This window comes from Pseudomonas sp. Ps21-P2 (genome assembly GCF_039672565.1).
Classification (GTDB): domain Bacteria; phylum Pseudomonadota; class Gammaproteobacteria; order Pseudomonadales; family Pseudomonadaceae; genus Aquipseudomonas.
Map to the genome: position 1 here is coordinate 1 of NZ_JBDFPL010000007.1, position 414,237 is coordinate 414,237.

Consider the following 414,237-nt stretch of genomic DNA (forward strand, 5'->3'; position numbering starts at 1 on the left):
CGCGACTTGGGTGCAGGCTGAACGCAGGTCTCGCGGAGTGGGCCGAGCGGCATGGATGCCGCGAGAGCGCCGTCAGGACATGGATGTCCGTTCGGCGCGGGCCCACGGAGCGAGACCGGAGTGAAGGAACTCGACGAAGTCGGGCCCAACCAGGAGCAAGCACCCTTGGTTACTTGGGGTGCTTTTTCCAAGTAACTCGCCGAAGGCGAAACGTTCTGCCGTTAGGCAGGACCTATCTATGCATCTCTGCGTACGGGGAGTCAGCATTGGGACCCAGCTGACCACTCATCGGAGGTCACATCCAGAAGGCTGAGTAGTTTTGACAAGCATTCTCATTAACATTAGTATCCCTCGCATTGAGCCAATCACTCAGCGACGGTTTCTTATATGTATGTCTGCCTCTGCCAAGGTGTTACCGACGGACAAATCCGTGAAGCAATCATGGAAGGATGCTGCAGTTATCGTGACGTCCGCGAGACCCTGGGTGTCGCCAGCAAATGCGGCAAATGTGCCTGCCTGGCGAAGGAAGTGGTGCGTGAAACCCTGACCGAGCTGCAAACCAGTCATGCCGCCCTTGCCTACCCCGCAGAATTTTCAGCTGCCTGAATTACCGATTTCAAACAAAACCGGACACTGTCCGGTTTTTTTATGCCTTTAATTCAATCGCTTAGCAACAAGATGCGGAACACAAACATTCTTATTCCTATTTATTTTCACTTATTATTCAATAACTTAGGTTTGACAGAGTTATAGAGGGGGCTCAGACTTGCCGCCTGTATTACCTATACCTTCGACAGGACCCGATCATGAAAGGCGACATCACAGTCATCCAGCATCTCAACAAGATCCTCGGTAACGAGCTGGTCGCGATCAATCAGTACTTCCTGCATGCGCGCATGTACGAAGACTGGGGCCTGAACAAGCTGGGCAAACACGAGTACCACGAATCCATCGACGAGATGAAACACGCTGACAAGCTGATCAAGCGCATCCTGTTCCTGGAAGGCCTGCCAAACCTGCAGGACCTCGGCAAGATCCTGATCGGCGAGCACACCAAGGAAATGCTTGAGTGTGACCTGCGCATCGAGCGCAAGGGCCACGCCGACTTGAAAGCAGCCATCGCGCACTGCGAAACCGTTGGCGACTTTGGCAGCCGCGAGATGCTGGAAGACATTCTGGAATCGGAAGAAGAGCACATCGACTGGCTGGAAACCCAGCTGGGCCTGATCGACAAGGTCGGCATCGAAAACTACCTGCAATCGCAGATGGGCGAAGAGGACTGATTCCAGTCCCGGACATCGTCTTAAAGCATCGCCCAATAAAAAGCCCCGCGTCTTGGCAGAGAGCGGGGCTTTTTTGCGACTGCCGAAATCAGGCAGTAGCGTTCTTCGCAACAGCGTCTTTCACCAGTTTCTGCAGCGAACCGTCGGCCTGCATTTCAGTGATGATGTCGCTACCGCCGACCAGTTCACCACCGACCCACAGCTGCGGGAAAGTTGGCCAGTTGGCGTACTTCGGCAGATTGGCGCGGATTTCAGGGTTCTGCAGGATATCGACGTACGCGAACTTTTCGCCACACGCCATCAGTGCCTGAGAAGCCTTGGCCGAGAAACCGCACTGCGGGGCATTCGGAGCGCCTTTCATGTAAAGCAGAACGGTGTTGCTGGCAATCTGATCTTTGATCGTTTCGATAATATCCATGGAGCACCTCGGCTAAACTTTACGACTGTATGTGTCGACACGGTGGCGCATTCTAAACGATTCCCGAGCATAACGCTCGGTCTTGGCCTTGATCGCCCCGATGACCGTCATGCCGCCGCAACCGTAACCGGCACCCCGTTCAGCACGGCGTTACCGGAAACTCCGTCCAGCGCCCGCTCGTCAGTCAGGTCATTCGCGCTTTCACCTGGCTGTGCTGCCGCGATGTCCATTTTCACGCCCGGACGACCATGGCCCCAGCCATGGGGCAGGCTGACGACCCCGGGCATCATGTCGGCGCTGCCCATGACCTCGACCTCGATCACGCCGACCCGAGAGCTGACCCTGACCCGCTGTCCGTCTACCAACCCTCGGCTGAGCAAGTCGTCGGGGTGCATCAGCAACTGATGCCGCGGCTTGCCTTTCACCAGACGATGGTAATTGTGCATCCATGAATTATTGCTGCGCACATGGCGCCGACCGATGAGCATGAGGCCATCGGCGTGCGGAGCCGGCTGCGCGGCGAAGCGAGCAAGATCGGCAAGGATCACCGGCGGCGCGGCCTGCACGCGCTGATTGACCGTTTTGAGGCGCGCAGCGAGGTTGGGCTTGAGCGGGCCGAGGTCGAGGCCGTGGGGATACTGCGCCAGTGTTTCCAGGGACAACTTAAACGGCGAGGCATCACCATACAGCCCGGCGCGCAGACCGCGATCGACCATCTGCGCCGGCGGCATCGTCGGTTTTAGCTCGCGGCCGGTTTTCAATGCGAACGCCTGCGCGAGGCCGACGAAGATTTCCCAGTCGTGCAGCGCGCCTTCGGGCTTGGCCAGGATCGCGCGGTTGAAGCGGGTGACGTTGCGCACGGCGAACATGTTGAACGTGGTGTCGTAGTGGTCGTTTTCCAGCGCGGACGTCGATGGCAGGATGAGGTCTGCGTGCCGCGTGGTTTCGTTGATGTACAAATCGACGCTGACCATGAATTCCAGCCCTTCAAGCGCGGTGTCGAGCTGACAGCCGTTGGGTGTCGACAACACCGGGTTGCCCGCGACCGTAACCAGCGCCTTGATCTGCCCTTCTCCAGGGGTCAGCATTTCCTCGGCCAGTGCAGAAACCGGCAGCTCGCCGCCGTACTCGGGCAGTTGCGAGACGCGGCTCTGCCAGCGATTGAAGCTGCCGCCGGAGGTCGACGCCACCAGATCCAGCGCGGGCTCGGTGCACAGCGCACCGCCTGCACGGTCGAGATTGCCGGTGACCAGATTGATCAGTTGCACGAGCCAGTGGCAGAGCGTGCCGAACGCCTGAGTGGAAATACCCATACGCCCATAACACACCGCACTTTCGGCGGCGGCGAAGTCCCGCGCGAGCTGCCTGATCTGCTCGGCCGGCACCCCGCATCGAGGGCTCATCGCGTCGGCGTTCATCTCGCTGACCGCCGCGCGGACCTCCTCCAGGCCATCAACGGCAAGGTGGCTTTCACGGGTCAGGCCTTCGGCAAACAGGGTGTGCAGCACGCCGAACAGAAACGCCGCGTCGCCGCCGGGACGGATGAACAGGTGCTGATCGGCGATCGCGGCGGTTTCACTGCGTCGCGGATCGACCACGACGACTTTGCCGCCACGGGCCTGAATCGCCTTGAGGCGCTTCTCGACGTCGGGCACGGTCATGATGCTGCCGTTGGACGCCAGCGGATTGCCGCCGAGGATGAGCATGAAATCGGTGTGGTCAATGTCGGCGATGGGCAGCAGCAGGCCGTGGCCGTACATCAAATGACTGGTCAGGTGATGGGGAAGCTGGTCTACAGACGTTGCGGAATAACGATTGCGGGTTTTCAGCAGCCCTAGAAAATAATTGCTGTGGGTCATCAGCCCATAGTTATGCACGCTGGGGTTGCCCTGATACACCGCCACCGCGTTCTGACCATGGCGCGCCTGAATATCGGCCAGGCGCTCGGCGATCAGATCAAACGCCACCTGCCACTCGATCGGCTGCCAGTCGTTGCCAATGCGCTGCATGGGCTGCCGGAGGCGATCGGGGTCATTCTGGATATCTTGCAGCGCGACGGCTTTGGGGCAGATGTGCCCGCGACTGAAGGTGTCCTGCGCATCACCCTTGATCGAGGTGATCAGGGTGGTGGCGTCGTCCTGCAGGGTGGTTTCGAGGGTGAGGCCGCAAATCGCCTCGCACAGGTGACAGGCACGGTGGTGGAGAGTCTTGGTCATCGCCAGTCTCGAGTTTTTATAGGGCGATCAAGCCGATCGCGGATACAAAACTATGGGACCTGTCCGGGCGATGCGCCAGAAACGTCAGTGCCGTGAATCGGGCTGCATCAGGCGAGCCGATAGCTCACCCGATGAAGGAAGCGTCACTCAGGAAGCAGCGCCACCGATGGGCGTGACCACCTTGCGCTGCATCTGCACCTCATGAACCGTTTCGATCTGCTCCTGAGACACCTGGATGCCGGTGAGTTCGCCGATCAGCCGCCAGTGCTCGTCGAGTCCGGCGCTGATGGTTGCCATGCGATCGATCATCCGACGCCCTGCAGAACGTGTGACCTCGTCTTCGCTGCGCATCAGTTCGAACGACATCGACGTCATGGACGCCGTGAGGTGCGTAAGGGTTCGAGCCGTGAGCCCGAGCAGTTCCGTCAGTTGTTGCTCTTTTGAATCCATTCCCCACCTCTTTGGAGGACATAAGCGGCCTTTATAACCCACGCCGATGGTTTAGGAAACGTCCGGGTTTCCGCAGCGTGAAGCATGTCGCATAAGGCTGCACAGTGGTTTGCGACTGTTACGGATCAGGCAGTAATCGCAGCGACGCCAAAGGGTGTCACATGCGAGCGATCTGATCAGGACTAATGCGATGGCGAAAGGCCTGCGCAGAAACATGACTGTAGCACTTCGTTACATGAAAAGCGTCCTGCGAACGCCGCTTTCAGGCTACCGAACGTCCGACGACGACTTTCCGTCACGGCGGGCCTTGGCATCAGGCGACATTTTCTTATACCCTCGCGCCTTCCCTATTCGTCGCCCCGTGCGGCTTTCGCCGCAGGTCTCGGCCGTTTTTCCGAAAAAAACCCGGCTTTGAGGATCTGCGGTCTGTTGCAGACAAGGTAGTTAATGATGAGCCCAAGGCACTTTCTCTCGATGATGGACTACACCCCCGCTGAGCTGGTCGGGGTGATTCGTCGCGGCGTTGAGCTGAAGGACCTGCGAAATCGAGGCGTGCTCTTCGAGCCTTTAAAGGGCCGCATCCTGGCGATGATCTTCGAGAAATCCTCGACGCGGACCCGTGTCTCGTTCGAAGCCGGGATGATCCAGCTGGGCGGCCAGGCCATCTTCCTCTCTCCTCGGGACACCCAACTGGGCCGTGGCGAGCCGATTGCCGATGGCGCCCGGGTCATGTCGCGGATGGTCGATGCCGTGATGATCCGGACCTTTGCCCATAACAACCTCACCGAATTCGCCGCCCATTCCCGCGTGCCGGTCATCAACGGCCTGTCCGATGACCTTCATCCCTGCCAGTTGCTGGCCGACATGCAAACATTCCTCGAGCATCGCGGCTCCATCCAGGGCAAAACGGTCGCGTGGATCGGCGATGGCAACAACATGTGCAACAGCTATATAGAAGCAGCGATTCAGTTCGACTTTCAGCTGCGTGTCGCCTGTCCGGAAGGCTACGAACCCAGTGCGCATTTCCTGGCCCTGGCGGGTGATCGCGTGACCCTGACTCGTGCCCCCCACGAAGCGGTGAAAGGTGCGCATCTGGTCTCCACCGATGTCTGGACGTCGATGGGGCAGGAAGAGGAAGCCGCCAAGCGTCTGGCCCTGTTCAAGCCTTTCCAGGTCACCCGCGAAATGCTCGACCGCGCGGCTGAAGACGTGATTTTCATGCACTGCCTGCCAGCGCACCGTGGCGAAGAGATCAGCGAAGACTTGCTGGATGACCCGCGTTCGGTGGCGTGGGATCAGGCCGAGAACCGGCTGCATGCGCAGAAAGCCCTGCTTGAATTCCTCGTGGCGCCGGCCTTTACTGCCCCATGAGCCAGCCCCTGCTGCTGACCCTGCATAACCTCGCCTGCGGTTATCAGGACCAACGGGTGGTGCAGAACCTCAATCTGCACCTGAATGCCGGCGACATCGGGTGCCTGCTGGGTTCGTCCGGCTGCGGCAAGACCACCACCCTGCGCGCCATCGCCGGTTTCGAGCCGGTACACGAAGGCGAGATCACGCTGGCCGGCGAGGTCATTTCACGGGCCGGTTTTACCCTGGCCCCGGAGAAGCGCCGCATCGGCATGGTGTTTCAGGACTACGCGCTGTTTCCGCACCTCACGGTCGCCGACAACATCGCCTTCGGCATCCGCAACCATCCGCGCCAGAAGCAGGTGGTTCAGGAGATGCTGGAGCTGGTTAACCTGGGCGCACTGGGCGCGCGTCACCCTCACGAACTTTCCGGAGGACAGCAGCAACGTGTGGCGCTGGCCCGCGCACTCGCGCCGGAGCCGCAGTTGTTGCTGCTGGATGAGCCGTTTTCAAACCTGGATGGCGAGTTGCGTCGGCGCCTGAGCCACGAGGTGCGCGACATTCTCAAGGCCCGTGGCACCAGCGCGATTCTGGTGACCCACGATCAGGAAGAAGCCTTTGCCGTGAGCGACCATGTCGGCGTTTTCAAGGACGGTCGGCTGGAACAATGGGACACGCCCTACAACCTCTATCACGAGCCGGCGACGCCTTATGTCGCCAGTTTCGTCGGACAGGGTTATTTCATTCGCGGGCACTTGATCGATGCCGAGTCAGTGCAGACCGAATTGGGCGTGCTGCGGGGCAATCGTGCCTACGCCGGCGCGCGCGGCACCCCGATGGATGTGTTGCTGCGCCCTGACGACCTCATTCATGCGCCCGACAGCCCGATCAAGGCCCGCGTTGCGAGCCTGACGTTTCAGGGCGCGGCCACTTTGTATCGCCTGCAACTGCCGACCGGCACGCAGCTGGAGGCGTTGTTTCCCAGCCACGTGGATCTGCGCGCCGGGGATCAGGTCGGCTTCGAAGTCTCGGCCGAGCATCTGGTGCTGTTTCCAACCTCGGGCAGCGTGCCGGTGCATCGAGACGTCGCGATCTGAAGGCCTGTCATTCTCGATCAGGCACCTTCAGCCCCGCATCAACTATCCAAGTATCAACGCGCCGCTGGCCACCAGCGTCGCGTGCCCGCCAATCTTCACTCGGTCACCCTCCAGCCGGCAGAACAGCTCCCCTCCCCGCGCCGATGCCTGATAACCCGTCAGGCTGAACTTGTTCAGGCGCGCCGACCAGTAGGGAATCAGGCTGCAGTGGGTCGAGCCCGTGACCGGGTCTTCATTGATGCCGATGCCCGGCGCGAAGTAGCGCGAGACAAAATCGTAGCGTTCGCCGTCACCCTTGGCAGTCACGATCACACCCGGCCATGGCAACCGCGCGAGGGCGGCAAAGTCGGGTTTGCAGTCGCGAACCGCCTGCTCGGATTCCAGCACCACGAGCAATTCCGCAGCACTCAGCACGTCGACGACGGCGGTGCCGAGAGCCCGCTCGATATCCAACGTCACCCCCTGTTCGGCGGGCGGCATCGACGGAAAGTCCAGGACCAGCCGATGACTTTCACGGCTCACGCTCAGCGGCCCGGATTTACCGGTGAAGTGAATCACTTCGGCCTTCTCGCCGTACTTCTCGAACAGCACGAAGGCGCTGGCGAGGGTCGCATGCCCGCAGAGCGGCACTTCATGGGTCGGGGTGAACCAGCGGATGTGCCAGGCCGGGGCTTCACGGACCAGAAAGGCGGTCTCCGACAAATTGTGCTCGGAAGCAATCTGCTGCATCAATTGATCGGAAAGCCAGGCGTCCAGGCGGTAGACCATTGCCGGGTTGCCTGAGAACGGGCGGTCGGTGAAAGCATCGACCTGATGGAATTCAAGCTGCATGGAAGGCATCCCCGTGTAAAGAAATGCGGCGACCCGGTTCGGGCGCTGCGGATCTGCGGCCAGCATCACCGCATGAAAGGGTCAGGCATTTCTGACGAACCTGGCGAATCATTCCCGGCCAATCCGGGCAAAGGAGGCACCGGTGTGTTGTGCAAGTACGGCGGCGGGCAGCTCGACTTCAAGCCCGCGTCGACCCGCGCTGACAAAAATCGTCGCGAAGGGTTGAGCGGACTCATCAATGAAGGTGCGCAGCCTTTTCTTCTGTCCCAGCGGGCTGATCCCGCCCAGGAGATAACCGGTGGCACGCTGGGCGGCGGCGGGGTCAGCCATCTCTGCTTTTTTTGCGCCTGCGGCATGGGCCAGCGCTTTCAGGTCCAGCGAGCCCACGACGGGGACCACCGCGACCAGCAGCTCGCCTTTTTCGGTGCTGGCCAGCAGGGTCTTGAACACCTGAGCGGGGGCCAGATCCAGTTTTTCTGCCGCTTCCAGGCCATAGGAGGCGGCTTTGGGATCGTGCTCGTAACTGTGCACGCGATGTTCGGCGCGAACCTTTTTCAGTAAATCCAATGCAGGGGTCATGCAGTGCTCCAGACAGCCAGACACTTTCTTGTTTGCTGCCGATACTTTAGGCCATCGGTTATCGAAATGCCTGCGTTTGCGCAGGACTTATCCACTAATATCGGCGACTGGAAACTTTCATCGATAAGGTTCGCTTTCGACCTTTGACAAGGTTCGTTTACGTCTATATTTTTTCGAATACGAATATCCCGCTTGCTTCCTTGACGCCATCCCGGTATTCAGTGCGCAAAGGCACTTGGCACAGGCAACAAAACGGACGGCAGTTTCCGGAATCTCGTTTCATCACAGGCATTCACCATGACCGACACCGAAAATAAGAATTACATCATCGCTCTGGATCAAGGCACCACCAGTTCCCGCGCCATCATTTTTGACCGTGACGCCAACGTGGTGAGCAGCGCCCAGAGCGAGTTCGTTCAGCATTATCCCCAGCCTGGTTGGGTCGAGCACGATCCGATGGAAATCTTCGCGACCCAGACTGCGTGCATGACCAAGGTGCTGGCCCAGGCCAACCTGCACCACAACCAGATCGCCGCGATCGGTATCACCAACCAGCGCGAAACCACGGTGGTCTGGGAGAAAGACACCGGCCGGCCGATTTACAACGCCGTGGTCTGGCAATGCCGCCGCAGCACCGAGATCTGCCAGCAGCTCAAGCGCGACGGTCTGGAAGACTACATCCGCGACACCACCGGTCTGGTCATCGACCCGTACTTTTCCGGCAGCAAGCTGAAGTGGATTCTTGACCACGTTGAGGGCAGCCGCGAGCGCGCCCGCCGTGGCGAGCTGCTCTTCGGCACTGTCGATAGCTGGCTGATCTGGAAATTTACCGGCGGCAAGGTGCACGTCACCGACTACACCAACGCCTCGCGCACGATGATGTTCAACATCCATACGCTGGAGTGGGATCAGCGCATGCTCGACGTCCTCGACGTGCCCCGGGAGATGTTGCCGGAGGTCAAGTCATCGTCCGAAGTCTACGGCCACAGCAAAAGCGGCATCCCCATCGCCGGGATCGCCGGCGATCAGCAATCAGCGTTGTTCGGCCAGATGTGTGTCGAGCCGGGTCAGGCGAAGAACACCTACGGCACCGGCTGCTTCCTGCTGATGAACACGGGCAAGAAAGCCGTGAAATCCAATCACGGCCTGTTGACCACCATCGGCTGCGGTCCGCGCGGCGAAGTGGCGTATGCGCTGGAGGGTGCTGTATTCAACGGCGGCTCCACCGTGCAGTGGCTGCGCGACGAGCTGAAGATCGTGAACGATTCCATGGACACCGAATACTTCGCCACCAAAGTGAAGAACAGCAATGGCGTTTATCTGGTGCCTGCGTTCACCGGCCTGGGCGCGCCCTACTGGGACCCGTATGCACGGGGCGCCTTGTTCGGCCTGACCCGTGGCGTCAAGGTCGATCACATCATTCGTGCGGCACTGGAATCCATCGCCTACCAGACTCGCGACGTGCTCGACGCCATGCAACAGGACGCTGGCGAGCCGCTCAAGGCTCTTCGCGTTGACGGCGGCGCAGTGGCAAACAACTTCCTCATGCAGTTCCAGGCCGACATTCTCGGCACGCCGGTGGAGCGCCCGAAAATGCGCGAAACCACCGCACTGGGCGCGGCATACCTGGCCGGTCTCGCGATCGGGTTCTGGAGCGGGCTGGACGAGCTGAAGGGCAAGGCGGTCATCGAGCGCAAGTTCGAGCCGCAATGCGATGACGCCGAGAAGGAAAAACTGTACGCCGGCTGGCGCAAGGCGGTGGACCGTACGCGCGACTGGGAACCCCACGAAGAAGCTGAATAAGCGCGATCCTGAACGGAGCGGCGGAGGCATTTTTTCCGGCTGACAGGTAATGGCTGCCTGCGGCATCATGGGCGCCCGTGCCCGAAGGATAAAAAATGAATCTGCCACCCCGTCAACAGCAGATCCTCGAGCTGGTCCGTGAGCGCGGCTACGTCAGCATCGAGGAAATGGCGCAGCTGTTCGTCGTGACCCCACAAACCATTCGCCGCGACATCAATCAGCTCGCGGAAATGAACCTCCTGCGTCGCTACCACGGTGGCGCGGCCTACGACTCCAGCATCGAAAACACTGCCTATGCCATGCGTGCCGACCAGATGCGTGATGAGAAGCAACGCATCGCCGAGGCCATCGCTGCGCAGATACCCGATCATGCGTCGCTGTTCATCAACATCGGCACCACCACCGAATCCATCGCCCGGGCGCTGCTCAACCACAACCACTTGAAGATCATCACCAACAACCTGCACGTGGCGTCGATTCTCAGCGGCAAGGATGACTTCGAAGTGCTGCTGGCAGGCGGCAATGTGCGCCGGGATGGCGGCGTGGTCGGTCAGGCGAGCGTGGATTTCATCACGCAGTTCAAGGTCGATTTCGCCCTTGTGGGCATCAGCGGGATCGACGAGGACGGCAGTCTGCTGGATTTCGATTATCAGGAAGTGCGCGTTTCCCAGGCGATCATCGCCAACGCGCGTCAGGTGATTCTGGCTGCTGACTCCAGCAAGTTCGGCCGTAACGCGATGGTTCGCCTGGGGCCGATCACGCTGATCGACTGCCTGGTGACTGACCAGACGCCTGTGCCCGCACTGGCGCAACTGCTGACGCAGAACAAGATTCGGCTGGAAGTGGTTTAACCCTCGATCCATGGGCGAGCGCGATTCCAGCGCTCGCTTCACTTCCGATGTTCACTTTTGTTCCTTTCCTCGCTCTCCCATCAGTATTTTCAATAAATACTGAGTGGCTGTGTTCGCCTTATTGCGCTACTATTTTCGGAAATGAACATAAATGTTCGAATTCGCCCTCCCCATAGCGCAGCATTCGAACGCGATCGAACACTCAGGAGGCCCCGATGGCCCAGTCCAGTTTGCCGACCCCACCCCTTTCCGAGGTCTACGACGTTGCCGTGATCGGTGGTGGCATCAATGGTGTCGGTATCGCGGCAGACGCATCGGGCCGGGGCCTCTCGGTCTTTCTCTGCGAGAAGGATGACCTCGCCAGCCACACCTCGTCAGCCAGCAGCAAGCTGATCCACGGTGGGCTGCGTTACCTGGAACACTACGAATTCCGTCTGGTTCGCGAAGCGCTGGCCGAACGCGAAGTGCTGCTGGAAAAAGCGCCGCACATCGTCAAGCCAATGCGCTTCGTATTGCCTCACCGCCCGCACCTGCGCCCTGCGTGGATGATCCGCGCCGGGCTGTTCCTGTATGACCACCTTGGCAAACGCGAGAAGCTGGCAGCATCAAAGACCATTCGCTTTGGCGCCAACAGTCCACTGAACAGCTCGATCACCAAGGGCTTCGAGTACTCCGATTGCTGGGTTGACGATGCTCGCCTGGTGGTCCTCAACGCCATGGCCGCCCGTGAAAAAGGCGCGCACATTCATACCCAGACCCGCTGCCTGGGCGCCCGTCGCAGCGGCGGCGTGTGGCACATGAACATGGAACGTGCGGACGGCAGCCTGTTTTCCATTCGCGCCAAAGCGCTGGTCAACGCAGCCGGTCCATGGGTGGCCAAGTTCATTCGTGAAGACCTCAAGCTCGAATCGCAGTACGGCATTCGTTTGATTCAGGGCAGCCACTTGATCGTGCCGAAGCTGTATGAAGGCGAAAACGCGTTCATTCTGCAGAACGAAGATCAGCGAATCGTGTTCGCCATTCCGTACCTGGAACGCTTCACCATTATCGGTACAACTGACCGCGAGTACTCCGGCGATCCGGGGAAAGTAGCGATCACCGAAGGCGAGACCGATTACCTGCTGAAAATCGTCAACGACCACTTCAAGAAGCAACTCAGCCGCGCTGACATTCTGAGCACGTGGTCGGGCGTGCGTCCGCTGTGCAATGACGAGTCGGACAACCCGTCAGCGATCACCCGCGACTACACTCTGTCGCTGTCGGGCAGTGCTCAAGAAGCGCCGATCCTTTCCGTGTTCGGCGGCAAGCTGACCACCTACCGCAAGCTGGCGGAATCGGCGATGCAGCAACTCGCGCCGTTCTTCCCGCAGATGAAGCCAAGCTGGACCGCAAAAGCCAGCCTCCCAGGCGGTGAAAGCATGACCACGCCGCAGGCACTGGCCGCCGAGCTGCAACAGCGTTGCGCCTGGCTGCCGGCAGAGATCGCCAAGCGTTGGGCCATTACTTATGGCTCCCGCAGTTTGCGCATCGTGGAGGGCGTTCAGACACTGAGCGATATGGGCGAACACTTGGGCGGCGGTCTGTACAGCCGCGAAGTGGACTACCTGTGCAGCGAGGAATGGGCGACCAAGGCCGATGACATCCTGTGGCGCCGGACCAAGCTTGGTTTGTTCACCAATGCCCAGGAGCACGAGAACGTTCAGCGGTACCTGGACAATGTCGCAAGCAGCACCGGGGCGATTGACCGGCTTGACTGGTCAGTGTCGGCACCAAAGATCCACGCGTAATTTGCCAGACCAAATTCCCGGCTAAAGCCGGTCCTACTGAAATGACGCGATTTTGTAGGACCGGCTTCAGCCGGGAAAACGTCAGAAGTCACACGGCAAAACCATTGGCTACCCACTCTGAAACCCCTGCGATACCATTCGGATTCCCGAATACCCTCCCCCTCCCGATTCGGAATCCCGGACGGCCGAGTCCCTGTGCACACATCCCTTCTGCGTAAATATCCCTAACTTTCATGCGCTTAGCCCCAGTCACATCTCTGGCATGACTCATGCTCTACACTCTTGCACGATTGCTTCGATGTAGCGTGTCGCCTGACTGGGCCGCCGTTGAAGCGCTCTGAAACGATAGGGTCGTCCAACACCGGCCCAATAAAAAAAACAATGTCGAGGTAAACCAGATGCGCATCGTTCCCCACATCCTGGGCGCAGCCATTGCTGCCGCTTTGATCACCCCCCCTGTTTTCGCCGCCGAACTGACGGGCACTCTGAAGAAAATCAAAGAGTCCGGCACTATCACCCTCGGTCACCGCGACTCCTCCATTCCTTTTTCCTACATCGCTGACGCTTCCGGCGTGCCAGTGGGCTACTCCGCTGACATCCAGCTGAAGATCGTCGAAGCGATCAAGAAAGACCTGGACATGCCTGATCTGAAGGTCAAGTACAACCTGGTCACTTCCCAGACCCGTATCCCGCTGGTGCAGAACGGTACCGTCGACGTTGAATGTGGCTCGACCACCAACAACGCCGAGCGCGCCCAGCAAGTCGACTTCTCCGTCGGCATCTTCGAAATCGGCACCCGTCTGCTGAGCAAGGCTGACTCGTCCTACAAAGACTTCGACGACCTCAAAGGCAAGAACGTCGTGACCACGGCCGGCACCACGTCCGAGCGCATCCTCAAGGCGATGAACGCCGACAAGCAGATGGGCATGAATGTCATCTCTGCCAAAGACCACGGCGAGTCGTTCCAGATGCTGGAATCGGGCCGCGCCGTTGCTTTCATGATGGACGACGCCCTGCTCGCCGGCGAAATGGCCAAGGCCAAGAAGCCGACCGACTGGGCCGTTACCGGCACCCCTCAGTCCTACGAAATCTACGGCTGCATGGTCCGCAAGGAAGACCCTGCGTTCAAGAAAGCCGTCGACGACGCCATCGTTGCGACCTACAAATCGGGCGAGATCAACAAGATCTACGACAAGTGGTTCACCCAGCCGATTCCGCCAAAAGGCCTGAACCTGATGTTCCCGATGAGCGAACAGCTCAAAGCGCTGATCGCCAACCCGAACGACAAGCCGGCGCCGGACAAGAAGGCCTGAGTCCTTCGCTCCGCCATTCTGACAACGTGAAAAGCCTGACTTCCGGAGACGCACTGCGTCTTCGGGAGCCGCTACCTGGCGTGTGCGTGCATAACGATCGATAAGGGGGAGACCCTGATGAATTACAACTGGGACTGGGGCGTGTTCTTCAAGTCCACGGGCGTCGGCAGCGAGACCTATCTGGACTGGTACATCACCGGGCTGGGCTGGACCATCGCCATTGCCGTTGCTGCCTGGATCATTGCGTTACTCCTGGGCTCGGTGCTCGGGGTGATGCGTACGGTGCCAAACCGCATCGTTTCTTCCATCGCCGCGATTTACGTGGAAATTTTCCGTAACGTGCCACTGCTGGTGCAGCTGTTCATCTGGTACTTCCTAGTGCCGGATCTGCTGCCTGAGAATCTGCAGGAGTGGTACAAGCAAGACCTCAATCCGACCACCTCGGCGCTCCTGAGCGTTGTCGTGTGCCTGGGCCTGTTCACCGCCGCACGTGTCTGCGAACAGGTGCGCACCGGTATTCAGGCGTTGCCGGTGGGGCAGGAATCCGCCGCCCGTGCCATGGGTTTCAAGCTGCCGCAAATCTACTGGAACGTGCTGTTGCCCCAGGCGTACCGGATCATCATTCCGCCGCTTACCTCCGAATTCCTCAACGTGTTCAAGAACTCGTCCGTGGCGTCGCTGATCGGGCTGATGGAATTGCTCGCGCAGACCAAACAGACCGCCGAGTTCTCCGCAAACCTGTTCGAAGCCTTCACCCTGGCGACGCTGATCTACTTCACGTTGAACATGAGCCTGATGCTGCTCATGCGTCTGGTCGAGAAGAAAGTCGCGGTGCCGGGCCTGATCTCCGTGGGAGGTAAATAATGGACTTCTCTGGAGTGATTCCTGCGATTCCGGGCATGTGGAACGGCATGCTCATGACCTTGCAGTTGATGGCCATGGGCATCGTGGGCGGCATCATCATCGGCACGATTCTGGCGCTGATGCGGTTGTCGTCGAACAAGCTGGCCTCACGTATTGCCGGCGCCTACGTCAACTATTTCCGGTCTATCCCGCTGCTGCTGGTCATCACCTGGTTCTACCTGGCGGTGCCGTTCGTGCTGCGCTGGATCACCGGCGAAGACACGCCGATCGGCGCGTTCACCTCCTGCGTCGTGGCCTTCATGATGTTCGAGGCGGCCTACTTCTGTGAAATCGTGCGGGCCGGCGTTCAGTCGATTTCCCGTGGCCAGATGGGCGCCGCTCAAGCATTGGGCATGACCTACGGCCAGATGATGCGCCTGATCATCCTGCCCCAGGCGTTCCGCAAGATGACCCCGCTGCTGTTGCAGCAGAGCATCATCCTGTTTCAGGACACCTCGCTGGTCTACACGGTCGGTCTGGTCGACTTCCTCAACTCGGCACGCTCCAGCGGCGACATCATCGGGCGCTCCAACGAGTTCCTGATTGTCGCCGGTCTGGTGTACTTCACGATCAGCTTCGCCGCGTCGCGCCTGGTCAAGTTCATGCAAAAAAGGTTAGCCGTATGATTTCCATCAAAAATATCAACAAGTGGTATGGGGACTTCCAGGTGCTGACCGATTGCAGCACTGAGGTCAAAAAAGGCGAAGTGATTGTGGTCTGCGGCCCGTCGGGCTCTGGCAAGTCCACGCTGATCAAGTGCGTCAATGCGCTGGAGCCGTTTCAGAAAGGCGACATCGTTGTCGATGGCACGTCGATCGCTGACCCGAAAACCAATCTGCCGAAACTGCGCTCCCGCGTCGGCATGGTGTTCCAGCATTTCGAGCTGTTTCCGCACCTGACCATCACCGAAAACCTGACCATCGCGCAGATCAAGGTGCTGGGCCGCAGCAAGGAAGAAGCCACGAAAAAAGGCCTGCAACTGCTCGAACGTGTCGGCCTGTCGGCCCACGCCCACAAGCATCCGGGGCAGCTGTCCGGCGGCCAGCAACAGCGTGTGGCGATTGCCCGCGCGCTGGCGATGGACCCGGTGGTGATGCTGTTCGACGAACCGACCTCCGCGCTCGACCCGGAAATGGTCAACGAAGTGCTCGACGTAATGGTGCAACTGGCCCACGAAGGCATGACCATGATGTGCGTGACCCACGAAATGGGCTTCGCCCGCAAAGTGGCGGATCGGGTGATCTTCATGGACAAGGGTCAGATCGTCGAAGACTGCGAGAAGGAAGAGTTCTTCGGCGACGTCAACGCGCGTTCCGAGCGGGCTCAGCAGTTCCTCAACAAAATCCTGCAGCACTAAAAGCATTAGCCCTTCGAGGGCGTAAAAACCACCGGCCGCTCGTTCATGAATGATGAAACGAGCGGCTGGTCGGTCCAGGACGACTGTGATGAAATGCGACCCCCCTCTCTACCGCGCCGCGCCGCCATCACTCGCCGTGAAACCCCGACTGATCCGCCATCTGTTCGTGCCGCCGCTGATCATCCTGCTGATGATTGCGCTGGGTTACGTCACGTATCTGTACAGCGAGAAGAACGCCATCAAGGCGTTGGGTGAAAACGGTCAGCGTCAGCTGGAGCTGCACGCGCGCACCGTCGAGAGCGAGATCAACAAGTACAACTACCTGCCCAGCGTGCTGGAGCTGGAATCCAATGTTTCCGACCTGCTCAACAACCCGTCTGCGGAGTTGCGCGCCAAGGTCAACGATTACCTCGAAGGCCTGAACCGGCGCAGCCGCAGTCGGGCCATCTATGTGCTGGACACCACCGGCCGGGTGCTGGCGACCAGCAACTGGAGCGATGCCGACAGTTACCTCGGTGAAGACCTGTCCTTCCGTGCCTATTATCAGGACGCGATTCGCGGTCTGCCGGGCCGCTTCTACGGCATCGGCAGCACCACCGGCGAACCGGGTTACTACCTGGCCCACGGGCTGGAAGAGAAAGGCAAGATTATCGGCGTCGCGGTGATCAAGGTGCGGCTTGAAGCCCTGGAAGAACGCTGGCAGCGCGCGCGCCTGGAGGCGTTTGTCAGCGACGAGAACGGCATCATCATTCTCTCCAGCGACCCCGCCCGACGCCTCAAATCAGTCCGTCCGCTGACCGCCGAGATCAAGGAGCGGCTGGCGCGCAGTCTGCAGTATTACTGGTGGCCGCTCAACGAGCTGGTGCCGCTGGAACGTGAATCGATTGCCGACGGGGTCGAGAAGCTGACGTTTCCTGCAAACACCAGCGTCGATCACGAGCACACGGTGGTGAGTTATCTGGCGCAGACCCGCGAACTGGCTGACACGCCCTGGCACCTGACCCTGCTGACGCCGCTGGAAGACTTGCGCCGGGAAGCCGCCAATCAGGGCATGCTGGTCGCCGTCGCCTGCGCGCTGGTGGCGTTTCTGCTGATTGCCTGGAACGAGCGCCGCAAGGTGATTTCCACCCGCCTCGCCGCCCGGGAAGCGCTGGAACAGGCGAACAACGAGCTGGAACGGCGCATCACCGACCGCACCGCCGACCTTCGCGCGAGCAACGAACGCCTGAAGGGCCAGATTCGTGAACGTCGCCAGGCCGAGGAAACCCTGCGCCAGGCCCAGGATGAATTGATCCAGGCTGGCAAGCTCGCCGCCATCGGCCAGATGTCCACCAGCATCGCCCATGAACTGAATCAGCCACTGGCCGCGCTGCGCACGTTGTCGGGCAACACCGTTCGGTTTCTCGAACGGGGCGCGCTGGACACGGCGAGTGCGAACTTGCGCACCATCAACGATCTGGTGGATCGCATGGGCCGCATCACGGCCAGCCTGCGTGCCTTCGCCCGGCGCGGAGAAGACAAAGGTCAGGCGTCCCTGAGCAAGGCGGTCGAGGCTGCACTGCAGTTGCTGGCGGCGCGCCTGGACAATGCGTCATTGGAGCTGCATCAGCAGATCGATGATGTCGAACTGGCGATTGATCAGACCCGGCTTGAGCAGATTCTGGTCAACCTGATCGGCAACGCACTGGACGCCATGCAGGCGCAGCCGTTGCCGATTCTGTGGCTGGAAGGTGACGTGTTCGAGGGCCGCTATCGGCTGCGGGTGCGGGACAACGGCCACGGCATCGACGCCGAAGCGCGCAAGCATTTGTTCGAACCCTTCTTTACCACCAAGCCCGGCGAACAGGGACTGGGGTTGGGCCTGACGCTGTCAGCCAGCCTCGCCGCTGCGGCAGGCGGCACGCTCAACGCTGAAGACCCGGCCGAGGGCGGCACGATGTTCGTGCTGGTGTTGCCTCTGGTTGATCCCGGGGCGGCGGGTGTATGAGAGATCAACGCATTGCCGGACATTTTCGGAGCCTGTTTGCTCGGGAAAGCAGTGAGGCAGTCACCCTGTCCAAAAACCTGACACACCGCTTCGCGGGCACGCACTGGAATACACCATGAACACTGATCTGACGGTCCTCATCGTCGAAGACGACCCGCATGTCCTGCTTGGCTGCCAACAGGCGCTGGCGCTGGAAGACATTCACAGCCAGGGCGTGGGCAGCGCGGAAGAAGCGCTGGCGTTGGTCAGTGAGAACTTCGCCGGCATCGTCATCAGTGATATTCGCCTGCCGGGCATGGACGGGCTTGAGCTGCTCAAGCGCCTGAAAGAACGCGACCGGACCCTGCCTGTGGTGCTGATTACCGGCCACGGCGACGTGTCGATGGCCGTCGGCGCGATGCGCGATGGCGCGTACGATTTCATGGAAAAGCCCTTCTCTCCCGAGCGCCTGGTCGACGCCGCCCGCCGCGCCCTGGAGCAGCGCGGGCTGGCCCGGGAGGTCTGGTCGCTGCGCCGCCAACTGGCCGAGCGCAACTCCCTGGAAGGCAAGATCATCGGTCGCTCCCAGGCGATGCAGACCCTGCGCGCGCTGATCGCCAACGTCGCGGACACCTCGGCCAATGTCCTGATCGAAGGCGAAACCGGCACCGGGAAAGAACTGGTCGCCCGTTGCCTGCATGACTTCAGCCGCCGCCATGACCATCAGTTCGTAGCACTGAACTGCGGCGGCCTGCCAGAAAGCCTGTTCGAGAGCGAGATCTTCGGTCACGAGGCCAACGCGTTCACCGGCGCCGGCAAACGCCGCATCGGCAAGATCGAACACGCGCACAACGGCACGCTGTTTCTCGACGAAGTGGAAAGCATGCCGATCAACCTGCAGATCAAATTGCTGCGGGTGTTGCAGGAGCGCACGCTGGAGCGACTGGGGTCGAACCAGAGTGTGGCGGTGGATTGCCGAGTGATCGCGGCGACCAAGTCGGAGCTCAATGCGCTGAGCAAAGCGGGCCAGTTTCGCAGCGACCTGTATTACCGGCTGAACGTGGTGACCCTCGAACTGCCGCCCTTGCGCGAGCGGCGCGAAGACATCCTGCAGTTGTTCGAACATTTTCTGCAGCAGTCGTCGCTGCGTTTCGACCGTGAAGCGCCGCAGCTGGATGCACAGACCCGCTCGGCGCTGCTAGCCCACGACTGGCCGGGCAATGTGCGCGAGCTGCGCAACGTCGCGGAGCGCTACGCATTGGGCCTGCCGGCTTTCAAGACCGCCGGTGCGGAAGTCGCCACCCAGAGCCTTGATTTCGCCGAAGCGGTGGAAGCGTTTGAGAAGAACCTGCTGGGCGAGGCGTTGCAGCGCAGCGGCGGGAATCTCAGTCAGGCCAGCCAGGAGCTGGGCATGGCCAAGACCACGTTGTTCGACAAGGTGAAGAAATACGGGTTGGGGTGAGCACTATCTCCGCTTGGTGATTCTGGCCTTAGGAGGGCGCTCTGATCGAGCATGCCGACACCGCCGAGATATCTGCCGACACATGACCTGTGGGAGCGAGCTTGCTCGTGAAGGGGACGGGACATCCACCCCATATGCAGCGGTTGTAATGGCCTCTTCGTGAGCAAGCTCACTCCCACAAGGACCGCGTTATCTGCCCCACAAAGCGGCACATGGACGACCGGGTTTTAAAAGTCAGTGCGGCCCACTAGCTCATCCACCTCTGCCGCCGTCGGCGCAGTCGCCGGGCCCCAGCGGGTGACGGCAATGGCCGCAGCCGCATTGGCGCGCAATGCCGCTTGCGACGCTGAAAGCCCTGACGCCAGCCCGGCCAGCAACACCCCCGCATGGGCATCGCCGGCGCCGTTGGTGTCGATGGCCGTCACCGGAAACCCCCGAACGTGTCGGACCTCGGGCCCCTGACGAATCCAGCAGCCGTTCGGTCCGTCGCGCACAACAATCAGCGCGTCAGTGCGCAGCCAGTGCGCCAGCGTGTCGAGAGCGACATCGATCGTCTCGCACCCGGTGAAGCGCAGCGCCTCTTCGGCATTGCTCGTCCACAGCGTGATCAATGGCAACACCGCCGGCATGCCGGACGCCTGCGGCGAATCGATCAGCGGCCCCGGATCGAATATCACGCCCACCCCCGCCGGCAACCGCGCGAGCCAATCCAGCAGCGTCGACACCTTGCATTCGTGCAGCAAGCTGTAGCCACTGACGAACACGAAATCCTCAGCCTGCACATCAACGCCGCGCAGATCCTCAGCCGACAAACCGCCCTCGGCACCGACGTAAGAAATGAACGAACGCTCGGCCGAAGGCTCGATGAGCGCCACCGACAGGCCCGTGTCCTGAACCGTCGACGCCACCGCCGCGATGTCGATGCCTTCAGCCGCCATGGCCTGCCGCGCCAGATCGCCGAAACGCCCCGCGCCGTGGCGACCGAGGTACACCGTCGGCATACCGCTGCGCCGTGCCGCGGCCATCACGTTGAATCCGCCGCCGGTTTCGAAAGCCGCCGAACGGGCGAGCACATCGCCGCCGGAACGTGGCAAAGCGTCAAGGGCCATGACCAGATCGACCACGACCTGGCCCGTGTAGAGCAATCTAGCGGGCATGAACAACCTCTTTTGCAACGACACGACGGTCACGGGCACCGCCGAGCAAGGCATACAGACCACCCGCCACCAGGAAGGTGACGATCCAGCCCAGCCCGTTATGGCCAAACCATGAGTCCGACAGCAAGCCCTTGAATATCACGTTCTCCGGCGTGGTGGCGACGGTGGTGAAACTGTAACCGAGCACGATGGCCAGGGCCCACGCACCCAGCGCACGCCACTCGATGCCGCCGCGATACCAATAGGCGCTGCGCGGCGAAACGTCCATCAAGTCAGCCGGTGAGTAGTAGTGGCGGTGCATCAGGTCGACGATGAAGATCCCAACCCACGCGGTAATCGGCACGGCGAGCATTGAAATGAACGTGATGAAGGGGCCGTAAAAACTGTCGGCGATCAGCATGAAGTAAATCGATCCGGCGAAGATTGCCACGATGTCGACAATCACCGCATGCACGCGCTTGATCTTCAGGCCTAGCGTCAGCGTGGTCAGCCCTGCCGAGTACACCGACAGGTTATTCGAGAGCAGCAGCCCGCCGAACGCCGTGATCAGGTACGGCACGGCCATCCAGGTCGGCAGCAGCTCGCGGATCGCGATGATCGGATCGGTGGCCGACGCCAAGTGGTCGTTGCCCACCGACAGCAGTCCGCCCAGGGTGATCAGCAACACCAGCGGGATGCCGGCGCCGAAAGCCGCCGAGGCCACCAGCCGCGTGGCCTTGACGCTGCGATGCTGGTAGCGCGACATATCAGCGCCTGCGTTGGCCCAGCCGATGCCCGTGCCTGCCGCCATGGTGCCGATCCCGATGATCATCGCGCTCACCGGTGCAGGCGCAGCGTTGAACACAGCGGCCCAGTCGATGTGCGCGATCAGGAAGCCGCCGACGATCACGTTCAACGCGCCGAAGATGTACGTCGCCCATTTCTGGATGACCAGCAAAGTGGCATGGCCGAGGCCGGAAACGGTCAGTGTCATCAGCACGAAAATCGCGATGAACACCAGGGTCAGGCCCGGCGCACTCTTGGCCTCCACGGGCGTGGCGAAGAGAATCGAACACAGCGACAGCAGTACGAAAGCGGCGGTCGTGGTGTTCACGGTTTCCCAGCCCAGACGCGACATCAGCGAAACGATGGTCGGACCGATATTCCCGCGCACGCCAAAGATGGCCCGCGAGAGCGTAAGACTCGGCGCCCTGCCCCGGCGGCCTGCAATGGAAATGACCCCGACCACCGCAAACGAGCCGGCCGCGCCGAGGATCGCCACGATGATCGCCTGCCCGATCGACAGCCCGCGAAAGGCCACGAGCGTCGCCCCCAGCGGCAGACCGAGGATGCTGATATTGGCCGCGAACCACACCCAGAAAAGCTGCAACGGGTGGCCGTTGCATTCGTTTTCCGGAACCGGTTCGATGCCGCGTGTTTCAAGCTGACCTGCGCCTTGAGCGGCGTTGGATGACGTCATGTGAATGCTCCTGTGCCATTTGTTCTGGTTGTGGGCAGTGCGCAAAGCAAACGACATCCGTGTCAGCGTGGGCTTTTGCAGGCTGCAAAAACCCTGGCTCGCCGCTGCATAGAGCCGCGAGGTAGGTCTTATTCGTTAAACGGGCTGGCGTGGGTCGGATCAGACCCCGCGCAGGGACAGCAACTGCTCGACAACCGGATACAGGTCGAGTCCGTTGACGGTCTGGATCTGTTTGATCAGCGGCTCAGGCCAGGCGCCCATGCCGGCGCAGGCACCGAGCATCGCCCCGAGAATGGCGGCGATGGTGTCGGTGTCGCCGCCCAGGCTAGCGGCCATGCACAGCGCATCGAATGCCGAGACCTGCCCGCGAGCCAGGTGATGCGCGAGGGCGAAGGCCGCGACCACCGATTCCTGGGAGGCGACCGACGTGCCGATCACGTCATAAATCAGATCGGGCAGTTGTTCGTTGCTGCACCCGGCGCACAGGTCTCTGGCCCACTGGATGCGCGCGGCGATGCGGCCCCCGGCGATCCAGTAGCCGAAGCCCTCGGCCTCTCGGGCGATGCGCGCGCCGACCTCCAGGGCTTCGCCGAGGCTGGCACCGCTGATGCCCGCCGAGACCACCGCGGCCACCGCCGCTGCGCTGGAGATGCCGAGAGTAGTGTTGTGGGTGACCTGGCAGGCCTGTTTGACCGCCTCGATGAAGCGCGCTTCTTCGCGCACATCAAAGGCAATGCCCACCGGCGTGATGCGCATGGCGGCGCCGTTGGTGGTGCCGAAACGCCCGGCCTCCTCAGGGCTGTGCCCGGCCAGAATCATCTCGATGGCGCGCTTGGTCGAAGGGCCCAGCAGGTCTTGCGACCCTTTGGCCTGCATCACCGCCTCCCAGTCAATCAGGTGTTGCGCCAGGTCCGAAGGCTCGATGCGCCCTTCTCCGGCAACCAGCAATTCGGCGACCAGGACCGCCTGCTCGGTGTCGTCGGTGATCGACCCGGCGGGCATGTTCGGCGCAATCGGCTGATCGGCACCGGCGGCCTGCAAGGTTGTGATGCGGTCGAATCGCTGCCTGATCTGCTCGCGACTGAGGGACTGCGTTGGCATGCCCAGCGCATCGCCCAGTGCCAGTCCGTAGAAAGCGCCGAGGCCTCGGTCGCGGGTGTCGATCAGTGCGGTCATGTAGACGATCCAAAAGCCAGATGCAGACGAAAATGCACGGGGTCCAGAAGACTTTCCACGTGCTCCATGAAACGTTCGCGGCGATCGAACGTGGTGCGCGTCGCCTTGAGAAACACCGAGCCCGGCTGCCGCAACATCAGTGCCGCGTCATCGTTGCTCAGGGGCTCGGCGCCGATCCACTGATCGCCCCGATCACCGACATAGCCGTGGGCGGCCAGCGTGACTGTCAGCGAATCTTCGATCAGCCCGTCGCGGGGCAGATTTTCCAGGCCGTCGCAGGCCGGAATCAGCACACGCTCCAGGGAAACCACGCTGCCATCCCCGGCAGTTCGACGGCGATCCAGCGCGATGAACTCGGCTGTGCCAAACCGGCCCGCCAGATCAGGCCGCTGCACCGCCACCAGACGCAGAATCTCGGTGCTGACCTTGGCGCCGGTGTCGGCCAGGGCCTGTGCCCACCCGGCACGCTGATCCAGCGAGATGCCGTCATAGGTCACGATCGAACCGACGCCGGTTTGCGTGGCGATGTAGTTGCGTCGCTTGAGCTCGGACAGCGCTTCCCGGAGCGTGCCACGGCTGACGTTGAATTCCTGCGCGAGCAAGTTCTCACCGGGCAACAATTCGCCCGACCCCATCTGGCCGCTCTCGATGCGTCGCGCCAGCTCATCCACCACGCGTTTTTTCTTGTCGAATCGAACCTGTCTAATCATGTACAAATTGATATCCGAAAGTGGCTGGGAGGAGCAAGTGTTTTTTGAAATGCAATGGTCGATGAGTAACAGCAGATGACGGTCAGCAGCGCGCGTGTTGATAAGTGTCCAAAGCCTGAGAGCCCGGAATACCCACAGGCGCGCTGCCCGTCATGGTCGACTACCCGCTTTAGTCGACCGGGTTAACCACGCTCGATTCTTCGCCCACGATCTGACGAATGGCGCTGACGAACACGTCGACAGGCTGCCCACCGGAAACGGCGTACTGGTCGTTGAAGACGATTGTCGGCACCGAGCTCACGCCCCGCGATACCCACAATTGTTCCAGTTCGCGAACTTCGCTGGCGTACTGGTCGCTGCCCAGCAAGGCCTCGGCGCGCACTCGATCCAGGCCCACTTTCTGCGCGACATCCGCCAGCACCTGATGGCTGGATACGTTGGCATGCTGGCTGAAATAGGCGGTGAACAGCGCTTCTTTCAGCGCGTGTTGCTTGCCTTCCAGCTCGGCCCAATGAAGCAGTCGATGGGCGTCGAAGGTGTTGAATATGCGTCGCTCGCCCTGCTTGAAGACAAACCCGAGTTCTGCGCCGCGCTCGCGAATGTTTTCGGCATTGGCCTGGAATTGCTCGCGGGTCGAGCCGTACTTTTCGGCTATGTGCTCGAAGATGTCCTGGCCTTCCGGCGGCATCTGCGGGTTGAGTTCGAAGGGCTGGAAGTGAATGTCGGCTTGAACTTCATCGCCCAGATGCTCGAGCGCCTGGTCCAGCGCGCGCAGGCCGACGATGCACCAAGGGCAGGACACGTCGGAGATGAAGTCGATTTTCAGCGGAATGCTCATGGCAGCCTCGTGCAAGAGAGGAAAAGCTGCACGATACGCCGATCACGACGGCGCTCACACCCTACACCGGCGCGCTTGTTCTCAAGCAGCGGATCAAGCCCGCCGCTGCATCAGAGCTGGGCGACGTGGGAAGCGTCCTCGCGATGCTCGCGTAAATACGGCAACACCGCCGCCAGCAACGGGGCTTTGAAGGCTTCCTGAAAACGGTGGGCCAAGCCGGGAATGAGCTTCAGTTGACTGCCCTGAATGTGCGCCGCTACATGAATGCCATGCATCACTGGCAACAGCGGATCCGCCGTGCCGTGCACGACAAGCGTCGGCACCCGCAGACGATTCAACAGCTCCACGCGGCTGGGTTCAGCGAGGATCGCCAGAATCTGCCGTTTCACGCCTTCAGGATTGAACGCCCGGTCGTAGGAAACCGCCACCTGATGCAGCAGCATTTGTCGATCATCCTTGACCTGCGGGCTGCCCAACGCAGCCAGCAAATCAGCCTGCTGCTCGAGTGCGGTCTGCCGGTCCGGCGCGCCACGACGGGCGAGCAGTTGCAACAACGCCGGGCTGGGCATCGGCAGGCCGGGCGCGCCGGAGCTGGTCATGATCAGCGTCAGACTCTCCACGCGCTTGGGCGCCATGTCGGCCAGATGCTGCGCAATCATGCCGCCCATACTCGCCCCCAGCACATGGAATTGCTGAACATGCAGCGCATCCATCAGGCCTAACGCATCCTGAGCCATGTCGGTCAGCGAATACGGCGCCGACACCGGCAGGCCGATCTTGTAGCGCAGCACTTCATAGGTGAGGTTGGCGCTGGAGGGAGCCTGGACCCAGGTCGACAATCCGACATCCCGGTTGTCGTAGCGAATGACCCGGAAGCCCTGCTGACACAGGGCGACGACCACCTCATCCGGCCAGTGGATCAACTGCCCGCCAAGCCCCATGACCAGCAGCAGCGCCGGATCGGAATCACGCCCGATGCTCTGATACGCCAGGTGCACGTCATCGAGCTCGGCCACTTGCGTGGGAACGTCAACATCGCATCGAGAGGCCGCAAAAGACGGCAGGCTGCACAAGAGCGCAGCCAGAAAAAGTAAAACCCGCATGGAAAAACACCGACACACAGAACCCCAGTAGGCCGCGAGTCTGATGAAGTTTGCTCAAGCGCGCTGCCACAGTTGCGTGACAGTTTGATGAAGAGGGCTGAGCGGTAGCAAAACGGTCATCTCGCCCTGCATTCACGCGGCCGCTGTTGCCGGAGTGCTGATCGAATCCGAGACCCAGAGGTTGTCGGCGAAGCGCAATTGAGCCTCCTTCACAACTTCCAGCGCAGCTTCAGCGTTGGCGCTGGCCGCGTCCAGTTCACCCACAACGCCCAATGACAGCACTTTGTAGGTCGGCAGGCGGTCCAGCACCAAGGGCATTTGTTCAGGCGCACTGAGCACATCGACATGCAGCCCTTGCACGGGCAGGCACACCGCGAGGCCGAGGTTACTGCCCAGCCCAAGACCGCCACACGAAACCGCGAGCAGCTTTTTAAGCGGCGAATATTGCAGGGCGTGGTAGGCGCGCTCGAAGGCGTTCTTCCAGTCCTGCGGCAAGTCCAGGGTCAGGATCGGCTCATCGATCTGCACCCACTCGACGCCCTTGCCCGCCAGCCGACCGAGGATCTCGCCATACACCGGCAGCAGACGATCCAGCAGGTCGAGTTTGTCGAAGCCCTCACCCTCCGCTTGCCCCAGCCAGAGGTACGTCAACGGGCCGATGAGCTCCGGCCGGATCGTTTGGCCCTGCGCGCGGGCTTCATCAACCTCATCGAACAGCGGCGCCCAGTTCAGGTTAAAGCGTTGGTCCGGGGTGAACGTCGGCACTGAATCCACCTCAACGCCGTCACCCAGCGTCTCGAGGATGTGCTTGAAGCCCCTGGCCACGCCGATGTGAGGAAAATTAGAGTTGTTGACCTGGCCCATGCTGACTGCTTCCTTCAAAAGATGGCGCCATTGTCGACACTTCCCCTTACATGAGACAAACTCATTAAATTCGTGTTGATCACAAAATTTACTCATGGAGCGCCATCGGTGCTGGAAATTCGCCACCTGAAAACCCTGCATGCATTACGCGAAGCAGACAGCCTTGTTGACGCGGCTGACCGATTGCATCTGACCCAATCGGCGCTGTCTCACCAGTTCAAAGAGCTGGAAGAGCGCATGGGCATGCCGCTGTTCGTGCGCAAGACCAAACCGGTGCGGTTCACCAGCGCGGGCTTGCGCCTGCTGCAACTGGCTGACTCGGTGCTGCCGCAACTGCGCCATGCCGAGCGCGATATCTCGAGGCTCGCCGGCGGTGTCGCCGGGCGCCTGCACATGGCCATCGAATGCCACAGTTGCTTTCAGTGGCTGATGCCGACGATCGATCAGTTCCGCGATGCCTGGCCGGAGGTGGAGCTTGATCTGGCGTCGGGTTTCGCTTTCGCACCCCTGCCCGCCCTGGCCCGTGGCGATCTGGATCTGGTGGTGACCTCGGACCCGCTGGAGCTGGCAGGCATTACCTACGTGCCGCTGTTCACCTACGAGGCCATGCTCGCAGTCGCCAATCAGCATCCGCTGGCGGCCAGGCCTTATGTGGTGCCGGAGGACCTGATCAATGAAACCCTCATCACCTACCCCGTCGAGCGCGACCGTCTGGACATCTTCACCCGCTTTCTCGAACCGGCCGACATCGAACCGGCGCAGGTGCGCACGTCCGAACTGACGGTGATGATGATGCAACTGGTCGCCAGCGGACGCGGCGTCTGTGGGATGCCGCACTGGGCGCTGCATGAATACAGCTCACGCGGCTACGTGAAGGGCAAGCGGCTGGGGGAAAAAGGATTGTTCGCCACGCTGTACGCGGCGATTCGCGCAGACATGCTGGACGCGCCCTACATGCGTGACTTCCTGCTGACGGCGAAGGACACGTCGTTTTCGACACTGGATGGGGTGAGCGCGGTTCGTTAATCCGCCCCGCTGCTTACCCCATGCAATGCAGCCCTGCAAATCAGGCGTTTTGCAGGCTTCGGTACAGCGGCAATATCGAATCCCGTGTCAGCGGTGCCAGATGCAACTGGTCGATATTCCCGCCGTCGACCCAGATGGCTTCCTCGATCTCGGCTGCAGGATTGACCGGGTCCTCAACCTGAACGCCATACAGCTGGCAGTTCACTTCGAAGCCCGGTTCGTTCGCCGCTACCGCCGAAAACTCGCCCAGAAACCGCGCGTGTTCAGGCGCGATGACCAGCCCCAATTCCTCGTTCAGCTCACGGGCCAGCGCATCGAGCGCCGACTCACCGGCGTCGATCTTGCCGCCGGGCTGCATGAACGCTTCGGTCCCGCGCTTGCGCACCAGCAATGTTTTGCCATCGGCACGGGTCAGCAGCGCGGCGGCGATACGGAGGGTTTTCACCGTCACAGCACCACCTCGGTCTTCAGCGCGCGGGTTTCTTCGGCGCGTTCCAGCGCCAGCGTGATCAACCGGTCGATCAGCTCGGCGTAGCTCAATCCGCTGGCCTGCCAGAGTTTCGGGTACATGCTGATGGAGGTGAAACCGGGGAGCGTGTTGACCTCGTTGATGATGATTTCCCGTGCCTCGGTGACAAAGAAATCCACCCGCGCCAAACCGGCGCAGCCCAGCACGCGATAGGCCTGCAGCGCCACTTCACGCACGGCTTCGCTCATGTCTTCGGGCATCTGCGCGGGGATCGCGATGCGCGCCTGACCGTCGTTCAGGTACTTGGTGTCGTAGGCATAAAACTCGTCATTGGCGACGACTTCACCGCACACGCTGACCTTCGGTTCGTGGTTGCCCAGCACGGCGCATTCCACCTCACGACCGACGATGCCCTGCTCGATCAGCACCTTGTTGTCGTAGTCGAAAGCCAGTTTCAGGGCGGCGGCGTAACCGGCTTCGTCGGTGACTTTGCTCACGCCGACCGACGATCCCTGACACGCCGGCTTGACGAAAAGCGGCAGGCCCAGTTGTGCCGAGACGCTGACAAAATCCACCGTCTCGCCACGGTGAAGGACCACAAACGGCGCAACCGAAATACCCGCATCGCGCAGCAGCCGTTTGGTCACGTCCTTGTCCATGCAGGCCGCGGAGCTCAGCACATCCGGGCCCACGAACGGAATGTCCAGCAGGCGCAACATGCCCTGCAGGCAGCCGTCTTCCCCGAAACTGCCGTGGATCAACGGGAACACCACGTCGATGCGCGGCACCTCTGCGCCGGTCTGCACTTCCACGAACTGCGGCCCGCTGGCGCCCGGCATCAGCGAAAGAAGGCGGCCGGATTCACTGAGTTTGATGTGCGCAGGATCGGTGGGGTTCTGCAGGTAATCCTGCTCGTCGAAGCGCAGCCAATGGCCCTGCTTATCGACGCCGATAAGGGTGATGGAGAAGTTGGTGCGATCAATCGCGTTGATCACGTTGCGCGCCGACTGCAACGAAACTTCATGCTCGGAGGATTGCCCACCGAAAACGATGGCGACTGACTTTTTCAAAGGGGGATGCTCCTGAATTTCAGGCCGCAGAGCTAAAAGCAATTTGGCCCGATAGTCCAGTGCCAAGGTGGCCTGCAAGACGGAATACAGTGAAAAAACGGCAAAAAAAATCCCGCGCCCGGGTGATCTACTGGCGATGCCCGGAGCGCGGGAGGTGCTGCTGTCATTCCTCTTTCTTGGCGCCGGAGCCGAAGGTGGCGAAGCGCTTGTTGAAGCCGGCGATACGGCCTTCGGTGGTGGTCTTGCGCTGTTGGCCGGTGTACATGGGATGCGACGCGCTGGACACGTCGAGGGCAACGTAAGGGTAGGAGTTGCCATCGGTGTGGGTGTGCGTGCGGTCGGTGTCAACCGTGGAGCCGATCAGAAAAAACACATCGGCAGCGGTGTCGTGGAACAGCACTTGGCGGTAGTCGGGATGGATGTCGGCTTTCATCGTCTTTCTCCAGAATGTAAGCAATCATGTAATACGTTATACAGTATCAATTCGGCAAAGTTCAATCGGAAACGATTTTGTAACCGTTACAACTTTCGGCTTTTCCGGCGCCTCCCCTGCCGCTAACGTTCGCGCCCTGACGACCCAGCCCCGTCACGGACGGGAACGGAATGAACAACACCAGGAGGTAGTGCCATGCACCTGATCGATCGATACGAAATGAGCGTCCCCGCACACATGAAGCTAATTGACGCCCGCAGCGCGTTGAATCATCTGCAGCGTCTGGTCCAGGCAACCGACGGCAAGCCTGACGCCGAGCAACTCGTCAGCCTGATCGGCACGATCGTGGAGGCTTTTCACGAAGCCGCTGACGACGTCATGCCGGTCAATGACCACGACGTGTTCATGCGCCAGGCGTGCGAGTGGAACTACATCGGGCTGTCTCCCAAAGAGCGCGAAGTGCTCCACGAGATCCGCTGCTGCAGCGACGATGGCAAAGAAGACATCTACCGAATGATCAGCGAGACATTGGACCGCAAGCCGATGCTGATGCCAGAAGCTCAGTAATCCAGGGTTGCGTTCAGGATCTGCTCGCACAAAAAGGGCGCCTGTGGGTGGCGCCCGCGCTGCATCGCCCGCCGTGTCACTAGGCCGCTTCTTGAAAATCCATTTCCGGCGGCTGACGACGGAATCCGCCGGTCAGCCATGCCAGGTACACACAGCCGATGGCCAGCCAGGCCAGACCGAGCATAATCGCCAGTTTGTCCAGGCTGATCATCAGCCAAAGATCGGCAATCAGGCCAATCAGTGGGCAGATCAGGAACAGCAGCAGCTCGCGGGGCCCGCGTTTCTGGCCCGCAATCCAGTAGTGAAAAATGACCGACAGGTTGACCAGACTGAACGCCAGAAACGCGCCGAAGTTGATGAACGAGGTGGACGTGGTGACGTCCAGTTTCAGCGCCAGCAAGGCCACCACCGCGCACAACAGAATACTGTTGACCGGCGTGCCGAATCGTTCGCTCAGGCTGGCAAAGAACGACTTGGGCAACACCCCGTCGCGGCCCATCGCATAGAGCAGGCGCGAGCCGCTGGCCTGGGCGGAAAGCCCTGACGCGAACTGCCCGACGATAAGGCCAATGAGGAAGATCGTCACAAACACGTCGCCGCCGATATTGCGCGCGATTTCATAGGCGGCCGAGTCGACGTTTTCGAACTGAGCCGAGGGATGGGCAAGCTGCACAAAGTACGACACGCCGACAAAGATCAACCCGCCGATCAGCGTGATGAGCATGATCGCCCGGGGAATGGTGCGACGCGGATCGCGGGTTTCTTCGGTCAGGGTGCTGACGGCGTCGAAGCCCAGGAAGGAATAACAGGCAATCGCCGCTCCGCTCATGATCAACGGCATCTGCATGTCACCGTTCAGGAAGGGCGACAGCGTCCACAACGGTTTGCTGGCATCGCCGCCGATGTAATGGATGCACAGCGCCACGAAGGCGGCGAGCACCAGGAACTGCACGATCATCAGCAAGGCGTTGATGGTATTGGCGAGCTTGAGGCCAACGATGTTGATCAGGCTGGTCACGACGATGAACGACAACACCCACACCGGCTGTGGCACAGACGGGAACGCAGAGCCCAGATACGCGGCACCGATCAGCCAGATCGCCATGGGCAAGAACAGGTAATCCAGCAGCACCGCCCAGCCGGCAATAAACCCCAGCTTGGGGCTGATGGCTTTGCGCACGTAGCTGTAGGCAGAGCCGGCCACCGGAAACGCAGCCGCCATGCGGCCGTAGCTCATGGCCGTGAAAAACATGGCAACCAGAGCGGCCAGATAAGACGCGGGGACCATGCCGCCGGTGGTTTGCGCGAGGATACCAAAGGTGCCGAGCACAATGATGGGGGTCATGTAGGCGATGCCGAACAGCACCACCGACCCTAATGAAAGGGTGCGTTGCAAACGAGCCATGAGCGACTACTCCGAAATTTATAGGTTTTATGGCAGAGAAAAGTGCGGCAGAACAAAGGCGTATTTTTTAGTTGGAGGGCGTGCATCCACTGCCGCGATCGACGCAGCAGTGAGGGTTCATTCTTCTTGTTAGGCTTGTTATGGATGTCGCTTCTGACGCTTCAGGGAATGATCAGCTCGCGCACGCCGTTGGCATGTTCGACGACTTCGCCCGGCAGTCGCAGGCGCTGGTCATCCAGGTAGCGGTAATCGCGACGCGCAGCCTTTAGCTGCCCAAGGTCGAGTTCGGCGGTGAGTTGCGTGTCTTCCCGACCCGCCTCGTGCAACAAAGCCCCGAATGGGTCAACCAGTGCGCTACCGCCCGCGAATACCAGCCCGCCCTCGCCTTCGCCGACGCGATTGACCATGAGCGCGAACGCCTGATTTTCCTGAGCACGGGCCATGATTGCGGTGCGGTGGGTCGGACCGTAGGGGTCCATGTTGCCGTTGGTGACGATGATCAGATCAACGCCGAGTTGCGCCAGCGCGCGGGCCGACTCAGGGAACTCGATGTCGTAGCAGATCAACAGGCCGACCCGCAGCCCGTTCCACTCACAGGTGGCGTACCGATCGCCCGCGCTGAACACGCCGCGATCGGACGCCCACAAATGCGTTTTGCGGTAACGCAGGGCGATGCCTTCGGGGGTAATGAGCAACGTGGTGTTGAAGAATGCGCCGTTGTCATTTTCGGCCATGCCGATCACGACAGAGACACCGCGCGCACGCGCCGCCTCCCGAATGGCGCTGACACTGGGGCCGTCCAGCGCTTCGGACACCCGGGCAACGGTCTCGCTGGAGGGGAAGCCCATCAGGTGCGTTTCCGGGAACACGATCAGCGCAGTGTCGTCAGCGCATGCGGCAATGGCATTCAGCGCGCGCTTGAGATTGTGGACGGTGTCGTTGTCCTGGCCCGTCAATTGGGCGAGTTCCACCTTCATGGGTTCTCCTTATAAGGTCGCGGGCCGGTCAGGCACAAAATGCTGGCCTGATGATTGGCTCTGCGGGCAGTATGCGCATCAGTAAGTGTTACGGGGAATTACGCAGCTGTAGTAACCCAATAGGGGTAGAGGATGACAATCGCACTTCAGGACATGGCCTGGCATCGCTCGGTCGGGCAGTTGATTGAAGCGCTGGACCGCCCCAATTTCTGGGCCCAACTGGTGCGGCTGCTTGATCAGTACGTCAGTTTCGATAGCTGGGTCGCGCTGCAATTCAGCTCCGGGCAGCGCCCGCAGGTTTTCGCCGAGAGCCCGGCTGAAGATGGCAGCCCCGACCAGCTGTTTCAGGATTACCTCAAAGGCCTGTACCTGCTCGACCCCTTCTACGTCGCCAGCCGCGAGCGCTCGCAAAGCGGCCTGTTCCGCCTTGCCGAAGTCGCGCCCGAGCATTTCGAACTCACAGAGTATTACCAGCGCTACTTTCGGCTGAACGTCGTCGCCGATGAAATTCAATTCAATTGCCAGATCGACCAGGACCGCACCCTGTGCCTGTCCCTGGGCTCAACCCAACGATTCAGCGCCGAGCAGATTGCCCTGCTGTCGATGATCCAGCCGTGGGTCATCGCCCTGTTACGCCAGCGTCTGCCCTTCGAAATTGAAGCTGCGGCAACCGACCAAGAGCTGCTCGATACGCCGCTGCCGATGAGCAACTGGCGGAAACAGCTCGAAGCATCGGCTCAGCACAGCCGTGGCGCGCAGTTGACCGCGCGGGAGCTGGACGTCGGACGACTGATGCTCAGCGGCTGTTCGAGCAAGGAAATCGCCCGCAAGCTCGCCATCTCTGCGGAAACCGTGCGCGTCCATAAAAAGCACATGCACAGCAAACTTGGCATCAAATCGCAATCCGAGCTGTTTTCGATTTTTCTGCAAGCGCAGAGTGCTTGAGTCGCAGGACTGGCTTGCCTGATTGAAGCAATCGCGACGGTGCCAGCCAAGAAGGGTCTGTCTCGCTGTGTGAAGCGTCTCAAATCGAGACATCCTGCAACATCCACCCTTTGCTTTTACCCCGCAAACCCGCCACCCTGCGCGCCGCCGATCAGACCCTGCTGACGGCAAGGAACCACGGCCGCCACTGGCCCCTCTTCTTTAAACACCTTTGCAAGGCCCACCGTCATGACGAACGGACGCGACCATCGCATCGACTTCTTTCGGGGTCTGGCGCTGATTTTCATTTTCTGGGATCACGTGCCAGCCAACCCTTTCGCACAACTGACGCTGCGCAATTTTGGTTTCAGCGACGCCGCCGAAGTGTTCGTGTTTCTCGCCGGCTATGCCGCTGTCCTCGCTTACGGCCGGGTGGCGCAGCGTGACGGCTATGTCGTGGCTTGCCTGCGTATCCTGCGGCGCACATGGGTGCTGTACGTCGCACACATTTTCCTGCTGACACTGCTGATGGGCATCGTTTTCGTCGCCAACAATCACGTCGAAACCCGCGACATGGTGCGTGAGATGGGCCTGGAGTATTTCGTCGGCAACCCGCAGCAGGCGCTGGCCGATGAACTGTTGCTGCGCTTCAAACCCAACCTCACCGACCCGCTGCCGCTGTACATCCTGCTGATGGGCGCGTTGCCGCTGATCCTGCCGATCCTGCTGCGCAGCGCGGCGCTGGCGATCGGCCTGTCGATTGCGCTGTACATGATGGTGCCGCTGCTCGGCTGGAACCTGCGGGCCTACGAAGGTGGCGGTTACTGGTATTTCAATCCGGTCGCCTGGCAGTTGATATTCGTGCTCGGCGGGGCCTTCGCCCTGCATACCCAACGGGCGCCAATCGTGATCGCCCCTACTCGGCCGCTTTGGCAACAGCCGCTGTTTCTCATAGCGGCGGCTTACCTGCTGCTGGCCGGCGTCATCACCGTGCTGTGGAAATTTCCTGACGTGCATGACGCGCTCCTGCCTACCGCGCTCACTGAATTGATCTACCCCATCAGCAAAACCGACCTGTCTCCGGTGCGCCTGCTGCATTTCCTTGCGCTGGTGTATGTCGTCGCGAAAACGCTGCCGACCTCGGTAACCTGGCTCGACAACTGGCCTGTCCAGCAAACCTGCAGGATGGGCCGCTACTCACTAGAAATCTTTTGCCTGGGCGTGCTACTCGCCCCGCTGGCCGACATGGCGAACGCGCTGGCCGACGATGCCTGGCAAATGCGCGTGATCACCGCGTTGTTGGGGCTGGGATTGATGCTGCTGTTGTCGAACTGGCTGGAGTTGAACAAGCGGTTGGGCAGCCCGAAGGCGGCGCGGGTGGTGAAGGTTTGAGAACAGCGTCTCACTGAGGGGGCTCTTCGGAAATTTCCTACTGGTTTATCAGGCAAAGCTTTTTCGCAGGGTGCCGTTAGCTGAGGAGAGTCGATAAACAGTGGGAGGTAACGATGATGGAAATTTCAACGACAACGCGAGCATTTGCATTTTCAAAAGCACGTGAATCAGCAGACCCGCAGCAGACTAAGGCAGAAAACCCGAAAGCCCTCGAATCAGAAGAGCGCGACCGTAAGGATGCAGCACGCAGGCCATGGCGCAATGAGCCTGGCTTCGAAAAAGTCGGAAACTGGGAACAGTATCTATCGATTAAAGAAGGCTTCGCGATTTTGGAATTGGCAGCTCTTCGGCGCACCTATTACGAGTTCAAGAGCGATCTGGCAACTTTACATCCCGACTTTGCAGGCAAGGACTTCAGCTTTGCACTGGATGCAGAAGGTATAAAGATTCTTGACCCAAAAGGCACGCTATCGCACGGGGAAAAAAATCGGCTCTTCCAGAGCCTCAGCCAATACCGAGGGTTCGGTGAAAAACTTGCTTCTTTCAACCAAACTCTGGAATTTCTGGCAATGCATGATCGCGACGGGCGTCAGGTTAAGCAAGCTCAAGACGCCACACCTATCGGACAGTTTTCGGATTTTGGCAAGATCCTGGACGCTGACACTGCACAGCTTGCCTGGCAGCGAGACATAGCCCCTCTAATCCAGCGCGCACGCATGTCCATTTCAGAAACTGTTTAGGTTATTAACAAGCCTGACGGGTCAAAGACCCGGCAGGCACACGCTGAACTGTCTTGAATCAGCTCTTTATTTTCCGGTGCTGACATACGTGTCCAAAGATTTGGGTTCCTTCTAAAAGCTCCGCCTTGCCACGCTGCTCCGACACTAGGCTAGTAAAGCGATATTCGCCGACGTAGTAGTAGCTCCTCCACGTACCCGGACCATACATATAATTAATGTCGCTTGATTCCCGTCCTCCATAGCATCGCTCGAAATTCACCACCTCTCTGACCCTCCCGTTCTCGTCACTGACCACGTCCTTAAAAAAAGGTTTGATCCGCGACTCAGCCAAGCTCATTTCCAGCCTTCCCACCGCGCCTTTTAAAGGTGTATCAAGAGAGTCTACAAAATAGGCTTCGATATTAGCCTCAGTGTATCCCTGCACTAGAAGAAACGACGGCTGAGTGTGCCCACTCGGTATCCGTCTTATCCCATACTGGTCACGCAGTTTAAATTCCTTGAGGACGGGATACGAGCCAAAGACTACTTCATAAGGCTGGGGAATGAAAACCGCACCCTTCTTATAACTAACCCTAATCTGAATCTCGCTTCCTGGTACAAGCTCGGAAAACACCATCGTTGTCTCAGGTAAAGGCTTCCACTCTCCGCTATCGAGCAACTCAATATCCCAAAACACTTCATCGATAAAATCAGGAGCGCGCGCCACCACTACTTTCTGCCCTCGAACCGCAATGAAGCTGTAATAGTGAACATCGTCCGGGCTCGCAAGAACTTCCCTTTTGACATGCAAAGCATCAGACAGGGCCACTACTCCAGACACGTTACCCGCTGAGTCATTGGGCGCGAACTCTACCGAATTGTTTACAGCGGAATTGTCGAGGGCGGCTTCGATCTGCAACGGTAGCGCTGAAGCCGAGCACATTGTCAAGACCGCGCAACTCGCAAATGAGCCAACACAAAATTTTTTAATATTCAAAGTTATCTCTCCATAGCCTGATGGCCTGTTGTTATTGTCAATCGACAAAATCAACTAATCAGCGATATGAAAAGCAATCAACCTCTTGCCTCTAAAACCAGAAGATTCCTACAAATCGATAGGTGACACTGGCAAAGGCATCAGGCAGCTCATTGCCTCTCCTCCTTCGAAAAAACCAAGCTGAGCGCCACGATTCTCGACAGAACGCAGCACTCCCCCATAAATTCCTCGCCCTACCCACCCAGCGTCTACGCTTGTAACAAGTGCGATGTGCAGGTTTGACCGGGCCAACGATATGGGCGCTTTTTGGCATTCCGATACGAAGAAGGCTGCGGTCAAGGCTGACAGTCAGGGGAACGGATCAATGCCCGCCCATGCTCGCCCACGGCGTTACGTGTGGCGGTTTCTGCTGGTGGCGGTGCTGACGGCAGCGGTGATCCTGGGATTTGTGGTTTCGACCGAAGTGCGCAGCTCCCGTTTGCAGGCCCAGGAGTTCAGTCACCTGGCCCAAGGCCTGAGCTACAGCGTCGAAGCCGGTCCCAGCGACGCGATTGTGTATCCCGGCGAAGGGCCTTTCGACAAGCGTCTGGGCTATTCCGCTCTGGGCGAATTTCTGCCGCGCTTGCTCAAGCGTGACTACCTGATCAGCGCCCAGGCGCGTTTCTCCCCTGATCTTATGTCCTACGCCAAGCGCGGTTTCTTCGTGCCCTATCAGGAGAAGATTCAGTCCGGCCTGACCATTACCGACTGCCGCGCCGAGCCTCTGTATCAGTACACCTACCCGCAGCAGCTGTACCCGACCTTCGCCGCCATCCCGCCTGTGCTGGTCAACAGCCTGCTGTTTATTGAAAACCGCGACCTGCTGGACGCTCAGCGCCCGCTCGCCAACCCGGCGGTGGACTGGCCAAGGTTTTTCAAAGCGGCGCTTTCCCAAGTGGCGAAGGTGGTGGGGTTGCCGGGGCAATCGGCCGGTGGCAGCACGCTGGCGACTCAATTGGAGAAGTACCGGCACTCGCCGGACGGTCTGACGCTGTCGGGCAGCGAGAAGATTCGTCAGATGGTGTCCGCCAGCGTTCGCGCTTATCAGCCGGGGCAGCAGACCCTTGAGGCGCGGCAGCGAGTGGTGCGGGATTACCTCAACAGCGTGCCGCTGTCGGCGGTACCCGGTCATGGCGAGGTCCACGGTATGGCCGAAGGTTTGCGAGTCTGGTACGGCGCGGACTTCGACCGCACTAATCAGCTGCTGGCTTCGACAGCCAAGGACGATAAAACCCTGGCGGCGAAAGGGTTGGCGCTGCGCGAAGTCCTGTCGTTGGTGATCGCCCAACGCAGGCCCTCACACTTTCTGGCGAAGGGTCGCAAGGAGCTCGCGGATCTGACTGACAGCCATCTGCGCGTGCTCGCACAGAACAATGTCATCGATCAACCGTTGGCCGACGCCGCACTGGCGGCCAGCGTGACCTATCGCGACTGGGTGCAGCAGCCGACCGTGCAGCCGATTGAGAGCAACAAAGGCATCACTGTCGCGCGCACGCGGCTGTCGAACATGCTCAACCGTTCGCTTTACGACCTCGATCGCCTGGATCTGTCGGCCACCAGCACGCTGCAGAACGACCTGCAGATCAGCGTCGGTCAGTACCTGCGCGACCTTGCCAAACCCGAATTTGCCGGTCAGATGGGCCTGATCGGCGAGCACCTGTTGACCCCCACCAGCACCCAGGCGGTGCGTTACAGCTTTACGCTGTTTGAGCGCGACCCGGATGGCTCGCGGGTGCGGGTGCAAACTGACAGCACCGATCAGCCGTTCGACATCAACGAGGGCAGCAAACTGGAGCTGGGCTCCACGGCCAAGATGCGCGTGCTGACCACCTACTTGCAGATCATTGCCGAGATCCACGACAAGTACGCCGATCTGCCCAATAGCGCCCTGAAAAAAGTCCCGGTCGAGGAGTCCGACCGACTCAGCCGCTGGGCCGTGGATTACCTGATTCAGAACACCGATCGCGACCTCTCGAAGATGCTCGCTGCTGCCCTCGATCGTCAGTATTCGGCCAGCCCAAGCGAAAGCTTTTTCACCGGGGGCGGCCTGCACCATTTCAATAATTTTCGCCGGGAGGATAACGCCCGTAATCCGACCCTGCGCGAAGCGTTGCGGGAGTCGATCAACCTGCCGTTCATTCGCCTGATGCGCGATCTGGTGCGCTACACCACCTATCAGGGGCCCAACAACAGCGCGGTGTTGCTCAAGGACGACAGCGATCCGAGACGTCAGGAATACCTGGCCGATTTCGCCGACCGCGAGGGCAAGTCATTCCTGTTGCGCTTCTGGAAGCGCTATAAAAACAAATCCACCCAGGACCGGCTCGACACCTTTCTCGACGGGGTGCATCCCGCTGCGAGCCGGCTTGCCGCCGTGCACCGCTATCTGCTGCCGGACGCCACGCAGAGCGCCTTCAATGCGTTTGTTCGTGCGCACATGGCCGGGGAAAAAAGCAAAACGGCGCTGACCGAAAAGCGTCTGGACGAACTTTATTTCGCCTATGGCCCTGGCAAGTTCGATCTGCCGGATCAGGGCTACGTTGCCCGCGTGCACCCGCTGGATCTGTGGCTGCTGGGGTATCTGCTGCAGAACCCGGACGCCACGTTCAAGGACGCCGTCGCGGCCAGCCGTTTCGAGCGGCAGGAAGTCTACAGCTGGCTGTTCAAGAGCCAGCACAAGAGCGCTCGCGACAGCCGCATTCGCACGATGCTGGAGATCGAAGCGTTCCTGGATATCCATCAGCGCTGGCAGCGGCTGGGCTATCCGTTCGATCATCTGGTGCCTTCACTGGCGACCGCGATCGGCAGTTCTGGTGATCGACCCGCCGCGCTCGCCGAACTCATCGGCATTCTCCAGAACGATGGTATTCGGCTGCCGGTGCTGCGCATCGACAGCCTGCACTTCGCCGCGCAGACGCCTTACGAAACGCAACTGATCAACAACCCGGGGCTTGGCAAGCGGGTGCTGCCATCGGAAGTCGCTGCGGCCATGCGCGAGGCGCTGTCACAGGTGGTCGATGCCGGCACGGCGAGGCGGGTGTCCGGCAGTTTCAAAACCCATGACGGCAGCGTGCTGGCCATGGGCGGCAAGACCGGCACGGGCGACAACCGCATCGAAAGCATCGGCGCAGGCGGGCGAATCCTGGCGTCCAAAGCCATTAATCGCACCGCGACCTTCGTATTTTTCATCGGCGATCACCATTACGGCACGCTGACCGCGTACGTCCCGGGACGCGCCGCCGAAAGCTTCAAATTCACCTCAGCCCTTCCGGTGCAAGTGCTCAAAGGCATGGCGCCGATTCTCAATCCCTACCTGGAGCCGGGCACTTTCACGCAGTGCAAGGCGCCCGTTCCTACGCAGGTGACAACGCGTCTTTAGCCGGTTTTTCATTGAAGTCATCGCGTTCGTCTCCTGAAAACCGGGAGACAACCGTTCGTCTTAACGCATCTTGCGGAAAACTTAAGATATATCTTAAGGTATATCTAACTTGTACCAAGAGATGAAAAAAATGAAAGACCACTCACACGATCACCCCCACCACCATCGTCCTCACTTCGGCGAACACGGCGACGGCCGCGATGGTTTCGAGAAACGTACCGGCCGTGAACGCGGCGGCCGTGGGCCTCGGGTATTTGCCCCGGGCGACCTGAAATTGCTGCTGCTGGCGTTGATCGCCGATCAGCCGTGCCACGGGTATGACTTGATTCGCCAGATCGAAGCGCTGTTCGACGGCGCCTACAGCCCGAGCCCGGGCGTGATTTACCCGACGCTGACCTTTCTGGAAGAGAGCGAGTTGATTCAGGGCGATGCCGACGGCGGCAAGAAGCGCTATGGCATCACTGAGGCCGGTCAGCAGTTCCTGACTGAACAGGCGGTGGCACTGGATGGCGTGAAAATGCGCATCGACGTCAGCAAGCGCTCGTTGCGTGGCCATGATCGTCCGCCGGAAATTCACGAGGCCGTGCACAACCTGCGTCATGCCTTGCAGATGCACCACGGTCGCTGGAACCCTGAGGAAATCCTGCGGGTTCGCGACCTGCTGAACGACACCGCGAAAGCCATCGTCGACGGCCAACAACCTGCGTCGGAGAAATCGGAATGAATGCACCCCAGGGAATTCACCGCGTCAGCCACGAGATCAAACGTCGCAAGCTGCAAGTGTTGAGGGTGACCGACATCACCCCGCGCATGCGCCGCATCACCCTGAACGGTCCGGAGCTTGCGGGGTTCATCAGTCTGGGCACGGATGACCACGTCAAACTGTTGTTCGCCACCACGCCCGCAGAGCAGGCGGCGCTGGACAGCGATGCGCCGCTGCAAAACGCTGAAGGCCCGCGCCCGACGATGCGCGATTACACCCCCCGTCGCTACGACCCGCAAACTGGCGAGCTGGACATCGATTTCGTGCTGCATGGCGACGGTCCGGCGGCAACCTGGGCGGCTCAGGCCGAAGCCGGGCAAACGCTGAATATCGCCGGGCCTCGGGGTTCGATGATCGTGCCGGACATGTTCGACAGCTATCTGCTGATCGGCGACGAAACCGCCCTCCCCGCCATCGGTCGTCGGCTGGAAGCATTGCCGGCCGGTCGACGTGCGCTGGTGGTCGTTGAAATCGACAACCCGGCGGAGCGTCAGGCGCTGACCAGCGATGCGAAGATTGAAGTGATCTGGGTGGTGCGTGGCGAGCAGGACCTGCTTGAGGTCACGCGCCAACTGACCCTGCCGCAAGGCAGCTTGTATGCCTGGGTAGCGACCGAGTCCTCCCTGTCACGCAAAGTGCGGCGCGTGCTGCTGGATGAGTTCAAGCTGGACGAAGCGGCCGTCAAGGCAGCAGGCTACTGGCGCGCGGACGGTCCGGACGAGGAGTGAGGTGTACGAGATCCTCGGGATGATTGAGTGCTGCAGGCGCGCCAGATTCGGGGCGTCTCACCATAATTGAGGGTTACGACTGCCCTTTGCGGCCCAAAACCTTGTCTATCCCATAAACGACTGACCCAATCACCACAAAACCTGCCAGCACGCCCAACGCATTGGTCAGCGCCTTGGCCACTCCAAGGGTGCCGATGTCCAGGAATGGATAGAGATAGTCGCCGAAGACATTCCCGCGCAGCAGCAAATAGCCGAAGTACACAACGGGATACAGCGTCCAGATCAGCACATGTCGAGGTCTCAACAGACCTTTGGGCACGAAGAATAACCAGTAGCCGAGGAACAGCAGCGGCATGACGTCGTGCAGCAATTCATCGGCGATCCACTGCCATCCTTCGGGCGTCCACAGATGGCGCAGCAGCAGGTTGTAGGCGAGGCTCACCAGAATGATGCTGGTGGTGATGCCCGCGCAGACAACGGGGGAACGGAAGAACCGATACCCCGCCGAGTGCCGGTCGATGACCGCACAGCTCAGTGCCACCGCCACCAGCGTGTTAGTCACCACGGTGAAGAAACTGCAGAAGCGCACCAGTCCGCCCAGGAGGCTGGCGTGGTCGATCCATCGCCCCCACAGAATCAGATACAGCTGCACCGCGAGCCCGAACCAGCCCAGCATGGCGGCCGTGATGACAAAGCAGCGCCCGCCTGGAGACAGGTGCAACGTGGGGCTGGGCATCTCGATCAAATCCTTGGCAGGCGGCAAGTCAGCTCGGGCGCCTGGTGCGCGCCAGCTTGATGTACAACCCTTCGACCTTCTCCCGCGCCCAAGGAGTCTTGCGCAGAAACGTGAGGCTGGACTTGATGCTCGGGTCGCTCTTGAAGCAGCGAATGTCGATCCGCTCAGCCAGCCCCGACCACTCGTAATGCTCGACCAGCGCGATGAGGATCTGCTCCAGCGTCACGCCGTGCAGCGGGTTGTTGTTGGGTGTGGTCATGGCGGGCCTATGGACGCTGATTGGACAGGACAGTTTCGCGAGCTGCGCACCTTAGCGGACGCACCGGCGGGTGTGAAGGGTTGGGTGATTTTCAGGATTTTAGTGGGACCGGCTTCAGCCGGGAAAGCGCCAGCCGCCATGTTGCAGAATCCTGCGGCCTGGATGCCCCTGACTAAACACTCATCCATGCGCTGCCTGCAAAGGTCAGCGGCAAATCGCCCTTCCCCGCAGCACCGTAAACAGGCGGGTTGAACAGTAGACAGCGCAGCCCTGCCTGCCCGCCACTGTTACGCCAATCGCAACGATCCATGTCGCAATTTCGACTTTTTAAAAAATCGTTAGGGCCCTATCATCGCCGCCCTAAACGCTGAAACGGTTAATTCGTCATTTGTTAAGACCTTGCAATGCGCCTTTAAAGCGTTGCGAGCGGCATCGCCTTTTGCTCTCGAATAACTCAAAAAGACCTCCCGCCCTATGCCCAGTCATCTGAAACGCCTGACCTGCACCCCGACCTGCAAATCGTCCCGAGCCCTTCGTCATGCCAGCGCGCTGAGCCTTGCGGCGCTGGGGTTCGCGACCTGCGCCCATGCCGCGCCGGCGTTCGACAGCACGTCGCCGTGGATGCTGGGTGACTGGGGCGGCAAGCGCAGCGAGCTTTCCGAACAGGGTTACGACTTCAAGCTCGATTCAGTCGTGGAAGTGGGCTCCAACCTGCACGGCGGTTACAACCATGACAAGGCGACCCGTTACAGTGACCAGTTCGCCCTCGGCGCGCACATGGACCTGCAGAAAATCCTCGGCTGGCACGACGCCGAATTTCAGCTGACCCTGACCAATCGCAACGGCGACAACATCAGCAACGACCGCGTGGGCGACCCGCGCACCGGCACCATTTCGTCGTCCCAGGAAGTCTGGGGCCGTGGCAACGTCACGCGCCTGACCGACCTCTGGTACCAGCAGAAATTTCTCGACCAGACGCTCAGCGTCAAGGTCGGCCGGTTCAATGAAGGCGAAGACTTCAACACCTTCCCGTGCGACTTCCAGAACCTGGCGCTGTGCGGCTCGCAGGTCGGCAACTGGGGCGGCGGCATCTGGTACAACTGGCCGATCAGCCAGTGGGCGATGCGCGTCAAATACCAGCTGAACCCCGAACTGTTCGTGCAGGTCGGTGCGTTCGAGCAGAACCCGTCCAACCTGGAAAACGATAACGCCTTCAAACTCAGCGGTAGCGGCACCAAAGGTGCGGTGTTGCCGGTCGAGGTGGTCTGGTCGCCGAAGGTCAACGGACTGCCGGGGGAATACCGCGCCGGTTACTACTACAGCACCGCCGACAGCAGCGACGTTTACAAGGACAGCAACGGTCGATACGCCGCCCAGAGCGGCGATGACTACGCCTCGTCGTCCAGCAAACACGGCATGTGGCTGACCCTGCGCCAGCAAGTCACCAGCCAGGCCAGCGATAACAGCCGCGGCCTGAGCCTGTTCGCCAACGGCACGCTGCACGACAAGAAAACCAACATGATCGACAACTTCGTTGCCCTCGGCGCGACGTACAAAGGCCCATTTGATGCGCGCCCCGAGGATGACATCGGCGTCGGCATCAGCCGCATCCACGTCAACCCGGCGTACCGCAAGAACATCAACCTGCGCAATCAGGCCGAAGGCGTCTCGGACTACAACGACCCGGCCTTCCTGCCCGTGCAGGACACTGAATACAACGCCGAAATCTACTACGGCGTGCACGTCGCCAACTGGCTGACCGTGCGCCCGAACCTGCAATTCATCCGTCATCCGGGCGGCGTGAATCAGGTCGATGACGCACTGGTCGCGGGGCTGAAAATCCAGTCCTCGTTCTGATCAGCCCGGCTCGTCCGTCTGCACCCAGGCATCGGCATTGAAGGCATGGCTAAACGGCCGCGCCTTCACGCCAACACGCGTTAACCACCACATCGTTACGGAGTACAACACTTATGAGCACTGAGGGTGCTTTCGGTAAGGGTCGCCTGCTTCCGAGCTTGCTCGGGCTGGTGATTCTGATAATGGGTCTGGCCTTGCTGGTCGGCGGCATCAAACTGCTGACCCTGGGCGGGTCGCTTTACTACCTGCTGGCCGGCATCGGCTTCGCCATCACCGGCGTCCTGCTGATGATGGGTCGCAGCGCGGCCTTCGGCCTGTACGCACTGGTGTTGTTTGCCAGTACGGTATGGGCGCTGTGGGAAGTGGGCCTGGATTGGTGGCAGCTGGTGCCGCGTCTGGCACTCTGGTTTGCCCTGGGCATCGTGATGCTGCTGCCATGGTTCCGTCGTCCGGTCCTGCGTGGCCAGGTCGGCGATACCGGTACGCGCGCATTGGGCGCTGCCGTGATTGTCGCGGGCATCGCCGCGCTGGCCAGCCAGTTCACACACCCCGGTGAAATCAAAGGCCAGCTGGACCGCGAAACCGCCGGCACCACCAGCGCCGCGCCGGCCATGCCTGACGGCGACTGGCAGTCCTACGGTCGCACGGCCTTCGGCGATCGCTACTCGCCGCTGTCGCAGATCACCCCGGACAACGTCAGCAAGCTGGTCCCGGCGTGGACCTATCGCACGGGCGACATTCCGGGTCCGAACGATCCGGGTGAAACCACGGCCGAAAACACCCCGCTGAAAGTCAACGGCATGCTCTACGTCTGCACGCCGCACAGCCAGGTCATCGCACTGGACCCGGACACCGGCAAGGAAATCTGGCGCTTCGATCCGAAGATCAGCAGCGGCAAAGCAGCCAACTTCAAGGGTTGGGCGCACATGACCTGCCGTGGCGTGTCGTATCACGATGACGCCGCCTACGCTGCCGCCACTCCGACCGACGCTGCCGCCCCTGCGCAAAGCCCGGCCGCTCCAGCAGTTGCTGGGGCAGCCAATGCCTGCCCGCGTCGCATCTTCCTGCCGACCGCCGACACCCGTCTGATCGCCCTGAACGCCGACACCGGCAAAATGTGTGAAGACTTCGGCACCAACGGTTCGATCGATCTGAGCGCCAACATCGGCACTTACGCACCGGGCGGTTACTACTCGACGTCGCCACCGGCCGTGACCAAAGACCTGGTGGTCATTGGCGGTCACGTCACCGACAACGTGTCCACCGATGAGCCTTCGGGCGTGATCCGTGCGTTCGACGTGCACACCGGCCGTCTGGTCTGGAACTGGGACAGCGGCAATCCGGACGACACCACGCCGATTGCCGAGGGCAAGACCTACACCCGCAACTCGCCCAACATGTGGTCGATGTTCAGCGTCGACGAAAAGCTGGGCATGCTCTACCTGCCAATGGGCAACCAGATGCCTGACCAGTGGGGCGGCAACCGCACCGAAGCGTCGGAGAAATTCAGCGCCGGTCTGGTCGCGCTGGACATCGCCACCGGTCACGTGAAGTGGCATTTCCAGTTCACCCACCATGACTTGTGGGACATGGACGTCGGCGGTCAGCCAACGCTCATGGACATGAAAACCGCTGACGGCGTGAAGCCTGCTGTTCTGGCCTCCACCAAGCAGGGCAGCATCTATGTGCTGGACCGCAGCAACGGTCAGCCCATCGTGCCGATCAACGAAATTCCTGTACCCCAGGGCGCGGTTGCCGGCGATCACACGTCGCCTACCCAGCCGAAGTCCGACCTGAACTTCATGCCGCCGCCGCTGAAAGAGCGCGACATGTGGGGCGTGACGCCGTTTGATCAGATGCTCTGCCGGATCGACTTCAAATCCCTGCGTTATGAAGGCCCGTTCACCCCGCCGTCGCTGCAAGGCACGTTGGTGTATCCGGGTAACTTCGGCGTGTTCGACTGGGGCGGCATTTCGGTCGATCCGGTGCGTCAGATTGCTTTCGTGAACCCGAGCTACATGGCGTTCCGTTCGAAACTGGTACCGGCGGCAGAAGTCGAAGGCGGCCCGGGTCGCAAGAGCGAAACCGAAGGCGTGCAGCCGAACAAAGGCGCGCCGTACGGTGTGATCCTTGAAGCGCTGTTGTCGCCGATGGGTCTGCCTTGCCAGGCGCCAGCATGGGGTTACGTGGCGGCGGTCGATCTGACCAACCACCAGACCATCTGGAAGCACAAGAACGGCACCGTGCGCGACAGCTCGCCGGTTCCGATCCCGCTGACCATGGGCGTTCCAAGCCTGGGCGGCACGTTCATCACCGCCAGCGGTGTGTCGTTCCTCAGCGCCACACTGGACCAGTACCTGCGCGCCTACGATGTCCGTAACGGCAAGCAGTTGTGGGAGGGTCGTCTGCCAGCAGGCGCCCAGACCACGCCGATGACCTACACCGGCAAGGACGGCAAGCAATACGTGCTGGTCGTTGCAGGCGGTCACGGTTCGCTGGGCACCAAACAGGGCGATTACGTGATCGCCTACAAACTGCCGGATTGATCAGTTTCACTGATTAGCTGCGTGCAGTAACAGAAAAGGCGGTCCCGTGAGGTGACCGCCTTTTTTGTGCGCGCTGAAACGGATGACCGGCGTGAGGCGCGAGAAGCTACTTCTCGATCACTTCCCCACGCTGAGGCGCCAGCCGGGCAATGAACCGGTTCTGCGTCGTGACCGGAATGTGCTGCTCGTTCATCGCATCGATGAGGTCCTCGACCAGCGCATTGAAATCGCTGCGGCTGAGTTTCATGCCCTTGTGCACTTCTTCCAGAGAGTCACCCGTGTACGTGCACGGCCCGCCTGCCTCGACGCAGAATCTCTCCACTAGCTTGTCGCGCACCCGGACGATGTCGACCTTGGCGAAGTATTTATAGATGCGGTCATCCTGGGCGATGTGCAGGAGCATGCCTTCGACGATTTTCTGGATGCCGGCGCGCTGGCCCAGGTCCTGATAAAGGCTGTCGTCCTTGGGCGGCTGTTGGGCGCACCCCACCAGCAGCGACAGACTGAGCCCGACGATCAGCCACAAAGACCGCTTCATCAAAAGCTCCCTTGCACGGAAAGGTAGGTGCCGTTCTGGTTGTCCAGCGTGGCGATTTCACCGAGATGCGCGTAGGCCAGCACCACGGAAACATGCTTGTTGGGGAACCAGCCGACAAAGAAGTCTGCCCAGTCGCTTTCGCCGGCGAACGACAGGTTGTCGGGCTTCTCGCGGTAATCCATGCCCACCGCCCAGTGCGGGTTGAACAGGATGGCTGCGCCGCCCTCTTTCAGTACGCTGCGGGTATCGCGGCGGTCGCCGCCAAAGCCCATCAAACCGGTTTCGTTGGCGCGGCTGTAACGCAAACCGGCGTTGACCACTACGTTGTAGCCAAAGGCCGCGCCCATGAACAGACGGCTCGCCGTGACGTAGCCCTCGACATCCGAATCCCGCTTGGCGCCCACCAGGCTGGGGATGAGGAAATCGTTCTGGTGTTTGTATTCCAGCCCTGCCGAGACCTGCGGCAGCTGATCGTAGATCAGGTCGCCAAACAGGCGAACCTTTACGCCGAAGATGTCCTGAGTGAGGTTGTCCTCCGGCAGATTGAGCTTGCTGACCAGTGATCCCAGGTCGAAGCGTTGATGGGCGTAGGAAATCTCGACGCGATTGCCATAGGAAGCCGCAGCGCCGACCACATCCAGGGTGTAGTCCGGCAAGTCGACGTGGGTCGCGAAAGCATTGCCGCCCCACTCGCCCTGCTCGTCATACCCGGCGAGCATGGCCCAGGGAATGATCCCGCCGCCTGCGCCGCCTTCAATGCTGCTGGCGCCGCCGGTCGCGATCAGCCGGCCCTGTTCGGCTTCAGCCGCTGGCGCAACCCACGCTGCGCAAGCTCCCACCACACTGGCCAGTACCACGGGGCTCAAACACGTCGAAAGATTTCGTGCCATAAATCTCTGTTCCATCAATGCATCGTCATGCGGGGTGGGAGCTGGGCCTGCGCGATCCAGGCTTCGAAGGCGATCGCATTCAGCGGCCGGCTGATCAGGTAACCCTGCGCGGTGTCACAGTGCCAGCGCTCCAGCAAGCGCAGGCTGTGTTCGTACTCGACGCCTTCGGCGACCACCTTCAGGCCCAGGTTGTGGCTCATCTCGATGGTCGAGCGCACGATCACGGCGTCTTCGCTGGTTTCATCCAGGTCGCGCACGAAGGACTGATCGATCTTCAATTCCTGCACCGGCAGCCGCTTGAGGTGGGCCAGCGAGGAGTAACCGGTGCCGAAATCATCCACTGACAGACTGATGCCGAAATCACGCAGGCGATTGAGCACTTTCAACGACTGCTCGGGCTCGCGCATGATCGCGCTTTCGGTGATCTCGAAAATCAACTGTTCAGCCGGCACGCGGTAGAGCTTGAGCAGCGCAGCAACGCGGTCAGCCAGATCGTTGCCCAGCAGGTCGTCCGCCGAGATGTTCACCGAGACCTGCAGAATGAGACCGCGCTGCGCCCACTCGGCGAGCTGGCGCAGCGCATCTTCGATGACCCAGTTGGTGAGGATCTGAATGCTGCCGGTGCGCTCCGCCAGCAGGATGAACTCGGCAGGCGATACCGCGCCGAATTGCGGGTGCTGCCAGCGCAGCAAGGCCTCGGCCTGAGTGACCCGGCCGTTGCGAATATCCAGTTTCGGCTGGTAATGCAGTGAAAGCTCGCCGTTGCGGGCGGCCTGGCGCAAGTCGCGGATCAGACTGATCTGCCGCAGGTGAGCCACATCGCGACCGTCCACATAGACTTGCAGACGCCCCGGCAACTGCGCCGCGTCCTGCCGCGCAATGGACGCACGCCTGAGCAGCTCGGTCGCCGAATCGCCATTGGCCGGATAGGCCGCGATGCCGATGCAGGCATCCATCGCGATGTCCTGCTCGCCGATGCGCTGGGGCTTGACCAGTAAACGCTGCAGCCGGTCAGCCACCGCGACGGCGCTGTCGGTCTCGGCGTTTTGCACCAGCAGTAGAAATTCGTTGTCGGAGAGCCGCGCCACCGTATCGCCGGGACGCAGCGGCTCTTGCAGTTGTCCGCTGATAATCCGCAGCAGTTGCTCAACCCCCTCCAGACCGACGTTGGTGCTGATCGCGCGGAAGTTATCGATGCCCAGATAAAGCAGGGCCACTGGCCGTTGAGCCACGACCGCGCTGCCGAGGCGCTCCATCACCAACGCGCGGTTGGGCAGCCCGGTCAGTGGATCATGCAGGGCATTGTGCGCCAGTTGCAGCTCACGCTCGGCGATCCCGCTCTGCATCGAATTGATGGCGCTGGCGAGCAGGCCCAGTTCGTCTCGGCGATCCAGCACCACGGGCGTTGCGTAATCACCTTCGCCAATACGCCGGGCGGCCTGAGCCAGGGCACTCACCGGCTGCGACAGGCTGCGCGCCAGTAACAACGCGCCGACCAGCGAACACGCCAACGCCACGACAGTGATCCAGAACAGCGTCTTATCCAGCGGCGCGAATGCCTGCATGGCTTGATCCAGCGGGCTCTGCAGCAGGGCCACGACCTCGCTGTCGCTGTTGCTGCCCAGCCGCAGGGTTTTGCTCAGAAAACTCTGGCTGTGGTGCTCGGTCATCTGCATCTCGTTGCTGGGCGGATTCATCATCACGCTGCGCAGGCTGTCAAACAGCGTCTCCGGCTGGGTACTGATCATCTGACCCGGCTGCTTTTGCACGAGCGACAGAAAAGACACCTGCAAACCACTCAACGAGCGCAATTCTTGCGCCAAGTCACCGTCCATGCTGAAACCCATCACCACGCGGGCAATCGGCAGCGGTGCGAGCACGGTGCTTTCAACCAGCAAGTGCGGCTGCCCCTGCAACGGCACGATCAGCATCGATTGATTCTTGCCCTTGAGGTCACGCAACGCCTGGATGTACGGGAACGGCGAACCTTCTGGGATCTGCGCGACGGTGCTGGCCATCACCGTGCCGTCCATGCCCAGCAGGAACATGTCATTGGCGTTGATTCGGGCGCCGTGGTTGAGCAGCACCGAACGAATGGTTGCCGAGTCCGCGGATGCCACGGCGTCACGGAAACCGAAGTCGGTGGACAACAACTGCACGGCGTCGCGCAGCCGCTTGCCGCGCATTTCCAGCAAGCCTTCAAACACCCGGGTGCCGACTTCGAGCTGCGCCTGGGCCTGTTTGCGCACAGCGTCCTGGGTAGCGGCTTTCACCGCAATAAACACGGCGAAGACCACGATCAGCAGCAGCATGATCAACACGCCGGCAATTCGCGCCTGAAAGCTGATGCGCACCTTCATTCGTGGGCCGCTTTATGAAAGGCGTCGCCAAACGCGCTGGACGGCGGCGCGGCGGGTGTGTTCTCGGCGTTGGGCTGTACGGCGATGCTGAACCGCTGCTTGAGGCCGCCGGCCGGAATGTCGATCTCGCCGCCGGACACCGGCAGCATGTCGGGGGCCTGCGGGTGCCAGAGGGTGACGGTGTAGTGACCGGCGGGCACTTGATCCAGGGTCAGCGCACCTTTGTCATTGCTCACGCCGAACCAGCCATCGTCGCTGACGTATACGTAACCGAGCATGTTGTCGTGCACGTTGCAGCCGAGCACCACCACGCCCGGCTTGTCGAACAGCACGGGGGCCGACGGCGTGCCGCCATACAACCGCAGTTCGAAACGCTTGGGCGTCGAGAACGAATACACCTGATGGCGGATCTGATCGCTGTTGGGAAAACTGATTTGGGTACCGGTGCGCACCGCCAGCACATGGGGGGCAAATTGCACATCGCGCTGGTCCATGTCGGCTTTCAGCGACCCGGCAGGGGGCGTAGTTGCACCGCGCAAGGTGAGCACCGCGTCGGGAAGCGGCTTGCCCTGGCCGTCGACGAACTCGGCGGTCAGGCTGGCCGCATGGGCGAAGGTGCCATACAGAGCGGTTACAACCAGCAACAACGAAATAAAAACACGGCGCATGACAGATGTTCCAGACAGCGAGGCCCGCAAAGAGAGCCTACTTGGCGATGATTTCCAGCGTAGCCCACGGATCGGAGGTCGGCGATATCAGACGGTCTTCCGGCAAAGCACATGGCCATCATCTATTTGAGGCCACGGCCTGGCGCAACGCCACATATGCTTTTAAATCGGTCTGCTTAGTCATTGCTATCGACCGGCGCTATTGAAACCTGAGGCCTTGCGCCCCATCTAAGGCTCATCTCCATTTATGCAGGTGCCCCATGAGCGACCAGCAGTCCGACGCCAACCAGCCGCACCCCGACGACGATCATGAGCACGAAATCCTCGGCTCCGACAACAAGCGCCTCGCCCTGCCCGGCCAGAACCTGCCGGATCAGGTGTACATCATCCCGATCCACAACCGTCCGTTCTTCCCCGCGCAAGTGCTGCCGGTCATCGTCAATGAAGAGCCCTGGGCCGAAACGCTGGAGCTGGTCAGCAAGTCTGATCACCACTCGCTGGCGCTGTTTTTCATGGACACCCCGCCCGACGACCCCCGTCATTTCGACACCAAGGCGTTGCCGGAGTACGGCACGCTGGTCAAGGTGCACCACGCCAGCCGTGAAAACGGCAAGCTGCAGTTCGTCGCCCAGGGCCTGAGCCGTGTGCGCATCAAGACCTGGCTCAAGCACCATCGTCCGCCGTTTCTGGTGGAGGTCGAATACCCGCACCAGCCCAACGAGCCGACCGACGAGGTCAAGGCCTACGGCATGGCGCTGATCAACGCGATCAAGGAACTGCTGCCGCTCAACCCGCTGTACAGCGAAGAGTTGAAGAACTACCTCAATCGCTTCAGCCCCAACGATCCTTCCCCGCTGACCGATTTCGCAGCCGCCCTGACCTCCGCCACGGGCGTCGAATTGCAGCAGGTGCTCGATTGCGTGCCCGTGCTCAAGCGCATGGAAAAAGTCCTGCCGATGCTGCGCAAGGAAGTCGAAGTCGCGCGCCTGCAGAAAGAAATCTCCGCGGAAGTGAACCGTAAGATCGGCGAGCACCAGCGTGAGTTCTTCCTCAAGGAACAGCTGAAGGTCATCCAGCAGGAACTGGGGCTGACCAAGGACGACCGCAGCGCTGACATCGAACAGTTCGAAGAGCGTCTGGTGGGCAAGACCCTGCCGCCCCAGGCGCGCAAGCGCATCGACGAAGAGATCAACAAGCTCTCGGTGCTGGAAACCGGTTCGCCGGAATACGCCGTCACGCGCAACTACCTGGACTGGGCAAGCGCGGTGCCATGGGGCGTGTTTGGCGACGACAAGCTCGACCTGAAACACGCGCGCAAGGTGCTCGATCAACACCACGCCGGCCTTGATGACATCAAGAGCCGCATTCTCGAATTCCTCGCCGTCGGCGCCTACAAAGGCGAAATCTCCGGCTCCATCGTGCTGCTGGTCGGCCCGCCGGGTGTGGGTAAAACCAGCGTCGGCAAATCGATCGCAGAATCCCTGGGCCGACCGTTCTACCGTTTCAGCGTTGGCGGCATGCGCGACGAGGCTGAGATCAAGGGCCATCGTCGCACCTACATCGGCGCCCAACCGGGCAAACTGGTGCAGGCGCTGAAAGACGTGGAAGTGATGAACCCGGTGATCATGCTCGACGAGATCGACAAGATGGGCCAGAGCTTCCAGGGCGACCCGGCCTCGGCGCTGCTGGAAACCCTGGACCCTGAGCAGAACGTCGAATTCCTCGACCACTACCTCGACCTGCGTCTGGACCTGTCGAAGGTGCTGTTCATCTGCACCGCGAACACCCTGGACTCGATCCCCGGCCCATTGCTGGACCGGATGGAAGTGATTCGCCTGTCCGGCTATATCACCGAAGAAAAGCTCGCCATCGCCAAGCGCCATCTGTGGCCCAAGCAACTGGCCAAGGCCGGCGTGTCGAAAAATAGCCTGATGATCAGCGACAGTGCGTTGCGCGCGGTGATTGAAGGCTATGCGCGGGAAGCCGGTGTGCGGCAGTTGGAAAAACAGCTGGGCAAACTGGTGCGCAAGGCCGTGGTCAAGCTGCTGGACAACCCGGACACCGTGGTCAAGATCGGCCCGAAAGAGCTGGAAGCTTCGCTGGGCATGGCGGTGTTCCGCAACGAGCAAGTGTTGTCGGGCACCGGCGTGATTACCGGCCTGGCCTGGACCAGCATGGGTGGCGCGACGCTGCCGATCGAAGCGACCCGCATCCATACGCTCAACCGCGGCTTCAAGCTCACCGGCCAGCTGGGCGACGTGATGAAGGAATCTGCAGAAATCGCCTACAGCTACGTCAGCTCCAACCTGGCGAAGTTTGGCGGCGACAAAACCTTCTTCGACGAAGCCTTCGTTCACCTTCACGTGCCGGAAGGTGCGACGCCGAAAGACGGGCCAAGTGCCGGTGTGACCATGGCCAGCGCGCTGCTGTCGCTGGCGCGTAACCAGGCGCCGAAAAAAGGCGTGGCGATGACCGGCGAACTGACCCTGACCGGGCACGTACTGCCGATTGGCGGCGTGCGGGAGAAAGTCATTGCGGCGCGGCGCCAGAAGATCTACGAGCTGATCCTCCCGGAAGCCAACCGTGGCAACTTCGAAGAGCTGCCGGATTACCTGAAAGAAGGCATTACCGCGCACTTCGCCAAACGCTTTGCGGATGTGGCGAAGATATTGTTCTAAGACGGACCTCGCCTCAACGTGTGGGGGCGCCACCCTGGCCGCCCTCACACATCTTGTGCGGCCCACCTGATTAGCATCTCTCCCGTCTTCGGTTATGCTCCGCCCATGTTGCCTATGACCGGAGCCTTCATGACCGCTGCCCGCTTGCTCGTCCCGCTCAGCCTCACCCTGCTTGCCGCTTGCGCCCAGGCGCCAAAACAGATCGTCTCCCTGGACGATCAGCAAGACTGTCCCCTTTCTCTCAAAACCGGCCAGACCCTCATGCTGATGCTGCCCAGCAACCCCACGACCGGGCACCGCTGGCTGATGCAAAACCCTGCGCCGTCGATTCTGAGCAGCCTGGGGCCCGAGGTGTTCAATGCCTCCAAAGACGTAGGTTTGGTCGGTGAAGGTGGTCAGTCGGTCTGGCGCTACCGAGCCGCCAATCCGGGCACGGGCCACCTGATGATGGTCTACCAACAACCCTGGGCGCCGGAAGTGGCGCCAGCGCGCACCTTCGACTGCGTCATTACGGTGAACTGATCGCCCGCCCATTCCACGGCCGCCCGCGCAGAAAAATCCTTGCAGGCGAAGGGCTGATCAGTCGCTGAGCACTGGCATGAACCTCTGTCACTCGGCCAGTAATTGCGCAGCGTCGAAGCCCATGCGCAAGTTGCCCCAATGACGGCCTTCGAAGAAGAACGGCACGTCAATTTCGGTCATGATTTCGCCGGTGTCGCGCAGGTAGGTTTGCAGCAGGAAGCGCTGTTGATTAGCGGCTGCGCGCAGGCCGATGGGGTCAGCGAACATGCGCTTGTTCCGGCACACCGGAAGGTCGATAGCTCGGTCGCCCGTAGGTTTTTTCGACACCCAGCTGTTGTTCACCGGGCAGTAACCCTTGCTGTCGACGATGAAGGTGACCTTTCCGCCCCGCGTGCCTTTGGTGAGCGCGTCGCACTCCTCCTGACAGATCTGCGCGAAGCGCTCGGTGTAGCTGGTCGTGTATTGCTTGGGATCAGTCCCGGGAATCAATTTGTAGTTCTGATCGAACAGGTTGACGCCCTCACGTTGCAGCGCGGCCAGACGCACCTGGAGCCGGTCGCGGCAATGACTGGCGCGGGTAATGCCAGCGTCCAGCGCGCCATGCCCGAGGACAAACCGGCCCAGCAGCGCCTGAACCTTTTCCGCCACGCCCGACAGGTCTCGGGTGGCCGTGGCCGAATGCTGCATGCGCTGGTCGATGGACTGGCTGTCCGCATGAATCTGCGTGACGCGGTCGTTGATGCCGGTGTTGCTGTCGGCAAACTGCTGGATGTGCGAGGCGATGTCCTCAAGCTTCGTGTGGGTGGATTCGAAGTCGCCGATCATGCTCTCGAAATGCCCAGACGCGCGCTCGACCACTTTCTGGGTCTCCCGGGCGCTGTGGCTGATCTGGGTGGTTTGCTCGTGGGTCGAGCTCACCTCCAGCAACATGGCGTCGATGTTCTGGGAAATGTCCTCGGTGGCGCGGCTGACGTTCTGGGCGAGGGTCCGGACTTCGTCGGCAACCACCGCGAAACCACGCCCGCTCTCCCCTGCACGCGCCGCCTCGATCGCCGCGTTGAGCGCCAGAAGATTGGTCTGGGAGGAGATTTGTTGAATCAATCCGACAATGGATTTGATGCTCGACGAACGTTGGTTCAGCGCCGAAACCAGGGTGCCGAACTCATTCAGGCTGCTGGAAATCTCACTGATGTTGCCGGTCACTTCCAGCAGTTCAGTGTAGGAGTCGCGGGCCATGCTGAGGTTCTGCGCGGTGGTCCCGGAAATGCCCTGAGTCTGCCGGGACACCTCGGCAATCCGCCCCACTGCGTCGTTGCTCTGCTCCATGACTTCCTTGGCGAAGCGCGCCTGATGGGTCGCGCTGTCGCTGGAATCGCTGATATTTTTCAGCGAGCGCGCGGACTCCACGGCAATGTGCACGGTCAACGCCTGAACGCTGCTGATGATCTCCCGCTGTTTGGCCAGAAACCGGTTGCAGGTACTCGCCAGCACGCGAATTTCATCGTGGGTCAACAGCGGCAAGTCCTTGGACAGGTCGCCCTCCCCGTTGGCAATGCCTTCCAGCGCCAAGCTCATCTGGGTCACCGGCCGCACGATCAAGTGCCGGAAATACCAGACCATGAAGCTGACCAGACACAGGGTAAACAGCGTGCTGCCCAGAATGGCGTTGCTCAGCACATCGAGTTTCCCCTCGATCATGCTTAGCGTCTCCGCCGGCAACTGCGCGCCGCGCAACTGCAGAAGGATGTCCGCGCGCAGGCTCACGGCCACCCAGTACACCACGGCGCTCACCACCACGATCAGAAAAAGGCTCGACAGCTTCTTGGTCAAAGAATTGAAAAACTGCCTTTCGATGGACTCGTACAACGCCTTGAACGCATGCATGCCACGGTTCCCTGTGCCAGTAATGAAATGAGTTGCGAATTAAGGTGTTTCGACTGCCGGGGGGAAAGCTTTAACGCTGCGGGGGGAAGGCACCCGGTCATGGCCAGCGTTGCAGCCAACACCGACGAATGGAATAAATGACATTGATTCTCAATTGCTACTTGCCGATAATTGAGAACCATCACCATTTGTTACATTCGCCGGAGCGTTGCCCGCCATGCGTCACTCGATCCCCTTTTGCCCAAAGGCCCTTTCGTTAATCGCCCTGAGCGTGCTCAACACAGCGAATGCCGAAGAGACAGCGCTCAGCCTGCCGGCCACTGACGTGACGTCAACCGCCACCTACGGCGACACCGGCAACCCGCAGGGCTACCAGGGCAAGCCCAGCAGCACCACCACCCGGCTGGACCTGACCAACCAGGAAACGCCCCAGGGTGTGACCAACATCAAACGCGAGCAAATGGATGACTTCAAGCTCAACAGCATCCGCGATGTGTTGACCAGCACCCCCGGCGTCAACGTGCAGAAAGTCGAAACAGACCGCACCTACTTCACCGCGCGCGGTTTCGACATCAACAACTTCCAGTACGACGGCACGGCGATGCCGATGACCAATGGGTTGCTGGTGGGCGATATCGACCTGGCGCCCTACGAACAGGTCGATATCGTTCACGGCGCCAACGGGTTGATGTCCGGGGCCGGCAACCCCTCGGCCACGGTCAACTTCATCCGCAAACGCCCGACTTACGATCCCCAGGCAAAGATCGACGTGACCGCCGGTTCCTGGGACAAACGCCGGGTGGACATCGACGTCTCCGGCCCCCTGACCGACTCGGGCAACGTGCGGGGGCGCGTCATCTACGCCAACGAAAACGGCAACTCATACCTTGATCGCTACTCCCGCGAGAAGAACATCTTCAGCGGTCTGCTGGCATTCGACCTGAGCGACAGCGACACGCTGACCCTTGGTTACGAGGACCAGAAAACCAACGCCAATGGCTCAAGCTGGGGCGCACTGCCGTTGGTCGATGGCAATGGCAACTCCATTCATTACAGCAGCACCCATTCCAATATTTCCCAGCCGTGGGTGCATTGGGACGTTCACACGCAACGTGCGTTTGCCGAGTGGGAGCACACCTTCGCCAACGACTGGAAGTCGAAGCTGACCGTCGCCGGCGCCGAGCACCGCGAAGACACCGAGATGTTCTACATGTACGGCGACAGCACTTCACCCACCGGTTACACCGGACTGGGCTCCAAGTACAAAGACAAGAACCTCGAACTCAGTGGCGATTACTCGCTGAGCGGCCCCTTCATGCTCGGCGGTCGGGAACATCAACTCACGCTGGGGGCGAACGCTGCACGCCAGCGCAATCGCGAATCCTCGCAGTACGGTGACGTCCTCAACTACTCGCCTGTGACCCTTGAAGATGCGCTGCATGGCTACCTGCCGCAGCCGAATTACGTCGCTGCGTTACCCGCTGCGACCTCGAACTACACCGATCGCCAGAAGAGCGTTTACGCCGGCGCGCGTTTCAGCCTGACCGACGATCTGCATGTGATCACCGGCGCCCGCATGCTCAGCGCGGACAGCAATGGCGACAACTACGACGCGGCGCGAGAGGTGCGCATTCACGGCAAAGTCACGCCGTATGCCGGTATCGTCTACGACCTGACCCCCGAATACGCGCTGTACGCCAGTTACACCGAAGTCTTTAATCCGCAGTATTACCTCGACGGCCAAGGCCGGGTGCTCGATCCGCTTGAAGGCAAAAGCTACGAGGCGGGCATCAAAGGTCAGTTGCTGGACAAGAAGCTCAACGTCAGCGCAGCGGTGTTCCATGCCAAGCAAGACAACGTGCCGGGCAGTTCGACCTATGACGCCAACCTGGGCGGCTATGTCTACGAGGCGATGTCCTACGACAGCAGCGGCCTGGAGCTGGAAGCGTCGGGCGAAGTGGCGCCAGGCCTACAAGTCAACGGCGGGTACACCTACGTCTATATCACCGACGACAACGACAGTCGTGCGCGTAAATTCATCCCGCGCCACGCCCTGACGTCGTCGATGACCTACCAGTTGCCGATGGCACCGAAGGTCAAGGTCGGCGGCAGCCTGAGCTGGCAGAGCAAGACTCAGAACGACGACTCGCCGGTCGCCCGCCAGGACGCCTACGCGCTCATCGGCCTGATGACCCGCTACGACATCGATCAGCACTGGAGCACCCAGCTCAACCTCAACAACCTCACCAACGAGAAATACCAACAGAGCCTTCGCTACAACCAGAGCAACTTCGGCGATCCACGTAACTTCACCGCGTCGGTGAGCTGGAGATACTGAGTTCACTGCTCATGTATCGGCCGCGTGCGGGCAACCAGACGCGGCTTTTTTATGAGCGGATCAGACGTCAGCACACGAGCGATGAGATGAGGTTCCAGCCGAGGGACGGAATTGGCTAAAATGCCGCACTTTTCGCTTCGTACCCCGGAATCGCCGTGAGCCCAGAACCCGACCGCCTATTCGCCCAGCCGCTGCCCCAGGTGCCCGACTTCGCCTTCAACGAAGACGTCGTGCGGGTTTTCCCGGACATGATCAAGCGCTCGGTGCCGGGCTATCCGACCATCGTCGAAAACCTCGGCGTGCTCGCGGCGCAGTTCGCCCAGCCCCACAGCGTGCTCTATGACCTGGGTAGCTCATTGGGCGCCGTCACTCAGGCATTGCGTCGACATGTGCGCACTGAAGATTGTCGGGTGATCGCCATCGACAACTCGTCGGCCATGGTCGAACGCTGCCGCGAGTACCTCAACGCTCAGAACTCGATGTATCAGGAGCTGCTGCCGGTGGAGGTGATCGACGGCGATATCTTGAATCTCGAGTTTCAGCCCGCCTCGGTGGTCGCGCTGAACTTCACCCTGCAATTCATAGCGCCGGAACAACGCCTCGCTCTGCTGACGCGTATCCGCCAGTCGCTGCTGCCCGGCGGCGCGCTGATCGTGTCGGAGAAGCTGCGCTTTGATGACACCGAAGAGCACGCGCTGCTCACCGATCTGCACGTCGCCTTCAAACGCGCCAACGGTTACAGCGAGCTGGAGATTGCGCAGAAACGCAGCGCCATCGAAAACGTGATGAAACCCGACAGCCTTGAGCAACACCGCGAACGCCTGCTGGCCGCCGGTTTCAGCAAAGTCGTGCCCTGGTTCCAGTGCCTTAATTTCGCCTCGTTGATTGCCCTGCCATGATTGATCTCGCTCCCCTGGTCCGCCGTCTGGCGGGCACGCCACTGTATGCCTGGGCCCAAGGCCTGCAGGCGCAACTCGACGCGAAGATGGAAAAGGGTCATGGCGACCTCGAACGCTGGCAAGGCGCGCTCAATGCCTTGCCAAACCTGACGCCAAGCCGCATCGAGCTGAAGAACGATTTCATCCTCGACGCCGACTGCGATGACGCCACCCGCGAGCAGACTCGCGCCGCGCTGATGGGCCTGTCGCCGTGGCGCAAAGGGCCCTTTGATGTGTTCGGCGTGCACGTCGACACCGAATGGCGCTCGGACTGGAAATGGTCGCGGGTGTCGCCGCACCTTGATCTGAAAGGCAAGCGCGTTCTGGACGTCGGCTGCGGCAACGGCTATTACCAGTGGCGCATGCTGGGCGCTGGCGCCGACAGCGTGATTGGCGTCGATCCCAACTGGCTGTTCTTCTGCCAGTTCCAGGCCATGCGGCGCTACCTGCCGGACCTGCCGGCGTGGCACCTGCCGTTCACCCTGGAAGATCTGCCGGCGCGGCTTGAAGGATTCGACACGGTGTTTTCCATGGGCGTGCTCTATCACCGCAAATCGCCCGTCGATCACCTTCTGGCGCTGAAGGACTGCCTGGTCAAAGGCGGCGAGCTGGTATTGGAAACCATGGTGGTGGAAGGCGACGCGAATCAGGTGCTGGTGCCGGAAGACCGCTACTCGCAGATGCGCAACGTGTGGTTCCTGCCGTCAGTGCCCGCGCTGGAACTGTGGCTGCGCCGCGCGGGCTTTGTGGATGTGCGCTGTGTCGACGTCAGCACCACCACGGTGGAAGAACAACGCGGCACCGACTGGATGCGCTTTCAGTCGTTGAGCGACTTCCTCGATCCGGCGGACCACAGCAAAACCGTGGAAGGCCTGCCGGCGCCGCGGCGTGCGGTGATTGTGGGGCGCAAGCCGTAACCCGACAAAAGCGCTATTGCGCGCGCTCATTGAACATGACAACACCGCAGATGTCAGTGCGGACAAATCACCCGTGGGAGCGACCGGGGTGGCGCTCCACCTTGCTCGCGAAGGCATTCTGTCTGCCGACATAGTGAGTGAGAGTGCCGGCCTATTCGCGAGCAAGCTCGCTCCCACAAAGTTTGTGTCTGCTGCACGAAAGCGGAGTGTCAAGACGATGCGCAATCCCCTATCTGTCATTTGTCCTGAGCAGAACCCGCCGCTGCCAGAATCAACGCCTTCATCTCTGACACGGCCGACTTGAAGCCGACAAACAAAGCATGGGCCACCAGCGCGTGGCCGATGTTCAGCTCGTTGATGCCCTTGATCGCCGCGACGGCTTCAACGTTGTGATAGTGCAAGCCATGGCCGGCGTTGACGATCAGGCCCTGGGCCAAACCGAAGGCGACACCATCGGCAATGCGCTTTAGCTCTTCGGCGATGGCCGCCGGGGTTTCAGCGTCGGCATAACGGCCCGTGTGCAGCTCGATGGCCGGCGCGCCAACTCGGGCCGACGCTGCGATCTGGCGTTCATCGGCGTCGATGAACAACGAGACTTCGCTGCCGATGGCCGACAACCGCTCCACCGCCACCTTGATGCGCGCTTCCTGACCGGCGACATCCAGCCCGCCCTCGGTGGTCAGTTCCTGACGGGTCTCCGGCACCAGGCAGATATGCGCAGGCCGAATGCGCTCGGCAAACGCCATCATCGCTTCGGTGACGCCCATCTCGAAGTTCATGCGCGTTTGCAGCACGTCTTTCAGCAGCAACACATCGCGCTCCTGAATGTGCCGACGGTCCTCCCGCAAATGCACGGTGATGCCGTCGGCGCCTGCTTCTTCAGCATCCAGCGCTGCCTTGACCGGATCGGGATAGCGCGTCCCGCGGGCCTGACGCAAGGTAGCAACGTGGTCGATGTTCACGCCGAGCAGAATGCGAGTGCTGTGGGTCACGGGGTTCTCCTGATTACTGTGGCGGTGCCAGCCAATGGGTGGCTGATTACGCACGCGAGGAAGGATTTTCTAGGTTTGCGCCGCCGGACGCTAGAGTTTGCGAAACAATTCACGGCTGACCAACGGGCGCCCGCCCAGATGCACGGCCAGGGCCTGGCGCATCAGACGCTTGGCCGCGGACAGCGCGCCCGGCGAACTCCAGTCTGCTTCAGACATCGCCTGCAATTCGGCGCCCTGGAACAATCCGGGCTGAAACAGATAAACCCGCTCAAGGCCGGCATCCACCTGAAGCCGGTACAGGCCATCACTGGCCAGTGGATCGCCGTTGACGTCCGCGTCCAGCGCAAAACCGTAACCGAGATCGTCCAGCAGCCGCCATTCGAACGAGCGCAGCAACGGTTCCAGCGCGCGCCCCTCGGCCAGCGCCACAAGCGTCGCGGCGTAATGTTCGAACACGCCCGGGTGCGGGTCTTCGGCGGGCAGCAGGCGAATCAGCAGCTCATTGAGATAAAGACCGCTGAACAGCGCCTCGCCTTCCAGCCACGTGGCGACGCCAGCGCCTTCCATTCGCCCCACATTCTTCAACTCGCCCCGCCCGCGAAACTCGACTTCCAGCGGCACAAACGGCCGCGCCATCGTCCCCGCCTTCCCCCGCGCGCTGCGCAACACCGCACGCAAGCGACCCTGCGGGGTAATGAAGTCGACCAGCGCGCTGTTTTCGCGGTACGCACGGCTGTGCAGCACATAGGCGAGCTGACCGACGGGAAGGGTTTGTGACATGGCTATCTCGATGAAAGAACGCGGCCGGACGGGCAATCTTAAACGACTGTGGGAGTGAGGTTACTCACAAAAACCCAGCTCCATCCGCTGAATAGTCAGCGGCTGAAGTACCGTCTTCGTGAGCAAGCTCACTCCCACAAGGTTGGATCTGCTGCGCGGCAGTGTGGGATTTCCCCACAGAGCAGCGGTGTCGATCGGCGTCTTACAAGTCGCCGTAACCCAGCGAACGCAACGCGCGCTCGTCATCAGACCAGCCGCCTTTGACCTTGACCCACAGGTTGAGCATGACCTTGGAGTCGAACAGCACTTCCATGTCGCGGCGCGCATCCGAGCCGATACGCTTGATGCGCTCGCCCTTGTCGCCAATGATGATTTTCTTCTGCCCGTCGCGCTCGACCAGAATCAGGGCGTGGATGTGCAGCGTCTTGCCCTGCTGCTTGAATTGTTCGATCTCGACAGTGATCTGATACGGCAGCTCGGCGCCAAGCTGACGCATGATCTTCTCGCGCACCAGTTCCGCGGCGAGAAAACGGCTGCTGCGGTCGGTGATCTGATCTTCCGGGAAGAAATGCTCATTCTCCGGCAGTTGATCGGCGATGACCTTTTCCAGTGCTTCCAGGTTATGCCCCTGCTGCGCCGAGATCGGGATGATCTGTGCGTTCGGCAGCTGCTCCTGCAGCCAGGACAAATGCGGCATCAGCGCGCTCTTGTCTTCGATGCGGTCAGTCTTGTTCAAGGCCACGATCAACGGGCCGGTCACGTACTGCACGCGCTCGAGGACCATCTGGTCTTCTTCGGTCCACTTGGTGCGATCGACCACGAAGATCACCACGTCGACGTCTTTCAACGCTGCCGAAGCGGTCTTGTTCATGTAACGGTTAAGCGCTTTGTCGCTGTTTTTGTGCATGCCGGGCGTATCGACGTAAACCGCCTGTACGGCGCCTTCAGTCTTGATCCCGAGCATGTTGTGCCGGGTCGTCTGCGGCTTGCGCGACGTGATCGCCAGTTTCTGGCCGAGGATGTGGTTCAGCAGCGTCGACTTGCCCACGTTTGGCCGGCCAACAATGGCAACATAGCCACAGCGTGTTGCAGGTGAATCAGTCATTGCCATTCTCCACACCCAGGGCGATTAGGGCTGCAGCCGCTGCTACCTGTTCGGCAATGCGACGGCTGACACCTTGTCCCCGGCTTTTTTCATTCAATAAAGAGATCTCGCATTCGACGAAAAAGATTCGGCAATGCGGCTCGCCCTGGATGTCCACCACTTCATAGCGCGGCAGGTCACAGGCGCGTGACTGAAGGAATTCCTGCAGCCGTGTTTTCGGGTCTTTGTTGGTGTCGACCAGCGTCAGGGTTTCGAACTCGCTAGCCAGCCAGGCCAGTACGCGATCCCTTGCCATGTCCATGCCGGCGTCGAGGTAGATCGCACCGATCAGGGCTTCCAGCGCGTCGGCCAGAATCGACTCCCGGCGAAAGCCGCCGCTCTTCAGCTCACCCGAGCCCAGGCGCAGGTACTCGCCCAGATCAAAACCACGGGCCAGCAGCGCGAGGGTCTCGCCTTTCACGAGGCGGGCACGCAGGCGGGACAACTGACCTTCGCGCGCCTGGGGGAAACGCTCGAACAGCGCTTCGCCGGCGACGAAGTTGAGAATGGCATCACCGAGGAATTCCAGACGCTCGTTGTTGCGTCCGGCAAAGCTGCGGTGGGTCAGGGCCAGGATCATCAGTTCCTGATCCTTGAAGGTATAGCCGAGCTGACGCTCCAGGCGACTTAATGAAACGCTCACGGTTTACCCACGCTGAATTCGTGGTCGAACTTGACCACCAGATCGATGTTCTGGATCAGTGGTTCACGTTTTTCATACTTCAAATGGGCGAGGAACCTGTTGTTCTCCGTCGTCACAGTTAACGCCTTGTTCAAATCCAAATCCCGAATGTTATTAACCAGCATGCCTTTGGCCACGTAGGCGTTAAGGTCACCGGCGTTGGTGATGTCTGCCGTGCGATCAGTGCCGGCACTTTCGATGATTTTCTTCATCGACAGGTAGTCCATGTAGTGCGGCACGATCTTGGCGGCAGCACTTCCGACAAAGGCCAGAATCGCCAGCAACACCAGCCAGCCGATGAACGACAGGCCTTTTTGCGGACCGGCAGACGTCATGGTTGCTTTCAAGAGTAGCCCTTCCCTGTCACCTGCGAGATCGGCCACGCAACATGGCCCTGAATGACATACGGCGCTGCCAGTGGCAGCGCCGCATCGATTACTTGATCAGACCGACTCGCGAGAAGTTCGGAAAGTGGCTGAGCTTGGGTTCAGGCCAGCTCATCCAGACCGCGAAGGCCTTGCCGACGATGTTCTTGTCGGGGACCATGCCCAGCTCGTCCTTGGGAATGTTGGGGTCATCCCAATAACGGCTGTCGTTCGAGTTGTCGCGGTTGTCGCCCATCATGAAGTAGTGGGCGGCCGGAACGGTCCATTCATGGTCAGGGGGCGCGCGGTAGCGGCTCATTTCCTGACGGATCTGGTGTTCCACCTCGCCCAGCTTCTCGTTGTAGAGTTCTGCGCTACCCAGCGTGCCCGGTTCCGAACCGATCAGCTGCTTGGCCACCAACTGACCGTTGATGAACAACTGCTTGTCGTTGGTGTAGCGGATCACATCCCCCGGCAGGCCGACGACTCGCTTGATGTAGTTGACGTTGGGGTCGCTTGGGTAGCGGAACACCATCACGTCGCCACGCTGCGGGTCGCCGACCGGGATGACCTTGAGGTCGATCACCGGCAGGCGGATGCCGTACGAGAACTTGTTCACCAGGATGAAATCGCCCACGTCCAGCGTTGGCTTCATCGAGCCCGAAGGGATCTGGAACGGCTCGACCAGAAACGAGCGAAGCACCAGAACGATGAACAACACCGGAAAGAACGACTTGCCGTACTCGACCAGAAACGGCTCCTTGTTCAACCGCTCCACGACCGCGACATCAGGCTGGCTCACGCTGCCTTGATAGTTCGCAATCGCGTTGCGGCGACGCGGCGCCAATATGACCAGATCGAACAGGGCCAGCAAACCGCAAACAAACACGGCGACGACCAGCAACAGCGGGAAATTTAGTGACATAGGGCCTGACTATTCCAACCTGAGCACTGCAAGGAAGGCTTCCTGTGGAATTTCCACGTTGCCGACCTGCTTCATGCGTTTCTTACCGGCCTTCTGCTTCTCGAGCAGCTTGCGCTTACGGCTGACGTCGCCGCCGTAACATTTGGCCAGTACGTTCTTTCTGAGCGCCTTGACGGTTGTACGCGCGATAATCTGGCCGCCAATCGCAGCCTGGATTGCCACGTCGAACATCTGACGAGGAATCAGTTCTTTCATCTTTTCAGTCAACGCGCGGCCTTTGTAGGCAGCGTTGTCACGGTGCACGATCAGCGCCAGAGCGTCGACCTTGTCGCCGTTGATCATCACGTCCAGACGAACCAGATTGGCCGACTGATAACGATCGAAATGGTAGTCCAGCGAGGCATAGCCACGGCTGGTCGACTTCAGACGGTCGAAGAAGTCCAGAACCACTTCGTTCATCGGCAAATCGTAGGTCACTTGCACCTGAGTACCGAGGAACAGCATGTCGTGCTGAATGCCACGCTTCTCGATACACAGCGTAATGACGTTGCCCAGGTGCTCTTGAGGCACAAGAATGTTCGCCCGCACGATCGGCTCACGCATGTCCTCGATCGTGGACAGGTCTGGCAATTTCGACGGGTTGTCGACGTAAATGGTTTCACCGGACTTCAACAGCAGCTCGAAGATTACCGTCGGTGCGGTGGTGATCAGATCCAGGTCGTACTCGCGCTCGAGGCGCTCCTGGATGATCTCCATGTGCAGCATGCCGAGGAAGCCGCAGCGGAAGCCGAACCCCAGCGCGTCTGAGCTTTCCGGCAGATATTGGAGGGACGAGTCATTCAGCGTCAGCTTCTGCAGCGCGTCGCGGAAATCCTCGAAGTCATCGGAGCTGACCGGGAACAGACCGGCGTAGACCTGCGGCTGGATGCGCTTGAAGCCGGGCAGCACCGGAACGTCCGGCGTAGTGCTCAGGGTCAGGGTGTCGCCCACTGGCGCGCCGTGAATATCCTTGATGCCGGCAATGATGAAGCCCACTTCACCGGCTTTCAGATCGGCGGTGGCGCTGTGCTTGGGATTGAACACGCCCACGCTGTCAACCAGGTGCATCTTGCCGGTCGATTTGACCAGGATTTTGTCGCCCTTCTTGACGCGGCCATGACGCACACGCACCAGGGAAACAACGCCCAGGTAGTTGTCGAACCATGAGTCGATGATCAGCGCTTGCAGCGGGTCTTCGATGTTGCCGGTCGGCGCGGGAATGGTGTGGACCAGACGCTCAAGCACTTCGTCGACACCCAGGCCGGTCTTGGCGCTACAGACCACGGCGTCGGTGGCATCGATGCCGATGATCTTTTCGATTTCTTCCTTGACCCGGTCCGGATCGGCCTGGGGCAGGTCAATCTTGTTCAGGACCGGCATGACTTCCAGGCCCTGTTCGATGGCGGTATAGCAGTTGGCAACGGACTGGGCTTCGACGCCCTGACCGGCATCGACCACCAGCAGCGCGCCTTCACACGCCGCCAGCGAACGGCTGACTTCGTAGGTGAAGTCGACGTGGCCCGGGGTGTCAATGAAGTTGAGCTGGTAGGTGATGCCGTCCTTCGCCTTGTAATAAAGGGTGACGCTGTGGGCTTTGATCGTAATCCCGCGCTCACGCTCCAGGTCCATGGAATCAAGGACCTGAGCTTCCATTTCGCGCTCGGTCAGGCCGCCGCACATCTGGATGAACCGGTCAGCCAGCGTCGACTTGCCATGGTCAATGTGGGCGATGATGGAGAAATTGCGGATATGACTCAAATCACTCACGGATCAACACTCGAAAAAGGTCGCAGGCAGACTGCCCGCCAAAAATAGCCGGGAATTGTACCTGAAGGAACGATCAGGCGTCACGTTCACGCGCAGAGCCTGCGCGCCATGCCCTTCGGGCCACAAAAAAAGGAGCGGTTAAACCGCCCCTTTTTTTATTCCCGACGGGTTATTCCGCCAGCTTGAACGTGATGAACGTCGCACGGCCCTGACGCAGCACGCGCATGGAGACAGAGCGATTCTTCGGCAGGTCCTTGGCCACTTCGGTGAACTGCTTCGACGAAGTGATCGCCTGATTGTTCAGGTGAGTGATGACGTCACCCGCCTGCAAGCCGATCAGCGAAGCCGGACCGTCCTGGACTTCCTTGATGACGACGCCGCCCTTGAGATCCAGCGACTTCATCTGCTCGGCGGTCAGATCGACGACCGAAACGCCCAGACGGTTGCTGCTGCGCTCGACACCGGTGTCGGCTGCGCCCATCTCTTCGCCTTCGGCCGGCAAGGCACCCACGGTCACGGTGAGCTTCTGACGCTTACCATCACGAATCACTTCAAGCTCGGCCTTGCTGCCGTCCTTCAGATTGCCGATCAGGTGAGGCAGGTCTGCGGACATAACGATCGGGGTGCCATTGGCGCTCAGGATCACGTCGCCAACCTGCAGACCGCCTTTGGCGGCGGGGCCATCTTCAAGCACTTGAGCCACCAGCGCACCGGCCGGTTTGTCCAGACCGAAGGATTCGGCCAGGTCTTTGTTCACTTCCTGGATCACAACCCCCAGCCAGCCACGGTTGACCTTGCCGCTGGCCTTGAGCTGGTTGGCAACGTCCATCGCCACGTCGATCGGAATTGCGAACGACAGGCCCATGAAGCCACCGGAACGGGTGAAGATCTGCGAGTTGATCCCCACCACTTCGCCCGCCATGTTGAACAGCGGACCGCCCGAGTTACCCGGGTTGATCGCAACGTCGGTCTGGATGAACGGCACATAAGTGTCATTCGGCAGGCTGCGGCCCTTGGCGCTGACGATGCCTTTGGTGACCGAGTGATCGAAGCCGAACGGCGAACCGATCGCCAGCACCCACTCACCCACTTTCAGCTTGTCGGAGTTACCCAGCTTGACGGTTGGGAGGTCCTTGCCATCGATTTTCAGAACCGCCACGTCGGTCCGTGGATCGGTGCCGATCAGTTTGGCTTTCATCTCACTGCGATCTGAAAGACGCACAAGGATTTCGTCGGCACCGTCAATCACGTGGTTGTTGGTCAGGATGAAACCGTCCGCGGAAATGATGAAGCCCGAGCCGAGTGACTGCGCCTCACGCTGGCGATCACCCTTGCCGCCTCCTGGCGCACGGGAGCCTGGTGGCGTGCTGCGCTCGAGGAATTCGCGCAGCATCGGTGGCAGGCCTTCCAGATCAGGCATCTGACCCTGGGCAACCGCGCGGTCCGGCAGCTTCTGCCGCGTACTGATGTTGACGACTGCGGGGGAAGCCTGCTCCACCAGAGAGGTGAAGTCCGGCAAGGCTTCGGCCTGAGCGGTGACGACCTGTCCGAGCATCAGCACAGCGGCCATCCAGGCCAGGTAAGGTTTCAAGCGTGGTATCGACATATGGCTCCCGTTTACAACGAGCATGGTTAAGCGGTACGAGCCCGCAGGCTCGCGAAGCATCTGTGCGTCGCGACTTCCCGCGACACCTGTATCTGCTCCAGTTTCCTGGACCCTGAAACAACAAAGGCCACAGCTGTGAAGCTGTGACCTATAGAAAAAAACACATCCGATTGCAACCGACAAAGCGCACCAAACATTTCAGCACTACCAGTGAAGCCCATATTTAAAGGCTTGTGAACGTGAAACGACCAAATGAAACCTTTTTCATCGTGGCCATCACCGGTGCGCCGAATCAGTTTTTGCTCGTAGCCGCAGCATCGTCCCTCATGGACAGCGCGATGCGCTCGGCCGTCCCGATCGGGATCTCGCCCACCACAGTCACCATGGCATCACCCTTCTGCGTGGTTACGCGACGGGAAACAGCAACGGTCGGGCCCAGCTGAGTACGAATATCGGTCACGGCCGCACCGCTGACCGGCTCGACGAATACCGAGAATCGAGCCAGGCCATCGTCATACATCAGGCTCGTTACCAGACTCTTGGAATCCGGGTCCTTGCGTGCCGCAGCGCTGCTCAAGTCAAAACCCGGCGGCAGCCAGTCGGACCGCCACGCGACCTTTTGCTTGGGCGAATCAGTATTTGCTTTGACCACTTCGACCGGCTTGCAGTCAGCACCGGTGGCGAGCATCTGATCAGTCAGCGACTGCGAGGTATTGAGGTCAGTGAACTGAAAACGCTCGAGCAACTGGCCCTTGTCGCTGAGCAACAACGACTTGAGGGGCAAGCCGGTTTCACTGTCGAGGTGCAGTTCAATGCCGTAACGGTGCTGATCCCGGGGAGTCAGCGTCACGACATTGGCGAGACGTCCAGCAACACGCGAAGTGCCTGCCGATTTGATGTCGTACCAGGATGACAACCTGGCAGCATCGAACGCTCGGGCCGGAGAGTCAGGAACGCTGGACACCCCTTCTTCGAGGGTACCGCTAACGCATTGGGTTACCCCATTGACGCGCAGCACTTCCTGAGGAGAGCCATCCAGTTGCAGAAGATGCTCACGAACCTTGCCGTCGGCGACCCGCTGCCAGATTCGGTGAGTGGAGAAACTGCCGTTACGCTCGTAAACGAATGTGCCGGTGTAGCTTTGCTGCTGCTCAGCCTGCGCAAGACGTTTCAGCTGGTCTTGCGCGTCATCGGCATAAGCGGGAAGGACCAGCCATCCACCCAGCAGAAGCGGCAGTAGAGGGATGGCGCGCATGATCCTCCTTAACGGTTTTCCAGGCTTGCAGCGCGAGCGTACGGCAGAGCGCCTTCAGCGCCTTTCATCGCAGCTTGCTGAGCATGTTGACGCAAGTAACCTGGCAGACGCTGGTCATGCCAGCCGGCCTGGTTCTGCAGCACACCGCTTGCCATCGGACCCGGGGACTGTTCGCCCTCGGTGTAGCCCGCCAATACTGCCGGCCCTTTGGCCTGCGGCATTGCGACGTTGCTCGGCTGGGATTGCTGGGCCAGTTGCGCCCCTGCAATTTCGTCCTGATTATACATACGTACACCGGCCAGCACGGCAACCGTTACCGAGGCGGCTACGGCCAGACGGCCCAAGGTGCGCCAAGGACCGCGGCCGGCCTTCAGCGGGCTGACTTCATCAGCGATCCCGGCAGCAACAGCGGCCGAAATATCCAGATGAGGCATCAATAATTCTTTATGCATCGCTGCACGGGCAATCTGATAACGGGACCAGGTGGCTCGTGTGTCCGCATCTTCAATAGCGCTAAGCACGCGACGCAGTTCCAATTCGTCCGCTTCGTTATCCATCACCGCGGACAGCGATTCCTGCAGGGCTTCACGACTCATGGCGGTTCCTCTCTTGTGGCTGTCGCCGCTGTCTCAGGTTTCCTGCAACAGAGGTTGCAAGGCTTTGTCGATGGCTTCCCGAGCGCGGAAAATGCGAGAGCGCACGGTACCAACGGGACATTGCATGACGCTGGCAATGTCTTCGTAACTCAGACCGTCGAACTCACGCAAAGTTAAAGCTGTACGCAAATCTTCTGGCAGTAGCTGGATGGTTCGGTGGACGGTGCCCTCGATCTCATCCCGCAGCAATGCCCGCTCTGGCGACTCGATGTCCTTGAGGCCGTGATCGCCGTCATAGAACTCCGCGTCTTCCGATCTGACATCGCTATCCGGCGGCCGCCGACCTCGCGACACCAGATAGTTCTTCGCCGTGTTAATGGCGATACGGTACAGCCACGTATAAAACGCACTGTCACCGCGGAAGTTACCAAGTGCGCGATAGGCTTTGATGAACGCCTCTTGCGCAACGTCCTGGGCTTCGTGGGTGTCGTGAACGAATCTCACGATCAACCCAAGAATCTTGTGCTGATATTTCACCACTAGCAGATCAAAGGCTCGCTTGTCGCCGCGCTGTACGCGTTCAACCAGCTGCTGATCTTCTTCCTGGGTTAGCATGAACACTCCTCATAAAGCTTAAAGGAGCATCGCATCGGCTCTTTCGCAGGCTTGCATACATAGACTCGGGCTTTAAGCAAAAGTTCTCCCCCCTTCAAGCAAGTTTCCGGCGAGCGTCTGCTGCCCGCACGGAAAACGCCGCTCGAACCAGGTCGGCTGCGTAAATAATCTTGTCGTCAGAAGCGTTCGTACTGGCTGAAAACCGCCACTGCGTAACGTCGACGCTGTTCCTTTATGGGCAACCCACTATTGAACGTGCGGGTTCGTGAAAAGTTCCCACCGTTCACTATTGGGTGTAAGACACACGTCCCGTCAGCTGTAGGACTCAATCCGTATGAAGCTGTAGGAAAGATCGCGTCCATCAACGGGGTGCAGGACGTCGCAGGGTGGCGCACACTCCGCTCCCACTGTGATTCACCGTTGCCATAAAGCGCGGCCATTGTGCCGTTCCACCCTTGCTTATACTAGTGGCCATTTAGATACCGGAAGCAGAGATGAGTCAGCATTTCCAGCACGACGTATTGGTAATAGGCTCCGGCGCAGCCGGTTTGAGCCTTGCGCTGACATTGCCCGGTCATCTGCACGTGGCGGTCCTCAGCAAAGGCGATCTGGCGAACGGTTCGACTTTCTGGGCCCAGGGCGGCGTTGCGGCGGTACTGGATGACACCGACACCGTTCAGTCCCACGTCGAAGACACGCTGAACGCAGGCGGCGGGCTGTGCAACGAGGACGCAGTCCGGTTCACCGTCGAACACAGCCGCGAGGCCATTCAGTGGCTGATCGACCTTGGCGTGCCCTTTACCCGGGATGACCCATCAAGCGGTGTGGACGGCGGGTTCGAGTTTCACCTCACCCGCGAGGGCGGGCACAGCCACCGCCGGATCATTCACGCCGCCGACGCCACCGGCGCAGCGATCTTCCGCACATTGCTGGCGCAGGCCAAGTCGCGTCCCAATATCAAACTGCTGGAACAACGCGTGGCGGTTGATCTCATCACCGAATCGCGGCTGGGTCTGGAGGGGGAGCGTTGCCTGGGCGCCTATGTGCTGGATCGTGCGACCGGCGAAGTCGACACCCACAGCGCGCGCTTCACCATTCTGGCGTCCGGCGGCGCAGCGAAGGTCTACCTGTACACCAGCAATCCCGATGGCGCTTGCGGCGACGGCATCGCGATGGCCTGGCGCTCGGGCTGCCGCGTGGGCAACCTGGAGTTCAACCAGTTCCACCCCACGTGCCTGTACCACCCGCAAGCCAAGAGCTTTCTGATTACCGAAGCCCTGCGTGGCGAAGGCGCCTACCTTAAGCTGCCCAATGGCGAGCGCTTCATGCAGCGTTTTGACCCGCGCGCCGAACTGGCGCCCCGGGACATCGTTGCTCGCGCCATTGACCACGAGATGAAACGCCTGGGCGCCGATTGCGTGTTTCTGGACATCAGTCACAAGCCCGAAGCCTTCATCAAGAGCCACTTCCCGACCGTGTACGAGCGTTGCCTCACGTTTGGCATCGACATCACGCGTCAGCCGATTCCTGTGGTCCCGGCGGCGCACTACACCTGTGGCGGCGTTCTGGTTGACCAGCAAGGCCGCACCGATGTGCCCGGCCTTTACGCCATCGGCGAGACCAGCTTCACCGGCCTGCACGGCGCCAATCGAATGGCCAGCAACTCGCTGCTGGAATGCTTCGTTTACGCCCGCTCCGCTGCGGCGGACATCGTGACTCAGCTCGAGCAAATCCCGCAGCCGCAAAACCTGCCGGCATGGGACTCGAGTCAGGTGACCGATTCCGACGAAGACGTGATCATCGCCCACAACTGGGATGAGCTGCGTCGGTTCATGTGGGACTACGTGGGGATCGTGCGGACCAACAAACGTCTGCAGCGTGCCCAGCATCGGGTGCGGTTGCTGCTGGACGAGATTGACGAGTTTTACAGCAACTATAAGGTCAGCCGCGATCTGATCGAGCTGCGCAACCTGGCCCAGGTGGCAGAACTGATGATTGCGTCGGCGATGGCGCGCAAGGAAAGCCGCGGGTTGCATTACACGCTGGATTATCCGGACATGCTGCCCGAAGCGCTGGACACTATTCTGGTGCCGCCCACCTACGCCGGCTGAACTTCAGGCGTAGACGCAGGCGCCGGTGGCTGTCCGGCCCCATGGCGTCTGCCGGGATGCACAGACTCTGAACCCACAAGCGGCTCAGCCAAGAGCCCTTCGCAACCTTGAAGCGCAACACGACCACCTTAGGAAGCGCCAGGCTGTCCGGGCGTAGCTGCACCGGTTGCCAGCCGCCCTCTTCACTCCACAACGCCCAACCGCTGCTGTCACGCCGCAGCCCGGTGAGCGACTGCGGCTGATCGAGCAGAATGAATGGGCGAAGACTGCGGGATGCGTGCAAGGCGCACAGCAGGACGCCGATGGCTTTCGCCCACAGGGGAATTGAAAGGAGGACTATTGACGCCAGCGCAAGGATTTGCGTGACGAGGTACGCCGTTAGCAGCACCCGCGAGGGTTGCCAACGGCATTCGAAACGATCACTTCGGCTGGACACGGTCCAGAATCATCCGAACCATGCGCTGCAGCTCCGGGTCTTCCGACTCCGCGCGCTGCATGAACCAGCCGAACATGTCCTGATCTTCGCAGGTCAGCAGGCGCACATAGAGGTCGCGATCGACCTGGTTGAGCGTCGGATAGACTTCTTTGACGAACGGCACCAGCAATACGTCCAGCTCGAGCATGCCGCGACGGCTGTGCCAAAAGAGGCGATTGAGTTCAACATCTTCGACCATGGAGGGCTCCTCGAATTTGCCGGCGAGTATACAGGCGCATCGTCCCGGGGCGTACTTGCAGTTGGTCGCAGCTTTTTGCGTATACCCATTAACGACACGCGGCACTATGATGGTGCCCCAGACTTCTACCCTGCGATGACTCATGGCCGCTCCAGCATTTTTCTGCCCCCTGTCCCATGAAGGTGTGCTCGCCGTTCGCGGCGTGGATGCCGGCAAATTCCTGCAAGGCCAACTGACTTGCAACCTCGATTACCTCAGCGAAGCCAGGGCCACCCTCGGTGCGCGCTGCACGCAAAAGGGCCGCATGCAATCCAGCTTTCGCATCCTGCTTGAGGGTGACGGCGTGTTGCTGGCAATGGCCAGCGAGCTGATCGAAGCGCAATTGCTGGACCTGAAGAAATACGCCGTCTTCTCCAAATCCAAATTGACCGACGAAAGCGCCTCCTGGGTGCGATTCGGCGTGCAGGACGGCGACGGCGCACTCGTCAGCCTCGGCCTCGACCTGGCGCAGGAGACAGACTCGGTCGTCCGCGCCAATGACCTCATTGCCATTCGCGTCTCCCCGGCCCGCGCCGAATTGTGGGTACGTGCCGAGCAGGCCGATGACGTGCGCAGCCGGCTGATCGCCCACGTCCCGGAAGCACCGCTCAACGACTGGCTGCTGGGGCAGATCCGCGCCGGCATCGGCCAGGTGTTCGGGCAGACCCGTGAAGAATTCATCCCGCAGATGATCAACCTGCAAGCCGTGGGCGGGGTGAGTTTCAAGAAAGGTTGTTACACCGGCCAGGAAATCGTGGCGCGGATGCAGTACCTCGGCAAGCTGAAACGCCGGCTGTATCGCCTGACTATGGCCGGCAACGAGCTGCCCGAGCCCGGCGCTGCGTTGTTTTCGCCAGTACATTCAAGCGCGGTAGGCAACGTTGTGATCGCGGCCCGGTCTGATGTCGGGATCGAGGTGCTGGCGGTCTTGCAGGCGGATGCGGCGGAAGATGGTCGGATCCACCTTGGTGGGGCAGAGGGCGAGGCCCTGCACTTGAACGAATTGCCCTACACCCTCGACGCGAAGCTCGAAACACAGCGTTGAACCCGGTTGAAGCATGTGCGAGACGTCAGCGTAGTCATCAGCGCCGTCCCCTCGAGTGGGCGGCCGCTGGCCGGAATGCAATGTCCAGAGATCCAATATGAGTAGCATGGCTGACGAAGTGCAGAGGGATCTGATCAAGGCGATCGACAAGGATGCTCTGTTTCTGCCAACTCTCCCCGAAGTTGCACTGAGGATTCGCCTGGCGGCGGAAGACTCGGAAATCTCCATTGCGGCGCTGAGCAAGGTCATCGGCAGCGACACCGCGCTGTCGGCCCGGCTGATCAAAGTCGTCAACAGCCCACTGTTGCGGCCGAACTTTGAAGTCAGCGACGTGCTGACGGCGGTTCGACGTCTGGGCGTGAACTACAGCTGTAACCTGGCCATCGGGCTGGTGGTGGAGCAGATGTTTCACGCCAAGTCCGATGTCATTGAAAACAAGATGCGCGACATCTGGAAACTCAGCATGCAGGTGGCCGGGGTGTGTAATGTCCTCAGTTACCGCAGTGCGCGTTTAAAGGCTGACCAAGCCACCCTGGCCGGGCTCGTTCACCTCATTGGCGTGCTGCCAATCCTGACCTACGCCGAAGACAACTACGAGTTGCTCGCCGACCCTATCAGCCTCAATCACGTTATCGAACGCATCCATCCAGTCATTGGCGAACGGCTTCTGCGCTCGTGGGATTTCCCGGAGGGCCTGGCGATCGTGCCCCGGCAGTTTCAGAATTTCAGCCGTGTTTCCGATCAGGCCGACTACGTGGATCTGGTGCAGGTGGCGACGATTCACATTCATGAGATGAACGGCACGCCGTACTCCAATCTGCAGTTTCAGTCAGTGCCGGCCGTGTCGCGGTTGGGCCTGAACATGGCTGACGGCGCGCTGATCAACGAGATGAATCAGGCGATGACGCTGCTGTACTGATCGCTTTTATGGGCCCGCTCAGCCGAGTCCCACCAGTCCCGACTCCGGCACCATAAAGCTCACTCTCACTTTCAGGCCCCGCTGTGCGCCGTCATGCAAGGTGATGCGCGCCAGATGTGCCCTGCAGATTTCACCCACAATGGCCAACCCCAGGCCCGAACCCTTGCTCTGCTGATTGCGTCGATAGAAGCGCTCGAACACCCGGTCGCGCTCGTGAGCCGGAATGCCGGGGCCGTCGTCCTCGACTTCCAGCGTGCACGGCGCATGGACGCGCAAGATCACGTTGCCGCCCGCAGGGGTGTGGGCAAGCGCGTTGTCCACCAGATTGCTCAGTAGCTCGTTGAGCAACGTGGGTTCGCCGCGCATCCACACCGGCTCGTCGGCTTCCAGCGCCAACGCCACACCCCGGGCGTGGGCAAGCGGCGCCATGGCCATGCCCAGTTCCCGCGCCAGTTGGCTGAGGTCGAGCAATTGCGCGCCGCCCTCCGCGATGGCCCGCGCGCCGTTTTCGATGCGTGCCAGCGACAGCAACTGATTGGCCAGATGGGTCAGTTTGTCGGTGCCGGAGGCGGCGCTTTCGAGCGTATTGCGCCACGCGGCGGGGTCCTGATCACGCAGCCCCAGCTCCAGCCGCGCCTTCAAGGCGGCCAGCGGCGTGCGCAATTCATGGGCCGCGTCGGCGATGAACTGCGCCTGGCGCTCGAACTGCATGCGCAGCCGCTCGGTGAAGTGGTTGAGGGAGCTGACCAGAGGGCGCAGCTCGTGCTGCACTTCGACCAGCGGCAGCGAGCGCAAATCGTCAGGCTGGCGTTCTTCCACCGCCGTGCGCAGGCGATCCAGGGGCCGCAACGCGGCGCTGACCGTGAACCAGACCAGCAACAACGCGCCGCTGCCGAGCATGCCCAGACGCAGCAAGGTGTCGGCCATCAAGGCCTGAGCCATGTCCACCCGGGCTTCTTCGGTTTCCGCCACGCGAATCTCGGCCATGCCGTTCATGTTCGGTTCGCTTACGGCCTTGAGCAGGCTGACCACCCGTACGTCCTGGCCTTGATAACGGCCGCTGTAGAACTTGGCGAGGGCCGGATAAGCGTCGGTGCGCGGCGTGCCCGGCGGCGGCGCGGGGATGTTTTCGTAGCCCGAAATGAGCTTCTGATTGATGTCGTTGACCTGGTAGTAAATGCGGCCCGCGCTGTCGTAGGCGAAGGTATCCAGGGCCACGTAGGGTACGTCGGCGCTGAGGGTGCCGTCGCGCTCCGACAGCCCGGCGGCGATGGTCCGCGCCGAGGCCAGCAGGGTGCGATCGTAAGCGGTGTCTGCTGCTTCGCGTCCGTTCCAGTAGGCGCTCATGCCGCTGGCGATCATCAGCACCACCAGCAGCAAACCCAGGTTCCACAGCAAGCGCCAGCGCAGGCTGTTTTCCGCTGAAGGAAACGGATTAAGCATCCCGGCTTTCCAGCAGGTAACCCAGGCCCCGGAACGTGACGATCGCAATCGGGTGCCCATCGAGCTTCTTGCGCAGACGGTGTACGTAGATTTCGATGGCGTCGGCGCTGGCCTCTTCGTCCAGCCCAAACACCTGCGCCGCCAGTTGCTCCTTGCTCATGACCCGACCGGGTCGGGCGATCAGCGATTCGAGCACGGACTGCTCGCGGGATGTCAGCGTCAGGAGTTCTTCACCGAGGGTGAAGCGGCGGGTATCGAGGTCGTAGACCAGTTCGCCACAGCGTTGCTGGCGTTCGCCACCGAGTACGCTGCGGCGCAACAACGCCTTGACCCGCGCCTCCAACTCAGACAGTTCGAAGGGTTTGGCCAGGTAGTCGTCGGCGCCGAGGTTCAGGCCGTGGACCCTGTCCTTGACGTCGCTGCGGGCAGTCAGCATCAGCACCGGGGTGTTCTTGCCCCGCGCCCGCAGACGCGCCAGCACCTCAAAACCGTCCATGCGCGGCAGGCCAACATCGAGCACCACCACGGCATATTCTTCGCTGCTCAGGGCCAGATCAGCTGCAACGCCGTCGTGCAGAACGTCAACGGTCAGGCCGCTGCTCTTGAGTGCCAGCGCGACGCTTTCCGCCAGTTGCAGATGATCTTCGACGAGCAGGACACGCATCGATTTCTCCCCATTGAGCATTTTATGGGCGGAGTTTACAGGCGCGCCGTCGTCTGTGAAGGCCCGGCGCGCTGGAATGACTCCGGCGCTGACGAGCAACGTCTCTGCAACGGTCCAGCCGAACGCAGCCTGAGCGCTTCGTGAAAGGTAGTTGAAAGGTTGATGAAAGGTTCGCTGACTAGGATCCCGTTACGACTTGTCACGATTGCGTCCCGCGTGACGCTGCTGATGCCAGGGTCGTGACGAAAAACGCCTCGATGCGTTTTCAACAATAAGAACAATATCGGAGTCATCAGTGATGCCCTCACTGCAATCATCGGCCCTCGCGCCGTCTGAATCCCATTATGTTTTCTGTTCACCTCGCAGCCCTGTTGCGCGGTGTTTCGTCACGTCTGCACGTTGGCTGCCCGCAGTTTTGCGAAGGTGTGACACGACTGCCTGACGAACGTACGACCGCCTGCCCCCATTAAAACAACAACTCCTCTGGAGACGGACCATGAACCTATCGTTGCGCCATATCAGCGTCGCCGCCAGCTGCATGCTGATGGCCACCCAATTGTGGGCCGCCGAGCCCAATCGTCCTGAATGCATCGCGCCGGCCTCGCCCGGTGGCGGCTTCGACCTGACCTGCAAACTGGCGCAAAGCGCGCTGATCAACGAGAAGATCCTCTCCAAACCGATGCGCGTCACCTACATGCCGGGCGGCGTCGGCGCCGTGGCCTACAACGCGGTGGTCGCTCAGCGTCCGGCCGACGCCGGTACGCTGGTGGCCTGGTCCAGCGGCTCGCTGTTGAACCTGGCCCAGGGCAAGTTCGGCCGTTTTGACGAGAACGCCGTGCGCTGGCTGGCCGCCGTCGGCACCAGCTACGGCGCGATCGCGGTCAAGGCCGATTCGCCCTACAAGAACCTCGACGATCTGGTTAAAGCACTGAAGGCCGACCCGGGCAAAGTGGTCATCGGCTCCGGCGGGACCGTGGGCAGCCAGGATTGGATGCAGACCGCGCTGATTGCCAAGGCCGCCGGCATCAACCCACGGGAACTGCGTTATGTCGCCCTCGAAGGCGGCGGTGAAATCGCCACTGCCCTGCTCGGCGGGCACATTCAAGTGGGCTCCACCGACATTTCCGACTCCATGCCGCACATTCTCAGCGGCGACATGCGCCTGCTGGCGGTGTTCTCCGAAGAACGTCTGGACGAGCCGGAAATGAAGAACATCCCGACCGCCAAAGAACAGGGCTACGACATCGTCTGGCCGGTGGTGCGCGGTTTCTATCTGGGGCCAAAGGTGTCGGACGAGGAGTACAACTGGTGGAAAGCGGCGTTCGACAAGCTGCTGGCCTCGGAAGACTTCGCCAAGCTGCGCGATCAGCGTGAGCTGTTCCCGTTCGCCATGACCGGCGAAGAGCTCGACAAGTACGTGAAAACCCGCGTCGCCGAGTACAAGACGCTGGCCAAGGAATTCGGCCTGATTCAGTGACTGACCCCATCGAAGCGTACTTGATTGGCTGAGGATTGCGCCGCCTGTGCGGTGGCGTGATCCGGGAGTTTTCCATGGTGATACAACGCATTTTCGCCGTCGTGCTGCTGCTGGTCTGTATCGGCCTGGCAATGATGGCCTGGCCTTATCAGGCGCCCTTTTCCTACGAACCCGTCGGCCCCCGCGCCTTTCCGCTGCTGATGCTGGCGCTGATGGGCATTTCGCTGCTGTACATGGCGATTCGTCCGACGCCGATCGTGCATTCCGAGGAAGAGCCGGCGCTGGACCGTCCCACACTCATCAAGATCGGCATCTGCACTGTGCTGCTGCTGGTGTTCGCCGGGCTGTTCGAGCCGTTGGGTTTTGTGCTGAGCAGCATTCTGATCGGGATTCCCATGGCGCGTCTGTACGGCGGCCGCTGGCTGCCGAGTGTCGTGATCATCACCTTCATGAGCATCGCGCTGTACGTGCTGTTCGACAAAGTGATGGATGTGCCCCTGCCCCTCGGTCTGCTCGACGTTATGGAGAACTGATATGGACACTCTCGGCTATCTCGGCCAGGGCTTCGGCGTCGCGCTGACCCCTTACAACCTGATCACCGCCCTGTCCGGCACGCTGATCGGCACTGTCGTCGGCCTGCTCCCCGGCTTGGGTCCGATCAACGGTGTGGCGCTGTTGATCCCGATCGCCTTCGCATTGGGCCTGCCGCCGGAGTCAGCATTGATTCTGCTGGCGGCGGTGTACCTGGGCTGCGAATACGGCGGCCGCATCAGCTCCATCCTGCTCAACATTCCGGGCGAAGCATCGACCGTAATGACCGCGCTGGACGGCTACCCGATGGCCCGTCAGGGCATGGCCGGCGTGGCGTTGTCGCTGTCGGCATGGAGTTCGTTCATCGGCGCGTTCATCGCCACCTGCGGCATGGTCATGTTCGCGCCGCTGCTGGCGAAATGGGCAATTGCCTTCGGCCCGGCGGAATACTTTGTGCTGATGGTGTTCGCCATCGTCTGCCTGGGCGGCATGGCCGGTGATCGACCGCTGAAGACCTTTGTCGCAGCGCTGATCGGGCTGTTTCTGTCGAGCATCGGTATCGACGCCAACAGCGGCGTGTACCGGTTCACCGGCGACAACATCCATCTGGCTGACGGCATTCAGTTCGTCGTGCTGGTGCTGGGCCTGTTCTCGATCAGTGAAATCCTCTTGTTACTGGAGAAAACTCATCGCGGCCAGGAAGCGGTGAAAGCCACCGGCCGCATGATGTTCAACTTCAAAGAGGCTAGTTCGGTGTTCTGGGTAAACATCCGTTGCGGTCTGATGGGCTTCATCATGGGCGTGCTGCCCGGTGCGGGCGCGACGCTGGCCAGCGCCGTGACCTACATGTCCGAGAAACGCATCGCCGGGGCAAGCGGCAAATTCGGACAGGGCGACATGCGTGGTCTGGCGGCGCCGGAAACCGCCATTGGCGCGACGGCCTGCGGCGCGCTGGTGCCGATGCTGACGCTGGGCGTGCCGGGTTCGGGCACCACGGCGGTGATGATCGGCGCCCTGTCGCTGTACAACATCACGCCGGGGCCGCTGCTGTTTCAGCAGCAACCGGACATCGTCTGGGGCCTGATCGCGTCGTTGTTCGTCGCCAACATCATGCTGGTGATCCTCAACATCCCGATGATCCGCATCTTCACCCGCATCCTGTCGGTGCCGAACTGGGCACTGGTGCCGGTGATCGCGATCATCACCGGGATCGGCGTCTACGCGGTGCATGCCACCACCTTCGACCTGTTCCTGATGGTCGGCATCGGCATCTTCGGTTACATCCTGCGCAAGCTGGATTTCCCGCTGTCGCCGATTCTGCTGGGGTTCATCCTCGGCGGGCTGATGGAGCAGAACCTGCGTCGCGCGCTGTCGATTTCCAACGGCGGCCTGGAGATTCTGTGGTCGAGCCCGATCACCCTGGGCATGTGGGTCGTGACGGCGTTCATGCTGGTGTTCCCGCTGATCCGCATCTGGCGCAAACGCTCCAGGCAGCGTCGCGCGCTGGCCGATGTCTGATCGGCCATTCAGCACGTGGTGGGGCACACCGCTGGTCGGCCTGCTGGGGGGATTTCTCGCCAGTCAGGTTGGCTGGCCATTGCCCTGGATGGTCGGCTCGTTACTGGCGATCATCCTGGTCCGCTGCCTCACGCCCTGGCAGTTGGCTGAAATTCCCGGCGGCCGCAAATGCGGCCAATGGGTGGTCGGCATCGGCATCGGCCTGCACTTCACCCCCGTCGTCATCGAACAAGTCCTTTCTCACTTCGGCCTGATTTTCATCGGCGCACTGGTGACCAGTGTCTCCAGCGTGGTCGGCGTGTGGCTGATGCTGCGCACCGGCGAGGACCGCGCCACGGCGTTCTTTTCCAGCATGCCCGGCGGTTCGGGCGAGATGGTCAACCTCGGCGCACGCAACGGCGCGATTCTCAGCAACGTCGCCGCCGGGCAGAGCCTGCGGGTGCTGGCAGTGGTGCTCTGCGTGCCGGCGATCTTCAAGTATTTGATGGGCGATGGCGGCCCGCCTTCCTATGGGACAGTGGTGGATTGGCGGTGGCTGCTGCTGTTGTTTCCGCTGGGCGCGTTAGTGGCCTGGGGCTGGGAGCGTCTGAAACAGCCCAATCCGTGGTTGTTCGGGCCGTTGCTGATCAGCGCGGTAATCAGCATCAGTTTCGATTTGCACATCGGCCTGCCCCAGGGCGGCAGTCAGCTGGGGCAGTGGCTGATCGGCAGCGGCCTGGGTTGCCACTTCAACCGGGCGTTCTTTCGCCGTGCGCCGTCGTTCATCGGCCGCACGTTGCTGGGGACGGCGCTGACGATGAGCATCGCGGCGTTGTGCGCACTGGGGTTGAGCACGCTGACTCATCTAGATTTGCGCTCATTGACCCTGGGAATGATGCCGGGCGGGATTGCCGAAATGAGCCTGACGGCGGAGGTGCTGCAGCTGTCGGTGCCGCTGGTGACGGCGATGCAGGTGATGAGGTTGTTGTTTGTGTTGTTTCTGGCCGAGCCGTTGTTTCGGTATTGGGATCGACGGCTGGGTTAACGACTCACTCAACATGTGGGAGCGAGCTTGCTCGCGAAGAGGTCAGTACATCCGCTAAATTTTCAGCGGTTGAAATACCGTCTTCGTGAGCAAGGTGGAACGCCACCCCGGTCATTCCCACAAGGTCTGCGTCTGTCTAGGAATGATCCGGTGTCAGGAGTACCCCAACGTCTGACGTCATCCCGCGCTAGACAACAGCCGGCAATCGCCACTCAATCGGCGCCAGGCCGTTCTGCTCCAGAAACTTGTTCGCCAGACCAAAATGCCCACATCCGATAAACCCCTTGTACGCCGACAGCGGCGACGGGTGCACGGCGGTCAGGATCAGGTGCTTGGACGCATCGATGAGCTTTTTCTTGCTCTGGGCATGGGCGCCCCACAGCAGGAATACCAGGTGCGGCTGATGAGCGCTCACCGTTTCGATGATCTTGTCAGTGAAGTGCTGCCAGCCCTTGCCGGCATGGGACGCGGCGTTGGCGCGCTCGACGGTGAGCGTGGTGTTGAGCATCAACACGCCCTGCTCCGCCCACGACTGCAGATAGCCGTGATTGGGGATGTCAATGTTCAGGTCGCGCTTGAGCTCTTTGTAGATGTTGACCAGCGAAGGCGGCGCCGGCACGCCCGGCTGCACCGAGAAGCACAGGCCGTGGGCCTGATTGGGGCCGTGATACGGGTCCTGGCCGAGGATGACCACCTTCACGTTATCCAGCGGCGTCGAGTTCAGCGCATTGAAGATCAGCGGCCCCGGCGGATAGATTTCCTTGCCCGCCGCATGCTCCTGACGCAGAAATTCGCGCAGCTCGCCCATGTAAGGCTTTTCGAACTCGTCGCGCAGGGCCTGCTTCCAGCTGGCCTCCAGTTTGATGCGGTCGTCGTTTGTCATGGTGTGATCCGGCAGAAACAATGCGCAACTTTAGGGACTGTGGCTGATTATTTCCAGCGCGGCGCCGTCGGATCTTCCTACACTCGTTCACAGCCGCCGGTTTGCAACTTCCGGGCGTCGAGGGGACTCACAACTCTCCATAGATCCCCGTACCACTGACAAGAGGTCACGATGAATCTGCAATTTGAAGAGCTCACCACCACGGACGGCGCCCGCCTGGGCATCGCCACGCTGGATGCGGAAAAATCCCTGAATGCCCTGTCGCTGCCGATGATTCTGGCGCTGCAGGACCGCCTGAACGACTGGGCCAGCGACCCGCAAATCGTCTGCGTGTTGCTGCGCGGCAATGGCGAAAAAGCCTTCTGCGCCGGTGGCGACGTGCGTGCGCTGGTCGAGGCCGGGCGTGGGCAGCCGGGCACGGTTCCGCCACTGGCTGCTCAGTTTTTCGCCGCGGAATACCGGCTGGATTACACGCTGCACACTTTTCCCAAACCGCTGATCTGCTGGGGCCACGGCTATGTGCTGGGCGGCGGGATGGGTTTGCTGCAAGGGGCGAACATTCGTGTCGTGACGCCGAGCAGCCGGCTGGCGATGCCGGAAATCAGCATCGGCCTGTTTCCTGACGTCGGCGCCAGTTGGTTCCTGTCGCGACTGCCGGGCAAGTTGGGGCTGTTTCTTGGATTGACCGGCGCGCACATCAACGGCCGTGACGCGCTGGACCTTGGTCTCGCGGATCGTTTTCTACTGGACGATCAGCAGGAGGAGATGATCGACCGGCTGCTGCAGCTCAACTGGCAGGAGCAGACCAAGGTGCAACTGACCAGCCTGTTCAGGGCGCTGCAACTGGAGGCGGTGGATCAGTTGCCCGCCGCGCAATGGCTGCCTCGGCGCGAGACGATCGATGAGCTGCTGGATATCGCCGACGCACCGAGCGCCTGGAATGCGTTGAAACATCATTTGAATGGCGATGACCTGTTATTGGCTAGGGCGGCGAAAACGCTGACCGATGGTTGCCCGATGACGGCGCATCTGGTGTGGGAGCAGATTGAGCGGGCGCGGCATTTGTCATTGGCTGAGGTGTTTCAGATGGAATACGCCATGGCCCTTAATTGCTGCCGCCATCCCGAGCTCGCCGAGGGGGTGCGTGCGCGGCTGATCGACAAGGATCAAACGCCTCACTGGCACTGGCAGGACATCGCCACGATTCCGCTGGCGGTGGTGGATGCGCATTTCGAGAAGGCCTGGGAAGGACGGCACCCGCTGGCGGATTTGTCGGAGTATTGAGGCTTGAATTCATGCCTGCATGGATGGTGTTCAAACGGGCGCCGTCCCGGCTGAAGCCGGTCCTACATTCGAATCGCGTGCATTCAGCGGGATTGGCGGAGATCTCATTGTGGGACCGGCTTTAGCCGGGAATGCGTCGGGTGCTACACCGCAAAGGTGAGGGTGAATAGACGGGCCTCTTCCCCGCTGAAGCCAGTCCGACATTTGGATGTGCGCCCACGCTGGTTGCTCGGGTCATGTATTCAACCCAAAAGAACGGCGCCCCTCGGAGCGCCGTTATTGCATCACTCAGCGATTGCCGCCGCCCGGTCCGCCGTGTCCGCCGCGGCCGAAACCGCCGTCTTCGCGGTGATTGCCGCCAGATCCGCCGGGGCCTGGGCGTGGACCACCGCCGCCACCTCCACCCCCGCCTGGATTGCCATGCCAACCGCCGCCGGGTCCTGGGCCATTGCCGCCTCCGGGTCTCGGGCCTTGGGGTGGCGGGCGATAGCCGTTGCCGCCGCCGTTATAGCCACCCCCGCCGTGGTATCCGCCGCCCCCGCCATTCCAGTTGCCGCCACCATAACCCGGGCGACCTCCGTAACCGGGGCGACCTCCGCCGTATCCAGGCCCGTAATAACGCGGTGGAGGCGCGTAGTAACGGGGTGGCGGCGCGTAGTAGCGGGGCGCCGAGTAGTAACGCGGCGAGGAGTAATACACCGCCCCTCCGGAATACACCGGAGCGACCGGGCGATAACTGTCGTACACGTAACCACTGCTGTAGCCACTGCTATAGATCGGCTGCGTGTAGCTTTCTGATTCGTAATAACCTCCGTAACAACCTGCCAGGGACAACGTCATCAAAGCGGTAAGCAATCGTCGATACATGGCGGCCTCCCGGACCGCGGTAGAGCTCGAACCAGCGGCGCTGGTCGGCGTTCCCGAAACTGCCGAGAACGTTAACTGAGACTGCGAATTGCAGACCTAGTGCCCCACCGCGGTCCCCAGGCGCCAGACGGCGCCCTGCATCAGTGCACGTCTCGCCCGTCGTCAAACCACCTCCGCCCGCCCAGCTCAGGCGCCACAAGGGTTTGCGCAACTTGGCACAACTCTCGCTTGGAAGAGGATGTGCAGGAGTCACTACAGGTTCGCGGCACCACAATTTGCAATAGCCGACTAGGGTTCCGGCTCGCGTTTCGCGAGTGGCTGGTCCGAGAGTTGGCGACCTCCAGTAGAGGTTACACGGCGGGATAAAAGCCCGGGAGACAGGACACCAGTGGTGTCGCCGTGCTCCTGACCGTCCCTTTTCGCTACTGGAGACACCCCATGCAAAAGTCCCGTCTGTTCAGCCTGCTCACCGCGGGCGTCTTTGCCGCATTGAGCCTCTCGGCCACCGCCGCCCCGAAAAAAGATTTCGACGTCTGCTGGACCATTTATGCCGGCTGGATGCCATGGGAATACGCAGGGACTCAAGGCATCGTCGACAAATGGGCCAAGAAGTACGGCATCCACATCAAAGTCACCCAGCTCAACGACTATGTCGAATCCATCAACCAGTACACCGCTGGCCAGTTCGACGGCTGCACCATGACCAACATGGACGCCCTCACCATCCCGGCCGCCGGCGGCGTTGAAAGCACCGCGCTGGTGGTCAGCGACTTCTCCAACGGCAACGACGGCATCGTCATCAAGGGCGACGGCAAAAAAGTGGCCGACCTCAAGGGCATGGACGTCAACCTGGTCGAGCTGTCGGTGTCCCACTACCTCCTCGCCCGCGCCCTGGACTCGGTGGACCTGACCGAAAAAGACCTGAAAGTCGTCAACACCTCCGACGCCGACATCGCCGCCGCTTTCAACACCAGCGAGGTCAAGGCCGTCACCACCTGGAACCCGATGCTCTCGGAGATCAAGGCCAAGCCCGGCGTTACCGAAGTGTTCGACTCCAGCAAGATCCCCGGCGAGATCATGGACATGATGGTGGTCAACACCCAGACCCTGAAAGACAACCCGGCATTGGGCAAAGCCCTGACCGGCGCATGGTTTGAAGTGGTGGCGCTGATGAACGCCAAATCCGCCGAATCCAAAGCTGCGCTGGAGCACATGGCCCAGGCGTCGGGCACTGATCTGGCCGGATTCCAGTCGCAACTAGACACCACCAAGCTGTTCGCCACGCCTAAAGAAGCGCTGGAGTTCGCCACCAGCAAGCAGCTGCCGACGACCATGCGCAAGGTCGCTGACTTCTCCTTCGACCACGGCCTGCTGGGCGAAGGTGCCAAAGACGCCAGCGCGGTCGGCATGACCTTCGCCAACAGCGTGACCGAAGGCGACAAGGCCAACCTCAAGCTGCACTTCGACCCGAGCTACGTGCAGATGGCTGCCGACGGCACGCTGTAAAAACCAAAGGTCTTTGCCATGCGTTTGATAAACCGCCGCCCGGATCGCGCCAGTCGCCTGATCCTGGTGCTCCTGCCGTTCGCCCTGTTGCTGTTCGCCTATTTCACGGGCTCGGCGACGCGGCTGACGGAAAACCCCAACGACAAGCTGCTGCCCAGCGCCGTGCAGATGACCGATGCGATCAAACGGGTGGCGTTCGTGCCCGATCAACGCACCGGCGAATACCTGCTCTGGCAGGACACCGGCGCCAGTCTGCAGCGCCTCGCGGTCGGCCTGGCGATCAGCGCCATTGTCGGGCTGTGCCTGGGCATTGCGTCGGGGGTGCTGCCGTTGTTCAGCGCGCCGCTCTCGCCGTTACTGACGGTGGTGTCGATGGTGCCGCCGCTGGCGATTCTGCCGATCCTGTTCATCGTCTTCGGTCTGGGCGAGCTGTCGAAGGTGATGCTCATCGTCATCGGCATCACGCCGGTGCTGGCCCGTGACCTGGAGCAGCGCGCCCGGGAGATTCCGGTCGAGCTGCTGATCAAGGCGCAGACCCTGGGCGCCTCGACCTGGACGCTGATCCTGCGGGTGGTGCTGCCGCAATTGCTGCCGCGCCTGTTGATCTCGCTGCGGCTGGTGCTGGGGTCGGCGTGGCTGTTTCTGATCGCGGCCGAAGCCATCGCCTCCACTGACGGTCTCGGTTACCGGATCTTTCTGGTGCGGCGCTATCTGGCGATGGACATGATTCTGCCCTACGTGGTGTGGATCACCCTCCTCGCCTGGCTGATGGACTGGGGCCTGAAAGCCCTCACGCGCAAGGCATTCCCTTGGTACGAGGGGGCGCGCCCATGAGCTTTATTTCGGTCAAAAACGTCTGGCAGCAATATGGCGATCAAGTCGTGCTCGAAGGCTTGAACCTGAGCATCGCCGAAGGCGAGTTCTGCACACTGGTGGGCGCGTCGGGTTGCGGCAAATCTACGTTCCTGCGGCTGCTGCTGGGACAGGAAGTCGCCAGCAAAGGCGCGATTCTGCTGGACGGTCAGCCGCTGGCGAAGGAACCGGATTCGACCCGTGGCGTGGTGTTTCAGCGCTATTCGGTGTTCCCGCACTTGTCGGTGTTGGATAACGTTGCCCTGGGCTTGGAATTGCCGCGCTCGGCGTTGCTCGGGCGGCTGTTCGGCGCCGCCAAGCGTGACGCCCGGGAGCAGGCGGCGGCGCTGTTGCACAAGGTCGGCCTCGATCACGCGCTGGACAAGTACCCGACGCAACTGTCGGGCGGCATGCAACAGCGTCTGGCCATCGCCCAGGCGCTGATCATGAAGCCACGGGTTTTGTTGCTGGATGAGCCCTTCGGCGCCCTCGACCCCGGCATCCGCAAGGACATGCATGCCCTGCTGCTGGAGCTATGGCGCGAAACCAAGCTGACGGTGTTCATGGTCACCCACGACCTGTCCGAAGGCTTCAACCTCGGCACCCGGCTGCTGGTGTTCGACAAGGTCCGCATCGACCCTCACGCCCCCGGAGCCTATGGCGCGCGCATCACTTACGACATTCCCCTGAACAGCGACCGCCGCGCCGCCCGCGTGGCGCTTGATTCGCTGAAAACGGCTTGAAGGACATTGCCCATGACTGATTCAACCACGCTGTTTCCCGTGTTCGCCGAAGAGCTGCTGCCCGGCGGCGGGCACCTCTCGTTTTTGCTCAAACGGGGCGAACTGCTGCGCCTGACCGACCTGAACGGCAACGCCAACGTCAGCCTGACGATGTTCAACGCCCACGAAAAAACCGAGCGGCTCAACCTGCCTGACAGCCTCAAGTGCCAGCACACCGCCAAGCTCACCAGCGGCCATTGTCTGTATTCGGACATGGGACGCGTGCTGGCGGCGATCACCGCCGACACCTGCGGCTGGAGCGACAGCATCGGCGGCGTGCTGTGCGCCGAAGAGGTCACCGAGAAATACGGCCAGGGCCGCTATCAGGAACTGCGCAACGGCTTCTTCCGCAACGGCGCCGACAACCTGCTGGTGGAGATGGGCAAGTGGGGCCTGGGCCTGTCGGATCTGTTGATGACGCTGAACCTGTTCAGCCGGGTCAACGTCGACGATCACGGCGCGCTGGCCTTCGTCCCGGGCAACTCAAAAGCGGGCGACAGCATCGAGCTGTACGCGCCGATGGACACGCTGGTCGTGATGACCGCCCTGCAACACCCGATGGACCCCAACCCCGAGTACGCACCGCAGCCGGTCCAGCTGAGCTGGATGAAGGCCGACCCCAGCGTCGCCGAGCACTGCCGCACGTCCCGCGAAGAAAATGTGCGCGGTTTCATCAACACCGATCGCCTGTTCGCCTGAGGAGGCCAGTATGACCAGCACCATGACCTCTGCCCCCGTTTCCATCACCCACATCCCGGCAGGCGAGCCCTCCCTGACCGAACTCAAGGCCGGGCAAACCCTGCGTCTGCTCGACCTCGAAGGCAATCAGGCGGTCGACACGCTGTTTTACAGCCTCGCCAACCCTCGCGAACGCTACGACGTGCAACGCACGTTGCGCCGGCAGAACAACGTTTACCTGAGCAAAGGCAGCGTGCTGTATTCGAACCTGGGCAAGCCGATGCTGACCATCGTCGAAGACACCTGCGGGCGCCACGACACCCTCGGCGGCGCCTGCGCCCAGGAGAGCAACACCGTGCGTTATGCGCTGGATAAAAAGCATATGCACAGTTGCCGCGACAGCTATCTGCGCGCCTGCATCCATGATGGTCGGCTGGGCAAGCGCGACATCAGCCCGAACATCAATTTCTTCATGAACGTGCCGGTCACGGCGGACGGCGGCCTGACCTTCGAAGACGGCATTTCCGGCGCCGGCAAGTACGTCGAACTGCGCGCCGAGATGGACGTGATCGTGCTGATTTCCAATTGCCCGCAGCTGAACAACCCCTGCAACGGCTACAACCCGACCCCGGCAGAACTGCTCGTCTGGGACTGACCGCTGACCGCGATTTCAAGGGTTCAAGATTCACGGGTTCAAGCTTCAAGATTTCGGCGCGAGGGACGGCCTTCGTGCAACGCGTACCACAGCGGGACGGCCCGCTACCCAGTGTGGGGTTGATCGCTATCGATCCCCGGGGTCAATGCCATGTTCGACAAACTGCTGATTGCCAACCGCGGCGCCATTGCCTGCCGCATCCTGCGTACCCTTCGCGACCTGCAGGTCGGCGGCGTTGCGGTGTACGCCGAAGCGGACGCTGCCAGCCTGCACATTCTGCAAGCCGATGAAGCGCACAGCCTGGGCGAAGGTGGCGCCGCCGGCACCTACCTGGCGGTGGACAAGATTCTCGCCATCGCCCAATCCACCGGCGCCAAAGCGATTCATCCGGGTTACGGCTTTTTGTCCGAAAACGCGGCCTTTGCCCAGGCCTGTGAAGACGCCGGCATCGCCTTCGTCGGCCCGACACCCGAGCAACTGCGGGTCTTCGGCCTCAAGCACACTGCCCGCGCCCTCGCCAAACAACACGGCGTGCCGATGCTCGAAGGCACCGAACTGCTGGACAGCCTGGAAGACGCCTTGAGCGCTGCTGAAACCATCGGCTACCCGGTCATGCTGAAAAGCACGGCGGGCGGCGGCGGGATCGGCATGCGCGTGTGCCGCAGCGCCAGCGAACTGAGCGAGTCATTCGAAGCTGTCAAACGATTGGGCCAGAACAACTTCAGCGACGCCGGGGTGTTCATCGAGAAGTACATCCAGCGCGCCCGCCATCTGGAAGTGCAGGTGTTCGGCGACGGTCGTGGCGAAGTGATCGCCCTCGGCGTGCGCGACTGCTCGGTGCAGCGTCGCAATCAGAAAGTCCTCGAAGAAACCCCCGCGCCGAACCTTCCCGCCGGCATGGCCGATGAGCTGTGCGCTGCGGCGATCAAGCTGGCAAAAGCGGTCAACTACCGCAGCGCCGGCACCGTGGAGTTCGTCTTCGACAGCGATGATCAGCGGTTTTATCTTCTGGAAGTGAACACCCGTTTGCAGGTCGAGCATGGCGTGACCGAGCAAGTCTGGGGCGTGGACCTGGTGAGCTGGATGATTCAACTGGCGGCCGGCGATCTGCCGCCGCTGGTTGAATTGCGCGCGGTTTTACAGCCAGTCGGCCATGCGATTCAGGCGCGTTTGTACGCTGAAGATCCGGGTCGGGATTTCCAGCCCAGCCCGGGTCTGCTGACCTCGGTGCACTTCCCCGCCGCCGACGGCAAACACCTGCGCATCGACACCTGGGTCGAGGCCGGGTGTGAGATTCCGCCGTTTTTCGATCCGATGATCGCCAAGGTCATCAGCTGGGCGCCGGACAGGACGTCGGCCAGTGACGGTCTGGCCCAGGCCCTGAGCAAAACCCGGCTGTATGGGATCGAGACCAATCGCGACTACTTGCGTCAGATCATCGCGGACGTGCCGTTCGCCAGCGGCCAGCCGTGGACGCGGTGCCTTGAGGGGCTGACCTATCGCGCCGACACGTTCGAGGTCCTGAGCGGCGGCACCCAGACCAGCGTTCAGGATTATCCGGGGCGCCTGGGTTACTGGGCAGTGGGCGTGCCGCCGTCGGGTCCGATGGACAGTCGCTCATTGCGTCTGGGCAATGCTCTGGTGGGTAACGCTGAGGGCTGCGCCGCACTGGAAATCACCATGAGTGGGCCGACGCTGCGCTTCAACATTGATGCGGTCATTGCCGTGACGGGCGCGGTCATTCCGCTGACGCTGGATGGCGTAGCGCTGCCGATGAATCAATCGTTGCTTGTTTCTGCTGGATCGACCTTGGTGCTTGGCACCATCGCGGGCGCCGGTGCCCGCAGTTATCTGTGCGTGCGGGGCGGGCTGGACGTGCCGGATTATCTGGGCAGCAAGAGCACGTTCACCCTGGGCCAGTTTGGCGGGCACGGCGGACGGGCATTGCGCGCGGGGGACGTGCTGCATATCGCGCCTTTGTCTGACCGCAGCGCAGGCCAACAACTGGCAGCTGAACGCATCGCTGCGCTGCCGGAAGTGCGCGACATCCGTGTGATCTACGGCCCCCACGGCGCGCCGGAGTACTTCACCGAACGCTACATCGAGACCTTCTTCGCCACCGACTGGGAAGTGCATTTCAACTCCAGCCGCACCGGCGTGCGCCTGATCGGGCCCAAGCCGGAATGGGTGCGTGCCGACGGCGGTGAAGCGGGCCTGCACCCGTCGAACATTCATGACAATCCGTACGCCATCGGTGCGGTGGATTTCACCGGGGACATGCCGGTGATCCTCGGGCCGGACGGGCCGAGCCTGGGCGGGTTTGTGTGTCCGGTGACGATCATCGAGGCGGATTTGTGGCAGTTGGGGCAGATCAAGGCCGGGGACAAGGTGCGGTTTTATCCGGTGAGTGTTGAAACAGCCCGTTCAGTGAAATTGAACACTGATTTTTGTGGGAGTGAGCTTGCTCACGAAGGGGGTGCTGAATCCGACAAATCTGTAGCGTCTGAGCCATGGCATTCGCGAGCAAGCTCGCTCCCACAGGGTTTAGCGTTGACCTCGCCCGCTGTGTTCCCAAAAGGGGCAGCGTTGACCTCGCCTGTTGTGCTCGACATCGGCAAGGACGATACCCGCCTCGTTGCTCGCCTGTCCGGCGACACCCATCTGTTGCTGGAAATTGGCGCGCCGGAGCTGGATCTGGTGCTGCGCTTCCGCGGCCATGCGCTGATGCAGGCGCTGGAAAGCAAGCAGCTCAACGGCGTGATCGACCTGACGCCGGGCATTCGTTCGCTGCAGGTGCATTACCAGCCTGAGCAACTGCCGCTGAAAACGCTGCTCGAGGTGGTCGCTGGCGAGTGGGACGGCGTGTGCGCCAGCAAGAATCTGGAGGTGCCGTCGCGCATCGTTCATCTGCCGCTGTCCTGGGATGATCCGGCCTGCCAACTGGCCATCGAGAAGTACATGACCACCGTGCGCAAGGACGCGCCGTGGTGCCCGAGCAACCTGGAATTCATTCGCCGCATCAACGACCTGCCGAACCTCGACGAAGTGCACCGCACGGTCTTCGACGCCAGTTACCTGGTGATGGGGCTGGGCGACGTCTACCTCGGCGCACCGGTCGCCACGCCGCTGGACCCGCGCCATCGGCTGGTCACCACCAAGTACAACCCGGCGCGCACCTGGACCGCTGAAAACTCCGTCGGCATCGGCGGCGCGTACATGTGCGTCTACGGCATGGAAGGCCCCGGCGGTTATCAGTTCGTGGGCCGCACGTTGCAGATGTGGAACCGCTATAGCGCGGTGGCGGCGTTCGATGGCAAACCGTGGCTGCTGCGGTTTTTCGATCAGATCTGTTTTTATCCGGTCAGCGCCGACGAACTGCTGACCATCCGCCGCGATTTCCCCCTCGGTCGGTACCCGCTGCAGATCGAGCACAGCACGCTCAATCTGACGGAGTACCAAACCTTCCTGGCCGAAGAAGCGCAGAGCATCGCGGCATTCCGCAACCAGCAGCAGAGCGCGTTCAACGCCGAGCGCGAACGCTGGATCGCCAACGGGCAGGCTTCGTTCGAGAGCGACGAAGCGGTGGCCGAATCCACGGAAGAAGCGCCGCTGCAAGACGGGCAGACCAGCGTCGACAGCCACATTGCCGGCAATCTCTGGCAGGTGCAGGTCAGCGTCGGCCAGCGCGTCGAGGCGGGGGAAACCCTGGTGATTCTGGAGTCGATGAAAATGGAAATCCCGCTGCTGGCGCCCCACGCCGGTGTGGTCAGCGACGTCCGCGTGCAGCCTGGCTCGGCGGTGCGCGCCGGGCAACGGGTGGTCGTGCTGGACGTCGGCTGATTGGCGCTTGATGTTCCTTGCAGCTTGCGGCTTAACGCTTGCAGCTTTCATACAGGCATCAGACGCGGTGGCATACGCGATACATAGTTACCGCCATTGCCACCCGGCATCGCGCCATAGTGGGCATCTTTCCACGTGGCGCGATTTTTCATGAACGACCGCAGCAGCTCTGATTCCGCGAGCGGCCTTGATCTCCTTTCCAACGACACCCTGCCCAATGGCGGGGATTTCAGCGTTTCGCCGTTCGCGGAACCTTTGCGCCCGGCTGAATCCCCGGTTCCCGTCGCCGCGTCCGCCAGCGAAGCTTACGGGATTAACCACAAGCGCTTGATGCGCCAGGCCGTCAGCCCGGTCGCCGAGTTGTTGTACGGATCGGTCTGGGTGTTGAAGGCCTGGCAACTCGATCTGGCGTTTCCGCCCTCGGTCGTCCGCCATCTGGACCAGAGGCTGGAGGAAACGCTGCAGGCCAGATGTGGCGATGCAATCGACATCGACGAGCTGCACGTCAGTTTTAGCACCGCGCTGGAGCCGGCCGTCGAAACCGACGGTCGGGAGCGTTTCGAGCTGCGCCTGACGCTGCGAGAGCTGGGCCGGGAGACGCTGAATCCGCCCGGACTCCTCGCCCTTCGACGCTGCGCCGAGGCTGATCGCCCGCTGTCGGCGTCGACGCCCACCCTGACCGTCTCGGCGTTTTTCGAGCTGCTCATCGAAGCCCGATGGACACTGGAATATGAGCAGGTGCAGCGTCAGTTCTGGGAGCATCACGGCGACACATGGAAGAGGCTCGCCGAGCTGGCGTTTCTCGACGGTGTGACCCGCCTGCATTCGCGCAAGCGGATCGATAATGAGGGCCATCTGTTGGCGCTGGATGCGCTGGGGCTCACACGTTTCCCGCTTGGTGTTCAGGACCTGCAGTCGGCCGGACCGCCGGCACGCTCGGTCGTGCGCGGGGTGGCGCTGAACGGCGAGATCATCCCCGGTATCTTCCATCTACGCTCCAATACCACGGGGCATTGCTATGTCCACGTGCTGGGCAGCGCGCCCCTGTGCCATGAGTACATCAGCGATGACGCGCCCTGGAAAGCGGACAAGGTGCTGGAGGCGATCAACGCATCGGCCTGGCATCGGCTGAATCTTTCGCTCGATGGCACGCAAATCACCCTGACGCTGGCGGCGCCCTCGGACGACGTATTCACTCAACTGCGTGTCGCCCAGCAACGCTTTTGCGCTGAGCGACTCACGGGCATCGATGCGGTTGAGTCAACCGACGCATTCATCGACGACGACCACGCGGCGCTCATGCCCATCGAGCCGGCACTGGCACTGGTCAGCGCCCTCGATCACTGGCAGCACCATGAGCCGCTGCTGGCGCGAATCCCGACCCCGCTCGGGTTCGCAAACCGGCTCATGGGCCAGTGGCTCAGGCAGGTGTCCCCCCGACTCAAGCCTGTCCCGTTGAAGCAAACGCACACGCCGATCACAGACCCCCGGCGTGTATTCATCCGCTACCTGCCCGGCACGTCAAGGACGCCGTGGGGCCACCCGCGAATCGCAGCGGCGAACGTGATTGTCACGCCGGACGAAACGCCCGTCACGCTGAGTCAGGCACTGTTGAGCCGTTTCAGGGCGCTTCAGCCCCAGGGCTACGATGATGAAGGCGGTCGCTGGGTCGTCTACGCAGATCCGAGCGGAAACGGGGCCTGGTCGCCCGAGGCGGAATTGAACATCAGCGCCGCGAGCGTCGAGGCGTACATACAGGGCGTCGATTTTCTCGGCCTCATGCAGCTTCGACTCGACCAGTTCTGGCGGCAGCAACGCGCTGACATCGAGCGTTCGCTCTGGTCGACGTTCGTCAGCCAGGCGCTGCTGGCCCTCAAGAGCGGCGATCTTTCCATGGAAAGTTTTCAGAGGGTGATCGATGCCGTGGAGCAGGCGCAGCAGGTGCCTGCGCTAGAGGCGCCGCTTCTCGTTGCAGAACGGATCCGCTGGAGCGCTGTGGGCTTTCACGTGAGCAGCGGACTGCCACTGAACTCCCACTGCCCTCCCTGCGTGGGCTTGCTGATGATCAGCGCGCCCGACCAGGAAGGCGGGGTGCTTTATCAGGCCGGGCAGTCCACGCCGTTCGTGCCATTCAGTGATCGTCAGCAGCTCATCGACCACCTGACTACCGCTGCAGCCAACCCTGCATGGCGCGAGACCGTGCTCAATTACATGCCGCGCCGTTTTCACGCCAGGCTCGGTTATATCCTCGAACTGTGGGGCGGGCTCCGAGCGCCGGCCGAACCGGTGTCGATCCTGCGCCCCTGGACCGAGCCGCTCTACAGCCCGGACACCCATGCCGCCCGGCAGCGTGAACTGTGCGAGCAGGAAGTGTCCGGCTCGCCCATGGCGTTCATCTGTGAGGGCCTGCGTTTTAACAGCCAGTACGACGCCGAGGACAGCATCGTGACCGACCGCGAGCAGGCACTCGGCGCCTGGATTCAACACCTCAATCGCCTGCAACTGCTGCTGGCACCGATGGCGCTCTTGGTACCGGCAGCCTCCGTTGCGGCGCTGACGGCCAGCGCGGCCAGCGTTGCGCTGGGCATTCAGGCCGCCAACCTCCCCGGCGACCGTCAGGAGGAACGGCGCCAGGTGGTGTTCGCCATTCTGTCCCTGGGGTTATTGCACATGGCACCGGCCACGCCACGACTTTTTCAGGCGTTCCGCAAACTCGCAGCGCCTGCCACAGCACTGGGCCGAGGGCTGAGTCGAGTGAAGACTGCGCTGCCGGCACGCAATTTCGGCGACTGGCTGCGCAGGGCGACCCACCCACGCAAAACGCTGCTCAAGCCATTCTTCAATGGAGCGGGCCTGATGAAGACGTGGAGCGTGGCGGGTAATGCCGAATTCGGCACGTCGTCGGTTCAAGTGTGGAAGCTGGGGCGCAAATTTCTGCTGTGGACATCGGACCGGACCCAGGCACGCACCCTGGTCGTCAGCAGCCACGGCTACTACTTGCCGTGGACGCGCACGACGGCCATTCCCAACGGCACCGAACTGCGAACTTACGCGCCCCACGGTCACGAGCTGGTCGACCCGATGCTGCACCGGATCGCCAGCCAGTCGGTGCGGCACTACGCCCTGCTGAACACTGCGCAGCCGGTGCCCGGCCCCGGCGTCGGGCCCTTTCCGGACATGTTCGCCCGGGACACGCTGATGGCCGGGACCTCGCTGCCCGGACGCATCAAGAACTACACCCTGGCGAAATTTCAGAGCGAGCACTATGAAAGTTATCGGGACATCAGCCAGATCGTGCGCAACAGTCATCAACCGCCGCTGCCCAGCCCGCTCCCTGCAACGCCCATGGATGTGCTGACCGTGCGCAACCGGTTCGGCATAACCCGCCCGACCCTCGAGGATCTGTTCACCGAACTGAGTCGGCAGGGCATTCACTACGACAACATCCTGCTGGTGCATTGCCGCTGTCCTGCCGTGGGTTCTATGCTGGGGCGCGCGCCCTCTTTCGTCGCCCCGCAAGGCCAGTCGCCGATTACCCCGTAGGCGCGTTGCCCGGGATCACATGCTCATGGCGCGAGACAGGGCCGCGCGCTAGCATTGGCGGCACTCAAAGGCGGCGCTCTACATGGACACTCACATCATCGACACGAGCATCTGCCCCGTTTGCGGCGCCAGTAACCGCTGCACCCTGGCTGATCCGCGCACAGTGGATCAAGCCTGCTGGTGTTTTACCGCCGAGATCGACCCGGCGGTACTGGCAGCTCTACCCGAAGAGGTCCGTGGACAGGCATGCCTCTGTCCGCGATGCGCGGGCCTTGAAGCGGCGAGTCGCGATGCGTCTTGACCGTTTCCTCAGCAACCTGCCGCGCTTCAGCCGCAAAGAGGTACGACTGGCACTGATCGCAGGCCGCGTGCAGGTCGACGGGTTGCTGGTAAAAAACCCGCTGCACGAAGTCCGCGAGTTCAGTCAGGTACTGATCGACGACGAAGTCCTTCAGCTCGGCAAACCCGCCCGGTATTTCATGCTGCACAAACCCCAGGGCTGCGTCAGCGCAACCGTCGATCCGCAGCACCCCACTGTGCTCGACCTGCTTGAGGAGCCCGACAAGGACGATCTGCACATCGCCGGCCGACTGGATTTCAACACCTCCGGGCTGATGCTCATCACCAACGATGGGCAGTGGTCGCGCCGCCTGACGCAGCCGATCACCAAACTGGCGAAGGTCTATGACGTCGAGACTGAAGAAGACATCGGTGCGCACTACGTCGAAAAATTTGCTGAAGGTTTTTATTTCGCGTTTGAAGACCTGACGACACAGCCTGCCGAGCTGACGATTCTGGGCAGTCATCGCGCCCGGCTGAGCATCGTGGAAGGGCGTTACCATCAGGTCAAACGCATGTTCGGCCACTTCGACAACAAGGTGACCCGGCTGCACCGCGAGAGCATGGGACCACTGAGACTCGACCCGGCGCTGGCCCCCGGACAGTACAGAGCGCTGAGCGCCGATGAAATTGCGTTGATCTGAAACCTGCGTCCAATTGCCTACCTGTCACGAAACACGTGCAACGTGTCTAAGCGCACCCCGTTTTTTCGTCAGGAGACATGGAGATGAAGCCAGAAATCGCTGTGCTGGACATACAAGGCCAGTTCCGGGTTTACACGGAGCTCTATCGCGCAGACGCCGCCGAGAAGACCATCATTTTGGTCAATGGCTCGCTCGCCACGACCACCTCCTTCGCTCAAACCGTGCGCAACCTTCACCCGCAATTCAACGTCGTGCTGTACGACCCGCCTTACGCCGGCAAATCAAAACCCCACAACGCCCATGAACGCCCCCTGACCAAAGAGCTCGAAGGTCAGTTGCTTCTGGAGCTTATCGACCACTTCAACGCAGAACTGCTGCTGTCGTTCTCATGGGGTGGCGCGGCGGCGCTGGTCGCCCTGGCGCACCGGCCCAAGCGCATCGAAAAGGCCGTGATCAGCTCGTTCTCGCCCGTCATCAGCGACCCGCTGCGCGACTACCTCGAGCGCGGCCGGCAACACTTCAGCACTTACAATCGTTACGGCGTCGGGGAGTTGCTCAACAGCACGCTGGGCAAACACCTGCCTTCTTTGTTCAAGCGCTACAACCACAAGCACGTCAGCTCCCTGGATCTGCACGAGTACGCGCAGATGCACCACCACATCAACCATGTGCTGGACGCGAGCAATCATCCGCAGATGAAAGCGGCCAGGCGCATCAATGTGCCGGTGCTGTTCATGAACGGTGTGTGGGACGAGTACACCTCGGCTGCCGACGCCCGGCACTTCGCCTACTACATTCGCGACTGCCATTTCAGCACCATTCAGGATGCGGGGCACTTTCTCGACATGGAGAGCAAGGCAGCGTGCCTGGCATCGAAAGATGCCCTGCATGGGTTTCTGACGCCCGCGCCCGAACCCCGGCGCATTCATTACAGAACGGGTCAGTTGCAACAGGCGTTTGCGGTGTGATTGGAATGGGAGATGAAAGGGCAGCAGACGGGGAAGGAATGGTCTGCTGAAGTCCCTGAGGCGTGCCATTGGACGGCGAATCAGGGGGCGGCCGCACAGCATTTGATCGGTGCGGCATATAACGCTTCAAATCACCCGCCGCATCTGGTACAAAGTCAGCCGCGCCAAAGGCGTCGAGTCAAAAGCGGGTATAGTTTAGTGGCAAAACGAAAGCTTCCCAAGCTTTAGTTGAGGGTTCGATTCCCTCTACCCGCTCCATCTCCCCCAGTGTTTCCGGGCCTTCCAAGCGATCTTCACTCGACGCAAAACCCCCTCAAAGCCTCTCCGCAACCACTCCGATCAAGCTCTTCATAACTCCCAAAAACCCTAGAATTTTGCTGCACCTCCAACTTCCTTCACGCGACGTGTCGGCAGACCCTGTCTCCCCCCATGAGACCATACAATAAATTCCTGAATCTCATGTAGATGCCAGGCCGGGATTGCCGAGGTTTTCATCCTCGCGCGACTCAGAAACTTGGAAAAGGGCGATTCAGCGCGACTTCCTTGGGCACTTTGGCGAGCGTATGCATGCGGGCGAATCCTACCAGAGCCACACGGCAGTATTGGGGGGGTAATTGCAAAGCGCACGGCTGATCGGCCCCAATTATTTTCAGCGAAGAGCGGGTTATCCAAACCCAAAAAGTCGGCCATCCAAGCCTTCTCCTCTGGACCTGCTCGTAAGAATATGCCGTCTTCCCCTCTACCTGCTCTGCCAACTCACGCCAATATCTTGGTTTACCGACTACATCTCGTAAACAAGCTCGCAGGACACATAGCACATCCAGATCCCCGAGGTAAGGAATTGGATATTCAAGTGCAGCGACTCCTCAGAGCTGTGTACTCACGAATGGGAGTGAGTTGCTTATGCAAAGAGCCGATATGAGTAAACTCTCGACCTAGCACCCCATACATTTGGCCGAAGGGAGGAAGACCCGCTTCACGCTGGAGATTGCGCGTGTGGAATCAAACTCGTGCTCTCGATATTTTTGGAGATCATCCGAAAACTGCAGGAAGTGAAGGGCCACTGCCATGGACTCGATGGCCGAGCGGACGACTGGCCCTGGCTGCAGAACGAACCCGCCGCGAAGCATGTATGTTGCGGCAACTATGGAATTCAAAGAGTTAAAAAGCAGCTCCGCACACGCTTTTCGAAGGTCATCTTGGTCGAGCTCTGCCTTGATCAGACCAGATGCCACAATTGCCAAGCAGTTGGCAAGAGCGCGCTCATTTTTTCAAGATCGGCACCGCGTAAGGCAGCAAAGCTTTTAGCGATCTTCTCCGCTTCACGACTCATCAGATTAATCATCATCGTTTTTCGGAATTCTAGTACCCGTAGATTTATGGGATCAATGACTGTTGCGCAAGTGTCCGAATGTTTTCGGACATATACTAATTCTTTTGAGGCAAAAGAAGCACCCAGTGATACAAGAATGCTCTATAGCTCTTACACGCCAGTCGAGGCATCCCACGAATACCCCCGCTCCTCCTCAATCGTTTCAATGTTGAGTGCCGCGATTACGCCACCGATCAACTCAATCACTCACGAGTTCGAAAAGCAAATTTTTGAGCGATATATTTTGCTGAACTCTCTATATACGGAAAGACTGTACTCTCATTAATATTCAGTCTATCCAACTCCTTCAACACAGTTCTCTTATTCGTTATCGCTATACGATGAAGCGTAATATCCGGGGTTCCCTCTTCATCCAGAACCGCCTCATCACCGAACAGCAGAAAAGCCCCGGACTGAAATGAAATCCTGCTGTTAGTGTGTTTCCCTTTAACACACAGAACTGATCGAAGATGCTCAGGCTCTAGCCTGGGCTCAAAAAATGGTTTTTCCTCTTTAATGAAATGAAGCAACTGCCGCAGTGGTCGCTGACTGTTAAAATCTTCCACGCCTCCAGCATCAAATAAGATAGAGTCTCTGAGGTTCTTAGATAGACGGGAAAGGTTGGCGATACAGCTCGCAGTATCGGAATCGAAGTACTTGATATGATCGGCATCCATGGAGAGAACTATAACTTCCCCTTCCTCATCAATGTTACTCTTGCAGCAGAAGTACAGGCCGATCAGTGGGTTCGATGTAATATCCAGCAGTCTCGTTGGCAAAGAGTAATGCTGCATGCGTACAAGGCGATCCAACGTATAAATATCGCCATTAAAATCGAATGAATTGGAAACCAGGAGCTCTCGATACATCCTATCTTCAGTGTCCCGATAGACAAAATTCCCGTGTGGATCCTTGCGAAATATTGATGGTTCCAGCCGATATTTTTTGCTGTTGGAATGCCCCCGATAAAAAACCTCACGCCCGCCATGATCTAGTCGAAATACCTGCTCAATAAAAGCTCCGACGCTGTCGGCATGGATCTGGGGCGGCGAAGTCTCAGGTAGGTCTTCTTTGGTAACCTTAGAGCCGATCAACCCCTCAGGTATTAGCTGGAACTGATGGAGAACGTCGAGCAGATCCTCATCTTTGACCGCCCAATGCGTGCGATTGATCTCCCAATCGCGAATATCAAGAGCCGCCTGCAGAGGCTTGATCTGCTCAAACTCAATGGGGTCGATCCGCTCATCCAAAGTCGGTCGAATAAACAAAGTCTTGCCGTTGTTACGAAGTCTCACTTCCAGTCTTCCCACTCTCATGGGGCGACTAGTACCTTCATAGGCGAACAAGCAAGGAAGCTCCATCAGCGCCAAAAGCTGCGGCTCCTTCAGTTCCTTGAAGCTCGCAGCAATGTCATCGCTTGTGTACTCCAGGAAGCGACTCTTATCGTACTCATACCCAGATCGATCCCATGCACCATCTTGAGAAGTCACAAGAAAATTATACATTTGAGTTTAGACCTTCCTGGCGAGGTTGGTGACAATGTAGCAACTGATAGGCGTGTACAGCTTAGCTTTTCATTTGCGCGTTTCTGGCCGAGCCACCAACCTGTTCCAGAATCAGCTCGGCAGCCGGCTCAGGTGCGTTACCCCATCATCTTGGCGTAGTGCTCCTCAAACCCGGTCTTCACGAATACTTGTCTGAAACGCTCCACGTAATGAGCCGGCTCAATCTCGCCAAAATCCGTGAGGTTGACCGCATCGGCGTGAGACTCGCGGTTGACGTATCGATACAGGGCTTTGAAATCAGCGTCTTCATCGGCCAATGCCGCGAGTGCCGCCTGAAGCTCATCCTGGCGATGCACGAAGGTGAAGTAGTACTCCAAAATATTTCGCATCATATTCGGTATGACGGTGACCGAGGTGCGCCCTGCCTGGGCATCCTTGATGGCCTGCCAAAATGATTGGTAGTCATTCTGTACGTCGCTGGCCAACATCGGCGTGATGACGCTGTGCGCGGCCTTGGTGATCCGGAAAAGCGAGAACTCGTCCGACCTTTTGAGATGCTTGAGCATTTCATGAAAGAAGAACAGGTTGTGCGTCAAAATGAAGACCTGCTTGAAGCGCTGTTTGGGACTGAGGACTCGCCGATGGATCATGGAGGCTATGTCGTAGATATAGTTATGCGAAAGGCTTGAGATTGGATCGTCGATGACGATGATCCGCTCACTTTTCAGCTTGCCCCCCTTTCCATCGAGCTCGCCGTTACAGACTTCGAGAAAGTAGAGGAAAGAGATCAGGGTCTTCTCTCCCTCACTGAGCGTATTGAATACGCCGGCCTGCAGACCGGGCCTCTGCAGCCTGTAACGGGGCAGCTCGCCCTCCTCCCTGACGACAAGAAAGCCATTGAGCCCAAGCACAGTCAGTGATGAGTTGATGCTGTCGATGGACTGGTCGATATTCGTGATCTTGGCTTTGCTCAGAGCAATGGCGTCTTGATGAACCTGAGCCTTGATGCGGATCTCATCAGCAAGTTTGCGCTTGTCCTCCTTTTTAACCCCAAGCTCATTGTGCACCTTCCTTGCGGACGTCATCACCGTATCGCAGCTAGCTCGAAAGCAGTTCCAAAAACGCGTTTTGATATTTTCCAGATGGGTCTTCTTGTCTTTCACCTTGAGATTAAAGGCATCGATCTTTTTCTGGTCATCTACGATCAAGGCATTGATTTGGTCAAGAATGACTCCGGTCGATTCCAGCGTGATTACTATCGATGGGCTCGCCAATTTGGCCGCAAGGCCCTGAATGTTCTGCGTACACACTGCGTCCAGCTTCGTGAGCTGTAACTGGTACTCAGGAGCTTGATACTCGGCGCGTTGGAGCTGGGCTTTCAGCCGGGTAACACCGCCTTCGTATCGACTTTTCAGGGCTTTGAGTTGGGATATCCGGTGCTCGTACGTCTTATCGAAAACCTTTCGGATTTCGTTGTAGAACCCAGCTGGCAGGGTTTGCTGGCAAAACGGACACTGATCTCGTTCGTGAAACTGCAACGCATGCTTGACCCAGTCCGAGGTGCCTAGCTCATTGATCAACGCGGAAAGGTACGAGTCGCCGGACCCTGAGATGCTTTCAGACAACAGAGGACTGTTTTCCATCTCCGCTTCTGCGAATCTGAAAGCAGGTATCGCAGGAAGCTCAGTATCCCCGGCAGTCTGGAGTTGCTCAGCCTCAGCCGCCAATCCCACGAAATCATCGGTGGTTGGGGCAAGTGTCAAAGCGCGCAATTTTTCTGCCAGGCGTTCCTTGGTATTGGGCCCGACAAGGCAGTAGCGGAGTGGCCCGGTATCAAATGGTTTTTTGAGCGCCCAGAGCTGATCCTGCATGTCCGCTTTATTGGCCTTCTGGGATTCGCCGAAAGCGTTACCCGCCGCCACCTCGGCCTGATGTTCAGTCAAAAGCTGTTTGAGGGCCTCCTCGGCAATCGCCAGCTCCTTCTCTGCTTCAATATTGCCTTCGTTGAGCGTGAAAACACCGGGCTGCGAGCTCGTCTGAAAGTTGGCCTCCATGAAGGTATGGTTGTAAACCAACACCTCTCGCTCTGCCCATGCAGGCTGAGTTTGGCATCGGTGGTACAACAAATCAGCAGGGTCTTGGAGGTAGTTCCCAATGGTGGTCTTACCCGTCCCATTGTGCCCGTAGAACATATTCACTTTCGTAAGAGGGCCGATTTGGGAGTCGAGTTCAGGTGAATAGCTAGAAACGCCGCGCAATATCAGATTCTTGATCACGTCGCTATCCTTGGCTGCTGATGGCCGTAAATCCGTATCCCATAGTGGCGCTGGATGGGAATTCGCGGGTTATGCGACTGAAAATGAACGGGCCAGTCGTGCACAGCGCTCCTCCTTGGGCTTCAGCGGCCCCGCTGAAGAGGCGCGATGACAATGTCCCAGAGTGCTTCTGCGGCGCCTTCTTGGGACAGCTTCTGGTCTCGCTGGCTACGAAACGATGCCATCCCCAAAGTTCGCCAGTACAACTTCTGGTCGTCCGATTCAACATGAAGCGCCTCGTTGAAGGAACCCCCGCCGAATCCGTCACCCTGGCTGTAATAGATGCCGGCACCCATCTGGCCTCCGACGAAAACGGAAGCCTTGGCCACGTCCCGACCATCCTTGTAAATAGTCGCGGAGAACCGGTTCGCATCGACCCGGCGAAAAGCGCCTTGATAACCTGCATTTCGAGACTGGAGCTCAGCTAGGGAGTTCTCGAAGTAGCGAGCAATGTATTCGAAAGTCTCGAATTGGAACTGATCCTTATCCAGTTGGGTAAAGGACTTGGCCAGACGTAGATTGCTGGAACGGGACACTGCGATAGCATCGGGGGCCGTACTAACGGGCATGGCATGCTCGGGGCGCACACTTTTGACTGGCGCCGCGGGCTTGTCGTTTCGCCATTTTTCAGCCGCTTTACGCACCTCTTTGGCTACCTGCAGGAATGCTTCGTCACGATCAGCCCATAGGGTTACCGGCTTTCCATCTTGGGGAGTGCCCAGTAGCTTCCCGAACGGGGCATGATGCCAATCACAGGCCCGCAGAATAACGGGAATGACAGTTGCCTGCTTTGCCTGGTGGCGCTCCATGGCGCGCGCCATCTCGATATCGTAGCAGTAGTCCGATGCTATGAAGTCTGGGCTCACCAAGAGCAGAATGATCTCGTCAGTATTGATGTGCTCATCAATTGCCGGATTGATCTCCTGGCCAGCGTTGATCCTTCGATCATGCCAAGTCTCAATCACCCCCTGCCGCTTAAGCATGGAAAGCTGTTTTTCGAGCTGGTCCCGCAACGCCTCATCAGCATGGCAGTAGGAGAAGAATACATTCGGCAAAATTTTGACTCCATGCAGGTTAGGCGACTCGATCATACGACCTAAATGCGATCCAATTCAAACGGCTCCAGTAACACTGCGCTAAGGTCATCATGCATCTCCCGATGCCCTGATTGCAGGAGGCTCTAGGTCGTCGGCCTCAAACCACTGATGCGGGCCATCACTGCATGCAAAATGCCAAGTGCAAGAAGGTATAAGACCATTTCGAGAGCATGGATAATTTGAATCTTGCTATTGCAGTTCCTTACGCTGAATGCTCGACGCCGACTTCGCCAGCCTAGGAGGGACTGGCAGACTGTGGCAGGGCGTCCAATGTTCCGGTTTACCACTACAGAGCATAGCCATGGCCGTATAGTTAGGATGCAACTGTCGTATCATTCTGGCTGACGGCAGCCAATGGCGTAGTCACTAATCCTTCCGCCTTCTTACGTTCGACGAAATCTCTCACGAAAGCTGCGCCAGCCGCACTAAACTTCAGCACCGCCCAGGCTTTTCAGCTGGCCCCGTCTAGATAACCGGCGTGTCGTCCCGACCTATCTAGGCCTATCAGTCGAAACACGCCCTCCCTAATACATACTTCGTTACCGTTAATCCCCTGCTGCAAATCCGCATCACAGATTCCACGCCGACTGCCGATACAGAGAAACCAGTTGCTCAAAATTCATCCATCGAGCGACGAAATCTCAAGGCAGTGACGATCATGCAACATATCCCCTTGGCAACCTTCGAATCCATTGGCTGCGCTGAGTGTCGAAATCTGGAAGCGCTGGGATTCGACTTCACCATGGCATTCCAACCTATTTTCAACGTCACCACCGGGGCGCCCTTCGCTTATGAGGCGCTGGTCCGTGGTGTCAATGGCGAGTCCGCTGCGTTTATTTTGGGTCAGGTCAACGACGGCAACCGCTACCGTTTCGATCAGGCGTGCCGGGTCAGGGCCATTGAGCTCGCTACCCAGCTAGGCCTGCCCGCGATTCCAGACTGCAAGCTGAGTATCAATTTCCTGCCCAAAGCGGTGTACCGCGCAGAGACCTGCATTCGGGCAACGCTTGAAGCGTCTCGGACGTTCGATTTTCCGGTGGATCGGCTCATGTTCGAAGTCACCGAAGGTGAGCGCGTGGATGATCCGAATCATCTCAAATCCATTTTCGAAGAGTACGAGCGGCAAGGTTTCACCACCGCTATCGATGACTTCGGATCAGGTTATTCCGGCCTCAACATGCTGGCGATGTTTCAACCACAGGTCCTGAAGATCGATATGGCGCTCACCCGTGACATCGATCAGGACGCCGTGCGTCGGGCGATTGTTGAAGGGATTGTGCTGGTTTCGAAGCGGCTGGGAATCACTGTCGTGGCCGAAGGCATCGAGACCTGCGAAGAGCGCGACGCCCTGCTGGACCTGGGCGTCGAGCTGATGCAGGGCTATCTGTTTGCCAAACCCATGATCGGCCGTCTGCAACCGATGCCGGTGGACCTGATATGCGGCTCGGACGCTGTCGACGTGGCCTGATTCACAAGTGAGCCTTGGACGTTGCAAGGGTTGCAGGCCAGTCGTGGGTGGGATGCGTCAATCCGCCGCGTGGGTCGCTGCCTGTTCGATCAACGCGGCCACTTCCTGCGGACGGGACTGGTACACCGAGTGACTGGCGCCGTTGATCTCGATGGTGTGGCTGTTGGCCCGCTTGGCGTACATGCGTTCAAGGTCCGGGTTGATGATCCGGTCTGCCCCGGCCACTGCGTACCAGCTAGGCTTGGTTTTCCACGCGGGCACGCCAGCGGGTGTAGTAAACACTGACGCCGCGGTCGGCTCCTGGGAAATGGCTTCGAATTCAGCCTGAGCCTTGGGCAGGTCAGCCGCGAAGTCCGCCGGATAGAACGCTGGGTCAAGGGACAGGAAGCCGTCAGCGGTTTTCTTCACTGCTTTGGTGGCATTGGGGTACAGCTTGCCGTTCTGTGCTTCGGTTTCACCCTGATCCAGTGCGTGGGCGGCGATGTACACCAGGCCCACGACGTGAGCGTCATTGCCGACATCCGTGATGATCGCGCCGCCGTAACTGTGGCCGACCAGAATCGTCGGGCCATCCTGCTGGTCAACGATGCGCTTGACGGCAGTCACGTCATCGGTGAAGGAAGTCAGTGGGTGTTCAGCGATCGAGACGTTGTACCCGTCCTTGCGCAGGATCTCGTAAACCGGCTTCCAGCCCGCCCCGTTCACAAAGGCGCCATGCACCAGCACGATGTTCTTCACCGGGGCAGCCTGAGCCGCACTGGCAACGCCCAGCGCCAGGGCGCCCGCCGTAAAAACGCTTAGCAGCAATGCCGTGTTGATTCTGTTCATGGGGTGCTTCCTCAGTGTGCATTCATGGTCGGGGGCTGGAGCGGGATAGCCGAACCTGACCCCGCATTTGGCTGTGAACCATTGAATGCGCTGCACGTATCTGCAATGTGTCGCTGGGGGCGAGCTTTCAGTCAGCACGTATCGGCAGGGGGTCTGGATACACAGGTATACAAAGCTCGCGTTTTTTGTGGGACCGGCTTCAGCCGGGAAGAGGCAAGTGTGCTCGCCATCAGCTTTGCAGCGTGACGGCTGACGCTTTCCCGGCTAAAGCCGGTCCCACAATGGAGGCCACCGCCAGTCCAGCTGAATGCATGCAATCCAAATGTAGGACCGGCTTCAGCCGGGAAGAGGCAAGTAAGTGCGCTGCACCAGTAAACCGGACTAAAACTTTCACCCACAAAAAAGCCCGGAAAAATCCGGGCTCGTTCATTCCATCAATGCTTACGCTGCAATGCTCGGCGACGACAGGGACTTCTTGTACTCAGCCTTCATCGCTTCCATCTGCGCGCCAAGCTCTTCCAGCATCTTCTTGCCCAGCAACTTTTCAGCTTGCGGGAACATCTCTTCCTCTTCCTCCTCGATGTGGTGCTCCAGCAGCTCTTTGACCACTTTCACACGACCGGAAAACTCCGGTGTGGCAGGGTCAGTTTGCTTGAGGTCCGGCAGCACCAGGGCGTCAACGGTGCGGTGCTCTTCCTTGGCTTCGTAGTACATGATGTCCTGCTCTTTGCCGCCCGCCTCTTTAAACGCCGGATAGAGAATTTCTTCCTCGATCTTGGTATGGATGGTGATTTCCATTTCCAGCTTGGCCAGCAAGTCAGTGCGCTTTTTAACGCCGCGCTCGGTGGACTCGCTCAGTTGGGTCAAGATGGCTTTTACGCGTTCATGGTCGGCTTTCAACAGTTCGATGGCGTTCATGTTGTTTCCTCTGGATCACGGTAGGCGGATCGATCTAAGTGCCGATCCTGCAGGTTCGTGATGAGAGTTGCATCGACCGTGCCGATATAGCGAGATATCGAAAAACCCAATTAATCAATCAGTTAGAAGAACACGGGAAAATCGAAATCGTGCAGGCTGCATGAAACTTCGCAAACGGATAGTGCAGTTCACGAGTTGCTATCCGGCCGATTGAGCTCCGGCAACACCAGAGCTCAGATGGCGACGAGTCGTATCATTAGTGCGCTTTGGCGGCAGGTACTAACGCCGTTCGCTCTTGATAGGCTGGCAAGGAGGCCGCAAACGCCATGGCTTCTTCGCGCGTGGAGAACGAGCCTAATCGATCACGGTGTGTGCAGACCCGCCAAGGCCCGTTGTTCACGTTAATCACATCGTAGCCGTTGAAGTGCGTCTTGCTCAGCATTGCGGTATGCATGGTCATCTCCTCTCATTCAAGAGAGTGTTATGGGTTGTCGGATTAAACCTTACACCCGTCATTCACTCTATAGACGTTACTGAGACAAGCGGCACCCTCCTCAAAGTGCTCGAAGCCGGGATGCCGCGTTGACAATGCCGACCTGGGTTTCTATAAGTCCCCTCCGTTCTGGCGTCCGGTCAGTACCTGCTCACCTGAAAGCGAAGCGAGATGATGGAATTCACGGATTTTGATGCCGAACTGGCCGACTGGAACACGCTGCAAGCCGTCAATCCCTGCTCGGGATTGCTGCTGGGCAACGGCGCCAGTCTTGCCGTGTGGAAGAACTTCGCCTACGACTCGCTGTTCGAGCTGGCGCAGACCACGCGCAACAAACCCTTGAGCGCCACCGAGCTGGCGCTGTTCAAATCCATGGAAACGGAGAATTTCGAGCCCGTACTCAGCGGCCTGAAAGTCGCGATGCGGGTCAACGCGGCGCTGACGATTGGTTCGTCGTCGCCACGCAACCGCTATTTCGCGATCAAGGAAGCCCTGATTCATGGCATCCGCTCGGCGCATATTCCGTGGCGCCTGATGGAGGCGGCGACTATTGGCAAGATCAGCGAAGCCCTGAGCCCGTACCAGACGGTGTACTCCACCAACTACGACCTGCTGGCGTACTGGGCAGCGATGCATGGCGCGCAGCCGTTCGATGATCTGTTCGACGATGACGCTGTGTTCAACCTGCACCGCACCGACAGCCACGCCACGCGCATTTTGTACCTGCATGGCGGCATGCACCTGGTGAAGAACTTCGATGGCACGGCGCGCAAGTTGCTGTCTTCGGAGAGCACGCTGCTGGGCAGTTTCGCGATCAACGCGCTGGAGGATGTGCCGCTGTTTGTCTGTGAGGGCCCTAGCGACGACAAGATGAAGATCATCCGCGGTTCGGACTATCTGTCGTTTTGCCACGCCCAACTGGCGCAGCATGAGGGCGCGCTATGCGTCTTCGGCCACTCGCTGGGCAAGCAGGATCGACACATTCTCAACGCCATTCTCCAGGCCCGTCCCAAGCGCATCGCCATCTCGGTATTGCCGCGCAGTGACGCCTTCATCCAACACCAGAAACGCCGCTACAGCGAACTGTTTGAAGGGCAGAACATCGAGCTGACATTCTTCAACGCCACGACCCACCCGTTGGGCGATCCGGCGCTTGCGGTGCCGGTGGCAAGGCTGAAGGAAGCGTTGGAGTTGAAGAAGAGTTGAGGGTTAGCGCGGCGAGTGCTCATATTCCCAACCCCGACAGGCCAATGCCACGTGCTTGGGGATAAGTGCAGCACCGCTGCTGTAAGCAGTAATGGTTCGACGCGTAAAGCCCAGCTCAATGGCCGCTGCCGAGAGCGAGAGGTTGTTCTTTGCCATCCACTGTTTGAAGTCGCGCGTCGGCATGACTTCACCGGCCTGCTCCAGCGCGAGCCGGTGAAGCGTCGACGCAGACAGCTCGATATCATTCCCCCACGACACGTCGAACCCCCAATCACCCACAGTCACCTGACTGAACAGCGTTTCATCCTTCAGCGGCACCAGCGCTTCAAATTGGTCGATGTAGGCCGACAAATCAACGGTATGACGCTTGCCGTTGTTCCAGTCGAGGATCAACGAGCGGCTGTTCGCGACAGGTTGCGCAGCGACGATGCGTAATTTGCTGGTCATGCCTCAAGTCCTCCGATTCTGCTCATACCAGATACGCCACAAGTCCCGGGTATGATTCCTGGCCCACTGCAGCGCTTCTTTCAGCGCCTTCCCCTCAGCGCCCCTGCCTAAGACCCTTAAACCGTCAATCTGCACGAGTGACTCCCCGTCAGGCGTCTGGACATGGAAATGGGGCGGGGCATGGTCGTCCGGATAGATTTTGATCTTCCAGTTGCGATTGTTATGTACGGTGGCCATGGCGGGATACTAGAGAAATTTTTTCCCCAGTACAAACTCTGCTGACAAAAACAAAAACCGGACCCTACAGGTCCGGTCTTCCAATCACTCACCGCTTCAAATCTTCCCAGCCGCTGCCCTTTATTCGTTACCTTCCGACAACGACCCCACGACCACTGCCCCACCCTGCGTGTGTTTATTGACGCTGGTAGCGACCGATTCGGTGGTCAGGCGCATGCTGCTGAGAGCGGCGAGTCGGTCGCTGCTTGTCGTGTGCACGACGCTGCCTGACCAGTGAGCCGCCACCGTCGCCATCCATGCGAAAAGGAATACCACGACACCCTGCAACGCCCATTTTTCGATAACCGACACGATGGCTCTCCTGGCTGAATTCGACGGCACCAATTTGACCTTCAAACTGTTGCAGGAACGTTGCATTCAACTTCTGCACCAACATTTGAGGCGATTGAGTGCTCGTCAGGAAAATCCTCGAAAACGGCAGTTCCCCCTTGACCGATTCCCGGCTGAAGCCGGTCCTACAAAAGCATCGCGGTCGGTTCGTAGGACCGGCTTCAGCCGGGAAGCCTTTGAAGTGTACGGACGATTCCGCACGCATCTGTAAATGGCCCCCATGCCGCCTCTGTGGCTGAATGAGCACGCGTTTCGCACCAACAAAAACAAGGCACGCCTCCTTATGTCCTCTCGTGAAAACACCGGAATGGTCCTCGGACTGATCGGCGTGGTGATCTTCAGCCTGACGCTGCCCATGACCCGCATCGTGGTGCAGGAAATCCATCCTTTGCTCAACGGTCTGGGCCGCGCCCTGGTCGCGGCGGTGCCAGCGGCGGCGTTACTGCTGTGGCGCAAAGAAAAATGGCCGACCCGCGCGCAGTTCAAGGCGCTGATGGTGGTGGCGCCGGGGGTGATCGTCGGTTTCCCGGTGCTGTCAGCATGGGCCATGAAAACCCTGCCCGCCTCCCACGGCGCGCTGGTCAATGGCCTGCAACCACTGCTGGTCGCCATCTACGCCGCGTGGCTCTCCCACGAGCGCCCGTCGAAAGCCTTCTGGGCCTGCGCCGCCATGGGCAGCGTTCTGGTGCTGGGTTATGCGCTGATCAGCGGGGCCGGCAATCTTCAGGCCGGTGATCTGCTGATGGTCGCCGCGGTGGCGATTGGCGGGCTGGGTTATGCCGAAGGCGGCCGCCTGGCCAGGGAGATGGGCGGCTGGCAGGTGATCTGCTGGGCGCTGGTGATTTCGATCCCGGTGCTGATCGTGCCCGTCAGCTATCTGGCGTGGCAGCATCAGGGGCCGATTTCCCCCGGCACCTGGTGGGCCTTCGGTTACGTGTCGCTGTTCTCGCAATTTATTGGCTTCTTCGCCTGGTACGCCGGGCTGGCCATGGGCGGCATCGCGCGGGTCAGTCAGATTCAGCTGGTGCAGCTGTTTTTCACCATGGCCTTCTCGGCGCTGTTTTTCGGTGAGCACATCGACCCGACGACCTGGATCTTCGCCGCCGGTGTCGTGGTCACGCTGGCCATCGGGCGTAAAACGGCGGTGATCGCACCAAAGCCGGTCGCCGCCGCTCGCGTCTAACCCAGCAGGCCATCCGCCTGGAGCAAGCGCTCCAGGCACTGCTCCTGAATGCCGTAGAACACTTTCAGCTCCTGAATCTTCGCCAGCAGCTCAGCCGGATCCGCCGGAGTCGCGCGCTTGACCGCCAGAATCATCTTGTTCTTGTTGGTGTGCTCCAGCGAGATGAACTCGAAGACCTTGGTTTCATAGCCGCACGCTTCCAGCAGCAACGCTCGCAAGGCATCGGTGACCATTTCGGCCTGCTGGCCCATGTGCAAACCGTATTGCAGCATCGGCTTGAGCAGCGTCGGGCTCTGGATCTGCAGGCGGATCTGTTTGTGGCAGCACGGCGAGCACATGATGATCGAGGCGCCCGAGCGGATACCGGTGTGAATCGCGTAGTCCGTGGCGATGTCGCAGGCGTGCAAGGCGATCATCACGTCCAGTTCGCTGGGCGCCACCGAACGCACGTCACCGCACTTGAACACCAGCCCCGGATGCTCCAGCCGCGCGGCAGCGTTGTTGCACAGCGTGACCATGTCCTCGCGCAGCTCGACGCCGGTGACGTTGCCTTCAGCCTGCAAGGTGTTGCGCAGGTAATCGTGGATGGCGAAGGTCAGATAACCCTTGCCCGAGCCGAAATCCGCGACCGTCACCGGTTTGTCCAGCGTGATCGGCGAGGTCGCCAGCGCGTGGGAAAACACCTCGATGAACTTGTTGATCTGCTTCCACTTGCGTGACATCGCCGGAATCAGCTCGTGCTGCTTGTTGGTCACACCAAGATCGGTCAGGAATGGCCGGCTCAGTTCCAGGTAACGCTTTTTCTCGCGGTCATGCTCGGCGGTCGGGGCTTCGCGCTCCTGCTGGGGCTTGTTGCGGAACAGCGTGCTCTTGCCCTTCTTGCTGAACTCCAGCTGCACTTCATCGGTGAGCGACAGCAGATGAGCGTTCTTGAAGGACTCGGGCAGCAGGCTGGCGATCAGCGTCTGCGCCTCGGCGAGGGGGTGATTTTTGGTGATGTCGCGGGTCTTGTAGCGATAGACGAAGGACAGGCAAGGCTGATCCTTGACCGTGACGGGCTTGATGATGACCCGCTGCAACTCCGCTTCGCTTCCGACGTACTTGGCCAGCACCAGTTTGATCAGCGAATTTTGCGTCAGGCAGGTGTCCAGCAAACTCAGGAACTGAGCGCGGTGATCCTGCGCAGGAACGGTGGCGGGTGCGGTAACGGACATCGGAAAGCGCCTCGGGAGCGGAAATGCGAGGCGCTATTTTAGGCGGGTCGAGAGCGGTAGGTGCAATTAAATGACGCGGAGGGTCAGCAGAGGCATTTCCACGCGGAGCGCGGGAACGATCAGATCACTCCAACACCACTAACCGGTTTGGCAACTCGTTGCGCGCCTGGGTCACGGGCACCTGCTCGCTCAGCACCTCGCCGCACGAAGTAATGCACCCCATAAAACCTTCCACAATCCGGCCGTCCTTTACCTGCTGGGTGAAGGTCTCGACCATCGAGCGCCAGATTTCGTTGTCCACGCGCCGGGCGATGCCGTCGTCGACGATGATCTCGACATAACGCTCGGCCTCGCTGACAAAAATCAGCACGCCGGTGCCATTGGCGGTGGCGTGCAGGTTCTGTTCAAGAAACTGCCGACGCGCCAGATTGCCCGCCCGCCAGTGCCGCACGCGAACAGGCACCAGGCGCGTGGTAATGCCCGGCAGCCGGCACACCAGCGCCACCACGATGAACGTGACAACCTGCACCAGCAGCAGATGATTGGCGCTGAGCCAGCCGGTCAGCAGGTTGATCAGCCCCGGTACGAGCAACGCGATGACCCCGGCCCAGATCAGTGGCACGTGGGTGTAGTCGTCAGCGCTGGTGGCCAGCACCGTCACCAGTTCCGCGTCGGTCTGACGCTCGACGGTCTCGATGGCGTGGGCAACCCGCTGTTGTTCGTCTTTATTGAGCAATGTCATGCACGCAAACCCTTCCTGAGCCAACAACTACCAGCCACCGGAGGCACCGCCTCCGCCAAAACCACCACCGCCACCGCGCATACCGCCCGAGCTCGAACCGCCAGAGCCGCCGGAACCGAAGCCCCCTGAGCCGCCAGAGCCGAAACCGCCAAAGCCGCCGCCACCGGAGCCGATGGACCTGCCACGCCCGGAACGTGCGCTGATGTAACTGATGACCACAAACAGCACCAGAAACAGCAGGGTCACTTTCCAGTCGACGCCTTCGGCCTCGCCTGCCGCTGCGCTGCCGGTGGCGCCGACTGCGGGTTCGGGAAGGGGATCGCCGCCGAGCACCTGGACCATCGCCTCGGCGCCTTTGGTGATACCTCCGACAAAATCGCCCTGCCGGAACGCCGGGGTGATGATCTGACTGATAATCACCGACGACTGCGCATCCGTCAGGCGATCCTCCAGGCCGTAACCCACTTCGATGCGCACCTTGCGCTCGTCCCGGGCCACCACCAGCAGCGCGCCATTGTCCTTGCCCTTCTGGCCGATGCCCCAGTGACGACCGAGCTGATAGCCGTAGTCCTCGATGGTCGAGCCCTGCAGGTCTGGCAATGTGACCACCACCACTTGCTCGGTGGTCAGTTCTTCATGGGCGCGCAGCATCTGTTCGAGATGCTCTTTGCTCGGGCCGTCGATCATCCCGGCGGTGTCAACGACGCGCCCGGTCAGCGGCGGAAACGTGAGGTCGGCTTGCGCCCACTGGGCAAATACGCCCACCGACATCGCCAGTAACGCGACCAGCACTCCCCGCCGCGCGCGTCCCATCAGAATTTCACTTGTGGCGCTTTGTCAGCGTCAGCGGCAGTGGCTTCGAAGTTCGGACGCACCGGCAGATCGCTGTACATCACGGTGTGCCACAGACGGCCCGGGAAGGTGCGGATCTCGGTGTTGTAACGCTCGACCGCCGTAATGAAGTCGCGACGGGCCACCGCGATACGGTTTTCCGTGCCTTCAAGCTGGGACTGCAGCGCGAGGAAGTTCTGGTTGGATTTGAGGTCCGGATAGCGCTCCGAGACCACCATCAAACGGCTCAATGCGCCGGTCAGCTGACCTTGTGCATCCTGGAACTGCTTGAGCTTGGCCGGATCGTTCAGGGTGCTGGCGTCCACCTGAATCGACGTCGCCTTGGCACGCGCTTCGATGACTGCGGTCAGGGTGTCCTGCTCTTGCTTGGCGTAGCCCTTCACCGTTTCCACGAGGTTGGGGATCAGGTCGGCGCGGCGCTGATACTGGTTCTGCACCTGGGCCCAGGCAGCCTTGACCTGCTCGTCGTAGGTCGGAATGTTGTTGATCCCGCAGCCGGACAACAGGGTCGTCAGCAGCATCATCAACGCCAGTGACAATTTGTAACGACTGCCCCGGCTGTGGTCATAACGCTCTGTTTGCATGGCGTGCGTGCTCCCTGTACTCATCAATAGTTAGTCCTGTCAGTCATGACTTTAGCCAAACCGGACGATCCCCGGCATAATCCCGCCCCATCGCGTTGTCGGGGCTCTGGATTGCCGGGCCACAATCAGATAAAACTCGTTGCGCTACTGATGCTCATATGAGGCAGGAGTTCAGCGACGTTGCCATCCTGACGACAATAAAAACCAAAGGTTCGACACCTATAACAACGGCTGACCGGTATTACGTGCGAGTTGCCGGCAACGCCTTGAGAAAACCATTCATGAATAAGCTGTGTTTCCTGAGTCTCGTCATCGGCCTGGTCAGTCAGTCCGCCTGGGCCGAAAACGCTACCACTGGCGTTGGCACCCCCTCCACGCTGCAAGCCAAGAATGCGTTCATCGCCAACCTGATGAAGCAAATGACCCTCGACGAGAAGATCGGTCAACTGCGCCTGATCAGCATCGGCCCGGAGATGCCCAAGCCGGAAATTCTCAAGGAAATCACCGCAGGCCGCATCGGCGGCACGTTCAACTCCGTCGTGCTGCCGGACAACCGCGCCATGCAGGACGCCGCCGGGCACAGCCGCAACAAGATCCCGATGTTCTTCGCCTACGACGTCGTCCACGGCCAGCGCACCGTATTCCCGATCAGCCTGGGTCTCGCGTCGACCTGGGACATGAACGCCATCACCCGCACCGGTCGCGTGTCAGCGATCGAAGCCGCGGCCGACGGCGTGGACATGACCTTTGCACCGATGGTCGACATCACCCGCGACGCGCGCTGGGGCCGCAGCTCCGAAGGCTTCGGCGAGGATACCTATCTGGTGTCGCGCATCTCCGCCACCATGACCCGCGCGTTTCAGGGCACCAGCATGCAGGCGCCCAACAGCATCATGGCGGTGGTCAAACACTTCGCCCTGTATGGCGCGGTCGAGGGCGGTCGCGACTACAACACCGTCGACATGAGCCCGGTGCGCATGCAGCAGGACTACCTGCCGCCCTACCGCGCATCGATTGATGCCGGCGCAGGCGGCGTGATGATCGCGCTCAATTCCATCAACGGCGTGCCTTCCACGTCCAACGCCTGGCTACTGCAGGATGTCTTGCGCAGGGATTGGGGCTTCAAGGGCGTAACCGTCAGCGACCACGGCGCGATCAAGGAACTGATCGACCACGGCGTGGCCAAGGACTTCCGCGAAGCCGCCAAGCTGGCGATCAAGGCCGGCGTCGACCTGAGCATGAACGACAAGGCCTACGGCGAAGAACTGCCGGATCTGGTAAAGAGCGGCGAAGTGTCGGTCAAAGAAGTCGATAACGCCGTGCGTGAAGTGCTCGGCGCCAAGTGGGAAATGGGCCTGTTCGCCAACCCGTACCTGCGCATCGGCGCGGCAGTGGATGACCCGGCCGATCGCAACGCCGAAAACCGTCTGCACCGTGCCGAAGCCCGCGACGTTGCGCGAAAGAGCGTCGTGCTGCTGAAGAACCAGAACGACACCCTGCCGCTGAAGAAGCAAGGCACCATCGCTGTGATCGGTCCGCTGGCCAAGAGCTCGATGGACATGATGGGCAGTTGGTCAGCGGCCGGGCTGGCGCGTCAGACCGTCAACGCCTATGACGGCATTGCGGCGGCGGTCGGCGACAAGGCCAAGCTGGTTTATGCACTGGGCTCCAACATCACCGACAACCAGCACGCCATTACCTACCTGAACAAGATGGACGACCAGATCGCCATCGACCCGCGTCCCGAGCAGGAGATGATCGACGAAGCGGTCAAGGCCGCGCAGCAGGCGGACGTGGTGGTTGCCGTTGTTGGTGAGTCGCGCAACATGTCCCATGAAGCGGCGAGCCGTGTCGACCTGGTAATACCGGGCCGTCAACGGGACCTGATCCGCGCGCTCAAGGCCACAGGCAAACCGCTGGTGCTGGTGCTGATGAATGGCCGGCCGCTCGCGCTGGGTGAAGAAAACGAACTGGCCGACGCCATGGTGGAAAGCTGGTTCCTCGGCACCGAGGGCGGCAATGCCCTGGCTGACGTGCTGTTCGGCGACTACAACCCGTCCGGCAAACTGCCGATGACCTTCCCGCGCTCCGTGGGCCAGGTCCCGGCCTACTACAACCACCTGAACACCGGTCGCCCGTACCGCCCGAACGACTCGAACTACACCTCGAACTATTTCGAAGAGCCGACCAGCCCGCTGTTCCCGTTCGGTTATGGCCTGAGCTATACGCAGTTCAGCGTGTCGGACATCACCCTGTCGATCAACAAGATGACCCGCAAGGACAAGCTGAGTGCCAGCGTCATGGTCAAGAACACCGGCAAGGTCGCCGGTGAAACCGTGGTTCAGCTGTACCTGCGCGACGTCGCCGCCTCGATCAGCCGTCCGGTCAAAGAGCTGAAGAACTTCCAGAAGGTCATGCTGAACCCCGGGGAAGAGAAATCCGTGAGCTTCACCCTGACCGAAGAAGACCTGAAGTTCTTCAACCCGTCGCTGAAGTACGCGGCCGAGGCGGGCGAGTTCAAGCTGATGATCGGCCTGGATTCGGAGAACGTGAAAGAGACGACGTTCAATTTGCTGTAAGGCAGGAATCCGGGGCGAATGCGCCAGCCACTGAGAGGAGGTCACGCCCATGCCCCGTTCCGTCCGCCTCGTGCTTTACGTGGTGCTGATCGTCGCCGGTGCCGTGCTCGCGGCGACGCTGGCGATGCATCAGGCTCAGCGGCATGCCCTGGAAGACGACGCTGGCCGCTCTAAAGATCGGCTGGCGCTCTACGCCAACACGTTGCAGACCCTGATCGAGCGCTACCGGGCTCTGCCGGCTGTTCTGGCCCTTGATCCTCAACTGCGGACGGCGCTGAGCGGACCGGTCAGCGCCGACACCACCCAGGCGCTCAATCTCAAACTGGAGCAGATCAACGGCGCTGCCCAGTCCTCCACCCTCGAACTGCTTGACCGCAACGGCCTCGCCGTCGGCGCCAGCAACTGGCGTCTGCCGAGCAGCTACGTGGGCCACAACTACGGCTTCCGCCCCTACTTCACGCAAACCCGCGCCACCGGTGTCGGGCGTTTTTATGCCGTCGGCGTGACCAGCGGCATCCCGGGTTACTTCCTGTCGAACGCGGTGCGCGACGAAGCCGGGCAGTTCATCGGGGCGATGGTGGTCAAGCTGGAGTTTCCGGACCTTGAACACACCTGGGCGCAAAACGATGACCTGCTGCTGGTCAGCGACGCCAAGGGCATCGTCTTCATCGCCAATCAACCGGGCTGGCGCTATCGGGCCCTGCGGCCGCTGACCGAGCAGGACCGCGCCGAACTGGCGAGCACGCGTCAGTACGACAAGCAGCCGCTGACGCCCTTGCATCAAGAGCTACTGCGTACGTTCGGCGAAAACAGCCATCTCAGCCGTGTCGACGCCCCCAACGAGCAGACCGATTTCTTGTGGCAGTCAATGCCGCTGCCGACCGAGGGTTGGACCTTGCACCTCCTGCGCAAACCGCAGGCCGCCAGTGAAGACGTGCGCAATGCCGGACTGGCGGCGGCAGGCATCTGGCTGACGCTGGTGTTCCTCGGGCTGTTTCTGTATCAGCGCTGGCGCCTTGGCCGCGTGCGCCAGCGCAGCCGCGAAGAGCTGGAACGCTTGGTCGAGGAACGCACGCGGGACCTGCACACCGCTCAGGACGGTCTGGTGCAGTCGACCAAGCTGGCGGCCCTCGGCCAGATGTCCGCCGCCCTCGCCCACGAAATCAACCAGCCGCTGACGGCCCAGCGCATGCAGCTCGCCACCCTGCGTCTGTTGCTGGAGCATGGCCGTGTCGACGATGCGTACAAGGCGCTGAGCCTGCTCGATCAGCAATTGACCCGCATGGCCGCGCTCACCGGCCACCTGAAAACCTTCGCCCGCAAAAGCCCCAGCGGCCTGCGCGAACGCCTTGATCTGGCCACCGTGGTCGATCAGGCGCTGCTGTTGCTGGACGCACGAATTCGTGAAGAGCGCGTCAGTTGCGTGCTCGACCTGACGCGTCCAGCCTGGGTGCGCGGCGATGCGATCCGGCTGGAGCAGGTCCTGATCAACCTGATGCGCAACGCCTTGGACGCGATGGGCGACAAACCCCTCAAGCGTCTAGAAATTCGCATCGACGCGCAGAGCGAGCATTGGTGTGTTTCGGTCATCGACAGTGGTGGGGGAATTGCCGAAGAGCATCTGGCCAACGTCTTCGATCCGTTTTTCACCACCAAACCGGTGGGCGACGGTCTGGGCCTGGGCCTCGCGGTTTCGTTCGCCATCGTGCATGAACTGGGCGGCCGGCTCAGCGCCGAAAACGTCAACAACGGCGCGCGGTTTTTCTTCTGTCTGACCCAGGCCCCGGAGGCCGACGCCCCATGCTGAACGCGGTAATCGTGGTGGATGACGAGGCGCCCATTCGTCAAGCGGTGGAGCAATGGCTCACGCTGTCCGGGTTCGAGGTGCGCTTGTTCAGCCGCGCCGAGGATTGCCTGTCGCAGCTGCCCGAGCACTTTCCCGGCGTGATCCTCAGCGATGTGCGCATGCCCGGCATGGATGGTTTGCAGTTGCTGGCCGAGTTGCAGCGGCGGGATCGCAACTTGCCAGTGATCCTGCTGACCGGCCACGGCGACGTGCCGATGGCCGTGGACGCCATGCGCGACGGCGCCTATGACTTTCTGGAGAAGCCGTTCACCCCGGAGACCCTGCTCGGCAGTTTGCGCCGGGCAATGGAGAAACGCGCGCTGGTGCTGGAAAACCGCGCGCTGCATGTGCAGGCGGATAACCGCTCGCGTCTGGATGCAACGCTGCTGGGCATGTCGCCGACGATGCAGACATTGCGGCGGCAGGTCCTGGACCTCTCGCCACTGCCGGTTAACGTGCTGATTCGCGGCGAGACCGGCAGCGGCAAGGAAATGGTCGCGCGGTGCCTGCATGACTTCGGCCCGCGAGCCGACAAACCCTTCGTTGCGGTGAACTGTGCGGCGATCCCGGAGCAGCTGTTCGAAGCCGAGATCTTCGGCCACGAAAGCGGTGCGTTCACCGGCGCCCAGGGCAAGCGCATCGGCAAACTGGAGTACGCCCACGGCGGCACGGTGTTTCTCGACGAGATCGAGAGCATGCCGCTGGCGCAGCAGGTCAAGCTGCTGCGGGTGATTCAGGAGCGACGCATTGAGCGACTGGGCTCAAACCAGAGCATCGATATTGATGTGCGCATCATTGCCGCGACCAAGCCCGATCTGCTGGACGAAGCCAGGGCCGGGCGTTTCCGCGAGGATCTGGCGTATCGGCTGAACATCGCCGAATTGCGACTGCCACCGCTGCGCGAACGGCGAGAAGACATCCCTATGTTGTTCAGCCATTTCTCGCGGAATGCGGCAGAGCGCCTCGGCCGCAGCGCGCCGGTGTTGAGCGGTGAACAGCTGAGCCATCTGCTCAGCCACGACTGGCCCGGGAATGTGCGCGAACTGGCGAATGCCGCCGAGCGCCAGGTGCTGGGGCTGGACGGTCCCGCCGCAGAGGGCATCCCGGTGGGTCAGTCGCTGGTGGCGCAGCAGGAAGCCTTCGAAGCCCACTGTATTCGCTCGGCGTTGCGACGCCATCGGGGCGATATCAAGGCAGTCATGCACGAGTTGCAACTGCCCCGCCGCACCCTGAATGAAAAAATGCAGCGGCACGGGTTGGTGCGTGAGGACTTTCTAGCGGAAGACAGTCCTACAGGATGATCGCGGGGTGTCAGTGGGACCGGCTTCAGCCGGGAAGAGGCCAGCGTGAACACCCTTAATTTCGCGGCGTGACACCCGACGCCTTCCCGGCTAAAGCCGGTCCCACTAGATGATCGCAGTCCGTCAGTGGGACCAGCTTCAGCCGGGAAGGGAATTGCGGCGGTGAGCGGATTTTCGCTCAGGGATTTTAGACAACAAGCGGATTTCCGCTCACCTGCTCCACGCCAACCCCTCTACTCCGGGCCTTTCAGCCTTTGGCACAGCTCCTGCTATCACTGTCGTCAGAACGCCTCGATGCGTTCCTTCTAACAACAATGACCTGCAGGAAATCCCATGGCCATCCCCAATTCTGCCTCCCACGGAGCGGCTGCCACGCCAGTCGCCGAGAAAACCACCGGAAGTCGCCTGAAATCCATTTTCAGCGGTTCGGTCGGCAACATGGTCGAGTGGTACGACTGGTACGTCTACGCCGCCTTCTCCCTCTACTTCGCCAAAGTCTTCTTCCCCAAGGGCGACACCACCGCCCAGTTGCTCAACACCGCCGCGATCTTCGCCGTGGGCTTTCTCATGCGCCCCATCGGCGGCTGGCTCATGGGCCTCTACGCAGACCGCAAAGGCCGCAAGGCCGCGCTGATGGCGTCGGTGCTGTTGATGTGTTTCGGTTCGCTGATCATTGCCCTCACCCCTGGTTATGAAACCATCGGCGTCGGCGCTCCGATCATGCTGGTGTTCGCGCGCCTGCTGCAGGGCCTGTCGGTGGGTGGCGAGTACGGCACCTCGGCGACCTATCTCAGCGAGATGGCGACCAAGGAACGCCGGGGCTTCTTCTCCAGCTTTCAGTACGTGACGCTGATCTCCGGCCAGCTCATCGCGCTGGCGGTGCTCATCGTGCTGCAGCAGACGCTGACCACTGAACAACTGCAAACGTGGGGCTGGCGCATCCCGTTTGCCATTGGCGCGTTGTGCGCGGTGGTGGCGCTGTTCCTGCGTCGCGGCATGGAAGAAACCGAGTCGTTCACCCGCAAGAAGGACAAACCCAAAGAAAGCCTGATGCGCACATTGATGCGCCATCCGAAAGAGCTGATGACCGTCGTCGGCCTGACCATGGGCGGCACGCTGGCGTTCTACACCTACACGACCTACATGCAGAAGTACCTGGTGAACACGGTGGGCATGAGCATCACCGACTCGACGACGATTTCTGCCGCGACGCTGTTCCTGTTCATGCTGTTGCAACCGGTGATCGGCGCGCTGTCCGACAAGGTCGGCCGCCGCCCGATCCTGATTGCCTTCGGCGTGCTGGGCACCTTGTGTACCGTGCCGATCCTCACCACCCTGCACACCATTCAGAGCTGGTGGGGCGCGTTCTTCCTGATCATGGCCGCGCTGATCATCGTCAGCGGCTATACGTCGATCAACGCCGTGGTGAAAGCCGAGCTGTTCCCGACCGAGATCCGCGCCCTGGGCGTCGGCCTGCCGTACGCATTGACGGTGTCGATCTTCGGCGGTACGGCTGAATACATCGCGCTGTGGTTCAAGAGCATTGGCATGGAGACCGGCTATTACTGGTACGTCACGGCCTGCATTGCGGTGTCGCTGCTGGTGTATGTGTTCATGAAGGACACCCGCAAGCACTCGCGGATCGAAACCGACTGACCTGAAACGGAGCTGTCGAGCAGCCTACAGAGGGCGAAAAAAAGGGTAGCTCACTCACATGAGCTGCCCTTTTGCATTCGCAGGCGTGGCTAAGTGCATGAATAACGATCGCTTTTTGCAGTATCAATTTCAGCGATGATCGCTACTAATGCGATTGACTTCTTAATAATTTAGAGGCGAGTAAAGTTCACTCCATACCGAGTTACCTACTAACTAAATCGATCTGGAGCAACTACCATGAAAACTAACAAACTGATCTTCGGCCTCGCTTTCTCCCTTCTTGCAAGCAGCGCCTTTGCACTTCCAGCCGTTGATGCGCACCACGCGGTGAATGCTGCGGTCGTTGCAGAAAACGGCTCGTCCCACACTAATATCGGTCGCGTCGCTGCTGACGGTTCTGACCACGTAGGTGCCAACCGCCTCGCTGCTGATGGTGCTGACCGCGTCGGTGCAAACCGCCAGGCCGCTGATGGCTCGGACCACGTAGGTGCCAACCGCCTCGCTGCTGATGGCGCCGACCGCGTCGGTGCAAACCGCCAGGCCGCTGATGGTTCGGACCACGTAGGTGCCAACCGTCTCGCTGCTGATGGCGCTGACCGCGTCGGTGCAAACCGCCAGGCCGCTGATGGCTCGGACCACGTAGGCGCAAATCGTCTCGCTGCTGATGGCTCGGACCATGTTGGTGCAAATCGCCTGAGCTGATACATACATGACGTTCTCTCAGCCCGGCTTAATGCCGGGCTTAATTTTTCTGCGTTAAAAACCTGGAACCCTTGGTTTGACTGGGCGCATGGCGGGTATCCATCCGAAACGCAGCAGCTTTCCACCCCAATCCTGCTAACGCTCATGCCCAGGCGATCCCCTACCCGGCCACATCGCTAGCAAAAAAATGACACCCAAGTCAATAGACAAATTCGCCATCACGAGCGAAAATTGCCCCATGTCAGCGCAAAAAGTTCTGCAACGCTTTAAAACCGGGCGCTCCAGCCCACTATCATTTTTGGCGATGGTCGTTACCAATACCGTTAACTTCAACTTAATCCGTACGCGCGTAATATTGGCTCCATTCCCAAGTTAACTAATTATTGAACTTACTGGAGCAACACTCATGAAAACTTCAAATATTATTTTTGGTATTAGTCTGTCCATCCTGGCATCGAGCGCATTCGCTCTGCCTGTTTCCGAACAGCACTCTGCATTTAATGGCACTGTCGTAGCAGAGGGCGGTTCTTCTCACACCAATGCGTCGCACACCGGTTCTTATCGTCAGGCTTCCGATGGTTCTGACCACGTTGGCGCCAATCGTCTTGCCGCCGACGGCGCTGACCGCGTAGGCAACAACCGCCAAGCCGCTGATGGCGCTGATCACATCGGTGCAAACCGCCTGGCCTCTGATGGCGCTGATCGCGTCGGTGCCAACCGCGCCAGCTAATCGGTGTCCGCATCATCCCGCTGCATGTTTACCGCTTCATGTTTCACCTCCTGAACTCCCTTTGTAGCCCGACGCTTGTCGGGCTTTTTTTTGCCCGGGGCTCGGAGGCTGCTGGAATCCTCACCCAATGCCTTGCACTATGTCGGCCTGCATGCCGCACATGCGCATACCTTGGCCGCCTCGCCGGCACACCCTCATTCAGGAACACACCATGTCAGACGATATTCATTTCTACGAACCGTCCAAAGGTCATGGATTGCCCCACGACCCGTTCAACGCCATTGTCGGCCCACGTCCGATCGGCTGGATCTCGTCCCAGGACGGCGAAGGCAAGCTGAACCTGGCGCCCTACAGTTTCTTCAACGCCTTCAACTATGTGCCGCCGATCATCGGGTTCTGCAGCATCGGTCGCAAAGACAGCCTGAACAATATCGAACAGACCGGGGAGTTCGTCTGGAACCTCGCCACGCGCAGCCTGGCCGAGCAGATGAACATGAGTTGCGCGGCAGTGCCGGCGGATGTGAGTGAGTTCGAGCTGGCAGGCCTGACCGCAGAATCATCGCGCATCGTTTCGGTGCCGAGGGTCAAGGAGACGCCGGTTTCGTTCGAATGCAAAGTGACGCAGATCATCCAGCTGCAACGCGCCGACAAGGAAGTCGTGCCGAGCTGGCTGATTCTGGGGGAAGTGGTGGCGGTGCATATCGCCAAGCGGCTGCTGAAGGAAGGTGTGTATGACACCGCAGCCGGCGAGCCCATCCTGCGCGGCGGCGGCCCGGCTGACTATTTCCAGCTGAGCGCGGAGTCGCTGTTCAAAATGTACCGGCCGAACGTCTGATCAATCCTCGGCGAACACCAGTTCGCCCTCTGGCGTGACGTCGGCGAGCCGCTCCAGCTCTTTGACGGCGGCGTCGTCAGCGGCGAGCGCGGTAGGGAATTTCTGTTCGGCGAGCACGCGGTGAAAGGTCGGCGCACCGCCCATGACCCGGGCCTTGACGGCGATTGCGGCACTGTAACCGTCGTCACCGGGGACTGCGGCCGAGACGGCTTCGTGGTGCTGGAATTCTTTGCGTGCCATGGTTCAACGCCTTGCCTGGAAAAATGAAGGCGAGATTTTAAACGCAGGCGTTCGAACACCTGAAAGCTTTTCTTCGCAGGCCCATCGCCTGCACCCGAGCAAAAGCACCGAAACCTGTTAGCCCGCCAGACGAGCACCCTCAGGGGCATAAGCCGTCTGTGCCTGAGACGCCGTCACGGTGGCGAAGGTTTGAAAGTCCAGGCTCGCCACCAGCATTTCGGTCAGCAGTTCGGAAAACAGGTTCAGTTCAGGCGTGGCAAACCAGTCGTTCATCGCGGAAGGATCGGCCCACGTACCGGTGATAACCCAGAGGTCTTCGTCGGTCAGAGACTTCTGCAGCCCGAAGTGCAGACAACCCGCAGCAGCGGCCGACGGGCTGATCAGACTGCTCAAACGGGCACCCAGTTGGGCACTGCGTCCAGCACGGGCGCGAACGGAAACCCAATGGCTCACAACTGAAGTATTTAGCATGCTCTGCGCTCCTGCTTTTTTGCGTGCGTGTCTTTTGCGTGCGTGCCGCGCGCCGGGATCGGGAATCCATGAAACGAGCCGCGACGGGAAGTGAAGGTTATGGGGAGGCGCGCGACCTGCGGTAGCCAATTACTGCCCGGTTATTGCCTGATTCTGCGCTGACAGGTTCATCGTTACGTCGGGGCTCCCCGCTGCGCCGCGTGATGCCCATGGACTTTCGAGCAACGATCCCAAGCGAACAGGGCACGTTCATGGCAACGCAACACAGCGGTAACAGAATCAGGCAAGCATCCGGCAGGATTCGCCTAACGCTTGCGCTTGCCCAAAAATAAGCTGTGCTGCATCAATGCTCTGTCAGAGGAATTCCCCATGTCGCTATCCGCTCTTGCGCCGTCCGCCCCGGATGCTCGACCTGTTGCCGAGCTGAGCGCGCAGATGACGCAGCAGCGCGCCGAGCTGGCAGAGCTGATCCGCCGTCATGCGCCCGCCGATGGCAGTTTCCAGACGGTGATCAAGCCGCTGTTCATGGTTCGTCACGATCGTCCGTCGCAGTCGGTGCCGGGGCTGGTGCAACCAGCGCTGTGCATCATGGCCCAAGGCCGCAAGGACGTGACGCTGGGCGGCGAGTTGTACACCTACGACCCGCTCAATTACCTGGTGCTGTCGGTGGCGTTGCCTATCAGCGGCAAGGTGATTTACGCGACGCCGGAAGAGCCGCATCTGGCCCTGCGCCTGGAAATCGATCCGGTGGAAATCAACGCATTGATCGCCGAGGCCGGTCCGATGAGCGTACCGACGCGTCACAGCGGGCGCGGCATGTACGTCGAGCGGATCGATTCACAGCTGCTCGATGCCGTCATCCGGCTGATCCGCCTGCTGGACACGCCGAAAGACATTCCCATGCTCGCGCCGCTGATCAATCGGGAGATCCTTTACCGGCTTCTGCGTGGGAGCGAAGGGCACCGGCTGTATGAAATCGCCATCTCCAACTGCCAGACCCATCGCGTCACTCAGGCGATCAAGTGGCTCAACGATCATTTCCAGGAGCCGCTGCGGATTGAAGACCTGGCGAGAGAGGTGAACCTGAGCGTCTCGACGCTGCACCACCGTTTCAAGTCCGTCACGGCCATGAGCCCGCTGCAATACCAGAAGCAACTGCGTCTGCAGGAGGCCCGGCGCTTGATGCTGGCGGACGGCCTCGAAGCGTCGGCCGCCGGTTACCGGGTCGGCTACGAAAGCGCTTCGCAGTTCAGCCGCGAATACAGTCGCCTGTTCGGTGCGCCACCGTTACGCGACCTGGCGCGGCTGCGCAGTACGGTTTGAAGCGCGCCGCTCGGACAACGCAAAACGTCAGTCGAGGCTGCTCATCCAGCGCTGCTGATCGATCTCGATCAACGTCGGGCCGTCACGCTGACTGGCTGAGCTCAGTGCCGCCTTCAGTTGCTCAACACGGCCGACCGCCTCCGCGGCGCATCCCAGGGCTTTGGCAACACCGACAAAATCAGGCGTGAAAATGTCGACGCCCATGGGCTCGATGGCGCGGTTGACCATGTACTTCTTGATCTCTTCGTAGCCCTGGTTATTCCACAGCAGCACGACGATGGGCGTACGCGCTTCCACCGCACTCGCCAGCTCGGACAGGGTGAATTGCAGACCGCCGTCGCCAATCAGGCACACCACCGGGTTGGATTCTCCGGCGTCGCGGCTGCCCAGCCATGCGCCCACTGCAGCGGGCAATGCGTAGCCAAGGGTTCCGTAACCGGTTGATGAATTGAACCAGCGACGGGGCTTGTCGAGGTCCAGGGTCAGGTTGCCCGTGTAGACAGGCTGGGTCGAGTCGCCCACGATCACGGCTTCCGGCAGCACGTCGAGCACCGTCTGCAAAAACAGCGTCTGCCCACGGGTCGCATCGTCCCAGCCCGCCTCAAGACTTGCCTTCAGCGCGGCAACCCGCGCGGTGCCCCACTCCTCGCGGCGTGGCATCAGCACTTCGCTCGCCAGCGCATCGACCAAGGCCTCGGCGGCGTATTGAGCGTCAGACACCAACGCGACCGTCGGCGCGAAATGACGCACAGTCTGATCGGGATCGATGTCGATGCGCAGTAACGCGCCTGGAATCTTGAAGTGGCCCTGGAAGGTGATGTCGTAGTCGGTCTCGGCCAGTTCAGTGCCGATGGCCAGCACCACGTCGGCACTCTCAATGACCTCACGGGTGGCATCGAGGGATTGCGTCGAGCCAATCAGCAGCGGGTGAGCGCTCGGCAGCATGCCTTTGGCGTTGATGGTCAGCGCGACCGGCGCGCCGAGCCGTTCGGCCAGACGCGTCAACGCCGGGGCGGCGTGAATGGCGCCGCCTCCCGCCAAAATCAGCGGCCGTTGGGCGGTGGCAAGCAGATTCGCCATTTGCCGGATTGCCGCAGGCGCCGGCCCTGCGCGACTCACCGATACCGGTGGGCTGTGCAGCAGGGCATCGGCATTTTCCACCAGCACGTCCAGCGGGATTTCGATGTGCACCGGACGCGGCCGCGCCGCTTGAAACACCGCAAACGCCCGGGCCAGCACTGACGGCAGCTCGGCCGCTGACATCAGCGTGTGGGAGAACGCCGCGACACCCGCGACCAACGCACTCTGGGACGGCAGCTCATGCAGCTTGCCGCGACCGCCGCCCAACTGACTGCGCGACTGCACGCTGGAAATCACCAGCATCGGGATCGAGTCCCCATAGGCCTGGCCCATCGCCGTGGTGATGTTGGTCATGCCGGGGCCGGTGATGATGAAGCACACGCCCGGCTTGCCTCGCGTGCGCACATAACCATCGGCCATGAACCCTGCACCCTGCTCATGGCGCGGGGTGATGTGGGTAATCGACGAACCCGCCAGCCCTCGGTAAAGCTCGACCGTGTGCACGCCCGGAATCCCGAACACCCGCTCCACCCCGTAGCCTTCGAGCAACCTGACCAGCACTTCCCCGCACGTCGCCATGTGTCTGCCCCTCTCGTATGCCTTTCCCAATACCACCCGCAATTTGCCAGGCTCGATAGGCGACCATTGAAGCTGCAGGGCCGTATCGACCACAACGCAAAAAATGTCATGCTTAGCCATGTCCTCAGCTCATGGCTCACCCGCCGATGAAACGCCTTCCTCCCCTACCCGCCCTGCACACGTTCCTGATCACGGCGAAGTGCTGCAATTTCACCCGGGCCGCGGAGGTGCTGCATATCACTCAGGGTGCGGTCAGCCGGCAGATCTCCGGGCTGGAAACGCACCTGGGCTACCGCCTGTTCTATCGCGAGGCCCGAGGCTTGAGCCTGACCGTTCAGGGCCGTGAATGGCTGCTGCGCATCGAACAGGTGTTCAGCCTGATCGAAGAAGCGGTGGATCAGGTCGATGCCAAACCAAAGGCGCTGCGGATCAAGGCGCCCACCTGCATCAGCCGCTGGTTGTTGCCGCGCCTGATGCAGTGGCAGAAAGAGCGGCCTGATGTGCCGGTGCAACTGACCACGACCAGCGCCCACACGGTGGATTTTCGGCGGGAAGATTTCGACGCCGCCGTCGTGTTCGGCGCTCATCCGGGTGATTCCACTCACGTGCGGCACCTGTTCGACGAACAACTGACACCCGTGTGCTCAGCGTCGCTGCTGGCGAGCAATCCCCTCTTCCGTCTCGCCGATCTGGAACAGCACATGCTCCTGCACCCCACCCTCGATGAGCGTGACTGGGCACTGTGGCTGAAGGCCGCCGGGGCCAAGCTGATCAATGTCGCGCAAGGCCAGCACTTCGACACGATGGACCTGGCGATGACCGTCGCATCACAAGGGTCGGGTGTAGCGATCGGCGATTGGTCGCTGATCGGTGAAGACCTGAACGTAGGGCGCCTGGTCATGCCGTTCGAGCTGAAAGTCCGGAGCGGCGCGGCGTATTACTTCGTGCACCCCAAGCGCGCCGAGGCGCCTTCCCCGCTTCAGGACCTGCTGGAATGGCTGTCGCTGCAGTCGGCTGAACGGCACACCGGTTGAGGGGCAATGCCGACTCTTCCCCAACGGCCCGGCTGATACAAACATTCAATCCCCATCGCCCGACCCACTCTCCAATAGCGACCTACACTCAGAGTGTCCGCTCTGAAACAGTTGTCCTACCGGATCGAGGCAAATGTCATGAGAACCACAATAAAAAGACAGTGCGTTTATGTTGTCGCCGTTGCCGCTGTATTGAGCCTGTACGGCGCAGGTGCCTACCGAATCGAACAAATGCGGCAGACGCCCCGCATGGCGGTGGTCTGCACAATGGGACATTGCATGCCCACTGATGCAACGTTCAGCGCCCTTCGTTGACGGCAAAGGCCGGTCCGCGTAATGCGGGTCAACGTACTGCGAAAATCCCCACAGCCTGCTATCGATTAGCAAGCTAACGGACTAGACTTGGCACAAATTCCTGCGGGTGTTCAGCAGGTTAATCTGTCAGTCGAGTCCCTTCTGTGACGAGTCTTAGTCAACCCCGTCCGGACATCCGCAGCATTCTGTTCGCGCTGATGATGGCCGTGTTTCTCAGTGCACTGGATCAGACCATCGTCGCGGTCTCGATGCCGGCCATCTCCGCCCAATTCCAGGATTTCGACCTGCTTGCCTGGGTGATCTCCGCCTACATGGTTGCGCTCACCGTGGCCGTGCCGATTTACGGCAAGCTGGGGGATTTGTATGGCCGGCGCCGCTTGATGCTGTTCGGGCTGGCGACTTTTACCCTCGCCTCGCTGTTCTGCGCCATGGCCCAGAGCATGGAACAAGTGGTGCTGGCGCGTGTGCTGCAGGGCATCGGCGCCGGGGGTATGGTCTCCGTGAGCCAGGCGATCATCGGCGACATCGTCCCGCCCCGGGAACGCGGTCGTTATCAGGGTTACTTCAGCGGGATGTACGCAGCGGCCAGCGTCGCGGGCCCGGTGCTCGGCGGCTTCATGACCGAGTACCTGTCGTGGCGCTGGGTGTTCATTATCAATCTGCCGCTGGGGCTGGCGGCCTGGTGGGTGGCGCGCAAGACGCTGGTCGGCCTGCCGATTCCCCAGCGCAAACCGGTGATTGACTACCTGGGCACGGTGCTGATGATCATCGGCCTCACAGCCTTGTTGCTGGGCATCACCGAAATCGGTCAGGGCCACAGTTGGCGTGACCAGTCAGTGGTCATGCAATTGTCGGTGGCGCTGCTCGCGCTGGTGATTTTTGTGCTGTATGAACGGCGCACCCGCGAACCTCTGCTGCCCATGCACCTGTTCGCAAATCGAAGCGCGGTGCTCTGCTGGTGCACGATTTTCTTCACCAGCTTTCAGGCCATCTCGCTGATCGTGCTGCTGCCGCTGCGCTTTCAGACCGTCACGGGCGCAGGGGCCGACAGCGCGGCGTTGCACCTGATGCCGCTGGCTATCGGCATGCCCCTGGGCGCTTACTTCGGCGGCCGACGCACCTCGCTGACGGGCCGCTACAAACCGATCATCCTCACCGGCGCGGCATTAATGCCGCTGGCAATCCTCGGCATTGCCTTCACGCCGCCGCAGTCGGCCATTCTGACGAGCATCTTCATGGTCCTCACCGGCATCGCCAGCGGCATGCAGTTTCCGACTTCGCTGGTGGGCACGCAGAACTCGGTGGACGTCAAAGACATGGGTGTGGCGACCAGCACGACCAACCTGTTTCGCTCCCTCGGCGGCGCAGTCGGCGTGGCAACGATGTCGGCGCTGCTGCTGGCGATGCTCGCCGGCTCCGGCATTGCCCAGGTCGGCGGCAGTTCAATTGCGGGTGAAGGCTCTGGCAATTTGCTGATGGACAGCCTGCACGCCGCCAGCGGCCCGGCCCTTGAACTGCTGCGCGGGCAGCTGTCGATGACCTTTCAGCACCTGTTGATGGGCAGCGCGGCGGTGTCGCTGCTGGGACTGTCCGCCGCGCTGGCGATGCCCAATAACCTGCTGCGCGGGCGGGACGACAAGGACCGGTAACCGAACCGGTCAGGGTGATCAGCCGCTGTAATAACCCACCGCAACCATGAACTCACCGACCTTGCGCGCGTAGGCGTGCTTGTGTTCGATCTTGCTGGTGACCGGATTGCGCCAGCGGTATTCGTACTCACCTTCGGGCTGCTGCTTGACCAGTTCGAGCATCGGAATGCCGACCGGCTTGCCTTCCGGATCCTTGACCTTGCTGAAGTCGGTATTCACCAGCCGCAAGTTGGTGCCGTGGGCCACATAGCGTTTGGTATCGATGTTCACCACGAAGACGTACAGATCGTCCTGCAGAAATCCGCCCTTGAGGTCGTTGATCGCGCGGAGTGTGCCGTCCTTGTCCTGTTCCAGCGCTTTGGACGCCTTGTCGAGCAACGCCCTCGCCTGCTCAGGCGAAGCGCGGGGCAAGTAATAACCGACCGCCAAAACCCGATCGCCGATGCGTTGGAAATACACACGCTTGCGCTCGACCTTACCGTCGCGCCAGTTTTGCCAGCGATATTCGGCCTGCTGAACGCCGGCGCTTTCCGGCGTCTGGAGCACCTGCTTGAAGTTTTTTTGCAGCTCCGGATCGAGCACCGACGATACGTCGCGGCCGATCAATGCCACCGAGGGTCCCCCGCTCGCCAGCATGATTCCTTTGGTGTCGGTGACAAAGACATAGCGCTCGCCATCGACGAACTCGCCCTGGCGGCTGAACTCGGCCAGCGCCTTATCCCCCTGGACGCGGTAACGGGCCACGGCTTTTTCCAGCAGCGCCTTGGCCGCTGCTGCTTCTTGCGCTTCATCCCCAGCGGCCCAGCCTTGCCCGATGCACAGGGCGGCGAGCGCACCCATCAGGAGTTTTCTGCCTACGTTTTTTGACACGACTGCCATCGCCCCGCCCCCACTCTTATTGGTTATGGGGCAAGCGTAGACGGGGGATTGCAATAGGGCAGCATTCGGCACTTCAATGGGTATCAGAGACTGAATGGTCGCCGAATCACCGGGCGCGCTGAGTAAAGCGAAGGTAAACCGCCTGTTCAGCGAAGGTCAGGCGCTGTATAGATAGAGGCCAAACGCCATTTAGTTCGACGAAATATCGCGTAACGCCGGGCTGAAGCGGAGCATGTCGAGGATGCCGTCGACCAGTCGCTCCGCATCGTCCTGCAGCGAAAAGCTCTCGGGCACCAGCAGCCACTGACCGATGATGCCGTGCACATAGGCATGCAGGCAGATCGCGGCGCGTTGGGGATTCAGGTCAGCGGGGAGCTGGCCTTGTCGAGAAGCATTACCGAGCGCCAGCGCAATTCGCTCGTTGGCGTCAAGCCAGACAAACTGACGCTGTTGCCGCATGTCACACATTTCGTCGGTAAATTCGAATTTATGAAACAGAATTTCATTGATGCGGCGGGTTTTAGGGTCGCTGGCAATTTGTTGAAACAAATGAGTGAGAAGTTTGCGCGTCCACCCCAGCGGATCAATTTCATCTTCGCTTTCGCTCGCCCTCGCCATTTCTTCGAGGGGCTCGTGCAGACTGTCGAGCATGGCCTGGACCAGATCGGCCTTATTGCTGAAATGCCAATAGATCGCGCCGCGGGTCACGCCAGCCAGGGCTGCAATGTCGGCGAGCGTCGTGCGGGAGACCCCTCGATCGTAGAAAGCCTGCTCGGCAGCTTCGAGGATCTGCTTGCGCGTTTCCTGAGCCTCTTCTTTCGTGCGTCGAACCATGGCAGTAAAAACCTCAATGAAAATGCCTCAGGCGCTCTGGTCGAGTGGCCTGCACAGCATGTCGGGCGGCCTTTGTAATGCCTTGTCCCGGACCTACAATCGATGCCCTCGGTGCGTTGGAGTGTCGCACTCGCGGGTGTTTACAAACAACCGTGAATGTAAGTATATTCATTAGCATCCTACTTATCTAGCTGGAATACTTTTCCTGCCCCCTTTCCACTTTCCATGAGTTCAGGCTCCTGACCCGAGGATCTTCATGCAATTCAAGCCAGCTGTTACCGTACTGGTCACTGCCGTCGCCCTGGCATCGCTGCTCTCCGGATGCAGCAAGAAGGAAGAAGCGGCCGCAGCACCACCGCCCCCTCAGGTCGGCGTCGTCACTCTGAAAACCCAGGCCTACACCCTGACGTCTGAACTTCCCGGCCGGACCACCGCGTTCCGTATCGCCGAAGTGCGTCCTCAGGTGAACGGCATCATCCTCAAACGCCTGTTCACCGAAGGTGCAGACGTCAAAGCCGGTCAGCAGCTCTACCAGATCGACCCGGCGATTTACCAGGCCACCCTGGACAGCGCCAAAGCCACCTACGAATCCTCAAACTCCCTCGCTGGCCGCTATAAGCAGCTGATCAACGAGCAAGCCGTCAGCCGTCAGGAATACGACACGGCGGTGGGTTCGGCTCGCGAAGCGAAGGCGGCGGTGCAGACCGCAGAGATCAACCTGCGCTACACCAAGGTCTACGCGCCGATCTCCGGCCGTATTGGCCGCTCGCTGGTGACAGAAGGCGCGCTGGTCAGCAATGGTCAGGCCGATGCGATGGCCACCATTCAGCAGCTCGACCCGATCTACGTCGACGTGATCCAGTCTTCGGCCGAAATGCTCAAACTGCGTCGCGATCTGGAAAGCGGCAGGCTGCAGAAAGCCGGCGACAACGCCGCCAAGGTCAAGCTGGTACTCGAAGACGGCAGTCTCTACCCGATCGAAGGCAAGCTTGAGTTCTCCGAAGTGTCGGTCGACCAGACCACCGGTTCCGTGACCCTGCGCGCCGTGTTCCAGAACCCGGACCACACGCTGCTGCCAGGCATGTTCGTGCACGCACGACTGCAATCGGGCGTGGCCGAGAACGCGATTCTGGTTCCACAGCAAGGCATCACCCGTGACCTGAAAGGCACACCGACCGCACTGGTGGTGAACGCCGATAACAAGGTCGAGTCCCGCACGCTGGTTGCCAACCGCACCATCGGCAGCGACTGGCTGGTTGAGAAGGGCCTGAACGCAGGTGATCGCGTGATTACTGAAGGGCTGCAATACGTCAAGCCAGGTGCTGAAGTGAAAGTGGCCGAAGCCACCAACGTCAATGCAGCTAACCCGGCCCCTGCCCCGGCAACTGATAAAGCCGCAGGCAGCAAAGGGGAGTAATTCATGTCGAAATTTTTTATCGACCGGCCGATTTTCGCGTGGGTAATTGCCCTCGTGATCATGCTGGTGGGGACGCTTTCGATCCTCAAGCTACCGATCAACCAATACCCGGCCATTGCGCCGCCGGCCATCGCGATCGCCGTGACCTACCCGGGCGCCAACGCGCAAACCGTGCAGGACACCGTGGTTCAGGTGATCGAGCAGCAGCTCAACGGCATCGACAACCTGCGGTATGTGTCGTCGGAAAGTAACTCCGACGGCAGCATGACCATCACCGCGACGTTCAACCAGGGTACCAACCCGGACATCGCTCAGGTTCAGGTACAGAACAAGCTCAACCTGGCCACCCCGCTGCTGCCGCAAGAAGTGCAGCAACAGGGTATCCGCGTGACCAAGGCGGTGAAGAACTTCCTGATGGTCGTCGGTCTGGTGTCCGAAGACGGCAGCATGGGCAAGGAAGACTTGTCCAACTACATCGTCTCGAACATGCAGGACCCGATCTCTCGTACCTCCGGTGTGGGTGACTTCCAGGTCTTCGGTGCCCAGTACGCCATGCGTATCTGGCTCGATCCGGCCAAGCTGAACAACTTTCAGCTGACCCCGGTCGATGTGAAAACCGCCATCACTGCCCAGAACGTTCAGGTGTCTTCCGGCCAGATCGGCGGTCTGCCTGCGCTCAAGGGTCAGCAGCTGAATGCCACGATCATCGGTAAAACCCGTCTGCAGACCGCCGAGCAGTTCGGCAACATTCTGCTGAAGGTCAATCAGGATGGTTCGCAGGTTCGCCTCAAAGACGTCGGCAAAGTTGGTCTGGGTGGCGAGAACTACAGCATTGACGCGCAGTTCAACGGCAAGCCGGCTTCCGGTCTGGCGATCAAGCTGGCGACCGGCGCCAACGCGCTGGACACCGCCAAGGCGATTCGCGCCACGATCTCCCAGCTGGAGCCGTTCTTTCCGCCTGGCATGAAAGTGGTTTACCCGTACGACACCACGCCAGTGGTTCAGGAATCCATCACCGGTGTGGTTCACACCCTGGGTGAAGCGATCATCCTGGTGTTCCTGGTGATGTACCTGTTCCTGCAGAACTTCCGCGCCACCATCATCACCACGATGACCGTGCCGGTGGTATTGCTCGGTACGTTCGGGATCCTCGCCGCCGCCGGTTTCACCATCAACACGCTGACCATGTTCGGGGTGATCCTTGCCATCGGCCTGCTGGTGGACGATGCCATCGTCGTGGTGGAAAACGTCGAGCGGGTGATGGCGGAGGACAAACTTTCGCCGCGGGACGCCACGATCAAATCCATGGAGCAGATCCAGGGCGCACTGGTCGGTATCGCACTCGTATTGTGTGCGGTTCTGTTGCCAATGGCGTTCTTCGGCGGCTCCACGGGTGTGATCTACCGGCAGTTCTCGATCACCATCGTGTCGGCGATGGCGCTTTCGGTCCTGGTCGCGCTGATCTTCACCCCGGCGCTGTGCTCCACCCTGCTCAAGCCAATCGATCACGAGAAGCACGGACAACCGAAACGTGGATTTTTTGGCTGGTTCAACCGCACCTTCGACCGCAGCGTAGTGAGCTATGAGCGCGGCGTCGGCAACATGCTCAAGCACAAGATTCCGGCCTTCATCGTTTACGCGCTGATCGTCTGCGGCACCATCTGGATGTTCACCCGCATTCCGAGCGCGTTCCTGCCGGAAGAAGACCAGGGCGTCATCTTTGCCCAGGTGCAGACACCACCGGGCTCCTCGGCGGAACGTACGCAGACCGTCATCGACAACATGCGTAAGTACCTGCTGGAAGAGGAATCTGGCGCGGTCAACTCGGTGTTCACCGTTAACGGCTTCAACTTTGCCGGTCGCGGTCAGAGCTCCGGTCTGGCGTTCATCATGCTGAAACCGTGGGGCGATCGTGATGCCTCCAACAGCGTCTTCGAACTGGCCAAACGGGCGCAGCAGCACTTCTTTGGCTTCCGCGACGCAATGACCTTTGCGGTCGTACCGCCTGCGGTACTGGAACTGGGTAACGCCACCGGTTTCGACGTGTACTTGCAGGATCAGGGCGGCGTGGGTCACGCCAAGCTGATGGAAGCGCGTAACCAGCTGTTGGGCATGGCGGCACAGAGCAAGATTCTGGCGGGCGTGCGTCCGAACGGTCTTAACGATGAGCCGCAATACCAACTGGTTATCGATGACGAGCGTGCGCAGGCCCTCGGCCTGAGCCTGTCGGACATCAACACCACGCTGTCCATCGCGATGGGTGGCAACTACGTCAACGACTTCATCGACCGCGGTCGGGTCAAGAAGGTGTACGTGCAGGGCGATGCCAGTGCGCGGATGAAGCCAGAAGACTTGAAGAAGTGGTACGTGCGCAACACCGCTGGCGAGATGGTGCCGTTTGCCTCGTTCGCCACCGGCGAGTGGGTGTTCGGTTCGCCGAAGCTGTCCCGTTACAACGGTGTACCGGCCGAGGAAGTGCTGGGTACTCCGGCGCCGGGTTACAGCACCGGTGAGGCGATGGCCGAGGTCGAGCAACTGGCGAAGAAGTTGCCGGCGGGTGTTGGTCTGTCGTGGACGGGTCTGTCCTATGAAGAGCGTCTGTCCGGTTCTCAGGCGCCCGCGCTGTACGCGCTGTCCATTCTGATCGTGTTCCTGTGTCTGGCGGCGCTGTATGAAAGCTGGTCGATTCCGATCGCGGTGTTGCTGGTCATCCCGCTTGGGGTTATCGGTGCGCTGATCGCGACGAGCCTGCGCGGCCTTTCCAACGACGTGTTCTTCCAGGTAGGTCTCTTGGTAACGGTGGGTCTGGCGGCGAAAAACGCCATTCTGATCGTAGAGTTCGCCAAGGAGCTGCATGAGCAGGGCAAGGGCATCGTCGATGCAACCATCGAAGCCTGCCGGATGCGTCTGCGGCCCATCGTAATGACGTCCATGGCGTTCATCCTCGGTGTGGTCCCGCTGGCGATTTCCTCGGGCGCCGGTGCCGGTAGCCAGCATTCGATCGGTACAGGCGTAATCGGCGGTATGATCACCGCGGTTATTCTGGCGATCTTCTGGGTACCGTTGTTCTTCGTTTCGATATCCTCGATGTTCAAAGGCAAACAGAAACACACTCCACACGATGAGGCTGGCCAATGAGCAAGTCCCTGATCTCGCTGGCGGTCACCGCGTTCATTCTCGGCGGCTGCTCGTTGATCCCCGAATACAAGCAGCCCGCCGCACCGGTGCCGGCTCAGTTCCCGCAAGGTCCGGCCTATTCGCCGGCCCAGGCGGCGAATCAGGCGGCGGCCGAGCAAGGCTGGCGTCAGTTTTTCCATGACCCGGCGCTGCAGCAACTGATTCAGACGTCGCTGCAGAACAACCGTGACCTGCGCGTCGCCGCGCTGAACATCGACGCCTACCGCGCGCAGTACCGCATTCAACGTGCGGACCTGTTCCCGGCCGTGGCAGCTTCGGGCACCGGCACGCGTCAGCGCGTGCCGGGCGACCTGTCGCAAACGGGCGAGTCCGGTATCACCAGTCAGTATTCGGTGGGTCTGGGCATCAGTTCCTATGAACTGGATCTGTTCGGCCGGGTGCGCAGCCTCAGTGAGCAGGCGCTGCAGACTTACTTCGCCGGTGAAGAAGGCCGTCGCAGCACGCAGATCAGTCTGGTCGCCAACGTCGCCAACGCCTATCTGACTTGGGAAGCGGACAAAGAGCTGTTGAAGCTGACCCAGGACACGTTGGGCGCCTTCGAAGAAAGCTTGCGTCTGACCTCTCGCAGCAGCGAAGTGGGTGTGGCCTCGGCGCTGGATCTGGCGCAGTCGCGCACCTCCGTCGAGAGCGCCCGCGTCAAGCTGGCCCAGTATCAGCGGCTGGTAGCCCAAGACGAGAACAATCTGGTGCTGCTGTTGGGCACCAGTCTGCCGGCCAACCTGCCCGCCTCGAAACCGTTGAGCGCTGACATGCTCAATGAAATGCCAGCGGGTCTGCCGTCGGAATTGCTGCAGCGTCGTCCGGACATTCTCCAGGCCGAATACAGCCTGAAAGCCGCCAACGCCAACATCGGCGCGGCACGTGCCGCGTTCTTCCCGAGCATCAGCCTCACGGCCAGTGCCGGTACGGCAAGCGGCGATCTGAGCGGTCTGTTCAAAGGCGGTTCGGGGACGTGGCTGTTCGAGCCGACGATCAATCTGCCGATCTTCAACGCGGGCAGTCTGCGCGCAAGCCTCGACTACTCGAAGATCCAGAAAGACATTGGCGTCGCCAACTACGAGAAGGCGATTCAGACGGCGTTTCAGGAAGTCTCCGACGGTCTGGCCGCACGCAAGACCTACACCGATCAGCTCAAGGCGCAGACCGACTTCGTCAACGCCAACCAGGACTACTATCGTCTGGCCGAGCGACGCTATCGCATCGGGATCGACAGCAACCTGACCTTCCTCGACGCCCAGCGCCAGTTGTTCACCGCGCAACAGTCGTTGATCACCGACCGCCTGTCGCAGCTCAACAGCGAGGTCAATCTGTACCGCGCGCTGGGTGGCGGCTGGTACGAACAGACCCCGACCGGCGAGCGTCAGCCCACCGCGGGCGATGTGCCATCTACCCGCTTGTTCTGATACAACGTGCATGAAAAAACCCACCGATTGGTGGGTTTTTTTTGACCGTTTTCCAGGCTGTTTCAAGCAAATACCACAGCGGTCACGCCAGCAAAAACTCCGTCACGCGCAGAGCAAAGACTTCACCCAGCTCGACGCTGGACAAATGCGCGGCGTAATAGTCGGAGAGTTCGCTGCCGTGGATGTGGTTCTGCAGATAATGCCCGTCCGCCATGGTGGTGACGGCGTCATGGCTGCCGCAGATGATCAGCGTGGGCACGGTGATCGAACTGACTTGCTTGCGCAGATCGGCATCCCGGACAGCCGCGCAGCAGGCGGCGTAACCCAGCGGAGACGTCGCCGCCAGCACGTCGGTGACGGGCGTGACCTTGTCGGCGTGCTGGCTGGCAAAGTCAGGGGTGAACCAACGCCCAACCGCGCCGGCGCCCATTTCCTTCATGGCCCGCTCACCGCCCTTCTCCACCTGGGCGATGCGCGGCGCCCACGTTTCCGTGTCGCCGATCTTCGCGGCGGTGTTGCACAGCACCAGCTTGTGCAGCCGATCGTTGGCATGAATGCCCAGCCACTGACCGATCAGGCCACCCATGGACAATCCGCAGAAATGCGCGCGGTCGACTTTCAACGCATCAAGCAGCGCCAGCACGTCTCGTCCCAGCTGCGAGAGCGTGTAAGGCCCTTGTGTGACGAGGGACTGACCGTGGCCGCGGGTGTCGTAACGCACGACGCGGAATGACTTGCTCAGCGCTGGAATCTGCGCGTCCCACATGTGCAGGTCGGTGCCCAACGAGTTGGACAGCACCAGCACCGGCGCATCCACCGGGCCATCAATTTGATAATGCAGTTCACCGTCTTCGAGTTGTACGAACGCCATGGCAGTCGCTCCGTGAAACACGTGGAATGAGTGTGATGAAGATGGACAGCACGCGCCCTGCAAGGACGCGCGCTCCAAGATCCGGGATCAGTGGTCTTCGTGCAGGTAAGCCGGCTTCTTCGGCAAGCGCAGGCTGAACAGGAAAGCAATCGCCATCATCGCGGTCACGTACCAGTAGAAGGTGTTTTCCATGCCCATGTTCTTCAGGCCCAAAGCCACGTATTCAGCGGAGCCACCGAAAATAGCATTGGCCACGGCATAGGCCAGACCGACGCCCAGCGCACGAACCTGCACCGGAAACATCTCGGCTTTCACCAGACCGCTGATCGAGGTGTAGAAACTGACGATGGCCAATGCCAGGGTGATCAGCACGAACGCGATGACCGGGCTGGTAGTGGTTTTCAACGTCAGCAGCAGCGGCACCGTGCACAGGGTGCCCAGCCCGCCGAACCACAGCATCGAGGCGCGGCGACCGATCTTGTCAGCGAGCATCCCGAACACCGGCTGCATGCACATGTACAGGAACAGCGCGCCGGTCATGATGTAGCTCGCGACCTTGGCATCCATGTGCACGGTGTTGACCAGGTATTTCTGCATGTACGTGGTGAAGGTGTAGAAAATCAGCGAGCCGCCGGCGGTGTAGCCCAGCACGGTGATGAACGCCGCTTTGTGATCGCGGAACACCGCAGACATGCTGCCCGCGTCCTTGTTCTGACGCACTTCGGCGGTGGTGGTCTCTTTCAGCGACCGGCGCAGCACCAGCGAGATCACCGCCGCGACCGCACCGACCACGAACGGGATGCGCCAGCCGTAGGCTTTGAGCTCATCGGCACTGAGAAACTGCTGCAGGATGACCACGGTCAGCACGGCCAACAGCTGGCCGCCAATCAGCGTCACGTACTGAAATGAAGCGAAAAACCCGCGCTGCCCCCGCAACGCGACTTCGCTCATGTACGTGGCGGTGGTGCCGTACTCACCACCCACCGACAGGCCCTGGAACAGGCGCGCCATCAACAACAGAAACGGCGCCCAGGCACCGATCGACGCGTAGGTTGGCAGACAGGCAATGACCAGCGAGCCGGCGCACATCATCAGCACGGAAATCATCATCGAGTTTTTGCGGCCGTGCTTGTCGGCCACGCGACCGAACAGCCAGCCGCCGATGGGACGCATCAGAAAGCCTGCGGCGAAGACGCCGGCGGTGTTGAGCAACTGAACGGTCGGGTCATCGGAAGGAAAGAATGCAGGCGCGAAATAGATGGCGCAGAAGGCGTAGACGTAGAAGTCGAACCATTCGACGAGGTTGCCCGATGAGGCCCCCACAATTGCGAAGATCCGCTTGCGCCGCTCTTCTCCGGTGTAGTGAGTCGTTGTCATTATTATCTCCCCAGGTGTTAGTAAGGTCAGCCAGTCTAAGACATAACCTGCAACATTTAGACTTAAGCAGTAACGTTTCGACATCACAAGGACAACCACCCAAGTCAGCAAGTTGCCCCTTTCGCGGAGGCAAGCGATGACTCGGGTGGCTGAGTTGCAAAAATGTCGTCTAGCGCTCTATTGCGAGGGCCAGCCCCTGCCCCACGCCGACGCACATCGTGGCGAGCGCTTTGCTGCCGCCGGTTTTTTCCAGTTGGTGCAAAGCGGTCAGAACCAGACGCGCACCGCTCATGCCCAGCGGATGCCCCAGCGAAATCGAGCCGCCGTTTGGGTTCACCTTGGGTGAATCGTCAGCAATGCCCAATTCACGCAAGACCGCCAGGCCCTGACTGGCGAATGCCTCGTTGAGCTCGATGACGTCGAAATCACTGACCGACAAACCCAGCCGTGCCACCAGCTTGCGTACCGCCGGGACCGGGCCAATGCCCATGACGCGAGGCTCAACGCCGGCGCTGGCCATCCCCAGTACGCGAGCGCGCGGCGTGAGGCCGTGTTTCTTGACGGCGTCGGCGGACGCCAGAATCATCGCCGCCGCGCCGTCGTTCAGGCCTGCCGCGTTGCCCGCTGTGACGGTTTTGCCAGCCCCGTTGACCGGCTTGAGCTTGGCGAGCGCTTCAAGGCTGGTGTCGGCACGGGGGTGCTCGTCGGTGTCGACGACGGTCTCACCCTTTTTGTGGGCGACGCGCACGGGCACGATTTCCTCGGCGAAGAAGCCCGAAGCCTTAGCCGCCGCCGTACGCTGCTGGCTGCGCAGAGCAAAGGCGTCCTGATCCTGCCGGGAGATGCCGAAATCCTCAGCGACGTTGTCGCCGGTCTGCGGCATGGTCTCAACGCCGTACTGGTCCTTCATCTGCGGATTGACGAAACGCCAGCCCAAGGTGGTGTCTTCCAGCTTTTGGCCGCGTCCGAATGCCGTGTCGGCCTTGCCCATCACGAATGGGGCGCGGGACATGGACTCGACGCCGCCAGCAATGGCCAGCTCCATCTCACCGCAGGCAATGGCGCGGAACGCAGAACCCACCGCGTCCAGGCCGGAAGCACACAAGCGATTGAGGGTCACGCCCGGCACGCTGGCCGGCAGACCCGCCAACAGCGCAGCCATGCGCGCGACGTTGCGGTTGTCCTCCCCGGCCTGATTGGCGCAGCCGAGAAACACTTCGTCCAGCTCATCCCAATTGACAGACGGGTTGCGCGCCATCAGGGCCTTGATCGGCAGCGCTGCCAGATCATCCGCCCGAACGGTCGCCAGACCGCCGCCAAAACGGCCAATGGGGGTGCGAATCGCGTCGCAGATAAAGACGTCACGCATCATGCTTCTCCCGGCGCCTGACCATGGGCGGCAGCGGTTCGCGCTTCCAGATCGCGCAGCGCGGTCAGTTCGTACTCGCTGGGTGCATCGGAAGTCTTCACGGTGTCGGCAAAACGCACGTCCCAACCGGTGGCGGCGATGACCTGCTCGCGGGTCACGCCGGGGTGCAGCGTGGTCACGACGAATTCGTGGGTGCCCGCTTCCGGTTCCATGATGCACAGGTCAGTGATGATGCCGACCGGCCCGGCGCCCGGCAGGCCGAGGCGCTTGCGGGAGTCGCCGCCTTCGCCGTGGCCAACCGAGGTCAGGAAGTCCAGCTTGTTGACGAAGGTCCGTGGCGATTGCTTGAGGATGATCAGCACTTCTTTGGCCGACCCGGCAATTTCCGGCGCGCCTCCGGCACCCGGCAGGCGTACTTTCGGCTGGTGATAATCGCCGACCACCGTGGTGTTGATGTTGCCGAACCGGTCGACCTGAGCCGCGCCGAGAAACCCGACATCGACACGGCCGCCCTGCAGCCAGTAACGGAAGATCTCACTGGTGGAGACCACGGTGTCAGCGGTTTCCGCCAGTTCGCCGTCACCGATGGACAGTGGCAGCACGTCAGGCTTGGCGCCGATAGGCCCTGATTCGTAAATCAGCACCACGTCGGGCGAGGAAGTGAGGCGCGCCAGATTGGCCGCTTTCGAGGGCAGGCCGATGCCGACAAAGCACACGGCGCCGTTTTTCAACCGGCGCGCGGCGGCGACGGTCATCATTTCGCTGGTGGAATAAGTCATTGGTGAGCCTCCGCCGCGTGGGCCAGCTTGTTCTTGAACTCACTGAAGTCACGGGTGCCATGGATGCATTCGTCGATCCAGGCGGTAAACGCCTCACGGTCGCGGGCGATGGCGTCCCACGCCTGATAGAAACGGTTGTCGCGCTCGTAGTAGCCGTGGGCGTAGGAAGGATGAGCGCCGCCCGGCACGACGCAAACAGCACTCAGCGCCCAGGTTGGCAGCACGCAGGCGTTCATCGGCGCCTTGAGGTCATCGACAATTTCCTCGACCGTGACAATGCAGCGCTTGGCCGCCAACGCCGCTTCTTTCTGAACCCCGAGAATGCCCCACAGCAGCACGTTGCCTTTACGGTCAGCTTTCTGCGCGTGGATCACCGTCACATCGGGGCGTACCGCCGGCACCGCCGCCAGCACTTCTCCGGTGAACGGGCAAGTGACCGACTTGATCAGCGGGTTGACCTTGGGCAGGTCCGAACCGGCATACGCCCGCAGCACCGCGAACGGCAGCCCGGATGCGCCCGCCACATAGGCATTGGCGAGGTCGGCGTGGCTGTGTTCTTCAATCTCCATGGGCTGCGGCCATTGCCGTTCGACGGCATCGCGAAGCCTGTGCAGAGAGCCGACGCCGGGATTACCGCCCCACGAGAAAATCAGCCGTTTTGCACAGCCTGCGCCGATCAATTGGTCATAGATCAAGTCAGGGGTCATGCGCACAAGGGTCAGATCCTTCTTCTTCTGACGAATGAGCTCATGTCCCGCCGCGGTAGGAATGAGGTGAGTAAAGCCTTCCAGTGCAACGATGTCGCCATCGTTGACGAACTGCTTCACGGCCTCGTGAAGGGAAAGAATTGCAGCCATGGGGTGCTCCAGGTTCACACTCGTTTGCCCCGCCATTTAAGGCGTGGCGTTGAGAATGAGGTTATGCCTGGGGACGGGGCTGAACAATCCGATAACCGACTAAGTGTTCGATCACCGAACGGAGAGTGACGGGCAGCTCATGGGTTCAACAGGCTGGGTCAGGTAAACAGCTGCGTGCTCAGGTCACGGCTGGCATTCAGCATGATCGGCAGAAACTTCTGCTCCAGGTCATTGCGCGCCACTCGGCCCGCACTGGTGCTGACATTCAGCGCCGCGAGTACCTGGCCCGATGCGTCGTAGACCGGCACGGCGATGGAACGCAAACCCTGCTCCAGTTCCTGATCGACAATGCACCAGCCCTGTTGCCGCACTTGCTGCAAGCATTCGAGCAAGGCTTCCGGGGTGCGTAAGGTGCGGCTGGTTTTGGGTTGCAGATCGACGTGGTCGAGGTATTCCCGCAACGACACATCGTCCAGCGCCGCCAGCAGAATCCGGCCCATGGACGTGCAGTACGCCGGCAAACGTCCGCCCACCGCCAGATCCACAGAGATCAATCGCTGAGTCGTCGCGGAGCGGGCTATATAAAGAATGTCATCGCCTTCCAGCGTGGCCATGTTGCAGGCCTCGTGCAGTTGGTCACTCATGCGGTCCAGATAGGGCTGTGACGAAACCGCCAGGGGTGTCGAGGACAAATAGGCATGGCCAAGCGTCAGCACTTTAGGCAGCAGCGAGTAAGTGCGCCCGTCAGTGGTGGCGTAGCCCAACTTGATCAATGTATGCAGGCAACGACGAACCGCCGCCCTGGGGATTTCGGTGCGATGGCTGATCTGCGCGATGGTCAGGTGCCGCTTGCGTTCCTGGAACGCGTGAATGACGGCCAACCCTCGCGCCAGAGAGGTCATGAAGTCAGGATCGCCCGTGAGCGCCTGAATCCTTTTAGCAGGAGACGCAACAATCGGCGGCGCAAGTGACGTGAAAGAATTACGCAATTGATCGTTCATGCTGGCACCGTTCGTCGTGGCCGCGAAAGCCTTGTAGAACGCCACTCTCGCCGTTTTTGAAGCCCACGGCAAGCCAGCTTTGGGCGATTATCGAACGAGTGGGCGATAATCGCAATTGACCGGCTGCCCAGTTGCTTATACCTTTCACATGCCATATGAGGCTTCTTTGGATTACTGGTCAGGTACCCACTGAGAAGTCCCAGGCACGGTCTTGCTAACCCAAGGCCGTTTTTGCCTCTCCCCTCACCATTTATGTGTAACCGTTTAAATACACATCATTGTCCCCACGGTCATAAGCCGAGAATTTTACGTCGCCAGAAAACTGCCTGCGGCGTTAAACATTTGACTCGCCAAGTTGCGTCATAAATCAGACTGTCCAACTTAGGAACCTTCGTACATAAAAAAGGTATAAATCCTCAGTTGTCCGGCTGCGACAGTCTCGACAGTTGACTCGCCTGCGCATCTTCGCGATAGTGGCCGTCATTGAAGCCCAATAACGCTATCGCGTGTTTAAATCCTCGCCCCATCTGGCATGGATCCAAACACACGCAGACATTGTTCGACTCGATCGCAATGTTCAGCGACGGCAGGCCAATACCTTGGTCATCAGCCATCCTGCAGGCAATCAATAAAGAATGTTGCTACGACAGTTTTGTCATTCCGGTGCACGTAGCCGCCCTTGGTTGAAGTGTGAATCGTCTTGGCGCAGCGTCCCTGCCCGATGGTTATTCCTGATGCGATACATTGCGATCGTCAGGTCCGACACTTTCAGACTCGGCGTCATCACCGGGATTAAACTCGACCCGATCAGGTATTAACGTGACCAAAGATGAACTGCGCGCAGAATTAGAGCGCCAGGAACAACGTTACAAGGAAGTTTACGGCGGCGAAGTGACAACATACGCCGCCCAGCCCGAACCAGAGCGCAAGCCGTGGCGCAAACGGGCCAGCCTGCTTGACCAGGCGTTCAAGCAAGAGCTGCAAAAGATGGAAGAAGAACTCAAGGAAGAGCCATGAGCCGCCGCTTGCCTGTCGCTGACTTAAACAGCTGACGGCAAGCGTATTCATCGCGTTGAAGGCCAGGTTTTACAGACTCGTCCAGGGTTCAGGGGTGCTTCGCACTTTCTTTCCCGGCAGGAAGTCGACGGGCAGGCGGGACAGAAATTTCGTTGCAGGCTGCTACCAATGAGCGGCGCGCCTATCGCGCAGTTTTTTTTCTGTCATAATCCCGCCCCCTTAAGACCGGGTCAGAAAACCTTCCATGATCGATCTATTCAGCGGACTGGATGCTTGGGTAATTGTGAGCTTGTTGCTCGCCCTTGCGTTTGTCCTCACCTTCGAGTTCATCAACGGCTTTCATGACACCGCCAACGCGGTGGCGACAGTCATTTACACCAAGGCCATGCCGCCCCATCTGGCAGTATTTTTCTCGGGCGTGTTCAATTTCCTCGGGGTGCTCCTGGGTGGGGTCGGCGTGGCGTATGCCATCGTCCATCTGCTGCCGGTCGAGTTGTTGATCAACGTCAACACCGGTCATGGTCTGGCGATGGTGTTCTCGCTGCTGGCTGCGGCCATCACCTGGAACCTCGGCACCTGGTATTTCGGCATCCCGGCGTCCAGCTCCCATACATTGATCGGTTCGATTCTGGGTGTAGGCCTGGCCAACGCGCTGATCAATAACATCCCGCTGGGCGAAGGCGTGAACTGGCAGAAAGCGATCGATATCGGCGCCTCGCTGGTGTTCTCGCCACTGGCCGGTTTCATCGTGGCGGGTCTGGTCCTGTTGGCGCTGAAAGCCTGGCGCCCCCTCTCCAAGATGCACAAGACTCCGGAACAACGCCGCAAGCTCGATGACAAAAAACACCCTCCTTTCTGGAATCGCCTGGTTCTGGTGATTTCGGCGATGGCAGTGAGTTTTGTGCACGGCTCCAACGATGGTCAGAAAGGCATCGGCCTGATCATGCTGGTGCTCATCGGTATCGTCCCGGCGCAGTTCGTGCTGGACCTGAGCACCACGACTTACCAGATCGAACGCACCCGCGACGCGACCCAGCACCTGAGCCAGTTTTACCAGCGCAACAACGCGACACTGGGCGAGTACCTGGCGCTGGGCAAATCGGCGGCGGGCGACTTGCCCGAGCGTTTCAGCTGCAACCCTGAGCAAACCGAGCCGACCATTGATGCTCTGTTGAACAACCTCAAGGGCGTCAACGACTACCACACCCTCGCACCGGAGCGTCGCATCGAAGTGCGTCGCTACCTGCTGTGCCTGGACGACACGGCACGCAAAGTCGGCAAGCTGCCTGCGCTGGATGCCCGTGAAAAGTCGGATCTGGAGAAGCTGCGCAAGGACCTGACCGCGACCACTGAGTACGCGCCGTTCTGGGTCATCTTCGCCGTTGCACTGGCGCTGGGTATTGGCACCATGGTCGGCTGGAAACGCGTCGTGCTGACCATCGGTGAGAAGATCGGGAAGCAAGGCATGACCTACGCTCAGGGCATGTCCGCGCAGATCACCACCGCAAGCGCCATTGCGCTGGCCAACGTGTTCAGCCTGCCTGTTTCAACGACTCACATCCTGTCGTCCGGCGTGGCCGGGACCATGGTGGCGAACAAGAGCGGCCTGCAGGGCGGCACGGTTCGCAACATTCTCCTGGCATGGGTGTTGACCCTGCCCGCCACGGTCGCGCTGTCGGCAGGGTTGTTCTGGTTGGCGTCCAAAGCGCTGGCCTGACCTGACTGCACCGCCTGACCTGAAAAGCCCATTCATTGAATGGGCTTTTTTGTGGGTGCGCTAGCGGCGTTTCTTGCTGCCGCCCAGCAACGATCCCATCAACCCGCGCACCAGTTCGCGACCGATCTGGGTGGCGGCCTGGCGCATCGCACTTTTGACCGCCTGCCCCGCCAGCCCGCCCAGAAAACCACCGGCCATGTCGGCAAAGCCGCCTTCTGACTTCTCCTCAGCAGCAGGTTTCTGCGCGGGGTCCACTGATGCGCCTTTGCGCGCCAGCAGCATTTCGTAAGCCGATTCGCGATCCACGGGTTTGTCGTAGCGACCGGCCAGTGGGGACCGTGCGATCAGCGTGTCGCGCTCAGCCTGGGTCAACGGCCCGATGCGCGATTGCGGCGGCGCGACCAACACACGCTGGACGATTTCAGGCGTGCCCTTGTCCTGCAGCGTGCCCACCAGCGCCTCACCGATGCCCAACTCGGTCAGCACCGAGAGCGCGTCGAACTCGGGATTGGAGCGAAACCCGTCCGCAACGGCTTTCAGCGATCGTTGCTCCTTGCTGGTGAACGCGCGCAGGCCATGCTGAATGCGCAAACCGAGCTGCGCCAGAACGGAGTCCGGCAGATCCCCCGGCGACTGGGTGACGAAATACACGCCGACGCCTTTCGAGCGAATCAGCCGCACCACTTGCTCCAGCCGCTCCTGCAGCGCCTTCGGCGTATCCGTGAACAGCAAATGCGCTTCGTCGAAGAACAGCGCCAGCAACGGTTTATCGGCATCGCCGCGCTCAGGCAATTGCTCGAACAGCTCGGCCAGGAGCCACAGCAGGAAAGTGGCGTAGACCTTCGGCGACTCGTGCACCAACCGGCTGGCGTCCAGCAGATGAATCTGCCCGCGGCCATCGCTCGCGGGCTGCAAGATGTCTTCCAGTTGCAGCGCCGGCTCGCCGAACAAGGCCTCGGCGCCTTGCTGTTCAAGGATCGCCAGCCGACGCAGCAGCGCCTGACTCGACCCCGTGGTCATCAACGCGCTGTCGTCGCCGAGGACTTCGGGGTTGTCGCGCAAATGATTGAGCAGCGCCTTGAGGTCCTTGATGTCCAGCAACAACAGCCCTTCCCGATCCGCCACCTTGAACGCGGCGTACAGCGCCGATTGTTGGCTGTCCGTCAATTCCAGCAAACTTCCCAGCAGCAGCGGGCCCATTTCCGACAGGGTTGTGCGCAACGGATGGCCCGTTTCACCGTGCACGTCCCACAGTGTCACCGGATAGCCCTGAGGTTTATGGTGCAGCCAGGGCATGCCGGCGATTCGCTCGGCGATCTTGCCTTGAGGGTTGCCCGGGGCTCCGAGCCCGCAGAGATCACCCTTGATGTCCGCCGCGAACACGGCCACGCCAGCGTCGCTGAACACTTCCGCCAGGCGCTGCAAGGTGACGGTTTTCCCGGTGCCAGTCGCGCCGGCCACCAGCCCGTGACGGTTGGCCAGACGCATCGCGTGCCCGATCGGCTGGCCCTTCAGGTCAGCACCAATAAGAATCTGTTGTGAGTCAGGCATCCGTTCACCCAAGCGTTGCATTCGATATTTCCGAAGGGACTGCGGCGACAGCCCCATTGGACCGGCACCGCTGAGCCACCTTCGGGCCACCTCGCTACTCTAGCGCAAGACTCTGGCGCAAGCGGCGTAACGCTAGTTCATGGGCGTGGGTGCGACGATCTGCAACCGAACATCTGTATCTGTGGATGGTCAACCCCAGAAGGACTGAATCAATGGACGAAGGCATCCCATGCACATTGCTGACATGACCATGTTCTACGCCCCTGCAAGCGGCGGCGTGCGCACGTACCTGGATGCCAAACACCGCCGCCTCGCGCTTTACCCGGGCGTGCGACACAGCCTGCTGATCCCGGGCCCGCAAAGCAGTCATGAAGACGGCATATACCGGGTTCCGGCGCCGCCCGTACCGTTTGGCAACGGCTATCGTTTTCCACTGCGCGTCGGTCCCTGGCGAGAGGCCCTGCGAAGTCTGCGGCCAGACCTCATTGAAGTCGGCGATCCTTATCTTACCGCCTGGGCTGCACTGGATGCCCGACACCAACTGGACGTGCCAGTGATTGGCTTTTACCACTCCGACTTGCCGCTGCTGGTGAGCAACCGGATTGGCACCTGGCTGGGGGCCAATGTCGAGAATTACGTCAGCAAGCTCTACGGCAATTTTGACCGAGTGCTGGCGCCGAGCGCGGCGATGGCGGACAAGCTGATCCGCCTGGGTGTGAAGAATGTTCATGTGCAGCCGTTGGGGGTTGATCTGCAGACGTTCCATCCCTCCCGGCGAGATCCTGGTCTCAAGGCCGAGCTGGGCCTGCCGGATGAAACCCACCTGCTTATCTTTGCGGGCCGAGGTTCGAAAGAGAAAAACCTGACCGTTCTGCTCGACTGCATGAAGGCGCTGGGCGCGGGTTATCACCTGTTGCTGGTGGGCTCCCATATGCCGACCGGCGTGCCGGCCAACGTCACGGTTGTGGATAAATTTCGTCCTGCTGCCGAAGTCGCGCGCCTATTGGCGAGTGCCGATGCGCTGGTACATGCCGGGGATCAGGAAACCTTCGGTCTGGTGGTGATTGAAGCCATGGCCAGCGGGATTCCGGTGGTGGCGGTCGATGCCGGGGCCTTCCGCGAAATCGTCCCCGAGCACTGCGGCCTGCTGTGCGAACCCAATCAACCACCGGCCATGGCGGCAGCGGTGCGTCAGCTGTTTGCCGAGAACGCCCCATTCCGAGGCGAAGAGGCGCGGCGTCATGTCGAGGCACATTATGCGTGGGACGCCGTGGTCGCCGGCTTGCTCGGCCATTACCAGGCAGTACTCGGCGCCCGTCAGCCGGTCTATGCCCATGGCTGAGATTCCCGCAATCACGCAACGCAGCCTGATGCTGGTGCTCCACGACGTGGCCCCGCAAACCTGGCCGGATTATCGACCCTTCGTTGAGGCGGTCGACAAGCTAGGGAACATCCCCATCACCTGGCTGGTGGTGCCGAATTTCCACAAGCACGATCCGATCGACGCCAACCCGGATTTCCAGCGGTTGATGCACGACCGCCTCGTACGGGGTGACGAACTGGCGCTGCACGGCTATTACCATTGCGACGACAGCCCTGCCCCACGCACGCCCCATGAGTTTTTCATGCGGCGCATTTACACCTGGGAGGGCGAGTTCTACACCCTAGACGAACATCAGGCGATGCAACGGCTGGAAGCAGGCATGGAGGTGTTCCGGCGCAACGACTGGCCACTTCACGGATTCGTCGCTCCCGCCTGGCTGATGAGCGAAGGCACGCGCAATGCCCTGCGAAAATTGCCGTTGGACTACACAAGTGATGCCCAACACTTGTATCGTCTGCCGGACTTTTCCGAGATCGATGCGCCCGGGATCGTCTGGAGCGCTCGCAGCGCCTGGCGCCGGGGCGTATCGAAAATCGTCAGCAACCACCGTGAGGCTCAATTGCATAACGCCGCAACCATCCGTCTGGGGCTGCACCCCGTAGACATGCGCCACGACTTTTCCCGTCGTTACTGGCTGCAAGCCCTTGAGCGCTTGTTGAACGACGGCCGTACGCCGATGAGCAAATTTGCCTGGTTACAGGGCCTGAATGCCGCCAGGTCTGCGGCGTGAGGCGACTTGGCTGGCTCGCAGCAGCACTGATACTCGCCCTGCTGATTCCGTTCTTCATGGGCGGCGCAGACATGTTTCACCGCCTGCGCAACTTCCCGGTGACGCTCCTGATCGGCATGTTCGTCATGGTGTTGGTGGGCTGGTGCATGAACACGATACGCCTGCGCCTGTTGCTCGGCGACGCCGCCAGCGGCATCGGCATGCGCAAAAGTCTCGCTGTGGTGATGGCCACGGAATTTGCCTACTGCGCCACGCCCGGGGGCAGCGGCGCGCCCTTGACGCTGGTCGCACTGCTCTCGCGCAGCGGTATTGGTCCGGCGAAAAGCACAGCGGCCTTTGCCACAGACCAACTTATGGATCTGGTGTTTTTTCTCCTCGCGCTGATCGGCATCCTGATCTACGCGGTGTTCCACCAGCTCAGCGAAAACCTTGAATGGATGCTCATTGCCAGCGCCCTGCTAATCGGCGCCGGACTTTGTGCCTGTGCCGGTTTCGCGCGGTATCACCGACGCATCATTCTGTTCAACGGTCGGGTGCTCAAGCGGCTGAAGCGCAAGAACACCACGCGCATTCGCTGGGCGCGCAAGCTGCTGCATTTCCGCGACGCGCTGGCTGAGACCTGGAAAATGCCCCACCGCATTCTGCTGCAGGTGTTTGCGCTGACCTGCGTGCACTGGAGTCTGCGTTACAGCGTGCTGTACCTGGCGCTGCAAGGGTTGGGCGTGAATATCGATTGGGCGTGGACGTTTCTGGTGCAGATGCTGTCGCTGAGCGCTGGGCAGTTCAGCCTGTCGCCGGGCGGTGCGGGAGCGGCGGAGTTGACGTCGGCGGCCTTGTTGGCGCCGATGGTGGGCAAGTCGACGGCAGCGGCCGCGATCCTCATCTGGCGGATCGTCACCTATTACTTCTATCTGATCGCGGGCGGGCCGGTGTTTCTGTTGATGGTCGGGCGCCCCCTTTTGAACAAGTTACTGCGGATCAAGACGGTCTGATTCGTTTTCCTGTCTGGCAGACGTCAGTTCTTTCCATAACGCTTCCGCCCCCTCGAAGTCCGTGCCGTCTTCCGGCGACAGTGCGTCGACGTCGTAACGGCTCAGGCATCCTTCGCCAAGGGTCGGCGGGGCTTTGGATGTGGCTTTGTCGAGGGGGTCGGTCATGGTGATTCCGCCTGTCGTGCCGGAGAAGCTGCACTGTTCGCAAACAATCGAGTTGCAGTAAGCCGCTGAACTTAAGCGGCTCACCCAAACCGCTTAATCACTGCTTAATCACTGCTTAATCAAATACCACTGTCTTGTTGTCATGCACCAGCACGCGGTCTTCAAGGTGTGCGCGCAGGCCGCGAGCGAGCACCATCTTCTCCACGTCGCGACCGAAACGCACCATGTTTTCGATGCTGTCGCGATGGCTGACGCGCACCACGTCCTGCTCGATGATCGGACCGGCGTCCAGTTCTTCGGTGACGTAGTGGCAAGTAGCGCCGATCAGTTTCACGCCACGCAGCGACGCCTGGTGATACGGCTTGGCGCCGACAAACGAAGGCAGGAAGCTGTGGTGAATGTTGATGACCTGATGCGCGTATTCCCGGCACAGTTGCGGCGGCAGGATCTGCATGTAACGCGCCAGCACAACAACGTCGGCTTCGTGGTGTTTGACCAGACGCGAGACTTCGGCGAACGCCGGCTCTTTGTCTTTCGGATCAACCGGCACGTGGTAATAAGGAATGTTGTGCCACTCGACCATACTGCGCAGGTCCTGGTGGTTGGAAATCACGCAGGCGATTTCACAGTCCAGTTCGTCGCTGTGCCAGCGGTGCAACAGATCGGCCAGACAATGGGACTCCCGGCTTGCCATGAGCACGACGCGCTTTTTCTGCGCGGAGTCGGTAATGCGCCAGTCCATCGAAAACTCTTCGGCGATGGGCGCAAAAGCTGCACGGAAACCTTCGAGGTCGAAAGGCAGGGTATCGGCACGCATTTCATGACGCATGAAAAACCAGCCGCTGAGATTGTCAGAGTGATGGCTCGCTTCGGTAATCCAGCCGTTGTACGAGGCCAGAAAGTTACTGACCTTGGCAACGATACCGACACGGTCCGGGCAAGCAATCACCAGACGAAAAGTGCGCATGTGAAAAACTCCAGAACTTCGCAAAGGCCGCCATTCTAGCGATTACCTGACGACTGTGCAGTACCCGTATGCCGCTGATTTCAGGCGGCAAAAAAGCGCACCCTTCGGGGATAAATGCATTAGTGCCGTACCGGTTCATCGGCGACGGAAATTCGACGCCAGACACTTCGCTGAAAACAGCAAGGTCATTGGCGTTCTATAACGCTACATGTGTATCTAAATCGAGGGTATGTCTGCGGCTATTTCAAAATGCTACGGATAAAACTTTTCTTAAATGTTTACTTGCGCAAACACTCTGATTATTATGCGCCCATCGCATCATGCCCATCACAACATAGGTATCCCCCATGTCACTGATCAACGAATACCGCGCAACAGAAGAAGCCATCAAAGAACTGCAAGCCCGCCTGCAAAATCTGCAACAAGACGACAAACTGCAGAAAGAACTTGAGTTCGAAGGCAAACTGCGCACGTTGATGGGCGAATATCAGAAATCCCTGCGCGACATCATCGCGCTGCTGGATCCAGACTCCAAAATGAAGGCTCCACGCGGCGCTGTTGTAAAGCCGGTCGGCACCAAACGCGCTCGCAAGGTCAAGCAATACAAAAACCCGCACAACGGTGAAATCATCGAAACCAAAGGCGGCAACCACAAGACGCTGAAAGAGTGGAAAGCCAAGTGGGGCGGCGACGAGGTTGAAGGCTGGGCAACTCTGCTGGGCTAATTGCCGGTTTTAGAGTCAGCCGTCGCGCAGAGATGTTCGACTCAAAAAGACGCCAGCCATGCTGGCGTTTTTTATTGCCTGCCATTTACCCCTATGCGCTTATAGTCCCAGACGCTGTTTCAACACCAGAGAGTATTCCTGCCACTGGGCGAGCACTTTGAGTTGCTCGGGCGTGGCCTTCAGCGAGAGTTCGACCAGCGCACGGCTGAACGCCTTGAGCGTATTGGGGGCGCCGGCCTGAGGATCGCTCAGGCGCAACTGACAAAACGCCAACCAGCGCTGTTGCTCTGCAACGCTCAGGGTTTCGGCAAAGTTGCGGGCGCGGTAGCGGAATAACAATTCAGGCAATCGGGGATCATCGAACGGCCAGCCATCGGTAGCCAGTTGCTGGGGCTCGGCAATGCGCACCTGCTCGCAGAGACGACGATCCCGATCATTGATAAAGCCGTCGTACAACTGCTGTTCCGGATCCTCACTGACAGCGAAGTTGTCGTTGGCATAGACGCTTTTCAACTTGTCCTGCCAGATCGTCTGCCCTTCATTCAAGGCGGCCAAGCGCGTTTTATAAACACTCATGTCCAGTTGCAGACGCTGACGGTCCTCCTCGCGAAGCACGCTCAGCGGGGCAATGACCGGGCATTTATTAACATGCAGCAATTTCAGCGGAACCGGTAACTGGCCTTCGAGCAGATCTTCGCGGCGAGTATATAGACGCTGACGCAAGGTCTCGCCGTCTTCGTCCAGCAACGGGCTGTGGTCATGGAACAGGTCACAGACAATCAATGCATTTCGGTTCACCGGATGCCAAGCCAGCGGAAGTACGACGCTCACATAACTTCGCGCTGCGGAAAAACGACCCGATATATGCACAAGTGGCTGCATCAATCGAATCTGATCCTGGACCTTGTGCTTGAAGCGCAAGCCAAAAAGATAATCGTAAAGTTTGGGTTGCTTATCGCGGACCAGACGCGCCAGCGCGATGGTTGCGCGGACATCGGAGAGCGCGTCATGGGCATGACCATGATCGATCCCGTTGGCCGCCGTCAGCCGCTCAAGTTTCAGCGTGACCCGGCCCTCTTCTTGCGGCCAGACAATGCCCTCCGGACGCAGCGCATAAGCCGTGCGCACCACATCAATCAAATCCCAGCGGCTGTTGCCGCCCTGCCATTCGCGTGCGTAGGGATCGAAAAAGTTGCGATAAAGACTGTAGCGGGTCATCTCATCGTCAAAACGCAACGTGTTGTAACCCGCGCTGCAGGTGCCGGGCAGAGACATCTCCGCGTGCAGTCGGGTCATGAAGTCTGCTTCACACAAGCCTTTTTCCGCGAGCCGGTCAGGCGTGATGCCTGTCACCAGGCATGCCGCCGGATGGGGGAGGATGTCATCGCTGGGCTGGCAATACAGGTTGATCGGCTCGCCGATCTCGTTGAGCTGATCGTCCGTACGAATGCCCGCCACTTGCAGCGGCCGGTCGTTGCGTGGATTGATCCCGGTGGTTTCGTAGTCGTACCAGAAGATGCTGGAAGTCACGGGCTGATCCTGAACAAAAGACCGGGCGAGTTTAACAGATGCCCCTCCGCGCCTGACGCCAGCGAATACACCCCGAGGCCCGAGATACGGCGACACAGTTTGTGCGAAAGTGGCGGCTGTCGAAGGCCAGCAAGTTGTAACAGGCTCTTTCCCACACATTGTCCAGAATCATCCTGTTGCTTAGCCACTCCGGCGTGGCTAGCATCAAACCTCTTCCACCGGCGTACCTTCCTCTATGTCCCTTTCCCATGCAGAGCCAGGATTTACTGCACCGCTTGCCCTGCTGGACACTCGTGTTCGCATGGAAACGCCCGAGGGCATAGACCTCATCCTGCGACCTGCCGGGTTGCTGTCCCGGTCAATTGCTTTCGGCATTGATCTGATGATTCGCGGCGCGCTACTGGGTGCGCTGTTTTTCGTGCTGGGAACACTGGGCGACTTCGGCACCGGGCTGTTCATGCTCGCGCTGTTTATCGGGACCTGGGGCTATATGGTGCTCTTCGAAGTGCTGCATCAAGGGCGCACTCCGGGCAAACAGATCATGGGGCTGCGGGTCATTCACGATGACGGCACCCCGATTGGCTGGTCGGCTTCAGTGCTGCGCAACCTGCTGCGCTTCGTCGACATGCTGCCCTTCGGCTATTGCGTCGGCGCGTTTACCTGTTTGCAGCACCCGCTGTTCAAACGCCTTGGGGATCTGGCGGCGGGCACGCTGGTCATCTATCGGGACGTGCCCCCGCAACGGCCGCCACTGGCTGAAGCCACCGCGAGGATTCCGCCGCTGCCCCTCTTGCTGGAGGAACAGCGCGCCATACAAGCCTTTGCCGAGCGGCAAGGCACACTTTCTTCGGCGAGGGCTCAAGAGCTTGCTGCCATCGTCACGCAGCCTTTGCAGTTGTCCAGCTCGCGAGATCCTCACTACCCGGTCCAGCAATTGAATGGCATTGCCCACAGCCTGGCCGGCTCGTCATGAAGCAAAGCCTGTTCGAACAACGCCATGCAGAAGACTGGCAGCGTTTTGCAACACGCCTTGAGGCGCTGGAAGCGAGTCGCCGCAAAAGCGGGTCCGGTGCCGGCTTCAGCCGCGAATACCGTCAGATCTGCCAACAGCTTGCGCTGGCAATCGACCGTGGCTACGCCAGTCATCTGGTCGAGCAACTGCAGCAGCTTGCGATGCGTGGGCACCAGCAGTTGTATCGCCACCGAAGCCAGTTTAGTGCGCAGTTGCTGAGCTTTGTGCTGGCGGACTTCCCACGTCTGGTGCGTGCCGAATGGCGATGGGTCGCCCTCGCCGGCCTGCTGTTTTTTGGCAGCCTGACGCTCATGGCGCTGCTGGTCTACGGCTATCCGGATCTGGTCTACAGCGTCGTCAGTCCCGCCGATGTCGCCGGAATGCACGCCATGTACGAGCCCGCCGCACGGCGTATCGGGCAAACGGCCGAACGCGCGTCGAGCACTGACTGGCTGATGTTCGGTTACTACGTCATGCACAACGTCGGCATTGCTTTCCAGACCTTTGCCAGTGGCCTGCTGTTAGGCGTCGGCAGTCTGTTTTTTCTGTTTTTCAACGGACTGATGATTGGCGCGGTCGCGGGCCATCTCACCGACGCGGGCATGGGCACAACCTTCTGGCCGTTCGTGGTTGGACACAGCGCCTTCGAACTGACCGGCATCATGCTGGCGGGTGCAGCGGGGCTGAAACTCGGATGGGCACTGGTCGCTCCCGGCCGACTGCGCCGAGGCGAGGCACTGCGCCGCGCTGCACGGATCAGCGTGCGACTGATTGGCGGGGTCATGCTGTTCCTCCTCATCGCGGCATTCATTGAAGCGTACTGGTCGTCGATGAGCTGGCCGCCCGCGGCAGCCAAATATGGGGTGGGCGCTTCTTTGTGGTTGCTGGTCGGCGCCTACCTGACCCTTGCCGGACGCACGCCCCATGCGCCTGACTGACGCCAGCGTTGTCATACGCCCACGCACGCCGTGGGAGGCCCTCGACCTGGGCGTTCTCCTGGCGCAACGGTACCGCGCCTTGCTGATGACAAGCTGGGCCATCGTCACCTTGCCGATCTTCGCGCTGCTGACCCTGCTGCTGTGGGATTACCCGTCAGTGGCAGTCCTCGTGTTCTGGTGGCTCAAGCCAGCCTACGAACGGCTGCCGCTGCTGATTCTGTCCCAAGCGCTGTTCGGCCCGGCACCGTCACTCAGGCAGGCGCTGAAAAGCTTTCCGTCGGCACTCAAGCCGCAGTTGCTCGCGAGCCTGACCTGGCGGCGTCTGAGCCTCAGCCGCAGTTTCTATCAGCCGGTGCAGCAACTGGAGGGACTAGACGGGTTGTCCCGGGCGCAGCGCATTACCTTGCTTGGCCAGAAGGATTCCCGGGCGGCGCGTCTGCTGACCGCGCTGGGCAGTACGCTCGAAATGACCTTCTGGATCGGCCTGATGGTGCTGTTCTACGCCATGATTCCCCCGCAGATCGAAGCGGACTGGTCATGGCGCAGCCTGCTGGACATCGAGGGTGAGTGGAACTGGCTGGAGCATTTGACCAACGGGTTTTATGCCCTAGTGCTGATCGTATGGGGCCCGGTTTATGTGTCCTGCGGATTTGCGCTGTACCTCAATCGCCGGACCACGCTGGAGGCGTGGGACATCGAGCTGGGTTTCCGCAAGCTGCGTCAGCGTGTTCTGGGCAGCGCACTGGCGGTGTTGCTGGGCGGGATCCTTGTGCTGACGTTGCTGCCGTCCGCCGTCATGGCAGAGTCTGCGGCAAACCAGTGGACGGCAGATCGGTCAATGGCGGACGAAATCCCCAGCGAGTCGGGCAATAGCTGCCCGCTGCCGCCGCTGGACAACCCGCAGACCGACGAAGACGTTGCACCACCCGATTCACCTCGCCTGCTCAATCAGCCGCTGACCAGCCAGGCGTCGCAGAACGCCATCCATGCCGTGCTTGAACAACCGCCGTTCAAAAATCCCAAACCGGTGTCCGGATGGCGCATCGCCCAGCCCGCTGACGATGCCAAGCATGATGCCAAGTCAGCCGAGACACCGAACTGGCTGGCGCGACTGGTCGTCGGCGCGCTCAACGTAGGCAAGACCCTGTCGGCGGTATTCGGCGCGCTGCTGTGGACGCTGCTTGGCCTAACGGTCGCGTGGGTGATCTGGCGCTATCGGACCTGGTTCGCCACCTTCGTCGGCAAAAGCCCCCGCAAGGCGACGGCTCCACGAGACATCCCTCACCAACTCTTTGGCCTGCAGGTCCGCGCTGAAACCCTGCCGACGGATGTCGCCGATGCAGCGGAAAGACTCTGGCAACAGTCACCGCGCGAGGCATTGAGCCTTCTTTATCGCGCACTGCTGAGCCGCCTGTTGACCGATTACCAACTGCCGCTGAAAAGCGCCGACACCGAGGGCCAGATACTGGCGCGCATCGCCGAGCTCAAGCAGCCATCCCTTGATGACTTCAGCCATGAACTGACGCGCCACTGGCAGAACCTCGCCTACGGTCACCAAGTGCCGCCGGATCAGGCGCGACACACGCTGTGTTCAGGCTGGCGGAAGTTGTTCGCGCCGGGGGCAGGCGCATGAGCCGGCGCTGGATCATCGGGCTGGTCGCCGCGCTGATGCTGGTGAGCCTCGTCATCGCCAGTATGCCCGCGCTGAAGCGGCTCGAGCGTTATCAGGAAACCGTCGACCAGGGGCCTTCGCCTGAAGCGCTGGCCAACCCTTACCTCGCCGCGCAGACGTTCCTGCGTCAGCGAAACATTCAGGTGAAAACGGTTGAAACGCTCACCACTCTCCCTGACATCCGCGACCAGCCGCAAACGCTCATGCTGCTGGATTTCCGCGAAAGGATGACGCCGTCGGAGGTCAAGCGCTTGCTGGCCTGGACCCGATCAGGCGGCCGTATTCTCTTTGTCGCCGAACAGCTGTGGGACCGGACCAAGGGAAGCAGCGGCGACCTGTTGCTGGATCAACTGCAGATTCACCAATTCCTCACCCAAGACCTGCAAGAGCAGGACCGCGAACGCCAGCGCGAACAACTCAAGCCGGTCATCCCGCTGAGCACGCCGGACATTCAAGGCCCGGAAACGCCGTGGCCCGAGCTGACCAGGCTGTTCGTGCAAAACGAAAGCGACCCGGCCTACATGAGCTTTGACCCGGCCTTCCATCTGGATGATCCCGAGGACCATGCACAGTCATGGGCCAACAGCGCTGACGCCACGCACCTGCTGCAAATGGTGTACGGCTCTGGATTAATCACGGTTGTCACCGACGCCGACCTGTGGAAAACGCAGGCCATCGGCGAATACGATAATGCCTGGCTACTCTGGTATCTGAGCCAGGACAGCACCGTCACGATGGTGCTGCGTACTGAACACGACAACCTGTTCGGGCTGCTCTGGCAATACTTCCCCCAGGCGCTGCTCGCCCTGACGCTGTGCCTCGTTGCCACGCTGTGGCATGCAGGCATGCGCCATGGCCCGATGTTGCCGATCTTTGCGCGCGGCCGTCGTCAGCTCAGCGAACACCTGCGTGCAAGCGCCGACTTCATGCTCCGCCGCGAAGGCCAGCACGCCGCGTTGCGCGCCTTGCAGCAAGACATCCTGCGTCGCGCCCGGCAACGGCATCCCGGCTTTGAGACCCTGGCGGTCACCGAACAATGGCAAACGCTGGCGCGCATGACGCGTCAGTCCACCAGCCACATCGGCCAGGCGTTGCGTCCGCGGCCGGAGCAGCGCTTGTCCAGCAGCGAATTCACCCGTCAGGTTGCGTACCTGCAAACCCTCAGGAATGCCTTATGAGCGCTTGCTCGGGATACGGTGGACATCAAAGCAATCCAACCAGCCCCGTGACGACACAGTGATACGAGGCCTGCTAAGCGTTTTGCACATCGGAAACAGGCGACACGCCGGGGACATCGTAAAACTGCGCCTGGGCTTTTCCCGCCCGCTTGGCGCGATAGAGCGCCTCGTCAGCCTGCGCCAGAACGTCGGCGAAAGCGCCGCCCGTCCAGATCGCCCCGCCGACACTGCAACTGACGTTAATGACCTCGCCAGACAGCGTCATCGGTTCCGCGAGTCTCGCGATCACCCGCTGAGCTGCGCGCTGAACGCTGGATAACGACTCACCTGCGCGCAAGGCAAGGAGCAGCACGAATTCGTCTCCGCCATGACGCACGGCAATGTCTCCGTCACGGACCGTGGTCAAGAGCCTCATTCCGACTTGCTGCAGCAAAGCATCACCCGTGGCATGCCCGAAACGGTCATTGACGAGCTTGAATCCGTCCAGGTCCAGACACAAAACGCCGTAGCTGAGTCCCTCCCTCCATTCGCTGCGCACCGCTTCGACATACTTTTCCAGCGCCGCTCGGTTGGGCAAGCCGGTGACCATATCTCGGTAAGCGATGCCTTCAACCATCGCCAACTGGCTTCTTTTCGACGTCAAACTGTCGACGAGGTGGCGGATCGCGACACTCAGCGTCTCTACTTCCCGCGAACCGTGGAGTAGCGGAATACGCAAATTGGCGCCTTCAGAAAGGCGGGCCGCTGCGTCGGCAATTTTGTTGACCGGCTTGGTGATCATGCCTGCCGCAAACCAGCCAATGATCGCAAAGGCGATAGAAAGGGCACTGCCCCAGCCAAGGATTTGACTGCGTACCTTCCGGGCTTCGGCAAACGCAACGGACACCGGTTGCCTGGCAATGACGGTCCATCCCAGGCCGGGATAATCACCAACTCCCACACTTTTGGCGGCGCCGGTCAGGTACTGAATACCGTCCGGCCAGGTTTCAACCGACCCGCTTTTGCTGACCACTCGAGGCAGATGGAGGCCCAGGGGTTTGCCAATCAGTTGCTTGGGGCCGAGCAATACCGTTCCGTCCTCGCCAATGACCAGGAACTCCAGACTCGGCAAGCGTTGCTGCAAAGGCTCCAGCAGGGTTCTTCCAACCTCATAGGCCCACTTCCAGGAGAGGTGCGTGGCGAGAACACCGGCAAGCCGGCCGGTTTCATCCCGCACCGGCATACTGATGTCGACAAATTTCATGGCTTCCCCGGTGGGATTGGGAAGGAGCTTGGCGAGCAGTACCGCATCATGTACATCGCCGACAAAAACCCTGTCGACACCATTGGCGAAGACGGGCCGTTTTGAAATGTCCACGCCCTCCAGCACGCTGTTGGTAGACGCGACCACCGTGCCATGCGCATCGGTAAGTCCGATCCAGGAATAGCTAGGAAAGTTGTCGCTGAGGCTATTCAACAGCTTGCGGGCCTGGCCGGTGCGCGCCGGGTCACGAAGCGCTTCCAGGTCGCTGAGCACAGCAAGCTCCTTGGCACGGGCGCTCATGTCAAAGTCGAGACGATCCACCATCAGATAAGCCGACTCGGTGAGCTGCAACCCGGTCTGCTCCTTCAGGCTGGAAATCGAGGATTCACCGATCACAGCGCCAAATATGCAGCTAAGGACGAGCACGAGGATTGCCACGACAATAGCGACCTGCGCCCGCAAGCTATGAAGAGAAGCAAGAATCATCGTGATACACCGTGCCGGAAAGCGGGAGAGCCGCCTTCCCTTGGCGGTGTTGTACCTTGATATCGGCTGCGCGCCGGATTTCTGGAGTGGTTAACGCAGGGCTCACCCTCACGTCCCCCTCAGTCGGGCGTCGGCAATACACCGTGCAGTTGGCCGGTCCGCGACACGTTCGAGTGATGCCGCGTGGTATTTCGGATCGAGTTGATAAAGTGCGATTACACTCTCAAATCACGCTGAATTAGGTAAGCACCTGATCCATGACAGATAAAACAGATTCGACAGTCGACACGGTTCGAGAACCACTGAGCGATCACTCAGCGAACCCGGGCCACGCAGCCGATCACCCTTCTCCCTCTGAAACCCCAGCCGTGGACCACAAGCACACCGAGCCGGTCACCGCTTCGGCCAGCCATCCGGCTCAGCAGCGCCAGCGCGCGATTCATCTGGCCCAAGCGGTGCGGCATGAGTTGCAAAAAGCAGTCATCGGCCAGGACGCCGTCATCGATGATGTATTGACCGCGCTGATTGGCGGCGGTCATGTGTTGCTCGAAGGCGTGCCGGGGCTGGGCAAGACGCTGCTGGTGCGGGCGCTGGCCCGGTGCTTCGGCGGCGAGTTTGCGCGCATTCAGTTCACCCCTGATCTGATGCCCAGCGACGTGACCGGCCATGCCGTGTACGACATGCAGAGCGAGCAGTTCAAGCTGCGCAAAGGGCCGCTGTTCACCCATCTGCTGCTCGCGGACGAGATCAACCGCGCCCCAGCCAAGACCCAGGCCGCGCTGCTAGAGGCGATGCAGGAACGTCAGGTCACACTGGAAGGCCGCGCGCTGCCGGTGCCGCAACCCTTCATGGTGCTGGCGACGCAGAACCCGATCGAGCAGGAAGGCACTTACCCGCTGCCCGAAGCCGAGCTCGACCGCTTCATGCTCAAGGTCCGCATGGATTATCCCCAGGCCGATCAGGAGCTGGAGATGGTCCGCCAGGTCACCCGCTCGACGCGCTCCGACATGCTCGATGTCCAGCCCCTTCGCACCTTGATGCAGGCAAAAGATGTGCTGGCGCTGCAACGCATCGCCGGCGATCTGCCGGTGGATGAACAGGTCCTCGATTACGCCGTGCGGCTGGCTCGCACCACTCGCACGTGGCCGGGCCTGACACTCGGCGCAGGGCCGCGGGCGTCCATCGCACTGATTCGGGGAGCGCGCGCACGGGCGCTGTTGCGTGGCGGCGAGTTCGTCGTACCTGACGACGTCAAAGGCTGCGCGCTGGCGGTGCTGCGTCATCGAGTGAGGCTAGCGCCGGAGCTGGACATCGAAGGCTTGTCAGTGGATCACGTGCTCAAGCAATTGCTGGATCAGGTGGCGGCGCCGCGTCGATGAAGCAACTGCTCAAGCCGTCGACACGCATGCTCTGGTGGCTGGCCGTCCTCCTCGGCGTCTCGGTGCTGCTCGGCATTCTGCAGGCATTGGGCCGCGGCCCGGCTGCCCGGCTGGACGGCTTTTTCTGGACCCTGCTGTGTGTGATGACTGCCGTCGCTGCGTTGGATGCCGCGTGGCTGTGGCGTCTGCCCTCCCCTCGGGCCAAGCGGCACCTGGCCGGCAGCCTGGGGATGGGACGCTGGAGCGAGGTGCGGGTCGAGCTGGAACACGATTCACCTCGCGCGCTTTCCTTAACCCTTTTTGATCATGGGCCTTCGGAGCCGGATGCCCGCTACGACACCGAGAATCTGCCCCAGGACGTCGTGCTGCGCCCACAGCGCACCGCCCAGCTGACCTATCGGCTGCGTCCGGCCAGTCGCGGGGATTTCACCTTCGAACGGACCGAGATCCTTATCCGCAGCCCGCTGCGCCTGTGGTCATCCCGACGTTATGTGCCCACCCATGACGCTGTCCGGGTGTACCCGGATTTCGCCCGTTTGCACAACGGGCAATTGCTGGGCGTCGAGAACTGGCTCAGGCAGATCGGCATCCGCCAACAGCCGCGCCGGGGGCTGGGCCGGGAATTTCATCAGCTGCGCGAATTTCGTGAAGGCGACAGCCTGCGTCAGATCGACTGGAAGGCCACGGCCCGGCATCGCGCGCCCATTGCGCGGGAATATCAGGATGAGCGCGATCAGCAAATCCTGTTCATGCTCGACTGCGGCAGACGCATGCGCAGCCAGGACGGGGAGCTGACGCACTTCGACCATGGGCTGAACGCCTGCCTGCTGCTGAGCTACGTGGCGTTGCGTCAGGGCGACGCGGTCGGTCTTTCAACCTTCGCGGGCGAACAGGACCGGCATCTGCCCCCCGTCAAAGGCGCCGGCCAGCTGAACGTGCTGTTGAATCACCTCTACAACGTCAACGCGACCCAGCGCCCCGCCGATTACGCGGTAGCAATGCGAAATATCCTCGCGCGGCAGAAACGCCGGGCGTTGGTGGTGTTGATCACCAACTTGCGGGACGAGGATGACGAGCAGCTACTGGAAGCGGTCAAACAGCTGAGTCGACATCATCGCGTGCTGATCGCCAGTCTGCGCGAGGCCGTGCTCGACAATCTGCGTCAAGCGCCGGTGCAGACCTGGCAAGAGGCTGTGGACTATTGTGGGACGGTCGATCTGCTCAACGCACGCAGCGGGCTGCATGAGCGTTTGGTCGCCCATGGCATCCCTGTGCTGGATGTGCGCCCCAGTGAGTTGGGGCCGGAGTTGGTCAGCCGATACATGAGCTGGAAAAAGGCCGGGGCTTTGTAGGGCGCCTGCCTTCAGGCGGACGCCTCCAGCGGATAGAAACTGAAGTAGTGCTGCAAGGCCTGAATGAGGACAAAGTATTCCGCCGGCGCCGCTTGCAGGCGGAAGCCGGAATCGAACACGCGTGGGGTCTCGTCTTCATGACACCACAGGCAGCTGGCGTCGATATCGATGTTGTACAGGCCGTTCTTGCCGTCGGGCACCTTCAGGCGCAGCTGAAAATCAGCCCCCACCAGAATGGGCAGATCGCTGATCAGCATCAGGCCTTGCTCAGACACGTTACCCAGGCAACCCAACGGTTTATCGGTATACCGGTTGAACACTTGCAGGTAGTAAGGCAGTTGGTGACGTTCGATTCGTCTTTCATTAAGCATTCGGACACTCGCCCTGAGATGACCATTGAGCATGGCCGCGCTAGTGCTTTGGGATTCGGCTGCACGGAACTGCCAGACCCGTGACGCCAGAATCCATCAGTTGAAAAACCGATGACGACATCTGACTCATTCGGCACTGGCAAAAGTCACTGATCCGAGTGGCCGATCAGCGATAACCCCGCTTATCACCCTGCTTTCGGATCAGTGGCGCTGCCGCCTTCGTCAAAACACTTAGGTCCCTACTCATCGCAGCCTAGCTCAGGTTTTCCCGATATCCACACGAAAACGCGACCGTATATCCAGTCGGGTGTAACTAGCGTGAAGCAGCACGCGGTGTGGCAGGCGGCGCGAGGTTGTCATGCCCCAGTTGGTGCAGGGTGTCCAGACGGGCCTTGGCGCGGAACGCGTACTCGCTTTCCGGGAACTGGCTGATGATGTACTGGTAGGTCTGCACGGCATCCATATAGAACTTCTGGCGTTCCAGGCACTGGCCCCGCAACATCGACACTTCGGGCTGGACGTAGCGACGCGAACGGCTCTCGCGATCAACTTTCGACAGGTTGTACATCACCGCGTCACAGTCGCCCTGTGCGTAGGCGCGGTTGGCGTTGTTCAAATGGCTGTTCATTGCCCAGCGGGTGCAGCCACCCAAGGCAAGCAGCGCCACTAATATCATCACGATTCGCATGAGAGTCTCCTGTGCTCAGCCCTTGTATCGGCGTATTCCGGGATTTCTTCAAGGTCGATTTGACGGCCGCCGACCTGCCGATTGCCCAGCGATCCGGGGGGCAGGTAGTGCAAAGGAACAATGACTACAGAGCAATACAGTAGTAGCCTCTCGCTGCGCTTCATTTAAGGAGTTTGTGCATGACCGTTCGCCGCACCAAAATCGTAGCCACACTTGGCCCTGCCAGTAATTCGCCAGAAGTCATCGAGAAGCTGATTCTTGCTGGCCTGGACGTCGCCCGCCTTAACTTCTCCCACGGCACGCCCGACGAGCACAAGGCTCGCGCGAAGCTGATCCGCGACATCGCCGCCAAGAACGGCCGGTTCGTCGCGTTGCTGGGTGACCTTCAAGGCCCGAAAATCCGCATCGCCAAATTCGTCAACAAGAAGATCGAGCTGAAGGTAGGTGACAAGTTCATCTTCTCCACCAGCCATCCTCTGACCGACGGCAACCAGGACATCGTCGGTATCGATTACCCCGATCTGGTCAAGGACTGCGGCGTCGGCGACGAGCTGCTGCTGGACGATGGACGCGTGGTCATGCGCGTTGACACGCAAACCGCCGACGCACTGCATTGCACCGTGACCATCGGCGGCCCGCTGTCGGATCACAAAGGCATCAACCGTCGCGGCGGCGGTCTCACGGCTCCGGCGCTGACCGAGAAAGACAAGCAGGACATCAAGCTCGCTGCCGAAATGGACCTGGATTACCTGGCCGTTTCGTTCCCGCGGGATGCGGCCGACATGGAATACGCACGCAAGCTGCGTGACGAATCCGGCGGCACGGCCTGGCTGGTGGCGAAGATCGAACGCGCCGAAGCCGTTGCCGACGACGAAACCCTCGATGCGCTGATCCGCGCCAGTGACGCGGTCATGGTTGCCCGTGGCGACCTGGGCGTGGAAATCGGCGACGCGGAGCTTGTGGGCGTCCAGAAGAAAATCATCCTGCACGCACGTCGCCACAACAAGGCGGTGATCGTTGCCACGCAGATGATGGAATCGATGATTTCCAGCCCGATGCCCACTCGCGCTGAAGTGTCCGACGTGGCCAACGCCGTGCTCGACTACACCGACGCCGTGATGCTGTCCGCTGAAAGTGCCGCCGGTTCGTATCCGGTCGAAGCCGTGGAGGCGATGGCGCGTATTTGCGTCGGTGCCGAGCGTCATCCGACCGGCAAGACCTCCAGCCACCGCGTCGGTCACTCATTCACCCGTTGTGACGAGAGCATCGCGCTGGCCGCCATGTACACCGCCAACCACTTCCCTGGCGTGAAAGCGATCATCGCGTTGACCGAAAGCGGCTATACCCCGCTGATCATGTCGCGCATTCGCTCCTCGGTGCCGATCTACGCGTTCTCCCCGCACCGCGGCACCCAGGCGCGCGCGGCGATGTTCCGTGGCGTTTACACCATTCCGTTCGACCCGGCGGCACTGCCGGCCGGTCAGGTCAGCCAGTCGGCTGTGGACGAACTGGTCAAGCGCGGTCTGGTCGAGCAAGGCGACTGGGTCATCCTGACCAAGGGCGACAGCTACCACACCATCGGCGGCACCAACGGCATGAAGATCCTGCACGTCGGCGACCCAATGGTTTAAGCGACACCGCCACACTAAAAAGCCCCGCCTCGTGAGAGTGCGGGGCTTTTTTATGTCTTTGAACCCATGGACTGTCAGCCCTTCTCCACAAATACGTCCGCCAGTAACTGACCACGGGGCAACCCGGCAATGAACAACCGCTTCGAGAACGCCTCGACGCTGGCAGGCGACCCGCAGACCAGCGCAATGGTCTGACGAGACGTCACGCGCAACCCACTCAGCACGGCCGAGAAGTCCGCCAGCTCGATCGACTCCACGTGCAGGTTCGGATGCTGGATCGCCAGCTCGCCGAGAGCCTCCGCCAGATAATGCTCTTGAGGCTCGCGCGCCAGATGTATCAGGCGAATCTCACCCTGATGGCCCTGCCGCGACGCCTCGCGCAGCACACCCCATAGCGGCGCCAATCCGGTGCCTGCGGCCAGCAGCAACAACGGCCGGTCCTGCCAGTCGGGGTCGTAGCGCAGCGCACCGCCCTGGAGTTCGCCGAGGCGGATCGGATCGCCCGGTTGTAGCGTGCGGGCGACATCAGCGAAAGCGCCCGGACGCTGGCAATCGATGTGAAATTCCAGAAAGGGCTCGTCCCCCGGCACGCTCGCCAACGAATACGGGCGCGCCACGCCGCTAGCAGTCCACAGCACCAGATGCTGGCCGACGCGGTAGCGCAACGGGCGTTCGGGGTTCAGTCGCAGGCGCAACACCGACGGGCTCAGCCAGTCAGCACCCACGACTGTCGACGGCAAGCCATCGCGCAAGGGGTCGAAGATTTCAACGGTCAGGTCGCTCGTCACCCGGCACTGGCACGACAGCCGCCAGCCGTGGGCGCGCTTGTCGGCATCCAGCGCATCGGGCGCGGCATCCGCCGGATCACCACTGACGCAACGAACCATGCACGCGTGGCAACTGCCGGCGCGGCAGCTGTAGGGGACGGACAATCCGGCGTCGTTGAGGGCATCCAGCAAATTGGCCGCAAGCGCCACCGACCATTGCCGGTCGCCCACTCGCAACTCAGGCATCGGCGTAATCCCAGGCGCCGTGGCAGCGGTTGCGGCCCTGGTGCTTGGCGCGATACAGCGACTGGTCGGCCCGTTGCAGCGCCCGGTCCATGTGATCGCCGCGCTCGATAACCGTCATGCCGATCGACAGGCTCAGGTCCAGCTCAGGGAACTCGGGCAGCGTGACATGGGTGAAGGCGAGCCGGATGCGCTCACAGCAGTCGACCAGTTGCGCACGGGTGCAGCGCGGGATCAGCAAGACGAATTCTTCACCGCCATAGCGCGCGAGAATGTCATCGGAGCGCAGGCACTGGGCCGCGGTTTTGCCGAACATCTGCAGCACCCGGTCACCCGCGGCGTGCCCATGGATATCGTTGACGCGCTTGAAGTGATCAAGATCGATGAGCGCCAGTCCGGCGGTGTAATTGCCGTCCATGTGTTCGAGTTCGCGGGTGGCGATCCGCAGGAAGTGACGGCGGTTACAGAGGTTGGTCAGCTCGTCGGTGGACGCCAGTTCTTCGAGCTGCAGCATCATGCCGCGCAGGGTTTCCTGATGCGCCTGCAAGGTGATGCGGCGCTGATGCATGCGGTTGCGCGAGTTCTGCACGAAGCGCGCGAACAGGCACAGCCAGGAAAAAACGATGAACAACGCGCAGGTCTGAATCGCCGCCAGCCCCGGATCGGCCAGGCGCCCGCGACTGGCGTCCCACAGGTTGATCCCGGCGAATCCCAGCAAGGCAAACAGGGCGCAGCGGGCGAAAATACTGGGGCGCAGGTGAAACAATCCGAACATCAGCACCAGCACGTAAATGATCAGAAATGTGCCGCGGGAGGCTTCCATATGGCTGATGAGAAACGTCTGCCAGGCCAGCCCAAGGAGCACCTGAAACTCGGTCAGGCTGGGGTCTTTGAAGCGTCGGTTGTAGCCACCGAAAAACACCAGGCTCAAGGCGGCCTGACAGAAAAGCACCAGCACACTGGTGCACCAGATCCCGAAGAAGGTGGCTTGATAGTAGCCGGTAAAATACGCCATCCATACGAGCATCAGCCCCAGCACATAGGTGCCGGTAGCGAGCGCGAAACGTTTCAGCAGCAAACGCTGGATAGTTTGGGCAGTCACTCGTTGACTCATCATGGGTATTAAGGGTCCGTCCCGTACCGGCAAGATGACCTGTGACACTTTTCAGGCACCAGATCAAAACCTTCCTGCGCCGTGCGCGGTAATGCAGGCAGCTTGCCACTGTAGTGCTTGCGTAAAAAAATGACTATTCAAATCCCTGTCTTTCCGGACAGCCGTAGCAATCTGTTTCATGCATGATTCAGTGCGGGTGCCGTACGGCGTTTTCGACGACGGTTTGGCCTTTGGCGGATGTACCTTAATCGACCTCGGGTTATACTGCCGCGCCTTTTTTACCCTGACCACGCCGAGGTGTTGCCCGGCTGTCTGACGCCTGATCAAGATGCTTTCGTCCGGCCCAAGCGGTCCCGTCGCCACCCGCAATTAGAATGTTCCCGCCAAATCAGAGGAGCGCGCCCAATGACCGTGATCAAGCAAGACGACCTGATCCAGAGTGTCGCTGACGCCTTGCAGTTCATTTCTTATTACCACCCCGTTGACTTCATCCAGGCCATGCACGAGGCCTACCTGCGTGAGGAATCCCCTGCCGCACGGGATTCCATGGCCCAGATTCTGATCAATTCGCGCATGTGCGCCACCGGTCATCGGCCGATCTGCCAGGACACCGGCATCGTCACCGTGTTCGTCCGTGTCGGCATGGACGTGCGCTGGGATGGCGCCACCATGGGCCTGGACGACATGATCAACGAAGGTGTGCGTCGCGCCTACAACCTGCCGGAAAACGTCCTGCGCGCCTCGATCCTCGCCGATCCGGCCGGCGCCCGCAAGAACACCAAGGACAACACACCTGCGGTCATCCACTACTCCATCGTCCCGGGCAACACCGTGGAAGTGGACGTGGCGGCCAAGGGCGGCGGTTCGGAAAACAAATCGAAGATGGCGATGCTCAACCCGTCCGACTCCATCGTCGACTGGGTGCTGAAAACCGTGCCGACCATGGGCGCTGGCTGGTGCCCGCCGGGCATGCTCGGCATCGGCATCGGCGGTACGGCCGAAAAAGCTGCGGTGATGGCCAAGGAAGTCCTGATGGAATCCATCGACATCCACGAGCTCAAGGCACGCGGCCCGTCGAACCGTCTGGAAGAAATGCGTCTGGAGCTGTTCGAGAAGGTCAACCAGCTGGGCATCGGCGCCCAGGGCCTTGGCGGTCTGACCACCGTGCTCGACGTCAAGATCATGGACTACCCGACCCACGCCGCGTCCCTGCCGGTGTGCATGATCCCCAACTGCGCCGCCACCCGTCATGCCCACTTTGTGCTCGACGGCTCCGGGCCGGCTTCGCTGGAAGCGCCGCCGCTGGACGCTTACCCGGAGATCGTCTGGGAAGCCGGCCCGTCGGCCCGCCGCGTCAACCTCGACACGCTGACACCGGAAGACGTGCAGAGCTGGAAGCCGGGCGAAACGGTCCTGCTCAACGGCAAAATGCTCACCGGCCGAGACGCGGCGCACAAGCGCATGGTCGAGATGCTGAACAAGGGCGAAACCCTGCCGGTGGACCTGAAGGGTCGCTTCATCTATTACGTCGGCCCGGTCGATCCAGTGGGTGACGAAGTGGTGGGCCCTGCCGGTCCGACCACGGCGACGCGGATGGACAAGTTCACCCGCCAGATCCTTGAGCAGACCGGCCTGTTGGGCATGATCGGCAAATCCGAGCGCGGCCCGACCGCCATCGAAGCGATCAAGGACAATAAAGCGGTTTACCTGATGGCCGTTGGCGGCGCCGCGTATCTGGTCGCTCAGGCGATCAAGAAGTCGCAAGTGCTGGCCTTCCCGGAACTGGGCATGGAAGCGATCTACGAGTTCGAGGTCAAGGACATGCCGGTGACGGTTGCTGTCGACAGCAAGGGCGAGTCGGTTCACATCACGGGTCCCGCCATCTGGCAGAAGAAGATCAGTGAGAGCCTGGCGGTAGAGGTGCAGTAAGCATTTCGATCGCTACAACGAAAAAGCCCGACCTGTGAGTCGGGCTTTTTTGTGGGCGATGGGTTGGGGGCGTTTACCCCCGCCGATCCAGCACATTCACCACTAGCCGATCCAGCCATCCCCAGACCCGCTCCTGAACCCGTCGCCACAGCGGCCTGGCCTTCCATCCCTCTAGGGTGATTTGGCTGCTGACGGCGAAATCCTTGGTGAAGCTCGTGGCCACGGCGTGAGTCAGCGCGGGGTCAATCGCTTCGAGGTTGGCTTCCAGGTTGAAGCGCAGGTTCCAGTGATCGAAGTTGCAGGAGCCTACGCTGACCCAGTCGTCGATCAGCACCATCTTCAGGTGCAGGAAGCACGGCTGGTATTCGAAAATTTTCACCCCGGCCTTGAGCAGGCGCGGGTAATAACGGTGGCCGGCGTAACGAACCGAGGGGTGATCGGTGCGCGGCCCGGTCAGCAACAAGCGCACGTCGACGCCCCGAGAGGCCGCACGACGCAACGCGCGGCGGACTTTCCAGGTCGGCAGAAAATACGGCGTCGCCAGCCAGATGCGCGTCTTGCTGGTGTTCAGCGCGCGCACCAGGGACTGCACGATATCCCGATGCTGACGGGAATCGGCATACGCCACGCGCCCCAGCCCATGCCCACCGACGGGCGCCTTGGGCAGGCGCGGCAGACCAAAGTTTTCCGCTGGCCGCCACGCCCGCCGCCGAGGGTTGGCGTGGAACTGGCGATCGAACAGCGCTTGCCAGTCAATCACCAGCGGGCCGCGAATCTCGACCATCACCTCATGCCACTCGCTGCTGTTCAGGTCCGGGCGCCAGAATTCATCGGTGACCCCCGTCCCGCCCACCACCGCCAGCTCCTTGTCCACCAACAGCAGTTTGCGGTGGTCGCGGTAAAGGTTGCGCAGGCCGCGTCGCCAATGCACCCGGTTATAGAAACGCAGGATCACGCCCGAATCGGTAAGGCGCTTGCGCAAGCCGATCGTGAACGCCGCCGAGCCGAAATCATCGAACAGACAGCGCACGATGACCCCGCGACTCGCCGCACCCACCAGCGCCTGGACGATCGCTTCGGCACAGGCCCCGGCTTCGACCAGATACAGTTCGAGCTCGATCTGCTGCTGCGCACCTTCGATCGCGGCGATCATGCGCGGAAAAAACGCAGGGCCGTCGATCAGCAGGTTGAACTGGTTGTCTTCGCGCCACGGAAAAATCGCGCCCCTCATGGGCGGCTCGCCGTGGCGGTCAGCAGGCAGGTTTGAGCAGCGCTTGCCGGGCGGACAAGCGAGGATGGAATGCGAATGGACATGCAGACTCCAGAGGGTGCGATACGCAACCCTATCCGCCTGTCTGACCGCAGGCAAACTTCAACGTTCTACGGCACCGGCGATGACAGCCGGCAGCCCTGGCGCTGGCCTTCCCAGCGCGCTTCGCTTTCGCGGCCCAGCCCTGTCGCGGTGATGCGCTTGTTCAGGGCATCCTCGTTGATCGTGCTGGGCAGCCACTGTTTGACGTAGCTGTGGCAATAGTCCGCCGGGTTGTTCATGACGAAGCGGCACGAGCAATATTCCTTGGCGGTATAGGCGCTGATGATGCTGGGAAATACCTGCAGCTGAACCCGCCAGTTCCAGATCAGGCCGGCGATGATCAGCAGCACCAGTAGGGCGAGACTGCTGAACGGGCGGCGTCGGATGAATGCGTTGCGAGCGATCATTTGCCACCCTCCCCGACCACTGCGGTCAGCGCCAGCTTGAGCAACTGATTGTGGTCGTAGCTGCCGTCGCGATCGTCGGCGTAGCGAACGATCACCAGTCCCGCGCTGGGGATGACGTAGAGCGCCTGGCCCCAGTGGCCAAGGGCGGCAAAGGTGTCCGCCGGTGCGTCTGGCCACGGTCCAGGCTTGCCATCGGCGGTTTTGTTCAGCCACCAATGACCGCCGGGGGCTTCATCGGTCGGCGTCGGGGTCAGGGATTTGAACGGCGTCAGGTTGAAATCAACCCAGGCCCTGGGCAGCAACTGGCGGTCTTGCCAGCACCCGCCGCGTTCCATCAGCAGGCCGATGCGCGCCAGGTCGCGGGCTGTCATGTACGCGTAGGACGATCCGACGAAGGTGCCGGTGGCGTCGCGTTCCCACGTGGCGCTGGTGATGCCCAGCGGGTCGAACAACGCAGTCCACGGGTAATCCGCGTAAGCGCTGTCACCGACCATGCCTTTCAGTGCAGCGGCGAGGACAGTGCTGTCGCCGCTGGAATACCGGTATGAAGTGCCCGGCGCACTGGCGACGCCGTGCTCGGCGGTGTACCGCGCCATGTCACCGCGCCCTCGGGTGTACAGCATCGCCACGACTGACGAGTTGAGCGGCGCGTATTCGTAGTCCTCCTGCCAGTTCAGCCCTGAGGCCCAGTGCAGCAGGTCCTGAAGCTTGATGTCGGGATGCACGCTGAATGGCGGGTAGAACCGGGCGACGGGGTCCTCAAGTTTGAAGCGGCCTTCAGCAAAGGCGACGCCCAGCACGCTGGCCAAAATGCTTTTGCTGATCGACCAGGTCAGGTGCGGGGTGTCTGCCCGGGTCACGCCGCCATAGCGTTCATACACCACTTCGCCGTCGTGAATGATCAGCAGCGCATCCGTGCGCACGCCTTTGCGTTCGACCTCGTCGCGGGGCGGGAAGGCGTAGGCGTCGAGGGCAGCTACGGCAGCGTTTTCACTGAGCGGGCGCTCGGACCACTCCGGCGCGGGCCAGCTTTCGGCAGCGGCCGAACAGCTGATGAGGAACAGCGCGAGGGTGAACAGCAGACGGGTCATGAAGGGGACTCGGGCTCGGATGCAGGCAACCCTAGCAGGCAAAAATGACAGCACAGGGAACCCAACCCCCTGTCACGCAACCATCACCAAAGCTTAATGGTGGTGACACGGCCTCTCCCTAGCCTGAATTCGTACAGCAATGCTCGAACAATCAGTCGACCCGCCTGGACGAAGGCGGGATTACGGAGACGCCGCATGACTCAGATCGCCAGCATTCGAGACACCCGAACCGAACGTCGCCTGCAGGCAGAACGCCTGGTCGGTGAGAAGGCCCTGCAGGAAGCACAGGCTTTGCGCTTCAGTGTGTTCAGTGGCGAGTTCAACGCCAGGCTCAAGGGCGCCGAGCTGGGCCTGGACGTCGATGATTATGACGTTCACTGCGTGCACATCGGCGTGCGGGACCTGAGCAGTGGTCGCCTGGTCGCCACCACCCGTTTGCTGGACCACAAAGCCGCAAATACCCTGGGCCAGTTCTACAGCGAAGAAGAATTCAGCCTCCATGGACTGCGCCATTTGCAGGGCCCGATCCTGGAACTGGGTCGCACCTGTGTCGATCCTTCCTACCGCAACGGCGGCACCATCGCCGTGTTGTGGAGCGAATTGGCCGAGATCCTCAACGAAGGCGGCTACAGCTACCTGATGGGCTGCGCCAGCATTCCGATGCAGGACGGCGGCATTCAGGCCCACGCGATCATGCAGCGCCTGCGCGAACGCTATCTGTGCACCGAGCACCTGCGCGCCGAACCGAAGAATCCCCTGCCGACGCTGGACCTGCCCAACAACGTGATCTGCGAGATGCCGCCGCTGCTCAAGGCCTACATGCGCCTGGGCGCGAAGATCTGCGGCGAACCGTGCTGGGACGAAGATTTCCAGGTTGCCGACGTCTTCATCCTGCTCAAACGTGACGACTTGTGCCCCCGCTACGCCCGCCACTTCAAGGCTGCGGTGTGATGAGCACGTGGCGCAGTCATGCGCGCGTGGTGCGGGTGCTTTGGGTCATTGCGCTGGGCCTGAGCATCGCCGGCACTTTTACCTTGATGGAACGCCTGCGCATCGGCAATTCCATGGCCCGTCGCCAGCGCTGGACCGCCTGGTTCATGGCGCGCCTGAGTGCTGCGCTGCCGTTTCGCGTGAAAGTCAGCGGCAAGCTGCCGAGCGAGCCAATGTTGTGGGTGAGCAATCACGTGTCGTGGACCGACATCCCGCTGCTGGGGATGCTGGCGCCGCTGTCGTTCCTGTCCAAAGCCGAGGTGCGCACCTGGCCGGTGGCGGGCTGGCTGGCGCTGAAAGCCGGGACACTGTTCATCCGCCGAGGCTCGGGCGACAGCAAGCTGATTCAGAAGCAGATGGGCCAGCACTTGCTGGGCAAGCATTCCCTGGTGATCTTCCCGGAAGGCACCACCACCGACGGCCGCAGCTTGCGCACCTTCCACGGCCGCCTGTTGTCGAGTGCGATTGAAACCGGCGTGCCGGTGCAGCCGGTTGCCATTCAATATGTGCGGGACGGCCAGGCGGATCAGATCGCGCCGTTCATTGGCGACGACGACCTGCTCTCGCACCTGCGTCGACTGTTTGCCAATGAGGTGAGTGAGGTGCACATCCAGTTACTCTCGCCGATCGCTTCCCAGGGGAAAGAACGCGCAGCGCTGGCGTTCGAAGCGCAGCAGGCGGTGCAGATCGCGTTGTTCGGCGAGGCGGTTCAACCGGCGACGGTAGGGTCCGCCGCCAAAGCCGCTTGAGCAAACGCCTGAAGCTCAGGGTAAAACGCGCTGAAGTCGTCACTCAGCGGTCGATACAGCGCGTGCAGTTCCTGGTAGACGCCGGCCAGCCCTTCCGGCCGTGACAAGCGCCGCGAGATGCCGGCCAGCGCATCGCCCACCACCGAAAATTCCCGGTACGAACCCAACCAGTCCTGCGCTGCCATGCGCGGGGCAATCAGCGCCAGCCGCTCCGGCAACGCAGGCTCATCGGCCAGCACGCGGTAGACCTTGCGGGTGAAGGCGTCCAGAGGCTGGTCTGAATACCGATGCCAGTCCCGCGCCAGGCAGTGGTCGAAAAACACATCCAGTGCGATGCCGGCATAGCGCCGACGGCCGTCGGGAAAACGCCCCAGCGCTTGTTTGATCAGCGGGTGCGAATCGGTGAACGCATCGATGCGCCGATGCAGGCGAATCGCGCTTTCGATGTCCGCCGGGAAACGTCCGGGCAGTAGCCCTTTGACGAAGTCGCCGTACAAGCTGCCCAGCAATTGCGCCGGCGCCTGCCCGCCGAGGTGCAGGTGTGCGAGGTAATTCATGGTTGTTGCCTATTGCTGCGAGCCTTTTTTCTGCGCCTGATTCCGCCGAATGTGCGGGGACTCAGTCGCAATGACGCTCGTACAGTCGCCACATTCCCTGCGCCTGTAAAGCGGGATCGCCTTCGAACGCTCTACCAAACCACCGGCCCAAAACCATATCGTTATAACCCGATATAACGATTGAGCCTGTGCTAAGCACCGATTCATATTTGTATATCGCGATTTATAGATATAAGGTTCGCCCCATCGCGATACAGCGCACCTGCACTGAGAACGACATGCCCACTGACATTGACATCGACGAAATCATTAAAGCCTTGGCTCATCCGGTTCGCCGGCAGATTCTGGACTGGCTCAAAGACCCGGTTGCGACCTTCCCCGATCAGCGTCACACGATTGATGGCGGTGTCTGTGCCGGCCAGATCGACCAGCGCGCCGGTCTGTCGCAGTCGACCGTTTCGGCCCATCTGGCCACGTTGCAACGGGCCGGATTGATCACCAATCAGAAGCACGGCCAGTGGCATTTTTTCAAACGCAACGAAGACGTCATTCAGGCGTTCTTGCAGCAACTGACGCAGCGGCTCTGAGCCCTTCGCCACACACCCGCCTTTCAGGAGACGCAACGTGCCCCTTTCATTACTCATTCTGGCCCTGAGCGCCTTTGCCATCGGGACGACCGAGTTCGTCATCATGGGCCTGCTCCCCGACGTCGCCAGCGACCTGGGCGTCAGCATTCCCGGCGCCGGCTGGCTGGTCACCGGCTACGCCCTGGGCGTCGCGATCGGCGCGCCGTTCATGGCCATGGCCACCGCCAGGCTGCCGCGCAAGGGTGCGCTGGTCACGCTGATGGGCATCTTCATTATCGGCAACCTGCTCTGCGCACTGGCGGCGGACTACAACATCCTGATGTTCGCCCGCGTGGTCACCGCGCTCTGCCACGGCGCGTTCTTCGGCATCGGTTCGGTGGTGGCGGCCGGACTGGTTCCGGCCAATCGTCGCGCTTCGGCCGTCGCGCTGATGTTCACCGGCCTGACCCTGGCCAACGTCCTCGGCGTCCCGCTGGGCACCGCACTGGGGCAACAAGCCGGCTGGCGCTCGACCTTCTTCGCCGTCACGGTGATTGGCGTCATCGCCTTCATCGGCCTGATTCGCTTCCTGCCGAGCAAACGCGACGAAGAGAAACTCGACATGCGCGCCGAGCTGGCTGCGCTCAAAGGCGTAGGCATCTGGCTGTCGCTGAGCATGACCGCGCTGTTCGCAGCCTCGGTGTTCGCGCTGTTCACCTACGTCGCGCCGCTGTTGGGCGAAGTCACCGGCGTCTCGCCTTTGGGCGTGACTTGGACGCTGATGCTTATTGGTCTCGGTTTGACGCTGGGCAATATCATTGGCGGCAAACTTGCCGACCGCCGACTGGCCGCAACGCTCATCGGCGTGTTCATCGCCATGGGGGTGATCTCCACGGTGCTGAGCTGGACCAGTACGGCGCTGATCCCGGCCGAGATCACCCTGTTTTTCTGGGCCACTGCCGCGTTCGCCGCTGTGCCTGCGCTGCAGATCAACGTGGTGACCTTCGGCAAGGCCGCGCCCAATCTGGTGTCCACCCTGAACATCGGCGCCTTCAACGTCGGCAATGCGCTGGGCGCCTGGGTTGGCGGCAGCGTCATCGCCCATGGTTTCGGCCTGACCACCGTGCCGCTGGCAGCCGGCGCTCTGGCGGTCCTTGCCCTGGTGGTCACGTTGATCAATTTCCGTCAGCCCAACGATGCCGAACTGGCTGCCGCGACGAGCTGATTACCCTCATTTTTTGAAACCTGCGGATCCACCCTTTACCGACTGCACAAAGGATTTCACGATGACCACGATTTTTGACCCGATCAAGATGGGCGACCTGGAACTGGCCAACCGCATCGTCATGGCGCCGCTGACCCGCTGCCGCGCCGACGAAGGCCGCGTGCCCAACGCGATGATGGCCGAGTATTACGTACAGCGCGCCTCGGCCGGCCTGATCATCAGCGAAGCCACGTCGGTGATGCCGATGGGCGTGGGCTACCCTGACACCCCGGGCATCTGGTCCAACGACCAGGTGCGCGGCTGGGCCAACATCACCAAAGCCGTGCACGCGGCGGGCGGCAAGATCGTGCTGCAACTGTGGCACGTGGGTCGCGTTTCGCACCCGACTTACCTCAACGGCGAAACCCCGGTTGCGCCGAGCGCGATCCAGCCAAAAGGCCACGTGAGCCTGGTGCGTCCGCTGTCTGACTTCGTCACCCCGCGTGCACTGGAACTGGCGGAAATCGAAGAGATCGTCGACGCCTACCGCGTCGGTGCCGAAAACGCCAAGGCGGCGGGCTTTGACGGCGTCGAGATTCACGGCGCCAACGGTTACCTGCTCGACCAGTTCCTGCAAACCAGCACCAACACCCGCACCGATGCCTACGGCGGCTCGCTGGAAAACCGCGCGCGTCTGTTGCTGGAAGTGACCGACGCCGCCGTTGAAGTCTGGGGCGCTGGCCGCGTCGGCGTGCACTTGGCACCCCGCGCTGATGCCCATGACATGGGCGACGCCAACCTGGCCGAGACCTTCACCTACGTCGCCAGCGAACTGGGCAAACGCGGCATCGCTTTCATCTGCGCCCGCGAACGCGAACTCGACGACAGCCTGGGCCCACGCCTGAAAGAAGCCTTCGGTGGGGTGTTCATCGCCAACGAGAAATTCACCAAAGAAAGCGCCAACGAGTGGCTGGCGACCGGCAAGGCGGATGCCGTGGCGTTTGGCGTGCCGTTCATTGCCAACCCTGACCTGCCAGCGCGTCTGGCCAAGGATGCCCCGCTCAACGAGCCGCATCCTGAAACCTTCTACGGCAAAGGCGCCGAAGGCTATCTGGACTACCCGACGCTGTAAGCAGGAGGGACGCGGAGCGTCGAGGGCTGGGTTCCCACGCGGAGCGTGGGAACGATCAGAACTGATGGCGCACTCACTGGCTTCTTCCCGGCTAAAGCCGGTCCTACAAAAGCACCGTACGCACCCGTAGGACCGGCTTCAGCCGGGAAGCTCTTGATCTGCTTTTGATTTGCTTTTGATCTTCCTACGCAGCAAGCCCAGTCACCACAAATCGCGACTTGGGTGCAGGCTGAACGCAGGTTTCGCGGAGTGGGCCAAGCCGCATGGATGCGGCGATCGCACGCCGTCTTCCAGAACTACCCGAACTATTGCCCCCGCGCATTAATCTGCTGCGACAACGTCTGAATCTGACTCTGCAACGTATTGATCGTCCGCGTCATCTGCCCACGGAACGCATCAAACTCCTGCAGACTCGCCCCCGACGAAGCAGCCGCCGCCGGACGATTCTCCAACTCACTCTTCACCACCACCATATCCTGCTCAAGCTGCTCGATCGCCTGATTGCCGTTCGCCTTCTTCAGGTTCGCCACATCCGCAGTCAAACCCTTCAACTGCGATTCCAACCGCTCCTGCTCAGCCTGAATCGACTTGCCATCCGGCACCGCCGCCTTCAACGCCGCCAACTCTGTCGCCACGGCTTTCAACTGATCCTGCAACTGCTGATTCACCGCCTGCTGCTGCGCACTCTGCGTGCTGATCTGCTCCAGCCGCTTGTCCAGCCCGCCCTGCAAACCCGCCACACCCTGCTGCTGCCTGCTCTGATCGGCCAACTGATCCTGCAACTGCTTGATCTGCGCTTTCAACGCTTCACTGCTGCTCGCCATCGACTCAGTGGCGACCACCTTGCCGGAAATATCCTGCAAGCGCCCCGCCGCCTCCTCACTGATGCGAGCGAAACTTTCCTGGGTCGCGACCAGCTGCTGCTCCATCAACGACACTTGCTGAAAACTCCACCAGCCCAGGCCACAAAACGCGATGAACAACACACAGATCAACGCCCACAACGCGCCGGTACCGGGGGCCTTCACCTTCACCACCGGCGTGTCGCGGGAATACACCGTGGTGCGTTCGCGGGCACCCGGCGGTGGCAGAAAATCATCGTCATCGTCTTTGGCGCTGAGGCTCGGGACGTCATCGACGTCGTCATAGGGATCTTTGCGCATGGGTTTACCTTTGAAAAACCGCTGAATCTGAATGGCTCGCAGTATAACCGCGGATGTTGACGCCTTTTACAACGGGCCGCCGTGCTGGGCTTTCCACCAGCCGCAGAACTCGTCGAGGGCGGTCCACACGCTCACGTCAGGCTGGTAATCCAGATAATGCCTGGCGCGACTGATATCAAGCGTGAAATCCAGGCTCATCACCTGCATCCCGATGCGCGACAGCGTCGGTTCAGGTTGCCCTGGCCAGATCAGGCACGCCGCCTCGTTCATGGCTGCGGCGGTGTAGGCCAGGCCATAGGACCGATAGCGTCTTACCGGCGGCAATTCCATCTGGCGCATGACGTAATTGACCACGTCCCAGAGCGGGACCGGCGCGCCATTGCTGATGTTGTAGGCCTTGCCCAGCGCAGAGCCGGCGGCCAGCAGACAGCTGAGCAGCGCCTCATTGAGGTTCTGAACGCTGGTGAAATCAACCTTGTTCAGGCCGTTGCCAATGATCGACAGGCGATTCTTGCGCTGCATCTCCAGCAGTCGCGGGAAAATGCTGGTGTCACCCGCCCCGGTGACGAAGCGTGGGCGCAAGGCGATGACTTCCAGACCAAACTCTTCGGCACCAAACACCTTTTGTTCGGCCATGTATTTGGTCGCGGCATAGTGATTGCCGAAGCGCTTGGGCACTTGCTCCTCGCGGATATCGAGGTGCGATCGGCCATCAAAATAGATCGACGGCGACGACAGGTGCACCAGCCGCCGGACCCGTTGTTTCAGGCATGCTTCGACGACATTCTCGGTGACCTGAACATTGCCCTGATGGAAGTCCTGACGCCGTCCCCATGTGCCGACCGCACCCGCGCAATGGACCACGGCTTCGACGTCGTCACACAGCGCGTGAACCAGTTCCGGATCGGAAAGATCGCCCTGAATGAACTCGGCGCCGCGCCGTACCAGATGCTCGACACCCTCAGCACGACGGCCGCTGACCCGGACGCTCAAGCCTTGCTCCAGCGCGAAACGCGCGAAGCGTCCGCCGATGAAGCCGCCTGCGCCGGTGACCAGAATTTTCATTGCCTGCTCCGTTTAATCTTCTTTTGCCTGTGATCGCCGCGGCTGTTCTGCGAACAATCCCACACTCTGCTGCGTCGCCTGTTGACGTTCACTGCGCGTCCAACGGCACCAGCCACTGCCCTGCTTTTTTCGCCAGATGGTCCGTCAGCTCTGTCAGCAACAGGCCGCCGTTGCGCCAATGATGCCAGTACAAGGGCACATCAATGCAGTGATCGGGCAGCAACTCGACCAACAAACCGCTCGCCAATTGTCCACGGACCTGCAACTCCGGCACCAGTCCCCAGCCCATTCCGGCTTCGACCATGCGCGTAAAACCTTCGGACGACGGACACAAATGATGCTCGAACCCGCCTTCGACACCCAGTGAAGCGAGGTAGCGATGCTGCAGGAAGTCATCCGGGCCGAACACCAGCGCGGGGGACCGGGCGACCGCCTGAGGCGTCACGCCCTGGGGGAAATGCCTATCAATGAAGTCAGGACTGGCCAACGCCCGATATCGCATGGCGCCGAGCAATAAACTCCGCGCCCCCGCCACCGGCCGTTCACTGCCGCATAGACACGCGGCCACTTCACCGGCGCGCATGCGTTTGAGGCCGACGTCCTGGTCCTCGACCACCAGATCGGTGAGCAATCGATGCTCGGCACAGAAGTCCCCGACCGCGAGGGCCCACCAGGTCGCCAGGCTGTCGGCGTTCAGCGCGATGCGCAAACGTTCTGGCATGCCGCCCTCGTCCAGAGCAGGTACCGCGCTTTGCAGATCCCGCTCCAGCAAGCGCACCTGCTGGACATGGTTGAGCAGCCGCCGACCGATTTCTGTCGGCGTGGGCGGCGTCGCCCGGACCAGCACCGGCTGGCCGACCCGCGCTTCCAGCAGCTTGATGCGCTGGGACACCGCAGACTGCGAAAGGCCGAGCACCTGAGCGGCGCGCTCGAAGCCGGCCTGCTCGATCACCGCCGCCAGCGCTGAGAGCAATTTGTAATCGAACATCAGTTTCTCTAATGAGTGATGAGCTTTATTGGTTTTTCTTATAACCGCTGTCGACCGACAATCGCCACCTCTGATTCACGGCACACCCTCAAAGAACGGCGGAACATCAATGACTGGCGAAACCTCTCTTGGCGCATTGCTGCGCAGCATGAACCCTGAACTCAACGAGGGTGACTACGTGTTCTGTACCGTGGCGGACAGCCGTCGCGTGGAGGGCGTCGAAGTCATCGGCAGCTTCCGCGAGCGCGAAGGCCTGACCGTCATCCTCGAACGCAGCCAGGCTCAGCAACTGGGCCTGGACTGCGATTACGTCATGGCCTGGATCACCCTGACCGTTCATTCCTCACTCGCAGCGGTCGGGCTGACCGCTGCGTTCGCCAGCGCACTGGGCGCGGCGGGCATCAGTTGCAACGTGGTCGCCGGCTTTTACCACGACCATCTTTTCGTGGGCAAAGACGACGCACAGCAGGCCATGGACACCTTGCGCGCGCTGGCGACGAACGCCTGATCCCGGCAATCCTGAACTGATCGAGGCCCGACATCATGTGGCAAAGCTACCTCAACGGCCTGCTGGTTTCCCTCGGGCTGATCATGGCCATCGGCACCCAGAACGCCTACGTGCTGGCGCAAAGTCTGCGTCGCGAACACCACCTTTCCGTGGCCCTGCTGTGCATCTTGTGCGATGCCGTATTGGTGGCCGCCGGCGTCTTCGGGCTGGCCAATGTGCTGGCCCACAACCCCACGCTTCTGGCGGTGGCCCGCTGGGGCGGGGTGGTGTTTCTGCTGTGGTACGGCGCAATGGCACTGCGTCGCGCATTGTCGCCGCAAAGCCTCGCTCAGGGCGATGCCGACGGCCAGCGGTCACGCCGCGCGGTATTGCTGACCGCCTTGGCAGTGACCTTGCTGAACCCGCACGTTTATCTCGATACCGTGTTGCTGATTGGCTCGCTCGGCGCGCAGCAAGCAGTGCCCGGCGCCTACGTGGCCGGGGCCGCCAGCGCTTCAGTGTTGTGGTTTTCGACGCTGGCGATCGGCGCCGCCTGGCTGGCCCCGTGGCTGGCACGCCCAACGACCTGGCGCCTGCTGGACCTGATGGTGGCGGTGATGATGTTCAGCGTGGCGCTGCAGTTGATCAGAACGGCGTGAATATTCGTCTCGCCGACGCGCATTTCAGCGCAACGCTCTGGAACCTCTATCCCACACAGTTGTTGCGTGGTTAAGGTCAGGGGCCGGTGCTATGATCCAGCCCCTGCGCTGCAAAGAGTACAAACTCGCCAGCGTAAGTTCTGTCTGGCCGCCCGTGATCGGCCTTGCGCAAACCGCAACTGACCTGATTAGGAGAATTACCATGGCTTTTGAATTGCCTCCGCTGCCGTACGCACATGATGCTCTGGCACCGCACATCTCCAAGGAAACTCTGGAATACCACCACGACAAGCACCACAACACCTATGTCGTGAACCTGAACAACCTAGTGCCAGGCACCGAGTTCGAAGGCAAGACTCTGGAAGAAATCGTCAAGACCTCTTCGGGCGGTATCTTCAACAACGCCGCTCAAGTCTGGAACCACACGTTCTACTGGAACTGCCTGGCGCCAAACGCCGGCGGCCAACCGACTGGCGCTCTGGCTGACGCGATCAACGCTGCTTTCGGCTCCTTCGACAAGTTCAAGGAAGAATTCAGCAAGACCTCCATCGGCACCTTCGGCTCCGGCTGGGGCTGGCTGGTGAAGAAAGCTGACGGTTCCCTGGCACTGGCCAGCACCATCGGCGCCGGCAACCCGATCACCAGCGGCGACACCCCACTGCTGACCTGCGATGTATGGGAACACGCTTACTACATCGACTACCGTAACCTGCGTCCTAAGTACGTCGAGGCGTTCTGGAACCTGGTCAACTGGAAGTTCGTTGCCGAGCAGTTCGAAGGCAAAAGCTTCACCGCCTGATGAATGCTTGAATGCTCGAATGAAAAAAAGCCCGGCACGTCCGGGTTTTTTTTCGCCTTCTGTTTGTCGTTTATGTATTGTCTGGAAGCGATAGCGGACTAATATCAAATTTCGTGCTGATTCAAACGGCTGGGCTCAAGTTTTCCCCGCGTACGACCGACACAGTACGGATAGCCTGAGTGGTCTGCCTATTAACTGTTTTCCCGATTGATGGGGTCACGCGCCCGCCAGAAGCGTCTGATCCGAATGCCTGCATTGCCAGTGCTTGCATGCAGGCAGCCCGCTATCAGCATGGATAAAGGAATGGCCATTTGAAGCTGGAACTCAAAGACAGCTTGTCGGTGAAGCTGCTCCGCGTTGTGCTGCTTTCAGCGCTGATCGTGGGGGTCGTGCTCAGTTGCGCACAGATCGTCTACGACGCATACAAAACCCGCCAGGCCGTTGCCACGGACGCAGCGCGTATCCTCGACATGTTCCGCGACCCGTCGACCCAGGCCGTCTATAGCCTGGACCGGGAAATGGGCATGCAGGTCATCGAAGGGCTGTTTCAGGACAAAGCCGTGCGCCAGGCGTCCATCGGTCATCCCAACGAGACGGTGCTCGCCGAAAAATCCCGAGACCTCGAAGCCACCCCCACCCGCTGGCTGACCGATCTGATCCTTGGCCAGGAACGGAGCTTCACCACGCAACTGGTCGGCCGCAGCCCGTACAGCGAATATTACGGCGACCTGCGCATCACCCTGGACACCGCCACCTACGGCGAAACCTTCCTTACCAACTCGATGATCATCTTCATCTCCGGCGTGTTGCGCGCGCTGGCGATGGGTCTGGTTCTGTACCTGGTTTATCACTGGCTGCTGACCAAACCGCTGTCGAGAATCATCGAGCACCTGACCAGCATCAACCCCGACCGCCCCAGCGAACACCAATTGCCCTTGCTCAAAGGCCACGAAAAAAACGAGCTGGGGGTCTGGGTCAATACCGCCAACCAACTGCTGGCGTCCATCGAGCGCAACACCACCCTGCGCCACGAAGCTGAATCCAGCCTGTTGCGGATGGCCCAATACGACTTCCTCACCGGTCTGCCGAATCGGCTGCAGCTGCAGAAGCAACTGGACAAAATCCTCGTCGACTCCGGAAAAGTGCAGCACCGTGTCGCGGTGTTGTGCGTGGGTCTGGATGACTTCAAAGGCATCAACGAACAATTCAGTTATCAGGCCGGCGATCAGTTGCTGCTGGCGCTGGCCGATCGCCTGCGCAGTCACAGCGGTCGCCTCGGCGCCCTTGCCCGGCTGGGCGGCGACCAGTTCGCGCTGGTTCAGGCCGATATCGAACAGCCTTACGAGGCCGCCGAGCTGGCGCAGAACATTCTCGACGACCTGGAAGCGCCCTTCGCCGTCGATCAGCAAGAGATTCGTCTGCGCGCCACCATCGGCATCACGCTGTTCCCCGAAGATGGCGACAGCACCGAGAAGCTGCTGCAGAAAGCCGAACAGACCATGACGCTGGCCAAGACCCGCTCGCGCAATCGCTACCAGTTTTATATCGCCAGCGTCGACAGCGAGATGCGCCGTCGTCGCGAGCTGGAAAAAGACCTGCGCGAAGCCATGGCCCGCGAGCAGTTTCATCTGGTCTATCAGCCGCAGATCAGCTATCGCGATCACAGTGTCGTCGGTGTCGAAGCGTTGATCCGCTGGATTCACCCGGAACACGGCTTCGTGCCGCCCGACCTGTTCATCCCGCTGGCCGAGCAGAACGGCACCATTATCGCCATCGGCGAGTGGGTGCTGGATCAGGCCTGCAAACAGCTGCGCGAATGGCACGACCAGGGCTTCAGTGACCTGCGCATGGCGGTGAACCTGTCCACCGTGCAGCTGCACCACGCCGAATTGCCGCGGGTGGTGAACAATCTGTTGCAGATCTACCGCCTGCCGCCCCGCAGTCTGGAGCTGGAAGTCACGGAAACCGGCCTGATGGAAGACATCACCACCGCCGCGCAGCACTTGTTGAGCCTGCGCCGCTCCGGGGCGTTGATCGCCATCGATGACTTCGGCACCGGTTATTCATCGCTGAGTTATCTGAAAAGCCTGCCGCTGGACAAGATCAAGATCGACAAGAGCTTCGTCCAGGACCTGCTCGACGACGATGACGACGCGACGATCGTGCGCGCCATCATCCAGCTCGGCAAAAGTTTGGGCATGCAGGTGATCGCCGAAGGCGTGGAGACCGCCGAGCAAGAGGCGTACATCATTTCCGAGGGCTGCCACGAAGGTCAGGGGTATTTCTACAGCAAGCCGCTGCCGGCGCGGGAGCTGCTGGTTTACCTGAAGCAAGCCCAGCGCACTCACAGCGAGGCGCTCTGACACAACGGGCTTTCGACGCAAAGGCGCATCCTTGGAAACACCGCCGCGCCTGCGGACATCCTGAATCATCCCCTGAAACAGCTTGAAATATCTCCCTCCGCCGGCCTGGGCAAATGGCCTTTACACAGAATGCAAATCTTTCGCATTATGTCGCAGCATTTTCTGGCGTTCGCCACCGTTCACACCTCTTCTCGATGCAGGATTCCGTCATGATTCGTATGCCCCTGGCAACCGCAAGTCTGCTGGCTGTCGCCATTGCTCTGGCCGGTTGTGATCAAGGCAAGGACAAGCCCGCCGCCGCAGCGCCCGCCCCTGCACCGGCCGCAACCGCCGCGCCGGCTCCAGCGCCGACCTCCGCCGCCGCGCCTGCCCAGCCCAACGAAACGGCCACCCGGGCAGTGGTCGCCAACTACGCCAATATGGTATTCGCCGTTTTCAGCGACGCCGAATCCACTGCCAAAAAGCTCAGCACGGCAGTCGATGCTTTCCTCGCCACACCCAATGACCAGACCCTGAAAGCAGCGCGAGACGCCTGGGTTGCGGCGCGGGTGCCGTACATGCAGAGCGAAGTGTTCCGCTTCGGCAACACCATCATCGACGACTGGGAAGGTCAGGTGAACGCATGGCCGCTGGACGAAGGCCTGATCGACTACGTCGCCAAGGATTACCAGCACGCGTTGGGCAATCCGGGCGCCACTGCCAACATCATCGCCAACACGTCAGTGCAAGTGGGCGAGGACAAAGTCGACGTCACAGAAATCACCCCTGAAAAACTCGCCAGCCTGAACGAGCTCGGCGGTGCGGAAGCCAACGTGGCGACCGGTTACCACGCCATCGAATTCCTGCTCTGGGGCCAGGACCTGCACGGCACCGGCCCGGGCGCCGGCGAGCGTCCGGCCAGCGACTACATCGAAGGCCAGGGCGGCACCGGCGGCCACAATGATCGCCGCCGCGCCTACCTGAAAGCCGCCACCGACCTGTTGGTCAGCGACCTCGAAGAAATGGTCAACAACTGGAAGCCGGGCGTCGCCGACAACTACCGCGCCACGCTGGAAGCTGAGTCCGCCGAGAGCGGGCTGCGCAAAATGCTGTTCGGCATGGGCAGCCTGTCGCTCGGTGAACTGGCGGGCGAGCGCATGAAAGTCGCGTTGGAGGCCAATTCCAGCGAAGACGAGCACGATTGCTTCAGCGACAACACCCACAACTCGCATTTCTATAACGGCTTGGGCATCCGCAACGTCTACCTGGGTGAATACACCCGCGTCGACGGCAGCAAAGTGAGCGGCGCGAGCCTGTCCTCGCTGGTCGCCACCGCCGACGCCGCCACCGACCAGACCGTGCGCGCTGATCTCGATGCGACCCAGGCGAAGCTGCAGGTCATCGTCGACCACGCCAACAAGGGCGAGCATTTCGACCAACTCATCGCGGCGGGCAATACAGCGGGCAACCAGGTCGTGCGCGACGCGATTGCCGCGCTGGTCAAACAGACCGGCGCCATCGAGCAAGCCGCTGGCAAGCTGGGCATCACCGACCTGAACCCGGACAACGCCGACCACGAGTTCTGATCCGCTTCAAACCGGTGGGACCGCGCCTTCCCGACTGAAGTCGGTCCCGCTGCAAACAAATGCCGACCCGTCCACGGGCCGGCATTTTTTTCGTCAATCGACGCCTGAAAGTCCCAGCAAAACGGCGTTGTTTGGGGACCGGTCTGTAAGCGTTGTAGGGCATTTCCTGTTCGCTCCTTGTCGGATTGAACACGCCTCCCCCGCCGCTGATCATGCGCACTTCCTTGACCCCACCCTATCCAGGAGGAGACAGAAAGTGCCCAAGAGAAACAATAAAAGGCGCCGCGTCAGTAAGCTCAAAGCCAACGATTACGGTATTCACCTGCTGGTCGGCGTCAAGGGCCCGCGTGCCTGGAAGGTGACGATCTACCGCGACGGCAGAACCTTCAACCGACTGTTTTCCTTCTCCCGCTACGGTGGCCGAGATCCGGCACGCCAAGCCGCCGACGCGTGCCGTGACCAGCTGCTGCTGGCCCACCTGCCCAAGCTCAGCCGCGACATCCGTCAACGCATCATCGCCACCAACACCAGCGGTTATCCGGGGGTGCATTACCGCTGTTACACCGGCATCGCCTATTGGGTGGCGCGGACCACGCTGCGCAACGGCAGCAGTGTCACCAAGTCATTCAGGGTCGAACATTACGGCTACGAGAGGGCCAAGGAGCTGGCGATCCGCGAACGCGAACGGCAGCTCGACGGCATTGGCGATTACCGGTCATTCAAGGTGGTCGAGGGCGAGCGGCGTCTCATGCAACTGCTGGTGGAAAACCCGGCGCTGGAGATCGCCGGCGCGTGAGTTTTGCGGGCACGTCACCCGCGGATGATTTGGTAACAACACGTTACGAGAGGGCCTGCAAACGCTAATCCCTCTTATTCATCAAACTCGGGGCTGGTAAGCTTGCTCGCCCCGATTTCCCGCCTTTGCAGGACCTGTATGACTGCGTGGTTCCGTCCTTCGTTTCTCCTGCTGATGGCGCTTGCCATGAGTGGGTGCGATGACGCCCCGCGTTTCACCGCTGCCGAACCGGGCGAGTCGCGCTCGGGCGGCGCCACCACCGTCAACAAAAGCGACCGCAATGCGTTTTCCCTGCCTTCAGCCAACCTGTCGCCCGCCCGGCGGCTGGACTTCAGCGTCGGCAACAGCTTTTTCCGCAACCCCTGGGTGATTGCCCCGTCGACTACCACTGCCCGCGACGGCCTGGGTCCGTTGTTCAACACCAACGCCTGCCAGAACTGCCACATCAAGGACGGCCGCGGCCACCCGCCCGAGCCCGGCGCCGACAACGCCGTGTCAATGCTGGTGCGCCTGTCGATTCCCGACGATCCGGCGTTCGCCGAACACATCAAGCAGTTGGGTCTGACGCCCGAGCCTGTATACGGCAAGCAACTCCAGGACATGGCCATCCCCGGCGTCACGCCTGAGGGCAAGGTGCGGGTCGATTACGATTCGATGACCGTGCATTTTCGCGACGGCACCCCGGTGCACCTGCGCCGCCCTACCCTGCAGATCACCCAACCCGGTTACGGCCCGATGCACCCGCAGACGCGAGCTTCCGCGCGCATTGCTCCGCCAATGGTCGGCCTCGGGCTTCTGGAAGCCATTCCGCAGGCGGCGATTCTGGCCAACGCCAACCCCAACGATGAGCAAGGCAACGGCATCACCGGCACACCCAACTGGGTCTGGGACGATGCGCAGCAGAAAACCGTCCTCGGCCGTTTCGGCTGGAAAGCCTCGCAGCCGAGCATCAAGCAGCAGAATGCCCACGCGCTGGCGGGTGACATGGGCCTGACGTCCACCTTGATGCCGGTCGACGACTGCACGCCGTCGCAGACCGCGTGCCTCGCCGCGCCCAACGGCAACGGCCCGAACGGCGAGCCGGAAGTCAGCGACAACATCCTGCGGCTGATCACCTTCTACACCCGCAACCTTGGCGTCCCGGCGCGCCGCGACGTGGCCGACCCGCAGGTGCTGGCGGGCAAGAGCCTGTTCTTCAAGGCCGGCTGCCAGCAATGCCACACGCCTGAATTCACCACTTCCGCCGACGCCGCCGAGCCCGAACTGGCGAATCAGGTCATCCGCCCCTACACCGATCTGTTGCTGCATGACATGGGCGAAGGCCTGGCCGACAATCTCAGCGAATTTCAGGCCAGCGGCCAGCAGTGGCGCACCCCGCCGCTGTGGGGCATTGGCCTGACGCAGACCGTCAGTGGCCACACCCAGTTTCTGCACGACGGACGTGCCCGCGACCTGATGGAAGCCGTGCTCTGGCATGGCGGCGAGGCGCTGCCGGCGCAACGTCAGGTGCTCGCCTTTGACGCGGAGCAACGCGCGGCGCTGCTGGCGTTCTTGAATTCTCTCTAACGTATTTCTGAAGATAAGGAGTCGGGCATGTTCCGCCCCAAGTTGTTGCTCACCAGCCTCGCCGCTTTGGCACTGGGCGCGTGCGCGCCGTCGGACCCGCAAGCCGTGACGTCTGCCGCCATCGCCAGTCAGGTCATCCTGCCGACCTACAGCCGTTGGGTCGATGCCGACCGGCAACTGGCGATCAGTGCGCTGTCCTACTGCCAGGGCAAATCCGACCTGGACACCGCCCGCGCCGACTTCCTGCACGCGCAAAAAGCCTGGGCCGAGCTGCAACCGCTGCTCATCGGGCCGCTGGCCGAAGGCAATCGCGCCTGGCAGATTCAGTTCTGGCCGGACAAGAAAAACCTCGTTGGCCGTCAGGTGGAGCAACTGGTCACCGCACAGCCGCAGATCAGTGCTGACGCCCTGACGAAATCCAGCGTCGTGGTTCAGGGCCTGTCGGCCTATGAATACATCCTGTTCGACGCCGACATCGACATGGCCAACGCCAAGCAGAAAGCCCGCTACTGCCCGCTGCTGGTCGCCATTGGTGAGCGTCAGAAGGCGTTGGCAGAAGACATCCTCAACAGCTGGAACAGCAACGACGGCATGCTCGCTCAGCTGAGCAAGTTTCCCAACCAGCGCTACGCCGATTCCCACGAGGCCATTGCCGAGTTGCTGCGCGTGCAAGTGACCGCACTGGACTCATTGAAGAAAAAGCTCGGCACGCCGCTGGGCCGCGGCACCAAGGGTGTGCCGCAGCCGTTTCAGGCGGAAGCGTGGCGCAGCAAGGCTTCGCTCAGCAGCTTGCAGGCGAGTCTGGCCAGTGCCCAGACGGTCTGGGCCGGTGTTGATAACAAAGGTTTACGCGGGCTGTTGCCCAAGGAACAGAAGCCTTTGGCCGACAAGATCGACGCCGCCTACGCTGAGAGCAATCGCCAACTGGCCGCACTGAAACCGCCGCTCGGGGATCTGCTGGCCACCGAAGAAGGTCGTCAGCAGCTCAACGCTTTCTACGACAGCCTCAACGTAGTCCATCGCCTGCACGAAGGCGAACTGGCCAAAGCGCTGGGCATTCAACTGGGCTTCAACGCCAATGATGGTGACTGATATGTTGCGACGTCAGGCTCTGGGTCTGGGCAGCCTGCTGCTCAGCGCCGTCACGTTTGGCGGCTGGACGCTTTTCGCGAAAAAAGGCGAAAGCCCGCTGCTGCTGTCCGCCCGAGACGACGGCAACGGCCAGCACTTCGCGGTGGGTTATCGCATCGACGGCACGCAAGTATTCGCCACACCCGTCGCCCAGCGCTGCCACGACATCATCAATCACCCGAGCCTGCCGATCGCGCTGTTCGTCGCGCGCCGGCCGGGTACCGAAAGCTACCTGATCGACCTGCGGGACGGTCGCTTGCTGCAAACCATCACCTCGCAACCCCACCGACACTTCTACGGCCACGCGGTCATTCACAAGGACGGCGAATGGCTGTACGCCACCGAGAACGACACGACGGAGCCGGGCCGCGGACTGTTGGGCGTGTATCGATTCGTTGATGAGCGGCTGCAACGCACCGGTGAGATTTCTACCCACGGCGTCGGGCCCCATCAGGTTTCATGGATGCCGGATGGCGAAACCCTTGCAGTCGCCAACGGCGGCATTCGCACCGAGGCCGAGAGCCGCGTCGAAATGAACCTCGACGCCATGGAACCCAGTCTGGTGCTGATGCAGCGCGACGGCACGCTGCTGAGCAAAGAGACGCTGTCGCAACAGATGAACAGCGTGCGGCATATGGCGATCGCCCGCGACGGCACCATTGTTGCAGGGCAGCAGTTCATGGGGCCTTCCCACGAATCCGCCGAGCTGCTCGCCATCAAGCGGCCGGGCCAGCCGTTTCAAGCGTTCCCGGTGGCCGAGCAACAACTGCAGGCGATGGCGCATTACACCGCCAGCGTCGCCATTCACAACGACCTGCGGCTGGTGGCACTGACCGCGCCGAGGGGCAACCGCTTCTTCATCTGGGACCTGGACAGCGGCGCGCTGAAGCTGGATGCGCCGCTGCCCGACTGCGCCGGGGTGGGCGCGGTGGCGGACGGCTTCGTCGTGACCTCCGGCCAAGGGCGCTGCCGTTTTTATGATTGCCGCGAGACGGTGCTGGTCGCCAAGCCGCTGGAGCTGCCGGCGGGGTTGTGGGATAACCATCTGCATCTGGTTTGATCGAGGATAGGCGACGGCGCGGGCCCCTTCGGGTTGTCCAGACGCCGAACTGTCGCGCAACCACATCACCTTGTAGGAGTGAGCTTGCTCGCGAAGAGGCAGGAACATCTCCTAGATTTTCAGCGCATGGAATACCGACTTCGCGAGCAAGCTCACTCCTACAGGTACCGTTTTCGCTGGGCGACAGCGCAATGTCAGGGCGGCGGGCATGCCCAGCGATAAACCATGATTCCGGTAGGACGCCGATCCCGAATTCAATCAATGCCACTGGCAACTAAATCGCGACACGACTAACGTGCTCGCCTGATTCATCGGTTTTCCAAGGAAGTGGAATATGTTGCGTCGCCGCATGTTGATCATGTTGGGCATTGTCCTGATCGTGGTGCTGGCCCTGGGCGGGTACAAAGCGTTTTCGGTCTATCAGCAGATCCAGCAATTTACGGCGCCGAAGCCGCCGATCAATGTGGCGGTGGCCGTTGTTGCGGAGCGCCCGTGGCAGAATCGTCTGCCGGCCATCGGCACGCTCAAGGCATCCCAGGGCGTGGATCTTTCGCTGGAAATCGCGGGCACGGTCAAGGCCGTGCAGTTTGAATCCGGCCAGAAGGTCAAGATCGGTCAGCCGCTGTTACAGCTCGACAGCGATGTGGAAAAGGCCCTGCTCGGCACTGCCGAAGCGGACCTCGGTCTGGCGCAAGTCGAGTACGGACGTGGCAGCAAACTGGTGGGGGAGTCGGCCATCTCGCGCGGCGACTTCGACAAGCTCGCCGCCACCCAGAAAAAAGCCGCTGCCACCGTCGCGCAACTGAACGCCTCCCTGGCGAAGAAGCGCATCCTCGCGCCCTTCAGCGGCACGATCGGCATTCGTCAGGTGGACGTCGGCGACTACCTCGCCAGCGGCACGGTGATCGCCACGCTCCAGGACCTGACCAGCCTGTACGCCGACTTTTTCGTGCCGGAGCAGGTGCTGCCGAAACTGGCCCTCGGCCAACAGGTGCAGGTGAGCGTCGCGGCCTACCCGGACCGCGTATTCACCGCGCGCATCAGCGCCATCAACCCCAAGGTCGAAGACACCACCCGCAACGTCTTGATTCGCGCCACCTTGCCCAACCCCGACAGCCAACTGCTGCCCGGCATGTTCACCAGCCTGCAAGTGCTGCTCGGGCAGGACACGCCGCAACTGGTGTTGCCGGAAAGCACGATCACTTACACGCTGTACGGAAACTCGGTGTACGTCGTCGTGCCGAAAAAGACCGCCGACGGCCAGCCGGAACACAACAGCAAGGGCGAGCCTCAGCTCATGGTCGAGCGGCGCTTCGTCGAGACCGGCGAGCGTCGCGGCGGGCTGGTCATCATCAGCAAAGGATTGAAACCCGGCGAGCAGGTGGTCACCGGCGGCCAGTTGAAACTGGATAACGGCGCCGCCGTCGCCATCGTGGCCGACCCGGCAACACCGTCTGACGCCACCCCGGCGGCGCAGAACAGCCAGCCCAAAGCTGACTGATCAAGGAATCGATCATGGCCTTTACAGACCCGTTCATCCGTCGCCCGGTGCTCGCCAGCGTGATCAGCCTGCTGATCGTGCTGCTGGGTTTTCAGGCGTTCAGCAAGCTGACCATCCGCCAGTACCCGCAGATGGAAAACGCGCTGATCACCGTGACCACGGCTTACCCCGGCGCCAACGCTGAAACCATTCAGGGCTACATCACCCAGCCGCTGCAGCAGAGTCTGGCGAGCGCCGAAGGCATCGACTACATGACCTCGGTCAGTCGGCAGAACTTCTCGGTCATTTCCATCTATGCGCGCATCGGCTCCAACAGCGACCGGCTCTACACCGAGCTGCTGGCCAAGGCCAACGAGGTCAAGAACAAGCTGCCCCAAGACGCCGAAGACCCGGTGCTGAGCAAGGAAGCCGCCGACGCCTCGGCGCTGATGTACATCAGCTTTTACAGCGCCGAGCTGAGCAACCCGCAGATCACCGATTACCTGTCCCGGGTCATTCAGCCGAAGCTGGCGACGCTGCCGGGCATGGCCGAAGCGGAGATCCTGGGCAATCAGGTGTTCGCCATGCGCCTGTGGCTCGATCCGGTCAAGCTCGCCGGTTTCGGCCTGACCGCCAGCGACGTCACCGAAGCCGTGCGCAAGTACAACTTCCTGTCCGCGGCGGGCGAGGTGAAGGGCGAGTACGTGGTCACCAGCGTCAACGCCAGCACCGACCTGAAATCCCCCGAGACCTTCGCGGCCATCCCGCTCAAGACCGTGGGCGACAGTCGCGTGCTGCTGGGCGATGTGGCGCGGGTGGAGATGGGCGCCGAGAACTACGACACGGTCAGCTCGTTCGACGGCACCCCGTCGGTGTACATCGGCATCAAGGGCACGCCCAGCTCGAACCCGCTGGACGTGATCAAGGAAGTGCGGCGCATCCTGCCCGAATTGGAAGCCCAACTGCCGCCAAGCCTGAAAGCATCCATTGCCTACGATGCCACGTTGTTCATTCAGGCCTCGATCCATGAGGTGGTGAAAACCCTGATCGAAGCGGTGCTTATCGTCATCGTCGTGGTGTTCCTGTTTCTGGGTGCCTTGCGCTCGGTGCTGATCCCGGTGATCACCATCCCGCTGTCGATGATCGGCGTGCTGTTTTTCATGCAACTGATGGGCTATTCGATCAATTTGCTGACGCTGCTGGCGATGGTCCTGGCGATCGGTCTGGTGGTGGACGACGCCATCGTGGTGGTGGAGAACATTCACCGGCACATCGAGGAAGGCAAGACGCCCTTCGATGCGGCCATTGAGGGCGCTCGCGAGATCGCCATGCCGGTGGTGTCGATGACCATCACCCTGGCAGCGGTCTATGCACCCATCGGTTTTCTGGAGGGACTGACCGGTGCGCTGTTCAAGGAATTCGCCCTGACGCTGGCCGGCGCAGTGGTCATCTCCGGAATCGTCGCGTTGACCCTGTCGCCGATGATGTGCGCCGTACTGCTGCGTCGGGACGAGAACCCCAGCGGCCTGGCGCACAAACTCGATCACGCCTTCGAAAGCCTGAAGGTCCGCTATCAGCGTGTCCTTCACGGCACGCTGAATACCCGGCCGGTGGTGATCGTGTTCGCGGTGCTGGTGCTGTGCCTGATTCCGGTGTTTCTCAAACTGAGCCAATCGCAACTGGCGCCGGACGAGGATCAAGGCATCATCTTCATGATGGCGACGGCGCCGCAGCCGACCAACCTCGATTACATGAATAAATACACCGACCAGTTCATCAGCATTTTCAAAGCGTTCCCGGAGTACTACTCCTCGTTCCAGATCAACGGTTTCAATGGCGTGCAGACCGGCGTCGGCGGGTTCCTGCTCAAGCCGTGGGATGAGCGCAGCCGCACGCAAATGGAGCTGCTGCCTGAGGTGCAGGCCAAGCTCAACGGCATCACCGGGCTGCAGATTTTCGGCTTCAACCTGCCGTCTTTGCCCGGCACCGGTGAGGGCCTGCCGTTTCAGTTTGTGATTAACACACCGGGCGACTATGCCGCGCTGCTGGAGGTGACGGATCGCATCAAGAAACGCGCCGCCGAATCGGGCAAATTCGCGTTTCTGGACGTTGACCTAGCCTTCGACAAGCCGGAAGTGGTGGTCGATATCGACCGCGCCAAAGCCGCGCAGATGGGCGTGTCGATGCAGGACCTGGGCGGCAGTCTGGCGACGCTCCTCGGCGAGGCGGAGATCAACCGCTTCACCATCGACGGGCGCAGTTACAAGGTCATCGCGCAGGTTGAGCGGGCCTACCGCGACAACCCGGCCTGGCTGGCGAATTACTACGTCAAGAACACCGAAGGCAAGATGCTGCCGTTGTCGACGCTGATCACCGTCAGCGACCGGGCCAGACCCCGGCAGCTCAATCAGTTCCAGCAGCTCAACTCGGCGATCATCTCCGGCTTCCCGCTGGTGAGTCAGGCGGAGGCGATTGAGTTGGTGAGACAGATCGCTATCGAAGAGTCGCCGCCGGGTTTTGCCTACGACTACGCCGGCGCATCCCGCCAGTACGTACAGGAAGGCAATGCGCTGTGGGTGACGTTCGGCCTGGCCCTGGCGATCATTTTTCTGGTGCTGGCCGCACAGTTCGAGAGCTTCCGCGATCCGCTGGTGATTCTGGTGACGGTGCCGCTGTCGATCTGCGGCGCGCTGATTCCGCTGTTCCTCGGGATCTCGTCGCTGAACATCTACACCCAGGTGGGTCTGGTCACGCTGATCGGGCTGATCAGCAAGCACGGCATTCTGATCGTCGAATTCGCCAACCAGCTCCGCCGCGACAAGGGCCTGACCGCCCGCGAAGCGGTCGAGGAAGCGGCGGCGATTCGCTTGCGGCCCGTACTGATGACCACGGCAGCGATGGTGTTCGGCATGGTGCCGCTGATCCTCGCCACCGGCGCGGGCGCGGTCAGCCGCTTTGACATTGGTCTGGTGATTGCCACCGGCATGTCGGTGGGGACGTTGTTCACGCTCTTTGTGCTGCCGTGCGTGTATACGCTGCTGGCGCGACGGGACGAGCCGCAGCCCGAAGGCAATGGCCATTCGAGTGCCACGATGGATGCTCGTAACTGATACACGAACCTGGCCCCACGCCCACAAAAAAGGCCCCGATCTTCGGGGCCTTTAGGTCAGTGCAACAGAAAGGAATCAGCCTTGTGGTCCGCTTCCCTGGGCCAGGCCGAACATCAACAGGAGCAGATCGTGATCAGGCCGGGCCGTGTCGGACATCTTGGCCACCCGAGGCAGCGGGCAATGGCCTTCGCCATGCACTGCGCTCAAAATCTTCGGCCCGGGTTGATCCCAGGCGGCCAACGCGATGGAAGTCACCCCCAACGCCCCGACCAAAAACAAACCTCGCGCCATTTCTAACTTCATCGCTGTAAACCTTTGATGGGCCTGCCAAACGCGGTCTCGTAAAAGTAGACCAGCTTGGTCCAGTCCGCTGGCTGAAACGACGAATGGCGACGCAGTTGTTTCATGTCGTGCTGGGCGGCGGCATAAGACGTCAGCCGCTGACGGCATTTCTCCAGATCGAGCAACGCGACCTCAGCCTTGGCATTGGCGCCCTCGCCCACGACGCGAACGAAAACGTGCTTGATGTAAATGCAGCTGTGCTGCCAGCGACCCTTGTGCATACGGGCCAGGTTGCTGGCGATTTCCTGAAGCATCTGCTCGTACACCACTTCGCCGTGCTGCTCGCGACCGCCGGCACGCAGCCAGTTTTCGAATTCGTCGAAGCCATCCAGCGAGGCCGTAACCAGCAATGCACGCCACTCGTTGTTCTCATCGCGCTCGGCACCACAGAACACCATGCGCGGCACGTTGACGTCGAGCTGGCGAAGACCTTCGAGGGCATCGCGCTCGCGCAGCACGGTCGGACGGCCAAACGGGTGCAGCCAGCTGCGATAGATATGGCCGGTCTGACGCTTCACATACAGCAGCCGACCGTTTTCCGAGACGACACGCTGCACGCCACTTTCACCGCCACGGCGCACATTGGGCTCTTCAACCCACTCACCCCGTGTGTTCCAGAAATAGGCGAAGCGGTCCTTGGCGGGAACGGCTAACTCTGTTGCGAAATCCACGGCCATCCTGTTACCTCTTACGTAATAGATACACACGCCACATGGCGTACATCGGCAGGAAATCCAGGCGCTCCTGAATCCGAAACCCTGCCTGTTCAAATTCGGCCTCTACGGTGGCCACCGGCAGCACGAAGCGATTCTGATAATCATGTTTCGGTCGCGACCCTTCAGCGCGGCGCCGCTTCCAGGCCTTGAAATTGCCATCCACCCACAGCGACACGATCACGCTGTCCCGGCTCACCCGGTGAAACTCTTTCAACAGCACGGCGCGGTCTTCAGCCTTGCCAATGTGATGCATCAAGCGCATGCAGAAGATGCTGTCGACAGCGTTGTCCGGCATCTCGATGGCAAACGCCGATGTCTGCAGCGGCTGCACGCGCTTGACGATCTCCGCGGGTTGCGACTCGCAGGCAATCTTGACCATGGAAGCCGAGTTGTCCGCCCCGATGATCACCCGGTTGGCTTTCTCGGCCAGCACTGGCCAGAAACGTCCTGCGCCGCAGGGTAAATCCAGCACCAGCCCCGGTTCGCCCGCCAGCGCCAGTGCGCGGCGAGCGAGTTGTTTGTCCCGGCGATCAGACAGGCGCCTGGCCAGTCCATCGTTGTGTTTGCGCAAATACCTTTTAGCGTGTTCGTCGTCGTATTTGCGTGAAAAATCCAGTTCGATCCGCTTGCTCATGGCTGCCTCCCCTTTGATGAGAGGGCCAAACTAAGCAGCGAAGCGTCACGCTCAGGTCAGATGAATGTGAAAAAAGCGTCCGAAAAAGTGAACAAATGTTACGAGATTATTCAAAGACTTAGGGCCAGCATACGGCCATATCCCGGTCTGTTTTAGCACCTTTACACAGGCTGTACATTTGTCGACGGCAACCGACCGGAGTCTTTGCCAGGGCGCAAACCCATGTCCACGCTGAACCGGCAGCCATTTGGCTCCATGGTGTCCAGGCTGACGGACCACCCCTGGTTCTCGCAGATACGCTGCACCAATGACAGTCCCAGACCCAAACCTTCGCCGCGTTGCTCGGTACCGCGCACAAATGGCTGAAACATCGCCTCACGTTTTTCTTCCGGTATGCCCACGCCGGAATCCTCCACCATGAACCCGCCTTCTCGCAGGGTCAGGCGGATGAAGCCGGTGTCGGTGTAGTGCAACGCGTTGCGCAGCAAGTTACCCATCACGGCATAGAGGAAGGTGGCGTTGTAAGCAGTATCGGAGGGCTCGCCGGGCAGGTATTCCAGGGTCAGGCCTTTGCGTTCGATCGGTTCGCGCCACAGGCTGATCAGTTGCTGGGCGGCGCCTTGCAGGGTCAGTTGCGGGTACAGGGCGAGGTCATCGCGCTGGGTGCGGGCCAGCATCAGGAAGGTCTGCACCAGATCGCGCATTTCTTCGCACGCCCGCGCCACGCGCTCAACCTGGGCACGGGCGCGCTGATCCAGCGCCGGGTTCTCCAGCAGCAGCTCACAGGAACTGGCCAGCACCATCAACGGCGTGCGCAGTTCGTGGCTGACGTCGCTGGTGAACATCCGCTCACGGGTCAGGGCATCGCGCAGGCGGCCCAGCGTGGCGTCGAAGGCCACCGCCAGCTCACCCACTTCGTCGGCGGCGTAATCAGGGGCGAGAGGCGGGGCAAGGCCGAGCAACTGATCGCGATGACGCACCTGTCGCGCCAGCCGCACAACCGGCGCCATCACCCGGCGCGCCAATATCCAGCCGAGGAAGATCGCCAGCGCCAGCGCCAGCACAAAGCCCACCAGCACGACGGCGAACAGCACACGCTCACGCTCTTCGAAATCGCTTTGGTCCTGAAGCAGCACGTAGTGACGGCCGTCTACGACCTCAACCATGGCGTGGTAGGACAACGGCCCGCGAAATACTTCGTGAAAGCCCGGTTCCAGGTGACGCAAATCCTTCGGCAGCTCGAAATCCCCCGGGCCGCCGCTGAAGTAAAACAGCTGATCCGGCTCGGGGCGATGGCTCCAGTCGTTGACGCTGTCCATCAGCAGCAGACGCGTCAGGTCGCCGCCCAGTCCGGCCGAAATCAGCTTCTCTTCGACCAGGTGCACCGTCGCGACGATGCCCATCGCGAAGCACCCGGCAACCAGCGCGCTCATCAAGGCGAAGGCGATGATGATCCGTTGGGCGAGGCTCTGCTTAAACTCCATCACGCCCCTCGGCGAGGCGGTACCCGACACCGTGGACGGTCTGCAACAGCGGCTTGGCGAACGGCTTGTCGATGACCTGGCGCAATTGGTGAACATGGCTGCGCAGGCTGTCGCTGTCCGGGCAGTCATCGCCCCACAGGGCTTCTTCCAGGACTTCACGACGCAGGACGTGAGGGCTCTTCTGCATCAACACCGCCAGCAATTTCAGGCCCACCGGGTTGAGTTTGAGCAGACGCCCTTCGCGAGTCACTTCCAGAGTGTCCAGGTCGTAGATCAGATCGGCGACCTGCAGGGTACGCCGCCCACCACCCTGAGCACGACGCAATACAGCCTCGATGCGCGCCGCCAGTTCCGACAGCGCGAACGGCTTGAGCAGGTAGTCGTCGGCGCCGGAGCGGAAACCCTGCAGGCGGTCGTCGAGCTGGTCGCGGGCGGTGAGCATGATCACCGGCGTGTCGCGGCGCGCGTCTTCACGCAGGCGCTTGCACAGGGTGTAACCGTCGATGCCGGGCAGCATGATGTCGAGCACGATCAGGTCGTAATGCTCGGTCGCCGCCAGGTGCAGACCGGACAGGCCGTCTTGGGCACAATCGACGGTGTAACCCTTCAAACCGAGATAATCGGCGAGGTTTGCCAAGATGTCGCGGTTGTCTTCAACCAGCAGAATTCTCATGGCGCGTGTCTCCCTATGCGGTGTGGCGAGACCCGGGACACGGCGCGAGAGGCCGTTCAACAAGGTCAGAGTTGGCGGCAGCTTACGGCGATGCGCGCTCAAGGGCCAGCACCTCCGTGCATAACGTTTTTTTCACTCGCGGTTCACGGCGCCGCGACAGCGTTCTGCTCAGACTTCGCACCGCTCTGGCTCAATAACCCCCCCGCTCCCCCTCGCCCACTACACGGGATTCGCCATGTCACACGCACTCGAACGGCCCGCCTCACGCCCGATCAACTTCTGGGTTTATCTGGGCATCCCGGCCGTGACCGCCATCGTTCTGATCTTGCTGGAACTGACTTCGCTGGACATGGACATCGCCAAACTGGCCTACGACCCCGTAGCGGGCGAGTTCATCGGGCGCCACAGCTTCTTTCTCGAAGACGTCCTGCACGACCGCGCCAAACAAGCCGTCATCGCCATCGGCGTTTTGTCCTTCGTGAGCTTCATCGCCTCGTTCTTCGTCAACGTGCTGAAGCCGTGGAAACGCGAGTTGGGCTGCATGGTGCTGTCGATGGCGTTATCCACCAGCTTTGTTACGCCGGTGAAAGTCGTGACATCGGTGCAATGCCCGTGGAGCCTGAAAGAATTCGGCGGCCAGGAAACCTACAGTGAACTCCTCAGCCCCCGCCCGCAAACCGACAAACCCGGCCGCTGCTGGCCCGGCGGTCACGCAGCCACCGGCTTCACACTGTTCGCCCTGTTCTTCGTCTTCCGCGACCGCAAACCCCGCTTGGCCAAAGCCGGCCTGATCTTCGCGGCGGGCCTGGGCACCGTCTTCTCCGTCGGCCGGATGCTTCAGGGCGCGCACTTCTTCTCCCACAACATCTGGACAGCGGTGTTCTGCTGGCTGCTGTGTTTGGGGGCGTATTACTTTGTGCTGTACCGACCGGCCAAGAAGAAGAACGTGGTGGTGAATGGAGAAGCCGTTACAGGGTAATGCCATTTCAGGAATGACGCGGAGCGTCACGGGATGCATGCCCACGTAGAGCGTGGGAACGATCGGGGGTTAGACCGAAAATTGATGGCGCCCAAGCGGGCCTCTTCCCGGCTAAAGCCGGTCCCACTGAAAGCAACGTGTCCACCCTGTGGGATCGGCGGCGCTCCCCCGTAGGACCGGCTTTAGCCGGGAAGCCCTTGATCTGCGTAAACCCGCTTTTGATCTTCGTACACAAGAATTCCAAACACCGCCAAACGCGACTTGGGTGCAGGCTGAACGCAGGTCTCGCGCAGTGGGCCGAGCCGCATGGATGCGGCGAGAGCGCCGTCAGGGCATGGATGCCCGTTCGGCGCGGGCCCACGGAGCGAGACCGGAGTGAAGGAACCCCGACGCAGGAGGGGCCAAACCAGGAGCAGGGCCTTTTTGGTTACTTTTTCGGCTCTTGGAAAAAGTGACCCGCCGTAAGGGCGGAAAGGTGAATCAGCCACACCACAAATAATGGATATGCCCCCCACTAAACCCAAAAAAAGCCCATAAAAAACCCCGCCGAAGCGGGGTTTTTTCTACATTGGGGTACGGCTGGCTTACATCATGCCGCCCATACCACCCATGCCGCCCATATCAGGCATACCGCCACCAGCAGCCTTCTCATCAGCCACATCAGCAATCATCGCCTCAGTGGTGATCATTAGACTGGCGATCGAAGAAGCAGCCTGCAGAGCAGAACGCGTCACCTTGGCCGGATCGAGAATACCCATCTCGATCATGTCGCCGTACTCGCCGCTCGCAGCGTTGTAACCGTAGTTACCAGTACCCTGCTTGACCTTGTCGACCACAACGCTAGGCTCGTCGCCCGAGTTTGCAACGATCTGACGCAGAGGCGCTTCCACCGCACGACGCAGCAGTGCAATACCGACGTCCTGATCAGCGTTGTCGCCACGCAGTTCGGAAATCGCCTGCAGCGAACGAACCAGAGCAACACCACCGCCAGGCACCACGCCTTCTTCAACGGCTGCACGGGTTGCGTGCAGGGCGTCTTCAACGCGGGCTTTCTTCTCTTTCATTTCAACTTCGGAACCGGCACCGACCTTGATTACCGCAACGCCGCCCGACAGCTTGGCCAGACGCTCTTGCAGCTTCTCTTTGTCGTAGTCCGAAGACGTGTCGCCGATCTGCTGACGGATCTGCGCGATACGACCGTCGATGTCGGCACGAACGCCAGCACCGTCGATGATGGTGGTGTTTTCTTTGTTCAAGATAACGCGCTTGGCATTACCCAGGTGTTCCAGGGTAGCGGTTTCCAGGCTCAGGCCGATCTCTTCCGAGATAACGGTACCGCCAGTCAGAACAGCGATGTCCTGCAGCATGGCCTTGCGACGGTCGCCAAAGCCTGGGGCTTTGACCGCTGCAACTTTGACGATGCCGCGCATGTTGTTCACGACCAGAGTCGCCAGCGCTTCGCCTTCAACGTCTTCAGCCACGATCAGCAGAGGACGGCCAGCTTTCGCAACGGCTTCCAGAACTGGCAGCATTTCGCGGATGTTGGAGATCTTCTTGTCAACCAGCAGCAACAGCGGGCTGTCCAGCTCGGCAACCATAGTGTCCGGCTTGTTGATGAAGTACGGGGACAGGTAGCCACGGTCAAACTGCATGCCTTCAACAACAGACAGCTCGTTTTCCAGACCCGAACCTTCTTCAACGGTGATAACGCCGTCTTTGGTCACTTTTTCCATGGCTTCGGCAATGATGTCGCCGATGGAATTGTCCGAGTTGGCCGAGATGGTGCCGACCTGGGCGATTGCCTTGGTGTCGGTGCAAGGCTTGGACAGCTTCTTCAGCTCGGCAACAATGGCGATGGTCGCCTTGTCGATGCCGCGCTTCAGGTCCATCGGGTTCATGCCGGCAGCGACGGCTTTCAGGCCTTCGTTGACGATGGCCTGGGCCAGAACGGTAGCAGTGGTGGTACCGTCGCCAGCGTCATCGTTTGCACGGGAGGCAACGTCTTTGACCAGCTGCGCGCCCATGTTTTCGAAACGGTCTTTCAGCTCGATTTCTTTGGCTACGGACACACCGTCTTTGGTGATCAGCGGAGCGCCGAAGCTTTTTTCGATGATGACATTACGGCCTTTCGGACCCAGAGTTGCTTTTACTGCGTCGGCCAGGACGTTGACACCAGCCAGCATTTTTTTACGGCCAGCATCGCCGAATTTAACTTCTTTAGCAGCCATGATCGTTATTCCTTAAATACTTTGTAGTAACGGGAAATGGGGTATCAACTCAGCCTTCGACGACCGCGAGAATTTCGTTCTCGCTCATCACCAGCAGGTCTTCGCCGTCTACTTTCACAGTGTTGCTGCCGGAGTAAGGGCCGAACACCACTTTGTCACCCACTTTCACGGCCAGCGCGCGTACTTCACCGTTGTCCAGGATGCGACCGTTGCCGACGGCGATGATTTCGCCACGGTTAGGTTTTTCAGCAGCCGAACCAGGCAGCACGATACCGCCAGCAGTTTTTGTTTCTTCTTCGCTGCGACGGATTACGACGCGGTCATGCAGAGGACGAAGCTTCATTGTCGATCTCCTAATTATGGTTTTTAAACGCCCGGTGCGGACACCGGCGGGTTAAAACATCCGGGCTTGCCGGTTACGGTTCGCGAGCGAACCGCAGAATACGGTCTGACGAAACGCGCCAGAAACCTTGCGGTGACCCATACATAAGGGCGAGCAAGCCGATTTCAAGGCTGACCCGAGAAATTTTTTGCATGAATGGCGGTCGCGAAAACGAACACGGCACCCGCAGGTGCCGTGTCGTGGTGACGTTGAATCACTTTTTATCGAGGGGTTCGAACTCGCCTTCGATCACTTCACCCTCAATGACTTCAGGGCGACGAGCTTCAGGACGGGCAGCACCGGGGTGCATGGAGCCTGGCGAATTCGCCGCATGCATGTTCTCGGCAAACGCACGCTGGCGCGCGGCCTGAGCCTCGGCGCGGTTACGCACCTTGCCGACGATCATGCGACGGGTGAACGGCATGAGAAACAGCAGGCCCAGCACGTCGCTGATAAAACCCGGCAGCACCAGCAAACCGCCGCCGATGGTCATCATCAAACCGTCGAGCATCTGCTGGGCAGGGAGCTCGCCACGGGCCAGACTCTGCCGGGCACTCAACGCGGTGGCGACACCGGCGATCCGCACCACGAAAACACCGAGCATCGACCCGGCAACGACCAACAGGAAGGTCGGCAGAAAGCCGATCGACATCCCGACTTTCACCAGCACGAACAGCTCGAGCACCGGAAAAAGCAATAAAAGCAGAAGAAAAACGCGCATCAAAGTGAGTTCCTAGACGGAAGAAGGCTTCCAGTAGACCTTACGTGACGTCGCAAAGTCGTTAATTCAAGCCTCGGCCTGTTCAAGTGTGGGCCATTTTTCAGCGTGAGCCAGGTGAACCAAGGCCTGGCGGACGTGTATCGGCGTATTACAGGGCTCCGGGAAGGCCAACCAGTGCAGACTTTGGCCCACGCGCAGGTGCATGCCCTCGCTGTCGATGCCCACCAGCGTGGCGGGCTCGGTCTGTGGCAAACCGGCCAGCTCGACGTAGTGGGCGATGGCCTTGGCGTGATCAGCATTCATGTGCTCGACCATGCTGATCTCCGCAGCCCCGGCGAAGGGATTGGCCAATGCCACGTCGTCCAGCCAGTGAATCGCGCCAAACCCGCCGATAAACCGGTAGCGCACCGGCTTCAGCACCCAGAAATCAAAATCGTGAGCACTGTGGTAACTCTCGGATTCAGGGAAATAACGGTAGTAACGCTGAGCGGCCGCTTCAATCTGCGCCTCGTCGCTGATCTTCTCGGCTTCGGCCATCAGCGTGACGCGACCCACCGCTTGCACATCCTCGGCGCCGCGCTCGCCCACCAGCAAGGAACACTTGGCGTCGAGCTGCAGATTGTGGGTGTGCTGCGCGATGCGGCTGATGAGGATCAACGGACGGCCCTGGTCGTCCAGGCAATAAGGCACCACCGAGCCAAACGGGTAACCGGGCATCGACTTGGAATGGGTCGATAACACGCCGCGGTATTCCTTGAGCAGCAAGGTACGGGCTTGCCGGTTGGCGCTGGCGCTCATGTGGGGCTCCTGAACAGTAAAACGAAGGCATCGAAGGACGCGAAGCAGCAGACGGCGACGCAGGCCCCACGATAATCGTTATCGCCGGAAGGTGCCAGATTGAGCGGGGGTGACGATTTCGCGGAGGATTCGCGTAAAAAGAAAACGCTTGAAAATGAAACAAGCCAACGTACGCAGATCAGGTCGTGATCTGCGCACGCTCAGGCATTGATAAGGCTGTTTTACCAAGAAACACCAAAACCGGCGGTGTACCGGGTCTTGTCCAGGTCGCCGTTGTCGGAGCCGCTGATGATGTCTTTCTCGGCCTTGAGGTTGAGCGACGCCCATTCGGTGACTTTGTAGCGCAGGCCCACTTCCGTCTCGAGGCTGTAGTCAGCCACGCCGCTGATAGGCTTGCCGACTTCACCGTTGGTGAAGAACTCGACCTTCTTGCCGATCAGGTAACGGTTGTAGTCCCAGGTGCCGGACACGGAATAGAAGTTGTCCTTCTCGCCGTTGGAGTATTCGAAATCGGTGCGGTTGAGCAGCGCGCCGATTTTGAATGCGCCCAGTTCGTCGTCCCAGAACTGGTAGCCCGGACCGGTACCCACGGTGCGCTGACGGGCCAGGTCTTCAATGGTGTCACGCTTGTAGGTGATACGACCGTCCCAGAACCACTTGTCCGTGAAGAACCGGTCGACCGAGTATTCGGCGTCCCAGTTATTGGTGGTGGTCAGGCTGTCCTGCGATTCGCGGTTGTACTCGCCCTTGGCGTTGTGGCGCCACTGGCCATGGGTCGCGGAGGTCTTGAAGGCGATGTTGTAATCGTCGGTGTCGTTCTCGGCGCGCTGGAAGTCCAGTGCAGCATCGACGTTGCCCTTCCAGACCAGATCGGTGACCACCGGCTTGGGCTTGATGATCTGCTGGATGCTCGCCAGCTCAACCGTCTTCGGCGCATCGCCATTGGCCAGCGTGACCTTGCCATCTTCGGCCGGCTGCAACGACTTGGACACTTCGCCAGTGGTGGCGTCCTGCTTTACCAAAAGGTGCTGGTCACTTTCCAGCGTCTTGATTTCCTTCCAGTCCAGCGGGACGTCGCCTGCATATTTGGTATTGATCAGCAGCTTGCCGCCGTCGAAGAACTTGATAGTCCCGGTCATCTTGTCGCCGTTTTTCAACCAGACGGTGTCGGCGAGCAATGGGGTAGAAGCAGTAGCAACAGCAACGCACAACAGGGTTCTGGACAACATAAGCAACGACAAGGCTCTGGTTCGCGGAGAATCGGGCATTATCCGGATAGATAACGGGTTGGCAATCGGCAGACCGCCGACACAGGTAACACTGACAGTAGGAAGTTTCCCTAGTTCCTTATCGAAAATTCCCGTTCATCCCTTTTACAGGAACGAATGCGTGATCGAACAATCATCGGCTCAAAACGACCCTGCCGGCCTCTCTCCCGCCGAGGCACGGCGCACGGCGTTATACCTCACACTGCATCAAGTGCCGGAAGGCAAGGTGGTCAGTTACGGTCAGTTGGCCGAGCTGGCCGGCTTGGGACGAGCGGCGCGTTTCGTTGGCAGAGCGTTGAGCCAGTTGCCGGACGGCAGCAGCCTGCCCTGGCATCGCGTGATTGGCGCCGGCGGGCGCATCAGCCTGGCCCCCGGAACCGTGTCGGGCGAGGAGCAACGGGCGCGCTTGCGGGCCGAGGGCGTGACCATCCGTAACAATCGTGTGGATATGCAGCGTCATGGCTGGCGCCCGACAGAGCACAACGGTTAGAGTGCGCGCTTTGTTTACGTAACCTGAGGCAGATTCCAGCCCATGCCCCGCAAAACCTGGCGCGCCGCGCTCGCCGCATATGCCAGCCCCTCTACGTTTGTGCTCCTGTTGCTCGGCTTTGCCGCGGGCATGCCCTACATGTTGGTGTTCTCCACGCTCTCGGTCTGGCTGCGTGAAGCCGGCGTCGCGCGTGAAACCATTGGCTACGCCAGCCTGATTGGCCTGGCCTATGCCTTTAAATGGGTCTGGTCGCCGCTGCTCGATCAATGGAGCCTGCCTTTGTTGGGCCGGCTCGGCCGACGTCGCTCGTGGCTGGTGCTTTCGCAATCGCTGGTGACCTTGGGCCTGATCGGCATGGGGTTCTGTGACCCGCAGCAGCATCTGTCGTGGCTGATCGCGATTGCCGTGCTGGTCGCGTTCTCCTCCGCAACCCAAGACATCGCCATCGACGCCTACCGCCTGGAAATCGCCAGCGACAGCCAGCAAGCGACTCTCGCCGCCAGCTACATGGCCGGCTACCGCGTCGCCGCCCTACTCGCCACTGCCGGCGCGTTGTACTTCGCCGAAGGCTTCGGTTCGACCGGCTTTGCCTACAAGCACTCGGCCTGGGCCGGCACCTACGTGCTGTTCGGCCTGCTCATGGTGCCTGCGCTGATCACCAGCCTGATCATGCGTGAACCGTCCGTGCCGATCCGCACCCAGCTGGCGGCCGTGCGCTACGGCTTCGCCCATCAACTGGCCTCGGTGTTCGTGCTGATCATTCTGCTGGTCTCGGTGCCGGCGATGTTCACCCAGCTGTACAACACCGATTTCGCCAGCGTGCTGTTTCAGGGCACCACCTGGAAAGACTTGCTGATGGAAGACCGCGCCTTTCTGCGCGCGATCCTCTACACGCTGCTGACCGTGGCCTGCCTGTCATCCATGGGCCGCCGCGGTCTGGCGCCGGTGCTGACGCCGATCAACGATTTCATCCTGCGTTATCGCTGGCAGGCCTTTCTGCTGTTGGGGCTGATCGCCACCTATCGCATGTCGGACACAGTCATGGGCGTGATGGCGAACGTGTTCTACATCGACCAGGGCTTTACCAAGGATCAGATTGCCAGCGTCAGCAAGATTTTCGGTCTGGTGATGACCCTGGCCGGTGCGGCGTTTGGCGGTCTGGCGATCGTGCGCTTTGGCATTCTGCCGATCCTGTTCATCGGCGGCGTGACCTCGGCTGCGACCAACCTGCTGTTCCTGATGCTGGCCGACATGGGCCCGAACCTGAAGATGCTAATCGTGACGATCTCGCTGGACAACTTCAGCTCAGGCCTCGCGACGTCGGCGTTCGTGGCCTACCTGTCGAGCCTGACCAACCTCAAGTTCTCGGCCACTCAGTACGCGCTGCTCAGCTCGATCATGCTGCTGTTGCCGCGCCTGATCGGTGGCTACTCCGGGGTCATGGTGGAGAAGCTGGGGTACCACAACTTCTTCCTGGCGACCGCGCTGATGGGCGTGCCGACGTTGTTCATGATCGCCCTGCACTGGGCGCAGGAAGCACGCCGAGAAGCGCGGGAAGAAGCGGCCGAACCCGAAGAGCAAACCAAGCCTGCGGATTCGGTTCTGTAAAAAGATTCGCTGGCGAACCCTATCCTGTGGGAGCGCGTTTATGCACGACAGCGCGGCGTTTGAACGAGAGTGAGCGCGTACAAAGCAGCGAGGTCCATCGCCAGATAGCCTTTCCCACTCAACAAAAAGCCCCGCACTCTCACGAGTCGGGGCTTTTTGGTGTCTGCGATCGAGCGTTACGCCTTTGCGGGCTGCTCATCCTGCACCACACGAATCACCCGCTGCGGGAACGGGATGTCGATGTTGGCCGCGCGCAGGCGGTCGCGGATTTCAGCGTTGAAGCGGTTCGACACGTCACCGAAGTCACCAGTCTTGGTCCACACACGCAGGGACACGGTAATCGAGCTGTCGCCCAATGCCGCGACTACCGCCTGGGGCGCCGGATCCTTCAGGATGCGCGGATCATCCGCCATATCCATCAGCACTTGCAGCGCCTGCTTGAGGTCGGCGTCGTAATCGATGCCCACGTCGAAGGTGATCTTGCGCGTCGGCTGACGGTTGGTGTTGGTGATGATGCCGTTGGACAGGTTGCCGTTGGGCAGGATCACCGTCTTGTTGTCGCCGGTGCGCAGCACGGTGTGGAAGATCTGAATCCCGTCCACGGTGCCCGACACGCCCTGCGCTTCGATCCAGTCGCCAATGCGGAACGGACGGAACAGCAGAATCAACACGCCGCCGGCAAAGTTCGCCAGGCTGCCCTGCAACGCCAGGCCGATGGCCAGACCCGCCGCACCGATCGCGGCCACGAATGAGGTGGTTTCAACCCCGATCATCGAGGCAACGCTGACGATCAACAGAATCTTCAAAATGATATTGGTAATGCTGCTGATAAAGCCCTGCAACGCCAGGTCGACGTGGCGCAGCGCCAACAGCGCGCCCACGCGGGACGTCAGTCTATTGATCAGCCACCAGCCGACCAGCAGGACGACCACTGCCAGCAGCACTTTGCTGCCGTATTGCATGACCATCGGGATCCAGGCCTGAGACGCTTTCACCAGATGGTCTACCTGGCCGTTTAAATCCAAGTCCATCTATTTCTCCTCGGGGTCGCGACATGGAAGGCTGAAACAACGGCGCCGAGTGGGCCCGTTATTTCAGCCAGACCTGCATTCGGACGCACAGGAACCCCTCGGGTTCCTGAGCCAACATGAAATCGCAGGGCAAATCGCGGGGGAATCAGTCGCGGAAGTTGTTGAATTGCAGCGGCATACCGAACTCGTGACCACGCAGAGCAGCGATCGCCTCTTGCAGGTCGTCACGCTTCTTGCCGGTGACGCGCACTTGCTCGCCCTGAATCGCAGCCTGAACCTTGAGCTTGGCTTCCTTGATGTGAGCGACGATCTTCTTCGCCAGCTCCTTGTCGATGCCTTCCTTGAGCGTGGCCTCCTGTTTCATGACCTTGCCGGACGCGAAGGGGTCCTTCAGCTCCAGGCACTGCACGTCGATCTTGCGCTTGACCAAGGCCAGCTTGAGGATCTCGATCATGGCTTCGAGCTGAAAACCTTCTTCGGCGGTCATCTTGATCAGCAGGTCTTTTTCCGTGAACTCGAAGCTGCCTTTGCCTTTGAGGTCGTAGCGGCGGTCCAGCTCTTTGATCGCGTTGTCGACGGCATTCGTGACTTCGTGTTTATCCAGTTCAGACACTACGTCGAACGAGGGCATTTAGATTCTCCAATTGATACGGCGCGGCTCGACATGTGGATGGAGCACGCCTGACTTGACGGTATGAAAGCCCGGTCATTATAACGAGACTTTTCCCACGTTCATGTGAGCCTGCGATGTTGATTTGGTTTTCCTTGCGCACCGAGATCTTCGTCATCGGGCGTGATTTCTTTTGAGTCGCGTTTGCTGGCATGTGCTGGGCGCGGGCAGCCTGGGCAGTCTGTGGGCCACACGACTGGCCCGGGCGGGTCGGCCGGTGCGCCTGATCGTGCGCGACGAGGCTCGACTGGCGGCCTACAACACCCAAGCCGGTCTGGCTCTCAACGAAAACGGTCAGCGTCAGACGTTTGCCATTCCGGCGCAGACGGTCAGCGCGGATGAACCGATCCAGCGGTTGCTGGTGGCATGCAAGGCCTACGACGCTGAACATGCGGTTGCAGCCGTCGCCCATCGCCTGACCGACAGGGCCGAGGTGCTCCTGCTGCAAAACGGGCTGGGCAGCCAGGACGCCGTGGCCGCCATGATTCCTGAGGCACGCTGCATCTTTGTCTCCAGCACCGAAGGCGCCTACCGCCATGAAGACGGGAGCGTGGTGTTCGCCGGACAGGGCTTCAACTGGCTGGGCGACACGCAGCAAGGCGCGGCGCCGGCCTGGCTGGACGAACTCAAGCAAGCGGGCATCCCCCATCAGTGGACCGCTGACATCGCCGAACGCCTCTGGCGCAAGCTCGCGCTCAACTGCGCCATCAACCCGCTGACCGTCTTGCACCAATGCCGCAACGGCGAGCTGCAGGCTCATGCCGAGGAAGTGACGGCGCTGTGTGCCGAGCTCGGCCATGTGCTGCACTGCTGCGGTCAGCCCGGCGCGGCGGAAGGGTTGCTGGATCAAGTGCAGCAGGTGATTGCCGCCACCGCTGCGAATTATTCCTCGATGTATCAGGATGTCGCCCAAGGCCGCCGCACCGAGATCCGCTACCTGCTCGGGCATGTCTGCGCCACGGCGGCGACGCTTGATTGCCCGGCACCCACACTGAACCTGTTGCGCCTGCGCCTGATCGAACACCTCAACGCCCGAGGTCTGCCCAGCGACTGACGGGTTTGCTCACGGGCGGAACAGCGCTAACCTGCCCGCTCCTCCTTCCGGTGACCTACCCCATGCCATTGCGCCAGCGCCTCGAAAACCTGCCGGTCGGTCAAAAACTGCTGGCCGCCTTGCTGGTATTGCTCACCACCGTGCTGGTGGTCGCCAACCTGACCTTCATCAGCGCCGCCTACTACATCTCTCAGGAAGCGATGGCGCCCCAGGCGTTGCAAACGATCGGTCGACTGATCAGCAATCCGGGGCTGTCCGAGCAAGCCTTATCCTCGACCTACAACGCCCAGGCGCTGCTCAAGGAACTTAAAAATTACGGCCCGTTGCGGGCGGCGGCTGTTTACGACAGCAGCGGTACGCGTCTGGCGCAGATGCAGCAGGGCGACAAATTGCGCATGCCTGACCACTATCGGGATCTGGAGAGCTGGCGCATTACCGAGTTTCGCAACACTCAGGTCATCCCCATTCCCAAAGCAGGGCAAGCGCCGGGGCATCTGTTGCTGGTCGCGAGCAGCGAACTGCCGACGGCGTTCTACACCGGCACGCTGACCGCCAGTATCGGCATTCTGATTTTCAGCATCCTGCTCTGGGCCGGTGTCGCCCGGCAGATTCGGCGCTTCATCACCGAGCCGATCTACCAGCTTGAAGATTTGTCCCGGCGGGTCACCCGCGAGGAGAACTACGCGCTGCGGGCGAGGCCCGGTAACAAGGACGAAATCGGGTCGCTCGCCGAGGCGTTCAACACCATGCTCTCGCGCATGGAAGCCCGTGAGCAGCAGCTCAGACGCGCGCGCGATGAGTCCCAGGAAGCCTACGATCAGGCCCAGGGTCTGGCGGAAGAAACCCGTCACACCAACCGCAAGCTGGAGCTGGAAGTGCAGGTGCGCAGCAAGATCGAGAAGAAGCTCACGGGGTTTCAGAACTACCTCAACAGCATCATCGACTCCATGCCTTCAGCGCTGATTGCCCTGGACGAGCAACTGTACGTCACCCAGTGGAATCAGGAAGCCGGCGCCCTGTCCGGTACGCCGCTGGACGAGGCGCTGAACCAGCCCATCTACTCGGCGTTCCCGCCGATGCGCGCCTTCTTGCCGCAGATCAAACAGACCGTCGAGCGTCACACCGTCACCAAGATTGAGCGTGTCACCTGGGTCAAGGGCGAAGAGTCGCGTCATTACGCCCTCACCTTCTACCCTCTGACCGGCGATGCCGGCCGTGGCGCGGTGATCCGCATCGATGACATCACCCAGCGCCTGTCGCTGGAGGAAATGATGGTCCAGTCCGAGAAGATGCTCTCGGTGGGTGGCCTGGCCGCAGGCATGGCCCATGAAATCAACAACCCCCTCGGCGCGATCATGCACAACGTGCAGAACATCCGCCGTCGGCTGTCGCCCGATCTGCCCAAGAACCTGGAACAGGCCCAGCAGGAAGGCATCGAGCTGGCCGCGGTCAATCAATACCTGATCGCCCGGGAAGTGCCGCAGTTGCTGGACGGCATTCAGTCGGCCGGAGCGCGGGCGGCGAAGATCGTCAGCCACATGCTCAGCTTCAGCCGACGCAGCAACCGGCAGTTGGCGCCCTGTGATCTGCCGGCACTGATTGATCAGGCCGTGGAGATCGCCAGCAACGACTTCGACCTGACCATCGGCTTTGACTTCAAGGGCCAGAACATCATTCGCCAGTTCGATTCTGCTCTGGGCCCGGTGCCTGCGACGGCCAACGAACTGGAGCAAGTGCTGCTCAACCTGCTGAAGAACGCCGCTCAGGCTATCCACCAGCGCGAGAACGCCAGCGAGCCGGGGCGCATTATTTTGCGCACGCGCCTGAACCCGCCGTGGGCGGAAATTCAGGTCGAGGATAACGGCATCGGCATGCCGGAAAGCGTGCGCAAGCGCACCTTCGAGCCGTTTTTCACCACCAAAGAGATCGGCCAGGGCACGGGCCTCGGGCTGTCGGTGTCGTATTTCATCATCACCAACAACCACAAAGGCCAGATGGAAGTGCATTCCACCCTCGGCCAGGGCACCTGTTTCACCTTGCGCCTGCCGCTGGTGGACAATTCGATAGATATGCCTGCACCACAGGTCATTGGTCAGAACGACCGGGAGTAGAGCCATGGGATTTCGCTTGTCGAAAATTTACACGCGCACGGGTGACACCGGCGAAACGGGCCTGGGCGATGGTCGCCGAGTGCCGAAGGATCACCCGCGGGTCGAGGCCATCGGGGAAGTCGACTCACTGAACAGTCAGGTCGGCGTGTTGCTGGCCGGCCTTTCGGCGGCAGTCTCGATTCATCCGGCGTTGCAGGAAGTCATCGACGTGTTGGCGCCGTGTCAGCATCGGTTGTTCGACCTGGGCGGCGAGCTGGCGATGCCGGAATACAAGGCGCTGAATGCGGCGGAGATCGAGCGCCTGGAAACGGCCATCGATCACTGGAATGAGGAGCTGGGGCCGCTGGAGAACTTCATCCTGCCGGGCGGCTCGACGCTGATCGCCCAGGCCCACGTTTGCCGAAGCCTGGCGCGTACGGCGGAGCGGCGTTGCCAGCACCTGAACGCGGTCGAGCCACTGGCCGGGGTTGGTCTGGCGTACATCAATCGGTTGTCGGATCTGCTGTTTGTCGCGGCGCGGATCATCGCCCGGCGTGAAGGTGTGGCGGAGATTTTGTGGGAGCCTGCGAAGAAGCCGCAGTGATTGGGTTGGGAGTAGGCAGGACTGTGCTGCGGTGATGATGTGCTGATACACCGCAACTCAGCTGGCAAGCGCAAATCCTGTGGGAGTGACCGGGGTGGCGCTCCACCTTGCTCACGAAGACTGCATTTCAGCCACTAGAGATCCAGTGGATGTACAGACCTCTTCGCGAGCAAGCTCGCTCCCACAGTGACCGCATCAGCCGTTGAACAAGCGGTGCCTGATTGCTTGATGAGCGCAGAGCATCAAATGTGCTGCTACACCGCGATTGACTGGCAAAACAGGGATCCTGTGGGAGTGAGCTTGTTCGCGAAGACTGCGTTTCAGCCGCTAGAGATGCGGCGACTGATAAAGCTTCGCGAGCAAGCTCGCTCCCACAGGGGCTTCATTCGCCGTTGAATCTGCGGTGTAGCAACCTTTGTTCTCGAACTCAGATCGGAACAGCTTTTAGCCCTGCGGCCAGAACGCTCTGATCCCCGCCACACCCTGCGCGCCACATTCCCACGCGTGCTGACGGTCCGTCGGCCCTACCCCGCCCAGCAGATAAACCGGCTTGCTGAAGCTCTCAATCAAGTCGCGAGCCTTTTCCCAACCCAGCGGCTGTGCGTCCGGATGGCTTTGGGTCGGCAGCACGGGCGAGAGGGTGACGAAATCCACGCCCATCTGCTCGGCCAGACTCAACTCTTCAGCGTCGTGACATGAGGCTGCCAACCAGCGATCTTCAGGAAATGGACGGCCCTTGCTGGCGTATTTGCGCAGCTGTTCGCTGGTCAGGTGCCAGCCCGCTGCCGGAAAGTCGCCCAGCCATTCCCTCGGCCCTTTGAGCATCAACTGCGCCTTGCCCGCGCACAGCCCGACCGCGTCCACCGCAACGTCACGGTATTTCGGGTCGTACATGTTCGGCGCCCGCAGTTGAACCAGCTTGATGCCGCCAGCCACCGCCGTGCGTATGCCACGCAGCAGCTCGGGCGTTTCCAGATCGTCCGGGGTGATGAGGTACTCGCCCGGCAAACGCGCAGCGGCCACGATCGGCCGATTGGCCGCCGGAAATTCATACTCGGCCAGTTCCCGCTGCGATACCCAGGCCAGCGGTTGCCCTTCGACACCGTGGGGCTCGCCGGTAAACGACGAGACTTCCCAGACATCCAGCAACACCTGTTTGTCCGGGTAGTCGTGCTTGATCTTGATCAGCGGACGCGCCGCCGTAACGACGATGCCGAGCTCTTCGTGCAGCTCGCGGGACAGCGCGGCCTCGACCGATTCATCCGGTTCAACCTTGCCGCCAGGAAACTCCCACAGACCGCCCTGATGCTGTTTGTCGGCGCGTCGGGCGATGAGGATCTTGCCGTCGGTGCCACGGATAACCGCCGCGGCCACATGGATGCGTTTCACGTTCAACCTTCCTCCAGACCTGCCTGCTGCCAGCGTTTGAACTCAGGCCACTGATAAATCGTTTCGACGTAGGCGGCCGCGTCCGCAGGCAGCTCAACGTGATAGGTACGAAAGCGCACGGCGACCGGTGCGAAGAACGCATCGACGATGCCCGGCGTGCCGAACAGGAACCCCTCGCTCACACCTGACACCGCGCGGCATTCACGCCACAGCGCAACCATGCGGTCGATATCGGCCTGAGCTTCGACCGCGATGACCTCCAGCGCCTCGTCCTGACGCAGGTCCATCGGCAAGCGCGAGCGCAGTCCGACAAAGCCGCTGTGCATTTGCGCGCACGCCGAGCGGGCCTGAGCGCGGGCGGCGATATCCGCCGGCCACAAGCCTGCATTCGGAAAACGCTCCGCCAGATACTCACAAATCGCCAATGAGTCGACAATGGTGCCGTGCTCGCACTTCAGCGCAGGGACTTTACCGGTCGGCGAATGCTCCAGAATCAGCCGCGTGGTGTCAGCCTGATTCAGGCGAATCACCTGATCGGTGAACGTCTCGCCGGTCAGCGCAAGCGCCAGCCACGGACGCAGCGACCAGGAGGAATAACGTTTGTCGCCGATGATCAGGTGCAGGCTCATGTCTTGGCTCCGTTGAGACCGGTGGACTCGCTCGTGACTCAGGTGCGGTATTCCGCGTTGATTTTCACGTACTCGTGCGACAGGTCGGTGGTCCAGATGGTTTCGCTGCAATCGCCACGGCCCAACTCGATGCGGATGGTGATTTCTTCCTGCGCCATCACCAGCGAGCCTTGCTCTTCAGTGTAGGTGCTGGCGCGGGCGCCTTTGCTGGCGATGCAAACGTCACCCAGAAACACGTCGATCTTGCTGACGTCCAGGTTCGGCACCCCCGCACGGCCTACGGCCGCCAGGATCCGGCCCCAGTTAGGGTCTGACGCGAATAGCGCGGTTTTGATCAGCGGCGAATGGGCCACGGTGTAACCCACGTCCAGGCATTCCTGGTGATTGCCGCCGCCGTTGACTTCGACGGTCACGAACTTGGTCGCCCCCTCGCCGTCACGGACGATGGCCTGGGCAACGTCCATGCACACCTCGAAGACGGCTTTTTTCAGCGCTTCAAACAGTGGGCCCTTGGCTTCAGTCACCGCGGGCAGGTCGGCCTGGCCGGTGGCGATCAGCATGCAGCAGTCATTGGTCGACGTGTCGCCGTCGATGGTGATGCGGTTGAACGACTTGTTGGCGCCGTCGCGAATCAGGTCCTGCAGCACGCTCGGCACCACCTTGGCGTCGGTAGCGATGTAGCCCAGCATGGTCGCCATGTTCGGACGAATCATGCCCGCGCCTTTGCTGATCCCGGTCACGGTGACCGTCACGCCGTCGAGCACGAACTGACGGCTCGCGCCCTTGGGCAGCGTGTCAGTGGTCATGATGCCGGTGGCCGCTGCGGCCCAGTTGTCGACGGACAAATCATCCAGCGCCGCCTGCAGCGCGCCTTCGATCTTCTCGACGGGCAACGGCTCACCGATCACGCCCGTGGAAAACGGCAGCACGGCGCTGGCGTCCACCCCGGTTATCTCGGCCAGCTTCGCGCAGGTGCGCTCGGCAGCGGCAAGGCCCGGTTCGCCCGTGCCAGCGTTGGCGTTGCCGGTGTTGGTCAGCAGATAGCGCACAGTGCCCTGCACGCGCTGTTTGGCGATGATCACCGGCGCCGCGCAAAACGCGTTCAGGGTGAATACGCCCGCGACACTGGAGCCTTCGGCGCAGCGCATGACCACAACATCTTTGCGCCCCGGGCGCTTGATGCCGGCGGAAGCGATGCCAAGTTCAAAACCGGGAACCGGGTGCAGCGTCGGCAAAGGACCAAGACCAACAGCCATGAAGTGCGCTCCTTGAAAGACAGTCACACCGCGCGGCCTCGCCGACACGGCTCGATTGATTGAAAAACGCCGCGACGGCTGAGCCGGTCGCGGCGTGATATTACAGGTCAGCTACAGCTCTTCGCGGTGGGCGAATTAGCTGATCTGGCCGTGACAGTGCTTGAATTTCTTGCCCGAACCACACCAGCACAATTCGTTGCGACCCAGCTTCTGGTCGTTGCGTACCGGCGACAGTGCGGCGGCAGCGGCTACCGCAACGTCCTCGCCCTCTTCGGCGAGCAGGTCCGGCTGATCCAGGCCCGGCGCTTCGGCGTGCTGGAACTGCATGCGCTGCGCCAACTCCTCGGCTTCGCGACGCAGACGCGCCTCTTCCTCGGCCGGATCTTCGCGGCGAACCTGGACGTGGGACAGCACACGAATGGCGTCGCGCTTGATCGAATCGAGCAGCTCCTGGAACAGGGCAAACGACTCGCGCTTGTATTCCTGCTTCGGGTTTTTCTGAGCGTAGCCGCGCAGGTGAATACCGTGCCGCAGGTGATCCATGGTCGACAGGTGGTCTTTCCACAGGTCGTCCAGCACGCGCAGGAGAATCTGCTTCTCGAAGGTGCGCAGCGCCTCGGCACTGGCCTGGTCTTCTTTCTCGTTGTAGGCCGCCAAGATGGCTTCCATCAACTTCGGACGCAGGGTGTCTTCGTTCAGGTGATCGTCTTCGTCGAGCCACTGCTGAATCGGCAGCTTCACGCCGAAATCGCTGTTCAGCGCGGCCTCAAGACCGGCCACGTTCCACTGCTCAGGCAACGACTGCGGCGGGATGTGCGCGGAGATGGTGGCGTCGAGGACTTCTTCGCGGAACTCGGCAATGGTGTCACCAATGTTGGTCGCAGCCAGCAGGCTGTTACGCATGTGGTAGATCACTTTCCGCTGTTCGTTGGACACGTCGTCGAACTCGAGCAGCTGCTTGCGGATATCGAAGTTGCGGCCTTCGACTTTGCGCTGCGCTTTTTCGATGGCGTTGGTCACCATGCGGTGCTCGATCGCTTCACCGGACTGCATGCCCAGCGCTTTCATGAAGTTCTTCACCCGGTCAGAGGCGAAGATGCGCATCAGGCTGTCTTCCAGCGACAGGTAGAAACGGCTCGAACCGGTGTCACCCTGACGACCGGCACGACCACGCAGCTGGTTGTCGATACGGCGGGATTCGTGACGCTCGGAGGCAATCACGTGCAGGCCGCCCGCCTCGATCACTTGCTGATGGCGCTTCTGCCAGTCGGCCTTGATCTGCGCGATCTGCTCTGGGGTCGGGTCTTCCAAGCTGGCCACTTCAACTTCCCAGTTGCCGCCCAACAGAATGTCGGTACCGCGACCGGCCATGTTGGTGGCAATGGTCAGCGCACCCGGACGACCGGCCTGGGCAATGATCTCGGCTTCTTTTTCGTGGAACTTGGCGTTTAGAACCTTGTGCTCGATGCCTTCCTGCACCAGCAGGCGGGACATGTGCTCCGAGGTTTCGATGGTCGCTGTACCTACCAGCACCGGACGCTGCTCGGCCAGGCAGGCCTTGATGTCGGTGATGATCGCCGCGTACTTCTCTTCCGCGGTCAGGTACACGAGGTCGTTGAAGTCTTTCCGCGCCAACGGCTTGTTCGGCGGAATGACCATCACGGCCAGTGCATAGATCTGGTGGAATTCGAACGCTTCGGTGTCCGCCGTACCGGTCATGCCAGACAGCTTGTTGTAGAGACGGAAGTAGTTCTGGAAGGTGGTCGAGGCCAGGGTCTGGCTCTCGGCCTGAATGTTCAGGCCTTCCTTCGCTTCGATGGCCTGGTGCAGACCTTCGGACAGACGACGACCCGGCATGGTACGGCCGGTGTGTTCGTCGACCAGCAGGATCTGGCCGTCCTGAACGATGTACTCGACGTTGCGATGGAACAGCTTGTGGGCACGCAGACCGGCATACACGTGGGTCAGCAGGCCGAGGTTGTGCGCCGAGTAAAGGCTCTCGCCTTCAGCCAGTAAGCCGACTTCGGTGAGCATCTCTTCGATGAACTGGTGACCGGACTCGTTCAGCTCGACCTGACGGGATTTCTCGTCGATGGAGAAGTGACCCTGCTGGGTGACCTGGCCTTCCACTTCCTCGATGTGCTGCTCGAGCTTGGGGATCAGCTTGTTGATTTCGGTGTAGAGCTTGGAGCTGTCTTCGGCCTGGCCGGAGATGATCAGCGGCGTACGCGCTTCGTCGATGAGGATCGAGTCCACTTCGTCGATCACGGCGAAATTCAGTTCACGCTGGAATTTGTCTTCCAGGCTGAACGCCATGTTGTCGCGCAGGTAATCGAAACCGAATTCGTTGTTGGTGCCGTAGGTGATGTCGGAGGCGTAGGCGGCGCGCTTCTCTTCCGGCGGCTGGAAAGGCGTGACCACGCCTACGGTCAGACCGAGGAATTCATACAGCGGGCGCATCCAGTTGGCGTCACGACGGGCCAGGTAGTCGTTCACCGTGACTACGTGCACGCCTTTGCCGGACAGTGCGTTGAGGTAGACCGCGAGGGTCGCGACGAGGGTTTTACCCTCACCGGTACGCATCTCGGCGATCATGCCTTCGTGCAGCGTCATGCCGCCGATCAGCTGTACGTCGAAATGACGCATGCCCATGATGCGTTTACCCGCCTCGCGGCAGACCGCGAAGGCTTCTGGCAAGAGCTGGTCGAGGGTCTCACCTTTGGCTATGCGGGCCTTCAACTCATCGGTCTTGGCGCGCAGCTGTTCGTCCGAGAGGGCGAGCATTTGCTCTTCGAAGCTGTTGACGACCTGGACCGTCTTGAGCATGCGCTTCACTTCGCGCTCGTTCTTGCTTCCGAAAAGTTTTTTTAACAAAGGTGCAAACATATCGAAAGGATCTTCCACACATAGGGATGGAGGGCGGCCCCGTGAGTCGCCCGAGCAGCCCTCATGGCCGCATGCGAACGAGCATTCTACCCGGAAATGGTGGTGAGGAAAGTGGCGTTATTCCACGATGCTGGCACAGCAATGTTACGGGGCAGAAGTACAATAGGGTCATTTCCTGTGACTTCAACCCATGGGGGTGAGAAGTTTTATTAATGTTTTTTCATGATCGCGCGGCTTATTTGTACCCCGGACGCCTGACGCAAAGGTGCTTCTACCGATTCTGCTAAGATCACGCCCAGGCAACACAAGGCACCTCATCATGGCATTCCGTCCCCTCCCCGCTCGCGCACCGGCTGTGCTTCTGCGCGAAGCCCGGCCCCTCAAAGCCATCTTCAACCACGCCCAACGCCTCGCGCACTTGCAGCGTCTGCTGGAAAGCCAGCTACAACCCGCCGCCCGCGAGCACTGCCACGTCGCGTCATGGCGCGAAGGTACACTGCTGCTCATCGTCACCGACGGCCACTGGGCGACACGACTGCGTTATCAACAGAAGCGTTTGCAACGGCAACTGGTCGCGTTCAAGGAATTTGCCAACCTCACCCGCTTGCAATTGAAGGTACAGCCCTCGAGAACCCACAGGACCGAAGCTGGGCATACGCGCGATCTGTCGGTCGCGGCGGCTGAGACCATCACCGCAACAGCGGAAGGCATCACCGACCCGAAACTGCGTGCTGCGCTCGAACGGCTGGCCGCGCATGCTGTGCCTAAAGAGGCTGGGGATTCGTAAACCTGCAGGATGCCGGCGTTTTCACTGACCCCTTCCCGGCTAAAGCCGGTCCCACTAAAAAGCATCGCGTACACCCTGTGAGACCTATGGAGGTCAGTGGGACCGGCTTTAGCCGGGAAGCTTTTGATCTGTTCTTGATCTGCTTTTGATCTTGATCTTCATACGCAAAAAGCTCAGACGACACCCATCGCGACTTGGGTGCAGGCTGAACGCAGTTCTCGCGCAGTGGGCCGAGCCGCATGGATGCGGCGAGAGCGCCGTCAGGGCATGGATGCCCGTTCGGCGCGGGCCCACGGAGCGAGAACGGAGTGAAGGTATTCCGACGAAGGAGGAACCCAACCAGGAGCACGGCCTTTTTGGTTACTTTTTTCTGGGCCGGCAATCCGGGCTGTTGGAAAAAGTGACCCGCCGTAAGGGCGGAACCATAACTCCAGCAAACACAAAAAACGGATATGCCCGCTATCTAATCGACGATCCATAAAAAAGGCCACCCGAAGGTGGCCTGAAAACATCAAGACTAGGAAGAAGAGACTGTTTACACCGCCGCTACAGGGCGCATGTAAGAGATCGGTGCGGTGCTGGCATCTTCGAAGGTCACAACTTCCCAAGCGTCTTCCTGAGCGATCAACGCACGAAGCAAACGATTGTTCAGACCGTGTCCCGACTTGAAGCCCTGATACTCGCCGATCAGACTGTTGCCCAACAGATACAGGTCACCGATGGCATCCAGAATCTTGTGCTTCACGAACTCGTCTTCATAACGAAGACCGTCTTCGTTCAACACGCCGTCCTTGTCCACGACGATCGCGTTTTCAACGCTGCCGCCCAGAGCCAGGTTGTGCTTACGCAGATACTCGATGTCTTTCATGAAACCGAATGTCCGCGCACGGCTCACTTCTTTAACGAACGAAGTGCTGGAAAAATCCACACAAGCCGTTTGCGTGCGGTTCTTGAGATACGGGTGATCGAAATCGATCTCGAACCCGACCTTGAACCCTTCAAACGGTAAGAACTTGGCGGACTTGCCGTCTTCTTCTACGTACACTTCTTTAAGTATGCGGATGAATTTCTTCGGTGCGTCCTGTTCTTCCAGGCCAGCCGATTGAATCAGGAATACGAAGGGACCTGCGCTGCCATCCATGATTGGAACTTCGGAGGCAGAAAGTTCAACGTAGGCGTTATCGATGCCAAGGCCGGCCATGGCCGACAGCAAGTGCTCGACCGTATCGACCTTCACGTCGCCATTGAACAGCGTCGTGGAGAGCGTGGTGTCACCCACATTCAACGCGTGAGCGTTGATCTGGACCACCGGCTCAAGGTCGGTACGGAAAAACACAATGCCAGCGTTCACAGGTGCTGGTTTGAGGGTCAGGTAAACCTTCTCCCCCGAGTGCAGGCCGATACCTGTGGCACGGATAATATTTTTCAGGGTGCGTTGTTTAATCATGGCATTGGCCGCTTCAGCGCGTATCGCGAATTAGTATCAACAAAGGCTGGCGATGATAGCAGACCCCGCCTTTGCTGAACACCAATCACCCTTATACCCCTGATAGAACCCATTAATCAGCCTGACGACGCAGGAACGCTGGAATATCCAGGTAATCCAGATCGTCTTGGGGGTTCATCTTCGCTGCGGCTGTTGCGCCCGCGTGTGCCTGATTGCGCATCACGGTTGGACGGTCCAAATCGCGGTAGTTGACCGAAGGCAACTCCTGGCGTGCGGCGTGCTGCTGCGCAGGTGCGGCTTGAGCGGTCTGCATGGTGTTGTCGATGACCTTCACAGGCTTCTCGATTTTCGCACCCAGGCCGGTGGCAACCACAGTGACGTGCAGCTCGTCGCGCATGTCCGGATCGATAACCGTACCGACCTTGACCATGGCGTGCTCGGAGGCGAACGCTTCGATGATGCTACCCACGTCGGAGTACTCACCCAGGGACAGGTCAGGACCGGCAGTGATGTTGACCAGAATGCCGCGAGCACCTTGCAGGTTCACGTCTTCCAGCAACGGGTTGCGGATCGCCGCTTCAGTGGCTTCACGCGCACGGTTCGGACCGCTGGCGCAGCCAGTGCCCATCATCGCCATGCCCATTTCGGACATCACGGTGCGTACGTCAGCGAAGTCGACGTTGATCATGCCCGGACGCTTGATGATGTCGGAGATACCGCGAACGGCACCGGCCAATACATCGTCAGCCTTGGCGAAAGCCGACAGCAGGCTGGCGTCTTTACCGAGGATGGTCAGCAGCTTCTCGTTGGGAATGGTGATCAACGAGTCGACGCTTTCGGACAGCGCGCGGATGCCTTCATCGGCGATCTGCATGCGCTTGCGGCCTTCGAACGGGAACGGACGCGTCACGACCGCAACGGTCAGAATGCCCATTTCCTTGGCCACTTCGGCAATGATCGGAGCCGCACCGGTACCGGTACCCCCGCCCATGCCGGTGGTGATGAAGACCATGTTGGTGCCTTGCAGCACTTCAGCAATGCGCTCGCGGTCTTCCAGTGCAGCCTGACGGCCGACTTCAGGATTCGCACCTGCGCCCAGGCCTTTGGTCACGCCGGTACCCAGTTGCAGAATGGTACGTGCGCCAATATTTTTCAGTGCCTGAGCATCGGTGTTGGCGCAGATGAACTCGACGCCTTCGATGTTGCTCTTGACCATGTGATTGACTGCGTTGCCGCCGCCACCACCAACGCCGATAACTTTAATTACCGGGCTTTGTGGGATGTTGTCTACGAGCTCGAACATGTTCCCTCTCCTTCAGTTCTCTAGTTTTATGTCGCCTGTTGCCTGCCTACCACTTTTTGAATCTTAGAAATTCCCCTGAACCCAGCGCTTGAGACGCTCTAACACTGGAGCCTTCGGTTCATCGCTATAACTGCTACCGGAGCCGGAAAGGCCGGACAGCGAGATGCCGTCAGACTGCTTTTGCAGTCCGTACAGCAACAGGCCGACGCCGGTTGAGTAGATCGGGTTGCGGACGACGTCCGCGAGCCCTTTGACGCTGTGCGGCACGCCGAGGCGGACCGGCATGTGGAAGATCTCTTCGGCCAGTTCGACCGCGCCTTCCATTTTCGAGGTGCCACCGGTCAGCACGATGCCGGCCGGGATCAAGTCTTCGTAGCCGCTGCGACGCAGTTCGGCCTGAATCAGGGTGAACAGCTCGTCATAGCGCGGCTCGACCACTTCGGCGAGGGCCTGACGGGACAGTTCACGGGGCGGACGGTCGCCGACGCTTGGCACTTTGATGGTTTCGCCGGCGCCGGCCAGTTTGGCCAGGGCGCAGGCGTAACGGATCTTGATTTCTTCGGCGTACTGAGTCGGTGTACGCAACGCCATGGCGATGTCGTTGGTGACCTGGTCGCCGGCAATCGGGATCACCGCGGTGTGACGGATCGCGCCTTCGGTGAAGATCGCGATGTCAGTAGTGCCGCCGCCGATGTCCACCAGGCACACGCCCAGCTCTTTCTCGTCGTCGGTCAGCACCGAGTAAGCCGAGGCCAGTTGCTCGAGGATGATGTCGTCGACTTCCAGCCCGCAGCGGCGCACGCATTTTTCGATGTTCTGTGCCGCGTTCACCGCGCAGGTCACCACGTGAACCTTGGCTTCCAGGCGCACGCCCGACATGCCCAGTGGCTCGCGAACGCCTTCCTGGTTATCGATGACGTAATCCTGTGGCAGCGTGTGCAGCACGCGCTGGTCAGCCGGGATCGCCACGGCCTGGGCAGCGTCGAGCACGCGCTCAAGGTCAGCGGAGCTCACTTCGCGGTCACGGATCGCCACGATGCCGTGGGAGTTCAGGCTGCGAATGTGGTTACCCGCGACGCCAACGAACGCCGAGTGAATCCGGCAACCGGCCATCAGCTGCGCTTCTTCTACTGCGCGCTGGATCGATTGCACGGTGGATTCGATATTCACCACCACGCCCTTCTTCAGGCCGCGGGACGGGTGAGTGCCGATACCGACGATTTCCAGTGTGCCATCAGCCGCGACTTCGCCTACCAGCGCCACCACTTTGGAGGTGCCGATATCCAATCCGACGATCATTTTGCCGCTTTGCACGTTTGCCATGGGTCCTGCCTCTTATCAATTCTTCGCGACGGCGGGTTTGTCCGTCGTTGGCGCTGCTGCCTGTTCGCGCCAACCAACGGCCAGGCCGTTGTTGTAACGAAGGTCGACGCGCGCAATGTTCGTGATCTGGTCTTTCAGTGTCTTGTCGTAGATGGCGATAAAGCGGCGCATCTTCTCAAGCAGATTGCCTCGTCCCAGCAGCAGCTCCAGGCCAGGGCCTGCAGTGCCTGCGCCGGTGGTCAGAAACCAGCTGCCTCGCTCACGCAGTTCCAGGCGAGCGATGGAGAACCCCAGCGGGCGCAACATCTGGCTCAGGACCTGGTACTGCTGCATCACCTGCTGTTGAGCCCGTTGAGGCCCGAACAACTGCGGAAGGTGTTCGTAGTTGGCCAGCTCACGCGGGGTGAATGCCTGGCCCTGGTTGTTCAGCAGGGATTGATCGCCCCAGCGCGCAACCGGTAATTGTTCTTCCAGACGGATCACCACCTGATCCGGCCAGACGCGGCGGACCTCGGCGTGGGCAATCCACGGCATTTGCTCGAGCTCGGTGCGCATGCCGGCCAGGTCGATGTTGAAGAAGCTGGTCGCCACGAACGGCGCGATCCGCTGTTGCACGGCTTGCTGACTGATGTAGCTCAGATCGCCCTGCACGTTGATCCGCGAGATCGGCCGATCGGCGTAAGGCAGCAGGCGCTGCGCGGCTTCGTACGTACCAAAACCAAACACCACCAGCAGCACCGGCCACATCAGGCTGCGCAGGAAACCGAAATTCGGTCGTGGCATGCGCGACGACATGGGCTCCTTGGCAACCATGCGGCTGGCACCCCGCGGCACCGGCTTGTTGCGGCCGGTAGCGGATTGCTGATGACGAACCGTTGCGCCGTGCATGATCTACCCTCGCACCTGGACGCTGTCGGCCAGAATCGCTAACACCAACTGTTGGAAATCGAGCCCGGCCGCGCGCGCAGCCATGGGCACAAGGCTGTGGTCGGTCATGCCGGGCACGGTGTTCACTTCCAGCAGCCAGAATTTGCCGTCGGCGTCCTGCATGACATCGGTGCGCGCCCAGCCGGCAATGCCGACCGCTTCACAGGCCCGGGCCGTGAGTGCCTTGAGTTCATCTTCTTTGGCTGCATCGAGGCCGCACGGGATCCGGTACTGAGTATCGGAGACCAGGTATTTGGCGTCGTAGTCGTAAAAACTGTGGGGAGTACCCAGACCGATGGGAGGCAATACCTGCCCACGCAGAGAGGCGATGGTGAACTCAGGACCTTCGATCCATTGTTCGACCAACACTTGCGAATCGTAGGTACGGGCGGCGTTCCAGGCGGCGATCAATTCGTCGACGCCGGTCACCTTGGCCATACCGATACTGGAACCTTCATGGGCGGGTTTGACGATCAAAGGAAAGCCCAGTTCCGTCGCCGCAGAAATACAATCCGCCTCGCTGCTCAGCACGGCGTGGCGCGGCGTCGGCAAGCCGAGACTCTGCCAGACTTGCTTGGTGCGCAGCTTGTCCATCGCCAGCGCCGACGCGAGCACGCCGCTGCCGGTGTAGGGAATTTCCAGGCACTCAAGCAGGCCCTGCATGGTGCCGTCTTCGCCGCCACGACCGTGGAGGACGATGAACGCGCGATCGATTTGTTCGCTGACCAGCCGCTGCAGGAAATCCTCGCCCACGTCGATACCGAACGCGTCGACGCCTGCGCTTTGCAGGGCTTCAAGCACTGCGCTGCCGGATTTCAGGGACACCTCCCGCTCCGCGCTCTTGCCGCCGAACAGCACGGCGACGCGACCGAAGCGTTTCGGCTCCAGCGTCGAGAACAGGGCGGACTGCAGGGCGGCTGTCATTTCAGCTTACCTTCGGTTGAGGCCACGATAGCGCCGGTGAAGAGCGGGCTTTTCAGCAGTTGCGGTGCGAGCCCGCCGATGTCGCCGGCGCCCTGGCACAGCAGGATGTCACCGGGGCGCAGCAGGGGTTTGACCAGCGGGGCGAGTTCGACGCCACGCTCGATGTAGATCGGATCAAGCTGACCGCGCTGACGAATGCTGTGGGCCAGCTGACGGCTGTCCGCACCGGGAATCGGTTCTTCCCCGGCCGGATAGACTTCCATCAGCAGCAACACGTTGGCCTCGTTGAGCACCTGCACGAAATCGTCGTATAGATCGCGGGTGCGGCTGTAACGGTGCGGCTGGTAGACCATGACCAGACGGCGGTCCGGCCAGCCACCGCGCACGGCATTGATGACGGCAGCGACTTCACGCGGGTGGTGACCGTAGTCGTCGACCAGCATCACGTTGCCGCCTTCCACCGGCAGCTCGCCGTACACCTGGAAGCGACGGCCAACGCCCTGGAAGCCGGACAGCCCCTGAACGATGGCTTCGTCAGAGACGCCCTCGTCAGTGGCGATGGCAATGGTTGCCAGCGAGTTCAGCACGTTGTGCTTGCCCGGCATGTTGACCGACACATCCAGTGGCTCGCGGTCACGACGCAGCACGGTGAAGTGTGTGTGCATGCCGTCCTGACGGACGTTGATCGCGCGCACGTCGGCGGCGTCATCGAAGCCGTAGGTCATGATCGGACGCTTGACCGAAGGCAGGATGTCGCGCACCACCGGATCGTCGATGCAGACAACGGCCAGACCGTAGAACGGCAGGTTGTGCAGGAATTCGACGAAGGTCTTCTTCAGCTTGTTGAAGTCGCCTTCGTAGGTCGCCATGTGGTCGGCGTCGATGTTGGTGACCACGGCCACCAGCGGCTGCAGGTGCAGGAAGCTGGCGTCGCTTTCGTCGGCTTCGGCGATCAGGTAACGGCTGGTGCCGAGCTGCGCGTTGGTGCCGGCAGCGTTCAGACGCCCGCCAATCACGAAGGTCGGATCAAGGCCACCCGCCGCGAACACCGAGGCGATCAGGCTGGTGGTCGTGGTTTTGCCGTGGGTACCAGCGACCGCGATACCGTGGCGATAGCGCATCAGCTCGGCCAGCATTTCAGCGCGCGGCACCACAGGAATGCGACGCTCAAGGGCAGTCGCCACTTCCGGGTTGGAGGTGTTCACAGCGCTGGAGACCACCAGCACGTCCGCCGTCGAGGCGTTTTCTGCACGATGGCCGATGAAGATCTGCGCGCCAAACGATTCGAGACGCTCGGTCACCGGCGAAGCCTTGAGGTCGGAACCGGACACGTCATAGCCCAGGTTCAGCAACACTTCGGCGATACCGCACATGCCCACGCCGCCAATGCCCACGAAGTGGATACGACGGATGCGGCGCATTTCCGGCTGTGGCATGGCGCGTTGATTCTCAACCATGGGCCACCTCCAGGCAGATATCGACGACGGTGTTGGTGGCGTCAGGCTTGGCCAGTCGGCGAGCCGTGACGGCCATGCGGTTCAATTGTTCGGGTTGCATCAAAACCTCTTTCAGGCGAGCGGCCATTTCGGCGGCGCCAGTTGTCGCTTGCGGCATGACGAAGGCAGCGCCCTCGCGAGCCAGATAGTCGGCGTTGCGTGACTGGTGATCGTCGATCGCGTGGGGCAAAGGCACCAGCAACGACGGCAGCCCGGCGGCAGCCAGTTCACTGACGGTCAACGCACCTGCGCGGCAGACCACCAGATCCGCCCAGCCATAGGCCTGGGCCATGTCTTTGATGAACGGGGCGACCTGCGCCTCGACACCGGCGGCGCGGTAACGCTCGGCGGTGACTTCATCGTGATGCTTGCCGGCCTGATGAAACACTTCAGGGCGGATATCGGCAGGCACTTGTGCCAGGGCTTCCGGCAGCAATTTATTCAGCGGCTCGGCGCCCAGGCTTCCGCCCAGCACCAGCAAACGAGGCCGGCGGCCAATCAGCGTCTGGCGCGGCGTTTCGAAGAACAGCTCGGCGCGCACCGGGTTACCGGTGGTGCGACGCTTGGCCGACGCGGCGAAGGTCTGCGGGAACGCTTCACAGACGCGTGCGGCGAACGACGCAAGACTGCGATTGGCCGTGCCCGCTACTGCGTTTTGCTCATGGATGATCAGCGGCACGCCGGCCAGTTTCGCCGCCAGACCGCCAGGGCCTGTCACGTAGCCACCGAAACCGACGACGCAGACCGGCTTCAACTCACCCACGATCTTGCGCGCCTGCAGCAAAGCCTTGATCAACATGAACGGCGCCTTGAGCAGCGACAGCCGGCCCTTGCCGCGCAGACCGGTGACGTTAATCAGGTGCAGCTTCAAACCTGCCGCAGGCACCAGTTCGTTTTCGATCCCACGGGGCGTTCCGAGCCAGTGCACGGTGTAACCGCGGGCCTGGAACTCACGGGCGCACGCCAGCGCCGGGAACACGTGTCCGCCGGTGCCGCCCGCCATGATCAAAACGTTACCGGCGGCCATGGGTCGGCTCCTCGGCAAAGTCGCTTTCCTGGAACTCGGCCTCTTCACTGCCCATGTTGTTGCGCGATTCCCACTCGATGCGCAGCAACAGGCCGAGGCTGGCGCAGCAGATGATCAACGAACTGCCGCCGTAGCTGAGGAACGGCAGGGTCAGACCCTTGGTCGGCAGCAGACCGACGTTCACCCCTATGTTGATCAGGAACTGACCAATCCACAGGAATGCCAGGCCATACGCGGTGTACGCAGCGAAGAACTGCTTGGCGCGCTCGGCCCACATGCCGATATACATCGCCCGGATACTGACGAACACGAACAGCGCGACCGTGGCGAGGGAACCCACCACGCCCAACTCTTCAGCCAGTACCGAGAACACGAAGTCGGTGTGCGCTTCCGGCAGGTAGAACTGCTTCTGCACGCTGTTGCCGAGGCCGACGCCGAACCATTCACCGCGACCGAAGGCGATCAGCGCCTGGGTCAGCTGGTAGCCAGAACCGAACTGATCGGACCACGGGTCGGTGAAGGTAATCAGACGCGCCATCCGGTACGGCTGCGCTTGAACCAGCACGAACACGGCACCCACTGCCAGCGCGACCATCAAGCTGAAACGGAACAGCCCGACGCCGCCAAGGAACAGCATCGCCGCCGCCGCGCCCATCATCACGACCGTGGCACCGAAGTCCGGCTCCATCAGCAGCAGGCCCGCCATCGGCAGCAGCACGATGAACGGCTTGAAGAAGCCCATCCAGCTCTCGCGCACTTCCTGCTGGCGACGAATCAGGTAACCGGCCAGGAAAATCACCACGAAGACTTTGGCGATTTCCGACGGCTGCACGTTGAACATGCCGAAGCCGATCCAGCGCATCGAACCGTTCACCTCACGCCCGATGCCGGGCACGATCACCGCGATCAACAGACCGAACGCGCCAATCAGCATCAGCCATCCCAGGCGCTGCCAGGTAGCAACCGGCACCATCATGGTCGCGACGCAGGCGATCAGGCCCAGCACCAGATAGATCAGGTGACGGGTCATCATGTACAACGCGTTGCCCGACTGCACGGCGGCCACTTCCGACGACGCGGAAGTGATCATCACCAGGCCCAGGCCCAGCAACGCGAGGCAACCGGCGAGCATCGGGAAATCGACGTCAACGCCACGGCCGCTGATGATCGGCGACGGGTACGGCTTGATCACGCCAAAAATCATGACAAGTCCCCCACGGCCCGGGCGAACAGTTGTCCGCGCTCCTCGAAATTCTTGAACATGTCCAGGCTTGCGCAGGCGGGCGACAGCAACACGGCGTCCCCTTCCTGCGCGATATCAGCAGCACGTTGCACGGCTTCTTCCAATGTAGTGACGCGTACCAGAGGCACCGAATCGCCGAAGGTCGCGGCGAGCAAATCCGCATCGCGGCCCAGCAGGACGACGGCGCGGCAATGGGCGGCAACCGGGGCTTGCAGCGGGGTGAAATCCGCGCCTTTGCCATCGCCGCCGGCAATCAGCACCAGCTTGCCGTCGATGTCGGCGCCTAGGCCTTCGATCGCTGCCAGCGCGGCGCCGACGTTGGTCGCTTTGGAGTCGTCGTAGTAGTTCACGCCGTTGAGCTCACGCAGCCATTGGCAGCGATGAACCAGACCGGCAAATGTCTTGAGGCTGGCAAGCATGGCGTCGAACGGCAGACCCACCGCATGACCCAGGGCCAGTGCGGCCAGGGCGTTGGCCTGATTGTGGCCACCACGGATTTTCAGCTCGCGGACCGGCATGAGGTTGTCGAACTGGAAGGCCAGATATTTCTCGCCGTTCTCTTCGCGCAAGCCGAAGCCGTTTCTGTCGGGCTTGTTCAAACCAAAGGTCCAGCACGGCACGCCTTCGCCGATCAACGGCCGGGTCAGCGCGTCCTGACGATTCACCACCACTTGGCGCGCGCCGCGGAAGATCCGGTGCTTGGCCAGGTGATAAGCCGGCAGGCCGCTGTAACGGTCCATGTGGTCTTCGCTGATATTCAGCACGGTCGCCACTTCAGCGCCAAGCTGATCGGTGGTTTCCAGCTGGAAGCTCGACAGCTCCATCACATACAGCTCGACGTCATCGCTGAGCAGGTCCAGCGCCGGAGTACCGAGGTTGCCGCCAACCGCAACTCGCTTGCCCGCTGCCGCCGCCATCTCGCCCACCAGCGTGGTGACCGTGCTTTTCGCGTTCGATCCGCTGATGGCCACGATGGGCGCCCTGGCATTGCGAGCGAACAGCTCGATGTCGCCGGACAGCTTCACGCCGCGCATGGCCGCTTGCTGCAGGGCCGGGGTTGCCAGCGCCAGACCGGGGCTGACATACAGCTCATCGGCGCGGCACAGGAATTCAACGTCCAGCTCGCCACAGCGCACTTCGACCTGCGGGTAGTCACGGCGCAAGGTCGCGAGTTCTGGCGGATGCTCCCGCGTATCGGCGACAGCAAACGACACACCCCGGTTCGCCAGAAAGCGAACCAGGGACATGCCGCTCTTGCCGAGGCCGACAACGATGCGGAAGTGGTCAGAAGCGATCAGTGACACTCGTTCTACCTCAGTTTCAACGTGGCAAGGCCGACCAACACCAGAATCACGGTGATGATCCAGAAACGGACGATCACGCGCGGCTCGGGCCAGCCCTTGAGTTCAAAGTGGTGATGGATGGGCGCCATGCGGAAAACGCGGCGGCCGGTCAATTTAAAGGATGCGACCTGAATGACGACTGACAGGGTCTCCATTACGAAGACGCCGCCCATGATGAACAGAACGATTTCCTGACGGACGATGACCGCGATGGTGCCCAAAGCCGCGCCCAGGGCCAGCGCCCCGACATCACCCATGAACACTTGAGCCGGGTAGGTGTTGAACCAGAGGAAACCCAGCCCCGCACCGATCAGCGCGCCACAGAACACAATCAATTCGCCCGCGCCCGGCACGTAAGGGATTAGCAGGTATTCTGCGAACTTCACGTTACCCGACAGGTAGCAGAAGATCCCCAGTGCGCCGCCGACCATCACGGTCGGCATGATCGCCAGACCGTCCAGGCCATCCGTGAGGTTCACGGCGTTGCTGGAGCCGACGATCACGAAGTAGGTCAGCACGACGAAGCCAATGCCCAGCGGGATGCTGAAGTCTTTGAGCATCGGAATCAGCAGCGTGGTTTCCACGGGCGATTGAGCAGTCATATAAAGGAAGATCGCCGCGCCCAGGCCGAACACCGATTGCCAGAAGTATTTCCAGCGGCTCGGCAGCCCGCGCGAGTTCTTCTCGATCACCTTGCGGTAGTCGTCGACCCAGCCGATGGCGCCGAACAGCAGCGTGACGATCAAAACGACCCACACATAACGGTTGCTCAGATCAGCCCACAACAACGTGGCGATGCCGATTGCAGACAGAATCAGCGCGCCACCCATGGTCGGCGTGCCGGATTTGGACAGGTGCGATTGGGGTCCGTCGTTACGCACGGATTGACCGATCTGCTTGCTCTGCAGGGCGCGGATCATCCACGGGCCCAGGCACAGGGAAAGTGACAGCGCAGTGAGCACGCCAAGGATCCCGCGCAGGGTCAGGTACTGAAAGACCGCGAAGCCTTTGTAGAACTGTTGCAGATACTCGGCCAGCAGCAGCAGCATTAATGTTTCTCCAGGCGTGTTCCGCATAAGGCCGCTACGACGTTTTCCATCGCAGCGCTGCGTGAACCTTTAATCAAAATGGTGGTGTTTTTATCGTGCTCGGCGCCGAGTGCTTCGATCAGCTCGGCCTGAGTTTCAAAATGGCGGGCATCCTGCCCGAAAGCCTTGACCGCATGGGCCATCAACGGACCGACGGCATATAGCGCGTCGACTTTACCGACCGCGTATTCGCCGACATCGCGATGGCCCTGCTCCGCCCAGGCGCCCAGCTCGCCGATGTCGCCCAGCACCAGAACCCTGCGGCCCGGAAAACCGGTGAGGATGTCGGTCGCGGCAGCCACGGAAGTGGGGTTGGCGTTGTAGGTGTCATCAATGACGCGCATGCCGTTCGGCGCCAGTTGCGCGACGGTGCGGCCCTTGACCGGCTGTACGTCGTCAAGCCCGGTCACGATGCCCGCGAGCGAAACGCCCAGCGCATGGGCAGCAGCCGCCGCGGCCAACGCATTGGCAACGTTGTGCGTGCCCAGCAGATTCAACTGCACCGGCGCGGAGCCGTTCGGGGTGTTCAACGTGAATGCCGGGCAACCGCGCGCATCAATGCCCAGGTCGCTGGCGTAAAAGTCAGCACGGCTGTTGTTGAGCGCGAAGCTCAACACGTTGCGCGAGCCGGCGCGGGCCACCCAGATATCGAACGCCTTGTCGTCGAGGTTCAATACCGCAACACCGCGAGCGTCCAGGCCTTCGATGATCTCGCCCTTGGCTTCGACGATCTTTTCCGGACCGCCGAACTCGCCCACATGGGCAGTCCCGGCGTTGGTCAGGACACAGACATGGGGCTTGGTCAGGCTGACCGTGAAAGCGATCTCGCCCACACGGGACGCGCCCAGTTCGATCACAGCTGCATCGAATTCCGGCGCGAGCTCCAGCAGCGTCAACGGTACGCCGAGTTCGTTGTTCAGGTTGCCGCGGGTCGCCAGCACGGGACCACGGGTGCGCAGGATGCTCGCCAGCATTTCCTTCACGGTGGTCTTGCCGCTGGAACCGGTGATCGCAGCGACCGGCTTGTCTATAAAGGCATTACGGTTCATCGCGCCGAGTTGCGCGAGGGCTTTGCGGGTGTCGGTGACGATCAACTGCGGCAGCGAACTGCCCGGGACCTCGCGTTCAACCAACGCGCCGACTGCGCCTTTGGCAGCGACTTGATCGAGATAGTCGTGACCGTCGAAGCGCGGGCCGGTCAGCGCCACGAACAATTGGCCGGGCGTGATTGCGCGGCTGTCGATGCTGACACCGGAAAAACTGCAGTCATGGCCGACACGACGTGCGTCGAGCGGCACCAGCAGTTCACTGAACGAGAGCGGCTTAAGCATGTGCAGCCTCCCAGGCGTCGAGCGCTTTGGTGGCTTCTTCCAGATCGGAGAACGGCTGACGCTGGCCGTCGATTTCCTGGTAATCCTCATGGCCCTTGCCGGCCAGCACGATCACATCGGCAGCGGACGCCTGGGCGATGATCTGCGCGATCGCCTGACCGCGCCCGGCAACGAAATCGACTGCGTTTGCCGAGACGAACCCAGCACGGATGTCATCGAAAATACGGGCCGGGTCTTCGCTGCGCGGGTTGTCATCGGTGACCAACACTTTGTCGGCCAGACGCTCGACCACTTCGGCCATCAGCGGACGCTTGCCGCGATCGCGATCGCCGCCGCAGCCGAACAGGCAGGTCAGTTGACCTTTTGCGTGTGGGCGCAAGGCGGCAAGTACTTTTTCCAAGGCGTCAGGGGTGTGGGCGTAATCGACCACCACCAGCGGACGCGAGCCACCGCCCAGCCGCTGCATCCGGCCCGCAGGGCCTTCCAGCGTTGGCAGGACTTTGAGAATGTCATCCAGCGGGTAATCAAGCCCCATCAACGCGCCGACCGCAGCCAGCACGTTGCTCAGGTTGAAACGGCCCAGCAGGCTACTGCGCAACGCATGGCTGCCCTGGGGCGTAACCAGAGTCGCGCGCACGCCGTCGTCATCGAACTGCGCATCACGGCAAAACAGGTAAGCGCTGCTGTCTTCCAGGCTGTAGGTAATCAGGCGCGAAGGGTGCGGCGCAGCGGCGAGCTGGCGACCAAACCCGTCGTCAAGATTGACCACACGGCAGCGCAGGTCATTCCAGGCGAACAGCTTGGCCTTGGCAGCCGCGTAAGCCTCCATGGTGCCGTGGTAATCGAGATGGTCACGGGACAGGTTGGTCATCACTGCCACGTCGAAAGCCAACGCAGTAACCCGGCCCTGATCCAGCCCGTGGGACGAAACTTCCATGGCAACCGCTTTGGCCCCGGCCCTTTTCAGATCGTAAAGGGTCGATTGCACGGAGATCGGATCCGGCGTGGTGTGGATGCCGCTTTTCAGCTCGCTATAGAAGCCAGTGCCCAGTGTGCCGATGATGCCGCAGTGCTGGCCGAGCTTGTCCAACGCCTGTGCGACCAATTGAGTCACGCTGGTTTTGCCGTTGGTGCCAGTCACACCGATCAGGTTCAGGTTGCGGCTCGGGTCGCCATAAAAGCGCCCGGCAATGTCGGACAACTGCGCTGCCAGACCCTTGACCGGAATCATCGGGATATCGGTGATCGGCAGCACCTTGGCGCCTCCGACCTCGTAAGCAATGGCCGCCGCGCCGTGGGCGATGGCGTCGGTGATGTGCTCACGGCCGTCAACCTTGAGGCCCGGAATCGCCAGAAACAGATCGCCCGGACGCACTTTGCGGCTGTCCAGGGTCAGTTCGCGAATCAGCAGATCGCGGTTGCACTGCGCAAACAGCTTGCTCAAATTCAAGGACATCAGCCACGTCCTCCCTTGACTGGGGCGGCGGCGGGCACAGCGTTGGCTTGTTGCTCAGGCGGAATCGGCGCGAGGTTGTCCGGGCGCACGTTCATCAAGCGCAGCGTACCCGACATCACTTTGCTGAAGACTGGAGCGGAAACCAGACCACCGAAGTAACCGCCTTTGCTTGGCTCATCAATGACCACAACCACCGCGTAACGCGGATTGCTCATCGGGCCGAAACCAGCGAACAGCGAACGGTAGGAGTTTTCCGCGTAGCCCTTGGTGCCCACGGATGTCTTACGCGCGGTACCGGACTTGCCCGCCACGTGATACGACGGAACGCGCGCACGGTAAACGCCACGCGGGTCTTCGATCACTTGCTGCAACATGCCCTGCACCGTCTTGGCCGTCGCTTCCGGAATGGCCTGAACCGACTCGGCTGGATTATCAGTTTTGAGAATGGTGAGCGGCACGATCTTGCCGTTGTTGGCCAGCGCCGCGTAGGCGTGGACCAACTGCAGCGCCGTCACCGACAGGCCGTAGCCATACGACAGCGTTGCGGTTTCAGCCTTGCGCCACTCACGGTAGTTCGGCAGGTTGCCGACGCGCTCGCCCGGGAAGCCGAGGCCGGTGTATTGGCCCAGGCCCACACGCTGCATGGCGTGGAAAATCGCTTCGCCACCCACGTCGAACGCGACTTTACTCATGCCGACGTTACTGGAGTTGATCAGAATGCCGGTCAGGTCAAGGATCGGGCCTTCGGTTTTGGTCACGTCACGGATGGTGTACTTACCGATCTGCAACGTGCCCGGGTAGACCTCGACCTTGTCGCTCGGCTTCCAGCGGCCGCTTTCCAGCGCGGCGGTCATGGAGATCGGTTTCATGGTCGAACCCGGCTCGAACACGTCGATGATCGCGCGGTTACGCATCGCCGCCGGCACCATGGTGCGACGGTTGTTCGGGTTGTACGTCGGCTGATTGACCATCGCCAGTACTTCGCCGGTTTTCACGTCCATGATCACCAGGCTGCCGGCCTTGGCGTCGTTTTCCTGAATGGCGTTGCGCAGCTCGCGGGTCGCCAGGTATTGCAGGCGCAGATCAATAGACAAAGCCAAGGTCTTGCCGGCCTTGGCGTTTTTCTTCACTTGCAGGTCTTTGATCATCCTGCCGCGCCGATCCTTGATGACCTGCCGCTTGCCGGGGACGCCTGCAAGCCAGTCTTCGTAGGCCAGCTCTACGCCTTCACGGCCGTGATCGTCGAGGTCGGTAAAGCCGACCATGTGCGCGGTGACATCGCCCGCAGGGTAGAAACGGCGGAATTCTTCCTTGCCGTAAACGCCCGGGACTTTCAGATCAAGCACCGACTGACCCTGCTCCGGGGTCAGGCCACGGACCAGATAGATGAATTCTTTGCTTGCCTGTTCGTTGAGGCGATCCGTCAATGCCTTGGGATCCTGCCCCAATGCTTGCGCAAGCTGGACCCATTTGGTCTTGTCGGCCTGCATTTCGGACGGGTTTGCCCAGATGGTGGTGACCGGCGTACTGACGGCCAGCGGCTCACCGTTGCGGTCGGTGATCAGACCACGGTGGGCGGGAATCGAAACGGTGCGCAGGCTGCGTGCATCGCCCTGCTCAATGAGGAAACGGTGATCGATGACTTGCAGGTCGACGATGCGGTAGCAGATCGCGATGACCATGACCGACAGCAGGCCGACCACGACGCGAAACCGCCACGGGTAGAGCGCCCCTTCGAGTTTCATCATGGCGACACCATCCGGATGTCGGCGGCGTTCGGGATGCGCATTTTCAGCTGATCAGTGGCCAGGGCCTCGATACGGCTGTGGGCAGTCCAGGTGCTTTGCTCAAGAATCAGGCGACCCCACTCGGCCTGCGCTTTGTCGCGCACGCTGAGTTCACCGTAAAGGGAGTTGAGCAGCTGACGATTCCAGTGCGCGCTGTACGCCACACCGATCGCCGACACCAGCACGGCGATAAATAACATCAGCATGAAGAAGCTGCCGCCCGGCAGGGGCTTGAAGAAACCGCGGTTCATCGGAGTTTCTCCGCGACGCGCATGACGGCGCTGCGCGAACGCGGATTGGCGCGGGTTTCATCATCGGACGCGAACTGCGCCTTGCCGATCAGCTTGATGCGCGGCTCGAAGGCCTGATGACGGATCGGCAGGTTGCGCGGCAGGTTGTCGGCTTCGCCCTTGACCAGCTTGCGCATGAACAATTTGACGATGCGATCTTCCAGCGAGTGGAAGCTGATGACCACCAGGCGGCCGCCCACTTCCAAGGCGTCCAGCGCAGCGTCAAGGCCGGCTTCCAGATCACCCAGTTCGTTGTTGACGTGAATGCGCAGGCCCTGGAACGCGCGGGTCGCCGGGTTCTTGCCCTTTTCCCACGCCGGGTTGGCGACTTTCAGCACTTCGGCGAGATCGCCGGTGCGCTCGAACGGCTGAGTCTCGCGGCGGGCCACGACAGCACCGGCCATGCGACGGGAGAAACGCTCTTCGCCGTATTCCTTGAAAACGCGGGCGATCTCTTCGGCGGGCGCAGTGTTGACGAACTCGGCTGCGCTGATGCCGCGGGACGGGTCCATGCGCATGTCGAGGGGGCCATCGTTCATGAAGCTGAACCCGCGCTCGGGGTCGTCCAGTTGTGGCGACGACACACCGAGATCCAGCAGAATGCCGCTGACCTTGCCCGCCAACCCGCGTTCTTGAGCTTCGGCGCCCAATTCAGCAAAGCTGCGCTGCACAATGACAAAGCGGCCGTCTTCGGCCGCCAGCGTTTGCCCGGTGGCAATCGCTTGGGGATCTTTATCGAATCCGAGAAGCCGACCCTCCGGCCCCAGGTTCTGCAATATAAGGCGGCTATGTCCGCCACGACCGAACGTGCCATCCAGATAGCAGCCATCGGCGCACACCGCGAGAGCCTCGACGGCTTCTTCGAGCAGTACGGTGATGTGGGTAAAGCCGCTATTCGTAGTCACAGGATCAAATCACGCAGTTCATCGGGCATCGCACCCGGTTTTTGAATGGCCGCAAGGTCCGCATCAGCAAGTGCGTTCCAGGCGTCCTCATCCCACAGTTGAAACTTGTTGAGCTGGCCTACCAGCATCACTCGCTTATCGAGCTTGGCGTATTCACGCAAACGTGGCGGCACCAGGAAACGCCCGCTGCCGTCCAACTCCAGATCAACCGCATTACCGATCAACAGCCGCTGCAGGCGACGGTTTTCTTCACGGAACGTGGCGAGCTCGCGCAGCTTGGCCTCAATCAACTCCCACTCGGGAAGCGGATAGATGCACAAGCACGGGTCGACGGTATCAATGGTGACAATCATCTGGCCGGCGCTACGCGAATCCAACTCGTCACGGTACCGGCTCGGCATAGCGAGACGGCCCTTTGCGTCGAGATTGATTGCGTTTGCACCACGGAACACAGGCGCGATCTCCAAATATTATCTTTTTGCGGTCAAAAAACCCACTTCACGCCACTTTCCGCCACTCGCGCACACTATAGGAATGCGCCCACCACACCGTCAAGGCGACTTCACGAGGAAAACCCTTACAGGACGGATATTTAGGAGCACTTACGCAGGAGATGTAGCGGATTTCAGACCGGTCCTACGGATATTTCCGAGGATGAACAAACAGATGAGGTCTGAAGTTAAAGTGATTTGTGAGGTTTAAGATTTTTTTGGTATTACGGAAGGGGATGAATCGTACAAACGAGGGGAAGAAAAGGAGGTGGAGAGTCGATCTGTAAGCCGGGTTCTGTCGAGGACAGTCATTCCTCTACGATGGCCATCACTGGACATCTTTAGCAACCTACCCGGTTCCAGCGCGGGCCACGCCTTGGAACCCTATTTGGTCTTGCTCCGAGTGGGGTTTACCTAGCCACGAACTGTTGCCAGACGTGCGGTGCGCTCTTACCGCACCTTTTCACCCTTACCGGCACCGAAGTGCTTAGGCGGTTATTTTCTGTGGCACTTTCCGTAGGCTCACGCCCCCCAGGCGTTACCTGGCACTCCGCCCTATGGAGCCCGGACTTTCCTCCCCCCTCCATTGCAGAACAATGAAAGGCAGCGACTGTCCAATCGACTCTCCGCCGCCAAGGTTAATGGGAGGGCGGCTCAAGAACAAGCTTTAATCGGCTCTCGCGCCATTTGCAGAGCTGCCCGCGACATCCCGTCACACGCCTTTCTGTTTATCCAGCGCCACCTGATAGAGCAGGTTCTTACGCACCCCGGTGATCTCTGCTGCCAGTGCGGCGGCACGCTTGAGGGGCATTTCCTCCAGCAGCAGATCCAGCACCCGCCGCGCTTCGGCGCCAATCACGTCTTCGCCTTCAGGCTCGCTCCAGCCCGCCACAAGCACCACGCACTCGCCGCGCTGCTGATTACTGTCGCCCTCAACAAAGGCACGAAGCTCGGACAGCGGCAGCCCCTTGAGGGTTTCGAACGTTTTGGTCAATTCGCGGCCCAGCACGGCGGGACGGTCCGGACCGAAGACTGCTTCCATGTCCTGAAGGCATTCGAGAATGCGATGGGGCGCTTCATAGAAGATAAGCGTGCGCGGCTCTTCCTTGACGAGTTCGAGCCGCGCCTTTCGGCCCACCGACTTGGCCGGCAAGAAGCCTTCGAAGATGAAGCGGTCCGAGGGCAACCCCGCCGCAGAGAGCGCCGCGATCAAGGCGCAGGCGCCCGGGACCGGGATCACTTGAATACCGGCTGCCCGGGCCTGACGCACCAGATGGTAACCGGGGTCAGAAATGAGCGGCGTGCCGGCATCGGAAATCAACGCAACGTTATCGCCGGCCAGCAGGCGCGTGATGAAGCGGCTCCCCTCCTCGCGCTCATTGTGCTCATGACAGGCCGCCAATGGCGTCGGAATGCCGAAGTGCTGCATCAGCCGTAACGAGTGGCGGGTATCTTCTGCGGCAATCAGCGAAACATCGCGCAGCACCTTCAAGGCGCGGGCGCTGATGTCATCCAGGTTGCCGATCGGCGTGGCCACCACATAAAGCGCGCCTGTAGTGGAATTCGAAGCACCCGGAGCAGTCAAAGCGCACACCTCATGTTGTGTAAAAGCCTGCATTGTACAGGCTGCGGCCGACAAAATTGGACGTCGCACCCCGTGAGTTCAGAAAAGCAGCTCGAACACCCGCAACATGGCAGCGACTCCGCGACAGTCCGACTCACGTCAACTGACGCGCCCGGAGACGATCAATATCGCCACTTTAACGCCTTCAACGTCGCGCCCCGGCCAGTGCTTGGGTACACTTCCACGCTAATTTGCTCGAGTATCAGGAACATACACATGATCGCTTGCCTGCGGCTGTTCTCTGCCCTCTGCCTCGCTGCCCTTCTGGCTGCCTGTGCCGGTTCGCCCTCCTCCAGCCTTGGCGAATTGCCTCGCTCCCCCGATGCCAGCATCGAACAACTGCTCGAACAGGCCGCTGCGGCAAAATCGCCTGACCAGGCAGCGTTGCTGAAACTGACGGCGGCCGACCTGGCAGCGCGCCAGAACAACCCAAGCCGCGCCGCGAGCATTCTCGAGCAGGTCCAGATGGACCAGCTCAAGACCGACAAGCAAATCTACGCCAACACCTTGTCTGCCGAACTGGCACTGGGTCGCAGCCAGCCGAAAGCTGCGCTGACCGCCCTCAACCACCCGAGCATGCAGCATCTGGGCGAGATGCCGGTTGACCTGCAGACCCGCACCCACACCGTTCGCGCCCGGGCTTTCGAAGCAGATGGTCAGACCCTCGCTGCTGCGAGCGAGCGTGTGTTCATGGGCCCGTTGCTGCAAGGCGACGCCCTGAACGCCAATAACGACGCCATCTGGACGCTGGTTGCTGCGCTGCCACCCGAGCAGCTGCAAAGCTCGGCCAACGATGACATGGGCGGCTGGCTGAGCCTGGCCCGCGCGGTCAAAGGCGCCGGCACGCTGGAACAGCAACAAGCGGCCATCGACAACTGGAAGGCGCAGAATCCGCAACACCCGGCGGCACGTCAGCTGCCGACTGCCCTCGCGCAATTGCGTGACCTGAAGAGCCAGCCGTTGACCAAGATTGCGCTGCTGCTGCCGCAAGACGGTCCGCTCGCCTCGGTCTCCCGCGCCCTGCGCGACGGCTTCATGGCCGCAAACTACCAAGCGCAGCAGGCCGGCGAGAAGCCACCTGCGATCGAAGTATTCGACAGCTCCCGCGTGACCTCGATGGACGCCTTTTATGCGCAAGCCAAGGCTGCAGGCGTGCAGTTGGTAGTGGGTCCGCTGGAGAAGCCACTGGTTAAACAGCTGAGCGCTCGACCTCAACTGCCGATCACCACGCTGGCGCTGAACTACAGCGATTCCGGCACCCAGGGCCCTGCCGAGCTGTTCCAGTTCGGTCTGGCAGCGGAAGACGAAGCCCGCGAAGTGGCCCGCCGTGCCTGGGCCGATGGCAAGCGCAGTGCGGTTGCCATGGTGCCGAAGGGCGAATGGGGTGATCGCGTACTGGAGGCCTTCCGTCAAAGCTGGCAGGCCAAAGGCGGCACTTTGCTGGGTGCTGAACGCATCGATCAGCCGGTCGCACTCGCTCAACAGGTTGCCGATCTGTTCCAGTTGCGCAACAGCGAAGGTCGCGCCCAGCGCGTGCAAGGCGCCACTGGCACGCAGATGGCTGCTCAGCCTTCCCGTCGCCAGGACGTGGACTTCATGTTCCTCGCTGCAACGCCTCAACAGGCTCAGCAGATCAAGCCGACCATGGTCTTCCAGTACGCTGGCGATGTTCCGGTCTATGCCACTTCGCACCTGTTCACCAACAGCGGCGACCCGGCGATGTACAACGACCTGAACGGCGTGCGCTTCTGCGAAACCCCGTGGTTGCTGAACGCCAACGACCCATTGCGCCAGCAAGTGACGGCGCAATGGCCACAAGCCTCCGGCAGCCTTGGCCGTCTCTACGCCATGGGCATCGACGCTTATCGTCTGGCGCCACGACTGACCCAGTTGAAAACGCTGCCTGAGAGCCGCATCGACGGCCTGTCCGGCAGCCTGGCGATCGGCCAGGGCCAACGCATCGAGCGTCAGCTGCCATGGGCAGAGTTCGTAGACGGCAAAGTCCAGCGCCTGCCGGACACCGCGCCTTGACCTCAGGCACGACCCGTCAAATCGCAGGGCGCGAGGCCGAAGCCTACGCCCTGCGTCACCTGCAACAGCATGGGTTGCAGCTGATTACCCGCAACTGGTCATGCAAACGCGGCGAGCTTGATCTGGTCATGCTCGACGGCGATACAGTAGTATTCGTCGAAGTTCGGTATCGTCGCCATGCCGGCTGGGGTGGTGCGCTGGAAAGCGTCGATTTTCGCAAGCAGGAAAAGCTCACGCTGGCAGCTCAGTCCTTTCTGCAAAGCGAGGTGCGCTGGGCCGATTCGCCGTGCCGCTTCGACGTCGTCGCGATCAATGGCGACCCCGGCACATCACCCGCGCTTAACTGGCTGACCAACGCTTTCGATTGCTGAAAACGCGATGATTCCGTGCGATTGCAGCGTAAGATCGGCCGCCTTCCCGGCTAAAGCCGGTCCTACTGCACCAACCCAACGAACCACACTGGCTCTTTTGCTCTTTGCTTTGCGGGCTGCACAGTTTTGTGCCGGGACGCCGATGACTTATCGGACGCCGCCCCGACCAGCCGCCCCTATTAAGGTTTTCATAGATGGACATGCAATCCCGAATTCGCCAGCTTTTTCAGGCCAGCATCGACACCAAGCAACAGGCGATGGATGTTGTTGCACCCCACATCGAGCAAGCCAGCCAAGTGATGGTCAACGCCCTGCTCAACGAGGGCAAGATGCTCGCCTGCGGTAATGGCGGTTCGGCTGGCGATGCCCAGCACTTTTCCTCGGAGCTGCTCAACCGTTTCGAACGCGAGCGACCGAGCCTGCCCGCCATAGCGCTGACCACTGACACCTCCACCATCACCTCCATCGCCAACGACTACAGCTACAACGAAATCTTTTCCAAACAGATTCGTGCGCTGGGTCAGCCGGGCGATGTGCTGCTGGCGATTTCCACCAGCGGCAATTCGGCGAACATTATTCAGGCCATCCAGGCCGCACATGATCGTGAAATGATTGTCGTAGCCTTGACTGGTCGCGATGGCGGCGACGTTGCGTCGTTGCTGTTGCCGGAGGACGTTGAAATCCGCGTCCCGGCGAAAGTCACCGCACGTATTCAGGAAGTCCACCTGCTGGCGATCCACTGCCTTTGCGACTTGATCGACAGCCAACTGTTCGGGAGTGAAGAATGATATCCAAACGTCTTAGCCTGCTGGCCCTGACGCTCTGCCTGGGCATCAGCGGATGCAGCTCGGTGATCAACGCTAGCCGTGAAGCGCCGATCGATGACGATCGCGGTACACGCACCTTCGGCAGCAAGATCGACGACTCGCTGATCGAGACCAAGGTCGCGGTCAACATCGCCAAGGCCAGCCCTGATCTGGACAACGCGTCGCACATCGTCGTGACCAGCTTCAACGGCATCGTCCTGCTGGCCGGCCAGACCCCGCGCGCCGACCTCAAACAACTGGCCGAGCAAACCGCCAGCCAGGTGCAGAAGGTCAAGAAGGTCAACAACGAGCTGCAGGTCACCGGCCCGTCCTCGATGCTGGCGCGCAGCAATGACGCCTGGCTGACGAGCAAGATCAAAACCGAGATGCTCACCGACAGCGCCATCCCGGGCTCGCGCATCAAGGTCGTGACTGAAAACGGCATCGTCTACCTGCTGGGCCTGCTGACCCAGGCCGAAGCCACCCGCGCCACCAACCTGGTGCAAGGCGTCGGCGGCGTGCAGAAGATCGTTAAGCTGTTTGAGTACATCGACTGACGGTGTAATAGCCGCCAGTCGGCACACACAAAAAAGGCGATCCCTCGGGATCGCCTTTTTCGTTGCTGCAGAAGCGACTTACTTGACCACTTTCAGACTCGGCCGGCCCGTAGGGCGTGGTGGCTCGTCGTTCGGTGGCGGCATGTCGTCTTCGACGTCCAGATCTTCGTCTTCATCCACAGCAGGCTCAAGATCGAAGACCATGCCCTGCCCGTTCTCGCGGGCATAAATGCCCATGATCGCGGCAATAGGCACGTACAGGCTGTGGGGAACGCCGCCGAAGCGGCCTTCGAAACTCACCGCGTCGTTGTCCATGTGCAAATGGCGCACGGCGCTCGGCGAGATGTTCAGAACGATCTGCCCGTCATTGGCAAAGCCTTGCGGGACTTGCACCGCTGGGTAATCGGCATTGACGAGTACGTGCGGTGTGCAATCGTTATCGACGATCCACTCATACAGCGCGCGGATCAGATAAGGGCGACTGGAGTTCATCAAACGGCTCCTAAGGCCTTAGCGCATGTCGCGTTCGACACCAGACAGACTTGCCTGAAATGCCTCACGCGCAAATTGGCGCTCCATGTAGTCAAGCAGCGGCTTGGCGGGCCGCGGCAATTCGATACCCAGAATCGGCAGGCGCCAGAGTATGGGCAATAGACAGCAGTCGACCAGACTTTGCTCGTCGCTCAGGAAAAAAGGCTTATCCGCGAACAACGGCGATACGCCGGTCAGACTTTCGCGCAGCTCCTTGCGCGCCTGAACACGTGCGGCTTCTTTGCTGCGCGGGTCCAGAATCAGATCCACCAGACCGCACCAGTCGCGCTGAATCCTGTGGATCAGCAAGCGGCTGTTGGCACGCGCCACCGGATAGACCGGGAGCAGCGGCGGATGGGGATAACGCTCGTCCAGGTATTCCATTACCACCGTCGACTCGTACAACGCCAGGTCACGATCAACCAGGGTCGGCACGCTGCCGTACGGATTCACCTCGATCAATTTGGGCGGATGACGGCCCTCGACAACTTCAATGATCTCGGCGCTGACACCTTTCTCGGCGAGCACAATGCGCACGCGATGGGAATAGTGGTCGGCGGGGTCGGAGTAACAGGCCAACCGATTGGTCACGCCCATGGCGGTCCTCCTCGCTTGTAGATATTCAAAAAGCAGAAATACGGATGCGCCGCGAGGGCGCTTTCGGCGACGTCCACGATGATCGGGTGTTCAACGCGGGCGACAAGATAGCTCATTTACTCAAGGTAGATTCTGCAATCTTCAGCCCGCCACTATACCCGCTCTGCCTCCATTACCTGAAACAGCGCAGCAGCAGGTGGCCGAGACACGCGAATCAGACGCCTGCTCAACGGATGTCTTTCCAGAATTCACGCTTGAGCAGCCAGGCCAGGATGAACAACACGGCGAGGTAAAGCAGCACGTAGGTGCCGATGCGCTGATGCTGCAGCTTGTCCGGGTTGGCCGAATAGGCGAGGAAGGTGACGAGGTTCTTCACCTTCTCGTCGAACTGCGCTTCGGTCAACGTGCCAGTGTTGGGCACGATGATCAGCTGATCGCAGGCTTCGCGATTCAGGGGCGTGTCGGTGTGTTTTCCCCCATCCTCGACGCGCTGAACCTCCTTGCAGGCGAGCCTCTGACGCCCCTGAAGCCCTTCCAGCACGTTGGGCATGGCCACGCCGGGGAAAACGGTGTTGTTCACGCCCCAGGGCCGCGTTGGGTCCTCGTAGAACGAACGCAGGTAGCCATAGAGCCAGTCAGTCCCGCGCACGCGCGCGACGAGGGTCAGATCGGGCGGCGCCGCGCCAAACCAGGTTTTCGCATCCGCCGGCTGCATGCCGATGGTCATGTGGTCGCCGATCTTCGCTCCGGCAGGCGCCAGCTTTTCCAGCATCCGCTCGTGGGAAATGCCGAGGTCGTCTGCAACGCGCTCGTAGCGTTGGAACCTGGCGCTGTGGCAACCCATGCAGTAATCGACGAACGTCCGCGCGCCATCCTGAAGGGCGGACTTATCGGACACATCGATATCAACGCTCTCAGGGCCCGCGCCATGCTCATCCGCGAACGACAGCGCCGGCAACATGGCCATGAGCAAGACAACGAGCAGGGTTTTCATCAGCCGGTCACCCTGTCCGGTACCGGCTTCGTCCGCTCCATGCGCGTGTAGAACGGCATCAGGATGAAGTTGGCGAAATACGTGAAGGTGCAGACTTGTGACAGCAATGCGCGCCCGGGGCTCGGCGGAAGAACACCCAGCACCCCGAGCGTCACGAAGCACACGCAAAACACCGTTAGCCCCGCGCGGCTCAGCCAGCCTTTGTAGCGCATCGATTTGACCGGGCTGCGGTCAAGCCACGGCAGCACGAACAGCACCGCGATGGCCGCGCCCATGGTCATGACGCCGAGAAGCTTGTCCGGGATGGCGCGCAAGATCGCGTAGAACGGCGTGAAGTACCAGACCGGCGCAATGTGCTCCGGGGTCTTGAGTGGGTTCGCTGGCTCGAAGTTGGGCTGCTCGAGAAAGTAGCCCCCCATCTCCGGGAAGAAAAACACCACCGAGCAGAAGATAAACAGAAACACCACGACGCCGAGCAGATCCTTGACCGTGTAGTACGGGTGGAAGGGAATGCCGTCCAGCGGGTTGCCGTTCTCGTCCTTGTACTTGTTGATGTCGACGCCGTCGGGGTTATTCGAGCCCACTTCATGCAGCGCCAGAATATGCAACACCACAAGCCCGAGGATCACGATTGGCAGCGCCACGACATGCAGCGCGAAGAAGCGGTTGAGGGTGATCCCGGAGACCAGATAATCGCCGCGGATCCACTGTGCGAGGTCGTTGCCGATCACCGGAATGGCGCCAAACAGGGAAATGATCACCTGCGCGCCCCAGTACGACATCTGCCCCCACGGCAGGAGGTAGCCTGTGAACGCCTCGGCCATCAGCGCCAGATAAATCAGCATGCCGAAGATCCAGACCAACTCCCGCGGCTTCTGATAAGAGCCGTACAGCAGGCCGCGAAACATGTGCAGGTAGATGACGATGAAGAATGCCGACGCGCCGGTCGAATGCAACAGCCGCAGGATCGAGCCGTATTCGACGTCGCGCATGATGGACTCGACCGAGGCAAAGGCGCCCTCTGCCGTGGGCGTGTAACTCATCGTCAGCCAGATGCCCGTGAGGATCTGGTTGACCAGCACCAGCAATGCCAGCGCGCCGAATATATAGAAAAAATTCAGGTTTCTGGGCACGTAGTACTTGCTGAGGTGGTTTTCCCACATTGAGGTCACGGGCAAGCGCGCATTGATCCAATCCATGAGCCTGCTCATCACGCTTCCTCCTGATCCACGCCAATGACGATGATTGAGTCCGACTCGTAGGAATGCGGCGGCACTGGCAAATTCAGCGGTGCAGGCTGCGCCTTGTACACGCGTCCGGCCAAATCGTAACGGGAGCCGTGGCAGGGACAGAAATATCCGCCGACCCAGTCCTTGCCCAAGTCAGCGGGGGCGACTTCGGGGCGAAACGTCGGTGAGCAGCCGAGATGGGTACAGATGCCGACCAACAGCAGGATTTCCGGGCGGATGGAACGGACCACCGGATCGACGTAGCCAGGCTGGGCGGAGGCCTTTGACTCGGGGTCGGAGAGCTTGCCGGTAAGCTGGCCCAGACGGGAAAGGATCTCGGGCGTACGACGGACAATGAACACCGGCTGCCCGCGCCATTCGGCGATCATCTGCTGGCCGGGCTCGATCTTGCTGATGTTGACTTTGACAGGCGCTCCCGCAGCCCTGGCCTTGGCGCTCGGGAACCATGAGCCCACGAACGGCACGGCGGCGCCGACCGCCCCTGCTGCGCCCACCACAGACGTGGCCGTCACAAGGAAGCGACGCCGGCCCGTGTTTACGCCGTCATTGCCCATGGCGCCCTCTCCCGTCAGCATCCGAGATCTCCTTGACCAGGCCCTCGGAATCATTAAAAGACAGCCATAAAAAAACGCCCAGCTTCGTATAGAAACTGAGCGTTCTTTTTGAACGGAAGCGAATTAACGCTTCGAGTACTGCGGACGCTTACGCGCTTTACGCAGACCAACTTTCTTACGTTCAACTTCGCGAGCATCGCGAGTAACGAAGCCTGCTTTGCGCAGAGCGCCGCGCAGGGTTTCGTCGTACTGCATCAGAGCGCGGGTGATACCGTGGCGGATTGCGCCAGCTTGACCACTCACACCACCGCCGATGACAGTGACGTAGATGTCGAATTTCTCGACAGTCTGAGTCAGTTCCAGCGGCTGACGAACTACCATGCGGGCAGTTTCGCGACCGAAGAACGAGTCCAGGGAACGGTTGTTGATGGAGATGTTACCGGTGCCCGGACGCAGGAAAACGCGAGCGGTTGCGGTCTTGCGACGGCCAGTGCCGTAATTTTGAGTCGCCGACATAATGAACTATTCCGTTAAAACTTCAGTTCTTGGGGCTGCTGAGCAGTATGAGGGTGTGCAGCGCCCGCATAGACTTTCAGCTTACGATACATGTCGCGACCCAGCGGGTTCTTAGGCAGCATGCCTTTGACCGCGGTCTCGATCACGCGCTCAGGAGCTTTGGCGATCAGCTTTTCAAAGTTGATCGACTTGATCCCGCCCGGGAAACCGGAGTGAGAGTAGTAGATCTTGTCGGTGGTCTTGGCACCGGTCACACGGATCTGCTCGGCATTGATCACGACGATGTAGTCGCCAGTGTCAACGTGCGGAGTGTATTCCGGCTTGTGCTTGCCACGCAGACGGCTCGCGATTTCAGTGGCCAGACGACCCAGGGTCTGACCAGCAGCGTCGACGACGAACCAGTCGCGCTTTACTGTTTCCGGTTTAGCGGTAAAAGTTTTCATTCTTTATAGCCTCAAAGGCCGCCCTGAAAAATAGACGGCGGAGCATACTCATTAGTACGGTCTTTGACAAGTCAAAGGCCGCCGGGCACGAACGCTATAGGGGGCTCGGGTCAGCGCGTTCGATCGCAGCGGTTTCTTTTGGCGCGGGGCATCACTCCAGCGACAAAGAGGAGCGGAATTATGCAGATTGCGAAAAAAATTTCAACCTGCTTTTATGGCTCTTTTAAACAGGAGAGCCAAATGGACTACCGCCAACTGGGCAGAACCGACCTCAATGTCAGCGCAATCTGCCTCGGCACCATGACTTGGGGCGAGCAGAACAGCCAGTCCGAGGCCTTCGCGCAGATCGAACGGGCCAAGGCCGCCGGCATCAATTTCATCGACACCGCCGAGATGTATCCGGTGCCGCCGAAGAAAGAAACCTACGCCAGCACCGAGACCATCCTCGGCAACTGGTTCAAGCAGAGCGGCGACCGCGCTGACTGGATACTCGCCAGCAAGATCGCCGGTCCCGGCAACGGCATTGATTACATTCGTGACGGCCAGCTGAAATTCAACCGCGATCACGTCGTCGCTGCGCTGGATGCGAGCCTGAAACGCCTGCAGACCGACTACCTCGATCTGTATCAATTGCACTGGCCTGAGCGCAGCACCAACTTCTTCGGCAAGCTCGGTTACAACCACAGCGAGGAGCACTTCACCCCGCTGCTGGAAGTGCTCGAAGCGCTGGACGAGCAGGTCAAGGCCGGCAAGATCCGCCACGTCGGTCTGTCCAACGAAACGCCGTGGGGCACCATGAAGTTTCTTGCTGAGTCCGACGCCCATGGTCTGACGCGCCCGGTGTCGATTCAGAACCCCTACAACCTGCTCAACCGCAGCTTCGAGGTGGGTCTGGCGGAAGTGGCGATTCGCGAGCAATGCGGCCTGCTGGCCTATTCGCCCATGGCCTTCGGGATGTTGTCTGGCAAATACGCCGACGGCGCCCGTCCTGCCAAGGGCCGTCTGAGCCTGTACAGCCGCTTCACGCGCTATTTCAATCCGCAATCGGAAGCGGCCTGCGCGCGTTATGTTGCGCTGGCTCGCGAGCACGGTCTTGATCCGGCTCAAATGGCCCTGGCGTTCGTGACCGGGCGCAGCTTCGTCACCAGCAACATCATCGGTGCAACGACGCTGGAGCAGCTGGAAAGCAACCTGGCGAGCGCGGAACTGGTGCTGTCGGATGAAGTGCTGGCGGGGATTGAAGCGATTCACAAGGATCAGCCGAATCCTGCGCCTTGATCGGTGATTGCGTGATTGCTGATTGACTGTGGAACCGCAGAGGGTCTTTACAAGGCCCCTCTGGGGTTCCGCACAGGATTACAGAGACCGGGCAATGATCTCTTTCATGATCTCGTTGGTCCCGGCGTAGATCCGCTGCACCCGCGCATCGGCCCACGCCCGGGCGATGGGGTACTCCCACATGAAGCCGTAGCCGCCATGCAGCTGCACGCATTCATCCAGCACCTTGCACTGCAGGTCGGTTGACCAGTATTTCGCCATGGCCGCCGTGGGCACATCCAGCTTCCCTTCCAGATGCAACTCCAGGCACCGATCAATGAACGTACGACCAATCTGAACTTCGGTGGCGATTTCGGCCAGTTTGAAGCGGGTGTTCTTGAAGTCGATGATGGCCTTGCCAAAGGCTTTGCGTTCACGCGTGTAATCGAGCGTCCACTGCAAGGCCGCTTCGGCGGAGGCAATGGCGCCGATGGCGACCGTCAGACGCTCCTGGGGCAGTTCCTGCATCAAATACGCAAAACCCATCCCGGCCTGACCCAGCAGGTTCTCCTTGGGCACTCTCACGTCCTGGAAGAACAGTTCCGACGTGTCCTGCGCCTTCATGCCCACCTTCTCCAGTCGCTTGCCCTTCGCAAAACCAGGCGTGCCCGCTTCCACAACAAACAGACTGGTGCCCTTCGCGCCTGCCTTGGGGTCGGTCTTCGCGACCACGATCACCAGATCGGCGAGAAAGCCATTGGTGATAAACGTCTTCGAACCATTGATGACGTACTCGTCGCCATCCAGCACCGCAGTGGTCTTGACCCCTTGCAGGTCGGAACCCGCGCCAGGCTCGGTCATCGCGATGGCAGTGACCAGCTCCCCCGAAACCAGCTTGGGCAAATAGTTGAGCTTCAGCGCCTCGCTTCCGTAATGCAGGATGTACGGCGCGACGATGTCCGAATGCAGGGAGAAGCCGATGCCGGTCAGGCCGAGGCGGGAAATTTCTTCGATCACCACCGTGGTGTAGAGAAAATCCGCGCCCATGCCGCCGTACTCTTCCGGCAAATGCGAACACAACATGCCCTGCTCCCCGGCCCGGTTCCACAGCGTGCGGTCGATGTGGCCCTGCTTCTCCCACTGGGCATGAAAGGGCGCCGCGTGCTGTTCGAAGAACTTGCGCACGCTATTTCGGAAAAGCTCGTGCTCCGAGCTGAAGAGTGTTCTGGGAAGCATGGCTGCACCTGATGCGAAGAATTGTCGGACAAAACGTCAGCAGAGCGTAGGCGCAGCCGGTTGACGGCGACACTGGACACATCCGACAAAAAATAAGACGATCACGCCGTTGCTTGACCACTTTCCCATATAAGAACAAAAGACTATGTCTATCCAACCAAACGCGCCGTTGCGGCGTGTCAGCATTCTTGCGATCGATGGAATTTTTGCCTCCACGCTCATGCAAGCCAAAGACTTCTTTCACCTCGCCAGCCTGCGCTACGGCAAGCAGTTGGGACAGGGCTTCAAGCCGGCGTTTGAAACCCGACTGGTCAGCCCGGACGGCAAGGAAGTCCGCAGTTTCAGCGACGTCGTGATCCCTGTAGACGGCGTGCTTGAACACAGCGACATCATCATCCTTCCCGCCTTTGTCGAAGACTTCGACACCCTGCGCGAGCGCTATCCGCAAATCCTGCCGTGGCTGCGTGAGCAGCATGCGCGCGGCGCCGTGCTCTGCGGTGAAGCCAGCGGCGTGTTTTGGCTGGGAGACGCGGGATTGCTCGACGGCAAGGAAGCGACCACCTACTGGCGGTTCTTCAACGAATTCGCCGAGCGCTTTCCGAACGTGCTGCTGAATCAGGAAAAGCACCTCACCGACGCCGATAACCTGTATTGCGCAGGCGGCACGATTTCAGCGTGTGATCTGTACATCTACCTGATCGAGCGCTTCTGCGGCGCCCATGTCGCGCAGACCGTCGCCCGCGACATTCTCTATGAAGTGCAGCGCAGCTACGCACCGGGACGGATTGGTTTTGGCGGGCAGAAGCTGCACCAGGACGTGCTCATCCTGCAGATTCAGCACTGGCTTGAAGAGCACTTCGCCGACAAATTCCGTTTCGAGGATGTGGCCCGGGAGCACGGCATGAGCATCCGCAACTTCATGCGCCGCTTCCAGACGGCAACGGGCGACAAGCCACTGCATTATCTGCAACGGCTGCGCATCGAAACCGCAAAGGGCTTGCTGTCAGGCTCACGAAAGAGCATCAAGACCATCAGCTATGAAGTGGGCTACGACGACGCCAGCTTCTTCGCGCGCCTGTTCCGCCAACACACCGACCTGTCACCGAACCAATACCGGCAGCAGTTTCAGCAGGCAGCCTAGAGTCAGCTTCAAGCGGCAAGTCTCAAGCTGCAAGTGGCGAGATGACCTCTTGCAGCTTGTCGCTTGAAGCTTGCAGCTGCTCCCTAGGGCTTATGCGCCCGCGACAGGAATTCGTGGGACTGCATTTCCAGCAACCGGCTGAGCGTGCGCTGGAATTCGAAGTTCAGGCGGCCGCCGGTGTACAGGTCTTTCAATTCGACTTCCGCCGAGATGATCAACTTGACGTTGCGGTCGTAGAACTCGTCGACCATGTTGATGAACCGGCGCGCGATGTCGTCGGTGGTCACGCTCATCTGCTCGACGCCGCTGAGCAGCACCGCATGGAAGATCTTGCCGAGTTCGATGTAGTCGTTCTGGCTACGCGGCCCGTCGCACAGCTCACGGAAGTCGAACCACGCCACGTCATCGCAGGTACGGATGGCCTTGATCTGCCGATTCTCGATGATCAGCACATCGTTTTCGATGGCCTTGGTGCATTCCGGGGTCAGCGCGCGGAAGCTCTTGCGCAGGCTCTCCTCTGCCGCTTCGTTCAGCGGGAAGTGGAACAGCTCGGCTTGCTCCAGATGGCGCAGTCGATAGTCGACGCCGCTGTCGACGTTGACGATTTCGGTGTTTTGCTTGATCAGCGCAATCGCCGGCAGGAAACGCGCACGCTGCAGACCGTCCTTGTACAGGCCGTCGGGAACGATGTTCGACGTCGCGACCAGGGTCACACCGTTCTTGAACAGCTCTTCCATCAGCGTGCCGAGGATCATCGCGTCGGTAATGTCCGATACGAAGAATTCGTCGAAACAGATCACCCGCGCTTCTTCGGAAAACTGCTTGGCGATCAGGGTCAGCGGGTTCTTCTCGCCCTTGAGGTTTTTCATCTCCTCGTGCACGCGCTTCATGAAGCGGTGGAAGTGCGTACGGGTCTTGTCTTCAAACGGCAGCGCTTCGAAGAAGGTGTCGACCAGGTAGGTCTTGCCCCGGCCCACACCGCCCCAGAAATACAGCCCCTTCACAATCGGGGCCTCTTTCTTGCCGAACAGCTTGCCCAGCAATCCCGGCTTGCGGTCATGGGCGGCGACCAGATCGTCGTACAGACGCTGCAGATGGCGCACCGCATTCTCTTGCGCGGCGTCGTGGAAAAAGTCCGGACGCTTCAGGTCAGCTTGGTATCGTTCTAGAGGGGTCATAGTCGCTTGCAAGGGAGCAAAAACGGGCCGTCACTGTAGCGATGGCCCATTGGAATGGCAATTAATCCTGTTGTGGCGCGAGCGCCAGTTTCAGGCTCTCGATCGCGGCGTCGCGGGCGGCGGCATCGGAGAACGCCGGGCTGTCGGCGACACAGGCATCACTCAGCCACAGGGTAAAGGCATCGCCTTCGGGCCGAATGTCCAGCTCACCGCCCTGCTGCAGCTGTTTGGTCACGGCGCCGGCCGCCTTGCCGTCTGTGAAACTGCGCGACAGCAGCAGTTGCTCGCCGTCGGCCGCCAGCAGGCGGAAGCGGAAGCTGCCGTCGTCTTCGCGGAAACTGATGAAGCGAGGGCCTTTGCTGGCCTTCTTCTTGGTCGCCGTGACGGTTTGCGCAGCGGTACGGAATGAACGCAGGCCAACCGCTTCACGCAGCTCGCCCAGAAACGGCGTGGCCACACGACGGGCCTTCTCGGCGCCCGCTTGCAGAATGTCTTCCAGGTCGGTTGGCCGCTCGATCAGGCGATGGTAATTCTCCCGTGCCTCGCCCAGCTCCGCGTCCAGCAACTGGAACAGGCGTTGCTTGGCATCGCCCCAACCCAACCCCTGGAGCAGGTCGGCGCGGAACTCGTCGCCCTGTTCCTTGGTAGCAAATGCCTGGTACAGCGTGAACAGATGCGAAGTGTCCGGATCCTTGGCCTCGCCCGGCAGACGAGAGTCAGTGACAATGCGGGATATTGCTTCCTTCATGTCTTTGGCGCTGGTGAACAGCGGCACGGTGTTGTCGTAGCTCTTCGACATCTTGCGGCCGTCCAGGCCAGGGAGTGTCGCGACGCTTTCCTCGATCAGCGCTTCCGGCATCACGAAGAATTCTTTGCCGTTGCCGAACAGGTGATTGAAGCGCTGACCGATATCGCGCGCCATTTCGACGTGCTGGATCTGATCGCGACCGACAGGCACTTGATGGGCGTTGAACATGAGGATGTCGGCGGCCATCAACACCGGGTAGCTGAACAGGCCCATGGTGATGCCAGCGTCCGGGTCTTCACCGGCTTCGACGTTCTTGTCCACCGAGGCTTTGTAGGCGTGGGCGCGATTGAGCAGGCCCTTGCCGGCAACGCAGGTGAGCAGCCAGGTCAGCTCGGGAATTTCCGGAATGTCGGACTGGCGATAGAACGTGACGCGCTCGACGTCCAGCCCTGCCGCGAGCCAGGTCGCGGCGATTTCCAGACGCGAGCGCTGAATGCGCAGCGGGTCGTCGCATTTGATCAGCGCGTGGTAGTCGGCCAGAAAGTAGAACGAGTCGGCGTCGCTCTGGCGGCTGGCAACGATGGCCGGGCGGATGGCGCCGGCGTAGTTGCCCAAGTGCGGCGTGCCGGTGGTGGTGATACCGGTCAGGATACGAGTGGTCATGGCTAGTCGCTTATTTGGGTGCTGCGATCAATTCGAAAGGCGCGGCAGAATCAGATCCTTGAGATCGGTCAGCTTGCCGTGAAAAAAGTGCCCGCATTCTGCCACTTTCAGCAGCTCATGGGGACGCTGAAGCGTGTCAGACCATGCGTACACGAGTTGTGGGTCAACGACTTCGTCGGTTTCCGGCTGAATCAGCGTCAGCGCGCCTTTCTGCGGCAACGCCTCCACGTTGGCAATCCGCATCACGGCGGGTGCGACCATGAACACATGCTTCAGGGTTTCGCCTTCAGCCTCAAGACGCCCGCCCAAGGTAGCCGCCACGAAACCGCCGAAGGAGAAGCCGAACAACGTCATGGGCAGATCGGGATGTTTATCCCGCAGCCACTTCGCGGCAGCCTGTGCATCGTCGACTTCGCCTTCGCCCATGTCCGAGCTGCCAGCGCTGGCGCCGACGCCGCGATAGTTGAAGCGCAGCGTAATCAGACCGGCATCACGCGCGGTGCGCTGCAGGGTCGAGATCACTTTATTGAGCATGGTGCCGCCCTGAACCGGGTTAGGATGGCATATCAGCGCGATGCCCTTGGGCCCGTCCAGATCGAGGTACAACGCTTCGAGTTGGCCCACCGGGCCGTCGATGAATACAGGGGTCTCACGCATGAGCAAGAATGAACTCCGTGACCTTCAATTGGGTCGACTCGTCTAGCTGATTGTCTGTGGCTGGCAGGCTGGCGACGCGTCGCCGCTATACAGCGCAGGTTCGAGCCGTTAACGTAAAGCAAAGCCGTTTATAGAGGAAGGACTCGTGGATTACTCGCTCTTAGTTTGGTTGCTGCCGACCATCGCCCTGGTGGTTGGTGTGATCATCGGTTTCTTCGTGGCGCGCGCGCTGCCCAATGCCGTGCCTAACGGGACTCAGCGCCAGCTGGATGACGTTCAGGAGCGTTTCGATACCTATCAGAACGAGGTGATTACTCACTTCAACAGCACGGCCAATCTGGTGCAGAAGCTGTCGCAAAGCTACCACGATGTTCAGGAGCATCTGGCCGAAGGCGCCAACCGCCTGGCCACCGACGACATCACCCGTCAACGCCTGCTGGCCGCGCTGCACCCGGAGGCGCTCCATCCGCACCGCGATCGCTTGACACCGCCGCGCACCGCCGCTGAACCACCGAAGGACTACGCGCCGAAGTCGCCAGACTCCCCCGGCATGCTGGATGAGCATTACGGTTTGAAGAAGTAAGTACAAACGTTTCACCAAAAGCCCGCCCCTGAGGTGATCAGGGGCGGGCTTTTTTGTGGGCGGCGGATGGCCTTATCAGCAATGGCAAGACAAACAAAAAACCCGCCATCACTGGCGGGTTTCTTGTTCGGAAAACGGCGCTTAGATCACGCCGCGGGTCCGCAGCAGGTCCAGCACCTGTTTGACGCTTTCTTCGACGTTCAGCGACTGCGTGTCGATGACCAGGTCGGCGTCCAGCGGGACGTCATACGGGAAGGATTCACCCGGGATGTTGTCCTTGTCGGCGGCGTAGAGCCCTTGCGGATCACGCTCACGACAGGCCTGCGGCGACGCCTGAACGTACACGGTGATCAGTCGATCATCCCCGATCAGGGCCTTGGCATTCTGCCGACCGCCCGCGTCCGGCGCGACGAACGCTGCAAGGGTCAGCAGGCCTGCTTCGTTGAACTGACGCGCAACGTGGGCGGCACGACGCCAGTTCTCGGTGCGACCGGCGCGATCCTGCGGCAAGCCCTTGTTGAGGTCGTGACGCAGGTTCTGGCCATCAAGGACGAACACCGCACGGCCCATGTCGAACAGCTTGCGCTCCACGGCATACGCCAGCGTGCTCTTGCCCGCACCCGACAAACCGCTGAACAGCACGGTCGCCGGCTTCTGGCCGAAGCGCTGAGCGCGCTCTTCTGCCGACACATGGGCCAGCGCGCCGTGATGACTCCCGCCACCCGCAACCACGGGTTTGGCGATGATCATGCCGGCCGCAACAGTCCCGTTGGTCAAACGGTCGATGACGATGAACGCGCCCGTCGTGCGGTTGCTGTCGTAGCCGTCGAGGGCGATCGGCGCGTCCAGTGCGATCTTCACGCGGCCGATTTCATTCAGCTGCAGCGAGCTGGCAGGGCCTTCTTCCAGCGTGTTCACGTCCACACGATGGGTGATGCTGGCAATCGAACCCGGCACGTAGGACGTGGCGCGCTTGATGTCGTATTTCTTGCCCGGCAGCATCGGCTCTTCGGCCATCCACACCAGCATGGCGTCGAAGGCGTCGGCCACTTGCGGGACGTTGTCGGCATGCACCAACAGGTCGCCACGGGAGATGTCGATCTCGTCTTCCATGGTCAGTGTCACGGCCTGACCCGGGCCCGCGTGCTCCAGCTCGCCTTCGAAAGTGACGATGGATTTCACGCGGCTGCTCTTGCCGGACGGCAGCACAACGACTTCGTCGCCCTTGTGCACGATGCCGCTCGCCAGGGTGCCGGCGAAACCGCGGAAGTTCAGGTTCGGACGGTTGACGTACTGCACCGGGAAACGCAGGTCGGTGAAATTGCGGTCGCTGGCGATCTCGACGGTTTCGAGAATTTCCATCAGCGACTTGCCGGTGTACCACGGCGAACGCTCGCTCCGGTTGACCACGTTGTCGCCCTTGAGGGCTGACATCGGCACGAATTCCATTGTGGTCGGCTTCAGCGCAATGCGGTCGGCGAACGCCAGGTAATCGGCCTTGATCTGCTCGAAGATGTTCTCGTCGAAGCCGTTGAGGTCCATCTTGTTGATGGCGACCACGATGTGCTTGATGCCCAGTAACGAGGCGATGTAGCTGTGGCGTTTGGTCTGGGTCTGCACGCCGTAGCGGGCGTCGACCAGAATGATCGCCAGGTCACAGGTGGACGCACCGGTGGCCATGTTGCGGGTGTACTGCTCATGCCCGGGGGTGTCGGCGATGATGAATTTGCGCTTGGCGGTGGAGAAGTAGCGGTAAGCGACATCGATGGTGATGCCCTGCTCCCGCTCGGCCTGCAGGCCGTCGACCAGCAGCGCCAGATCGACTTCGTCGCCGGTGGTGCCGGATTTTTTCGAATCGCGGGTGATGGCTTCCAGGTGATCTTCGTAGATCATCTTGGAATCGTGCAGCAGCCGCCCGATCAACGTGCTCTTGCCGTCGTCGACGTTGCCACAGGTCAGGAAACGCAGCATTTCCTTGCGTTCGTGCTGGCCCAGATAGGCGAGGATGTCCTCGCTGATCAATTCAGATTGATGCGACATGTTCAGACACCCTAATTAGAAATAACCCTGACGTTTCTTTTCTTCCATCGAGCCTGCGCCATCGTGGTCGATGACCCGGCCCTGGCGCTCGGAAGTTCGCGTCAGGAGCATTTCCTGAATGATGTCGGTAAGGCTGGTGGCCTCGGACTCGACAGCGCCCGTCAACGGGTAGTCGCCCAGTGTGCGGAAGCGGACCTTCTTCTTGACGATGCGCTTCTTGTCCTCGTCGGACAGGTGATTACGCAGGCGGTCGTCATCGATCATGATCCAGGTGCCGTTCATCTCGATGACTTCGCGCTCGGCGGCGAAATACAGCGGGACGATCGGGATACCTTCGAGGTAGATGTACTGCCAGATGTCCAGCTCGGTCCAGTTGGAGAGCGGGAACACGCGGATCGACTCGCCTTTGTTGACGTTGCCGTTGTACACGTTCCACAGCTCGGGACGCTGGTTTTTCGGGTCCCAGCGGTGCTTGGTGTCACGGAAGGAATACACACGCTCTTTGGCGCGGGATTTCTCTTCGTCACGACGGGCGCCGCCAAACGCGGCATCGAAACCGTGCTTGTCGAGGGCCTGCTTGAGGCCCTGGGTTTTCATGATATCGGTGTGCTTCGAGCTGCCGTGGGTCAGCGGGTTGATACCCTGCGCGACGCCGTCCGGGTTCACGTGCACGATCAGGTCCAGGCCCATTTCCTCGACCATCTTGTCGCGGAAGCGGTACATCTCCTGGAATTTCCAGCGGGTGTCGACGTGCATCACCGGGAACGGCAGCTTGCCCGGGAAGAAGGCCTTGCGCGCCAGATGCAGCATCACGGCAGAGTCTTTACCGACGGAGTACAGCATCACCGGGTTATCGAACTCGGCAGCGACCTCGCGGATGATGTGGATGCTTTCCGCCTCCAGCTGTTTCAGATGCGTCAGTTTGTCGACCATGGTTACTCACGGGATAACGTACGTGTATGGAGAGCCTGCGGGCTCTATCGAGCGAGGCACTTTATCATGGGGCCTGATTCTATTCAGCGGCGGGGATAGATCGAAACGATCTAACCATATACCTCATGCTTTGGACCCTCAGACGCTTTAAATCGGGTTCGGACAGTCGATGAACAGATGCTCCAGAGCAAAGCGCCGCGCCAGATAATCACCCAGGGCCTGCACACCATAACGCTCGGTGGCGTGATGGCCGGCGGCAATGAAGCTGATGCCGTTTTCCCGGGCGCTGTGAAAGGTCTGCTCGGACGCTTCACCGCTCAAATACAGGTCCACGCCGGCCAGCACGGCTTGATCGATGTAGCCCTGCCCGCCTCCGGTGCACCAGCCGACCCGGCGTATCATGCCGTCGCCTTCGATCAACAGCGGCTCGCGCCCCAGAGCGGTTTGGACGCGGTGGGCGAAATCCCGTGGGGTCATGGCCTCGCTGAGTGAGCCCACCAGCCCGACGATGCGCGGGTTGTCCGGGTCCAGCGGGCCTTCGACGGTGATCTCCAGTTGCTGGGCGAGTTGAACGTTATTGCCTACCTCAGCATGCAAATCGAGAGGCAGGTGATAGGACAGCAGGCTGATGTCGTGTTTGAGCAGCGTCTTCAGCCGACGCTGCTTCATGCCGGTGATGCAGGGATTCTCGCCTTTCCAGAAATAGCCGTGATGCACCAGCACCAGATCCGCATTGGCCTCCACGGCTGCGTCCAGCAACGCCTGACTCGCGGTGACACCGGAGACGATTCGGCTGACCTGCGGCCGGCCCTCGACCTGCAAGCCGTTGGGGCAATAATCCTGAATGCGTGCGCTACCGAGATAGCGGTCCGCTTCTTCCACCAGGGTGCTCAAGGCAACCGCCATAAAAGTCTCCTAAATATGCAGTCCAGACCGTGTCGGCCCTCGTATAATGCCGGCCATTATGGCGCAGCTAGGCGCTTCTACCTTCAGGACTCCGCTCAATGTTCAAAGCGCTGCGTTTTCTCGGCTGGCCCTTGCTCGCTGGTGTGCTTATCGCTTTATTGATTATCCAGCGCTATCCCCAATGGGTTGGGCTGCCAAGCCAGAACGTGAACCTGCAGCAAGCGCCGCAACAGACCTTCGTGCAACAGGGGCCGGTCTCGTACGCGGACGCTGTCAGCAACGCCGCCCCGGCCGTGGCCAATCTGTACACGACCAAGATGGTCAATAACAACAACAAACCCAACCATCCGCTGTTCGACGACCCGCAATTTCGTCGTTTCTTCGGCGACAACCTGCCCAAACAAAAGCGCATGCAGTCGAGCCTGGGTTCGGCGGTGATCATGAGCCCGGAAGGCTACCTGTTGACCAACAACCACGTGACCTCCGGCGCCGACCAGATTGTCGTCGCGCTTAAAGACGGCCGCGAGACGATAGCCAAAGTCGTCGGCAGCGACCCCGAGACCGACCTTGCGGTGCTGAAGATCGACCTCAAGAACCTGCCCTCCATTACCCTTGGCCGTTCCGACGCTATCCGCATCGGCGACGTTGCATTGGCCATCGGTAACCCGTTCGGCGTTGGCCAGACCGTGACCATGGGCATCATCAGTGCCACCGGCCGAAACCAACTGGGCCTCAACACCTACGAAGACTTCATTCAGACCGACGCGGCGATCAACCCCGGCAACTCGGGCGGCGCGCTGGTGGACGCCAACGGCAACCTGACCGGGATCAACACGGCGATCTTCTCCAAATCCGGTGGCTCGCAGGGAATCGGTTTTGCGATTCCGACCAAGCTGGCCCTGGAGGTGATGAAGTCGATCATCGAACACGGCCAAGTGATTCGCGGCTGGTTGGGCATCGAGGTACAGCCGCTGACTCAGGAGTTGTCGGAATCGTTCGGGCTGAAGGATCGTCCGGGCATCGTGGTCGCCGGGATTTTCCGCGACGGCCCGGCGCAGAAGGCAGGCTTGCAACTGGGTGATGTGATCTTGAGCATCAACGGCGAGCCGGCGGGCGACGGCCGTCGCTCAATGAATCAGGTGGCCCGCACCAAACCCACTGACAAGATTGCCATTCAGGTCATGCGCAACGGCAAGGAATTGAAACTGACCGCCGAAGTGGGCGTGCGCCCACCGCAGACAACGGCGCCTGCGGCGGAGAATTGATCGGTTGCCGTTAGGCAACCGTCAACTCAGTTCGACAAGTCCCCCAACGCATCCACCAGCGCCTGATTCTGTTCAGGCGTACCGATGGTGATGCGCAGGAATTGCGCGATGCGCGCCTGTTTGAAGTGGCGCACGATCACGCCCTGCTCCCGCACCTTCGCCGCCAGACCGGCAGCGTCGTGCTGAGGGTGGCGGGCGAAGATGAAGTTCGCGGCCGAGGGCAGCACTTCGAAGCCCTTGCCTTCCAGCTGCTCGACAAGCGCTTCACGGCTGGCAATGACGCGCTGGCAGGTGTGCTCGAAATACTCACGGTCATCGAATGCCGCTGCTGCGCCGACAATGGCCATGCGGTCCAGCGGATACGAGTTAAAGCTGTTCTTGACCCGCTCCAGCGCTTCAATCAGGTCCGGATGCCCCACCGCGAGGCCCACTCGCAACCCGGCGAGGGAGCGCGACTTGGAAAGCGTTTGAGTGACCAGCAGGTTCGGATAGCGGTCCACCAGACTGATCGCGGTTTCGCCACCGAAGTCGATATACGCCTCGTCGACGATCACCACTGAATCCGGACTGTTCTTGAGGATTTGCTCGACAGCATCAAGGGCTAGCAGGCAGCCAGTAGGTGCGTTCGGGTTCGGGAAAATGATGCCGCCGTTGGGACGCGCGTAATCTTCGACGCGAATCTGGAACTGCTCATCCAGCGGCACGGCTTCGTAGTCGACGTCATACAGGCCGCAGTACACCGGATAGAAGCTGTAACTGATGTCCGGGAACAACAGCGGTTTGTCTTGCCGGAAAAAGGCGTTATAGGCGTGAGCCAGCACCTCGTCCGAGCCGTTGCCGAGAAACACGCGATTGGCGTCGACGCCGTAGTAACTCGCTACGGCTTGCTTCAGCACGTCACTGTTGGGATCGGGATACAGGCGCAGGTCGTCACTGACCGCAGCACGCATGGCATCGATCGCCTTGGGCGACGGGCCATAGGGGTTTTCGTTGGTGTTGAGCTTCACCAGTTTGGTCAGCTTGGGCTGCTCGCCCGGCACATACGGCACCAGGTCGTTGACGAAGGGACTCCAGAATTTGCTCATGCTCAGTTGCCCTCTTGTTCGGTGTCGACGATGCGGTATTCGGCGCTGCGGGCGTGGGCAGTCAATGACTCGCCGCGTGCCAGTACCGAGGCCGTTTTGCCCAGTTCGGACGCACCCTGCTCCGAGCAGAAAATAATTGATGAGCGTTTCTGGAAATCGTACACGCCCAACGGCGACGAGAACCGTGCGGTGCCCGACGTCGGCAGCACGTGGTTGGGACCGGCGCAGTAGTCGCCCAGCGCTTCGGACGTGTGGCGGCCCATGAAGATCGCGCCGGCGTGGCGAATCTGCGGCAGCCAGGCCTCAGGATCAGCCACCGACAACTCCAGGTGCTCCGGCGCAATCCGGTTGGCGACTTCAATGGCCTGGGTCATGTCGGCCACCTTGATCAAGGCGCCGCGGCCATTGATCGAGGTCTGGATGATTTCCGCGCGCTCCATCGTCGGCATCAGTTTGGCGATGCTGGCGGCGACGCGATCAAGGAACTCGGCATCCGGACTGACCAGAATCGCCTGGGCGTCTTCATCGTGCTCGGCCTGGGAGAACAGGTCCATGGCGATCCAGTCGGGGTCGGTCTGGCCGTCGCACACCACCAGAATCTCCGACGGGCCGGCGATCATGTCGATGCCCACTTGGCCGAACACGTGACGCTTGGCGGTGGCCACGTAAATGTTGCCCGGCCCGACGACCTTGTCCACCTGCGGGACGCTTTCGGTGCCATACGCCAGCGCCGCAACCGCCTGGGCGCCGCCGATGGTAAACACGCGATCGACGCCCGCGATGCAAGCCGCCGCCAGTACCAGCTCATTGAGCTCACCGCGAGGTGTCGGCACGACCATGACCACCTCGCCTACGCCGGCGACCTTGGCCGGAATGGCGTTCATCAACACCGAAGACGGGTAAGACGCTTTACCGCCCGGCACGTACAGCCCGGCGCGATCCAGCGGAGTGACCTTCTGGCCCAGCACGGTGCCGTCGGCCTCGGTGTAGCTCCAGGAATCCTGCTTCTGCCGCTCGTGGTAACTGCGCACACGGTCAGCCGCTTTTTCGAGGGCCTGACGCTGGGCCGGCGTGATGCGGGTCAGTGCCAGCTCAAGACGCTCGCGCGGCAGAATCAGGTCGGCCATCGACGCAACGTCCAGGCCGTCGAAGCGACGGGTGTATTCCACCAGCGCCGCATCGCCGCGCTCGCGCACGTTCTTGATGATGTCGAGCACACGCTCATTGACCGAGTCGTCAGACACACTTTCCCAGCTCAGCAGATGATCCAGATGACGGGCGAAGTCCGGATCGGCAGCGTTGAGTCGGCGAATAGCGTTGGGAGTGGTCATAGCGTGGGCCTCAATGAATGGCGATTTCTCAGATGCCGCGTATAGGCAGATGCCTAAGCTAGCAAGCCATCCGCGCGGGCACCTGAGAAATTTGGCTATGACACGGATAGCTGGGCGTGATCCTGATGAGGGTCACGCGATGCAGTCAACCGCGGTGTCGCGACTCCACGGCAGCGCGCAGGGTGTCGATCAGCGACTGAATGCGGGCGTGTTGCATTTTCATGGATGCTTTGTTTACCACCAGCCGTGAGCTGATGTGGGCAATCATGTCCTGAGGTTCGAGGCCGTTGGCACGCAGCGTGTTGCCGGTGTCGACGACGTCGATGATCTTGTCGGCCAGGCCTACCAGCGGCGCGAGTTCCATGGAACCGTACAGCTTGATGATGTCGACCTGACGGCCCTGTTCGGCGTAGTAGCGCTTGGCAACATTGACGAACTTGGTCGCCACACGCAGCCGACCCTTGGGTTCGACGGCGCCGACTGCACCTGCAGTCATCAGCTTGCACTGGGCGATTTGCAGGTCGAGCGGCTCATACAGCCCTTGGCCGCCGTATTCCATCAGCACGTCCTTGCCCGCGACGCCGAGATCTGCAGCACCGTGCTCAACGTAGGTCGGCACGTCAGTGGCACGCACGATCAGCAGGCGCACGTCGGCCTGGGTCGTCGGGATGATCAGCTTGCGGCTCTTGTCCGGATTCTCGGTCGGCACAATGCCCGCCGCAGCGAGCAGCGGCAAGGTGTCGTCGAGGATGCGGCCCTTGGACAATGCGATGGTCAACATGGGAAACGTCAGTCCTTATCAGCAGCGCGTGCCGGGTCGCAACTGGCGCCCGACTACCTCCGGCTCAAGAAGCCAGAGTGGAACGAATCAGAAAATCCTGGCGCTATGGCCAGACACGTCGCCCGCGTCGATCACATCGACACGGGCGAACGCGCAGCTGCTGACTAGCCCGGAACGCGACGGATCTTCGCGCCCAGCATCTGCAGTTTTTCTTCGATGCACTCATAACCACGGTCGATGTGGTAAATGCGGTCGATCAGCGTGTCGCCTTCGGCAACCAGCGCCGAAATGACCAGGCTCGCCGAAGCACGCAGGTCGGTCGCCATCACTGGCGCGCCCTTGAGCTTGGTGCAGCCGGTGACGATCGCGGTGTTGCCTTCGACCTGGATCTGCGCGCCCATGCGGTGCATTTCATACACATGCATGAAGCGGTTTTCGAAGATGGTCTCGATGACCGCACCCGTGCCTTCGGCGATGGCGTTGAGCGAGATGAACTGCGCCTGCATGTCGGTCGGGAAAGCTGGATACGGTGCAGTGCGCACGTTGACCGCTTTCGGACGCTTGCCGTGCATATTCAGCTCGATCCAGTCCTTGCCGGTGGTGATCTCGGCGCCGGATTCACGCAGCTTCTCGAGTACCGCTTCGAGAATCGTCGGATCGGTGTCCTTGAGTTTCACACGGCCGCCGGTTGCCGCCGCCGCCACCAGGTAGGTGCCGGTTTCGATACGGTCGGGCATGACGCGATAGGTCGCCGAACCCAGGCGTTTGACGCCATCGATGGTGATGGTGTCGGTACCGGCGCCAGAGACTTTACCGCCCATGGCGTTGATGAAGTTCGCCAGGTCGACGACTTCAGGCTCACGCGCGGCGTTTTGCAGGACACTGCGGCCGTTTGCCAGGGCAGCGGCCATCATGATGTTCTCGGTGCCCGTCACGCTGACGGTATCGAAGAAGAAGTTGGCGCCACGCAGCCCGCCTTCCGGCGCCTTGGCCTTGATGTAACCGCCTTCGACGTCGATGACCGCGCCCATGGCTTCAAGACCACGGATGTGCAGATCGACCGGACGCGAACCAATGGCGCAACCGCCAGGCAGTGCCACTTCGGCTTCACCGAAGCGGGCAACCATTGGACCCAGAACAAGGATCGACGCACGCATGGTTTTCACCAGCTCGTACGGAGCGACCAGGGTCTTGATGGTGCGCGGGTCGATTTCGACGCTGAGCTTCTCGTCGATGATCGGCTCGATGCCCATGCGACCGAACAGCTCGATCATGGTGGTAATGTCGTGCAGGTGCGGCAGGTTGGCGACGGTCACAGGACCATCAGCCAGCAGCGTGGCTGCGAGAATCGGCAGGGCAGAGTTTTTCGCCCCGGAGATGCGGATTTCGCCATCAAGACGAATGCCGCCAGTAATAATCAGTTTGTCCATTGGAATCTCGACGCCGTGTTGGCTCAGGTGCGCTCGGCCCACGCAGCGCGGCTGAAAAATTTCATGGTGACCGCGTGGATGCTGCCATCGGCGATCCATGGGTTCAAATGCGTGTAAATCTGCTGCTGGCGCTTGACCGGGCTCAGTGCGGCCAGTTCGTCGCTGATCACGTTCAGCTGGAAATTACAGCCTTCGCCTTCAACTTCGACCTGGATATCTGGCAACTTAGCTTCCAGGAAGCTTTTAACTTCTACGGCCTGCATGCTTAACCTCAATCGGCGCCCTACGCGCGCGGGTCGGCCATCATACAAAAAAGCCCTCTCGTTGCGAACCCTACTTTGCAGGGGCCGGACAAGGGGCTTGATCGATGAAAGCAATTAATGATGCTGCAACAGCTCGGTCAGGCCGGAGACCTGGGCGATTTCCTGCATATCCTCAGGCAACGCGCGGACGGTGACCGACTTGCCTGCGGCCTGCGCATCACGCATGAACGCAAGGAGCAGAGCCAGGCCGACACTGCTGGACTTCTCGACGCCGGAGCAATCGAGCGTCAGGGCTGCAGCGGTATTTGACTTGATCAGCGCCGCGCCCTGCTCACGCAAGGCCGGGCCGGTCCGATAGTCGATCACGCCGGAGAGCATCAGCTCTCCGCCGCCAGCGGCAGTTACGGACGCTTGACTCATTTGACGACCTTGTCGCTGGAGCTTTCCGAGGTCTGCTTGGCTTTGGCGACTTCGCCAGCCCAGCCGTCGATGGTTTTGTCCAGGTTGTTACCGTTGCGCTGCATGGCGTCAGCGAACTGATCGCGGAACAGCTTGCCGATGTTGATGCCGTTGATGATCACGTTACGCACTTTCCACTCACCGCCGATTTTGACGAGGGTGTAGGAAACAGGGTAGACCGCGCCATTGTTGCCCTTGACCGACATGTCGACAGAAGTGCGATCAGCCGCTTCCTGCTTGGCCGGGGAAACGGTGATGCCCTGGTTGTTGTACTCGAGCAGCGCGTTGCCATAGAACTGGATCAGGCTGCGCTTGAAGTTTTCCTGGAAGCGCTGCATCTGCGCCGGGGTGGCGTTGCGCGAATACTTCACGGTCATGATGCTTTTGGAGATGCCGTCAGCGTCGATAACCGGGCCAACGATGCCGTTAAGTGCATCGTAGAAGGCTTGCGGATTGGACTTGTAGGTTTCCTTGTTGGCGGACAGGTCAGCCAGCAACTGCTTGGTGGTGCGATCAACCAGATCGTGAGCGGAATCGGACGCGGCTGCGTTAGCAAACAAAGGCAGGGCGGCCAGTAGCACCAGAAGGCCACGGCGCAGAATCGAGATCATGAAAAAACTCCTCATTTGGCGTCTTTGCCCACTGAATTGAGCAGGAATTTACCGATCAGGTCTTCGAGTACCAACGAGGACTGGGTGTCATGGATGACGCCGCCGTCTTTCAACAGTTGGTCATCGCCACCGACACTGATGCCGATGTATTTTTCACCCAGCAGGCCTGCGGTCAGGATGGAAGCGGTGGAATCCGAAGGCAGGTTGTTGACCCGCTTGTTCACTTCCATCGTCACACGCCCCGTGAAGGTATCGTGATCCAGATCGATTGCAGTGACCTTGCCAATGTTCACACCGGCCATGGTCACTTTCGCTCTGACAGTCAAACCGGCGATATTGTCGAAATTTGCGTAAAGTTTATAAGTGTCGGTGTTGGCGCTAGCGCTCAGACCGCTGACGCGCAGGGCGAGCAGGAGCAAAGCCAGGATCCCGGCCAGCAGAAACAGGCCTACACCGGTTTCGAGGGTGCGGTTTTGCATCAGAAGTCTCCAAACATCAAGGCGGTCATAATAAAGTCCAGGCCCAGTACGGCCAATGAGGCGTAGACCACGGTCTTGGTCGTGGCGCGACTGATCCCTTCGGACGTGGGCTCGCAGTCATAGCCCTGGAACACGGCAATCCAGGTGACGACAAAAGCGAACACGACGCTCTTGATGACACCGTTGAGTACATCATCGGAAAACGAAACGCTGTTCTGCATGTTGGCCCAGAAAGAGCCTTCATAGACGCCCAGCCAGTCGACCGCCACCCATGAACCACCCCAGATGCCGACCACGCTGAAAATCAGCGCCAGCACTGGCAGCGAGATGAAGCCTGCCCACAGACGCGGTGCAACGATGTACTTGAGCGGGTCAACACCAATCATTTCGAGACTGGACAGCTGCTCGGTGGATTTCATGTTGCCGATTTCAGCGGTAAGCGCAGAGCCTGCACGACCGGCGAACAATAGAGCAGTGACCACCGGACCGAGTTCACGCAGCAACGTCAGGGCAACCATCTGCCCCACAGCCTGCTCGGAGCCGTACTTGGCGAGAATGCTGAAACCTTGCAGCGCCAGCACCATGCCGATGAAAACCCCGGACACGACGATGATGGCCAGGGACATGACGCCCACCGAGTGCAACTGACGAACCAGCAGCTGAAAACCGCCGCCGATTCCGCCGCGCCCAAGCAACGCATGAACCAGAAAAATCCCTGAACGACCCAGCACTGCAACCATATCGATCGTCGAACGCCCCATCAGGCGTACGCGATCCATTAAAGACTTTCTGCGCATCAGCGCTTCCCCAAAAGATCGTCGCGATAATCCGGCGCCGGATAATGGAAAGGCACCGGCCCGTCGGGATCGCCCGTCATGAACTGACGTATACGAGGGTTATCCGACTCCATCAGTTCCTGCGGCGTGCCCTGCCCCAGCACCTGACCGTCACCGACGACATATAAATAGTCGGCGATGCTGGCGGTCTCGGCGAGGTCGTGGGACACCACGATACTGGTGATACCCAGCGCATCATTGAGCAGCCGGATGAGCCGAACCAGCACGCCCATGGCGATAGGGTCCTGCCCCACGAAGGGTTCGTCGTACATGAGGATCTGGGGATCCAGCGCGATGGCGCGCGCCAGTGCAACACGGCGCTTCATGCCACCTGAGAGTTCGTCGGGCATCAGATCGACTGCGCCACGAAGTCCGACCGCCTGCAGTTTCAGCAGGACGATGTCGCGAATCATGTCTTCAGGCAGCTTGGTGTGAACCCGCAGCGGGAACGCCACGTTTTCGAAAACGTCGAGATCGGTGAACAACGCGCCGCTCTGAAAGAGCACGCCCATCTGCTTGCGCGCATCGAAAAGATCGCTGCGCGAGAGTTTCGGCAAATTCTGGCCATTGACCCAGACTTCACCTGCGCTCGGACGCAGTTGTGCTCCCATCAATCGCAGCAGAGTGGTTTTGCCACTGCCCGACGGCCCCATGATGCCGGTGACTTTGCCCCGGGGGATGCGGATGTCCACATTATTGAAGATGCTGCGCGCACCGCGCTTGAAGGAAACGCCCTTCAGCTCGACCGCGTAGGCGTTATCGGCACTCATCTAAACTCCTTGCGATGCAACCTGTCTCTCAGATGCCGCGTTCTTGACGAACGACACACTTTTGGAGGGGCCGAACAAGCGGCGGACTATACCACCGCTGTCGCACGCCGCCCAAGCTCCAACGTGTCGAGTCGCAAACAAAGAAGGGTATTAAGGACGGTGTGGAATTTTCGTACCCACCGCCAGCCTTTATCACGCTGTTGCTGAAGGACGTCTCCGTTCATTAAACAAACAGCAACGATGAAGCGTGAGGCTTTTGAACATTGCCGCTATAATCCCCGGCCTTTCACCATGCGACCCCTTCCGATATGTCCAATGCGCGCAACCTGATTGAATCGGCACAGAGCACCATCCGCCTTGAAATAGAAGCCGTGGAAGGTTTGCTTGCGCATATAGATGCCGATTTCGTCAACGCGTGCGACATGATTCTGGGCAGTCAGGGCCGCGTGGTCGTGGTAGGCATGGGCAAGTCGGGGCATATCGGCAAGAAGATCGCCGCTACGCTGGCCAGCACCGGCACCCCGTCCTTTTTCGTGCACCCCGCCGAGGCCAGCCACGGCGACATGGGTATGATCACCAGCGCCGACATTATTCTGGCCCTGTCCAATTCGGGCACGACGGCCGAAATCGTCACGTTGCTGCCGCTGATCAAGCGGCTGGGCATCAAGATGATCAGCCTCACGGGCAACCCGGAATCAACACTGGCCAAGGCCGCTGACGTCAACCTCAATGCGCGGGTCGAAAAAGAAGCCTGCCCGTTGAATCTGGCGCCCACCTCCTCCACCACGGCGGCGCTGGTCATGGGCGACGCCCTGGCCGTTGCGCTGCTGGACGCCAGAGGCTTCACCGCCGAAGACTTCGCGTTTTCCCATCCAGGCGGTGCACTGGGTCGTCGGCTGCTGCTGAAGGTCGAGCATGTCATGCACACTGGCGCCAACCTGCCGCAGGTTGCGCGCGGCACGCCGCTTCGCGATTCGCTGATGGAAATGACCCGCAAGGGGCTTGGCATGACCGCCATCCTCGAGAGCGACGGCCGCCTTGCCGGTATCTTCACGGACGGCGACCTGCGTCGCACCCTGGATCGCCCGATCGACATACGCCAGGCGACCATCGATGAAGTCATGACCGTCCACGGCAAGACCGTGCGCCCGGAAATGCTCGCGGCCGAAGCCTTGAAAATCATGGAAGACAACAAGATCGGCGCACTCATCGTGGTCGACGAGAACGATCGCCCGGTTGGCGCGTTCAATCTTCAAGACCTGCTCCGCGCAGGAGTCATGTAAATGAGCGCCGATATGAATGACCTGATGCAACGCGGCAAGAACATCAAACTGGCGATCTTCGACGTCGATGGCGTACTCACCGACGGACGCCTGTACTTCCTCGAAGACGGCAGTGAATTCAAGACCTTCAACACCCTCGACGGCCAGGGCATCAAAATGCTCATCAACTCGGGTGTGACGACTGCCATCATCAGCGGACGCAAGACCCCCGTGGTTGAGCGGCGCGCGAAAAACCTCGGCATCGCGCACCTTTATCAGGGCCGCGAAGACAAACTCGTGGTCCTCGACGAGCTTTTGCAGCAACTGAATCTAAGCTACGAGCACGTCGCGTATCTGGGCGACGATTTGCCTGATCTGCCGGTCATTCGCCGGGTGGGCCTGGGCATGGCTGTTGCCAATGCCGCCAGCTTTGTCCGCGAGCATGCCGACGGCATTACCCAGGCACGTGGCGGCGAAGGCGCTGCCCGCGAATTCTGCGAGTTGATCCTGAAGGCTCAGGGCAACCTCGAAGCGGCTCACGCCGCCTACCTATAGAAGTGCATTTATGCTGAGCAAAAAGTTTCGAACGTTTCTGCTGTTCGGTGTGCTGGCACTGCTGCTGGCAGCGGTCGGCTACTGGAACATCAGTCCGGAAAGTTTCCTCGATCAACCCAAGGCTGCCGTGGATGAGAGCGCCGTCGATTACTACGCGACCAACGCCCACAGTATTCAGTACCTGCCCGACGGGACGATGCAGTACGACATGACCGCGGACAAGGTCGAGCACTTGAAAGCCACCGACGTCACCCTGATGACCACGCCGGTGCTGCAGATGTATCGAGGTTCTACCTTCCCGTGGCACGTACAGAGCGTTCGCGCCGAAGTGTCGCCGGGGGGCGATCACGTCGAGCTGATCGACTCGGTGCGCATCAACCGCACCGACGAAAAAGACCGCACCACCATCATCACCAGCAGCCGCATGACTGTATTCCCGCAGAAGCAATATGCGGAGACTGCCCAACCCGTTAGAATCGACGGCCTTGGCGGTGTAACGACCGGCACGGGTATGAAAGCGTATCTGAAAGAAAGCAGGATGAACCTGCTATCCAACGTAAGAGGACAGTATGAGGCTCGTTAAAACCCTTCCTTTTTTGCTCGGCCTGGGCGCAGCACTGGGAAGCGCGAGCGCCTGGTCTCTGCCGACGGATCGCGATCAACCCATCCACATCCAGTCGGATGACGCGCAGCTGGACGACAAGCAAGGCATCGCCACCTACAAAGGCAATGTCATCATCACCCAGGGCACGATGAAGATCACCGGCAACACCGTGACCATCACCCGTACACCGCAGGGCGACGTGGACGTGTTCACGTCCGTGGGCAACCTGGCCTACTACGAGCAGAAGCCATCGGTGGACAAGCCGATCGTTCAGGCCTGGGGCGTCACTATCCAGTACTTCGCGGCCCAGAACCGCATCGTGCTGATCGACAAGGCCAAAGTGGTCAACGACGGCAACACGTCCGAAGGCGAGAAAATCGTCTATGACACCGTCAAGCAGGTCGTGAACGCCGGTCGTGCCAATGGCACCAAGGTCACCGCACCACGCCCTCGTATCGACATGGTCATCCAGCCGAAAAAGAAAACCGACCAGCAGAAGGCCCAGTAATGGCGACGCTGAAAGCCCAGCACCTGGCCAAGGCCTATAAAAGCCGCCAGGTCGTACGTGACGTCAGCCTGTCCATCGAGAGCGGCCAGATCGTCGGCCTGCTTGGCCCCAACGGCGCCGGCAAGACCACCTGTTTCTACATGATCGTCGGCCTGGTTCAAGCGGATCAGGGTCGCGTCCTGATCGACGACCAGGACGTCAGCCATCAGCCGATGCACGGCCGTGCACGCGCCGGTATTGGCTACCTGCCACAAGAAGCGTCGATCTTCCGCAAGCTCTCCGTCTCGGACAACATCATGGCGATCCTGGAGACCCGCAAGGAGCTCGATCGCGCTGCCCGCCGCAAGGAGCTGGAAAGCCTGCTGCAGGAATTCCACATCACCCACATTCGCGACAACCTGGGCATGAGCCTGTCGGGCGGTGAACGTCGCCGTGTGGAAATCGCACGCGCCCTCGCCACTTCGCCGAAATTCATTCTCCTCGACGAACCCTTCGCCGGTGTTGACCCTATTTCCGTAGGCGACATCAAGCAGATCATTCACCACCTCAAGGCCAAAGGGATCGGCGTGCTGATCACCGACCACAACGTGCGTGAGACGCTGGATATCTGCGAAACCGCTTACATCGTCAACGATGGACAGCTGATTGCCGAAGGCGACGCCGAATCCATCCTGGCCAACCAGTTGGTCAAGGAAGTGTATCTGGGTCACGAGTTCCGCCTGTAACCGCATTGATGACATGAGGTTGTGCGGTTCCCGCAATGTGCGCCATCGCCAACCTCGTTTTTTAATTGTCATCACACTCTAGGCAAACCCTCCAGCTTCAGGCATATAATTTGCTTAAGTTGGCGCCCTCGGCGCCCTGCTAGTAAATGGCGCGCAGTGCGCCGGCGAATAAGGTGTTAAGCCCTGCCATGAAACCTTCGCTAGTCTTGAGAATGGGCCAGCAGCTGACGATGACACCTCAGCTGCAACAGGCAATCCGATTGCTTCAGTTGTCGACGCTGGATCTCCAACAGGAGATTCAGGAAGCGCTGGAGTCGAACCCGATGCTGGAACGGCAGGAGGAAGGCGACGATTTCGACAACGCCGACCCCTTGGCGGATAACGTAGAGCAAAAGCCCAACGCTGATGTTCAGGAACCCACCTACCAGGAATCGGCGCCTACCGTCGACAATCTGGAGGACGGCGACTGGAACGAGCGCATTCCCAACGAGCTGCCCGTCGACACCGCGTGGGAAGACGTCTATCAGACCAGTGCCAGCAGCCTGCCCAGCAACGACGATGACGAGTGGGATTTCACCACCCGCACCTCCGTTGGCGAGAGCCTGCAAAGCCACCTGCTGTGGCAACTCAACCTGGCGCCAATGTCGGACACCGATCGCCTGATCGCCGTGACGCTGATCGACTGCATCAACAATCAGGGCTACCTCGACGAAACACTCGAAGAAATGCTCGACGCCTTCGACCCTGAGCTCGATATCGAGCTGGACGAAATCGAAGCCGTTCTGCACCGCATTCAGCAGTTCGAGCCTGCCGGCATCGGCGCTCGCAACCTGAGTGAATGCCTGCTGCTGCAGCTTCGCCAGCTGCCCGCCAAAACCAAGTGGCTGGCGGAAGCGCAGAAGCTGGTCAGTGACTACATCGATCTGCTCGGCAGCCGCGACTACGCGCAACTGATGCGCCGCATGAAGCTCAAGGAAGACGACCTGCGTCAGGTCATCGAACTGGTCCAGAGCCTCAATCCGCGCCCCGGCTCGCAGATCGAGTCCAGCGAAGCCGAATACGTCGTGCCTGACGTCATCGTGCGCAAGGACAACGAGCGCTGGCTGGTGGAGCTGAACCAGGAATCCGTGCCGCGCCTGCGGGTCAATCCGCAGTACGCCGGTTTTGTGCGTCGCGCCGATACCAGTGCCGACAACACATTCATGCGCAATCAGCTGCAGGAAGCTCGCTGGTTCATCAAGAGCCTGCAGAGCCGCAACGAGACGCTGATGAAGGTGGCCACGCAAATCGTCGAACACCAGCGAGGCTTCCTCGAGTACGGTGACGAAGCCATGAAGCCCCTCGTTCTGCATGACATCGCTGAAGCGGTCGGCATGCACGAATCGACGATCTCCCGGGTGACCACGCAGAAGTTCATGCACACCCCGCGCGGGATCTACGAACTCAAATATTTCTTTTCCAGCCACGTCAGCACCTCCGAAGGCGGCGAATGCTCGTCCACGGCGATTCGCGCGATCATCAAAAAACTGGTCGCTGCGGAAAATCAGAAAAAGCCGTTGAGTGACAGCAAGATCGCTGGTTTACTGGAAGCACAAGGCATTCAAGTGGCCCGTCGCACAGTCGCCAAGTACCGCGAATCCCTTGGGATCTCGCCGTCCAGCGAACGCAAGCGACTGATGTAAAGGTCACACGTCAAAGCGTTCCAGTGGCAGGCATTACGCCTGCCTCTTAATGCACTGGCAACGAAGGAGAAGCTGTATGCAAGTCAACATCAGTGGACACCAGCTGGAAGTGACTGAACCTCTGCGTACCTACATCGGCGAGAAACTCGCCCGATTGGAACGCCACTTTGACAAGATCACGAATGTGCAGGTCACCATGGAGGTCGAGAAGCTCAAGCAGAAAATCGAAGCCACCTTGCACGTTCCTGGCGCTGAAGTGGTTGCCAACGCCGAACACGACGACATGTACGCAGCCATTGACCTGCTTGCCGACAAGCTTGACCGCCAACTCAAAAAACATAAGGAAAAACAGCAAAGTCTGCTGCAAGGCGCGACTGCTCGCTGACACTCCCCACCCATGATCCGACTTGAAAATATCCTGACCCCTGGCCGTTCACTCGTGAACGTGCCAGGCGGCAGCAAAAAAGCCGTACTCCAACACATCGCCAGCATGATCGGGAAGCAAGTGCCTGATCTGGATGAGCAGGTCGTGTTTGAGAGCCTGATTGCCCGTGAAAAGCTCGGCTCCACCGGATTCGGTAATGGCATCGCCATTCCTCACTGCCGCCTGAAGGGCTGCTCAACGCCTGTCAGCGCCGTACTGCATCTCGAGAAACCCATCGATTTCGACGCCATCGACGGCGCACCGGTTGACCTGCTGTTTGTGCTGCTGGTCCCGGAAGCGGCCACCGATGCTCACCTTGAATTGCTGCGCCAGATCGCCAGCATGCTCGACCGTGATGATGTGCGTAAGCGCCTGCGCGGTGCCAAAACCGACGAAGAGCTCTACAGCGTCGTGCTCGACGTCCAGAACGGTCACTGATCATGCGGATGATCATCGTCAGCGGCCGCTCCGGCTCCGGCAAGAGCACGGCCCTCGATGTCCTTGAAGACAGCGGTTTCTACTGCGTCGACAATCTGCCCGCCGGCCTGCTTCCAGAGCTGGCGGAGCGCGCGCTGATCAACACCGAACTGGCTGAGCCCCTGCTGGCGGTCTCGATCGACGCGCGCAATCTGCCCAGTCACCTGACGCGATTCCCGCGCATGCTCGCCGAAGTTCGGGCCCGGCACATCCAGTGCGACGTGCTGTTTCTCGACGCCGATGAAGCCACCCTGCTCAAGCGTTTTTCCGAGACCCGCCGTCGTCACCCGCTGAGCACGGCAACCCGCTCGCTGGCCGAAGCGATTCGGGACGAAAAAACCCTGCTCGGTCCGATCATCGACCTGGCTGATCTGACGGTCGACACCACGCACCTGAATCTCTACCAGCTGCGCGACATTCTCAAACTGCGCCTGCTGAACAAACCCGAACCGGGCACTGCCTTCCTCATCGAATCCTTCGGCTTCAAGCGCGGCATGCCCGTGGACGCCGATCTGGTGTTCGACGTGCGCTGCCTGCCGAACCCGTACTGGAAGCCCGAGCTGCGCGAGCAGTCCGGCCTCGACAAGCCGGTTGCCGATTACCTCGCGGCTCAACCGGACGTGGAAGAAATGTTCCAGGACATCTTTTCGTACCTCAATAAGTGGTTGCCGCGCTTCGCCGCCAGCAACCGCGCCTACGTTACTATTGCCATTGGCTGCACCGGCGGACACCACCGCTCCGTCTACCTGACCGAACGTCTGGGTCAGGTGCTGCAGCAATCGCTCAAGAATGTTCAGGTCCGCCACCGCGACCTAAGCTGAAAGGACCTCCATCGCGATGCCCGCTCTAGAAATCACCATCATCAACAAGCTGGGTCTGCACGCCCGGGCCGCCGCCAAATTCGTGGGCGTCGCCGGCAAGTACCCTTGCCAGATCAGGGTAGGTCGCACGCAGGAGACCATGGTCGACGGCAAAAGCATCATGGCCGTCATGATGCTCGCGGCCGGCAAGGGCACCCTGATTCACTTGGCCACCGAAGGTGAAGAAGCCGATGCCGCGCTGGCAGGACTGGTCGAACTGATCAATAACAAGTTCGACGAAGGCGAATAAGCCTTACCGCTGCCCGACGCGTCCATTACCGTCAGAGATGAGCGATGCCACTGACAGCCATGCCTCCATTAGCGCGAGGGGTCAGATCAAGGTCCGAGAAGATGCTGATGCTGGGGAGCACCCTGGCGGTGGCAGCCATCTTAGCCATCGTGACTTCGTTGCTGTTTCGGGAGCTGGGCACGGCCAACGAAGCCGCCGTGCGCTCCGCAAACAACGTGGTGCAGTTGATCGACGCAGATGTGCAACGTAACGCCGAGCTGTACGACACCTCACTTCAGGGCCTGATCACTGCATGGCGACGACCCGACGTGATGACGATCTCGCCGGAGTTACGGCAACTGGTGCTCTTCGACCGGGCCACGGCGGCGCCCTTTAAGGGCGATGTGGTGCTGCTGGATGAAACCGGGCGCATCGTCGCCGACTCCACCTCGCTGACGCCTCGGCTGGACAACTTTTCCGACCGGCCGGGCTTTCAGAAACACCGGGACAGCGGTTCGCTGGCGCTGGTGGTCGACGGGCCCTTCCTGTCACGCTGGGGCTTCAAGGACCTGTGCATCAGTTTCAGTCGCCGCCTCCCCTCCGACAACGGCCAGTTCGTCGGCATTGCCAGTGCATCAATGCGCCTGTCGTACTTCGATCAACTGTTTCGCACCCTGGACATCGGCCCCACGAGCACCGTCAACCTGCTCAGCGCGGATGGCGTGATGCTGGCCCGGCAACCCGATGACAACAACCGGACCTTCATCGGCCAGAACTTCAGCATGCGGCCCAACTTCAAACGCATTCTCAGAGAGGTAAACGGCAGCTTTGCGGCGGTGTCCGAGCTCGACGGCGCACAGCGGCTTTACACCTTCTCACGGGTTGGAGATTTGCCGTTGATCGTCGTGGTCGCTCAATCGCGGGACGATGTCTACGCCTTGTGGAAACGCAACGCGTTGCTGGTGGCGGGCGCCACCGGTTTGCTGTGCATCGGGATTCTCTGGCTGTCGTGGCTATTGGGCCGCCAGCTGCGCCTGCGCCAGAACGCCGAACGCGAGCTGGCCGCGCTGGCGTCAACGGACGGGCTGACCGGTCTGGCCAATCGGCGCAGGCTGGACCAAGTGCTCAAGCAGGAGTGGGCTCGCGGGATGCGTTCGGGAAGGCCCTTGGCGTTGCTGATGATCGACGTGGACCACTTCAAGGCGTTCAATGACCGGCACGGGCATCATGGCGGCGACGTCGCCTTGCGCAGCGTTGCCCAGACACTGGCCGCCAGTATCCGCAGGCCCGGTGACCTGGCCGCGCGTTACGGCGGTGAGGAATTCATGGTGGTGCTTCCGGAAACCGACAAGGCAGGTGCCTGTGTCATTGCAGACAAGCTGCGCCTGGCGATTGAAGCGCTGCCGCCGTTCGCTGACGACACAGCGCCCATCACTGTCAGCATCGGTGTCGCCACGCATCTGCCGGTAAACCATGACGTGCCCGAGCTGCTGTTTCAGGCCGCGGACCGGGCCCTGTACCGCGCCAAGAAAAATGGCAGGAATTGCGTGGAATTCGAACCTTATGTCGCGCCCTCCACCGAACTGCAGGCATAAAAAAACGCCAGACTGGCTGGCGTTTTTTCGAGCGGCTACAAATTACTTGTTGGCAGCACGAACGGTATCACGCAGGGCTTTGACCTTGTCGTGGTTCGCTTGCACGCCCTGCAGCTGACGCTGGATCAGGGTAGTGACGTTGACTGGGAGGTTCTTCTCAGTCGCTTCCTGTGCGGCCTTTTTGTAAGCCTTCAGCGCGTGATCTTCACCGCTTTCGACTTCATTCAGGACTGCTTCGTCGTTCTTGCCACTCAAAGCGCTTTTCAGGTTGACCCAAAGACGGTGTGCGCCGCCAGCAATGCTGGAGGAGTCTTCTGGATCGCCGCCCAGTGCACGCACTTCAGCTTGCAGCTCGGCAACGGAAGTCTTGCAGCCAGAAGAACGGGAAAGCAGGTAAGCCTTGATTTCCGGGTTCTTGGCGTCTTCAGCAGCAGTGTGAAAACCTTTCTCACCGTCAATGCTGGTTTCGATCAAGTCATTCAGAATAGAGATGGCTTCTTTGTTGATATCCGACATTTTGCGGTTCCTTTCTGGCAGGTTTATCAAAGGTCTTGTTAACGAAACACTCGATAGAGGGGATATTGCACTGTGCATGCCAGCTTTAGCTGATAAATAAAGTCTATATTTTTCAATGACTTAACAATATCAAGCGACAGTTGCGCCGCGCTTTATGCATGATCTGTGTGTTTGAGCAATTGCAGAATGCACGTATCGTTCAAGTTCACTCGAACGGATAAACGGTTATTGGATGAATCCAGAGAAATTGAAGTTGTTAGTCACACGCGAAATGCCGTTCGGTAAGTATCAGGGAAGGTTGCTGGCAGACTTGCCAGGTGATTACCTGAACTGGTTCGCCCGACAAGGTTTTCCGGCTGGAGAGTTGGGCAGCCTGTTGGCCCTGATGCATGAAATCGATCACAACGGCCTCTCGGCATTGCTGGACCCGCTGCGCACGCGGCCCCGCGAGCCGCTGCGCCAGGGCCCGCCGAAAGCCCCCATACGCTTCAACTAAACGCCCATAGATAAAAGCGAGCCGCTTGATGAACAGCACTGCATACGCAATAACGGAATTGGCGGATGAACAGGCTCGGGACGAAGCGTTCTGGCAGCAGGTTGCGGCGCAGTACGACGTCGAGCCCGGGCCGGTCAATTTCGAATACGGCTATTTCGGCCGTATGACCCGCGCAGCACTCAAGGATTACGAGCAGAACCTCGCTTACGTCAATCGCAGCAACTCGGTCTACGTGCGGCAGAAGTTCGATACCGAGGACAGCGAGACCATTCGCGCTGACTTGGCCGATCTGCTGAACGTGCCGGCCCGCGAAGTGGCCATCACCCGCTCCGCGTCCGAGTCGGTGCAAGCGCTGATTCGCAACTACAACGGCCTCGTGGCAGGTGACCAGGTGTTGGTCAGCGACCTGGATTACAACAGCGTGCAGACCGGCATGCGTTGGCTGGCGAAGAATCGCGGCGTGGAGGTCATTGAGGTCACTCACCAACACCCCGCCAGCCATGACGGGCTGCTGCAGACTTACCGCGACGCCTTTGCCGCACATCCGCGGCTCAAGCTGGTGGCGCTGACCTACGTCACTCATCGCACGGGTCTGGTAATGCCGGTGAAAGCGATCGCCGAGCTGGCCAAGGCCCACGGCATCGAAGTCATTCTGGATGGCGCCCACGCGCTAGGCCTGCTGGATTTCGAACTGGCTGACCTTGGCGTGTCGTTCGCCGGATTCAACCTGCAGAAATGGATTGGCGCGCCGCTGAGCCTGGGCTTCATTTATGTGAAGCAGGAACGCCTGAGCGCCATCGACCCCGACATGGCAGACGAGCGCTACAGTGAGGACGATATCCTCGGTCGCGTACCTTACGGGACGCCGAACATTCCGGCCTTGATGACCCTGCCCAAAGTCTTCGCCGACCATCGCGCCATGGGCGGCGCACCCGCCAAAGGCGCACGTTTGGCCTATCTGCGAGACCTGTGGGTCACTCAGGCGCGGACCATCGAAGGCATCGACGTGCTGACGCCGGACGACCCTCGGCTCTATTGCGGCATCACGTCATTCCGCTTCAGCCGTCACGCGGATCAGGAACTCATGGTCAAGCGCCTGCTGGATGAGCACGGCATTTTTGCGGTCACGCGGGAAGGCTCGGCCTGCGGGACGTGCATCCGCATTACACCGGGATTCACCACATCGGCAAGGGATGTCGAGCAGTTGGTGGCAGCACTTCGTGCGCTGGCGTAGGGTCTGCTCCCGAGTGGCCGCGCCGGGATCAAAGCCTTCGGTGAGCCCGTAGAAAAAAAGACGGCGCCTTCATGACGAAGGCGCCGTAAATCCATCGAGAAACGAACTACAAAGGAGCGGCAAGGATAAGCGCTCCTGCCGCTGCCTGTGCGGTACATATCTATTGCGTATGAAAAGCGCAAAAAAAAACGGCGTTCCCGACCAAGGAACACCGTAAAAAAGCCATGCAACAACGACTTCTGCAGCAACGCCCCGACAGGGCGCCATAAACGGATCATGCTCAGCAGTTAACCAGCCTCCACTTGAACGGAAGCTGTCGAAAGCGGAGCCTGACCGGCAAATTCAGACTCAGTCGAACAACGCGATGGCTTCGGCCGTGGCGTCGGTAATCCGCTGCCAGTCGCCGTTTTTCACCCACGCGTTATCGATCATCCAGGTGCCGCCGACGCACATCACGTTAGGCAGCGCCATGTAGCTTTTCAGGTTGGCCGCACTGACGCCGCCGGTTGGGCAGAAGCGCACTTCCGGGAATGGACCGCCCAGCGCCTTGATCGCACCAACCCCGCCACTGATTTCCGCCGGGAACAGCTTGAAGCGGCGATAACCCAGCGCGTAACCGATCATGATTTCCGAAGCGCTGCTGATGCCTGGCAGCAGCGGCAATTCGCTCAGCGCGGCGGCTTCCAGCAGATCCTGCGTGCTGCCGGGGGTGACGATGAACTGTGAACCCGCCTCCTCGGCCGCCTTGAGCATGTGGCGGTCGAGAATGGTGCCGGCGCCGACGCTCAGCTCAGGACGCGCATCACGCAGCATGCGAATGGCTTTGAGCCCGAACTCGGAACGCAGGGTTATTTCCAGCGCATTCAGGCCACCAGCGGCCAGGGCATCGGCCAGCGGCAGGACATCCTGTTCGCGGGCAATGGTAATGACCGGCAGAATCTTCGCTTTCGCGCAGAGTGCGTCGATCTGGGCAATCTTGCTCGCCATGCTATTCAACGGCTGTTTCACTTGGGTATTTTCCATGGCGGCTGATCCTTTGCTTATGGGCACCAGTAGATCTCTAGAGACGGGTTGAGGAACGCGCGCACTGGCATTTCGGCGAGGTCATCGCCTGCCAGTGCAGCGCGCAATGTGTCGAGTTTGGCCTGACCGGAGACGGACAGGATGGTGGTCGCTGCCGACGCCAGGACCGGACGCGTCAGGGTCAGGCGCTGATGGGGGACGGTCGGTGCGAGCATGGGCAGGCAACGACGGTCGCTGTTGAGGTCCAGCGCTTCTTTCAGATGCGGGCTGTTGGGGAACAGCGACGCGGTATGCCCGTCATCGCCCATGCCCAGAATCAGCACGTCAATCTTAGGCAGCGCCTTGAGCGCCTCGTCAGTCGCCGCTGCAGCTTCATCCACCGTCGTGGTCGGACGATAGAGGCTGAAGAATTCCGCTTCCGCCGCTGGCCCCTGAAGCAGGAAACGCTTGAGCAGGCCTTCGTTGCTGTCGGCGTGCTCGACGGGCACCCAGCGCTCGTCGGCCAGACTCACGCAGACTTTCGACCACTCGAGGGGCTTCTGTGCCAGCGCCTTGAAAAACGCCACCGGGCTTTTGCCGCCGGACACCACCAACGTGGCCGTGCCGTGCGGGTTGCTGGAAATCGCAGCCGTCAAACGCTCGGCCACGTGATCGGCCAGCGCGTTCGCCAGGACTTCGGGGTTATCGAATTCGTGGGCCTTCAGGCCCGCCGGAAATTCAAGTTCACATATCGCCATACCAGGACCTCCCGTCACGCGTAATCAAAGCAATGGAGCTCATCGGCCCCCAGGAACCAGCGGGGTAAGGCTTGGGCGCATCGCCCGCCTTTTTCCAGCCAGCGATCAACTGGTCGCACCATTGCCAGGCGTATTCGATTTCGTCTTTGCGGACAAACAGGTTCTGATTGCCCCGCATGACTTCCAGCAACAACCGCTCGTAGGCGTCCGGCACACGGGCGCTGCGATAGGCATCGGAGAAGCTCAGTTGCAGAGGGTTGCTGCGCAGCTGCATGCCCTTGTCCAGACCCTGATCCTTGGTCATCACTTGCAGCGAGATGCCTTCATCGGGCTGCAGGCGGATGATCAGGCGGTTGCTGATCTGCAAGCGCTGCTCAGGGGCAAAGATGTAATGCGGCGGCTCTTTGAAGTGGATCACGATCTGCGACAGCTTCTGCGGCATGCGCTTGCCGGTACGCAGATAGAACGGCACGCCCGACCAGCGCCAGTTACGGATATCGGCACGAATGGCGACGAAGGTTTCCGTGTCGCTCTGGGTGTTGGAGTTTTCTTCCTCCAGATAACCCGGCACCGGCTTGCCCTCGCTATAGCCGGCGATGTACTGACCGCGCACCACTTGGGTAGCCAGACGCTCCGGGGTGAACGGCGCCAGTGCCTTGAGCACTTTCACCTTCTCGTCACGGATACTGTCGGCGGACAGGTCGCTGGGCGGGTCCATCGCGATCAGGCACAGCAGCTGCAACAGGTGGTTCTGGATCATGTCACGCAGCTGACCGGCCTGGTCGAAATAGCCCCAGCGCCCTTCGATGCCGACCTTCTCCGCCACGGTGATTTCCACGTGGGAGATGTGGTTCTGGTTCCACTGTGTCTCGAACAGGCTGTTGGCAAACCGCAGGGCAATGAGGTTTTGCACCGTGTCCTTGCCCAGATAGTGGTCGATCCGGTAGATGCGGGTTTCAGGCAGGAACTTGGCGACGGCATCGTTGACGCGACGGGACGACGCGAGGTCATGTCCGATGGGTTTTTCCAGCACGGCGCGGGTGCGATCGGTCAAGCCGACCAGCGCGAGGTTTTCGCAGATGGCGCCATAGACCGACGCCGGGGTCGCGAAGTAGGCAATCATGGTCGGCGCGTCGCCCACGGCTTCGGCAAGCGCGACGTAGTCCTCGCCCTTGAGGAAGTCCACATGCAGGTAACTCAGGCGGGCCTGAAAACGCTCCACGTGTTCGGTCTCAAGCTGCGCCTCGGGGACGAAGCGGCGCAGGCTTTTATCAATGTAGGCCAGGTGCTCCTCAGGAGTCCCCGGCTCACGGGCCAACGCAATAATTCGGGTCTCGGCATGCAGCAGTCCAGCTCGATCAAGCTGGTACAACGCAGGAAACAGTTTGCGTACCGCCAGGTCACCCAAGGCGCCAAACAACGCAAAAGTGCACGGTTCAACCGTAATCGAGAGCATAATGTTGGTTCTTTTATCAAGTTAAGCTACAAATACCTTTTTTAAAGGCGTTACTCAAGGCCGAATGTAGTAATAACCACAACATTCCCACCTTAACCACATTAGAGTGGTGATCACCACAGGCCCTCAGTACGATAGGCCACCTTTGCGACAGGCTAAAGGCCGAAATTCCCCCACTGCAAATAAAGGCCTGTCGACCGGCCTGTCGCCGTTTCATCAGAAGGACAAACAATGGACCGCGTACGCAATCTTCTGGAGCAGATCCAGAGTCGTCTGGAAGAGCTGAACAAGGCCGAGCGCAAGGTCGCCGAGGCGATTCTGAGCAATCCGCAGCAGGCCACCCGGTTCAGCATCGCTGCGCTGGCGCAGGCCGCGAAGGTCAGTGAACCGACGGTCAACCGTTTCTGCCGCTCGTTCGATGTCAGCGGCTATCCCGAGCTGAAGCTGCAACTGGCCCAGAGCCTGGCCAGCGGCGCCGCCTACGTCAGCCGCGCCGTGGAAGCCGATGACAACCCGGAAGCCTACACCCGCAAGATCTTCGGCAGCGCCATCGCGTCCCTCGACAGCGTGTGCCAGGTGCTTGACCCCAACCTGATCAGCAAAGCGGTCGACCTGCTGATTCAGGCGCGGCAGATTCACTTCTTCGGCCTCGGGGCTTCGGCGCCGGTGGCACTGGACGCGCAGCATAAATTCTTCCGCTTCAATCTCGCCGTCACGGCCCACGCCGACGTGCTGGTGCAGCGCATGCTGGCCTCGGTGGCGCACACCGGCGAGCTGTTTGTGATCATTTCCTACACCGGGCGCACCCGCGAGCTGGTGGAAGTGGCGCGCATCGCCCGTGAAAATGGCGCGTCGGTGCTGGGCCTGACCGCTGCCGACTCGCCGCTGGCGAAGGCCAGCACGTTGAGCCTGAACATTCCGCTGCCGGAAGACACCGACATCTATATGCCCATGACGTCCAGGATCGTCCAGCTGACAGTGCTGGATGTGCTGGCGACCGGCATGACCCTGCGTCGGGGCGTCGACTTCCAGCCGCACCTGCGCAAGATCAAGGAAAGCCTGAACGCGAGCCGGTACCCGGCGGACGATGAGCTGAATTAAGGGAACGCCTCTTTGGCAGGCGACCCCCCATTCCCACACTCAGTGAGCCAGGCTTGCCTGCAGGCTTAAGCTGGCGTGCTGCCCGGGCGCCAAGCTCAAGCAATCATCCACACCCGACGCCGCCTCGACGCGCAAGAAACCCATCGCTTCATCGCCGCCCACGCCAAGCAAGGGTCGGCTGCCGGGGTGCCAGACAACGGTGCTGTCGCTGTCGCCGGTGTCGATGCTCAACCGCCGCTGCCAGGCGTCGTCTTGTAGTTCCAGCAGCCCCGCATGCTCGAACACCCGCTGACAACTGCCGTGAACCCGAAGCTCGCCCCGCTGCTCGCAAGCGCTGCGGCTGAGTTCGTCGTAACCTTGCGCACCGTCGAGCCCCTGCAACGCGACGTCCGCCACATCACTGATGCGCCAGTAGGCGTGCAAGCCATGGCCGAAGTGACAGGGCTCGCTGTCGTCGTGACGCGTCTCAAGGCGCAGGTCCATTGAATGCCCGAGCTCGGCATAAAGATCGGCCTGCCAGTCCCACAGCTTGAGTTGCCAGCGCAATGTGACGCCCGCCTCATGCTCATGGCTTTCGACCAGTTTCCAGTCGAGGAGTCGGCCCCAGCCATTGGCCGGCCAACCACTCTCCCCCGGATGACGTCCGACCCAGGGCCAACTGACCGGCACGCCACCGCGGATCGCGCCGACCAGAGGCCAGTGGGCGGCACACCACAGCCAGGGCTTCTGCCCGGCGGGTTCAAAATGCAACAGCTGAGCGCCCTGCCGACTGAACACGGCTTGGCACTGCGCATGATTGATCACCAGCACATCACGCTGTTGGTAACGTTCCCACTGAAAGGTCGGTTGCGGTCGCACCGAGGTGAAGAAACGCTGAAGAGGGTGCTCGGTTGAGCCGGGGTCCCTGAAGGGCATCGTTGTCGCACTCCAGATGACGGTCACTCGTCACGCGAGAAAAAATGCCCCGAACGCGGAGCCATTGCTACGGAATAAATAGCGCGAAAAAAAACGGGCAGCTTGGCTGCCCGTAAAGCACACACGACCCTTGATCGTTTGTGGAGCGCGGAGGAGCGTCCGCTTAACTTAGAACTTCGACTGAATCTTGATACCGGCAACCAGTGCGTTCTGAACGTCGTCCACACCGCCCGGGCTCTTCACGTACTGCAGGTTGGGACGCACGGTCAGCCAGTCGGTTACGTGCACGCCGTAGTAGATTTCCGAGTTGTATTCGGTCTTCTGGATCGGCAGGTAGCCTGGGTTGTCGTAGTCTTCGATGCCGTTGACGGCGTTGACCAGACGACGGTTGTCCTGGGCATCATCGTTCACGTGGATACGCGCGACGCCGATACCGATGTCATCCTTCGGACGTGCATCGAACGGGCCTTTGTAGACGAAGCCGACCTGCTGGTAGTTGTCGACGAAGTTGGTGGCTTTGTCATGCACAGTCGCGTTGGCGAAAATGCTCAGACCACGGGATGCGTCGCCGTTGTGCGCGGTCAGCTGTTGCTGAGCCACGACCCACCAGCCGTGCTTGTCTTTGTGGGACTTGAAGTCACCGCCGGCGATTGCCTGAGGCTGACCGTTTTCGTTCTCGTAGAGATCGTCGGCGCTCGGGTTACTCACGTAGTAGCCCAGACGGTATTCGCCTGGCAGCGAGTTGACGTTCGGCGACCACACCACTTCAACCGGTACCACGGTGCCTTTGGAGCCGCTGCCGCTGAGTTTGAAGCTGTTGCCGGTTTCGAGGTACGAAGGGTTCTGCTCGTAGACGCCGATCTGGGCGAACAACTCAGGCGTGATGTTGTACTTCACGCGGGCAGCCCACTGGCTGACAGGCCAGTTGTACCAGGTGTTGACGTAGTTACCGACCTGCGAGCCGCAGAACGAAAGGTTCTGGAAGTCGCAAGGGAAGCTGTTGAAGTCTTCGCCTTCACCGAAACGACCAACCTTGATGTCCAGCTTGCCGTCGAAGTACTTCTGCTTGACCCACATCTGGGTCAGACGCCAGGTCTGGCCACGGCCCCAGACTTCCTGGGAGGAGCTGAGCGTGCCGGCACGCGGATCGCCGATACGGTCGTTGGAGATGTTGTTGCCGCTGCGCTCGGTGATCGCGAGCTTGAACTCTGCGTCGTGCCAGCCGAGGATTTTTTGCAGGTCCATTTGTACGCCGAACGCAAACTGGTCGCTGTAGCGGCCGGTTCTGTCGTCGTTATAACCACCGTTGAGGTTGGAGGCGGCTTCGCCTACGTACTCGATCGGGAAGTCGTAACCCTTGTCGTACAGCTCTTGACGCAGACCACCCCAATCGCCGGTCATGTGCTCGCTGGCTTTGAAAGGCTCCATTGCAGACGCCGTTCCGGAAATCGTCAACGCGCTCAGGACAGACAACCCACCGATCAGCTGAAACTGGTTAAGCGACTTGTTACGTACCTTTTTCATCCCTTGGATCCTCGTTTTATTGTTATTAGCTTTTGAACAGCGTTGTAACCACGTACATCGTGTGCATGACGGGTTTTGTACGGCAGACATCCACCCGTCACAGGTGCTCGTTTGTGCAGTGCTCCTGCACATCGGGATCAGTTGCGGTTGAGCCGCGTGACATTCCCCATGTTCTCCACCGACTGACTCGGTGCCAGGACGCCAAGGCGCTCGCCGGTTTTGGCGTCGAACAGCAGAACCTTCGCCGGATCGAACTGCAACGTCAAGGTCTCGCCCACAGCGGGTGCAATATCCGGCGCCAGACGGCAGCAGACCTTGCTCTCGTTGAGGGTAACGAATACCAGCGTATCCGGGCCAGTCGGCTCGGTCACCTGGACTTCGGCGCGAATGGTCGGCAGACCGGCAGCATCACCGGACGCTAGCACGATCTGCTCGGGACGCAGGCCCAGAATCACCTCACGGTCCTCAAGACCGGCGTCGTTCATGCTCATCGGCAGCTCGCAACGGGCCTGACCGCTGTCGAGCAGCGCGACGAGGCGACCGTCCTTGCGTTGCAGGCGCAGCGGGATGAAGTTCATCGGCGGCGAGCCGATGAAGCTGGCCACGAACAGGTTGGCCGGATCGTTGTAGATCTGCTTTGGCGTGCCGAACTGCTGAATGATGCCGTCCTTCATGACCGCCACTTTGTCGCCCAGTGTCATCGCTTCGATCTGGTCGTGGGTCACGTAGACCGTGGTGGTCTTCAGGCGCTGGTGCATCAGCTTCATTTCGGTACGCATCTCGACGCGCAGCTTCGCATCGAGGTTGGAAAGCGGCTCGTCGAACAGGTAAATCTTCGGCCGACGGGCCAGCGCCCGGCCCATGGCCACGCGCTGTTGCTGACCACCGGAGAGCTGCCCCGGCTTGCGATTGAGCAGGTGTTCGATCTGCAGCAGCTTGGCGACCCGCGCCACTTCGGCGTCGATGTCGGCTTGGGCCATCTTGCGAATCTTCAGCCCGAACTCGATGTTCTCGCGCACGCTCATGGTCGGGTACAGCGCGTAGGACTGGAAGACCATCGCGATGTCGCGATCCTTCGGGCTCATGCCGCTGACGTCCTGATCACCGATCATGATCGCGCCGCCGGTAATGTTTTCCAGCCCGGCGATGCAGTTCATCAGGGTCGACTTACCGCAGCCCGAAGGGCCGACCAGAATCAGGAACTCGCCTTCTTTGATGGAGAGTTCGATGTTCTTCAGGGTGTCCGGCAAACCGGCCCCGTAAGTCTTGTTTACATTGCGTAGTTCAAGCGTTGCCATGATTACCCCTTGACTGCGCCGGCCGTGAGCCCGCGCACGAAATACTTGCCTGCGACCACGTAGACCAGCAGGGTCGGCAGACCGGCGATCATCGCCGCCGCCATATCAACGTTGTATTCCTTGACGCCTGTGCTGGTGTTGACCAGGTTGTTCAGCGCGACCGTGATCGGCTGCGAATCACCGCTGGAGAACACCACGCCGAACAGGAAGTCGTTCCAGATCTGGGTGAACTGCCAGATCAGGCAGACCATGATGATCGGCGTCGACATCGGCAGAATGATCCGACGGAAGATGGTGAAGAAGCCGGCGCCATCCAGACGTGCCGCTTTCACCAGTGCGTCCGGAATACTGACGTAGTAGTTGCGGAAGAACAGCGTGGTGAACGCCAGACCGTAAACGACGTGGACGAACACGAGACCTGTGGTGGTGCTGGCCAGGCCCATTTTGCCCAGCGTGAAAGACGCCGGCAGCAGGACGGTCTGGAACGGCAGGAAGCAACCGAACAGCAGCAGACCGAAGAACAACTGCGAACCGCGGAAGCGCCACATCGACAGCACGTAGCCGTTCAGCGCACCAATGGTGGTGGAGATCAGCACCGCCGGAACGGTGATCAGGAACGAGTTCCAGAAGTAACCTTTCACCGTCGCCCAGGCTTTGATCCAGCCGATGGCCGTCACTTCGGTCGGCCAGCTGAGCAGGTTGCCGCTGCCGATGTCTTCCGGCGACTTGAAGCTGGTCAGCAGCATCACCACCAGCGGCACCAGATAAATGAATACCGCAACGATCAGCACCGCATAGATGGCGACGCGGCTCAGGCTGAGGGCGGGCTTGTTGGCGAGACTAGTCATTGCGCTTGGCCCTCAGCTCGGAATACAGATAAGGCACGAGGATGGCGAGAATCGCGCCGAGCATCAGGATCGCACTGGCGGAACCCATGCCCATCTGGCCACGGCTGAAGGTGAACGAGTACATGAACATCGCGGGCAGGTCAGACGAGTAGCCCGGGCCACCGGCCGTCATGGCCGCGACCAGGTCGAAGCTTTTGATGGCGATGTGCGCCAGAATCATGACCGCACTGAAGAACACCGGACGCAGGCTTGGCAGCACGACCTTCCAGTAGATTTTCGGCATGCTCGCGCCGTCGATCTGCGCAGCACGGATGATCGACTGATCAACGCCACGAAGGCCGGCCAGGAACATCGCCATGATGAAGCCCGACGCCTGCCATACCGCAGCGATCACCAGGCAGTAAACGACGCGGTCCGGATCGATCAGCCAGTCCAGGCGGAAGCCTTCCCAGCCCCAGTCACGCAGCAGTTTGTCCAGGCCCATGCCCGGGTTGAGCAGCCATTTCCAGGCCGTACCGGTCACGATCATCGACAGCGCCATCGGGTACAGATAAATGGTGCGGATAAAGCCTTCGCGGCGGATGCGCTGATCCAGGAAGACCGCCAGCAGCACGCCAACCACCATGCTGATGCCGATGAACATGCCACCGAACACCGCGAGGTTTTTGCTGGCTACCCACCAGCGGTCGTTGTCGAACAACCGCGCGTATTGCGCCAGACCCACGAATTTGTAGGTCGGCAGGAAAGTCGAGTTGGTGAACGACAGAACGAACGTCCACAGGATATAGCCGTAGAAGCCCACCAATACGATGAACATGCTGGGCGCCAGCACCAGTTTGGGTAGCCAGCGCTGCAGTGCATCGAACGGCGAGGCTTTGCTGAACACAGCAACAGAACTCATGGTGAAATCCAGTACAGAAGAATGAAGAGTGCAAACACGCCGCCGTCTGTGGGAGTGAGCTTGCTCGCGAGGCGGTGTGTCAGTGCCGTCTGTATTGGCTGACATGACGCCATCGCGAGCAAGCTCACTCCTACATGGAGCAAGGGGTGTTACGGCTTACTTGGCAGACTTGATCGCAGCGCCCAGCTTCTTCGCCGCGTCGGCCGGATCGGCTTTCGGGTCGTTGATGAAGTTGGTCACGACGTCAAAGAAAGCGCCCTGCACGGCCAGTGTGGTGGCCATGTTGTGCGCCATGCTTGGTTGCAGGCCGCCGGTTTTGGCGTCAGCCAGGAAGTCCTTGGCAGCGGTCTGGGCGCACGAGTCAAAACCGTACTTGCCCATGTCAGCCAGCATGTCGTTGCGAACCGGGATCGAGCCCTTGTTGATGCTGAAGACTTTCTGGAAGTTTTCACCCAACACGACCTTGGCGATGTCCTGCTGACCGGCAGCAGTGCCCGCGTCTTTCTGCTTGAACACAGCCAGGGAGTCGATGTTGTAGGTGAACGCCTTGTCGGTGCCCGGGAACGCTACGCACTCGTAGTCCTTGCCGGCGACTTTCTTGGCAGCGGTCCATTCACTCTTGGCCCAGTCACCCATGATCTGCATGCCGGCCTTGCCGTTGATGACTTTGGCGGCTTCCAGGTTCCAGTCCTGGCCTTTGCCGTCGGCATCCATGTAGGTGGCGACTTTCTTCAGCTCGGTGAGCGACTTGACCATTTCAGGGCCGGTCAGCGCAGCGTTGTCGAGGTCGACCAGTGCCTTTTTGTAACCATCAGCGCCCATGACAGAGAGAACGACGGCTTCAAAAACAGTGCTGTCCTGCCAAGGCTGGCCACCGTGGGCCAGAGGGATGAAGCCTGCCGCTTTGAGCTTGTCGCCCGCTGCGTAGAATTCTTCGAGGGTGGTAGGGGCTTTTTCGATACCGGCTTTCTTGAAGACTTCCGGGTTGATCCACAGCCAGTTGACGCGGTGGATGTTCACCGGCACGGCGACGTAGTCACCGTCGTACTTCACGGTGTCGGAGACTTTCTTGTCCAGCAGGCTGTCCCACTTCTCCTCTTTGGAGACGTTTTTAAGCACGTCGGTATCAAGCAGGCCGGTAGAGGCCCATTCCTGGATGTCCGGGCCTTTGATCTGGGCAACGCCAGGCGGGTTGCCAGCAACGGCGCGGCTCTTGAGCACGGTCATTGCGGTTGCACCGCCGCCGCCTGCGACGGCGCCGTCTTTCCAGGTGAAACCGTCTTTTTCAACTTGCGCGCGGAGCACATCGACAGCGGCTTTTTCGCCACCGGACGTCCACCAGTGCACAACTTCGACAGTGCCTTTGGCATCAGCCGCCATGGCGCTCAGAGGGAACAACGAGGCGAGGGAAATAAGTGCAGCGAGACGGGAAATCGAATTCATATCTGACCTTTCTTGTTGTTATGCATGAGCAAGTCGTGGCGCTTGCGCTGCGTGGATTCTAACCAAGGGGTTAGAGCGGACGGTAACGAAGGGATGCGCAAATGTCACAGGGCTGTGACATTGAGGAAAGGGACCGGATTACTCCACTCCACGCGGCAGATAGAGCGTGACCCGCAACCCGCCTTCGCGCATGTTCTGCAACGTCACTTCGCCGCCGTGGCTGTGGGCAATATTGCGGGCGATGCCAAGCCCCAGCCCGTAACCCTGCTGGTGTTTGCCGGCCAGCCGGAAGTGCGGTTCGAAGACTTGTTCCATTCGCTGTTCAGGCACGCCCGGGCCTTCATCTTCGACGTGAAGAATGAACGCGTCGGCGTCGTCTTCAACGAACAGGTGCGCACGGTCGCCGTATTTGATGGCGTTATCGATCAGGTTGCCCATGCACCGGCGCAGCGCCAGGGGCTTGCCGTAGTACATCGACATCGCCTTGCCGTGCAACGTGACACGGCCTGCACCGTCAGCGGAGAGATAGGGCTCGATCAGGCAATCCAGCGCGTGATTGAGGTCGACCGGCTCGATGTTCTCGTGAATGTCGGTGTCCTTCACGCACTGCAACGCGCCTTTGACCAGCAACTCCAGCTCATCCAGGTCACGGGTGAATTTGGCCTGCATCTGTTCGTCTTCGAGCAGCTCGACGCGCAGCCGCAAGCGAGTGATCGGGGTGCGCAGGTCGTGGGAAATCGCGCTGAAGAGCTGGCCGCGTTCGGTCAGGTAACGGCTGATGCGATCGCGCATGGTGTTGAACGCGCGGGTCACTTCCACCACTTCACTGCCGCCGCCCTCCACCACCGGCTCGACGTCAGCGCCCAACGACAGATCCCGCGCGGCATGGGCCAGACGCTTGAGCGGCCCACTCTGCCAGTGCACCAGCAGACCGATGAAGACCAACAGAAAAATACTGGTCAAAGCAATGAACCAGACTTGCTGCGAGGGCAGGCCTTCCGCTTCGAGCATGGTGTAGGGCTCAGGCAGCAGCGAGGCGATGTACAGCCATTCGCCGGGCGACAGCTCGATCTGCGTGACCAGCACGGGCGGATTGACCGGTTCAAGGGTCAGCGCGTAATGGGCCCATGAGCGCGGAAGTTCGTCGAGTCTGAGACCGCTGTTGAAAATGCGCAGGTCTTCGGGACGCACGAAGCGGACCAGGATGTCGGGATCAGCGCCGAGGTTTTGCCGCAGCACCTGACCGACCACATCGATGACCGCCGTCTTGCGCACGGTGGGCTCAAGCACCTGCATTTCCAGCGGCCGATCGTTGAGCGACACAAAGAAACGCGTGCCGCCCATGCTGCGCAATTGATCGAGCACCAGCGGCCGAAACGCAACGGGGAGCGAGCGGAAGTAACTCACACTCGCCGCCATGGAAAAACCCAGACTGCGGGCGCTGGTGACCAGGCCTTCCATCTGCGTGGCGCGCAGTTGCGAAAGCCAGATCAGGCTGGACAGGGTTTGCGCCAGCAACACGGCGAGCAAGGTCAGCAGCAGCATGCGTCCGAGCAGCGAACGCGGCACCGGCAAGCGGCGTTTCCTGTCGGTCACCATTGAGTATCAGTAACCGTTGCCGGCTTGGGGGAGCACATTGGCTGCCAGCAGATAACCACTGCCTCGCACGGTGCGGATCAAACGCGGAGCCTTGCCAGTGTCACGCAAACGCTGACGCAGGCGGCTGACCGCCATGTCGACGATGCGCTCCAGCGGCATCAGCTCACGGCCACGGGTGGCGTTGCCGATGGTGTCGCGATCGAGAATCTGTTGGGGGTTGTCGAGAAACAGTTTAAGCAGCGCGAAATCAGCGCCGGACAAAATCACTTCTTCACCGTCGTTGTGAAACAGCCGATGACTGACCATGTCCAGCCGCCATTCATCGAACACCAGCACTTCACCGCCGCTGCGTTCCTGGCCGAACTGGGCACGGCGCAACAGGGCTTTGATCCGGGCCTGAAGCTCACGGGGGCTGAAGGGTTTGGCCATGTAATCATCGGCGCCGAGTTCCAGACCAATGACACGGTCGGCCTCGTCGGAGCTGGCGGTGAGCATGATGATGGGAATATGCGGTTGACGCGGATGCTGCCTGACCCAGCGACACAGGCTGAAGCCGTCTTCATCAGGGAGCATCACGTCGAGAATCAGCAGGTCGCTGGCCTCTTCGTTGAATGCCTGTCGAAACTCGGCCCCATCGCCGACCGTGCGCACCTGAAAACCGGATCGGCTCAGGTAGGCTTGCAGCAACTCGCAAATCTCCTGGTCATCGTCGACCACCAGAATCGATTTACTGACAGCGTTCACATGGTCGTCCTTGTGAGCAATGGATTGTTGTTATAGGTGGAGCAGTTGCGAGCTTCAAGCTTTAAGCCGCAAGCCAGCCATGCGCGGCCTTGACTTGCAGCTTATAGCTTGCCGCTAGCGCTCGCCGCATATTGATCCAGCGCCACGCCTGCGCCCATCAGGCCGGGGTACTCGGCCGTGACCAGCCAGACCGGCACGTCATTGAAGTAATCCTTCATCAGTCCCTTCTCGGCGAACGCCTTGTTGAAGCCGCTCTGCATGAAGAAATCAACGAACCGCGGGATCACGCCACCGGCAATATACACGCCGCCGCGTCCGCCGACAGTCAGTACGTTATTGCCCGCCACCCGGCCGAGGAATACACAGAACTGCTCGAGCACCGCGCTGGCGACCGGATCGCCCTTGAGCGCCGCCGAGGTAATGGCCGCCGGGGATTTGAGTTCAGGCTCGATCTCGTCCAGCCCGCAGCTGACTTGATACAGCAGCAACAGCCCGGCGCCACTCAGAATCGTCTCGGCGCTGACATGCTCGTGGGTCGCCATCAACCGCATCCACAGCAGGGCTTCGCGAGGCGTGCCGATCGGCAAATCAACGTGACCGCCCTCCCCCGGCACCGCAGTCCATCGCGCTTCGCCGCTGCGGATCAACGTGCCGACGCCAAGGCCGGTGCCTGGCCCGATCACCACCCGCGCACCACGAGGATCGCCCTTGCCATGACGCACGGTCAGGTACTCGTCGTCCTTCAGGCGGGTCATGCCCAGCGCCATGGCGGTGAAGTCGTTGACCAGGATCAGGTGGTCGATCTTCAGCTCGGCGCAGAACGCCTGCCGGTTGATCTTCCAGTGGCTGTTGGTGAAGTGGAAATCGTCGCCGGTCACCGGCCCGGCCACCGCCAGACAAATGGAGGTGACATCACCGCGCTGCAATTCCAGGTCCTGCAGATAGACCGTCAGGGCCTTTTCAGGACTCGCGTAATCGACCGTTGCGAACACGCGGATCGAATGCAACTGATCGTCTTCCCAAATGGCAAACCGCGCATTTGTGCCGCCGATATCACCCACCATCGCCAATGTCACTTGAGCGTCTCCAGATTCGAAGTAAAGGCGCTGGCGCCCTTCTCTGCCGAGCTGAAGGCCATGCGCATGAAGCCGAACAATTCGCGCCCGCTGCCCACGTTATGGGACAAGCGACCGATGGCCGGCTCTCTGGCGGCCAATTCTGCCGGTTCGACCAGAACTTGCAACGTTCCTTTCACGCCATCGACACGAATGAGATCCCCATCACGTACCAACGCCAGCGGTCCGCCGTCGGAGGCTTCCGGGCAAACGTGAATCGCCGCCGGGATTTTCCCGGACGCGCCGGACATGCGCCCATCAGTAATCAGCGCCACCTTGAACCCACGGTCCTGCAGCACGCCCAGAAACGGCGTCATCTTGTGCAGCTCCGGCATGCCATTGGAGCGCGGGCCCTGGAAACGCATGACGGCGACAAAATCGCATTCCAGTTCACCGGCCTTGAAGGCGTCGGCGAGGTCTTGCTGGTCTTCGAACACTTTGGCGGGGGCTTCGACGATCTGATGCTCCAGCGCAACGGCGGAGACCTTCATCACGCCACGGCCCAGGTTGCCTTCCATCACCCGCAGGCCGCCCTCGGCCGAGAACGGACGGGCAATCGGGCGCAGGACGTTTTCGTCGAGGCTTTCGACCGGGCCATCGCGCCACACCAGCGTGCCTTCTTCCAGGAACGGCTCCTGGGTGTAGCGACGCAGACCACGGCCCATGACCGTGTTCACGTCTTCGTGCATCAGGCCCGCGTCGAGCAGCTCGCGGATCAGGAACGACATGCCGCCGGCAGCCTGGAAGTGGTTGATGTCGGCTTTGCCGTTCGGGTAGACGTGGGACAGGGTCGGCACGACTTCCGACAGATCGGCCATGTCCTGCCAGGTCAGCTGAATGCCCGCGCATTGGGCAATCGCCGGCATGTGCAGCGTGTGATTGGTGGAACCGCCCGTCGCGTGCAGGGCAACAATCGAGTTGACCAGCGAACGTTCGTCCACAATCTCTCCGAGAGGGATGAAGTCGCCGCTTTGTTTGGTCAGACGCGTGACCTGGAACGCCGCCTCGCGTGTCAGGGCATCGCGTAGCGGCGTGTAGGGATTGACGAAAGAGGCGCCCGGAAGATGCAGACCCATGACTTCCATGAGCAACTGGTTGGTGTTCGCCGTGCCGTAGAACGTGCAAGTGCCCGGGCCGTGGTAGGACTTCATTTCCGAGTCCAGCAGCTCTTCGCGGGTTGCCTTGCCTTCGGCGTAGCGCTGACGCACGTCGGCTTTCTCTTTGTTGGAGATGCCCGAGACCATCGGCCCGCCCGGTACAAAAATCGTCGGCAGATGACCGAAACGCAGCGACCCCATCAGCAGGCCCGGAACGATCTTGTCGCAGATGCCCAGCATCAGCGCACCGTCGAACATGTTGTGGGACAAAGCCACCGCTGTTGCCATCGCAATGACTTCTCGGCTGGCGATACTCAACTCCATGCCCGGCTCGCCCTGAGTGACACCGTCACACATGGCCGGAACGCCACCGGCAAACTGCCCCACCGAACCGATTTCGCGCAGCGCTTTTTTGATCTGTTCGGGGAAGTGTTCGTACGGCTGATGCGCCGAGAGCATGTCGTTGTAGGAAGAGACGATGGCAATGTTGGCCGCATTCATCATGCGCAGGCTGTTCTTGTCTTCGGGACCACATGCCGCGACACCGTGGGCGAAGTTGGCACATTGCAACTTGCCGCGCATCGGCCCGTCGCTCGCCGCACCCCGGATCAATTGCAGGTAGCGTTGACGGGTTTCACGGCTGCGAGCAATCAGCCGTTCGGTTACCTCAAGGACGCGGGGATGCATGTCATGGACTCCAGGCTAGCGATGTGGTCACTCGTTCAGGCGCTTTCACCAGGCTGCGATCAAATCCGGGGCTCAGACGAGAGCGGCGGCAAGCACTTGATTTTCAGCCAGTTGTGACGGCCAGACGGGTTTCTATTTGTAGATAAAACAAAATACTGCCACTAAAAGGGGTTGTTTTCTATTTTTATGAGAATAATCTTGTAATTCCAACAACAAATTCTTGAGGACGGGTGTATGACTCTCCGCATCGCAATCAATGGCTTTGGCCGAATCGGCCGCAACGTCCTACGCGCACTCTATACCCAAGGCTACCGTCAGGACCTGCAAGTCGTCGCCATCAACGACTTGGGCGACAGCGAGATCAACGCCCACCTCCTGAAATTCGATACGGTTCACGGGCAATTCGACGGTTCCGTTGAACACGATCAGGAAAGCCTGACCGTCAATGGTGACCGAATTGCGGTCAGCGCGATCCGCAACCCGGCCGAGCTGCCGTGGAAATCCCTGGACATCGACGTGGTGTTCGAATGCACCGGCCTGTTCACCGACCGCACCAAGGCCGCTGCCCACATCACCGCCGGCGCCAAGAAAGTGATTATTTCTGCACCGGCCAAAGGCGCCGATGCGACGATCGTCTACGGCGTTAACCATGATGTACTTCGCCAATCCCATCAGGTCATCTCCAACGCATCCTGCACCACCAACTGCCTGGCGCCGGTCGCTCAGGTGCTGAACCGTGAACTGGGCATCGAGAGCGGTCTGATGACCACCATCCACGCCTACACCAACGACCAGAACCTGATCGACGTCTACCACACCGACCCGTACCGCGCGCGTTCGGCGACTCAGTCGATGATCCCGAGCAAGACCGGCGCTGCCGAAGCGGTCGGCCTGGTGCTGCCGGAACTGGCGGGCAAGCTGACCGGCATGGCCGTGCGTGTGCCGGTGATCAACGTGTCGCTGGTCGACCTGACCATTCAGCTCAAGCGCGATGCGACGGCCGAAGAAGTCAACGCGATCATGAAAGAAGCGGCCCAGCATTCGAAGATCCTCGGATACAACACCCTGCCGCTGGTTTCCCACGACTTCAATCACAACCCGCTGTCGTCGATCTTCGATGCGAACCACACCAAAGTCAGCGGTCGCCTGCTGAAGGTGCTGGCGTGGTACGACAACGAATGGGGCTTCTCCAACCGCATGCTGGATAACTGTCTGGCGTTAATGAACGCCGAGTAAGCAAGTAACGGGATCCCCTCAATGTAGGAGCGAGCTTGCTCGCGAAGACGGAATTCAAGCCGCTGGACCGTCAGCGGATTTACCAGGCTCTTCGCGATCAACTCCCTCCCCGGTAATGACTGCCGTCCCGGTGAACGGCCCTTACAATCTGTGCAAATCCCTGCCTTGACCTGACGTCTAGATGATAAGCATTATCATCTACTGAATTCTCGTCGGGTGTCCCTGTGACTCAGTCGCACTTCAATACTGTCTTCCTCGCCCGGCGAACCATGCTGTTGCGCACGCTTCAGCGCATGGTCCGCAGTCACACCGCCGCCGAAGACCTGCTCCAGGAAACCTACCTGCGTGTCACCCGCGCACTCACTGAGCGAGCCATCGAGCACCTCGAACCCTTCGTCTTCCAGACCGCGCGCAATCTGGCCCTGGATCATCTGCGCGCCCGCCGCGTTCACGCGCGCACCATCAATGACGATGCGCCGATCAGCGATATTCATAATGTCGTCGCCCCCCACTCCGCGCTGGAGGACGCCGCCCACGCCAACCGTCTGCTGGAAAGCCTGAGCGCGAGCCTGGAAACCCTGTCGCCCCGGCAGCAGAAAATCTTCACCCTCAGTCGGCTTCACGGCGCAAGTTATCTGGAAATCGCCGAGCAACTGGGCGTGTCCACCAGCACCGTGCAAAAAGAATTGAAGCTGATCATGACGCTCTGCCTGAGTGTCGCGGCGCGCCTGGATCACTGAGTTTCATCCGCAAGAATTCGTCAGTGGGTGCTTCTGAGTGACGCTACAATGCCGGCCAAACCGTGGACCTGAGGACGCTCCTTGACGGACTCCCAATCACCCCGCCGCGCTCAAGCCGATGCATCGGGCACTGCCGAGACGATGGACCAGGCCCTGACCTGGCTGATCGAGCTGGAAATCGCAGATGCCGCAACCCACGCGCGCTTTCTGGAATGGCTCGAAGCCGATCCCGCCCACCGAGAAGCGTTTGCCAGCGCCGAGACCGTGTGGCACTCGCAAACGGTATTCGATGCAGCAGCGGTGCTGGCTGTGCGGAAAAAAACCTGACGCCGGACTGCGCTCGCCAAGCTGCGGCGCCATGGCTTCAAACCTGATGATCTGACACTCACCGAAATTATTTTTACGCGATAGCCGCGACCCGCACGTCTAGTCATAGCCAATGCAACTGATTCCTATTTGAATCATCTCGCAACAACTATGACGACCCGCACGACAGGGAGCGCTATCCATGCTGTCCAGCTTCAACCCCGCCTCATACGCCTCGGCAAACGCCACTCACCACCTCGGGCTTTCCCTGCTGACCATCGCCGTTTTAGCGGCCGCGGTGCACAGTCCCGCCGTCGCTGCCGCCGAGCAAACCAGCGCGCTGGAACTGGAGCAGATCACAGTTAGCGCCACGCGTCAGGCGCAGTCGGTGGATTCGGTACCCGGCACGGTGACCGTGCAGGACCGAGCGTCGCTGGATCGTCGCAACGTCAACAGCATTCGCGACCTGGTACGCGACGAGCCTGGCGTTTCCGTGGGCGGGGCCGGCCAGCGTGCGGGCACCAGCGGCTACAACATCCGCGGCATTGATGGCGACCGGATCCTGACGCAGGTGGATGGCGTCGAAGTGCCGGACAACTTCTTCCAGGGCCCTTTCGCCAACACCCATCGCAATTACGTGGATCCGGAGATCATCAAGCGCGTCGAGATCCTGCGCGGGCCTGCGTCGGCACTGTATGGGAGCAGCGCCATTGGCGGGGCGGTGAGTTATTACACCCTCGACCCCGAGGACATCATCAAGCCGGGCAAGGATGTGGGCGCCCGTCTGAAAACCGGCTACAGCTCGGCAGACAACAGCTGGTTGAATTCATCTACGGTTGCGGGCCGCGCGGGGGATGTCGACGGTTTGCTGCACGTCAGCCAGCGCAACGGCCACGAGACCGAGTCCTACGGTGAGCATGGCGGGACCGGGCTGTCCCGAACGGCGGCCAATCCGGAAGACGCCCGCGCAACCAATGTCCTGGCCAAGCTGGGCTGGAACTACGGCGACAATGATCGTCTGGCGTTCACTTACGAGAAGTACAAGGACGATACCCATACCAATCAGAAGAGTGTGGTGGGTGGGCCTTTCAATGCCGGTGTTGGCTTCGGCTACTACGGTTCACGCGAAGGAAACGACGTTATCACCCGAGAGCGGTTTGGCCTGGAAAACAGCTTTGCGCTGGACAGCGTGCTGGCTGACAACGCCAAGTGGAGCTTGAACTACCAGATTGCCAAGACCGATCAAAATACCGTTGAAAGGTATCTGCCCTCCAACCCCAGAAGCGGGGCGGTTTCGCGAGATGTCTGGCGCACCCGCGACACCCATTACAAGGAACGCCAGTGGATCCTCGACGCACAGCTGGATAAAGCGTTCGACATTGGCGACACCCAGCACTTGCTGACGTACGGCTCGACCCTCAAGCAACAGAAGGTGACAGGGCTTCGAACAGGATCAGCCACCTGTGCGTCGGTCGTCGGAACCTGCCGCACCATCGGTGCAGTCAGCACCACTGCCTCCGACATCGTGGCACCCACCCACGACTTCCCGAATCCGACGATCACCACCTACGGGCTTTTCGCTCAGGATCAGATCAAGTGGGGCGACTGGACCTTCATGCCCGGCGCCCGCTACGACTACACCACGCTCGAACCAGACGCCACAGATTCATTCCTCAAAAGCGTCAACCTGAAAAGCAAGAGCGAGTTCGACGACAGCACCAAAAAATGGCATCGCCTGTCACCCAAGCTGGGCCTGACGTATGCGTTCAACGACGCCTACACCTGGTACGGCCAGTACGCCGAGGGCTTCCGCACGCCGAGCGCCAAAGCCTTGTATGGCCGCTTCGAAAACACCCGGGGCAATTACGTCGTCGAGCCCAATCCCGACCTGAAGCCGGAGACCAGCAAGAGCTACGAAACCGGGCTGCGCGGTCACTTCGACGAGGGCACGTTTGGTCTGGCGGTGTTCTACAACACGTATCGCGACTTCATTAATGAGGACGCAGTGATTCCAGCCAACTCCACCACCACGACCTTCCAGTCCAACAACATCAGGCACGCCACGATCAAGGGCGTTGAGCTCAAGGGCCGGCTGCACCTGGACAGCTTCGGCGCACCCGAAGGCCTCTACACCCGAGGCTCGCTGGCCTATCTGTACGGCCGCAACAACGACACCGGCCAGCCCCTCAATAGCATCAACCCGCTCACCGGCGTAGTCGGGCTGGGTTATGACCAGAACAACTACGGCGGTTTGCTTAACTGGACGCTGGTCAAGCGCAAGACGCGGGTCGACACCAGTAACTACTACGCCCCCGACGGTGCCACCCGGTTCAAGACGCCGGGCTTTGGCCTCGTCGATCTGACGGGCTATTACAAAGTCACCAACGACATCACGGTCAGCGGTGGCCTGTACAACCTCGCGGACAAAAAATACTGGCTGTGGGATGACGTGCGCGGTTACGACAGCGTTGGCGAAGCCGGTGCCACCGCCCCCGCCAACCTCGACCGACTGACCCAGCCAGGCCGCAATTTTGCCGTGAACGTAATGTGGGATATCTGACCGATCCCCGTTACAGGTGCGTGATTTTTTACGCGCCTGCAACGCTCGTTCGTCTTGTTAACAAACGCTTCATTTACAAGGAAGACCCTATGACCGGCAACGCCATTCGTCGCTCGCAACGACTGAACCAGATTACCCATGCCCCCCATGAACAACTGGACAAGGCGGTGAAAGCCAACGCGCCGTTCGAGACACTGGCCAGCTACCGCCGATTCCTCAGCGCCCAATACCTGTTCCAGGAAGAGCTGAAAACGCTGTACACGCACCCGCAGTTGATCGAGCTGATTGCCGACCTGGCCGATCGATGCCGCGCCGAACAGGCCAAAGCCGATCTGCTTGATCTTCAGGCTGACATCCCTGCCCCGGTCGCCGGCGCGGTCGATGGGCCCAGCCTTGCCGAGGCGCTGGGCTGGCTGTTCGTCTCGGAGGGTTCGAAGCTGGGCGCCGCCTTTCTGATCAAACGCGCCGTGGCCTTGAACCTCAGCGAGACGTTCGGCGCCCGCCATCTGGGTGAACCGTCAGGCGGTCGCGCCGAAGGCTGGAAACGCTTTGTCCGGATCATTGACGATCTGCCGTTCAACGCCGAGCAGGAGCGCGAGATAGACCGTGGCGCAGTGGCCGCCTTTGTACGTTTCAACGTGCTGCTGCAGCACGCCTACGCTCCAGCGTCCGAAGCGGAACCCGCCTGACGCCGGGCCTTTTGCGCCCGGCACTGATAAGCTGAGCGCCTTTGCGGGACCTGAAAATCCCGCAACACCTGTTCACTCTGCATTACCGAGACCATGACCCGTACTCCACCCGGCAGTAAACTGTCCCGCATCCTGTTTGGCATTCTCGCCTACGTGAGCCTGACCATCGGCATCATCGCGATTTTCATTCCGGGCCTGCCCACCACCGAATTCATTCTGCTGGCGGCGTGGGCGGCGACGCGTAGCTCGCCGCGCTTGAGCGCCTGGCTCGAGAATCATCGGGTGTTCGGACCGATGCTGAGTAACTGGCGAAACGGCAAGATGATTGCGCGCAAGGCCAAGATCAGCGCCACGGTCACCATGCTGATCTGCGCGGTCATGATGCTGGTGCTGCTGAAACACAATTGGTGGATCTACTTCGCGGTAGCCGGCATGGTGCTGGTCAATCTGTGGATCTGGTCACGGCCTGAGCCTTCGCGCCTTTCGCCCGCACAGCCGCCGTCGCCGTCGCCGTCGCCGTCGCCCAATCGTCACGACACTCCCGGACACTGAAATGCAGGACCGGCTTCAGCCGGGAAGAGGCCGGTTTGAACGCCGCGGGTAAAGCGCTGCGGCGCCTGACGCTTTCCCGGCTAAAGCCGTCCCACCAACAGCGCGCCGCATATGAACCTGAACCCGAGGCAGCCCCCGGCGGTCTGTCCTCTTAGGTCCATCACCTTTCCCCGGAGCCATTGCCATGTTCGAGCCAGGTCATCTGCACATCGTCCACCCCGCTCTGCAACCACACGATGTCGGCTACGACCTTCACATTCGTTACGAAGTCAGCCAGACCGATTCGGGGCCGGGCATGCAGTTCACCCTGGAAGGCGACATCAATGGCCAGGCGGTCAGCGAAACATTCGAGCTGCCGAAGGACAAGGCCTACAACTTCGCCAGTGATGCCTCGCGCAGACTCGAAAAGCATGGCCTGCCGAGAACCACTGACCTGCACGCGATGCACGGCGAGTACGACCGGATGTTCGAAGACATCCGCCACACGCTCGACATGAAATCCGGTGATCCGGTGAAGCCGGAGCATCTGGAATAGACCAGCACGCTGACCCGTCTCGGGACCGCGATGGGTGATGAGATTACTGGCATAATCGCCTCCCTCACTCCCGCGGGTCCTTTCTCTCCCCATGCGCATTCACGTCACGTTCATCGACCGCGTCGGCATCACTCAGGAAGTGCTTGCCATCCTCGGCGCGCGCAACCTGAACCTCGATGCCGTGGAAATGGTGCCGCCCAACGTCTATATCGACGCGCCGACGCTGAGCCATGACGTGCTTGAAGAACTCAAGGACCGGCTGTTTCGCGTGCGCGGGGTGGAAGCGATCACAGTGGTCGACATCCTTCCCGGCCAGCGCCGCCACTTGCAGTTGGATGCCCTGCTGGCAGCGATGACCGACCCGGTGCTTGCCCTCGACAGCGCCGGCCATGTGCTGCTGGCGAACCCTGCCCTGGTCGCGTTGTATGGCCGGGAACCGACGGGAGAATCGATCGGCGAACTGTTCTCCGATGATGGCCTGCAATCGGCGCTGCTGGAAAACGGCTTTCGTCTGCCACTGCGCGAAGTCACGCTCAACGGCGAGGCCTTGCTGCTCGATGCCACACCAATCACCGACGCGGGCGCATTGCTGACCCTTTACCAACCGAGCCGAATCGGCGAACGCCTGTCGGCGTTGCACCACGATCACGCCGAAGGGTTCGACGCGCTGTTGGGCGACTCCGCGCCAATCCGTACACTTAAAGCCCGCGCCCAGCGGGTCGCGGCACTGGATGCGCCGCTGCTGATTCAGGGCGAAACCGGGACGGGCAAGGAGCTGGTGGCGCGGGCGTGTCATGCCGTGAGCGCGCGCAATGGCGCGCCTTTTCTCGCGCTCAACTGCGCGGCGCTGCCGGAGAACCTCGCCGAGAGCGAACTGTTCGGCTACGCCCCTGGCGCCTTTACCGGTGCGCAACGGGGCGGCAAACCCGGGCTGATGGAACTCGCCAACAAAGGCACCGTGTTTCTCGACGAGATAGGCGAGATGTCGCCGTATCTGCAAGCCAAGTTGCTGCGTTTCCTGAATGACGGCAGTTTTCGGCGGGTCGGCGGCGACAAGGAAGTGCAGGTCAACGTGCGCATCCTGAGCGCCACCCACCGCGACCTGGAAAAAATGGTCGCCGAGGGCACCTTTCGCGAAGACCTGTTCTATCGCCTGAACGTGCTCAATCTGGACGTGCCGCCGCTGCGTGAACGCGGTCAGGACATCCTGATGCTGGCGCGCTATTTCATGGAGCAAGCCTGCACGCAGATTCAGCGACCGGTCTGCCGCCTCGCCCCGACCACCTACCCTGCTCTCCTTGGCAATCGCTGGCCCGGCAACGTTCGCCAGTTGCAGAACGTGATCTTCCGCGCGGCGGCCATTTGCGACAGCTCGCTGGTCGACATCGGTGACCTCGACATCGCTGGCACGTCGGTGGCGAGGGGCAGTGATGGCGAAATCGAAAGCCTTGAAGCGGCGGTCGAGGATTTTGAAAAGTCGCTGCTGGAAAAGCTCTACAGCCAATACCCATCGACGCGGCAACTGGCCGCGCGGCTGCAAACATCCCACACCGCGATCGCGCACCGGCTGCGCAAATACGGCATTCCCGGAAAAAGCTAAAAAGCTCGACGGAGATTTACGGTCGCTCAAGCGCCGCCATCTCGGATCAATCCCCGGTCGGGTGGGAGCGACCTTGCTCGCGAAGACATTATCCCTGCCGCTGCATATTCGGCGACTGTACCTGCCCCTTCGCGAGCAAGGTGGAGCGCCACCCCGGTCGCTCCCACATGTCCGAGACAGTCCACGCACGAACTGCGCCCGTAACGGAATCGAAACACTGTATCGAAACCATTCCAGCCATCCAGACATAACGTCTTTTGGCGTTCGGACGTTAAAACTCGACCGAAGCTCCTGCACTCCGTATCGATTTCGTTCCAGAAGCCCACGCGACCCACACTACGCCAACTCGCGCAGCCCAACGTTTACGCCCCCTTCCCCACTTTGGCCGCAAACTTGCTATGCACTCACCCCATCACGCCCGGGCATAACGGGCGATTTATCATCTGGGGAGATTTCATGAGCGAGTTGCGCTTTACCGAAGACCACGAGTGGCTGCGCGCCGAAGCTGACGGCAGCGTCACAGTCGGCATCACCGCCTTTGCGCAGGACGCACTGGGTGACGTGGTTTTCGTGCAACTGCCGGAGCTGCAGTCCTACGACAAAGGCAACGAAGCCGCCACCGTCGAATCGGTTAAAGCCGCCAGTGGCGTGTACATGCCCCTTGATGGCGAAGTCGTCGAAACCAACTCCGCGCTGGATGCCAACCCGGAGTTGGTCAACAAAGACCCGCTCGGCCAGGGCTGGTTCTTTCGCTTTATTCCCTCCAATACCGATGCTGTCGGCCAACTGCTGACTCAAGACGCCTATGATCGTCTGATCAAAGCCAACGCCGAAGCCTGAGGAGCGCGCAATGACTGACCGTATTGAACTGAGCACCGCCAACGAGTTCATCGCCCGCCACATCGGCCCGCGTGCCGCTGATGAAAAAGCCATGCTCACCACGCTGGGCTATGACTCCCTCGACGCGCTGACCGCCAGCGTCATCCCTGAATCCATCAAAGGCACCAGCGTTCTTGGCTTGTCCGCCGGGCAAAGCGAAGCCGACGCGCTGGCCGATATCAAAGCCATCGCCGGCAAGAATCAGCTGTTCAAAACGTACATCGGCCAGGGTTACTACAACACCCACACGCCAGCGCCGATCCTGCGCAATCTGCTGGAAAACCCGGCCTGGTACACCGCTTACACGCCGTATCAGCCGGAGATTTCCCAAGGCCGTCTGGAGTCGCTGCTGAACTTCCAGACCCTGATCAGTGACCTGACCGGCCTGCCGATCGCCAATGCCTCTCTGCTCGACGAAGCCACCGCCGCTGCCGAAGCCATGACCTTCTGCAAACGCCTGAGCAAGAACAAAAGCAGCAACAAGTTCTTCGCTTCCGCCCATTGCCATCCGCAAACCCTCGACGTGCTGCAAACCCGCGCCGAGCCGCTGGGCATTGAAGTGGTCGTCGCGGACGAAGCTCAACTGACCGACGTCAGCGAGTTCTTCGGCGCGCTGCTGCAATACCCGGCCAGCAATGGCGACGTGTTCGACTACCGCGAACTGGTCGAGCGCTTTCATGCCGCCAATGCCCTGGTCGCCGTGGCAGCGGATCTGCTGGCCCTGACCTTGCTCACTCCGCCCGGCGAATTTGGCGCTGACGTGGCCATCGGCAGTGCGCAGCGCTTCGGCGTGCCACTGGGTTTCGGCGGCCCGCACGCGGCCTATTTCTCTACCCGTGACGCCTACAAGCGCGACATGCCCGGCCGGCTGGTCGGTGTGTCCATTGACCGCTTCGGCAAGACCGCCCTGCGTCTGGCCATGCAAACCCGCGAGCAACACATTCGTCGCGAGAAGGCCACCAGCAACATCTGCACCGCGCAGGTGCTGCTCGCCAACATCGCCAGCATGTACGCCGTTTACCACGGCCCGCGCGGCCTGACCCGCATCGCCAACCGCGTGCATCACCTGACCGCGATTTTCGCCGAGGGCTTGAATCAGCTGGGCTTGAAGGCCGAGCAGTCGTTCTTCTTCGACAGCATCACCCTGAACACAGGCGCGAAAACGGCCGACCTGCACACCAAGGCACGCGCCCACGAAATCAATCTGCGTGAAGTAGACGCCGAGCGTCTGGGCGTTTCGCTGGACGAAACCACCAAGCCAGCCGACGTCGAAGTGCTGTGGTCTCTCTTCGCTGCAGAAGGCCAGGCCCTGCCTGACTTCGCCGCGCTGGCAGACAGCGTCCAAGCGCGCCTGCCTGCAGAGCTTAAGCGCCAGTCGGCGATCCTCAGCCATCCTGTGTTCAATCGCTACCACTCCGAAACCGAGCTGATGCGCTACCTGCGTCGCCTGGCGGACAAGGACCTGGCGCTGGACCGCACGATGATCCCGCTGGGCTCGTGCACCATGAAGCTCAACGCCGCCAGCGAAATGATCCCGGTGACATGGGCCGAATTTGGCAACCTGCACCCCTTCGCCCCGGCCGAGCAAAGCGCCGGTTATCAGCAACTGACTGATGAACTGGAAGCGATGCTCTGCGCCGCCACCGGTTATGACGCGATCTCTCTGCAGCCAAACGCTGGTTCCCAGGGCGAGTACGCCGGTCTGCTGGCGATCCGTGCTTACCATCAGAGCCGTGGCGATGAGCGTCGCGACATCTGCCTGATTCCGTCCTCGGCCCACGGCACCAACCCGGCAACCGCCAACATGGCCGGCATGCGCGTGGTCGTGACCGCTTGCGACGCCCGCGGCAACGTCGACATCGAAGACCTGCGCGCCAAGGCCATCGAGCACCGCGAACACCTCGCCGCGCTGATGATCACCTACCCGTCGACCCACGGCGTGTTCGAAGAAGGCATCCGCGAAATCTGCGGCATCGTTCATGACAACGGCGGCCAGGTGTACATCGACGGCGCCAACATGAACGCCATGGTCGGCCTCTGCGCACCGGGCAAGTTCGGCGGCGACGTGTCTCACCTGAATCTGCACAAAACCTTCTGCATCCCCCATGGCGGTGGCGGCCCGGGCGTTGGCCCGATCGGCGTGAAATCGCACCTGGCGGCGTTCATGCCGGGTCACGCGAAGATGGAACGCAAGGAAGGCGCGGTCTGCGCGGCGCCGTTCGGCAGCGCGAGTATCTTGCCGATTACCTGGATGTACATCCGCATGATGGGCGGCGAAGGCCTCAAGCGCGCTTCGCAACTGGCGATCCTCAACGCCAACTACATTTCCCGTCGTCTGGAAGAGCACTACCCCGTGCTGTACACCGGCAGCAACGGCCTGGTCGCCCACGAATGCATTCTCGACCTGCGCCCGCTGAAGGAAACCAGCGGCATCAGCGTTGATGACGTCGCCAAACGCCTGATCGACTTCGGTTTCCACGCCCCGACCATGTCCTTCCCGGTCGCGGGTACGTTGATGATCGAGCCGACCGAAAGCGAATCGAAAGAGGAGCTGGACCGCTTCTGCGACGCGATGATCAAGATCCGCGAAGAAATCCGCGCGGTCGAAAGCGGCGTGCTGGACAAGGACGACAACCCGCTGAAAAACGCGCCGCACACCGCTGCAGAACTGGTGGGCGAATGGAGCCATCCGTACAGCCGCGAGCAGGCCGTCTACCCGGTGGCGTCGTTGATCGAAGGCAAGTACTGGCCGCCGGTCGGTCGCGTCGACAACGTGTTCGGCGACCGCAATCTGGTCTGCGCCTGCCCGTCGATCGAAGACTACGCTTAAAAAACCACAAGCTCCTGGCCGCGAGCCGCACGTGAAAGCCGATGAGGTTTCGCTTGCGGCTTGTAGCTTGTAGCTTGCTACCGCTTCACCTCCCGGAATCCCATCATGTCGCTGAGCGTATTTGACCTGTTCAAGATCGGCATTGGTCCCTCCAGCTCTCATACGGTGGGCCCGATGCGAGCCGCGGCGCGTTTTGCCGAAGGCTTGCAGCGCGATGGCCTGCTGGAAACCATCATCTGCGTCAAAGTCGAGCTGTACGGCTCACTCGGTGCCACCGGCAAAGGCCACGGCAGCGACAAGGCCGTGTTATTGGGCCTTGAAGGTGAGCACCCGGACACCGTCGATACCGAAACCGTTGCGGCGCGCCTGCAGCAGATTCGCAGCAGCGAGCGCCTGAACCTGCTCGGCCAGCACAGCATCGAATTCATCGAAAAGCATCACTTGGCGATGATTCGCAAGCCCTTGGCCTACCACCCCAATGGCATGATTTTCCGTGCCTTCGATGCCTCCGGCATACAGGTCCGCAGCCGCGAGTACTACTCCGTCGGCGGCGGCTTCGTGGTGGATGAGGACGCGGCTGGCGCGGATCGCATCGTGGAAGACCAGACACCGCTGGTGTATCCCTTCAAAACCGCACGGGATCTGATGGTGCATTGCACTGCCAGCGGTCTTTCCATCAGCCAGATCATGCTGGCAAATGAAGCCGCGTGGCGCCCCGAAGCCGAAACCCGTCAGGGCCTGTTGCACATCTGGCAGGTCATGCAGGACTGCGTCGAGGCGGGTTGCCGCAACGAAGGCATTTTGCCGGGTGGCCTGAAGGTCAAACGGCGTGCGGCGGCGCTGCATCGCCAGCTGTGCAAAAACCCGGAAGCCGCGCTGCGCGATGCGTTGTCGGTGCTCGACTGGGTCAACCTGTACGCGCTGGCGGTCAACGAAGAAAACGCCAACGGCGGCCGTGTGGTCACCGCGCCCACCAACGGGGCGGCCGGGATCATCCCGGCGGTGCTGCATTACTACATGCGTTTCATCACCGGGGCGAACGAGGACGGCGTCGTGCGTTTCCTGCTCACGGCGGCGGCCATCGGCATTCTCTACAAAGAGAACGCGTCGATCTCCGGCGCCGAAGTCGGCTGTCAGGGGGAAGTCGGGGTGGCCTGCTCCATGGCGGCCGGCGCCCTGTGCGAAGTCTTGGGCGGCAACGTTCAACAGGTGGAAAACGCCGCTGAAATCGGCATGGAACACAACCTCGGCCTGACCTGCGACCCGATTGGCGGCCTCGTTCAAGTGCCATGCATCGAGCGCAACGCCATGGGCTCGGTGAAGGCCATCAACGCGGTGCGCATGGCCTTGCGCGGCGACGGCCAGCACTTTGTCTCGCTGGATAAAGTGATCCGCACCATGCGCCAGACCGGCGCCGACATGAAAAGCAAATACAAGGAAACAGCCCGTGGCGGGCTGGCCGTGAACATTATCGAGTGCTGACATCAGCCCGAATTCATAGGGTCCCCTGCCCTGCGCGGGGAACCCGGAACCGCTTTCAAGGAGTGACCCATGACCACCGAATTGCTGAAGACCCCGCTCAATGCCCTGCACCGTGAACTCGGCGCGAAGATGGTCGAGTTCGCCGGCTACGACATGCCCGTTCAGTACCCCGCTGGCGTCATGAAAGAACACCTGCACACCCGCGATCAGGCCGGCCTGTTCGACGTTTCGCACATGGGTCAGATCCTGTTGAGCGGCGCGGACGCGGCGAAAGCGCTGGAAACCCTGATGCCCGTAGACATCATCGATCTGCCGGTCGGCATGCAGCGCTACGCGATATTCACCAACGAGAACGGCGGCATTCTCGACGACCTGATGGTTGCCAATCTGGGTAACGATCAGCTCATGCTGGTGGTCAACGCCGCCTGCAAGAACCAAGACCTGGCGCACCTGCAGCAACACATCGGTAGCCAGTGCGAGATCACGCCGCTGTTCAACGAACGCGCATTGCTCGCGCTGCAAGGCCCGCACGCCGTCACCGCACTGGCGCGGCTGGCGCCGGAAGTCGCGAAAATGACTTTCATGCAGTACACCTCGGCGAAAATCGACGGCATTGACTGCTACGTCAGCCGCTCGGGCTACACCGGTGAAGACGGCTACGAGATCTCAGTGCCGGCAGATCAGGCAGAAGCCCTTGCACGTCGACTGCTCGCGGAGCCCGAAGTGGCGCCGATCGGCCTGGGCGCGCGCGACTCGCTGCGACTGGAAGCCGGGTTGTGCCTCTACGGCCATGATATGGACACCGACACCACACCGATTGAAGCCAGCCTGCTGTGGGCGATTTCCAAGGTTCGTCGTGCCGATGGTGCACGTGCAGGCGGCTTCCCCGGTGCCGACAAGATCTTCGCCCAGCACCAAAGCGGTGCGGCGCGCAAACGTGTCGGCCTGCTGCCACAGGAACGCACACCCGTGCGAGAAGGCGCTGAAATCGTCGATGCCGATGGAAAGACCATCGGGACTGTCTGCAGCGGCGGTTTTGGCCCGACGCTGAGCGCGCCATTGGCGATGGGCTATGTCGACGCCAGTTTCACCGCGCTGGAAACACCGGTGTGGGCAATCGTCCGCGGCAAGAAAGTCCCGATGCAAGTGACAAAAACTCCTTTCGTTCCGCCACGTTACTTCCGCGGCTAAGTAACATCGTCAAAAAATGCGGCACCGCAACAGTGCATAAAACTGTGCGAGTGCCGCAGTCGGGCGCCAATGTTTACAACCGTTAAACTGTCAAAATATTGAACTTAGATACTCCTCTAAACATTAAAAACTATCGATCTTGCGAACGTGGTTAATGTTTTCAAAAAAGCCGAAAACCCCCATGAACACTGGCCCAGCCGGGGCTTGTTTTTTCAACAAGAGTTAGCGTAGAGTTTCTCGGACTGTGTTTGCATGGGTCGCTGGGATCGTGACCCGGGCAGTAGCGCCAAAAGCAATGCTACATCCCGCTCTACGTTTCTTCTTCCTGCAACCAGCCCAGTACTCTTTCCCGTGAAAGAGGCTGTCATTAATTTAATGCGTCAAGGAATAAGAAAATGTCTACACGTCAGAGCGGCACCGTTAAGTGGTTTAACGATGAAAAAGGTTTTGGTTTTATCACTCCTGAAAGCGGTCCGGATCTGTTCGTCCACTTCCGCGCTATTCAGGGCAACGGCTTCAAAAGCCTGAAAGAAGGCCAGAAAGTGACGTTCGTCGCAGTGCAGGGCCAAAAAGGCATGCAGGCTGACGAAGTACAAGCTGAAGCCTGATCAGCCGACGCAAAAAGCCCCTGATGGCCAACATCAGGGGCTTTTTTATGCCTGCGATTCCGTAAACTGCCGCTCCCGTGTGAATGAGCGCCGCCATGACCTCAGTTAACGATGATGCGCAGATGTTACGCCCTCGGGGCGACTTTCCCCCCGCTGGATTGGGCCAGCGCATGGCTGCGATCAGCTACGACGCGCTGCTGTGCGTGGCATTGTTGATGGTCACTACGTTTATCTACAAGCTGGTCTGGATGGGCTTCATCGGCGAAGCCAGACTGCGCCAGCTCTCCGAGTCCGGCGCGCTCGACGCCGACCCGCTGCTGTCCTCGATTCTGCTGGTCACGCTGTTCGGCTTCTTCGCCAAGTTCTGGACCCATGGGGGCCAGACGCTGGGCATGCAGGTCTGGGGGATACGCGTGCAGAACGCCGACGGAACGGCCATCAGCCTGTGGCAAGCGCTGCTGCGCTTCGTCGTCGCCATCGCATCATGGCTGTGTGTCGGGCTGGGTTTCTTCTGGAGCCTGATCGACAAACAGAAACGCTGCTGGCATGACCTGTATTCCGAGACGCAACTGGTGCGGGTGCCCCGCACCAGAAAGTGAGCCCTCTGTATCTCGCCCACAAAAAAGCCGACGCAGGGGTCGGCTTTTTATAACGCGGTGAGTATCAGCCCGCGCGGCGCAGCAACCAGATCCCCGCCAAGGCGCACACTCCCGCCGGCACCAGCACCGCGAAGAGTGGCGAGAAACCGAATACAAGGCTCGACGGGCCCAGCAGGTCCTGAGCGATGCGGAAGGTGAAGCCCACGAGCACGCCCGTAAACACCCGTTGCCCCAGCGTCACCGAGCGCAACGGACCGAAGATGAAGGAAATCGCCATCAGCACCAGCGCCACGGTCACCAGCGGCTGCAGGATCTTGGTGTAGAACGCCAGCCAGTAACGACCGTTGTTCAATCCCTGATCGGCCAGATAACGCGCGTAACCATAGAGGCCAGTCATCGACAGCGACTCCGGCGGCAGCACCACCGTGCTCAGCAACTGCGGGCTCAACGCGACGTTCCAGCGCTCTTCGGGTGCGGTGACCACTTCGGTGCGACCGTCGTGGAAGACCGTCGTGGTGACGTCCTTCAGCAACCAGTAATCGGTCTTGAAGTTGGCTTGCTTGGCAAAACTCGACGTCAGCATGTGGCGCTGGTCGTCGAAATGGTAACGGGTCACGCCATACAGGAGGCCGTTCGGTTGCACCGTATTGATGTGGATGAACTCCTCACCCTGACGGTGCCACAGACCGTGTTTGGCGCTCTGGGCGTCGCCGGTGCCTTGAGCCAGCGAGCGCGCGGCCTGGGCTGAGGCTTCGGTCACCGGCGCGACGTACTCGCCGATCAACAGCCCGGCCACCATCAACACCAGCATGGGTTTCATGACCGCCCAGACGATACGGCCGATCGACACACCAGCGGCACGCATGATCGTCAGTTCGCTGCTGCTCGCCAGCGCGCCGAGACCGATCAGGCAACCGATCAGCGCGGCCATCGGCAGCATGTCGTAGAGGCGACGCGGCGCCGTCATCACGACAAAACTGCCAGCGTCCCAGAAGGTATAGGTATCGCTGATGTCGGCCATTTCATCGATGAAGGCAAACAGCGAGGCCAGTCCGAGGATGATCCCCAGTACCGCCAGAATCGCCATGAACACGCTTTTGCCGATGTAACGATCGAGCTTAACCATGAGCCACCCCCGACACGCTGCGGCGACTCGCGATCTTCAGGCGCAGAGGCTCCCAGTAGAGCAACCCCAGCCCGATGGACAGAAACAGCGCATGCACCCACCACAGGCCGAGGCCCATCGGGATCTTGCCCTTCTCCAGCGCACCGCGCGCGGCGATGAGGATGGTGAGATAGGCCATATAAAGAAGAATCGCCGGAAGGAGCTTGAGGAAGCGGCCCTGACGCGGGTTGACCCGTGCCAGCGGCACCGCCATCAGCGTCACGATGAACACCAGAATCGGCAGCGAGACCCGCCACTGCAGCTCGGCCCGGTTGCGCAGGCTGTCTTCGCCGGTCAGCAATTCGCTGGTGGAGATGGCATCGCGGTCAGTGACCTCATCGCTGATGTCCGGCTTGGGCAGCAAGGCGCCATAGGTGTCGTATTTGATCGCGCGGTAATCGGCCTGGCCGGGGTTGCCGTCGTAGCGATAGCCGTTATCGAGAATCAGGTAGCGCGTGCCGTCAGGTTTGATTTCCTGCCGGCCTTTTTCCGCGACCAGCACGGTGATGCCGTGGTCTTTCTTCTCGTCGAGCTTCTTCTCGGAAATGAACACGCCGCCCAGGTTGATGCGGTCGTCGCTCATGGTCTCGGTGTAGGTCACCCGGCTGCCGTCACGCAGAAGCTGGAAACGACCCGGCACCAGGGTGTCGAATTCGGTCATCGCGTCCTGCTTGTTGATCAGCAACTGGAACTGGGTCGCGCCCTGGGGGGCGAGGCTGAAGCTGAGCCAGGCCACCAGCAATGAAACCAGCGCAGCCGGCGCGAGGGTAATCAGTAGCAGGCGTTGCTGGCTCATACCGGTGGCGGCGAGCACGGTCATTTCGCTTTCGAGGTACAACCGGCCATAGGCCAGGAGAATCCCGAGGAACAACCCCAGAGGAAGGATCAGTTGCAGGAAGCCCGGCAGACGGAAGCCCATGATCAGAAACAGGACACCCGGATCGAGTGCGCCCGATGCGGCCTGGGCCAGGTATTTGATGAAGCGGCCACTCATGATGATTACCAGCAGCACGGCACTGACAGCGCTCAGGGTAACCAGCACTTCTCGGGACAGGTAACGGAAGACAATCAAACCAGACACTCCAGGGTTGTCACGCTAAGGCGGCATGACAATGAAATGAATCAGCCATGATGCGCGCGACGGCGTACCACCAAAAAAATATGCGGCATTATCCTGTGATTGGGTGTGTCTGTCACTGCGCGCGCGGGATACTTCTGCAACCGGCACACGCGCACACCCGGACGGGGTTGTCATCCATTGGCTCGCAGGGTCAAACTGCGGGCCTTGCCGCAGGCATGCCGGTGTAAATACCTCTGCGCCGCTGCCGAGCCGTGTGCTCAAGTGCGATAACTCACAGTTTATTCGGGGACCCCGACATGGAATTGGTTGTTAAAAGCGTCAGTGCAGAAACCTTGAAGACCGCCACGCTGGTGGTCGCCGTCGGTGAAGGCCGCACGCTGAGCGACACCGCGAACACCCTCGACACCCTGAGCGGCGGCGCCATCAGCGCTGTTCTCAAGCGCGGCGACCTGTCGGGCAAGATCGGCCAGAGCCTGTTGCTGCACAGCCTGCCCAACCTGAAAGCCGAACGCGTGTTGCTGGTCGGTTCGGGCAAAGAGCCGGAGCTGAACGATCGCCAATTCCGCAAAATCATCAGCGGCGCGCTCAGCACCCTGAAAAGCCTGGGTGGCGTTGATGCCGCCTTTGCCCTCGATCAACTGAACGTCAAAAATCGCGACGTGTATGGCAAGAATCGCCTGCTGGTCGAATCCCTGGCCGACGGCGAATACGTTTTTGATCGCTTCAAGAGTCAGAAAGTCGATCCCCGCGCCCTGAAAAAAGTCACCCTGCTGACCGCCAAGGCCAACGTCGCCGACATCGAGCGCGCGGCCAAGCACGCACAGGCCATCGCTGCCGGCATGGCCGTGACCCGCGACCTGGGCAACATGCCGCCGAACATCTGCCACCCGACCTACCTGGGCGAGCAAGCCAAGGCGATGGGCAAAGCCAACAAGGGCCTTAAAGTCGAAGTCTTCGATGAGAAAGACATCGAAAAGCTGGGCATGGGTTCGTTCCTGGCGGTCGGTCAAGGCAGCGCTCAGCCGCCACGCCTGATCGTCATGCAGTACTCCAACGGCAAGAAAAGCGAAAAGCCATTCGTGCTGGTGGGCAAGGGCATCACCTTCGACACCGGCGGTATCAGCCTCAAGCCGGGCCTGGGCATGGACGAAATGAAATTCGACATGTGCGGCGCCGCAAGTGTATTCGGCACGTTGAACGCCGTGCTTGAACTGCAACTGCCAATCAATCTGGTGTGCATCGTCGCGGCGGCCGAAAACATGCCGAGCGGCAACGCCACGCGTCCGGGTGACATCGTCAAGACCATGAGCGGCCAGACCGTCGAGATCCTCAATACCGACGCCGAAGGCCGTCTGGTGCTGTGCGATGCGCTGACCTACGCCGAACGCTTCAAGCCACAGGCCGTGATCGACATCGCCACACTGACCGGCGCTTGCGTTGTCGCGCTGGGCGGTCACACCTCCGGCCTGCTGGGCAACAGCGACGCGTTGATCACTCAGGTGCTGGAAGCCGGCAAACGCGCCGACGACCGTGCCTGGCAGCTGCCGTTGTTCGATGAGTATCAAGAGCAACTGGACAGCCCGTTCGCTGACATCGCCAACATCGGCGGTCCGAAAGCCGGCACCATCACCGCGGCGTGCTTCCTCTCGCGCTTCGCCAAGGCCTATGAGTGGGCGCACCTGGACATCGCCGGCACGGCATGGCTGAGCGGCGGCAAGGACAAAGGCGCCACGGGCCGTCCGGTTCCGTTGCTGACCCAATACCTGATCGACCGCGCTGGCGTTTAAGCCGCTGCAAACGCGTCGGCCTCCCCGGTCGGCGCGTCCAGCGTCCTGGAATCACCCATGACCCAAGTCGATTTCTACATTCTGCCGAGTGCCGACCCCGTCGCGCGCCTGGACTTCGCCTGCAAACTCACCGACAAGGCCTGGCGGCTCGGCCATCGGGTGTACCTGCATTGCAGCGATGCCGGGCAACGCGAGGAACTGGACGCCCGACTGTGGCGCTTCCGGGGCGAAGCGTTCGTTCCCCATGGCGCGGTCGAAGACGACCAGGACGCACCCGTGGCGCTGGGTATCGGCAGCGACCCCGGCCAACATCAGGATCTGCTGGTCAATCTTGACCTGCGCATCCCGGACTTCTTCAAACGATTCGCGCGTGTCGCCGAGATCGTTGTCGAGGATCCCGCCATTCGCCTCGCGGCGCGCGAGAGTTTTCGCTTCTACCGCGAACAGGGCTATCCTCTGCAAGATCACCGGCTGCAGCGTCTTTGAGCACACGATGGATAATTCAAAACACCTGAAAGATTCAGCGCACCTGCTGGATGACCTCGAGTCGATTCGCCAGCTGTTGGGCGATGATCCGGCCCAGCCGCCTCTGCTGACCGAGTCCGTGCACAGCGACGAGCAGATCCCGCTGCTGTTCGACGTTGTCACCGGCCAGGTCGTGACCCTCGATGAGCACGAAGCCGACATCGACAATATTCCCCTGCTCACCCCCGAGCCGGTTGCGGCGACACCCCCCGCGCCCGCTGCCAACGCATCGAGCGCCAAAGCACCGAATGCAGAGGCACTGCTGCACCTGGACGCCGAGCTGCGTGCCGCCGCGCAGTTGATCATGCAAGACGTGATCGATGATTTCGCCCCGCACATCGAGAACGAGATCAAACGCCGCCTTGATGCGCGAATGGAACGGCTGCTGAGTCAATACAACAACTGAAGCTGTCTTCTGCCCCGACCCGGGAACGTGCGCAAGCACAGTCCTACAGATGCCCGCGATGATTCCGGGCATCACCGCTCGTAGCACCCGACCTACCGCTTGTAGCTTGACGCCGCCTTGAAAAGCTATACTCGTCGGCTTTTCCGACTCAAAGCAGATCAGGTTCCCGCCTCGCATGGACAAGACCTACCAGCCGCACGCCATCGAATCTTCCTGGTACCAGACCTGGGAGTCCGAAAACTATTTCGCTCCGCAAGGCGCGGGCGACTCGTACACCATCATGATTCCGCCGCCGAACGTCACCGGCAGCCTCCACATGGGGCACGGTTTCAATAACGCGATCATGGACGCCCTGATCCGCTTCCGCCGCATGCAGGGTCGCAACACCCTTTGGCAGCCGGGCACCGACCACGCCGGTATCGCCACGCAGATGCTGGTGGAGCGCCAACTCGAAGCCTTGGGTCAGAGCCGTCACGATCTGGGTCGCGACAAATTTCTCGAAAAAGTCTGGGAATGGAAGGATCAGTCCGGTGGCAACATCAGCCGCCAGATCCGTCGCCTGGGCTCGTCGGTCGACTGGAGCCGTGAGCGCTTCACGATGGACGACGGCTTGTCCGAAGCGGTTAAAGAGGCGTTCGTGCGACTGCATGAAGACGGCCTGATTTACCGTGGCAAACGTCTGGTCAACTGGGACACCAAGCTGCACACCGCGATCTCCGACCTCGAAGTGGAAAACCACGACGAAAAGGGGCATCTCTGGAACCTGCGCTACCCACTGGCCGATGGCGCGAAGACCGCTGAAGGTCTGGACTATCTGATCGTCGCCACGACCCGTCCGGAAACCATGCTCGGCGACGCCGCCGTCGCTGTGAACCCGAACGACGAGCGCTACCAGGCGCTGATCGGCAAATTCGTCGAGCTGCCGCTGGTAGGCCGTCGCATCCCGATCATCGCGGACGACTACTGCGACCCTGAATTCGGCACCGGCTGCGTGAAGATCACCCCGGCTCACGACTTCAACGACTACGACGTCGGCAAGCGCCACAACCTGCCGCTGCTGAACATCTTCGACAAGAACGCTGCCGTGCTGCCCGCTGCCCAGGTGTTCAACCTCGACGGTACGCTGAACGACACCGTAGACGGCACCCTCCCCGCCGAATACGCCGGCCTCGACCGCTTCGAAGCGCGCAAGCAGATCGTGGCTGCGTTCGACGCCGCCGGGCTGCTGGTCAGCGTCGACGACCACGGTTTGAAAGTGCCGAAGGGGGACCGCTCCGGGACCATCATCGAGCCGTGGCTGACGGATCAGTGGTACGTGTCGACCAAGCCGCTGGCTGAACCGGCCATCGCCGCCGTTGAAGACGGCCGCATCGCCTTTGTGCCCAAGCAGTACGAGAACATGTACTTCTCGTGGATGCGCGACATTCAGGACTGGTGCATCAGCCGCCAACTCTGGTGGGGCCACCGCATTCCGGCCTGGTACGACGAGTCCGGCAAGGTTTACGTCGGCCGCGACGAAACCGAAGTCCGCGCCAAGCACAATCTGGGTCCTGACGTTGCCCTGCAACAGGACAACGACGTGCTCGACACCTGGTTCAGTTCCGGTCTGTGGACGTTCTCCACCCTGGGCTGGCCGGAGCAGACCGACTTCCTGAAAACCTTCCACCCGACCGACGTGCTGGTTACCGGTTTCGACATCATTTTCTTCTGGGTTGCCCGGATGATCATGCTCACCATGCATCTGGTGAAGAACGAAGACGGTACGGCGCAGGTGCCGTTCAAGACCGTTTATGTCCACGGCCTTGTGCGTGATGGTCAGGGCCAGAAGATGTCCAAGTCCAAGGGCAACGTCCTTGATCCGCTGGATATCATCGACGGCATCGAGCTTGAAGCCCTGGTGCAGAAACGCACCTCCGGCATGATGCAGCCCAAGCTGGCCAAGAAGATCGAGAAGCAGACTCGCGACGAATTCGCCGACGGCATCGCCAGCTACGGCACCGATGCCCTGCGTTTCACCTTCTGCTCGCTGGCGTCCACTGGCCGTGACATCAAGTTCGACATGGGTCGCGTCGAAGGCTATCGCAACTTCTGCAACAAGATCTGGAACGCCGCGCGGTACGTGCTCGACAAGGGCGAAGACTGCGGTCAGAACGGCGAAGCGTTCGAGCTCTCGCTGCCGGATCGCTGGATCATCTCGCAGCTGCAACGCACTGAAGCCGAAGTGACCCGTCAGCTGGATCAATTCCGTTTCGACCTCGCGGCCCAGGCGCTGTACGAGTTCATCTGGAACCAGTACTGCGACTGGTATCTGGAGCTGTCCAAGCCGGTTCTGTGGGACGAGACGGCGCCGATCGAGCGTCAGCGTGGCACTCGTCGCACGCTGGTGCGCGTGCTGGAAGTCGCACTGCGTCTGGCCCATCCGTTCATGCCCTTCATCACCGAAGAAATCTGGCAGCGACTTGCGCCGCTGGCCGGCATCGAAGGCAAGACCATCATGCTGCAACCGTGGCCGGTGGCGAACGATGCGCGCATCGACGTCGCGGCCGAAGGCGACATCGAATGGCTCAAAAGCCTGATGCTCGGCGTGCGCAACATCCGTGGCGAAATGAACATCGGCCCGGGCAAGCCGCTGCAGTTGTTCCTCAAAAACGTCAGCGCCGAAGACCAGCGCCGCCTGAACGAGAACGAGCACCTGCTGAAGAAGCTGGCCAAGCTTGAATCGTTCACCGTGCTGGAAGCCGGCGCCGAAGCACCGCTGTCCGCGACCGCGCTGGTCGGTGAGATGGAAGTGCTGGTGCCGATGGCCGGCCTGATCGACAAGGACGCCGAACTGGCGCGTCTGGACAAGGAAATCCAGCGTCTGCAGGGCGAAGTGCAGCGGGTTGGCGGCAAGCTGTCCAATGCCGCGTTCGTCGACAAGGCGCCGCCTGAGGTGATCGCCAAGGAACGCGCGAAGATGGCCGAAGCCGAACAGGCGCTGGGCAAACTGGCCGAGCAGCACGCGCGGATCGCGAGTTTGTAATCCGACCAAATCAGCCGGCCTGAACCGCAGGCCGGTTGACGACCATGACCCCTGTAGGCGTGAGCGTGCTCGCGATAGCGGTAAATCAGCAACCTAACCGTTGACTGACACACGGTTATCGCGAGCAAGCTCACGTCTACAGGGGTTGTGCTTTCACGAGAATCGCATCCCCGATGACCAGCCCCGACGCCCACAAGCCCCAACGCAACACCCCACGCAAGAAAGCCAAACCTGCTCAACAGGCCAAGCCTGCCGCGCCGCGTGAGAAAGCCACCCTGCACCCGCGCAACCGCCATCAGGGCCATTACGACTTTCCGCGCCTGATCAAAAGCAGCCCCGAACTGGGCAAGTTTGTGATCCTCAATCCCTACGGCAAGGAAAGCATCGACTTCGCCAATCCGGCCGCGGTGCGGGTGTTCAACCGCGCCTTGCTCAAAGCGTTCTACGGCATCGCCCATTGGGATATTCCGGCGGACTACCTCTGCCCGCCAATCCCGGGGCGTGCGGACTACCTGCACTTTCTGGCGGACCTGCTGGCAGAGCGCAACGACGGCGTCATCCCGCGCGGCGCGTCTGTCACAGCGCTGGACATCGGCACCGGCGCCAACTGCATCTATCCGCTGATCGGTCAGGGCGAATACGGCTGGTCGTTCCTGGGCTCGGACATCGACAAGATCGCCCTGGCCTCGGCGGCGACCATCGTCAAAGCCAACGGCTTGAGCAAGAGCATCAGCTTCCGGGAGCAGACCAACCCTAAACACATCCTGACCCACCTGCTGCAGCCCGATGAGCGCTTCGACATCAGCGTGTGTAACCCGCCTTTCCACGCCTCGGCTGAGGAAGCGTTAAGCGGCAGCCAGCGTAAATGGCGCGCCCTCGGCAAGGCCGACCCCAAGCGCAAGTTGCCGGTGCTGAATTTCGGCGGCCAGGCGGCGGAGCTGTGGTGGGAGGGTGGCGAGGCACGGTTTGTGACGCAATTGATCAGCGAAAGCGCTCAGGTCGGGCAGCAGGTGCTGTGGTTCAGCACGCTGGTGTCCAAGGCTTCGAACCTGCCGCTGATTCAAAGCGCGCTGAAAAAAGCCGGTGCCGTTGAAAGTCAGACGGTGGAGATGGGCCAGGGTCAGAAACAGAGCCGCTTCGTTGCCTGGACCTTCCAGGACAAGACGCAGCAAGCCGCCTGGAAGGCGACACGTTGGGTTTCACCGCGCTAGGACGCCGGCGACCGAAGCGATAACCGAATCGCAGGCACAAAAAAACCGTGTCCGGATCGCTCCGTCACACGGTTTCCTCAACCAAGCAGCGTTTTCGCTTACTTGTTGACCGAGTCAGTCAGCACTTTGGCTGGTACAAACTTGACGACTTTCTTGGCAGCGATTTCGATGGCTGCGCCAGTCGAAGGGTTGCGGCCGGTGCGTGCTGGACGCTCGGTGACTTTCAGTTTGCCGATGCCTGGCAGAGTGATTTCACTACCGTTTTCCAGTTGGTCAGCGACGATTTGACCCAATTGGTCGAGAGCGTTGCGCGCGGTGGTTTTAGGCGCGTCGATAGCTTCTGCGATATCGGCGATCAATTGGTCTTTAGTCAGAGCCATGGTGGTGTTCCTTCCCTATCAAATTCGAATGGTTTGCAGAGTGTGGTACAGACGCGAAATGTAGATACTGTAAACGGCCTTTGGTTCGGCCGAACGCCCACAAACTGCACGCCTGGCGCGCTTGGGCGCTCAGGACCGGGCAAAACTAGCACAGCGCAACGCAAATATCCGCCCCTACCTACCCATTTGGTCAGCTTTATCGCCCATGAGGCGTAAAAAAGTCATATTAATGAACCGAGGTCAGCGTTTTCGGCCCTTCCAGAGCGTTCCGCCCCCCGTCTGCGGTACACTTGCCGACTTTCGCACGGGCCTGGTCTGGTCCCGTTCAGTTACCCTTCAGCAGCCGAGAAATCCATGCCGATCCGTCACGCCATCGTCCACCTGATCGACAAAAAACCCGACGGCACGCCTGCCGTGCTTCACGCCCGGGACTCAGAGCTCGCCGAGTCGCAGGCCATCGAGAACATGCTGGCAGACCTCAACGAGAGCTATAACGCCAAACAAGGCAAAGCGTGGGGGCTGTTCCATGCCGAGTCTGGCGCACACCCGTTCAGTGGCTGGCTGAAGGAATACCTGGATCAGGGCAAGGATTTCACCCAGTTCAGCCGCATCGCGGTCGAGCATCTGCAGAAGCTGATGGAAGAGTCGAACCTGTCGGTCGGTGGCCACGTGCTGTTTGCGCACTACCAGCAGGGCATGACCGAATACCTGGCGATCGCCCTGCTGCACCACAGCGAAGGCGTAGCGGTGAATGAGGCGTTGGACGTGACGCCCTCCCGGCATCTGGATCTGGGTCAGCTGCACCTTGCAGCCCGGATCAACATTTCCGAGTGGCAGAACAACAAGGCATCCAAGCAGTACATCTCGTTCATCAAGGGCAAGAACGGCAAGAAGGTTTCCGAGTACTTCCGCGACTTCATCGGCTGCCAGGAAGGCGTCGACGGACCGGGGGAGACCCGTACCCTGCTCAAGGCCTTCAGTGATTTCGTCGAGAGCGAAGACCTGCCAGAAGAATCGACCCGCGAGAAGACCAAGGCGCTGGTCGACTACGCCAGCAGCCAGAGCAAAATGGGCGAGCCGATCGCTCTGGAAGAGCTGTCCGGCCTGATCGACGAGGACCGCCCGCGGGCCTTCTACGATCACATCCGCAACAAGGATTACGGCCTGTCGCCCGAGATTCCTGCGGATAAGCGCACGCTGAGTCAGTTCCGTCGGTTCACCGGCCGTGCGGAAGGGCTGTCGATCAGCTTTGAAGCGCACCTGCTGGGCGACAAGATCGAGTACGACGAAGAGAAAGGCACGCTGATCATCAAGGGACTGCCGACCCAGCTGACCGATCAGCTTAAACGCCGCTAAGCCTTGCCGAGGAGCCGAGACCCGAATGTTCGTTCGTACCCTGAAGAAGTTCTTGCTCATCATGCTGGTGGTGGTCGTGTACCAGAACTGGGGCAAGATCGAAAACCTGGTTCACCCCTCCTCAGCTTTATCGGAGCACGCGCAGGCCAACGCGAAGGTGACGTTGTACGCCACCGACTGGTGCGGCTACTGCAAACAGACACGGCGTTTTCTCGACAGCCAGGGCATTCGCTACACCGAGTTCGATATCGAAAAAGACGCTGCAGGCCGCAAGGCCTATGAAGCGCTCGGCGGTCGCGGCATTCCTCTGATCGACGTAAACGGCACGCTGATCAGAGGCTTTAGCGAAGAGCAGATTCTCGCTGCACTCAAGTAGCATCGGGTAACAACTGTCACAACTGACAGTCACGACAACTTCGCGCAATCAGCCACATCAATCCGCAATTAAAACAAAGCGATTATCAGGCATCGCGATAAGCCCGGCATTGCACCGGGCTTATTTGCGCATGAGGTGTTTAAACAGCCTTGATTTGAAAACCGAAGCGCGGGAAGTGCACATGCACGGTGCCGGCGCGGTCGTCTTCGCGGCGCAGGATAATCTCTTCACGGCCGCTGAATACCAACTCTCCCGCCACGGCGTTAACGCCGTAATCCACGGCAGACACGGTGACCTGCTGACCGACGGTAAAACCATTGGGGTCGGTGAAATCTTCATCGGGCACCGGCGCCGGGGTAGCCGCACGCGCGATTTCAACCGCGTCGCCCGAACTCAATTCACTCGGTGCGCCATGACCGAATGCAATAACGCGCTCGTACCAGCTCAACACCGCCGGATAGGCATCGACCAGTGGGGACGTGACAGGGGTTTGTTTGAGGAACCACAGGGTGTGGGCCACCGAGAAATCGGCAATCGAGGGCGCGCCCAACAGGAAATCACCGTTGCGCTCAAGCTGGGTTTCCAGACGCGCCATCAGCGTCGGCCATTGATGCCGCGCCACTTCCAGTGGCACACGATTGGCGCTGCCGCCCTCGAAGAACGTGGCGCGGTCGGCAACGAATGCCTTAACAGCCTCAGGCGGAACCTTGGCGAACCGCACAGCGAGGGAGGCCGGTTGAAACACCAGGCTGACCGCGTGCAGGAACAGCACCGAATCCGCCCACGCCGCGAGGCCCGCCGCCGTGAACTCCTGGCCTTCGGGATAGAACGTGGGTGACGATTTTTCCTGCTCCAGGCGCCGGGCGATCAACGCGGTGTCGCAATAAATGTCGGCGCCTGCTTGCAGGACGGGGGTTTTGCGATAGCCGCCGGTGAGGGGCATGAGGTCGGGCTTGGGCATGATCGACGGGATGTTGACCGAGCGCCATGACAGGCCTTTGAAGCCCAGCATCAGACGGGCTTTTTCGGCGAACAGGGACGTTGGATAGTGGTGAAGAATCAACTCAGACATGCTTCGGGCCATCCGCAGGGAGAAACCACCAGCTTATCCCCCCGAAGCCCCACGGCATACCCGCTCAGGGTGATGGCGCGGCATCACTCGGCTGGATGTAGCCGGCGGCCAGGCACTCCTTGGCGCTTTTGCGCAGCTTTTTGATCAACCGCTCCTGCCGCAATGCGTCGCCCTTGTCGCGGCAGGCCTCCACATACACCAGCGCCATCGCCGGGCTCGAGCTGAAGAAGCGCGCACCTTTACCGCTTTGGTGCTGGGCGAATCGACGTTGCGGGTCATTGCTGATGCCGCAGTACAACGAACCGTTGGCCGCGCGCACCAAGTACACGAACCAGGATTTGACCGGCACGGCTTCGGGCACGGGTGCGGTGGCGATTTCGGCTTCAGACATGCGGGACCGTGGACCAGTAGCGAGGGGAACGGATTCTATCAAGCGTCAGCGACTGGCCTGAAAAGCCTTCAGCCCTTTCTGGCCCTGCGCACGGATGGCGTTTTTCACGAGCGGCGTCCAGCCCAGTAATACGCCCTTTGTGCCGAGGGCCTGACGCGACCAGCGCCACAGATCGAACTGATCGTGGTGTTCGCAGATCTTGCCGTCGCGAAAAACAAACCGCGCCTGAATGTCGTTGACCACCGTGCGACCGGTCTGGCTGAACAGGTAGGTCGCGACCCAGTGTGCAGCGCCGGTCGTGGCATCGGCACGGACCTGATCGAACACCACCGAGAAGTCACGGGCGCGGGAGGTCAGCATGCGCCACATATCGCCGGCATCCTGCCCGCGCAACTGGCCAAACACCGGGTCGGAAAACACCACGTCTTCGCTGTAGCACGCGGCCATCGCCTCGGCGTCCAGACGGCTGAACGCCTCGTAGAAACGCGTGATCAGCGCGCTGTTGTGTTCGCTGGTAAAGGTTTCGCTCATAGGAACGCCGTCCATGGAAATAGGATGCCTGCACGATAAGCGGCCGCACCGCGGTTTGCACGGGCATTCGCTAGGGAAATGTCAGCCCTCAGATTTTTTCGCTCGTGACACCCACGTAAAGCGCGCGCCCGGCGCCGAGACCGGCGATGATCGCGGCGACGCCGATGATGCCGAAGATCCAGCCGACCGAGTCCCAGTTGCCGGTCCAGTCATGCACGACGCCGACCGCGAAAGGCCCGAGCGACGCCAGGGTGTAGCCGAAGCCCTGGGCCATGCTCGACAGGTTCGCGGCGACGTGGGAGTCCCGCGAGCGCAACACGATCAGGGTCAGTGCCAGGCTGAACGTGCCGCCCTGCCCCAGCCCAAGCACGATGGCCCAGGCCCACAATTGCTCAAGCGGTGCATACAGGCAGCCGAACAGCCCCGCCAGTGTGAGCAGCATCACCAGCACAATCGCAATGCGCTGGTCCTTGCCGCGAGTGGCCAGCCATGGCGCGGTCAGCGAGCTGACCAGTTGCACCATGATCGAACCGGACAACAGCAGGCCGGCGTCAACGGCAGTCAGTCCTCGCCCGATGAGGATCGACGGCAGCCAGCCGAACACGATGTAGGCCAGTGACGATTGCAGGCCCATATAAAGGGTGACTTGCCAGGCCAGAGGATCCCGGCGCAAACCGCGCACCCGATAAGCCACCTGATGCTGGCCATGACGTTGACGCGTCTGCGGCCACCAGAAGATCGCGGCGAGAATCGCCGGGACGATCCAGAAGCCGAGGCCAAGCGTCCAGTCGCTGCCGTTGCCGCTACCCAGCGCTTCGCTCAACGGCACCGTTGAGCCCGCCGCAACGGCAGCACCCAGGCACAGCGCCATGGTGTAAACGCCCGTCATGGCGCCGGCCTGTTTCGCGAAATCGCGTTTGACGATGCCGGGCAGCAGCACCCCGATGATGCCGATGCTCGCACCGGCCATGATGCTGCCAGCAAACAGACCGAACTCGCCGAACGAGCTGCGCAGAATGATGCCGCAGGTCAGCGTCAGAAGAATGCCCAGCACCACGCGCTCACTGCCGAAACGCCGCGCGAGGATCGGCGCAAGCGGCGCGAACAGACCCAGGCACAACACCGGTAACGTGGTCAGCAAGCCGGCCGTGGCCGCCGAAAGTCCCAGGCTTCGTGACACCTCACTCAACAACGGCGCCATGCTCGACAACGCCGGACGCAGGTTCAGCGCCACCAGCACCAGGCCCAACAACAGGAACCATGGGCGGTTGAGCACGGGATGATGCTGCTGCACTTGCTCGTCATCGGCTTCTGCATCGATCAGCAGCTCGTTGATGTCGTGAGGGGTTGAAGCATTGGAACGGGTGCTGCTCGCCGTCGGCGCCTTGGTCGTCATGGGATTCTCGTGGGGGCAGGAGGATGTAACAGCGCATTGCGCAAAGAAGTAATCCTGTTGGAGATCGGCAGAGAACACAAGTTTTACGAGGATTGGGTACAGTTTTGCGGTGGAGTACGTGTCCACTCCTCATTTGATGACGTCCGTCTTCGCGAGCAAGCTCGCTCCCACAAAGAAAAAACCCGGGCATTAGGCCCGGGCTCTTTGTGTTGCGGCTCCTGACTCAGTGCAGGATCTGGCTGAGGAACAGGCGAGTACGGTCGCTTTGCGGGTTATCGAAGAAGTCGTTCGGTGCGGCTTGTTCGACGATCTCGCCCTTGTCCATGAAGATCACGCGATTGGCCACAGTACGGGCAAAGCCCATTTCGTGGGTCACGCAGAGCATGGTCATGCCTTCTTCCGCCAGGCCGACCATGGTGTCGAGCACCTCTTTCACCATTTCCGGATCGAGGGCCGAGGTCGGCTCGTCGAACAGCATGATCTTCGGCTTCATGCACAGCGCGCGGGCAATCGCCACACGCTGTTGCTGACCACCGGACAGCTGGCCCGGATACTTGTGCGCCTGCTCCGGAATGCGCACGCGCTCCAGATAGTGCATGGCGATTTCTTCGGCCTTGCGCTTGGGCATCTTGCGCACCCACATCGGCGCTAGCGTGCAGTTCTGCAGGATGGTCAGGTGCGGGAACAGGTTGAAGTGCTGGAACACCATGCCGACTTCGCGACGAATCGTCTCGATCTGCTTCAGGTCCGACGTCAGTTCGGTGCCATCGACCACGATGCGACCCTGCTGGTGTTCTTCCAGACGGTTGAGGCAGCGAATGGTGGTCGACTTGCCCGAACCCGACGGGCCGCACAAGACGATGCGCTCGCCCTGACGCACGTTCAGGTTGATGTCTTTCAACACGTGGAACTGGCCGTACCACTTGTGTACGCCTTCCATCCGGATCATGCCTTCGGCGCCCAGAGGCTTACTGATAGCTTCACTCATCACAAAACTCCTAACGCTTGTGGCCTGTGTCCAACTTACGCTCCAAGTGCATGGAGTAGCGGGACATGCCGAAACAGAAGATCCAGAACACAAGGGCCGCGAACACGTAACCCTCGGTCGCCATGCCGAGCCACTTGGGGTCGGCGGCAGCTTGTTTGACGCTGTTGAGCAGGTCGAACAGGCCGATGATGATCACCAGACTGGTGTCCTTGAACAACGCGATCACGGTGTTGACCAGACCGGGAATGACCAGCTTCAGGGCCTGCGGCAGAATCACCAGCCCCATGCGCCGCCAGTAGCCGAGGCCCATGGCCGCAGCCGCTTCGTACTGACCTTTTGGAATGGCCTGCATGCCGCCCCGAACCACCTCGGCCACATACGCCGACTGGAACAGAATCACGCCGATCAGTGCGCGCAGCAGTTTGTCGAAGTTCATGCCTTCAGGCAGGAACAACGGCAGCATTACCGACGACATGAACAGCACGGTGATTAACGGAACGCCCCGCCAGAACTCGATGAACGTCACGCACATCACGCGGATGGCCGGCATTTCAGAGCGACGCCCCAAGGCCAGGATCACGCCCAGCGGCAAGGCGCCGGCGATACCCACCGTGGCGATCACCAGGGTCAGCATCAGGCCGCCCCACTGACTGGTCGCAACGAGGTCGAGGCCGAACACGCCGCCGTGCAGCAGGAAGTACGCAACGATCGGGTAGATAAACAGGAACGACAGGCCGTAGATCGCCTTGCGCGGCATCACTTTGATGAACAGCGGCGCGACGCCGATGATCGCCAGCCAGACGGTCAGATCAACCCTCCAGCGTAGTGCCTGCGGGTAGTAGCCGTACATGAACTGGCCGAAGCGCTGTTCGATGAACACCCAGCAGGCGCCGGCCTTGGTGCAGTCTTCGCGCGTGGTACCGACCCAGTTGGCATCGAAGATGGCCCAACTCAGCAGCGGTGGAACAACCAGCCAGATCAAGTAGATCGCGAACAGGGTCAACAGCGTGTTGATCCAGCTCGAGAACAGGTTCTGGCGCATCCATGCCACCGGGCCGAAGACTTTGCTCGGCGGTGGCATGTCGGGTTTGAAAGTATGGGATGTCATGCGCGTTTCCTCACCGCTCGATCAGCGCAATGCGCTTGTTGTACCAGTTCATCAGCAGGGAAATGCTGATACTGATCGCCAGGTACACGCTCATGGTGATGGCAATGACTTCAATCGCCTGACCGGTCTGGTTCAGCACGGTACCGGCGAACAGCGAAACCATTTCCGGGTAACCGATACCGGCGGCCAGCGACGAGTTCTTCGCCAGGTTCAGGTATTGGCTGGTCAATGGCGGGATGATCACCCGCAGCGCCTGCGGAATGATGACCTTGCGCAGCGTCGGCCCTGGACGCAGGCCCAGCGAACGTGCCGCTTCGGTCTGGCCGTGGCTCACCGACTTGATGCCCGAACGCACGATTTCGGCGATGAATGCCGCCGTGTAGACCGTCAGGGCCAGGGTCAGGGCCAGCAGTTCAGGGATCAACACCCAGCCGCCCACGAAGTTGAAGCCTTTTAGCTCGGGTACTTCCCAATGCACCGGCGCACCGAAGATCAACGCGCAGAGCGCCGGGATCACGATGAACAGCGCAAGGCCTGCCCAGAACTTGTGGAACGGTACGCCCGTGGCTTCGAAGCGCTTGTTCGCCCAGCGCGCCATGAGCACGATGGCGACAATGGCCAGCACCACGCTGATCACGAAAGGCCACGCCGCATCGGTGGCAATCGCGGCCGGCATGTTCAGGCCACGGCTGCTGACGAAGAACGAGCCGAGAAACCCGTGGGCAGCCCGCGGCCCCGGCAGGGTCAGGAACACGGCGAAGTACCAGAACAGGATCTGCAGCAGCGGCGGAATGTTACGGAAGACTTCAACGTAAACCGTCGCCAGCTTGTTGATGATCCAGTTGTTGGACAGGCGCGCGACGCCGACGATGAAGCCCAGCAGGGTCGCGAGGATCACGCCGATGAACGTCACCAGCAGCGTGTTGAGCAAACCGATCAGGAAAACCCGCGCGTAGGTGTCCGACTCCGTGAACGGAATCAGGTGCTGCGCGATGCCAAAGCCGGCACTGTTTTCAAGGAAACCGAAACCTGAGGTGATACCCCGGTGTTGCAAGTTGGTCTGGGTGTTATCGAACAGATACCAACCCATCGCGACTACGGCGACAACCGTAATTATCTGAAATAGCCACGCACGCACTTTAGGGTCGCTGAGGCTGAGCCTCTGCTTGGGTGCGCTGATTTGATTTTGCATGGAGTGCCCCGGAAGAAATGCAACAAAGCGCCCGGCTGCGATTCACGCAGCCGGGTGCAGGTCAATCAACGCACTGGTGGTGCGTATTGAATGCCGCCAGCGTTCCACAGAGCATTCTGACCGCGAGCGATCTCCAGAGGAGTGGCTGCGCCCAGGTTCTTCTCGAAGATTTCGCCGTAGTTACCGACTTGCTTGACGATCTGCACGACCCAGTCTTTCTTCAGTTTCAGCTGACCGCCGTACTCACCGTCGGCACCCAGCAGACGAGCGACGTCCGGGTTCTTGGTGGACTTGGCTTCGGCTTCAACGTTTTTCGACGTCACGCCTGCTTCTTCCGCGTTCAGCAGCGCGTAGCCCACCCAGCGAACGATGGTGCTGAAGTCTTCATCGCCACGTGCGACAACAGGACCCAGCGGTTCTTTGGAGATGGTTTCAGGCAGAACGACGTAGTCCTTCGGCGAGGCCAGCTTGGAGCGCTGTGCGTAGAGCTGGGATTTGTCGGAGGTCAGTACGTCGCAACGACCGGATTCCAGCGACTTGGCGCTTTCGTCGGAGGTGTCGAAGGTGATCGGGGTGTACTTGAGATTGTTGGCGCGGAAGTAGTCCGACACGTTCAGCTCAGTGGTGGTACCGGCCTGAATACAGATGGTCGCGCCGTCCAGTTCCTTGGCACTTTTCACGCCCAGCTTGCTGTTGGCCAGGAAGCCAACGCCGTCGTAATAGGTCACGAAGCCCGGGAAGACCAGGCCCATGCTCGCGTCACGGGAGCTGGTCCAGGTGGTGTTACGCGACAGGATGTCGATTTCGCCGGACTGCAGCGCAGTGAAACGCTCTTTTGCGTTCAGCTGGCTGAACTTGACCTTGGTCGCGTCGCCAAACACCGCGGCAGCAACAGCGCGGCAGAAGTCGGCGTCGATGCCCTGGATCTTGCCGCTTGCGTCCGGAACCGAGAAGCCTGGCAGACCGTCACTGACGCCGCACTGAATAAAGCCCTTCTTCTGAATGGCGTCCAGCTTGGCACCCGCTTGAGCGAACCCGGTCAGACCGAGCGCTGCAGCGGCGGCCACTACAGCCAGGGTGGATTTCAACATCTTCATTCAAACCTCCAGTTTGCTCTTTGTTGTGTGGGAGCCTTAGCCCCGTCGCACCCTTGTGAGGCATTCATGACCCGTGCTGGCTTGTTTTTGGGTCATGCGACGTTGAACCCGTTTACCGCCACCGACGCCAGGCATCTGGTCATCGCGTGTTCAGCATGTTGCGAGTCCAGCAGACTGAAGCCCCATGATGTCCTTGAACCCCGAGGTTCAAAGCGAATCGTGCCGGGAATCCTGCTCGATGATTCCATGCTGCCTCTGACGCAACACGCGGCTGTCTGCTTGATAGCCTATTAGTGTTACCGCCCGAGGTGAGCGCCTTCACTCCGCGGGTTGTGTAGCAAAGCCCGTACCACCATGCTGGCAATGTCGAATTAGCGACAGGTCAAGATCAAAACTTGTAACCTTGCGACATCTTTCATTCACCCGCACACGAGCTGACGCACCGCCTTAAAGCGCTGTGCCAGAGGTGCCGCACACTAATGGAGCACACATGACTGAACCGCTGATCATCGAGCCGGAATTGGCAGTCGACGCCTGCGTCATCTGGCTGCACGGCCTGGGGGCTGATCGCTACGATTTCCTGCCGGTGGCCGAGATGCTGCAGAAGACCCTGAAGACCACGCGGTTCATTCTGCCGCAGGCGCCGACCCGGGCCGTCACCATCAACGGCGGCTACGCGATGCCCAGCTGGTACGACATCAAGGCCATGAGCCCGGCCCGCGCCATCGACAGCGGCGAGCTGGAAGGCTCGGCGCAAGACGTCATCAAGCTGATCGAACAGCAACGGGACAGCGGCATAGACCCGGCCCGAGTCTTCTTGGCAGGGTTTTCCCAGGGCGGCGCCGTGGTGTTGCACACCGCCTTCCTGCGCTGGGAAGGCCCCCTCGGCGGCGTACTTGCGCTGTCCACGTACGCACCGACTTTCAGCGACGAAATGAGCTTGTCCGCCAGCCAGCAACGCATCCCGGCCTATTGCTTGCACGGCAGCAATGACCCGGTGGTGTTGCACGCCATGGGGCAAGCGGCTTACGAGCATTTGAAGGCTCAGGGCGTCACCGTGACATGGCAGGAATACCCAATGGAGCACGAAGTGTTACCGCAGGAAATTTCCGACATAGGTGTCTGGCTCGCGGATAAGCTTCGCTAGTCCACTCATTTGATCCTTCCAATTACGTTGCGGATTTGCTAGGACACTACGCCGCGCCGGGTTCTTGCTTTACACTCCCCGGCGTACATTCCTAAATCTATCGATGAGATCACCGTGCTCAAAGCACTTAAAAAGATGTTCGGAAAAAGCGAGGCTGAGCCGCTCGCGCCTGCTGCTCCCCTACCCGTCCCCCAGCGCCAGACCGAAAGCGTCTCGCGGGAACCGTCAGCAGCAGAAGTGCACGTGCCTGCGCCCGAGCATTTGGCAGCCACCGCACCGGCCGTTACATCGCCCGTTAGGGCTGAACGCCCGCGCCGAGAACGTGCGCCCAAGCCCGTCGTCGTTCCCTGGAAACCCGAAGACTTCGTCGTCGAACCACTGGAAGGCAAAACCCGTTTCCACGATTTCCCCCTCGCCCCCGAATTGATGCACGCGATCCAGGACCTGGGATTCCCGTACTGCACGCCAATCCAGGCCGGCGTTCTGGGTTACACCCTCAAAGGCCGCGATGCCATCGGCCGCGCCCAGACCGGCACCGGCAAGACCGCCGCCTTCCTGATTTCTATCATCACTCAGCTGACCCAGACGCCTCCGCCGAAAGAGCGCTACATGGGTGAACCCCGGGCGCTGATCATTGCGCCGACCCGCGAACTGGTGGTGCAGATCGCCAAGGACGCCGAGGCGCTGACCAAGTACACCGACCTCAACGTGATGACGTTCGTGGGCGGCATGGATTTCGACAAGCAGCTCAAGCACCTCGAAGCCCGCCACTGCGACATTCTGGTTGCCACGCCAGGCCGTCTGCTGGACTTCGCCCAGCGCGGCGAAGTGCACCTGGACATGGTTGAGGTCATGGTCCTGGACGAAGCCGACCGCATGCTCGACATGGGCTTCATCCCTCAGGTCCGCTCGATCATTCGCCAGACCCCACACAAGGGCGAGCGTCAGACGCTGCTGTTCTCCGCCACCTTCACCGAAGACGTGATGAACCTGGCCAAGCAGTGGACGACGGACCCTGCGATCGTCGAGATCGAATCCCTGAACGTCGCCAGCGACACGGTCGAGCAGCACATCTATGCCGTGGCCGGCGCTGACAAGTACAAGCTGTTGTTCAACCTGATCAACGACCACGGTTGGGAACGGGTGATGGTGTTCGCCAACCGCAAGGATGAAGTGCGACGCATCGAAGAGCGTCTGGTGCGTGACGGCATCAATGCCGCGCAGTTGTCAGGCGACGTGCCGCAGCACAAGCGCATCAAGACGCTGGAAGGGTTTCGCGAAGGCAAGATTCGCGTGCTGGTGGCCACCGATGTCGCCGGTCGCGGGATTCACATCGACGGCATAAGCCACGTGATCAACTTCACCCTGCCGGAAGTCCCGGACGACTACGTGCACCGCATCGGCAGGACCGGTCGTGCCGGCGCAGACGGCGTGTCGATCAGCTTCGCCGGGGAAGACGATTCGTATCAGCTGCCGTCGATCGAAGAGAAGCTGGGCCGCAAGATCAGCTGCGAAACGCCGCCGACCGTGTTGCTACGGCCGGTGGTGCGCGTGCAGCGAGCGATTCCTGCGGCGGAATGACGCCACGCACCTGCGAATGCTGAGCCCGCAGCCTATTTCCAGCGATCTGCAGCCATGTGATCGCTGTCGCGGCCCTCAACCCAGCGCGGCCCTTCTGAAGTGTTTTCCTTCTTCCAGAACGGCGCGCGGGTTTTCAGGTAGTCCATGACGAAATCACAGGCCTCGAACGCGGCCTGGCGATGGGCGCTGGCCGCCGCGACGAACACGATTGGCTCGCCCGGTTCCAACTCGCCCACGCGATGAATGACTTCCAGCTTGAGCAACGGCCAGCGCTGCTGCGCCTCATCAGCGATTTTAACCAGCGCCTTCTCGGTCATGCCGGGGTAATGCTCGAGAAACATCCCCGCGACCTCACGGCCGTCGTTGAAATCCCGCACATAGCCCACAAAGCTGACCACCGCACCCACGCCGACGTTGGCGTCGTGCATGGCATTGACTTCCGCGCCCGGATCGAACGCGGCGGCTTGTACTCGAACGGCCATATCAGCCTCCGGTGACGGTCGGAAAGAACGCCACCTCATCGCCCGGTTCGACGGGCGTGTCCAGCGAGCACAGCTCCTGGTTGCGGGCGCACATGATGCCTTTCTCACTCAGCACTTCCCACACACCGCCGCGCTCGAGCAAATGCTGACGCACGGCGTCGATGGTGGCGAATGAGCCTTCGAGGTTCTCGCTCTCGGTGCCGAGGGTTTCGCGAAAACGCGCGAAATATTGGACTTGTACGTGAATGGTCATTGGGCGATCACCTGGTCGTCGGCGATGAAGTGTCCGCTCTTGCCACCGAGCTTTTCGAGCAGCCGCACGTGTTCGATGGTCATGCCGCGGTCAACCGCCTTGCACATGTCGTAGATCGTCAGGGCGGCGATGCTGGCGGCGGTCAACGCTTCCATTTCCACCCCGGTCTGGCCGGAGAGTTTGCAGCGCGCAACGATGTGCACGGTGTCAGGGCTTTCAGCGGTGAGTTCGACCTTCACACCGGTAAGCATCAACGGATGACAGAGGGGAATCAGATCGCTGGTTTTCTTCGCGGCCTGGATGCCGGCGATGCGCGCGACGGCAAATACGTCCCCTTTGGGATGCCCGCCTGCGACGATCATTTGCAGGGTTTCGGGCAGCATGCGCACGCGCGCTTCGGCCACCGCCTCACGGAACGTGACGTCTTTTTCAGTGACGTCGACCATGTGGGCGCGACCTTGGGAATCGAGATGAGTGAGCACGGGATGACTCCTGAACAGGAGCGGAGATTGTAGGGAGTTAGGACTGCTAGCCACAAGCTGCAAGCTACAAGCTACAAGCTACAAGCTACAAGCTACAAGCTACAAGCTACAAGCTACAAGCTAGCGACATTGAGTCAGCGCGAGCTTGCAGCTTGAGGCTTGACGCTTGAACCTTTTAGAGATGGCTCTCCGCGTATTCAGCCAGGATCGAGCGTGGGACACCTTGCAGACTGATGTGCACGCCGTTGGGGAAGTCCTTGAAACGCTCCGTCAGGTAGGTCAGCCCCGAACTGGTGGCCGACAGATAAGGCGTGTCGATCTGCGCCAGGTTGCCCAGGCAGACCACTTTAGAGCCCGCGCCGGCACGGGTGATGATGGTTTTCATCTGGTGCGGCGTGAGGTTCTGGCATTCGTCGATCAGGATCAGGCTCTGCTGGAAGCTTCGGCCGCGAATGTAGTTGAGGGATTTGAACTGCAGCGGCACCTTGCTCAGGATGTAATCGACGCTGCCATGGGTGTTTTCGTCATCCATGTGCAAGGCTTCCAGGTTGTCGGTGATCGCGCCGAGCCATGGCTCCATTTTTTCTGCTTCGGTGCCGGGCAAAAAGCCGATCTCCTGGTCGAGCCCCTGCACGCTTCGGGTGGCGATGATGCGGCGATAACGCTTGCTGACCATGGTCTGCTCGATGGCAGCGGCCAGGGCAAGAATGGTCTTGCCCGAACCGGCCGCGCCGGACAGGTTGACCAGATGGATGTCCGGATCGAGCAGCGCAAACAGCGCCAGCCCCTGATAGATGTCACGCGGCTTCAGTCCCCACGCTTCCTGGTGCAGCAGCGGCTCCTGGTGCATGTCCAACAACAGCAGTTCGTCAGGCTTGACGCCTTTGACCCAACCGACGAAGCCTTGCTCATCGATGATGAACTCGTTGATGTGCACAGACGGAATCTGCTCGATCATCTGCACTTTGTGCCAGGTACGGCCATGATCCTGGCGGGTATCGACTTTGCTCACCCGGTCCCAGAAAGAGCCGGTCATGGTGTGGTAACCGCGGGACAGCATCGACACGTCGTCGACCAGTTGGTCGGTGCTGTAGTCCTCGGCCTCGATGCCGCAGGCTCGCGCCTTCAGGCGCATGTTGATGTCTTTGGTGACCAGTACGATGCGCGTGTCCTTTTTCCGCGCATGCAGGTCAATCAGCTGGTTGATGATGATGTTGTCATTGAGGTTGTCAGGCAGCACCCGGTTGGGTTCTTGCCGCTTGTTCATGAGGATGGATAGATAACCCTTGAATACGCCTGTACCGCGATCGATCGGTACGCCTTTTTCAACCTCCTCCGGGGTCGCTTCGCCGAGTGTCTTGTCAATCAACCGGATCGCCTGCCGACATTCAGCAGCCACCGAGTGCTTGCCCGCCTTGAGCTTGTCCAGTTCTTCCAGGACTGTCATGGGGAGTGCAACGTGATGTTCTTCGAAATTCAGAAGCGCGTTTGGATCATGGATCAATACGTTGGTATCGAGCACGTAAAGGATTGGCTGGTTAGAGGAAGGGGTGCGTCCGTGGTCATCCATACTCGCTCACCTTTGTAGTAGCCAAGTGACGCAACACACAGCGATGCTGCGCCACGAAAAGGCCGCCGAGGCTTTCCCCTTGAGGCAGGAGAAAATTGCGCAAAGTGGGGTCTGGAATGACGCCACCTGTGTTGCAGGGTTCGGCGGTCTGTTGTCGTAATACCGCAAAACCGATGACATAAAAACGCGTTTCGGCGCTTTTTGAAGTTTATTTCTCGGGGGGACAATTAGCCCTTGGCGGATGGATCAGCCGCGTTTAAAGTCGGAAGTCCGGTCCGGGACAAATCCTCAGAAATTTCCCACCTACCCTTTCATTGTTCCCCTTCTTTCACTGGCGGCACCGTCTGCTCAACCGCTGCGCCCGGCTGCTCGGCTGGTTCGTCTGCGCCGTCATCGTCGGGCGTATCATCCTCCTCATCCGGTGCATCTTCTTCGTCCGCCAACTGCTGCGGATAGATATGGCAGTCTTCCCACATCACGCCGCTTTGCGCGGTATTGGCCATCAGCCATGGCACCGCCTGCTGCGGCTTGTCCGTGCTGTCATGAAACACAACATTGCCGCGCCGCCAGAGCAGCATCAGCGTGAGCACCCGGTTGGCAGCCTGCTCGGCGCTGATGCGTCCGGTGCTGTCCTGGGAATCAATGTTCCACAGAGAGACTCGCAGCTGCTGGTCGCGGAAGAATGGCGCGCTGTCGGCACGACGATGGCCGTAAGGCGGGCGGAACAGCGGCACGAAATTGTCCGGTAGCAGCTGCTGAACCAGCGCGGCGGTGCGCTCGATGGAGTCTTGCCAGTCGCGCCAGTGGGCGTGGGATCTGAACTCCCAGCCCTGCAGGCCGACGCATTGCTGGCGGTAGAGCGTTTGCAGCGCCTGGGGCGAGGTGCTGTCCAGACGACTTTGCAGGGCCTTGCCCAGCACAAAGAACGTGGCGGTGATCTTCTGTTGGCGCATGAAGTCGGCCAGCCAGTCAGTCGCCCCGTCAGCAACGGTCGGACCGCTCTCGAAATTGAGCAGGAAGGTCCTGTCGGGCATTTCTTCGCCGCTGAGTTCGTCTGAGTTGTAGCGCTCGATCTCGCTGCTGGTCTGCGGGAACAAGGCGGCCATGCGCAACAGTTCGTTGAGATAACGCTGGTTGAAGGCATCGGCCGGCGCAGCCCACTTCGCATAGAAGGAGTCATCGGCCACTTTGTATTCGGCGGCGCGCTGACGCAGCATCGGCACGTCGTCAACCAGCACACAGAATGATGCGTCGGCTTCACAGGTTTTTTCGGCGAATGTCCAGTTCTCGAACAGCCGCGTCCATAGCCGTGTGCGGATCAGGTTCACCGTCGGCAGGTTGATCTGCCGCAGGCCCAGACGCGCGCTCAGCTGGGCGTCGCTGAGGTTTTCGCTTTCCAGCAACTGATGGGCGAAGCTGAGAATTTGCGCACGAGACGCCACGTCGAACAGCTGCGGCGTTTCGAGAGCCTCCGGCCAGACTGCGCGATCCAGCATCGCAATATCGCCCGTGGCCGCCTGTGCGTTGAGCCCCAGCAAACAGGCTCCGATCAATAACAGCATGCGCAACACGACGTGCTCCCAATCCTTGATAAAGAGGCCGAAAACCGGCGAGGCACTATAGCGGATTTGCCTTGGGCCAGAATGCCGGATTCCGGCACCGCTGCGGCAGGAGCGCGCCTATCGACACCATAGCTGGAGTGATCCGCACGCAACCCCTAGAATCGCCCGACGATCAAAGGAGACCTGCCCATGCTGATGGTGATTTCCCCAGCCAAAACCCTCGATTTTGAAACACCGCCCACCACCAAGCGCTACACCCAGCCGGAATTTCTGGATCACTCTCAGGAGCTCATCAACCAGCTGCGCGACATGACCCCGGCGCAGATCGGTGAGCTGATGCATCTGTCCGACAAGCTCTCCGGCCTCAATGCCGCCCGCTTTGGCAGCTGGAATCCGGCGTTCACCCCAAAAAACGCCAAACAGGCGCTGCTTGCATTCAAGGGTGACGTGTACACCGGTCTCGACGCCGACACCCTGAGCGGACCCGATCTGACGTACGCCCAAAAGCACCTGCGTATGTTGTCCGGGCTTTATGGATTGCTGCGTCCTCTGGACCTGATGCAACCCTATCGCCTGGAAATGGGCACCAAGCTGGCCAATGCCAGGGGCAAGGACCTTTACGCATTCTGGGGCGACCGCATCAGCGAGTGGCTGAACGAAGCGCTGAAAGAACAAGGCGACGATGTGCTGCTCAACCTGGCGTCGAACGAGTACTTTTCAGCGGTCAAGCGTCCGGCACTTAATGCCCGCGTGATCGAAACCGAGTTCCGCGACCAGAAAAACGGTCAGTACAAGATCATCAGTTTCTACGCCAAGAAAGCCCGGGGCATGATGACTCGCTTCGTGATTTCCGAGCGTATCAGCAAGCCCAAAGACCTGACGCAGTTCGATGCTCACGGCTATCGATACAGCAAAGAGCTGTCCTCCCTGGACAAGCTCATCTTCCTGCGCGATGAGCAAGACGCCTGACCTGCATCTACCCGTCCTCTCGCAAGTAAGCATCGCCCGTCTTCAATCGTTGACGGGCGCCGCGACGTCATTCAATCCCACTTCGGTGCACTTCTCAGGACACCTGCCTTGCATTTTTAGTGCGCATCGGTTGGTCCCATCATTCGAATGCGTCTATCCATCCAACCGAAAGTAAAGATTAACAGTGACTCCGCTCGCAAATTCCCACACTTACTTAGTTCATAACCTGCAGTTTGCGCGGACGAACGGTAGTGCTGCCGACTAATTGGCGCCAACTAACAGTCAGAAACTAAGTGCTCTTTTTTTTCTCAAAAATTTAACAACTTTTTTTGCAGATTTCCGCACGTTGATTTGAACGAGTGGCACTCCAGTCTGCACGTCGGCCAAAGCCTTACAAACTAAGGCTCAAACCTTGTTTGGCCCCACGTTGGATCCTGCTGAAAACCGCCTAGTGTTACGAAAAATCTCAAAAAGAGGACGAGCGGCCCGGAACTTATGGGGAATGCCCACGCTCCTACATCCCGTAACAATTCTCGTCCCCCATGTAGGACATCTCTTACATGGCACATGGACAGATCTGGAAGTTGCTTCTCAACGAAGTTAGACCCGTCGGTCAAGTGGTACGTACAAGGAGTCACGCACCAAACTAGTTGAAGTGAATTGAGCTAGCACCATTCGGGTGCCCGCAGTCGTGAATCGGGGCTGATTCATCGGGAGACGGCTAAAAGCCTTGTCCTTGACCGCCTGAGCACGACGCGCAAACCATCCGCTGGAGTGCCTGCCACATCCCAGATCGGGAACCTATATAAATATGTATGGGCTACTCGACACTTTTGATCTGTAACATTCGGGTTTGCCTTTCATATAGGTAACTCACCCCTTAATTCTGCCTGTGCTTGTCACGCGACATTCATTGCCGTGCGTACGAGTGCGCAAAAGTTGTAAGACAGTTTTTATATTCGGCCAACTAATGGCGTAAACATCGAGGAGATTACTATGCGTATCAGCATCTTTGGTTTGGGCTATGTCGGTGCAGTCTGCGCAGGCTGCCTCTCGGCGCGTGGTCATGATGTTGTTGGCGTGGACATCTCCGCCGCCAAGATCGATCTGATCAACAAAGGCAAGTCGCCAATCGTTGAGCCAGGTCTGGGCGAGTTGCTGGAAACCGGCATCAAGACCGGCAAACTGCGCGGCACCACAGACTTCTCCGCCGCCATTCGCGACACTGACCTGTCGATGATCTGCGTCGGCACGCCAAGCAAAAAGAACGGCGATCTGGAGCTGGACTTCATTGAATCGGTCTGCCGCGAAATCGGCTTCGTACTGCGTGACAAGAGCACCCGTCACACCATCGTCGTGCGCAGCACCGTTCTGCCGGGCACCGTCGCAAACGTTGTCATCCCGATCCTCGAAGACTGCTCGGGCAAGAAAGCCGGCGTCGACTTCGGTGTCGCGGTCAACCCTGAATTCCTGCGTGAAAGCACCGCGATTGCCGACTACGACCATCCTCCAATGACCGTTATCGGCGAATTCGACAAGGCGTCCGGTGACGTTCTGCAGTCCCTGTACGAAGAACTCGACGCACCGATCATCCGCAAGGACATCGCCGTTGCCGAAATGATCAAGTACACCTGCAACGTATGGCACGCGACCAAGGTCACCTTCGCCAACGAAATCGGCAACATCGCCAAGGCAGTCGGCGTCGACGGCCGTGAAGTGATGGACGTGGTCTGCCAGGACAAGGCTCTGAACCTGTCGCAGTACTACATGCGCCCAGGCTTCGCGTTCGGCGGTTCCTGCCTGCCGAAAGACGTCCGTGCCCTGACCTACCGCGCCAGCTCTCTGGATGTTGAAGCCCCCCTGCTCAACTCCCTGATGCGCAGCAACGTTTCCCAGGTTCAGAACGCTTTCGACATCGTCGCCGCCAGCGACACTCGCAAAGTCGCCCTGCTGGGTCTGAGCTTCAAGGCCGGTACCGATGACCTGCGCGAAAGCCCACTGGTCGAGCTGGCAGAAATGCTGATCGGTAAAGGCTACGACCTGAGCATCTTCGACAGCAACGTCGAATACGCTCGAGTTCACGGCGCCAACAAAGACTACATCGAGTCCAAGATCCCGCACGTATCGTCCCTGCTGAACTCGGACTTCGACGCAGTCATCAACAACTCCGACGTGATCATCCTGGGTAACCGCGACGAGCGCTTCCGTGCACTCGCCAACAACGCGCCAGCCGGCAAGCGTGTGATTGACCTGGTGGGCTTCATGAAAGGCACCACCACCGAAAACGGTCAAATCGAAGGTATCTGCTGGTAACACACAGCGAGCTGCAAGCCACGAGCTGCAAGTTTCAGGCTTCATCCCTCCAGTCCCGGGCGTCAGCGCCAGCGACTGGAGGTTTGAAGCTTGCGGCTTGAGGTTGCAACTGACTTAGGGATACACACTATGCAAAGGCTGAAGCACGGCTTCCTCCAGGCCGCAGGTTGGCTGTTTTATCTGACGTTGCTGGCGGCCATAGCCATGGCGCTGCCTGCATCGCTGTTTGACTCGCACTCCAAAGATTTTATTTTCCTGATCGGTATCGTCGGCATCTGGCGTTACTCGATGGGCGCAACGCACTTCGTGCGCGGCATGATTTTCCTGTACATCGTCTACCCGCACCTGCGCCGTAAAGTGCGCAAGCTGGGCAAGGCAGCCGATCCATCCCACGTGTTCCTGATGGTCACCAGCTTTCGTATCGATGCGCTGACCACCGCTCAGGTGTACAGCTCGGTGATTCGCGAAGCCATCAAATGCGGCTTCCCGACCACCATCGTGTGCTCCCTGGTGGAAATGTCCGACGAGCTGCTGGTCAAGGCACTGTGGGCCAAATACAACCCGCCGGAGCACGTGAAGCTCGACTTCGTGCGCATTGCCGGAACCGGCAAGCGTGACGGCCTGGCGTTCGGTTTCCGCGCCATCTCCCGCCACATGCCGGACGACCGCGCCGTGGTTGCGGTGATCGACGGTGACACCGTTCTGGCTGAAGGCGTGGTGCAGAAAACCGTGCCGTGGTTCCAGCTGTTCGGCAACGTCGGCGGCCTGACCACCAACGAGTTCTGTGAAGTCCGCGGCGGCTACATCATGAGCGAGTGGCACAAGCTGCGTTTCGCTCAGCGTCACATCAACATGTGCTCGATGGCGCTGTCCAAGCGCGTGCTGACCATGACCGGCCGTATGTCGGTGTTCCGCGCCACCGTGGTGACGGACCCGGCGTTCATCGCCGACGTGGAAAGCGACTCGCTGCAGCACTGGCGTCTGGGCCGCTTCAAGTTCCTGACCGGCGACGACAAGTCCAGCTGGTTCAGCCTGATGCGCCTGGGCTACGACACGTTCTACGTGCCGGATGCCGCGATCAACACCGTTGAGCACCCGCCGGAAAAAAGCTTCCTGAAGGCCAGCCGCAAGCTGATGTACCGCTGGTACGGCAACAACCTTCGGCAGAACTCCCGTGCATTGGGTCTGGGCGTTGGTCGTCTCGGGGTCTTCACCAGCATCGTGCTGTTCGACCAGCGCGTGTCGATGTGGACATCGATCCTTGGCCTGACCGTCGCGATGCTGGCGAGCCTGAAGTTCGGTATCGAATACCTGCTGGCGTACCTGCTCTGGATTGGCATCACCCGTCTGATCCTGACGCTGCTGCTGTCGTGCAGCGGCCACAAGATCGGGCCGGCCTATCCGATGATTCTCTATTACAACCAGATCGTTGGCGCACTGATGAAGATCTACGTCTTCTTCCGTCTCGACCGACAGTCCTGGACCCGCCAGGACACAAAACTGAGCCGCGACATGGCCAGCTTCCAGGGTTGGTTCAACACCTGGTCGTCGCGGACCATGACTTTCTCGGCTGGCAGCATCTTCGTTGCCGTGCTGCTGACAATGGTCTGACCGGGCCTCTGACCGAAACAATGGATCAACTCGATTAATCAGGAATTACCACCATGAATACAGCCGTGAATGCCAATGTCGTACATGAATCCGAAGCCCAGCGTCAGCACGCACGGGTCAAGATCCCGGCCAAACTGCGACTGCTCAATGGTCAGCCGAACGCCCCGCTGGTGCGTGTCGAGGACCTTTCCGCAGGCGGTCTGAGCTTTGTAGCGCCTGCCAACCTGCGTCCAGCCGTCGGTGAGGTCATCAAGGGTCGTCTGCAGTTCCTGATCGACAACCTCGGTCTGGCCATGGACGTCGACCTGCAGGTGCGCACCATCGATTCGAGCACCGGCCGGGTCGGCTGCCAGTTCCAGAATCTGGAATCGCAGGACATCTCGACCTTGCGTCACCTGATCACTTCGCATCTGTCGGGCGATCTCATCAGCATGGGCGAAGTGCTGGCGACCCTGCAGCGCGATAACTTCACCAAGGCACGCAAATCCAAGGACGGCGGCAGCGGCCTGAGCGCGTTCGGTCGTCTGCGTGCCGTGACCTTCAGCATCGGCATCTTCGCGGTCGGTGTGATTGCGTTCGGCTTCGTCGCCAAATCGGTCTACGGCATGTACTTTGTCAGCCACTCCACGTCGGGCCTGGTCAGCGTGCCGAGCCTGGATGTCACCATGCCACGTGAAGGCACTGTGACCAGCCTGGTCGCCCCTAACGGCAACGTCGCCAAAGGCGCTCCGCTGGCGACCTTCAACACCAGCATGCTGGACATGTTGAAAGGCAACCTGGACCCGGACGAAATGCAGCCGGCCAAGATCGAAGAACTGTTCGGTCGTCAATTGGCCGGTACCATGACCAGCCCTTGCGATTGCGTCGTGGCCAAGCAACTGGTCGCCGACGGTCAATACGCCAGCAAAGGTCAAGTGATCTTCCAGATGGTCCCGCGCAACGTCGCCGCCAATGTCGATGCTCGCTTCACCTATCGTCAGTTCGCCGACGTACAACCGGGCGCTCGCGTGACCTTCCAGGTCGCTGGCGAAGACGGCGACCACAGCGGCAAGATCGTCAGCGCCACGGCTCTGAGCCCTGCAGACCTGTCTTCCGACATCCGCGTTCAGATCCAGCCTGACGAAGCCATCAACAGCAATCTGGCAGGTCGCCCGGTTGAAGTGGTGAGCACTCGTGGCCCGTCGCTGAACTGGTTGATCGATAAAGCCACGGCGGCAGGTTTCTAAACATGGCTAGCCCACTACGAAGCTTGTCAGCCCCTACATTGTTGAGCCTGGCGATCGCTATCGGTTTGGGCGGCTGTGCCGGCCTGCCCGATCAGCGCCTGGCCAACGAAGCCCTGAAACGCGGCGACACCGCGCTGGCGGAGCAAAACTATCGGCAACTGGCGGACCTGGGCTATAGCGATGCACAGGTCGGCCTCGCGGATATCCAGGTGGGTACCCGCGACCCGGAGCTGATCAAGCAGGCCGAGGCAACGTATCGCGCTGCAGCCGCCACTTCGCCTCGGGCGCAATCGCGCCTGGGCAAGTTGCTGGCGGTCAAGCCGAACTCCACCGAAGCCGAGCAACGTGAAGCCGAAGGTCTGCTGAAGAAGGCCTTCGCCAATGGCGAAGCCGGCACGCTGATTCCGCTGGCGATGCTCTATCTGCAATACCCGCACACGTTCCCGAACGTGAACGCGCAGCAGAAGATCAACGAATGGCGCGCTGGCGGTTACCCGGAAGCGGGTCTGGCCCAGGTGCTGCTGTATCGCACACAGGGCACCTACGACCAGCATCTGGCTGAAGTCGAAAGCATCTGCAAGCAAGCCCTGCGCACCACCGACGTTTGCTACACCGAGCTGGCGACGGTCTACCAGAAGCGTGGCGAAGCCGACAAACAGGCTGCGCTGATCGAGCAGATGCAAAGCGGCTACGCCATGGGCAGCGTGCCTGCCATGCGTGTCGACAGCGTCGCTCGCGTGCTGGCGGATTCGACAATCGGCAAGCCGGACGAAAAGACCGCGCAATCGCTGCTGGAGAAAGTCGCCCCCGGTTACCCCGCTTCGTGGGTCAGCCTGGCGCAGTTGCTGTACGACTTCCCCGAACTGGGCGACGTCAACAAGATGATGGAATACCTGGACAACGGCCGTGCTGCGGATCAACCGCGCGCCGAACTGTTGTTGGGCAAGCTGTATTACGAAGGCAAGCTGGTCTTGCCGGATGCGAAGAAAGCCGAAGAGCACCTGACCAAGGCCGCTGCGACGCAAATCTCCGCGCATTACTACCTGGGTCAGCTGTATCGCCGGGGTTATCTGGGCCATCCAGACCCGCAGAAAGCTGTCGACCAGTTGCTGACCTCCGCACGCGGTGGCCAGAACAGTGCCGACTTCGCCCTCGCGCAGTTGTTCTCGCAAGGCAAAGGTATCAAGCCTGATCCGGTCAACGCATGGGTCTTCGGTCAGCTCGCACTGGCTCAGGGCACGCCGCAAGCGACGGATCTTGCGCAACAACTGAACGAACAATTGCCGCCTGAGAAGCGCGCCCAGGCGCAGAGCCTTCTCCAGCGAGAACAGCAGGTCCGCGGCACAACCGCGCAAAACGCGTTGGCCTTGCAGACACTGCAAGAAGAAAAAGACGGCGGGGACGCACCTCTATGAAGCTTAAGTTGAACCCTCTGATGGCGGCCGGATTCGGTCTGGGCTTCTCCCTGATCTGGGCCACGCCGACACTGGCAGCCCTGACCGACACTCAGAATTTCGGCATCGAAGTCAAAGCGACCGGCCAGATGGAAGACGACCGTGACCTCGGCACCCGCAGCGGTGGCGACGTCAACGGTGTCGGTCTGGATCTGCGTCCGTGGGCCTATGGCGAGTGGGGCAACTGGAGCGGTTACGCGATGGGCCAGGTAGTCACCGCTACCGACACCATTCAGACCGACCCGCTGGATCAGCAGGTCACTGACGCAAACGGCCAGAGCGCCCAGCGTTCGCGCAGCACGTCGAACAGCCGCAAAGTGGATGACAGCTACGCTGCCCTGCGCGAATTCTGGATCGGCTACAGCGGTTTCACGCCTTACCCTGGCGAGATCCTGAAAGTCGGTCGTCAGCGTCTGCGCAATGACGACGGTCAGTGGCACGACACCAACATCGAAGCGGTGAACTGGACCTTCGACACCACCCTGCTCAAGGCAGAAGTGGGCGCCGCCCAGCGTTTCAGCGAATACCGCACAGACCTGACCGAGCTGTCGGCACAGGACAAGGATCGCTCGCACCTGTATGGCGACGTGGAATACCAATGGACGCCAGGCCAATGGGCAGGCGTTCGTGCGCACCACAGTCATGACGGCGGCAGCCTGAAACAACAGGGCTCAGCCATCGACGACCTGGACAAGACTTCGCGTGGCGACCTGACCTGGCTGGGTCTGCAGGCCAACAGCGACGCGTACAACTACCGCAACCTGAACACCGTCAACTATTGGGGCAGCCTGACCTGGCTGACCGGCGATCGTGACCGCATCGGCACCACCTACAACGCGGCCGAAGATCAGTACGTAGCCGGTGAGAAGAACAGCGAAAACGTCAACGGCTGGGCCACCGACCTGGGCCTGCGTTTCCGACTGGACCCGATGTGGCAAGTGGGCGGCGCCTACTCCCGCGCCAGCAAGAACTACGAGCAGAACGGTCTGGAAAGCAACCGCTCGAACTGGACCGGTACCCGCTCGCGCGTGCATCGCTTCGGTGAAGCGTTCCAGGGCGAAATGGCCAACGTAGAGTCGGGCTCGCTGTTCGCGTCCTGGCAGATGCAGGACGAGTACGACGCCTCGCTGATCTACCACAAGTTCCGTCGCGTCGACGGCCATTCGGGCATCGGCGGCGCGGGCATCAACCCTGCTCAGGAAAATGTCGATGACGATGGCGTCAGCACATTTGCCTCGCTGCCCCTCGAAGACGGCCGCAAGGACCTGGGCCAGGAAATGGACCTCGTCGTCACCAAGTACTTCAAGCAAGGCCTGCTGCCTGCTGCGGTAAGCCAGTCGTTCGACGAACCGTCGGCGCTGATTCGTCTGCGTGCAGGCGTGTTCAAACCGGGCGATGCGTACCACAGCGGTGTAGACGATTACATGCACCGCGCCATCGTCGACGTCATCTGGCGCTTCTGATGCAAGCCGCGATAGGAGTGCAATGAGATGAACAGTCAAGCAAGCAGATTGCGTCACCGGGCATGGCCCTATGCCCTGCTGGAAAGCGCTGTGCTGAGCAGCGCCTTGCTGCTCGCCAGCACTGCGGCCATGGCCAACAGCCCGCTGCCGGTTCCCGCCCCTGCGGCGCATCCGGCGGATGGCAAGGATGTGCTGGTCAAAGGCCTGCATCAGGCCAAGACCTACTCCATCAGCAGTCCGCCCATTGAGCCGCTGTTGATGGACAAACCAAAACTGCCTGACCTCTCGGGTTACACCCAGCAGGCCATGCAGAAGAAGATCGTGCGCAGCAAGCCGGGCAAGGTTGCGATCAAACGCATGATGCAGGAAGACTCGCTGAAAGAATTCATCGGCGGTGACAACAAGATGGCCGAATGGGTGGCCCGTCAGCACGGCATCCCCCAGGCGATCTTCATCGAAGATGGCTACATGACCCTGCAGGAGCTGGCGAAGAAGGTGCCTAAACAGTACCTGAGCGAAACCTCGCCGGGCGTTTTTCTGGCGCGTCTGCCGATCGTTGTCGGCAAGAACGGCATCTTTGAAGTCGACAAGAAAACCACCGAGCTGCGCCTGTCTCAGGATGCCGGTGCGTTTCTGGTCAACGACAACCTGCTGTTCATGTCCGACACCAAGCTGACCGGCTGGAGCGAGAAGTCCAACGGCCCGTCGACGTTCAAGGCGCCGAAGGAATTCCGCCCGTTCCTGCTGTCCTGGGGTGGCACCCAGACCTACATGTTCAACACCAAAGTGGCGAGCCTGGGTTACAACAACAGCAAGTCGTACGGCGTCAGTATTTCCCAGTACACACCGAACATGAAGGCGCAGATGAACCGCGCCGAGCCAACCGGCTGGATCGTCAATTCTGACTTCTCGGACATGTGGTACGGCTTCTACTGCTATGAAACCCGCGACTTCGTGGTCAAGGGCAGCACCTACCACGACAACATCATCTACGGCATCGACCCCCATGACCGTTCCCACGGTCTGATCATTGCCGAGAACACGGTGTACGGGACCAAGAAAAAGCACGGGATCATCGTCTCCCGTGAGGTGAACGACAGCTTCATCATCAACAACAAGAGCTACGACAACCACCTGTCCGGCATCGTCCTTGACCGTAACAGCGTGAACAACCTGGTGGCGTACAACGAGATCTACCGCAACCACACCGACGGCATCACCTTGTATGAGAGTGCCGACAACCTGCTGTGGGGCAATCGTGTGTTCGCCAACAAGCGTCACGGTATCCGGGTTCGCAACAGCACCAACATCAAGCTGTACGAAAACCTGGCCATCGGTAACGGTTTGATGGGCGTCTACGGCCACATCAAGGACCTGTCGGACACTGACCGCGACATCAAGCTCGACCCGTTCGATGCCGAAGTCTCGCTGATCATGGTCGGCGGCGAACTGACCTCCAACGGTTCAGGCCCGCTGTCCATCGACTCGCCTCTGAGCGTCGAGCTGTACAAAGTCTCGATGCTCGCACCGACCAAAGCCAGCGGGATCAGCTTCAACGGTGTATTGGGCGACCGTCAGGACGAAATCCTCGATCTGCTGGTGCGCCAACAGAAAGCCGTGTTGATCGACCCGGTCGAAAGCCAGAAACAACTCCGGGACTGAGGAAGATATTTCTATGCACGCACATTTGATCAAACTGCTCAGCCTCTCGGGCCTGACCGCTGCACTGTTCGCCGCCAGCAATAGCGCGTATGCAGCGGACACTACAGCCCCGACCTTCACGGCCGAGCCTTGCTGCAGTCTGTGCCCTGAAGCGCACGACGAAAAAAACTACGTCAGCCGCTACCAGCAGAACTTCACCACGCTGGTTCAGGCCCAGGGCGACTGGTTGTTCCGGACCCGCGAAGATCTGCGCACCGAATTCGACACCACGCCTGAAGGCTATCGCCGCATGCAAATGCTGCACGACGCCTTCAAGAGCAAGGGTGTAGAGCTGGTCGTCGTGTATCAGCCAACCCGCGGGCTGGTGGATCGCAACAAGCTGTTCCCGGCCGAGCGCGACAAGTTCGACTACAACACCGCGCTGCGTAACTACCAGGCCATGCTCGGTCGTTTCGCGAAGATGGGCTACACCGTGCCGGACCTGTCGCCGTTGACCAACGAGCAACAGGCCCATGATTTCTACTTCCGCGGTGACCAGCACTGGACGCCGTATGGCGCTCAGCGCACAGCAAAAATCGTCGCTGATTCCGTGAAGAAAATGCAGGCCTTCGCCGGTGTTCCGCGCCGTGAGTTCGAGACCCACCTGTCAGGTCGCATGGGCAAGAAGGGCACTCTTCACAACATGGCCGGTCAATTGTGCGGCACGAGTTACGCCATCCAGTACATGGACCAGTTCGAGACGGAACCCAAAGGCGAAGCAGCCGACGGCGACCTGTTTGGTGACTCCGGCAATCCGGAGATCACGCTGGTCGGTACCAGTCACAGCGGCAAGAACTACAACTTTGCCGGCTTTTTGCAGGAATACATTGGTGCTGATGTGCTGAACGTCGCCTTCCCGGGCGGCGGCCTTGAAGGTTCGATGCTGCAGTACCTGGGCAGCGAAGACTTCCAGAAACACCCACCGAAGATTCTCATCTGGGAATTCTCGCCGCTTTACCGCCTGGATCAGGAGACCATCTATCGCCAGATGATGTCGCTGCTGGACAACGGCTGTGAAGGCAAACCGGCAATCATGAGCACCAGCACCACCCTCAAACCAGGGATCAACGAGTTGCTGGTCAACGGCAAAAACGGCATCAAGGATGTGCGCAACGGCAGTAATCAGATCGACATCAAGTTCGCCGACAACTCAGTGAAAACCCTTCAGGCGCGCCTCTGGTACATGAACGGCCGCCACGAAGACTTGAAGATCGAGAAACCTGAAACGTCTGAAACCGACGGGCGCTTCTCCTTCGAACTGCGCGATGACAAAGACTGGGCTGACCAGCAATTGCTCGCACTGGAAGTGCAGGGTCCGGAAGCGGGCGCTGCGCCACAGCAGGTCGAAGCGAAAGTATGCAAACGCAACGTGTTCCCGAATGTCGCGCATCAAACCGCGCAAGCCGGGTTATGAGGCTCTTATGCACACTCCAAAACTGATGCTCCCTACCCTTCTGTCGCTGGCAATGATGTCCTCGGCACTGTTCGCCACCGGTGCCAGCGCTGCATCGACACTCGTGCCGCCGCAGGGTTACTACGAAGGTGTCGAGAAATTCAAGACGGGCCAGGGCAAGTTCAGCTGTGACTCCATTCCGCAGCCCTACACCGGCCCGCTGCAGTTTCGCAGCAAATACGAAGGTTCGGATAAAGCCCGCGCGACGCTGAATATGGTCTCCGATCAGGCTTTTCGTGATGCGACCAAAGACATCACCACCATGGAGCGCGCCACCAGCAAGGTGGTGATGCAGTACATGCGTGACGGTCGCCCGGAACAGCTCGATTGCGCGCTGAACATGCTGACCACTTGGGCCAAGGCCGATGCGCTGGAGTCCACCGACTTCAACCACACCGGCAAGTCGATGCGCAAATGGGCATTGGGCAGCATGTCGTCAGCCTATCTGCGCCTGAAGTTCTCCGAGTCGCATCCTCTGGCCACCCGCCAGCAGGAATCGCAGGTGATTGAGGCCTGGTTCAGCAAACTGGCGGATCACGTCGTCAGCGACTGGAACAATCTGCCGCTCGACAAGACTAACAACCACTCCTACTGGGCAGCCTGGGCCGTGATGTCCACGGCAGTCGCGACCAATCGCCAAGACCTGTTTGACTGGGCAGTGAAGGAATTCAAGATCGGCGCCAATCAGGTTGACCCGCAAGGTTTCCTGCCGAACGAGCTCAAGCGCAAACAGCGTGCGCTGGCGTACCACAACTACGCACTTCCGCCTCTGGCCATGATCGCGAGTTTCGCCCAGGCCAACGGTGTCGATTTGCGTCAGGAAAACAACGGTGCGCTCAAGCGTCTGGGTGATCGCGTGCTGGCTGGCGTGAAGAACTCCGGCAGCGAATTCGCCGCCCGCGATGGCGAAAAGCAGGACATGACGGACCTGAAGACCGACATGAAATTCGCCTGGCTAGAACCGTACTGCTCGCTGTATGACTGCGGCCCGGACGTGCTTGAACAGAAACACAAGATGCAGCCGTTCAAGAACTTCCGCCTCGGCGGCGACCTGACCCGCACTTATGACCCGACGCATGAAAAGGGTGACAAGGGCGGTTCGTAAGAGCAAAGGCTCCAGCAGTGTTCGCCGTGGTGTGATCCACAGCGAACCCACTGTAGGAGTGAGCTTGCTCGCGATAGCGATGTATCAGTCAGAGCGGCATCAACCGGACTGACGTATCGCGAGCAAGCTCACTCCTGCGGGGAGTCGGCGGATGCATGTTTCACCCCTCCATTTTTTCGTGGGGGGTTTGGGGGGGCTTCGGCCTTTGAAGTTGGACAAATGGAGAGATAAAGGATGGTTTTCTCATCCAACGTGTTCCTGTTCCTGTTCTTGCCGGTGTTTCTCGGCTTGTACTACCTGAGCGGGCAACGCTATCGCAACCTGCTGCTGCTGGTCGCCAGCTACGTGTTTTACGCGTGGTGGCGAGTGGACTTTCTGGCGCTGTTCGCAGGTGTGACGCTGTGGAACTACTGGATCGGCCTGCGCGTAGGCGCCGCCGGGGTAAGAACCAAACCGGCTCAGCGTTGGCTGCTGCTCGGCGTGGTGGTCGACCTGGGCATCCTTGGCTATTTCAAGTACGCCAACTTCGGCGTGGACAGCATCAACGCGATGATGACGTCGATCGGCCTTGAGCCCTTCATCCTGACCCACGTGTTGCTGCCGATCGGTATCTCGTTCTACATCTTCGAGTCCATCAGCTACATCATTGACGTCTACCGTGGCGACACACCGGCGACGCGAAATCTCATCGACTTTGCAGCGTTCGTGGCGATCTTCCCGCACCTGATCGCAGGGCCGGTTCTGCGTTTCCGCGACCTGGTCGATCAGTTCAACAACCGCACGCACACCCTCGACAAGTTCTCCGAGGGCTGCACGCGGTTCATGCAGGGTTTCATCAAGAAGGTATTCATTGCCGACACGCTGGCAGTGGTCGCCGATCATTGCTTCGCCCTGCAGAACCCGACCACGGGTGACGCATGGCTCGGGGCGCTGGCGTATACCGCGCAGCTGTACTTCGACTTCTCAGGTTACAGCGACATGGCCATCGGCTTGGGCCTGATGATGGGTTTCCGCTTCATGGAAAACTTCAAACAGCCCTACATCAGCCAGTCGATCACCGAGTTCTGGCGCCGCTGGCACATCAGCCTGTCGACCTGGCTGCGTGACTATCTGTACATCACGCTGGGCGGCAACCGTGGCGGCAAGGTCGCGACCTACCGCAACCTGTTTCTGACCATGCTGCTGGGTGGTCTGTGGCACGGCGCCAACATCACATACATCGTCTGGGGTGCCTGGCACGGTGTGTGGCTGGCGATCGAAAAAGCCATCGGCCTGAACACCGCACCGCGCACGTTCAACGTGGTTCGCTGGGCGTTCACCTTCCTGCTGGTGGTCATGGGCTGGGTCATCTTCCGCTCGGAAAACCTGCACGTTGCCGCTCGTATGTATGGCGCCATGTTCAGCTTCAGCGATCTCGGCCTGTCGGAACTCAACCGCGCCAGCCTCACCGGCCTGCAAGTAGCGACCCTGGTTGTGGCGTACATCACCCTCGCCTTCTTCGGCCTGCGTGATTTCTACCGCAACCGTGCACCGGGCAAGCCGACCGACAAGCCCGTGCAGGCCGATGGCCCTGCCGCTGCCGAGCCCGGCCTGATCAAGGCCGTGCCGGGCGACAAGCCGGGCAGCATCCATCAATCGGGTTACATCGTCGGCACCGAAGCGCAGGTTCAGCCTGCCTACTGGACCGTCGACTGGTCGCGCTATGTCATGCGCGCCCTGATCCTGCTGATGTTCGTTGCATCGATCCTGAAACTCTCGGCGGCCAGTTTCTCGCCGTTCCTTTACTTCCAGTTCTGAGGAGCCTGACATGACCCGTTCATTACGTTTCCTCTACATCTTCCTGTTCCTGGCGATTCTGCTGGTGCTGGGCCTGTGGTCGCTGCGCAGCTTCATCGGTTTCTCGACGTCGAAGGAGACCACCGTGCTCAATGGTCACTGGACCAAAGCGGTGGAAACCCACTACGACGAAGAATTCCCGATCAAGCGTCTGGGCACCAACCTCTGGGCAGCGCTGGACTACAAGGTGTTCAACGAAGGTCGTCCGGGCGTGATCCTGGGCAAGGACCAGTGGCTGTACACCGACGAAGAATTCGACGCCGTTGCCAACGGCGAGCAGAACGAAGCAGACAACCTGGCGATCATTCAGGGCGTGCGTGACACCCTGAAAAAGCAAGGCACGCAGCTGGTGCTGGCGATCATTCCGGCGAAGACGCGTCTGTACCCGGAGCACGTCGGTGACAACAAACCGGCCACGCTGCACACCGATCTGTATCAGCAGTTCCACGCTCAGGTTAATCAGGCCGGCATCCTCGCCCCTGATCTGCTCACGCCGCTGCAAAGCGCCAAAGAGAAGGGCCAGGTGTTCCTGCGCACCGACACTCACTGGACGCCGATGGGCGCGGAAATCGTTGCCCAGCAGTTGGGTGACGTGATCAGCAAGCAGCTGCCGCTGAACGTTGAACCGCAGAACTTCGTCACTGAAGCCAAGACGACCGAACCCTACAAGGGCGATCTGACCAACTTCCTGCCGCTGGATCCGCTGTTCAGCAACCTGCTGCCCAAGCCGGACGACCTGCAACAGCGCAGCACCAACCCGGCTGAAGCTGGCGCCGAAAGTGATGACGCCCTGTTCGCTGACAATTCGGTTGCGGTCGGCCTGGTTGGCACCAGCTACAGCGCCAACCCCAACTGGAACTTCGCCGGTGCGCTCAAACAGGCCCTGCACGCAGACGTCGTGAATTACGCCGAAGACGGCCATGGCCCGATCCTGCCGATGCTCAAGTACCTGCAGACCGACGCCTTCAAAAGCAGCCCCCCGCAGGTGCTGATCTGGGAATTCCCGGAACGCTACCTGCCCGCTCACAACGACCTGACCGAGTTCGACCCACAGTGGATCGCTGAACTCAAAAAGGCCCGTGACCCCCAACAGAATCTGGCGGACAACGCCAATAACTCCAAGTCGCCCACCCGGGCGCAAAACTGAGAGGACTCTTTGACTATGACTTCGCAGAACCCAATGCCAGTTCGTTCGAGCAAAACCAACCTGCTGAAAACCTGCGTGCTGGCCGCGAGCCTGGGCTTCGTATCCCTTTCCGCATTCGCCGGTGGCGACGCCGCGCTGTACGGCCCGACCGCACCAAAAGGCTCGACCTTCGTGCGTGTTTACAACGCCAGCAGCAGCGAAATCTCCGCCAGCGTCGGCAACACCAGCCTCAACGAAATCGGCCCATTGGCCAGCAGTGACTTCGGCTTCATGCCTCAGGGCGACTACACCGCCAAAGTCGGCAGCCAGTCCCTGCCGGTGAAACTGGCCAGCGACCACTACTACACCATCGTCAACAACACTTCGGGTGCGCCGCAGCTGGTTGAAGAGCCTCCGTTCAAGAACAAGCAGAAGTCCCTGGTTCGCGTACAGAACCTGAGTGACAAGTCACTGACCCTGAAAACCGCTGACGGCAAGACCGACGTGGTCAAGGCTGTGTCTGCCAAGGGCACCGGCGAGCGTGAAATCAACCCGGTCAAAGTCAGCTTCGCGCTGTTCGACGGCGACAAGAAAGTGGCCGACCTGAAGCCGGTTGCACTGGAGCGCGGTGAAGCCGCCGTTCTCTACGTCACCGGCAGCGGCAGCAGCCTGTCGCCAGTCTGGGTCAAGCGCCCGACGGGCACTCAGTAAGCGTTGAATCTGGCCGAGAGGCCGCCGGCAGCGCGCGTGATCAACCGCGCGCTGCCACGGATTTACGGGATTAAGCGTTCGGCGTCAGGCACTGCGGAGCAAGCAGACAGCCAAGAGGACGCCGGGCGATGCAAGACAAAAACCAGAAAGACCGAAAAGACCTACAGCCCATTCGAACGATTTTTGCTTAACGGAGAAACAAAATGATTCCAGTGATCTTGTCAGGTGGTAGCGGTTCCCGACTCTGGCCTCTTTCGCGTAAACAGTTTCCTAAACAGTTCCTGGCGCTGACCGGCGAACACACTCTGTTCCAACAGACCGTCGAGCGCCTGCAGTTCGACGGCATGCAGCACCCTGTCGTGGTGTGCAACAAGGATCACCGCTTCATCGTCACCGAGCAGCTCAATGCACTGGGTCTGGAAACTCAGGCCGTGATCATGGAACCGTTTGGTCGCAACACTGCGCCTGCCGTTGCCATCACCGCGATGATGCTGGCCAACGAAGGTCGTGACGAGTTGATGCTGGTGCTGCCAGCCGACCACGTGATCGACGATCAGAAAGCCCTGCAACGTGCGCTGGCCCTGGCCACCGTTGCTGCAGAGCGTGGCGAAATGGTGCTGTTCGGTATCCCGGCGACCAAGCCTGAAACCGGCTACGGCTACATCAAGTCCACCGCCGACGCCCTGCTGCCGGAAGGCGTCAGCCGCGTGCAGCACTTCGTTGAGAAGCCTGATGAACAACGCGCCCAGGAATTCGTCCAGGCCGGCGGTTACTACTGGAACAGCGGCATGTTCCTGTTCCGCGCCAGCCGTTACCTGGAAGAGCTGAAAAAGCACGATCCGGATATCTACGACAACTGCCTGCTGACCCTCGAGCGCAGCAAGCAGGACGGCGACAGTATCTCTCTGGACGAGGCGAGCTTCGCCTGCTGCCCTGACAACTCCATCGATTACGCCGTCATGGAAAAAACCCAGCGCGCCTGCGTGGTTCCACTCGATGCGGGATGGAGCGATGTCGGCTGCTGGTCTTCCCTGTGGGACGTGAGCGCCAAAGATGAAAACGGCAACGTTGCCAAAGGCGATGTCGTTATTCAGGACAGCCGCAACTGCATGATTCAGGGCAACGGCAAACTGGTGACCGTGATCGGCTTGGACAACGTCGTTGTCGTCGAAACCAAAGACGCCATGATGATCGTCCACAAAGACAAGGTTCAGGGCGTCAAGCAACTGGTCAACACGCTGAACGAGCAAGGCCGCAGCGAAACCCAGAACCACCTCGAAGTCTATCGCCCATGGGGCTCGTACGACTCCGTGGACATGGGCGGCCGTTTCCAGGTCAAGCGCATTTCCGTCAAGCCGGGCGCCAGCCTGTCGCTGCAGATGCATCACCACCGCGCTGAACACTGGATCGTTGTATCGGGTACCGCTCAGGTCACCTGCGACGACAACGTGTTCCTGCTGACCGAGAACCAGTCGACCTACATCCCGATCGCCTCGGTTCACCGCCTGCGCAACCCGGGCAAAATCCCGTTGGAAATCATCGAAGTCCAATCGGGCAGCTACCTGGGCGAAGACGACATCGAGCGTTTCGAAGACGTCTACGGCCGCTCCACCCCGGGCATCGAAGCCGGCGTGAAGACCCAGACCATCGCGCGTTAATACCGCTTCACCGAGTAGTACTAGCCCCCGTCAATCCTCTGCGTATTCCCCATCCGCAGAGGGTTTTCGGGGGCTTTTTTGTGGGCTTTCATACCTGTGCGACCTTGAATCAGACGAACCACCATTAGCCCAATCCCCTCCCCTTTCGGTACGATGCCCGCATCTGCAATCGCGAGATCGACACGATGATTTTCGGCGCCGTACTCCTGTTCACCTGGCTGGTCCTGCTCCTCCGCTATCCCTCCAAAGCCCTGCCTGTTTCTCTGGCGGCGGCAGTCGGGCTGGGTGTGGTGGCGGCGTTTGTGGTCTGGGAGGACAGCCGCGATGAGCAGCGCCTTGAGCGCCTGCAAATGCGCGTGAACTATGCGCCGCAACAGTGCCCGACGGGCCGCCCGTTGCTGGTGCTGATCGATAACGGCAATAAGGTCTCGCTTACCGAACTGCGCTGGAAGATCGCGGCCTACGCGCCGGGCGATACCGTGAACCTGGCCGAAGACACCTACACCGCACCGCGCTACCGGGGACCGGGCGATTTGTTGCCCGGCAGTCAGTGGCAAGATTGCTTGCCGATGCCGCCGCTGCGTCCGGGTTATCGGCCGCAGACCCTGGAGTTTCGCGCCGAACGCCTGCAAGGCACGTTCTCCGGCTGAGCGCCGCCCTTCTCTTTTTTCAAGGACTGAACCATGTCTGTGGTGTTGATCACCGGTTGTTCCAGCGGCATCGGCCGCGCCATGGCGGATGCCTTCAAAGCGGCAGGCCATGAGGTCTGGACGACGGCACGCAAGCCGGCCGATGTGGAAGCACTGACCGCTGCAGGTTTTCGTGCCGTGGCCTTGGACGTCAATGACAGCGCAGCGATTGATCTGCTGGTCTGCGAGCTTGATCAACACGGCAAAGGGCTCGATGTGCTAGTCAACAACGCAGGCTACGGTGGCATTGGCCCGCTACTGGATGGTGGTGTCGAGGCCATGCGCAGACAGTTCGAAACCAATGTATTTTCCATGGTTGGCGTGACGCGCGCGCTGTTTCCAATGCTGCGTCGCAACAAGGGGTTGGTGGTGAACATCGGCAGCGTTTCGGGCGTGCTGGTGACGCCGTTCGCGGGGGCATATTGCGCTTCAAAGGCCGCTGTCCATGCCATGACCGACGCTTTACGCATGGAGCTGGCGCCTTTCGGCATCCGGGTGATGGAAGTCCAGCCAGGCGCCATCGACACTCATTTCGCGCAAAACGCCAGCCACGAGGCCGAGCAAGTGATTCACCAGGATTCGCCGTGGTGGCCGTGGCGTGAAGGCATCCGCGCGAGGGCCAATGCGTCCCAGGGCAATCCGACACCCGCCGCCGATTTTGCCCGCGACGTGCTCAACGCCGTGCAACGCAGCCATCCACCGCGTCTGCTGCGATCCGGCAACGGTAGCCGCGCGCTACCACTTATGGAACGGCTGCTGCCCAAGGCACTGCTCGAATGGATTCTAAGCAAGCGCTTCAAGCTGGATAAACAGGGCTGACCTCCAGCGTCGGCCCTTGCAGATACGCACTGACCAGTAGTGGTTGATGCAAAACTTGTGGGAGCGAGCTTGCTCGCGAAAGGGCCAGTACATCCGCAGCATTTTTAGCTGCCGGGCTGAAGTCTTCGCGAGCAAGCTCGCTCCCACAAGTCCTGCGTCCACTCGAAGCTGTGAGCGAGTAAGAGATGCCGAGTCCACTCCGATCCTTTGTGTGCAACCGGGGTGGCGCTCCACCTTGCTCGCGAAGGCTTACTTCCAGTATCCATGGATCGCAGGCGTTACTGCACCAATCCTTCCTGCTCAGGATTCACAATCACCGTGCAGGTGATCCCCGCCGCCAGCACCACCCCTTCCGGCACGTGATCCAGGTGAATGCGCACGGGCACGCGCTGGGCCAGTCGTACCCAGTTGAACGTCGGGTTGACGTCGGCGATCAGCTCGCGGCTCTCCGGATTGTCACGATCGTAGATGGCGCGGGCGATGCTCTCGACGTGGCCCTTCATGACTTCACCGCTCATCAACTGCATGTCCGCCGGATCGCCGATCCTGACGTGGGGCAGCTTGGTCTCTTCGAAGAAGCCGTACACCCAGAACGAATTCCTGTCGACCACGGCCATCTTCGCTTCGCCGATGCGCGCGTAGTCGCCGCGATGCACGTTGAGGTTGGTGACGTAGCCGTCCACCGCCGCCAGCACTTTGGTGCGTTGCAGGTTCAACTGCGCGGCTTCGAGCTGCGCAACCGCCAACTGGTAATCCGCCTGGGCAGAGGTGGCGACGTTGCTGGCGTCTTCGCGGCTTTCGGCGGAGATCACCAGGGCGTCCATGTCCTTGCGCCGATTGGCGTTGACCTTGCGCATCTCCCACGTCGCCTTGCGTGACGCCACCATGGCCTCGGCCTGCTTCACCGCCAGCTGATAGTGCTCAGGGTCGATCTGCATCAGCAGGTCACCTTTTTTCACCGGCTGGTTGTCCTTCACCGGCACATCGATCACCACGCCGCTGACATCGGCGGCGACGTTGATCACGTCGGCGCGCACCCGGCCGTCGCGGGTCCACGGCGTGTCCATGTAATGAATCCACAGCAGCCGGCCGATCCAGATGGCCAGGGCCAGAATCAACAAAGTCGCGATCAGACTGAAGAGCTTTTTCATCTCAACCAACGTGCCTCAACGGTAAACAGTGAGCGCCATGGCGCCGAAAATGCAGCTGAACAGGCTCAGACGCAGCAGCGCCGGATGCCAGAAAAAACGGTACAGGTCGAGCCCGGACATGAAGCGGTCCAGCGCCCAGGAAAGCACCATCGCGACCAGAAACATGACGGTCACGGTCGGCATGTACACGCCGTGGAAGGCGAGTTCACGAGGCATTGAGTTGTCCTTGGGGCGAGGCCACAGACGCCTGCTCTGACGCAGCGCCCGCGAGCGGCGATTGCGGGTCCAGCAGGCAGGTGCGGATGAAGTGCAGGTAGCTTTTCACCCGGCGCAATGCCGAGGTGTCGAAGTGTGGCGCGAAGGGCTCGTCGGTATTCTGCACGCAGACGATGGCGTGATCGACGGCCGACAGGCTGCGCGCCAGGTTGTGGCGATCAGGCTGGATGAACAGGCGAATCAGCGAGCGGCCCATGGCACGAATCGCCTGCCGCCAGGGTTGCGATTCGGCGTAACTCGGGTGCACCGGCAGAATGTCCTGCTCGCGGCGCAACTCGATGATCGCGTGGCCGATTTCCAGCACCACGAACATCCAGCGCAGCAAATTGCGTTGCACTTCCGGTTTGCCGGCGGCCAGGCCATAGGCCTGATGCATCAGGTCACGGGTGCGGCTTTCGAAGCTGGAACGGATTCCGCGCAGCGGCGCGCTGATGGCGAAACTGACTTGCTGACGCAGATTGCCTTCCAGCCGCTGCCACAGCCAGCGACTGTTCGGCGGCAGAATGATCGCCCCCGCCGCCGCGCACAGCAGCATGCCGAGGACCATGGCGATGTAGTCGTTGATGAACGCGTACGGGTTGTAGACCGTAAGGTTGTCCGGCGCCGAACCGATGCTGAAGAAAATCAGCAGCCCCAGCCCATATCCCACCCACTGCGGCCGTGTGGTCAGGAACGTGCCGAGCACGAACACCGGCGCCAGCACCATGCACAACAGGGGGAAACCGTCGATGCGCGGCAGCACGAAAAAGGTGATGAAAAACCCCAGCACCGCCCCCAAAAAGGTCCCGCACGCCATCTGAAACGACATGCGCCTCGGGTTCGGCGTCGTCGCGGAAAGCGCCACCGTGGCGGCGGACACCAGGGTCATCGACGCACCGCTCGGCCATGCCGTCGCCACCCAATACACCGACATGACCGCGAGAATAAAGGTCGCGCGCACGCCGGAGGCCAGCGAAGACAGCCAACTGGTGGTGGAGACGAAGGGCTCGACCCACTTCTCCCGCGCATGGTTGTGATCGGCCAGAGACGCATGGGTCTGGGCGTAGTCGTGCATGTCATCGACGAAGCGATACAGCAATTCGTAAGCGGTATGGAAATCCAGCAGGTCATCGTCGCCGGGCTCGGTCTTGACGAACTCGGCGCGCAGGCTGCGCACGTGCTCGGGCAAGTCGGCCTTGTACACGCTCAAGCGATTGGCGAGCAGCGCGGCGTCGGCGTTGGTCAGCGCGCGACCGGCGAAAGGCTCCAGCAATCCAGTCAGCGCAGTCAGGCCGGGCTCGATGGCCTGAACGGCCGGTGTCACACCGCGTCGACGCAAGCGTTCCAGCAATTGGTGCAGGGCGTTGAAGCGCGTGGTGATGGTCATGAATTCACTGTTCAGGCGATTCAATCGACCGTTGCGGCGGCGCATGTGCGGGTCTTCGAACACCGTGACCGCGCGCAGGCCTTCGAGTCCCACGGCATCGGCGATGAAGCGCACGTTGCTGGCCTCGAAGGACGCCGGATCGCTCTCGCCGCGCAGGCCGGTGATGACGAACTGGGCGAAGGTGCCAAAGCGCTGATACAAGGTGTTGCGCATCGCCGCGCCGGCGCTTTGCGGCAGGATCGCCGCGCTGACCAGCGTCGAACAAACGATGCCGAGCGAGATTTCCAGCACCCGCCACATGGCGGCCATGAATGAGGTGTCCGGGTGCGCGAGCGCGGGCAGCCCGGTCATTGCGGCGGTGTAGCCGGCCAGCACAAAACCGTAGGCGCGGAAGTTGCGATAGCGCGCGGCCCCGGCGCAGCAGAAACCGACCCAGATCGCCAGACTGCCAAGGAACAGCTCGCTGTTTTGCGCGAACAACGCCATCAGAGTGACCATAACCACGGAGCCGGCGACGGTGCCGAGCAAGCGATAGAAACTCTTGGCGAACACCTGACCGCTCTGGGGCTGCATGACGATAAACACGGTGATCATGGCCGTGCGCGGCTGCGGTAGTTCCAGGCGCATGGCGATCCAGTACGTGAGGAACGCCGCGGTCAGTACTTTGCCGATGTAGATCCACGTCACGCCATCACTGCGCGCCCAATCGTTCAGGCCGCGACGCCATTCGAGGGATTTGAGCCAGTTAAAAGCGGCGCTCATCGCCAGGCCCTGCCGGAGCGCATCATTTATCGAACACCGCCAGCGACACCGGCGTTTTCGGCACAGCGGTCCTTTCCGGCGCAGGCGAATCATTGCCCGCCATCAACCCTCCCCCCAGCGCCACCACCAATTCTGCGTGCACCGTCAGGCGTTCGGCCTGGACGTGTTGCTGCACCTGCTGCTGATGAAACAACAGCGTCTGCGCGTTGAGCACATTGAGGTAATCGGTCAGGCCGCGTTTATAGGCGACCATCGCGATGTCGTAGGTTTTCTGCGCGGCGGCTACCGATTGATCGGCGAACTGTTGCTGCTTTTCCATCGACTCGCGGCGAATCAATTGATCGGAAATGCTCTTCAGCGCCATCACCAGGGTCTGGTTGTACTGCGCGACGGCTTCGTCATAACCCGCTGACGCCACACCCAGCTCCGAACGCAAACGCCCGCCGTCGAAGATCGGCAAGGTGATCGCCGGCCCCACGCTGTAATTGAATTTCTTGCCGGCGAGGAATTCCAGCATGCCGCCGCCAGTGGCCATGTAACCCAGGCTGCCCATCAGATCGACGTTCGGGTAAAACCCGGCATGGGCCACATCAATGCCCCGCGCCTGCGCCGCCACCCGCCAGCGACTGGCGACCACGTCCGGACGCTGCCCCAGCAATTCGGCCGGCAACGCCGACGGCAGTTTCAACGCGGCATTCAGCGACAGCGTCGGGCGCTGAAGACGTGCGCCCTCGCCTGGGCCTTTGCCCGCCAGCGCGGCGATCTGATTGCGGCTCAGGGCAATTGCCTCGTCCAGCGCGTCAATCTGACGATGGGTTTCGGGTAGCGGGGCTTCGGCCTGGCTGACTTCAAAATGGGTGCCGATGCCGCCTTTCAGACGGCGCTGGGCCAGATCAACGATCTGCTGCTGTTGCGCGAGTGTGGCTTGGGCAATGTCACGCTGGGCGTAGTTGAGGGACAACTGGATGTACGCGCGGACGATGTTGTCCTGCAATTCCAGCTGCGCCTGACGCTCCTGGGCCGCGCTCATGTGCGCCATGTCCAGCGCCTGTTCGGAGTGATTGCTTTCCTGGCCCCACAGATCAAGGGAATAACTCAGGCCCAGCGACGCGTTGTTGTCCCACGTGCTGGTGTTCGACAGCTCACCCGGACCGTAGAACTGATCCGTCGGCCAGTTGTGGCGTTTCAGCGTACTGTCGCCGGAGATGTGCAGGGATTCCGCCGATTCCGCGATGCCCGCCATGGCCTTGGCCTGACGCACCCGCGCGGCAGCAATCGCCAGGCTGGGGCTGCCGAGCGCGGCCAGTTCGATCCAGCGATTGAGTTGTTCGTCGCCATAGGCGCGCCACCACTGACCGGCCGGCCAGTGGGCGTCTGTGTCGGCCGCCTTGATGGCGTCGTCGGTGGCCAGCGCGTCGGGGGACAACGCTGTGCCTTGTGGGGCGATTCCGCCAGTTCCGATGCAGCCGCTGATGAGTAACGTTAAAGCCCACACACTGAGGGGCTTGAGCCCTCTGACGAGACGACGCGGCACTGCTGCAATTACCTGAATGGAGGGGGAATCGATGATGCGGCGATTCTAGGGGGCGTCCAGTCCGGCGATAAGCCGGGACTTCTGCGAATCTTTGTTACCGAACAGGAGATAATCCTTTGGTATGGCTGACATGGATCAGTTACTTCATGTCACAATTTGCTATCTCACCTGAGAACGGCCAATGGACACTCTGCAAAACATGCGCGCCTTCACTTGCGTGGCGCAGGCGGGCAGCTTCACCGCTGCTGCCGCTCAATTGGACACCACCACCGCAAACGTTTCGCGCGCTGTCTCCAACCTCGAAGCCCACCTGCAAACCCGACTCCTCAACCGCACCACGCGACGCATCGCCCTGACTGAAGCGGGCAAGCGTTACCTGCTGCGCTGCGAACAGATCCTCGGTTACGTGGAAGAAGCGGAAGCCGAAGCCAGCGACGCCCATGCGCGCCCGGCCGGGCAGTTGAAAGTCCACTCAATGACCGGCGTAGGCCAGCACTATGTCATCGACGCGATTGCCCGCTACCGGCGCAATCACCCGGACGTGTCGTTCGACCTGACCATGACCAACCGCGTCCCGGACCTGCTCGAAGAGGGGTACGACGTGTCCATCGTGCTCGCCAGCGAGCTGCCGGATTCGGGCTTTGTGTCCCAGCGACTGGGCATCACCTACAGCATCGTTTGCGCCTCGCCCGCCTACATCAAGGCGTTCGGCATGGCGCATCGACCGGCCGACTTGCTCAATCACGCCTGCCTGCGTCTGGTCAGCCCGGTGTTCCCGCTGGAAAAGTGGGCGTTCGACGGCCCGGAAGGTCAGGAAACCGTGACCATCGGCAACTCGCCGTTTCTGGTGAATTCGGCCGACGCCATGCAGGCAGCGATCAGCAGCGGCATGGGCATCGGGATTCTGCCGATCTACTCGGCGATCGAGGGTTTGCGTAATGGCTCGCTGGTGCGAGTACTGCCCCAGTACCGCTCCCACGAGCTGAACCTGTACGCGATCTACCCGTCGCGGCAGTACCTGGATGCGAAGATCAAAACCTGGGTCGAGTACCTGCGCGGGTCCCTGCCGGAAATCATGGCCGCCCATGAAGCGGACCTGCAGACCCATGTGTTGCCGGAGACGGTTTAGTCATCACGTGAGCGTTACGGCGGAACCCTGCCAATCCCTCGGCAAGAATGTTAGCGTGCTACGCATTGCCCTTCTGACCTGCCGAGAGAAGCTATCCGATGAAAAAGACCGTCCTTGCCTTCAGCCGCGTGTCCCCGGAAATGGCCGAGCGCCTGCAGCAAGACTTCAACGTGATCATCCCCGATCCGAAAAAGGGTGATCTGAACGCGCAGTTCAACGAAGCCCTGCCCCACAGCCACGGCATGATTGGCGCCGGTCGCAAGCTGGGGCGCGAGCAGTTGGAGAGCGCGAAGCAGCTGGAAGTGGTGTCGAGCATTTCGGTCGGTTACGACAACTACGACGTCGGCTACCTCACCGAACGCGGGATCATGCTGACCAATACCCCCGACGTGCTGACGGAAAGCACAGCCGATCTGGGCTTCTCGTTAATCATGAGCAGCGCCCGCCGCGTCGCCGAACTGGACGCTTACACCAAGGCCGGCAACTGGAAGCGCAGCATCGAAGCACCGCACTTTGGCACTGATGTGTACGGCAAGACGCTGGGCATCGTGGGCATGGGCAACATCGGCGCAGCGGTCGCACGACGCGGTCGTCTGGGCTTCAACATGCCCGTCCTCTACAGCGGCAACAGCCGCAAGACCGCCATCGAGCAGGAACTGGGCGCGCAATTCCGTACGCTGGATCAGTTGCTGGCTGAGTCGGATTTCGTCTGTCTGGTGGTGCCACTCAGCGAAAAGACCACGCACCTGATCAGCACCCGTGAGCTATCGCTGATGAAGAAGAGCGCGATTCTGGTGAACATCGCCCGCGGTCCGATCGTCGACGAACGGGCGCTGATCAAGGCGCTGCAGGACGGCACCATTCGCGGCGCCGGTCTGGACGTGTACGAAAAAGAGCCGCTGTCTGAATCGCCGCTGTTTGCGCTGAGCAACGCGGTGACGCTGCCCCACATCGGTTCGGCGACGGACGAAACCCGCCAGGCCATGGCCGACCGCGCCTACGCCAACCTGCGCGCCGCGCTGCTGGGCGAGAAGCCGCAGGATCTGGTGAATGCGCAGGTGTGGAAGGGCTGAGCGTCACAGTTCTAGTGGGAGTGAGCCCTTGTGGGAGTGAGCTTGCTCACAAAGGGGCCGGGGCAGTCAGCCTCGTTGGCTCCGAGAAAGCCTTCGCGAGCAAGCTCGCTCCCACGTGAGGGTGGGCTCACTCGAGATATGATTGTTCCCACGGTCTTCGTGGGAATGCCGCTCCCGGCGCTCTGCGCCCGCTAGCCCTCACGCGAGCTTCGCGCCCACCGGCACAACCACCCTCGGCTTCCTGAACACCAGCACGTTGCCGGCCATCACCAGCACCAGCCCCATCAGCGCGGGGGCGGTCCATTGGTAGCCTTCGGCAAACGCCGACACATTCAACGCCACCACCGGGAACAGCACCGTGCAATACGCTGCGCGTTCCGGGCCCATGCGGCCGACCAGAGTGAGGTAAGCCGTAAAGCCAATCACCGAACCCGGGATTACCAGATACAGCAACGAGCCGATGTACCGCGCGTTCCACTCAAACGCGAACGGCGTGCCGCTCAGCACGCAATACACGCACAGCATCGTGGCGCCATACAGCATGCCGTAGGCATTGGTGGTCAGCGGGCGAAGTTCGGCCTTCTGTTGCAGGCTGGAAAGCATGTTCCCCGCCGAGAAACACAGCGTGCCGAGCAGGGTCAGCGCCAGGCCGATCAAGGTCTCGCGACTGGCGCTGTGCCCGGCCAGCTCCGGCCAGAACAGGCACGCCAGACCGATCAGCCCCAAAGTGCCGCCCATCAACACGTTGCGCGCGATTTTCTGCTTGAAGAAGATCCGCGCATTGAGCGCGTTCCACAGTGTCGCAGTGGAAAACACCACCGCCACCAGACCGGTCGGGATCCACTGGCTGGCGGTGTAGAAGCACATGAAGTTGACGCAGAACAGGCACAGCCCTTGCGCCAGACAAATGAGCTGCCCGCGCCGATTGACCTTCTGCAGTTTCCCGGTCGCCAACAACAGGGCGAAGATGATCAGCGCCGCGAGGCCGAAGCGATAGACGATCGACACCGGGATGGCGACTTCACCCAGTTGCAGTTTCAAGGCGATCCAGGTCGTGCCCCAGATCAAAACGGTCAGCAGATACAACGTGATGTTCATGTCAGGCTCTCCAGTGAAGCCTCAGTCTGGCGGCGCGGGTCTGCGCTCACTTGCAGAAACTTGCGCATTTGATCGTCGCCCCGCTGGCAGGCGGCTTGGCGCGGAGTAGGATGCGAGGCGTAGAGGAGTCCCCATGTCGTCACTCGAAACCATCCAGGTTTTTCAATCCCTGAACAGCTCGCCCCACGCGCAGCTGGAGAAATGCGCGCCCCTGGGCGACGGGGTGATGGCGGCGCTGTGGAACAACCGCCACGACGCGCAGAACTACCACGCGCCGACGCACCACACCCTGTCGTGCTACATCGACGGCGGCACCGGGACGTTCCGCCGCGATCAGCCAGACAAGAAAGGCGCCCCTGACAAGATCTGCACGCTGCCGGCCGGCCATCAGTCTTCGTGGGTGGTGAACGGGGAAATCCGGCTGGCGCATCTGTACATCAGCCCCGAGCAGTTCGCCCTCAATTGCGTCACGCTGCTGGATCGCGAGCCACGCCAGCTGGCGTTGCAGGAGCACACGTTTCTGGATGATCCGTTGCAGGCCGAGCGCTTTCATCGCCTGATCCGCATGGACTGGAGCGAGCCCGGCGAACGCATGCTCACCAGCAGTCTCGCCCATGAGCTGCTCGATCACATGGTCCTGCGCCAGGTGGGGCTGCGCGAAGGGTTGCGCTTGAAAGGCGGATTGGCGCCGCACCTGCGCCGTCAGCTAGTGGAGTTCATCGAGCTGAATCTGGCCGATCCCTTGAGCCTCGGCCAGTTGGCGGGCATGTGCGCGTTGTCGGAATACCACTTCGCGCGGATGTTCCGCGAAAGCTTCGGCCTGCCGCCCCATCAATACCTGCTCGCCCGACGCCTCAACCGCGCCCGGGAGCTGCTGCGCTCGACGCGCAAGCCATTTGGCGAGATCGCCCTGGAATGCGGCTTCGCCAGCGCCAGCCACTTCAGCAACCGGTTCAAACAGTCAGTCGGCGCAACGGCGAGTGAGTACCGGGCTGCGTTTCAGTAAATGCTCCTCAAGTCACCCACTCCAACTGACCCAACCTATATCAACTGTAGGAGTGAGCTTGCTCGCGAAGGGGCCAGTACATCCGCCGACCGCTTACTGGCCGGACCACAGCCTTCGCGAGCAAGCTCACTCCTACAGGGTTTGCGTAAATCGCCAGGACTTCGCCTCGGAACGGAAGACCTTCAGAACTCCAGCGTCGTCGCCATGACCACCTGCCGCGAATCCCCCAGCGACACGAAATAACGGCTTACCGCCGAGCTGTAATACGTGCGATCAAACAGGTTTTTCACGTTCAGCTGAAACTTCACTTTTTGCCCGTCCAGACGGGTTTCGTAGGTCGCGAATGCATCGGCGACGGTGTAGCCGGGCAGATCAAAATCATTATCCGGATTGCCCGGGCGTTCGCCGACGTAATGGCCGCCCAAGCCCGCTCGCAAACGGTCCGCTCCCATCACCGCGCCAAAGTCGTACACCGCCGAGACCGACCCGCTGTGCCGGGGCACGTTCTGCAAGCGGTTGCCTTTCAATGTCGGGTCCTCAACCACCCAGCCATCAGTGAAGGCATAACCGCCAATCAGGCTCCAGCGTTCTGACAGCTGCCCGCTCACGTCCAGCTCCAGACCCCGCGAGCGGACTTGACCTGCGGTGGTGTACACCGTGTTCGCCGTCAGCGAGTCAAAATTCGCCACCAGCACGTTGCGCTTTCTGATGTCGAACAGCGCCAGCGTCGCACTGATGCCATCGGACGAATCCCACTTGGCACCCAGCTCCCACGCTTTCGATTCTTCAGGCGGCGTCGCCGAATCCAGCACGGTGCCGCCCGCCAGCGTGGCGATGCTGGAGTTGGGCTTGAAGGCCTCGGTGTAGCTGCCATACACCGACAGTTCATCGCTGTAGCGGTAAACGAGGCCGGCTCGCGGAATCCACTTCTGCCCGTTCAGATCGGTGTTGCGCATGAACGGCGAGCCTTTGCCTGCCTGCTGATCGAACACTTGATAACGCGCGCCCGCGACGAAAATCCAGCGATCGGTGAGGTGCACGGAATCCTGAGCAAACACCGAGTCAGTGCGCAAAATGTCTAGCTGATGGCTGTCCGCCGCACTGACCTGAGTACCCTCCGCTTCCTGGCCATACACCGGATTCAAATAGCTGAACGTGCTTTGGCTTTTCTGGCGAATTAACTCACCGCGCGCAATCTTGCGGTATTCGTCATCGACGCCGATCAGCAGCTCGTGCCGCATGCCGGCCAGTGAGGTATCGCCGTTCAGGGTCAGGGTGGTGAAGCGATCGGTGCTCAGGGCGTTGCCGGTGCCGTCGATGGAGCGGGTCAGCGTGCCGGTTGCCGGGTCGACGGCGGTCACGCGCACCTGGCTGGCGTCGTAGGTCTCGCGGTTATAGCTGTAGCCGAGGTGGCCTTTCCAGTTGTCGTCGAAGGTGTGGTCGACCTCGAATCGATACAGGTCCGAACGCCCTTCCATGTTATTGAACGGCTCGTCCAGACGCCGGGTCGCTGGGATGTTCAATGAACGGTTGGTGCGCGGATCGATGGCCGTGCCGCGATCAAACGGCGAGAGAAATTCCCGGTGCTCGTAGGACGCCAGCACTTCGGTGCCATCGCCATACCAGGCCAGCGATGGCGCCACCAGCGACTCACGGTGCACCCCGTAATTGCGCCAGTAATCTTCGTCTTCGTGGTCAACGATCAAGCGGTACGCCAGACCGGTTGACGCCCCTTCAGCGCCATCAATGGCGCCGGTGCTATCAAGTGTTCCGCCGCTGCCGTTTTTGCCTGCGCCGTAGCTCGAACCCCGAGCCGTGAGGGCGTTGGCCGACTGCAACTGCGGGCGCTTGCTGACCACATTGATGACCCCGCCCGGGTCCTGAATGCCATACAACAGCGATGCCGGGCCCTTGAGGACTTCGACGCGCTCAGCGGTGGCATTCAGGTTGCGGCCCTGCACCACCGGCATGCCGTCGCGCATGATCGAACCGTCGCGATTGTCGCCAAAACCGCGCTTCATCAGCGTGTCCTGGGTGCTGCCGAGGGTATTGCCCTGGGTCACGCCGCTTACGTTTGCCAGCGCGTCATCGAGGTTGCGCGGCGCCTGATCGCTCAACACCTGCGCCGGAACGACGCTCACCGCCTGGGGGTTTTCCAGTCGCGGGGTTGCGCTGCGCATCACCGATGTCACAGCAGGCGGCTGATAGCTGTAGGCACCGCTGCGTGTGGAATCGATCTGCGTCGCGCCAAGGGTGACCGTGCCCTCGGCGGGTCGGGATTGCAGCGTGAAGGTGTCGTCGGTGGCACGGCGGAAGGTGAGGCCAGACGTGCTCAACAGCACGCCTAACGCCTGCTCCGCACTGAACGAGCCGTTCACCGCCGGGGCATCCACGGCGTAGGGCGTTTCCTGGGTGTAAATCACGCCCCGCCCTGTCACCCGACTGAAATCCCTCAGCGCCTGGGGCAGCGGTTTGGCCGGGATCGAAAAGTCGTAGGCCGGCACGGCTGCCTGAGCGCACGCGCTCCAGACCGCTACAACCCAAACGACATACCCACTTCTCACATCGATCAACCCCGTATGAATGCGCTACACCGCAACAGCTCGCCTGTGATCAACGGATCACGATCACGCGCCCGAGCGCTTCGTACTGTTCAAACCCCACGACGGATTTCAACGCCGCCAGCACGGCCTGCGGATCGCGGCTGGGAAAGCTGCCGCTGACGGTCTTCGCGGCCAGCTGATCGTTGAGCAACATGATTCGCCCCGGGTAATAGCGGTTCAGGTCGCTGATGACATCGGCGAGCGGCGTGCGGGCGTAATTGAGCCAGCCCTGACGCCAGGCCAACTGGCTTTCGCTATCGACAGGCTGCGGATCACTGGTGCGTTCGCGGTCATAAGTGACCCGCTGACCGGCCGTCAAAATCTGCTGCCGCGCATCGGAGGCCGCCTTTACGCCAACGCGTCCCGAAAGCACGGTGACTTGCGCCCCGACGGGCTGCAACCGCACTTCGAACTGCGTGCCCAGCACCCGGGTTTCCCCGCGTCCGCCATCGACTACAAACGGCTGGCCGGTATGGGTGACCTGAAAGAATGCGGCGCCACGGCGCAACTCGACGTGCCGCTCACCCGCATCGAAATGCACGGCGATCGCGCTGTCAGCGTCCATCGTCACCTGCGAGCCGTCGGCCAGCGCCACGGTCCGGACCTGCCCCGGTGCCGACACATAATCGGCGCTCAGATCCTCTGCCCAGCGCTGCGGATTCCAGCCCATCCCGACGCTCACCATCAGCACCAGACACGCCGCCATCGCCAGCGCCGCTCCCCAACGCGGCAGCCTTTGCGGCGTGGGCGCGTCCATTTTCCGCAGCAAGGCGTCGAGCGCGGCGGCGTCCTCTTCGGCCAGTGTGGCGGCAGGCTCTTCACTGAGTTCCCACAGCACCTGGGCTTGAGCGTACGCCTCGGCATGGGCGGGGTCGGCGTGCAGCCAGCGGCTAAAACACGCCTGATCGGCGACCGTCGGTTGGTTGTGCAACACACTGAGCCAGCTCAGCGCCATGGTGTGCGGATCGGCATTTTGAACAGAAACGGCGTTCATCGACGTAAGCCCCCGGATTTCCCACCAAGGGGCACAACCCGCGCGGCGTCCTCATTAACGCTCGCCTTGCAGGCCTGCAAGGCGCGCATCATGTGTTTCTCCACGGCACTCTGCGAAAGGCCCATGGCCTTGGCGATCTCGGCGTACTTGCGCCCATGGATACGGTTGAGCAGGAAGATCTGCCGGGTTTTCTCCGGCAATCCGCGCAACGCCGCTTCGATGTGGCGCAGATCATTGCTCGCCTCCAGCGCCGCCTGGGGTTCGTCAGTCTCGGGCCGATGCGCGTCAGGCAGCAACTCATCGCTAAGTCGGGCGCGATTGCTTTCATTACGCAGATGATCAATGGCGATATTGCCAGCGCAGCGCATCAGGTAGGTGTTGAGTTCCTCGACCTGCACCAGCGGACGCCTCCAGAACCTGAGAAACAGGTCCTGCACCAGGTCCGCCGCCGTCGCCCGGCAACCCACCCTTCGGCTGACCAGCGCCTCCATTTGCGGGCGCTGTGACAGAAACACCTCCAGAAACCGCGCGCGTGCAGCTTTCGGGGCCTCGTGGTCGAGGTCCTGACACGCTGAGTTCAAGGACGGAGGCTGATCGATCATGGTCAGGCACTGGGTGAGAGGATGCGAGGCGCGATATTAATGATAAATATTCTCATGCGCAAAAGATGTCCGACGAATCTCGCAACAAATCTGCAGCGCCTGAAACCAGACCCTGAAAAGGCGCAGCCCAGTAAAAATGGACTTGCCGGTCGAGTTCCCGCGTCCGCGAAATATATTCTCGGTTCCAAGGGGTTGAATTGTTCGTGGATCGGCGCCAACACTGTGAATGAGGGCAGACGAAAAACACCTCGTCCAGACTCTCCCGAGCAAGCCAAAGTAAGGGAAGAACTATGCAAATCCAGGTCAACAGCGATAACCACATCGAAAACAGTGTCCGTCTGGAGGAGTGGGTACGAACCACGGTTGAAACTACGCTCGAACGATACGAAGAGGATCTGACCCGCGTTGAGGTCCACATCAACGACGAGAACGGCGATAAGCCCGGCCCCCATGACATCCGTTGCCAGATGGAAGCCCGGCCAAAAGGACACCAACCCATTTCCGTTACCCACAAGGCCGATTCGATTGATCAAGCCGTGGATGGCGCAGCGGTCAAACTGGACCACGCCCTGGAACATCTTTTCGGAAAACTGCGCGGCAACAAACGCGGCGCGGCGCCGGTGATTGAAAGCGATCTGGATGACGAGCCGGTCAGTGCTGACGCGTTGCTCGAAGAAGAATTTCTCGAGAAGGATGAAGCATTGCACGGCTGATGCAGCAGCCTTGAAACACTGAACTGCTGATGGAGGGGCGGGCCCGGAAAGGGCCCGCCCCTTCTTTTTGCGCGTTCGTCAAGCGCCGAACGTTCGCCTTGTGAGCTGCGCTAAACACGCGGCGACTTCACTGGCCAACCTTTCGCACACAAAGAACGCATGGGGCGCGCAAATGGTGCCGAGTGGGAATTATCCAAACAGTTAGCCAGTACAAAATGGACGCCTAAACCATGACCTGCTTCTCGATTCAGCGGCCCGCGGTCCACCTGTTGAAAGCATTTACACCTTTCGTCCCTTGTGGCCCAAACCCTGCAAGCTTTGTATCGTCGAGCTTACACCTCACCTGCACGCCGCATGCTTAACAGCTCCGCGCGCAGTGACTCGCTCAATGAGACGACGTTTCAACGGACCACTGATGGATATCACCGCGACTTCAGCGAGAGCGGCCAGGGCAGGAATCATTAACCGTTGATCGGCTTCGAGAACTAAAGGGATTCACCCCCAGTCAACTTATGCAGATCGTTAACAGGTAACAGGCCATGGATAACCCTTTTCAACTGATCACTGACGCCTTCCACCCCGACTACCGGGTCAACCTGAGTATTCAGGGTCTCGACGGGACCATCATGCTGACGTTGTCGAATGAGTCAGGTGTGGTCGCCAAACGCCTGCTCAGCGCGGAGCAACGCAACTCGCCCAAGCGTCTGCGTCGTTTGATCGAGAGCATCCAGTTCGGTATCGCCATCGAACAGGGCCACAGCGCCATCAAGATCCTGGCAGCCATGACCGACGGCGACCTCAAGCAACTCTCGCCGCCGCCCACCCGAACCAGCTTCCTTGGCCGTCCGCAGCTGACTGCCGGCATCTGATTGTTCGATGCGCATGGAGTGAGGTGATCTCTGTCACCTCTCCAGCGCAGCCTCTTCGGGGCATCATTGTTGATGCGCCCTGCCATCCGCCAATGATCGCCGATTCCCCTCTAAGTCCCGCCGATTCAGCCCCCAGACAGAAAGCACCTGTTACAACAAACCTGTAGCAAGCCGGCTGCCCCGTTACACAACTGAACGGCGAGCAGCAGAGTCTGGACAAGTCTGAGGTGACGATATGTCTCTACGATACATAGCGCTGATTGGCGCGCTGGCCCTGGCGACCGGGTGCGTGGAAGAAAGAGTGGTACACGAACGGCGAGTCGTCGACCGACCCGCACCCCGCGCCGAATACGTCGAAGTTGTCGCCCCGCAAGCGCCGCCCGTGCGCGTCATCGAAGAAGAACCGGCCCCGCGCCCGGGCTACATCTGGTCCCGCGGCTACTGGCGCTGGAACGGCAACCGCTACGTCGCCGAGCACGGCCACTGGGAAGCGGTACGGCCGGGCTATCGCTATCAACATCCGTACTGGGAAAGTCGAGGCGATGGCTGGCATTACCATGTTGGGGTGTGGGTGAATTAACGAACTGCCGCACGCAAAAATGCCCCGCTTAGACGGGGCATTTTTTTGGATTCGCTGGTGGATAGCTCATCGTAAAACAGCTCGCTGATTGCAAGCGGCGATTACAAGGGAGAGGCAAGTTCGTACCGAACGACCATCCCATCTTGCAAAGTATCTCGGTCGCCGCTGCAGCAACAACCTGCCAACTGCTTGAAGCATCACTGGTCGTAGCGCTAATGGCGAAGGATAGAATCCACTCTCAGTTGTTTTCTTGCGGCTGTAGTCCTAAATTAGCGGCATGCCGTGGTCCTGTCGGACCACCATCTGGGCGTAAATGCCGCCCAACAATGGAGACCTAACCGCTAAATGGATTTTTTCGCTAATTTACCTAGCTGGGGCGACATCGAGCGAAACCTCGACCAAAAATTCAGTGAGCTGAATCAGGGCGTTGATGACGGCTGGAACGGCTTCACCCGCCGCATCAGTAACGGCGCAACTCAAGCCTACAGATACGTGGGTGGGCATAAGATCGATAATGTTCGCCACGCGCTGGACTTATCCTCCCCCATCATGCAGATGAACATTCGGCGCAAATGGGCGTCGATCAATATTGAGGAAATTCTGCCGGAGTTGATTAAGCTGTTGCAGGAAGTTGTGATGATCGTGGGCGGCAGCGTAATGATGGGAGCTGCGATGGGTGGCGCAGCCGGCTCACTTGCTTTAGGTGCTGGAGCCTTGCCCGGCGCGGCAATCGGCGCAAGTGTAGGGTTGCAGGTCGGAAACTTGATCATGGCAGCGCTTGGGTTATATGCAATCGCTGGTTATTTCTCGGCAGGTATCGGGCCATGCCTATCGACGATATACGAAGGGCTATGCACTGCGTGGCAAGCTGAAGACGGCTTGAAAGATCCAGGCCTTGACCCCACTGGCGGTTCCGCTGCGATGATCCAAGACCGCATAGAGCGCGCAGCTCGGCTGCTGGCCCAAGGGCAAGAGCAATTGGTCTTGCTATTACTGATGGCTATTGTCACTTATCTCACTCGAGGGCAGATGAGAGCGGGGGTATCCAACAGTTTGGAAAGTATCGCGACGAGGAGTGCCAAGCTACGAGCAGATATTTCCAGCAAACCAATCGTTGAATGGCTCACAAAAAATGAAGAGAACCTTTTGGGACATCCTGAATTACAGATCAGGGGGGTCACTTCAGTCGAGCAGCTGGTGCGGGAAAGTAAGATGCGTGACTTTTACGCCAAGCAAGACCCAGAGTTCGTGTCAGTCGAGCATAAACGAAACTCTGTGAAGACACTTGAGCCAAAGGGCTTAAGTAACCAGCAGGTCCGTGATTATCTGCAAAGCGTTGACGGACAAAAATATATCGCTAAAATCGCAAAGGCAGACCCTGAGTTACCATTTCCAGATATCTTGGAAAGAGCCATCAGTCATGTAGCTTCAGGAAGTACCGTACCGGTCACCACCAACATTACAACACCACTTGTGAAAATCGTACCTGTGACACAAGAAGGCGTCTCTGCCTTCTCACCATTCTTCACCACAATGGAAGAATTGCAAGCGGCGGCTAAATCCGATAAAACTCTAGCGGATGCACTCGGCTTACCGGTTACGAGTGAAAATGCTAGATATCACGTGTTTGAAATTACGCCACTCCAGCCCACCGAAGTTTTCAAGAGCACGGTTGCACCGACAGTGGAATTCGGCGGGAGAATCACCAGAACAGGCGGGGCGGCACAATATTTAGTGCCTAATCGGCAAGAATGGTCCGCAGCAAAGCTCATTGGCGAAATCGACAATTAGGAATCAGTATGGACATACTAGCGCTGAAACAGACCGCAATCGAGTTACGCAAGCAATTAGAACGGTATAAAGAAAAGGAACCGGCAGCACTCGCTTTGTATGAGCATATGGAGCCTTTAATATCGGCCGCCGAGCGAGGTGAGATTAATACCCAGGTCGAAGCACGAGACATACCAGGCCATCGAATTATGGATGAATCAAACCTCCGAAAATATCGTGACCTCTCTGGAGCGTATAGCAATTTTTATATAGAACTTATCGAAGGCCGTGACATGCTCAAAATGGTAGAAGAAATTGCTAAAAAGGCAAGAATGTAAAAGAGCTATATCCGGGCAATCGTGGACCGATACGAACGCTGCGGAAACGTACCGCGACTTCTCGGCGTTGGCCGCTAACCGCATGCACGCCAAACGCCAAGAATTAGTCGGACAAGTGTGGAATGAGCCCTAAACGACAAGGACTCACCCATCCCTACTCCACTTTTTCCTGCACCGACGGATACCTCGACGAGGAGTACCTGACGACCAGAATCGAGAACGCCAGCAACAGCACGCCGCCACAGACGTAGATAATCCCCAGATCCGGCGCCTTGTGGTGCGACACGTCACTGATCAGCAAACGGATCAAAGCGGTCACCCCGATGTACAGCAAGAAGCGCAGGGGCATGTGGTTGGTCTTGAAATAAATCCCGACCATCGCGCCCAATTCGAGGTAGATGAACAACAGCAAAATATCATCCACGGCGATGTATTCCTGCCCGAGCATGCCGATGAACGCTTTAATCGCGGCGTAAGCGGTCACCGCGCCAATGCCGAACAGCGCCAGATAGTGAAACGCTTCAACGGCCAAGTTGCCCAGGCTGTTGGCGCCGCCATGCAGCTTGGCCCGCATCCGATCTGCCCATTTCACACCACCCATCCCTCACCTCCCCTGACCCAACCAAAACTGTTCATAACGAGCGCTGCGATTCAGCGCAGCGGTGGATCTGTCGACGCAGGCCTAAGGCCGCATTGATGTTCACGATGTACTTCCTTGAGTGACCCGGACCGGATGATGCTGCGCGCGCATGACGGTTTGCGCGTGCGGGATGTCCGAGGGCAAGCATTAATAGGGCCATCGGCTAAGGTTGAGAACGTGACCAGATGTCGCAAGGCCGCGCATGGCGAAAAAAGTGAGCGCGCACCCCCTACCCAAGCTGCGGCGATTCACCTATGCTGCGCACTGTATAAATAAACAGTAAAAAGACGGAGTACGCTGTCTTTGCATCATCCGTCGGCCGAAGCGTTGAGCGCCCGGGCTGATCCCTTACAACTCTGGAAATGACGACGAGGCCAACAATGGCTGTTGAAACCCTTTACCGCAGTACCCGTGATTTGGAGACTACGTTCGTGGACCGCAAACTCGCCGATGCCCATGATCAGATGCTGGAACTGGCCGAACTGCTCACCGATGTGCTGATGAAGAACGTCGCCGGCCTCTCCGAAAAACACGCCGAAGACGCCAGTATTTTCATGGCAAAGAACCGCGCCGTCTTCGCTGCCGCGTTCAAGAGCAATGCCCTGGCCCTCAACGAGCTGGCACCCGCGGCGGAGCCGGCAGAGTAATCAGGCCGGCGACTTCAGCTTCAGAAAGTTGAATGCAGGTTTGACACGAAAGCGATTCAGTCCATGTCCAGCAGCCGTTCTGCCAGCTCATCTGCGACCCGCGCGGGTGAGCGCTTTTCAGCTTGCGCATGGGCAAACACTTCGGTCAGCCGCGTGCCGATCTGAGACAGATGCGCAGTGATGGTCCCCGGGCTTTGCCCCTGATGATGCAGCGCGACATAGATCAAACCGCCGGAATTGATCACGTAATCCGGGGCATACAGAATGCCGCGCGCTTCCAGTTGGTCGGCAATGGCGGCGCAGCTCAGCTGGTTATTGGCGCCGCCCGCCACTGCAGCGCAACGCAACTTGGTCACACTGTGGCTGTTGAGTACGCCGCCCAGCCCGCACGGCGCAAGAATGTCGCAAGGCGTACTGAGGAGTGCTTCGCTGGCAATCGGCTTGGCGCCCAATTGCTCCATGGCGAGCTGCACCTTGCCGCTGTCCAGATCAGCTACCAACAACTCGGCGCCCGCGGCATGCAGCTGTTCGGCGAGCGCGTAACCCACATGCCCCAAGCCCTGAATCGCCACGCGCAAACCTTCCAGATTATCGCTGCCCAGTCTTGCCATGGCCGTGGTCCGAATCCCGGCGTACAACCCTAGCGCGATGTGCGCAGATGGATCGCCGACTGCCGTGGTGCTGGTGACGTGCGGGGTGAATTGGGCAATGCAGTCCATGTCCTCCCTGGAAGTGCCGCTGTCCATGGCCGTGACGTAACGGCCGTCGAGGGTCTGCACGAATCGCCCGAACGCCTCGAACAAGGCAGCTCGATCAGGCACATGTGCCGGACGCATGATCACCGCCGTTCCCCCACCCAGTGACAACCCGGCAAGCACAGCTTTGTAACTCATGTTCCTTGCCAGCTGAATGGCATCCTCGATGGCGCTCTCTTCGTTTGGATAGGAGAGGTAGCGACAGCCCCCCATCGCCGGGCCTTTGCGGCTGCTGTGGATCGCAATCACCGCCTTCAGGCCGGTGAGGGGTTCAACCATCATGTGCAGTGATTGCACGCGTGAGCTTTGCATGAGAGCGAACATGGGCACTGCTCCCCTTTTTCGTACTGGCGAGTATAGGCGCTGGTTGAAAAAAAGAAGGCCGACCCGTGGGGATCCGGACGACGGACTGCCATTCAACGTGCCCGATGAATCAATGCTGGACGAAGGCGGCAGCCAGGGATAAAACAGAGCCATCCGTTAACTCTTCTTAGCCGTCATATCCTGCCGGAGAGGTCGATGAATCCGCGCCAGCAATGCATTGCCTGTCTAGGACGCAATCCGCCGTCCACGTTCGAAGCCGCTGCGTGGATCGCCACGGAGCACGACGGCCAGGTTGATTTCCAGGTTATCCGCGACCAGCTCACCGCGCTGGAACGTAGTGTCAGCGCAGCCCTTCCTTTATTGCCGGCTGCGGAGCTTGCCCAGCCATTGCTGCGGCAACTGGCGACGCTGGGATTTCAGCAGGACGATGCTGCCCAGCCCAAACCCCAGGCTGCCCTGATTCACAAAGTGCTTGAACGTCGTCGCGGTCAACCGCTGGGGCTGGCGTTGATTGCGCTGGAAATAGCCAAACGGCTGGAAATCCCGCTCGAGGGTGTTAACTTCCCCGGTCACTTTCTGCTGCGTGTGCCCGGTGCCGACCATACGCTGGACCCTTGTGGCGGGCGCAGGCTTTACCCAAAAGACTGTCGTGAGTTGCTGCTGCGCCAGTTCGGTGCAGACATGCAGCTCAAGGCCGAGCACATGAAAACCGCAACGCCAGCGGCAATGCTGCAGCGGCTGTCGCGAAACCTGCGGTACCTGCATCAGCTAAACGACGACTTGCTCGCCGCACTCAAGGACGCGACTCGTGTGATGGAGCTGGGCCAGGCCAACACCAGCGATTACCTCGCTCGTGCCACCCTGTACCAGCATCTGGAGTGCCCGCAGGCCGAGCGTTTCGACCTGGAGCATGCGTTGATGTTGAGCGAGGACCCGGTCCAACGGGTGCGGCTCACTCAACGGTTGGTTCAGCTGCCCGGAATGGGCGCGCTGCACTGATTATCGGAACCGCGGCACACTGCCCGACGATGGTTTTGCCGCCTTGCCCAAGCGCTTCAGTTTCTCGGCCTTGCGGATCTTGCGGACCTGTTTGGCCGTTTTGAACGCTCCGAATGCAGCCTTCATGAAGTAGCCCCTGGCGCGCGCACGGTCGCCATCCTGATACGCACGGATTCCGCGGAAGAGATCAACGCCAGCGTGAATCGCCGTCCAGACCAGCTTCGTCATCGGGTTCAAGCCAGCCAGCTGGCCGCCGTATTTACGGACGAAGGTATACGTATTGAGCAACCTTCGCTCATTGACACTCTCGGTCTGGGTGTCGATATCCACGATCAAGTGCTGCACCGCAATCCCATGCAAGCCCTGTAGTGTCACCGGCGCCGACTGAGAAACCTTATAGGGCTTGCCGTCGACGACGGGCGACATCTCAAGCTTTTGCATCAACGTTCCGATGATGCGCTGAGCGCCGTAATAGACCTGATCATAGTAATAACGGCTCATGCCGGGGCGGGACACAGAGCGAACAACGTCATCCTCCTGGCGGAACAAATAGCCATCGGGCGCACCCGGTGTGTAGACCAGCGTTCCCAGGCGAGCGTTGGCTTCATCCGGCTTGAAAACGTAGATATTGGCAAAGGATTTGTACGCCATGATCAGCAGATGAAGTGTCCCCGGCGCCTGAATGTTGTTCCCGACGATACTGCTGTCGAGACCCGTGACCATCCGCACAAGCCAGTTGTACTGATCAGCGTCAAGCCGGCCTGCGGCGTACTCAATCAACGCGTCACGCCGCAGTTCACAGTGGGTTTTGCGCGCGAACAAGGCGCGCACTCTGGCCGGCGGGGAATTGGTGAGGTCCCACGTGTGCTGGCGCAGTTTTTTGATGTACTCATCGGCATAGTTGGAACTGCGGATCATCTCGTCTACGAAGTCACCCGAGAGCCCGGAGACATCCTGGCCAATCGACGAATACACGGCGGCATCGGGATCAAAGTCGTATTCCTCTTCCGAGTACCCGACCATGAACAGGTCCGTCAGGCATCTGAGCGTGGTGTAGCGACCAAAATCCGGTTCACTCTCGCCAGCGTTGTCCTCGACGTCGAAAAACACAGTGTCCGGGTCGATACGTCCCGGCACCCCGGACGCCTTGAGATGCCTGTCGATCAAACGCTCGCATTCGCGGCGGGCAGCTTCGCGCCAAGGCGTGATTCCGAACTCATCGTAGGCTTTGTTCAATGCTGCAACCCGATGGGCCAGCACCACCTGCGCCATCCGGTGTTGCTCGGTGACGTGCTGCAGCCGCCCACTGGAGACAATCTGATTGCGGGCCAGCATTTGCTCGACCTTGTAATGGCTCAAGCTCGACAGCGCGTCGTTGAAAGAGGCGGCGTTGACGGCGACTAACTGGACGCTGTCGCTAGACCACTGCGAAGGCTTCAGCCGGATGCTTTCGATGTACGGCACGACGTGCTGGTCTGGATTGACGACGGTCTGATCGAGCAGGTACTGCGCACCGCGCGCGTTACCCGTCCAACTGCCGACTTCAAGGGACAGCTTGCGCCAGGTGTCGAAGTCGAATATCTCGCGACCATTTGGCTGACCCGGTGCGTACAGCACATAAAACTCGTCATCTCCGTTGATCTCACTGATGACGACCACATCTTCCAATCGCCGATTGCCGCCTTTGAGGTAAAGGGCGCCAACCTTTATCGAAGGGCTGCCGGCAAGGTTCGACTGCACTTGCTCGATCAAGGCGAGACCACGATCCGAAATATGCCCTTGCAGTTTCGCTGCCCAGGCACTCAACGCGATGTTGCTGGCGCGCAACGCGCTCATGGCATCCAAGGTGCTTTGGTCGCGGTACCGACGTTCTACTTCGCTCCCGTAACGCTGCTTCAAATTGAGCTCTCGCACCAATCGGCACACGAAATCGAAATTCAGGCGTAAGTGAGAGTAAGCGGGATCGACCTCGATACTCGGGCCCAGATTGAGGTCTGTGTCTGGCATACCGTCGAGTGCGAATCCCAAGAGAGTGTTGGTATAAACAGTCTTCAGCGGCGCGTCGGCGAACTGCATTTCATCGGGCAGATGGATCGTCACTGTGGACGGGTCAAGGGTGTAACCCAGACGCTCGATCAAATAGGCCGCGATTTCTTCCCGCGCGAAGACTTCGGGTGTCTCGATGCCAGCCAACTGGGTATGCATTCGAGCTTCACAAACCGACTGCTCCTCTGCGAGCGCGTCGTAGCGCTGACGATCTGTCGGGGCGGCGAACCGCAGCCATTCCGGCAGACGCCGCTCATGCACGAATGCCAGCAGGTCCAGATAGCGAACATTCAGGGCCTGCTCCAGATCGTCCAGACGGCTCACGTCGTCGAACATCTGCAACAGGGCATCCGGGTCGCCACTGCTCAACGGCGCCTGGGCACGCAAGTAGTCGAAGTCTTTCAGCTGTTTTTCGCGAAGGCTGGCGACGTAGCGGGCCGCCGGTTTTTCTTTCATCAGCGAATAGTCGAGGTGCACAGCAACCGCCGAATGGTCGGCAAGCAGAATTTGATGTTCGAGCGAGAGATAACCCAGCAGCAGATCGCGTGAGTCGTTCTGAATCAGGCGCTGCTTGAACTCAGCTTCCATCGCGTCGAGCGTTGCGAACTCCTCCACCCCGCCATAGGGACTGAACAGATAGACGGCGGCATCAGGGCCATCGGAAACCAGCGGCATGACATCGACGTCTTTGGCAGTCGCTACGTAGACCCCGATCAATGGCAGCACTGCGCCGTCCGATGTGCGCAATGACAGCGCATAACGGCCCTTGCAGTCGGGGGAATCGACAACGCTCAGCAGGCGGTTCTTTTCTTGAGTGTCGAGCTCTCGGGTGCCGACGGTCAAAGCGATGGCGTGGCTAAGCACCCACGACTGCAAAGTCTCGAAGACTTCACCGCGTGTGCCACGGACGGCGTCCTCACAGGGGATTCGGGTGAAAGTTTGCTCGTCCACAGCCCAGTAATGATCGAGAGTGAACTTGAAAAAGCCGGGCAGCCTTTTCAGCAGATCAGGCAACATGTCTCTGATTGCGCCGATGTCCAGGCCTGGCAGTCCATATGCAGCGTGAGCGGAGTCTCTTCGCGTCGACAACACCGCTTGTTGATGATCAAGGTGAGCGGTGTCTCCGATGAATGCACGCAACAGAGTCTCGGTCAGCGAGAGCGGTGCCGGATCGGATCCTCCAGGATTGTTTCTGTGAATGAACAACGCGTCAGGGTTGGGAAATGGTGTCACGCGACCCAGTGCTTGCGTCAGCATCTGCCTGGCGGCCAGACGTACGGTCGGGGCTTCGCGCAAATGCGCAATCAGCAACGCAGACAGCTCGCCTTCGTTATTGGCGTGATCGAGCAGCGAACCCGCTTTCTGATGGGGATGATTTTTGAAAAAGTGATCAGACATCTCTACAGCTCCAAGATGACCGCCCGCGCCACAAAGGCATCCAGCCAAAGTGTGAAATACGTGGGCAATCCGAAAGAGCTGTCATCTAAACCGCTGAGTCGCAGATCGATGGGATAACTATTGATAGCGATGGGCGAGACCAGCCGACCCATGAAGCAGGAAAAAAGAGCGTTTCCTGCGACCCCGTTGCGAGGTCCTACTGTTGCTGTGGCTGTAAAACTGCTTGTCACAAAGCACGCTGTTTCGGTTTCAACAAACCCCTTAACCTTCGCGCCCTCTGAGCAGCCCACTGGCCCTTGAATGGCTTGAGGATGCGCTCGACCGTCGTCACCGACGTTGTGTTTTGAAGCTCCTGGATTCAACGTCTTATTTGGCCGCTGCGATTGCAGCGGCTTTTTTTTGCTTTGGACTCAGGACACTTTCCGGATGCCTTTCATGCTTGCGATGGTCCATCCTTCCGCTCAAAAACAAAGCTCAGAAAGATCCCACAGCGTTTCTAGCGACATTCCTAAACAGCTTCAAGGGGGAAGTTGGTCTTCGGTGACTGGTAAAACGTACGATCCATCAGGCTTGTTCGGTGCTGGCACATTCCGACTGGTACTCGATAACGTACAAAGTCCTGTGCCGACGCGTTACTCAGGAAGTTTCGTGGTCCCCATGTAACAGCTGAAGGCCGGGGGGCACATCGGTTGTGCCCCAGGCCGCACCTAAATCCTTTAGGCACGAATATTCACCAATGAGCGCTCGCGTGGACGCTTTGCATGTTCCTCCAGTGCCATCAGCACAGAAACGGCGGTGTTCAGATCCACCACGGCGCCCTTCGCCATTTCATTGCCTTGCTTGATAGAATCCTGCAGTCGATCGAATTGCTGGGTGAAGAACTCATACGCATTGACCTCCTCATCCATATTAATCTCGTTTCCTAGCGCATCGAACTTGACATTGATGCTAGACATAGAGCCAATAAGGTCTCCATCGATAATTCCTTGCTCGGCCAGTAGAACGCCGATTTCCATCAGTTGCCTGTTACTGGTCTTACGCGGATCAAATCCAGCCAGGTTGATGTTCAAGCCCTCCAGCTTTTTAACATCAGGAATGCTCTTGTCCGCCCAGTACTGACGCACCTTCTGCTTTACCGCCTCCTCTTGAGGATTAAGGCCGGAGCGCACGTTAAATTGCTTGTCCGGGACAGCGCTGTAGACCCTCAGCCGCTCCTGCACCTTGCTCAAATTGCCAATCATAAAACCTCCTGAAAATCGGTTGATCCTCAGGCATGTCGGGCGACTCGGGGCGGGGTTTAGGCTGAAAAAGTGAAGACGGAATCATTGCCTCATTCAGAGACCGTTCCTACATCGCGGCGAATAACCTTCCTACAAAAACGGCCAGTTCGATCGCCCGAACTGGCCGCTTATTGATCAAAGATCGATCAGGCAAACTTCTGCAGATTGGCCATCATTTCCTTGAGCGCTTCGACGTTGTCAGCCGGATACACCGCATCGCTAAAGTCACTGATCGTTTGCCACTGCGCCGCGACGTCTTTCGGTGAAAAGCCTGCATGTGGGTCGAAGCCGGCGCCCAGGCTGCGCTCCCAACGGACTTTGCCGATCCAGCCGCCGCCTACTTCATACAGGCCGGCGCTGTCGTGGCACTGCTCGCTGCCCAGGTACACCACCAGCGGGCTGACCAACTCGGGCTTGAGCAGATCGAACACACTGGCCGGGATCAAGCCTTCGGTCATGCGCGTGCCACCGGTGGGCGCGATGGCGTTGACCAGGATATTGTTTTTGCGCCCTTCGACCGCGAGCGTGCGCGTCAGCCCGTACAGGCCGAGCTTGGCCATGCCGTAGTTGGCCTGACCGAAGTTGCCGTAAATGCCGGAAGTGGACGAGGTGAAAATGATGCGGCCGTAATTCTGGTCCCGCAGGTGGGGCCAGGCCGCGCGGGTGACTTTGTAGGCCCCTTCAACATGCACGCGGTAAACCAGATCCCAGTCGGCATCTTCCATTTTGGCGAAGCTTTTGTCGCGCAGGATGCCGGCGTTGTTAACCACGACGTCGACGCCACCGAAGACATCGAGGGCGTTCTGGACGATCTTGTCGCCGTCGGTGACCGAATCATGATTGGCAACCGCCTCGCCGCCCGCTTCACGGATTTCCGCGACCACTCGATCCGCCGCTGAAGCATTGGCACCTTCGCCATGGGCCGAACCGCCGAGGTCGTTGACGATCACGCGCGCGCCATGTTGCGCGAACAGCAGCGCGTGGGCTCGCCCCAATCCGCCGCCCGCACCGGTGACGATTACCACTTTGTCTTCAAAACGTACGGACTCACTCATGCTGCTCTCCCAATGATGATGCCGACTTTGCCACCGCTGTCCTTAACTAATCAGGCGTCAGCAGCGGCAATAGCGGGCGAAACAGTCATCGAGTGTCAACGACTCGCTGCCGGGTCACAATCAACACAATACCCGCTGAATGGTGATCAATAATGTTGGGGGATGGCTGGTCATGCCTTGATCGGGACGGGTCGCAGTCAGCGCGCCACTCAGCTATTCAACTGCCCGATGAACGCTGCCAGCCAGGGCTCGGCGTCGCTTTCCGGCGTCACGGTTTCGCTGGCATCCAGTCGCAGCATTTCCTGCACCTCGCGGATCCCAAGCTCGCCAAACAGCTCGCGCATCAACTCGCCGCCCGCACAAAACGTGTCGCCGTAACTCGCATCGCCCAAGGCGATCACACCACCGGGCAGCCCACGCCATGCAGCAGGCAGCACGTCGCGGATTTGGTGGTAGAGCGGCTGAAGGTTGTCCGGCAGCTCGCCCATCCCCGTGGTCGAGGTCACTGCCAGCAGAGCCTGCGGCCCAAAGGTTTGCAAATCGGCCAGGGTGGCGCGTGGGTTGAACAGCACCTCGTACCCTGCATCCTTGATGATCTGTTGGGCGTGGCGGGCGACCTCTTCAGCCGAGCCATATACCGAGCCCGCAATAATCGCGACTTTCATGGGTTAATCCTGTGACCGGTAAAAATTGTGCGGCATTATGCCTCAGCGCGGCGGCATGTCTTGAACTGCCGACCTTGCGAAGCCAGACGGCAAGCCTAGTGATCAGCGCGCCGTTGATCCAAATGACTTTCAACGATGCTGGAAATTTCCTGTCCTATCTGTGCTTCTGTACTACCTTCAAATTGGCACTCCAGTTCATAAAACCCACTGGCCATACGCCCGACGGAAAGGAGTCGAGTTAAATGCCGAACGGGCGCAAGCTCGGCTGGAGAATGAAATCTTGAAGGGGTAACATCTGGCAACTGACGAACGGTCGCAACCTAAACGCGAACCATCTGTCTGCTCTCTCAATAACCGGTTAATCGAGCTTGACCATGCAGCGCGACAACATCCTCACGCCTGATGAACTGGAGTTTATCCAGAACATGCAGCACAACCCCACGCTGAATGTGCGCGACAAATCCAGCAGTCTGGTGGTTAACGGCGGTGTGCAGATTCAGGATCTGCTGACTCGCCTCGCCGCTCATGAGCAAGTCACGATTCAGGCTCAATTCGATAATCAGCAAATGACCTTCCCACTGCATCTGGTGGAGGACGAATTTCATGCGCTGCATCTGGAGCTGGGTGCGCCGAGCATCTTTGAAGAAGGCCCGCGCATTCGCCCATGGCGCCTGATACTGCCCGAGCCGATGCCTCTGGAAACGCAAAGGGGCTCGCCCACCGCGCTTTGGGTGCATGAGGTTTCCTTCAAAGGCATCCTGCTGGAAATGCGCAAACAGACCAAGCCGCCAAAATCTTTCGCTGCCTGGTTCAGTCCGGAGGGCTATGTGCCTATCGCGCTGCGCGGCACTTTCGAACGTTTGACCCAGCATGGTCTGGCCGCGTATCGATTGAGCCAGAACAGCAAGAAAGACACCGAGCGCCTGCGTCAGTACATTCTTCAGGAACACCGCAAGATTCACCCCTCGATGCACCTCTAGGATTGCCTGATCCGGCGATCCTTCGCGACAGCTCTCCCCTTCCGACAAACACCTCTGGCTTTATCGCAGGTTTCAGGAATAATCCTTGCTTGCTTTTTCCAGTGAAGCTGACGCATCGCCACCACCCCGGCGGCGCGTCATGTGATTTCCCTACCCGGGAACCTCACTTGTTTATCGGAGATACACAATGTCTACCTCACCCGTCACGCTGATGGTTGCCCGTCGCGTCGCCCATGGCCGCTATCAGGAACTGATTGCCTGGCTGCATGAAGGCGAACAACTCGCTACAGACTTCCCCGGCTATCTAGGGTCAGGCGTGCTCGCTCCGCCACCCGGGGATGATGAATTCCAGATTATTTTCCGCTTCGCCGATGAAGCCACCATGCACGCCTGGGAGCATTCTGCCTCCCGACGCTCCTGGCTGGTGCGCGGCAGTGGTCTGTTTGCCAAAAATTCCGTGCACCGGGTGAGCGGCATCGACGGCTGGTTTGGCGCCGTAGGTCAGCGCCCGCCGCGCTGGAAGCAGGCCGTTGCCATCTGGCTGGCATTCTTTCCGGTGTCGCTGATCTTCAACTTCGCGCTGGGGCCGCTGCTCGGTCAGCTGGAGCTGTTCCCGCGCATCATGATCAGCACCTTGATCCTCACGCCATTGATGGTGTTCTGGTTCATCCCGCTGTCGACCCATCTGTTGGCGGGATGGCTGCACAGCAACACGCCTGCACCGGTCGGCTCGACCGAGCCCGCCTCCACGCGCTAGCGTCCGGCGAAGGGCGCTGATCAGGGTCGCTCACACCCACCCGCGATGAAATGTCACAGCGGAGCGCCTATCAAAAACATGTACATTTTTCCGTGCTTGTACAAGTATCGACCGTTGGGGTAACTTTGCCCGACGGTCGTTTTCGATGGCGCAATGCGAGCACCCACTGTTCGTCATTCAGCACCGATTCGCCAGACCTCCCTCCCCGTTGATGAATGCGTGAAGACCATGGCCCGCTTCCCCGCCCCTGTATTGATCACCGGTGCCAGCCAGCGTGTCGGCCTGTATTGCGCCGAGCGTCTGTTGGCGGAAGGCCAGCCTGTGATTATCACTTACCGCAGCGAGCGGCCGGGCGTGCAGCATTTAAAGGCGCTGGGCGCTGTGGTGCTTCAAGCTGATTTTTCTTCGGAGACGAGCATCCTGGATTTCGTCGCCCGACTCCGGGAGCAGACCGACAGCCTGAGGGCTATCGTGCACAACGCGTCAGACTGGCTGGCCGAGACGCCAGGGGACGAAGCGGGTGTGTTCATGCAAATGTTCAGTGTGCACATGCTGGCGCCCTACCTCATCAATCTGCACTGCGCCGAGTTGTTGCGGCGCTCGGAGCCGGCCGACATTATTCACATCAGCGACGACGTCACGCGCAAGGGCAGCAGCAAGCACATCGCTTACAGCGCCAGCAAGGCAGGCCTGGAAAACCTGACCCTGTCCTTCGCCGCCAGGTTTGCACCTCATATCAAGGTCAATGGCATCGCCCCGGCCATGCTGATGTTTCAACCCGACGACGACGCGGCATACCGTGCACGCACACTGGAAAAATCGGCGCTGGGGATCGAACCCGGCGCCGAGGTGATTTACCAGAGCCTGCGCTATCTGCTGGATAACCCCTACGTCACCGGCACCACTCTGACCGTAAACGGCGGACGGCACGTCAAGTAAGCCGCCCCGAGGAACCATTGATGACCCTGTCACTGCCACAGCATTACCGTGAAATCCTCGTCGGCCTGGGTGAAGATCCTGAACGCGAAGGCCTGCTGGATACGCCCAAGCGCGCCGCCAAGGCAATGCAATACCTGTGTCATGGCTACGAGCAGACGCTGGAAGAGATCGTCAACGGCGCGCTGTTTGCGTCCGAGAGCGACGAGATGGTGATCGTCAAGGACATCGAGCTGTACTCGCTGTGCGAGCATCACCTGCTGCCTTTCATCGGCAAGGCTCACGTGGCTTACATTCCTACCGGAAAAGTCCTGGGTCTGTCGAAGATCGCGCGCATCGTCGACATGTACGCGCGGCGGCTGCAGATTCAGGAAAGCCTGACGCGGCAGATCGCCGATGCGATTCAGGACGTGACCAAGGCCGCAGGCGTGGCCGTGGTGATCGAGGCTCAACACATGTGCATGATGATGCGCGGCGTTGAAAAGCAGAACTCGACCATGAACACCTCGGTGATGCTCGGCGCCTTCCGCGAATCGACCACGACCCGCATGGAATTTCTGCAATTGATCGGACGGAGCAAGTAGTCCATGGCAAGACTCGAACCCGGTACCGCACGCATAAGGGTCAAAGACCTGTGCCTGCGTACGTTTATCGGCATCAACGAAGCCGAAATCCTCAACAAGCAGGACGTGCTGATCAACCTGACGATCCTGTACGCGGCACAGGAAGCGGTGCGCGACAACGACATCGATCACGCGCTGAACTACCGGACCATCACAAAGGCGATCATCCAGCACGTGGAAAGCAACCGCTTTGCCCTGCTCGAGCGCCTGACGCAGGAAGTGCTCGACCTGGTGATGACCCATGAAGCGGTGCAATACGCCGAAGTCGAAGTCGACAAACCCCACGCGCTGCGTTTCGCCGAATCGGTGTCGATCACCCTGGCGGCGGCACGCTGATCCACTGGGCTTGCCGTTGCAGACGCACGCTTGCCCGGCCTGGCCGCCACTCTTATCATCCGCCCATCTTTAATATCGACAGAGCACACCATGACCGAGCAACAACGTCTTGAACTCGAAGCCGCCGCTTTCCGCCGTCTGGTTGCACACCTGGACAGCCGCAAGGACGTGCAGAACATCGACCTGATGAACCTCGCCGGTTTCTGTCGCAACTGTCTGTCCAAGTGGTACAAGGCCGAGGCCGACGAGAAGCACATCGACATCACCCTCGATGACGCCCGCGAAGTGGTTTACGGCATGCCGTACAGCGAGTGGAAATCCACGTACCAGAAAGAAGCCAGCGCCGAGCAGCAAGCCGCGTTTGCCAAGGAACCCAAGCATGACTGACCTGAGCGCCCTGCGCGCCAGCCTCGCCAGCGGCAATCATCTGTTCGCCGACACGCTGGCCTTCATCGCCGCACACTACGACTATCAGCCTCAGGCGTTCAGCAACGGCCCGGTGGAAAACGCCGCTGGCCAGAACGAAGGTTCGTGCAAGACCCTCGGCCTGGCGCTGCTGGAAGGCCTGAGCGACGAAGAAGCGCTGCTGGCTTTTGGCGAGCACTACCGCTCAGTGCTGGAGACGCCGGAAGGCTCTGACCACGGCAACATTCGGGCGCTGATCGCGAACGGTCTGGCGGGCGTTAAGTTTTCCGCCGAGCCGCTCATGCCCAAGGCCTGAGTGGGCGCTTGAGTCATTGAGCGAAGTTGACGGACATAAAAAAACCGGCTCAGTGAGCCGGTTTTTTTGCAGCTGGAGATCAGGTCAGAACGAAACGTTCGCCAGACCATCCAGGTAGCGCTCGACGTCGAGTGCAGCCATGCAGCCAGCGCCAGCCGAGGTGATGGCCTGACGGTACACGTGATCCGCCACGTCGCCGGCGGCGAAAACACCGTCAACACTAGTGGCCGTCGCATTACCTTCGCGACCGCCTTGAACGACCATGTAACCGTCTTTCAACGCCAACTGACCGTCAAACAGGCTGGTATTCGGCGTGTGGCCGATGGCGATGAAAACGCCGTCGACGGTCACTTCGGAATAGCTGCCGTCGTTGTTCTTCAAGCGCGCCCCGGTCACGCCCATGTTGTCGCCCAGGACTTCGTCCAGGGTCGCGTTGAGTTTGAGCTCGATCTTGCCCTCGGCAACACGCGCATGCAGCTTGTCGATCAGGATCTTCTCGGCGCGGAAGGTATCGCGGCGGTGAACCAGGGTGACCTTGCTGGCGATATTGGCCAGATACAGCGCTTCCTCGACAGCGGTGTTGCCGCCGCCGATCACTGCGACCGGCTTGTTGCGATAGAAGAAACCGTCGCAGGTCGCACAGGCCGAAACACCCTTGCCCATGAACGCTTCTTCGGACGGCAGACCCAGGTAACGGGCGCTGGCGCCAGTGGCGATGATCAGCGCGTCGCAGGTGTAAGTGGCGTTGTCGCCTTTCAGGCTGAACGGCTTGCCCGCCAGATCCACTGCATTGATGTGATCAAACACAATCTCGGTCTCGAAACGCTCGGCGTGTTCGCGCATACGCTCCATCAATGCAGGGCCGGTCAGGCCATGGGGGTCGCCCGGCCAGTTGTCGACTTCGGTGGTGGTGGTCAACTGACCACCCGCCTGCATCCCGGTGATCAGCAACGGCTTGAGGTTGGCGCGCGCGGCATAGACTGCAGCGCTGTAACCGGCAGGGCCGGAGCCGAGAATAATCACTCGCGAATGACGTACATCAGACATGACACACTCCTATTGACCGGCCATCGTTACGCGTGGTCGGAGTCACTGGGTCTGAACCGGCGTACCGGTTGAGAGGATTGGGACTGACGAGGCCTACGCCGCAAGGGTGGCGCCCGCCGATCCTGAAAACATGAAGCTGCCACTTGGGGCACAGCAACGGTGAAAGTTGCCCGCAAGCTTATCGGGGCGGAGAAGATTAAGGAAATATCGTTTCACAATCCAGCTCATAGGCCCGCGCTATGTGCATCTTCCGTTTCGCGATCGCAGTCCTGCATAGACTTCACCGCTGCACGATTGTTTCAGAGAGTGTCGCCCCTGCTGCTGCGCTTCCGCCCCTGCAGCAAAGCCGGTATGGTCGGCGCGATATCACTGCCTGGAGGCACACATGCCTGCACCCGCCCTGTCCGGCCCGCAATACTTGCGCGAAGGCCTGAAACTGGTCCTGAGCCCCGGTCTGCGCCTGTTCGTCCTGCTGCCGCTGGCGATCAATCTGGTGCTGTTCAGCGCCATGATCTACTTCGCCGGCCACGAATTCAGGCTGTGGGTCGACTCCTTCATGCCGACCCTGCCCAGCTGGCTCGGCTTTCTCAATTACATCCTGTGGCCCCTGTTCGTAGTGCTTGTCGCGCTGATGGTATTTTTCACCTTCACCATGATCGCCAACATCATCGCCGCGCCGTTCAACGGCTTTCTCGCCGAGAAAGTGGAGGTGGTCCTGCGCGGGACGGACGATTTCCCCGCATTCAGTTGGGGCGAGCTGGTCGAAATGGTCCCACGCACCCTGAGCCGGGAAATACGCAAACTGGGCTACTTCCTGCCCCGCGCCATCGGGCTATTCATCCTTTCGTGGATCCCTGTGGTAAACCTCGTCGCTGCGCCGCTGTGGCTGATATTCGGCGTGTGGATGATGGCCATCCAGTACATCGACTACCCCGCCGACAATCACAAAATGAGCTGGCAAGACATGCTCGACTGGCTGCGCGCCAAGCGTTGGCAGAGCATGAGCTTCGGCGGGATTGTGTATCTGGTGCTGCTGATACCGGTGGTCAACATCCTGATGATGCCGGCGGCGGTGGCGGGAGCGACGTTGTTCTGGGTGAGGGAGCGTGGGGCGGAGACGCTGGCAGAGCGGATTCGCTGATTTACTGAAAAGGCCTCGATTGAGGCCTTTTTATTACATGCTTGCTGGACTCAACCAACCATAGATCAGCATTAAAAGCGCCCAATAACAGATGCCTATCACCGTCCAGACCACGTCCCCAAACGTGAAGCGGATCCTGCGACTTTCCCCAGACTTGCCGTCCAACCGGTTGATGAACGATTGCACCCTCAGGGTAATCAAGAACTGGCCCAGCCCCGTAATGGTGTAGACCCCTATGGTCGGGATGAGCCCGAGCGCTGCGGATGGGCTGCTACCCCAACCCGATGCGTACCCAGTGACAATCGAAGGGGTAAACATAAGAAGGTAGATCCCTGCTACGTAGACGCCCCAGTAAGGGATACCGCCTCGACCCGTCTCTTTAAGCGCGGCATTTACCTTGCTGAACAGTGAGGGAAAGTAGAAAAAACAGAAAAGCGTGCGCATAGCCGGCCAGATCGGTTTCGCCGAATAGGCTTTGTACCGCGACCAATTTTTGTAATACCAGTAGAGCCCGTACAACCCGCACGTGATGAACATCATCAAAGTCAGCTTGATCAGCGACACGGTGTAAAACGGTGGGCCGTTCGTAGGCAAAGCCGTCAAATCGGCAGCAGGTGGCGTATTGAATGGTTCGGACACAGCGTTTCCTCCAGAAGTTGAGGCGACGCATGCTAAAGGCGGAAACACTCTTTTAATCAACCTCGGGAAAATCAGGAAGGTTCCTACAACACTATTCACAACGTCCCACAGCTTCCTTGTTTAACCATGGACATGCCCACTCCGGGCGAGCATTCGCCGCCGCATTTCAATCGCGCGCCGTAGTCACCCACAGGAGTTAAATGCCCATGGAATCGACACCCCTGACCACCCCGCTAAAAACGACCGCCAACCCCGCGTCCTTTGTGATGGACAGGCAGAAGAAGCCGGAACCCCACGCTCCCGCATTCATGCAAGCACTGGCGCAGGCGACTCAGCCTTTCGTTTCACAGACCCTCAATGCTGAATCCTCGAACCTTGCCAAGCCGGCTCAACCCCGTTCACACCTGCAACTGACCACTCTGAACCCCGTGCAGACCCACTACGTGCCGGAGCCAGCTGCCTTCGAACGCATCGGCGAGTCGAGGCTTGTGCCCTTCACCGTTGGTAAATGACGCGTCCCGTGTCACCGCAGTCGTATCCGAACCTGACCGGGTCGTATGTCGCTCTGAAACCGGTCAGGATCAAGCGCGGCCAATACCGAATCCCGGCCAGCCATTTGCAGTCACAAATCCATCACTCAACCGCCACACAAGCGCAATGACCCGCTCAGAAACTGATCGCATGAGCAAATCCCTGCGTATTACCCTGATCACCGAAACGTATGCACCGGAAATAAACGGCGTGGCCAATACGCTCAGCCGTTTGTGCGACGGGCTGCGCCTGCGGGGGCATCGGGTTGAGGTGATTCGGCCGCGGCAGACCGACGATGAATTGCGCGCGGCCGGGGAAGATTTGATGCTGTGCCGTGGCTGGCCGATTCCGGGGTATCCCGGGTTGCAGTGGGGCCAGTCGTCGATGCACAAACTGCTGCGCCGCTGGCAGCGCAATCGCCCGGACGTGCTGTATATCGCGACAGAAGGGCCACTCGGTCTTTCGGCGTTGCGCGCCGCGCGGCGGCTGGGGATTGCCATCGTCAGCGGGTTTCATACCAACTTTCAGCACTACACGCGGCAGTACGGGCTGAGTTTCATCACGCGCCTGCTGACGACCTACCTGCGCTGGTTTCATAACCGCTCCAACGCCACCCTGGTGCCCAGCTTCACGCAAAAAACCGAACTCGAACGCCGAGGCTTCGAGCGGTTGGAGTTGCTGTCCCGGGGCGTTGATTGCCAGTTGTTCCACCCGTCGAAACGTTCGAGTGCGCTGCGTGAAAGTTGGGGCCTTGAACCGGGCGATACGGCCGTCCTGCATGTCGGACGGCTGGCCGCGGAGAAAAACCTGGGCCTGCTAAAGACCACCTTTGATGGTCTGGTCAGCACCTATCCCGAGAAGAACCTGCGCCTGGTGATTGTTGGTGATGGACCGGTCAGGCCGACGCTGAAGCGTCAGCTCCCGGACGCCATCTTCTGCGGCACCCAGCGAGGGGATTCGCTGGCAGCGCACTATGCGTCGAGTGACTTGTTTCTGTTTCCGAGCCTGACTGAAACTTTCGGCAACGTGGTGCTGGAAGCGTTGGCGTCAGGGCTGGGGGTGGTCGCCTATGACGAAGCGGCGGCGGCCCAACATATTCGCCACGGCCATAACGGCGCGGTGGCGATGCCGGGGGATGAGGAAGGCTTCATTGATGCCGCGCGGTGGATGCTGGAGGATGACGAAACGTTGCGCCGGGTCAGGCTGAACGCCCGGCAGCACGCCAGTCGTCAGGGATGGGCCGGGATTATCGACTCATTCGAGACTTACCTGCGCGCTGCGAGCGAGACGCGGGACGGGGTTGTTTTGGGGGTGTAGTCCCCGATCAAGGACGGAACCGGACCGTCAATCCAACCGACCCAAGGCTTCGCGGCTGAACGGCAAAATGTCGTGCTCGCGGCCTTCCTTCACTTTCAATGCCCAGTCCGGGTCGACCAGCAGCGCACGCCCGACTGCGACCAGATCGAACTCTTCGTCACCCAGACGCTTGAGCAGGTTTTCCAGGCTCGCGGGCTGGGCGACTTTGTCGGTGTTGACCATGAACTGCAAGAACTCGCCGTCGAGTCCTACGCTGCCCACCGTGATGGTCGGTTTACCGGTGAGCTTGCGCGTCCAGCCGGCCAGGTTCAGGTCAGAGCCTTCGAATTCGGGCTCCCAGAAACGCCGCGTCGAGCAGTGGAAAATGTCCACGCCCGCGTCGGACAGCGGCTTGAGGAATGCGTCGAGCTCTTCAACCGTTTGCACCAGCCGTGCGCTGTAATCCTGCTGCTTCCACTGCGAGTACCGAAAGATGATCGGGAAATCCGGGCCCATGGCGGCTCGCACCGCCTGAATCAGCTCGATGGCGAAGCGTGAGCGGTGCGCGAGGTCGCCGCCGTATTCGTCGGTACGCTGATTGGTGCCTTCCCAGAAGAACTGATCGACCAGATAACCATGGGCGCCATGGATCTCGACGCCGTCCATGCCGATGGATTTCGCGTCTTTCGCCGCCTGGGCGAACGCTGCAATGACCTCGTCAATGTCTTGCTTGCTCATGCCATGAACGACAACGTTACCGTCCTTGAGCTTCTCGGTCGGGCCATAGGCCGACACCGTGCCATCCGGCTCAGTACCCAGACGACGCACGGCGCCGACGTGCCAGAGTTGCGGCACGATCTTGCCGCCTTCTTCGTGAACCGCTTCCACCACCTTGCGCCAGCCTTCCAGTGCCGCTTCGCCAAAGAACTGCGGCACGTTGGGGTAGCCATTCGAGGCCTTGTGCCCGACTGTGGTGCCTTCGGTGATGATCAAGCCAACGCCCGCAGACGCACGACGACGGTAGTACTCGATGACTTTGGAATTGGGTACGCCGCGAGGTGAAAACGAGCGGGTCATCGGCGCCATGACGATGCGCGTCGGCAACTCGAGGCTGCCCAAGTGGAAGGGTTTGAACAAGGCTTGAACAGGCATGCAGGCGTCCTCGGCATTCTGGAAATATGATGAAGGTCATACAGAATGAGCCGAAGCGCAGGGGATACGAAGCACTATTGACTGGAGTGATTAAGGCTCAAAAGAAGGACAGCGAATTGAAATACTAGGGCAGTGCCTTCTCGATCGCACTCACCACTTTGGCGTCATCCGGAAGCGTGCTTGGGGAGAAGCGGGCCAGAACGCGTCCATCCTTGCCGACAAGAAATTTCTCGAAATTCCAGGTGATGTCGCCGGGAAACTCGGCGCCTTCGCCCGCGAGCATTTGATACAGACGATGCCGGTGCGGTCCGTTGACTTCAAGCTTGTCCCCCAGGGGAAAGGTTACGCCGTAGTTCAGCGAGCAGAACGCCTGAATCTCTTCCTGACTACCAGGCTCCTGGCCGGCGAACTGATTGCACGGCAGCCCGAGGACGCTGAAGCCTTGGTCTTTGTACTTCTGATACAGGGTTTCCAGCGCAGCGTATTGCGGCGTCAGGCCACACTTTGACGCGACGTTGACCACCAGAACCACTTTGCCCTTGAGCGGGGCGAGGGGCAGCTCCTGGCCATCCAGAGCCTTCAACTTCAGCTCGTGAAATACACTCATGACGACTCCCCTAGAAACCCTTGGCCGAAAAAGGCGCCCTGTCAGACCGCAAAAACAAACGTTTTCACAAGACCGCGAGGACGCCTGGCCAGCTCACTCAGCTTAGCAGGACAATCAGTGGTGATGACCACCTTCGCCGTGCACGTGACCGTGGGCCATTTCTTCTTCGCTTGCATCACGGATGGCAACGATCTTCACATCGAAGTTCAAGCGTTGACCGGCCAGCGGGTGGTTACCGTCGACAGTGACGTCGTCGCCGTCCAGATCGCGGATGGTCACGATCTGCATCTGGCCGTCCGGCGCAGAAGCATGGAACTGCATGCCGACTTCCAGTTCGTCGACGCCTTCGAACATGCTGCGATTGAGGGTGCTGACCAGCTCGGCGGAGTATTCGCCGTACGCATCTTCAGGCTCGATGGCCACTTTCAGTTCGTCGCCGACTTCCTTGCCATCCAGCGCCTTTTCCAGACCCGGGATGATATTGCCTGCACCTTGCAGGTAAACCAGCGGCGCGCCGCCGGCAGAACTGTCGATGACCTCACCAGCGTCATTGGTCAGGGTATAGTCGATGGAGACAGCCTTGTTGGCGGCGATCGGCATGGGGCGAGACCTTTTGCAAATAGATATGAGCGGCCAAGTCTAACCAAGCACTCGCGCGAAAGCGAACGCAACTCAGACGGACGGCCCCGATTGGAATCCCCGAACGCCCCCTCCCCCCATTCGATCATTACCGACTTTGCTCAGGACCCGGACGGTCACTGGGTGGTCATGCTCTCCTGCGGTCACACCCAGCATTTGCGTCACGACCCGCCCTGGCAATCCCGCGCCTGGGTGCTCGATCCCGCGCAGCGCCAGGCGAAAATCGGTCAGTCCTTTCACTGCGGCTGGTGCGCGTCGGGGTCAGATAACGATAACCTTGGGCCCCGTTGAGACGCTGCGACTGAACAGCGTCCTGGTTTATCCGGTCCGATGGCTGAATTCATAGCGCCATGACCCTTGCACTGCTCATTTTCGAGAAGCCCGCATGCAGACTTTCTTTATCGCGCCCACAGATTTTGGTGTGGGCCTGACGTCCATCAGCCTGGGGCTGGTGCGCACCCTGGAGCGCGCCGGGCTCAAGGTCGGTTTTTTCAAGCCGATCGCCCAGCCTCATCCCGGGGATCTGGGCCCGGAGCGTTCGACTGAATTGATCGCCCGCACCCACGGCCTCAAGCCGCCCAAGCCGTTGGGGTTGGCCCACGTCGAACGCATGCTCGGCGAAGGCCAGCTTGACGAGCTGCTGGAAGAAATCATCAAGCTGTATCAGGAAGCCTCGATCGGCCGTGATGTGTTGATCGTCGAAGGCATGGTCCCGACCCGCAGCGCCAGCTATGCCGCGCGGGTCAACCTGCACATGGCCAAGGCGCTGGATGCGGAAGTCATTCTCGTATCCGCCCCGGAAAACGAAGTGCTGACCGAGCTTTCCGGCCGCGTCGAGCTGCAGGCGCAGATGTTCGGCGGCCCGAAAGACCCGAAAGTGCTCGGCGTGATCCTCAACAAAGTGCGCACCGACGAGAGCATGGAAGCCTTCTCGGCGCGGCTCAAGGAACACTCGCCGCTGTTGCGCAGCGGTGATTTCCGTTTACTTGGCTGCATCCCGTTTCAGGCCGACCTCAACGCCCCGCGCACCCGCGACGTCGCCGATCTGCTCGGCGCGCAAGTGATCAACGCCGGTGACTACGAACAGCGGCGCATGTCGAAGATCATCATCTGCGCCCGCACGGTGCTCAACACGCTGCAGTTGCTCAAGCCGGGCGTGCTGGTGGTCACACCGGGGGATCGCGATGACATCATTCTGGCGGTGAGCCTGGCGACGCTGAACGGCGTGCCGTTGGCCGGGCTGCTGCTGACCAGCGACACCCTGCCCGATCCGCGCATCATGGATCTGTGCAGAGGCGCGCTGCAGGCCGGGTTACCGGTGCTGTCGGTGAGCACCGGTTCGTACGACACCGCGACGCAGCTCAATCAGCTGAACAAGGAAATCCCCATCGATGACCGCGAGCGCGCGGAGATCATCACCGATTTCGTCGCCAGCCATCTGGATGCCAACTGGCTGCATCAGCGTTGCGGCACGCCCCGTGAGATGCGCCTGTCGCCCGCGGTGTTCCGCTATCAGCTGATCCAGCGTGCCCAGGCGGCAAACAAGCGTATCGTGCTGCCCGAAGGCGCAGAGCCGTTGACCGTCCAGGCGGCGGCGATTTGTCAGGCCCGGGGCATTGCCCGCTGCGTGCTGTTGGCCAAGCCTGAGGAAGTGAATGCTGTCGCGCGCGCCCACGGCATCGACTTGCCGCCGGGCCTGGAGATTCTCGATCCGGACCAGATCCGCGAGCGCTATGTCGCGCCGATGGTGGATTTGCGCCGCAGCAAAAACCTCAATGCGCCCATGGCCGAGCAGCAACTGGAGGACCCGGTGGTGATCGGCACCATGATGCTGGCCCTCGACGAAGTGGACGGACTGGTGTCGGGGGTGATCCATTCGACCGCCAACACCATTCGGCCTGCGTTGCAGCTAATCAAGACGGCACCAGGCTGCACCCTCGTTTCATCGGTGTTTTTCATGCTGTTTCCGGAGCAGGTGCTGGTGTATGGCGACTGCATCATGAACCCGCACCCGACGGCCACCGAGCTGGCGGAGATCGCGGTGCAGAGCGCGGACTCGGCCGTGGCGTTCGGCCTGTCACCGCGGGTGGCGATGATCAGCTATTCCAGCGGCAACTCGGCCAGCGGTGAGGAAGTGGAAAAGGTCCGCGAAGCCACGCAACTGGCCCGCGAGACCCAGCGCGGTCTGTTGATCGACGGGCCATTGCAATACGATGCCGCCGCCAACGAGCACGTCGCCCGACAATTGGCGCCGAACAGCCCGGTGGCGGGTCGCGCGAATGTGTTCGTGTTTCCGGATTTGAATACGGGCAACACGACCTACAAAGCGGTGCAGCGCAGTGCGGACTGCGTAAGCCTCGGCCCGATGCTGCAAGGCCTGCGCAAGCCGGTCAATGACCTGCCGCGGGGCGCTCAGGTTGACGACATCGTCTATACCATTGCACTGACGGCGATTCAGGCGGCCACCTTGCCGGAATAACATTGCGCTGCAATATCCATTGCCCACAATAACCCCGCCGGAACCCACCGGCGGCTGACTGCCCCGGAGTTCGATTCACATGGATTTCCTGCCCGCCCCTTTGCGTGGCGTCATCGCCTCGTTGCTGTTGGCGCTCAACACGATTCTCTGCTGCACGCCGCTGTTCGTCGTTGCCATCTTCAAACTGTGCCTACCCTTCCCGGCCGCGCAGAAGGTCACCGACTGGCTGATGAGCCACATCCACGAAGCGTGGATCAGCAACAACAACGCCTGGATGGATGTGCTTGGTCACACCCGATGGCACCTGAGCGGGCTGGAAAGCCTGGACTATCAGCACTCGTACCTGGTGACGAGCAATCACCAGAGCTGGGTCGACATCATGGTGCTGCAGTACGTGCTGAACCGACGCATTCGCCCGCTCAAGTTCTTCCTCAAGCAAGAGCTGATCTGGGTGCCGGTGATTGGCCTTGCCTGGTGGGCGCTAGGCTTTCCGTTCATGAAGCGCTACAGCAAGGCGTATCTGGCCAAGCATCCGGAAAAGAAAGGCAAGGACTTGGCCACCACCCGCCGCACCTGTGCGAAGTTTCGCAACAACCCGGTCGGCATATTCAACTTCGTCGAAGGCACGCGGTTCACCGAAGCCAAGCACGCACAGCAGAACTCGCCGTTCCGTTACCTGTTGAAGCCCAAGGCAGGCGGCATTGCTTTCGTGCTGGATGCCATGGGCGAGCAGCTGGAATCCATCGTCAACGTGACCATTCATTACCCGGCTGGTCGGCCAGGGTATTGGGACTTGCTCTGCGGGAACGTGCGCGAAGTCGTCGCGCATTTTGAAGAAGTGCAGATCCCGCCGCAGTTCATCGGCAAAAGCTACGACCAGGACGATGCCTACCGCCTGGAGTTTCAGCAGTGGATCAACCGGCTGTGGGAAGATAAGGACACGTTGCTCGCGCAGATGCATGACCGTTACCCGGGCTAAGCGCCCGTAGGTCCAAACGCAAAAACCCCGGCTCACTGGCCGGGGTTTTTGGTTTCACGTCACGCGGTTATTGCTGCTGTTGGTACTGCTGGCCAGGAATCGGCTTGAGGTTGACCTCGACGCGGCGGTTCTGGGCACGGCCGTTGACGTCGGCGTTGCTGGCGATCGGCGAATCAGGACCGGCACCGCGCACCGACAGGTGAGCTGCGTCAACGCCTTGGGAAGTCAGGTAGGTCGCCACGCTCTGGGCGCGCTGCTGCGACAGGTCCATGTTGTGCTGGCGACTGCCGGTGCTGTCGGTGTAGCCGACGATTTCAATCATGTTCTGGTTGTACTGCTTCAGCGAGCCGGCCAGGTTGTTCAACGGCGCATAGAAGCTGCTGGCGATGGCAGACGAGTCGGTGGCGAAGGTGATGTTGCCCGGCATCACCAGCTTGATGTTGTCGCCCTCACGCTGAACTTCAACACCGGTGTTGGCCATGCTGGCGCGCAGTGCAGCCTCCTGCTTGTCGGCGTAGTAGCCGTAACCGGCAGATGCCGCGCCTGCCACGGCAGCGCCAATCAGCGCACCTTTGCCACGGTTGTTGTGATCGATGGCAGCACCGGCGACGGCGCCGGCCAATGCACCCAGACCGCCGTACTTGGCGGTCTTGCTCATCCCGCCGGAGTTCTGCGCCTGCCCCTGATTGTCGTATGGATTCTGCGTCGCGCAGCCGGAAAGCACGGTCAGTGCGGTGGCAGCGATGATCAAACGGCGAAATGTCAACATCAAGGAGAGCTCCTGTTTTGCTTTTCTACGGCCAAACATAAAGGCCGACGATTTGGGCAATTAGAGCACGGTCCCCGTCAAAAATTCCTTAACGCGGCCTGAACCGCCAGTGCACGGCCAAGGGCAGCAATTCTTTAATATAAAAAGCAAATATTTACATGCATTTTGAACATGCTGTTCATCGCATTTATTCGATGCGAGATTCGTCAAACAACGCCAATAATCTATGCAAGCTACTGATTAGGTTTGATATTTATCTATCAGGAGTGTAATTCCCACATCATTCAAGGGAGTTTCATTTCCCCAGCGCTTTCCTATACTGGCCATGCGCAAGTACAGGAAAGCGCAGTGATGAAGCAAAGAACAAAGATCGCTCTCACTTTCAGGCAAGGCAGCGCTGTATTCACGCGCAAGAGCTGACTCTATGCTAAGAAAAATCCCCGTTTCCGACCTCACGCTGGGCATGTACATCCACGAGTTCTGCCGCCCACGGATCAACGATCCCTTCTGGACTGCCCACGTCGAGCGCGAACTCAGCGACGACGCGGTGTTGCGGCACATTCAGGCATCGACCCGTGAGGTCTGGATTGACACTCGCCTTGGCAAAAGCCCTGCCGACAGCTCGCCAGCGGATCAGACCTCCCCCGAGTGTCCCGACCCTGCCGAGACTGCGCCGTGCAGCCTCGAACTGGAACTGGCCCGCGCGCGCCTGATTTGCGGGCGCGCGAAAGCGGCAGTGATGACCATGTTCAGCGATGCCCGGATGGGCCGGGCAATGAATACCGAAGACGTCGATCTGCTGGTTGAAGAAATTTCCACGTCCGTCATGCGCCATCCCCACGCGCTCATCAGCCTGTCGCGCCTGAAAACGACGGATGAGTACACCTACATGCATTCGGTGGCGGTGTGCGCATTGATGGTCGCGCTCGCGCGGCAGATGGATCTGGATGAGGATCAAGTGCGTGAAGCCGGCGTTGCGGGGCTGATGCATGACGTCGGCAAAATGATGATCGACTCGGCCATTCTCAATAAGCCCGATCGTCTCACCTACGAAGAATACGAGGTCATGAAGCATCATCCGCAGGCCGGGCTGGAAATCCTCCAGGGCTGCGAGCGGGTAACCCGACTGGTGATGGACGTGTGCCTGCATCACCACGAAAAGGTCGACGGAAGCGGTTATCCCCACGGCCTGAAGGGCGATGAGATCAGCCTGCTGGCGAAAATGGGCGCTATTTGTGACGTGTATGACGCGGTGACCTCAGACCGGCCCTACAAGAAGGGCTGGGATGCCGCGCATTCGGTTCGCGAAATGGCGTCCTGGAAAGGCCACTTCGATGCGAAGGTGTTCCAGCACTTCGTCAAGACCGTTGGTATCTATCCCGTCGGCGCGCTGGTTCGCCTGAAAAGCGAGCGCCTGGGCGTGGTGGTCGAGCAGGATGAACAGTCCCTGCTGCACCCGAAAGTGAAAGTTTTCCTGTCCACCCGGACCCGAGTGCCCTTCGAGCCGCAAGTCATCAACCTCGCGTGCCCCACGGTACGAGACGGCATCCTGAAGTTCGAACTGGCTGAGGAGTGGGGCCTGCTGGACGTGGCCAGCATGTGGGCCGGTCAGCCCGCTGCTTGAGCCTGCCGTCGGGCTGATCGGTGCGATTACGCCTTAGAGACTGGTTCCCGCCGGCCGGCGTCGCAATGGAATAATGCCGACCTGCATACCAAAGGGCCTGAACACGGCGTTGAGGGTTTGCACCGTCGGATTACCCTCGTCCTGCTCGATCTGGCGCAGTGTGCGCAACGAGATTTTGCACATGCTCGCGAACTGCTCCTGGCGCAGTCCTGTGATTTCGGTCCGCAGCCGTTTGACGGCAGCGCCCATGGAAACGGTACCCTCCAACAACTGATCCCGAAGCTCATCAAGGATGATGCCGCGCTGGCGGATCTCGTCGTTCATAGCAGGCCCCACTCCTTGAGCGTCGCATCCAGTCGTCCCAGCCTGATGCGCGGATGATTGAAGGTCTTTTGCGGCAAGCCCATTTCATTCAGCAAATCAGGCAATGCCCGCAGGCGCTCGGCATCGGTTCTGAGACCCTCGAAAAGCTGTTCGGGGTCAGCCCAGTTGGATAAAGCGCGGCAGGCATCGCGCCAGCCCACCTCGCCGGCGCGCTCAATAGGGTCAGGCCATTTGGTGGTGCGTGTTACACCTTCATCGTCCATGACCATGGGCGCCAGGTCGTAAATCGGCGCCAGAGAGAGTCGCCGTTCATCGCGAAGGATCGATGTGTTTCGCCCATGGTTGTCGCTGTTCCCCAGAATCTGATTGATCAGGTCACGGCGCACGTACTCGGCGACCATCTGAGGAATCTCCCCCTGCTGGGCGTTCGCCGACCAGGCATTGGCCAGTGCGGCTACCGCTTGCAAGTGCGTCATATACGCACCGGGGCGGGTGATGTCGGCGAGCGAGTACACCGATTCCACCGCCACCCGACGCACGCCCTGTTCATCGACGCGGCGGTCGAAGCGCTTCATCCACAGGCTGGGCTTGCGGGCCTCTTCAAGGCTCATGCCGTCACAGGGAACGGTGCGTTCCCCGACGCGTTGGAGGGCCTGGTAATAGCAGAACTCGCTTCTGAGAATGGTGCGATCGGTCTCGTTGCCTTTGTTGCGCGAGAATTTCACGAACCAGTGCTGACGAACCTCGCTGTCCGCGAGGGTCGCATCAGGGTGCATGAGCCCTTTGGCATCCTCGGCCAATAACAGCTTCGGTGCCTCGCCGCCCGCCCCGGTTGCGCCACCGACAGCAGCGCCTTGTTCATACGCGTATTCGAGAAAGCGGCTGTCCCGGGCAACGACTTCACTCCGGTCAAACCCAATGCTGCTGGCCTTGGGCAATGCCTCGAACGATTCCTTGATGCGCAAATGCCCGACAGGGGCGGGGGTACAGCGCTGCAGGAGCACTAGGTCGGCCGGCGTGTTTTCACTTTCCGGCAATGCCAGACGCGCCAGCAGGAAACGGCGCGCCGCTCCCGCTGGAACGATGTCATGCAAAAACGCCGGCAGCCCCGCCGTTCTGAACAGATCCCAGCCCAGTGGAATTCCAGCGCTCACGGACGGCGCGGTCGGCCGGTCGAGGGCATCCAGGTGGTCAATCAGAAATGCTTGATCGTAGGCAAAGCTGCACGGGCTGTTCTGCCCGGATTCCGGTTTCTCGACGTCAAGACGCATTGCGTCGTGCCATCGTCCCGACAGGTAGAGTTGGAGGGTCAGCTGCATCACGGGCTGCTCGGCAATTTAATGCCTAAACATTAGGACTGAAGCGCTGAAAAGGCAATTAAATGCCTAAAATTGATCTTTTCTAGCATAAATCGGCATTTAAATACCGACCGATCAGCCCAGCAATCCCAACTCTTGTGCCCGGGCCACTGCTTGAGTGCGTCGCTCAACACCCAGCTTGCTGTTGATATGGCTGGCGTGGGTTTTAACGGTGTGCAGGGAAATGAACAAGCGTTCGCTGATCTCCTGATTGGAGCAGCCTTGCGCGATCAGCTGCAGCACGCTGAGTTCTCGCGCGCTGAGGTGGTCGCCGCCATTGCCGCTGATGCAGGTGGACGGCTCGCTGGCCATGCGCAAGCAAGGCAGCCCCTGGCCAGGCGCAGCTTCAGGAAGTTGCCGAAGCAGGTAATCGACCAGCCGGCATGAGGGTCGTTTGTGCAGTTGCTCACGCAGCCAGTCGGGATGACCACGGATCAGGCGCTGGAAGGGCAGAACCGCACCACCCGTGGCGAGCTGAAGGCTCTGTTGAAAAAGCTCATCGGCCTCAGGCCCGCGTGATGTGTCGAGTAACAACAGGATGTGCTGACTCAGCGCATTGAGGCCGAGCAGTCCTGCGCCGATTCGCTGGGCATACTCCACCAGACCGTGCAGCCGCATCATCGCCTCTTCGGTGCGGCCCTGAATATGATCAAGAACCGCCCGCAGCGTTTCGATCTGCTGAGGCAGTTGCAGCGAACATTCCGGGGCAGCGGCGGGTTGGTTGCCGCCGTAAGTCTGCCCCAGTCGCAGGAGCCACGCGTCGGCCAGGTCGATACGGCCCTGGGCCAGCCACAGCTCGCATTTGGCGAGGGTGATCATTGCCAGGTAATAAACCGGCGGCACGTCCCAGATGTGCATCAACCGCTCGGCCTCGGCCAGCTCGGCGAAGGCTTCGGCGTAACGCCCTTCGCGCCCTTCCATTCCGGCAATCACGCAGTGGCCGATCAGTACGCTGATGTCACGGCAGGCGCGTGCCTCGGCCAGCCCGGCAGTCAAGCGCTCGCGCCCCGCCTCCGGTTGAAGGAACTGCACCAGCAAATAGCCTTCGTACAACGTCAGGCGCGCGCGCACCGCGTACAGTTTTTGTGAAGACAGGCCATTCAAACGTCGCAAGCCCTGGCGCACTTCCTCCATCGAGCGGAGTGTTTCGCCACGGGCCTGCAAGGTGCGAGCGCGGTCGTAGTGCGCCAGCGCTTCAAACAATGGATTGGCCACCCGCTGCGCCAGCTCAAGGGCGTCACGGTTCAACGCACGGGCGCGCCATAAATCTCCATCGGCGATGGCCAGATTCGCCAGGGTCGACAGGCATAGCAAACGCTGGCCATATCGCTTTAGTGGGAGACTGACCAACGCTTCACTGCAATAGCGCCGGGCCGTTTCACTGTCGCCGCGGCCTCGGGCGATGATCCCGCTCAGCGCCAGCCACTGAGCCAGCATCGAATTTTGCGCGGTCGCGGAAGGCGCCGGCAGAAATCGACTGAGGTGATTGCCCAACTCCTTGGCCGCGTCCAGCTGACACGCCAGGCCCAGCGCCCAGGCGTACAGCACGATCAAACGCGGCGTGCTGACCAGCAGGCTGTCGGGCAAGTCCATTTTCCAGCGCAGCAGCATGCCGACGTTTTGCTCGGCGAGCAGTTGTTCCTCGGAGAGGTTCTGCACCAGATTGGCCGCCACATCCAGATGCCCCGCGCGCAACGCCTGTTCAATCGCTTCGTCGAGCAACCCTTGGTCGCTGAACCAGCGGCAGGCATTCAGATGCACGCGTCTTTGTTGCGGCGTGACACTGGGCCCGGCGCGCGCGCGCAGCAGATCCGAGAACAAATGGTGATAGCGAAACCAGCGACCGTGCTCGTCCAGCGGGACGAGAAACACCTGATGCGCTTGCAGGTAACCGAGCATTTCGTCGCTGTCGTGACTGTCGCGCGCGGCGTTGCACAGGGCACCGCCAAAACGCTCCAGACACGCCGTTTCATAGAGAAAGACCTGAACGTCCGCCGGCAGGCAATCGATGACCTCTTCGAGAAGGTAATCCCGGATCAGCCCTTCCCCGCCGTTGAGCCCTTGGGTCAGCGCACTACTGCCCGCTTCGTTGGCCGCCAGCAGCCAGAATCGCAGGCCGGCCACCCATCCCTCGCTGCGTTGCAGCAAGGCCTGCAGTGCTTCCTCACTCAAGCCATTGCGCTGTTGATCCAGCACCGCCAGCGACTCGTCGTCGGTCAGCCGCAGGTCCTGCTCGGACAATTCCAGCAATTGACGCGACAGCCGCAGACGCGCCAGGTGCCAGTTCGGCCTCTGCCGGCTGGTGACCATGATGTTCATGCCCGCAGGCAGATGATTAAGGAGAAATTGCAGGCAGCGATCCAGCACGGGGCCCTGCACCAAGTGGTAGTCGTCAAGCACCAGCAGCAGCGGTTTGCTCAACATCAGGTGCATTGCCAGCTCGTCCAGTAAACCGTCCAGCCACTCTTCGAAGGCAAAGGGCTGGTGACGCTGACGCATTTTCAGAAGGCCAAGCGCCTGGCTGCCGAGCTGAGGAAAAAATTGCTGGAGACCGCAAAGAAGACGTTCGAGAAACCGGCCCGGGTCGCTGTCCCGGTGGCTCAGACCCAGCCAGAGGTTCTGCCACTGATCGGGCAGGCTCTCGCAGAACTCCACCGCCAGTGAGCTTTTACCAAAACCGGCCGGGGCACTGATCAACAACAGACGCCCAGACAGACCCGCACTCAACCGCTCGCACAATCGAGGTCTCGATACATAACCCTCAGGCAGTGGCGGACGGAAGAAACGGCCTTCCAACGCAGTGACTGCGTGATTTGCGAATCCTTGCAAACGCGACAGATCAGTCATGGCCGGCTCTTGTTGGAGTGCTTGTTGTTCGGCGTTCAGATGTCGGGAGACTAGCGGCTATGCCGTGCCTTTTGAACATTGTTAGACGAAAGACTGTAAGAAAACGTATCCAATCAACAGGGCGAATGTTGGTTTATATGTCTGGGGAGGTACACGGTCCTACATCCGCTGCAGTGTAGTGGGCCAGCGCATCTCCATCCTCGACGATTGCCTCGTGTGGGACCCATCCGCAAATGCGCGTGGAAATCTCCTGTTCGTATTTCCCCCTCTGGAACAGCGCGCTGGAATTCGCCATCGTGCGCACCAAATCTGGCCTTGCCGTAGCGCGAGGTTCGGATGCATCGGTCGAACAGGACGTTGACCGGGACCTCGCCGACAGAGCGGCAGCTTTGCTGGCTTATCTCGTGGAAAAGCAGGAGCCACCTCCATGACACGATTGTTCGCACCACGCTACGCGCTTGATGACTTACAGCAGCCTATGCTGCCGACACCCGACACATTGCCGCCTCCTCCATCGACCGGCGTAGAGTCAAACAACGACTCACTGATACCGGTCCAAAACTGGAGCCATCCCTTCCGCGACAAACGCGATGCGCTCCAGCAACTGACCCACTTGGCAAACGCCGCAAGCGGCAGCTATCCCCTCGGCAGCAGCGGGCTCTGGCATGGCGGTGTGCATTTTGATGCGGGAACGGCGGGCACGCTGGACCAGTCGAGCGTGCACTGCATCGCGGACGGTGAAGTGGTGGCCTATC

The 414,237-nt window shown here is 60.5% G+C and carries 374 protein-coding genes, 1 tRNA gene, 1 other RNA gene, 5 pseudogenes and 1 riboswitch; of the genes and pseudogenes, 187 read left to right on the forward strand and 194 right to left on the reverse strand.

Annotated features, from left to right (window positions below):
• Positions 1-387 precede the first annotated feature (387 nt).
• On the forward strand, positions 388-606 hold the full coding sequence (locus ABEH28_RS17890) for a bacterioferritin-associated ferredoxin (protein ID WP_065992556.1): 219 nt from the start codon (positions 388-390) through the stop codon (positions 604-606).
• A gap of 200 nt (positions 607-806) precedes the next feature.
• Complete coding sequence (gene bfr, locus ABEH28_RS17895; RefSeq protein ID WP_065992554.1) at positions 807-1,283, forward strand: bacterioferritin; 477 nt, start codon at positions 807-809, stop codon at positions 1,281-1,283.
• Positions 1,284-1,371: 88 nt separating this feature from the next.
• Here bfr and grxD read toward each other — a convergent pair whose 3' ends face one another.
• The 3 genes from grxD to ABEH28_RS17910 all read right to left on the reverse strand — a co-directional run bounded on the left by grxD (position 1,372) and on the right by ABEH28_RS17910 (position 4,367).
• Positions 1,372-1,701 (reverse strand): Grx4 family monothiol glutaredoxin, encoded by a 330-nt coding sequence (gene grxD, locus ABEH28_RS17900; protein WP_065992552.1) that lies wholly within the window; start codon positions 1,699-1,701, stop codon positions 1,372-1,374.
• Positions 1,702-1,808: 107 nt separating this feature from the next.
• Entirely contained in the window at positions 1,809-3,917 is a 2,109-nt protein-coding gene (locus tag ABEH28_RS17905) for a molybdopterin oxidoreductase family protein (RefSeq protein ID WP_346630712.1), read from the reverse strand.
• Between the two features lie 147 nt (positions 3,918-4,064).
• Positions 4,065-4,367 carry a hypothetical protein gene (locus ABEH28_RS17910; protein WP_192171588.1) on the reverse strand — a complete coding sequence of 101 codons (303 nt, stop codon included), beginning with the start codon at positions 4,365-4,367 and terminating at the stop codon, positions 4,065-4,067.
• Between the two features lie 450 nt (positions 4,368-4,817).
• Between ABEH28_RS17910 and argF the strand changes: the two genes are divergently transcribed.
• Positions 4,818-5,738, forward strand: a complete 921-nt coding sequence (gene argF, locus ABEH28_RS17915; RefSeq protein WP_346630713.1) for an ornithine carbamoyltransferase — start codon at positions 4,818-4,820, stop codon at positions 5,736-5,738.
• Positions 5,735-6,814, forward strand: a complete 1,080-nt coding sequence (locus ABEH28_RS17920; protein WP_192171590.1) for an ABC transporter ATP-binding protein — start codon at positions 5,735-5,737, stop codon at positions 6,812-6,814. The genes argF and ABEH28_RS17920 overlap by 4 nt, the downstream gene beginning before the upstream one ends.
• A gap of 42 nt (positions 6,815-6,856) precedes the next feature.
• Here ABEH28_RS17920 and ABEH28_RS17925 read toward each other — a convergent pair whose 3' ends face one another.
• Together ABEH28_RS17925 and ybaK are read right to left on the reverse strand one after the other, a co-directional pair.
• Positions 6,857-7,645 carry a PhzF family phenazine biosynthesis protein gene (locus tag ABEH28_RS17925; protein ID WP_346627491.1) on the reverse strand — a complete coding sequence of 263 codons (789 nt, stop codon included), beginning with the start codon at positions 7,643-7,645 and terminating at the stop codon, positions 6,857-6,859.
• A gap of 108 nt (positions 7,646-7,753) precedes the next feature.
• Positions 7,754-8,224, reverse strand: a complete 471-nt coding sequence (ybaK, locus tag ABEH28_RS17930) for a Cys-tRNA(Pro) deacylase (RefSeq protein WP_192171592.1) — start codon at positions 8,222-8,224, stop codon at positions 7,754-7,756.
• A 297-nt stretch (positions 8,225-8,521) separates the two neighbouring features.
• Between ybaK and glpK the strand changes: the two genes are divergently transcribed.
• From glpK to ABEH28_RS17975, 9 genes are all read left to right on the forward strand, one after another.
• Positions 8,522-10,027, forward strand: coding sequence for a glycerol kinase GlpK (gene glpK / locus ABEH28_RS17935; RefSeq protein ID WP_192171593.1), 1,506 nt, complete (start codon positions 8,522-8,524; stop codon positions 10,025-10,027).
• Positions 10,028-10,122: 95 nt separating this feature from the next.
• A complete protein-coding gene (locus ABEH28_RS17940; RefSeq protein ID WP_074888955.1) occupies positions 10,123-10,878 on the forward strand; it encodes a DeoR/GlpR family transcriptional regulator in 756 nt (251 codons plus the stop codon).
• A gap of 215 nt (positions 10,879-11,093) precedes the next feature.
• Complete coding sequence (glpD, locus tag ABEH28_RS17945) at positions 11,094-12,665, forward strand: glycerol-3-phosphate dehydrogenase (RefSeq protein WP_346630714.1); 1,572 nt, start codon at positions 11,094-11,096, stop codon at positions 12,663-12,665.
• A 398-nt stretch (positions 12,666-13,063) separates the two neighbouring features.
• Positions 13,064-13,978: a glutamate/aspartate ABC transporter substrate-binding protein gene (locus ABEH28_RS17950; protein WP_346630715.1), complete on the forward strand. Its 915-nt coding sequence runs from the start codon at positions 13,064-13,066 to the stop codon at positions 13,976-13,978.
• 117 nt (positions 13,979-14,095) lie between these two features.
• Positions 14,096-14,842: an amino acid ABC transporter permease gene (locus ABEH28_RS17955; protein ID WP_346630716.1), complete on the forward strand. Its 747-nt coding sequence runs from the start codon at positions 14,096-14,098 to the stop codon at positions 14,840-14,842.
• Positions 14,839-15,507, forward strand: coding sequence for an ABC transporter permease subunit (locus tag ABEH28_RS17960; protein WP_346630874.1), 669 nt, complete (start codon positions 14,839-14,841; stop codon positions 15,505-15,507). The genes ABEH28_RS17955 and ABEH28_RS17960 overlap by 4 nt, the downstream gene beginning before the upstream one ends.
• Positions 15,504-16,238, forward strand: a complete 735-nt coding sequence (locus ABEH28_RS17965; RefSeq protein WP_037012313.1) for an amino acid ABC transporter ATP-binding protein — start codon at positions 15,504-15,506, stop codon at positions 16,236-16,238. Before ABEH28_RS17960 ends, ABEH28_RS17965 begins: the two co-directional genes overlap by 4 nt.
• Positions 16,239-16,326: 88 nt before the next feature.
• Complete coding sequence (locus ABEH28_RS17970; protein ID WP_346630717.1) at positions 16,327-18,225, forward strand: ATP-binding protein; 1,899 nt, start codon at positions 16,327-16,329, stop codon at positions 18,223-18,225.
• Between the two features lie 115 nt (positions 18,226-18,340).
• On the forward strand, positions 18,341-19,666 hold the full coding sequence (locus ABEH28_RS17975; protein WP_192171598.1) for a sigma-54 dependent transcriptional regulator: 1,326 nt from the start codon (positions 18,341-18,343) through the stop codon (positions 19,664-19,666).
• Positions 19,667-19,893: 227 nt separating this feature from the next.
• On the opposite strand, the gene ABEH28_RS17980 is transcribed toward ABEH28_RS17975, so the two are convergent.
• From ABEH28_RS17980 to ABEH28_RS18010, 7 genes and pseudogenes are all read right to left on the reverse strand, one after another.
• Complete coding sequence (locus ABEH28_RS17980; RefSeq protein WP_346630718.1) at positions 19,894-20,823, reverse strand: PfkB family carbohydrate kinase; 930 nt, start codon at positions 20,821-20,823, stop codon at positions 19,894-19,896.
• Positions 20,813-22,282: a cytosine permease gene (locus tag ABEH28_RS17985; protein ID WP_346627487.1), complete on the reverse strand. Its 1,470-nt coding sequence runs from the start codon at positions 22,280-22,282 to the stop codon at positions 20,813-20,815. Before ABEH28_RS17985 ends, ABEH28_RS17980 begins: the two co-directional genes overlap by 11 nt.
• A 159-nt stretch (positions 22,283-22,441) precedes the next feature.
• A complete protein-coding gene (locus ABEH28_RS17990; protein WP_346630719.1) occupies positions 22,442-23,458 on the reverse strand; it encodes an ADP-ribosylglycohydrolase family protein in 1,017 nt (338 codons plus the stop codon).
• Complete coding sequence (locus ABEH28_RS17995; RefSeq protein WP_192171602.1) at positions 23,455-24,168, reverse strand: GntR family transcriptional regulator; 714 nt, start codon at positions 24,166-24,168, stop codon at positions 23,455-23,457. The genes ABEH28_RS17990 and ABEH28_RS17995 overlap by 4 nt, the downstream gene beginning before the upstream one ends.
• 169 nt (positions 24,169-24,337) lie before the next feature.
• Complete coding sequence (locus ABEH28_RS18000; protein WP_192171603.1) at positions 24,338-25,006, reverse strand: DsbA family oxidoreductase; 669 nt, start codon at positions 25,004-25,006, stop codon at positions 24,338-24,340.
• Between the two features lie 110 nt (positions 25,007-25,116).
• A complete protein-coding gene (locus tag ABEH28_RS18005; protein WP_346630720.1) occupies positions 25,117-26,109 on the reverse strand; it encodes an alpha/beta hydrolase in 993 nt (330 codons plus the stop codon).
• Positions 26,110-26,265: 156 nt separating this feature from the next.
• A pseudogene (locus ABEH28_RS18010) lies at positions 26,266-26,874 on the reverse strand (5-methyltetrahydropteroyltriglutamate--homocysteine S-methyltransferase); the annotation flags it as partial.
• A gap of 207 nt (positions 26,875-27,081) precedes the next feature.
• Between ABEH28_RS18010 and metR the strand changes: the two are divergent.
• On the forward strand, positions 27,082-27,999 hold the full coding sequence (gene metR, locus ABEH28_RS18015) for a transcriptional regulator MetR (RefSeq protein WP_065992512.1): 918 nt from the start codon (positions 27,082-27,084) through the stop codon (positions 27,997-27,999).
• Positions 28,000-28,039: 40 nt separating this feature from the next.
• On the opposite strand, the gene ABEH28_RS18020 is transcribed toward metR, so the two are convergent.
• The 3 genes from ABEH28_RS18020 to ABEH28_RS18030 all read right to left on the reverse strand — a co-directional run bounded on the left by ABEH28_RS18020 (position 28,040) and on the right by ABEH28_RS18030 (position 29,971).
• Complete coding sequence (locus tag ABEH28_RS18020) at positions 28,040-28,444, reverse strand: NUDIX domain-containing protein (protein WP_346627486.1); 405 nt, start codon at positions 28,442-28,444, stop codon at positions 28,040-28,042.
• Between the two features lie 2 nt (positions 28,445-28,446).
• Entirely contained in the window at positions 28,447-29,538 is a 1,092-nt protein-coding gene (gene ddlA, locus ABEH28_RS18025) for a D-alanine--D-alanine ligase (protein WP_346630721.1), read from the reverse strand.
• A gap of 163 nt (positions 29,539-29,701) precedes the next feature.
• On the reverse strand, positions 29,702-29,971 hold the full coding sequence (locus ABEH28_RS18030; protein WP_122536087.1) for a type B 50S ribosomal protein L31: 270 nt from the start codon (positions 29,969-29,971) through the stop codon (positions 29,702-29,704).
• Between the two features lie 195 nt (positions 29,972-30,166).
• On the opposite strand from ABEH28_RS18030, the gene ABEH28_RS18035 reads away from it, so the two are divergent.
• Positions 30,167-30,538, forward strand: coding sequence for a hypothetical protein (locus tag ABEH28_RS18035; protein ID WP_346630722.1), 372 nt, complete (start codon positions 30,167-30,169; stop codon positions 30,536-30,538).
• A 79-nt stretch (positions 30,539-30,617) separates the two neighbouring features.
• Here the strand turns inward: ABEH28_RS18035 and ABEH28_RS18040 are convergent, their stop codons facing one another.
• Positions 30,618-31,943: an APC family permease gene (locus tag ABEH28_RS18040; protein WP_346630723.1), complete on the reverse strand. Its 1,326-nt coding sequence runs from the start codon at positions 31,941-31,943 to the stop codon at positions 30,618-30,620.
• Positions 31,944-32,104: 161 nt separating this feature from the next.
• A complete protein-coding gene (locus ABEH28_RS18045; protein WP_346630724.1) occupies positions 32,105-32,920 on the reverse strand; it encodes a carbon-nitrogen hydrolase family protein in 816 nt (271 codons plus the stop codon).
• 132 nt (positions 32,921-33,052) lie between these two features.
• Here ABEH28_RS18045 and ABEH28_RS18050 point away from each other — a divergent pair, with 132 nt between their 5' ends.
• The 3 genes from ABEH28_RS18050 (at position 33,053) to ABEH28_RS18060 (ending at position 35,976) form a co-directional block, all read left to right on the forward strand.
• Positions 33,053-33,865: a LuxR C-terminal-related transcriptional regulator gene (locus ABEH28_RS18050; RefSeq protein ID WP_346630725.1), complete on the forward strand. Its 813-nt coding sequence runs from the start codon at positions 33,053-33,055 to the stop codon at positions 33,863-33,865.
• 228 nt (positions 33,866-34,093) lie between these two features.
• The gene (locus ABEH28_RS18055; protein ID WP_346630726.1) at positions 34,094-35,236 is read left to right on the forward strand and encodes an OpgC domain-containing protein; all 1,143 of its coding nucleotides are present in this window, start codon (positions 34,094-34,096) and stop codon (positions 35,234-35,236) included.
• Between the two features lie 113 nt (positions 35,237-35,349).
• Positions 35,350-35,976, forward strand: a complete 627-nt coding sequence (locus tag ABEH28_RS18060) for a hypothetical protein (RefSeq protein WP_346630727.1) — start codon at positions 35,350-35,352, stop codon at positions 35,974-35,976.
• A 58-nt stretch (positions 35,977-36,034) separates the two neighbouring features.
• On the opposite strand, the gene ABEH28_RS18065 is transcribed toward ABEH28_RS18060, so the two are convergent.
• Positions 36,035-36,952 (reverse strand): hypothetical protein, encoded by a 918-nt coding sequence (locus ABEH28_RS18065; RefSeq protein WP_346630728.1) that lies wholly within the window; start codon positions 36,950-36,952, stop codon positions 36,035-36,037.
• A 295-nt stretch (positions 36,953-37,247) separates the two neighbouring features.
• Here ABEH28_RS18065 and ABEH28_RS18070 point away from each other — a divergent pair, with 295 nt between their 5' ends.
• The 3 genes from ABEH28_RS18070 to ABEH28_RS18080 all read left to right on the forward strand — a co-directional run bounded on the left by ABEH28_RS18070 (position 37,248) and on the right by ABEH28_RS18080 (position 41,861).
• Positions 37,248-40,370, forward strand: a complete 3,123-nt coding sequence (locus ABEH28_RS18070) for a transglycosylase domain-containing protein (RefSeq protein ID WP_346630729.1) — start codon at positions 37,248-37,250, stop codon at positions 40,368-40,370.
• Positions 40,371-40,500: 130 nt separating this feature from the next.
• Positions 40,501-41,094 (forward strand): PadR family transcriptional regulator, encoded by a 594-nt coding sequence (locus tag ABEH28_RS18075; RefSeq protein ID WP_346630730.1) that lies wholly within the window; start codon positions 40,501-40,503, stop codon positions 41,092-41,094.
• Positions 41,091-41,861: a siderophore-interacting protein gene (locus tag ABEH28_RS18080; protein WP_346630731.1), complete on the forward strand. Its 771-nt coding sequence runs from the start codon at positions 41,091-41,093 to the stop codon at positions 41,859-41,861. The genes ABEH28_RS18075 and ABEH28_RS18080 overlap by 4 nt, the downstream gene beginning before the upstream one ends.
• A gap of 73 nt (positions 41,862-41,934) precedes the next feature.
• On the opposite strand, the gene ABEH28_RS18085 is transcribed toward ABEH28_RS18080, so the two are convergent.
• Together ABEH28_RS18085 and ABEH28_RS18090 are read right to left on the reverse strand one after the other, a co-directional pair.
• A complete protein-coding gene (locus tag ABEH28_RS18085; protein ID WP_346630732.1) occupies positions 41,935-42,597 on the reverse strand; it encodes a Pr6Pr family membrane protein in 663 nt (220 codons plus the stop codon).
• A gap of 28 nt (positions 42,598-42,625) precedes the next feature.
• Positions 42,626-42,856, reverse strand: coding sequence for a VF530 family protein (locus tag ABEH28_RS18090; RefSeq protein WP_192171617.1), 231 nt, complete (start codon positions 42,854-42,856; stop codon positions 42,626-42,628).
• A gap of 474 nt (positions 42,857-43,330) precedes the next feature.
• On the opposite strand from ABEH28_RS18090, the gene ABEH28_RS18095 reads away from it, so the two are divergent.
• Together ABEH28_RS18095 and ABEH28_RS18100 are read left to right on the forward strand one after the other, a co-directional pair.
• Positions 43,331-44,713, forward strand: coding sequence for a carbohydrate porin (locus tag ABEH28_RS18095; protein WP_346630733.1), 1,383 nt, complete (start codon positions 43,331-43,333; stop codon positions 44,711-44,713).
• A gap of 113 nt (positions 44,714-44,826) precedes the next feature.
• Positions 44,827-47,259, forward strand: coding sequence for a glucose/quinate/shikimate family membrane-bound PQQ-dependent dehydrogenase (locus ABEH28_RS18100; protein WP_346630734.1), 2,433 nt, complete (start codon positions 44,827-44,829; stop codon positions 47,257-47,259).
• A 106-nt stretch (positions 47,260-47,365) separates the two neighbouring features.
• On the opposite strand, the gene ABEH28_RS18105 is transcribed toward ABEH28_RS18100, so the two are convergent.
• From ABEH28_RS18105 to ABEH28_RS18120, 4 genes are read right to left on the reverse strand one after another with little or no spacing between them, the layout of a single operon-like run.
• Complete coding sequence (locus ABEH28_RS18105; protein ID WP_192171620.1) at positions 47,366-47,797, reverse strand: group 1 truncated hemoglobin; 432 nt, start codon at positions 47,795-47,797, stop codon at positions 47,366-47,368.
• Entirely contained in the window at positions 47,797-48,687 is an 891-nt protein-coding gene (locus tag ABEH28_RS18110; RefSeq protein WP_346630735.1) for a DUF3034 family protein, read from the reverse strand. The genes ABEH28_RS18105 and ABEH28_RS18110 overlap by 1 nt, the downstream gene beginning before the upstream one ends.
• 14 nt (positions 48,688-48,701) lie before the next feature.
• The gene (locus ABEH28_RS18115; protein WP_346630736.1) at positions 48,702-51,047 is read right to left on the reverse strand and encodes an EAL domain-containing protein; all 2,346 of its coding nucleotides are present in this window, start codon (positions 51,045-51,047) and stop codon (positions 48,702-48,704) included.
• Positions 51,044-51,715, reverse strand: coding sequence for a methylamine utilization protein (locus tag ABEH28_RS18120; RefSeq protein ID WP_192171623.1), 672 nt, complete (start codon positions 51,713-51,715; stop codon positions 51,044-51,046). Before ABEH28_RS18120 ends, ABEH28_RS18115 begins: the two co-directional genes overlap by 4 nt.
• A gap of 260 nt (positions 51,716-51,975) precedes the next feature.
• On the opposite strand from ABEH28_RS18120, the gene lon reads away from it, so the two are divergent.
• Positions 51,976-54,393 (forward strand): endopeptidase La, encoded by a 2,418-nt coding sequence (lon, locus tag ABEH28_RS18125; protein WP_192171624.1) that lies wholly within the window; start codon positions 51,976-51,978, stop codon positions 54,391-54,393.
• A gap of 129 nt (positions 54,394-54,522) precedes the next feature.
• Positions 54,523-54,915, forward strand: a complete 393-nt coding sequence (locus ABEH28_RS18130) for a protease inhibitor I42 family protein (RefSeq protein ID WP_192171625.1) — start codon at positions 54,523-54,525, stop codon at positions 54,913-54,915.
• Between the two features lie 87 nt (positions 54,916-55,002).
• Here ABEH28_RS18130 and ABEH28_RS18135 read toward each other — a convergent pair whose 3' ends face one another.
• On the reverse strand, positions 55,003-56,799 hold the full coding sequence (locus ABEH28_RS18135) for a methyl-accepting chemotaxis protein (protein WP_192171626.1): 1,797 nt from the start codon (positions 56,797-56,799) through the stop codon (positions 55,003-55,005).
• Between the two features lie 217 nt (positions 56,800-57,016).
• On the opposite strand from ABEH28_RS18135, the gene ABEH28_RS18140 reads away from it, so the two are divergent.
• From ABEH28_RS18140 to cmoB, 3 genes are all read left to right on the forward strand, one after another.
• The gene (locus ABEH28_RS18140; RefSeq protein ID WP_346630738.1) at positions 57,017-59,137 is read left to right on the forward strand and encodes a TonB-dependent siderophore receptor; all 2,121 of its coding nucleotides are present in this window, start codon (positions 57,017-57,019) and stop codon (positions 59,135-59,137) included.
• Between the two features lie 155 nt (positions 59,138-59,292).
• Positions 59,293-60,036: a carboxy-S-adenosyl-L-methionine synthase CmoA gene (gene cmoA / locus ABEH28_RS18145; RefSeq protein WP_192171628.1), complete on the forward strand. Its 744-nt coding sequence runs from the start codon at positions 59,293-59,295 to the stop codon at positions 60,034-60,036.
• The gene (gene cmoB, locus ABEH28_RS18150; RefSeq protein WP_192171629.1) at positions 60,033-60,992 is read left to right on the forward strand and encodes a tRNA 5-methoxyuridine(34)/uridine 5-oxyacetic acid(34) synthase CmoB; all 960 of its coding nucleotides are present in this window, start codon (positions 60,033-60,035) and stop codon (positions 60,990-60,992) included. Before cmoA ends, cmoB begins: the two co-directional genes overlap by 4 nt.
• A gap of 236 nt (positions 60,993-61,228) precedes the next feature.
• Here cmoB and pdxJ read toward each other — a convergent pair whose 3' ends face one another.
• From pdxJ to rpoE, 11 genes are all read right to left on the reverse strand, one after another.
• The gene (pdxJ, locus tag ABEH28_RS18155; RefSeq protein WP_192171630.1) at positions 61,229-61,984 is read right to left on the reverse strand and encodes a pyridoxine 5'-phosphate synthase; all 756 of its coding nucleotides are present in this window, start codon (positions 61,982-61,984) and stop codon (positions 61,229-61,231) included.
• A gap of 90 nt (positions 61,985-62,074) precedes the next feature.
• On the reverse strand, positions 62,075-62,764 hold the full coding sequence (gene recO, locus ABEH28_RS18160; RefSeq protein WP_192171631.1) for a DNA repair protein RecO: 690 nt from the start codon (positions 62,762-62,764) through the stop codon (positions 62,075-62,077).
• A 202-nt stretch (positions 62,765-62,966) separates the two neighbouring features.
• Positions 62,967-63,869 carry a GTPase Era gene (era, locus tag ABEH28_RS18165; RefSeq protein ID WP_065992456.1) on the reverse strand — a complete coding sequence of 301 codons (903 nt, stop codon included), beginning with the start codon at positions 63,867-63,869 and terminating at the stop codon, positions 62,967-62,969.
• The gene (gene rnc / locus ABEH28_RS18170; RefSeq protein ID WP_037014347.1) at positions 63,862-64,551 is read right to left on the reverse strand and encodes a ribonuclease III; all 690 of its coding nucleotides are present in this window, start codon (positions 64,549-64,551) and stop codon (positions 63,862-63,864) included. Before rnc ends, era begins: the two co-directional genes overlap by 8 nt.
• Positions 64,548-64,925 carry a DUF4845 domain-containing protein gene (locus ABEH28_RS18175; protein WP_192171633.1) on the reverse strand — a complete coding sequence of 126 codons (378 nt, stop codon included), beginning with the start codon at positions 64,923-64,925 and terminating at the stop codon, positions 64,548-64,550. The genes rnc and ABEH28_RS18175 overlap by 4 nt, the downstream gene beginning before the upstream one ends.
• A gap of 100 nt (positions 64,926-65,025) precedes the next feature.
• Entirely contained in the window at positions 65,026-65,880 is an 855-nt protein-coding gene (gene lepB, locus ABEH28_RS18180) for a signal peptidase I (protein WP_192171634.1), read from the reverse strand.
• A 9-nt stretch (positions 65,881-65,889) separates the two neighbouring features.
• On the reverse strand, positions 65,890-67,686 hold the full coding sequence (lepA, locus tag ABEH28_RS18185; protein ID WP_192171635.1) for a translation elongation factor 4: 1,797 nt from the start codon (positions 67,684-67,686) through the stop codon (positions 65,890-65,892).
• A gap of 169 nt (positions 67,687-67,855) precedes the next feature.
• Positions 67,856-69,286 carry a DegQ family serine endoprotease gene (locus tag ABEH28_RS18190; protein WP_192171884.1) on the reverse strand — a complete coding sequence of 477 codons (1,431 nt, stop codon included), beginning with the start codon at positions 69,284-69,286 and terminating at the stop codon, positions 67,856-67,858.
• Between the two features lie 298 nt (positions 69,287-69,584).
• The gene (locus ABEH28_RS18195) at positions 69,585-70,547 is read right to left on the reverse strand and encodes a MucB/RseB C-terminal domain-containing protein (protein ID WP_346630739.1); all 963 of its coding nucleotides are present in this window, start codon (positions 70,545-70,547) and stop codon (positions 69,585-69,587) included.
• Positions 70,548-70,555: 8 nt separating this feature from the next.
• Positions 70,556-71,143, reverse strand: a complete 588-nt coding sequence (locus ABEH28_RS18200) for an anti sigma-E factor RseA C-terminal domain-containing protein (protein WP_346630740.1) — start codon at positions 71,141-71,143, stop codon at positions 70,556-70,558.
• Between the two features lie 33 nt (positions 71,144-71,176).
• Positions 71,177-71,758, reverse strand: coding sequence for an RNA polymerase sigma factor RpoE (gene rpoE / locus ABEH28_RS18205; protein WP_037014368.1), 582 nt, complete (start codon positions 71,756-71,758; stop codon positions 71,177-71,179).
• A 494-nt stretch (positions 71,759-72,252) separates the two neighbouring features.
• On the opposite strand from rpoE, the gene nadB reads away from it, so the two are divergent.
• Positions 72,253-73,869, forward strand: coding sequence for an L-aspartate oxidase (gene nadB, locus ABEH28_RS18210; protein ID WP_346630741.1), 1,617 nt, complete (start codon positions 72,253-72,255; stop codon positions 73,867-73,869).
• On the opposite strand, the gene ABEH28_RS18215 is transcribed toward nadB, so the two are convergent.
• Together ABEH28_RS18215 and ABEH28_RS18220 are read right to left on the reverse strand one after the other, a co-directional pair.
• Positions 73,838-74,305 carry a protein YgfX gene (locus tag ABEH28_RS18215; protein ID WP_346630742.1) on the reverse strand — a complete coding sequence of 156 codons (468 nt, stop codon included), beginning with the start codon at positions 74,303-74,305 and terminating at the stop codon, positions 73,838-73,840. The two genes, nadB and ABEH28_RS18215, sit on opposite strands and share 32 nt — an antisense overlap.
• On the reverse strand, positions 74,289-74,543 hold the full coding sequence (locus ABEH28_RS18220) for a succinate dehydrogenase assembly factor 2 (protein ID WP_065992433.1): 255 nt from the start codon (positions 74,541-74,543) through the stop codon (positions 74,289-74,291). The genes ABEH28_RS18215 and ABEH28_RS18220 overlap by 17 nt, the downstream gene beginning before the upstream one ends.
• A gap of 142 nt (positions 74,544-74,685) precedes the next feature.
• On the opposite strand from ABEH28_RS18220, the gene ABEH28_RS18225 reads away from it, so the two are divergent.
• Together ABEH28_RS18225 and ABEH28_RS18230 are read left to right on the forward strand one after the other, a co-directional pair.
• Complete coding sequence (locus ABEH28_RS18225) at positions 74,686-75,627, forward strand: folate-binding protein YgfZ (RefSeq protein WP_346630743.1); 942 nt, start codon at positions 74,686-74,688, stop codon at positions 75,625-75,627.
• A 97-nt stretch (positions 75,628-75,724) separates the two neighbouring features.
• The gene (locus tag ABEH28_RS18230; RefSeq protein WP_192171641.1) at positions 75,725-76,546 is read left to right on the forward strand and encodes an HDOD domain-containing protein; all 822 of its coding nucleotides are present in this window, start codon (positions 75,725-75,727) and stop codon (positions 76,544-76,546) included.
• 18 nt (positions 76,547-76,564) lie between these two features.
• Here the strand turns inward: ABEH28_RS18230 and ABEH28_RS18235 are convergent, their stop codons facing one another.
• Both ABEH28_RS18235 and ABEH28_RS18240 read right to left on the reverse strand, forming a co-directional pair.
• Positions 76,565-77,989, reverse strand: coding sequence for a sensor histidine kinase (locus tag ABEH28_RS18235; RefSeq protein ID WP_192171642.1), 1,425 nt, complete (start codon positions 77,987-77,989; stop codon positions 76,565-76,567).
• Positions 77,982-78,653, reverse strand: coding sequence for a response regulator (locus tag ABEH28_RS18240; protein ID WP_192171643.1), 672 nt, complete (start codon positions 78,651-78,653; stop codon positions 77,982-77,984). The genes ABEH28_RS18235 and ABEH28_RS18240 overlap by 8 nt, the downstream gene beginning before the upstream one ends.
• Before the next feature lie 496 nt (positions 78,654-79,149).
• Here ABEH28_RS18240 and ABEH28_RS18245 point away from each other — a divergent pair, with 496 nt between their 5' ends.
• The 4 genes from ABEH28_RS18245 to ABEH28_RS18260 all read left to right on the forward strand — a co-directional run bounded on the left by ABEH28_RS18245 (position 79,150) and on the right by ABEH28_RS18260 (position 83,203).
• Positions 79,150-80,130 carry a tripartite tricarboxylate transporter substrate binding protein gene (locus tag ABEH28_RS18245; RefSeq protein ID WP_346627459.1) on the forward strand — a complete coding sequence of 327 codons (981 nt, stop codon included), beginning with the start codon at positions 79,150-79,152 and terminating at the stop codon, positions 80,128-80,130.
• A 74-nt stretch (positions 80,131-80,204) separates the two neighbouring features.
• Positions 80,205-80,663, forward strand: coding sequence for a tripartite tricarboxylate transporter TctB family protein (locus ABEH28_RS18250; protein ID WP_192171645.1), 459 nt, complete (start codon positions 80,205-80,207; stop codon positions 80,661-80,663).
• Between the two features lies 1 nt (position 80,664).
• A complete protein-coding gene (locus tag ABEH28_RS18255; RefSeq protein ID WP_065992418.1) occupies positions 80,665-82,179 on the forward strand; it encodes a tripartite tricarboxylate transporter permease in 1,515 nt (504 codons plus the stop codon).
• The gene (locus ABEH28_RS18260) at positions 82,172-83,203 is read left to right on the forward strand and encodes an AbrB family transcriptional regulator (RefSeq protein WP_346630744.1); all 1,032 of its coding nucleotides are present in this window, start codon (positions 82,172-82,174) and stop codon (positions 83,201-83,203) included. The genes ABEH28_RS18255 and ABEH28_RS18260 overlap by 8 nt, the downstream gene beginning before the upstream one ends.
• A 187-nt stretch (positions 83,204-83,390) precedes the next feature.
• On the opposite strand, the gene ung is transcribed toward ABEH28_RS18260, so the two are convergent.
• Entirely contained in the window at positions 83,391-84,086 is a 696-nt protein-coding gene (gene ung / locus ABEH28_RS18265; RefSeq protein WP_282366139.1) for a uracil-DNA glycosylase, read from the reverse strand.
• A 171-nt stretch (positions 84,087-84,257) separates the two neighbouring features.
• Here ung and ABEH28_RS18270 point away from each other — a divergent pair, with 171 nt between their 5' ends.
• A complete protein-coding gene (locus ABEH28_RS18270) occupies positions 84,258-85,370 on the forward strand; it encodes an enoyl-CoA hydratase/isomerase family protein (protein ID WP_346630745.1) in 1,113 nt (370 codons plus the stop codon).
• A 288-nt stretch (positions 85,371-85,658) separates the two neighbouring features.
• On the opposite strand, the gene ABEH28_RS18275 is transcribed toward ABEH28_RS18270, so the two are convergent.
• Complete coding sequence (locus tag ABEH28_RS18275; RefSeq protein WP_346627120.1) at positions 85,659-86,237, reverse strand: hypothetical protein; 579 nt, start codon at positions 86,235-86,237, stop codon at positions 85,659-85,661.
• 277 nt (positions 86,238-86,514) lie between these two features.
• Positions 86,515-86,616: riboswitch (guanidine-I (ykkC/yxkD leader) on the forward strand.
• Between the two features lie 59 nt (positions 86,617-86,675).
• Between ABEH28_RS18275 and ABEH28_RS18280 the strand changes: the two genes are divergently transcribed.
• The 11 genes from ABEH28_RS18280 to ABEH28_RS18330 all read left to right on the forward strand — a co-directional run bounded on the left by ABEH28_RS18280 (position 86,676) and on the right by ABEH28_RS18330 (position 100,302).
• On the forward strand, positions 86,676-87,743 hold the full coding sequence (locus tag ABEH28_RS18280) for a putative urea ABC transporter substrate-binding protein (RefSeq protein WP_346630746.1): 1,068 nt from the start codon (positions 86,676-86,678) through the stop codon (positions 87,741-87,743).
• An 18-nt stretch (positions 87,744-87,761) separates the two neighbouring features.
• Positions 87,762-88,577 (forward strand): ABC transporter permease, encoded by an 816-nt coding sequence (locus ABEH28_RS18285; protein WP_192171652.1) that lies wholly within the window; start codon positions 87,762-87,764, stop codon positions 88,575-88,577.
• The gene (locus ABEH28_RS18290) at positions 88,574-89,338 is read left to right on the forward strand and encodes an ABC transporter ATP-binding protein (RefSeq protein ID WP_122536042.1); all 765 of its coding nucleotides are present in this window, start codon (positions 88,574-88,576) and stop codon (positions 89,336-89,338) included. Before ABEH28_RS18285 ends, ABEH28_RS18290 begins: the two co-directional genes overlap by 4 nt.
• 12 nt (positions 89,339-89,350) lie before the next feature.
• A complete protein-coding gene (locus tag ABEH28_RS18295) occupies positions 89,351-90,076 on the forward strand; it encodes an urea amidolyase associated protein UAAP1 (RefSeq protein WP_346630747.1) in 726 nt (241 codons plus the stop codon).
• Between the two features lie 10 nt (positions 90,077-90,086).
• On the forward strand, positions 90,087-90,710 hold the full coding sequence (locus tag ABEH28_RS18300; RefSeq protein WP_265388597.1) for an urea amidolyase associated protein UAAP2: 624 nt from the start codon (positions 90,087-90,089) through the stop codon (positions 90,708-90,710).
• Positions 90,711-90,860: 150 nt separating this feature from the next.
• A complete protein-coding gene (gene uca, locus ABEH28_RS18305; RefSeq protein WP_346630748.1) occupies positions 90,861-94,550 on the forward strand; it encodes an urea carboxylase in 3,690 nt (1,229 codons plus the stop codon).
• 150 nt (positions 94,551-94,700) lie between these two features.
• Positions 94,701-98,093: a DUF6543 domain-containing protein gene (locus ABEH28_RS18310; protein ID WP_346630749.1), complete on the forward strand. Its 3,393-nt coding sequence runs from the start codon at positions 94,701-94,703 to the stop codon at positions 98,091-98,093.
• 82 nt (positions 98,094-98,175) lie between these two features.
• Positions 98,176-98,394 (forward strand): cysteine-rich CWC family protein, encoded by a 219-nt coding sequence (locus ABEH28_RS18315; protein WP_282366114.1) that lies wholly within the window; start codon positions 98,176-98,178, stop codon positions 98,392-98,394.
• On the forward strand, positions 98,384-99,076 hold the full coding sequence (locus ABEH28_RS18320; RefSeq protein WP_346630750.1) for a pseudouridine synthase: 693 nt from the start codon (positions 98,384-98,386) through the stop codon (positions 99,074-99,076). Before ABEH28_RS18315 ends, ABEH28_RS18320 begins: the two co-directional genes overlap by 11 nt.
• A gap of 83 nt (positions 99,077-99,159) precedes the next feature.
• On the forward strand, positions 99,160-100,044 hold the full coding sequence (locus tag ABEH28_RS18325) for an alpha/beta hydrolase (protein ID WP_346630751.1): 885 nt from the start codon (positions 99,160-99,162) through the stop codon (positions 100,042-100,044).
• Positions 100,045-100,228: 184 nt separating this feature from the next.
• Positions 100,229-100,302: transfer RNA gene (locus ABEH28_RS18330), tRNA-Gly, on the forward strand.
• Positions 100,303-101,263: 961 nt separating this feature from the next.
• Here the strand turns inward: ABEH28_RS18330 and ABEH28_RS18335 are convergent.
• The 4 genes from ABEH28_RS18335 to ABEH28_RS18350 form a co-directional block, all read right to left on the reverse strand.
• A complete protein-coding gene (locus ABEH28_RS18335; RefSeq protein WP_346630752.1) occupies positions 101,264-101,392 on the reverse strand; it encodes a hypothetical protein in 129 nt (42 codons plus the stop codon).
• A 227-nt stretch (positions 101,393-101,619) separates the two neighbouring features.
• The gene (locus ABEH28_RS18340; RefSeq protein WP_346630753.1) at positions 101,620-102,921 is read right to left on the reverse strand and encodes an FRG domain-containing protein; all 1,302 of its coding nucleotides are present in this window, start codon (positions 102,919-102,921) and stop codon (positions 101,620-101,622) included.
• A gap of 137 nt (positions 102,922-103,058) precedes the next feature.
• Positions 103,059-105,197 (reverse strand): AAA family ATPase, encoded by a 2,139-nt coding sequence (locus tag ABEH28_RS18345; protein WP_346630754.1) that lies wholly within the window; start codon positions 105,195-105,197, stop codon positions 103,059-103,061.
• A 122-nt stretch (positions 105,198-105,319) separates the two neighbouring features.
• Positions 105,320-106,327, reverse strand: a complete 1,008-nt coding sequence (locus ABEH28_RS18350) for a toll/interleukin-1 receptor domain-containing protein (protein ID WP_346630755.1) — start codon at positions 106,325-106,327, stop codon at positions 105,320-105,322.
• 664 nt (positions 106,328-106,991) lie between these two features.
• Here ABEH28_RS18350 and ABEH28_RS18355 point away from each other — a divergent pair.
• The gene (locus tag ABEH28_RS18355; RefSeq protein ID WP_346630756.1) at positions 106,992-107,801 is read left to right on the forward strand and encodes an EAL domain-containing protein; all 810 of its coding nucleotides are present in this window, start codon (positions 106,992-106,994) and stop codon (positions 107,799-107,801) included.
• A 57-nt stretch (positions 107,802-107,858) separates the two neighbouring features.
• Here ABEH28_RS18355 and ABEH28_RS18360 read toward each other — a convergent pair whose 3' ends face one another.
• The 3 genes from ABEH28_RS18360 to ABEH28_RS18370 all read right to left on the reverse strand — a co-directional run bounded on the left by ABEH28_RS18360 (position 107,859) and on the right by ABEH28_RS18370 (position 110,001).
• Positions 107,859-108,629 carry an alpha/beta hydrolase gene (locus ABEH28_RS18360; protein ID WP_346630757.1) on the reverse strand — a complete coding sequence of 257 codons (771 nt, stop codon included), beginning with the start codon at positions 108,627-108,629 and terminating at the stop codon, positions 107,859-107,861.
• 441 nt (positions 108,630-109,070) lie between these two features.
• Positions 109,071-109,547, reverse strand: a complete 477-nt coding sequence (locus ABEH28_RS18365) for a hemerythrin domain-containing protein (RefSeq protein WP_346630758.1) — start codon at positions 109,545-109,547, stop codon at positions 109,071-109,073.
• 256 nt (positions 109,548-109,803) lie between these two features.
• Entirely contained in the window at positions 109,804-110,001 is a 198-nt protein-coding gene (locus ABEH28_RS18370) for an SPOR domain-containing protein (protein WP_346630759.1), read from the reverse strand.
• 213 nt (positions 110,002-110,214) lie between these two features.
• Here ABEH28_RS18370 and ABEH28_RS18375 point away from each other — a divergent pair, with 213 nt between their 5' ends.
• Positions 110,215-111,246, forward strand: coding sequence for a DUF4917 family protein (locus tag ABEH28_RS18375; RefSeq protein ID WP_346630875.1), 1,032 nt, complete (start codon positions 110,215-110,217; stop codon positions 111,244-111,246).
• A 3-nt stretch (positions 111,247-111,249) separates the two neighbouring features.
• Here ABEH28_RS18375 and ABEH28_RS18380 read toward each other — a convergent pair whose 3' ends face one another.
• Together ABEH28_RS18380 and ABEH28_RS18385 are read right to left on the reverse strand one after the other, a co-directional pair.
• Positions 111,250-111,693, reverse strand: coding sequence for a DUF2442 domain-containing protein (locus ABEH28_RS18380; protein WP_205486881.1), 444 nt, complete (start codon positions 111,691-111,693; stop codon positions 111,250-111,252).
• A gap of 357 nt (positions 111,694-112,050) precedes the next feature.
• Positions 112,051-112,281 carry a hypothetical protein gene (locus ABEH28_RS18385; RefSeq protein WP_192171667.1) on the reverse strand — a complete coding sequence of 77 codons (231 nt, stop codon included), beginning with the start codon at positions 112,279-112,281 and terminating at the stop codon, positions 112,051-112,053.
• 322 nt (positions 112,282-112,603) lie between these two features.
• On the opposite strand from ABEH28_RS18385, the gene ABEH28_RS18390 reads away from it, so the two are divergent.
• Positions 112,604-113,503: a DMT family transporter gene (locus ABEH28_RS18390; RefSeq protein WP_346630760.1), complete on the forward strand. Its 900-nt coding sequence runs from the start codon at positions 112,604-112,606 to the stop codon at positions 113,501-113,503.
• On the opposite strand, the gene ABEH28_RS18395 is transcribed toward ABEH28_RS18390, so the two are convergent.
• From ABEH28_RS18395 to ABEH28_RS18410, 4 genes are all read right to left on the reverse strand, one after another.
• Positions 113,500-114,717 (reverse strand): SAM-dependent methyltransferase, encoded by a 1,218-nt coding sequence (locus ABEH28_RS18395; RefSeq protein ID WP_346630761.1) that lies wholly within the window; start codon positions 114,715-114,717, stop codon positions 113,500-113,502. The genes ABEH28_RS18390 and ABEH28_RS18395 overlap by 4 nt on opposite strands.
• A gap of 124 nt (positions 114,718-114,841) precedes the next feature.
• Positions 114,842-115,459, reverse strand: a complete 618-nt coding sequence (locus ABEH28_RS18400) for a TPM domain-containing protein (protein ID WP_346630762.1) — start codon at positions 115,457-115,459, stop codon at positions 114,842-114,844.
• A gap of 27 nt (positions 115,460-115,486) precedes the next feature.
• A complete protein-coding gene (locus ABEH28_RS18405; protein WP_346630763.1) occupies positions 115,487-116,272 on the reverse strand; it encodes a TPM domain-containing protein in 786 nt (261 codons plus the stop codon).
• Entirely contained in the window at positions 116,272-116,895 is a 624-nt protein-coding gene (locus tag ABEH28_RS18410; protein WP_065992317.1) for a LemA family protein, read from the reverse strand. Before ABEH28_RS18410 ends, ABEH28_RS18405 begins: the two co-directional genes overlap by 1 nt.
• 281 nt (positions 116,896-117,176) lie before the next feature.
• On the opposite strand from ABEH28_RS18410, the gene bglX reads away from it, so the two are divergent.
• From bglX to ABEH28_RS18445, 7 genes are all read left to right on the forward strand, one after another.
• The gene (gene bglX / locus ABEH28_RS18415) at positions 117,177-119,474 is read left to right on the forward strand and encodes a beta-glucosidase BglX (protein ID WP_346630764.1); all 2,298 of its coding nucleotides are present in this window, start codon (positions 117,177-117,179) and stop codon (positions 119,472-119,474) included.
• Positions 119,475-119,523: 49 nt separating this feature from the next.
• Positions 119,524-121,281 carry an ATP-binding protein gene (locus tag ABEH28_RS18420; RefSeq protein ID WP_346630765.1) on the forward strand — a complete coding sequence of 586 codons (1,758 nt, stop codon included), beginning with the start codon at positions 119,524-119,526 and terminating at the stop codon, positions 121,279-121,281.
• Positions 121,275-122,621 carry a sigma-54 dependent transcriptional regulator gene (locus ABEH28_RS18425; protein WP_346630766.1) on the forward strand — a complete coding sequence of 449 codons (1,347 nt, stop codon included), beginning with the start codon at positions 121,275-121,277 and terminating at the stop codon, positions 122,619-122,621. Before ABEH28_RS18420 ends, ABEH28_RS18425 begins: the two co-directional genes overlap by 7 nt.
• A gap of 333 nt (positions 122,622-122,954) precedes the next feature.
• Positions 122,955-124,277: an MFS transporter gene (locus tag ABEH28_RS18430; protein ID WP_192171676.1), complete on the forward strand. Its 1,323-nt coding sequence runs from the start codon at positions 122,955-122,957 to the stop codon at positions 124,275-124,277.
• A gap of 237 nt (positions 124,278-124,514) precedes the next feature.
• Entirely contained in the window at positions 124,515-124,979 is a 465-nt protein-coding gene (locus ABEH28_RS18435; protein WP_192171677.1) for a hypothetical protein, read from the forward strand.
• A 406-nt stretch (positions 124,980-125,385) separates the two neighbouring features.
• Positions 125,386-125,709: a hypothetical protein gene (locus ABEH28_RS18440; protein ID WP_282366074.1), complete on the forward strand. Its 324-nt coding sequence runs from the start codon at positions 125,386-125,388 to the stop codon at positions 125,707-125,709.
• Between the two features lie 211 nt (positions 125,710-125,920).
• Complete coding sequence (locus ABEH28_RS18445; RefSeq protein ID WP_346630767.1) at positions 125,921-126,544, forward strand: flavin reductase family protein; 624 nt, start codon at positions 125,921-125,923, stop codon at positions 126,542-126,544.
• On the opposite strand, the gene ABEH28_RS18450 is transcribed toward ABEH28_RS18445, so the two are convergent.
• Positions 126,545-126,784: a hypothetical protein gene (locus tag ABEH28_RS18450; protein ID WP_346630768.1), complete on the reverse strand. Its 240-nt coding sequence runs from the start codon at positions 126,782-126,784 to the stop codon at positions 126,545-126,547. It abuts the gene before it with no gap.
• A gap of 117 nt (positions 126,785-126,901) precedes the next feature.
• A complete protein-coding gene (locus tag ABEH28_RS18455) occupies positions 126,902-127,255 on the reverse strand; it encodes an antibiotic biosynthesis monooxygenase family protein (RefSeq protein WP_346630769.1) in 354 nt (117 codons plus the stop codon).
• A 435-nt stretch (positions 127,256-127,690) separates the two neighbouring features.
• Between ABEH28_RS18455 and ABEH28_RS18460 the strand changes: the two genes are divergently transcribed.
• Positions 127,691-128,578 carry an AraC family transcriptional regulator gene (locus ABEH28_RS18460; protein WP_346630876.1) on the forward strand — a complete coding sequence of 296 codons (888 nt, stop codon included), beginning with the start codon at positions 127,691-127,693 and terminating at the stop codon, positions 128,576-128,578.
• Between the two features lie 27 nt (positions 128,579-128,605).
• Here the strand turns inward: ABEH28_RS18460 and ABEH28_RS18465 are convergent, their stop codons facing one another.
• Positions 128,606-130,237, reverse strand: a complete 1,632-nt coding sequence (locus ABEH28_RS18465; RefSeq protein WP_346630770.1) for a 5-guanidino-2-oxopentanoate decarboxylase — start codon at positions 130,235-130,237, stop codon at positions 128,606-128,608.
• Between the two features lie 146 nt (positions 130,238-130,383).
• On the opposite strand from ABEH28_RS18465, the gene ABEH28_RS18470 reads away from it, so the two are divergent.
• Both ABEH28_RS18470 and ABEH28_RS18475 read left to right on the forward strand, forming a co-directional pair.
• Positions 130,384-131,271, forward strand: coding sequence for a LysR substrate-binding domain-containing protein (locus ABEH28_RS18470; RefSeq protein WP_346630771.1), 888 nt, complete (start codon positions 130,384-130,386; stop codon positions 131,269-131,271).
• A 458-nt stretch (positions 131,272-131,729) separates the two neighbouring features.
• Positions 131,730-133,235: an MDR family MFS transporter gene (locus tag ABEH28_RS18475; protein WP_346630772.1), complete on the forward strand. Its 1,506-nt coding sequence runs from the start codon at positions 131,730-131,732 to the stop codon at positions 133,233-133,235.
• 18 nt (positions 133,236-133,253) lie between these two features.
• Here the strand turns inward: ABEH28_RS18475 and ABEH28_RS18480 are convergent, their stop codons facing one another.
• The gene (locus ABEH28_RS18480; protein ID WP_192171686.1) at positions 133,254-134,075 is read right to left on the reverse strand and encodes a cache domain-containing protein; all 822 of its coding nucleotides are present in this window, start codon (positions 134,073-134,075) and stop codon (positions 133,254-133,256) included.
• 228 nt (positions 134,076-134,303) lie between these two features.
• Positions 134,304-134,948: a TetR family transcriptional regulator gene (locus ABEH28_RS18485; RefSeq protein ID WP_192171687.1), complete on the reverse strand. Its 645-nt coding sequence runs from the start codon at positions 134,946-134,948 to the stop codon at positions 134,304-134,306.
• Positions 134,949-135,204: 256 nt separating this feature from the next.
• On the opposite strand from ABEH28_RS18485, the gene ABEH28_RS18490 reads away from it, so the two are divergent.
• From ABEH28_RS18490 to ABEH28_RS18500, 3 genes are read left to right on the forward strand one after another with little or no spacing between them, the layout of a single operon-like run.
• The gene (locus tag ABEH28_RS18490) at positions 135,205-136,365 is read left to right on the forward strand and encodes an efflux RND transporter periplasmic adaptor subunit (RefSeq protein ID WP_346627094.1); all 1,161 of its coding nucleotides are present in this window, start codon (positions 135,205-135,207) and stop codon (positions 136,363-136,365) included.
• A 3-nt stretch (positions 136,366-136,368) separates the two neighbouring features.
• Entirely contained in the window at positions 136,369-139,503 is a 3,135-nt protein-coding gene (locus tag ABEH28_RS18495; protein ID WP_192171689.1) for an efflux RND transporter permease subunit, read from the forward strand.
• Positions 139,500-140,966: an AdeC/AdeK/OprM family multidrug efflux complex outer membrane factor gene (locus ABEH28_RS18500; protein ID WP_282366050.1), complete on the forward strand. Its 1,467-nt coding sequence runs from the start codon at positions 139,500-139,502 to the stop codon at positions 140,964-140,966. The genes ABEH28_RS18495 and ABEH28_RS18500 overlap by 4 nt, the downstream gene beginning before the upstream one ends.
• 82 nt (positions 140,967-141,048) lie before the next feature.
• On the opposite strand, the gene pcaD is transcribed toward ABEH28_RS18500, so the two are convergent.
• The 7 genes from pcaD to ABEH28_RS18535 all read right to left on the reverse strand — a co-directional run bounded on the left by pcaD (position 141,049) and on the right by ABEH28_RS18535 (position 147,834).
• Complete coding sequence (gene pcaD / locus ABEH28_RS18505) at positions 141,049-141,837, reverse strand: 3-oxoadipate enol-lactonase (protein WP_346630773.1); 789 nt, start codon at positions 141,835-141,837, stop codon at positions 141,049-141,051.
• An 87-nt stretch (positions 141,838-141,924) separates the two neighbouring features.
• The gene (locus ABEH28_RS18510; protein WP_346630774.1) at positions 141,925-143,214 is read right to left on the reverse strand and encodes an MFS family transporter; all 1,290 of its coding nucleotides are present in this window, start codon (positions 143,212-143,214) and stop codon (positions 141,925-141,927) included.
• Positions 143,215-143,383: 169 nt separating this feature from the next.
• On the reverse strand, positions 143,384-144,586 hold the full coding sequence (gene pcaF, locus ABEH28_RS18515; RefSeq protein ID WP_346630775.1) for a 3-oxoadipyl-CoA thiolase: 1,203 nt from the start codon (positions 144,584-144,586) through the stop codon (positions 143,384-143,386).
• Positions 144,583-145,362 (reverse strand): CoA-transferase subunit beta, encoded by a 780-nt coding sequence (locus ABEH28_RS18520; RefSeq protein WP_346630776.1) that lies wholly within the window; start codon positions 145,360-145,362, stop codon positions 144,583-144,585. The genes pcaF and ABEH28_RS18520 overlap by 4 nt, the downstream gene beginning before the upstream one ends.
• Positions 145,359-146,219, reverse strand: coding sequence for a CoA transferase subunit A (locus ABEH28_RS18525; protein ID WP_346630777.1), 861 nt, complete (start codon positions 146,217-146,219; stop codon positions 145,359-145,361). The genes ABEH28_RS18520 and ABEH28_RS18525 overlap by 4 nt, the downstream gene beginning before the upstream one ends.
• A 158-nt stretch (positions 146,220-146,377) precedes the next feature.
• Positions 146,378-147,220, reverse strand: a complete 843-nt coding sequence (pcaR, locus tag ABEH28_RS18530) for a pca regulon transcriptional regulator PcaR (protein ID WP_192171696.1) — start codon at positions 147,218-147,220, stop codon at positions 146,378-146,380.
• A gap of 416 nt (positions 147,221-147,636) precedes the next feature.
• Complete coding sequence (locus ABEH28_RS18535) at positions 147,637-147,834, reverse strand: hypothetical protein (RefSeq protein ID WP_192171697.1); 198 nt, start codon at positions 147,832-147,834, stop codon at positions 147,637-147,639.
• Between the two features lie 205 nt (positions 147,835-148,039).
• Here ABEH28_RS18535 and ABEH28_RS18540 point away from each other — a divergent pair, with 205 nt between their 5' ends.
• Both ABEH28_RS18540 and ABEH28_RS18545 read left to right on the forward strand, forming a co-directional pair.
• Positions 148,040-148,237, forward strand: a complete 198-nt coding sequence (locus ABEH28_RS18540; RefSeq protein ID WP_037014498.1) for a hypothetical protein — start codon at positions 148,040-148,042, stop codon at positions 148,235-148,237.
• Positions 148,238-148,481: 244 nt separating this feature from the next.
• On the forward strand, positions 148,482-149,954 hold the full coding sequence (locus tag ABEH28_RS18545) for an inorganic phosphate transporter (protein WP_192171698.1): 1,473 nt from the start codon (positions 148,482-148,484) through the stop codon (positions 149,952-149,954).
• A 60-nt stretch (positions 149,955-150,014) separates the two neighbouring features.
• Here ABEH28_RS18545 and ABEH28_RS18550 read toward each other — a convergent pair whose 3' ends face one another.
• Positions 150,015-151,505, reverse strand: a complete 1,491-nt coding sequence (locus tag ABEH28_RS18550; RefSeq protein ID WP_346630778.1) for a helicase HerA-like domain-containing protein — start codon at positions 151,503-151,505, stop codon at positions 150,015-150,017.
• Between the two features lie 229 nt (positions 151,506-151,734).
• Here ABEH28_RS18550 and ABEH28_RS18555 point away from each other — a divergent pair, with 229 nt between their 5' ends.
• The 3 genes from ABEH28_RS18555 to ABEH28_RS18565 are packed head-to-tail and all read left to right on the forward strand — an operon-like array spanning position 151,735 to position 154,611.
• A complete protein-coding gene (locus ABEH28_RS18555; protein WP_346630779.1) occupies positions 151,735-152,847 on the forward strand; it encodes a glycosyltransferase family 1 protein in 1,113 nt (370 codons plus the stop codon).
• Positions 152,848-152,857: 10 nt separating this feature from the next.
• Positions 152,858-153,619, forward strand: a complete 762-nt coding sequence (locus ABEH28_RS18560) for a polysaccharide deacetylase family protein (RefSeq protein ID WP_346630877.1) — start codon at positions 152,858-152,860, stop codon at positions 153,617-153,619.
• Positions 153,616-154,611, forward strand: coding sequence for a lysylphosphatidylglycerol synthase transmembrane domain-containing protein (locus ABEH28_RS18565; protein ID WP_346630780.1), 996 nt, complete (start codon positions 153,616-153,618; stop codon positions 154,609-154,611). Before ABEH28_RS18560 ends, ABEH28_RS18565 begins: the two co-directional genes overlap by 4 nt.
• Here ABEH28_RS18565 and ABEH28_RS18570 read toward each other — a convergent pair.
• Complete coding sequence (locus ABEH28_RS18570; RefSeq protein WP_346630781.1) at positions 154,588-154,776, reverse strand: hypothetical protein; 189 nt, start codon at positions 154,774-154,776, stop codon at positions 154,588-154,590. The genes ABEH28_RS18565 and ABEH28_RS18570 overlap by 24 nt on opposite strands.
• A 115-nt stretch (positions 154,777-154,891) precedes the next feature.
• Positions 154,892-155,743: a formyltetrahydrofolate deformylase gene (gene purU, locus ABEH28_RS18575; protein WP_346627085.1), complete on the reverse strand. Its 852-nt coding sequence runs from the start codon at positions 155,741-155,743 to the stop codon at positions 154,892-154,894.
• 347 nt (positions 155,744-156,090) lie between these two features.
• On the opposite strand from purU, the gene mvaT reads away from it, so the two are divergent.
• Positions 156,091-156,468 carry a histone-like nucleoid-structuring protein MvaT gene (gene mvaT, locus ABEH28_RS18580; RefSeq protein ID WP_192171704.1) on the forward strand — a complete coding sequence of 126 codons (378 nt, stop codon included), beginning with the start codon at positions 156,091-156,093 and terminating at the stop codon, positions 156,466-156,468.
• Positions 156,469-156,567: 99 nt separating this feature from the next.
• Here the strand turns inward: mvaT and sbcB are convergent, their stop codons facing one another.
• Positions 156,568-157,998 (reverse strand): exodeoxyribonuclease I, encoded by a 1,431-nt coding sequence (sbcB, locus tag ABEH28_RS18585; protein WP_346630782.1) that lies wholly within the window; start codon positions 157,996-157,998, stop codon positions 156,568-156,570.
• Between the two features lie 235 nt (positions 157,999-158,233).
• Here sbcB and ABEH28_RS18590 point away from each other — a divergent pair, with 235 nt between their 5' ends.
• The 4 genes from ABEH28_RS18590 to ABEH28_RS18605 are packed head-to-tail and all read left to right on the forward strand — an operon-like array spanning position 158,234 to position 162,798.
• Complete coding sequence (locus ABEH28_RS18590; protein WP_346627083.1) at positions 158,234-158,971, forward strand: RDD family protein; 738 nt, start codon at positions 158,234-158,236, stop codon at positions 158,969-158,971.
• Positions 158,968-159,948, forward strand: coding sequence for a stage II sporulation protein M (locus ABEH28_RS18595; RefSeq protein WP_282366014.1), 981 nt, complete (start codon positions 158,968-158,970; stop codon positions 159,946-159,948). The genes ABEH28_RS18590 and ABEH28_RS18595 overlap by 4 nt, the downstream gene beginning before the upstream one ends.
• Positions 159,935-161,581, forward strand: coding sequence for a DUF4129 domain-containing protein (locus ABEH28_RS18600; protein WP_346630783.1), 1,647 nt, complete (start codon positions 159,935-159,937; stop codon positions 161,579-161,581). Before ABEH28_RS18595 ends, ABEH28_RS18600 begins: the two co-directional genes overlap by 14 nt.
• Entirely contained in the window at positions 161,578-162,798 is a 1,221-nt protein-coding gene (locus ABEH28_RS18605; protein WP_346630784.1) for a DUF4350 domain-containing protein, read from the forward strand. The genes ABEH28_RS18600 and ABEH28_RS18605 overlap by 4 nt, the downstream gene beginning before the upstream one ends.
• Positions 162,799-162,871: 73 nt before the next feature.
• Here ABEH28_RS18605 and ABEH28_RS18610 read toward each other — a convergent pair whose 3' ends face one another.
• Positions 162,872-164,527: a diguanylate cyclase gene (locus ABEH28_RS18610; protein WP_346630785.1), complete on the reverse strand. Its 1,656-nt coding sequence runs from the start codon at positions 164,525-164,527 to the stop codon at positions 162,872-162,874.
• A gap of 368 nt (positions 164,528-164,895) precedes the next feature.
• On the opposite strand from ABEH28_RS18610, the gene ABEH28_RS18615 reads away from it, so the two are divergent.
• Both ABEH28_RS18615 and ABEH28_RS18620 read left to right on the forward strand, forming a co-directional pair.
• On the forward strand, positions 164,896-165,906 hold the full coding sequence (locus ABEH28_RS18615; protein WP_346630786.1) for a MoxR family ATPase: 1,011 nt from the start codon (positions 164,896-164,898) through the stop codon (positions 165,904-165,906).
• Positions 165,903-167,258 carry a DUF58 domain-containing protein gene (locus tag ABEH28_RS18620; protein WP_346630787.1) on the forward strand — a complete coding sequence of 452 codons (1,356 nt, stop codon included), beginning with the start codon at positions 165,903-165,905 and terminating at the stop codon, positions 167,256-167,258. Before ABEH28_RS18615 ends, ABEH28_RS18620 begins: the two co-directional genes overlap by 4 nt.
• A gap of 11 nt (positions 167,259-167,269) precedes the next feature.
• Here ABEH28_RS18620 and ABEH28_RS18625 read toward each other — a convergent pair whose 3' ends face one another.
• Entirely contained in the window at positions 167,270-167,629 is a 360-nt protein-coding gene (locus ABEH28_RS18625; protein WP_192171714.1) for a PilZ domain-containing protein, read from the reverse strand.
• Between the two features lie 313 nt (positions 167,630-167,942).
• Positions 167,943-168,317 (reverse strand): tetratricopeptide repeat protein, encoded by a 375-nt coding sequence (locus tag ABEH28_RS18630; RefSeq protein WP_346630788.1) that lies wholly within the window; start codon positions 168,315-168,317, stop codon positions 167,943-167,945.
• Positions 168,318-168,496: 179 nt separating this feature from the next.
• Here ABEH28_RS18630 and pyk point away from each other — a divergent pair, with 179 nt between their 5' ends.
• Positions 168,497-169,948 (forward strand): pyruvate kinase, encoded by a 1,452-nt coding sequence (gene pyk, locus ABEH28_RS18635; RefSeq protein ID WP_133772322.1) that lies wholly within the window; start codon positions 168,497-168,499, stop codon positions 169,946-169,948.
• A 74-nt stretch (positions 169,949-170,022) separates the two neighbouring features.
• Here the strand turns inward: pyk and ABEH28_RS18640 are convergent, their stop codons facing one another.
• Positions 170,023-170,961, reverse strand: a complete 939-nt coding sequence (locus ABEH28_RS18640) for an iron-sulfur-binding ferredoxin reductase (RefSeq protein ID WP_346630789.1) — start codon at positions 170,959-170,961, stop codon at positions 170,023-170,025.
• Positions 170,954-172,060, reverse strand: a complete 1,107-nt coding sequence (locus ABEH28_RS18645) for a GGDEF domain-containing protein (RefSeq protein ID WP_192171717.1) — start codon at positions 172,058-172,060, stop codon at positions 170,954-170,956. The genes ABEH28_RS18640 and ABEH28_RS18645 overlap by 8 nt, the downstream gene beginning before the upstream one ends.
• A 417-nt stretch (positions 172,061-172,477) precedes the next feature.
• Here ABEH28_RS18645 and ABEH28_RS18650 point away from each other — a divergent pair, with 417 nt between their 5' ends.
• A complete protein-coding gene (locus ABEH28_RS18650) occupies positions 172,478-174,001 on the forward strand; it encodes a fumarate hydratase (RefSeq protein ID WP_081567934.1) in 1,524 nt (507 codons plus the stop codon).
• A gap of 73 nt (positions 174,002-174,074) precedes the next feature.
• Here the strand turns inward: ABEH28_RS18650 and ABEH28_RS18655 are convergent, their stop codons facing one another.
• From ABEH28_RS18655 to ABEH28_RS18665, 3 genes are all read right to left on the reverse strand, one after another.
• The gene (locus ABEH28_RS18655; RefSeq protein WP_346630790.1) at positions 174,075-175,232 is read right to left on the reverse strand and encodes a phosphatidylserine/phosphatidylglycerophosphate/cardiolipin synthase family protein; all 1,158 of its coding nucleotides are present in this window, start codon (positions 175,230-175,232) and stop codon (positions 174,075-174,077) included.
• Positions 175,233-175,381: 149 nt separating this feature from the next.
• Positions 175,382-175,720, reverse strand: coding sequence for an amidase (locus ABEH28_RS18660; RefSeq protein ID WP_346630791.1), 339 nt, complete (start codon positions 175,718-175,720; stop codon positions 175,382-175,384).
• The gene (locus ABEH28_RS18665) at positions 175,717-176,811 is read right to left on the reverse strand and encodes a serine hydrolase (protein ID WP_346630792.1); all 1,095 of its coding nucleotides are present in this window, start codon (positions 176,809-176,811) and stop codon (positions 175,717-175,719) included. Before ABEH28_RS18665 ends, ABEH28_RS18660 begins: the two co-directional genes overlap by 4 nt.
• A gap of 195 nt (positions 176,812-177,006) precedes the next feature.
• Here ABEH28_RS18665 and olsB point away from each other — a divergent pair, with 195 nt between their 5' ends.
• Positions 177,007-177,762 (forward strand): L-ornithine N(alpha)-acyltransferase, encoded by a 756-nt coding sequence (gene olsB, locus ABEH28_RS18670; protein ID WP_192171721.1) that lies wholly within the window; start codon positions 177,007-177,009, stop codon positions 177,760-177,762.
• Positions 177,762-178,550, forward strand: a complete 789-nt coding sequence (locus tag ABEH28_RS18675) for a lysophospholipid acyltransferase family protein (protein WP_346630793.1) — start codon at positions 177,762-177,764, stop codon at positions 178,548-178,550. Before olsB ends, ABEH28_RS18675 begins: the two co-directional genes overlap by 1 nt.
• Here ABEH28_RS18675 and ABEH28_RS18680 read toward each other — a convergent pair.
• A complete protein-coding gene (locus ABEH28_RS18680) occupies positions 178,511-179,107 on the reverse strand; it encodes an ACP phosphodiesterase (protein ID WP_192171723.1) in 597 nt (198 codons plus the stop codon). The two genes, ABEH28_RS18675 and ABEH28_RS18680, sit on opposite strands and share 40 nt — an antisense overlap.
• 278 nt (positions 179,108-179,385) lie before the next feature.
• On the opposite strand from ABEH28_RS18680, the gene ABEH28_RS18685 reads away from it, so the two are divergent.
• The 3 genes from ABEH28_RS18685 (at position 179,386) to ABEH28_RS18695 (ending at position 182,009) form a co-directional block, all read left to right on the forward strand.
• A complete protein-coding gene (locus tag ABEH28_RS18685) occupies positions 179,386-179,694 on the forward strand; it encodes a helix-turn-helix transcriptional regulator (RefSeq protein WP_296310764.1) in 309 nt (102 codons plus the stop codon).
• A gap of 37 nt (positions 179,695-179,731) precedes the next feature.
• Positions 179,732-180,898 (forward strand): MFS transporter, encoded by a 1,167-nt coding sequence (locus tag ABEH28_RS18690; RefSeq protein ID WP_346630794.1) that lies wholly within the window; start codon positions 179,732-179,734, stop codon positions 180,896-180,898.
• Positions 180,899-180,959: 61 nt separating this feature from the next.
• On the forward strand, positions 180,960-182,009 hold the full coding sequence (locus ABEH28_RS18695; RefSeq protein ID WP_282365964.1) for an alkene reductase: 1,050 nt from the start codon (positions 180,960-180,962) through the stop codon (positions 182,007-182,009).
• 305 nt (positions 182,010-182,314) lie between these two features.
• Here the strand turns inward: ABEH28_RS18695 and ABEH28_RS18700 are convergent, their stop codons facing one another.
• The 3 genes from ABEH28_RS18700 to ABEH28_RS18710 all read right to left on the reverse strand — a co-directional run bounded on the left by ABEH28_RS18700 (position 182,315) and on the right by ABEH28_RS18710 (position 185,225).
• Positions 182,315-183,172, reverse strand: coding sequence for an ATPase (locus tag ABEH28_RS18700; RefSeq protein ID WP_346630795.1), 858 nt, complete (start codon positions 183,170-183,172; stop codon positions 182,315-182,317).
• Positions 183,173-183,238: 66 nt separating this feature from the next.
• The gene (locus ABEH28_RS18705; RefSeq protein ID WP_346630796.1) at positions 183,239-184,237 is read right to left on the reverse strand and encodes an NAD(P)-dependent oxidoreductase; all 999 of its coding nucleotides are present in this window, start codon (positions 184,235-184,237) and stop codon (positions 183,239-183,241) included.
• A gap of 88 nt (positions 184,238-184,325) precedes the next feature.
• Positions 184,326-185,225: a LysR family transcriptional regulator ArgP gene (locus ABEH28_RS18710; protein WP_346630797.1), complete on the reverse strand. Its 900-nt coding sequence runs from the start codon at positions 185,223-185,225 to the stop codon at positions 184,326-184,328.
• 109 nt (positions 185,226-185,334) lie between these two features.
• Here ABEH28_RS18710 and ABEH28_RS18715 point away from each other — a divergent pair, with 109 nt between their 5' ends.
• The 11 genes from ABEH28_RS18715 (at position 185,335) to ABEH28_RS18765 (ending at position 200,241) form a co-directional block, all read left to right on the forward strand.
• Positions 185,335-185,733, forward strand: coding sequence for an ACT domain-containing protein (locus ABEH28_RS18715; protein WP_346630798.1), 399 nt, complete (start codon positions 185,335-185,337; stop codon positions 185,731-185,733).
• Between the two features lie 35 nt (positions 185,734-185,768).
• Positions 185,769-186,371, forward strand: a complete 603-nt coding sequence (locus tag ABEH28_RS18720) for a LysE/ArgO family amino acid transporter (RefSeq protein WP_346630799.1) — start codon at positions 185,769-185,771, stop codon at positions 186,369-186,371.
• Positions 186,372-186,573: 202 nt separating this feature from the next.
• On the forward strand, positions 186,574-187,170 hold the full coding sequence (locus tag ABEH28_RS18725; protein WP_065992213.1) for a Fe-Mn family superoxide dismutase: 597 nt from the start codon (positions 186,574-186,576) through the stop codon (positions 187,168-187,170).
• 311 nt (positions 187,171-187,481) lie between these two features.
• Positions 187,482-189,533, forward strand: coding sequence for an EAL domain-containing protein (locus ABEH28_RS18730; protein WP_346627068.1), 2,052 nt, complete (start codon positions 187,482-187,484; stop codon positions 189,531-189,533).
• A 209-nt stretch (positions 189,534-189,742) separates the two neighbouring features.
• Positions 189,743-191,098, forward strand: coding sequence for an imelysin family protein (locus ABEH28_RS18735; RefSeq protein WP_346627067.1), 1,356 nt, complete (start codon positions 189,743-189,745; stop codon positions 191,096-191,098).
• Between the two features lie 256 nt (positions 191,099-191,354).
• Complete coding sequence (locus ABEH28_RS18740; protein ID WP_065992198.1) at positions 191,355-191,894, forward strand: AP2/ERF family transcription factor; 540 nt, start codon at positions 191,355-191,357, stop codon at positions 191,892-191,894.
• 138 nt (positions 191,895-192,032) lie between these two features.
• Positions 192,033-193,460, forward strand: coding sequence for a di-heme oxidoredictase family protein (locus ABEH28_RS18745; RefSeq protein WP_346630800.1), 1,428 nt, complete (start codon positions 192,033-192,035; stop codon positions 193,458-193,460).
• A gap of 27 nt (positions 193,461-193,487) precedes the next feature.
• The gene (locus ABEH28_RS18750) at positions 193,488-194,552 is read left to right on the forward strand and encodes an imelysin family protein (protein ID WP_346630801.1); all 1,065 of its coding nucleotides are present in this window, start codon (positions 193,488-193,490) and stop codon (positions 194,550-194,552) included.
• Position 194,553: 1 nt separating this feature from the next.
• Positions 194,554-195,651: a DUF1513 domain-containing protein gene (locus ABEH28_RS18755; RefSeq protein WP_346630802.1), complete on the forward strand. Its 1,098-nt coding sequence runs from the start codon at positions 194,554-194,556 to the stop codon at positions 195,649-195,651.
• A gap of 334 nt (positions 195,652-195,985) precedes the next feature.
• Positions 195,986-197,152, forward strand: coding sequence for an efflux RND transporter periplasmic adaptor subunit (locus ABEH28_RS18760; protein ID WP_346630803.1), 1,167 nt, complete (start codon positions 195,986-195,988; stop codon positions 197,150-197,152).
• 14 nt (positions 197,153-197,166) lie between these two features.
• Positions 197,167-200,241: a multidrug efflux RND transporter permease subunit gene (locus ABEH28_RS18765; RefSeq protein WP_346630804.1), complete on the forward strand. Its 3,075-nt coding sequence runs from the start codon at positions 197,167-197,169 to the stop codon at positions 200,239-200,241.
• A gap of 75 nt (positions 200,242-200,316) precedes the next feature.
• Here ABEH28_RS18765 and ABEH28_RS18770 read toward each other — a convergent pair whose 3' ends face one another.
• The 5 genes from ABEH28_RS18770 to colR form a co-directional block, all read right to left on the reverse strand.
• Positions 200,317-200,544 (reverse strand): hypothetical protein, encoded by a 228-nt coding sequence (locus ABEH28_RS18770; RefSeq protein WP_108120736.1) that lies wholly within the window; start codon positions 200,542-200,544, stop codon positions 200,317-200,319.
• Positions 200,541-201,260 (reverse strand): lipopolysaccharide kinase InaA family protein, encoded by a 720-nt coding sequence (locus ABEH28_RS18775; RefSeq protein ID WP_265388496.1) that lies wholly within the window; start codon positions 201,258-201,260, stop codon positions 200,541-200,543. Before ABEH28_RS18775 ends, ABEH28_RS18770 begins: the two co-directional genes overlap by 4 nt.
• Positions 201,261-201,264: 4 nt before the next feature.
• Positions 201,265-201,933, reverse strand: a complete 669-nt coding sequence (locus ABEH28_RS18780) for a class I SAM-dependent methyltransferase (RefSeq protein WP_282373406.1) — start codon at positions 201,931-201,933, stop codon at positions 201,265-201,267.
• A 161-nt stretch (positions 201,934-202,094) separates the two neighbouring features.
• On the reverse strand, positions 202,095-203,417 hold the full coding sequence (locus tag ABEH28_RS18785) for a HAMP domain-containing sensor histidine kinase (RefSeq protein ID WP_346627061.1): 1,323 nt from the start codon (positions 203,415-203,417) through the stop codon (positions 202,095-202,097).
• Positions 203,407-204,090, reverse strand: a complete 684-nt coding sequence (gene colR / locus ABEH28_RS18790) for a two-component system response regulator ColR (protein ID WP_037014624.1) — start codon at positions 204,088-204,090, stop codon at positions 203,407-203,409. Before colR ends, ABEH28_RS18785 begins: the two co-directional genes overlap by 11 nt.
• Positions 204,091-204,325: 235 nt before the next feature.
• Here colR and ABEH28_RS18795 point away from each other — a divergent pair, with 235 nt between their 5' ends.
• Positions 204,326-205,069, forward strand: a complete 744-nt coding sequence (locus tag ABEH28_RS18795) for a phosphatase PAP2 family protein (protein WP_192171742.1) — start codon at positions 204,326-204,328, stop codon at positions 205,067-205,069.
• 584 nt (positions 205,070-205,653) lie between these two features.
• Here ABEH28_RS18795 and groL read toward each other — a convergent pair.
• The 5 genes from groL to ABEH28_RS18820 all read right to left on the reverse strand — a co-directional run bounded on the left by groL (position 205,654) and on the right by ABEH28_RS18820 (position 210,427).
• Complete coding sequence (groL, locus tag ABEH28_RS18800) at positions 205,654-207,297, reverse strand: chaperonin GroEL (RefSeq protein ID WP_133772246.1); 1,644 nt, start codon at positions 207,295-207,297, stop codon at positions 205,654-205,656.
• Positions 207,298-207,346: 49 nt separating this feature from the next.
• Positions 207,347-207,640 carry a co-chaperone GroES gene (locus ABEH28_RS18805; RefSeq protein ID WP_065992178.1) on the reverse strand — a complete coding sequence of 98 codons (294 nt, stop codon included), beginning with the start codon at positions 207,638-207,640 and terminating at the stop codon, positions 207,347-207,349.
• A 253-nt stretch (positions 207,641-207,893) separates the two neighbouring features.
• Positions 207,894-208,400, reverse strand: coding sequence for an FxsA family protein (locus ABEH28_RS18810; RefSeq protein WP_346630805.1), 507 nt, complete (start codon positions 208,398-208,400; stop codon positions 207,894-207,896).
• Positions 208,401-208,466: 66 nt separating this feature from the next.
• Positions 208,467-209,198 (reverse strand): HugZ family protein, encoded by a 732-nt coding sequence (locus ABEH28_RS18815; RefSeq protein ID WP_346630806.1) that lies wholly within the window; start codon positions 209,196-209,198, stop codon positions 208,467-208,469.
• A gap of 221 nt (positions 209,199-209,419) precedes the next feature.
• Positions 209,420-210,427: a DUF481 domain-containing protein gene (locus ABEH28_RS18820; RefSeq protein WP_065992174.1), complete on the reverse strand. Its 1,008-nt coding sequence runs from the start codon at positions 210,425-210,427 to the stop codon at positions 209,420-209,422.
• A 160-nt stretch (positions 210,428-210,587) separates the two neighbouring features.
• Here ABEH28_RS18820 and ABEH28_RS18825 point away from each other — a divergent pair, with 160 nt between their 5' ends.
• Together ABEH28_RS18825 and ABEH28_RS18830 are read left to right on the forward strand one after the other, a co-directional pair.
• Positions 210,588-210,956 carry an MGMT family protein gene (locus ABEH28_RS18825; protein WP_192171745.1) on the forward strand — a complete coding sequence of 123 codons (369 nt, stop codon included), beginning with the start codon at positions 210,588-210,590 and terminating at the stop codon, positions 210,954-210,956.
• 42 nt (positions 210,957-210,998) lie between these two features.
• Positions 210,999-212,564: an AmpG family muropeptide MFS transporter gene (locus tag ABEH28_RS18830; protein ID WP_282368908.1), complete on the forward strand. Its 1,566-nt coding sequence runs from the start codon at positions 210,999-211,001 to the stop codon at positions 212,562-212,564.
• A 176-nt stretch (positions 212,565-212,740) separates the two neighbouring features.
• Here ABEH28_RS18830 and ABEH28_RS18835 read toward each other — a convergent pair whose 3' ends face one another.
• Both ABEH28_RS18835 and ABEH28_RS18840 read right to left on the reverse strand, forming a co-directional pair.
• The gene (locus tag ABEH28_RS18835; protein WP_346627122.1) at positions 212,741-213,589 is read right to left on the reverse strand and encodes a mechanosensitive ion channel family protein; all 849 of its coding nucleotides are present in this window, start codon (positions 213,587-213,589) and stop codon (positions 212,741-212,743) included.
• A 151-nt stretch (positions 213,590-213,740) separates the two neighbouring features.
• Positions 213,741-214,226, reverse strand: coding sequence for a YajQ family cyclic di-GMP-binding protein (locus tag ABEH28_RS18840; RefSeq protein ID WP_065992166.1), 486 nt, complete (start codon positions 214,224-214,226; stop codon positions 213,741-213,743).
• A 172-nt stretch (positions 214,227-214,398) separates the two neighbouring features.
• Between ABEH28_RS18840 and ABEH28_RS18845 the strand changes: the two genes are divergently transcribed.
• The 3 genes from ABEH28_RS18845 to ABEH28_RS18855 all read left to right on the forward strand — a co-directional run bounded on the left by ABEH28_RS18845 (position 214,399) and on the right by ABEH28_RS18855 (position 218,013).
• Positions 214,399-215,319, forward strand: coding sequence for a putative 2-dehydropantoate 2-reductase (locus ABEH28_RS18845; RefSeq protein ID WP_346630807.1), 921 nt, complete (start codon positions 214,399-214,401; stop codon positions 215,317-215,319).
• Positions 215,320-215,381: 62 nt separating this feature from the next.
• Complete coding sequence (locus ABEH28_RS18850; protein ID WP_346630808.1) at positions 215,382-217,430, forward strand: ATP-binding protein; 2,049 nt, start codon at positions 215,382-215,384, stop codon at positions 217,428-217,430.
• 4 nt (positions 217,431-217,434) lie between these two features.
• On the forward strand, positions 217,435-218,013 hold the full coding sequence (locus tag ABEH28_RS18855) for a cob(I)yrinic acid a,c-diamide adenosyltransferase (protein WP_346630809.1): 579 nt from the start codon (positions 217,435-217,437) through the stop codon (positions 218,011-218,013).
• 444 nt (positions 218,014-218,457) lie between these two features.
• Here ABEH28_RS18855 and ABEH28_RS18860 read toward each other — a convergent pair whose 3' ends face one another.
• The 4 genes from ABEH28_RS18860 to secA form a co-directional block, all read right to left on the reverse strand.
• Positions 218,458-219,402 carry a Nudix family hydrolase gene (locus tag ABEH28_RS18860; RefSeq protein ID WP_346630810.1) on the reverse strand — a complete coding sequence of 315 codons (945 nt, stop codon included), beginning with the start codon at positions 219,400-219,402 and terminating at the stop codon, positions 218,458-218,460.
• Between the two features lie 2 nt (positions 219,403-219,404).
• Complete coding sequence (locus ABEH28_RS18865) at positions 219,405-220,031, reverse strand: glutathione S-transferase family protein (protein ID WP_346630811.1); 627 nt, start codon at positions 220,029-220,031, stop codon at positions 219,405-219,407.
• Positions 220,032-220,069: 38 nt separating this feature from the next.
• On the reverse strand, positions 220,070-221,287 hold the full coding sequence (argJ, locus tag ABEH28_RS18870) for a bifunctional glutamate N-acetyltransferase/amino-acid acetyltransferase ArgJ (RefSeq protein WP_346630812.1): 1,218 nt from the start codon (positions 221,285-221,287) through the stop codon (positions 220,070-220,072).
• 135 nt (positions 221,288-221,422) lie between these two features.
• Positions 221,423-224,173, reverse strand: coding sequence for a preprotein translocase subunit SecA (gene secA, locus ABEH28_RS18875; RefSeq protein ID WP_192171753.1), 2,751 nt, complete (start codon positions 224,171-224,173; stop codon positions 221,423-221,425).
• Positions 224,174-224,492: 319 nt separating this feature from the next.
• Between secA and ABEH28_RS18880 the strand changes: the two genes are divergently transcribed.
• Positions 224,493-224,960 carry a DciA family protein gene (locus ABEH28_RS18880; RefSeq protein ID WP_346630813.1) on the forward strand — a complete coding sequence of 156 codons (468 nt, stop codon included), beginning with the start codon at positions 224,493-224,495 and terminating at the stop codon, positions 224,958-224,960.
• A 535-nt stretch (positions 224,961-225,495) separates the two neighbouring features.
• Here the strand turns inward: ABEH28_RS18880 and lpxC are convergent.
• From lpxC to rsmI, 18 genes are all read right to left on the reverse strand, one after another.
• Positions 225,496-226,407, reverse strand: a complete 912-nt coding sequence (lpxC, locus tag ABEH28_RS18885; RefSeq protein WP_346630814.1) for a UDP-3-O-acyl-N-acetylglucosamine deacetylase — start codon at positions 226,405-226,407, stop codon at positions 225,496-225,498.
• A 112-nt stretch (positions 226,408-226,519) separates the two neighbouring features.
• Positions 226,520-227,710, reverse strand: a complete 1,191-nt coding sequence (gene ftsZ / locus ABEH28_RS18890; protein ID WP_074884474.1) for a cell division protein FtsZ — start codon at positions 227,708-227,710, stop codon at positions 226,520-226,522.
• A 63-nt stretch (positions 227,711-227,773) separates the two neighbouring features.
• Positions 227,774-229,033, reverse strand: coding sequence for a cell division protein FtsA (gene ftsA / locus ABEH28_RS18895; protein WP_037014678.1), 1,260 nt, complete (start codon positions 229,031-229,033; stop codon positions 227,774-227,776).
• 15 nt (positions 229,034-229,048) lie between these two features.
• On the reverse strand, positions 229,049-229,921 hold the full coding sequence (locus tag ABEH28_RS18900) for a cell division protein FtsQ/DivIB (RefSeq protein ID WP_282368937.1): 873 nt from the start codon (positions 229,919-229,921) through the stop codon (positions 229,049-229,051).
• A gap of 3 nt (positions 229,922-229,924) precedes the next feature.
• Entirely contained in the window at positions 229,925-230,884 is a 960-nt protein-coding gene (locus ABEH28_RS18905; RefSeq protein WP_346630815.1) for a D-alanine--D-alanine ligase, read from the reverse strand.
• On the reverse strand, positions 230,881-232,341 hold the full coding sequence (gene murC, locus ABEH28_RS18910; protein WP_346630816.1) for a UDP-N-acetylmuramate--L-alanine ligase: 1,461 nt from the start codon (positions 232,339-232,341) through the stop codon (positions 230,881-230,883). Before murC ends, ABEH28_RS18905 begins: the two co-directional genes overlap by 4 nt.
• Complete coding sequence (murG, locus tag ABEH28_RS18915; RefSeq protein ID WP_346630817.1) at positions 232,334-233,407, reverse strand: undecaprenyldiphospho-muramoylpentapeptide beta-N-acetylglucosaminyltransferase; 1,074 nt, start codon at positions 233,405-233,407, stop codon at positions 232,334-232,336. Before murG ends, murC begins: the two co-directional genes overlap by 8 nt.
• Complete coding sequence (gene ftsW, locus ABEH28_RS18920; protein ID WP_192171889.1) at positions 233,394-234,608, reverse strand: putative lipid II flippase FtsW; 1,215 nt, start codon at positions 234,606-234,608, stop codon at positions 233,394-233,396. Before ftsW ends, murG begins: the two co-directional genes overlap by 14 nt.
• Complete coding sequence (gene murD / locus ABEH28_RS18925) at positions 234,608-235,954, reverse strand: UDP-N-acetylmuramoyl-L-alanine--D-glutamate ligase (protein WP_346630818.1); 1,347 nt, start codon at positions 235,952-235,954, stop codon at positions 234,608-234,610. Before murD ends, ftsW begins: the two co-directional genes overlap by 1 nt.
• 5 nt (positions 235,955-235,959) lie before the next feature.
• Complete coding sequence (gene mraY, locus ABEH28_RS18930; RefSeq protein WP_037014691.1) at positions 235,960-237,042, reverse strand: phospho-N-acetylmuramoyl-pentapeptide-transferase; 1,083 nt, start codon at positions 237,040-237,042, stop codon at positions 235,960-235,962.
• Positions 237,042-238,412: a UDP-N-acetylmuramoyl-tripeptide--D-alanyl-D-alanine ligase gene (gene murF, locus ABEH28_RS18935; protein ID WP_346630819.1), complete on the reverse strand. Its 1,371-nt coding sequence runs from the start codon at positions 238,410-238,412 to the stop codon at positions 237,042-237,044. The genes mraY and murF overlap by 1 nt, the downstream gene beginning before the upstream one ends.
• A complete protein-coding gene (locus tag ABEH28_RS18940) occupies positions 238,405-239,868 on the reverse strand; it encodes a UDP-N-acetylmuramoyl-L-alanyl-D-glutamate--2,6-diaminopimelate ligase (RefSeq protein ID WP_282368952.1) in 1,464 nt (487 codons plus the stop codon). Before ABEH28_RS18940 ends, murF begins: the two co-directional genes overlap by 8 nt.
• Positions 239,868-241,616, reverse strand: coding sequence for a penicillin-binding protein 2 (locus tag ABEH28_RS18945; protein ID WP_192171761.1), 1,749 nt, complete (start codon positions 241,614-241,616; stop codon positions 239,868-239,870). Before ABEH28_RS18945 ends, ABEH28_RS18940 begins: the two co-directional genes overlap by 1 nt.
• Positions 241,613-241,906, reverse strand: a complete 294-nt coding sequence (gene ftsL / locus ABEH28_RS18950) for a cell division protein FtsL (RefSeq protein WP_192171762.1) — start codon at positions 241,904-241,906, stop codon at positions 241,613-241,615. Before ftsL ends, ABEH28_RS18945 begins: the two co-directional genes overlap by 4 nt.
• The gene (gene rsmH / locus ABEH28_RS18955) at positions 241,903-242,850 is read right to left on the reverse strand and encodes a 16S rRNA (cytosine(1402)-N(4))-methyltransferase RsmH (protein WP_346630820.1); all 948 of its coding nucleotides are present in this window, start codon (positions 242,848-242,850) and stop codon (positions 241,903-241,905) included. Before rsmH ends, ftsL begins: the two co-directional genes overlap by 4 nt.
• Positions 242,847-243,302: a division/cell wall cluster transcriptional repressor MraZ gene (mraZ, locus tag ABEH28_RS18960; protein ID WP_192171890.1), complete on the reverse strand. Its 456-nt coding sequence runs from the start codon at positions 243,300-243,302 to the stop codon at positions 242,847-242,849. Before mraZ ends, rsmH begins: the two co-directional genes overlap by 4 nt.
• 307 nt (positions 243,303-243,609) lie before the next feature.
• An RNA gene (gene rnpB / locus ABEH28_RS18965) (RNase P RNA component class A) lies at positions 243,610-243,967 on the reverse strand.
• Positions 243,968-244,053: 86 nt separating this feature from the next.
• Positions 244,054-244,926: a 16S rRNA (cytidine(1402)-2'-O)-methyltransferase gene (gene rsmI, locus ABEH28_RS18970; RefSeq protein WP_346630821.1), complete on the reverse strand. Its 873-nt coding sequence runs from the start codon at positions 244,924-244,926 to the stop codon at positions 244,054-244,056.
• A gap of 255 nt (positions 244,927-245,181) precedes the next feature.
• Here rsmI and ABEH28_RS18975 point away from each other — a divergent pair, with 255 nt between their 5' ends.
• The 4 genes from ABEH28_RS18975 to ABEH28_RS18990 all read left to right on the forward strand — a co-directional run bounded on the left by ABEH28_RS18975 (position 245,182) and on the right by ABEH28_RS18990 (position 248,730).
• Positions 245,182-246,996: a penicillin-binding protein activator gene (locus ABEH28_RS18975; RefSeq protein WP_192171765.1), complete on the forward strand. Its 1,815-nt coding sequence runs from the start codon at positions 245,182-245,184 to the stop codon at positions 246,994-246,996.
• The gene (locus ABEH28_RS18980; protein ID WP_346630822.1) at positions 246,993-247,367 is read left to right on the forward strand and encodes a YraN family protein; all 375 of its coding nucleotides are present in this window, start codon (positions 246,993-246,995) and stop codon (positions 247,365-247,367) included. The genes ABEH28_RS18975 and ABEH28_RS18980 overlap by 4 nt, the downstream gene beginning before the upstream one ends.
• A gap of 194 nt (positions 247,368-247,561) precedes the next feature.
• Positions 247,562-248,155 carry a phosphoheptose isomerase gene (locus ABEH28_RS18985; RefSeq protein ID WP_065992135.1) on the forward strand — a complete coding sequence of 198 codons (594 nt, stop codon included), beginning with the start codon at positions 247,562-247,564 and terminating at the stop codon, positions 248,153-248,155.
• The gene (locus tag ABEH28_RS18990; protein ID WP_192171767.1) at positions 248,152-248,730 is read left to right on the forward strand and encodes a BON domain-containing protein; all 579 of its coding nucleotides are present in this window, start codon (positions 248,152-248,154) and stop codon (positions 248,728-248,730) included. Before ABEH28_RS18985 ends, ABEH28_RS18990 begins: the two co-directional genes overlap by 4 nt.
• 78 nt (positions 248,731-248,808) lie before the next feature.
• Here the strand turns inward: ABEH28_RS18990 and ABEH28_RS18995 are convergent, their stop codons facing one another.
• The 7 genes from ABEH28_RS18995 to rplM all read right to left on the reverse strand — a co-directional run bounded on the left by ABEH28_RS18995 (position 248,809) and on the right by rplM (position 253,615).
• Entirely contained in the window at positions 248,809-249,222 is a 414-nt protein-coding gene (locus ABEH28_RS18995; RefSeq protein WP_192171768.1) for a ClpXP protease specificity-enhancing factor, read from the reverse strand.
• Between the two features lie 18 nt (positions 249,223-249,240).
• Entirely contained in the window at positions 249,241-249,858 is a 618-nt protein-coding gene (locus ABEH28_RS19000) for a glutathione S-transferase N-terminal domain-containing protein (protein WP_037014722.1), read from the reverse strand.
• Between the two features lie 226 nt (positions 249,859-250,084).
• Complete coding sequence (locus tag ABEH28_RS19005) at positions 250,085-250,852, reverse strand: cytochrome c1 (protein WP_346630823.1); 768 nt, start codon at positions 250,850-250,852, stop codon at positions 250,085-250,087.
• Positions 250,852-252,063: a cytochrome bc complex cytochrome b subunit gene (locus ABEH28_RS19010; protein ID WP_346630824.1), complete on the reverse strand. Its 1,212-nt coding sequence runs from the start codon at positions 252,061-252,063 to the stop codon at positions 250,852-250,854. The genes ABEH28_RS19005 and ABEH28_RS19010 overlap by 1 nt, the downstream gene beginning before the upstream one ends.
• A complete protein-coding gene (petA, locus tag ABEH28_RS19015; RefSeq protein ID WP_346630878.1) occupies positions 252,063-252,656 on the reverse strand; it encodes a ubiquinol-cytochrome c reductase iron-sulfur subunit in 594 nt (197 codons plus the stop codon). The genes ABEH28_RS19010 and petA overlap by 1 nt, the downstream gene beginning before the upstream one ends.
• Positions 252,657-252,779: 123 nt before the next feature.
• Positions 252,780-253,172, reverse strand: coding sequence for a 30S ribosomal protein S9 (gene rpsI, locus ABEH28_RS19020; RefSeq protein WP_065992123.1), 393 nt, complete (start codon positions 253,170-253,172; stop codon positions 252,780-252,782).
• Positions 253,173-253,186: 14 nt separating this feature from the next.
• Positions 253,187-253,615: a 50S ribosomal protein L13 gene (gene rplM, locus ABEH28_RS19025; RefSeq protein WP_019693576.1), complete on the reverse strand. Its 429-nt coding sequence runs from the start codon at positions 253,613-253,615 to the stop codon at positions 253,187-253,189.
• Positions 253,616-253,855: 240 nt separating this feature from the next.
• On the opposite strand from rplM, the gene ABEH28_RS19030 reads away from it, so the two are divergent.
• Positions 253,856-254,893, forward strand: a complete 1,038-nt coding sequence (locus ABEH28_RS19030; RefSeq protein WP_346630825.1) for an NADP(H)-dependent aldo-keto reductase — start codon at positions 253,856-253,858, stop codon at positions 254,891-254,893.
• A 78-nt stretch (positions 254,894-254,971) separates the two neighbouring features.
• Here ABEH28_RS19030 and ABEH28_RS19035 read toward each other — a convergent pair whose 3' ends face one another.
• A complete protein-coding gene (locus ABEH28_RS19035; RefSeq protein WP_346630826.1) occupies positions 254,972-256,108 on the reverse strand; it encodes an acyl-CoA dehydrogenase family protein in 1,137 nt (378 codons plus the stop codon).
• Positions 256,109-256,328: 220 nt separating this feature from the next.
• Between ABEH28_RS19035 and ABEH28_RS19040 the strand changes: the two genes are divergently transcribed.
• A complete protein-coding gene (locus ABEH28_RS19040) occupies positions 256,329-257,249 on the forward strand; it encodes a GlxA family transcriptional regulator (RefSeq protein ID WP_346630879.1) in 921 nt (306 codons plus the stop codon).
• Between the two features lie 83 nt (positions 257,250-257,332).
• Here the strand turns inward: ABEH28_RS19040 and zapE are convergent, their stop codons facing one another.
• The 3 genes from zapE to ABEH28_RS19055 form a co-directional block, all read right to left on the reverse strand.
• The gene (gene zapE / locus ABEH28_RS19045) at positions 257,333-258,427 is read right to left on the reverse strand and encodes a cell division protein ZapE (RefSeq protein ID WP_065992112.1); all 1,095 of its coding nucleotides are present in this window, start codon (positions 258,425-258,427) and stop codon (positions 257,333-257,335) included.
• Between the two features lie 61 nt (positions 258,428-258,488).
• Positions 258,489-259,838 (reverse strand): tryptophan--tRNA ligase, encoded by a 1,350-nt coding sequence (locus ABEH28_RS19050; RefSeq protein WP_346630827.1) that lies wholly within the window; start codon positions 259,836-259,838, stop codon positions 258,489-258,491.
• A 27-nt stretch (positions 259,839-259,865) separates the two neighbouring features.
• On the reverse strand, positions 259,866-260,495 hold the full coding sequence (locus tag ABEH28_RS19055) for an alpha/beta fold hydrolase (RefSeq protein WP_346630828.1): 630 nt from the start codon (positions 260,493-260,495) through the stop codon (positions 259,866-259,868).
• Positions 260,496-260,640: 145 nt separating this feature from the next.
• Here ABEH28_RS19055 and ABEH28_RS19060 point away from each other — a divergent pair, with 145 nt between their 5' ends.
• Positions 260,641-261,078: a DUF1043 family protein gene (locus tag ABEH28_RS19060; protein ID WP_133772171.1), complete on the forward strand. Its 438-nt coding sequence runs from the start codon at positions 260,641-260,643 to the stop codon at positions 261,076-261,078.
• A gap of 141 nt (positions 261,079-261,219) precedes the next feature.
• Here the strand turns inward: ABEH28_RS19060 and cysN are convergent, their stop codons facing one another.
• From cysN to ABEH28_RS19075, 3 genes are all read right to left on the reverse strand, one after another.
• Complete coding sequence (cysN, locus tag ABEH28_RS19065; protein WP_192171775.1) at positions 261,220-263,118, reverse strand: sulfate adenylyltransferase subunit CysN; 1,899 nt, start codon at positions 263,116-263,118, stop codon at positions 261,220-261,222.
• Positions 263,119-263,133: 15 nt separating this feature from the next.
• A complete protein-coding gene (gene cysD / locus ABEH28_RS19070) occupies positions 263,134-264,051 on the reverse strand; it encodes a sulfate adenylyltransferase subunit CysD (protein ID WP_065992104.1) in 918 nt (305 codons plus the stop codon).
• A gap of 147 nt (positions 264,052-264,198) precedes the next feature.
• A complete protein-coding gene (locus tag ABEH28_RS19075) occupies positions 264,199-264,957 on the reverse strand; it encodes a Nif3-like dinuclear metal center hexameric protein (RefSeq protein ID WP_192171776.1) in 759 nt (252 codons plus the stop codon).
• Between the two features lie 98 nt (positions 264,958-265,055).
• Here ABEH28_RS19075 and algW point away from each other — a divergent pair, with 98 nt between their 5' ends.
• Positions 265,056-266,222 carry a Do family serine endopeptidase AlgW gene (gene algW, locus ABEH28_RS19080; protein ID WP_346630829.1) on the forward strand — a complete coding sequence of 389 codons (1,167 nt, stop codon included), beginning with the start codon at positions 265,056-265,058 and terminating at the stop codon, positions 266,220-266,222.
• A gap of 26 nt (positions 266,223-266,248) precedes the next feature.
• Here the strand turns inward: algW and hisC are convergent, their stop codons facing one another.
• From hisC to ABEH28_RS19130, 10 genes are all read right to left on the reverse strand, one after another.
• Positions 266,249-267,307 (reverse strand): histidinol-phosphate transaminase, encoded by a 1,059-nt coding sequence (gene hisC, locus ABEH28_RS19085; RefSeq protein ID WP_192171778.1) that lies wholly within the window; start codon positions 267,305-267,307, stop codon positions 266,249-266,251.
• A gap of 2 nt (positions 267,308-267,309) precedes the next feature.
• Positions 267,310-268,638, reverse strand: a complete 1,329-nt coding sequence (gene hisD / locus ABEH28_RS19090; RefSeq protein ID WP_192171779.1) for a histidinol dehydrogenase — start codon at positions 268,636-268,638, stop codon at positions 267,310-267,312.
• 145 nt (positions 268,639-268,783) lie between these two features.
• Positions 268,784-269,419, reverse strand: a complete 636-nt coding sequence (gene hisG, locus ABEH28_RS19095) for an ATP phosphoribosyltransferase (RefSeq protein ID WP_192171780.1) — start codon at positions 269,417-269,419, stop codon at positions 268,784-268,786.
• Between the two features lie 164 nt (positions 269,420-269,583).
• Entirely contained in the window at positions 269,584-270,849 is a 1,266-nt protein-coding gene (murA, locus tag ABEH28_RS19100; protein ID WP_122536135.1) for a UDP-N-acetylglucosamine 1-carboxyvinyltransferase, read from the reverse strand.
• A 23-nt stretch (positions 270,850-270,872) separates the two neighbouring features.
• The gene (locus tag ABEH28_RS19105; protein WP_065992095.1) at positions 270,873-271,112 is read right to left on the reverse strand and encodes a BolA family protein; all 240 of its coding nucleotides are present in this window, start codon (positions 271,110-271,112) and stop codon (positions 270,873-270,875) included.
• A gap of 114 nt (positions 271,113-271,226) precedes the next feature.
• On the reverse strand, positions 271,227-271,532 hold the full coding sequence (locus tag ABEH28_RS19110; RefSeq protein ID WP_282369005.1) for an STAS domain-containing protein: 306 nt from the start codon (positions 271,530-271,532) through the stop codon (positions 271,227-271,229).
• Complete coding sequence (locus ABEH28_RS19115; RefSeq protein WP_282369007.1) at positions 271,529-272,182, reverse strand: ABC transporter substrate-binding protein; 654 nt, start codon at positions 272,180-272,182, stop codon at positions 271,529-271,531. Before ABEH28_RS19115 ends, ABEH28_RS19110 begins: the two co-directional genes overlap by 4 nt.
• Positions 272,183-272,193: 11 nt before the next feature.
• Positions 272,194-272,661 (reverse strand): outer membrane lipid asymmetry maintenance protein MlaD, encoded by a 468-nt coding sequence (gene mlaD, locus ABEH28_RS19120; protein WP_192171783.1) that lies wholly within the window; start codon positions 272,659-272,661, stop codon positions 272,194-272,196.
• Positions 272,661-273,458 carry a lipid asymmetry maintenance ABC transporter permease subunit MlaE gene (mlaE, locus tag ABEH28_RS19125; protein ID WP_192171784.1) on the reverse strand — a complete coding sequence of 266 codons (798 nt, stop codon included), beginning with the start codon at positions 273,456-273,458 and terminating at the stop codon, positions 272,661-272,663. Before mlaE ends, mlaD begins: the two co-directional genes overlap by 1 nt.
• Positions 273,458-274,267 carry an ATP-binding cassette domain-containing protein gene (locus ABEH28_RS19130; protein WP_122535907.1) on the reverse strand — a complete coding sequence of 270 codons (810 nt, stop codon included), beginning with the start codon at positions 274,265-274,267 and terminating at the stop codon, positions 273,458-273,460. Before ABEH28_RS19130 ends, mlaE begins: the two co-directional genes overlap by 1 nt.
• A gap of 308 nt (positions 274,268-274,575) precedes the next feature.
• Here ABEH28_RS19130 and ABEH28_RS19135 point away from each other — a divergent pair, with 308 nt between their 5' ends.
• The 11 genes from ABEH28_RS19135 (at position 274,576) to ABEH28_RS19185 (ending at position 283,188) form a co-directional block, all read left to right on the forward strand.
• The gene (locus ABEH28_RS19135) at positions 274,576-275,550 is read left to right on the forward strand and encodes a KpsF/GutQ family sugar-phosphate isomerase (protein ID WP_282369013.1); all 975 of its coding nucleotides are present in this window, start codon (positions 274,576-274,578) and stop codon (positions 275,548-275,550) included.
• Positions 275,551-276,084, forward strand: a complete 534-nt coding sequence (gene kdsC, locus ABEH28_RS19140) for a 3-deoxy-manno-octulosonate-8-phosphatase KdsC (protein ID WP_346630830.1) — start codon at positions 275,551-275,553, stop codon at positions 276,082-276,084.
• Positions 276,085-276,094: 10 nt separating this feature from the next.
• Positions 276,095-276,667: an LPS export ABC transporter periplasmic protein LptC gene (gene lptC / locus ABEH28_RS19145; RefSeq protein ID WP_192171786.1), complete on the forward strand. Its 573-nt coding sequence runs from the start codon at positions 276,095-276,097 to the stop codon at positions 276,665-276,667.
• Entirely contained in the window at positions 276,654-277,196 is a 543-nt protein-coding gene (lptA, locus tag ABEH28_RS19150; RefSeq protein ID WP_037014791.1) for a lipopolysaccharide transport periplasmic protein LptA, read from the forward strand. Before lptC ends, lptA begins: the two co-directional genes overlap by 14 nt.
• The gene (gene lptB, locus ABEH28_RS19155; protein WP_074884367.1) at positions 277,196-277,921 is read left to right on the forward strand and encodes an LPS export ABC transporter ATP-binding protein; all 726 of its coding nucleotides are present in this window, start codon (positions 277,196-277,198) and stop codon (positions 277,919-277,921) included. The genes lptA and lptB overlap by 1 nt, the downstream gene beginning before the upstream one ends.
• 188 nt (positions 277,922-278,109) lie before the next feature.
• Positions 278,110-279,603 (forward strand): RNA polymerase factor sigma-54, encoded by a 1,494-nt coding sequence (locus ABEH28_RS19160; protein ID WP_192171787.1) that lies wholly within the window; start codon positions 278,110-278,112, stop codon positions 279,601-279,603.
• A 76-nt stretch (positions 279,604-279,679) separates the two neighbouring features.
• A complete protein-coding gene (gene raiA / locus ABEH28_RS19165; protein WP_037014798.1) occupies positions 279,680-279,988 on the forward strand; it encodes a ribosome-associated translation inhibitor RaiA in 309 nt (102 codons plus the stop codon).
• Positions 279,989-280,000: 12 nt separating this feature from the next.
• Positions 280,001-280,465: a PTS IIA-like nitrogen regulatory protein PtsN gene (gene ptsN / locus ABEH28_RS19170; protein ID WP_346630831.1), complete on the forward strand. Its 465-nt coding sequence runs from the start codon at positions 280,001-280,003 to the stop codon at positions 280,463-280,465.
• 2 nt (positions 280,466-280,467) lie between these two features.
• Positions 280,468-281,325 (forward strand): RNase adapter RapZ, encoded by an 858-nt coding sequence (gene rapZ / locus ABEH28_RS19175; protein ID WP_192171789.1) that lies wholly within the window; start codon positions 280,468-280,470, stop codon positions 281,323-281,325.
• Between the two features lie 16 nt (positions 281,326-281,341).
• The gene (locus tag ABEH28_RS19180) at positions 281,342-281,614 is read left to right on the forward strand and encodes an HPr family phosphocarrier protein (RefSeq protein ID WP_192171790.1); all 273 of its coding nucleotides are present in this window, start codon (positions 281,342-281,344) and stop codon (positions 281,612-281,614) included.
• A gap of 101 nt (positions 281,615-281,715) precedes the next feature.
• Positions 281,716-283,188 carry a sensor domain-containing diguanylate cyclase gene (locus ABEH28_RS19185; RefSeq protein WP_346630832.1) on the forward strand — a complete coding sequence of 491 codons (1,473 nt, stop codon included), beginning with the start codon at positions 281,716-281,718 and terminating at the stop codon, positions 283,186-283,188.
• A 42-nt stretch (positions 283,189-283,230) separates the two neighbouring features.
• Here ABEH28_RS19185 and ABEH28_RS19190 read toward each other — a convergent pair whose 3' ends face one another.
• Positions 283,231-283,704 (reverse strand): PA2169 family four-helix-bundle protein, encoded by a 474-nt coding sequence (locus tag ABEH28_RS19190; protein ID WP_192132711.1) that lies wholly within the window; start codon positions 283,702-283,704, stop codon positions 283,231-283,233.
• A 232-nt stretch (positions 283,705-283,936) separates the two neighbouring features.
• Between ABEH28_RS19190 and ABEH28_RS19195 the strand changes: the two genes are divergently transcribed.
• Positions 283,937-284,200: a DUF3820 family protein gene (locus ABEH28_RS19195; protein WP_192171792.1), complete on the forward strand. Its 264-nt coding sequence runs from the start codon at positions 283,937-283,939 to the stop codon at positions 284,198-284,200.
• 28 nt (positions 284,201-284,228) lie between these two features.
• Entirely contained in the window at positions 284,229-285,434 is a 1,206-nt protein-coding gene (locus tag ABEH28_RS19200) for an aminotransferase class V-fold PLP-dependent enzyme (protein ID WP_346630833.1), read from the forward strand.
• Positions 285,435-285,782: 348 nt separating this feature from the next.
• Here ABEH28_RS19200 and ABEH28_RS19205 read toward each other — a convergent pair whose 3' ends face one another.
• The 3 genes from ABEH28_RS19205 to zwf are packed head-to-tail and all read right to left on the reverse strand — an operon-like array spanning position 285,783 to position 288,650.
• Positions 285,783-286,457: a bifunctional 4-hydroxy-2-oxoglutarate aldolase/2-dehydro-3-deoxy-phosphogluconate aldolase gene (locus tag ABEH28_RS19205; RefSeq protein WP_122535897.1), complete on the reverse strand. Its 675-nt coding sequence runs from the start codon at positions 286,455-286,457 to the stop codon at positions 285,783-285,785.
• A 17-nt stretch (positions 286,458-286,474) separates the two neighbouring features.
• Positions 286,475-287,194, reverse strand: a complete 720-nt coding sequence (pgl, locus tag ABEH28_RS19210; RefSeq protein WP_192171794.1) for a 6-phosphogluconolactonase — start codon at positions 287,192-287,194, stop codon at positions 286,475-286,477.
• Positions 287,181-288,650 carry a glucose-6-phosphate dehydrogenase gene (gene zwf / locus ABEH28_RS19215; protein WP_122535895.1) on the reverse strand — a complete coding sequence of 490 codons (1,470 nt, stop codon included), beginning with the start codon at positions 288,648-288,650 and terminating at the stop codon, positions 287,181-287,183. Before zwf ends, pgl begins: the two co-directional genes overlap by 14 nt.
• A 231-nt stretch (positions 288,651-288,881) precedes the next feature.
• Here zwf and ABEH28_RS19220 point away from each other — a divergent pair, with 231 nt between their 5' ends.
• Positions 288,882-289,751, forward strand: coding sequence for a MurR/RpiR family transcriptional regulator (locus tag ABEH28_RS19220; protein WP_065992054.1), 870 nt, complete (start codon positions 288,882-288,884; stop codon positions 289,749-289,751).
• 39 nt (positions 289,752-289,790) lie between these two features.
• On the opposite strand, the gene ABEH28_RS19225 is transcribed toward ABEH28_RS19220, so the two are convergent.
• The 10 genes from ABEH28_RS19225 to edd form a co-directional block, all read right to left on the reverse strand.
• Entirely contained in the window at positions 289,791-290,666 is an 876-nt protein-coding gene (locus tag ABEH28_RS19225) for a D-hexose-6-phosphate mutarotase (RefSeq protein ID WP_346630834.1), read from the reverse strand.
• Between the two features lie 168 nt (positions 290,667-290,834).
• Entirely contained in the window at positions 290,835-292,190 is a 1,356-nt protein-coding gene (locus ABEH28_RS19230; protein WP_192171796.1) for a carbohydrate porin, read from the reverse strand.
• 137 nt (positions 292,191-292,327) lie between these two features.
• Positions 292,328-293,488 carry an ABC transporter ATP-binding protein gene (locus tag ABEH28_RS19235; protein ID WP_282369628.1) on the reverse strand — a complete coding sequence of 387 codons (1,161 nt, stop codon included), beginning with the start codon at positions 293,486-293,488 and terminating at the stop codon, positions 292,328-292,330.
• Between the two features lie 2 nt (positions 293,489-293,490).
• Positions 293,491-294,336, reverse strand: coding sequence for a carbohydrate ABC transporter permease (locus tag ABEH28_RS19240; RefSeq protein ID WP_133772127.1), 846 nt, complete (start codon positions 294,334-294,336; stop codon positions 293,491-293,493).
• Positions 294,329-295,237, reverse strand: coding sequence for a sugar ABC transporter permease (locus ABEH28_RS19245; protein ID WP_037014845.1), 909 nt, complete (start codon positions 295,235-295,237; stop codon positions 294,329-294,331). Before ABEH28_RS19245 ends, ABEH28_RS19240 begins: the two co-directional genes overlap by 8 nt.
• 156 nt (positions 295,238-295,393) lie before the next feature.
• A complete protein-coding gene (locus ABEH28_RS19250; protein WP_122535890.1) occupies positions 295,394-296,680 on the reverse strand; it encodes an ABC transporter substrate-binding protein in 1,287 nt (428 codons plus the stop codon).
• Positions 296,681-296,818: 138 nt separating this feature from the next.
• Positions 296,819-298,279, reverse strand: a complete 1,461-nt coding sequence (locus ABEH28_RS19255) for an ATP-binding protein (RefSeq protein ID WP_282369619.1) — start codon at positions 298,277-298,279, stop codon at positions 296,819-296,821.
• Between the two features lie 6 nt (positions 298,280-298,285).
• Entirely contained in the window at positions 298,286-299,023 is a 738-nt protein-coding gene (locus tag ABEH28_RS19260) for a response regulator transcription factor (protein WP_122535887.1), read from the reverse strand.
• A gap of 101 nt (positions 299,024-299,124) precedes the next feature.
• The gene (locus ABEH28_RS19265) at positions 299,125-300,099 is read right to left on the reverse strand and encodes a glucokinase (RefSeq protein WP_282369618.1); all 975 of its coding nucleotides are present in this window, start codon (positions 300,097-300,099) and stop codon (positions 299,125-299,127) included.
• Positions 300,096-301,922, reverse strand: a complete 1,827-nt coding sequence (edd, locus tag ABEH28_RS19270) for a phosphogluconate dehydratase (protein ID WP_282369615.1) — start codon at positions 301,920-301,922, stop codon at positions 300,096-300,098. Before edd ends, ABEH28_RS19265 begins: the two co-directional genes overlap by 4 nt.
• Positions 301,923-302,156: 234 nt before the next feature.
• On the opposite strand from edd, the gene gap reads away from it, so the two are divergent.
• The 14 genes and pseudogenes from gap to ABEH28_RS19340 all read left to right on the forward strand — a co-directional run bounded on the left by gap (position 302,157) and on the right by ABEH28_RS19340 (position 317,729).
• On the forward strand, positions 302,157-303,158 hold the full coding sequence (gene gap, locus ABEH28_RS19275; RefSeq protein ID WP_122535884.1) for a type I glyceraldehyde-3-phosphate dehydrogenase: 1,002 nt from the start codon (positions 302,157-302,159) through the stop codon (positions 303,156-303,158).
• 224 nt (positions 303,159-303,382) lie between these two features.
• A complete protein-coding gene (locus ABEH28_RS19280) occupies positions 303,383-303,898 on the forward strand; it encodes a sigma-70 family RNA polymerase sigma factor (RefSeq protein WP_282369613.1) in 516 nt (171 codons plus the stop codon).
• Positions 303,899-303,979: 81 nt separating this feature from the next.
• On the forward strand, positions 303,980-304,225 hold the full coding sequence (locus ABEH28_RS19285) for a FecR/PupR family sigma factor regulator (protein ID WP_244655872.1): 246 nt from the start codon (positions 303,980-303,982) through the stop codon (positions 304,223-304,225).
• Between the two features lie 319 nt (positions 304,226-304,544).
• Positions 304,545-306,764 (forward strand): annotated as a pseudogene (locus ABEH28_RS19290) (TonB-dependent hemoglobin/transferrin/lactoferrin family receptor); the annotation flags it as partial.
• A gap of 89 nt (positions 306,765-306,853) precedes the next feature.
• Positions 306,854-307,453: a biliverdin-producing heme oxygenase gene (locus ABEH28_RS19295; RefSeq protein ID WP_346630835.1), complete on the forward strand. Its 600-nt coding sequence runs from the start codon at positions 306,854-306,856 to the stop codon at positions 307,451-307,453.
• A 93-nt stretch (positions 307,454-307,546) separates the two neighbouring features.
• Positions 307,547-308,005, forward strand: coding sequence for a YbaN family protein (locus ABEH28_RS19300; RefSeq protein WP_346630836.1), 459 nt, complete (start codon positions 307,547-307,549; stop codon positions 308,003-308,005).
• Positions 308,006-308,189: 184 nt separating this feature from the next.
• Entirely contained in the window at positions 308,190-308,540 is a 351-nt protein-coding gene (locus ABEH28_RS19305) for a DUF5064 family protein (RefSeq protein ID WP_346627019.1), read from the forward strand.
• Between the two features lie 91 nt (positions 308,541-308,631).
• Positions 308,632-310,140 (forward strand): sigma-54-dependent transcriptional regulator, encoded by a 1,509-nt coding sequence (locus ABEH28_RS19310; protein WP_192171806.1) that lies wholly within the window; start codon positions 308,632-308,634, stop codon positions 310,138-310,140.
• 456 nt (positions 310,141-310,596) lie between these two features.
• Positions 310,597-310,980, forward strand: coding sequence for a glycine cleavage system protein GcvH (gene gcvH / locus ABEH28_RS19315; RefSeq protein WP_346630837.1), 384 nt, complete (start codon positions 310,597-310,599; stop codon positions 310,978-310,980).
• A gap of 10 nt (positions 310,981-310,990) precedes the next feature.
• Positions 310,991-313,849 carry an aminomethyl-transferring glycine dehydrogenase gene (gene gcvP / locus ABEH28_RS19320; protein WP_346630838.1) on the forward strand — a complete coding sequence of 953 codons (2,859 nt, stop codon included), beginning with the start codon at positions 310,991-310,993 and terminating at the stop codon, positions 313,847-313,849.
• A 105-nt stretch (positions 313,850-313,954) separates the two neighbouring features.
• Complete coding sequence (locus ABEH28_RS19325; protein ID WP_192171809.1) at positions 313,955-315,331, forward strand: L-serine ammonia-lyase; 1,377 nt, start codon at positions 313,955-313,957, stop codon at positions 315,329-315,331.
• Positions 315,332-315,400: 69 nt separating this feature from the next.
• Positions 315,401-316,522 (forward strand): glycine cleavage system aminomethyltransferase GcvT, encoded by a 1,122-nt coding sequence (gcvT, locus tag ABEH28_RS19330; RefSeq protein ID WP_346630839.1) that lies wholly within the window; start codon positions 315,401-315,403, stop codon positions 316,520-316,522.
• Between the two features lie 395 nt (positions 316,523-316,917).
• Positions 316,918-317,130 carry a cold-shock protein gene (locus tag ABEH28_RS19335; RefSeq protein WP_003227496.1) on the forward strand — a complete coding sequence of 71 codons (213 nt, stop codon included), beginning with the start codon at positions 316,918-316,920 and terminating at the stop codon, positions 317,128-317,130.
• A 95-nt stretch (positions 317,131-317,225) separates the two neighbouring features.
• On the forward strand, positions 317,226-317,729 hold the full coding sequence (locus ABEH28_RS19340) for an RDD family protein (RefSeq protein WP_346630840.1): 504 nt from the start codon (positions 317,226-317,228) through the stop codon (positions 317,727-317,729).
• A gap of 64 nt (positions 317,730-317,793) precedes the next feature.
• On the opposite strand, the gene lptG is transcribed toward ABEH28_RS19340, so the two are convergent.
• Positions 317,794-318,855 carry an LPS export ABC transporter permease LptG gene (lptG, locus tag ABEH28_RS19345; RefSeq protein WP_192171812.1) on the reverse strand — a complete coding sequence of 354 codons (1,062 nt, stop codon included), beginning with the start codon at positions 318,853-318,855 and terminating at the stop codon, positions 317,794-317,796.
• Positions 318,848-319,966 (reverse strand): LPS export ABC transporter permease LptF, encoded by a 1,119-nt coding sequence (gene lptF / locus ABEH28_RS19350; RefSeq protein ID WP_192171813.1) that lies wholly within the window; start codon positions 319,964-319,966, stop codon positions 318,848-318,850. The genes lptG and lptF overlap by 8 nt, the downstream gene beginning before the upstream one ends.
• A gap of 305 nt (positions 319,967-320,271) precedes the next feature.
• On the opposite strand from lptF, the gene ABEH28_RS19355 reads away from it, so the two are divergent.
• The 5 genes from ABEH28_RS19355 (at position 320,272) to rlmF (ending at position 326,926) form a co-directional block, all read left to right on the forward strand.
• On the forward strand, positions 320,272-321,762 hold the full coding sequence (locus tag ABEH28_RS19355) for a leucyl aminopeptidase (protein ID WP_192171814.1): 1,491 nt from the start codon (positions 320,272-320,274) through the stop codon (positions 321,760-321,762).
• 57 nt (positions 321,763-321,819) lie between these two features.
• On the forward strand, positions 321,820-322,248 hold the full coding sequence (locus tag ABEH28_RS19360) for a DNA polymerase III subunit chi (protein ID WP_192171815.1): 429 nt from the start codon (positions 321,820-321,822) through the stop codon (positions 322,246-322,248).
• Between the two features lie 7 nt (positions 322,249-322,255).
• Positions 322,256-322,693: a DNA polymerase III subunit chi gene (locus tag ABEH28_RS19365; protein WP_346630841.1), complete on the forward strand. Its 438-nt coding sequence runs from the start codon at positions 322,256-322,258 to the stop codon at positions 322,691-322,693.
• A gap of 175 nt (positions 322,694-322,868) precedes the next feature.
• On the forward strand, positions 322,869-325,715 hold the full coding sequence (locus tag ABEH28_RS19370; RefSeq protein WP_346630842.1) for a valine--tRNA ligase: 2,847 nt from the start codon (positions 322,869-322,871) through the stop codon (positions 325,713-325,715).
• Positions 325,716-325,888: 173 nt separating this feature from the next.
• Complete coding sequence (gene rlmF / locus ABEH28_RS19375) at positions 325,889-326,926, forward strand: 23S rRNA (adenine(1618)-N(6))-methyltransferase RlmF (RefSeq protein WP_346630843.1); 1,038 nt, start codon at positions 325,889-325,891, stop codon at positions 326,924-326,926.
• A gap of 98 nt (positions 326,927-327,024) precedes the next feature.
• Here rlmF and ABEH28_RS19380 read toward each other — a convergent pair whose 3' ends face one another.
• Complete coding sequence (locus ABEH28_RS19380; protein WP_037014905.1) at positions 327,025-327,306, reverse strand: HU family DNA-binding protein; 282 nt, start codon at positions 327,304-327,306, stop codon at positions 327,025-327,027.
• A gap of 354 nt (positions 327,307-327,660) precedes the next feature.
• Here ABEH28_RS19380 and yejK point away from each other — a divergent pair, with 354 nt between their 5' ends.
• Entirely contained in the window at positions 327,661-328,662 is a 1,002-nt protein-coding gene (yejK, locus tag ABEH28_RS19385; protein WP_074884246.1) for a nucleoid-associated protein YejK, read from the forward strand.
• A 25-nt stretch (positions 328,663-328,687) separates the two neighbouring features.
• Positions 328,688-329,038, forward strand: a complete 351-nt coding sequence (locus ABEH28_RS19390) for a glutaredoxin family protein (protein WP_192171819.1) — start codon at positions 328,688-328,690, stop codon at positions 329,036-329,038.
• Between the two features lie 139 nt (positions 329,039-329,177).
• On the opposite strand, the gene ABEH28_RS19395 is transcribed toward ABEH28_RS19390, so the two are convergent.
• From ABEH28_RS19395 to ABEH28_RS19430, 8 genes are all read right to left on the reverse strand, one after another.
• Complete coding sequence (locus tag ABEH28_RS19395; RefSeq protein ID WP_346630844.1) at positions 329,178-330,110, reverse strand: glutathione S-transferase family protein; 933 nt, start codon at positions 330,108-330,110, stop codon at positions 329,178-329,180.
• Between the two features lie 64 nt (positions 330,111-330,174).
• Complete coding sequence (locus tag ABEH28_RS19400; RefSeq protein WP_192171821.1) at positions 330,175-330,501, reverse strand: GIY-YIG nuclease family protein; 327 nt, start codon at positions 330,499-330,501, stop codon at positions 330,175-330,177.
• Positions 330,502-330,546: 45 nt separating this feature from the next.
• The gene (locus ABEH28_RS19405) at positions 330,547-331,032 is read right to left on the reverse strand and encodes a nuclear transport factor 2 family protein (RefSeq protein WP_346630845.1); all 486 of its coding nucleotides are present in this window, start codon (positions 331,030-331,032) and stop codon (positions 330,547-330,549) included.
• 88 nt (positions 331,033-331,120) lie between these two features.
• Positions 331,121-332,428, reverse strand: a complete 1,308-nt coding sequence (locus tag ABEH28_RS19410) for a CynX/NimT family MFS transporter (RefSeq protein WP_346630846.1) — start codon at positions 332,426-332,428, stop codon at positions 331,121-331,123.
• Between the two features lie 223 nt (positions 332,429-332,651).
• The gene (locus ABEH28_RS19415) at positions 332,652-333,416 is read right to left on the reverse strand and encodes an amino acid ABC transporter ATP-binding protein (protein WP_037014923.1); all 765 of its coding nucleotides are present in this window, start codon (positions 333,414-333,416) and stop codon (positions 332,652-332,654) included.
• A gap of 10 nt (positions 333,417-333,426) precedes the next feature.
• Positions 333,427-334,524 carry an amino acid ABC transporter permease gene (locus tag ABEH28_RS19420; protein ID WP_346630847.1) on the reverse strand — a complete coding sequence of 366 codons (1,098 nt, stop codon included), beginning with the start codon at positions 334,522-334,524 and terminating at the stop codon, positions 333,427-333,429.
• 10 nt (positions 334,525-334,534) lie between these two features.
• Positions 334,535-335,716 carry an amino acid ABC transporter permease gene (locus tag ABEH28_RS19425; RefSeq protein WP_192171825.1) on the reverse strand — a complete coding sequence of 394 codons (1,182 nt, stop codon included), beginning with the start codon at positions 335,714-335,716 and terminating at the stop codon, positions 334,535-334,537.
• A 65-nt stretch (positions 335,717-335,781) separates the two neighbouring features.
• Positions 335,782-336,813 (reverse strand): amino acid ABC transporter substrate-binding protein, encoded by a 1,032-nt coding sequence (locus tag ABEH28_RS19430; RefSeq protein ID WP_346630848.1) that lies wholly within the window; start codon positions 336,811-336,813, stop codon positions 335,782-335,784.
• Positions 336,814-337,303: 490 nt separating this feature from the next.
• Here ABEH28_RS19430 and ABEH28_RS19435 point away from each other — a divergent pair, with 490 nt between their 5' ends.
• Together ABEH28_RS19435 and rhlB are read left to right on the forward strand one after the other, a co-directional pair.
• Positions 337,304-337,960 carry an alpha/beta fold hydrolase gene (locus ABEH28_RS19435; RefSeq protein ID WP_346630849.1) on the forward strand — a complete coding sequence of 219 codons (657 nt, stop codon included), beginning with the start codon at positions 337,304-337,306 and terminating at the stop codon, positions 337,958-337,960.
• Between the two features lie 114 nt (positions 337,961-338,074).
• Positions 338,075-339,541, forward strand: a complete 1,467-nt coding sequence (gene rhlB, locus ABEH28_RS19440; RefSeq protein WP_346630850.1) for an ATP-dependent RNA helicase RhlB — start codon at positions 338,075-338,077, stop codon at positions 339,539-339,541.
• 32 nt (positions 339,542-339,573) lie between these two features.
• Here the strand turns inward: rhlB and moaE are convergent, their stop codons facing one another.
• The 5 genes and pseudogenes from moaE to ABEH28_RS19465 form a co-directional block, all read right to left on the reverse strand.
• Complete coding sequence (gene moaE / locus ABEH28_RS19445) at positions 339,574-340,023, reverse strand: molybdopterin synthase catalytic subunit MoaE (protein WP_346630851.1); 450 nt, start codon at positions 340,021-340,023, stop codon at positions 339,574-339,576.
• A gap of 1 nt (position 340,024) precedes the next feature.
• The gene (locus ABEH28_RS19450) at positions 340,025-340,270 is read right to left on the reverse strand and encodes a MoaD/ThiS family protein (RefSeq protein ID WP_346630880.1); all 246 of its coding nucleotides are present in this window, start codon (positions 340,268-340,270) and stop codon (positions 340,025-340,027) included.
• A gap of 2 nt (positions 340,271-340,272) precedes the next feature.
• Entirely contained in the window at positions 340,273-340,758 is a 486-nt protein-coding gene (moaC, locus tag ABEH28_RS19455; protein WP_192171830.1) for a cyclic pyranopterin monophosphate synthase MoaC, read from the reverse strand.
• 175 nt (positions 340,759-340,933) lie between these two features.
• Complete coding sequence (locus ABEH28_RS19460; RefSeq protein WP_065991946.1) at positions 340,934-342,328, reverse strand: PhoH family protein; 1,395 nt, start codon at positions 342,326-342,328, stop codon at positions 340,934-340,936.
• A gap of 461 nt (positions 342,329-342,789) precedes the next feature.
• Positions 342,790-343,896, reverse strand: a pseudogene (locus ABEH28_RS19465) (polysaccharide deacetylase family protein); the annotation flags it as partial.
• A gap of 183 nt (positions 343,897-344,079) precedes the next feature.
• Between ABEH28_RS19465 and yaaA the strand changes: the two are divergent.
• From yaaA to ABEH28_RS19540, 15 genes are all read left to right on the forward strand, one after another.
• Positions 344,080-344,859, forward strand: coding sequence for a peroxide stress protein YaaA (yaaA, locus tag ABEH28_RS19470; RefSeq protein ID WP_192171831.1), 780 nt, complete (start codon positions 344,080-344,082; stop codon positions 344,857-344,859).
• A 996-nt stretch (positions 344,860-345,855) separates the two neighbouring features.
• On the forward strand, positions 345,856-347,172 hold the full coding sequence (locus tag ABEH28_RS19475) for a nucleotide sugar dehydrogenase (RefSeq protein WP_192171832.1): 1,317 nt from the start codon (positions 345,856-345,858) through the stop codon (positions 347,170-347,172).
• A 129-nt stretch (positions 347,173-347,301) separates the two neighbouring features.
• A complete protein-coding gene (alg8, locus tag ABEH28_RS19480; protein WP_192171833.1) occupies positions 347,302-348,783 on the forward strand; it encodes a mannuronan synthase in 1,482 nt (493 codons plus the stop codon).
• 53 nt (positions 348,784-348,836) lie between these two features.
• Positions 348,837-350,009, forward strand: coding sequence for a PilZ domain-containing protein (locus ABEH28_RS19485; protein ID WP_192171834.1), 1,173 nt, complete (start codon positions 348,837-348,839; stop codon positions 350,007-350,009).
• Positions 350,010-350,011: 2 nt separating this feature from the next.
• A complete protein-coding gene (gene algK, locus ABEH28_RS19490; protein ID WP_133772048.1) occupies positions 350,012-351,424 on the forward strand; it encodes an alginate biosynthesis TPR repeat lipoprotein AlgK in 1,413 nt (470 codons plus the stop codon).
• Entirely contained in the window at positions 351,421-352,926 is a 1,506-nt protein-coding gene (locus ABEH28_RS19495) for an alginate export family protein (RefSeq protein WP_192171835.1), read from the forward strand. Before algK ends, ABEH28_RS19495 begins: the two co-directional genes overlap by 4 nt.
• Positions 352,927-352,953: 27 nt before the next feature.
• On the forward strand, positions 352,954-354,588 hold the full coding sequence (gene algG, locus ABEH28_RS19500) for a mannuronan 5-epimerase AlgG (RefSeq protein WP_282369541.1): 1,635 nt from the start codon (positions 352,954-352,956) through the stop codon (positions 354,586-354,588).
• 13 nt (positions 354,589-354,601) lie between these two features.
• Entirely contained in the window at positions 354,602-356,041 is a 1,440-nt protein-coding gene (locus ABEH28_RS19505) for an alginate O-acetyltransferase (protein ID WP_282369539.1), read from the forward strand.
• A 7-nt stretch (positions 356,042-356,048) separates the two neighbouring features.
• Positions 356,049-357,185, forward strand: coding sequence for a mannuronate-specific alginate lyase (locus ABEH28_RS19510; protein ID WP_192171838.1), 1,137 nt, complete (start codon positions 356,049-356,051; stop codon positions 357,183-357,185).
• Positions 357,186-357,419: 234 nt separating this feature from the next.
• Positions 357,420-358,982, forward strand: coding sequence for an MBOAT family protein (locus ABEH28_RS19515; protein WP_346630852.1), 1,563 nt, complete (start codon positions 357,420-357,422; stop codon positions 358,980-358,982).
• Positions 358,983-358,992: 10 nt separating this feature from the next.
• Entirely contained in the window at positions 358,993-360,168 is a 1,176-nt protein-coding gene (locus tag ABEH28_RS19520; RefSeq protein ID WP_282373683.1) for an alginate O-acetyltransferase, read from the forward strand.
• Positions 360,169-360,201: 33 nt separating this feature from the next.
• The gene (locus ABEH28_RS19525) at positions 360,202-360,858 is read left to right on the forward strand and encodes an alginate O-acetyltransferase AlgF (protein WP_205487279.1); all 657 of its coding nucleotides are present in this window, start codon (positions 360,202-360,204) and stop codon (positions 360,856-360,858) included.
• 203 nt (positions 360,859-361,061) lie between these two features.
• Complete coding sequence (locus ABEH28_RS19530; RefSeq protein WP_192171841.1) at positions 361,062-362,516, forward strand: mannose-1-phosphate guanylyltransferase/mannose-6-phosphate isomerase; 1,455 nt, start codon at positions 361,062-361,064, stop codon at positions 362,514-362,516.
• 185 nt (positions 362,517-362,701) lie between these two features.
• Complete coding sequence (locus ABEH28_RS19535; RefSeq protein ID WP_282373218.1) at positions 362,702-363,166, forward strand: multidrug transporter; 465 nt, start codon at positions 362,702-362,704, stop codon at positions 363,164-363,166.
• A 33-nt stretch (positions 363,167-363,199) separates the two neighbouring features.
• Positions 363,200-364,024 (forward strand): SDR family oxidoreductase, encoded by an 825-nt coding sequence (locus ABEH28_RS19540; RefSeq protein ID WP_346630853.1) that lies wholly within the window; start codon positions 363,200-363,202, stop codon positions 364,022-364,024.
• Between the two features lie 278 nt (positions 364,025-364,302).
• On the opposite strand, the gene ABEH28_RS19545 is transcribed toward ABEH28_RS19540, so the two are convergent.
• The 4 genes from ABEH28_RS19545 to ABEH28_RS19560 are packed head-to-tail and all read right to left on the reverse strand — an operon-like array spanning position 364,303 to position 369,113.
• Complete coding sequence (locus ABEH28_RS19545; RefSeq protein WP_346630854.1) at positions 364,303-365,175, reverse strand: HlyD family secretion protein; 873 nt, start codon at positions 365,173-365,175, stop codon at positions 364,303-364,305.
• 15 nt (positions 365,176-365,190) lie between these two features.
• Positions 365,191-365,391, reverse strand: coding sequence for a DUF1656 domain-containing protein (locus ABEH28_RS19550; protein WP_065991906.1), 201 nt, complete (start codon positions 365,389-365,391; stop codon positions 365,191-365,193).
• Positions 365,381-367,579 (reverse strand): FUSC family protein, encoded by a 2,199-nt coding sequence (locus ABEH28_RS19555; protein WP_346630855.1) that lies wholly within the window; start codon positions 367,577-367,579, stop codon positions 365,381-365,383. The genes ABEH28_RS19550 and ABEH28_RS19555 overlap by 11 nt, the downstream gene beginning before the upstream one ends.
• A gap of 22 nt (positions 367,580-367,601) precedes the next feature.
• Entirely contained in the window at positions 367,602-369,113 is a 1,512-nt protein-coding gene (locus ABEH28_RS19560; protein WP_346630856.1) for an efflux transporter outer membrane subunit, read from the reverse strand.
• 181 nt (positions 369,114-369,294) lie between these two features.
• On the opposite strand from ABEH28_RS19560, the gene ABEH28_RS19565 reads away from it, so the two are divergent.
• Both ABEH28_RS19565 and ABEH28_RS19570 read left to right on the forward strand, forming a co-directional pair.
• Positions 369,295-370,242 carry a LysR family transcriptional regulator gene (locus tag ABEH28_RS19565; RefSeq protein WP_133772022.1) on the forward strand — a complete coding sequence of 316 codons (948 nt, stop codon included), beginning with the start codon at positions 369,295-369,297 and terminating at the stop codon, positions 370,240-370,242.
• A gap of 98 nt (positions 370,243-370,340) precedes the next feature.
• Positions 370,341-371,315 (forward strand): D-glycerate dehydrogenase, encoded by a 975-nt coding sequence (locus ABEH28_RS19570; protein WP_346630857.1) that lies wholly within the window; start codon positions 370,341-370,343, stop codon positions 371,313-371,315.
• Between the two features lie 198 nt (positions 371,316-371,513).
• Here ABEH28_RS19570 and ABEH28_RS19575 read toward each other — a convergent pair whose 3' ends face one another.
• A complete protein-coding gene (locus ABEH28_RS19575; protein ID WP_346630858.1) occupies positions 371,514-372,413 on the reverse strand; it encodes a DMT family transporter in 900 nt (299 codons plus the stop codon).
• 133 nt (positions 372,414-372,546) lie between these two features.
• Between ABEH28_RS19575 and ABEH28_RS19580 the strand changes: the two genes are divergently transcribed.
• The gene (locus ABEH28_RS19580; protein WP_346630859.1) at positions 372,547-373,419 is read left to right on the forward strand and encodes an AraC family transcriptional regulator; all 873 of its coding nucleotides are present in this window, start codon (positions 372,547-372,549) and stop codon (positions 373,417-373,419) included.
• A 182-nt stretch (positions 373,420-373,601) separates the two neighbouring features.
• Here ABEH28_RS19580 and ABEH28_RS19585 read toward each other — a convergent pair whose 3' ends face one another.
• The 3 genes from ABEH28_RS19585 to ABEH28_RS19595 all read right to left on the reverse strand — a co-directional run bounded on the left by ABEH28_RS19585 (position 373,602) and on the right by ABEH28_RS19595 (position 377,618).
• Positions 373,602-375,923 carry a TonB-dependent receptor gene (locus tag ABEH28_RS19585; protein WP_346630860.1) on the reverse strand — a complete coding sequence of 774 codons (2,322 nt, stop codon included), beginning with the start codon at positions 375,921-375,923 and terminating at the stop codon, positions 373,602-373,604.
• 109 nt (positions 375,924-376,032) lie between these two features.
• On the reverse strand, positions 376,033-377,016 hold the full coding sequence (locus ABEH28_RS19590) for a FecR family protein (RefSeq protein ID WP_346630861.1): 984 nt from the start codon (positions 377,014-377,016) through the stop codon (positions 376,033-376,035).
• Positions 377,013-377,618: an RNA polymerase sigma factor gene (locus ABEH28_RS19595; protein WP_346630862.1), complete on the reverse strand. Its 606-nt coding sequence runs from the start codon at positions 377,616-377,618 to the stop codon at positions 377,013-377,015. The genes ABEH28_RS19590 and ABEH28_RS19595 overlap by 4 nt, the downstream gene beginning before the upstream one ends.
• A gap of 290 nt (positions 377,619-377,908) precedes the next feature.
• Between ABEH28_RS19595 and ABEH28_RS19600 the strand changes: the two genes are divergently transcribed.
• From ABEH28_RS19600 to ABEH28_RS19620, 5 genes are all read left to right on the forward strand, one after another.
• Positions 377,909-378,331, forward strand: coding sequence for an HPF/RaiA family ribosome-associated protein (locus tag ABEH28_RS19600; protein ID WP_065991892.1), 423 nt, complete (start codon positions 377,909-377,911; stop codon positions 378,329-378,331).
• 539 nt (positions 378,332-378,870) lie between these two features.
• The gene (locus ABEH28_RS19605) at positions 378,871-379,200 is read left to right on the forward strand and encodes a DUF3509 domain-containing protein (RefSeq protein ID WP_282371920.1); all 330 of its coding nucleotides are present in this window, start codon (positions 378,871-378,873) and stop codon (positions 379,198-379,200) included.
• A 235-nt stretch (positions 379,201-379,435) separates the two neighbouring features.
• On the forward strand, positions 379,436-379,780 hold the full coding sequence (locus ABEH28_RS19610; RefSeq protein WP_122535300.1) for a YXWGXW repeat-containing protein: 345 nt from the start codon (positions 379,436-379,438) through the stop codon (positions 379,778-379,780).
• 345 nt (positions 379,781-380,125) lie between these two features.
• Positions 380,126-381,571: a DUF6861 domain-containing protein gene (locus ABEH28_RS19615; protein WP_346630863.1), complete on the forward strand. Its 1,446-nt coding sequence runs from the start codon at positions 380,126-380,128 to the stop codon at positions 381,569-381,571.
• Between the two features lie 8 nt (positions 381,572-381,579).
• A complete protein-coding gene (locus ABEH28_RS19620) occupies positions 381,580-381,888 on the forward strand; it encodes a hypothetical protein (protein ID WP_065991887.1) in 309 nt (102 codons plus the stop codon).
• A 154-nt stretch (positions 381,889-382,042) separates the two neighbouring features.
• On the opposite strand, the gene ABEH28_RS19625 is transcribed toward ABEH28_RS19620, so the two are convergent.
• Complete coding sequence (locus tag ABEH28_RS19625; RefSeq protein ID WP_172609665.1) at positions 382,043-382,489, reverse strand: phosphate-starvation-inducible PsiE family protein; 447 nt, start codon at positions 382,487-382,489, stop codon at positions 382,043-382,045.
• Between the two features lie 419 nt (positions 382,490-382,908).
• Between ABEH28_RS19625 and ABEH28_RS19630 the strand changes: the two genes are divergently transcribed.
• Positions 382,909-383,175, forward strand: a complete 267-nt coding sequence (locus tag ABEH28_RS19630) for a YebG family protein (RefSeq protein WP_346630864.1) — start codon at positions 382,909-382,911, stop codon at positions 383,173-383,175.
• Positions 383,176-383,231: 56 nt separating this feature from the next.
• Here ABEH28_RS19630 and ABEH28_RS19635 read toward each other — a convergent pair whose 3' ends face one another.
• Entirely contained in the window at positions 383,232-384,254 is a 1,023-nt protein-coding gene (locus ABEH28_RS19635; RefSeq protein ID WP_346630865.1) for a Glu/Leu/Phe/Val dehydrogenase dimerization domain-containing protein, read from the reverse strand.
• Between the two features lie 195 nt (positions 384,255-384,449).
• Between ABEH28_RS19635 and ABEH28_RS19640 the strand changes: the two genes are divergently transcribed.
• Positions 384,450-385,253 carry a transglutaminase family protein gene (locus ABEH28_RS19640; protein WP_346630866.1) on the forward strand — a complete coding sequence of 268 codons (804 nt, stop codon included), beginning with the start codon at positions 384,450-384,452 and terminating at the stop codon, positions 385,251-385,253.
• Here ABEH28_RS19640 and ABEH28_RS19645 read toward each other — a convergent pair whose 3' ends face one another.
• Complete coding sequence (locus tag ABEH28_RS19645) at positions 385,254-388,610, reverse strand: DUF6543 domain-containing protein (protein WP_346630867.1); 3,357 nt, start codon at positions 388,608-388,610, stop codon at positions 385,254-385,256. It abuts the gene before it with no gap.
• On the opposite strand from ABEH28_RS19645, the gene ABEH28_RS19650 reads away from it, so the two are divergent.
• Positions 388,596-388,814, forward strand: coding sequence for a hypothetical protein (locus ABEH28_RS19650; RefSeq protein ID WP_192176527.1), 219 nt, complete (start codon positions 388,596-388,598; stop codon positions 388,812-388,814). The two genes, ABEH28_RS19645 and ABEH28_RS19650, sit on opposite strands and share 15 nt — an antisense overlap.
• Before the next feature lie 599 nt (positions 388,815-389,413).
• Here ABEH28_RS19650 and ABEH28_RS19655 read toward each other — a convergent pair.
• From ABEH28_RS19655 to ABEH28_RS19665, 3 genes are all read right to left on the reverse strand, one after another.
• On the reverse strand, positions 389,414-389,938 hold the full coding sequence (locus tag ABEH28_RS19655; RefSeq protein WP_282371925.1) for a hypothetical protein: 525 nt from the start codon (positions 389,936-389,938) through the stop codon (positions 389,414-389,416).
• A gap of 185 nt (positions 389,939-390,123) precedes the next feature.
• On the reverse strand, positions 390,124-391,032 hold the full coding sequence (locus ABEH28_RS19660) for an SDR family oxidoreductase (protein ID WP_346630868.1): 909 nt from the start codon (positions 391,030-391,032) through the stop codon (positions 390,124-390,126).
• A gap of 209 nt (positions 391,033-391,241) precedes the next feature.
• Positions 391,242-391,697 (reverse strand): flavodoxin, encoded by a 456-nt coding sequence (locus tag ABEH28_RS19665; RefSeq protein WP_192171861.1) that lies wholly within the window; start codon positions 391,695-391,697, stop codon positions 391,242-391,244.
• A gap of 374 nt (positions 391,698-392,071) precedes the next feature.
• Between ABEH28_RS19665 and ABEH28_RS19670 the strand changes: the two genes are divergently transcribed.
• From ABEH28_RS19670 to ABEH28_RS19700, 7 genes are all read left to right on the forward strand, one after another.
• On the forward strand, positions 392,072-392,677 hold the full coding sequence (locus ABEH28_RS19670) for a hypothetical protein (protein WP_192171862.1): 606 nt from the start codon (positions 392,072-392,074) through the stop codon (positions 392,675-392,677).
• A gap of 187 nt (positions 392,678-392,864) precedes the next feature.
• Positions 392,865-393,434, forward strand: coding sequence for an antibiotic biosynthesis monooxygenase (locus ABEH28_RS19675; protein WP_192171863.1), 570 nt, complete (start codon positions 392,865-392,867; stop codon positions 393,432-393,434).
• A 228-nt stretch (positions 393,435-393,662) separates the two neighbouring features.
• Positions 393,663-394,373 carry a dihydromonapterin reductase gene (gene folM, locus ABEH28_RS19680; RefSeq protein WP_192171864.1) on the forward strand — a complete coding sequence of 237 codons (711 nt, stop codon included), beginning with the start codon at positions 393,663-393,665 and terminating at the stop codon, positions 394,371-394,373.
• Positions 394,374-394,393: 20 nt separating this feature from the next.
• Positions 394,394-394,954, forward strand: coding sequence for a GTP cyclohydrolase I FolE (folE, locus tag ABEH28_RS19685; protein WP_192171865.1), 561 nt, complete (start codon positions 394,394-394,396; stop codon positions 394,952-394,954).
• A 3-nt stretch (positions 394,955-394,957) separates the two neighbouring features.
• Positions 394,958-395,329, forward strand: a complete 372-nt coding sequence (folX, locus tag ABEH28_RS19690; protein WP_065991860.1) for a dihydroneopterin triphosphate 2'-epimerase — start codon at positions 394,958-394,960, stop codon at positions 395,327-395,329.
• Between the two features lie 90 nt (positions 395,330-395,419).
• Positions 395,420-395,716 carry a DUF1244 domain-containing protein gene (locus ABEH28_RS19695; RefSeq protein WP_192171866.1) on the forward strand — a complete coding sequence of 99 codons (297 nt, stop codon included), beginning with the start codon at positions 395,420-395,422 and terminating at the stop codon, positions 395,714-395,716.
• The gene (locus tag ABEH28_RS19700; RefSeq protein WP_192171867.1) at positions 395,709-396,050 is read left to right on the forward strand and encodes a HopJ type III effector protein; all 342 of its coding nucleotides are present in this window, start codon (positions 395,709-395,711) and stop codon (positions 396,048-396,050) included. Before ABEH28_RS19695 ends, ABEH28_RS19700 begins: the two co-directional genes overlap by 8 nt.
• Positions 396,051-396,134: 84 nt before the next feature.
• Here ABEH28_RS19700 and trxB read toward each other — a convergent pair whose 3' ends face one another.
• Positions 396,135-397,097, reverse strand: coding sequence for a thioredoxin-disulfide reductase (gene trxB / locus ABEH28_RS19705; RefSeq protein ID WP_133771976.1), 963 nt, complete (start codon positions 397,095-397,097; stop codon positions 396,135-396,137).
• Positions 397,098-397,482: 385 nt separating this feature from the next.
• Here trxB and cysZ point away from each other — a divergent pair, with 385 nt between their 5' ends.
• A complete protein-coding gene (gene cysZ, locus ABEH28_RS19710; protein WP_282371931.1) occupies positions 397,483-398,238 on the forward strand; it encodes a sulfate transporter CysZ in 756 nt (251 codons plus the stop codon).
• Between the two features lie 33 nt (positions 398,239-398,271).
• Here cysZ and ABEH28_RS19715 read toward each other — a convergent pair whose 3' ends face one another.
• Positions 398,272-398,877: a hypothetical protein gene (locus tag ABEH28_RS19715; protein ID WP_192171869.1), complete on the reverse strand. Its 606-nt coding sequence runs from the start codon at positions 398,875-398,877 to the stop codon at positions 398,272-398,274.
• Between the two features lie 206 nt (positions 398,878-399,083).
• Between ABEH28_RS19715 and ABEH28_RS19720 the strand changes: the two genes are divergently transcribed.
• Positions 399,084-399,389, forward strand: a complete 306-nt coding sequence (locus ABEH28_RS19720; RefSeq protein WP_192171870.1) for a hypothetical protein — start codon at positions 399,084-399,086, stop codon at positions 399,387-399,389.
• Between the two features lie 169 nt (positions 399,390-399,558).
• Positions 399,559-400,725: a glycosyltransferase family 1 protein gene (locus ABEH28_RS19725; protein WP_346630869.1), complete on the forward strand. Its 1,167-nt coding sequence runs from the start codon at positions 399,559-399,561 to the stop codon at positions 400,723-400,725.
• Between the two features lie 27 nt (positions 400,726-400,752).
• Here ABEH28_RS19725 and ABEH28_RS19730 read toward each other — a convergent pair whose 3' ends face one another.
• From ABEH28_RS19730 to ABEH28_RS19740, 3 genes are all read right to left on the reverse strand, one after another.
• The gene (locus ABEH28_RS19730) at positions 400,753-401,856 is read right to left on the reverse strand and encodes an NADH:flavin oxidoreductase (RefSeq protein WP_346630870.1); all 1,104 of its coding nucleotides are present in this window, start codon (positions 401,854-401,856) and stop codon (positions 400,753-400,755) included.
• A 124-nt stretch (positions 401,857-401,980) separates the two neighbouring features.
• Positions 401,981-402,463, reverse strand: coding sequence for a glutathione peroxidase (locus ABEH28_RS19735; RefSeq protein ID WP_192171873.1), 483 nt, complete (start codon positions 402,461-402,463; stop codon positions 401,981-401,983).
• Positions 402,464-402,577: 114 nt separating this feature from the next.
• Positions 402,578-403,063: a peptidylprolyl isomerase gene (locus ABEH28_RS19740; protein ID WP_074884740.1), complete on the reverse strand. Its 486-nt coding sequence runs from the start codon at positions 403,061-403,063 to the stop codon at positions 402,578-402,580.
• Between ABEH28_RS19740 and ABEH28_RS19745 the strand changes: the two are divergent.
• The 3 genes and pseudogenes from ABEH28_RS19745 to ABEH28_RS19755 all read left to right on the forward strand — a co-directional run bounded on the left by ABEH28_RS19745 (position 403,032) and on the right by ABEH28_RS19755 (position 406,560).
• Positions 403,032-403,393, forward strand: a pseudogene (locus ABEH28_RS19745) (DUF3565 domain-containing protein). The gene ABEH28_RS19740 and the pseudogene ABEH28_RS19745 overlap by 32 nt on opposite strands.
• A gap of 94 nt (positions 403,394-403,487) precedes the next feature.
• Positions 403,488-405,581: a phosphate acetyltransferase gene (gene pta / locus ABEH28_RS19750; protein ID WP_346630871.1), complete on the forward strand. Its 2,094-nt coding sequence runs from the start codon at positions 403,488-403,490 to the stop codon at positions 405,579-405,581.
• A gap of 79 nt (positions 405,582-405,660) precedes the next feature.
• On the forward strand, positions 405,661-406,560 hold the full coding sequence (locus ABEH28_RS19755) for an acyltransferase (RefSeq protein ID WP_192171875.1): 900 nt from the start codon (positions 405,661-405,663) through the stop codon (positions 406,558-406,560).
• A 67-nt stretch (positions 406,561-406,627) separates the two neighbouring features.
• On the opposite strand, the gene ABEH28_RS19760 is transcribed toward ABEH28_RS19755, so the two are convergent.
• The gene (locus ABEH28_RS19760) at positions 406,628-407,329 is read right to left on the reverse strand and encodes an OmpA family protein (RefSeq protein ID WP_192171876.1); all 702 of its coding nucleotides are present in this window, start codon (positions 407,327-407,329) and stop codon (positions 406,628-406,630) included.
• Positions 407,330-407,753: 424 nt separating this feature from the next.
• Here ABEH28_RS19760 and ABEH28_RS19765 point away from each other — a divergent pair, with 424 nt between their 5' ends.
• Positions 407,754-408,953 (forward strand): HD-GYP domain-containing protein, encoded by a 1,200-nt coding sequence (locus ABEH28_RS19765; protein WP_192171877.1) that lies wholly within the window; start codon positions 407,754-407,756, stop codon positions 408,951-408,953.
• Between the two features lie 33 nt (positions 408,954-408,986).
• Here the strand turns inward: ABEH28_RS19765 and ABEH28_RS19770 are convergent, their stop codons facing one another.
• The 3 genes from ABEH28_RS19770 to ABEH28_RS19780 form a co-directional block, all read right to left on the reverse strand.
• Positions 408,987-409,277: a helix-turn-helix transcriptional regulator gene (locus ABEH28_RS19770; protein WP_192171878.1), complete on the reverse strand. Its 291-nt coding sequence runs from the start codon at positions 409,275-409,277 to the stop codon at positions 408,987-408,989.
• The gene (locus ABEH28_RS19775) at positions 409,274-410,599 is read right to left on the reverse strand and encodes a HipA domain-containing protein (protein ID WP_346630872.1); all 1,326 of its coding nucleotides are present in this window, start codon (positions 410,597-410,599) and stop codon (positions 409,274-409,276) included. The genes ABEH28_RS19770 and ABEH28_RS19775 overlap by 4 nt, the downstream gene beginning before the upstream one ends.
• Positions 410,600-410,710: 111 nt before the next feature.
• On the reverse strand, positions 410,711-413,482 hold the full coding sequence (locus ABEH28_RS19780) for a LuxR C-terminal-related transcriptional regulator (protein WP_346630873.1): 2,772 nt from the start codon (positions 413,480-413,482) through the stop codon (positions 410,711-410,713).
• 233 nt (positions 413,483-413,715) lie between these two features.
• Between ABEH28_RS19780 and ABEH28_RS19785 the strand changes: the two genes are divergently transcribed.
• Positions 413,716-413,913: a hypothetical protein gene (locus ABEH28_RS19785; RefSeq protein WP_192171881.1), complete on the forward strand. Its 198-nt coding sequence runs from the start codon at positions 413,716-413,718 to the stop codon at positions 413,911-413,913.
• A pseudogene (locus ABEH28_RS19790) lies at positions 413,910-414,237 on the forward strand (hypothetical protein); the annotation flags it as partial. The gene ABEH28_RS19785 and the pseudogene ABEH28_RS19790, both read left to right, overlap by 4 nt.

Coding starts and splice junctions, on each gene's coding strand:
- ABEH28_RS17890 (WP_065992556.1), top strand. CDS start 388: ATGTATGTCTGCCTCTGCCAAGGTGTTACCGACGGACAAATCCGTGAA.
- bfr (WP_065992554.1), top strand. CDS start 807: ATGAAAGGCGACATCACAGTCATCCAGCATCTCAACAAGATCCTCGGT.
- grxD (WP_065992552.1), bottom strand. CDS start 1,701: ATGGATATTATCGAAACGATCAAAGATCAGATTGCCAGCAACACCGTT.
- ABEH28_RS17905 (WP_346630712.1), bottom strand. CDS start 3,917: ATGACCAAGACTCTCCACCACCGTGCCTGTCACCTGTGCGAGGCGATT.
- ABEH28_RS17910 (WP_192171588.1), bottom strand. CDS start 4,367: ATGGATTCAAAAGAGCAACAACTGACGGAACTGCTCGGGCTCACGGCT.
- argF (WP_346630713.1), top strand. CDS start 4,818: ATGAGCCCAAGGCACTTTCTCTCGATGATGGACTACACCCCCGCTGAG.
- ABEH28_RS17920 (WP_192171590.1), top strand. CDS start 5,735: ATGAGCCAGCCCCTGCTGCTGACCCTGCATAACCTCGCCTGCGGTTAT.
- ABEH28_RS17925 (WP_346627491.1), bottom strand. CDS start 7,645: ATGCAGCTTGAATTCCATCAGGTCGATGCTTTCACCGACCGCCCGTTC.
- ybaK (WP_192171592.1), bottom strand. CDS start 8,224: ATGACCCCTGCATTGGATTTACTGAAAAAGGTTCGCGCCGAACATCGC.
- glpK (WP_192171593.1), top strand. CDS start 8,522: ATGACCGACACCGAAAATAAGAATTACATCATCGCTCTGGATCAAGGC.
- ABEH28_RS17940 (WP_074888955.1), top strand. CDS start 10,123: ATGAATCTGCCACCCCGTCAACAGCAGATCCTCGAGCTGGTCCGTGAG.
- glpD (WP_346630714.1), top strand. CDS start 11,094: ATGGCCCAGTCCAGTTTGCCGACCCCACCCCTTTCCGAGGTCTACGAC.
- ABEH28_RS17950 (WP_346630715.1), top strand. CDS start 13,064: ATGCGCATCGTTCCCCACATCCTGGGCGCAGCCATTGCTGCCGCTTTG.
- ABEH28_RS17955 (WP_346630716.1), top strand. CDS start 14,096: ATGAATTACAACTGGGACTGGGGCGTGTTCTTCAAGTCCACGGGCGTC.
- ABEH28_RS17965 (WP_037012313.1), top strand. CDS start 15,504: ATGATTTCCATCAAAAATATCAACAAGTGGTATGGGGACTTCCAGGTG.
- ABEH28_RS17970 (WP_346630717.1), top strand. CDS start 16,327: ATGAAATGCGACCCCCCTCTCTACCGCGCCGCGCCGCCATCACTCGCC.
- ABEH28_RS17975 (WP_192171598.1), top strand. CDS start 18,341: ATGAACACTGATCTGACGGTCCTCATCGTCGAAGACGACCCGCATGTC.
- ABEH28_RS17980 (WP_346630718.1), bottom strand. CDS start 20,823: ATGCCCGCTAGATTGCTCTACACGGGCCAGGTCGTGGTCGATCTGGTC.
- ABEH28_RS17985 (WP_346627487.1), bottom strand. CDS start 22,282: ATGACGTCATCCAACGCCGCTCAAGGCGCAGGTCAGCTTGAAACACGC.
- ABEH28_RS17990 (WP_346630719.1), bottom strand. CDS start 23,458: ATGACCGCACTGATCGACACCCGCGACCGAGGCCTCGGCGCTTTCTAC.
- ABEH28_RS17995 (WP_192171602.1), bottom strand. CDS start 24,168: ATGATTAGACAGGTTCGATTCGACAAGAAAAAACGCGTGGTGGATGAG.
- ABEH28_RS18000 (WP_192171603.1), bottom strand. CDS start 25,006: ATGAGCATTCCGCTGAAAATCGACTTCATCTCCGACGTGTCCTGCCCT.
- ABEH28_RS18005 (WP_346630720.1), bottom strand. CDS start 26,109: ATGCGGGTTTTACTTTTTCTGGCTGCGCTCTTGTGCAGCCTGCCGTCT.
- ABEH28_RS18030 (WP_122536087.1), bottom strand. CDS start 29,971: ATGAAAGCCGACATCCATCCCGACTACCGCCAAGTGCTGTTCCACGAC.
- ABEH28_RS18035 (WP_346630722.1), top strand. CDS start 30,167: ATGCACCTGATCGATCGATACGAAATGAGCGTCCCCGCACACATGAAG.
- ABEH28_RS18040 (WP_346630723.1), bottom strand. CDS start 31,943: ATGGCTCGTTTGCAACGCACCCTTTCATTAGGGTCGGTGGTGCTGTTC.
- ABEH28_RS18045 (WP_346630724.1), bottom strand. CDS start 32,920: ATGAAGGTGGAACTCGCCCAATTGACGGGCCAGGACAACGACACCGTC.
- ABEH28_RS18050 (WP_346630725.1), top strand. CDS start 33,053: ATGACAATCGCACTTCAGGACATGGCCTGGCATCGCTCGGTCGGGCAG.
- ABEH28_RS18055 (WP_346630726.1), top strand. CDS start 34,094: ATGACGAACGGACGCGACCATCGCATCGACTTCTTTCGGGGTCTGGCG.
- ABEH28_RS18060 (WP_346630727.1), top strand. CDS start 35,350: ATGATGGAAATTTCAACGACAACGCGAGCATTTGCATTTTCAAAAGCA.
- ABEH28_RS18070 (WP_346630729.1), top strand. CDS start 37,248: ATGGGCGCTTTTTGGCATTCCGATACGAAGAAGGCTGCGGTCAAGGCT.
- ABEH28_RS18075 (WP_346630730.1), top strand. CDS start 40,501: ATGAAAGACCACTCACACGATCACCCCCACCACCATCGTCCTCACTTC.
- ABEH28_RS18080 (WP_346630731.1), top strand. CDS start 41,091: ATGAATGCACCCCAGGGAATTCACCGCGTCAGCCACGAGATCAAACGT.
- ABEH28_RS18085 (WP_346630732.1), bottom strand. CDS start 42,597: ATGCCCAGCCCCACGTTGCACCTGTCTCCAGGCGGGCGCTGCTTTGTC.
- ABEH28_RS18090 (WP_192171617.1), bottom strand. CDS start 42,856: ATGACCACACCCAACAACAACCCGCTGCACGGCGTGACGCTGGAGCAG.
- ABEH28_RS18095 (WP_346630733.1), top strand. CDS start 43,331: ATGCCCAGTCATCTGAAACGCCTGACCTGCACCCCGACCTGCAAATCG.
- ABEH28_RS18100 (WP_346630734.1), top strand. CDS start 44,827: ATGAGCACTGAGGGTGCTTTCGGTAAGGGTCGCCTGCTTCCGAGCTTG.
- ABEH28_RS18105 (WP_192171620.1), bottom strand. CDS start 47,797: ATGAAGCGGTCTTTGTGGCTGATCGTCGGGCTCAGTCTGTCGCTGCTG.
- ABEH28_RS18110 (WP_346630735.1), bottom strand. CDS start 48,687: ATGGCACGAAATCTTTCGACGTGTTTGAGCCCCGTGGTACTGGCCAGT.
- ABEH28_RS18115 (WP_346630736.1), bottom strand. CDS start 51,047: ATGAAGGTGCGCATCAGCTTTCAGGCGCGAATTGCCGGCGTGTTGATC.
- ABEH28_RS18120 (WP_192171623.1), bottom strand. CDS start 51,715: ATGCGCCGTGTTTTTATTTCGTTGTTGCTGGTTGTAACCGCTCTGTAT.
- lon (WP_192171624.1), top strand. CDS start 51,976: ATGAGCGACCAGCAGTCCGACGCCAACCAGCCGCACCCCGACGACGAT.
- ABEH28_RS18130 (WP_192171625.1), top strand. CDS start 54,523: ATGACCGCTGCCCGCTTGCTCGTCCCGCTCAGCCTCACCCTGCTTGCC.
- ABEH28_RS18135 (WP_192171626.1), bottom strand. CDS start 56,799: ATGCATGCGTTCAAGGCGTTGTACGAGTCCATCGAAAGGCAGTTTTTC.
- ABEH28_RS18140 (WP_346630738.1), top strand. CDS start 57,017: ATGCGTCACTCGATCCCCTTTTGCCCAAAGGCCCTTTCGTTAATCGCC.
- cmoB (WP_192171629.1), top strand. CDS start 60,033: ATGATTGATCTCGCTCCCCTGGTCCGCCGTCTGGCGGGCACGCCACTG.
- recO (WP_192171631.1), bottom strand. CDS start 62,764: ATGTCACAAACCCTTCCCGTCGGTCAGCTCGCCTATGTGCTGCACAGC.
- era (WP_065992456.1), bottom strand. CDS start 63,869: ATGACTGATTCACCTGCAACACGCTGTGGCTATGTTGCCATTGTTGGC.
- ABEH28_RS18175 (WP_192171633.1), bottom strand. CDS start 64,925: ATGACGTCTGCCGGTCCGCAAAAAGGCCTGTCGTTCATCGGCTGGCTG.
- lepB (WP_192171634.1), bottom strand. CDS start 65,880: ATGTCACTAAATTTCCCGCTGTTGCTGGTCGTCGCCGTGTTTGTTTGC.
- ABEH28_RS18195 (WP_346630739.1), bottom strand. CDS start 70,547: ATGCGCGCCATCCCTCTACTGCCGCTTCTGCTGGGTGGATGGCTGGTC.
- ABEH28_RS18200 (WP_346630740.1), bottom strand. CDS start 71,143: ATGAGTCGTGAAGCCCTGCAGGAATCGCTGTCCGCGGTGATGGATAAC.
- rpoE (WP_037014368.1), bottom strand. CDS start 71,758: ATGCTAACCCAGGAAGAAGATCAGCAGCTGGTTGAACGCGTACAGCGC.
- nadB (WP_346630741.1), top strand. CDS start 72,253: ATGAGTCAGCATTTCCAGCACGACGTATTGGTAATAGGCTCCGGCGCA.
- ABEH28_RS18220 (WP_065992433.1), bottom strand. CDS start 74,543: ATGGTCGAAGATGTTGAACTCAATCGCCTCTTTTGGCACAGCCGTCGC.
- ABEH28_RS18225 (WP_346630743.1), top strand. CDS start 74,686: ATGGCCGCTCCAGCATTTTTCTGCCCCCTGTCCCATGAAGGTGTGCTC.
- ABEH28_RS18230 (WP_192171641.1), top strand. CDS start 75,725: ATGAGTAGCATGGCTGACGAAGTGCAGAGGGATCTGATCAAGGCGATC.
- ABEH28_RS18235 (WP_192171642.1), bottom strand. CDS start 77,989: ATGCTTAATCCGTTTCCTTCAGCGGAAAACAGCCTGCGCTGGCGCTTG.
- ABEH28_RS18240 (WP_192171643.1), bottom strand. CDS start 78,653: ATGCGTGTCCTGCTCGTCGAAGATCATCTGCAACTGGCGGAAAGCGTC.
- ABEH28_RS18245 (WP_346627459.1), top strand. CDS start 79,150: ATGAACCTATCGTTGCGCCATATCAGCGTCGCCGCCAGCTGCATGCTG.
- ABEH28_RS18250 (WP_192171645.1), top strand. CDS start 80,205: ATGGTGATACAACGCATTTTCGCCGTCGTGCTGCTGCTGGTCTGTATC.
- ABEH28_RS18255 (WP_065992418.1), top strand. CDS start 80,665: ATGGACACTCTCGGCTATCTCGGCCAGGGCTTCGGCGTCGCGCTGACC.
- ABEH28_RS18260 (WP_346630744.1), top strand. CDS start 82,172: ATGTCTGATCGGCCATTCAGCACGTGGTGGGGCACACCGCTGGTCGGC.
- ung (WP_282366139.1), bottom strand. CDS start 84,086: ATGACAAACGACGACCGCATCAAACTGGAGGCCAGCTGGAAGCAGGCC.
- ABEH28_RS18270 (WP_346630745.1), top strand. CDS start 84,258: ATGAATCTGCAATTTGAAGAGCTCACCACCACGGACGGCGCCCGCCTG.
- ABEH28_RS18275 (WP_346627120.1), bottom strand. CDS start 86,237: ATGTATCGACGATTGCTTACCGCTTTGATGACGTTGTCCCTGGCAGGT.
- ABEH28_RS18280 (WP_346630746.1), top strand. CDS start 86,676: ATGCAAAAGTCCCGTCTGTTCAGCCTGCTCACCGCGGGCGTCTTTGCC.
- ABEH28_RS18285 (WP_192171652.1), top strand. CDS start 87,762: ATGCGTTTGATAAACCGCCGCCCGGATCGCGCCAGTCGCCTGATCCTG.
- ABEH28_RS18290 (WP_122536042.1), top strand. CDS start 88,574: ATGAGCTTTATTTCGGTCAAAAACGTCTGGCAGCAATATGGCGATCAA.
- ABEH28_RS18295 (WP_346630747.1), top strand. CDS start 89,351: ATGACTGATTCAACCACGCTGTTTCCCGTGTTCGCCGAAGAGCTGCTG.
- ABEH28_RS18300 (WP_265388597.1), top strand. CDS start 90,087: ATGACCAGCACCATGACCTCTGCCCCCGTTTCCATCACCCACATCCCG.
- uca (WP_346630748.1), top strand. CDS start 90,861: ATGTTCGACAAACTGCTGATTGCCAACCGCGGCGCCATTGCCTGCCGC.
- ABEH28_RS18310 (WP_346630749.1), top strand. CDS start 94,701: ATGAACGACCGCAGCAGCTCTGATTCCGCGAGCGGCCTTGATCTCCTT.
- ABEH28_RS18315 (WP_282366114.1), top strand. CDS start 98,176: ATGGACACTCACATCATCGACACGAGCATCTGCCCCGTTTGCGGCGCC.
- ABEH28_RS18320 (WP_346630750.1), top strand. CDS start 98,384: ATGCGTCTTGACCGTTTCCTCAGCAACCTGCCGCGCTTCAGCCGCAAA.
- ABEH28_RS18325 (WP_346630751.1), top strand. CDS start 99,160: ATGAAGCCAGAAATCGCTGTGCTGGACATACAAGGCCAGTTCCGGGTT.
- ABEH28_RS18335 (WP_346630752.1), bottom strand. CDS start 101,392: ATGATGATTAATCTGATGAGTCGTGAAGCGGAGAAGATCGCTAAAAGC.
- ABEH28_RS18340 (WP_346630753.1), bottom strand. CDS start 102,921: ATGTATAATTTTCTTGTGACTTCTCAAGATGGTGCATGGGATCGATCT.
- ABEH28_RS18350 (WP_346630755.1), bottom strand. CDS start 106,327: ATGATCGAGTCGCCTAACCTGCATGGAGTCAAAATTTTGCCGAATGTA.
- ABEH28_RS18355 (WP_346630756.1), top strand. CDS start 106,992: ATGCAACATATCCCCTTGGCAACCTTCGAATCCATTGGCTGCGCTGAG.
- ABEH28_RS18360 (WP_346630757.1), bottom strand. CDS start 108,629: ATGAACAGAATCAACACGGCATTGCTGCTAAGCGTTTTTACGGCGGGC.
- ABEH28_RS18365 (WP_346630758.1), bottom strand. CDS start 109,547: ATGAACGCCATCGAACTGTTGAAAGCCGACCATGAACGCGTAAAAGCC.
- ABEH28_RS18370 (WP_346630759.1), bottom strand. CDS start 110,001: ATGCATACCGCAATGCTGAGCAAGACGCACTTCAACGGCTACGATGTG.
- ABEH28_RS18375 (WP_346630875.1), top strand. CDS start 110,215: ATGGAATTCACGGATTTTGATGCCGAACTGGCCGACTGGAACACGCTG.
- ABEH28_RS18380 (WP_205486881.1), bottom strand. CDS start 111,693: ATGACCAGCAAATTACGCATCGTCGCTGCGCAACCTGTCGCGAACAGC.
- ABEH28_RS18390 (WP_346630760.1), top strand. CDS start 112,604: ATGTCCTCTCGTGAAAACACCGGAATGGTCCTCGGACTGATCGGCGTG.
- ABEH28_RS18395 (WP_346630761.1), bottom strand. CDS start 114,717: ATGTCCGTTACCGCACCCGCCACCGTTCCTGCGCAGGATCACCGCGCT.
- ABEH28_RS18400 (WP_346630762.1), bottom strand. CDS start 115,459: ATGACATTGCTCAATAAAGACGAACAACAGCGGGTTGCCCACGCCATC.
- ABEH28_RS18405 (WP_346630763.1), bottom strand. CDS start 116,272: ATGGGACGCGCGCGGCGGGGAGTGCTGGTCGCGTTACTGGCGATGTCG.
- ABEH28_RS18410 (WP_065992317.1), bottom strand. CDS start 116,895: ATGCAAACAGAGCGTTATGACCACAGCCGGGGCAGTCGTTACAAATTG.
- bglX (WP_346630764.1), top strand. CDS start 117,177: ATGAATAAGCTGTGTTTCCTGAGTCTCGTCATCGGCCTGGTCAGTCAG.
- ABEH28_RS18420 (WP_346630765.1), top strand. CDS start 119,524: ATGCCCCGTTCCGTCCGCCTCGTGCTTTACGTGGTGCTGATCGTCGCC.
- ABEH28_RS18425 (WP_346630766.1), top strand. CDS start 121,275: ATGCTGAACGCGGTAATCGTGGTGGATGACGAGGCGCCCATTCGTCAA.
- ABEH28_RS18430 (WP_192171676.1), top strand. CDS start 122,955: ATGGCCATCCCCAATTCTGCCTCCCACGGAGCGGCTGCCACGCCAGTC.
- ABEH28_RS18435 (WP_192171677.1), top strand. CDS start 124,515: ATGAAAACTAACAAACTGATCTTCGGCCTCGCTTTCTCCCTTCTTGCA.
- ABEH28_RS18440 (WP_282366074.1), top strand. CDS start 125,386: ATGAAAACTTCAAATATTATTTTTGGTATTAGTCTGTCCATCCTGGCA.
- ABEH28_RS18445 (WP_346630767.1), top strand. CDS start 125,921: ATGTCAGACGATATTCATTTCTACGAACCGTCCAAAGGTCATGGATTG.
- ABEH28_RS18450 (WP_346630768.1), bottom strand. CDS start 126,784: ATGGCACGCAAAGAATTCCAGCACCACGAAGCCGTCTCGGCCGCAGTC.
- ABEH28_RS18455 (WP_346630769.1), bottom strand. CDS start 127,255: ATGCTAAATACTTCAGTTGTGAGCCATTGGGTTTCCGTTCGCGCCCGT.
- ABEH28_RS18460 (WP_346630876.1), top strand. CDS start 127,691: ATGACGCAGCAGCGCGCCGAGCTGGCAGAGCTGATCCGCCGTCATGCG.
- ABEH28_RS18465 (WP_346630770.1), bottom strand. CDS start 130,237: ATGGCGACGTGCGGGGAAGTGCTGGTCAGGTTGCTCGAAGGCTACGGG.
- ABEH28_RS18470 (WP_346630771.1), top strand. CDS start 130,384: ATGAAACGCCTTCCTCCCCTACCCGCCCTGCACACGTTCCTGATCACG.
- ABEH28_RS18480 (WP_192171686.1), bottom strand. CDS start 134,075: ATGGGTGCGCTCGCCGCCCTGTGCATCGGGCAAGGCTGGGCCGCTGGG.
- ABEH28_RS18485 (WP_192171687.1), bottom strand. CDS start 134,948: ATGGTTCGACGCACGAAAGAAGAGGCTCAGGAAACGCGCAAGCAGATC.
- ABEH28_RS18490 (WP_346627094.1), top strand. CDS start 135,205: ATGCAATTCAAGCCAGCTGTTACCGTACTGGTCACTGCCGTCGCCCTG.
- ABEH28_RS18495 (WP_192171689.1), top strand. CDS start 136,369: ATGTCGAAATTTTTTATCGACCGGCCGATTTTCGCGTGGGTAATTGCC.
- ABEH28_RS18500 (WP_282366050.1), top strand. CDS start 139,500: ATGAGCAAGTCCCTGATCTCGCTGGCGGTCACCGCGTTCATTCTCGGC.
- pcaD (WP_346630773.1), bottom strand. CDS start 141,837: ATGGCGTTCGTACAACTCGAAGACGGTGAACTGCATTATCAAATTGAT.
- ABEH28_RS18510 (WP_346630774.1), bottom strand. CDS start 143,214: ATGACAACGACTCACTACACCGGAGAAGAGCGGCGCAAGCGGATCTTC.
- pcaF (WP_346630775.1), bottom strand. CDS start 144,586: ATGATGCGTGACGTCTTTATCTGCGACGCGATTCGCACCCCCATTGGC.
- ABEH28_RS18520 (WP_346630776.1), bottom strand. CDS start 145,362: ATGACTTATTCCACCAGCGAAATGATGACCGTCGCCGCCGCGCGCCGG.
- ABEH28_RS18525 (WP_346630777.1), bottom strand. CDS start 146,219: ATGGCTGCAATTCTTTCCCTTCACGAGGCCGTGAAGCAGTTCGTCAAC.
- pcaR (WP_192171696.1), bottom strand. CDS start 147,220: ATGAACGATCAATTGCGTAATTCTTTCACGTCACTTGCGCCGCCGATT.
- ABEH28_RS18535 (WP_192171697.1), bottom strand. CDS start 147,834: ATGGCTGATGACCAAGGTATTGGCCTGCCGTCGCTGAACATTGCGATC.
- ABEH28_RS18545 (WP_192171698.1), top strand. CDS start 148,482: ATGATCGATCTATTCAGCGGACTGGATGCTTGGGTAATTGTGAGCTTG.
- ABEH28_RS18550 (WP_346630778.1), bottom strand. CDS start 151,505: ATGCCTGACTCACAACAGATTCTTATTGGTGCTGACCTGAAGGGCCAG.
- ABEH28_RS18555 (WP_346630779.1), top strand. CDS start 151,735: ATGCACATTGCTGACATGACCATGTTCTACGCCCCTGCAAGCGGCGGC.
- ABEH28_RS18570 (WP_346630781.1), bottom strand. CDS start 154,776: ATGACCGACCCCCTCGACAAAGCCACATCCAAAGCCCCGCCGACCCTT.
- purU (WP_346627085.1), bottom strand. CDS start 155,743: ATGCGCACTTTTCGTCTGGTGATTGCTTGCCCGGACCGTGTCGGTATC.
- mvaT (WP_192171704.1), top strand. CDS start 156,091: ATGTCACTGATCAACGAATACCGCGCAACAGAAGAAGCCATCAAAGAA.
- ABEH28_RS18590 (WP_346627083.1), top strand. CDS start 158,234: ATGTCCCTTTCCCATGCAGAGCCAGGATTTACTGCACCGCTTGCCCTG.
- ABEH28_RS18595 (WP_282366014.1), top strand. CDS start 158,968: ATGAAGCAAAGCCTGTTCGAACAACGCCATGCAGAAGACTGGCAGCGT.
- ABEH28_RS18600 (WP_346630783.1), top strand. CDS start 159,935: ATGCGCCTGACTGACGCCAGCGTTGTCATACGCCCACGCACGCCGTGG.
- ABEH28_RS18605 (WP_346630784.1), top strand. CDS start 161,578: ATGAGCCGGCGCTGGATCATCGGGCTGGTCGCCGCGCTGATGCTGGTG.
- ABEH28_RS18610 (WP_346630785.1), bottom strand. CDS start 164,527: ATGATTCTTGCTTCTCTTCATAGCTTGCGGGCGCAGGTCGCTATTGTC.
- ABEH28_RS18620 (WP_346630787.1), top strand. CDS start 165,903: ATGAAGCAACTGCTCAAGCCGTCGACACGCATGCTCTGGTGGCTGGCC.
- ABEH28_RS18625 (WP_192171714.1), bottom strand. CDS start 167,629: ATGCTTAATGAAAGACGAATCGAACGTCACCAACTGCCTTACTACCTG.
- ABEH28_RS18630 (WP_346630788.1), bottom strand. CDS start 168,317: ATGCGAATCGTGATGATATTAGTGGCGCTGCTTGCCTTGGGTGGCTGC.
- pyk (WP_133772322.1), top strand. CDS start 168,497: ATGACCGTTCGCCGCACCAAAATCGTAGCCACACTTGGCCCTGCCAGT.
- ABEH28_RS18640 (WP_346630789.1), bottom strand. CDS start 170,961: ATGCCTGAGTTGCGAGTGGGCGACCGGCAATGGTCGGTGGCGCTTGCG.
- ABEH28_RS18650 (WP_081567934.1), top strand. CDS start 172,478: ATGACCGTGATCAAGCAAGACGACCTGATCCAGAGTGTCGCTGACGCC.
- ABEH28_RS18655 (WP_346630790.1), bottom strand. CDS start 175,232: ATGAGGGGCGCGATTTTTCCGTGGCGCGAAGACAACCAGTTCAACCTG.
- ABEH28_RS18660 (WP_346630791.1), bottom strand. CDS start 175,720: ATGATCGCTCGCAACGCATTCATCCGACGCCGCCCGTTCAGCAGTCTC.
- ABEH28_RS18665 (WP_346630792.1), bottom strand. CDS start 176,811: ATGACCCGTCTGCTGTTCACCCTCGCGCTGTTCCTCATCAGCTGTTCG.
- olsB (WP_192171721.1), top strand. CDS start 177,007: ATGACTCAGATCGCCAGCATTCGAGACACCCGAACCGAACGTCGCCTG.
- ABEH28_RS18675 (WP_346630793.1), top strand. CDS start 177,762: ATGAGCACGTGGCGCAGTCATGCGCGCGTGGTGCGGGTGCTTTGGGTC.
- ABEH28_RS18680 (WP_192171723.1), bottom strand. CDS start 179,107: ATGAATTACCTCGCACACCTGCACCTCGGCGGGCAGGCGCCGGCGCAA.
- ABEH28_RS18685 (WP_296310764.1), top strand. CDS start 179,386: ATGCCCACTGACATTGACATCGACGAAATCATTAAAGCCTTGGCTCAT.
- ABEH28_RS18695 (WP_282365964.1), top strand. CDS start 180,960: ATGACCACGATTTTTGACCCGATCAAGATGGGCGACCTGGAACTGGCC.
- ABEH28_RS18700 (WP_346630795.1), bottom strand. CDS start 183,172: ATGCGCAAAGATCCCTATGACGACGTCGATGACGTCCCGAGCCTCAGC.
- ABEH28_RS18705 (WP_346630796.1), bottom strand. CDS start 184,237: ATGAAAATTCTGGTCACCGGCGCAGGCGGCTTCATCGGCGGACGCTTC.
- ABEH28_RS18710 (WP_346630797.1), bottom strand. CDS start 185,225: ATGTTCGATTACAAATTGCTCTCAGCGCTGGCGGCGGTGATCGAGCAG.
- ABEH28_RS18715 (WP_346630798.1), top strand. CDS start 185,335: ATGACTGGCGAAACCTCTCTTGGCGCATTGCTGCGCAGCATGAACCCT.
- ABEH28_RS18720 (WP_346630799.1), top strand. CDS start 185,769: ATGTGGCAAAGCTACCTCAACGGCCTGCTGGTTTCCCTCGGGCTGATC.
- ABEH28_RS18725 (WP_065992213.1), top strand. CDS start 186,574: ATGGCTTTTGAATTGCCTCCGCTGCCGTACGCACATGATGCTCTGGCA.
- ABEH28_RS18735 (WP_346627067.1), top strand. CDS start 189,743: ATGATTCGTATGCCCCTGGCAACCGCAAGTCTGCTGGCTGTCGCCATT.
- ABEH28_RS18745 (WP_346630800.1), top strand. CDS start 192,033: ATGACTGCGTGGTTCCGTCCTTCGTTTCTCCTGCTGATGGCGCTTGCC.
- ABEH28_RS18750 (WP_346630801.1), top strand. CDS start 193,488: ATGTTCCGCCCCAAGTTGTTGCTCACCAGCCTCGCCGCTTTGGCACTG.
- ABEH28_RS18755 (WP_346630802.1), top strand. CDS start 194,554: ATGTTGCGACGTCAGGCTCTGGGTCTGGGCAGCCTGCTGCTCAGCGCC.
- ABEH28_RS18760 (WP_346630803.1), top strand. CDS start 195,986: ATGTTGCGTCGCCGCATGTTGATCATGTTGGGCATTGTCCTGATCGTG.
- ABEH28_RS18765 (WP_346630804.1), top strand. CDS start 197,167: ATGGCCTTTACAGACCCGTTCATCCGTCGCCCGGTGCTCGCCAGCGTG.
- ABEH28_RS18770 (WP_108120736.1), bottom strand. CDS start 200,544: ATGAAGTTAGAAATGGCGCGAGGTTTGTTTTTGGTCGGGGCGTTGGGG.
- ABEH28_RS18775 (WP_265388496.1), bottom strand. CDS start 201,260: ATGGCCGTGGATTTCGCAACAGAGTTAGCCGTTCCCGCCAAGGACCGC.
- ABEH28_RS18780 (WP_282373406.1), bottom strand. CDS start 201,933: ATGAGCAAGCGGATCGAACTGGATTTTTCACGCAAATACGACGACGAA.
- ABEH28_RS18785 (WP_346627061.1), bottom strand. CDS start 203,417: ATGGAGTTTAAGCAGAGCCTCGCCCAACGGATCATCATCGCCTTCGCC.
- colR (WP_037014624.1), bottom strand. CDS start 204,090: ATGAGAATTCTGCTGGTTGAAGACAACCGCGACATCTTGGCAAACCTC.
- ABEH28_RS18795 (WP_192171742.1), top strand. CDS start 204,326: ATGTCACACGCACTCGAACGGCCCGCCTCACGCCCGATCAACTTCTGG.
- groL (WP_133772246.1), bottom strand. CDS start 207,297: ATGGCTGCTAAAGAAGTTAAATTCGGCGATGCTGGCCGTAAAAAAATG.
- ABEH28_RS18805 (WP_065992178.1), bottom strand. CDS start 207,640: ATGAAGCTTCGTCCTCTGCATGACCGCGTCGTAATCCGTCGCAGCGAA.
- ABEH28_RS18810 (WP_346630805.1), bottom strand. CDS start 208,400: ATGCGCGTTTTTCTTCTGCTTTTATTGCTTTTTCCGGTGCTCGAGCTG.
- ABEH28_RS18815 (WP_346630806.1), bottom strand. CDS start 209,198: ATGAGCGCCAGCGCCAACCGGCAAGCCCGTACCTTGCTGCTCAAGGAA.
- ABEH28_RS18820 (WP_065992174.1), bottom strand. CDS start 210,427: ATGTTGTCCAGAACCCTGTTGTGCGTTGCTGTTGCTACTGCTTCTACC.
- ABEH28_RS18830 (WP_282368908.1), top strand. CDS start 210,999: ATGCCCCGCAAAACCTGGCGCGCCGCGCTCGCCGCATATGCCAGCCCC.
- ABEH28_RS18840 (WP_065992166.1), bottom strand. CDS start 214,226: ATGCCCTCGTTCGACGTAGTGTCTGAACTGGATAAACACGAAGTCACG.
- ABEH28_RS18850 (WP_346630808.1), top strand. CDS start 215,382: ATGCCATTGCGCCAGCGCCTCGAAAACCTGCCGGTCGGTCAAAAACTG.
- ABEH28_RS18855 (WP_346630809.1), top strand. CDS start 217,435: ATGGGATTTCGCTTGTCGAAAATTTACACGCGCACGGGTGACACCGGC.
- ABEH28_RS18865 (WP_346630811.1), bottom strand. CDS start 220,031: ATGAGCCTGCACCTGATCATCGGCGACAAACGTTATTCCTCCTGGTCG.
- argJ (WP_346630812.1), bottom strand. CDS start 221,287: ATGGCTGTTGGTCTTGGTCCTTTGCCGACGCTGCACCCGGTTCCCGGT.
- secA (WP_192171753.1), bottom strand. CDS start 224,173: ATGTTTGCACCTTTGTTAAAAAAACTTTTCGGAAGCAAGAACGAGCGC.
- ABEH28_RS18880 (WP_346630813.1), top strand. CDS start 224,493: ATGGCATTCCGTCCCCTCCCCGCTCGCGCACCGGCTGTGCTTCTGCGC.
- lpxC (WP_346630814.1), bottom strand. CDS start 226,407: ATGATTAAACAACGCACCCTGAAAAATATTATCCGTGCCACAGGTATC.
- ftsZ (WP_074884474.1), bottom strand. CDS start 227,710: ATGTTCGAGCTCGTAGACAACATCCCACAAAGCCCGGTAATTAAAGTT.
- ftsA (WP_037014678.1), bottom strand. CDS start 229,033: ATGGCAAACGTGCAAAGCGGCAAAATGATCGTCGGATTGGATATCGGC.
- ABEH28_RS18900 (WP_282368937.1), bottom strand. CDS start 229,921: ATGCACGGCGCAACGGTTCGTCATCAGCAATCCGCTACCGGCCGCAAC.
- ABEH28_RS18905 (WP_346630815.1), bottom strand. CDS start 230,884: ATGACAGCCGCCCTGCAGTCCGCCCTGTTCTCGACGCTGGAGCCGAAA.
- murC (WP_346630816.1), bottom strand. CDS start 232,341: ATGGTTGAGAATCAACGCGCCATGCCACAGCCGGAAATGCGCCGCATC.
- murG (WP_346630817.1), bottom strand. CDS start 233,407: ATGGCCGCCGGTAACGTTTTGATCATGGCGGGCGGCACCGGCGGACAC.
- mraY (WP_037014691.1), bottom strand. CDS start 237,042: ATGCTGCTGCTGCTGGCCGAGTATCTGCAACAGTTCTACAAAGGCTTC.
- murF (WP_346630819.1), bottom strand. CDS start 238,412: ATGCTTAAGCCGCTCTCGTTCAGTGAACTGCTGGTGCCGCTCGACGCA.
- ABEH28_RS18940 (WP_282368952.1), bottom strand. CDS start 239,868: ATGTCCTTGAATTTGAGCAAGCTGTTTGCGCAGTGCAACCGCGATCTG.
- ABEH28_RS18945 (WP_192171761.1), bottom strand. CDS start 241,616: ATGATGAAACTCGAAGGGGCGCTCTACCCGTGGCGGTTTCGCGTCGTG.
- ftsL (WP_192171762.1), bottom strand. CDS start 241,906: ATGAACCGCGGTTTCTTCAAGCCCCTGCCGGGCGGCAGCTTCTTCATG.
- ABEH28_RS18975 (WP_192171765.1), top strand. CDS start 245,182: ATGATCGCTTGCCTGCGGCTGTTCTCTGCCCTCTGCCTCGCTGCCCTT.
- ABEH28_RS18985 (WP_065992135.1), top strand. CDS start 247,562: ATGGACATGCAATCCCGAATTCGCCAGCTTTTTCAGGCCAGCATCGAC.
- ABEH28_RS18990 (WP_192171767.1), top strand. CDS start 248,152: ATGATATCCAAACGTCTTAGCCTGCTGGCCCTGACGCTCTGCCTGGGC.
- ABEH28_RS18995 (WP_192171768.1), bottom strand. CDS start 249,222: ATGAACTCCAGTCGCCCTTATCTGATCCGCGCGCTGTATGAGTGGATC.
- ABEH28_RS19000 (WP_037014722.1), bottom strand. CDS start 249,858: ATGGGCGTGACCAATCGGTTGGCCTGTTACTCCGACCCCGCCGACCAC.
- ABEH28_RS19005 (WP_346630823.1), bottom strand. CDS start 250,852: ATGAAAACCCTGCTCGTTGTCTTGCTCATGGCCATGTTGCCGGCGCTG.
- ABEH28_RS19010 (WP_346630824.1), bottom strand. CDS start 252,063: ATGAGCAGGCTCATGGATTGGATCAATGCGCGCTTGCCCGTGACCTCA.
- petA (WP_346630878.1), bottom strand. CDS start 252,656: ATGGGCAATGACGGCGTAAACACGGGCCGGCGTCGCTTCCTTGTGACG.
- rpsI (WP_065992123.1), bottom strand. CDS start 253,172: ATGTCGGCGACTCAAAATTACGGCACTGGCCGTCGCAAGACCGCAACC.
- rplM (WP_019693576.1), bottom strand. CDS start 253,615: ATGAAAACTTTTACCGCTAAACCGGAAACAGTAAAGCGCGACTGGTTC.
- ABEH28_RS19030 (WP_346630825.1), top strand. CDS start 253,856: ATGGACTACCGCCAACTGGGCAGAACCGACCTCAATGTCAGCGCAATC.
- ABEH28_RS19035 (WP_346630826.1), bottom strand. CDS start 256,108: ATGCTTCCCAGAACACTCTTCAGCTCGGAGCACGAGCTTTTCCGAAAT.
- ABEH28_RS19040 (WP_346630879.1), top strand. CDS start 256,329: ATGCAAGCCAAAGACTTCTTTCACCTCGCCAGCCTGCGCTACGGCAAG.
- zapE (WP_065992112.1), bottom strand. CDS start 258,427: ATGACCCCTCTAGAACGATACCAAGCTGACCTGAAGCGTCCGGACTTT.
- ABEH28_RS19050 (WP_346630827.1), bottom strand. CDS start 259,838: ATGACCACTCGTATCCTGACCGGTATCACCACCACCGGCACGCCGCAC.
- ABEH28_RS19055 (WP_346630828.1), bottom strand. CDS start 260,495: ATGCGTGAGACCCCTGTATTCATCGACGGCCCGGTGGGCCAACTCGAA.
- cysN (WP_192171775.1), bottom strand. CDS start 263,118: ATGTCGCATCAATCTGAATTGATCAGCGAGGACATCCTCGCCTATCTG.
- cysD (WP_065992104.1), bottom strand. CDS start 264,051: ATGGTCGACAAACTGACGCATCTGAAACAGCTGGAGGCGGAAAGCATC.
- ABEH28_RS19075 (WP_192171776.1), bottom strand. CDS start 264,957: ATGGCGGTTGCCTTGAGCACCCTGGTGGAAGAAGCGGACCGCTATCTC.
- algW (WP_346630829.1), top strand. CDS start 265,056: ATGTTCAAAGCGCTGCGTTTTCTCGGCTGGCCCTTGCTCGCTGGTGTG.
- hisC (WP_192171778.1), bottom strand. CDS start 267,307: ATGAGCAAATTCTGGAGTCCCTTCGTCAACGACCTGGTGCCGTATGTG.
- hisD (WP_192171779.1), bottom strand. CDS start 268,638: ATGACCACTCCCAACGCTATTCGCCGACTCAACGCTGCCGATCCGGAC.
- hisG (WP_192171780.1), bottom strand. CDS start 269,419: ATGTTGACCATCGCATTGTCCAAGGGCCGCATCCTCGACGACACCTTG.
- murA (WP_122536135.1), bottom strand. CDS start 270,849: ATGGACAAACTGATTATTACTGGCGGCATTCGTCTTGATGGCGAAATC.
- ABEH28_RS19105 (WP_065992095.1), bottom strand. CDS start 271,112: ATGCAGGCCGTAGAAGTTAAAAGCTTCCTGGAAGCTAAGTTGCCAGAT.
- ABEH28_RS19110 (WP_282369005.1), bottom strand. CDS start 271,532: ATGAGTCAAGCGTCCGTAACTGCCGCTGGCGGCGGAGAGCTGATGCTC.
- ABEH28_RS19115 (WP_282369007.1), bottom strand. CDS start 272,182: ATGATCTCGATTCTGCGCCGTGGCCTTCTGGTGCTACTGGCCGCCCTG.
- mlaD (WP_192171783.1), bottom strand. CDS start 272,661: ATGCAAAACCGCACCCTCGAAACCGGTGTAGGCCTGTTTCTGCTGGCC.
- mlaE (WP_192171784.1), bottom strand. CDS start 273,458: ATGCGCAGAAAGTCTTTAATGGATCGCGTACGCCTGATGGGGCGTTCG.
- ABEH28_RS19130 (WP_122535907.1), bottom strand. CDS start 274,267: ATGAGTGCCGATAACGCCTACGCGGTCGAGCTGAAGGGCGTTTCCTTC.
- ABEH28_RS19135 (WP_282369013.1), top strand. CDS start 274,576: ATGTCCAATGCGCGCAACCTGATTGAATCGGCACAGAGCACCATCCGC.
- kdsC (WP_346630830.1), top strand. CDS start 275,551: ATGAGCGCCGATATGAATGACCTGATGCAACGCGGCAAGAACATCAAA.
- lptC (WP_192171786.1), top strand. CDS start 276,095: ATGCTGAGCAAAAAGTTTCGAACGTTTCTGCTGTTCGGTGTGCTGGCA.
- lptA (WP_037014791.1), top strand. CDS start 276,654: ATGAGGCTCGTTAAAACCCTTCCTTTTTTGCTCGGCCTGGGCGCAGCA.
- lptB (WP_074884367.1), top strand. CDS start 277,196: ATGGCGACGCTGAAAGCCCAGCACCTGGCCAAGGCCTATAAAAGCCGC.
- ABEH28_RS19160 (WP_192171787.1), top strand. CDS start 278,110: ATGAAACCTTCGCTAGTCTTGAGAATGGGCCAGCAGCTGACGATGACA.
- raiA (WP_037014798.1), top strand. CDS start 279,680: ATGCAAGTCAACATCAGTGGACACCAGCTGGAAGTGACTGAACCTCTG.
- ptsN (WP_346630831.1), top strand. CDS start 280,001: ATGATCCGACTTGAAAATATCCTGACCCCTGGCCGTTCACTCGTGAAC.
- rapZ (WP_192171789.1), top strand. CDS start 280,468: ATGCGGATGATCATCGTCAGCGGCCGCTCCGGCTCCGGCAAGAGCACG.
- ABEH28_RS19180 (WP_192171790.1), top strand. CDS start 281,342: ATGCCCGCTCTAGAAATCACCATCATCAACAAGCTGGGTCTGCACGCC.
- ABEH28_RS19185 (WP_346630832.1), top strand. CDS start 281,716: ATGCTGATGCTGGGGAGCACCCTGGCGGTGGCAGCCATCTTAGCCATC.
- ABEH28_RS19190 (WP_192132711.1), bottom strand. CDS start 283,704: ATGTCGGATATCAACAAAGAAGCCATCTCTATTCTGAATGACTTGATC.
- ABEH28_RS19195 (WP_192171792.1), top strand. CDS start 283,937: ATGAATCCAGAGAAATTGAAGTTGTTAGTCACACGCGAAATGCCGTTC.
- ABEH28_RS19200 (WP_346630833.1), top strand. CDS start 284,229: ATGAACAGCACTGCATACGCAATAACGGAATTGGCGGATGAACAGGCT.
- ABEH28_RS19205 (WP_122535897.1), bottom strand. CDS start 286,457: ATGGAAAATACCCAAGTGAAACAGCCGTTGAATAGCATGGCGAGCAAG.
- pgl (WP_192171794.1), bottom strand. CDS start 287,194: ATGGCGATATGTGAACTTGAATTTCCGGCGGGCCTGAAGGCCCACGAA.
- zwf (WP_122535895.1), bottom strand. CDS start 288,650: ATGCTCTCGATTACGGTTGAACCGTGCACTTTTGCGTTGTTTGGCGCC.
- ABEH28_RS19220 (WP_065992054.1), top strand. CDS start 288,882: ATGGACCGCGTACGCAATCTTCTGGAGCAGATCCAGAGTCGTCTGGAA.
- ABEH28_RS19225 (WP_346630834.1), bottom strand. CDS start 290,666: ATGCCCTTCAGGGACCCCGGCTCAACCGAGCACCCTCTTCAGCGTTTC.
- ABEH28_RS19230 (WP_192171796.1), bottom strand. CDS start 292,190: ATGAAAAAGGTACGTAACAAGTCGCTTAACCAGTTTCAGCTGATCGGT.
- ABEH28_RS19235 (WP_282369628.1), bottom strand. CDS start 293,488: ATGGCAACGCTTGAACTACGCAATGTAAACAAGACTTACGGGGCCGGT.
- ABEH28_RS19240 (WP_133772127.1), bottom strand. CDS start 294,336: ATGACTAGTCTCGCCAACAAGCCCGCCCTCAGCCTGAGCCGCGTCGCC.
- ABEH28_RS19245 (WP_037014845.1), bottom strand. CDS start 295,237: ATGAGTTCTGTTGCTGTGTTCAGCAAAGCCTCGCCGTTCGATGCACTG.
- ABEH28_RS19250 (WP_122535890.1), bottom strand. CDS start 296,680: ATGAATTCGATTTCCCGTCTCGCTGCACTTATTTCCCTCGCCTCGTTG.
- ABEH28_RS19255 (WP_282369619.1), bottom strand. CDS start 298,279: ATGGTGACCGACAGGAAACGCCGCTTGCCGGTGCCGCGTTCGCTGCTC.
- edd (WP_282369615.1), bottom strand. CDS start 301,922: ATGCATCCCCGCGTCCTTGAGGTAACCGAACGGCTGATTGCTCGCAGC.
- gap (WP_122535884.1), top strand. CDS start 302,157: ATGACTCTCCGCATCGCAATCAATGGCTTTGGCCGAATCGGCCGCAAC.
- ABEH28_RS19295 (WP_346630835.1), top strand. CDS start 306,854: ATGACCGGCAACGCCATTCGTCGCTCGCAACGACTGAACCAGATTACC.
- ABEH28_RS19300 (WP_346630836.1), top strand. CDS start 307,547: ATGACCCGTACTCCACCCGGCAGTAAACTGTCCCGCATCCTGTTTGGC.
- ABEH28_RS19305 (WP_346627019.1), top strand. CDS start 308,190: ATGTTCGAGCCAGGTCATCTGCACATCGTCCACCCCGCTCTGCAACCA.
- ABEH28_RS19310 (WP_192171806.1), top strand. CDS start 308,632: ATGCGCATTCACGTCACGTTCATCGACCGCGTCGGCATCACTCAGGAA.
- gcvH (WP_346630837.1), top strand. CDS start 310,597: ATGAGCGAGTTGCGCTTTACCGAAGACCACGAGTGGCTGCGCGCCGAA.
- gcvP (WP_346630838.1), top strand. CDS start 310,991: ATGACTGACCGTATTGAACTGAGCACCGCCAACGAGTTCATCGCCCGC.
- ABEH28_RS19325 (WP_192171809.1), top strand. CDS start 313,955: ATGTCGCTGAGCGTATTTGACCTGTTCAAGATCGGCATTGGTCCCTCC.
- gcvT (WP_346630839.1), top strand. CDS start 315,401: ATGACCACCGAATTGCTGAAGACCCCGCTCAATGCCCTGCACCGTGAA.
- ABEH28_RS19335 (WP_003227496.1), top strand. CDS start 316,918: ATGTCTACACGTCAGAGCGGCACCGTTAAGTGGTTTAACGATGAAAAA.
- ABEH28_RS19340 (WP_346630840.1), top strand. CDS start 317,226: ATGACCTCAGTTAACGATGATGCGCAGATGTTACGCCCTCGGGGCGAC.
- lptG (WP_192171812.1), bottom strand. CDS start 318,855: ATGGTTAAGCTCGATCGTTACATCGGCAAAAGCGTGTTCATGGCGATT.
- ABEH28_RS19355 (WP_192171814.1), top strand. CDS start 320,272: ATGGAATTGGTTGTTAAAAGCGTCAGTGCAGAAACCTTGAAGACCGCC.
- ABEH28_RS19360 (WP_192171815.1), top strand. CDS start 321,820: ATGACCCAAGTCGATTTCTACATTCTGCCGAGTGCCGACCCCGTCGCG.
- ABEH28_RS19365 (WP_346630841.1), top strand. CDS start 322,256: ATGGATAATTCAAAACACCTGAAAGATTCAGCGCACCTGCTGGATGAC.
- ABEH28_RS19370 (WP_346630842.1), top strand. CDS start 322,869: ATGGACAAGACCTACCAGCCGCACGCCATCGAATCTTCCTGGTACCAG.
- rlmF (WP_346630843.1), top strand. CDS start 325,889: ATGACCAGCCCCGACGCCCACAAGCCCCAACGCAACACCCCACGCAAG.
- ABEH28_RS19380 (WP_037014905.1), bottom strand. CDS start 327,306: ATGGCTCTGACTAAAGACCAATTGATCGCCGATATCGCAGAAGCTATC.
- yejK (WP_074884246.1), top strand. CDS start 327,661: ATGCCGATCCGTCACGCCATCGTCCACCTGATCGACAAAAAACCCGAC.
- ABEH28_RS19390 (WP_192171819.1), top strand. CDS start 328,688: ATGTTCGTTCGTACCCTGAAGAAGTTCTTGCTCATCATGCTGGTGGTG.
- ABEH28_RS19395 (WP_346630844.1), bottom strand. CDS start 330,110: ATGTCTGAGTTGATTCTTCACCACTATCCAACGTCCCTGTTCGCCGAA.
- ABEH28_RS19400 (WP_192171821.1), bottom strand. CDS start 330,501: ATGTCTGAAGCCGAAATCGCCACCGCACCCGTGCCCGAAGCCGTGCCG.
- ABEH28_RS19405 (WP_346630845.1), bottom strand. CDS start 331,032: ATGAGCGAAACCTTTACCAGCGAACACAACAGCGCGCTGATCACGCGT.
- ABEH28_RS19410 (WP_346630846.1), bottom strand. CDS start 332,428: ATGACGACCAAGGCGCCGACGGCGAGCAGCACCCGTTCCAATGCTTCA.
- ABEH28_RS19415 (WP_037014923.1), bottom strand. CDS start 333,416: ATGAGTGAAGCTATCAGTAAGCCTCTGGGCGCCGAAGGCATGATCCGG.
- ABEH28_RS19420 (WP_346630847.1), bottom strand. CDS start 334,524: ATGACATCCCATACTTTCAAACCCGACATGCCACCGCCGAGCAAAGTC.
- ABEH28_RS19425 (WP_192171825.1), bottom strand. CDS start 335,716: ATGCAAAATCAAATCAGCGCACCCAAGCAGAGGCTCAGCCTCAGCGAC.
- ABEH28_RS19430 (WP_346630848.1), bottom strand. CDS start 336,813: ATGAAGATGTTGAAATCCACCCTGGCTGTAGTGGCCGCCGCTGCAGCG.
- ABEH28_RS19435 (WP_346630849.1), top strand. CDS start 337,304: ATGACTGAACCGCTGATCATCGAGCCGGAATTGGCAGTCGACGCCTGC.
- moaE (WP_346630851.1), bottom strand. CDS start 340,023: ATGGCCGTTCGAGTACAAGCCGCCGCGTTCGATCCGGGCGCGGAAGTC.
- ABEH28_RS19460 (WP_065991946.1), bottom strand. CDS start 342,328: ATGGATGACCACGGACGCACCCCTTCCTCTAACCAGCCAATCCTTTAC.
- yaaA (WP_192171831.1), top strand. CDS start 344,080: ATGCTGATGGTGATTTCCCCAGCCAAAACCCTCGATTTTGAAACACCG.
- ABEH28_RS19475 (WP_192171832.1), top strand. CDS start 345,856: ATGCGTATCAGCATCTTTGGTTTGGGCTATGTCGGTGCAGTCTGCGCA.
- alg8 (WP_192171833.1), top strand. CDS start 347,302: ATGCAAAGGCTGAAGCACGGCTTCCTCCAGGCCGCAGGTTGGCTGTTT.
- ABEH28_RS19485 (WP_192171834.1), top strand. CDS start 348,837: ATGAATACAGCCGTGAATGCCAATGTCGTACATGAATCCGAAGCCCAG.
- algK (WP_133772048.1), top strand. CDS start 350,012: ATGGCTAGCCCACTACGAAGCTTGTCAGCCCCTACATTGTTGAGCCTG.
- ABEH28_RS19495 (WP_192171835.1), top strand. CDS start 351,421: ATGAAGCTTAAGTTGAACCCTCTGATGGCGGCCGGATTCGGTCTGGGC.
- algG (WP_282369541.1), top strand. CDS start 352,954: ATGAACAGTCAAGCAAGCAGATTGCGTCACCGGGCATGGCCCTATGCC.
- ABEH28_RS19505 (WP_282369539.1), top strand. CDS start 354,602: ATGCACGCACATTTGATCAAACTGCTCAGCCTCTCGGGCCTGACCGCT.
- ABEH28_RS19510 (WP_192171838.1), top strand. CDS start 356,049: ATGCACACTCCAAAACTGATGCTCCCTACCCTTCTGTCGCTGGCAATG.
- ABEH28_RS19515 (WP_346630852.1), top strand. CDS start 357,420: ATGGTTTTCTCATCCAACGTGTTCCTGTTCCTGTTCTTGCCGGTGTTT.
- ABEH28_RS19520 (WP_282373683.1), top strand. CDS start 358,993: ATGACCCGTTCATTACGTTTCCTCTACATCTTCCTGTTCCTGGCGATT.
- ABEH28_RS19525 (WP_205487279.1), top strand. CDS start 360,202: ATGCCAGTTCGTTCGAGCAAAACCAACCTGCTGAAAACCTGCGTGCTG.
- ABEH28_RS19530 (WP_192171841.1), top strand. CDS start 361,062: ATGATTCCAGTGATCTTGTCAGGTGGTAGCGGTTCCCGACTCTGGCCT.
- ABEH28_RS19535 (WP_282373218.1), top strand. CDS start 362,702: ATGATTTTCGGCGCCGTACTCCTGTTCACCTGGCTGGTCCTGCTCCTC.
- ABEH28_RS19540 (WP_346630853.1), top strand. CDS start 363,200: ATGTCTGTGGTGTTGATCACCGGTTGTTCCAGCGGCATCGGCCGCGCC.
- ABEH28_RS19545 (WP_346630854.1), bottom strand. CDS start 365,175: ATGAAAAAGCTCTTCAGTCTGATCGCGACTTTGTTGATTCTGGCCCTG.
- ABEH28_RS19550 (WP_065991906.1), bottom strand. CDS start 365,391: ATGCCTCGTGAACTCGCCTTCCACGGCGTGTACATGCCGACCGTGACC.
- ABEH28_RS19555 (WP_346630855.1), bottom strand. CDS start 367,579: ATGAGCGCCGCTTTTAACTGGCTCAAATCCCTCGAATGGCGTCGCGGC.
- ABEH28_RS19565 (WP_133772022.1), top strand. CDS start 369,295: ATGGACACTCTGCAAAACATGCGCGCCTTCACTTGCGTGGCGCAGGCG.
- ABEH28_RS19570 (WP_346630857.1), top strand. CDS start 370,341: ATGAAAAAGACCGTCCTTGCCTTCAGCCGCGTGTCCCCGGAAATGGCC.
- ABEH28_RS19575 (WP_346630858.1), bottom strand. CDS start 372,413: ATGAACATCACGTTGTATCTGCTGACCGTTTTGATCTGGGGCACGACC.
- ABEH28_RS19580 (WP_346630859.1), top strand. CDS start 372,547: ATGTCGTCACTCGAAACCATCCAGGTTTTTCAATCCCTGAACAGCTCG.
- ABEH28_RS19590 (WP_346630861.1), bottom strand. CDS start 377,016: ATGAACGCCGTTTCTGTTCAAAATGCCGATCCGCACACCATGGCGCTG.
- ABEH28_RS19595 (WP_346630862.1), bottom strand. CDS start 377,618: ATGATCGATCAGCCTCCGTCCTTGAACTCAGCGTGTCAGGACCTCGAC.
- ABEH28_RS19600 (WP_065991892.1), top strand. CDS start 377,909: ATGCAAATCCAGGTCAACAGCGATAACCACATCGAAAACAGTGTCCGT.
- ABEH28_RS19605 (WP_282371920.1), top strand. CDS start 378,871: ATGGATAACCCTTTTCAACTGATCACTGACGCCTTCCACCCCGACTAC.
- ABEH28_RS19610 (WP_122535300.1), top strand. CDS start 379,436: ATGTCTCTACGATACATAGCGCTGATTGGCGCGCTGGCCCTGGCGACC.
- ABEH28_RS19615 (WP_346630863.1), top strand. CDS start 380,126: ATGGATTTTTTCGCTAATTTACCTAGCTGGGGCGACATCGAGCGAAAC.
- ABEH28_RS19620 (WP_065991887.1), top strand. CDS start 381,580: ATGGACATACTAGCGCTGAAACAGACCGCAATCGAGTTACGCAAGCAA.
- ABEH28_RS19625 (WP_172609665.1), bottom strand. CDS start 382,489: ATGGGTGGTGTGAAATGGGCAGATCGGATGCGGGCCAAGCTGCATGGC.
- ABEH28_RS19630 (WP_346630864.1), top strand. CDS start 382,909: ATGGCTGTTGAAACCCTTTACCGCAGTACCCGTGATTTGGAGACTACG.
- ABEH28_RS19635 (WP_346630865.1), bottom strand. CDS start 384,254: ATGTTCGCTCTCATGCAAAGCTCACGCGTGCAATCACTGCACATGATG.
- ABEH28_RS19640 (WP_346630866.1), top strand. CDS start 384,450: ATGAATCCGCGCCAGCAATGCATTGCCTGTCTAGGACGCAATCCGCCG.
- ABEH28_RS19650 (WP_192176527.1), top strand. CDS start 388,596: ATGCGCAATCAGCAACGCAGACAGCTCGCCTTCGTTATTGGCGTGATC.
- ABEH28_RS19655 (WP_282371925.1), bottom strand. CDS start 389,938: ATGATTGGCAATTTGAGCAAGGTGCAGGAGCGGCTGAGGGTCTACAGC.
- ABEH28_RS19660 (WP_346630868.1), bottom strand. CDS start 391,032: ATGAGTGAGTCCGTACGTTTTGAAGACAAAGTGGTAATCGTCACCGGT.
- ABEH28_RS19665 (WP_192171861.1), bottom strand. CDS start 391,697: ATGAAAGTCGCGATTATTGCGGGCTCGGTATATGGCTCGGCTGAAGAG.
- ABEH28_RS19670 (WP_192171862.1), top strand. CDS start 392,072: ATGCAGCGCGACAACATCCTCACGCCTGATGAACTGGAGTTTATCCAG.
- ABEH28_RS19675 (WP_192171863.1), top strand. CDS start 392,865: ATGTCTACCTCACCCGTCACGCTGATGGTTGCCCGTCGCGTCGCCCAT.
- folM (WP_192171864.1), top strand. CDS start 393,663: ATGGCCCGCTTCCCCGCCCCTGTATTGATCACCGGTGCCAGCCAGCGT.
- folE (WP_192171865.1), top strand. CDS start 394,394: ATGACCCTGTCACTGCCACAGCATTACCGTGAAATCCTCGTCGGCCTG.
- folX (WP_065991860.1), top strand. CDS start 394,958: ATGGCAAGACTCGAACCCGGTACCGCACGCATAAGGGTCAAAGACCTG.
- ABEH28_RS19695 (WP_192171866.1), top strand. CDS start 395,420: ATGACCGAGCAACAACGTCTTGAACTCGAAGCCGCCGCTTTCCGCCGT.
- ABEH28_RS19700 (WP_192171867.1), top strand. CDS start 395,709: ATGACTGACCTGAGCGCCCTGCGCGCCAGCCTCGCCAGCGGCAATCAT.
- trxB (WP_133771976.1), bottom strand. CDS start 397,097: ATGTCTGATGTACGTCATTCGCGAGTGATTATTCTCGGCTCCGGCCCT.
- cysZ (WP_282371931.1), top strand. CDS start 397,483: ATGCCTGCACCCGCCCTGTCCGGCCCGCAATACTTGCGCGAAGGCCTG.
- ABEH28_RS19720 (WP_192171870.1), top strand. CDS start 399,084: ATGGAATCGACACCCCTGACCACCCCGCTAAAAACGACCGCCAACCCC.
- ABEH28_RS19725 (WP_346630869.1), top strand. CDS start 399,559: ATGAGCAAATCCCTGCGTATTACCCTGATCACCGAAACGTATGCACCG.
- ABEH28_RS19730 (WP_346630870.1), bottom strand. CDS start 401,856: ATGCCTGTTCAAGCCTTGTTCAAACCCTTCCACTTGGGCAGCCTCGAG.
- ABEH28_RS19735 (WP_192171873.1), bottom strand. CDS start 402,463: ATGAGTGTATTTCACGAGCTGAAGTTGAAGGCTCTGGATGGCCAGGAG.
- ABEH28_RS19740 (WP_074884740.1), bottom strand. CDS start 403,063: ATGCCGATCGCCGCCAACAAGGCTGTCTCCATCGACTATACCCTGACC.
- pta (WP_346630871.1), top strand. CDS start 403,488: ATGCAGACTTTCTTTATCGCGCCCACAGATTTTGGTGTGGGCCTGACG.
- ABEH28_RS19755 (WP_192171875.1), top strand. CDS start 405,661: ATGGATTTCCTGCCCGCCCCTTTGCGTGGCGTCATCGCCTCGTTGCTG.
- ABEH28_RS19760 (WP_192171876.1), bottom strand. CDS start 407,329: ATGTTGACATTTCGCCGTTTGATCATCGCTGCCACCGCACTGACCGTG.
- ABEH28_RS19765 (WP_192171877.1), top strand. CDS start 407,754: ATGCTAAGAAAAATCCCCGTTTCCGACCTCACGCTGGGCATGTACATC.
- ABEH28_RS19770 (WP_192171878.1), bottom strand. CDS start 409,277: ATGAACGACGAGATCCGCCAGCGCGGCATCATCCTTGATGAGCTTCGG.
- ABEH28_RS19780 (WP_346630873.1), bottom strand. CDS start 413,482: ATGACTGATCTGTCGCGTTTGCAAGGATTCGCAAATCACGCAGTCACT.
- ABEH28_RS19785 (WP_192171881.1), top strand. CDS start 413,716: ATGCGCGTGGAAATCTCCTGTTCGTATTTCCCCCTCTGGAACAGCGCG.